Origin of the sequence: Thioalkalivibrio versutus (assembly GCF_001020955.1) — a bacterium.
GTDB classification, from domain to species: Bacteria; Pseudomonadota; Gammaproteobacteria; order Ectothiorhodospirales; family Ectothiorhodospiraceae; genus Thioalkalivibrio; species Thioalkalivibrio versutus.
Genome location: NZ_CP011367.1, coordinates 398,799 through 854,178, shown reverse-complemented (window position 1 = coordinate 854,178; position 455,380 = coordinate 398,799). Strand labels below are relative to the sequence as shown.

At 66.1% G+C, this 455,380-nt stretch carries 431 protein-coding genes, 7 tRNA genes, 3 other RNA genes and 11 pseudogenes (2 of these 452 only partly in view); 178 read left to right on the top strand and 274 right to left on the bottom strand.

Annotation, left to right across the window (positions count from 1 at the left end):
• Positions 1-202, bottom strand: the start of a protein-coding gene (gene orn, locus TVD_RS04080; RefSeq protein ID WP_018169368.1) for an oligoribonuclease. It extends 362 nt beyond the left edge of the window; the window shows 202 of its 564 coding nt (coding positions 1-202); its start codon is at positions 200-202; its stop codon lies off the left edge, out of view.
• A 128-nt stretch (positions 203-330) separates the two neighbouring features.
• On the opposite strand from orn, the gene TVD_RS04075 reads away from it, so the two are divergent.
• From TVD_RS04075 to rsgA, 3 genes are read left to right on the top strand one after another with little or no spacing between them, the layout of a single operon-like run.
• Entirely contained in the window at positions 331-651 is a 321-nt protein-coding gene (locus TVD_RS04075; protein ID WP_019571446.1) for a c-type cytochrome, read from the top strand.
• On the top strand, positions 644-979 hold the full coding sequence (locus TVD_RS04070; RefSeq protein WP_018169366.1) for a 4a-hydroxytetrahydrobiopterin dehydratase: 336 nt from the start codon (positions 644-646) through the stop codon (positions 977-979). Before TVD_RS04075 ends, TVD_RS04070 begins: the two co-directional genes overlap by 8 nt.
• 27 nt (positions 980-1,006) lie before the next feature.
• The gene (gene rsgA / locus TVD_RS04065) at positions 1,007-1,903 is read left to right on the top strand and encodes a ribosome small subunit-dependent GTPase A (protein ID WP_047250877.1); all 897 of its coding nucleotides are present in this window, start codon (positions 1,007-1,009) and stop codon (positions 1,901-1,903) included.
• A 309-nt stretch (positions 1,904-2,212) separates the two neighbouring features.
• Here the strand turns inward: rsgA and TVD_RS04060 are convergent, their stop codons facing one another.
• The 6 genes from TVD_RS04060 to ffs all read right to left on the bottom strand — a co-directional run bounded on the left by TVD_RS04060 (position 2,213) and on the right by ffs (position 6,434).
• Positions 2,213-3,007 (bottom strand): hypothetical protein, encoded by a 795-nt coding sequence (locus tag TVD_RS04060; RefSeq protein WP_082119070.1) that lies wholly within the window; start codon positions 3,005-3,007, stop codon positions 2,213-2,215.
• 30 nt (positions 3,008-3,037) lie between these two features.
• Entirely contained in the window at positions 3,038-3,382 is a 345-nt protein-coding gene (locus TVD_RS04055; protein ID WP_018169363.1) for a histidine triad nucleotide-binding protein, read from the bottom strand.
• A gap of 33 nt (positions 3,383-3,415) precedes the next feature.
• Complete coding sequence (gene recR / locus TVD_RS04050; RefSeq protein ID WP_018146145.1) at positions 3,416-4,006, bottom strand: recombination mediator RecR; 591 nt, start codon at positions 4,004-4,006, stop codon at positions 3,416-3,418.
• A 22-nt stretch (positions 4,007-4,028) separates the two neighbouring features.
• Positions 4,029-4,355, bottom strand: a complete 327-nt coding sequence (locus TVD_RS04045) for a YbaB/EbfC family nucleoid-associated protein (protein ID WP_018146146.1) — start codon at positions 4,353-4,355, stop codon at positions 4,029-4,031.
• Positions 4,356-4,406: 51 nt separating this feature from the next.
• Positions 4,407-6,251 (bottom strand): DNA polymerase III subunit gamma/tau, encoded by a 1,845-nt coding sequence (gene dnaX / locus TVD_RS04040; protein WP_047250876.1) that lies wholly within the window; start codon positions 6,249-6,251, stop codon positions 4,407-4,409.
• An 86-nt stretch (positions 6,252-6,337) separates the two neighbouring features.
• Positions 6,338-6,434, bottom strand: an RNA gene (gene ffs, locus TVD_RS14010) — signal recognition particle sRNA small type.
• 264 nt (positions 6,435-6,698) lie between these two features.
• Here ffs and TVD_RS04035 point away from each other — a divergent pair.
• Positions 6,699-7,448: a glutathione peroxidase gene (locus TVD_RS04035; protein WP_018169361.1), complete on the top strand. Its 750-nt coding sequence runs from the start codon at positions 6,699-6,701 to the stop codon at positions 7,446-7,448.
• Positions 7,449-7,646: 198 nt separating this feature from the next.
• Positions 7,647-9,041: a glutathione-disulfide reductase gene (gorA, locus tag TVD_RS04030; RefSeq protein WP_047250875.1), complete on the top strand. Its 1,395-nt coding sequence runs from the start codon at positions 7,647-7,649 to the stop codon at positions 9,039-9,041.
• A 94-nt stretch (positions 9,042-9,135) separates the two neighbouring features.
• Here the strand turns inward: gorA and TVD_RS04025 are convergent.
• The 3 genes and pseudogenes from TVD_RS04025 to TVD_RS04015 all read right to left on the bottom strand — a co-directional run.
• A pseudogene (locus tag TVD_RS04025) lies at positions 9,136-9,333 on the bottom strand (outer membrane beta-barrel protein); the annotation flags it as partial.
• Positions 9,334-9,602: 269 nt separating this feature from the next.
• Positions 9,603-10,013 (bottom strand): annotated as a pseudogene (locus TVD_RS04020) (outer membrane beta-barrel protein); the annotation flags it as partial.
• A 314-nt stretch (positions 10,014-10,327) separates the two neighbouring features.
• Positions 10,328-10,621: a hypothetical protein gene (locus TVD_RS04015; protein ID WP_019628442.1), complete on the bottom strand. Its 294-nt coding sequence runs from the start codon at positions 10,619-10,621 to the stop codon at positions 10,328-10,330.
• Between the two features lie 342 nt (positions 10,622-10,963).
• Between TVD_RS04015 and TVD_RS14000 the strand changes: the two genes are divergently transcribed.
• The 13 genes from TVD_RS14000 to TVD_RS03950 all read left to right on the top strand — a co-directional run bounded on the left by TVD_RS14000 (position 10,964) and on the right by TVD_RS03950 (position 25,540).
• Positions 10,964-11,128 carry a DUF1328 domain-containing protein gene (locus TVD_RS14000; protein ID WP_018146152.1) on the top strand — a complete coding sequence of 55 codons (165 nt, stop codon included), beginning with the start codon at positions 10,964-10,966 and terminating at the stop codon, positions 11,126-11,128.
• 225 nt (positions 11,129-11,353) lie between these two features.
• Positions 11,354-13,228 (top strand): DUF294 nucleotidyltransferase-like domain-containing protein, encoded by a 1,875-nt coding sequence (locus TVD_RS04005; RefSeq protein WP_047250873.1) that lies wholly within the window; start codon positions 11,354-11,356, stop codon positions 13,226-13,228.
• Positions 13,229-13,271: 43 nt separating this feature from the next.
• Positions 13,272-13,535 (top strand): DUF4212 domain-containing protein, encoded by a 264-nt coding sequence (locus TVD_RS04000; RefSeq protein WP_018948713.1) that lies wholly within the window; start codon positions 13,272-13,274, stop codon positions 13,533-13,535.
• A 7-nt stretch (positions 13,536-13,542) separates the two neighbouring features.
• On the top strand, positions 13,543-15,312 hold the full coding sequence (locus tag TVD_RS03995) for a sodium:solute symporter family protein (RefSeq protein ID WP_018176414.1): 1,770 nt from the start codon (positions 13,543-13,545) through the stop codon (positions 15,310-15,312).
• Positions 15,313-15,518: 206 nt separating this feature from the next.
• Entirely contained in the window at positions 15,519-17,345 is a 1,827-nt protein-coding gene (locus TVD_RS03990) for a putative nucleotidyltransferase substrate binding domain-containing protein (protein WP_047250872.1), read from the top strand.
• Positions 17,346-17,470: 125 nt separating this feature from the next.
• On the top strand, positions 17,471-18,082 hold the full coding sequence (locus TVD_RS03985; RefSeq protein WP_205622085.1) for a 3'-5' exonuclease: 612 nt from the start codon (positions 17,471-17,473) through the stop codon (positions 18,080-18,082).
• Positions 18,083-18,184: 102 nt separating this feature from the next.
• Positions 18,185-20,143: an acetate--CoA ligase gene (gene acs, locus TVD_RS03980; RefSeq protein WP_047250870.1), complete on the top strand. Its 1,959-nt coding sequence runs from the start codon at positions 18,185-18,187 to the stop codon at positions 20,141-20,143.
• 301 nt (positions 20,144-20,444) lie between these two features.
• The gene (locus tag TVD_RS03975; protein ID WP_018948718.1) at positions 20,445-20,831 is read left to right on the top strand and encodes a winged helix-turn-helix domain-containing protein; all 387 of its coding nucleotides are present in this window, start codon (positions 20,445-20,447) and stop codon (positions 20,829-20,831) included.
• Between the two features lie 192 nt (positions 20,832-21,023).
• Positions 21,024-21,824, top strand: coding sequence for a molybdate ABC transporter substrate-binding protein (gene modA, locus TVD_RS03970; RefSeq protein WP_047250869.1), 801 nt, complete (start codon positions 21,024-21,026; stop codon positions 21,822-21,824).
• Positions 21,825-21,830: 6 nt separating this feature from the next.
• A complete protein-coding gene (gene modB, locus TVD_RS03965; RefSeq protein WP_047250868.1) occupies positions 21,831-22,523 on the top strand; it encodes a molybdate ABC transporter permease subunit in 693 nt (230 codons plus the stop codon).
• Positions 22,524-22,531: 8 nt separating this feature from the next.
• Entirely contained in the window at positions 22,532-23,638 is a 1,107-nt protein-coding gene (modC, locus tag TVD_RS03960; protein ID WP_047251898.1) for a molybdenum ABC transporter ATP-binding protein, read from the top strand.
• Positions 23,639-23,937: 299 nt separating this feature from the next.
• Entirely contained in the window at positions 23,938-24,570 is a 633-nt protein-coding gene (locus TVD_RS03955; protein ID WP_047250867.1) for a hypothetical protein, read from the top strand.
• A 406-nt stretch (positions 24,571-24,976) separates the two neighbouring features.
• Positions 24,977-25,540: a GNAT family N-acetyltransferase gene (locus TVD_RS03950; RefSeq protein WP_047250866.1), complete on the top strand. Its 564-nt coding sequence runs from the start codon at positions 24,977-24,979 to the stop codon at positions 25,538-25,540.
• 178 nt (positions 25,541-25,718) lie between these two features.
• On the opposite strand, the gene TVD_RS03945 is transcribed toward TVD_RS03950, so the two are convergent.
• Together TVD_RS03945 and TVD_RS13995 are read right to left on the bottom strand one after the other, a co-directional pair.
• A complete protein-coding gene (locus TVD_RS03945; protein WP_047250865.1) occupies positions 25,719-26,453 on the bottom strand; it encodes an NYN domain-containing protein in 735 nt (244 codons plus the stop codon).
• 96 nt (positions 26,454-26,549) lie between these two features.
• A pseudogene (locus TVD_RS13995) lies at positions 26,550-26,669 on the bottom strand (integrase core domain-containing protein); the annotation flags it as partial.
• Positions 26,670-26,793: 124 nt separating this feature from the next.
• On the opposite strand from TVD_RS13995, the gene TVD_RS03940 reads away from it, so the two are divergent.
• The 3 genes from TVD_RS03940 to TVD_RS03930 all read left to right on the top strand — a co-directional run bounded on the left by TVD_RS03940 (position 26,794) and on the right by TVD_RS03930 (position 30,727).
• Positions 26,794-28,590 carry an SLC13 family permease gene (locus TVD_RS03940; protein WP_047251897.1) on the top strand — a complete coding sequence of 599 codons (1,797 nt, stop codon included), beginning with the start codon at positions 26,794-26,796 and terminating at the stop codon, positions 28,588-28,590.
• Positions 28,591-28,857: 267 nt separating this feature from the next.
• Positions 28,858-29,964: an SEL1-like repeat protein gene (locus TVD_RS03935; protein WP_047250864.1), complete on the top strand. Its 1,107-nt coding sequence runs from the start codon at positions 28,858-28,860 to the stop codon at positions 29,962-29,964.
• A gap of 325 nt (positions 29,965-30,289) precedes the next feature.
• Positions 30,290-30,727 carry a GreA/GreB family elongation factor gene (locus tag TVD_RS03930; RefSeq protein ID WP_019562710.1) on the top strand — a complete coding sequence of 146 codons (438 nt, stop codon included), beginning with the start codon at positions 30,290-30,292 and terminating at the stop codon, positions 30,725-30,727.
• Positions 30,728-31,105: 378 nt separating this feature from the next.
• Here TVD_RS03930 and TVD_RS03925 read toward each other — a convergent pair whose 3' ends face one another.
• A complete protein-coding gene (locus TVD_RS03925) occupies positions 31,106-31,753 on the bottom strand; it encodes an HD domain-containing protein (protein ID WP_047250863.1) in 648 nt (215 codons plus the stop codon).
• A 477-nt stretch (positions 31,754-32,230) separates the two neighbouring features.
• Between TVD_RS03925 and TVD_RS03920 the strand changes: the two genes are divergently transcribed.
• Both TVD_RS03920 and pyk read left to right on the top strand, forming a co-directional pair.
• Positions 32,231-32,815 carry an ion transporter gene (locus TVD_RS03920; RefSeq protein WP_018176430.1) on the top strand — a complete coding sequence of 195 codons (585 nt, stop codon included), beginning with the start codon at positions 32,231-32,233 and terminating at the stop codon, positions 32,813-32,815.
• 294 nt (positions 32,816-33,109) lie between these two features.
• On the top strand, positions 33,110-34,573 hold the full coding sequence (gene pyk / locus TVD_RS03915; RefSeq protein WP_047250862.1) for a pyruvate kinase: 1,464 nt from the start codon (positions 33,110-33,112) through the stop codon (positions 34,571-34,573).
• Between the two features lie 86 nt (positions 34,574-34,659).
• On the opposite strand, the gene TVD_RS03910 is transcribed toward pyk, so the two are convergent.
• Both TVD_RS03910 and TVD_RS03905 read right to left on the bottom strand, forming a co-directional pair.
• The gene (locus tag TVD_RS03910; protein WP_047250861.1) at positions 34,660-35,589 is read right to left on the bottom strand and encodes a hypothetical protein; all 930 of its coding nucleotides are present in this window, start codon (positions 35,587-35,589) and stop codon (positions 34,660-34,662) included.
• A gap of 165 nt (positions 35,590-35,754) precedes the next feature.
• Complete coding sequence (locus TVD_RS03905; RefSeq protein WP_018146175.1) at positions 35,755-36,174, bottom strand: rhodanese-like domain-containing protein; 420 nt, start codon at positions 36,172-36,174, stop codon at positions 35,755-35,757.
• A 236-nt stretch (positions 36,175-36,410) separates the two neighbouring features.
• Here TVD_RS03905 and TVD_RS03900 point away from each other — a divergent pair, with 236 nt between their 5' ends.
• The 6 genes from TVD_RS03900 (at position 36,411) to TVD_RS03875 (ending at position 40,675) form a co-directional block, all read left to right on the top strand.
• Positions 36,411-37,040: an alternative oxidase gene (locus tag TVD_RS03900; RefSeq protein WP_047250860.1), complete on the top strand. Its 630-nt coding sequence runs from the start codon at positions 36,411-36,413 to the stop codon at positions 37,038-37,040.
• A gap of 81 nt (positions 37,041-37,121) precedes the next feature.
• The gene (locus tag TVD_RS03895; RefSeq protein WP_047250859.1) at positions 37,122-37,742 is read left to right on the top strand and encodes a hypothetical protein; all 621 of its coding nucleotides are present in this window, start codon (positions 37,122-37,124) and stop codon (positions 37,740-37,742) included.
• Between the two features lie 256 nt (positions 37,743-37,998).
• Positions 37,999-39,633: a methyl-accepting chemotaxis protein gene (locus TVD_RS03890; RefSeq protein ID WP_047250858.1), complete on the top strand. Its 1,635-nt coding sequence runs from the start codon at positions 37,999-38,001 to the stop codon at positions 39,631-39,633.
• A gap of 205 nt (positions 39,634-39,838) precedes the next feature.
• Positions 39,839-40,081, top strand: a complete 243-nt coding sequence (locus tag TVD_RS03885; protein ID WP_047250857.1) for a type II toxin-antitoxin system Phd/YefM family antitoxin — start codon at positions 39,839-39,841, stop codon at positions 40,079-40,081.
• Entirely contained in the window at positions 40,078-40,341 is a 264-nt protein-coding gene (locus TVD_RS03880; protein WP_047250856.1) for a Txe/YoeB family addiction module toxin, read from the top strand. The genes TVD_RS03885 and TVD_RS03880 overlap by 4 nt, the downstream gene beginning before the upstream one ends.
• Before the next feature lie 61 nt (positions 40,342-40,402).
• A complete protein-coding gene (locus TVD_RS03875; protein WP_047250855.1) occupies positions 40,403-40,675 on the top strand; it encodes a hypothetical protein in 273 nt (90 codons plus the stop codon).
• 38 nt (positions 40,676-40,713) lie between these two features.
• Here TVD_RS03875 and TVD_RS03870 read toward each other — a convergent pair whose 3' ends face one another.
• The gene (locus TVD_RS03870) at positions 40,714-41,331 is read right to left on the bottom strand and encodes a class I SAM-dependent methyltransferase (RefSeq protein ID WP_047250854.1); all 618 of its coding nucleotides are present in this window, start codon (positions 41,329-41,331) and stop codon (positions 40,714-40,716) included.
• A gap of 109 nt (positions 41,332-41,440) precedes the next feature.
• Here TVD_RS03870 and TVD_RS03865 point away from each other — a divergent pair, with 109 nt between their 5' ends.
• Both TVD_RS03865 and TVD_RS03860 read left to right on the top strand, forming a co-directional pair.
• Positions 41,441-41,743 (top strand): DUF3817 domain-containing protein, encoded by a 303-nt coding sequence (locus TVD_RS03865; protein WP_018176437.1) that lies wholly within the window; start codon positions 41,441-41,443, stop codon positions 41,741-41,743.
• Between the two features lie 262 nt (positions 41,744-42,005).
• The gene (locus TVD_RS03860) at positions 42,006-42,353 is read left to right on the top strand and encodes an antibiotic biosynthesis monooxygenase family protein (protein WP_047250853.1); all 348 of its coding nucleotides are present in this window, start codon (positions 42,006-42,008) and stop codon (positions 42,351-42,353) included.
• Positions 42,354-42,514: 161 nt separating this feature from the next.
• Here the strand turns inward: TVD_RS03860 and TVD_RS03855 are convergent, their stop codons facing one another.
• Positions 42,515-44,008: a plastocyanin/azurin family copper-binding protein gene (locus TVD_RS03855; RefSeq protein ID WP_047250852.1), complete on the bottom strand. Its 1,494-nt coding sequence runs from the start codon at positions 44,006-44,008 to the stop codon at positions 42,515-42,517.
• A gap of 188 nt (positions 44,009-44,196) precedes the next feature.
• Here TVD_RS03855 and mscL point away from each other — a divergent pair, with 188 nt between their 5' ends.
• The 3 genes from mscL (at position 44,197) to TVD_RS03840 (ending at position 46,407) form a co-directional block, all read left to right on the top strand.
• Positions 44,197-44,607, top strand: a complete 411-nt coding sequence (gene mscL / locus TVD_RS03850) for a large-conductance mechanosensitive channel protein MscL (RefSeq protein WP_019593884.1) — start codon at positions 44,197-44,199, stop codon at positions 44,605-44,607.
• 67 nt (positions 44,608-44,674) lie between these two features.
• Positions 44,675-45,643, top strand: a complete 969-nt coding sequence (locus TVD_RS03845; RefSeq protein WP_047250851.1) for an ATP-binding cassette domain-containing protein — start codon at positions 44,675-44,677, stop codon at positions 45,641-45,643.
• On the top strand, positions 45,640-46,407 hold the full coding sequence (locus TVD_RS03840) for an ABC transporter permease (protein WP_018951276.1): 768 nt from the start codon (positions 45,640-45,642) through the stop codon (positions 46,405-46,407). The genes TVD_RS03845 and TVD_RS03840 overlap by 4 nt, the downstream gene beginning before the upstream one ends.
• 140 nt (positions 46,408-46,547) lie before the next feature.
• Here the strand turns inward: TVD_RS03840 and TVD_RS03835 are convergent, their stop codons facing one another.
• From TVD_RS03835 to TVD_RS03815, 5 genes are all read right to left on the bottom strand, one after another.
• Entirely contained in the window at positions 46,548-47,588 is a 1,041-nt protein-coding gene (locus TVD_RS03835) for a GGDEF domain-containing protein (RefSeq protein ID WP_047250850.1), read from the bottom strand.
• A gap of 377 nt (positions 47,589-47,965) precedes the next feature.
• Positions 47,966-48,466, bottom strand: coding sequence for a DsrE family protein (locus TVD_RS03830; RefSeq protein WP_047250849.1), 501 nt, complete (start codon positions 48,464-48,466; stop codon positions 47,966-47,968).
• 70 nt (positions 48,467-48,536) lie between these two features.
• On the bottom strand, positions 48,537-49,028 hold the full coding sequence (locus TVD_RS03825; protein ID WP_047250848.1) for a DsrE family protein: 492 nt from the start codon (positions 49,026-49,028) through the stop codon (positions 48,537-48,539).
• Positions 49,029-49,062: 34 nt separating this feature from the next.
• Complete coding sequence (locus TVD_RS03820) at positions 49,063-49,674, bottom strand: TetR/AcrR family transcriptional regulator (RefSeq protein WP_047250847.1); 612 nt, start codon at positions 49,672-49,674, stop codon at positions 49,063-49,065.
• Between the two features lie 236 nt (positions 49,675-49,910).
• The gene (locus tag TVD_RS03815; protein ID WP_047250846.1) at positions 49,911-51,227 is read right to left on the bottom strand and encodes an MBL fold metallo-hydrolase; all 1,317 of its coding nucleotides are present in this window, start codon (positions 51,225-51,227) and stop codon (positions 49,911-49,913) included.
• A 137-nt stretch (positions 51,228-51,364) separates the two neighbouring features.
• Between TVD_RS03815 and TVD_RS03810 the strand changes: the two genes are divergently transcribed.
• From TVD_RS03810 to TVD_RS03800, 3 genes are all read left to right on the top strand, one after another.
• Positions 51,365-51,598: a hypothetical protein gene (locus tag TVD_RS03810; protein WP_018146192.1), complete on the top strand. Its 234-nt coding sequence runs from the start codon at positions 51,365-51,367 to the stop codon at positions 51,596-51,598.
• 113 nt (positions 51,599-51,711) lie between these two features.
• The gene (locus tag TVD_RS03805) at positions 51,712-53,226 is read left to right on the top strand and encodes a GGDEF domain-containing protein (RefSeq protein WP_047250845.1); all 1,515 of its coding nucleotides are present in this window, start codon (positions 51,712-51,714) and stop codon (positions 53,224-53,226) included.
• A 108-nt stretch (positions 53,227-53,334) separates the two neighbouring features.
• A complete protein-coding gene (locus TVD_RS03800; protein WP_047250844.1) occupies positions 53,335-54,639 on the top strand; it encodes a TlpA family protein disulfide reductase in 1,305 nt (434 codons plus the stop codon).
• Positions 54,640-54,674: 35 nt separating this feature from the next.
• Here the strand turns inward: TVD_RS03800 and TVD_RS03795 are convergent, their stop codons facing one another.
• Positions 54,675-55,277: an Sbal_3080 family lipoprotein gene (locus TVD_RS03795; protein WP_240472290.1), complete on the bottom strand. Its 603-nt coding sequence runs from the start codon at positions 55,275-55,277 to the stop codon at positions 54,675-54,677.
• Between the two features lie 237 nt (positions 55,278-55,514).
• On the opposite strand from TVD_RS03795, the gene TVD_RS03790 reads away from it, so the two are divergent.
• Positions 55,515-56,213: a rhodanese-like domain-containing protein gene (locus tag TVD_RS03790; protein ID WP_167540808.1), complete on the top strand. Its 699-nt coding sequence runs from the start codon at positions 55,515-55,517 to the stop codon at positions 56,211-56,213.
• A 139-nt stretch (positions 56,214-56,352) separates the two neighbouring features.
• On the opposite strand, the gene TVD_RS03785 is transcribed toward TVD_RS03790, so the two are convergent.
• The 3 genes from TVD_RS03785 to TVD_RS03775 form a co-directional block, all read right to left on the bottom strand.
• The gene (locus TVD_RS03785) at positions 56,353-57,642 is read right to left on the bottom strand and encodes a TlpA family protein disulfide reductase (RefSeq protein WP_047250842.1); all 1,290 of its coding nucleotides are present in this window, start codon (positions 57,640-57,642) and stop codon (positions 56,353-56,355) included.
• Between the two features lie 76 nt (positions 57,643-57,718).
• On the bottom strand, positions 57,719-58,291 hold the full coding sequence (locus TVD_RS03780; protein WP_019562687.1) for an NUDIX hydrolase: 573 nt from the start codon (positions 58,289-58,291) through the stop codon (positions 57,719-57,721).
• A 1-nt stretch (position 58,292) separates the two neighbouring features.
• On the bottom strand, positions 58,293-58,907 hold the full coding sequence (locus TVD_RS03775) for a BMC domain-containing protein (protein ID WP_018146203.1): 615 nt from the start codon (positions 58,905-58,907) through the stop codon (positions 58,293-58,295).
• Between the two features lie 266 nt (positions 58,908-59,173).
• Here TVD_RS03775 and TVD_RS03770 point away from each other — a divergent pair, with 266 nt between their 5' ends.
• The 5 genes from TVD_RS03770 (at position 59,174) to TVD_RS03750 (ending at position 66,579) form a co-directional block, all read left to right on the top strand.
• Positions 59,174-61,195: a site-specific recombinase gene (locus TVD_RS03770; protein ID WP_047250841.1), complete on the top strand. Its 2,022-nt coding sequence runs from the start codon at positions 59,174-59,176 to the stop codon at positions 61,193-61,195.
• A complete protein-coding gene (locus tag TVD_RS03765; RefSeq protein WP_205622084.1) occupies positions 61,185-62,219 on the top strand; it encodes an alpha/beta fold hydrolase in 1,035 nt (344 codons plus the stop codon). Before TVD_RS03770 ends, TVD_RS03765 begins: the two co-directional genes overlap by 11 nt.
• 224 nt (positions 62,220-62,443) lie before the next feature.
• Positions 62,444-65,026, top strand: coding sequence for a putative bifunctional diguanylate cyclase/phosphodiesterase (locus TVD_RS03760; protein ID WP_047250840.1), 2,583 nt, complete (start codon positions 62,444-62,446; stop codon positions 65,024-65,026).
• On the top strand, positions 65,023-66,177 hold the full coding sequence (locus TVD_RS03755) for a GGDEF domain-containing protein (RefSeq protein ID WP_047250839.1): 1,155 nt from the start codon (positions 65,023-65,025) through the stop codon (positions 66,175-66,177). The genes TVD_RS03760 and TVD_RS03755 overlap by 4 nt, the downstream gene beginning before the upstream one ends.
• Positions 66,178-66,195: 18 nt before the next feature.
• Positions 66,196-66,579 (top strand): YajD family HNH nuclease, encoded by a 384-nt coding sequence (locus tag TVD_RS03750; RefSeq protein ID WP_047250838.1) that lies wholly within the window; start codon positions 66,196-66,198, stop codon positions 66,577-66,579.
• A 30-nt stretch (positions 66,580-66,609) separates the two neighbouring features.
• On the opposite strand, the gene TVD_RS03745 is transcribed toward TVD_RS03750, so the two are convergent.
• Both TVD_RS03745 and TVD_RS03740 read right to left on the bottom strand, forming a co-directional pair.
• Complete coding sequence (locus TVD_RS03745) at positions 66,610-67,191, bottom strand: GNAT family N-acetyltransferase (RefSeq protein WP_047250837.1); 582 nt, start codon at positions 67,189-67,191, stop codon at positions 66,610-66,612.
• A gap of 20 nt (positions 67,192-67,211) precedes the next feature.
• Positions 67,212-68,249, bottom strand: a complete 1,038-nt coding sequence (locus TVD_RS03740) for a DUF21 domain-containing protein (protein ID WP_047250836.1) — start codon at positions 68,247-68,249, stop codon at positions 67,212-67,214.
• Positions 68,250-68,484: 235 nt separating this feature from the next.
• Between TVD_RS03740 and TVD_RS03735 the strand changes: the two genes are divergently transcribed.
• Positions 68,485-68,934 (top strand): host attachment protein, encoded by a 450-nt coding sequence (locus TVD_RS03735; protein WP_018146209.1) that lies wholly within the window; start codon positions 68,485-68,487, stop codon positions 68,932-68,934.
• 64 nt (positions 68,935-68,998) lie between these two features.
• Here TVD_RS03735 and TVD_RS03730 read toward each other — a convergent pair whose 3' ends face one another.
• Positions 68,999-69,598, bottom strand: coding sequence for a histidine phosphatase family protein (locus TVD_RS03730; RefSeq protein ID WP_047250835.1), 600 nt, complete (start codon positions 69,596-69,598; stop codon positions 68,999-69,001).
• Positions 69,599-69,705: 107 nt separating this feature from the next.
• Positions 69,706-70,302, bottom strand: a complete 597-nt coding sequence (locus tag TVD_RS03725; protein ID WP_019562680.1) for a histidine phosphatase family protein — start codon at positions 70,300-70,302, stop codon at positions 69,706-69,708.
• Between the two features lie 162 nt (positions 70,303-70,464).
• On the opposite strand from TVD_RS03725, the gene TVD_RS03720 reads away from it, so the two are divergent.
• On the top strand, positions 70,465-71,289 hold the full coding sequence (locus TVD_RS03720; protein ID WP_018937946.1) for a proteasome-type protease: 825 nt from the start codon (positions 70,465-70,467) through the stop codon (positions 71,287-71,289).
• 19 nt (positions 71,290-71,308) lie between these two features.
• Here the strand turns inward: TVD_RS03720 and TVD_RS03715 are convergent, their stop codons facing one another.
• Positions 71,309-72,268: an alpha-E domain-containing protein gene (locus TVD_RS03715; protein WP_026313083.1), complete on the bottom strand. Its 960-nt coding sequence runs from the start codon at positions 72,266-72,268 to the stop codon at positions 71,309-71,311.
• A 1-nt stretch (position 72,269) separates the two neighbouring features.
• A complete protein-coding gene (locus TVD_RS03710) occupies positions 72,270-73,718 on the bottom strand; it encodes a circularly permuted type 2 ATP-grasp protein (RefSeq protein WP_019593907.1) in 1,449 nt (482 codons plus the stop codon).
• 111 nt (positions 73,719-73,829) lie between these two features.
• On the opposite strand from TVD_RS03710, the gene TVD_RS03705 reads away from it, so the two are divergent.
• The gene (locus TVD_RS03705; protein ID WP_047250834.1) at positions 73,830-74,108 is read left to right on the top strand and encodes a hypothetical protein; all 279 of its coding nucleotides are present in this window, start codon (positions 73,830-73,832) and stop codon (positions 74,106-74,108) included.
• Between the two features lie 177 nt (positions 74,109-74,285).
• On the opposite strand, the gene TVD_RS03700 is transcribed toward TVD_RS03705, so the two are convergent.
• The 31 genes from TVD_RS03700 to rlmE all read right to left on the bottom strand — a co-directional run bounded on the left by TVD_RS03700 (position 74,286) and on the right by rlmE (position 105,962).
• Entirely contained in the window at positions 74,286-74,903 is a 618-nt protein-coding gene (locus TVD_RS03700; protein WP_018146216.1) for a class I SAM-dependent methyltransferase, read from the bottom strand.
• A gap of 69 nt (positions 74,904-74,972) precedes the next feature.
• On the bottom strand, positions 74,973-77,060 hold the full coding sequence (pnp, locus tag TVD_RS03695; protein ID WP_047250833.1) for a polyribonucleotide nucleotidyltransferase: 2,088 nt from the start codon (positions 77,058-77,060) through the stop codon (positions 74,973-74,975).
• 122 nt (positions 77,061-77,182) lie between these two features.
• Positions 77,183-77,452 carry a 30S ribosomal protein S15 gene (rpsO, locus tag TVD_RS03690; protein ID WP_018146218.1) on the bottom strand — a complete coding sequence of 90 codons (270 nt, stop codon included), beginning with the start codon at positions 77,450-77,452 and terminating at the stop codon, positions 77,183-77,185.
• Between the two features lie 114 nt (positions 77,453-77,566).
• Positions 77,567-78,538, bottom strand: a complete 972-nt coding sequence (truB, locus tag TVD_RS03685; protein ID WP_047250832.1) for a tRNA pseudouridine(55) synthase TruB — start codon at positions 78,536-78,538, stop codon at positions 77,567-77,569.
• Positions 78,539-78,569: 31 nt separating this feature from the next.
• Positions 78,570-79,037 (bottom strand): 30S ribosome-binding factor RbfA, encoded by a 468-nt coding sequence (rbfA, locus tag TVD_RS03680; RefSeq protein WP_047250831.1) that lies wholly within the window; start codon positions 79,035-79,037, stop codon positions 78,570-78,572.
• Positions 79,037-81,799: a translation initiation factor IF-2 gene (gene infB / locus TVD_RS03675; RefSeq protein ID WP_019562676.1), complete on the bottom strand. Its 2,763-nt coding sequence runs from the start codon at positions 81,797-81,799 to the stop codon at positions 79,037-79,039. The genes rbfA and infB overlap by 1 nt, the downstream gene beginning before the upstream one ends.
• Positions 81,800-81,863: 64 nt before the next feature.
• Positions 81,864-83,357, bottom strand: a complete 1,494-nt coding sequence (gene nusA, locus TVD_RS03670; RefSeq protein ID WP_018146222.1) for a transcription termination factor NusA — start codon at positions 83,355-83,357, stop codon at positions 81,864-81,866.
• Between the two features lie 77 nt (positions 83,358-83,434).
• On the bottom strand, positions 83,435-83,890 hold the full coding sequence (gene rimP, locus TVD_RS03665) for a ribosome maturation factor RimP (RefSeq protein ID WP_018176459.1): 456 nt from the start codon (positions 83,888-83,890) through the stop codon (positions 83,435-83,437).
• 197 nt (positions 83,891-84,087) lie between these two features.
• Positions 84,088-84,164 (bottom strand) — tRNA-Met (locus TVD_RS03660).
• Positions 84,165-84,227: 63 nt separating this feature from the next.
• Positions 84,228-84,572: a DUF2818 family protein gene (locus tag TVD_RS03655; protein WP_026287928.1), complete on the bottom strand. Its 345-nt coding sequence runs from the start codon at positions 84,570-84,572 to the stop codon at positions 84,228-84,230.
• Positions 84,573-84,575: 3 nt separating this feature from the next.
• Entirely contained in the window at positions 84,576-86,024 is a 1,449-nt protein-coding gene (nuoN, locus tag TVD_RS03650) for an NADH-quinone oxidoreductase subunit NuoN (RefSeq protein WP_047250830.1), read from the bottom strand.
• A 13-nt stretch (positions 86,025-86,037) separates the two neighbouring features.
• Positions 86,038-87,552: an NADH-quinone oxidoreductase subunit M gene (locus TVD_RS03645; RefSeq protein WP_018167897.1), complete on the bottom strand. Its 1,515-nt coding sequence runs from the start codon at positions 87,550-87,552 to the stop codon at positions 86,038-86,040.
• Between the two features lie 52 nt (positions 87,553-87,604).
• On the bottom strand, positions 87,605-89,614 hold the full coding sequence (gene nuoL / locus TVD_RS03640) for an NADH-quinone oxidoreductase subunit L (RefSeq protein ID WP_047250829.1): 2,010 nt from the start codon (positions 89,612-89,614) through the stop codon (positions 87,605-87,607).
• Positions 89,615-89,620: 6 nt separating this feature from the next.
• Entirely contained in the window at positions 89,621-89,926 is a 306-nt protein-coding gene (gene nuoK, locus TVD_RS03635; RefSeq protein WP_018141813.1) for an NADH-quinone oxidoreductase subunit NuoK, read from the bottom strand.
• Between the two features lie 89 nt (positions 89,927-90,015).
• Positions 90,016-90,672, bottom strand: coding sequence for an NADH-quinone oxidoreductase subunit J (locus TVD_RS03630; RefSeq protein WP_047250828.1), 657 nt, complete (start codon positions 90,670-90,672; stop codon positions 90,016-90,018).
• 15 nt (positions 90,673-90,687) lie between these two features.
• A complete protein-coding gene (nuoI, locus tag TVD_RS03625) occupies positions 90,688-91,176 on the bottom strand; it encodes an NADH-quinone oxidoreductase subunit NuoI (RefSeq protein WP_018146229.1) in 489 nt (162 codons plus the stop codon).
• A gap of 10 nt (positions 91,177-91,186) precedes the next feature.
• Complete coding sequence (nuoH, locus tag TVD_RS03620) at positions 91,187-92,251, bottom strand: NADH-quinone oxidoreductase subunit NuoH (RefSeq protein ID WP_018650399.1); 1,065 nt, start codon at positions 92,249-92,251, stop codon at positions 91,187-91,189.
• Between the two features lie 12 nt (positions 92,252-92,263).
• The gene (gene nuoG, locus TVD_RS03615) at positions 92,264-94,663 is read right to left on the bottom strand and encodes an NADH-quinone oxidoreductase subunit NuoG (protein ID WP_047250827.1); all 2,400 of its coding nucleotides are present in this window, start codon (positions 94,661-94,663) and stop codon (positions 92,264-92,266) included.
• 33 nt (positions 94,664-94,696) lie between these two features.
• On the bottom strand, positions 94,697-95,977 hold the full coding sequence (nuoF, locus tag TVD_RS03610) for an NADH-quinone oxidoreductase subunit NuoF (RefSeq protein WP_018176461.1): 1,281 nt from the start codon (positions 95,975-95,977) through the stop codon (positions 94,697-94,699).
• A 1-nt stretch (position 95,978) separates the two neighbouring features.
• Positions 95,979-96,509 (bottom strand): NADH-quinone oxidoreductase subunit NuoE family protein, encoded by a 531-nt coding sequence (locus TVD_RS03605; RefSeq protein WP_018167902.1) that lies wholly within the window; start codon positions 96,507-96,509, stop codon positions 95,979-95,981.
• Positions 96,509-97,762 (bottom strand): NADH-quinone oxidoreductase subunit D, encoded by a 1,254-nt coding sequence (locus tag TVD_RS03600; RefSeq protein ID WP_018146234.1) that lies wholly within the window; start codon positions 97,760-97,762, stop codon positions 96,509-96,511. The genes TVD_RS03605 and TVD_RS03600 overlap by 1 nt, the downstream gene beginning before the upstream one ends.
• On the bottom strand, positions 97,755-98,474 hold the full coding sequence (locus tag TVD_RS03595; protein ID WP_018146235.1) for an NADH-quinone oxidoreductase subunit C: 720 nt from the start codon (positions 98,472-98,474) through the stop codon (positions 97,755-97,757). The genes TVD_RS03600 and TVD_RS03595 overlap by 8 nt, the downstream gene beginning before the upstream one ends.
• 17 nt (positions 98,475-98,491) lie before the next feature.
• The gene (locus tag TVD_RS03590) at positions 98,492-98,968 is read right to left on the bottom strand and encodes a NuoB/complex I 20 kDa subunit family protein (protein ID WP_012982122.1); all 477 of its coding nucleotides are present in this window, start codon (positions 98,966-98,968) and stop codon (positions 98,492-98,494) included.
• Positions 98,959-99,315 carry an NADH-quinone oxidoreductase subunit A gene (locus TVD_RS03585; RefSeq protein WP_018146236.1) on the bottom strand — a complete coding sequence of 119 codons (357 nt, stop codon included), beginning with the start codon at positions 99,313-99,315 and terminating at the stop codon, positions 98,959-98,961. The genes TVD_RS03590 and TVD_RS03585 overlap by 10 nt, the downstream gene beginning before the upstream one ends.
• 265 nt (positions 99,316-99,580) lie before the next feature.
• Positions 99,581-99,665, bottom strand: a tRNA-Leu gene (locus TVD_RS03580).
• A 22-nt stretch (positions 99,666-99,687) separates the two neighbouring features.
• Positions 99,688-100,071 (bottom strand): preprotein translocase subunit SecG, encoded by a 384-nt coding sequence (secG, locus tag TVD_RS03575; protein ID WP_018146237.1) that lies wholly within the window; start codon positions 100,069-100,071, stop codon positions 99,688-99,690.
• Positions 100,068-100,835 (bottom strand): triose-phosphate isomerase, encoded by a 768-nt coding sequence (tpiA, locus tag TVD_RS03570; protein WP_047250826.1) that lies wholly within the window; start codon positions 100,833-100,835, stop codon positions 100,068-100,070. Before tpiA ends, secG begins: the two co-directional genes overlap by 4 nt.
• 145 nt (positions 100,836-100,980) lie before the next feature.
• On the bottom strand, positions 100,981-102,321 hold the full coding sequence (gene glmM / locus TVD_RS03565; protein WP_018167905.1) for a phosphoglucosamine mutase: 1,341 nt from the start codon (positions 102,319-102,321) through the stop codon (positions 100,981-100,983).
• The gene (gene folP, locus TVD_RS03560; protein ID WP_018176463.1) at positions 102,321-103,208 is read right to left on the bottom strand and encodes a dihydropteroate synthase; all 888 of its coding nucleotides are present in this window, start codon (positions 103,206-103,208) and stop codon (positions 102,321-102,323) included. Before folP ends, glmM begins: the two co-directional genes overlap by 1 nt.
• 104 nt (positions 103,209-103,312) lie before the next feature.
• Positions 103,313-105,292: an ATP-dependent zinc metalloprotease FtsH gene (gene ftsH, locus TVD_RS03555; RefSeq protein WP_047250825.1), complete on the bottom strand. Its 1,980-nt coding sequence runs from the start codon at positions 105,290-105,292 to the stop codon at positions 103,313-103,315.
• A 43-nt stretch (positions 105,293-105,335) separates the two neighbouring features.
• Complete coding sequence (rlmE, locus tag TVD_RS03550; RefSeq protein WP_018167907.1) at positions 105,336-105,962, bottom strand: 23S rRNA (uridine(2552)-2'-O)-methyltransferase RlmE; 627 nt, start codon at positions 105,960-105,962, stop codon at positions 105,336-105,338.
• 67 nt (positions 105,963-106,029) lie between these two features.
• Here rlmE and yhbY point away from each other — a divergent pair, with 67 nt between their 5' ends.
• A complete protein-coding gene (yhbY, locus tag TVD_RS03545; RefSeq protein WP_047250824.1) occupies positions 106,030-106,329 on the top strand; it encodes a ribosome assembly RNA-binding protein YhbY in 300 nt (99 codons plus the stop codon).
• 49 nt (positions 106,330-106,378) lie between these two features.
• Here yhbY and greA read toward each other — a convergent pair whose 3' ends face one another.
• The 7 genes and pseudogenes from greA to aroC all read right to left on the bottom strand — a co-directional run bounded on the left by greA (position 106,379) and on the right by aroC (position 115,650).
• Positions 106,379-106,858, bottom strand: a complete 480-nt coding sequence (greA, locus tag TVD_RS03540; protein WP_018146244.1) for a transcription elongation factor GreA — start codon at positions 106,856-106,858, stop codon at positions 106,379-106,381.
• Positions 106,855-110,088, bottom strand: a complete 3,234-nt coding sequence (carB, locus tag TVD_RS03535; protein ID WP_018146245.1) for a carbamoyl-phosphate synthase large subunit — start codon at positions 110,086-110,088, stop codon at positions 106,855-106,857. Before carB ends, greA begins: the two co-directional genes overlap by 4 nt.
• 60 nt (positions 110,089-110,148) lie before the next feature.
• Complete coding sequence (gene carA, locus TVD_RS03530; RefSeq protein ID WP_018937958.1) at positions 110,149-111,282, bottom strand: glutamine-hydrolyzing carbamoyl-phosphate synthase small subunit; 1,134 nt, start codon at positions 111,280-111,282, stop codon at positions 110,149-110,151.
• Positions 111,283-111,800: 518 nt separating this feature from the next.
• A pseudogene (locus tag TVD_RS14875) lies at positions 111,801-112,058 on the bottom strand (hypothetical protein).
• A 414-nt stretch (positions 112,059-112,472) separates the two neighbouring features.
• Positions 112,473-113,267, bottom strand: a complete 795-nt coding sequence (gene dapB / locus TVD_RS03525) for a 4-hydroxy-tetrahydrodipicolinate reductase (protein WP_047250823.1) — start codon at positions 113,265-113,267, stop codon at positions 112,473-112,475.
• A 71-nt stretch (positions 113,268-113,338) separates the two neighbouring features.
• Positions 113,339-114,502: an MFS transporter gene (locus tag TVD_RS03520; RefSeq protein WP_047250822.1), complete on the bottom strand. Its 1,164-nt coding sequence runs from the start codon at positions 114,500-114,502 to the stop codon at positions 113,339-113,341.
• A gap of 44 nt (positions 114,503-114,546) precedes the next feature.
• Positions 114,547-115,650 carry a chorismate synthase gene (gene aroC, locus TVD_RS03515; protein WP_047250821.1) on the bottom strand — a complete coding sequence of 368 codons (1,104 nt, stop codon included), beginning with the start codon at positions 115,648-115,650 and terminating at the stop codon, positions 114,547-114,549.
• A gap of 148 nt (positions 115,651-115,798) precedes the next feature.
• Between aroC and TVD_RS03510 the strand changes: the two genes are divergently transcribed.
• The 6 genes from TVD_RS03510 to TVD_RS03490 all read left to right on the top strand — a co-directional run bounded on the left by TVD_RS03510 (position 115,799) and on the right by TVD_RS03490 (position 118,889).
• Positions 115,799-116,305 carry a GlcG/HbpS family heme-binding protein gene (locus TVD_RS03510; RefSeq protein WP_047250820.1) on the top strand — a complete coding sequence of 169 codons (507 nt, stop codon included), beginning with the start codon at positions 115,799-115,801 and terminating at the stop codon, positions 116,303-116,305.
• Positions 116,306-116,350: 45 nt separating this feature from the next.
• Positions 116,351-116,785 (top strand): rhodanese-like domain-containing protein, encoded by a 435-nt coding sequence (locus tag TVD_RS03505; RefSeq protein WP_018937960.1) that lies wholly within the window; start codon positions 116,351-116,353, stop codon positions 116,783-116,785.
• Between the two features lie 74 nt (positions 116,786-116,859).
• Positions 116,860-117,045: non-coding RNA, 6S RNA (gene ssrS, locus TVD_RS13985), on the top strand.
• A gap of 30 nt (positions 117,046-117,075) precedes the next feature.
• Entirely contained in the window at positions 117,076-117,723 is a 648-nt protein-coding gene (locus tag TVD_RS03500; protein ID WP_047250819.1) for a 5-formyltetrahydrofolate cyclo-ligase, read from the top strand.
• A gap of 19 nt (positions 117,724-117,742) precedes the next feature.
• Positions 117,743-118,207 carry an EVE domain-containing protein gene (locus TVD_RS03495; RefSeq protein ID WP_019567693.1) on the top strand — a complete coding sequence of 155 codons (465 nt, stop codon included), beginning with the start codon at positions 117,743-117,745 and terminating at the stop codon, positions 118,205-118,207.
• A 4-nt stretch (positions 118,208-118,211) separates the two neighbouring features.
• The gene (locus tag TVD_RS03490; RefSeq protein WP_047250818.1) at positions 118,212-118,889 is read left to right on the top strand and encodes a glutathione S-transferase family protein; all 678 of its coding nucleotides are present in this window, start codon (positions 118,212-118,214) and stop codon (positions 118,887-118,889) included.
• A gap of 249 nt (positions 118,890-119,138) precedes the next feature.
• On the opposite strand, the gene TVD_RS03485 is transcribed toward TVD_RS03490, so the two are convergent.
• The 21 genes from TVD_RS03485 to TVD_RS03390 all read right to left on the bottom strand — a co-directional run bounded on the left by TVD_RS03485 (position 119,139) and on the right by TVD_RS03390 (position 142,613).
• Positions 119,139-119,417: a HigA family addiction module antitoxin gene (locus tag TVD_RS03485; protein WP_047250817.1), complete on the bottom strand. Its 279-nt coding sequence runs from the start codon at positions 119,415-119,417 to the stop codon at positions 119,139-119,141.
• Positions 119,418-119,436: 19 nt separating this feature from the next.
• Positions 119,437-119,565 (bottom strand): type II toxin-antitoxin system RelE/ParE family toxin, encoded by a 129-nt coding sequence (locus TVD_RS03480; RefSeq protein WP_082119068.1) that lies wholly within the window; start codon positions 119,563-119,565, stop codon positions 119,437-119,439.
• Between the two features lie 300 nt (positions 119,566-119,865).
• Positions 119,866-120,015, bottom strand: a complete 150-nt coding sequence (locus TVD_RS14690; protein ID WP_018176472.1) for a hypothetical protein — start codon at positions 120,013-120,015, stop codon at positions 119,866-119,868.
• A gap of 75 nt (positions 120,016-120,090) precedes the next feature.
• Positions 120,091-120,363, bottom strand: a complete 273-nt coding sequence (locus TVD_RS03475) for a cupin domain-containing protein (protein WP_019562662.1) — start codon at positions 120,361-120,363, stop codon at positions 120,091-120,093.
• A 366-nt stretch (positions 120,364-120,729) separates the two neighbouring features.
• Positions 120,730-123,144, bottom strand: a complete 2,415-nt coding sequence (gene hsdR, locus TVD_RS03470; protein ID WP_047250816.1) for an EcoAI/FtnUII family type I restriction enzme subunit R — start codon at positions 123,142-123,144, stop codon at positions 120,730-120,732.
• Complete coding sequence (locus TVD_RS03465; protein ID WP_047250815.1) at positions 123,141-124,145, bottom strand: virulence RhuM family protein/type II toxin-antitoxin system death-on-curing family toxin; 1,005 nt, start codon at positions 124,143-124,145, stop codon at positions 123,141-123,143. Before TVD_RS03465 ends, hsdR begins: the two co-directional genes overlap by 4 nt.
• Positions 124,142-125,395, bottom strand: coding sequence for a restriction endonuclease subunit S (locus tag TVD_RS03460; protein ID WP_052772670.1), 1,254 nt, complete (start codon positions 125,393-125,395; stop codon positions 124,142-124,144). Before TVD_RS03460 ends, TVD_RS03465 begins: the two co-directional genes overlap by 4 nt.
• Positions 125,392-126,867: a class I SAM-dependent DNA methyltransferase gene (locus TVD_RS03455; RefSeq protein ID WP_047250814.1), complete on the bottom strand. Its 1,476-nt coding sequence runs from the start codon at positions 126,865-126,867 to the stop codon at positions 125,392-125,394. Before TVD_RS03455 ends, TVD_RS03460 begins: the two co-directional genes overlap by 4 nt.
• A 445-nt stretch (positions 126,868-127,312) precedes the next feature.
• The gene (locus tag TVD_RS03450) at positions 127,313-127,972 is read right to left on the bottom strand and encodes a DUF6064 family protein (RefSeq protein WP_047250813.1); all 660 of its coding nucleotides are present in this window, start codon (positions 127,970-127,972) and stop codon (positions 127,313-127,315) included.
• A gap of 36 nt (positions 127,973-128,008) precedes the next feature.
• Positions 128,009-128,950 (bottom strand): aldo/keto reductase, encoded by a 942-nt coding sequence (locus TVD_RS03445; RefSeq protein WP_205622083.1) that lies wholly within the window; start codon positions 128,948-128,950, stop codon positions 128,009-128,011.
• Positions 128,951-129,024: 74 nt separating this feature from the next.
• Positions 129,025-129,894, bottom strand: coding sequence for a uroporphyrinogen-III synthase (locus tag TVD_RS03440; protein WP_047250812.1), 870 nt, complete (start codon positions 129,892-129,894; stop codon positions 129,025-129,027).
• The gene (cysG, locus tag TVD_RS03435; protein ID WP_047250811.1) at positions 129,891-131,345 is read right to left on the bottom strand and encodes a siroheme synthase CysG; all 1,455 of its coding nucleotides are present in this window, start codon (positions 131,343-131,345) and stop codon (positions 129,891-129,893) included. The genes TVD_RS03440 and cysG overlap by 4 nt, the downstream gene beginning before the upstream one ends.
• A gap of 2 nt (positions 131,346-131,347) precedes the next feature.
• Positions 131,348-134,038 carry a nitrate reductase gene (locus tag TVD_RS03430; protein WP_047250810.1) on the bottom strand — a complete coding sequence of 897 codons (2,691 nt, stop codon included), beginning with the start codon at positions 134,036-134,038 and terminating at the stop codon, positions 131,348-131,350.
• Between the two features lies 1 nt (position 134,039).
• Positions 134,040-134,402: a nitrite reductase small subunit NirD gene (nirD, locus tag TVD_RS03425; protein ID WP_047250809.1), complete on the bottom strand. Its 363-nt coding sequence runs from the start codon at positions 134,400-134,402 to the stop codon at positions 134,040-134,042.
• Complete coding sequence (gene nirB / locus TVD_RS03420) at positions 134,399-136,888, bottom strand: nitrite reductase large subunit NirB (protein WP_047250808.1); 2,490 nt, start codon at positions 136,886-136,888, stop codon at positions 134,399-134,401. Before nirB ends, nirD begins: the two co-directional genes overlap by 4 nt.
• On the bottom strand, positions 136,888-137,688 hold the full coding sequence (locus tag TVD_RS03415) for an ABC transporter ATP-binding protein (protein ID WP_019562650.1): 801 nt from the start codon (positions 137,686-137,688) through the stop codon (positions 136,888-136,890). Before TVD_RS03415 ends, nirB begins: the two co-directional genes overlap by 1 nt.
• Positions 137,689-137,713: 25 nt before the next feature.
• Positions 137,714-138,652 carry a nitrate ABC transporter permease gene (gene ntrB, locus TVD_RS03410; protein ID WP_018146263.1) on the bottom strand — a complete coding sequence of 313 codons (939 nt, stop codon included), beginning with the start codon at positions 138,650-138,652 and terminating at the stop codon, positions 137,714-137,716.
• A gap of 49 nt (positions 138,653-138,701) precedes the next feature.
• Positions 138,702-140,006, bottom strand: coding sequence for a CmpA/NrtA family ABC transporter substrate-binding protein (locus TVD_RS03405; protein WP_018951308.1), 1,305 nt, complete (start codon positions 140,004-140,006; stop codon positions 138,702-138,704).
• 464 nt (positions 140,007-140,470) lie between these two features.
• Positions 140,471-141,796, bottom strand: coding sequence for a nitrate regulatory protein (locus TVD_RS03400; RefSeq protein WP_018650405.1), 1,326 nt, complete (start codon positions 141,794-141,796; stop codon positions 140,471-140,473).
• Between the two features lie 126 nt (positions 141,797-141,922).
• Entirely contained in the window at positions 141,923-142,279 is a 357-nt protein-coding gene (locus TVD_RS03395; RefSeq protein ID WP_018167932.1) for a DsrE family protein, read from the bottom strand.
• A gap of 91 nt (positions 142,280-142,370) precedes the next feature.
• Positions 142,371-142,613, bottom strand: coding sequence for a hypothetical protein (locus TVD_RS03390; protein ID WP_019572015.1), 243 nt, complete (start codon positions 142,611-142,613; stop codon positions 142,371-142,373).
• A gap of 167 nt (positions 142,614-142,780) precedes the next feature.
• On the opposite strand from TVD_RS03390, the gene TVD_RS03385 reads away from it, so the two are divergent.
• Positions 142,781-143,338 (top strand): TMEM165/GDT1 family protein, encoded by a 558-nt coding sequence (locus TVD_RS03385; protein ID WP_018937968.1) that lies wholly within the window; start codon positions 142,781-142,783, stop codon positions 143,336-143,338.
• On the opposite strand, the gene TVD_RS03380 is transcribed toward TVD_RS03385, so the two are convergent.
• From TVD_RS03380 to TVD_RS03360, 5 genes are all read right to left on the bottom strand, one after another.
• A complete protein-coding gene (locus tag TVD_RS03380; protein WP_018650407.1) occupies positions 143,273-144,025 on the bottom strand; it encodes a TVP38/TMEM64 family protein in 753 nt (250 codons plus the stop codon). The genes TVD_RS03385 and TVD_RS03380 overlap by 66 nt on opposite strands.
• Positions 144,026-144,034: 9 nt before the next feature.
• Positions 144,035-145,411 carry a replication-associated recombination protein A gene (locus TVD_RS03375; RefSeq protein WP_047250807.1) on the bottom strand — a complete coding sequence of 459 codons (1,377 nt, stop codon included), beginning with the start codon at positions 145,409-145,411 and terminating at the stop codon, positions 144,035-144,037.
• Between the two features lie 316 nt (positions 145,412-145,727).
• Positions 145,728-146,399, bottom strand: a complete 672-nt coding sequence (lolA, locus tag TVD_RS03370; RefSeq protein WP_018167937.1) for an outer membrane lipoprotein periplasmic chaperone LolA — start codon at positions 146,397-146,399, stop codon at positions 145,728-145,730.
• A 140-nt stretch (positions 146,400-146,539) separates the two neighbouring features.
• Positions 146,540-148,873 (bottom strand): DNA translocase FtsK, encoded by a 2,334-nt coding sequence (locus TVD_RS03365; RefSeq protein WP_018176484.1) that lies wholly within the window; start codon positions 148,871-148,873, stop codon positions 146,540-146,542.
• A 372-nt stretch (positions 148,874-149,245) separates the two neighbouring features.
• Positions 149,246-150,490 carry a methyltransferase domain-containing protein gene (locus tag TVD_RS03360; RefSeq protein ID WP_047250806.1) on the bottom strand — a complete coding sequence of 415 codons (1,245 nt, stop codon included), beginning with the start codon at positions 150,488-150,490 and terminating at the stop codon, positions 149,246-149,248.
• Positions 150,491-150,576: 86 nt separating this feature from the next.
• Here TVD_RS03360 and TVD_RS03355 point away from each other — a divergent pair, with 86 nt between their 5' ends.
• The 3 genes from TVD_RS03355 to TVD_RS03345 are packed head-to-tail and all read left to right on the top strand — an operon-like array spanning position 150,577 to position 152,431.
• Positions 150,577-151,695, top strand: a complete 1,119-nt coding sequence (locus tag TVD_RS03355) for a transporter substrate-binding domain-containing protein (RefSeq protein WP_047250805.1) — start codon at positions 150,577-150,579, stop codon at positions 151,693-151,695.
• 28 nt (positions 151,696-151,723) lie between these two features.
• Entirely contained in the window at positions 151,724-152,053 is a 330-nt protein-coding gene (locus tag TVD_RS03350) for a hypothetical protein (RefSeq protein ID WP_047250804.1), read from the top strand.
• 27 nt (positions 152,054-152,080) lie between these two features.
• Positions 152,081-152,431, top strand: coding sequence for a hypothetical protein (locus TVD_RS03345; protein ID WP_047250803.1), 351 nt, complete (start codon positions 152,081-152,083; stop codon positions 152,429-152,431).
• Positions 152,432-152,434: 3 nt separating this feature from the next.
• Here TVD_RS03345 and TVD_RS03340 read toward each other — a convergent pair whose 3' ends face one another.
• Both TVD_RS03340 and TVD_RS03335 read right to left on the bottom strand, forming a co-directional pair.
• The gene (locus TVD_RS03340; protein ID WP_018937975.1) at positions 152,435-153,979 is read right to left on the bottom strand and encodes a BCCT family transporter; all 1,545 of its coding nucleotides are present in this window, start codon (positions 153,977-153,979) and stop codon (positions 152,435-152,437) included.
• A 34-nt stretch (positions 153,980-154,013) separates the two neighbouring features.
• Positions 154,014-154,478: a YbhB/YbcL family Raf kinase inhibitor-like protein gene (locus TVD_RS03335; protein ID WP_240472289.1), complete on the bottom strand. Its 465-nt coding sequence runs from the start codon at positions 154,476-154,478 to the stop codon at positions 154,014-154,016.
• Positions 154,479-154,634: 156 nt separating this feature from the next.
• Here TVD_RS03335 and TVD_RS03330 point away from each other — a divergent pair, with 156 nt between their 5' ends.
• Genes TVD_RS03330 through TVD_RS03320 form a run of 3 tightly spaced genes read left to right on the top strand, consistent with a single transcriptional unit; the run spans position 154,635 to position 158,815 of the window.
• On the top strand, positions 154,635-156,035 hold the full coding sequence (locus tag TVD_RS03330; RefSeq protein ID WP_047250802.1) for an MBL fold metallo-hydrolase RNA specificity domain-containing protein: 1,401 nt from the start codon (positions 154,635-154,637) through the stop codon (positions 156,033-156,035).
• Between the two features lie 9 nt (positions 156,036-156,044).
• Positions 156,045-157,715 (top strand): Na/Pi cotransporter family protein, encoded by a 1,671-nt coding sequence (locus TVD_RS03325; protein ID WP_047250801.1) that lies wholly within the window; start codon positions 156,045-156,047, stop codon positions 157,713-157,715.
• Positions 157,712-158,815, top strand: coding sequence for an RNA ligase (locus tag TVD_RS03320; RefSeq protein ID WP_018650414.1), 1,104 nt, complete (start codon positions 157,712-157,714; stop codon positions 158,813-158,815). The genes TVD_RS03325 and TVD_RS03320 overlap by 4 nt, the downstream gene beginning before the upstream one ends.
• Before the next feature lie 13 nt (positions 158,816-158,828).
• Here the strand turns inward: TVD_RS03320 and TVD_RS03315 are convergent, their stop codons facing one another.
• Entirely contained in the window at positions 158,829-159,425 is a 597-nt protein-coding gene (locus tag TVD_RS03315; protein WP_018937979.1) for an RNA ligase partner protein, read from the bottom strand.
• A 131-nt stretch (positions 159,426-159,556) separates the two neighbouring features.
• On the opposite strand from TVD_RS03315, the gene TVD_RS03310 reads away from it, so the two are divergent.
• Entirely contained in the window at positions 159,557-160,408 is an 852-nt protein-coding gene (locus tag TVD_RS03310; protein WP_018167949.1) for an HDOD domain-containing protein, read from the top strand.
• 52 nt (positions 160,409-160,460) lie between these two features.
• Positions 160,461-161,042: a BLUF domain-containing protein gene (locus tag TVD_RS03305; RefSeq protein ID WP_019562639.1), complete on the top strand. Its 582-nt coding sequence runs from the start codon at positions 160,461-160,463 to the stop codon at positions 161,040-161,042.
• A gap of 280 nt (positions 161,043-161,322) precedes the next feature.
• On the opposite strand, the gene TVD_RS03300 is transcribed toward TVD_RS03305, so the two are convergent.
• Positions 161,323-162,273, bottom strand: a complete 951-nt coding sequence (locus tag TVD_RS03300) for an IS481 family transposase (RefSeq protein WP_082119066.1) — start codon at positions 162,271-162,273, stop codon at positions 161,323-161,325.
• A gap of 628 nt (positions 162,274-162,901) precedes the next feature.
• Here TVD_RS03300 and TVD_RS03295 point away from each other — a divergent pair.
• Positions 162,902-163,414: a PRC-barrel domain-containing protein gene (locus tag TVD_RS03295; RefSeq protein ID WP_019627355.1), complete on the top strand. Its 513-nt coding sequence runs from the start codon at positions 162,902-162,904 to the stop codon at positions 163,412-163,414.
• Positions 163,415-163,573: 159 nt separating this feature from the next.
• Here the strand turns inward: TVD_RS03295 and TVD_RS03290 are convergent, their stop codons facing one another.
• From TVD_RS03290 to TVD_RS03255, 8 genes are all read right to left on the bottom strand, one after another.
• Positions 163,574-164,848, bottom strand: a complete 1,275-nt coding sequence (locus TVD_RS03290; RefSeq protein ID WP_047251892.1) for a DUF2254 domain-containing protein — start codon at positions 164,846-164,848, stop codon at positions 163,574-163,576.
• Positions 164,849-165,020: 172 nt separating this feature from the next.
• Positions 165,021-167,390: a catalase gene (locus tag TVD_RS03285; protein ID WP_240472288.1), complete on the bottom strand. Its 2,370-nt coding sequence runs from the start codon at positions 167,388-167,390 to the stop codon at positions 165,021-165,023.
• A 129-nt stretch (positions 167,391-167,519) separates the two neighbouring features.
• The gene (locus TVD_RS03280) at positions 167,520-168,806 is read right to left on the bottom strand and encodes a mechanosensitive ion channel family protein (RefSeq protein WP_047250799.1); all 1,287 of its coding nucleotides are present in this window, start codon (positions 168,804-168,806) and stop codon (positions 167,520-167,522) included.
• Between the two features lie 93 nt (positions 168,807-168,899).
• Complete coding sequence (locus TVD_RS03275; protein ID WP_018167956.1) at positions 168,900-169,352, bottom strand: MgtC/SapB family protein; 453 nt, start codon at positions 169,350-169,352, stop codon at positions 168,900-168,902.
• Positions 169,337-169,963, bottom strand: a complete 627-nt coding sequence (locus TVD_RS03270; protein ID WP_018167957.1) for a DUF1989 domain-containing protein — start codon at positions 169,961-169,963, stop codon at positions 169,337-169,339. The genes TVD_RS03275 and TVD_RS03270 overlap by 16 nt, the downstream gene beginning before the upstream one ends.
• Positions 169,960-170,676 carry a guanitoxin biosynthesis heme-dependent pre-guanitoxin N-hydroxylase GntA gene (gene gntA, locus TVD_RS03265; RefSeq protein WP_231365756.1) on the bottom strand — a complete coding sequence of 239 codons (717 nt, stop codon included), beginning with the start codon at positions 170,674-170,676 and terminating at the stop codon, positions 169,960-169,962. Before gntA ends, TVD_RS03270 begins: the two co-directional genes overlap by 4 nt.
• A gap of 54 nt (positions 170,677-170,730) precedes the next feature.
• Complete coding sequence (locus tag TVD_RS03260; RefSeq protein WP_018167959.1) at positions 170,731-171,048, bottom strand: HPF/RaiA family ribosome-associated protein; 318 nt, start codon at positions 171,046-171,048, stop codon at positions 170,731-170,733.
• 10 nt (positions 171,049-171,058) lie between these two features.
• The gene (locus tag TVD_RS03255; RefSeq protein ID WP_018167960.1) at positions 171,059-172,213 is read right to left on the bottom strand and encodes a baeRF3 domain-containing protein; all 1,155 of its coding nucleotides are present in this window, start codon (positions 172,211-172,213) and stop codon (positions 171,059-171,061) included.
• Between the two features lie 315 nt (positions 172,214-172,528).
• Between TVD_RS03255 and TVD_RS03250 the strand changes: the two genes are divergently transcribed.
• The 8 genes from TVD_RS03250 to TVD_RS03215 all read left to right on the top strand — a co-directional run bounded on the left by TVD_RS03250 (position 172,529) and on the right by TVD_RS03215 (position 179,961).
• Complete coding sequence (locus TVD_RS03250) at positions 172,529-173,803, top strand: DUF2254 family protein (protein ID WP_047250798.1); 1,275 nt, start codon at positions 172,529-172,531, stop codon at positions 173,801-173,803.
• A 355-nt stretch (positions 173,804-174,158) separates the two neighbouring features.
• The gene (locus TVD_RS03245) at positions 174,159-175,466 is read left to right on the top strand and encodes a GGDEF domain-containing protein (protein WP_047250797.1); all 1,308 of its coding nucleotides are present in this window, start codon (positions 174,159-174,161) and stop codon (positions 175,464-175,466) included.
• 293 nt (positions 175,467-175,759) lie between these two features.
• A complete protein-coding gene (locus tag TVD_RS03240) occupies positions 175,760-177,052 on the top strand; it encodes a phospholipase D-like domain-containing protein (RefSeq protein ID WP_240472287.1) in 1,293 nt (430 codons plus the stop codon).
• Positions 177,053-177,345: 293 nt separating this feature from the next.
• The gene (locus TVD_RS03235) at positions 177,346-177,525 is read left to right on the top strand and encodes a CsbD family protein (protein WP_018176495.1); all 180 of its coding nucleotides are present in this window, start codon (positions 177,346-177,348) and stop codon (positions 177,523-177,525) included.
• Positions 177,522-177,929, top strand: a complete 408-nt coding sequence (locus TVD_RS03230; protein ID WP_018176496.1) for a PRC-barrel domain-containing protein — start codon at positions 177,522-177,524, stop codon at positions 177,927-177,929. The genes TVD_RS03235 and TVD_RS03230 overlap by 4 nt, the downstream gene beginning before the upstream one ends.
• A gap of 155 nt (positions 177,930-178,084) precedes the next feature.
• Entirely contained in the window at positions 178,085-178,318 is a 234-nt protein-coding gene (locus TVD_RS03225; RefSeq protein WP_019568800.1) for a DUF3185 family protein, read from the top strand.
• A gap of 15 nt (positions 178,319-178,333) precedes the next feature.
• Positions 178,334-179,515 (top strand): AI-2E family transporter, encoded by a 1,182-nt coding sequence (locus TVD_RS03220; RefSeq protein WP_052772669.1) that lies wholly within the window; start codon positions 178,334-178,336, stop codon positions 179,513-179,515.
• Complete coding sequence (locus TVD_RS03215) at positions 179,512-179,961, top strand: hypothetical protein (protein WP_047250795.1); 450 nt, start codon at positions 179,512-179,514, stop codon at positions 179,959-179,961. Before TVD_RS03220 ends, TVD_RS03215 begins: the two co-directional genes overlap by 4 nt.
• A gap of 7 nt (positions 179,962-179,968) precedes the next feature.
• Here the strand turns inward: TVD_RS03215 and TVD_RS03210 are convergent, their stop codons facing one another.
• The 6 genes from TVD_RS03210 to guaB all read right to left on the bottom strand — a co-directional run bounded on the left by TVD_RS03210 (position 179,969) and on the right by guaB (position 186,289).
• Positions 179,969-180,202 carry a hypothetical protein gene (locus TVD_RS03210; RefSeq protein WP_018146292.1) on the bottom strand — a complete coding sequence of 78 codons (234 nt, stop codon included), beginning with the start codon at positions 180,200-180,202 and terminating at the stop codon, positions 179,969-179,971.
• A 41-nt stretch (positions 180,203-180,243) separates the two neighbouring features.
• Positions 180,244-180,528 carry an ElaB/YgaM/YqjD family protein gene (locus TVD_RS03205; RefSeq protein WP_018650424.1) on the bottom strand — a complete coding sequence of 95 codons (285 nt, stop codon included), beginning with the start codon at positions 180,526-180,528 and terminating at the stop codon, positions 180,244-180,246.
• 343 nt (positions 180,529-180,871) lie between these two features.
• Positions 180,872-181,681 (bottom strand): cytochrome b5 domain-containing protein, encoded by an 810-nt coding sequence (locus TVD_RS03200; protein ID WP_047250794.1) that lies wholly within the window; start codon positions 181,679-181,681, stop codon positions 180,872-180,874.
• The gene (locus tag TVD_RS03195; protein WP_047250793.1) at positions 181,678-182,976 is read right to left on the bottom strand and encodes a ferredoxin reductase family protein; all 1,299 of its coding nucleotides are present in this window, start codon (positions 182,974-182,976) and stop codon (positions 181,678-181,680) included. The genes TVD_RS03200 and TVD_RS03195 overlap by 4 nt, the downstream gene beginning before the upstream one ends.
• 203 nt (positions 182,977-183,179) lie before the next feature.
• Complete coding sequence (gene guaA, locus TVD_RS03190; RefSeq protein WP_019562637.1) at positions 183,180-184,757, bottom strand: glutamine-hydrolyzing GMP synthase; 1,578 nt, start codon at positions 184,755-184,757, stop codon at positions 183,180-183,182.
• Between the two features lie 71 nt (positions 184,758-184,828).
• Positions 184,829-186,289, bottom strand: coding sequence for an IMP dehydrogenase (gene guaB, locus TVD_RS03185; protein WP_018650432.1), 1,461 nt, complete (start codon positions 186,287-186,289; stop codon positions 184,829-184,831).
• A gap of 190 nt (positions 186,290-186,479) precedes the next feature.
• Between guaB and TVD_RS03180 the strand changes: the two genes are divergently transcribed.
• Together TVD_RS03180 and xseA are read left to right on the top strand one after the other, a co-directional pair.
• The gene (locus TVD_RS03180; RefSeq protein ID WP_018167972.1) at positions 186,480-187,253 is read left to right on the top strand and encodes a DUF4197 domain-containing protein; all 774 of its coding nucleotides are present in this window, start codon (positions 186,480-186,482) and stop codon (positions 187,251-187,253) included.
• A 13-nt stretch (positions 187,254-187,266) separates the two neighbouring features.
• Positions 187,267-188,676, top strand: a complete 1,410-nt coding sequence (gene xseA, locus TVD_RS03175; protein WP_018167973.1) for an exodeoxyribonuclease VII large subunit — start codon at positions 187,267-187,269, stop codon at positions 188,674-188,676.
• Positions 188,677-188,986: 310 nt separating this feature from the next.
• On the opposite strand, the gene proB is transcribed toward xseA, so the two are convergent.
• From proB to rplU, 4 genes are all read right to left on the bottom strand, one after another.
• Positions 188,987-190,120: a glutamate 5-kinase gene (gene proB, locus TVD_RS03170; protein WP_047250792.1), complete on the bottom strand. Its 1,134-nt coding sequence runs from the start codon at positions 190,118-190,120 to the stop codon at positions 188,987-188,989.
• Entirely contained in the window at positions 190,117-191,199 is a 1,083-nt protein-coding gene (gene cgtA / locus TVD_RS03165) for an Obg family GTPase CgtA (RefSeq protein ID WP_047250791.1), read from the bottom strand. The genes proB and cgtA overlap by 4 nt, the downstream gene beginning before the upstream one ends.
• Before the next feature lie 78 nt (positions 191,200-191,277).
• A complete protein-coding gene (gene rpmA / locus TVD_RS03160) occupies positions 191,278-191,538 on the bottom strand; it encodes a 50S ribosomal protein L27 (RefSeq protein WP_017941884.1) in 261 nt (86 codons plus the stop codon).
• A gap of 29 nt (positions 191,539-191,567) precedes the next feature.
• Positions 191,568-191,879, bottom strand: coding sequence for a 50S ribosomal protein L21 (gene rplU, locus TVD_RS03155; protein WP_018146302.1), 312 nt, complete (start codon positions 191,877-191,879; stop codon positions 191,568-191,570).
• 591 nt (positions 191,880-192,470) lie between these two features.
• Here rplU and ispB point away from each other — a divergent pair.
• The 7 genes from ispB to TVD_RS03120 all read left to right on the top strand — a co-directional run bounded on the left by ispB (position 192,471) and on the right by TVD_RS03120 (position 198,699).
• The gene (gene ispB, locus TVD_RS03150; RefSeq protein ID WP_018176512.1) at positions 192,471-193,439 is read left to right on the top strand and encodes an octaprenyl diphosphate synthase; all 969 of its coding nucleotides are present in this window, start codon (positions 192,471-192,473) and stop codon (positions 193,437-193,439) included.
• Positions 193,440-193,546: 107 nt separating this feature from the next.
• Positions 193,547-193,623 (top strand) — tRNA-Pro (locus TVD_RS03145).
• Between the two features lie 101 nt (positions 193,624-193,724).
• Entirely contained in the window at positions 193,725-194,375 is a 651-nt protein-coding gene (gene gmk / locus TVD_RS03140) for a guanylate kinase (RefSeq protein WP_018146304.1), read from the top strand.
• 37 nt (positions 194,376-194,412) lie between these two features.
• Positions 194,413-194,688: a DNA-directed RNA polymerase subunit omega gene (rpoZ, locus tag TVD_RS03135; protein ID WP_018146305.1), complete on the top strand. Its 276-nt coding sequence runs from the start codon at positions 194,413-194,415 to the stop codon at positions 194,686-194,688.
• 12 nt (positions 194,689-194,700) lie between these two features.
• Positions 194,701-196,881 (top strand): bifunctional GTP diphosphokinase/guanosine-3',5'-bis pyrophosphate 3'-pyrophosphohydrolase, encoded by a 2,181-nt coding sequence (gene spoT, locus TVD_RS03130; RefSeq protein WP_018146306.1) that lies wholly within the window; start codon positions 194,701-194,703, stop codon positions 196,879-196,881.
• A gap of 78 nt (positions 196,882-196,959) precedes the next feature.
• Positions 196,960-198,036 (top strand): SO_0444 family Cu/Zn efflux transporter, encoded by a 1,077-nt coding sequence (locus TVD_RS03125; protein WP_047250790.1) that lies wholly within the window; start codon positions 196,960-196,962, stop codon positions 198,034-198,036.
• On the top strand, positions 198,037-198,699 hold the full coding sequence (locus TVD_RS03120) for a class I SAM-dependent methyltransferase (protein ID WP_047250789.1): 663 nt from the start codon (positions 198,037-198,039) through the stop codon (positions 198,697-198,699).
• 84 nt (positions 198,700-198,783) lie between these two features.
• On the opposite strand, the gene TVD_RS15090 is transcribed toward TVD_RS03120, so the two are convergent.
• On the bottom strand, positions 198,784-199,044 hold the full coding sequence (locus tag TVD_RS15090) for a hypothetical protein (protein WP_018146309.1): 261 nt from the start codon (positions 199,042-199,044) through the stop codon (positions 198,784-198,786).
• A gap of 281 nt (positions 199,045-199,325) precedes the next feature.
• On the opposite strand from TVD_RS15090, the gene TVD_RS03110 reads away from it, so the two are divergent.
• The 3 genes from TVD_RS03110 to TVD_RS03100 all read left to right on the top strand — a co-directional run bounded on the left by TVD_RS03110 (position 199,326) and on the right by TVD_RS03100 (position 202,659).
• Positions 199,326-199,865, top strand: coding sequence for a hypothetical protein (locus TVD_RS03110; protein ID WP_047250788.1), 540 nt, complete (start codon positions 199,326-199,328; stop codon positions 199,863-199,865).
• Positions 199,865-200,389, top strand: a complete 525-nt coding sequence (locus TVD_RS03105) for a c-type cytochrome (protein WP_018937996.1) — start codon at positions 199,865-199,867, stop codon at positions 200,387-200,389. The genes TVD_RS03110 and TVD_RS03105 overlap by 1 nt, the downstream gene beginning before the upstream one ends.
• Positions 200,390-200,583: 194 nt before the next feature.
• Complete coding sequence (locus TVD_RS03100) at positions 200,584-202,659, top strand: putative bifunctional diguanylate cyclase/phosphodiesterase (RefSeq protein WP_156167495.1); 2,076 nt, start codon at positions 200,584-200,586, stop codon at positions 202,657-202,659.
• A 45-nt stretch (positions 202,660-202,704) separates the two neighbouring features.
• Here the strand turns inward: TVD_RS03100 and TVD_RS03095 are convergent, their stop codons facing one another.
• Positions 202,705-205,464 carry a cation-transporting P-type ATPase gene (locus TVD_RS03095; protein ID WP_047250787.1) on the bottom strand — a complete coding sequence of 920 codons (2,760 nt, stop codon included), beginning with the start codon at positions 205,462-205,464 and terminating at the stop codon, positions 202,705-202,707.
• 121 nt (positions 205,465-205,585) lie between these two features.
• Entirely contained in the window at positions 205,586-206,128 is a 543-nt protein-coding gene (locus TVD_RS03090; RefSeq protein ID WP_018167986.1) for a porin family protein, read from the bottom strand.
• Between the two features lie 293 nt (positions 206,129-206,421).
• Between TVD_RS03090 and TVD_RS03085 the strand changes: the two genes are divergently transcribed.
• Together TVD_RS03085 and TVD_RS03080 are read left to right on the top strand one after the other, a co-directional pair.
• Positions 206,422-206,742 (top strand): high-potential iron-sulfur protein, encoded by a 321-nt coding sequence (locus tag TVD_RS03085; RefSeq protein WP_018146315.1) that lies wholly within the window; start codon positions 206,422-206,424, stop codon positions 206,740-206,742.
• 237 nt (positions 206,743-206,979) lie between these two features.
• Positions 206,980-210,210 (top strand): EAL domain-containing protein, encoded by a 3,231-nt coding sequence (locus tag TVD_RS03080; protein WP_047250786.1) that lies wholly within the window; start codon positions 206,980-206,982, stop codon positions 210,208-210,210.
• A 35-nt stretch (positions 210,211-210,245) separates the two neighbouring features.
• Here the strand turns inward: TVD_RS03080 and TVD_RS03075 are convergent, their stop codons facing one another.
• On the bottom strand, positions 210,246-210,965 hold the full coding sequence (locus tag TVD_RS03075) for a hypothetical protein (RefSeq protein WP_018167988.1): 720 nt from the start codon (positions 210,963-210,965) through the stop codon (positions 210,246-210,248).
• 65 nt (positions 210,966-211,030) lie between these two features.
• Between TVD_RS03075 and TVD_RS03070 the strand changes: the two genes are divergently transcribed.
• Genes TVD_RS03070 through TVD_RS03055 form a run of 4 tightly spaced genes read left to right on the top strand, consistent with a single transcriptional unit; the run spans position 211,031 to position 213,784 of the window.
• Positions 211,031-211,672 carry a TetR/AcrR family transcriptional regulator gene (locus TVD_RS03070; protein WP_018167989.1) on the top strand — a complete coding sequence of 214 codons (642 nt, stop codon included), beginning with the start codon at positions 211,031-211,033 and terminating at the stop codon, positions 211,670-211,672.
• Positions 211,662-212,222 (top strand): carboxymuconolactone decarboxylase family protein, encoded by a 561-nt coding sequence (locus tag TVD_RS03065; RefSeq protein ID WP_018167990.1) that lies wholly within the window; start codon positions 211,662-211,664, stop codon positions 212,220-212,222. Before TVD_RS03070 ends, TVD_RS03065 begins: the two co-directional genes overlap by 11 nt.
• Positions 212,223-212,258: 36 nt before the next feature.
• Positions 212,259-212,636 (top strand): DsrE family protein, encoded by a 378-nt coding sequence (locus TVD_RS03060; RefSeq protein WP_018167991.1) that lies wholly within the window; start codon positions 212,259-212,261, stop codon positions 212,634-212,636.
• 53 nt (positions 212,637-212,689) lie between these two features.
• Positions 212,690-213,784, top strand: coding sequence for a tRNA-queuosine alpha-mannosyltransferase domain-containing protein (locus TVD_RS03055; RefSeq protein ID WP_018167992.1), 1,095 nt, complete (start codon positions 212,690-212,692; stop codon positions 213,782-213,784).
• On the opposite strand, the gene mltF is transcribed toward TVD_RS03055, so the two are convergent.
• Positions 213,771-215,237, bottom strand: a complete 1,467-nt coding sequence (gene mltF, locus TVD_RS03050) for a membrane-bound lytic murein transglycosylase MltF (protein ID WP_018167993.1) — start codon at positions 215,235-215,237, stop codon at positions 213,771-213,773. The genes TVD_RS03055 and mltF overlap by 14 nt on opposite strands.
• A gap of 407 nt (positions 215,238-215,644) precedes the next feature.
• On the opposite strand from mltF, the gene TVD_RS03045 reads away from it, so the two are divergent.
• From TVD_RS03045 to TVD_RS03035, 3 genes are all read left to right on the top strand, one after another.
• Positions 215,645-215,896 carry a GlsB/YeaQ/YmgE family stress response membrane protein gene (locus tag TVD_RS03045; protein ID WP_026304801.1) on the top strand — a complete coding sequence of 84 codons (252 nt, stop codon included), beginning with the start codon at positions 215,645-215,647 and terminating at the stop codon, positions 215,894-215,896.
• A 23-nt stretch (positions 215,897-215,919) separates the two neighbouring features.
• Positions 215,920-216,117, top strand: coding sequence for a DUF3185 family protein (locus TVD_RS03040; protein WP_018146324.1), 198 nt, complete (start codon positions 215,920-215,922; stop codon positions 216,115-216,117).
• A 116-nt stretch (positions 216,118-216,233) separates the two neighbouring features.
• Positions 216,234-217,499, top strand: a complete 1,266-nt coding sequence (locus tag TVD_RS03035; RefSeq protein ID WP_047250785.1) for an OmpP1/FadL family transporter — start codon at positions 216,234-216,236, stop codon at positions 217,497-217,499.
• Between the two features lie 39 nt (positions 217,500-217,538).
• On the opposite strand, the pseudogene TVD_RS03030 reads toward TVD_RS03035, so the two are convergent.
• Positions 217,539-218,506 (bottom strand): annotated as a pseudogene (locus tag TVD_RS03030) (matrixin family metalloprotease).
• 123 nt (positions 218,507-218,629) lie between these two features.
• Between TVD_RS03030 and TVD_RS03025 the strand changes: the two are divergent.
• The gene (locus tag TVD_RS03025) at positions 218,630-219,085 is read left to right on the top strand and encodes a DUF3617 domain-containing protein (RefSeq protein ID WP_047250784.1); all 456 of its coding nucleotides are present in this window, start codon (positions 218,630-218,632) and stop codon (positions 219,083-219,085) included.
• A 126-nt stretch (positions 219,086-219,211) separates the two neighbouring features.
• Here the strand turns inward: TVD_RS03025 and TVD_RS03020 are convergent, their stop codons facing one another.
• Entirely contained in the window at positions 219,212-219,811 is a 600-nt protein-coding gene (locus TVD_RS03020; protein ID WP_047250783.1) for a DUF938 domain-containing protein, read from the bottom strand.
• A 95-nt stretch (positions 219,812-219,906) separates the two neighbouring features.
• Between TVD_RS03020 and TVD_RS03015 the strand changes: the two genes are divergently transcribed.
• Positions 219,907-220,755, top strand: coding sequence for a bifunctional nuclease domain-containing protein (locus TVD_RS03015; RefSeq protein WP_018176530.1), 849 nt, complete (start codon positions 219,907-219,909; stop codon positions 220,753-220,755).
• A 22-nt stretch (positions 220,756-220,777) separates the two neighbouring features.
• Here TVD_RS03015 and pgi read toward each other — a convergent pair whose 3' ends face one another.
• Positions 220,778-222,421 carry a glucose-6-phosphate isomerase gene (gene pgi / locus TVD_RS03010; RefSeq protein ID WP_047250782.1) on the bottom strand — a complete coding sequence of 548 codons (1,644 nt, stop codon included), beginning with the start codon at positions 222,419-222,421 and terminating at the stop codon, positions 220,778-220,780.
• A 130-nt stretch (positions 222,422-222,551) separates the two neighbouring features.
• Here pgi and glgA point away from each other — a divergent pair, with 130 nt between their 5' ends.
• From glgA to TVD_RS02985, 5 genes are all read left to right on the top strand, one after another.
• Positions 222,552-224,039 carry a glycogen synthase GlgA gene (glgA, locus tag TVD_RS03005; protein WP_018650456.1) on the top strand — a complete coding sequence of 496 codons (1,488 nt, stop codon included), beginning with the start codon at positions 222,552-222,554 and terminating at the stop codon, positions 224,037-224,039.
• Between the two features lie 82 nt (positions 224,040-224,121).
• Positions 224,122-226,965: a phosphoenolpyruvate carboxylase gene (gene ppc, locus TVD_RS03000; RefSeq protein ID WP_018938015.1), complete on the top strand. Its 2,844-nt coding sequence runs from the start codon at positions 224,122-224,124 to the stop codon at positions 226,963-226,965.
• Positions 226,966-227,079: 114 nt separating this feature from the next.
• On the top strand, positions 227,080-227,352 hold the full coding sequence (locus tag TVD_RS02995; RefSeq protein ID WP_018168003.1) for a PP0621 family protein: 273 nt from the start codon (positions 227,080-227,082) through the stop codon (positions 227,350-227,352).
• Between the two features lie 9 nt (positions 227,353-227,361).
• Positions 227,362-228,999, top strand: coding sequence for a sensor histidine kinase (locus TVD_RS02990; protein WP_047250781.1), 1,638 nt, complete (start codon positions 227,362-227,364; stop codon positions 228,997-228,999).
• Positions 228,996-230,390, top strand: a complete 1,395-nt coding sequence (locus TVD_RS02985) for a sigma-54-dependent transcriptional regulator (RefSeq protein WP_047250780.1) — start codon at positions 228,996-228,998, stop codon at positions 230,388-230,390. The genes TVD_RS02990 and TVD_RS02985 overlap by 4 nt, the downstream gene beginning before the upstream one ends.
• Before the next feature lie 12 nt (positions 230,391-230,402).
• Here the strand turns inward: TVD_RS02985 and TVD_RS02980 are convergent, their stop codons facing one another.
• The 7 genes from TVD_RS02980 to TVD_RS14680 form a co-directional block, all read right to left on the bottom strand.
• Complete coding sequence (locus TVD_RS02980) at positions 230,403-230,624, bottom strand: hypothetical protein (RefSeq protein WP_018950603.1); 222 nt, start codon at positions 230,622-230,624, stop codon at positions 230,403-230,405.
• 315 nt (positions 230,625-230,939) lie between these two features.
• The gene (gene hrpB / locus TVD_RS02975) at positions 230,940-233,447 is read right to left on the bottom strand and encodes an ATP-dependent helicase HrpB (protein ID WP_047250779.1); all 2,508 of its coding nucleotides are present in this window, start codon (positions 233,445-233,447) and stop codon (positions 230,940-230,942) included.
• A gap of 7 nt (positions 233,448-233,454) precedes the next feature.
• Positions 233,455-234,648, bottom strand: coding sequence for an efflux RND transporter periplasmic adaptor subunit (locus TVD_RS02970; RefSeq protein ID WP_047250778.1), 1,194 nt, complete (start codon positions 234,646-234,648; stop codon positions 233,455-233,457).
• Between the two features lie 321 nt (positions 234,649-234,969).
• A complete protein-coding gene (locus tag TVD_RS14870) occupies positions 234,970-235,224 on the bottom strand; it encodes a hypothetical protein (protein ID WP_082119064.1) in 255 nt (84 codons plus the stop codon).
• A gap of 759 nt (positions 235,225-235,983) precedes the next feature.
• Positions 235,984-238,344: an ABC transporter permease gene (locus tag TVD_RS02965; RefSeq protein WP_047250777.1), complete on the bottom strand. Its 2,361-nt coding sequence runs from the start codon at positions 238,342-238,344 to the stop codon at positions 235,984-235,986.
• An 18-nt stretch (positions 238,345-238,362) separates the two neighbouring features.
• Positions 238,363-239,112 (bottom strand): ABC transporter ATP-binding protein, encoded by a 750-nt coding sequence (locus tag TVD_RS02960; protein ID WP_047250776.1) that lies wholly within the window; start codon positions 239,110-239,112, stop codon positions 238,363-238,365.
• Positions 239,109-239,285 carry a hypothetical protein gene (locus TVD_RS14680; RefSeq protein ID WP_167540807.1) on the bottom strand — a complete coding sequence of 59 codons (177 nt, stop codon included), beginning with the start codon at positions 239,283-239,285 and terminating at the stop codon, positions 239,109-239,111. The genes TVD_RS02960 and TVD_RS14680 overlap by 4 nt, the downstream gene beginning before the upstream one ends.
• An 853-nt stretch (positions 239,286-240,138) precedes the next feature.
• Between TVD_RS14680 and TVD_RS02955 the strand changes: the two genes are divergently transcribed.
• Positions 240,139-241,071: a carbohydrate kinase family protein gene (locus TVD_RS02955; protein ID WP_018146342.1), complete on the top strand. Its 933-nt coding sequence runs from the start codon at positions 240,139-240,141 to the stop codon at positions 241,069-241,071.
• Positions 241,072-241,508: 437 nt separating this feature from the next.
• On the opposite strand, the gene TVD_RS02950 is transcribed toward TVD_RS02955, so the two are convergent.
• Together TVD_RS02950 and TVD_RS02945 are read right to left on the bottom strand one after the other, a co-directional pair.
• Positions 241,509-241,763 (bottom strand): type II toxin-antitoxin system mRNA interferase toxin, RelE/StbE family, encoded by a 255-nt coding sequence (locus TVD_RS02950; protein WP_047250775.1) that lies wholly within the window; start codon positions 241,761-241,763, stop codon positions 241,509-241,511.
• Entirely contained in the window at positions 241,760-242,020 is a 261-nt protein-coding gene (locus tag TVD_RS02945) for a type II toxin-antitoxin system Phd/YefM family antitoxin (protein ID WP_019594942.1), read from the bottom strand. The genes TVD_RS02950 and TVD_RS02945 overlap by 4 nt, the downstream gene beginning before the upstream one ends.
• A gap of 936 nt (positions 242,021-242,956) precedes the next feature.
• On the opposite strand from TVD_RS02945, the pseudogene TVD_RS13950 reads away from it, so the two are divergent.
• Both TVD_RS13950 and TVD_RS02915 read left to right on the top strand, forming a co-directional pair.
• Positions 242,957-244,133, top strand: a pseudogene (locus TVD_RS13950) (IS3 family transposase).
• Positions 244,134-244,351: 218 nt separating this feature from the next.
• A complete protein-coding gene (locus tag TVD_RS02915) occupies positions 244,352-245,293 on the top strand; it encodes an IS110 family transposase (protein WP_047250773.1) in 942 nt (313 codons plus the stop codon).
• 36 nt (positions 245,294-245,329) lie between these two features.
• Here the strand turns inward: TVD_RS02915 and TVD_RS02910 are convergent, their stop codons facing one another.
• A complete protein-coding gene (locus TVD_RS02910) occupies positions 245,330-245,806 on the bottom strand; it encodes a YbhB/YbcL family Raf kinase inhibitor-like protein (RefSeq protein ID WP_047250772.1) in 477 nt (158 codons plus the stop codon).
• Between the two features lie 115 nt (positions 245,807-245,921).
• On the opposite strand from TVD_RS02910, the gene TVD_RS02905 reads away from it, so the two are divergent.
• Positions 245,922-246,359 carry a hypothetical protein gene (locus tag TVD_RS02905; RefSeq protein WP_047250771.1) on the top strand — a complete coding sequence of 146 codons (438 nt, stop codon included), beginning with the start codon at positions 245,922-245,924 and terminating at the stop codon, positions 246,357-246,359.
• A 281-nt stretch (positions 246,360-246,640) separates the two neighbouring features.
• Positions 246,641-247,594, top strand: a complete 954-nt coding sequence (locus TVD_RS02900) for a patatin-like phospholipase family protein (protein ID WP_047250770.1) — start codon at positions 246,641-246,643, stop codon at positions 247,592-247,594.
• A gap of 657 nt (positions 247,595-248,251) precedes the next feature.
• Here TVD_RS02900 and TVD_RS02895 read toward each other — a convergent pair.
• Both TVD_RS02895 and TVD_RS02890 read right to left on the bottom strand, forming a co-directional pair.
• Positions 248,252-248,506, bottom strand: coding sequence for a Smr/MutS family protein (locus tag TVD_RS02895; RefSeq protein WP_047250769.1), 255 nt, complete (start codon positions 248,504-248,506; stop codon positions 248,252-248,254).
• 22 nt (positions 248,507-248,528) lie between these two features.
• Positions 248,529-249,014 carry a universal stress protein gene (locus tag TVD_RS02890; protein WP_018146349.1) on the bottom strand — a complete coding sequence of 162 codons (486 nt, stop codon included), beginning with the start codon at positions 249,012-249,014 and terminating at the stop codon, positions 248,529-248,531.
• A gap of 140 nt (positions 249,015-249,154) precedes the next feature.
• Between TVD_RS02890 and corA the strand changes: the two genes are divergently transcribed.
• The 6 genes from corA (at position 249,155) to TVD_RS02870 (ending at position 259,766) form a co-directional block, all read left to right on the top strand.
• Positions 249,155-250,237, top strand: coding sequence for a magnesium/cobalt transporter CorA (gene corA, locus TVD_RS02885; RefSeq protein WP_047250768.1), 1,083 nt, complete (start codon positions 249,155-249,157; stop codon positions 250,235-250,237).
• Between the two features lie 632 nt (positions 250,238-250,869).
• On the top strand, positions 250,870-254,379 hold the full coding sequence (locus TVD_RS02880; protein WP_047250767.1) for a class I SAM-dependent DNA methyltransferase: 3,510 nt from the start codon (positions 250,870-250,872) through the stop codon (positions 254,377-254,379).
• A gap of 288 nt (positions 254,380-254,667) precedes the next feature.
• Positions 254,668-256,047 carry a hypothetical protein gene (locus TVD_RS02875; RefSeq protein ID WP_156167493.1) on the top strand — a complete coding sequence of 460 codons (1,380 nt, stop codon included), beginning with the start codon at positions 254,668-254,670 and terminating at the stop codon, positions 256,045-256,047.
• Between the two features lie 189 nt (positions 256,048-256,236).
• Positions 256,237-257,154, top strand: a complete 918-nt coding sequence (locus TVD_RS14515) for an EexN family lipoprotein (protein WP_156167491.1) — start codon at positions 256,237-256,239, stop codon at positions 257,152-257,154.
• Positions 257,155-257,260: 106 nt separating this feature from the next.
• Positions 257,261-257,743, top strand: coding sequence for a hypothetical protein (locus TVD_RS14510; protein WP_156167489.1), 483 nt, complete (start codon positions 257,261-257,263; stop codon positions 257,741-257,743).
• Positions 257,744-258,572: 829 nt separating this feature from the next.
• Entirely contained in the window at positions 258,573-259,766 is a 1,194-nt protein-coding gene (locus TVD_RS02870) for a diguanylate cyclase domain-containing protein (protein ID WP_047250765.1), read from the top strand.
• A gap of 301 nt (positions 259,767-260,067) precedes the next feature.
• On the opposite strand, the pseudogene TVD_RS14825 reads toward TVD_RS02870, so the two are convergent.
• Both TVD_RS14825 and TVD_RS02865 read right to left on the bottom strand, forming a co-directional pair.
• Positions 260,068-260,160: pseudogene (locus TVD_RS14825) on the bottom strand (Txe/YoeB family addiction module toxin); the annotation flags it as partial.
• A gap of 266 nt (positions 260,161-260,426) precedes the next feature.
• Entirely contained in the window at positions 260,427-260,771 is a 345-nt protein-coding gene (locus TVD_RS02865; protein WP_047250764.1) for a PilZ domain-containing protein, read from the bottom strand.
• Positions 260,772-261,060: 289 nt separating this feature from the next.
• On the opposite strand from TVD_RS02865, the gene TVD_RS13925 reads away from it, so the two are divergent.
• Together TVD_RS13925 and TVD_RS02860 are read left to right on the top strand one after the other, a co-directional pair.
• Positions 261,061-261,504 carry a GNAT family N-acetyltransferase gene (locus TVD_RS13925; protein WP_081620927.1) on the top strand — a complete coding sequence of 148 codons (444 nt, stop codon included), beginning with the start codon at positions 261,061-261,063 and terminating at the stop codon, positions 261,502-261,504.
• Between the two features lie 255 nt (positions 261,505-261,759).
• Positions 261,760-261,957 (top strand): hypothetical protein, encoded by a 198-nt coding sequence (locus TVD_RS02860; RefSeq protein ID WP_019563683.1) that lies wholly within the window; start codon positions 261,760-261,762, stop codon positions 261,955-261,957.
• Positions 261,958-262,021: 64 nt separating this feature from the next.
• Here the strand turns inward: TVD_RS02860 and TVD_RS02855 are convergent, their stop codons facing one another.
• On the bottom strand, positions 262,022-262,408 hold the full coding sequence (locus tag TVD_RS02855; protein WP_018950655.1) for a cupin domain-containing protein: 387 nt from the start codon (positions 262,406-262,408) through the stop codon (positions 262,022-262,024).
• An 813-nt stretch (positions 262,409-263,221) separates the two neighbouring features.
• Positions 263,222-263,824, bottom strand: a complete 603-nt coding sequence (locus TVD_RS02850) for a PEP-CTERM sorting domain-containing protein (RefSeq protein ID WP_019568976.1) — start codon at positions 263,822-263,824, stop codon at positions 263,222-263,224.
• Between the two features lie 906 nt (positions 263,825-264,730).
• Between TVD_RS02850 and TVD_RS02840 the strand changes: the two genes are divergently transcribed.
• From TVD_RS02840 to TVD_RS02830, 3 genes are all read left to right on the top strand, one after another.
• Positions 264,731-266,098 (top strand): DUF2254 domain-containing protein, encoded by a 1,368-nt coding sequence (locus TVD_RS02840; protein WP_047250763.1) that lies wholly within the window; start codon positions 264,731-264,733, stop codon positions 266,096-266,098.
• Between the two features lie 157 nt (positions 266,099-266,255).
• Complete coding sequence (locus TVD_RS02835; RefSeq protein WP_018650482.1) at positions 266,256-266,588, top strand: DUF3634 family protein; 333 nt, start codon at positions 266,256-266,258, stop codon at positions 266,586-266,588.
• A 232-nt stretch (positions 266,589-266,820) separates the two neighbouring features.
• Positions 266,821-268,020, top strand: a complete 1,200-nt coding sequence (locus TVD_RS02830; protein WP_047250762.1) for an NnrS family protein — start codon at positions 266,821-266,823, stop codon at positions 268,018-268,020.
• Positions 268,021-268,373: 353 nt separating this feature from the next.
• Here TVD_RS02830 and katG read toward each other — a convergent pair whose 3' ends face one another.
• Positions 268,374-270,566 (bottom strand): catalase/peroxidase HPI, encoded by a 2,193-nt coding sequence (katG, locus tag TVD_RS02820; RefSeq protein ID WP_205622082.1) that lies wholly within the window; start codon positions 270,564-270,566, stop codon positions 268,374-268,376.
• A 235-nt stretch (positions 270,567-270,801) separates the two neighbouring features.
• On the bottom strand, positions 270,802-271,350 hold the full coding sequence (locus tag TVD_RS02815) for a glutathione peroxidase (protein WP_047250759.1): 549 nt from the start codon (positions 271,348-271,350) through the stop codon (positions 270,802-270,804).
• 199 nt (positions 271,351-271,549) lie between these two features.
• Here TVD_RS02815 and TVD_RS02810 point away from each other — a divergent pair, with 199 nt between their 5' ends.
• On the top strand, positions 271,550-271,753 hold the full coding sequence (locus TVD_RS02810; protein ID WP_047250758.1) for a hypothetical protein: 204 nt from the start codon (positions 271,550-271,552) through the stop codon (positions 271,751-271,753).
• Between the two features lie 195 nt (positions 271,754-271,948).
• On the opposite strand, the gene TVD_RS02805 is transcribed toward TVD_RS02810, so the two are convergent.
• The gene (locus TVD_RS02805; protein ID WP_047251885.1) at positions 271,949-272,317 is read right to left on the bottom strand and encodes a rhodanese-like domain-containing protein; all 369 of its coding nucleotides are present in this window, start codon (positions 272,315-272,317) and stop codon (positions 271,949-271,951) included.
• A gap of 136 nt (positions 272,318-272,453) precedes the next feature.
• Between TVD_RS02805 and TVD_RS02800 the strand changes: the two genes are divergently transcribed.
• Complete coding sequence (locus TVD_RS02800; RefSeq protein WP_018938830.1) at positions 272,454-272,825, top strand: rhodanese-like domain-containing protein; 372 nt, start codon at positions 272,454-272,456, stop codon at positions 272,823-272,825.
• A gap of 418 nt (positions 272,826-273,243) precedes the next feature.
• Here the strand turns inward: TVD_RS02800 and TVD_RS02795 are convergent, their stop codons facing one another.
• Positions 273,244-273,708: a hypothetical protein gene (locus TVD_RS02795; protein WP_047250757.1), complete on the bottom strand. Its 465-nt coding sequence runs from the start codon at positions 273,706-273,708 to the stop codon at positions 273,244-273,246.
• A gap of 477 nt (positions 273,709-274,185) precedes the next feature.
• Here TVD_RS02795 and TVD_RS02790 point away from each other — a divergent pair, with 477 nt between their 5' ends.
• The 7 genes from TVD_RS02790 (at position 274,186) to TVD_RS02760 (ending at position 283,187) form a co-directional block, all read left to right on the top strand.
• Positions 274,186-275,007 carry a matrixin family metalloprotease gene (locus tag TVD_RS02790; RefSeq protein WP_047250756.1) on the top strand — a complete coding sequence of 274 codons (822 nt, stop codon included), beginning with the start codon at positions 274,186-274,188 and terminating at the stop codon, positions 275,005-275,007.
• Between the two features lie 529 nt (positions 275,008-275,536).
• Positions 275,537-276,484, top strand: coding sequence for a hypothetical protein (locus TVD_RS02785; protein WP_047250755.1), 948 nt, complete (start codon positions 275,537-275,539; stop codon positions 276,482-276,484).
• Between the two features lie 475 nt (positions 276,485-276,959).
• Complete coding sequence (locus tag TVD_RS02780) at positions 276,960-277,427, top strand: HEAT repeat domain-containing protein (RefSeq protein WP_047250754.1); 468 nt, start codon at positions 276,960-276,962, stop codon at positions 277,425-277,427.
• A gap of 284 nt (positions 277,428-277,711) precedes the next feature.
• Positions 277,712-278,095, top strand: a complete 384-nt coding sequence (locus TVD_RS02775) for a DUF6394 family protein (RefSeq protein ID WP_018146378.1) — start codon at positions 277,712-277,714, stop codon at positions 278,093-278,095.
• A gap of 33 nt (positions 278,096-278,128) precedes the next feature.
• Positions 278,129-279,847, top strand: a complete 1,719-nt coding sequence (locus TVD_RS02770; protein ID WP_082119062.1) for a potassium channel family protein — start codon at positions 278,129-278,131, stop codon at positions 279,845-279,847.
• 389 nt (positions 279,848-280,236) lie between these two features.
• Positions 280,237-282,348, top strand: coding sequence for a molybdopterin-containing oxidoreductase family protein (locus TVD_RS02765; RefSeq protein WP_047250753.1), 2,112 nt, complete (start codon positions 280,237-280,239; stop codon positions 282,346-282,348).
• Positions 282,348-283,187: a hypothetical protein gene (locus TVD_RS02760; protein WP_047250752.1), complete on the top strand. Its 840-nt coding sequence runs from the start codon at positions 282,348-282,350 to the stop codon at positions 283,185-283,187. Before TVD_RS02765 ends, TVD_RS02760 begins: the two co-directional genes overlap by 1 nt.
• Positions 283,188-283,731: 544 nt before the next feature.
• Here the strand turns inward: TVD_RS02760 and TVD_RS02755 are convergent.
• Both TVD_RS02755 and TVD_RS02750 read right to left on the bottom strand, forming a co-directional pair.
• The gene (locus TVD_RS02755) at positions 283,732-284,643 is read right to left on the bottom strand and encodes a D-hexose-6-phosphate mutarotase (RefSeq protein WP_047250751.1); all 912 of its coding nucleotides are present in this window, start codon (positions 284,641-284,643) and stop codon (positions 283,732-283,734) included.
• A gap of 314 nt (positions 284,644-284,957) precedes the next feature.
• Positions 284,958-285,581: a hypothetical protein gene (locus tag TVD_RS02750; protein WP_205622094.1), complete on the bottom strand. Its 624-nt coding sequence runs from the start codon at positions 285,579-285,581 to the stop codon at positions 284,958-284,960.
• A gap of 528 nt (positions 285,582-286,109) precedes the next feature.
• Between TVD_RS02750 and TVD_RS02745 the strand changes: the two genes are divergently transcribed.
• Together TVD_RS02745 and TVD_RS02740 are read left to right on the top strand one after the other, a co-directional pair.
• The gene (locus TVD_RS02745) at positions 286,110-286,565 is read left to right on the top strand and encodes a hypothetical protein (protein WP_047250749.1); all 456 of its coding nucleotides are present in this window, start codon (positions 286,110-286,112) and stop codon (positions 286,563-286,565) included.
• Between the two features lie 45 nt (positions 286,566-286,610).
• The gene (locus TVD_RS02740; protein ID WP_047250748.1) at positions 286,611-287,771 is read left to right on the top strand and encodes a hypothetical protein; all 1,161 of its coding nucleotides are present in this window, start codon (positions 286,611-286,613) and stop codon (positions 287,769-287,771) included.
• Positions 287,772-287,906: 135 nt separating this feature from the next.
• Here the strand turns inward: TVD_RS02740 and TVD_RS02735 are convergent, their stop codons facing one another.
• Both TVD_RS02735 and TVD_RS02730 read right to left on the bottom strand, forming a co-directional pair.
• A complete protein-coding gene (locus tag TVD_RS02735) occupies positions 287,907-288,653 on the bottom strand; it encodes an RES family NAD+ phosphorylase (protein ID WP_047250747.1) in 747 nt (248 codons plus the stop codon).
• Positions 288,654-288,665: 12 nt separating this feature from the next.
• Positions 288,666-289,025: an MbcA/ParS/Xre antitoxin family protein gene (locus TVD_RS02730; protein WP_024326552.1), complete on the bottom strand. Its 360-nt coding sequence runs from the start codon at positions 289,023-289,025 to the stop codon at positions 288,666-288,668.
• Between the two features lie 225 nt (positions 289,026-289,250).
• Between TVD_RS02730 and TVD_RS02725 the strand changes: the two genes are divergently transcribed.
• Together TVD_RS02725 and TVD_RS13920 are read left to right on the top strand one after the other, a co-directional pair.
• On the top strand, positions 289,251-289,577 hold the full coding sequence (locus TVD_RS02725) for a DUF3634 family protein (protein ID WP_024326553.1): 327 nt from the start codon (positions 289,251-289,253) through the stop codon (positions 289,575-289,577).
• A pseudogene (locus tag TVD_RS13920) lies at positions 289,574-289,891 on the top strand (GIY-YIG nuclease family protein); the annotation flags it as partial. The gene TVD_RS02725 and the pseudogene TVD_RS13920, both read left to right, overlap by 4 nt.
• A gap of 31 nt (positions 289,892-289,922) precedes the next feature.
• Here the strand turns inward: TVD_RS13920 and TVD_RS02720 are convergent.
• The 3 genes and pseudogenes from TVD_RS02720 to TVD_RS02710 all read right to left on the bottom strand — a co-directional run.
• Positions 289,923-290,168: pseudogene (locus TVD_RS02720) on the bottom strand (sodium:proline symporter); the annotation flags it as partial.
• A 57-nt stretch (positions 290,169-290,225) separates the two neighbouring features.
• Complete coding sequence (locus TVD_RS02715) at positions 290,226-290,879, bottom strand: cupin domain-containing protein (protein WP_047250745.1); 654 nt, start codon at positions 290,877-290,879, stop codon at positions 290,226-290,228.
• A 73-nt stretch (positions 290,880-290,952) separates the two neighbouring features.
• Positions 290,953-291,525, bottom strand: coding sequence for a Spy/CpxP family protein refolding chaperone (locus TVD_RS02710; RefSeq protein ID WP_047250744.1), 573 nt, complete (start codon positions 291,523-291,525; stop codon positions 290,953-290,955).
• A 123-nt stretch (positions 291,526-291,648) separates the two neighbouring features.
• Between TVD_RS02710 and TVD_RS02705 the strand changes: the two are divergent.
• The 9 genes and pseudogenes from TVD_RS02705 to TVD_RS02665 all read left to right on the top strand — a co-directional run bounded on the left by TVD_RS02705 (position 291,649) and on the right by TVD_RS02665 (position 302,444).
• Positions 291,649-293,014, top strand: a pseudogene (locus TVD_RS02705) (GntP family permease).
• A gap of 10 nt (positions 293,015-293,024) precedes the next feature.
• Complete coding sequence (locus tag TVD_RS02700; RefSeq protein ID WP_047251883.1) at positions 293,025-294,161, top strand: glycerate kinase; 1,137 nt, start codon at positions 293,025-293,027, stop codon at positions 294,159-294,161.
• A gap of 91 nt (positions 294,162-294,252) precedes the next feature.
• Entirely contained in the window at positions 294,253-295,359 is a 1,107-nt protein-coding gene (locus TVD_RS02695) for an alkene reductase (protein WP_047250743.1), read from the top strand.
• Positions 295,360-295,443: 84 nt separating this feature from the next.
• Positions 295,444-295,824: a hypothetical protein gene (locus TVD_RS02690; protein ID WP_012983458.1), complete on the top strand. Its 381-nt coding sequence runs from the start codon at positions 295,444-295,446 to the stop codon at positions 295,822-295,824.
• Between the two features lie 75 nt (positions 295,825-295,899).
• Positions 295,900-297,159, top strand: coding sequence for a TolC family protein (locus TVD_RS02685; RefSeq protein ID WP_047250742.1), 1,260 nt, complete (start codon positions 295,900-295,902; stop codon positions 297,157-297,159).
• Positions 297,156-298,799, top strand: coding sequence for an efflux RND transporter periplasmic adaptor subunit (locus TVD_RS02680; protein ID WP_047250741.1), 1,644 nt, complete (start codon positions 297,156-297,158; stop codon positions 298,797-298,799). Before TVD_RS02685 ends, TVD_RS02680 begins: the two co-directional genes overlap by 4 nt.
• An 11-nt stretch (positions 298,800-298,810) precedes the next feature.
• Positions 298,811-301,891, top strand: coding sequence for an efflux RND transporter permease subunit (locus tag TVD_RS02675; protein ID WP_047250740.1), 3,081 nt, complete (start codon positions 298,811-298,813; stop codon positions 301,889-301,891).
• Positions 301,892-301,972: 81 nt separating this feature from the next.
• Complete coding sequence (locus tag TVD_RS02670; protein ID WP_047250739.1) at positions 301,973-302,206, top strand: hypothetical protein; 234 nt, start codon at positions 301,973-301,975, stop codon at positions 302,204-302,206.
• Complete coding sequence (locus TVD_RS02665) at positions 302,193-302,444, top strand: type II toxin-antitoxin system RelE family toxin (protein WP_047250738.1); 252 nt, start codon at positions 302,193-302,195, stop codon at positions 302,442-302,444. The genes TVD_RS02670 and TVD_RS02665 overlap by 14 nt, the downstream gene beginning before the upstream one ends.
• A gap of 16 nt (positions 302,445-302,460) precedes the next feature.
• On the opposite strand, the gene parE is transcribed toward TVD_RS02665, so the two are convergent.
• A complete protein-coding gene (parE, locus tag TVD_RS02660; protein WP_047250737.1) occupies positions 302,461-304,347 on the bottom strand; it encodes a DNA topoisomerase IV subunit B in 1,887 nt (628 codons plus the stop codon).
• A 336-nt stretch (positions 304,348-304,683) separates the two neighbouring features.
• Here parE and trxA point away from each other — a divergent pair, with 336 nt between their 5' ends.
• Complete coding sequence (gene trxA / locus TVD_RS02655; protein WP_047250736.1) at positions 304,684-305,559, top strand: thioredoxin; 876 nt, start codon at positions 304,684-304,686, stop codon at positions 305,557-305,559.
• A gap of 262 nt (positions 305,560-305,821) precedes the next feature.
• Here the strand turns inward: trxA and TVD_RS02650 are convergent.
• The 5 genes and pseudogenes from TVD_RS02650 to TVD_RS02630 form a co-directional block, all read right to left on the bottom strand.
• Positions 305,822-306,112: pseudogene (locus tag TVD_RS02650) on the bottom strand (OsmC family protein); the annotation flags it as partial.
• Between the two features lie 446 nt (positions 306,113-306,558).
• The gene (locus tag TVD_RS02645; protein WP_047250735.1) at positions 306,559-307,272 is read right to left on the bottom strand and encodes a DsbC family protein; all 714 of its coding nucleotides are present in this window, start codon (positions 307,270-307,272) and stop codon (positions 306,559-306,561) included.
• A gap of 91 nt (positions 307,273-307,363) precedes the next feature.
• Positions 307,364-308,269 carry a site-specific tyrosine recombinase XerD gene (gene xerD, locus TVD_RS02640; RefSeq protein ID WP_018168175.1) on the bottom strand — a complete coding sequence of 302 codons (906 nt, stop codon included), beginning with the start codon at positions 308,267-308,269 and terminating at the stop codon, positions 307,364-307,366.
• A 3-nt stretch (positions 308,270-308,272) separates the two neighbouring features.
• Positions 308,273-309,091 (bottom strand): slipin family protein, encoded by an 819-nt coding sequence (locus tag TVD_RS02635; RefSeq protein WP_018168176.1) that lies wholly within the window; start codon positions 309,089-309,091, stop codon positions 308,273-308,275.
• Between the two features lie 39 nt (positions 309,092-309,130).
• On the bottom strand, positions 309,131-310,696 hold the full coding sequence (locus tag TVD_RS02630) for an NfeD family protein (RefSeq protein WP_047250734.1): 1,566 nt from the start codon (positions 310,694-310,696) through the stop codon (positions 309,131-309,133).
• Positions 310,697-310,823: 127 nt separating this feature from the next.
• Between TVD_RS02630 and mobA the strand changes: the two genes are divergently transcribed.
• Genes mobA through moeA form a run of 3 tightly spaced genes read left to right on the top strand, consistent with a single transcriptional unit; the run spans position 310,824 to position 313,271 of the window.
• Entirely contained in the window at positions 310,824-311,405 is a 582-nt protein-coding gene (gene mobA / locus TVD_RS02625) for a molybdenum cofactor guanylyltransferase MobA (protein WP_018168178.1), read from the top strand.
• Positions 311,406-311,457: 52 nt separating this feature from the next.
• Positions 311,458-312,000: a molybdopterin-guanine dinucleotide biosynthesis protein B gene (mobB, locus tag TVD_RS02620; protein WP_018168179.1), complete on the top strand. Its 543-nt coding sequence runs from the start codon at positions 311,458-311,460 to the stop codon at positions 311,998-312,000.
• 14 nt (positions 312,001-312,014) lie between these two features.
• Positions 312,015-313,271 carry a molybdopterin molybdotransferase MoeA gene (gene moeA / locus TVD_RS02615; protein ID WP_047250733.1) on the top strand — a complete coding sequence of 419 codons (1,257 nt, stop codon included), beginning with the start codon at positions 312,015-312,017 and terminating at the stop codon, positions 313,269-313,271.
• An 18-nt stretch (positions 313,272-313,289) separates the two neighbouring features.
• Here the strand turns inward: moeA and TVD_RS02610 are convergent, their stop codons facing one another.
• The gene (locus tag TVD_RS02610; protein ID WP_018168181.1) at positions 313,290-313,643 is read right to left on the bottom strand and encodes a PilZ domain-containing protein; all 354 of its coding nucleotides are present in this window, start codon (positions 313,641-313,643) and stop codon (positions 313,290-313,292) included.
• Between the two features lie 59 nt (positions 313,644-313,702).
• On the opposite strand from TVD_RS02610, the gene TVD_RS02605 reads away from it, so the two are divergent.
• Entirely contained in the window at positions 313,703-314,242 is a 540-nt protein-coding gene (locus tag TVD_RS02605; protein WP_047250732.1) for an RDD family protein, read from the top strand.
• Positions 314,243-314,509: 267 nt separating this feature from the next.
• Here TVD_RS02605 and TVD_RS02600 read toward each other — a convergent pair whose 3' ends face one another.
• From TVD_RS02600 to lptF, 3 genes are read right to left on the bottom strand one after another with little or no spacing between them, the layout of a single operon-like run.
• Positions 314,510-315,154, bottom strand: a complete 645-nt coding sequence (locus tag TVD_RS02600) for a GDSL-type esterase/lipase family protein (protein WP_047250731.1) — start codon at positions 315,152-315,154, stop codon at positions 314,510-314,512.
• Entirely contained in the window at positions 315,151-316,224 is a 1,074-nt protein-coding gene (lptG, locus tag TVD_RS02595; protein ID WP_047250730.1) for an LPS export ABC transporter permease LptG, read from the bottom strand. The genes TVD_RS02600 and lptG overlap by 4 nt, the downstream gene beginning before the upstream one ends.
• Complete coding sequence (gene lptF, locus TVD_RS02590; protein ID WP_047250729.1) at positions 316,221-317,348, bottom strand: LPS export ABC transporter permease LptF; 1,128 nt, start codon at positions 317,346-317,348, stop codon at positions 316,221-316,223. The genes lptG and lptF overlap by 4 nt, the downstream gene beginning before the upstream one ends.
• Positions 317,349-317,436: 88 nt before the next feature.
• Between lptF and TVD_RS02585 the strand changes: the two genes are divergently transcribed.
• Together TVD_RS02585 and TVD_RS02580 are read left to right on the top strand one after the other, a co-directional pair.
• Positions 317,437-318,915 carry a leucyl aminopeptidase gene (locus TVD_RS02585; protein WP_018938789.1) on the top strand — a complete coding sequence of 493 codons (1,479 nt, stop codon included), beginning with the start codon at positions 317,437-317,439 and terminating at the stop codon, positions 318,913-318,915.
• Between the two features lie 16 nt (positions 318,916-318,931).
• Entirely contained in the window at positions 318,932-319,354 is a 423-nt protein-coding gene (locus TVD_RS02580; RefSeq protein ID WP_047250728.1) for a DNA polymerase III subunit chi, read from the top strand.
• Here TVD_RS02580 and TVD_RS02575 read toward each other — a convergent pair.
• From TVD_RS02575 to leuS, 8 genes are read right to left on the bottom strand one after another with little or no spacing between them, the layout of a single operon-like run.
• Entirely contained in the window at positions 319,311-319,964 is a 654-nt protein-coding gene (locus TVD_RS02575; RefSeq protein WP_047250727.1) for a Maf family protein, read from the bottom strand. The genes TVD_RS02580 and TVD_RS02575 overlap by 44 nt on opposite strands.
• Positions 319,965-319,971: 7 nt before the next feature.
• Complete coding sequence (rlmH, locus tag TVD_RS02570) at positions 319,972-320,442, bottom strand: 23S rRNA (pseudouridine(1915)-N(3))-methyltransferase RlmH (protein WP_018176977.1); 471 nt, start codon at positions 320,440-320,442, stop codon at positions 319,972-319,974.
• 22 nt (positions 320,443-320,464) lie between these two features.
• Positions 320,465-320,857 carry a ribosome silencing factor gene (rsfS, locus tag TVD_RS02565; protein ID WP_018146421.1) on the bottom strand — a complete coding sequence of 131 codons (393 nt, stop codon included), beginning with the start codon at positions 320,855-320,857 and terminating at the stop codon, positions 320,465-320,467.
• Positions 320,858-320,865: 8 nt separating this feature from the next.
• Positions 320,866-321,516 (bottom strand): nicotinate-nucleotide adenylyltransferase, encoded by a 651-nt coding sequence (nadD, locus tag TVD_RS02560; RefSeq protein WP_018168190.1) that lies wholly within the window; start codon positions 321,514-321,516, stop codon positions 320,866-320,868.
• 45 nt (positions 321,517-321,561) lie between these two features.
• Positions 321,562-322,869 carry a glutamate-5-semialdehyde dehydrogenase gene (locus TVD_RS02555; protein WP_019571870.1) on the bottom strand — a complete coding sequence of 436 codons (1,308 nt, stop codon included), beginning with the start codon at positions 322,867-322,869 and terminating at the stop codon, positions 321,562-321,564.
• Between the two features lie 4 nt (positions 322,870-322,873).
• Complete coding sequence (holA, locus tag TVD_RS02550) at positions 322,874-323,911, bottom strand: DNA polymerase III subunit delta (RefSeq protein WP_047250726.1); 1,038 nt, start codon at positions 323,909-323,911, stop codon at positions 322,874-322,876.
• Positions 323,911-324,450 carry an LPS-assembly lipoprotein LptE gene (locus TVD_RS02545; RefSeq protein WP_047250725.1) on the bottom strand — a complete coding sequence of 180 codons (540 nt, stop codon included), beginning with the start codon at positions 324,448-324,450 and terminating at the stop codon, positions 323,911-323,913. Before TVD_RS02545 ends, holA begins: the two co-directional genes overlap by 1 nt.
• Complete coding sequence (gene leuS / locus TVD_RS02540; protein WP_047250724.1) at positions 324,447-327,038, bottom strand: leucine--tRNA ligase; 2,592 nt, start codon at positions 327,036-327,038, stop codon at positions 324,447-324,449. The genes TVD_RS02545 and leuS overlap by 4 nt, the downstream gene beginning before the upstream one ends.
• Positions 327,039-327,259: 221 nt before the next feature.
• On the opposite strand from leuS, the gene TVD_RS02535 reads away from it, so the two are divergent.
• Both TVD_RS02535 and TVD_RS02530 read left to right on the top strand, forming a co-directional pair.
• Positions 327,260-328,114 carry a DUF2189 domain-containing protein gene (locus TVD_RS02535; protein WP_019568433.1) on the top strand — a complete coding sequence of 285 codons (855 nt, stop codon included), beginning with the start codon at positions 327,260-327,262 and terminating at the stop codon, positions 328,112-328,114.
• A gap of 173 nt (positions 328,115-328,287) precedes the next feature.
• The gene (locus tag TVD_RS02530; protein WP_019568434.1) at positions 328,288-328,833 is read left to right on the top strand and encodes a zinc ribbon-containing protein; all 546 of its coding nucleotides are present in this window, start codon (positions 328,288-328,290) and stop codon (positions 328,831-328,833) included.
• A 4-nt stretch (positions 328,834-328,837) separates the two neighbouring features.
• Here the strand turns inward: TVD_RS02530 and lnt are convergent, their stop codons facing one another.
• From lnt to TVD_RS02495, 7 genes are all read right to left on the bottom strand, one after another.
• The gene (gene lnt / locus TVD_RS02525; RefSeq protein ID WP_047250723.1) at positions 328,838-330,328 is read right to left on the bottom strand and encodes an apolipoprotein N-acyltransferase; all 1,491 of its coding nucleotides are present in this window, start codon (positions 330,326-330,328) and stop codon (positions 328,838-328,840) included.
• Between the two features lie 5 nt (positions 330,329-330,333).
• Entirely contained in the window at positions 330,334-331,266 is a 933-nt protein-coding gene (locus TVD_RS02520) for an HlyC/CorC family transporter (RefSeq protein ID WP_018176983.1), read from the bottom strand.
• The gene (ybeY, locus tag TVD_RS02515) at positions 331,259-331,774 is read right to left on the bottom strand and encodes an rRNA maturation RNase YbeY (protein WP_018952077.1); all 516 of its coding nucleotides are present in this window, start codon (positions 331,772-331,774) and stop codon (positions 331,259-331,261) included. The genes TVD_RS02520 and ybeY overlap by 8 nt, the downstream gene beginning before the upstream one ends.
• Complete coding sequence (locus tag TVD_RS02510; protein ID WP_047250722.1) at positions 331,764-332,777, bottom strand: PhoH family protein; 1,014 nt, start codon at positions 332,775-332,777, stop codon at positions 331,764-331,766. The genes ybeY and TVD_RS02510 overlap by 11 nt, the downstream gene beginning before the upstream one ends.
• Positions 332,778-332,789: 12 nt before the next feature.
• Positions 332,790-334,142: a tRNA (N6-isopentenyl adenosine(37)-C2)-methylthiotransferase MiaB gene (gene miaB / locus TVD_RS02505; protein ID WP_047250721.1), complete on the bottom strand. Its 1,353-nt coding sequence runs from the start codon at positions 334,140-334,142 to the stop codon at positions 332,790-332,792.
• A 45-nt stretch (positions 334,143-334,187) separates the two neighbouring features.
• The gene (gene ssb, locus TVD_RS02500) at positions 334,188-334,673 is read right to left on the bottom strand and encodes a single-stranded DNA-binding protein (protein WP_018146435.1); all 486 of its coding nucleotides are present in this window, start codon (positions 334,671-334,673) and stop codon (positions 334,188-334,190) included.
• Between the two features lie 128 nt (positions 334,674-334,801).
• Entirely contained in the window at positions 334,802-336,172 is a 1,371-nt protein-coding gene (locus TVD_RS02495) for an MFS transporter (protein ID WP_047250720.1), read from the bottom strand.
• Positions 336,173-336,364: 192 nt separating this feature from the next.
• Between TVD_RS02495 and uvrA the strand changes: the two genes are divergently transcribed.
• A complete protein-coding gene (gene uvrA, locus TVD_RS02490; protein ID WP_018176984.1) occupies positions 336,365-339,217 on the top strand; it encodes an excinuclease ABC subunit UvrA in 2,853 nt (950 codons plus the stop codon).
• Between the two features lie 172 nt (positions 339,218-339,389).
• On the opposite strand, the gene rplQ is transcribed toward uvrA, so the two are convergent.
• The 45 genes from rplQ to TVD_RS02270 form a co-directional block, all read right to left on the bottom strand.
• Positions 339,390-339,779: a 50S ribosomal protein L17 gene (gene rplQ, locus TVD_RS02485; protein WP_018146438.1), complete on the bottom strand. Its 390-nt coding sequence runs from the start codon at positions 339,777-339,779 to the stop codon at positions 339,390-339,392.
• A gap of 42 nt (positions 339,780-339,821) precedes the next feature.
• Positions 339,822-340,811: a DNA-directed RNA polymerase subunit alpha gene (locus TVD_RS02480; RefSeq protein WP_018168204.1), complete on the bottom strand. Its 990-nt coding sequence runs from the start codon at positions 340,809-340,811 to the stop codon at positions 339,822-339,824.
• A gap of 30 nt (positions 340,812-340,841) precedes the next feature.
• Positions 340,842-341,462 (bottom strand): 30S ribosomal protein S4, encoded by a 621-nt coding sequence (gene rpsD, locus TVD_RS02475; RefSeq protein ID WP_018146440.1) that lies wholly within the window; start codon positions 341,460-341,462, stop codon positions 340,842-340,844.
• A gap of 15 nt (positions 341,463-341,477) precedes the next feature.
• Complete coding sequence (rpsK, locus tag TVD_RS02470; RefSeq protein WP_017941093.1) at positions 341,478-341,867, bottom strand: 30S ribosomal protein S11; 390 nt, start codon at positions 341,865-341,867, stop codon at positions 341,478-341,480.
• A 21-nt stretch (positions 341,868-341,888) separates the two neighbouring features.
• Positions 341,889-342,245: a 30S ribosomal protein S13 gene (gene rpsM / locus TVD_RS02465; protein WP_018139891.1), complete on the bottom strand. Its 357-nt coding sequence runs from the start codon at positions 342,243-342,245 to the stop codon at positions 341,889-341,891.
• A 66-nt stretch (positions 342,246-342,311) separates the two neighbouring features.
• Complete coding sequence (gene rpmJ, locus TVD_RS13905; protein ID WP_077277041.1) at positions 342,312-342,425, bottom strand: 50S ribosomal protein L36; 114 nt, start codon at positions 342,423-342,425, stop codon at positions 342,312-342,314.
• Positions 342,426-342,440: 15 nt separating this feature from the next.
• Entirely contained in the window at positions 342,441-343,787 is a 1,347-nt protein-coding gene (gene secY / locus TVD_RS02460; RefSeq protein WP_018146441.1) for a preprotein translocase subunit SecY, read from the bottom strand.
• Between the two features lie 3 nt (positions 343,788-343,790).
• Positions 343,791-344,222 (bottom strand): 50S ribosomal protein L15, encoded by a 432-nt coding sequence (gene rplO, locus TVD_RS02455; protein WP_018146442.1) that lies wholly within the window; start codon positions 344,220-344,222, stop codon positions 343,791-343,793.
• A gap of 2 nt (positions 344,223-344,224) precedes the next feature.
• Positions 344,225-344,404 (bottom strand): 50S ribosomal protein L30, encoded by a 180-nt coding sequence (gene rpmD, locus TVD_RS02450; protein WP_018168205.1) that lies wholly within the window; start codon positions 344,402-344,404, stop codon positions 344,225-344,227.
• 3 nt (positions 344,405-344,407) lie between these two features.
• Positions 344,408-344,914 carry a 30S ribosomal protein S5 gene (gene rpsE, locus TVD_RS02445; protein WP_018146444.1) on the bottom strand — a complete coding sequence of 169 codons (507 nt, stop codon included), beginning with the start codon at positions 344,912-344,914 and terminating at the stop codon, positions 344,408-344,410.
• 26 nt (positions 344,915-344,940) lie between these two features.
• Complete coding sequence (gene rplR, locus TVD_RS02440) at positions 344,941-345,294, bottom strand: 50S ribosomal protein L18 (protein WP_018168206.1); 354 nt, start codon at positions 345,292-345,294, stop codon at positions 344,941-344,943.
• Between the two features lie 10 nt (positions 345,295-345,304).
• A complete protein-coding gene (gene rplF / locus TVD_RS02435; RefSeq protein ID WP_018146446.1) occupies positions 345,305-345,835 on the bottom strand; it encodes a 50S ribosomal protein L6 in 531 nt (176 codons plus the stop codon).
• 10 nt (positions 345,836-345,845) lie between these two features.
• Complete coding sequence (rpsH, locus tag TVD_RS02430) at positions 345,846-346,238, bottom strand: 30S ribosomal protein S8 (protein WP_018146447.1); 393 nt, start codon at positions 346,236-346,238, stop codon at positions 345,846-345,848.
• Between the two features lie 14 nt (positions 346,239-346,252).
• The gene (gene rpsN / locus TVD_RS02425; RefSeq protein WP_019563614.1) at positions 346,253-346,558 is read right to left on the bottom strand and encodes a 30S ribosomal protein S14; all 306 of its coding nucleotides are present in this window, start codon (positions 346,556-346,558) and stop codon (positions 346,253-346,255) included.
• Positions 346,559-346,573: 15 nt separating this feature from the next.
• Positions 346,574-347,113, bottom strand: a complete 540-nt coding sequence (gene rplE, locus TVD_RS02420; protein WP_047250719.1) for a 50S ribosomal protein L5 — start codon at positions 347,111-347,113, stop codon at positions 346,574-346,576.
• A gap of 18 nt (positions 347,114-347,131) precedes the next feature.
• Positions 347,132-347,446 carry a 50S ribosomal protein L24 gene (rplX, locus tag TVD_RS02415; RefSeq protein ID WP_018146450.1) on the bottom strand — a complete coding sequence of 105 codons (315 nt, stop codon included), beginning with the start codon at positions 347,444-347,446 and terminating at the stop codon, positions 347,132-347,134.
• A 7-nt stretch (positions 347,447-347,453) separates the two neighbouring features.
• Positions 347,454-347,822: a 50S ribosomal protein L14 gene (rplN, locus tag TVD_RS02410; protein ID WP_018146451.1), complete on the bottom strand. Its 369-nt coding sequence runs from the start codon at positions 347,820-347,822 to the stop codon at positions 347,454-347,456.
• 22 nt (positions 347,823-347,844) lie between these two features.
• Positions 347,845-348,111 (bottom strand): 30S ribosomal protein S17, encoded by a 267-nt coding sequence (rpsQ, locus tag TVD_RS02405; RefSeq protein WP_018146452.1) that lies wholly within the window; start codon positions 348,109-348,111, stop codon positions 347,845-347,847.
• Between the two features lie 4 nt (positions 348,112-348,115).
• Positions 348,116-348,310 carry a 50S ribosomal protein L29 gene (gene rpmC, locus TVD_RS02400; protein ID WP_018168209.1) on the bottom strand — a complete coding sequence of 65 codons (195 nt, stop codon included), beginning with the start codon at positions 348,308-348,310 and terminating at the stop codon, positions 348,116-348,118.
• A complete protein-coding gene (gene rplP, locus TVD_RS02395; RefSeq protein ID WP_017941078.1) occupies positions 348,310-348,723 on the bottom strand; it encodes a 50S ribosomal protein L16 in 414 nt (137 codons plus the stop codon). Before rplP ends, rpmC begins: the two co-directional genes overlap by 1 nt.
• 10 nt (positions 348,724-348,733) lie before the next feature.
• Entirely contained in the window at positions 348,734-349,414 is a 681-nt protein-coding gene (rpsC, locus tag TVD_RS02390; RefSeq protein WP_018146454.1) for a 30S ribosomal protein S3, read from the bottom strand.
• Between the two features lie 2 nt (positions 349,415-349,416).
• The gene (rplV, locus tag TVD_RS02385) at positions 349,417-349,758 is read right to left on the bottom strand and encodes a 50S ribosomal protein L22 (RefSeq protein WP_018865674.1); all 342 of its coding nucleotides are present in this window, start codon (positions 349,756-349,758) and stop codon (positions 349,417-349,419) included.
• A gap of 9 nt (positions 349,759-349,767) precedes the next feature.
• Entirely contained in the window at positions 349,768-350,040 is a 273-nt protein-coding gene (gene rpsS, locus TVD_RS02380; RefSeq protein ID WP_047250718.1) for a 30S ribosomal protein S19, read from the bottom strand.
• A gap of 12 nt (positions 350,041-350,052) precedes the next feature.
• Positions 350,053-350,874: a 50S ribosomal protein L2 gene (gene rplB / locus TVD_RS02375; RefSeq protein WP_018146457.1), complete on the bottom strand. Its 822-nt coding sequence runs from the start codon at positions 350,872-350,874 to the stop codon at positions 350,053-350,055.
• A 2-nt stretch (positions 350,875-350,876) separates the two neighbouring features.
• Positions 350,877-351,173 (bottom strand): 50S ribosomal protein L23, encoded by a 297-nt coding sequence (gene rplW, locus TVD_RS02370; protein ID WP_018146458.1) that lies wholly within the window; start codon positions 351,171-351,173, stop codon positions 350,877-350,879.
• A complete protein-coding gene (rplD, locus tag TVD_RS02365) occupies positions 351,170-351,775 on the bottom strand; it encodes a 50S ribosomal protein L4 (RefSeq protein ID WP_018168211.1) in 606 nt (201 codons plus the stop codon). Before rplD ends, rplW begins: the two co-directional genes overlap by 4 nt.
• A gap of 4 nt (positions 351,776-351,779) precedes the next feature.
• Positions 351,780-352,424 (bottom strand): 50S ribosomal protein L3, encoded by a 645-nt coding sequence (gene rplC, locus TVD_RS02360; protein WP_018146460.1) that lies wholly within the window; start codon positions 352,422-352,424, stop codon positions 351,780-351,782.
• A gap of 110 nt (positions 352,425-352,534) precedes the next feature.
• Positions 352,535-352,846: a 30S ribosomal protein S10 gene (rpsJ, locus tag TVD_RS02355; RefSeq protein ID WP_017941070.1), complete on the bottom strand. Its 312-nt coding sequence runs from the start codon at positions 352,844-352,846 to the stop codon at positions 352,535-352,537.
• A 5-nt stretch (positions 352,847-352,851) separates the two neighbouring features.
• Positions 352,852-354,042 carry an elongation factor Tu gene (gene tuf, locus TVD_RS02350; protein ID WP_018168213.1) on the bottom strand — a complete coding sequence of 397 codons (1,191 nt, stop codon included), beginning with the start codon at positions 354,040-354,042 and terminating at the stop codon, positions 352,852-352,854.
• Between the two features lie 45 nt (positions 354,043-354,087).
• Positions 354,088-356,184 (bottom strand): elongation factor G, encoded by a 2,097-nt coding sequence (gene fusA / locus TVD_RS02345; RefSeq protein WP_018939104.1) that lies wholly within the window; start codon positions 356,182-356,184, stop codon positions 354,088-354,090.
• A gap of 22 nt (positions 356,185-356,206) precedes the next feature.
• Positions 356,207-356,674 carry a 30S ribosomal protein S7 gene (gene rpsG, locus TVD_RS02340; RefSeq protein WP_018143874.1) on the bottom strand — a complete coding sequence of 156 codons (468 nt, stop codon included), beginning with the start codon at positions 356,672-356,674 and terminating at the stop codon, positions 356,207-356,209.
• 33 nt (positions 356,675-356,707) lie between these two features.
• Positions 356,708-357,082 carry a 30S ribosomal protein S12 gene (rpsL, locus tag TVD_RS02335; RefSeq protein WP_018143873.1) on the bottom strand — a complete coding sequence of 125 codons (375 nt, stop codon included), beginning with the start codon at positions 357,080-357,082 and terminating at the stop codon, positions 356,708-356,710.
• Between the two features lie 108 nt (positions 357,083-357,190).
• Positions 357,191-361,411 (bottom strand): DNA-directed RNA polymerase subunit beta', encoded by a 4,221-nt coding sequence (rpoC, locus tag TVD_RS02330; RefSeq protein WP_047250717.1) that lies wholly within the window; start codon positions 361,409-361,411, stop codon positions 357,191-357,193.
• Between the two features lie 71 nt (positions 361,412-361,482).
• The gene (gene rpoB, locus TVD_RS02325; protein WP_047250716.1) at positions 361,483-365,562 is read right to left on the bottom strand and encodes a DNA-directed RNA polymerase subunit beta; all 4,080 of its coding nucleotides are present in this window, start codon (positions 365,560-365,562) and stop codon (positions 361,483-361,485) included.
• Between the two features lie 131 nt (positions 365,563-365,693).
• Positions 365,694-366,071 (bottom strand): 50S ribosomal protein L7/L12, encoded by a 378-nt coding sequence (gene rplL / locus TVD_RS02320; RefSeq protein ID WP_018143870.1) that lies wholly within the window; start codon positions 366,069-366,071, stop codon positions 365,694-365,696.
• Between the two features lie 71 nt (positions 366,072-366,142).
• Positions 366,143-366,664, bottom strand: a complete 522-nt coding sequence (rplJ, locus tag TVD_RS02315) for a 50S ribosomal protein L10 (protein ID WP_018143869.1) — start codon at positions 366,662-366,664, stop codon at positions 366,143-366,145.
• 214 nt (positions 366,665-366,878) lie between these two features.
• The gene (rplA, locus tag TVD_RS02310; RefSeq protein WP_047250715.1) at positions 366,879-367,574 is read right to left on the bottom strand and encodes a 50S ribosomal protein L1; all 696 of its coding nucleotides are present in this window, start codon (positions 367,572-367,574) and stop codon (positions 366,879-366,881) included.
• Between the two features lies 1 nt (position 367,575).
• Positions 367,576-368,007, bottom strand: coding sequence for a 50S ribosomal protein L11 (rplK, locus tag TVD_RS02305; RefSeq protein ID WP_018650512.1), 432 nt, complete (start codon positions 368,005-368,007; stop codon positions 367,576-367,578).
• Positions 368,008-368,072: 65 nt separating this feature from the next.
• On the bottom strand, positions 368,073-368,606 hold the full coding sequence (gene nusG / locus TVD_RS02300; RefSeq protein WP_017940468.1) for a transcription termination/antitermination protein NusG: 534 nt from the start codon (positions 368,604-368,606) through the stop codon (positions 368,073-368,075).
• A 17-nt stretch (positions 368,607-368,623) separates the two neighbouring features.
• Complete coding sequence (gene secE / locus TVD_RS02295; protein ID WP_018167854.1) at positions 368,624-368,989, bottom strand: preprotein translocase subunit SecE; 366 nt, start codon at positions 368,987-368,989, stop codon at positions 368,624-368,626.
• A gap of 37 nt (positions 368,990-369,026) precedes the next feature.
• Positions 369,027-369,102: transfer RNA gene (locus tag TVD_RS02290), tRNA-Trp, on the bottom strand.
• 86 nt (positions 369,103-369,188) lie between these two features.
• Entirely contained in the window at positions 369,189-370,379 is a 1,191-nt protein-coding gene (gene tuf, locus TVD_RS02285) for an elongation factor Tu (RefSeq protein WP_018168213.1), read from the bottom strand.
• A gap of 66 nt (positions 370,380-370,445) precedes the next feature.
• Positions 370,446-370,521 (bottom strand) — tRNA-Thr (locus TVD_RS02280).
• A gap of 44 nt (positions 370,522-370,565) precedes the next feature.
• Positions 370,566-370,639: transfer RNA gene (locus TVD_RS02275), tRNA-Gly, on the bottom strand.
• A 57-nt stretch (positions 370,640-370,696) separates the two neighbouring features.
• Positions 370,697-370,781 (bottom strand) — tRNA-Tyr (locus tag TVD_RS02270).
• Between the two features lie 218 nt (positions 370,782-370,999).
• On the opposite strand from TVD_RS02270, the gene pilB reads away from it, so the two are divergent.
• Genes pilB through zapD form a run of 5 tightly spaced genes read left to right on the top strand, consistent with a single transcriptional unit; the run spans position 371,000 to position 376,324 of the window.
• On the top strand, positions 371,000-372,718 hold the full coding sequence (gene pilB / locus TVD_RS02265) for a type IV-A pilus assembly ATPase PilB (RefSeq protein ID WP_047250714.1): 1,719 nt from the start codon (positions 371,000-371,002) through the stop codon (positions 372,716-372,718).
• Between the two features lie 43 nt (positions 372,719-372,761).
• On the top strand, positions 372,762-373,973 hold the full coding sequence (locus tag TVD_RS02260; RefSeq protein WP_018144450.1) for a type II secretion system F family protein: 1,212 nt from the start codon (positions 372,762-372,764) through the stop codon (positions 373,971-373,973).
• 3 nt (positions 373,974-373,976) lie between these two features.
• Positions 373,977-374,840, top strand: coding sequence for a prepilin peptidase (locus TVD_RS02255; RefSeq protein WP_047250713.1), 864 nt, complete (start codon positions 373,977-373,979; stop codon positions 374,838-374,840).
• A 9-nt stretch (positions 374,841-374,849) separates the two neighbouring features.
• Positions 374,850-375,494, top strand: coding sequence for a dephospho-CoA kinase (gene coaE, locus TVD_RS02250; protein WP_019563203.1), 645 nt, complete (start codon positions 374,850-374,852; stop codon positions 375,492-375,494).
• 59 nt (positions 375,495-375,553) lie between these two features.
• Positions 375,554-376,324, top strand: a complete 771-nt coding sequence (gene zapD / locus TVD_RS02245) for a cell division protein ZapD (protein ID WP_018939032.1) — start codon at positions 375,554-375,556, stop codon at positions 376,322-376,324.
• 32 nt (positions 376,325-376,356) lie between these two features.
• On the opposite strand, the gene TVD_RS02240 is transcribed toward zapD, so the two are convergent.
• The 4 genes from TVD_RS02240 to TVD_RS02225 all read right to left on the bottom strand — a co-directional run bounded on the left by TVD_RS02240 (position 376,357) and on the right by TVD_RS02225 (position 382,347).
• Positions 376,357-377,331 (bottom strand): Nudix family hydrolase, encoded by a 975-nt coding sequence (locus TVD_RS02240; protein ID WP_047250712.1) that lies wholly within the window; start codon positions 377,329-377,331, stop codon positions 376,357-376,359.
• On the bottom strand, positions 377,312-378,523 hold the full coding sequence (argJ, locus tag TVD_RS02235; RefSeq protein WP_047250711.1) for a bifunctional glutamate N-acetyltransferase/amino-acid acetyltransferase ArgJ: 1,212 nt from the start codon (positions 378,521-378,523) through the stop codon (positions 377,312-377,314). Before argJ ends, TVD_RS02240 begins: the two co-directional genes overlap by 20 nt.
• A gap of 15 nt (positions 378,524-378,538) precedes the next feature.
• The gene (gene secA, locus TVD_RS02230) at positions 378,539-381,337 is read right to left on the bottom strand and encodes a preprotein translocase subunit SecA (protein ID WP_018939029.1); all 2,799 of its coding nucleotides are present in this window, start codon (positions 381,335-381,337) and stop codon (positions 378,539-378,541) included.
• A 119-nt stretch (positions 381,338-381,456) separates the two neighbouring features.
• Positions 381,457-382,347: a M23 family metallopeptidase gene (locus TVD_RS02225; RefSeq protein ID WP_047250710.1), complete on the bottom strand. Its 891-nt coding sequence runs from the start codon at positions 382,345-382,347 to the stop codon at positions 381,457-381,459.
• A gap of 45 nt (positions 382,348-382,392) precedes the next feature.
• Here TVD_RS02225 and TVD_RS02220 point away from each other — a divergent pair, with 45 nt between their 5' ends.
• Entirely contained in the window at positions 382,393-382,830 is a 438-nt protein-coding gene (locus TVD_RS02220; RefSeq protein ID WP_018939028.1) for a DciA family protein, read from the top strand.
• Between the two features lie 32 nt (positions 382,831-382,862).
• Here TVD_RS02220 and lpxC read toward each other — a convergent pair whose 3' ends face one another.
• The 19 genes from lpxC to rsmI all read right to left on the bottom strand — a co-directional run bounded on the left by lpxC (position 382,863) and on the right by rsmI (position 403,284).
• On the bottom strand, positions 382,863-383,783 hold the full coding sequence (gene lpxC / locus TVD_RS02215; RefSeq protein WP_231362625.1) for a UDP-3-O-acyl-N-acetylglucosamine deacetylase: 921 nt from the start codon (positions 383,781-383,783) through the stop codon (positions 382,863-382,865).
• 124 nt (positions 383,784-383,907) lie between these two features.
• Positions 383,908-385,065, bottom strand: coding sequence for a cell division protein FtsZ (gene ftsZ / locus TVD_RS02210; RefSeq protein ID WP_018144460.1), 1,158 nt, complete (start codon positions 385,063-385,065; stop codon positions 383,908-383,910).
• Positions 385,066-385,165: 100 nt separating this feature from the next.
• Complete coding sequence (ftsA, locus tag TVD_RS02205; RefSeq protein WP_018168223.1) at positions 385,166-386,401, bottom strand: cell division protein FtsA; 1,236 nt, start codon at positions 386,399-386,401, stop codon at positions 385,166-385,168.
• Between the two features lie 23 nt (positions 386,402-386,424).
• Positions 386,425-387,147: a cell division protein FtsQ/DivIB gene (locus tag TVD_RS02200; protein ID WP_019571667.1), complete on the bottom strand. Its 723-nt coding sequence runs from the start codon at positions 387,145-387,147 to the stop codon at positions 386,425-386,427.
• A gap of 65 nt (positions 387,148-387,212) precedes the next feature.
• A complete protein-coding gene (locus TVD_RS02195) occupies positions 387,213-388,151 on the bottom strand; it encodes a D-alanine--D-alanine ligase (protein WP_047250709.1) in 939 nt (312 codons plus the stop codon).
• The gene (gene murB / locus TVD_RS02190; RefSeq protein ID WP_047250708.1) at positions 388,148-389,110 is read right to left on the bottom strand and encodes a UDP-N-acetylmuramate dehydrogenase; all 963 of its coding nucleotides are present in this window, start codon (positions 389,108-389,110) and stop codon (positions 388,148-388,150) included. The genes TVD_RS02195 and murB overlap by 4 nt, the downstream gene beginning before the upstream one ends.
• On the bottom strand, positions 389,107-390,537 hold the full coding sequence (murC, locus tag TVD_RS02185; RefSeq protein ID WP_047250707.1) for a UDP-N-acetylmuramate--L-alanine ligase: 1,431 nt from the start codon (positions 390,535-390,537) through the stop codon (positions 389,107-389,109). Before murC ends, murB begins: the two co-directional genes overlap by 4 nt.
• Positions 390,534-391,628 carry an undecaprenyldiphospho-muramoylpentapeptide beta-N-acetylglucosaminyltransferase gene (murG, locus tag TVD_RS02180; protein ID WP_047250706.1) on the bottom strand — a complete coding sequence of 365 codons (1,095 nt, stop codon included), beginning with the start codon at positions 391,626-391,628 and terminating at the stop codon, positions 390,534-390,536. The genes murC and murG overlap by 4 nt, the downstream gene beginning before the upstream one ends.
• Positions 391,625-392,830, bottom strand: coding sequence for a putative lipid II flippase FtsW (gene ftsW / locus TVD_RS02175; RefSeq protein WP_019568157.1), 1,206 nt, complete (start codon positions 392,828-392,830; stop codon positions 391,625-391,627). Before ftsW ends, murG begins: the two co-directional genes overlap by 4 nt.
• Positions 392,827-394,176 (bottom strand): UDP-N-acetylmuramoyl-L-alanine--D-glutamate ligase, encoded by a 1,350-nt coding sequence (gene murD / locus TVD_RS02170; protein ID WP_047250705.1) that lies wholly within the window; start codon positions 394,174-394,176, stop codon positions 392,827-392,829. Before murD ends, ftsW begins: the two co-directional genes overlap by 4 nt.
• A gap of 4 nt (positions 394,177-394,180) precedes the next feature.
• The gene (gene mraY, locus TVD_RS02165; RefSeq protein ID WP_047250704.1) at positions 394,181-395,263 is read right to left on the bottom strand and encodes a phospho-N-acetylmuramoyl-pentapeptide-transferase; all 1,083 of its coding nucleotides are present in this window, start codon (positions 395,261-395,263) and stop codon (positions 394,181-394,183) included.
• The gene (locus TVD_RS02160) at positions 395,244-396,614 is read right to left on the bottom strand and encodes a UDP-N-acetylmuramoyl-tripeptide--D-alanyl-D-alanine ligase (RefSeq protein WP_047251882.1); all 1,371 of its coding nucleotides are present in this window, start codon (positions 396,612-396,614) and stop codon (positions 395,244-395,246) included. Before TVD_RS02160 ends, mraY begins: the two co-directional genes overlap by 20 nt.
• Positions 396,611-398,152 carry a UDP-N-acetylmuramoyl-L-alanyl-D-glutamate--2,6-diaminopimelate ligase gene (locus TVD_RS02155; protein ID WP_047250703.1) on the bottom strand — a complete coding sequence of 514 codons (1,542 nt, stop codon included), beginning with the start codon at positions 398,150-398,152 and terminating at the stop codon, positions 396,611-396,613. The genes TVD_RS02160 and TVD_RS02155 overlap by 4 nt, the downstream gene beginning before the upstream one ends.
• A complete protein-coding gene (locus tag TVD_RS02150; protein WP_047250702.1) occupies positions 398,149-399,864 on the bottom strand; it encodes a peptidoglycan D,D-transpeptidase FtsI family protein in 1,716 nt (571 codons plus the stop codon). The genes TVD_RS02155 and TVD_RS02150 overlap by 4 nt, the downstream gene beginning before the upstream one ends.
• Entirely contained in the window at positions 399,852-400,136 is a 285-nt protein-coding gene (gene ftsL, locus TVD_RS02145) for a cell division protein FtsL (RefSeq protein ID WP_018176149.1), read from the bottom strand. The genes TVD_RS02150 and ftsL overlap by 13 nt, the downstream gene beginning before the upstream one ends.
• Positions 400,136-401,062: a 16S rRNA (cytosine(1402)-N(4))-methyltransferase RsmH gene (rsmH, locus tag TVD_RS02140; RefSeq protein ID WP_018144474.1), complete on the bottom strand. Its 927-nt coding sequence runs from the start codon at positions 401,060-401,062 to the stop codon at positions 400,136-400,138. The genes ftsL and rsmH overlap by 1 nt, the downstream gene beginning before the upstream one ends.
• A 5-nt stretch (positions 401,063-401,067) precedes the next feature.
• Positions 401,068-401,508 carry a division/cell wall cluster transcriptional repressor MraZ gene (mraZ, locus tag TVD_RS02135; protein ID WP_018144475.1) on the bottom strand — a complete coding sequence of 147 codons (441 nt, stop codon included), beginning with the start codon at positions 401,506-401,508 and terminating at the stop codon, positions 401,068-401,070.
• Positions 401,509-401,794: 286 nt separating this feature from the next.
• Positions 401,795-402,146, bottom strand: an RNA gene (gene rnpB, locus TVD_RS13830) — RNase P RNA component class A.
• A gap of 301 nt (positions 402,147-402,447) precedes the next feature.
• Complete coding sequence (gene rsmI, locus TVD_RS02130; RefSeq protein ID WP_082119138.1) at positions 402,448-403,284, bottom strand: 16S rRNA (cytidine(1402)-2'-O)-methyltransferase; 837 nt, start codon at positions 403,282-403,284, stop codon at positions 402,448-402,450.
• 81 nt (positions 403,285-403,365) lie between these two features.
• Between rsmI and TVD_RS02125 the strand changes: the two genes are divergently transcribed.
• Genes TVD_RS02125 through TVD_RS02115 form a run of 3 tightly spaced genes read left to right on the top strand, consistent with a single transcriptional unit; the run spans position 403,366 to position 406,972 of the window.
• Positions 403,366-405,225, top strand: coding sequence for a penicillin-binding protein activator (locus TVD_RS02125; RefSeq protein WP_047250700.1), 1,860 nt, complete (start codon positions 403,366-403,368; stop codon positions 405,223-405,225).
• The gene (locus TVD_RS02120; protein ID WP_047250699.1) at positions 405,226-405,582 is read left to right on the top strand and encodes a YraN family protein; all 357 of its coding nucleotides are present in this window, start codon (positions 405,226-405,228) and stop codon (positions 405,580-405,582) included.
• Between the two features lie 10 nt (positions 405,583-405,592).
• A complete protein-coding gene (locus tag TVD_RS02115) occupies positions 405,593-406,972 on the top strand; it encodes an FAD-binding oxidoreductase (RefSeq protein ID WP_047250698.1) in 1,380 nt (459 codons plus the stop codon).
• A 52-nt stretch (positions 406,973-407,024) separates the two neighbouring features.
• Here the strand turns inward: TVD_RS02115 and TVD_RS02110 are convergent, their stop codons facing one another.
• The 6 genes from TVD_RS02110 to TVD_RS02085 form a co-directional block, all read right to left on the bottom strand.
• A complete protein-coding gene (locus tag TVD_RS02110; protein WP_018144480.1) occupies positions 407,025-407,453 on the bottom strand; it encodes a ClpXP protease specificity-enhancing factor in 429 nt (142 codons plus the stop codon).
• Positions 407,450-408,076, bottom strand: a complete 627-nt coding sequence (locus TVD_RS02105; protein ID WP_018144481.1) for a glutathione S-transferase N-terminal domain-containing protein — start codon at positions 408,074-408,076, stop codon at positions 407,450-407,452. Before TVD_RS02105 ends, TVD_RS02110 begins: the two co-directional genes overlap by 4 nt.
• Before the next feature lie 106 nt (positions 408,077-408,182).
• On the bottom strand, positions 408,183-408,926 hold the full coding sequence (locus tag TVD_RS02100) for a cytochrome c1 (protein ID WP_018168240.1): 744 nt from the start codon (positions 408,924-408,926) through the stop codon (positions 408,183-408,185).
• Positions 408,926-410,335, bottom strand: coding sequence for a cytochrome b (locus TVD_RS02095; protein WP_047250697.1), 1,410 nt, complete (start codon positions 410,333-410,335; stop codon positions 408,926-408,928). Before TVD_RS02095 ends, TVD_RS02100 begins: the two co-directional genes overlap by 1 nt.
• Complete coding sequence (gene petA, locus TVD_RS02090; protein ID WP_047250696.1) at positions 410,335-410,937, bottom strand: ubiquinol-cytochrome c reductase iron-sulfur subunit; 603 nt, start codon at positions 410,935-410,937, stop codon at positions 410,335-410,337. Before petA ends, TVD_RS02095 begins: the two co-directional genes overlap by 1 nt.
• Before the next feature lie 316 nt (positions 410,938-411,253).
• Entirely contained in the window at positions 411,254-412,003 is a 750-nt protein-coding gene (locus TVD_RS02085) for a Nif3-like dinuclear metal center hexameric protein (RefSeq protein ID WP_047250695.1), read from the bottom strand.
• A gap of 42 nt (positions 412,004-412,045) precedes the next feature.
• Here TVD_RS02085 and TVD_RS02080 point away from each other — a divergent pair, with 42 nt between their 5' ends.
• Entirely contained in the window at positions 412,046-413,167 is a 1,122-nt protein-coding gene (locus TVD_RS02080) for a S1C family serine protease (RefSeq protein WP_018176158.1), read from the top strand.
• 23 nt (positions 413,168-413,190) lie between these two features.
• On the opposite strand, the gene TVD_RS02075 is transcribed toward TVD_RS02080, so the two are convergent.
• The 5 genes from TVD_RS02075 to TVD_RS14670 form a co-directional block, all read right to left on the bottom strand.
• Positions 413,191-414,099: a CopD family protein gene (locus tag TVD_RS02075; protein ID WP_047250694.1), complete on the bottom strand. Its 909-nt coding sequence runs from the start codon at positions 414,097-414,099 to the stop codon at positions 413,191-413,193.
• 3 nt (positions 414,100-414,102) lie between these two features.
• Positions 414,103-414,474, bottom strand: a complete 372-nt coding sequence (locus tag TVD_RS02070; RefSeq protein ID WP_047250693.1) for a copper resistance CopC family protein — start codon at positions 414,472-414,474, stop codon at positions 414,103-414,105.
• Positions 414,475-414,580: 106 nt separating this feature from the next.
• A complete protein-coding gene (locus TVD_RS02065) occupies positions 414,581-415,981 on the bottom strand; it encodes a multicopper oxidase family protein (RefSeq protein WP_047250692.1) in 1,401 nt (466 codons plus the stop codon).
• Complete coding sequence (locus TVD_RS02060) at positions 415,981-417,603, bottom strand: TolC family protein (RefSeq protein WP_047250691.1); 1,623 nt, start codon at positions 417,601-417,603, stop codon at positions 415,981-415,983. Before TVD_RS02060 ends, TVD_RS02065 begins: the two co-directional genes overlap by 1 nt.
• Before the next feature lie 148 nt (positions 417,604-417,751).
• Entirely contained in the window at positions 417,752-418,132 is a 381-nt protein-coding gene (locus TVD_RS14670) for a hypothetical protein (protein WP_338065500.1), read from the bottom strand.
• Here TVD_RS14670 and TVD_RS15030 point away from each other — a divergent pair.
• Positions 418,022-418,264: a hypothetical protein gene (locus TVD_RS15030; RefSeq protein WP_338065499.1), complete on the top strand. Its 243-nt coding sequence runs from the start codon at positions 418,022-418,024 to the stop codon at positions 418,262-418,264. The two genes, TVD_RS14670 and TVD_RS15030, sit on opposite strands and share 111 nt — an antisense overlap.
• A 204-nt stretch (positions 418,265-418,468) precedes the next feature.
• On the opposite strand, the gene pepN is transcribed toward TVD_RS15030, so the two are convergent.
• Positions 418,469-421,102, bottom strand: a complete 2,634-nt coding sequence (gene pepN, locus TVD_RS02050; protein ID WP_047250690.1) for an aminopeptidase N — start codon at positions 421,100-421,102, stop codon at positions 418,469-418,471.
• A gap of 396 nt (positions 421,103-421,498) precedes the next feature.
• On the opposite strand from pepN, the gene TVD_RS02045 reads away from it, so the two are divergent.
• Entirely contained in the window at positions 421,499-422,320 is an 822-nt protein-coding gene (locus tag TVD_RS02045; RefSeq protein WP_047250689.1) for a TatD family hydrolase, read from the top strand.
• Positions 422,313-423,083: an SDR family oxidoreductase gene (locus TVD_RS02040; RefSeq protein ID WP_047250688.1), complete on the top strand. Its 771-nt coding sequence runs from the start codon at positions 422,313-422,315 to the stop codon at positions 423,081-423,083. The genes TVD_RS02045 and TVD_RS02040 overlap by 8 nt, the downstream gene beginning before the upstream one ends.
• A 94-nt stretch (positions 423,084-423,177) precedes the next feature.
• On the opposite strand, the gene TVD_RS02035 is transcribed toward TVD_RS02040, so the two are convergent.
• Both TVD_RS02035 and TVD_RS02030 read right to left on the bottom strand, forming a co-directional pair.
• Positions 423,178-424,179 carry a c-type cytochrome gene (locus tag TVD_RS02035; protein WP_047250687.1) on the bottom strand — a complete coding sequence of 334 codons (1,002 nt, stop codon included), beginning with the start codon at positions 424,177-424,179 and terminating at the stop codon, positions 423,178-423,180.
• Positions 424,176-424,853 (bottom strand): c-type cytochrome, encoded by a 678-nt coding sequence (locus TVD_RS02030; protein WP_019563223.1) that lies wholly within the window; start codon positions 424,851-424,853, stop codon positions 424,176-424,178. The genes TVD_RS02035 and TVD_RS02030 overlap by 4 nt, the downstream gene beginning before the upstream one ends.
• 359 nt (positions 424,854-425,212) lie before the next feature.
• On the opposite strand from TVD_RS02030, the gene TVD_RS02025 reads away from it, so the two are divergent.
• Entirely contained in the window at positions 425,213-425,755 is a 543-nt protein-coding gene (locus tag TVD_RS02025) for a glycine cleavage system transcriptional repressor (RefSeq protein WP_047250686.1), read from the top strand.
• Between the two features lie 59 nt (positions 425,756-425,814).
• On the opposite strand, the gene TVD_RS02020 is transcribed toward TVD_RS02025, so the two are convergent.
• The 3 genes from TVD_RS02020 to TVD_RS02010 all read right to left on the bottom strand — a co-directional run bounded on the left by TVD_RS02020 (position 425,815) and on the right by TVD_RS02010 (position 429,228).
• Positions 425,815-427,299, bottom strand: a complete 1,485-nt coding sequence (locus TVD_RS02020; protein WP_047250685.1) for a RimK family protein — start codon at positions 427,297-427,299, stop codon at positions 425,815-425,817.
• Complete coding sequence (locus tag TVD_RS02015) at positions 427,292-428,461, bottom strand: GNAT family N-acetyltransferase/peptidase C39 family protein (RefSeq protein ID WP_047250684.1); 1,170 nt, start codon at positions 428,459-428,461, stop codon at positions 427,292-427,294. The genes TVD_RS02020 and TVD_RS02015 overlap by 8 nt, the downstream gene beginning before the upstream one ends.
• Positions 428,462-428,556: 95 nt before the next feature.
• Positions 428,557-429,228, bottom strand: coding sequence for a haloacid dehalogenase type II (locus TVD_RS02010; protein WP_047250683.1), 672 nt, complete (start codon positions 429,226-429,228; stop codon positions 428,557-428,559).
• A 130-nt stretch (positions 429,229-429,358) separates the two neighbouring features.
• Here TVD_RS02010 and TVD_RS02005 point away from each other — a divergent pair, with 130 nt between their 5' ends.
• The 6 genes from TVD_RS02005 to TVD_RS01980 all read left to right on the top strand — a co-directional run bounded on the left by TVD_RS02005 (position 429,359) and on the right by TVD_RS01980 (position 436,436).
• On the top strand, positions 429,359-429,583 hold the full coding sequence (locus TVD_RS02005) for an addiction module protein (protein ID WP_047250682.1): 225 nt from the start codon (positions 429,359-429,361) through the stop codon (positions 429,581-429,583).
• A complete protein-coding gene (locus TVD_RS02000) occupies positions 429,580-429,879 on the top strand; it encodes a type II toxin-antitoxin system RelE/ParE family toxin (RefSeq protein WP_024327834.1) in 300 nt (99 codons plus the stop codon). Before TVD_RS02005 ends, TVD_RS02000 begins: the two co-directional genes overlap by 4 nt.
• Positions 429,880-429,990: 111 nt before the next feature.
• Positions 429,991-430,314, top strand: coding sequence for a BolA family protein (locus tag TVD_RS01995; RefSeq protein ID WP_018176172.1), 324 nt, complete (start codon positions 429,991-429,993; stop codon positions 430,312-430,314).
• Positions 430,315-430,318: 4 nt separating this feature from the next.
• Positions 430,319-431,518 carry an alkaline phosphatase family protein gene (locus TVD_RS01990; protein ID WP_047250681.1) on the top strand — a complete coding sequence of 400 codons (1,200 nt, stop codon included), beginning with the start codon at positions 430,319-430,321 and terminating at the stop codon, positions 431,516-431,518.
• A 64-nt stretch (positions 431,519-431,582) separates the two neighbouring features.
• Positions 431,583-431,885: a hypothetical protein gene (locus TVD_RS01985; protein ID WP_018144508.1), complete on the top strand. Its 303-nt coding sequence runs from the start codon at positions 431,583-431,585 to the stop codon at positions 431,883-431,885.
• 24 nt (positions 431,886-431,909) lie between these two features.
• A complete protein-coding gene (locus TVD_RS01980; protein ID WP_047250680.1) occupies positions 431,910-436,436 on the top strand; it encodes a DEAD/DEAH box helicase in 4,527 nt (1,508 codons plus the stop codon).
• A gap of 446 nt (positions 436,437-436,882) precedes the next feature.
• On the opposite strand, the gene hisC is transcribed toward TVD_RS01980, so the two are convergent.
• From hisC to TVD_RS01925, 11 genes are all read right to left on the bottom strand, one after another.
• Entirely contained in the window at positions 436,883-437,977 is a 1,095-nt protein-coding gene (gene hisC / locus TVD_RS01975; protein ID WP_082119059.1) for a histidinol-phosphate transaminase, read from the bottom strand.
• Complete coding sequence (gene hisD, locus TVD_RS01970; protein WP_047250679.1) at positions 437,974-439,275, bottom strand: histidinol dehydrogenase; 1,302 nt, start codon at positions 439,273-439,275, stop codon at positions 437,974-437,976. The genes hisC and hisD overlap by 4 nt, the downstream gene beginning before the upstream one ends.
• Positions 439,276-439,290: 15 nt before the next feature.
• Positions 439,291-440,358, bottom strand: coding sequence for a 3-deoxy-7-phosphoheptulonate synthase (locus TVD_RS01965; protein WP_047250678.1), 1,068 nt, complete (start codon positions 440,356-440,358; stop codon positions 439,291-439,293).
• A gap of 11 nt (positions 440,359-440,369) precedes the next feature.
• A complete protein-coding gene (gene hisG, locus TVD_RS01960) occupies positions 440,370-441,020 on the bottom strand; it encodes an ATP phosphoribosyltransferase (RefSeq protein WP_047250677.1) in 651 nt (216 codons plus the stop codon).
• 38 nt (positions 441,021-441,058) lie between these two features.
• The gene (gene murA, locus TVD_RS01955) at positions 441,059-442,318 is read right to left on the bottom strand and encodes a UDP-N-acetylglucosamine 1-carboxyvinyltransferase (protein ID WP_018144514.1); all 1,260 of its coding nucleotides are present in this window, start codon (positions 442,316-442,318) and stop codon (positions 441,059-441,061) included.
• A gap of 101 nt (positions 442,319-442,419) precedes the next feature.
• Positions 442,420-442,737, bottom strand: coding sequence for an STAS domain-containing protein (locus tag TVD_RS01950; protein WP_047250676.1), 318 nt, complete (start codon positions 442,735-442,737; stop codon positions 442,420-442,422).
• Complete coding sequence (locus tag TVD_RS01945) at positions 442,734-443,402, bottom strand: MlaC/ttg2D family ABC transporter substrate-binding protein (RefSeq protein WP_047250675.1); 669 nt, start codon at positions 443,400-443,402, stop codon at positions 442,734-442,736. The genes TVD_RS01950 and TVD_RS01945 overlap by 4 nt, the downstream gene beginning before the upstream one ends.
• Before the next feature lie 25 nt (positions 443,403-443,427).
• A complete protein-coding gene (gene mlaD / locus TVD_RS01940) occupies positions 443,428-443,886 on the bottom strand; it encodes an outer membrane lipid asymmetry maintenance protein MlaD (protein WP_018144517.1) in 459 nt (152 codons plus the stop codon).
• Positions 443,887-443,919: 33 nt separating this feature from the next.
• On the bottom strand, positions 443,920-444,702 hold the full coding sequence (gene mlaE, locus TVD_RS01935; RefSeq protein ID WP_018144518.1) for a lipid asymmetry maintenance ABC transporter permease subunit MlaE: 783 nt from the start codon (positions 444,700-444,702) through the stop codon (positions 443,920-443,922).
• Complete coding sequence (locus tag TVD_RS01930) at positions 444,695-445,528, bottom strand: ABC transporter ATP-binding protein (protein ID WP_026313092.1); 834 nt, start codon at positions 445,526-445,528, stop codon at positions 444,695-444,697. Before TVD_RS01930 ends, mlaE begins: the two co-directional genes overlap by 8 nt.
• Positions 445,529-445,909: 381 nt before the next feature.
• A complete protein-coding gene (locus tag TVD_RS01925; RefSeq protein ID WP_047250674.1) occupies positions 445,910-446,572 on the bottom strand; it encodes a hypothetical protein in 663 nt (220 codons plus the stop codon).
• 78 nt (positions 446,573-446,650) lie between these two features.
• Between TVD_RS01925 and TVD_RS01920 the strand changes: the two genes are divergently transcribed.
• The 11 genes from TVD_RS01920 to TVD_RS01870 all read left to right on the top strand — a co-directional run.
• Positions 446,651-447,751 (top strand): LLM class flavin-dependent oxidoreductase, encoded by a 1,101-nt coding sequence (locus TVD_RS01920; protein ID WP_047250673.1) that lies wholly within the window; start codon positions 446,651-446,653, stop codon positions 447,749-447,751.
• Between the two features lie 11 nt (positions 447,752-447,762).
• Complete coding sequence (locus TVD_RS01915; RefSeq protein ID WP_047250672.1) at positions 447,763-448,695, top strand: NAD-dependent epimerase/dehydratase family protein; 933 nt, start codon at positions 447,763-447,765, stop codon at positions 448,693-448,695.
• Between the two features lie 56 nt (positions 448,696-448,751).
• Complete coding sequence (locus tag TVD_RS01910) at positions 448,752-449,729, top strand: calcium/sodium antiporter (RefSeq protein ID WP_047250671.1); 978 nt, start codon at positions 448,752-448,754, stop codon at positions 449,727-449,729.
• A complete protein-coding gene (locus TVD_RS01905; RefSeq protein WP_018144524.1) occupies positions 449,726-450,703 on the top strand; it encodes a KpsF/GutQ family sugar-phosphate isomerase in 978 nt (325 codons plus the stop codon). Before TVD_RS01910 ends, TVD_RS01905 begins: the two co-directional genes overlap by 4 nt.
• A complete protein-coding gene (locus tag TVD_RS01900) occupies positions 450,703-451,242 on the top strand; it encodes a KdsC family phosphatase (RefSeq protein WP_047250670.1) in 540 nt (179 codons plus the stop codon). The genes TVD_RS01905 and TVD_RS01900 overlap by 1 nt, the downstream gene beginning before the upstream one ends.
• Positions 451,243-451,280: 38 nt before the next feature.
• The gene (lptC, locus tag TVD_RS01895; RefSeq protein WP_018938207.1) at positions 451,281-451,820 is read left to right on the top strand and encodes an LPS export ABC transporter periplasmic protein LptC; all 540 of its coding nucleotides are present in this window, start codon (positions 451,281-451,283) and stop codon (positions 451,818-451,820) included.
• Positions 451,801-452,340 carry a lipopolysaccharide transport periplasmic protein LptA gene (gene lptA, locus TVD_RS01890; protein ID WP_018168275.1) on the top strand — a complete coding sequence of 180 codons (540 nt, stop codon included), beginning with the start codon at positions 451,801-451,803 and terminating at the stop codon, positions 452,338-452,340. The genes lptC and lptA overlap by 20 nt, the downstream gene beginning before the upstream one ends.
• Positions 452,337-453,107, top strand: a complete 771-nt coding sequence (gene lptB / locus TVD_RS01885) for an LPS export ABC transporter ATP-binding protein (RefSeq protein WP_019571650.1) — start codon at positions 452,337-452,339, stop codon at positions 453,105-453,107. Before lptA ends, lptB begins: the two co-directional genes overlap by 4 nt.
• Positions 453,108-453,195: 88 nt before the next feature.
• Positions 453,196-454,680, top strand: coding sequence for an RNA polymerase factor sigma-54 (locus tag TVD_RS01880; RefSeq protein WP_018938208.1), 1,485 nt, complete (start codon positions 453,196-453,198; stop codon positions 454,678-454,680).
• Positions 454,681-454,696: 16 nt separating this feature from the next.
• A complete protein-coding gene (gene hpf, locus TVD_RS01875) occupies positions 454,697-455,035 on the top strand; it encodes a ribosome hibernation-promoting factor, HPF/YfiA family (protein WP_018144530.1) in 339 nt (112 codons plus the stop codon).
• A gap of 3 nt (positions 455,036-455,038) precedes the next feature.
• Positions 455,039-455,380, top strand: the 5' portion of a protein-coding gene (locus tag TVD_RS01870; protein WP_018168278.1) for a PTS sugar transporter subunit IIA. Its footprint extends 126 nt past the window's final position; only the first 342 of its 468 coding nucleotides appear in the window; the start codon lies at positions 455,039-455,041; its stop codon lies beyond the right edge, outside the window.

Sequence of the window (455,380 nt, the reverse complement as noted above, 5' to 3'; positions counted from 1 at the left end):
TTCCATGGGTGCGCTGGTTCCATTCGTCCATCCCCTCCAGCACCTCGGCCGGCTGGTACAGGGCGATGACTGGCCCTTCGGCCAGGATGTTAAGGTCCTTGTCGGTGACGATGGTCGCCACCTCCAGGATCCGGTCGGTTTGCGGCTCCAGACCGGTCATCTCGAGATCGATCCAGATCAGGTTTTCGGCATTCACGGCCATGTCGCGTACTCCTTCGCGGGGAGGCCGTCGTGTGACGACCACGGCCCTTTCATATGCCGCAGGAGTCTATCATCATGGTTGCGGGGCCTGTGGCCCCGGACTCCAACCCCCGTGATCAGGAGGGAACAATGCGACATACCCACGCACGTATTGCCGCCGGCACTGCCGCGCTGGCCCTGAGCCTTGGCGGCGCGAACATCGCGCTGGCGGATGACATCCGCATGGGACAGGAGCTGCACAGCGACAACTGCATCAGCTGTCACGCCGACATGGTCGGAGGCGATGGCTCCGACCTCTACACGCGATCGAACCGCATGGTCGGCTCGCACGACGAACTGGTGGCCCAGGTTAACAACTGCAATGTGAATCTCGGTACCAACTGGTTCGACGACGAGGTCAATGCCGTGGTCGCCTACCTCAACGCGGAGTACTACCAGTTCGATGACTGATCTGAAAACCAAGCACTGCCAGTCCTGCGAAGGCTTTACCAACCCGATGCCACGGGACGATGCCCAGCGCGCCCTGGGACAGCTGCACGACGCCTGGGGTATCGACGAGACCGGCAAGAGCATCCAGCGCAGCTTCAAGTTCAAGAACTTCCACGAGACCATGGCGTTCGTGAACGCCGTCGCCTGGATCGCGCATGGCGAGGATCATCACCCCGACATGGCGGTCGGCTTCAACCGCTGTGCGGTGGAGTTCTCGACCCATGCCATCGGCGGGCTGAGCGAGAATGACTTTATCTGTGCCGCGCGCGTCGATGCCCTGTTCGACTAACCCTTCCCGCCACGGCCGAGTACGAGCTTGACGCAGATCGCCCGGGTCTTCGCCCGCCACAACCAGATGGCCGACATCGCGGGGGCCGACAAGCCCCCGCGTCGGTTACGCCTGCACCGCCGCTTCCGCGACCTCGCCTGCGGCGACCTGGTCGAGCTGGATGCCACCGGCGACGAGGTGACCCGCCAGCTGGATCGCAACAATGTGCTCGTGCGTCGCGACGGCTTCGGCCGGCGCAAGGTCATCGCGGCCAATATCGACTGCGTGTGGATTGTGATCGCGCCGGAACCGGCACCCTCGCGCAACCTGATCGACCGCTTTCTGGTGGCAATCCTCAACCTGCCCGCCCGCCCCCGCCTGCTGATCAACAAGCAGGACGAGGGGCCCGCGGCCCGGCCCGAGTGGCTGGACGCCTACCGCCAGCTGGACCTGGATCCGCTATTCGTCAGCGCCAAGAGCGGGTTCGGACTGGACGACCTGGCTGCGGCGGCGGCCGGCCAGACCAACATCCTGGTCGGGCAGTCCGGTGTCGGAAAGTCCTCGCTGGTCGCCGCGCTGCTCGAGCAGTACGGGATCGTCGACGCGATCGCGCCAACCACTGGCGACCTGGCCGCCTCCGGCGAGGGACGCCACACCACGGTCACCGCCCAGTGGTTTCCACTGGCCAACGGCGGCGCCTGGATTGACTCGCCCGGCGTGCGCGATTTCACGCCCGAGATCCCGTCCCTGGACACCCTGGAGCGCGGCTTCCCGGACATCGCGGAGCGCGGTGATCAATGCCGCTTCCGTGACTGCCGCCACCAGAGCGAGCCCGGTTGTGCGGTACTGGCCGCGATCGAGGCCGGCGAACTCCCCGCCGCACGCCTGCAGGCCTGGCACGCCCTCGCCGCCGAGATCCCCGCCCAGAACCGCGCGCGCGGGTAACTTTTCCTCGACGAAGCGCACGAAGAACACCCAGGGTTACCAAGCGATTAACGGGAAGGGGAAGCCTGGACGAAGAAAGGCATTGGCAACCGCGTGTTCGGTGGCGCCCCGCAACGATCCGTGCGAGTCAACGAATTCCAGTCGGGATTTCTTCCAACCTCCCAATGCCCTGTGAATCGCTTTTCCAGCGCTTCTTCGTGCCTTCGTGTACGTCGTGGTTGCGCCAGACGAACTCGGGGAGGCCGCACGGTGGCGTGCAGTGAGAGTTGCGGCGAAACGTGTGCAGGTGTCGCGGCCGGGAGGCCGGGATCAGAAGGTCAGGCCCATCTCGACGCCGATGACCGAGGAGGCCGGCTCGCGGCTCACGCCTTCGAACTCGAGGCGATCGGCCAGCCAGTTATCCGCGGAGTTCAGCGAATAGTCGTCGTAGTACAGGCTCAGGGATAGCTCGGACTGGTTCTGCAGACGCAGGCGGCCATCCAGGCTCAGGTAACCGGCGGTGCGGCCCGTCTCGCGACTGCGATCACCGTAGCCGAAGCCCAGATCCCGATCCTCGCTGGACAGCGGCTGGCGCACGCCCACCCGGAACTGGCTGTCGAAACGCCCGGAGGCGAAGGTCGGCCCGAAGCTGAAATCGGTGAAGTACGCGGTGGACTCACCGGACGGACCGAGTTCGTTCCAGTCCGGACGCGTCTCCATACCCACCCCAAGATTCAGGCCGTAGCCGAAGCCCCCACCCAGTTCCTGGTGATAGCCACCCACCGCCTCGAACAGACGTGTCCCGCCAAAGGCATTGTCGGCCTCGTCCAGGGCCGAGGCATCGCCGGTACTGCGCACGGACAAGCGGTAGCGCGATTCGGTGTCGCGACCCGTTTCCGGCTCGTCGCGCAACGTCACCCCCGCCCCAGCGATCCCCTGGGTCTGGGGTGGTACAACCAGCGAGTAACGGTCGGCGGCGCTGGCAGCGCCCGTGCCCAGTGCGAGCCCCGCAACCACCAGCGAAACCACGAACCAGCCCGAGCGCCACGCGCGCGCACGAAGCGGCCGCAGGCATTGTGCCTGCGGCCGCTTCAGGGCTGCACCGTTCGATCCTTGTCGCGTCACACCAGCAATCCGTGTTGTCGTTCCTGGTCGCTAGCCGGGGGGCCAGCTCAGTGCACGCCCAGCGAGGACATGCATGTGTATATGGTAGACCGTTTGCCCACCGTGGTCGTTGCAATTCATCACGGTTCGATAACCGTTCTCCGCAAATCCGCGATCGCGTGCGATCTCCGCCGCGGCCCGGGCCATCTGCCCGATCACCGGGGCCTCCGCAGCGCTCAAATCGTTCAGCGTGGCAATGTGCGTTTTCGGGATCACCAGCACATGTTCGGGCGCCTGCGGGTTCAGATCCTCGAAGGCCAGCACCGCGTCGTCCTCGAACACCACCCGGGCCGGGATCTCGCCCGCCACGATCTTGCAGAACACGCAATCCGTCATGCCGCTACTCCTGTATCGAAATATTACCACGCATCAATATTCGCGCCGACCCGAAAGTGCATGCGCCAGGGTGCCGGCATCGATGTACTCCAGCTCGCCGCCGCTGGGGATACCCTGGGCGATACGCGTGGTACGAATCCCGTGACGTGCGGCCATCTCCGCGAGGTAATGCGCAGTCACCTCGCCCTCTACCGACGTGTTCGTCGCCAGGATCAGCTCCTCCACACCCTCCGCCTGCAAGCGGGCCTCCAGTCGGTCGAGCCCCAGCTCCTCCGGGCCAATCCCGTCCAGCGGCGACAACCGGCCCAGCAAAACGTGAAAGCGACCGCCGAAATCCGTGGCCGACTCGATCGCCAGCACGTCGCCGGGGCTCTCTACCACGCAAACCACCCGCGAATCGCGCTCCGGGTCCGCGCAGCGCGAACAGGTCTCGGCCGAGGTCAGCGTGCGGCATACCGAGCAATGCCCGATGCGCGCCACGGCCTCGTCCACCGCCCGCGACAGGCGCCGCGCGCCCTCGCGGTCGCGCTCCAGCAAGTGCAGCGCCATGCGCCGCGCCGACTTCGCCCCGACCCCGGGGAGGCAGCGCAGCGCCTGGACCAGCTCGTCCAGTTCCGCTTCCATCAGGCGCGCCCGCTCCGCCGGTTCAGAACGGCAGCTTCATGCCGGCCGGCAGGCCCATGCCCTCGGTCAGGCTGCCCATGCGCTCCTGCGTGGTGGACTCGACCTTCTGCACCGCATCGTTAATCGCGGCGGCCACCAGGTCTTCGAGCATGTCACGATCATCGTCGAACAGGCTGGGGTCGATCTTCACGCGGCGCGCGGCGTACTTGCCGGTCAACACCACGCTGACCAGCCCGCCGCCGGCCTGGCCCTCGATCTCCATCTCGGCCAGCTCGGCCTGCACCTTCTGCATGTCTTCCTGCATCTTCTGGGCCTGCTTCATCAGGCCACCCATGCCACCTTTCATCATCGGTTCGATCTCCTGCCCCGCACAAAGGCGGGTTTGTCCGTATTCGACGGGTTAGCGCGGGGCCGACGACGCGTCGCCCGCGGAGTTGTCTTCGTTGGTTTCGCGAATGCGCACCGCGCCCAGTTCGGCGCCAAATTCCTGGCCCAGGGCCTGGACCACCGGGTCCTCGCGCATGGTCGTCTCGGCGCTAGCCTGACGCTCTGCCGAGGCCGCCGCAAGCCGCGCCGCGGGTGTCGTCTCCGACGGTTCGGACTGGTTGACAATCTCCAGGCGCAGGGGGTGCCCCAGCGTCTTCTCCAGCGCTTCCTTCAGGCGGGTCCTGGCCCGGTCGGTACATAACGTACCCGGAGCCACCGCAATCACCACGCACTCCTGGTCATGCTTGCGCAGCTCCGCGTGCAGGGCGAGTTCGCGCACCGTCCCCATGGGCAGACCCTCGGCAAAACGGTGCCAGTCAAACATCCCGTCTGCGGCCACGGCAGGTGCCACCGGTTCCGCCGTCGAAGATGCCGCCGGCGTGGCCTGTCGCGGCGACGCCTCGCCGTGCGTGGGCTCATCGGCGTGCACCGGCGGTGTGGGTGCCTCCCGCGGAGGTGGCGGCTCGCTCACCCGCTCGCGGAGCGGCGGCGAGTTTTCACCGCTGCGCGAGGCCGCCTGCGCGGCCGGTTTCGGCACGGCCGGTTCGACTGCAGCGGGTTGCACCGCGGGTGCCGCATTACGGGAGGGCGCGGCGCGCGGCGCAGACGCTTCCCCGCGCACCGTGGCCGGCCGGCGTTCGGCCTGGCCCTCGCCCTCCCCAGACCCCGGGGCTGGCTCCGGGCGAAAGGCCAGCAGGCGCAGCAGGGTCATCTCCACGCCCATGCGCGCGTCCGGCGCGTAGGGCAGATCACGCACCCCGTTGATCAGGATCTGATAGGTCAGCTGAATCGTTTCCGGGTCGACCCGGCCGGCGGTCTCGTGTGCCCAGACCAGCGCCTCCTCGCCCGCCGCCGGTGTGGCACCGGCCACCTGCTGCACCGCCACTTGGTGCACCAGCGCGGCGAGCTCGTCCAGCAGGCGCGACCAGTCGGGTCCCAGCGTCTCCAGCTCCGCCAGGCCCGCCAGCAGGGCCGGGCCGTCCCCGGCAAACACCGCATCCAGCAGCGCGGCCAGTCGCGTGCGCGGGAGCAATCCAAGCATGTCGCAGGCGTCGGATTCGCTCAGGCGGTCGCCGCCATAGGCAATCGCCTGGTCGGTCAGACTCAGGGCATCGCGCATCGAGCCCTCGGCCGCCTCGCCCAGACGCAGCAGGGCACCCGGCTCCGCCTCGACGCCTTCGGCGGCCAGGATCCGGGTCAGGTGCTCGGCGATCATCGCCGGCGGCATCGGTTTCAGGTTGAACTGCAGGCAGCGCGACAGCACGGTGACCGGCAGCTTCTGCGGATCGGTCGTCGCCAGCAGGAACTTCACGTGTTCCGGCGGCTCCTCCAGGGTCTTCAACAGGGCGTTGAAGCTCTTCTCCGAGAGCATGTGTACCTCGTCGATCAGGTACACCTTGAAGCGCCCGGTGGTCGGGGCATAGGAGACGTTGTCCAGCAGCTCGCGGGTATCGTCCACCCGGGTGCGCGAGGCGGCATCCACTTCGATCAAGTCGAGGTGACGACCCTCGGCGATCTCCACGCAGGAACGGCACTCGCCGCAGGGCGTGGCCGTAACGCCGGTCTCGCAATTGAGACAGCGCGCAAGAATCCGGGCAATGGAGGTCTTGCCCACCCCGCGGGTACCGGCAAACAGGTAGGCGTGGTGCAGGCGTTCGCCGCTCAGGGCATTGGCCAGGGCGCGCACCACATGCGGCTGCCCGACCAGGTCCTCGAAGCGCGAGGGGCGCCACTTGCGGGCCAGAACCTGGTGACTCATGCCTCCCCCGTCAGTGGAGTCTGTTGCGTGCCCGGGTGCGGGGCAATCACCGCAGGAATCTGGGCCGCAAGGAAAAGGGTGGTGGCCCGCACCCGCCACACCCCGGCGCCCGACGCAGTTGCTACCGTTGCTCCCTTCCGGGCCTGGCGGGGTTCACAACCTGTCGTCGCGAGGGGACTGATACGGACCACCATAACGCGGACCGCGATTCGGGCTTTCCGAATCCGGGCGGCAAGCTTCCGCATTTCCGGCGGACGCGTCAACCTTGAGACACCACAAAGGGCCGGAACTGACGATAGCCCAAAACTAACAACCGTATAGAGAACGAAAACTGGATCAATGAGAGGCCAGCCCTTATCTTGAGTCTAGCAGTCGGGCATCGCCTCGACCGAACCAAAATCTTCTTTCTGGTCTACTGCAATTAACACCCAAACAGGAGTACGAAATATGGAACTCGAAAATCGCGAAGGTCAGCGCGTCCCGGAAGTCACCTTCCGCTGCCGCAAGGACAACGACTGGAATGACGTCCGCAGCGAAGACCTGTTCAAGGGTCGCAACGTGGTCGTGTTCGCCCTGCCGGGCGCATTCACCCCGACCTGCTCGTCCGCCCACGTGCCGCGTTACAACGAGCTGGCACCGGTGCTCAAGCAGCATGGCATCGACGAGATCGTCTGCATCTCGGTCAATGATGGCTTCGTGATGGAAGCCTGGCAGGCCGATCAGCAGGCCGACCGGGTGACCTTCATCGCCGACGGTAACGGCGAATTCACCGAACAGATGGGCATGCTGGTCGACAAAAGCGACCTTGGCTTTGGTCACCGCTCCTGGCGCTACTCCATGCTGGTGCGCGACGGCGTGATCGAGAAGCAGTTCATCGAGCCGGACGAGCCGGGCGACCCCTTCGTCGTCTCCGACGCCGACACGATGCTCGCCCACGTCGCCCCGGATGCGGCCTGCCCCGAAGACGTCGTGGTCTTCACCAAGCCGGGCTGCCCGTACTGTGCCAGCGCCAAGGAGATGCTGGAGAACGCCGGTCTCGACTACGAGGAGATCGTGCTGGGTCGCGACGCCAGCCTGCGCAGCCTGCGGGCGGCTACCGGTGCGATGACCGTGCCGCAGGTATTCGTCGGCGGGCACCGCATCGGCGGCGCGGAAGATCTGCAGGAGTGGATCTCCCGCGAGAAAAAGGCGGCGTAACTCGTCGCCACCACCCGGGGCGGGTCCACGGCCCGCCCCGGATGGCCATCTGCTCCCACAGGTGGCCATCCGTGTCCGGACGTCGACCCATCCGGACGTCCGGACACGGATGGCAAACCCTGACGACCGTAACGACGGCGGTCGTTATGCGAAACTTCGACTAAACCCAACGTTGACCGAATCCTTCGAGGAACCGACATGGAACACTACGACATCATCGTGATCGGCGGCGGCAGCGGCGGCCTGGCCGTTGCGGAACGTGCCGCCCCGCACGGCGCCCGCGTCGCCGTGTTCGATCCCAAGCCCCTGGGCGGCACCTGCGTGAACGAGGGCTGCGTCCCGAAAAAGCTCACCTGGTACGCCGCGGAGCACCTGTCGCACGCCCGCGAGGCCGGCGAGTTCGGTGTGGACGTCGAGATCAAGGGCATCCGCTATGCCGACCTGGCGAACAAACGCCAGGCAATGTTGAAGGACCTGAACAACTTCTGGTCCGGGCACCTGGAGAAGCTGGGCGTGACCCACATCCCGGAACGCGCCCGCCTGGCCGACAAGAACAAGGTGGTCAGCGAGAGCGGCACTGAGTACACCGCCGAGCGCATCGTGTTGGCCATGGGTGGCGCCCCGCTGGTACCACCGCTCGAGGGCGCCGAGCTGGGTGCCACCTCCGACGACTTCTTCGAGTGGACCGAGCTGCCGGAATCCATCGCCGTAATCGGCGGAGGCTACATCGGACTGGAAATGGCCGGCATGCTGCGCTCCATGGGTGTGAAGACCGACGTGGTCGCCATGGAGGACCGCGTGCTGGAGATCGCCGACCCGATGATCTCGCAGACGCTGGACCAGCACATGGAGCACCAGGGCATCGGCCGTCATCTGGGCATGAAGGCCGCGGGTCTGGGCGGCAAGCCCGGCGCGGTCACCGTCAAACTGGAAGGCGGCAAGGAACTGGGCCCGTACGAGAAGGTGCTGTGGGCCGTCGGCCGCAAGCCGGCCACCCAGGACATGGGTCTGGAAGAGGTCGGCGTCGAGATCGCCCGCGGCGGCACCATCCCGGTAGACGAGTGGCAGGCGACCAACGTCGAGGGCATCTACGCCCTGGGCGATATCATCGGCAAGGGTCCGCTGACCCCCGTGGCCATCGCCGCCGGTCGCCGCCTGGCCGCGCACTGGTATGCCCCGGAGACGAATCCCGTGCCGGTGGACTACGACCAGATCCCCACGGTCACCTTTACGCACCCGACCGCGGGCATGGTCGGCCTCACCGAGCCGCAGGCAGTGGAGAAGCACGGAGACACGGTGCGTATCTACGAGACGCAGTTCGGCGGCCTGAACCGCGCCTTCGCCGAGGGCGAGGTGCCGCCGGTGGCAATGAAACTGGTCTGCGTCGGGAACGACGAAAAGGTGGTGGGCATCCACATGATCGGCGCCAATGTCGACGAGATGCTGCAGGGTTTCGCGGTGGCCGTGCGCATGGGCGCGACCAAGCGCGACCTGGACCTGACCATCCCGCTGCACCCGACCAGCGCCGAGGAACTGGTCACCCTGAAGGAAGGCCGCCCGGGCCGCCAGGAAGGCATTGCCAAGGCCGCCTGAGGGCCACGCCGTCCTCCCCACGTAAACGCCGCCCCGGCAACCAACCGGGGCGGCGTCAAGACGTTATCTCGTGGGCCGTCTGTGCCCGTATTTTCTAGAATCGCCAGCCAACCGAGGCAGTAAACGCGTCGACTTTGTAGTCGCTGTCGAAGTCATAGCGTTCGTACTCGGCGCGAATCAGGAAGCTGTCCAGATTCACCTGCGCACCGAGTCCGTAGACCGGATCCACGCCATCGTTATCACGCAGGGTGATGCTCTCATCACCCAGGTTGCCCCGGACGTCTGCATCCCACGAGGGAAACACTGGTTAATGTACGCACTCGCGTTGGCACCCCAGGTTTCCCGAGACAAGGCGCGCCGCTTGCGGGTAGTGGTTCTACCCGCAAGCGGCGCAACGCAGGATCGGGGAACCTGGGGTGCCAACCCCGAAGGGGCTCGGCCGCTTTTGCGCGCGCACGGCGTTGCGGTTCCCTTGTGCAGAATGACTGCACGGCAGTCACCGCGCCTTGTTCGCACGCAAAAGCGACTCGAGCGCGAGTGCGTACATTAGCCAGTGTTTCCCTTGGCGAGGCCCGCCTTCGCAAAGAACTCGAAATGCTGCCCGATCGGCAGTTTGCCGAGGACGCTCGCGCCATAGGCTCGGGACTTGATGTCGGTATGCGCACCGGACTCGTCACCGCGCAGCTTCACCTTTCCGAGATCCGAGTAGAACCCCTCGACCCCTACATACGGATTGAAGTTGTACCCGACAAACCCGCGCCAGACGTTGTCGTCGTCGTCCAGGCGGTAGTCCGAGGCCCCGGAACCGATGAAATCGGCGACTTCATCGCGGTCGTTCTTCAGAGCGCTGAAACCGGTACCGAGCCCCATGTACAGGCCCTCGCCCCGATCAGACTCATCTGCCATCACCACCTGGGGCGCCAGGATCCCTGCAGCGGCCACCACAACCGTGTTCAACAAGATCTTTTTCATCTTCGCGTCTCCTTCCTGATCGTGCTCGAAATGTAAAATTTCTTGACTGCCATAAAGACGCCGGCGATTTTCCCGAAACACCCCAGGTCCGGAAAGAAGAAATGCGTGACTCATTTTCAAACACGTGCAAAACAGCCCCACCCCGAGACCCGACTCGTGATACCGCGCACACCCACAGAACCCAAAGAAAAAGGCTGATGGGCGAACCGCCATCCGCTCATGGCGACCCACCCACCAGCCTTTTGTTTCCTGATCGCTGCATCCGTTTGACCGAGCCCCTTTCCGACCCGGCCCCACGGCACGGCGACCACTGATCAGTCCATATCGTGCGCCGGATCCTCCTCGGAGAACGCGTCGTCATGCCCCCCGCGGCCGGATTCGTCCTCTTGCACCTCATCCTCGCGCAGATCCTCGATCCAGCCACGCAGATCCTCGTCCACCTCCTCGATCGTCTCGTCCACTGCCTCGCCGGCCTCCTGCGCCGGGCCCGGATCGGAACAACCCGCCAGCATGCCGCCAAGCGCGAGGGCTACCGCATATACCGGCAGCGACAGGAATCGGGACGGACCGTCCGCATCCTTGCATGATTTTCGGATAACGCTGCTCATTGCATTTTCCCTCCAGGAATTCTTTTCCATGGCGCGCCGATCAATGCTTCCCAATCCATCGAAAAGGCAACATGTTTGTACCGACGCCGGCGACCTCTATCTCGGCATGCACCGAAGCCGACCTGAACAAGTTCACATTTCCCGACCGGACACATGTTCATCCGATTGAAAACCCATAGCGAACATCACCCACCTAGCCCCAGTGTGTCCTTGGTGGATACGCCAGGTCGCCCATGGGAGTCCGGAACTGAGAACTGGTACGCCAAGCCGAATACAAGAAGCCATGGGACAGCGAATTCTGGCCTACACTGAAAATTCAAACGAGCCGAAAGGAGAGAACCAATGCTGGGATGGGCACTACTTTTCCTGATCGTTGCGATCGTCGCGGGCGCGCTGGGGCTGAGCGGGATTGCCGGGGCCGCCACGCAAATCGCCTGGATCCTGTTTGTCGTGGGCCTGATCCTGGCGGTGGTGTTCTTCGTCACCGGGAGGCGCCCCCCGGTGTAACGAAGGCTTGCTGACGACCGGGGCGAATGCGAACAGGTCGGCATTCGCCCCCGTTACGCCGCGGGCCGGTGTAACGAGAAGAAACACGCACGTTACACAACGTAACGCACGGAACAGACCGCTTGGCCACAACCTGCTGATTCGCGGGGGCCAAAGAATTGGCGTGCAACTTGCAGTAGACCCCCGAGACGTGAACACCATCACTTTGGGGATGCCGCTACCGCCATGTCCGACGCGCTCGACAGCACCCGGGAGTTCCTCGGCGCCCACGCCCCGTTCGACCAGCTCGAGACGGATGCGCTGGAGTTCCTGCTGCCCCGCCTGGAGAGTCGCTTCTACGCGCGTGGCGCGCGCATCACCGACCCCGAGGCCGGTCCGGCCCAGCGTTTCCACATCATCCGCCAGGGCCGCATCCGCGGCGAGACCCCCAGCGAGGACGAACAGCTCTCCGGCAAGGCCTGGGAGCTGATCCCCGGCGAATGCTTCCCGATCGGCGCCCTGCTCGGCCGCCGCGCGGTACATACCGTGCATCGCGCGGCGGAGGACACCGTCTGCCTGGAACTGAGCCTGGAGGACTTCGACCGCCTGCGCGCCCGTTCGCGGGTCTTTAACGACTTCTGCACGCGCCGCCTGGCCAACCTGCTGGACCGCCTGCAGCAGGGCCTGGACACCCTGTCCGCCCGCGACGGGGGCGCCGGACAACTCAACACGCCACTGGTTCTGCGCCTGGCGCGCAGCCCGGTTACCTGCCGCCCGGACACCCGGCTGCGCGAGGTCCTGACCACCATGCGCGACGAACGGGTCGGCTCCATCGTCGCGGTCGACGACAACCAGCGGCCGGTGGGCATCTTCACCCTGCATGACCTGCTCTCGCGCGTGGCGCTGGCGGATGTCGACCTCGACACCCCGGTCGCGGCCGTGATGACCCCCGACCCGGTGGCGCTGGAGGAGAGCACCCCGGGCTTCGAGGGTATCGAGGCGATGACCGAGCACGGGATGACCCACCTGTGTGTGGTGCGCGACGGCCGCCTGGTCGGCGTGCTGGGCGAGCGCGACCTGCTGACCAGTCAGCCGCTGACCCTGGACGGCCTGGTGCGCGCGATCCGCCGCGCCGACTCTGTCACCGCCGTCGCCGAACGCCTGCGCCAGGTGCCACGCCTGATCGAGGCCGTGGCCGGCCAGGGCGCAGAGGCCGATCAGGTCCTGCGCCTGATCACGCGTCTCAACGAACACGCCACCCGCCGGGTGCTGGCCCTGTTGCGGCCGCAGCACGAGGCCATCGAGGGCATCGACTTCACTTGGCTGGCGTTCGGCTCCCAGGCGCGCGAGGAGCAGGCCCTGGTCACGGACCAGGACAACGGCATCCTGTTCGACGCCGCGGCCAGCGACGCGGACGCGATCCGCGAGCGCCTGCTGCCGTACGCGAAGGACGTGAACCAGGCGCTGGCCGAGTGCGGGTTCATGCTGTGCCCCGGCAACATCATGGCCGGCAACCCGGAGTGCTGTCTGAGCGGCCCGGAGTGGGATCAGCGTTTCACCCGCTGGATCGAGCAGGGCACGCCGGAGCACCTGCTCAAGAGCAGCATCTTCTTCGATCTGCGCGCCGTGGACGGCGATGCCGGACCCGTCGAGGCGCTGCGCACCCGCCTGCTGCAGAAGACCGCCTTCAACAGCCGCTTCCGCCGCCAGATGGCCGCCAACCAGCAGATGTTCCGCCCACCACTGGGTCTGTTCGGCGAGATCAAGAGCGGGTCCAACGGAATCGATATCAAGAAACAGGGGCTCACGCCCTTCGTCGACGGCGCACGGGTGATCGCGCTGGCGGCCGAGTTGCCGGCCACACGCACCCACGAACGTCTGGACCAGGCCGTTGCGGCCGACGTAATGCGCGCCGCCGATGCCCAGGACTACCACGCCGCACTGCGCTACCTGCAGATGCTGCGCCTGCGCGCCCAGCAAAAGGCGCTGCGCGAGGGACGCGACGACGACAACCGAATCCGGCCGGAAGAGCTGGGTGCCCTGGAGGGACGGGTGCTCAAGGAGAGTTTCCGGCAGGCCCGCAAGCTGCAGGGACAGCTTGAGGTTCAATACCAGCTGTGATGGAACACGGCAAACAACAAAACCTTACGAGAGGAGCATCGTCATGTCACAAGAAGACCTGAGCCGGCAGGCCTACTGGCGGGCGCATCTGCGTCTGCTGGGCATCTGCCTGGCAATCTGGTTCCTGGTGTCGTTCGTGCTGGGCATTCTGGTCTCCCAGCCGCTGAACGCGATCCAGCTGGGGGGCTATCCGCTGGGCTTCTGGTTCGCGCAACAGGGCTCGATCTACACCTTCATCATCCTGATCTTTGTTTATGCCTGGCGCATGAACGTCCTGGATCGCAAGTTCAACGTCCACGAGGAGTAAGCCTGTCATGGATCAACAGACTCTAAGCCTGCTCGTGGTCGGGGCGACCTTCGCCCTGTACATCGGCATTGCCATCTGGGCGCGCGCCGGTTCGACCAGCGAGTTCTACGTCGCCGGGCGCGGCATTAACCCGATCGCCAACGGCATGGCCACGGCCGCGGACTGGATGTCCGCCGCGTCGTTCATCTCCATGGCCGGCCTGATCGCGTTCCTCGGCTTCACCGGGGGTGCGTACCTGATGGGCTGGACCGGCGGCTACGTGCTGATGGCACTGCTGCTGGCCCCGTACCTGCGCAAGTTCGGGAAGTTCACGGTGCCGGAATTCATCGGTGACCGCTTCTACTCGAAGACTGCGCGCATTATCGCGGTGATCTCCCTGATCGTGATGTCCGTGACCTACGTGATCGGGCAGATGCGCGGGGTCGGGATCGCCTTCTCCAACATCCTGGAAGTGCCACTGGCCACCGGCCTGATCGCCGGCATGACCGTGGTGTTCATCTACGCCGTGCTCGGCGGGATGAAGGGCATCACCTACACCCAGATCGCGCAGTACGTGATCATGATCTTTGCCTACACGGTGCCGGCGATCTTCATTGCCATCACCCTGACCGGCAATCCGGTCCCGCAGCTGGGACTGGGCTCCACCCTGCAGGGGACGGATACCTACCTGCTGGAGGCGCTGGACCAGACCATGGTCGATCTGGGCTTCCACGCCTACACCGAAGTGGGCGGCATGAGCATGCTCAACATGTTCCTGCTGACGCTGGCGCTGATGATCGGTACCGCGGGCCTGCCGCACGTGATCATCCGCTTCTTCACCGTTCCGCGCGTGCGTGATGCCCGCAAGTCCGCCGGCTGGGCGCTGGTGTTCATCGGCATCCTCTACACCACTGCCCCGGCAGTCGGCGCGATGGCCATCTGGAACCTGGTGAACACCGTCCACCCGGGCGAGATCGGCACCGAAGAGGGGCACCTGGCCCATGCGGACCGGCCGGCGTGGATGGAGCGCTGGGAACAGACCGGCCTGCTCGCCTTCGAGGACAGAAACGACGACGGCGTGATCCAGTACTACAACGACGGCAACGAAGAGTTCGCGGCTTTCGCCGAAGAGGAATACGGCTGGGAAGGTTCCGAGATCGTCACCCTCGACCGCGACATCATGGTGCTGGCCAACCCCGAGATCGCCGGGCTTCCGGGCTGGGTCATCGCACTGGTCGCAGCGGGCGGTATCGCCGCCGCACTGTCGACCGCAGCGGGACTGCTGCTGGCCATTGCATCGGCCATCTCGCATGACTTGCTGAAGGGCGTGTTCATGCCAAGGATCAGCGAGAAGAGAGAGCTCATGGCCGGACGTATCGCCATGGGTGTCGCCATCCTGTTCGCCGGTTATCTGGGGCTGAATCCACCCGGCTTCGCGGCCGAGGTGGTGGCACTGGCCTTCGGTCTCGCCGCGGCCTCGCTGTTCCCGACCCTGATGATGGGCATCTTCATGAAGAAGATGAACAAGGAAGGCGCGATCGCCGGCATGCTGGTGGGTCTGCTGACCACCCTTCTGTACATCTTCACGTACAAGGGCTGGTTCTTCTTCTCCGGCACCGCGATGCTCCCGGACAACCCGGACGGCTGGCTGCTGGGCGTGAACCCGACCGGCTTCGGCGCCATCGGCGCGGTCTTCAACTTCGTCACCGCCTACATCGTGATGAAGCTGACCAAGGAGCCGCCGAAGGACATCCAGGATCTGGTGGAAAGCGTGCGCGTACCGCGTACCGAAGGCTGATGGACGGTCCCGCCATGACCAACATGGCGGGACCCCTGCCACCATGACTGGATGGTCATTCGACAGGAGAAAAGACGGGGTCGGCTCGGGTGCACCGGGTCGGCCCCTTTTATCTGGCACAGTGTCTGCGGGCCAAGCGGCAATCGACCCTACCCCGGTCGATTGCCGGTTGCCCCACCCCACGTGAACACCCAACGGACCCACGCATGAACGGCGAACTCGAAGAGATCCGCGAGTTTCTCGAACACTGCCCCGATCTGGCCCCCCTGCCGGAGGCCAGCCGGGATGCCTTTCTACGCCAGCTCACCCTGCGCTACCTGCGCGAGGGCACCAGCTTCCCCCCGGACGCCGAACCCGGCCTGTGGATCGTGCGCACCGGCACGCTGGAGATCCGCGACGCGCAGGACACCCTGCACGACCGCCTGGGCGAGGGCGATCTGGTGCACATCCCCAACACCCCGGCGCGCCCGCTGGGCCCGGTCACCGAGGATGCCCTGGTCTACCACCTGCCGCTGGATCGCGCCCTTGAGCTGGCCGCGCGCGACGACGCCATCGCCCAGTTCCTCGACGCCGACGCCCCGCGCCCACTGGCCACTGACCGCACAGCACAGGGCGGGCACGGGGACCGCAGCCTGCTAACCACGCCAGTGCGCGCCCTGATGACCTGCGACCCGATACTGGCCGTCAGCACGCTCAGCCTGCGCGAGGCCGCGCGCCTGATGGACCGCGGCGACATTTCCGCGCTGCTGCTGCACACGCCCGAGCGCCCGGGCGAACCCTGCGGCATCCTCACCGACACCGACCTGCGCCGTGCGGTCGCCAACGGCGTGGACCCCGGCCAGGCCGTTGCTGAATCCATGGCCAGCCCGCTGACCACGGTTGAGCGCGGCACCCCCGCCTTCGAGGCCCTGCTGCGCATGGCGCGCCACGACATCCACCACCTCCCGGTCGTCCACGAGGCCGACGGGACCCTGGCCGGCATCCTCTCCAGCACCGACCTGATCCGCCACCAGGGCACCAGCGCCGTCTACCTGGTGCGCGACCTGCGCCGTGCCGACGACCTTGCCGGCCTGCAGGGCGTGATGCAGGCCCTGCCCCAGTTGCAGGTGCAACTGGTGGAGGCCGGCGCCGACGCCGCCCAACTCACCCAGACTGTTACCACGGTGATCGACACACTCACCCAGCGCCTGATCGAGCTGGACGAACGCGGCCGCGGCCCGGCCCCCTGCGCCTTTGCCTGGCTTGCGAGCGGCAGCCAGGGCCGCCACGAGCAGACCGTGTTCACTGACCAGGACACCGCTCTCATCATTGCCGATGACGCCTCGCCGGACGTCGACGTCTGGTTCGCGGAGCTTGCCCGCGGGGTAACCGCCGGCCTCGACGCCTGCGGCATCCGCGCTTGCCCCGGCGATGTCGATCCCACCCATCCCGACTGGCGCCGACCCGCGGCTGACTGGGCGCGCGAGATGGAACGCGTGCTGCACCACCCGGCCCCACGCGACGCGATGCTGGCCACCCACTACCTCGACATGCGCGTGATCCACGGTGCGGCCGAACTGTTCGAACCATTACGCCAACAAGCATTGGAGGTTGGTGCGCGCCACGAGGCCCTGCTGAGCACCCTGGCCGACCAGGCGCGCAACCTGCCCCCACCGCTCGGCTTCTTCCGCCAGTTCGTGCTGGAGGACAGCGGCGCACACGCCGACACCCTCGACCTGAAGATGCGTGGGCTGCTGCCGATCGTCGCCATGGCACGGGTCTTTGCCCTGCACGCCGGCAGCGCGGCCCGCAGCACAGTGGAACGCCTGAGCGCCGCGGCCCGGGCGGGGGTTATCAACGAGAGCACGGCCGACAACCTGGCCGATGCCTGGGTGTACATCGCTAACCTGCGCGCCCGCCATCAGGCTCGCCAGATCCGCAACGGCCAGCCCCCGGACAACGCGCTGGACCCGGCCGGACTGTCCACCCTGGAGCGCAGTCACCTGAAGACCGCCTTCCGCCTGGTGAACGACGCCCGCAAGACGGCCCTCTGATGGTCTGCCCTCTGCACGCTGCCGCATGGCTCCGCCCGCCTGGCCACTGGCGCTTCTGCCGCGCCCGGCGTCGGGCTGCGCGCCGCGCCCCGCCGGGCCCGCTGCGCGAGCTCCTCGAGGCCCCCATGCCGCCCGCCGGCCAGCCGGTGGTCGCCAGCCGCTTTCTCGCAGTGGATCTGGAAACCACCGGCCTGGACCCGGAACACGACCGCATCCTGAGCATGGGCTGGGTGGCAATGGAGGGCCCGCGCATCGACCTCGCCACTGCGGACCAGCGCCTGGTGCGCGCGGAAGGGCCCGTGCCGGAGGCCAGCGCCGTCATCCACCGCATCACCGATCAGCGCGCCGCCAGCGGGGTACCGCTGGACGAGGCCCTGAACGCCCTGTTCCACGCGCTCGCCGGGCGCGTCATGGTGGCGCACCACGCGGCCCTGGAGATCGGCTTCCTCGAGCAGGCCTGCCAGCGCCTGTATGGCGTAAGCGCCCCGCTGGCCATCGTGGACACGCTGCGCCTGGCGGAGACGGCCCTGCGCCGCGCCGGCCAGCCGATCCCGGCCCACGGGCTGCGCCTGCATACCCTGCGCGCGCGCTACAACCTGCCGGCCTATCGCGCGCACGACGCGTTGTTCGACGCCATCGCCGCGGGCGAACTGTTCGCCGCGCTGCTGAGCCGGCAATCGCCGGACGGAAAACTGCCACTGGGGCGCGTGCTGTTCCGCCCCGCGTGGCTCTGGTAAGCGCGGCCAGCGCCCGGTTCGCATGCTATCCTCGCACCCACCAAAGGGGCTGGCGGTTGGCCACTCCCATACCCCATACCAAAAACCGATCTGGAGGCCCTGATGAGTGACAACATCGAGTCCACCCTCACCGAGACGCGCCACTTTGCGCCGCCGGCGGAGTTCACCGAAAACGCCCGCCTGAAGCCAGCCGATCTCGAGGCCCTGCACCAGAAGGCCGAGGCCGACTACGAGGGCTTCTGGTGCGATCTCGCGCGCGAGAAGATCGACTGGAAGACCGAGTTCGCCCAGGGTCTCGACGAGTCCAAGGCGCCGCATTACCAGTGGTTCGCCGACGGGCGCATGAACGTCTCCTACAACTGCATCGATCGCCACCTGGAAGTCCGCGGCAACAAGACCGCGATCGTCTTCGAGGCGGAGAACGGCGACACCCGCCACCTCACCTACCGTGACCTCTACAACGAGGTCGGCAAGCTCGCCAACGCCCTCAAGGGCATGGGCGTGGTGAAGGGCGACCGCCTCATCATCTACATGCCGATGGACGCCGAGGCCGTGATCGCCATGCAGGCCTGTGCCCGCATCGGCGCGATCCACTCGGTGGTGTTCGGTGGCTTCTCCGCGGACGCCCTGCGGGACCGCGTGGTGGACTCCGGCTCCAAGGTCGTGATCACCGCCGACGGCGGCGAGCGCGGCGGCAAGGTCGTGGGGCTCAAGGCCAACGTCGACAAGGCGCTGGACTCCAACCCGGGCGACGTCGAGAAAGTGGTCGTCTGCAAGCGGGCCGGCAACGACGTGACCATGCACGCCGACCGCGACGTCTGGTGGGAAGACGCCGTGGACGGCGAATCCGTCGACTGCGAGCCGGAATGGGTGGAGGCCGAACACCCGCTGTTTCTGCTCTACACCTCCGGCTCCACCGGCAAGCCCAAGGGCATCCAGCACTCCAGTGCCGGTTACCTGCTGGGCGCGATCGTCACCAACGAGTGGGTGTTCGACCTGCAGGGCGACGACGTCTACTGGTGCACCGCGGATGTCGGCTGGATCACCGGCCACACCTATGTCGCCTACGGCCCGCTGGCCGTGGGTGCCACCCAGGTGGTCTACGAGGGTACCCCGACCGTGCCCGACGCCGGGCGCTGGTGGAAGATGTGCCAGGACCACGGCGTGACCGTGTTCTACACCGCCCCCACCGCCATCCGCGCGCTGATGAAGGCCGGACCGGACCTGCCCAAGCAGTACGACCTGTCCAAGCTGCGCCTTCTGGGCACGGTCGGCGAACCGATCAACCCCGAGGCCTGGATGTGGTACTACACCACCGTCGGCGAAGAGCGCTGCCCGATCGTCGATACCTGGTGGCAGACCGAGACCGGCGCCAACATGATCGCCCCGATCCCGGGCGCGACCACGCTGGTCCCCGGCTCCTGCACCCAGGCCCTGCCCGGCATTGCCGCCGACGTGGTGGACGAGGACGGCAAGAGCCTGGGCGCCGACGAGGGCGGCTACCTGGTCATCAAGAAGCCCTGGCCGCATATGCTGCGCACCGTCTGGGGCGACGACCAGCGCTACAAGGACACCTACTGGCCGAAGTTCGGCGGCAAGTACTACCTGGCCGGCGACTCCGCGCGCCGCGACGCCGAGGGCAACTTCTGGATCATGGGGCGCATCGATGACGTGCTGAACGTCTCCGGCCACCGCATGGGCACCATGGAGGTCGAATCCGCTCTGGTCGCGCACAAGGCGGTCGCCGAGGCCGCCGTGGTCGGCCGCCCGCATGACGTGAAGGGCGAGGCCATCGTCGCCTTCGTGATCCTGCAGGGCGATCGCCTGACCGGCGACGAGGCCGAGGAGATGGTCAAGGAACTGCGCAACTGGGTCGCCGACCAGATCGGCCCGATCGCCAAGCCGGACGACATCCGCTTTGCCGACGGCCTGCCCAAGACCCGCTCCGGCAAGATCATGCGCCGCCTGCTGCGCTCCATCGCCAAGGGCGAGGAGATCACCTCCGACACCTCCACGCTGGAGAACGAGGCCGTCATCCCGCAGCTCCAGGGCAAGGCCTGACCCCCCGGCCGGGGCCCCAAGCCCCGGCCTTTTCCCGTCCCTCCCCCCCCGTCATTGCGAGGAGCAACGCGACGAAGCAATCTGTGTCCAAAACCACCGGAACCTGATCGCTCGCGCAGTGCCAGCGTTGGGAGATTACTCGCTGCGCTCGCCCTTCGGGCCGGCCTTTGGCCGTTCAACGCAGCTTCGCTGCTTTCGTGCTTCGTCGTTGCACTCCTCGCAATGACGGGGCGGGGGTTATCATTCGCACTCACAACCCCTCCCAGGCACCATCACCGGCAAACCCCAGGCCCCACAACGCATGAGCACCCACCACTCCGGCACTCCAAAGGACCACCCCCAGGCCCCGCGCCTGCGTGTGCTGCTGGGCGAGGTCACGGCCATGGGCCCGGGCAAGGCCATGCTGCTGGAGGCCATCCGCGACAAGGGCTCGATCTCCGCGGCCGCGCGCAGCGTCGGCATGTCGTACCGCCGCGCCTGGGACCTCGTCGAGACCATGAACCAGAGCTTCCGCGAGCCCATGGTGGCCACCGCCAAGGGCGGCTCCGGCGGCGGCGGGGCCCAGGTCACCGCCTTCGGCGAGACCGTACTGGCACGCTACCGCGACATGGAACGCCAGGCCTGCGAGGCCCTGCGCGACGAGCTGCACGCCTTCGCCGAGTTCCTCGCCGACGACCCCAAGCCGTAACGCCGATCCCAGCCTTGACGGGTCTCCCTGGCCCACGCATCATTGCGCCTACCGATATGCAAACTGAAATATAACGAAACGCATATCCACCCAGACAAGCGCCGCGTCACTGCGAGGAGCAGCGCGACGAAGCAGCCTCCCAACGGAACCACCCGAGCCCAACAAGACCCAGCCACAGGGAAGACCCACACCATGCACCTGCGCGCCCTCCTCCTGACCCTGCTGCTCCTGCTACCCGGCCTGACCACCGCCAACGGCCCGCTGACCATCGCGGCCGCCTCCGACCTGCGCTTCGCCCTGGACGAGATCCTGGACGCCTACCGCGAGGCGCACCCGGACGACACGGTACGCGTCACCTACGGCTCCTCCGGCCGCATGACCACGCAGATCATGAACGGCGCCCCCTACGACGTGTTCTTCTCCGCCGATATCGCCTACCCACAGAAGCTGCGCGCCGAGGGCCACGCGGTGACCGAGCCGGAGGTCTACGCCATCGGCCGCATCGTGCTGTGGAGCAACCGCATGGATGCCTCGGAAATGACACTGGAAGACCTGCTACGCGACGACATCCGCCGCGTCGCCATCGCCTCCCCAACCCACGCCCCCTACGGCGTGCGCGCGATGGAGGCGCTCAAGTCCGTGGGCGTCTGGGACGACCTGCAGTCCAAGATAGTCAACGGCGACAACATCGCCCAGACCGCGCGCATGATCCAGGCGGGCGGCGCCGAGATCGGCATCATCGCCCTGTCGCTGGCCGAGTTTCCGGACCTCGCCGAGCACAACTACCACCTGATCGACGACGCCCTGCACGAACCCCTCACCCAGGGCTTCATCATCACCCGGCGCGGCGAACACAACGACACGGCGCACCGCTTCTCGGAGTACATGAACGGCGATACCGCCCGCGACATCATGCGCCGCTACGGCTTCGTGATGCCCGGCGAAACGCTCCCCGAAGACGGGCCCGCCGACACGGCCGCGGCAGCCCCGTAACCGGCCATGTTCGAGCTGAGCCCCACGGACTGGATGGCGATCGAGGTCACCCTCAAGCTTGCGCTGTACACCACGCTGATCCTGCTGGTCATCGCCACCCCCATCGCCTGGTGGCTGGCCAACGGCCGCGCCCCCGGCGGCCTGCGCACCACAGTGCAGGCACTGGTCGCCCTGCCGCTGGTGCTGCCGCCCACCGTGCTCGGCTTCTATCTGCTGGTCCTGCTGGGCCCGGCCGGTCCGGTCGGCAGTACGCTAGAGAACATGGGCCTGAACCACCTGGCGTTCACCTTCCAGGGCATCCTGATCGCCTCGGTGATCTACTCCCTGCCATTCGCCGTGCAGCCCCTGCAGCAGGCCTTCGCCAACCTCGGCCGCCGGCCGACCGAGATCGCCGGCTCGCTGGGCGCCGGGCGCATGGACCGCTTCTTCACCGTGATCCTGCCGATGTCGCGCGGCGGCTTCATCGTCGCCGCCACGCTCGCCTTCGCCCACACCCTGGGCGAGTTCGGCGTGATCCTGATGCTCGGCGGCGCCATCCCCGGCGAGACCCAGGTGCTGTCCATCCTGATCTACGACCACGCCGAGGCGATGGACTTCGCCTCCGCGCACCGCCTGTCGCTGGGCCTGTTGATCTTCGCCTTCGTCGTGCTGTTCGTGGTCTACGCGATCAACCGCCGCTTCGACACGGTGCGCCTGTGAGCCAGCCCGTGAGCCAGTCCGTCAGCAATGGGCTACGCATCCAGGCGCGCCTGGAGCGCTCCGGCTTCGCGCTGGACGTGGACACCACCATCCCTCTGGAGGGCGTCACCGCCCTGTTCGGACGCTCCGGCTGCGGCAAGACCACGCTCCTGCGCATCATCGCCGGCCTGGAACACCCACCCGGCGCCGAGGTGCATTTCGGCGACACCGCCTGGCAATCCGGCAAGACCTTCGTCCCCCTGCACCGTCGTCGCGTCGGCCTGGTGTTCCAGGAATCCACCCTGCTCCCGCACCTAAGCGTGCGCGGCAACCTGCTCTACGGCTACAAGCGCACGCCGGAGTCCATGCGTCGCCTGCACCTGGACGAGGTCGCCGACCTGCTCGGCATCACCGAACTGCTGGAGCGCCGCGCCGACCAGCTCTCCGGCGGCCAGCGCCAGCGCGTGGCGCTGGGCCGGGCCCTGCTCATCAGCCCCGACCTTCTGCTGCTGGACGAACCCCTGAACGCGCTGGACACCCAGACCAAGCGCGAGATCATGCCCTTCCTCGCCCGCCTGTCGGACAGGACCGGCATCCCCACCCTGCTGGTCACCCACGCCCCGGAAGAAGTCGAACGCCTGGCCCACCGCGTCGCCTTCATGCACGACGGCCAACTCGAACGCCTGGAACCCCTGCGCGACGCCCTCGCCCGCGCCGACTCCCCCCTGTTCCGCGAAGAAGGCGCGGTCTCCGTCCTCCAAGGCGAACTCGGCCCGCCCGACGAACACGACCTACGCCCCTTCGGCCCCCCCGAGGCCCGCTACCGCGTACCGACAACTCCCGGTTCCACCAAGGGCGCCGGGCATCAAGCCCGCCTGCGTATCGACGCGCGCGACGTGTCGATCGCCCTGTCCCCACCCGAGGATATCTCCATCCTCAACATCATCCCCGTCACCATCGAGGCCCTGGACGAAGCCCCCGGTCACCACGGCCCCGCCCGCATCCTCGCGACCTGCCGCCAGGACGACGGCCAACCCCTGATGGCCGAACTCACCCAGCTCTCCACCAAACGCCTCGCCCTCCAGCCCGGTACCCGCGCCCACGCCCTCGTCAAATCGGTCGCCTTTCTCGACTGAGCGGCTTTTCCACGAAATCCAATCGGCACCAAACGATCAAAGCGCTCGCAAAACCACATTACCCGTGCCAGAATCTAGCCAACGAATATGCGAGACAGCGCTGACCCGCCCTGCCGCCTCCCGCAGCCTGTCTACGCCGCAACATGTCCAGGATCCATCGCCACTCACGCATCCTACGCAATTGAAACCACGCTCATTTCTGACGCCGCATCATCCGCGATATATAGCACGCAGGTTCAACCAACATCGGTGCGCGCTATCTAATCACTGTTACACAGAAGAAATACTTCTTTCTGGTTATGACAATCCATCACACTGAAGAAGAACTTAGGCATAGGGCCGGCATCATTGCATCCGAGTATTCCGGGATCGTCCCACATTTCGAAGCCATGTATATCCAATCGATCCTCTATCCGGCTGGGAGGGCTGTGGAAGCCTTCCAACGTCTGGCCCAAATCGAGGATCCCGGGCAGGACTCCGAAAATGCGGTTGCGGCCGCGCAGGAAGCGATTGGACACGCGGGGGCAGTCTCTCGGTTTTTCTGGCCGGTCGACGGTCCGAGGCGGGAGCCCTCGGAGTTGAAGGAGCTCCGGAAAAGACGAGGTGAGGCTCTTCGTTCAGCATTTGATCTGTCGGATGATTCTCCCCTCGCGAACCGTGACCTTCGCAATGCGTGGGAACACTTTGACGAACGCCTCGATCAGTACCTCCTAGGAATTGATGCTGGAGTGATGTTGCCGGGTTGCATCGTGGATGATCATTCTATTGCCGACGATCCAAACGGATATACATTCAAAGTCCTCGACCCTACGGCCGAGTGCCTGGTCTTGGTAGGTACAAGGTACTTCTACGGCGCCATCAGAGACGAGGTGCATCGAATATACCTGACCGCGCTTGAGTGTGATCGTGACGGCGACAGGCTGTTGACCTAATGGATATATGTCACCAACTGCTCAACCGGACGCTCGCACCTCGCGCCGGTTAGCTATACGTTGGGCAGGCTAACTTCGACCGAGTTTAAGCAGTTCCGCGGCATGGGGTCAGACCTTGCCTTTTGCCCCTCTGGCGAAGGAAGGGCAAAAGGCAAGGTCTGACCCCCTTCCTTCGCTTGACTCCCTTCCTTCGCTTACGATAAGCGATTGAAAGACCGTCAGTTATCGCGACCTCCACGCCCAGAGAAGACCTTAAACGGCCAATTTCCGGGGCGAAAGTGGCCGACCAGCGCGCAGGGAAACGGCAATGGGGTGTCTCCTTCCGCTCGGTCAGGATATAACACGCGCACGCTCAACCAATATCCGTGCACGCTACCTAATCACTGTTAGAGCTGCGGAGAAGGTCATGGTCGATTTGATGTATCGGACGGCGACATCAGACGATGTGGAGGACATCGCTCGGCTTGTCAATTCCGCATATCGGCCCAGCACCGGAGACGAGGGCTGGACTCACGAATCGCTTTTGCTTGGAGGCCAGAGAACCAATCCGAGGCAGATCGGGGAGGCAATTGGGCTGGCGAGGATTATTCTCGCGTTGGATCATGGGCGAGTTGTCGGCTGCGTTCAGGTTGACGTTAAAGGAAGGGAGGCTCATATCGGCATGCTTGCGGTCGCGCCAGGAATGCAGGCTAAGGGAATAGGTAACTCGCTTCTCGTGCGCGCGGAGGCATGGGCGAGCGCCGTGCCGGGGGTGGAGGAATTCGTTTTGGTAGTCGTGTCCGCGCGTCGGGAACTTGTCCAGTATTACACCCGAAGGGGATATGCCGAGGCCGGTAAGCGGGTTCCGTACCCCGTTGGCGCCGGGGTTGGGGAACCGCTTACCGGCACACTGGACCTTACCGTGCTACGAAAATGCTCTAACACGCCGCTCCAGCCGACGTCAGGCCGCGACGCGGCCTTCCTCGGCTGAGCTCGGCCTTAATCCTGATGAGGTCGGACCTCGGTAAGACACTGAACATAGTGCGGAAAGAGACAGACCAAGCGCCTCATACGGCCTTAAACAGCCAATTTTCGGCCTAGAAATGGGCTGCCAAGGACTTCAGAGCCTGCCAACAGAGGCTTCGGAGATACCCGGCCCAGGGCGCGACCTACGGCCTGCGCTTGTCCCGTACGTAGATGACCTTGGATGCACCATCGGCTGCGGAGCGTTCCTGAACCTCGAACAACCCGGTCGCCTCGACCAGATCGCGCAGCTTGCGGTAACCAAAGTTGCGCGCATCGAACTCCGGGCTCTGCTTCGCGATATTGCTACCGACCGGCCCCAGTTGTGCCCAGCCGTCCTCGTCCGACGAGCCCTCGACTGCATTGCGCAACGCATTCACCAGTCGGGTATCGGATTTGAGTTCTTTGGCGGAGCGCTTCCGTGATTGCTGCTCTTCTTCATTGCCCTCGGTGAGGACCTCGGTGTAGATAAACTTGTCGCAGGCTACAACGAGGGGTGCAGGGGTCTTCCGCTCGCCAAAGCCATACACAGTCAGCCCGGACTCGCGAATCCTCGAGGCAAGCCGCGTGAAGTCACTATCGCTGGAAACCAGGCAAAATCCGCCAAAATTGCCGGTGTACAACAGATCCATCGCGTCGATGATCAGTGCACTGTCGGTCGCATTTTTGCCGCGGGTATACCCGAACTGCTGCACCGGCTGGATGGAATGCTGCAAAAGCGCCTCTTTCCAGCCTTTGAGTGCAGGCCCTGTCCAGTCACCATAAATCCGCTTGACGCTTGCCGTACCGTACTTGGCAATCTCTACGAGAAGCCCATCCACAATGGCCGGCTGCACATTGTCCGCGTCGATCAACACCGCGAGGTTGCTGTCCTTACTCATCGCCCAGCTCTCCTACTGCCGCAACAATCCGGTCTTGGTCTTAGAAGTGTACATGCGGCAACGCCTACCAACCGCCCCACTGTCCACTTCCCCGGATTAGGTCCACGCATAACCAGAGGTTTCCGGGTGGTGTAGCTGCCGGCATTCGACCGGCGTCAGGTCCCCCAGCGAATCGTGGGGGATGGTTTCGTTGTAGTCCTGCAGCCACTGCTCGGTGTGCCATTGGCCGTTTCTAATGCACCGCACGCTTGCCGCCGAAAACGGTGCACGTGAGCCGCGAAGGCCCTACATTGGGTGAAAGGGACACCCGAGGGAGCGGTGAGTGACGGCCGAGCAGTGGATGATCTTCGGGTTGCTGGCGGTGACCCTGGTGTTGTTCGTCTGGAACCGCTGGCGCTACGACATCGTGGCGATCGGGGCGCTGCTGGCAGCGGCCTTTCTCGGACTGGTCCCGTTTCGCGAGATGTTCTCCGGCTTCGGCCACCCGGCGGTGATCACGGTCGCTGCAGTGCTGGTGCTGAGCCGGGGCTTGTTGAACGCCGGGGTCGTGGACACGGTGGCGCGCCAGCTCACCCGTGTGGGTGACCAGCCCTGGGTGCAGGTGGCGGCCCTCACGGGGGTCGTGGCACTGGCCTCGGGGTTCATGAACAACGTGGGCGCGCTGGCCCTGCTGATGCCCGTGGCCATCTGGATGGCACGCCAGAGCGGGCGTTCGCCCGCCTTCCTGCTGATGCCGCTGGCGTTCGGCTCGCTGCTGGGCGGGATGCTGACCATGATCGGCACGCCGCCGAATATCATCATCGCCGAGTACCGCGCGGAGGCGACGGGCACCGCGTTTGCGATGTTCGACTTCCTCCCGGTGGGGTTTGGAATCGCGGTGGTCGGCGTGATCTTCATCGCACTGATCGGCTGGCGGCTGACGCCGCAGCGGGAGCGCCCGGCCGCCAGCGGCGAGCTGTTCGAGATCAGCGCCTACCTGACCGAGGTGCGGGTGCCGGAGGGCAACCGCTATGTCGGCCACACCGTCTACGAGCTGATGCGCGAGCTGCGCGGCGAGGCCGAGGTGGTCGTGGTGGGACTCGTCCGCGGGGAACGCCGCGAGCCCATGCCCGCCATCTACGAGGTGCTGCGCGCGGACGACATCCTGCTGGTCGAGGCGGACTCCGACAGCCTGAAGACGCTGCTGGACGTGACCGAGATGGAGCTGGAGGCGCGGGTCGAGGAGGCGGAAGAGCAGGCCGAGCAGGAAGGCAACGGTGAAAAGCGCGAGAACGCGCTGGGCAAACTGGCACTGGAGGAGGCGATCGTCACGCCCGGCTCGCGTCTGGTCGGGACCACGGCCAGCGCCCTGGAACTGCGCCAGCGCTACGCGGTGAATGTGCTGGCCGTAGCGCGCCAGGGCGTGCGCCTGAGCGAGCGCCTGGACAAGGTGCGGTTCCGCGCCGGGGACATCCTGCTGGTGCAGGGCGGCGAGGAGGAACTGCCCGCCGCCCTGAGCGAGCTCGGCTGCCTGCCGCTAGCCTCGCGCGGGCTGCGCATCACCCGGCCGCGCAAGGTGATCCTCGCCAGCAGCCTGTTTGCGCTGGCGCTGGGCGCGGTGGCGCTGGGCTGGGTACCGGCGGCGCCCGCGCTGGTCGGGGCCGCGGTGGCGATGGTGCTGGTCGGGCTGATCGGGCCGAGCGAGGTGTATCGCGGGATCGAGTGGCCGGTGATCGTGCTGCTGGCGGCGCTGCTGCCCGTGGGTCAGGCGCTGGAGACGACCGGCGGCTCGCAGCTGATCGCCGATGGCCTGTTCGCGCTGGGCGAGGCCTCCTCCCCCGCCGTGATGCTGGCGTTGCTAATGGCCGTGGTGATGCTGCTGTCGAACGTGGTCAACAACGCCGCCGCGGCAGTGCTGGCGGCGCCGGTAGGGATCGCGCTGGCCCGGTCGATGGAGGCGGCCCCGGATCCGTTTCTGATGGCGGTCGCCGTGGGTGCGTCCTGCGCCTTCCTGACGCCGATCGGGCACCAGTCGAACACCCTGGTCATGGCCCCCGGTGGCTACGAGTTCCGCGACTACTGGCGCATGGGCCTGCCATTGTCGCTGATCGTCATCGTGACAGCCGTGCCGCTGATCCTGTGGATTTGGCCGCCCTAAAAGGTTGTAGAGGCTAGCGGGGCCAGCCACGCATTGCCCGTGCGGACCTCGACAAGGTACTGAGCATCGAGCGGTCGCTGCCGGATCGTGACCTGTAAAGCCTCCCCAAGAGCCAAGGTCCGGGCTGGAGACAGGCCATGACCGACCGGCTCGGCCGGGCGAAAGGGTGGCGAGCCGTGCAACCCCGACGATGTTCCGTGCTGTGTCTTGCGGTAGGCATCGGGGACTGTATCCTCGGGCTTCCACCTGCCACCGAGCACATCAGCCATGGACACGCCCACCTCATCTCCCAACCCCGTGCCCCCCCAAAGTCCGGGCGGCGCCGACCGCGACGGTTTTTTCGCCTTCGAACGGGGCGACTACCGGGCCGCCCGGAATATCTGGGAGGCCCGCGCCGATGGTGGCTCGGCCTGGGCGCAGCTCGGCATGGGAATCCTCTACGCGGAGGGGCTGGGGCTGGAGGCGGACCCGGCGCGTGCACGCGAGTATTGGACAAAGGCCGCGGAACAGGGGCTGAGCGATGCCAGCTTCAACTTGGGCGTGATGGCCGAAAAGGCAGATCCGGCGGATACCGAGATGGCCCGGCATTGGTATCGCCGCGCGGCCGAGTCAGGACACGTCGCGGCACAGAACAATCTGGCGGTTCTGCTGCTCAACCAGGGCGGCGACGCCGCCGCCACCGAGGCCGTCCAGTGGTGGAAACGCTCCGCGGAACGCGGCGATCCCGATGCCCTGAACAGCCTTGGGGTCGCCCACCAACAAGGCAGTGGCTGCGAGCGGGATCGAACCGCCGCAGTGGAGTACTACGCCCAGGCCGCCAGCGCGGGCCACCGGGACGCGGCCTTCAATCTCGCCCTCGCCCTGGAACAGGGCGATGGAGTGGACGCGGACCTGACCGCCGCTGTCCGCTGGTATCAGCAGGCGGCCGAGGCCGGGGACCCCGACGCCGCGGCGAAACTGGGGAATCTCTGCCGCGATGGCAAGGGCACAAAGGAAGACATGGAAGCTGCCGCTCACTGGTATCGGGCGGCGGCCGAAGCGGGCCACCCCCAGGCCCAGGCCAATCTTGGGGTCCTGCTGGATCGAGGCCTGGGGGTACCCCGGGACCAGTCGGCGGCGGCGCGCTGGTATGAAGCCTCTGCCCGGCAGGGCCTGGCCCCGGCGCAGTACAACCTGGGCATCGTGCTGGCCGACGGCCATGGTGTGGAGGTCGACTATGTCGCCGCCTGGGTCTGGTTCGCGCGCGCCGCCGATCAGGGCCACAAGCCGGCGGCCGAGGCGCGCGACTACATCCACCAGCAACTCACCCCGGAGCAACGCGCGGAGGCCGAGACGCGCAAGACCGAACCCTTCGGTCCGCCCATCACTCGATAGGCGAGCGCGCACGCGCCGACCCCGCATCTTGCGCCTGGCGATGCGAGGCCACGGCACGGTTGTAACGAGAATGAAAGAGACAGGCACCATCCTGTTGAGCCGGGAACGCCGGACTCTTATACGCACACGATAACTGCCACTATTCGTGCGGATTTGCCTTTGTCGAGGGAGCTGTCTAGCATCCGGCTTTCGTAACGACAACCCCCGCAATACTCGGTCTGGAGTCCCAAACGCCATGAGAACTCTCGCTTAGGCCGGGCGCCGTTTCCTCGTTCGTGCGCCCGGCCAACCCCCTTCTTCTTGTTTATGATCAGGAGATGCGACCGTGGCGCGCAACAACCCGTATTACCTTCGGCCAGCCGCCGATACCCGAACCCATCAATGGATCCGGAAGGACTACTGCGGAGCTATCGGCACCCCGATGGAACTCGCCTGCCTTCTCGAGAAGCTCGACGATGGAAGCCAAGCGGCAGCAACCCGCGGGGAGCCCATCGCCAGAGTAGGCTCCCGGGTACAACTACTGGATCTGCAAACCGAGGAGACGTTTGTCGTCGAACTCTGCGAGCCGGAAGACGCGAGACCCGAACAGGCGAAGATATCCATCCTGTCGCCGCTTGGCGCACGTTTGCTGGGGCTCCAACGGAACGGGACCGCCGAGGTCTCCCTCCTGCGGAGCCGGCTGCGGTTCATGGTGGTCAACATACTTCGCGCCGACGAGCGGACACCGCAACACCCGGATGAAGCCGATCCGGAAAAGGGCTGACAAGCGCGACGGGGTCGGACCACGACAAGAGCCTGAAATACTTTCGGTTATAGCGGTTTCCAGGCCCACAGATGGCCTTAAACGGACAATTTCAGGGACGAAAATGCTGTGGCATGGGGTCTACCTTCGGATTTAGCCCCTGTGGTGAAGGCAGAGAAAAAGGCCAGGTCTGAAGGTAGACCCCTTCCTTCCCGAAGCGCGCAAGGCCGAGCCTCCAGTTAGTTAGTCCATCACCCGTTCGGCACGAGGACCACGAGTGTCCCCGGCGAGTGAGGCCAACGCTGCTGGGGACGGTGTAAGACTCGCGCTAGAAACAATCCGCCGCCGACCGCGATAGTGGGGACCGGTACCTGTTCCTGCGCGGTTCGGACTGTCGCTTCACCCGGCCGCAGCCGTGTCCTGGTTGCTGGATCCTTCCCGAATACCACGCCCCACTGCGACATCGTACCGGCGCAGGGGAGAGCGCCGTGCGAAGGGGCAGTTTCGACGCCAGTCGGCGTCCTTGTCCGCCATTTCCGGGTGCATGGCCGGTGTCAGATCCCGCAACTGGCGCCAGAGCAACGGGTCGCCGCCCTCCAGCACCTCCAGCCAGGCCGCCTTCTCGCGAACAAACGCCGGCGTGAAGGCACGATCATGCATGAATACGGTACAGGCCAGATCGATCAGCTGGGCCAGTTTCACGGTCTTGGCCGGGGCCGTCGCCCGCGCCAGATGCTCCCGGTCGATCGCCTTGCGCTGGGCCCGGTTGCCGTCCTCCGGATGACTCACGTCGCTGATCATCACCACCATTTCTGCGACCTCCGCGCCAAACAGCCGCTCCAGGGTCTCCGGTTTTACCCCGGTATCCCGAATGGTGTCCTGCAGCCAGACGGCCGCCCGCATGCACTCGGTGTGCTGCACCGAACGCAGCAGTTCCACAACCCGCGCCGGATGCACGATATAGGGCTCGCCGGTATACCGGCAGACGTGCTCGACGCGCGCATGCGCGGCAATGGCGAAGGAACGGGCGCGTTGTTCCAGCTGCATGGGTTGATCCGGAAGGGTGTGATGCCAGGTATTGTAGAGAAACCGAATCAGAAGGGCTCCACGTTACGGCGCCGGTCTCTGTCAAGTGCGTCACGCTATTGGGTGCGCGCATGGCATGGAGTCGACCTTGCCTGTTGCCCCTCCTTCCGATCATGGCGGAGCGAGTGGTACCCCCTCAGCCGGAAGAAGAGATCCCCATCTTCTTGCAGCCGGCCTTCACCGGCCCCAGCAATACTGGCTCCTGGCGTCAGCCGAGGCGCTCGCCCTGCTGGAAAAGGGCTGGATTTCCCGCCGCAAAGAGCCGCAAAACCGTTCTGTTTGGCACCGTACCGACGCCAGCCTGACCTCGGCCTATGGTGGCGAACAGTCGGTGTTGATGACGAACGCGCCATGCAAAGGAACGAATCCCGGGCGTGACGTTATCCATTGCCATTCGTGCGCTGGAAGGCGGCCACTCAGGGTAGCGGGAGGGAGCCGGTGCGACTGAAGCTTGAATCGGCGCTTGAAGAATCGCTCAGCAATTACCTGACCGCTGCCGTCATCATTGCCGCCATACTGACCGCACCGCTGACGATCACTTACTGGTTAGACGTGGAACACCCCCTGATCACGGTCGCCGATTGGCTGATCTGGGCAGTGTTCGTGGTCGAGTATGCTTTTTACATGGCCATCTCGCATGACCGCTGGAAGACGACCAAAGAAAACTGGCTGTCGGTGTTGATTATCATCTTCTCCTTTCCACTGCTTCACGAGATACTCAAATCCACTCGCCTGATCCGACTTCTCCGCCCCCTGCCGCTGCTGCGACACACGGCCCTGCTCCGACAGATTGAACTGTTCCGCCTGGCCAGCGTCCGCAATGCCGGCAGCAGTGCCGCGATGACGGAGGCCAAGGAAAAGCTGGGTAAGGAACACTGGGCTGTCCGCTTCATCGTGCGCGTCGAGTACTATCGTTCACGCCTTGTTACGGGGCTGCTGAAACTCCTGCCATTCATAAAGTCCAGCACCATTCGCAAGCGACGTCAGGAGGAGCGCTCAAAGCGCGAAGACATGAACGAATAAACGGAAACCGCTCGACGGGTTGTGCTGTTATCTCGCTCATCCTTCTTGCTCCAGGACCAGGAAGAAGAGGACACCCATGTTGTTCCGATGGTCCGAACGTTCGACCCAACGGGCCGCTATCACTGCTCCGGCAGGGTTACGCCACGATTAAAGCGGACGCATCGCACTGAGGGTCGTCGACGAAGGTCGTCTACCGATTCCAGCGGCCGCACATGGACACGCCACGGGCACGGCGACAGGTATCCGCGGTACGGTCTACCCTCCTAAGACACCGCCCGGATGAATAACCCGCCCATGCCGTTTCCCGCGCAGAAGACCAAGATCGTTGCCACCATTGGGCCCGCGTCCGATTCACCAGAGACGCTACGGCGCATGATGCTGGCCGGGCTCGATGTAGCTCGGCTGAACTTCTCGCACGGCGATGCCGCCTACCATGCCGAGTTGATCGGTCGCATCCGCGACGTCGCGGATGCGACCGGCACCCGCGTCGCCATCCTCGGCGACCTTCCCGGTCCGAAGATGCGTATCGGCGAACTGGCGGAAGAGCCGATCGAACTGCACCCCGACCAGACCATCACCCTGACTACCGAGGACTGCATTGGCGATGCCTCGCGGGTCAGCGTGTCGTTCGCGGGCCTGCCGGAGGCGGTGCAGCCGGGCGATGCCCTGTTCCTGAACGATGGCTTCATCGAGCTGGAGGTGGTGACGGTCGAGCGCAGCGAAGTGATCTGCCGCGTGCATACCGGCGGCGAACTACGCTCGCGCAAGGGCCTGAATCTGCCGGGCATCGATCTCGGCATCCGCGCCTTTACCACGGAAGACCACCAATGGCTGCGGTTTGCAGCGGAACACGGCGTGGATGCGGTCAGCCAGAGCTTCGTAGTCGACGGCGACGACATCCTTGCGGTGCGCAAGGCGGCAGAAGCACTGGACTACGCCCCCTTCATCATCGCCAAGATCGAGCGCGCCGCCGCGCTGGAGCAACTCGACAGCATCCTCGAGGCCGCCGACGGCATCATGGTGGCACGCGGGGATCTCGGAGTGGAGATCCCGATCGCGCGCATTGCCCTCGCCCAGCGGCGCATCACCCGACGCGCCAACCGGCACAACCGCCCGGTGATCACCGCCACCCAGATGCTGGAGTCCATGGTCGCCTCGCGCCGCCCTACCCGCGCCGAGGCCACCGACGTCGCCAACGCCATCCTCGGCGGCACCGACTGCGTGATGCTTTCCGCCGAGTCGGCGATGGGGCTGTACCCGGTGGAGGCCGTGGCGATGCTGGCGGCCATTGCCCGCTCCATCGAACCGGAACGCGACGGCGGCATCGGCGCCGACGGCCCGGACGACCCTGACGAGGCAGGTCTTGACCGAGCCGTCGACCTCATCGCGCGCAGCGTACTGCACACCGCGCAGCGGCGCCTGCCACGGGTCACCCTGGCGCCTACGGCCAGTGGCGCCACCGCCCGGCGTATCGCCCGCCTGCGCCTGCCCTGCTGGATCGCCGCCTTCACCCCGAACCCGGCCACCGCCCAGGGCCTGCAGTTTTCCTACGGTGTCCACCCCGTGGATGTCGCCGAGGACCGCGCCGACTGGAACGACTTCGCGCGCCAGTGGCTCACCGAGCACGGCATCGACGACGGCCTCGCCCTCCTCGTCCAGGGCCCCTCGGGGCCCCATCCGACCGGCAACCACCGCCTGGAACTGCTCGAACTCGACCGCCCCCGCCAGCAATACGCCAACGCACCGGAGCACCCCTGACCCACACCCCCGTGCGGCCGAAGACGGAAGAACACGACACCCGCCTCCTGGCCGAGCTGCAAGGTCAAGGAGATTCGGATAGCCCGTCAATCCAGGGGCAGGATGCGCCGGCGGGGCGGTGGGGCATCCTGCAGCCTCTGCTGGTTCGCGTACTCGCGTTGCTTCTGCTCGAGGTAGGTCTCGCGGTCCAGCTCGCGTAGCTGGCGCGGGTATTCGTCGGTCAGGTCGAACCAGCGTTCCAGGCGGGCCAAAAGGAGCTCCTGAGCCGGCCGGTCGCGGACGTCGAGCCAGGCCTGCAGTGCAAGATAGAAGCGCATGACGGTGCGCTCGATCATGCCTTCCAGGCCGCCGACGTATTGTGGCTCGCCGTTTTCGTAACCGACCACGGTGAAACCCACCCGCTCGCGTCCCCCGGTGGCGAGGTAGACGAGCGCGGCCAGCCGGGCAATCACCCCGAAGCGCAACGAATACTCGAGGTTGACGAGGGTCCCCGTGTCGTGCGGCACGACGTGGACGACGATGGAGTAATCCCGGGTTCCGTAGGGCCCACGATCGCCCTCCAGCTCGATCAGCAGCCAGTCCTCACCCATCTGGGCCGACCGCCTGACGAGCTCCACACGCTCTGCATACTCCGCCTGCTCGTAACGCGCACGGCCCACGTACAGGTGCAGCAAGGCGTCCGCCCCCTCGCGGTAGACGCAGCTCTTGATGTTGATGTGCAGGACGGTGATTTCGCACCACGCCGAAAGCGCTTCCAGCTCACTGGCCACCAGCGCAAACGAATACGGCAGCCGGGCGTGCACCGCCCCCTCGACGACGCCGCCCTGCACCGTGGAGGTAACGGCAATCGGCTCGCCCAGCGGTGATTCGGCAATGGCGGCCAGCCAGTCTTCGGCGCCATCCGCATGCGCCAGTAGAGGGCTTCCGACAAGCAGAACCAACCCGACAAGCGCGCCGATGTGCAGTCGACAGCACCAGGATTGGTGGGCAAACGGAACGGCCGGCAGTCGCAGCATGGCAGCGCCCCTCCGTAGAATCACCCGGCCGGCGCCCGTTGACGGTCATGACGGGGTCGGCCCCGGGTCAGGGCCCGAAACGGTGACCATTGAGGCGAAATCGCCCCCGCTCACCTCCTTAGATAGCCCATATCCGCGATCAGCACTGGCGAACATGCCCATGGATCATGTGTCTCCCTTGCTGGTCCAGCCGCGGAAACCTTCCCGGACGGAAAGGCAGCGTGCATACCCGAGGTCCCGCAGGAGCTCTGCGGCACGCAGGCTGCGGCGGCCGCTGTTGCACAGGCACAGCAGGATCTGGTCCTGGGTGACGTGGTGGCGGTTGATCAGGGAGATGAAGTGCTGGAAATCCCGCTCGTCCGGCTCGTCCGCATCCAGCAGTTCCTGTTCCTCCTCGGACAGCTCGCGACCCAGCAGCTGCTTCAGGCGGAACAGGGGCACAGGGACGGCACCTTCTACCGCGCCTTCCAGCTCCAGTTCGAAGGGCTGACGGATATCCAGCAACACGGCCAGGCCGATATCGACCAGTTCGCGCGCCGCGTTCACGCTGATCTCCAGCTGCGGCTTGCTCGTTTCGTTCGCCATGCGTTCTCCTTTGATGTTCGCCTCTCTCTGAGGCCGCCTTCTCGGCTCCCGGTTCCCCCGATTGCACCGCCCGATCCACAACCTCGACATTGGACATCAGAAACCCGGTCCGGGCTTCTGTCATGCATGGGGTTTCACGCTCTGTGAAGCGGCCCCACGACATTTCAGACGGCGGGTTCTATGCTCCATGGATACCTGCCGCCTGAAACGGCGCACTGATCAGCGTTAGGGGCAGCATGCCGAACGACCGCGATATCGACCTGAGCCGCCACCACGAACCCCGGGATTTCTCCGACCGCGTCGCACGGGGCTTTACCTCGCTGATGCGATTCTTCGCCGACACCTTCTTTGCCCGGCGCTACGGACACCGCGCCGTGGTCCTGGAGACGGTTGCGGGCGTCCCCGGCATGGTGGGCGCCACGCTGCAGCACCTGCGCTCGCTGCGGCGCATGGAGGATGACCACGGCTGGATCCGCACGCTGATGGACGAGGCCGAGAACGAGCGCATGCACCTGCTCACCTTCATCGAGATCACCTCGCCCAACTGGCTGGAGCGCTTCCTGATCATCCTGGCGCAGGGCTTTTTCTACACGTTGTTCTTTATGATCTACATCATCTCGTCGCGTACGGCGCACCGGATCGTAGGCTACTTCGAAGAGGAAGCGGTCGTCAGCTACACCGAGTACCTGGAGGAAGTGGAGTCCGGCGGGCTCGATAACGTCGCCGCGCCGGAACGCGCGATCCAGTACTGGAACCTTCCGGAAGATGCTCGCCTGTCCGACGTGATCCGCGCGGTACGCGCCGACGAGGCAGGCCACCGGGACGTTAACCACGGCTTCGCCGACCTGCTCGGCAAGAAAGACTGACCCGGGCGCTCTCCCACGACCTGACGGGGCCGGTTTTCGGGCACTATCGTGTGGCCGTATGCGAACGACAGGGAGACGGCCGTGAACGACGAGACAACCGGCGGGACCGAGGGCGCACTCCCCCTGCAGCGGCTGGCGGGATGGGGGCTGCGCGGTATCGCGGTCCTGACGGGCCTGGGCGGGCTACTGACATCGGTGACGCTCTGGACGCTGGCACAGGAAACGGCGCAGGTGCCCTGGCCGGTCGCATCCCTGGTGTTGCTGCAGGCCCTCTTTGCCGTTGCAGTGCTGGCCTGGGTCGTGCTCCTGTGGCGAAGGGCCCGCGCACTGGGCGCGCTGGAGACGCGGGACTATCCCGCCATCACCTGCGTTGTCGTCTGCACACGGCTGGTCGGCGAGCTGCTGGCGATTGCCTTCGTGCTGCTCGCGCTGGCGTTGTCGGTCATCTCCCTGACAGCGGTGGAGCCCTTTGCGGGCACCGCGGTGGCCGCGTTCGGCCTTGAAGCCGAGCTGGTGGAACCGGCGAGCTGGGGACTGGCCATCCTGACGGCGATCCTCTGGCCCCTCGCCGGGTTGTTCGCGGGCGGTTTGGTCCTGTTCGCGGCCTACCTGTTCGCCGATGCCATGACGGCCATGCTGGAGTATGTGCGCGACGTGCGGCGCATCCGCGAGACCCTGTCGTCCGGACCGTCCGCGAGATGAAATAGAACGCGAGACCTTCGGGGTCAAACCTTGCCTTTTGCTTCGTCAGTCGGCCCCGCAGAAAACGCCGCTGAACCCCCGGCAAGTACGCCGCCAACCGCGCAAACCCGACACCCATTCGAACCGGCTGGGAGTGGACTGCTGGCGGACGTCGCCACGGGTGATCCATCTCAAGGTTTGGCCGGCCAGGCCGTTTACAGTGGTCATGGCCCGAGGTTGCGGGCTGCTCCCAATACAGGCCTCACAAGGACCGCCCATGAATTTCCGTTCGCTCTCTGTTCGATCCAAGCTGGTCATCACCATCGTGGTACCCGTGGCCGCGCTCCTGCTGTTGGCGGCCCTGGCCGCACGCGGCACAGCCAACATCGAAGAGGGCGTGCAGAACATCTATCACGACCGCGTCGTACCCCTGCAGCAGCTGAAGACCATCGCCGACAACTATGCGGTGCTGGTCATCGACGCGGTCAACAAGGCGGACGCCGGACGGATGACGGCGGAAGAGGCACTCGCCGACGTCCGTGAGGCACGAGAGGAGATCGCCGAGATCTGGGACGCCTACCTGGCCACGACCCTGACGCCCCGTGAGCAGGAACTGGCTGATGGTGCCCGCGGGTTGTTCCGCGCAGCCAACGCCCACCTGGACCGCCTGGAGGAGGCTCTGGGCGGGATGTCCGGCGATGTCCAGGGCGAGCTCGACGCCTTCAACGGTCCCCTGTACGACACCATCGATCCGATCAGCGACCAGATTACCCAGCTGGTCGACCTGCAGATCGATGTTGCCGGGACCGAGGCCGAGCGGGTATCGGCGTTCTACACCCAGGTTCTGGTGCGCAGCGGCGCGCTGATGCTGGTGGTCTTGATCATCGTCGTGGTCACCGGGGTGTGGACGTATCGCTCGGTGGCACTCCCGATCTCGCGGATGCGCGCGACACTCACGGAGATCGCCGAGCACCATGACCTCTCGCGCCGGGTCGACGTTCGCTCCGACGACGAGATCGGCGCCACTGCAGGCGCCCTGAACAGCATGCTCGACCAATTCCAGGACTCGATCCGCGAGTTGCGCACCCTGACGGACCAGATGGCCTCTGCCGCGGAACAGCTGTCCGCCGTCAGTACCCAGACCAACGGGAACATCGACCAGCAGCGCTCGCAGACCGAACAGGTCTCGACGGCGATGAACGAGATGGCCGCGACGGTGCAGGAGGTCGCGCGCAATGCCTCCGATGCCGCCTCCTCCAGCCAGGAAGCCGATCAGGAGTCCCGCGCGGGTGGCGAAGTGGTGCGCACGGTGGTCAGCGACATCGGACGCCTGTCGGGCGAAGTCGCGACCATCGAGGAATCCGTGCGCAACCTGGACGAGAAGGGGCAGCAGATTGGCTCGGTGCTCGACGTCATTCGCGGCATTGCCGAGCAGACCAACCTCCTGGCCCTGAATGCGGCGATCGAGGCCGCCCGCGCCGGCGAACAGGGCCGCGGCTTCGCCGTGGTCGCCGACGAGGTACGTACCCTCGCCTCGCGCACGCAGGACTCCACGGCGGATATCCAGGCGATGATCGAGTCGCTGCAGGCGGGTACCCGCAACGCCGTCACCGCGATGGGCCGCGGCCGCGAAATGGCCGAGGCCACCAGCAACGACGCCGAACGTGCCGGCGAGGCGCTGGAATCCATCGTCCAGGCGGTCGGCCGAATCAGCGACATGACCACACAGATCGCCAGCGCGGCGGAAGAACAGAACGCGGTGGCCGAGGAGATCAACCGGAATATCTACGCCATCAATGACATCACCGGCGATACCGCCAACGGGGCCCGCCAGACGGCGACCGCCAGCCAGGAGGTCGCGGACATCGCCTCGCGTGTACGCGACCTGGCCTCCGCCTACCGCATTGGCTGAACCCCTCCCGAAGGGCACGCCGATGAGATCCGCTTCGGATCCACCGTTCTAACTTTCCGAGCGGACGACCACCGGCCTGCGCAGTAGAACTCGGAAATGTTGGCCCGCCGGGAGGCACAAAGCGATTGGCCGCCGTGTACCAGGCCTTGCAGAACGTACTTGAAAGCGTACGATAAGTGGCAGGATCCTATTGTTGGAGTGAGTCATGACCGCCATTACCGCCAGCGAGGCGCGTGCAAACCTGTATCGCCTGATTGACGAGACGGCAGACTCTCACCAGCCGTTGCTCATTACGGGCAAGCGCAACAAGGCCGTTCTGATCTCCGAAGAGGATTGGACGGCCGTCCAGGAGACGCTGCATCTGCTCTCCACGCCCGGCATGCGCGAGAGCATCCGCAAGGGCATGGAGACGCCCATGGACGAATGCAGCCGGAACCTGGACTGGTGACCTGGTCGCTCGTCTATACGAAACAGGCACAGAAAGACGCGAAAAATCTGGCCGCCAGCGGTCTGAAACCCCGCACGCAGGCTCTACTGGATCTGCTGGCCGAAGACCCTTTTCGCAGGCCGCCCCCGTTCGAGAAACTGGTGGGGGATCTTTCCGGCGCTTATTCCCGCCGCATCAACATCCAGCACCGCATCGTTTATCAGGTTCTGGGAGAAGAGCGTGTCGTGAAGGTTCTTCGGTTATGGACACACTACGAGTGATCGAACGCATCATCGCCGTGGCGTACGGGTTCCGCCCCGCACCTTCACTTCGGGAGGAAGCATGAGGCTCTGGTCGAAGTGGAAGAAAGGCGGGGCGCTGCTGGCCGACGTCCTGCAGCGCCACGGGATCGATCCGAAGGCGGCCGCGGCACGAGAGAGCTTCAAGCAGATCCTGGATGACGCGGAGGGCGCGGCGGATGCGCGCCTGGAACGCGAGCGACAGGACGCTGGGGCCCTGTCGCGGGAGGAACGCAACACCCGCTGGGAAATGCTGTTCTTCGAGGAGATCCGCGCCCGGGCCAAGGCCCATGCCGCGGAGGTCAAACGCCGCTGATCGCCGCGGCGGCACCGCTGAACGTGGTGCGGTCGGGATCAGCCGTCCTTGCGGAACACGCACCAGTTGAACGGCTGCTCGGTCTCGCCCGGGGTCACATGGACCTCGCGTTGCGACTTCACCAGCGCGAAACCCGGACCGAACGCGTCCTGCAGGGTCTCCGGGGAATGCCGCTGCACCGACAGGCCGGAACATTTTTCCGGGCCATCCAGCGCAAAGGTCCCGATCACCACATGTCCACCCGGACGAAGGGCATGCTGCATCTGCCTCGCGTATTGGGCGCGTTGATCCGGATCGGTCAGGAAGTGAAACACCGCGCGGTCATGCCAGACATCCAACGCGGCCTCCGGGAATGCGTGTTCCAGTACGTCCGCTTCCTGCCATGCGACCGCTGCGGCGCGCCCCCCGACCCGCTCGCGCGCCTTCTCGAGCGCCGCCCCGGACAGATCCAGCACCGTCAGGTTGCGATAGCCTTCAGCCAGCAGTTCGTCCACCAGGACCGAGGCACCGCCACCGATATCGACAATCGCGGCATCGGGGGCCGACGCCACCGCCCGAATCAGGGCTCGCGACGTCCGCGCCTCCGCCTGATACCACCCCACGGCATCGGTGGCGCAGGTCTGGTAGACGTCTTCCCAGTGCGGCTTGGTGCTCATGCGGGTTCCTGGTTACCGGAGCAAAGGCTTCTCGTACCGGAAGGTTATCAGGCGTTCGGGCCCCGTGTGCTACCCTCCGCGCCGATTCCCATGCCGCCGGGCCAGCCCTATGAAATTCTTCCGCCTGATCAGCATTGTCGAGGGCATTTCCCTCGTCACCCTGCTCTTTGTCGCCATGCCGCTACGCACCTACGCGGATATGCCACTGGCGGTGACCTACGTGGGCTGGGTGCACGGCATCCTGTTCATCGTCTATGGCGCGACGTCGTTGATCGCCAGCCACCTGAGCGGGTGGCCAGTCTGGAAATGGCTGCTGGTCCTGTTCCTTGGGGTGGTGCCCTTCGGCTTTCTCTACGTCGACCACCTGATCCGGCGCGAAATCCCCAACGCAAGCGCGGCCAGGACGGCCTGACGCCGAATCATCACGGGCCACGGCCCAACCGCCTGCAGCCCCCGCTCGTCATCCCGGCCGGAGCGAAGCGCAGAGCCGGGATCTCCTACGTCAGCGACTCCCCCAGCGCCGGAGATCCCGGATCGCCGCTGCACGGCGTCCGGGATGACGGCCCCAGGTGTGCCTCGATGAATCGGACTGGCGACTCGTCCCTTGAATGCCTTCCCCAGAACCGACGTTCGCGTGGTCTAATCGGCCCTTCATCCCCATACCAAAGCCCACCATGATCGCCGTAATCTTCGAAGTGGAACCACACGCCGAACGCAAACAGGACTACCTGGATGCGGCCGCGAGTCTGCGCGAACATCTGGAGGACGTCGACGGATTCCTCTCCATCGAGCGTTTCGAGAGCCTGAGCCAGCCGGGCAAGGTGCTGTCACTGTCTTTCTGGCGGGATGAAGCCGCCGTTCGGGAATGGCGCAACCTGGAGGAACACCGCCAGGTGCAGGCGGCCGGCCGCGGCGGCATCTTCGCCGACTACCGCCTGCGCGTGGCCGAGGTCGTGCGCGACTACGGCATGCAGGACCGCGACCAGGCGCCGGACGACTCCCGCAGTGCCCACGGAGCCTGATCCTCGCCACCAACGCCCGTCACACGCGGCTCGATCGCGATCGAGCCGCGTCCAGCCGACCTGCCGGGTGTTCAGGAAATACTGATGGGCTGGCATTTTGTTACTGCACGCTGCAGCCCCCGTGCTCCGAGAGGGCCAGGATGGCCTGACGCAGCGCTGACCTACCCAGGATCGCGCACGATGATGCGGCCTTCCATGTACGGGTGCGGGGCACAGATGTAGTCATACGTGCCCGGCTCGGTCAGCGTGACGCTGTCGCTCTCGGCGTGGCCCAGCATCGCCGTGGCGAACGATTGCGGGCCGCGCATGGCGACGGCATTGTGCGCACCCGAGGTCTCCCCAAGACCATAAGTGAAGACATCCTCGTTCACCCAGGTGATCTTGGTGCCCGGCGCCACCTCGACCACCTTCGGGTAGAAGGAATTGCCCTTCATCTCGATCACGACCTCGTCCACATCCGCCCCGAACCGGACCGGACGATCCGCCCGGGCGGGTACCGGATTGGTGTCGGCGTCGGGAATGCCGAACGGCGCGAGGCCACGCCGGGCTTCACCGATCCGCTCCGCACGCTCTGCCGGCTCGTACGAGGGGCCTTCGGCCAGGATCTCGGAGGAGGTCTCCGCGTCCGCTCGGGCGTCCAGCAGCCCGATGGCACCACGGCTGGTGGCCCCGACGCCATGATCCAGCATCGTGTAGACGCCTTCCTCCGGGGGAATGCGGAACTCGATCACCCAGGAGTCCGAGGGGCCCGCGGTTATCGTCTGCCCGCCGGGCCACTGTGCTTCCGGGTGCCCCTGCCAGTACACGTAGTCCCAGAGGATGCCCACAATATGGAAGGTGGACAGGAGGTTGGGGCCGACATTCAGGAAGTACATGCGCACGTAGTCGCCCGGACGGACCCGGATGGGGTTCTCCACGTAGCGGAACAGCTCGCCATTGAAGGCGGTGTAGCTGGCGTCGCCTTCCACCGCCTCCTTGCCGCTGGCGTACAGTTCGTGCTGCAACATGTACAGCTTCAGGTCCGGCTCCTGCCCCAGATCCGCCTCCAGCTGGTAGGACTTATCGCGCGGCTCGACCACGATCATCCCGTACTGGCCAAACATCACGTGCATCGGGATGGCATGACCACCCGGGGCACAGTGATACATGAACACGCCCGGCGTGGTTGCCCGGAAGGTGACCGACTTGGTCTGCCCGGGGAGGATGTTTCCCACGTGCTTCGACGTCTGGGTATAGGCGGCATGGATCGACGCCCCATGCATCACATCCCCGCTGTTTGTGATCTCCATGCGCACGATGTCGCCCTCGGTCACCCGCAAGGTTGGCCCGGGCAGTTTCCCGTCGATCAGGAAGCCGTCGTAGACCACGCCCTGCCCGATCGGCACCTGCCCCTCGTCCAGATCAATGCGGAACACATGATCGGGCTCGGCATCCGGATGCACATACCCGGTCGGCCGCGTCTCGAGCCCCTCGTCACGCTCGATGATCTCGATAAAGTCGCTGTCGCCGAACAGTTCGCTGAAATCCGGGCCCGCCGATGCCTGGGCCACTGAGGCGAAACACCACAACAGGACCACGGCAAACCCGGCCGCGAAATGTCCACCCAGTGGGTTACGGCCAATGGCCGAAGGATATGCCGATTCTGTTCGTTTCATTGCCCCCTCTTCTGGATCGGATCCACGACGCTCCGCTATAACCTTTATAGACCCTGCATCTATTCACGGCGGCGCGACGCCGCGGCACTCGGATTGACGTATCCCCGGGTCTTCCCCGCCGTCCTTCCATAGCAACCGCCCCGGCTGTGGCCTATAGATCTAGCAACGTCATCGACGGGAGAGGGGCCATGGGCATCGTGAACGAGTTCAAGCAGTTTGTGGCGCGCGGCAACGTGGTCGACATGGCCGTGGGTGTCATCATCGGGCTGGCGTTCGGCCAGATCGTGTCCTCACTGGTTTCCGATGTGGTGATGCCACCCATCGGCCTGCTAATCGGCGGGGTCGACTTTGGAGAACTCGCGATCGTGCTGCGCGAGGCAGAGAACGGCGTGGCGGCGGTCACGATCAATTACGGACTGTTCATCAAGCGCGTGGTGGACTTCCTGATTATCGCCGTGGTGGTATTCGCCGCCATCAAGGGGATCGCCCGCCTGCAGCGCAAGGAAGAGGCCAAGCCGGAGGAACCCGCGGCACCCAGCAACGAAGAGAAACTGTTGACGGAGATCCGCGACCTGCTGAAGGCGCGGCAAGGCGACTGAAGAACACGCTGAGGAACCGGTACGGCCAGACGGCGTCTCAGCAAGGGCATCGAACAGGGAGACGAGTTTGGACAACGCCATCGAAGTGGAGGGCCTGGTGCGCGACTTTGGCGGCACGCGGGCCGTGGACGGCGTGGATCTGCGGGTGCCGGCCGGCCACGTACTGGGCCTGCTGGGGCCCAACGGCGCCGGCAAGACAACCGTGGTGCGTATGCTCGCCACCCTGCTGACGCCCACCGCCGGGATCGCCCGTGTAGGCGGCTTCGATGTGGCTCGCGACGGCGCTCGGGTGCGCGAGATCATCGGCCTGACCGGCCAGTACGCCTCGGTGGACGAGAAGCTGACCGGACGGGAGAACCTGATCCTGATCGGCCGCCTGCTGGGCCTGAAACGCCGTGACGCCAGGGCCCGCGCCGATGAATTGTTGCAGGATTTCGACCTGCGCGAGGCCGGACAGCGCCCGGCCCAGACCTACTCCGGCGGGATGCGGCGTCGGCTGGATCTGGCCGCCAGCCTAGTCGGGCGCCCGCGCATCCTGTTCCTCGACGAGCCCTCCACTGGCCTCGACCCGCGGGCCCGCCGCGACCTGTGGGAGCGTGTCCGCCAACTGCAGACCGACGGCACAACCGTGCTGCTGACCACCCAGTACCTGGAGGAAGCCGACGCCCTGGCCGATGCCATCGTAGTACTGGACCACGGACGCGTGATCGCCGAAGGCACCGCCGCACAACTGAAGGCCCGGGTCGGCGGACGCTCGCTGTTCCTGATGGTGGCCCGCGCGGAACAGGCCGCGGTGGCCGGCGAGCGGGTCGCCGCGATGGTGGGCACCCCGCCCCGTGTGGAGGGCGAAACGATCAGCGTACCGGTGTCGGACCCGGCCCTGCTGCCCGCATTGTTGCGAGAGCTGGACGCCGCCGGCATTGAGGTCGCGGAGCTGGGGCTGCGCGGCGCCAGTCTGGATGATGTGTTCCTGTCCCTGACCGGGCGCAGCGGGGCCAGCCGCGAAGAGCCGGGCAACGCGGAGGCCACGCCATGAAGGCCCTCGATCAGACCCTGGCGCTTGCCTGGCGCAGCCTGGTGCAGGTGCGGCGCAACCCCTGGGAGCTGGGCGACTACAGCATCCAGCCGATCCTGTTTCTGGTGCTGTTCCTGTTCGTATTCGGCGGGGCTATTGCCGGCTCGCCAGAGAACTACCTGGCGTTCGTGCTGCCAGGTGTGATCGTGATGAACATGCTGTTCGTTACGGTGTACGTGGGCCACGGCCTGAACACCGACCTGACCCGCGGCGTGTTCGACCGCTTTCGCGCCCTGCCCATCCCGCGCTGGGCGCCGCTGGCCGGGCGCATCCTGGCGGACGTGGTCAAGCAGCTGCTGTGCATTGCCCTGTTGCTGGTCGTCGGATTCCTGCTGGGCTTTCGCCTCGAGACTTCATGGGCCCATCTACTGGCGATGGTGGCGCTGGTGCTGACCTTTGCCGTGGCCTTTTCCTGGGTGATGGTGCTGGTCGGCGTCATCGCACGCGACCCGGAGCACGTGCAGCTGTTCGGCTTTACCGCGCTGTTCCCGGTCACCTTCGTCAGCTCGGCCTTCGTGCCGGTGGATACGATGCCCGTGTGGCTGCAGGGCTTCGTGCAGGCCAACCCGGTGTCGCTGCTGGCAGATGCCGCCCGCGGCCTGATGAACGCCGAGGGTCCGGCCCTTGAACCGGCCTTGTGGTCGCTCGCCTGGGCGCTGGCGATCGCGCTGGTCTTCGCACCGCTGTCGGTCTACGCGCTCAACCGCCGCCTCGCCCGCGGCTAGGGAAACCTGGGGCACCCGTTCGCAGGAGACCATTGAATCGTATTTGCCGGGGTCTCGCGGGTCGGGGGTACCGCCAGCGTCCGTTCCATCCGATCAAGCCGCCCGAGCCCCTAGTTGCAGGGCCGCACCGAGCGGCGTGGTCAGAACAGTTCGATCTCGCCCACGTCAATCCTGGAGGGCTTAATCATGCCTTCGGCGACCAGGCGGTCGTACATACAGACCCGGTTCTTGCCGTTTTCCTTGGCGTAGTACAAGGCCTGATCGGCCTCGTCCAGTACGGCGCTGGCCGTCTTGTACGGGCGCAACTGGGTCACGCCGATGCTCGTTGTGACCCGGCCGACTCGCGGCACTACATAATCGGCAACCGCGTGCTGCAGCCGTTCGAAGGTAGCGGCAGCCCGGTCGGCACCGGCAACCTCGGCCAGCACCACGAACTCCTCCCCACCAAAGCGGTAGATCAGGTCGTTTTCACGAAAACTCTTCTGCAGCAACCGCGCGAGCAGAATTAGCACCTCGTCGCCATACACGTGACCGAAACCGTCGTTGACCTTCTTGAAGTCGTCGACGTCGATCACACCCAGCCAGATCTGCGTTTCTGCCGGATCAGGCTCCCGGCGACGATCCTCCGGCAGCCCCGGCCGGTGGACACTACGATCCAGGGTCGCGAGATCGCGGAAATTGTCGTCGAAGGTCTTGCGGTTGAGCAGGCCGGTGAGCTCATCGGTCTGGGCGTCATCAATCAGCTTGACGAAGTTGCGATACACCGAAAGGAAACTCTTGACCAGGCGGGCATCCAGGGACTCGTCAGCATCGTCGCCATCGAATGAAAACACCAGGCAGATACTGAACTCGTTGAGCCCGGACATCGGAAAAACCGAGACCCGACGACCGGACACATCGGCCTCGGCAACCGGCTGACCGGTTGCCAACGCCTGCTCCAGCAACCCGTCAGGGACCGGCTGCTCCTTGGGGTCGAACGGCACCGTCATCACGGCATCGTGCTTGCGATCAAAGGTATGCAGGCTCCGCGGCTGGCCTTCGACATCAAGCTGAATCGCCCAAATGCAGGCATTCTCGTAGATGTCGTCCAGCGTCTTGAGCAGGCTGTATTCCAGACGCTGGGCATTGCGTATACCCGTCAGGTGGGCCAGTCCGTCAAGCAGATCACGGCTGCTGGGCATTGCGTTGATCCCATGGATTCGGTGAGGGCCGCGGGCGCCCCGGTTGGATCGTCCGGAGCGCCCGCGGTGCGAAATCACTTCGCGCCAATGCCGTTTGGCAGCACGCGAGGCTGGGACACCGCCCCGCCCACAAGGTTTCGCGCCGGAGCCATTCCCGAATCTCGCCCGCATGGTATCGAAAAGCACGGGGCTGGGTGGCGGGCGTCCTCGATGCCGATAGAGGAGGGATCGATGATCAGGGAGACCGGGTCGCGGATGCCCCGTGCGCCCGCCGTCCCCGGGACAGGTTCGCAGGGGTTTTCCACCGCGCTGCCGGCAAAAAAGTCGTCGCCTCCCTGCGACGACAAGCACGGGCCCGTGTGAGGGCCGACGGGAACTCAGTAGACGGGGACCAGTGCGTAGCCCTGGTTCTGGTAGCCCATGACGGCGATGAACCCACTGCGGACTGGCTGGATGGGCTCCAGCACCTTGTCGTTGTCCACCCCGTAGGCGCGGGTCGCGGCGGCGCAGACCTCCATCTTCACGCCCAGCTCATCGAGGCGGTCGACAGCCTTCGCGATCTCTTCCAGGGTGTCGCCGTGGTCGATGGCGATCTCCGGCTCGGGATCCGTGGTGATGAACTTGACGGCCTCGGCGATGAAGACCATGCGCAGATCGGGCTCCACACCCTCCTTGATCAGGTTCTCGTGGTTGGTGGCGATGCCACGCAAATAGGCGAGCATCACATTCGGGTCGGACTTGCGCATGTCGTAGACCGCCCGCATGGTCTCGATGCCCTGGGTTGCCTCGCGGTTGTCCAGGCCCTCGGCGGTGGCCGTCGAGCCCAGCCCGAGCGGCAGCAGCAGGGCCACCAGCAGGATCACTATTCGGTTTCGCATGGATACTCCTCCTTTCGTGGTTTAGGTCCGGATCTCTCGTGCCCGGACTCGGTGCCTGAATCAATCGGACTCAGTAGATCGGGATGACCGCGTAACCCTGGGCCTGATAGCCGGTCAGGGAGACGAAGGTGTTGCGCACCGGTTCGATGCCGGGCAGCAGCTCGCCGGTGTCCACGCCGAACAGGCGGGTGGCCACGGAACAGGATTCCATGTGCACGCCCTTCTCGCGCAAGGCCGCAATGTGCTCCTCGATCGCGTCCAGGTGGTCGAACTCGGTCAGTTCGAAGCGCTCGCGATCCTCGCTGATCATGGTCACGGCCTGGCCGCGAAAGGCAAGAATCATGTCCGGTTCCACACCCTGGTCGGTCAGGTCTTCATGCGTCTCGCGAATCACCATCAGGTACAGCGCCAGCATCTCCGGGTCTGTGTTGTTCAGGTCGAAGACGACACGACCCTGCTCGACGCCCTCTAGGGCACGAGCGTCGGTTGGGGCATCGGCCTGCACACCCAGGGTGGTCAGGGACAGGGCCAGCAGCAGGAACAAGGAAGCAACGATCTTCATCAGGGGAATCTCCTTCGATGATTGAAAGCGGGGGTCACGGTCGATCCGCCGGGGTCATGGCGATGGCGCGCCAGGCGGCCTCCTGCGTCTCGGCCAGGTAGTGCGCCAGCGGTTGCTCCAGGACACCGTCGAGGTGCAGGTGCAGCAGGCGGATCGCGCCGCCGAACGCGGCGGTGGCGGCTACCGGAACCTCCATCGGTCGTACCTCGCCACGCCCGATGCCCTGCTCGATGCACTCGCGCATCCGCTGGAACGGTTGCGAAGAACACACCGGCGGCTCGTCCGGGAGAAACTCGCGGTGGCGCGCCTCCAGCACGAAACGCATGGCCTGGGGGGCCTCGATCGCGGCCTCGAACAGGAACGCGATGATTCCGTCGCAGCGCGCACGGCAGTCACTCTCGCGCCCCATCACTTCGGCCAGGCCGGCGTCCATGCGCTGCAGCAGGTCGTCGTACAGCGCCTTGGCCAGCGCCTCCTTGTTGCCGAAGTGGTGATAGATCGAGCCAATGGAGACCCCGGCCTGGCGACGGATGTCATGGATGGAGGTATTGAAATAGCCATCACGACTGAACCGCTCCAGGGCGGTATCCAGCACGAGCTTGCGCAGTGCGGCACCGCGCACCGATTGCTTTGGGTTTTCCGTCATCACCACAACCGAACCGAACGTTCGTTCTAATCTAGCGCGAATATCTGGTGAATGCCATATGCAAGCCGATATGGGGTGAGAAAAAGGCTTTGCGAGCTTGTCGACCGAGCCCAATGCCGCCGGTCCCGCCCAGGGATATACCACCGGACCCTGAGTCGACCCTGGGTCCGGTGGTTTCGGATGGAGATTGCTTCGCTGCGCTCGCAATGACCGGGTTACCGCACCCGGCTAGCGGTTCAGAAGTCCTCGAACTCCATGGTGCGGAAGACGCGGCCGGCGTTCTGGCGGTGCAGCTCGCCGTAGGTGTCCAGGTGGCGGTAGGCGGACTGGTCGATGTTGTAGGCATCGTTCAGCGTGCCGCCCTCGTCGAGGATGCGCTGGACCTCCTCGCGCAGATGCACGAGGTAGTCGTGGGTGTAGCGGCGCAGCACGTCGAAGTCATTCACCGGCTCGCCGTGGCCCGGGATGATGTAGTCGGCATCCAGGGCCTCCAGTTCGTGCCAGGTCTCGATCCAGCCGGCGGTATCGGTGTAGTCGAAGATCGGGAGCATGCGCTGGTGAAACGCGAGGTCGCCGGTAATGAGCGCCTTGCGCGCGGGCGCCCAGATGGCGATATCGCCCGGGGCATGGCCCGGTCCGAGGTAGCGGATCTGGATGGTCTCGCCCCCCATGTCCAGGTCGAGGCGGGTGGCGAAAGTCACATCCGGCGTACCCAGCTCGGTCATGAACGCCTTGTCGCGGGTACGATTGGCCGCGCCCTCCAGGCTGGCCTGGCCGTTGGCCTCGATCTCGCGCCAGGCATCCTTGTGGGCGATCACCGTGGCGCCCTGCTCCTGCCAGTAGGTCATGCCGAGCATGGCATGGCCCTGGGCGTTTTCCAGCACCACGTATTTCACTGGCTGGTCGGTGAGCTTCCGGATCTCCTCATGCAGTGATTTCGCCAGCAGGTAGTTGTCGCCGGCGTTCATCACCACCACACCGTCCTCGGTGATGATGAACGACAGGTTGTTGTTGTGGCCGGAGTTCTCGTAGGTGGAGGGCTGGGTCGCGCCGATCGCGGACCAAACGCCATCGGTCACCTCCTGCGGCCGGTCATAAAGGAACGAGTCGCGTGCCTTGTCCAGCACGTACAGTGGCAGGCCCGCGTCCTGCCACTCGAAGAAGCCGCCGGGGTAGTTCTGCACGTTGGTGTAGCCCATCTGCTGCAGGGTCTGCGCGGCGGCCACGCTACGCAGGTTCTGGCCGCAATAGACGACGATCGGGGTGTCCTTGTCCGGGATCTCGCCGGGCACCTCGAACTCGATCCAGCCACGCGGGATATTGAGCGTCTCGCTGGACCGGATCTGCCCGCCGGTGTGCTCGATCTCGGTGCGGGTGCGCACGTCGATCACGACATGGTCCGGCTCGCTGGCGATCCACTCCTGCAGGCCCTCCTTGTCGATGTTGGTGATCTCGGCGTTGGCGGCCGCCAGCAGCGTGTCGCCCGTCAGTTCTTCGGCCTGCGCGGTACTACCTACCGCGGCAAGGGCCAGTCCCAGCCAGATCGCTCGCATCGTGATTCTCCTTTTGGCGTCCATCCCTCCACCATAGCCCCCTGTTCCGCCGCCGGCCAGGCCTCCGCTTGAGCCACCCCGTACAGTGTCTATATTCAGGGTAAAGGCACACGGCCCAGCAGCCGAAGGAACCCCCAATGAGCAACCACATGGCGGATGTCACCATCCACATCGACGAAAACACCGACCACGCGGCCCGCGAGCGCATCCAGGACACCCTGCGTGAACTCCCCGGCGTCATGGCCGCCTCCAGTCACGACGAACGCCCCCACCTGATGGTGGTGGAATACGATCCGGAACGGGTGGACAGCCGCAAGCTGCTGGACACGGTAACCGCCACCGGCGTCCACGCCGAACTGATCGGCCTGTAACCTGACCCCACACGGGCGTCACCGGCTATTTGTAGCCCGTGGCGCCCGGCTGATCGGCTCAAGAGGCATGCCGAAACGGGACAACCCGTAATCGGTCTGTCACCATATTGTCCATGGGGAAATGGGCCAGTATCCAGCACGACGACACGCACTGCGCTGACGGGGGAAACCATCGCGGCGCCCGGGCCGTTCGGCCGGATACCTGGCAGGTCCTTCTGGGCATTGGCCTCCTTCTGACCGCAACCTATGTGGCCCTGCCCTATGGCCTGCTGGCCAGCAGTCTCTACGTGCTGGGCACCGCAAGCGCTGCCCTCGCTGTCGGCATCGCCGTACTGCGCCGGCCGAGGCCATTCGGCGCGACCGCCTGGGGCCTGATCGCCACTGCACTGACGCTGGCGGCCATCGGCCACGGCATCTGGTACTGGTTGGACCTGCAGGGCCTGGAACCCTTTCCCTCGGCCGCAGATATCTTCTACCTGTCGGTATACCCGCTGTTTGCCATCGCGTTGTGGCAACTGGGAAGCCAGACCGCACGCGACGACGGCGCGTTTGTGGATGCCCTGATCGTGGGCATTTCGGCCGCGGTGCTCGGGTGGGCCCTGCTGATCGCACCCTACACCTACGACCCCGACCTGACCTGGCTGCAACTGCTGGTATCCACGGGCTATCCGGTCGCGGACCTGGTCCTGCTGCCCCTGGTCCTGCGCCTGGTGTTCCTCCAACGAACCGGCATCACGGCCCACAGCTTCCTCCTCCTGGGGATGCTGGCCTATCTGACGGCCGACCTGCTCTACGCCCACGGCAACTCCACCGGCTGGTACACCGCGGGCGGACTCACCGATGCCTTCTGGCTGATTGCCTATTCCCTGATCATGGCGGCCGCATGGCACCCTTCCGCGAAGATCGAACCGCGCGCGCACACCTCGCACGCCGAACTCTCCGGCCGGCGTCTGCTCGTGCTGGGCGCCGCGTCCGTCCTGGTGCCGATGGTGATCCTGTTCACGGCGGGCAGCGAGATGGAGATCATTCGCGTTGCGGCGATCGCCTCCATCCTGCTGTTCCTGCTGGTGTTGTACCGCATGGCTGGATTGCTGCGCGAGACCCAGCACCAGGCCAAGCGCCTGGAGAACCTCTCGCGTACCGACCCGCTGACCGGGGCCGGCAATCGGCGCCACCTGGAAGAACAGTTAACCCGCGAGATCGCCCGCGCCGAACGCACCCAGGGCCCGCTCAACCTCGCATTCCTGGATATTGACCACTTCAAGCGCTTCAACGATTCCCACGGCCATGCAGCCGGCGATGCCCTGCTGCAGGAAATGGTCGATGCCTGGCGCCCCATCCTGCGGCCCACGGACCTGCTGGCACGTTTTGGCGGCGAGGAATTCGTGGTGGTATTCCCGCACATTGATGCGCAGCAGGCCCGCCGCGTGCTGGAACGCCTGCGCACCGCGATGCCCAACGGCCAGACCTGCTCGGCCGGGATCGCCAGCTTCCACCCCGGCGACACCATGGACTCGCTGCTGGGACGCGCCGACCAGGCCCTGTACGCCGCGAAGGACGGCGGACGTGACCGCATCATGATCGCCCCCGCCGAACCCATACCCGTTGCAGGCAGGCCCGCGTTGTAGGGACCGGAATCCCCGACTGCGAACACAATCCTGACACCCCGCAGGAGATCCGTGGAGCAATATCAAGCTCTCGCGCGTCTATTCCCGAGCCCCTTCACCAAGGTTTCCATGACACACCGCATTCTCGTACGCCTGTTTGCCCTCGCGGCCCTGCTGATGATCCCGTTCGCCGCACCGGCGCAGGAGGCGAACGGCCCGACGGGCGCAGTCGACGCCGCCGCTTCGATCGAGGCCGGCGGGGCCGAGATCCCGGTGGAACGCTATCGCGCCGATGGCGACGCCGTGCTTTTGTGGTTTCCTTCCGAACACGGCCTGCAGGACGGCCATCGACAACAGGCGCTGGCGCTGCAGGCGGCCGGGGTCGAGACCTGGCTGGTCGATCCGTTCACCGGCCACTTCCTGCCCGAGGCGGCATCCAGCTTCGACGACATGCCCACCGCCACGGTGACGGACCTGATCGAGGCAACCCACACCGATACCGGACGACAGGTCTATGCCTTCGGGCACGACCGTGCCCTGCCCTGGCTGCTCACCGGCCTGTACCAGTGGCAACAAGCCCACCCCGAGGCGGACTACCTGGCCGGATTGCTGATGACCAGCCCCTTTCTGCATACCGGCGTGGATACCGATGAGGCCGAACTACAACCCATCGTTCGGCTGACCCATCTGCCGGTGTACATCCTGCAACCGGCCCAGTCGCCCCAGCGCCAGCATCTCGGGCGGATTCGCAGCGGGCTGACCGAGGGCGGCAGTGCGGTGGGGGCGCGCCTGCTTCCCGGGATCCGCGACCGCTTCTTCTTCCGCCCCGATGCGACCGAAGCCGAACGACTCGCCAGCGAGACCTTCCACCGCGAGATTATCTTCGCCATGGGCCTGCTGACGCGGCTGCCTCATCAACGCACACCCGCCGTGGCCGGACCGGACACGGACCTGACGGTACGCACCCCCAGCGGCACCGACGCACAGCTCAACGCCCTGGATGAACCCGTGGCAGCCCCGCCGCTGGAGCGGCCCGACCTGGCGGGGGATATCCATCGACTGGAGGACTATCGCGGCGAGGTGGTGCTGATCAATTTCTGGGCCAGCTGGTGCCCACCCTGCGTGCACGAGATGCCGTCCATGCAACTGCTGGAGGACGAACTGCGCGACGAAGGCTTTCGCATCCTGGCGGTGAACCTGGGCGAGGACGAGGACACCATCCAACGCTTCATCGAAGACGAGGTGCAGACCGAGTTCACCATCCTCCTCGATCCGGAACAGGACTCCCTCGACGACTGGCGCGCGATGGCCTACCCCACCAGCTACGTCGTCGACCGCAAGGGCCGCCTGCGCTACTACCTGTTCGGCGCCATCGAATGGACCGAACCCGGCGTGATCGACCAGATCCGCGACCTGCTGGACGAAGACGCGTAGCGGTCGGGAAAGGGCGCGGCGCCGCGCGGGGCGTGCTAAAGATCCGCCAGGATGGCGCGCAGGCGCTCCTCGTAGGCCGCTTCGGTAATCAGCCCCCGGTCGTGCAAGCGATCCAGCTCTTCCAGCCGCGCCTCGACCGAACGGCCGTCGGAGTCTTCAATGCCCCCCTGATCCGCCTGTTCGCCTCCGCGGATCAACTCCGCGGCATTCACTTGCGCGAACAGCTCGTCCACTAGCGGCGCCAGCTTCTCTCGGGTCGGCCCGAACTTGTCCATCCGCCCGCTACCGCTGCGGGCATCGTAGGTGGCCTGCCCCGCCAGGCCCTGGGCGTCATAGACGCGAAGATCGGCGTACGAGAGGTACATTGCCAGATCCCACTTCCAGTTCGCAGTGTGTTCCAGGTAATGCGAGCACCGTGCAGGGCGGGAACCGGAATAGACATCCGTGCGGATGCCGCGTTGCTCGATCAGTTCGCGCAACTCGGGCTGAAATCCCGCCATGTGGATCTCGGGGTTGTCGAGCACGCAGACCAGGCTGACATCCACCGCATCCAGTGGCTCGATCGACTGGGTGATGGAACACCCGGTGGCTACCAGCGCAATGCCGGCCACCCAGAACGTACGCAATCCTCGCAACACAAACACCTTCCTTCCTCTGGACGAAATCCTGCGCGCACCTGCCCCGCGCGAACGAGCGCGCACCCTACCAGACCTGCACTACTCTCCCCGAATACCGAGGCATCCGTACCTCAGCGGTCATCCCACCGCCTGATGAATCGCGCGCCCCCTCGTGCAGCACCTTGCCGGGTCAGGAAATGCCCACGCGGGCAGGCGTTATTTGGCGCAAGCGCCGCAGTTCGAGACTACGTTCGAGGTATGAGAGACGTAGCGGAGACTCCCATGAAAGCACCCAATGCAATACACCGAATCCGATCGGGCCTGCTCGCAGCCACGGTCCTGTTGCTGACCGCACCGGCATTCGCGGAAACAGAGGTCGGCATCACCACCGACATGGCCGAGTTCGAGGTGCGCCACGGCGACGAACTGGTAACGGTGACCCGCGACCAGGATACCTTCGCAACCATCGACCTCGACTACGCGCAGATCGCGCGACCCTGCCCGCCGTTCTGTATCCAGCCGATGAGCCTTGGCCCCGGCGTCGAGACCCTTGGGGAACTGGAGTTCATCGACTACCTCCAGCAGACCACGGAGCGCGACGACCTGGTGATCATCGATTCGCGCACCCCACGCGAGTACCAGCGCGGCACCATCCCCGGCGCCGTCAACATCCCCTGGGACCGGCTGCACTTCGCCTCCGGCGCGGACCCGGACGACGTGCGCAACGTGCTGACCGAAGACTTCGGCGCAATCTTCGACGGCGACTTCTACAATTTCAGCCGGTCGAAGACCCTCGTGCTGTTCTGCAACGGCCCCTGGTGCGGCCAGTCACCCACCAACATCCGCACCCTGACCAACCTCGGCTACCCGGCCGAGCGCATCAAGTGGTACCGCGGCGGCATGCAGATGTGGCACGCCTTCGGCCTGACCACGGTCGAGGGCGAGACCGACGGCTAGCCCAGGAGGCCGTCTACCTCGTCATTGCGAGCGCAGCGAAGCCATCGGCCAGACAAGGGCTCAGCCCCGCCCGATTGCTGGGCTCGCAATGACGGGATGGGTGGCGAATCAACGGTGACTCCGCCAGCCAGCCCACCGGCTACTTCGGCTCCGCCATCAGGGCCTCTACGGTGGCAATGACGTCGGGGTCGTCCCATTCGATGGCGCTGTTGACCGAATAGCGCACGCGGCCGTCACGATCGAGAATGAACGAACTGGGGAAGGCAAAAACGCGCCAGTCGGCAGCCACCCGTCCGTCGAAGTCCATCAGGACCGGGAAATCCACCTGCACCTCTTGCATGAAGGCCGTGATGTGCTCGGCGCTTTCCTGATAGTTGACCGATACGATGGCGAAGCCCTCGCCCAGGGTCCCGGCCATGCGGTTCATCGACGGGATCTCGTGCACGCAGGGCGGGCACCAACTGGCCCAGAAATTCAGCAGCACCACCTGGCCGTCGTAATCGGACAGCGACTGCTCGTCACCTAGGTGATCGGTCAGCGTGAAGTCCGCGACCGGCCGCGGGCGATCGCGCTCCACCAGCCCGCGGCCGACTTCGATCGCACGGGTGGCCTCCGGCAGCGGCGCGGCCGCCAGCGGGCGCGGGACGCTGGCCAGGAGCCGGCCCGCCTGCAGCAGTTGTGCAGGCAGGCGCTCGGCCGCGGCCTGTTCCTCCGGCTCGGGATCGGTGCGGCGCAGGTAATAGAAATCGCGCACATCCGGGACCGTCTGCACGAACACCGCACTGCCGCCGCGGCGCAGGTCGGTCAGGATGTCGTCCAGGTGCCAGCGATAGACACCCTGTGCGGGCTGCAGCAGGAAGAGCGGCAGACTGGTGGCGCGCACCACATCGACGAACTCGGCGGGGGCACCCGCCACCGGCGTGTCGACCATCAGGTTGGGGAAGGCCAGCGCCGCACCGAGTACGTAGGCCGCTTCGGGGCCGTCCTCCTGCCACTGACGCAGGCCGCGCAGGGCGGTGATCGCCGGGCGGCCCGAGGCGACCAGCATCACCTGCTTGCCGGTCTGCGCGTGCGCCGCGCCCAGCAATGCGGCCACACTGACGCCATCCAGGCTGCGCATGCTCTCATTGGTGCGCGGAAGGAAATGGGCATCCAGCAGATCGGCCTGCCAGACCTCGACGCCCATCGCCGCCAGCTCGTGCCCGAAGCGCGCATGGTTGGCATGTTCACCCGCCTGCGGAAGCAGCCACAGGTAGAGCCGATCGCCAGTGGCCGGGTACACGGTGACGCCCAGGTCGACGCCGGCCGGATCGGTCACTGTCAACGTGCGCGATTCAACCTCTCCGGCACCCGCCGGCGGAAGCAGCAGAAGCAGAGACAGCAGCAGGCACAGGCGCGGCAGGAATCGTATCGACACGCGGGCATCCATCAAGGGAACCAACCGCGACTATAGCGTCCCGTCATGCCCGCGGGAACGCCGCCCGGAAGAGCCTCGAGGGATTGGGTCAGCGCGGGTGCGTATGCCGGAACGTGCGTAGACGGCGGGTCTTTTCCACCATGCGCCAGAGGGAACGGCAGTTGTTGTAGCGCGAGACGTGCTGTAGCGGCACCCAGAGGATGTCGTTCGACTCGTCGCTGCCGGGCACCGGCAGGCGGTCGTCGATTTCCAGCAGGAAGCGCACGTCGATGTGCTCGTGCATCGGGAAATAGGGGCTGGCCGGGATGGTGTGGATGTCGAGATCGAAGACATCCTCTTCCACCAGGCGGATCTGCTCGGGGGCGAGGCCAGTCTCTTCGTGGGTCTCGCGCAGCGCCACCTGCAGGATGTCGGCCTGGCCGTCGGCATGCCCGCCGGGCTGGAACCAGCGGTGGTGCTTGCCGTGCAGCAGCAACAGGGCCTGCTCACGGTCGGGGCTGACCACCCAGGCGGAACCGGTTACATGCGCGGGCAGGAGATCGCAGTGGAAGCAGTCCGGGTGCTCGCTGACGAACTCCAGGGCGCGGCGGACGTAGCCGGCCTCCTCGATGAAGGTCGTCTGGTGTCGGGCGAGCAGGTCCAGCAGCTGGGCGCGATGCATCTCAGGTCCCGGCGGGGTTGTGCAGCGCGTGGATCGCCGCACGCGCCGCCTCGTCCACGTCGCCTTCCCGTCCCGCGAGGGTCAAGCGACCAAAAGCGCCGACTGCGCGCACGTCGATCAGCGAAACATTGGATGCCTTCAGTGCCTGGTTCGCGGCATAAATGATGTAGCCGGCCGGTTCCGCCTCAAGGATGAACATGCTCTGGTCCGGCAGGATCATGTTCCCGCGGCGGTTCTGGCGGTTGATCAACACGGTGTGGTCCGGGGTCATCCCACGGATGGTCTCCTGCCACGGGATGCGACAGGGCTGGCGGTCCTCCTGGCTGGCACCGAGACGCTCCAGCAGCACCCGGCCGGCCTCGATCACCTCGCTCTGGCTGCGGTGGTGGATCACCATGGAACCGAATTCGCGCTCCACCACCTGCTGCGCGAGGTGCACGTTGGTCGCCTTCAGTGCGACGTCGGTCAGGCGGTGCACCGCCATCCCCGGGGACACTTCCACCCACAGGCAGGAATCTCCCGGAACGGGCAGGAAGCCCTGGGAGACCGTAGCCATGTATTCCGCCAGCTGCGGCTGGAGGGAATCCATGTAGACGTAGGTGCGCAGCTGGATCATCGATTCGCTCTGGGCCAGGGCCCGCGGCCCATGGTTCCCGCGCGTCGCGGCCCGAACCCGCGCGGGAATTCGCGCACGCCTCATGCAAGCCGCCCCGAAATGGGCGGGCTCGCGTGCACACGCGGGAGAATTGAAGGACGTATTGTGAACGCAGCGCGCCCCAAGCTCAACGTTGAGTGCCTTCACGGGCCGACCTTCGGGCGGCCACACGTCCCGGGAAGACGCTCGTATAATGCAACGCCAACCCCGCAGCCACAGGGATTGTTATGCCGAAGCAGGATGCGGAACACCTCCTCGCCAGTGTGGAAGACGCCGATCTCGATCTGGCCGAGACCCTGCGCCAGCTCGTGGACTGGCTGCGCCCGGAGGACCCGCGCAATGTCGCGCCGGTGATCTCCCGTATTGAGCAGTTAACCCTCGCCCTGGGCGAGAACCCGCGCCTGCAGGACCGGCTGCGTGAACGCCTGGAGGACGGGCTGGAGGACGCCCGGCACCTGACGCTGTACACCGGGATCGGGCTGTTCTCGCGCAAGGGTTTCTTCCGCGAGGCCGCGGAGCTGATCTACGAGCGGATCAATCCGCGCCCGATGGACCGGCGCGACCTGAAAGACGTGCTTTATCACGTGTTTCACCAGACCAATGACGCCGCCTGGGTTGCGGCCCTGCCGGACGATGCCTGGTGGCGCCTGCTGGAGGCCCTGGGCTGCCTGACCGGGGAACACCCCGGGGTCCTGCAACGGGCACGCGAGGAGATCCTCTACGCCCTGGAGATGCTGTCGATCTGGGTGGCCGCGGAAGAACTGGAACCGGAACTGCTGCGCCTGGACCCGTCGATCGCCGAGCACAACTCGGCCTTTGTCGCCCAGGAGCGCGAGATCTCCGCCTATGTGCGCGACTACCGAGCCGCGCTGGAAGCCCCCGATCACGAGCGCATGGATGACCGCCATGCCCGGGTGCTACTGGAGCAGTGCAGCGAACAGATCGCGCGCCTGCGCCAGCTGGCGATCACCCATGGCAACAGCCTGTCGCTCACCCATCTACTGGAGCGGCTGGACCAGACCCTCGGCCGCATCCACAAGCTGCTTGACCTGCTGGAGCCGGACGCGGACCGCGACACGCGCGCGGCCTCGGTCGGGGTGTTCCGCGAACTCATCACCATCAGCGCCCGCCAGCACGGCGTACGCGCGCTGTGGCAGGACAACATCAAGCTGGTCTCGCGCAGCATCACCCAGCAAGTCAGCGACACCGGCGAGCACTACATCACCCAGTCGCGCGGCGAATACTTCCAGATGCTGCGCTCCGGAGCCGGCGCCGGGCTGATCATCGCGGTCATGGCCCTGATCAAGATCCAGATTGAATCCCTGGGACTGTCCCACGCGGTCAACACCCTGTGGGTGAGCCTGAACTACGGCCTCGGCTTTGTGCTGATCCACATCCTGCATTTCACCGTGGCCACCAAGCAGCCGGCCATGACCGCCGCGCGTCTGGCCGCCGCCATCGAAGAAAGCGAACGCGGCACAGCCGATCCACGAACCATGGCCGATCTCCTGATGCGGGTGGGCCGTTCGCAGTTCGCCGCCGTACTCGGCAACGTGGGCATCGCGCTGCCGACCGCCATCCTGATCGGTCTGTTTGCGGCGGGTCTGTTCAACGCTCCGGTCCTGTCCGGTCGCGAGGTCGACTACCTAGTGGACGGGCTGCACCCGATCATGGGCCTGGCGCTATTCTTTGCCGCGATCGCCGGGGTCTGGCTGTTCGTCTCCGGTCTGATTGCGGGCTTCTTCGACAACCGCTGCGCCTACCTCGACCTGCCCGGCCGCCTGCGCGAGCATCCGCTGCTGCGCCGGTTGCTGCCGACCGAGGCGCGCCACCGCCTGGCCGACTGGATCGGCCACAACTACGGTGCACTGATCGGCAACTTCCTGTTCGGCGTGCTTTTGGGAGTGACCGGATATGTCGGCTACCTGCTGAACCTGCCCCTGGACATCCAGCACGTCGCCTTTGCCTCGGCCAACCTCGGCTATGTCACCGCCAGCGAAGCGCCCGGGCTGGGCATGTTCGTCCTGTTTCTGGGGTTCGTGCTGCTGATCGGGGCGGTCAACCTGTGGGTCAGCTTCGGGCTCGCGCTGTACGTTGCGCTGCGCGCCCGTGGCGTGCGCATCGGGACCTTTGGCCGCGTCGTTCGCGCCTATGGTCACCACCTGCGCGAACGTCCGGGCGAATTCCTGTTCCCGCCCGGCGCGCAGACCACGACCAGCGGAGGCGACGACGAGTCCGATGCTCGTTAGCAGGGCCTTGCGTCTGCTGGCGCCGACACTCGCGCTAGCGCTCGCCGGCTGTGCCGGGACGGTACCCAGCCCCTCCGGTGACGAGACCCGCACCCCGCTGATCGCCTCCGAGGTGATCCACACGGCGGATGGCGACCGGCTGCCGCTGCACCGCTGGGGGCCGGACACCCCCGAGCGGGTTGTGCTGGCCCTGCACGGCTTCAACGACCACGGTGGCAGCATGCAGGCGCTGGGCGAGGCGCTGGCCGGGCACGCCATTGCGGTGTATGCCTATGACCAGCGCGGCTTCGGAGCCACGCGCAACGCTGGCTACTGGTCCGGTCACCGACTGCTGGCCGAGGACGCCCGCACCGCACTCCGGCTGCTGCAAGAGCGCTACCCCGACCAGACGCCCTACCTCATCGGCAAGAGCATGGGCGGCGCTGTCGCGCTGCTGGCCATGGAGGAAACGACCGATTCCGCCACTGCATCGCCCCGGGTCGCCGGCACGGTCCTGATCGCCCCGGCAGTCTGGAGCCGTAGCGACATGCCCTGGTATCAGCGCTTCGGCCTGTGGCTCGGGGCGCGCCTGGCGCCCGGCTGGCGCCTGGACGGCGAGATGGCCGCTGACCTCGACATCCACCCCACCGATGACCCCGCGGTGCTACAACAGATGCGTGACGACCCGCTGGTGTTGCGTGATGCCCGCATCGATGCCCTGGACGGCCTGACCACCCTGATGACCCACGCGCTGGAGGCGGGCCCGGCTTTGCCCCCACCGAGCCTGACGCTGTACGGAGCGCGCGACGATCTGGTGCCACCCTTGCCCCTGGCGCGCCTGCTGGAGGCCCTGACCGCCCAGGGATCCGATGACCATCGGGCCGCGCTCTACCCCGAGGGCTATCACATGCTGACGCGCTACACCCGCGCCGAGGCCACCTTCGCGGACATCGCCGCGTGGCTGCAGGACCCGCGGGCCACCCTGCCCTCGGGTCACGAACGCACACCCGTGGACCTGGCCCGGCACCTGCGCGCCAAGGACTGAGCCCTGGCCACCGGGCGGCGGCCGTCACCCGCCGCGCATCCCGCAGGCCCCGCAAGACCCGGCGCCAGCAAGCACCGACAGAGACCGCCCCATCCATCGATACATACCGATATATGGATTTTCGATGGTTGTTGATCCAGATCAAGCCAAAACTGTGACCAAGTCCGCACCCTGACGACCTCCATGCCCGGCCACGGGCCGTCCACCCATGCTCGAGGTCATCCATGAATGCGGCATCTCGACCCGCCCCCCGCCGTGCCCTGCACCTGAGACTGTTCATCATCGCGGCGATCATGGCCGTGGCCCTGCTGGTATTCCTGGCCGTCAACGCGACCACCACCCTGATCTACGAACGCACCATGGCCCGCCAGGCGGAGCAGACGGCCAGCGGTATCGCGCACCAAACCTTTGCCTCGATGTTCCAGATCATGCGCGAGGGCTGGAGCCGCGAGCAGCTGGAGGCCTTCTCCGCCGGGATCGAGGAATCGCTGGACGGGACACCGCTGACGCTGGAGCTGTACCGCGGGGAAAAGGTCGCGGCGCTCTATGGCGAGGTTGGACAACCCTCGTGGAACGAACGCATCGAGCACGCCTTTGACACCGGGGTCATCGAAAGCCGCCAGGACAACGGCGAGCTGCAGTACACCTTTCCGCTGCGGGCGCGCAACGAATGCCTGAGCTGTCACACCAATGCATCCGCCGGCGATGTCCTGGGCGTCATGGAGGTGCGGCAGGATCTCGGCACCGCGATCAACGAAGCACGCAGCCAGCACATATGGACCTTCTTCGGCACCGGGCTGGGAACCCTGCTGCTGGGCACGCTGATCGCGACCTGGGCGACCGGGCCCATCACCCGTTCGGTGCGGCGGTTCCAGGACCAGGTGACGCGGGTCAACGCGATCAAGGATCTCAACGAGATGGAGCCGCAGGCAATCGACACCGGCTTCGTCGAGCTGAACCAGGTCGTCGACCAGGTGGACGAGCTGGTGCGCAAACTGCGCTCGGTGGCCGTGGACAAGGACATCCTCGAGTTCGAGCTGAAGCTGCTGGACAAGTTCATCATCACCTCGGACGTGGTCCGTGACTGGCGCGAGTACATCGGTGTCCTGCTGACCGAGATCAACACGATCATCGATGCCTACACGTTGTTCACGCTATTCAAGGCCAACGACGAGGTCTACGAACTGGAGATCTTCTGGCGCGCCGAACCGAGCGAGAACACCCGGCGCACGGTGGAGCGCCTGGCCGCACACCGGATCCGTGCGGCCGAACAGTTCGCAATGGACGCCAACCTGACCATCCGCCACAACGTCGCGGACTCCAGCAACAAACTGCCGGAGCTATCGCCGCACACCATCGAGATGGCGACCAAGTCGCTGCTGCTGGATGCGCCGCGGATCGGCGGGGTGGTCGGCATCGGCGTGCAGTCCGACCTGGTGCGCGATCCCGTGAGGCATGTGGTCATCGAAAGCATCCTCTCCACCCTCCTGAATCTGGTCGGGTCGGTGAAGGCCATCTACAAGTACACCCAGGATCTGGAGTACTACGCCACCCGTGACCCGTTGACCAACCTGTACAACCAGCGGGTGTTCTGGGAGCTGTTCAACTACGAGATCAAGCGCGCCGAGGGGCATGCCTATCCGTTTTCGGTGATGGTCGTGGATCTGGACAACTTCAAGACCATCAACGACCGCTATGGCCACGCCTTCGGCGACCGCTTCCTGCAGGCCTACGCCGAGACGATCCAGGGGGCCATCCGCAACGAGGACATCCTGGCCCGGTACGGCGGCGACGAATTTGCGCTGATCCTGCCGGAGACCGACCAGCAGGCCGCCTGGCAACTCGCCGCGCACATGGCCGAAGCGACGGACCGGCTGTCACTGCCCGCCCCGGACGGGTCGCGGGTCAAGGCGACGACCTGCATCGGGATTGCCGCCTACCCACGCCACGGCCGCGACACCCGAGACCTGTTCCTGGTGGCCGACAACATGATGTACAAGGCCAAGCGCGAGGGGAAAAACGCCGTCTGCGTCCCCAGCGACGAAGAGGTCGCCGCGGTGTTCCGGGAGGCCGGCGAGACCGGGATCATGATAATGGAGGCGCTGGAGGACCGGCGTATCGTGCCCTTCTTCCAGCCCATCATGGACACGGCTACCGGCGAGGCCCGCATCCACGAATTGCTGATGCGCATCCGCGTGGGTGACCAGTTGATCCCGGCCGGCCAATTCGTGGAAGTGGCCGAGACCATGGGGGTGATGCACCAGCTCGACTACGTCCTGATCGAACAGGCCTTTGCCGAAGTGCAGCGCTCGGACTATACCGGACTCCTGTTCATCAACCTGTCCCCGCGCGCGCTGATCATTGGCGAGTTCATCGGCAAGGTCCGCAAGCTGGCGCAGGATCACCAGATCGATCCGGCCATGGTCGTATTCGAGATCACCGAACGCGACACGGTGAAGAACATGGCCGTGCTGGAGAAGTTCGTGCTCGATCTCAAGCAGCAAGGGTTCCAGTTCGCCGTGGACGACTTCGGCTCGGGGTTCTCCTCGTTCCATTACCTGAAGCGCTTTCCCATCGACTTCGTGAAGATCGAAGGCGACTTCGTGCGCAACATGGTCCACGACCCGCGCGACCAGGCCTTCGTGCGTTCCATCGCCGCACTCGCCCGTGACCTGGACGTGCGCACCATTGCCGAATTTGTCGAGGATCAGGAGATCCTCGAAGCGGTCCAGTGCATCGGCATCCATTACGCCCAGGGTTTCCATGTCGGCCACCCCGGTCCACGGCTCGGGAACCCACCGGCATGAGCGGGCCCCGGACCACCCTGATCCAGGGGCTGAAACAGCAGCTGGGCTGCCCCGACCCGCAGTTGTTGCTGATGCCCTGGCGTCACCACGCCCTGCTGGAGCACCAGCGGGCCCGCCTGATTATCTCCCGGGTGCGCCTGGTCGCGTTTCTTTTCGCCCTGCTCACGCCCCTGTGGATCCTGGTGGATCTGGTGTTCCTGCCCTGGCCGGTCTGGGGTGAACTCGCGCTGGCGCGCCTGCTGACAAGCGCCGCTTTCCTGTGGATGTCGCTGCGCTATCAGCCCTCGGACAGCATGCCGCGGGCCTGGGTCGCGCTGGCCCTGCTGTTCGCCATTCCGACCCTTTTCTTCCTCTATTCCCACCCGCTACTCGCCTTCCGGGAAATGGCCGGGGTCGAGGCCGCCATCGCCGCCGGCTACGCCTTCCTGCCCTTCGTGATGATCGCGGGGCTGGCCATCTTTCCACTCACCATCACCGAGGCCGTGGCCTACTCGATCCCGGTGCTCGCCGGTCAGGCCGTGGCGGCCCTGCTCCAGCTCGACGGCATGGACTGGACCACGCATGTCGGTGCCTTCTGGCTGTTGCTGCTGATCGCGTCGGTTGGCGCGCTGGCCAGCACGAGCCAGTTACAATTCCTGGCCGCCCTGGTGCGGGAGTCTTCGCGTGATGCCCTGACCGGGTGCTACACGCGCGGGAGCGGCGAGCGCCTGCTGGAGCGCGAGATGGCACGGACCCGGCGACAGGGCCGGCCCCTCGCTGTGGCCTTTGTCGACCTCGACCGCTTCAAGGCGCTGAACGACCGCTTCGGACACGAGGAAGGCGACCGGGCCCTGCGCGCCGTCGCCAACGCCCTGACCAAACGCCTGCGCAGCATCGACAGCGTGATCCGCTGGGGCGGCGAGGAGTTCCTGATCCTGATGCCGGAGACCAGCCGGGACGAGGCACGCCAGGCCCTTGAACGGGTGCTGAGCGAACCGGCCAGCCACACCCCCGACGGCCAGCCGTTGACCGCGAGCATCGGCATCGCCAGCTGGCCGGAGGATACCCGGGCGACCGACGCCGAGGCCCTGGTGCACGAGGCAGACCTTCGGATGTATCGTGCCAAGGACAAGGGCGGTGATCGCATCATCGACGCACGCGCCGCCGCATGAGCATGCCTGGAGGGCACCATGAAGCATTCCAATGACCGGCTGGACCAGCTCGTTGCACAGGCACGGCAGTCGCAGGCCGAACGGGAGCGCGGCTACCGCGAGCAAGCGTTGAAGATGTATCCGTGGGTATGCGGCCGCTGCGGGCGCGAATTCACCCGCGTCAATCTGCGCGAGCTAACCGTGCACCACCGCGACCACAACCACGACAACAATCCATCCGACGGCAGCAACTGGGAGCTGCTGTGCCTGTACTGCCACGACAATGAACACCAGCGCTACACCGACGCCACTCCGGGCAGCGGGAATATGGCGAGCACCTCCTCGGCTACCCACAACCCCTTTGCCGGGCTGGCCGGGTTGCTTGACGATAACGACCGGGGCGGCGACGACCCGAAAACGTAGAACGACTGCGGGCTGGATGTCGGCATCGGGTCAGAGCCGGCGCCACCAGAACTGCAATGGCTTGAGGCTCTCCTGCCTCTCGCCGATATCCGGCCACGGGAAGTGGCCAACCCGCCCCTCGGCGCGCCGGTAGCCGCGCTTTTTCCAGAACCCGTCCAGGGGCCGGTAACCGGCCGGGCGTCGCGGGTGATCCTCCGGGCGCACCACCGCGCAGAAGGTAGCATGGGCAAAGCCCAGGCGCCGCGCTGCAGCCTCGCGCTCGTCGAAGAACCGATGCCCCGCCCCCTGGCCGCGGAAGTCCGGCTCCAGTACCGATTCCGCCAGGTAGTAATACGCCGCCGGGTCCAGTCCTTGCTCACGGAACGGGGCCTGGAATTCCGCCTCGGCCGCAGCCAGCGGCAGCGCAGTGGAGGCCCCCACGACGCGATCACCTTCCAGCGCGAGTACCAGCGTACTGTCCGGGCAGTCGACGTAGTCCTGCAGATACCGCTCTTCGTACTCCGCGCTGCCGTCGTAGAGATATGGCCACTCGCGGAAGACTGCGATGCGCAGGCGTGCAACATCCTCCAGATAGGGGGCAATCCCCGCCCCTCCCACGCTCCTGAACTCCATTCGTCCTCCCGGTATCGCAATCAAACCGGCGCCGGCGTGTCCGCAGGGGCCTCCCGGCCGACACCACGCAAGAGGCGCCCAAGGATATCCGACCCACTCAATATCCGACGCTGACTGTCGGTCCACAGCAGGATCACGTCGTCCCCAACCACCGTGTCACCGCTGCTGGCCGGGCGCACCCGGAAATGGGATACCAGGCTGCCCAGCCGGTGACTGCCATCACGCACGACCAGCGGGTGATGGCAGTGATGGTGGGGTTCGAACCGCTCCGGCGCAAACAGCGCCTCGCGGGTAAAATCCGCGACCCGGATCACCGTGCGCGGCTCGCCCTCGGGATCGATGACCACCATCCAGCTGCGACCCGGCCCATTGAGTCGACGCAGGAACGCATCATCGGTACGGGGCTCGATCGCCGGGAACACCGGACGCCCGGCCTCGAAGTCCAGCGTGATCACGCTATCCGGGGCCAGCGCCTGGCCCTCGTGTTGCACCAGGATGTCGTCCAGCTCGAGGAAATTCCGCGCGCCCCGCCCCTCGACCCGGGTAATCTCGCTGCCATGGGCCTGCATGTGCAGGTCAATCAGGTGATGCAGGTCTCGCTCGGGGAAGAAGCGAATCTCCTCGCCCCCCAGCCAGCGGTCCAGCACCCAGGCAGTGGGCCGTGCCACCGGGTACATCAGGATCTGGTAGAAGCGCAGCAGTGGATACAGCGCCCCGGCGACCCGCAGGGCATGCCGCGAAAAGTAGGACTGCGGCAGAATCTCGGCAAAGATCGTGATCACCACGGTAGAGAACAGGAATGCCGCCACGCCGCCCATCACCGAACCCGACAACAACGCCAGCAGCACGTTGACGGAGACGTTTCCCCAGAGAATGGTCACCAGGGCAAAGTTGGCATCGGCGCGCAGGGCCAGCAGGCGCTCCGCGCGCCGGTCACCCTTCTGCGCCTCGACCTCCAGCTCCAGCTTGCTGCGCGAGAACAGTCCTAGATTGAGTCCGGACAGAATCGCCGATTGGGACAGGCAGACGAGGATACCCAGCCAGGTGAGGACGCTCATGGGGTCTTTTCCTTGGGCAACACGGCGCACGAACGGGAGAGGCTTCAGGGTACCGCGTGGCAAGCCGTGCGCGCCCGCACGGAACGTTCGTTTCGTCGTGCCAAGCCGCACCCGCAAACCGGCAAAACATCTACACTCGGAGATGGGGCCGATGCCTGTCGGGCCGGCACCACAGCGGCCCGGTACGTCAGGAAACGGCCGGTCGGGCCACCGAATACGCTACAGGAGGATCTGCATGGATACTGTCTGGATCGTTGTCGCCGACGCCGCACGAGCCCGCATCTTCACCTGCGAGGGCCGTGCCTGCCAGGGGATGCACGAGAGCGAGACGCTCTCGCACAGCGAATCCCGCGCCCACAATCAGGATCTCGTCTCGGATCGTCCCGGGCGCAGCTGGAGCAGCGCCAGCGGGGACGCCCGCCACGCCATGCAGGACAGCACCGACCCCGCCGCCAACGAGCGCAACCGCTTTGCCCGACAGGTGGCCGAACGCCTCAAGTCCGCCCATAACGACGGCACCTTCAAAAAACTGGTGATCGTCGCCGCACCCTCGTTCCTGGGCGCCCTGCGCGAAATGCTGGACCCGACCGTTGCCCATAGCGTCACCGCCGAGGTCGCCAAGAACATCACCAAGTCGACCGACGCCACCACCCTGCGCAAGCACCTGCCCGACTTCCTCTACTAGGCACCATTCCAGCCCCTGGCCCCGCATAGCGGGGCCAGGGGCGACCGGTCGGCTCCAACGCCCCTCAACGCTTGCCGAGATCGTCCGGCTTCAGCGTGCCCAGCAGGCGCGGGCCATCGGCGTGTGGCTCGAACACCGCCATTTCCGCCTCCTCGATTTCCACATCCGCGGCGTGGCGCAGGTTGAGATCGTGGCCCACAACGACGATGTTTTGCTTCGGATCCCTGGGCGGAGTGTTCAGATGCCCCCGAAGGCCTTCGATCAGGTCCTCGCGGCGTTCATCATCCTGGATAATCGGCAGATTGTAGAGCTCGGTCCGCATCTCGTAGTCACCGAAGGCATAGTGCGCGGTCTCCCAGTTACGGCAGAACTCGCTGGTCAATACCTGCTCCACCGGGATCGCGTAATGAACGAAGCCCTTGCCCACCTGGCGCGCCTGCTCGCGCCCGCGCGTACTCAGATTGCGCTGTCCTTCGCAATCGTCCATGTCGGACAGGTCGTAGTCGTCATGCGAACGATCGGTCGCCGCATGCCGCCAGTACACCACCAGCCCACCCGCCTGCATACGCTCGATCAGCGCATCCGGTGCCAGCGTCTCCGCATTTGCGGTAGCGAACGCCACCAGCAACAGGGCCAGGAATGCGCTCAGCATCCCATTTCGCATGCCGTCCTCCTTGCGCGTGATGGATTCGGTGTTTCCCTTGTGTGCGGACGCTCTGCGGCCGCGGTACCCGGCACCCACCGGGCCCGCGCCTCACAGTCTCCCGGGGCTCAGTCGAAGTCGTCGGGCGTCAGCACCCCGAGTACCCGGGGCGAGTCGCTGCCGGGCTCGAACACGGCGATTTCACCCTCGTCGATGCGAACCCGGGCGGCCTGCTGAAGATTGATGTTGTGGCCCACGATCACCACGTTCTTCCCGGCATCCCCCGGCGCCGTTACCAGATAGCGCCGCAATGCATCGACCAGCTCCCGCTGGCGCTGACGGTCACGCACTGGCGGCACGTTGAACAGGTCGTCACGGACCTCCCAGGAATCCTCGCCGAAGGCGATCCGGGCGCTGTCGACATTGCGGCAGAAGGGCGAGCTCAGGATGCGCTCGACCGGGATCGCGTGGCGTTCGAAGCCCTCGCCCACCTGACGCGCCTGCTCGTGCCCGCGGTCGTCGAGATTGCGCTGCCCCTCGCAACGGCTCATGTCGGCCAGGTCGGTGTCCCGCTGGCTGCGGTCGGTGGCCGCATGCCGCCAGTAGATCACCAGCCCACCCGCCTGCATGCGCTCGATCAGCGCATCCGGGGCCAGTGTGTCGGCGCTCGCGATTACGGGGGAAAATCCAAGGATGATCAGGAACAAGAACCAGCGCCGAAGCATCGGGACCTCCAGTAAGAAAGGGGTTCAACGAAGCAAGAGACCGTCACCCAAGGGCATCGGTTCGATGCATGTTCTGGGCGCAACCATCGGCCCGGCGCGTTGACGCCCCCCGACCCCAGCCCTAGTATGCCGTCACCCCCTTGCCCGGAAACCCGCGTCCCCATGACCTATTGTGTCGCCATCGATCTGGACGACGGTCTCGTCTTCGCCTCCGACTCCCGCACCAATGCCGGCGTCGACCAGGTCAGCACCTACAGCAAGATGCACACCTTCGAGATCGAGGGTCAGCGGGTCTTTGTGGTCCTCGCTGCCGGGAACCTCGCCACCACACAATCCGTGGTACAGCAGCTCAAACGGGACATGGAAGAAGGTGCCGACGAGAGCCTGGCCACCGTGGAGCGCATGTCGGATGCGGCCGACTATCTGGGCCGGCTCAACCGCGAAGAGGCGGAAAAGCACTCCGAGGCACTGTCCCGCTCCGGCATCAAGGCCGAGGCCACGCTGATCATCGGCGGCCAGATCGGCCAGGACGCGCCGGCGATCTTCATGGTTTACCCGCAGGGCAACTACATCACCACCTCGCAGCAGACACGCTTCTTGCAGATCGGCGAGAGCAAATACGGCAAGCCGATTCTGGACCGCATCATCGACCCGACCACCCCGCTGGGCGATGCCGCGCGCTGTGCCCTGGTCTCCATCGACTCGACGATCCGTTCGAACCTGACCGTGGGGCCACCGATCGAGGTGATGGTCTATGAGCGCGGCACCCTGACCTTCGACCATTACCTGTGCCTGGAGACGGACGACGACTATCTGCGGTCGCTCACCCAGGCCTGGGACATGAACATCAAGAAGGCCTTCACCGACCTGCCGCGCTTCGACTGGGAATCCGCCCACGAACGCAAGCAGCGCGGGACGCGCGTCAGCCGCGGCTCCGGCAAGACGGCGGGGTCTTCCTCGGCCAAGACGAAAAAGCCGCGGCGCTGAACACCGCAGCGCGGCGAATCTACGCCGCCTGAGTCTGCACCTGCGCCGGCGAGGCCAGGAACCAGGTCTCGGCGTTCGCGCCGTGAATATCTCCGATATCCCGCTGCAGCACGTCGATGAAGGCGTGCAGGGCCTCTTCCTTGATCAATTCGTCCACGTGGGCATCGGCCGCGTGACGGCGCCCCTGGATCACCAGGCGCAGGGGCAGTTCGTTGTTCGGCAGTTTTTCCAGCGCGTCCTGTACCTGGGTCAGGGCGTGGGTAACCGACCGCGGGAAGGCGGTGTCCTGCAACAGGTAGCGCACCACATCCACGCCGTTGATGCGCCGCTTCACATGCTGACGATACATCTGGAAGCCGCTCTCCGAACGCAGGATGCTGGTCCACAGCAGTCCCTCGTAGGGCCCCGGGTCCTCACCATCCTTCTTCAGGTGGCGCAGTGCGCCAACGTCGATCTGCCGCGTCCCCATGTCGGCCCGCTCCAGGTTGCGCCCCAGGCGGATAAAGTCGTAGGCGGCATCGTGGCTCATGGTTCCGGCCAGCAGCCCGGTCAGGGTCTGGCAGCGCTGGATCACGTCCGAGAGGAATTCGAAACGCCCGCGCTTGCCGATACCCTGATCGATATGGTCGCGCGCGAACAGATAGAGTTCGTTCATCACCTCCCAGGCCTCGGAGGGCACCAGATCGCGCGTGGTGCGAACGTTCTCGCGCGCGGCGCGCAGGGAGTTGAGGATGGAGCTGGGGTTATCGGCATCGGCCAGCAGGAACTTCACGCAGTTTCGTTCATCTTCGCGCTGGTAGTGGTTGTCGAACAGGGCCTCGTTACCGGTGACGTCCACCAGCCCCTTCCAGGACAGCTGGACCGATTTCGGCATGTCCAGCGCTAGCAGATTGAAGGCCATGACCATGCGCGCCGTGTTCTCGGCACGCTCAACGTAGCGCGCCATCCAGTACACGCGTTCTGCGACTCTCGAGAGCATCTTAGTTCTCCTCGTCCACGATCCAGGTGTCCTTGCTGCCCCCGCCCTGCGAGGAGTTCACCACCAGCGAGCCCTTGCGCATCGCCACGCGGGTCAGCCCGCCGGCGGTCACGTCGGTGCGCACCCCCTGCAGGACGAACGGGCGCAGATCCAGGTGCCGCGGTTCGATCTCGTCACCGCACAGCGTCGGGGCCACCGAAAGGTCCAGCGTCGGCTGGGCGATGTAGTTGCGCGGGTCCTTCTTGATCAGCTGCGCGAACTCGGCACGTTGCTTCTTGGTTGCGTGCGGGCCGACCAGCATGCCGTAGCCACCGGACTCGTTGGCCGGCTTCACCACCAGCTCGTCGAGGTGATCCAGCACGTAGGCACGATCCTTCTCGTTGACGCAGAGATAGGTCGGCACGTTGGGGATGATCGGTTCCTGATCCAGGTAATAGCGGATGATGTCCGGCACAAAGGCATACATCACCTTGTCGTCGGCCACGCCCGCGCCCGGCGCGTTGGCGAGCCCCACGTTGCCCTGGCGCCATGCGCGCATCAGCCCGGGCACGCCCAGCATCGAATCCGGGTTGAAGACCTCCGGATCCAGGAACTCGTCGTCGATGCGCCGGTAGATGACGTCGACGCGCTCCAGACCATCGATGGTGCGCATATAGACGCAGTCGTCGTCGCCGACCACCAGATCCGCGCCCTCCACCAGCTCCGCGCCCATGCGCTGGGCGAGGAAGGAGTGTTCGAAGTAGGCCGAGTTGTAGATCCCCGGCGTCAGCACCGCGATCTCCGGGTAATCCTGCGGGCGCGGCGAGATCGAGGCGAGCATGTCGAACAGCTGGGTGGGATATTCATCCACCGGCAGGATGCTGGAATTTTCGAACAGCTCCGGGAACACCCGCTTGGTAACTTGCCGGTTTTCCAGCATGTACGACACGCCGGAAGGCACGCGGAGGTTGTCCTCCAGCACGTAGAACTGCCCCGAGCCGTCGCGCACCAGGTCCGAGCCGCAGATGTGTGCCCACACGCCCTGCGGCGGCTTGATACCAACACACTGTTCGCGGAAGTTCTTCGACTGATTCAGGACATAGCGCGGAATCACCTTGTCCTGGAAGATCCGCTGCTCGTTGTAGATATCGTCGATGAACAGGTTCAGGGCATTCAGGCGCTGCTCGAGGCCGGCCGTGACCTGATCCCATTCCTTGCGCGCAATGACCCGCGGGATGATGTCGAACGGCCAGGCGCGGTCGATGTTCTCGCCTTCGGTGTAGACCGTGAAGCTGATGCCCATCTCGAGAATCGCGCTGTCCGCGGCCTGCTTGCGGCTGTGGATCTCGCCCTCGTCCAGCGAGGCCAGGTATTCCGCGAGTGCCCGAGCCGGAGCGCGCGGCTGGCCAGGTTTCTCGATCAGTTCGTCGTAAAACGGGGCGGAATCGTAATGCTTCCAGTCGATGGCCATTCGTCGGGTCCTCTGACGCGGGGATGGTGTTGTTCTACAGTAACGTCTTTTCGCGCTAGCCGACGTTTCTGCCTACAGCGTTTCGTCCGGCCCGCCCCGACCGAGGTTCCCATGTCCGACGCACTCGAACAGCGCCTGATCGAACTCTACCGCCACCCGAAGATCCAGGGGTGCAACTGGCAACCACGGTTGTTCTGGCATGCGGCCGCAGACGGCACACCCTTCGGCAGCTTGCGGGTGGACGGGCGGGAACTGGAGGTATTCCTGGCAACAATCCTGGGGGAACCTTCAACGGAACAGGCCGAGCTGGATGCCGAGCGGGACGGCCGCGGGCAGTTTCTCGCCGCCAATGCGCGGCGCCACGAGCTGCCGTTGTTCACCCGCCGCTGACCGACCATGGTGTTGTCTCAAGCACCGTCATTGCGAGGAACGAAGCGACGAAGCAACCTCCGTCCGTAACCCCTGCGTTTCGTTCGGATCGGTCCCGGGGCCGCCCATGGAGGTCGCCACGTCGCTGCGCTCCTCGCGATGACGGTGCGCATGGCTGAGCCCTGCGAAGACGAACGTTCAGACAGGCTTGCGGAATTCGACCTGTTTCCAGTAGCCGAACAGGCTGGCCGGGGCGACCATGCAGGGCTCCTGCCCGGTCACGCGCACGAAGTCCTCGTATTCCATGTCCGGCCGGAACCCAACGGCCTTCGACAGCGGCCGCAGGCAGCGCTCGACGCCGCGCAACAACCATTGCTGCGAGGCAAAGTGGTTGACCACCAGCAAGCGTCCCCCGGGGCGGCAGACTCGCCACATCTCGGCGAACAGGGCATCGGGGTTGGGTACAACGGTGGCCACATACATCGCGACCACCGCATCAAAGCTATTGTCGGCGAAGCCGAGCTGTTCGGCATCCATCTCGCACAGGCCGGATACCGCCGGCAGACCGCCGTTCAGGCGCCCACGCGCAACCTCCAGCATCTCGCGGGAAACATCGATCCCGACCACCTCGCAGTCATCCGGGTAATCCGGCAGCGAGATCCCGGTGCCGACCCCGACTTCCAGGATGCGCTTGCCCGAGACCGGCGCCAGGGTCTCCCGCGCACTGGCGCGCCCGGTCGCGAACACTCGACCGAAGGTGGCGTCGTAGTGGCGAGCGTAGCGCCGGTAACTTTTGCGAATACTGACGAGGTCCATGCCCACGCGTCCCGAATCTGAATGGCCGGGCGCCGGAAAAAACAGCGCCCGTGATCGAAGCGAGTCCGATCAGGACTCGGGTTCGACCGCCTTCATGCTCAGACGGATGCGGCCCTGCTTGTCCACTTCCAGGACCCGCACCGTCACCGAATCCCCTTCCGAGAGGAAATCGCCGACGCTCTCGACACGTTCGTCGGAGATCTGCGAGATGTGGACCAGACCGTCACGGCCCGGCAGGATCGAGACGAACGCCCCGAAGTCCATGATCTTCGCCACCTTCCCGGTGTACTGGCGCCCGACCTCGATATCCGCGGTCAGCTCTTCGATACGGCGCTTGGCCTCGAGGCCCGCCGCCTGATCGGTGGAGGCGACCTTCACCGTCCCGTCGTCCTGGATGTCGATCGTCGCGCCGGTCTCTTCGGTCAGTGCGCGAATGGTCGCCCCGCCCTTGCCGATCACGTCGCGGATCTTGTCCGGGTTGATCTTCATGGTGATGAAGCGCGGCGCGTGCGAGGACATCTCGTCACGATGATGCGGCAGCACTTCGTTCATGCATCCGAGGATATGCATGCGGCCTTCACGGGCCTGGGCCAGCGCCCGCTCCATGATCTCGCGGGTGATCCCGTCGATCTTGATGTCCATCTGCAACGCCGTCACGCCGTCGTTGGTGCCGGCCACCTTGAAGTCCATGTCCCCCAGATGGTCCTCGTCGCCGAGGATGTCGGAGAGCACGGCGAAGCGATCGCCTTCCTTGATCAGGCCCATCGCAATACCTGCAACCGGAGCCTTCAGCGGCACGCCGGCATCCATCAGCGCCAGCGAGGTACCGCAGACAGAGGCCATGGAGCTGGACCCATTGGATTCGGTGATCTCGGAGACCACGCGAAGCACATAGGGGAAGTCCGCCTCGTTCGGCATCACCGCCTGCACGCCACGCTTGGCGAGGCGCCCGTGGCCGATCTCGCGGCGCTTGGGTGACCCGACAAAGCCGGTTTCGCCGGTGCAGTAAGGCGGGAAGTTGTAGTGCAGCATGAAACGGTCGCGGCGCTCGCCTTCCAGGGCGTCGATGATCTGGGCATCGCGATCGGTGCCGAGGGTGGCCACCACCATTGCCTGCGTCTCGCCCCGGGTAAACACGGCGGAGCCGTGCGCGCGCGGCAGCACGCCCGTATCCACGTGGATCGGGCGTACCGTCTTGGTGTCGCGGCCGTCGATGCGCGGGTTTCCGTCGAGGATACGATCACGGACCAGGCGGTACTCCAGGTCGTGGAAGGCCGTCTTCACGTCATCCAGGCTGGGCCCGGACTCGTCTTCACGGACCAGGGCCTCCACGGCCTTGCCGCGCAGTTCGCCAATGCGCTGCGTGCGCGCCTGCTTCTCGGCGATCTGGTACGCCTCCACCAGTTCTTCGCCGACCACCCCCTGGATCTGCTCCTCGAGCGATTCGAGCGACGCCGCCGGCTGCCATTCCCACGCGGGCTTGCCGGCCTCGGCCGCCAGTTCCTTGATCGCCTGGATCGCGGCCTGCATCTGCTCGTGGCCGTACATCACCGCACCCAGCATCACCTCTTCGGAGAGCTGGTTGGCCTCGGATTCGACCATCAACACGGCGTTCTCGGTGCCCGCCACGACGAGATCAAGGTCGGAATCCGCCAGGGCGCTGTAGGTCGGGTTCAGCAGGTACTCACCGGCGCGGTAACCGACTCGCGCGGCGCCAATCGGCCCGGCGAAGGGCACGCCGGAGAGCGCCAGCGCGGCCGAGGTCCCGAGCATCGCAGGGATATCGGGATCCACCTCGGGGTTGATCGACATTACCGTCGCGACCACCTGGGTCTCGTTCTTGAAGCCTTCCGGGAACAGCGGACGGATCGGTCGGTCGATCAGGCGACAAGTCAGGGTTTCCTTCTCGCTCGGACGCCCCTCGCGCTTGAAGAATCCACCCGGGATCTTGCCGGCCGCGTAGGTGCGTTCCTGGTAGTTCACGGTCAGGGGGAAGAAGTCTCGGCCCGGGTCGGCTTCCTTGCGAGCCACCACGGTGACCAGCACCACGGTCTCGGCCATATTGACGATGACGGCGCCACTGGCCTGACGAGCGATGTCACCGGTTTCGAAGGTGACCGTATGGTTTCCGTACTGGAATGACTTCTTGTATGCCACGTTATTTCCCGTTTCCCGTGTTCTTGCGACTTTGATGCCTGAATTCTGGCTCTCGCGACCCATTGGTGCGGGCCCGAAAGCGAACGGGCCCGCACCAATGGCGCGGGCCCGTCATGCCGGCCTTAGCGGCGCAGCCCAAGCTCCTGAACCAGGGCCTGATAGCGCTCCTGGTCATGACGCTTGAGATAGGTCAGCAACTTGCGGCGCGTGCTGACCATCTTCAACAGGCCGCGGCGCGAGTGATGATCCTGCTTGTGCTTGTCGAAGTGCCCCATCAGATGCTGGATGCGGGCCGTCAGCAGCGCGACCTGGACTTCCGGCGAACCGGTGTCGTTGGGATCGCGCTTGTGCTTCTCGACGATGGCCGATTTTTCTTCGGTGGTGAGCGACATGAAAACCTGACTCCTGAAAAATTTCTAAACCGTTAACCGACCAGTGGCGCTGGCGATAGGCGGGCAATGGTAGCACGACGCACGACGACGTGAACAGAAAGAGACCGGGCACGCTCAGGCCGGCGCGTGCGCCGCCGGCACGAACAAACGCCGCGCCCGGATCTGCCCGTCGGGGTCGCGAACACCGACCGCCAGGAAGCGGCCACCATCATCAAAAATCCGCACCAGGGGCCAGCCAGTATCCCCTTCGTACGGCGCATCCGCCCCCCCTGGGGTCTGCCCGACCACGGCGGTCGGCGCGGCCGGGTTGCCATGGCGCATGGCGGCGCTGGCGGCGGCGTCGAGCGTGACCGACGGCCAGTGCGCCAGCGCCGCCTCCGCCGGTTGCAGCAAGGCCTCGATGGCGGCGACCCCGCCCGCTTCGAAGGCCGCCTCAATGGAATCCAGCGAGACCATCGCGGCGGCGTCGAAGTGGCCGTGCCCGACCCGGTGCAACGTATCCACCGCCGCTCCACAACCGAGCGCATGCCCGATGTCGGCAACCAGCGAACGGATATAGGTCCCCTTGGAGCAATGCACCGTCAAACGCAGGCCGTCCGCCGCGATCTGCTCGATCTCCAGGGAATGGATCTGCACCGGACGCGGGGGGCGGTCCACCTCCACCCCCTGACGCGCGAGCTCATACAGGCGCTTGCCCTGATGCTTTAGGGCCGAGACCATTGGCGGGACCTGCGCCTGGTCGCCACTGAACCGCCGCTCCAGCTCGCGCAGGGTGGCCGGCTCGATGGGCGGCACCGCCGCCTCGCGGATCACTGCGCCATCGAGGTCCGCGCTGTCCGTCTCCACCCCCAGGCGCGCCTCGGCGACATAGCGCTTGTCCGCATCCAGCAGCCAGCCGGAGACCTTGGTGGCCTGCCCGAAGCACAACGGCAAAAGGCCCGTCGCCCGCGGGTCCAGTGCCCCGGTATGACCGGCCTTCTTCGCCTGCAACAGATACTTGACCCGGCCCAGCGCCTGGTTGGAGCTGCGCCCCCGCGGCTTGTCCAGCAACAGGATGCCGTCGACCTCGCGCCGCTTGCTCGCCATGGATGAACCGCCCGGCCGCAAACGCCCGGGCTCAGGCCCCGCGTTCCGGTCCTTCGTCCGGATCGCGTCGCTCGTCGGAGCTACCGTCATCTGCCGCGCCGTCCCCATCCGGGGCCTCGGAATCGTCCGCATGATGCGCCCGATCCTCGGCCAGCGCCTGGTTGATCAGTGACGACAGGTGCGCGCCGCGCTCCGGCGTATCGTCATAGATGAAGCGCAATTGCGGCACCGAGCGCAGACGCATGCGCTGCCCCAGGGCCCGGCGCAGAAAACCGGCGGCGCTGTTCAAGCCCTTCTGCGCCTCCTGACCCTTCTCGGCCCCGCCGAGCTGGGTGAAATACACTCGGGCATACGCCAGATCGCGCGACACCTCGACCCCGGCCAGCGTGATCATGCCGACCCGCGGGTCCTTGACCTCCATGCGGATGAGCTCGGCCAGCTCGCGCTGGATCTGCTCCCCGACTCGGTCGGAACGATGGAAGTCGCGGTTACCGGGCATCAGAGCGTCCGGGCCACCTCGACGCGCTGGAAGACCTCGATCTGGTCACCCGCCTTCACGTCGTTGTAGTTCTTCACCGCGATACCACATTCGGTACCGGCCTTGACCTCGTTCACATCGTCCTTGAAGCGACGCAGGCTCTCCAGCTCGCCCTCGTAGATTACGACGTTGTCGCGCAGCACGCGGATCGGGTTGCCCCGCTTGACCGCGCCCTCCATCACCAGACAGCCGGCCACCTGACCAAAGCCCGAGGCCTTGAACACGTCGCGCACCTGCGCCAGGCCGACGATCTCTTCGCGGATCTCGGCCGACAGCAGACCGGACAGCGCCTGCTTCACGTCGTCGATCGCCTCGTAGATCACCGAGTAGTAGCGCACGTCGATCTCGTTCTCCGCCGCGAGGCGCTTCGCGCCCGCATCGGCACGCACGTTGAACGCGATCACGATCGCCTCGGAGGCCATCGCCAGGTTCATGTCGGACTCGGAGATCCCGCCCACGCCGGCGGAGACCACCTTCACGCGGACCTCGTCGGTGGACAGCTTGATCAGCGACTCGCGCAGGGCCTCGGCCGAGCCCTGCACATCCGCCTTGATCAGGATGTTCACGGTCGCGATCTGGCCGTCCTGCATCTGGTTGAAGATGTTCTCCAGCTTCGACGCCTGCTGCGCGGCCAGCTTGCGCTCGCGTTGCTTGGTGTCGCGATGTTCTGCGACCTCGCGGGCCGTCTTGTCATCGGCCACCACCAGCACCTCGTCGCCAGCGTCCGGCACCCCGGACAGGCCCAGGACCTCGACCGGCATCGACGGGCCGACTTCCTTCACGGCCGTGCCGGTATCGTCGAACATCGCCCGCACGCGGCCGTATTCCTTGCCCGAGAGCACGATGTCGCCGTGCTTGAGCTTGCCGGACTGGACCAGAATGGTCGCCACCGGACCACGGCCTTTCTCCAGGCGCGATTCGATGACCACACCACGCGCCGGACCCTCGTCCGGGGCCTTCAGCTCCATCACCTCGGCCTGCAGCCCCAGGGACTCCAGCAGATCGTCGATCCCCTGGCCGGTATGGGCGGAGACCTGAATGAACTGGGTATCGCCGCCCCAGGACTCGGGGATTACCTCGTGCTGGGCCAGTTCGTTCATGACCCGATCCGGTTCGGCCTCGGGCTTGTCGACCTTGTTGACCGCCACGACCATCGGCACGCCCGCAGCCTTCGCATGCTGGATCGCCTCAATGGTTTGCGGCATCACGCCGTCATCCGCCGCAACCACCAGGATCACAATGTCGGTGGATTGGGCGCCGCGGGCACGCATCGCGGTAAACGCGGCATGCCCCGGCGTATCCAGGAAGGTCACGCCATCGTGATTGTTCTTCACGTGGTAGGCGCCGATGTGCTGGGTAATCCCGCCTGCCTCGCCAGAGGCGACCTTCTCCTTGCGGATATAGTCCAGCAGCGAGGTCTTCCCGTGGTCGACGTGACCCATCACGGTCACCACCGGCGGCCGCGGACGGGCCTCGGCATTCTGCTCGAGACCGGTATCGATCTCGTCTTCGACCGAGGTTTCCTTCGCGGCGATCGGGTTATGCCCCATCTCCTCGACCACCAGCATCGCGGTGTCCTGATCAATCGACTGATTGATGGTCGCCATCACGCCCATGCCCATCAGGGCCTTGATCAGCTGCGGCGCCTTGATCGCCATCGCCTGGGCCAAGTCGGCCACGGTAATGGTTTCCGGCACCTCGACATCCCGCACCACCGGCGCGGTCGGCTTGGCAAAGCCGTGCTTGCTGGTCACGGCCTGAGCCGCTGCGGACTGGGCCTTGCGGCTCTCGCCCTTCTTGCGGCGACCGCGGCGGTCCCCGGCGACATGCAGCTCCTTGCGCTCGTCCTTGCGGCCACCCTTGCGGGCGCCCTTGCCGGCCTTGGCATCGGCTGCCGGGGCAGCCGCCGGAGCGGCCTGCCGCGCTGCGGCTTCGCGCTCCAACCGTGTCTGTTCTTCCTTCTCGCGCTTGGCCTCCTGGGCCTCGAGCTCTTTCGCCCGGCGCTTCTGGCGTTCTTCGCGTTCAACGGCTTCCTGCTTGCGCGCGTCGGACGCCTTGCGCTGGGCTTCGCGCTCGGCCTCCACCTGCAGCGCCAGCTGCTCGGTACGGCTGAGTGCACGCTTCGGCTTCTCGGGCACGGGCTCCGGTTCGGCAGCGGGCTCCTCGACCGGGGCCTCTTCGGCCACCTCGGGCTCCGGCTCGGCCGGGGTCTCGACAACCGGCTCTTCGGCCTTGGGCTCCTCGACCGGCACCTCTTCGGCGACCGGGGTCTCGTCCTCGACCGGGGCCTCGGGGGCCGTCTCTTCCGCCGGGTCGGCGGCACGGACTTCTTCCGGGGCCTCGGGCGCCGGGGCCTGTTGCTCTTCGGCCACCGGGGCCTCTTCCACCGGGGCCTCGGGCTGCGCCTCGGCGGGCTTGGGCTTCAGGGTCCGCTTCTTGCGCACCTCGACGTTAACCGTCTTGGAGCGCCCCTGGCCGGAGCTGACCTTGAGGGTCTGCGCCTGGGTCCGGCGCTTCAGGGTCACGCGCCCTGCGTCGCCCTCGCCATGCGCCTGACGGAGGTGATCGAGCAGCTTGCGCTTTTCGGCATCGGTGATCGCCGCTTCCGGACCATCGACCTCGACGCCCGCCTCCTTGAGCTGAACCATGAGGCGGTCAACCGGTGTTCCCACCGATTCCGCGAATTGCTGCACTGTCATTTGCGCCATGGCGCCTACCTCCATTCCAGATTCTTTTCAGGCCAACCGACAGCCTGTGATACGCGTCCGCGAGACGAGCGACCGGGGCTTACTCCCCGGTTTCGAACCACGGGGCGCGCGCCGTCATAATCAGCGCCGACGCCTCTTCCGTATCCAGGCCGGTCATCTCGACCACGTCGTCGGATGCCTGCTCCGCCAGGTCCTCCATGGTGCACACGCCATGTGACGCCAGCTTGTTCGCCAGCGCCGGGCTCATGCCTTCCATGCCGAGGAGATCCTCCGCGGGCTGATAGCCATCGCCACCCTCGGCCGCGATGGCCTTGGTCAGGAGCGCGTCGCTCGCACGATTGCGCAGCTCCTCGACCATGGCCTCGTCGAACTCCTCGATCGCCAGCAGTTCTGCCTCTTCCACATAGGCCACTTCGTCCAGGGTCGTAAAGCCTTCCTGAACCAGGATGCTGGCGACTTCCTCGTCGACATCCAGGGCCTCCATGAAGAACGCGACCAACTGCTGGGCCTCGGCGTCGCTCTTTTCGGCGGCCTGTTCCTCGGTCATCACGTTCAGTTCCCAGCCGGTCAGCTGGGAGGCCAGGCGGATGTTCTGGCCGCCACGGCCGATGGCCAGCGACAGCTTGTCTTCCTCGACCGCGATATCCATCGACTGCTTGTCCTCGTCGACCACGATCGACAGGACCTCCGCCGGCGACATCGCATTGATCACGAACTGAGCCGGATTCTCGTCCCAGACAATGATGTCGATGCGCTCGCCGGCCAGCTCGTTGGACACCGACTGCACACGCGAGCCGCGCATGCCGACGCAGGCGCCGACCGGATCCAGACGCGGGTCGTTGGAGCGCACCGCAATCTTGGCGCGCATACCCGGGTCACGGGCCGCGCCCATGATGTCGATAATGTTCTGGCCGACCTCGGGCACCTCGAGCTTGAACAGCTCCATCAGGAACTCCGGCGCGGTTCGGCTGAGGATCAACTGCGGACCACGAGCCTCGGGGCGGATCTCCTTGAGATAGCCGCGCAGCCGGTCATTGGTACGCACGGTCTCGCGCGGGATCATGTGTTCGCGCGGGATCAGGGCCTCGGCGTTGCTCCCGAGGTCCACATAGGTGCCATTGCGATCCGTACGCTTGACGATCCCCATGACCAGCGTGCCAACGCGATCCTGGTACTCCGCGACGACCTTGGCCCGCTCGGCCTCGCGCACTTTCTGCACGATGACCTGCTTCGCGGCCTGGGCCGCAATGCGACCGAAGTCCACGGCCTCGACCGGCTCCTCGATCACGTCGCCGACCTGGGCATCCGGATTCTTCTGCTGGGCATAGGACAGCAGCGTCTGGTATTCCGGGGATTCGAACTCGGGGTCCTCGTCGTCCACCACGGTCCAGCGCCGGAAGGCCTCGTAATCACCCTCCTCGCGGTCGATGCTCACGCGCACGTCCATCTTGCCGCCGTGGTACTTGCGGGTCGCCATCGCCAGGGCCGATTCCAGGGCTTCGAAGATGATGTCCTTCTCCACTCCCTTCTCGTTCGCCACGGCATCAGCGACCAGCAGGATCTCCTTGTTCATGTCTTGCCTCTCCGCACTCGGCAGTTGCCTGCCGATTCAACAAAAAGCGTAGCAGCGCCCTGGACTACAGCTATTTTTTATAGCTGCTCAAGGACACGCGCGTTGTGGATCGCGGCCAGCGGCAGCTCGTAGGCCATGCCGTCCACTTCCACCTCGATCATCGGATCTTCCACCGACAGCAGTACGCCACGGAAATTGCGGCGGTCATGCTCCGGCCATGCCAGACGCACCTTCACCGGATGACCGATGTAGCTCCGGAACTGCTCGGGGGTAAACAGAGGGCGTTCGATACCGGGGCTGGACACCTCCAGGGTGTAGTTCCCCTTCAGAGCCTCCTCGACCTCGATGACCGCACCGGCCTGATCGCTGACGCGCGCGCAATCGTCCACCGTGACGCCATTCTCGCCATCGATATAGATCCGCACGACAGGCGGCGTGGAACCGGAGTGATACTCCAGCCCCCACAGCTGCATGCCTTCCCCCTCGACAACCGGGGTCAGCAGTGTTTTCAGTTGTTCAGCCTTCTGCGACAAGGGCGTCTCGATCGACTCCGTCCCTTTGGCGGGACCCGGAAACAAAAAAAGGGCGCCGAACGCCCCTCGTACACCTCTCCAGATGACAGCAACACCTTGGGTGCTGCGAGGCGCGCGGGAGCGCGGCCCAAGGGCGATTCACCACACCGGGCGAAGACCCTTAACAAAAAGGCCCCGTACGGGGCCTCTCTGACAATTGGTAGCGGGGGCAGGATTTGAACCTGCGACCTTCGGGTTATGAGCCCGACGAGCTGCCAGACTGCTCCACCCCGCATCCGAGACGCAGAACTATACCAAAGCGGCGACCCGCCCCGCAAGGGCTGTCGCCGATTATTTACTACCGTGCCCGGCGCTGGCCAGCCCGCAGGTGTGGACGCAGGTCGTAGCGCCAGATGTATCCGGGCAGGGCAAACATCGCGAACAGCGACAGGGTGATCACGTAGAACTCCCAACCCTGCGGATGGATACCGCCGGTCGCCTGGAACTCCAGCCCCTTCCCGATGGCGCCGATCACGATATACAGCACCAGCCATTCGCCAATGCGGGTCCACGGCCCCTTGATGCCACTCTCCGGCACCACCATCAGGCCGATACGATCACTGAGCCAGGGCAGGTTGGCGCTGATAAACGCCACCACCACAAACCCCCAGACTAGAACATCAAACGGAATCCACTGTGTCACGAGTTACCCGATAATTGCGTAGTGGGTTAAAGACAGCAGCAGACCCGGGAAAATTCCCAACAGCAGCACCGCAAGCCCATTAATGCTAAGCGCAGCGGCCAGCGCACCGGACGGCTGGACCGGCTCCTCGGCACCTTCCTGGGGGTCGTCGAAGAACATCATCTTGACCACACGCAGGTAGTAGAAGGCGCCAATGATCGAGAAGATCACCGCGACGATCGCCAGCCAGACCAGTTCCGCGCCCACGGCGGCCTGGATCACCGCCAGCTTGGCGTAGAAGCCGACCGTCGGCGGTACACCGGCCATGGAGAACAACAGGAGCAGCATGATGAACGCAAACCAGGGGTTGCGCTTGGCGAGCCCCTTGAAGTCATCGATCTGGTCCGCTTCGTACCCCTTGCGGGACAGGAACACGATCATCCCGAAACCACCGGCGGCCGTGATCGCGTAGACGATCACGTAGAACATGGCCGAGGCGTACCCGCTGTCGGTGCCCGCCAGGATCCCCATGAACAGGAACCCGATATGGGCAATGGTCGAATAGGCCAGCATGCGCTTGATGCTGGTCTGGGCAATCGCGATCACGTTGCCCACTGCGAGCGACAGGACCGCGAGGATAATCAGCATGCCCTGCCAGTCGGCGTGCAGTGGGCCCATCCCTTCCACCAGCAGCCGCATCAGGAAGGCAAAAGCCGCAATCTTCGGCGCCGTGGCGATGAACAGCGTGACCGCGGTGGGGGCACCGTCGTAGACGTCCGGGACCCACATATGGAACGGCACCGCCCCCAGCTTGAACGCGATGGCGACCACCAGGAACACCAGACCGAAGACCAGCGGGACGTTCATGCTCTCGTCCGCAGCCACCAATTCGGCGGCAATCACCGCGATATCCAGCGAACCGGTCATGCCATAGATCATGGACATGCCGTAGAGCAGCAAACCGGATGCCAGAGCGCCCAGTACGAAGTACTTCATGGCCGCCTCGGTGGCGCGCGAGTTGTCGCGCCAGAACGCGACCAGCGCGTAGGACGACAGGGACAGCAACTCCAGGCCCAGGTACAGGGTCAGCAGGTTGTGCCCCGAGATCATGATCATCATGCCGAGCACCGCGAACAGGCCCAGCACGTAGAACTCGCCCTTGTGGATACCGCGCTCCATCAGGTACGGACGGGCATACAGGAAGACCAGGAAGCTGGTCACGTACACCGCCACCTTCAGGATGTCGGCCATCGGGTCCTTCACGAAGGTATCCGAGAAGGTCAGGACTGTCTCCGGGCCCATCATCCACAGTGTCAGGCCCGCCGCCGCGACCAGGGTCGCCTGCACCAGGCCGTAGGTGATATCGCGCCGCGAATCCGGCAGGAACGCGTCGATCACCAGGATCAGGCACGCCATCCCGAGCACGAACATCTCGGGCACGGCGGGGAGGAAATTGGGGATCTCGAAATTCATGTCAGGCGCCCCTTCAGAGCTTCGACTGCGCGATATGCGCCACGAGGTGGTCGATGGTCGCGTTCATCACATCCAGCAGCGGGGCCGGCCATACGCCCAGAAGCAGCGTGAAGAAGGCCAGCACGCCCATCAGGAAGAACTCGCGGCGATTCATGTCGGAAAGACCGGCCACGTTCTCGTTGGCCACCGCGCCGAAGATCACGCGCTTGACCAGCCACAGGGTGTAGCCAGCGGCCAGGATCAGGGTGGTCGCGGCGAGGAAGGCGATCCAGAAATCCGCCTTGAACGCGGCCAGGATGACCATGAACTCGCCGACGAACCCGGACGTGCCCGGCAGGCCGGTGTTGGCCATGGCGAACAGCACGAAGAACGCGGCGAACCACGGCATGGTGTTCACCACGCCGCCGTAATCGGCGATCTGCCGGCTGTGCAGGCGGTCGTACAGCACCCCCACCGCGAGGAACATCGCCGCCGAGATGAAGCCATGCGAGATCATCTGCACCATGCCGCCGGCGATACCCAGCGAGGCGCCTTCCCAGTCACCGGTGTTGGAGTAGATGTAGAAGGCGAGGAAGAAGCCCAGGGTCACGAAGCCCATGTGCGCGATCGACGAATACGCGATCAGCTTCTTCATGTCGCTCTGGATCAGCGCCACCAGACCGATGTAGACGATCGCGATCAGCGACAGCACGATCATCATGGTGTCGAGCACGGCGCTGGCATCCGGGGTGATCGGCAGCGAGAAGCGCAGGAAGCCATAGCCCCCGATCTTCAGCATGATCGCCGCCAGGATCACCGAGCCGCCAGTGGGCGCCTCCACGTGGGCATCCGGCAGCCAGGTATGCACCGGGAACATCGGGATCTTCACCGCGAACGCCATGAAGAACGCGAGGAAGATCAGGATCTGCGCGGTCAGGCCGATCTGCAGGGCATGGAAATCCTGGATCAGGAAGCTGCCGGACTGGATGTACATCCAGATCAGCGCGACCAGCATGAACACCGAACCGAGGAAGGTGTAGAGGAAGAACTTGAGGGTGGCGTAGACGCGCCGCGGACCGCCCCAGATCCCGATCACCAGGAACATCGGGATCAGCATCGCCTCGAAGAACACGTAGAACAGCACCGCATCCATCGATGCGAACATGCCGATCATCAGGCCTTCCATCACCAGCATCGCGGCCATGTAGTAGGCGATACGGTCCTTCACCGATTCCCACGCGGCAACCACCACGACCACGGTGATCAGCGTGGTCAGCAGGATCAGCGGCATGGAGATGCCGTCCACACCCAGGTGGTAGTTCACGTTGAACGCCGGGATCCAGGAGGCCAGCTCCTGGAATTGCATCTCGGCGGTCCCCCGCTCGAACACGAACCAGAGCGGCAGGCTGACGACAAAGGTCGCTACGGCCACCGCGAGCCCGAGCCGACGCGCCACATGGGGCGCGTCGCGCCCGGCGGCGAGCACCAGGAAGCCACCGAGAATCGGCAGCCAGATCAACAGACTCAAGATAGGCCAGTCAGCAAACATGGTCGTTCCTTGAAACAGCGATGGGCTTCGAGCGCATGGGTGTCGAAGCCGCTCAGATCACGAAGGCGAACATCAGGACCAGCAGGCCGATGATCATCACGAACGCGTAGTGGTAGAGGAAGCCGGACTGCATGTGGCGGACACGCGACGAGATCCAGCCGATCGAGCGCGCCGTGCCATTGACCAGCAAGCCGTCGATGATCAGCGCATCACCATAGCGCCACAGCGCCCGCCCGAGACGCACCGACCCGCCGGCAAAGAACCAGTCGTTGAAGCGGTCGAAGCCGTACTTGTCCTCGAGGATGCGCACCCCGAGCTTCAGGCGCTCGGCGATCAACGCCGGCAGTTCCGGGCGCTTCATGTACAGGTACCAGGCGGTCGCCAGGCCGGCCATTGCCAGCCAGAACGCCGGCAGCATCAGACCGTGCAGTACAAAGCCGATGACCCCGGTGTAGGTCTCGCCCTTGGTCGCCAGCACATCCTGCTCCGGCAACACGAACAGGCTGTTGGCGAAGAAGTCACCAAACAACATCGGACCGATGAAGTAGCCAGCCACGACCGACGGGATCGCCAGCAGGATCAGCGGCACGGTCACCACCCACGGCGACTCCTTCGGCTGCAACGGACCGTGGTGGTGGTCATCGCCATGCTCATCGTCGTGTTCGTCACCGTGGTCCGGCATGTACTTGTGTGCCTGGTCATAGCGCTCCTCGCCATGGAACACCATGAAGAACATGCGGAAGGTATATAGCGCGGTGACGAACACCCCGGCCAGCACCAGCCAGTAGGCGAACGTGGCCCCCGGGGTTTCGGAATAGCCCACCGCCTCGATGATCGCGTCCTTGGAGAAGAACCCGGAGAAGAACGGGAAGCCGATCAACGCCAGGGACCCGATGAGCGCCGTCACGTAGGTGATCGGCATGTACCGACGCAGGCCGCCCATCGCGCGCATGTCCTGCAGGTGGTGCATGGCGATGATCACCGAGCCGGCTGCCAGAAACAGCAGCGCCTTGAAGAAGGCGTGGGTCATCAGATGGAACAGCCCCGCGGCGTACGCCGACGCACCCAGAGCCACGGTCATGTAACCCAGCTGGGACAACGTCGAATAGGCGACCACGCGCTTGATGTCGTTCTGCACCAGACCGATCAGGCCCATGAAGAACGCAGTGATCGCGCCGATGATGAGAATGAACGACAGCGCCGCGACCGAGAACTCGTACAGCGGGGACATGCGCGCGACCATGAAGATGCCCGCGGTCACCATGGTGGCCGCGTGGATCAGCGCGGAGATCGGCGTCGGGCCTTCCATGGAGTCCGGCAGCCAGACGTGCAGCGGCACCTGCGCGGATTTCCCCATCGCACCGATGAACAGGAAGATCAGGGCCAGGTCCAGCAGGCCGAAGGTCCAGCCCGGCCAGATGGTGATCGTGGCCTCGCTCATCGCCTGGCCTTCGGCGAACACCTCGGTGTAGTTGAGGCTGCCGGTATAGAACACCAGCGCGGCGATGCCGATCAGGAAACCGAAGTCCCCGACGCGGTTCACGATGAACGCCTTCATGTTCGCGTAGGTCGCGGTCGGGCGCTTGTACCAGAAGCCAATCAGCAGATAGGAGACCAGCCCCACGGCCTCCCAGCCGAAGAACAGCTGCATGAAGTTGTTCGCCATCACCAGCATCAGCATGGAGAAGGTGAACAACGAGATGTACGCAAAGAAGCGCTGATAACCCGGATCGTCCTTCATGTACCCGATGGTGTAGATGTGCACCATCAGGGAGACGAAGGTGACCACGAGCATCATCATCACGGTCAGGTTGTCGACCAGGAACCCGACTTCGAACTGGATGCCGTCCGACACCAGCCAGGTGTAGAGGGTCTCGTTGTAGACCCCGGCATCCCCGAAGACATGCGCCCAGAAGACCACCACAGACAGGATGAACGACACCGCCACCCCCAGGATGGTGACGGTGTGCGCCCCGGCACGGCCAATCTGGCGACCGAACAGGCCGGCGGCGATCGCGCCGAACAGCGGCGCCAGAACAATGAGTAGATAGATCGTATCCATGGCCGTTTATCCCTTCATTGCATCCATGTCCTGGACGTTGATGGTTCCGCGATTACGGAACAGCAACACCAGGATGGCGAGGCCGATGGCCGCCTCGGCCGCGGCGACGGTCAGGATGAAGAACACGAACACCTGGCCCGCGAGGTCCTGCAGGAAGAACGAGAAGGCAATGAAGTTGATGTTCACCGCGAGCATCATCAGCTCGATGCACATCAACAGCACGATCACGTTTTTCCGGTTCAGGAAGATCCCGGCCACGCTAATGGAAAACAAAAGCGCGGCCAGCACCAGGTAGTGCTCTAGCGTAATCATGTTCTAGCCCTGAGTTCTTTCGGGGACGTTGGCCGCCCCCGGTGTCCGGGTCCCGGCGCGCGGCCGGGATGCCTGTGTACTCGGTGTGCCTACTTCGAACCGTCGTCCCTGCCCGGGGCCTTCGCCCCGGACCCCTGCGCACCCCGGCGCGGGGCTTCTTTCTTCTCCGACGGCATGGCGACCATGCGCACCCGCCCTTCGCGGGAGACCGCCATCTGCTTGCCCGGGTCGATCGACTTGTTGTCCGGCCGCTTGCGCATGGTCAGCGAGATCGCGGCGATGATCGCGACCAGCAGGATGACCGCGGCGATCTCGAACGGGTAGACGTACTCGGTGTACAGGATCGCGCCCAGGGCCTCGGTGTTGGCGTACTCGGGGCCGGCGCGCTCGGGGGCGTCCATGGTGATGTAGCGGGTAATCACCAGCACCAGCACGGTGGCCATGGCCAGCGCGACCACGATCCCCGCCGGCAGATACTCGGCGAAGCCCTCGCGCAGTTTGGCGAGGTTGATGTCCAGCATCATCACCACGAACAGGAACAGCACCATGACCGCGCCGACGTACACCAGCACCAGGACGATGCCCAGGAACTCGGCCTCCGCCATGACCCACAATGCCGCGGCGGCAACAAAGCAAAGCACCAGGAACAGCGCCGCATGCACCGGGTTGCGCACGCTGATCATCGCCAGCGCACCTCCCAGCAGCATCGCACCGAACAGGTAGAAAAGGACAAGCTCGAAGGTCATGAGGCGTTCCCTGCGTTACCGGTAGGGGGCGTCGACCGCGCGGGCCTGCGCGATCTCTTTCTCGAAGCGGTCACCAATGGCCAGGAGCTTGTCCTTGGTCATGATCTGCTCGCCCCGGTTCTCGAAGTGGTACTCGAACAGGTGCGTCTCGACGATGGAATCCACCGGACAGGCCTCTTCGCAGAAGCCGCAGAAGATGCACTTGAACAGGTCAATGTCGTAGCGCGTGGTCCGCCGCGTGCCGTCGTCGCGCTCCTCGGAGTCGATGGTGATCGCCAGCGCCGGGCACACCGCCTCGCACAGCTTGCAGGCGATGCAGCGCTCTTCGCCGTTGGGATAACGGCGCAGGGCGTGCAGCCCGCGGAAGCGCGGCGACATCGGCGTCTTCTCGTCCGGGTATTGCACGGTGAACTTGCGGCTCAACAGGTAACGCCCGGTCAGGCGCAGCCCCAGCAGCAGCTCGAAGAACAGGAAACTCTTGAAGAAACGGCGCACGGCTTTCATCACGATCTCCTCAGGCGAACCACGGGCCGACGTTGAACGCGACCAGCACGCCCTCGACAAACAGCCAGACGATGGTCACCGGGATCAGGACCTTCCAGCCCAGGCGCATGATCTGGTCATAGCGATAGCGCGGGAAGGTGGCGCGGAACCACAGGAAGGCGAACAGGAACACCGCCGTCTTGAACAGGAACCAGTGAATCCCGTGATCCAGCAGCGCCCCGATCACCGGCCAGTCGAACACGGCGGCCGGCAGGATGCCCTGGAACGGCGACAGCCAGCCCCCCAGGAACAGGATCGCGGTCAGCGCCGAGATCAGGATCATGTTGGCGTATTCGGCCAGGAAGAACACCGCGAACGCCATGCCGGAGTATTCCACATGGAACCCGGCCACGATCTCGGACTCGCCCTCCGCGACGTCGAAGGGCGCACGGTTGGTCTCCGCGATCCCGGAGATGAAGTACACGAAGAACATCGGCAGCAACGGCAGCAGGAACCAGTGGTACACGCTCCCGGACTGCGCCTCGATAATCCCGCCCACGTTCAGGGTGCCGGCAGCCATCAGCACGCCCACCAGGGCGAAGCCCATCGCGATCTCGTATGAGACCAGTTGCGCGGCGGAGCGCAGCGAGCCCAGCAGCGCGTACTTCGAGTTCGAGGCCCAGCCCGCGATGATGATGCCGTACACACCGAGGGAGGTCAGCGCCAGCAGATACAGCAGTCCGGCGTTCACGTCCGCCAGGGCCCCGCCGTCGAAAAACGGAACCACCGCCCAGGCCGCCAAAGCCGGCGCAATCGTAAGCACCGGGGCGCTGAGGAACAGGAAGCGATTGGCGTTGGTCGGGAGGATGACCTCCTTGGTCAACAGCTTCAGGGCGTCCGCGATCGGCTGCAGCCAGCCGCGCGGGCCCACCCGGTTCGGGCCGATGCGCACGTGGGCGTAACCGATGACCTTGCGTTCGGCGAAGGTCGTGTAGGCCACGGCCAGCATCAGCGGAATCACGATCAGCTGAATGCCGATCAGGATCTGCATGACCGTCGGAAGGCTGTAGAAGAGGTTCATCATCCAGTCGAACATGTCTTAAGTCCCTCAGGCCCGCGCCAGCGTGACCGTGGTGTTCGGCAGGCCGAGGGCCCCCATGGCCGCGGAACCCGCAAAGGTCACGGCCAGACCCGGCGGCACCGAATCGTCCAGCAACAGGGTCAATTCCGTTTCGGCCTTGCCCTGACGCAGTCGCACGCGGCTGCCATGGGCGTGCTCGCCGGCGGACTCGGGATGCACCAGCACGCTCTCGGCCAGCAGCCCTTCGGGGCTGGTCTGCAGCGGCTCGGCACGGCGCACCAGCGGATCGCCGCTGTAGAGTGCGGCCGCCTGCACACGGTACAGACCGTCGCCCGCGCCGGCCTCGGGCACCTCCACCTGCACCTTGTTGAGGTTGACACCGGTATCGAAGCTGGCTTCCGCCAGCTGGCCCTTCAGCTCGTCCCGCACTGCGGGCGAATCCAGGTAATCGAAGCCGCTCTGGTCGAGCAGATTGCCCAGCACGCGCCAGACCTTCCAGCCCGGCCGGGCGTCATCCGGGGCGCGCGAGGCGGCGCGGAAACTCTGCCAGCGGCCCTCGGCGTTCACGAAGGTCCCGGATTGCTCAAAGCTTGTGGCGATCGGCAGCAGCACATCCGCCACAGCCTCCAGTTCAGGCGTGGCGAAGCTGTTCAGGGCGACCACCAGACCGGCACGCTCCAGGGCTGCCTGGAAGGCCGCCGGATCGACCCCATCGCGGCCCGGCTCCAGCCCGGCGATCACGAATGCATCGCGTCCCTGTTCGAGCATCTCGGCGGCATTCGTACCGGCGACATCCAGCTCCGCCCCGCCCGGGCCACGATGCGGCAGGACGCCAGCCAGCCAGGCACCCGCGGCATTCGCGCCCTGCGGCAGGTAGCCCAGGCTGGCACCGGTATGTTTGGCGATCCAGCCTGCCAGGGCCCGCAACGTGGCAAAAGCTGGCCCATTGATTGCGGCGGCGCCCAGCAGCACATGGCCCCGCTTCCCGTCCAGCAGCGCACGGGCTGCGCGTTCGAAGGCTTCCCGCGTCTCGCCGTCGTCTGTCGCGGCCGCCTTGACGATCTTTTCCAGCTTTTTCGGCAGCGACTTGCCGGCCGCGGCGAGCTGCCCGGCGATCCCGGCGAGCGCCAGGACCTGGTCGTGCTCGTCGCCCACCAGCTGGGCCTGAACCGGATAGGTCAGGTCCAGCAGCATGTCGTTGATCAGACTGACCTGCGCCCCGCGCGAAGCCGCCTTGCGCAGACGGTGCGCGATCAGCGGCTGCTCGCGGCGCGGGTTGCTGCCGACCAGCAGCACGGCATCGGCGTTTTCGAGATCGCCGATGGCTGCACCCAAATAGGGAAACAGCGGGGCCGCCGCCTCATCACGGAAATCGCGCTGATTCACGCGGTGATCGATGTCGGTGACACCCATGCCCCGCAGCACTTTTTGCGCCAGGTAGTGTTCCTCCAGCGAGAGTGCAGGCGAGAGCAACGCGCCCACGCGCGCCGGGGCCACTTCCTTCAGGCCCTCGACGGCGTAGCTCAATGCGGTCTCCCAGGAGACCTCCTGCCACTGGCCGTCGACCTTGATCCGTGGGCGGGTCAGTCGATCCTCCGCATACAGACCGGTGTAGCTGAAGCGATCGCGGTCGGAGATCCAGGTCTCGTTGACCGCGTCGTTCTCGCGCGGGACGACCCGCATCGCACGGCCGTCGTCGGTATGCAGGAACAGATTGGAGCCGACCGCATCATGCGGGGCAATCGTCGCCGCCTGCGCGTATTCCCAGGCACGCGCGCTGTAGCGCGACGGCTTGGCGGTCAGCGCCCCCACCGGGCACAGGTCGATCACGTTGCCGGAGAGCTCGTGGGCCACGGTCTTCTCGACGTAGGTGCCGATGCGCATGTGCTCGCCGCGTCCGGTCGCGCCCAGCTCGCGCACCCCGGCGATCTCCTCGCCGAAGCGCACACAACGGGTGCAGTGGATGCAGCGGGTCATCTCGGTCTCGATCAGCGGACCGATGTCCTTGTCCTTCACCACGCGCTTGGCTTCGGTATAGGTGGACACGCTCTCGCCGTAGCCCATGGCCACGTCCTGCAGCTCGCACTCGCCGCCCTGGTCACAGATCGGGCAGTCCAGCGGATGGTTGATCAGCAGGAACTCCATGGTCCCCTTCTGCGCGCGTAGCGCCAGCGGGGACTGGGTGTACACCTTCATGCCGTCCATCACCGGCGTGGCGCAGGCCGGCAGCGGCTTGGGTGCCTTTTCCACCTCGACCAGACACATACGGCAGTTGGCCGCCACCGACAGCTTCTTGTGGTAGCAGAACCGCGGAATGCGGATATCGGCATCATCGGCGACATCGATGAGCATGGCGCCCTTGGGCGCCTCCACCGTACGGCCGTCAATCTCGATGCTGACCAGATCTTGTTTCTGATCCTGACTCATGCTCGATTCCTGATGCGATGGCGCGGTAGAGCGTCAGGCGGCGTCTGCCACCGGGCTCCGGCCGTGCTGGATGTAGTATTCGAATTCGTGGCGGAAATGCTTGACGAAGCTGCGCACCGGCATGGCGGCGGCGTCGCCCAGGGCGCAGATGGTATGGCCCTCGATCTTGCTGGCCACGTCGTCCAGCCGTTCCAGGTCCTCGGGTCGGCCCTGGCCCTCGACGATGCGAGTAAGCATGCGGTAGAGCCAGCCGGTCCCCTCGCGGCAGGGCGTGCACTGGCCACAGGACTCGGAGAAATAGAAGCGAGAGATCCGCTGCAGGGACTTCACCATGTCGGCGGTCTCGTCCATCACGATCACCGCCCCGGAGCCCAGCATGGAGCCGGCATGCGCGATGGAATCGAAGTCCATGTTGGCCTTCAGCATCACGTCGCCCGGTACCACCGGCACCGATGATCCGCCCGGGATCACCGCCTTCAGCTTGCGCCCGTTCAGCACACCGCCGGCCATTTCCAGCAGATCCTTGAACGGAGTGCCCAGTGGGATCTCGAAGTTGCCCGGCTTGTTCACGTGCCCGGACACCGAGAACAGCTTCTCGCCCCCGGACTTGGGCACACCCAGATCCGCGAACCACTGGCCGCCGTTGCGGATGATCGACGGGATCGAGGCGAGCGACTCGGTGTTATTGATCGTGGTCGGCTTGCCGTACAGGCCGTAGTTGGCCGGAAACGGGGGCTTGAAGCGCGGCTGGCCCTTCTTGCCTTCCAGCGATTCCAGCAGCGCCGTCTCTTCGCCACAGATATAGGCACCGGCCCCCAGCGACGGATGCAGATCGAAGTCCACCCCCGAGCCGAAGATGTCCTTGCCGAGGTAGCCAGCTTCGTAGGCCTCCTGCAGCGCGGCCGTAAAACGGGTGTTCACTTCGTCCATAAACTCGCCGCGCATGTAGTTGTAGCCCACCGTCGCGCCGATCGCGTACCCAGCGATCGCCATCCCCTCGATCAGCGCATGCGGGTTGTACATCAGGATCTCGCGATCCTTGCAGGTACCCGGCTCGGATTCGTCCGAGTTGCAGACGATGTACTTCTGCCCCGGGCTGTTGCGCGGCATGAACGACCACTTGAGACCGGTCGGGAAACCCGCACCTCCGCGGCCGCGGAGGTTGGAGGTCTTGACCTCCTCGATCACGTCCTCGGGGGCCATCTTGCCCTTGTAGACCTTCTCCAGCGCCTGATAGCCGCCGACGCTCTTGTAGGTCTCGAGCGCGGCGGCGTTGTCCAGGTAACGCGTCGCAAAGCAGATCTGGTTGGCCATGCTACTTCTCCAGACCGTCGAGGATCTCGTCGACCCGCTCGGGGGTGAGATTCTCGTAGTACTTGTGGTCCACCTGCATCATCGGGGCGCCGCAACAGGCTGCAAGGCACTCCTCTTCCAGCTTCAGGTAGAACTTGCCGTCCGGTGTACTCTCGCCGCGCTTGATGCCCAGACGCTTCTCGAGGTGCTCGATGATCGGCTCGGCGCCGCGCAGCATGCAGGAGATGTTGTCGCACACCATGATGGTGTGCTTGCCCACCGGTTCCAGTTCGTACATGGAGTAGAACGAACCCACCTCGTACACCGCGATCGCCGGCAACCCGAGATAGTCGGCCACGGCGTCCATCTTCGCGGTGGAGAGATAGCCATCCTCGTGCTGCACCGCACGCAGAGCGCCCAGAACGGCCGAGCGCTTCTGATCCTCGGGATAGCGCGCCAGCCAGGCGTCGATCTCTTCGCGCTCATGCGCGCTCAGCTCGACCTTCTTCGCGGCGTGCTTGTGGAAGGCGACAGTTTTCTGTTCGGCAGCCATCAGCGGTCGATCTCCCCGAATACGATGTCCTGGGTCCCGATGATGGCGACCACGTCGGCCAGCATGTGGCCGCGCGCCATCTCGTCCAGCGCGGACAGGTGCACAAAGCCCGGCGGACGGACCTTCAGACGATACGGTTTGTTGGAACCATCCGAGACCAGGTAGACCCCGAACTCGCCCTTCGGATGCTCGATCGCCGCGTAGGCCTCGCCTTCCGGCAGGCACATGCCCTCGGTGAACAGCTTGAAGTGGTGGATCAGGGCCTCCATATCGGCCTTCATCTCCTCGCGCTTTGGCGGGGTGATCTTGTGATCCTCGAGGAGCACCGGGCCCGGATTCTGGCGCAGCCAGTCCACACACTGACGAATGATGCGGTTCGACTGGCGCATCTCCTCGATGCGCACCAGGTAGCGGTCGTAACAATCGCCGTTGGTGCCCACCGGGATGTCGAAGTCGAGACGGTCGTAGACCTCGTAGGGCTGCTTCTTGCGCAGGTCCCACTCGATTCCCGAGCCGCGCAGCATCGGGCCGGTGAAGCCCAGCTGCTTCGCACGATCCGGGTCGACCACGCCGATCCCGACGGTGCGCTGCTTCCAGATCCGGTTATCGGTCAGCAGGGTCTCGTACTCGTCCACGCAGCCGGGGAAGCGCTCGGTAAACGCCTCGATGAAGTCCAGCAACGAGCCCTGACGGATCTTGTTCAGGTCATCCACCACCTCCTGCGACTTCCAGGAGGACGGTTGATACTTCGGCATCGTGCCGGGCAGGTCCCGCGCGACACCGCCGGGGCGGTAATAGGTCGCGTGCATGCGCGCACCCGAGACCGCCTCGTAGCAGTCCATCAGGTCCTCGCGCTCACGGAAGGCATACAGGAACACCGCCATGGCGCCGATATCCAGCGCATGCGCCCCCAGCCACATCAGGTGGTTCAGGATGCGGGTGATCTCGTCGAACATCACCCGGATGTACTGCGCGCGCAGCGGGGCCTCGATGCCCAGCAGCTTTTCCATCGCGAGCACATAGCCGTGCTCGTTGGCCATCATGGACACGTAGTCCAGACGGTCCATGTAGCCGATCGACTGGTTGTACGGCTTGCTCTCCGCGAGCTTCTCGGTGCCGCGGTGCAGCAGGCCGATGTGCGGGTCGGCCCGCTGCACCACCTCGCCATCCATCTCCAGCACCAGGCGCAATACGCCGTGGGCGGAGGGATGCTGCGGCCCGAAGTTGAGGGTGAAGTTGCGAATCTCAGGCATTCTCGGCTCCTTCGCCCGGCTTCTCACCCTCGCTGTAGCGATGGTCGGCGCGGATCACCTTGGGCACCAGCACGCGCGGCTCGATGGTCACCGGCTGGTACACCACACGGGCCTGCTCGGCGTCATAACGCATCTCGACATGCCCGATCAGCGGGAAGTCCTTGCGGAACGGATGCCCCACAAAGCCGTAGTCCGTGAGGATGCGGCGCAGGTCCGGATGCCCGGAGAACAGGATGCCGAACAGATCGAAGGCCTCGCGCTCGAACCAGTTGGCCGAGGCCCAGACGTCCACGAGGGATTCGACCTCGGGGAACTCCTCGTCACTGAGCCAGGCGCGCATCCGCACGCGGCGGTTATGTTCGAGCGACAGCAGGTGAGCCACCACGGTGAACCGCGGGCCGTCCCAGTTGGAATCTTCCGGCGCATCATCGAAGGTGAAACGCCCGGAGGTCGCCGCTTCGACACCGCGGGAAAAGCCCGTATTGGTGGCGGAGTCGGTGCCCCATTCGTCCTGCCCGTATTCGAGGTAGTCCACCCCGCACAGGTCGATCAGGATCTCGAAGCCCAGGGCGTCGCGCAGCTTCTCGCCCGCCTCGCGCCAGGAGCCCGGTGCGATATCGACGGTAATCTCGCCGTTCGCCTCGTGCAGGCTTTCCAGGGCATCGCCCAGTTCCGCCCGCAGGGCGTCGGTCCAGTTGTCTTGTTCAGCCATCTGCTACCCCGGGTGCGTCAGCGCGCGATCGTGTTCGTGCGCCGGATCTTGTTCTGCAGCTGGATAATGCCGTAGAGCAGCGCCTCCGCCGTCGGCGGGCACCCCGGCACGTAGACATCCACCGGCACGATGCGGTCGCAACCGCGCACCACCGCGTAGGAGTAGTGGTAGTACCCGCCCCCGTTGGCGCAGGACCCCATGGAGATCACCCAGCGCGGCTCGGGCATCTGGTCGTAGACCTTGCGCAGAGCCGGCGCCATCTTGTTGACCAGGGTGCCGGCCACAATCATCACGTCCGACTGGCGCGGGCTCGGCCGAAAGATGATCCCGAAGCGGTCGAGGTCGTAGCGCGCGGCACCGGCATGCATCATCTCCACCGCGCAGCACGCGAGACCGAAGGTCATCGGCCAGAGCGACCCGGTGCGGGCCCAGTTGATGAGCTTGTCCGCCGAGGTGGTGACGAAGCCCTTCTCAAGAACGCCTTCTATTCCCATTCCAGCGCCCCCTTCTTCCACTCGTAGATGAAACCGACGACCAGAATGACAAGAAACAGGGCCATCGCAAGAAGCCCGAACAGGCCAATGGTGTCTAGCGACACGGCCCACGGGAAGAGAAACGCGATCTCGAGATCAAAGATGATGAACAGGATCGCAACCAGGTAGAAGCGGACATCGAACTTCAGCCGCGAATCCTCGAAGGCCTCGAAGCCGCACTCGTAGGGCGAATTCTTCGCCGCGTCCGGCTTGTGCGGACCCACGGCCATACCGACCACCAGCGGCACGACGCCGATCACGATGCCTACTGCGATGAACAGCAGGATGGGTAAATAACCTTCCAGCATTTCTCTCTCCCGTACGCCGCCTCAGGCGGGCAGGTTCGCGAGGCGTCGCGTGGATCGAGCGCGCCGGCGAGCCGTTCAGCGTTGCTGGTTGAAAGCGCGGGTACGACTCGGTCCCGCACAGACGCGGCAGAGCCGTACACCGGGCACGGAGTCTAGGTGATGCCCAAAAACGGTGTCAAGTATTCGTAATTTTATAAGATGCTGTTTTCATTGTTAATTACCCCGGGCGCCGACAGATATTCAGCGGCCCGGGGCAACGAGTATTTGGTGCAGATGGTGGGACTCGAACCCACACGGCTTGCGCCACTACCCCCTCAAGATAGCGTGTCTACCAATTCCACCACATCTGCCAATTCGTACAGGTACCGGATCTCAATCGGGCACATCGGCCGGCCGGCCGGATTGCGGGCCGCTGCCACCCGGGGGCTCTTGCCCCGGGAGCACTTCGGCCGGGAGGTCCGGCGGACCATCGCCCTCTTCTTCCATCGCCTCCATCTGGTCCAGCAGGCTCTCGGCCTCCGGACTGGATGCCGCCAGATACGCAAGCGTCAGGCTGTTGAGGAAAAAGACCACCGCCAGCACGGCCGTCGAGCGGCTCAGGAAGTTGGCCGACCCGGCCGCACCGAACACCGTCGCCGAAGCGCCGCTGCCGAAGGCCGCGCCGGCATCGGCGCCCTTGCCGTGTTGCATCAGGATCAGCGCGATCAGGCCAAGCGATACCGCGACCTGGACCACCAGGAGCAGGCCGTAAATCATGCCGCGACCTGCTCGCCCGCGGCGCGGGCAATGGCGGAAAATGCGTCGGCATCCAGCGAGGCACCGCCGATCAAACCGCCGTCGATGTCCTCGAGCGCCAGGAGGCCGGCCGCATTATCGGCCTTCATGCTGCCACCGTAGAGGATCCGAAGATCGGCTGCGACCTGCGGGTCGCGACCCGCAACACGGTTGCGGATGAATGCATGCACTTCCTGGGCCTGTTCCGGCGTGGCGGTCAAACCGGTGCCAATCGCCCAAACCGGCTCGTAGGCGATCACGGCGCGTTCGAACGCCTCGACTCCGGCCGCATCCAGGACCGCATCGAGTTGCTCGGCGACCACAGTCTCGGTGCGCCCGCCTTCGCGGTCGGCCTTCTGCTCGCCCACACACAGGATCGGCGTCAGCCCGGCGGCCTGGGCCGCAACGAACTTGGCTGCCACCCAGGCATTGTCCTCGTTCTGCCGCTCGCGGCGCTCGGAATGCCCGACGATCACATAGCGACAGCCCACCTCGGCCAGCATGGAGCCGGCCAGTTCGCCGGTGTAGGCACCCTTTTCCTGGTCGGAACAATCCTGCGCGCCGACGGCGATGGGGCCACCGGACAGGTCGTTCGCGATTTCGGCGAGGTAGACCGCGGGCGGGCAGACCGCCACGTCCACGCCCCGGATGTCGCCCAGGCTGCCCTTCAGGGCGGACAGGAGCGCGCGGTTCGCGTCCCGCGAACCGTTCATCTTCCAGTTTCCGGCGACCAGCGGCGTGCGCATGCGGATCTTCCTCCTGCGATCGGCCGAACCCCGCAGATACACGGGGTCCGATCATGATGATTAGAGCGGCGGGATGTTACCGGCGCACCGGTAGCAAATCAACCAAGCCGTCGCGGGGCGCGCAGGCGAGGCTTGGTTGCGGCAATCAGATCGCCGCCCGGATGCTGTCCGCGATGCGCTCGGCGGCCGAGCGGGTCTCGTCGACATCTTCGCCCTCAACCATCACCCGCACCAGGGGCTCGGTACCGGAGGGACGCAGCAGGACCCGGCCACGCTGGCCGAGCTGATCTTCCACCGCGGCGACCTCGGCGCGCACTGGCTCGGCCTCCAGGCAGCCGGCCGCCGCACCGCTGACGGGCACGTTGATCAGGCACTGCGGCAGCTTGGGAATGGCCGCTGCGAGCGCCGAGAGCGGCTGGCCGGTACGGTGCATCAGGTGTGCAACCTGCAACGCCGCCACCGTACCGTCGCCGGTCGTGGTGTGCTCCAGACAGACAATATGACCCGACCCCTCGCCGCCCAGGGTCCAGTCGCGACGGCGGAGCTCCTCCAGCACATAGCGATCCCCAACCTTCGCACGCACGAACGGGATGCCGGCGCCCCCCAGGGCCTGCTCCAGCCCCAGGTTGGTCATCAGGGTCCCGACCACACCGCCGTCGAAGCCCCCGGCCTGTTGCCGCGCCAGCGCCAGGATACCGAGGATCTGGTCCCCATCGACCACGGTGCCGTCGGCATCGGCCAGGATCACCCGGTCGCCGTCGCCGTCCAGCGCGATGCCGAGATCCGCCCCGGTCGCCCGCACCTGTTCGGCGACGTTCTCCGGGTGCAGGGCGCCGACCCCGTCGTTGATGTTGTAGCCGTCCGGACTGGCGCCGAGGATCTCGACCTGTGCCCCCAGCTCCTCGAACACGTGCGGGGAGACGTTGTAGGTCGCACCGTGGGCACAATCGATGACGATCTTCATCCCGCGCAGCTCGGAACGTGCCGGGATCGCGCTCTTGCAGAACTCGACGTAGCGTCCAGCGGCATCCTGGATGCGCACGGCCTTGCCCAGACGCGCACTGTTGATGGGCTGTGCCGGCTGATCGAGACGCGCCTCGATGGCCGCCTCGGTCGCATCCGGCAGCTTGTCGCCCTCGGGGGTGAAGAACTTGAACCCGTTGTCGTGGAATGGGTTGTGCGAGGCACTGATCACGACGCCCGCAGTGGCACGGAAGGTATGCGTCAAGTAGGCGATGGCCGGGGTCGGCATCGGTCCCAGCAACGCGACGTCCAGCCCGGCGGCGGACAACCCGGCCTCCAGTGCTGACTCGAACATGTAGCCGGACACGCGCGTGTCCTTGCCCACCAGGACCGGCCCCTGGCGGTGGCCGTTCTCGCCCAGCACCTCGCCCACGGCATACCCGAGGCGCAGCGCAAACTCCGGCGTCATCGGCCAGTCGCCGGTGCGCCCACGGATGCCGTCGGTTCCGAAATACTTGCCCATCAGTTCCCTCGATTGTCCTGTCCGTCGCCACCATCCGGTCGCAACGCTGAGTATAGCGCCAGGGCATCACGGGTCGCCGAGACATCGTGCACACGCAGGACACGCGCACCGGCCTGTGCCGCCAACAGGGCCGCCACGGCACTGCCGGGATCCCGCTCAGCGACCGGACGGTCATCCAGCAGCTGACCGATCATCGACTTGCGCGAGACGCCCACCAGCAGCGGCAAGCCGGAGGCCGCCAGGCGCGGCAGGCCGCGAAACAGCGCGACGTTGTGCTCCAGGGTCTTGCCGAAGCCGAAGCCCGGATCCAGCAGGATCTGGCCGCGCGGCACGCCGCCACGCAACAACTCCGCCACCCGCTGCTCGAGGAAGGCGCGCACCTCGTCCACCACATCGTCGTAATGCGGCGCCCGCTGCATCGACTGCGGATCGCCCTGCATGTGCATCGCGCAAAGCGCTACGCCACGCTCGCGGGCCGCCCCCATCGCGACCGCCAGCGCCCCTTCGGCGCGAAAGCCGTTCACGTCATTCAGCATCCCGGCACCGACGGCAACCGCCTCGCGCATCATCTCCGGCTTCATGGTGTCCACGGACAGCGGAACATCCAGTTCCGCGCGCAGGGCTTCGATGACCGGAAGCACCCGCTGACGCTCATCCTCCAGCGCCACTGGCGCCGCACCGGGGCGAGTGGATTCGCCGCCCACGTCAAGGATCTCCGCCCCCTCCGCGACCATGGCGCGGGCCCGCGTCAGCGCATCTTCCACCCGCGCGTACTGGCCACCGTCGGAGAACGAGTCCGGGGTGACGTTCAGAATCCCCATGATGCGCGGCTGCCCAAGGTCCAGGGCGTGCCCCCCGCATTGCAGTACCGGTGCGTCAGTCGGCACGATCGGCGTTCTCCTGTGAGTACCCAACGAAAAAGGCCGCCAGGACGAGGGCCTGGCGGCCAGTGGCGGCGACCGGACCCAAGCCCGGTCACGAAGTGGACGGATCAGGACTGCGGCGCAGGACCGCCGACCACACCCTTGTCATCGTCACCCCGGCCATCGGAGCCGTCCTTGGCGGCGCCGTCGGCATCCGAGGCACCACCCTCGGCCTCGTCGCTGGCCTGCGCCGAGCCACCGGAACCGCCGCCGCTATCCCAATCCGCCGGCTCGCGGGGCTCGCGCCCGGCCATGATGTCCGCGATCTGCTTGTCGTCGATGGTCTCGTACTTCATCAGCGCCCGCGCCATTGCGTGCAGCGTATCGATATTGTCGACCAGGATCTGCTTCGCATGCTGGTAGTTCGCATCGATGATGTGACGGACCTCGGCATCGATCTGGCGCGCAGTATCGTCGGACATCGGCTTCGACTTGCCCATTTGCCCACCCAGGAACGGATGCCCTTCTTCCTCACCGTAATCCAGCGGGCCGAGCTTTTCCGACAGGCCCCACTTGGTGACCATGTTGCGGGCGATCTGAGTGGCGCGCTCGATATCGTTCGAGGCTCCGGTGGTCACCTTGTCATTGCCAAAGATAATCTCTTCTGCCAGACGCCCGCCAAACAGGCTCGCCAGCTGACTCTCCAGACGCGTCTTCGAGTGGCTGTAGCGGTCCTCCTCGGGCAGGAACATGGTGACACCCAAGGCTCGCCCACGCGGGATGATGCTGACCTTGTAGACCGGGTCGTGCTCCGGCACCGTCAGGCCAACAATCGCGTGGCCAGCCTCATGGTAGGCGGTCAGCTTCTTCTCGTCCTCGGACATCACCATGGACTTGCGCTCGGCGCCCATCATGATCTTGTCCTTGGCGCGCTCGAAGTCGGACATGTCCACCAAGCGCTTGTTGGAGCGCGCCGCAAACAACGCCGCCTCGTTGACCAGGTTGGCCAGATCCGCGCCGGAGAAACCCGGCGTGCCGCGCGCGATCAGATCCGGACGCACATCGTCGGAGATCGGCGTTTTCTTCATATGCACCTTGAGGATCTGCTCGCGACCGCGTACGTCCGGCGGCGGCACCACCACCTGGCGGTCGAAGCGACCCGGGCGCAGCAGCGCCGGGTCAAGCACGTCCGGACGGTTGGTCGCGGCAATCACGATAACCCCCTCGGTGCCCTCGAAGCCGTCCATCTCGACCAGCAGCTGGTTCAGGGTCTGCTCACGCTCGTCGTGACCGCCGCCCATGCCGGCACCACGCTGGCGACCGACCGCGTCGATCTCGTCGATGAAGATGATGCAGGGGGCGTGCTTCTTGGCCTCCGCGAACATGTCGCGCACGCGCGAGGCGCCCACGCCAACGAACATCTCGACGAAATCGGAACCGGAGATGCTGAAGAACGGCACCTTGGCCTCGCCGGCAATCGCCTTGGCCAGCAGCGTCTTGCCGGTACCCGGAGAGCCGACCATCAGCACACCGCGCGGAATCTGGCCACCCAGCTTCTGGAACTTGGACGGGTCGCGCAGGAAGTCGACCAGCTCGGTCACCTCCTCCTTGGCCTCGTCACAGCCGGCCACGTCATTGAAGCTGACCTTGACCTGGTCCTCGGACATCAGCTTGGCCTTGGACTTGCCGAAGGACATCGCGCCCTTGCCACCGGCACCACCGCCCTGCATCTGGCGCATGAAGTAGATCCACACGGCGATCAGCAACAGGATCGGGAACCAGCTGATGAGGATGCTCATCAGCAGGGAGCGCTCGGCTTCCTCGTGGGCATTCAGCTCCACGTTGTTCTGCAGCAGGTCGCCGATCAGACCGGGGTCGTTCGGGTTCACCGTGGTAAACGCCTGGCCCTCGATCGTCGTACCCTCGATCTTCTCGCCCTTGATGGTCACGTTGTCCACGCGACCGCCCTGCACGTCGCGGATGAACTCGGAGTACGTAATGCTCCGAACATCCTGCGTCTGCTGCTGCGGGCCGAAGTTGTTGAAGACGGACATCAGGACGACGGCAATTACCGCCCAGATGATCAGATTCTTGGCCAGACCGTTCAAAACGACACCTCGAAGAACATTTAATCGTTAGCTTTTGGCAGCTTTACACATCCCGGGGCTCACGCGCCAATACGTACACTTCGCGTGACCGTGGCCGCGATGCCTTCGGCTTGCGCACCTTTACCGAGCCGAACCGCCGACGCACCTCGGCCAGATAGGCATCAGAACCTTCACCCTGAAACAGCTTGACCAGAAATGCGCCCCCGGGGTTCAGAATGCGTGTCGCCAAGTCCAGCGCCAGTTCACAAAGATGGATCGAACGCGGCAGATCCACCGCACCCGTCCCGGTCAGGTTGGGGGCCATGTCGGAAAGCACAAGATCGGCACGCTCATCGCCCACCAGGGCAAGTATCGCGTCCAGCACGGCGTCCTCGCGGAAGTCGCCGGTGACGATCTCCGCGCCCGGCACCGGGTCCATCGGCAAGATGTCCGTGGCAATCAGCACGCCCTTGCGGCCAATCTTCCGAGCGGCGTACTGCGTCCAGCCGCCCGGTGCCGCACCGAGGTCCACCACGCGCATGCCGGGTTTCAGCAACCGGTCGCGCTCATCGATCTCCTGCAGCTTGTACACCGCCCGCCCGCGGTAACCCTCCTGCTGGGCCCGCTGGACGTAGGGATCGTCGAAATGCTCCTTCAGCCAGCGCTGACTGGAGCGGCTACGCTTGGGCATTGAGCGGCCTCGCAGCTGCGGACGGCATGCTACAATTTTGATGTTTAAACACTGAAAATGGCCTCCTGTGAATCTGACCGACGCGCAACGCCGCCATCTGCGCAGCCTCGCCCATCCGCGCAAGCCCATCGTGACCATTGGCCGCAATGGGCTGACTGATGCCGTACTGGCGGAGCTGGAGCTGGCGCTGACCCACCACGAGCTGGTCAAGATCAAGGTGAACATCGGCGACCGCGATGTCCGCAACGGCACCGTGGAAAAGCTCTGCGAACGCACCGGCGCCGCGCGAGTGCAACGCGTCGGCTATGTCGCCACCCTGTTCCGCCGCAACCCGGATGACCCGAAGGTCTCCCTGGACCCGGCCTGACCCCACCGCCCGGTTGCGCCCCCGAGCGCGACCGGGACCCGCCGCGTCATCAGTTGACGTAGCGAACCTCCAGGATCTCGTATTCCGTCTCCCCGCCCGGGGCCTGCACGGTCACGACGTCGCCTTCTTCCTTGCCGATCAACGCCCGCGCAATCGGCGAAGACACCGAGATCATGTTGTTCTTGATATCGGCCTCGTCGTCACCAACGATCTTGTAGGTGACCTGGCGCCCGTCCGCAGTCGCCTCCAGCACCACGGTGGTCCCGAACACTACCTTGCCGGTCTGCGGCAGGGTGGCCACGTCGATGATCTGGGCGTTGGAGAGCTTCGACTCCAGCTCGCGGATGCGGCCCTCGATAAAGCTCTGCTGTTCGCGTGCCGCGTGGTACTCGGCATTCTCCTTGAGGTCGCCGTGCTCGCGCGCATCGGAGATCGCGTTGACCACGCGCGGGCGATCCTCGCCCTTCAGCTTCTTCAGCTCTTCCTTCATCTTTTCCGCGCCAGTCACGGTCAAGGGCGTCTTGTTCATGCGCTTTTCCCTCCGAGATTTTCCTGGTGGAGGTCCTGCAGCCGGAAGACGTCATTCGCCCCCAGGTGATCCAGGGCCTGTACGGTGGCCTTGGCCCCGGCGATCGTGGTGGTATAGCCCACCTTGTGCATCAACGCCTCGCGGCGAATGGTGTAGGAGTCGGAGGTCGACTGCTTCCCCTCCACGGTATTGATGATGAAGCTGATCTCGTCGTTCTTGATCATGTCCACGATGTGCGGGCGACCCTCGGTGACCTTGTTCACGCGCGTCACCTGAATGCCGGCTTCCTCCAGCACGTTCGCCGTGCCACGCGTCGCCAGGACCTCGAAGCCCAACTCCACCAGGCGCCGGGCCACTTCCGCCACGTGCGGCTTGTCGATCTCGCGCACCGACACGAAGGCCTTGCCGGTGGACGGCAACAGTACGCCCGCTCCCAGCTGGCTCTTGGCGAACGCCTCGGCAAAACTGCGCCCGACCCCCATCACCTCGCCAGTGGATTTCATCTCCGGCCCCAGGATCGGGTCCACGCCCTGGAACTTGGCGAACGGAAACACCGATTCCTTCACCGAATAATAGTCCGGATAGACCGCATCGCCCACGCCCTGCTCGGGCAGGGTCTGCCCGACCATGCAACGCGCGGCGATCTTGGCCAGTGGCCGCCCGACGCTCTTGGAGACGTACGGCACGGTGCGCGAGGCCCGTGGATTCACCTCCAGCACGTAGATATCGTCGCCCTTGATCGCAAACTGGGTGTTCATCAGGCCGACGACCTTCAGGCCCAGTGCCATCTTGCGCACCTGCTCGACCATCTCGTCCTGGAGTTCCATGGACAACGAGAACGGCGGCAGGGAACAGGCGGAGTCGCCCGAGTGCACGCCGGCCTGCTCGATGTGCTCCATGATCCCGCCGATGATCACGTTCTCGCCATCCGAGATCGCGTCCACGTCGACCTCGATGGCGTCATCCAGGAAGCGGTCCAGCAGCACCGGGGCATCATTGGAGACGGACACCGCGTTCTTCATGTAGCTGCGCAGGTCCTCGCGGTCGCGCACGATCTCCATCGCGCGCCCACCGAGCACGTAGGACGGACGTACGACCAGCGGGTAGCCGATCTCCTCGGCCAGCTTCTCGGCCTCCTCCTCGCTGCGCGCGGTGCGGTTCGGCGGCTGCTTGAGCCCCAGCTTGTTCAGCAGGGCCTGGAAGCGCTCGCGGTCCTCGGCCAGGTCGATGGAGTCCGGGCTGGTGCCGATGATCGGCACGCCGGCGGCCTCCAGGTCCCGCGCGAGCTTCAGTGGCGTCTGGCCACCGTACTGCACGATCACGCCGGCCGGCTTCTCGGTCGCCACGACCTCCAGCACGTCCTCCAGCGTCAGCGGCTCGAAGTACAGCCGGTCCGAGGTGTCATAGTCGGTGGAGACGGTCTCCGGGTTGCAGTTGACCATGATGGTCTCGTACCCGTCCTCGCGCATCGCGAGCGCGGCATGCACGCAGCAGTAGTCGAACTCGATGCCCTGACCGATGCGGTTGGGCCCGCCGCCCAGCACCATGATCTTCTGCTTGTCGGTGGGATCCGCCTCGTTCTCCTCTTCGTACGAGGAGTACATGTAGGCCGTGGTGGTCGCGAACTCGGCCGCACAGGTATCCACCCGCTTGTACACCGGGCGCACGCCCAGTCCATGGCGGTGTTTGCGCACCGCCTTCTCGGTATCGTTCACCAGCTTCGCCAGGCGCAGGTCGGAGAATCCGCGCTGTTTCAGACGGTACATCTCCTCGGCGCTGATCTCGCCCAGGATGCGGTCCTTCACGCCCTTCTCGACGTCCACCAGCTCCTGGATCTGGGCCAGGAACCAGGGGTCGATCGCGGTCAGGTCGAAGATATCCTGGATCGAGAAACCCGCACGGAAGGCATCGGCCACGTACAGCACCTGCTCGGGGCTGGGGTTGGCGAGCTTCGTGCGCAGCTGATCGGTCACGTCATCGGCGGTCAGATCGATGCGCTCGTCGAGGCCGTCCATGCCGGTCTCCATCGAGCGCAGCGCCTTCTGGAACGACTCCTGGAAGGTGCGGCCAATGGCCATGGCCTCGCCCACCGCCTTCATCTGGGTGGTCAGGCGTGCATCCGCCTGCGGGAACTTCTCGAAGGTGAAGCGCGGGATCTTGGTGACCACGTAATCGATGGACGGCTCGAACGAGGCCGGGGTCAGACCACCGGTAATGTCGTTCTTCAGCTCGTCGAGGGTGTAGCCCACCGCCAGCTTGGCCGCGACCTTGGCGATCGGGAAGCCGGTCGCCTTGGAGGCCAGCGCGGAGGAACGCGACACCCGCGGGTTCATCTCGATCACGATCATGCGCCCGTTTTCCGGGTTGATCGCGAACTGCACGTTGGAGCCACCGGTCTCCACGCCGATCTTGCGCAGCACCGCCAGCGAGGCGTCGCGCATGATCTGGTATTCCTTGTCGGTCAGGGTCTGCGCCGGGGCCACGGTGATCGAGTCGCCGGTGTGGATACCCATCGGATCGAGGTTCTCGATCGAGCAGATGATGATGCAGTTGTCCGCCTTGTCACGGACCACCTCCATCTCGAACTCCTTCCAGCCGAGCGCGGACTCCTCCAGCAGCACCTGGTTCACCGGCGAGAGATCGATCCCGTTCTTGACGATGTACTCGAACTCCTCGCGGTTGTAGGCGATGCCGCCGCCCGAACCACCGAGGGTGAACGACGGCCGGATGATCACCGGGAAGCCGATCTTCGGCTGGATCTCCTGCGCCTCCTCCCAGGAGTGCGCGAGCATCGCGGTCGGCGTATCCAGGCCGATATCAGCCATCGCCGCCTTGAAGTGGTCGCGGTCCTCGGCCATATCGATCGCCGCCTCGTTGGCACCGATCATCTCCACACCGAACTTCTCCAGCACGCCTTCCCGGGACAGGTCCAGCGCGCAGTTCAGCGCGGTCTGCCCGCCCATGGTCGGCAGCACCGCGTCCGGGCGCTCCTTCTCGATGATCTGGGCGACCGTCTGCCAGTCCACCGGCTCGATGTAGGTGGCATCCGCCATCTCGGGGTCGGTCATGATGGTCGCCGGGTTGGAGTTCACCAGGATCACCCGGTAGCCCTCCTCGCGCAGGGCCTTGCAGGCCTGGGCGCCGGAGTAATCGAACTCGCAGGCCTGACCGATCACGATCGGGCCGGCCCCGAGGATCAGGATGCTCTGGATGTCGGTACGCTTGGGCATGTGACGGCTCTCGCAGGCTGTCGAAATCGGAAATTCGGTCGGAAAATCGGGGGGAAGGCGTTAGCTGCGCGCCGTGCGCATCATCTCGACAAAGTCGTCGAACGCCGGGGACACGTCATGCGGCCCCGGGCTCGCCTCGGGGTGCCCCTGCAGGCTAAACGCCGGGCAATCAGTGCGGGCAACCCCCTGCAGCGTGCCGTCGAACAGCGACCGGTACGTCGGCGTCAGCGTCTCCGGCAGGTTGTCCTCGTCGATCGCGAAGCCGTGGTTCTGCGACGAGATCATCACTCGCCCGCTGGCCTCGTGCCGGATCGGGTGATTCGCCCCGTGGTGGCCGAACTTCATCTTCACGCTCTTGCCGCCACTGGCGATACCCAGCAACTGATGCCCCAGGCAGATCCCGAACAGCGGCAGCTTGCGCTCGCAGAAATCCCGGATCGCCTCGATCGCATAGGTGCAGGGCTCGGGATCGCCCGGCCCGTTGGACAGGAACACCCCGTCGGGCTTGAGCTCCATCACCTCGTCCACCGGCGTCTCGGCCGGGACCACGGTCACGCGGCAGCCGCGATCCGCCAGCATGCGCAGGATGTTCTGCTTCATGCCGAAGTCGTAAGCGACCACGTGATAGTCGGCGGCCTTCGCATCGACCCGCGCCGGTTCTTCACCCAGCTGCCAGGTTCCTTCCAGCCACTCGTAGCGGCTGCGCGTGGTCACCTCGCGCGCCAGATCCATGCCCTTGATCCCGGGGAACTCGCGCGCGGCCGCCAGGGCCGAGGCCTCGTCCACGTCGCCGGCCTGGATGCAGCCGTTCAGCGCGCCCTTCTCGCGCAGGATGCGGGTCAGCTTGCGGGTATCGATCCCGCTGATCGCCACAATGCCGTGGCGCAGCAGATAGTCCGGCAGAGACTCGCGCGAGCGCCAGTTGGACACCAGCGGCGGAAGATCACGGATGATCAGGCCCGCGGCATGGGCCCGCGAGGATTCGTCGTCCTCCGGGTTGGTCCCGGTATTGCCGATATGCGGATAGGTCAGCGTGACCATCTGCCGGTGGTACGACGGATCGGTCAGGATCTCCTGATACCCCGTCATGGCGGTGTTGAACACCACCTCGCCAACCGTCTGGCCCAGGGCGCCAATCGCCTGACCATGAAACACAGTGCCATCTTCCAGGACGAGCAGAGCAGGCGCGGACACGGGGGACCTCCGGATGGTCTGGGTCGGGGCCGCCAGGCCATTCGCCGGCGGCGGTACTGCGATTCGTTCGGGATCTGCGACCCGCCCTCGTCCGCACCATTCTACCGGGGTGTGAACCCCTTTTTCGGCAACGATTCGGTGCTCGGAGGACGGATACGATTACGCCTTCAAGTGTACGCGAGCGCCGCGCGCGGCGTCCAACGAGATCCCCACTTCCGGCGTCTCCGCCCGCCACTCGCCGCCCGCTTTCCGGGGCCCGAACACTGCCTACCCAGCCCAGGTATGAAGCCGATGCTCCGTGGCCAGCCTGGCCATTCAGGCTGGCCCTGGTTCATCGCTCGGTGTTTACGGCGGCTCCGGTCCGCCACCTGCCAGGCGCTCTCTCGCGAGCGCACCGCGAGGTACTTTCTTGCTTGCCCAAGAAAGTACCCTTCGAGGCGCACCCGGATTCCGCCCGGGAACCTTGCTCCAGGGCCCTCGGGCCGGCGGCGCTGAACTTGCTGCGCCTGCGGCTCCGCTCAGACATCCAGCGCCTTCTCCCAGCCCGAGCACCATTCCGCAACGGGCTCCATACGGGAGGGGAAGGTCAAAACAGACGGCATCTCGTAGGGTGCGGTTGAGCCCAGCGAAACGCACCATCTCCCACGCCGTGCGAAACCCTGATGCGATTCGCTTCGCTCATCCGCATCCTACGCCCCCGGCGCCCGCCACGCGGGCGCGGCACGCCATGGCCGAAGGCCGCGCGTGCCGAAGATGTATGAAGACCTAGCCATCATCCATTGGCAACAACGCTGGGATAGCCGTTGTTTTGACTTACCTCCCCGTTGTCGTCGCGCCGAGTGGAGAGGCTTTTCGCGGGATTCAAGGCGCTGGATGTCTGAGCGAAGCGCAGCGTAGCGAGTTCAGCGCCGCCCGCGAAAAGCCTCGGAGCGAGGGAAACCCCGGCCCGCGCAGCGGGCCGGGGTCGCGGCAGTCGGGCGTGTTTCTTGGGTACTTCTTTGCACGAGCAAAGAAGTACCTCGGGGCGCGCTGGCGAGTCAGCGCCTGGCAGGCGGCTCGACGAAGGCACCGTAAACACCCGATACCGAACCAGGGCCAGCCACAACAAGCCTGGCGGCCGGACTGGGCCCCGTAAACAACGGACGGATGACGAACCAGGCCTAGCCTTCGCCAAACGGAGCCCCAACCGACTAGAGGTCGCGCAGCCCCAGCACATCCTGCATGTCGAACAGGCCATTGCCGGCGCCAGCCAGCCAGACCGCCGCACGCACCGCACCGGAGGCAAACACCGTGCGACTGGAGGCCTTGTGGGTGATCTCCACACGCTCGCCATCACCCGCAAACAGGGTCGTGTGCTCGCCGACGATGTCGCCGCCGCGCACCGTGGCAAAACCGATGGTGCGCCGGTCACGGGCTCCGGTCTGGCCCTCGCGCCCGTAGACGGCGTCCTGCTCCAGATCGCGGCCCAGGGTCTCCGCGACCACACGCCCGAGCTTCAGCGCGGTACCGGAGGGCGCGTCCACCTTGTGCCGGTGATGGGCCTCCAGGATCTCCACATCCACGCTGTCGCCCAGCGCCCGCGCGGCCAGCTCCACCAGCTTGAAGGTCAGATTGACCCCGACACTCATGTTCGGCGCATAAACGATCGGCAGATCCCCTGCCGCCGCCTGCAGGCGCTGCTCCTGCTCCGCATCCAGCCCGGTCGTGCCGATCACCAGTGCCGTTCCGGCGTTCGCACACAGCTCCAGGTGCTGCATGGTCGCCTGCGGCGAGGTGAAATCGATCAGCACGTCGAAATCGTCGGTAACCGTCGCCAGATCCTCGACCAGGCGCACCCGGCCCTCCGCGCCCACCGCCTGACCGATGGTCTCGCTGCCGGGGCGCTCACTGGCCGCCCCCAGCTGGGCATCGGGGTGTTCGTCCACCGCCTGCACCAGGTTCTGGCCCATGCGCCCGCCGGCGCCCGCAATCGCAATTCGAATCATCTTTGTTCCATCCAGTGCTATCGGTCCATCGGGTTACGCGCACCCTACGAAGCTTTGCGTGGGCACGCCAGTTACAGGGTTCGCACCGGGGTGCGGAAACGCCATTCGCCATACACCGAGGCGACCACCCCGGCCGCTGCCAGGAACGCCGCGAACACATACACCGAGGCTGGGCTGATGCCATCCCACAGATAGCCGGCCACCAGGGATCCCGAGGCACCGCCCAACCCGAAGGCCAGCGACGAATACAGGGCCTGCCCGCGCCCCTGCAACCGCCCGGGGAAGAAATAGTGGATCAGCGAGATCGCCGCCGCGTGGTACACCCCGTAACTGGCCGCATGCAGGATCTGGATGAACAGCAGCATCGGCAGAGAATCCGGCACCGCCGCCAGCAGCCCCCAGCGCAGCGTGGTCAACACCAGCGCCGCCGACACCAGCAACCAAGCCCCAAAACGCAGGATCAGCCGCGGCATCAACAGGAACAGCACCACCTCGGCCGCCACCCCCAGTGCCCACAGCTGCCCGGCCACGGAGCGCGAGTAGCCGGCCTGTTCCAGGTACAGGGTAAAGAAGGCGTAGTACGGCCCGTGGCTCGCCTGCATGAAGAAGCAGGCCACAAACAGCGCGATCACCTCGGGGCGGCGCAGCACGGTTAGCAGGGGCGGGGCGTTATTGTCCTCGTCGAGGTTGCGCGCCGGCTCACGCACGAACTGCGACGCGGCCACCACCGCGATCAGCACCGCCAGCACGATCCACGGCAGCCAGGCCACGGCGATCCGGTCGAAGGCCCAGCCCAGCACCGCCACCGCGACGATAAAGCCGACCGAGCCCCACAGCCGGACCAGCGCATACCGATGCGCATCCCGCCCCAGCGACCGCATGGTGGTGGCCTCGAACTGTGGCAGGATCGCGTTCCAGAAGAAGCTGTAGGCGGCCATCACCACCGCGAGCCACCAGTACCCGGTGTACAGGAGCACGCCGGTAAAGGCGACCGCCCCGCCCAGCGCGCCCCAGCGGGCGATCGGCATGTGCGCGCCGGCGCGATCCGCCAACCAGCCCCAGACGTTGGGCGCAATGATCTTGGTCGCCAGCACGATCGCCATCAGCTCGCCGATCTGGGCGCCGCTGAACCCCTCCTCGGAGAGGTACGGCCCCCAGAACGGCATGAAGGCGCCGAGGCTGGCGAAATAGAAGAAGTAGACCGCGGACAGGCGCGCGTTCTGCGTCACTGCCATGACGGGACCGCTACAAGGTCAGGACGACACAGCCGGAGGCCGCGTCATTCGCCGAGAAGGTCGCGCAGCTCCAGCCCCGAGTCCGGGACATCGGCATTCTGTGCGCGGTGACGCAGGGCGTGGTCCATCAGCACCAGCGCCATCATCGCCTCGGCGATCGGGGTCGCGCGGATGCCCACGCAGGGGTCGTGCCGCCCCTTGGTGACCACCTCCACCGGCTCGCCGGCGGTGTTGATGCTGCGCCCGGGCAGACGAATGCTGGAGGTCGGCTTCATCGCGATACTGGCGTGCACCGCCTGACCGGTGCTGATCCCGCCCAGCACGCCGCCGGCGTGGTTGGACAGAAAGCCCTCGGGGGTGATCTCGTCGCGGTGCTCGGTGCCGCGCTGGGTCACGGATTCGAAACCCGCGCCGATCTCCACGCCCTTCACCGCGTTGATGCTCATCAGCGCGTGGGCCAGGTCGGCGTCCAGGCGGTCGAACACCGGCTCGCCCCAGCCAGCCGGCACCCCGGTCGCCTCGACCGTCACCCGTGCCCCGATGGAATCGCCCGACTTGCGCAGGGCGTCCATGTACTCCTCCAGCTCCGGCACCTTGTCCGGATCCGGGGAGAAGAACGGGTTGTCGTTCGCGATCTCCGGCTGCTTCGGCTCCAGCTCGATCGGGCCGAGCTGCGACAACCAACCGCGGATGGTGATCCCGTAGCGCTGCTCGAGATAGCGCCGCGCGATGCCGCCGGCCGCCACCCGCAGCGCGGTCTCGCGCGCAGAACTGCGCCCGCCGCCGCGGTAGTCACGCACGCCGTATTTCTGGTGATAGGTGTAGTCCGCATGCCCCGGGCGGAAGCGGTCCTGAATGTCGCCGTAATCCTTGGAGCGCTGATCGACGTTCTCGATCAGCAGCCCGATCGGCGTACCCGTGGTACGCCCCTCGAACACCCCCGACAGGATACGGACCTGATCCGGCTCGCGACGCTGGGTGGTGTGGCGCGACTGGCCCGGCCGGCGGCGATCCAGGTCAAACTGCAGATCCGCCTCGCAAAGCTCCAGACCGGGCGGACAACCGTCCACCACCGCGCCCAGGGCCGGCCCGTGACTTTCACCAAAGGTACTGACGACGAACAGTCGCCCAAAGCTGTTTCCCGACATGCGCGTAGTGTATCCGCGGCCGCGCCGGCTGTCGCCTGTTCCCCCACCCGGCGGTCGGTCGGCGACGGGCGGAATGGCACGCTCGGCAACCACGTCCCCTATCTGCCATGATCGACGTGCAGCACCCATAACCAGAAAGGAGGAACCCATGACGAATTCCCTGACCCGCCTGGTGACCGGCACCGCCGCGGCCCTGTGCCTTGGCCTCGCCAGCAGCGCCCAGGCCGATGTCTATACCCAGCGCTTCATGACCCTTGAACTGGCCAACGACATCGCCATGGGCGCCGTCGAGGCCTGCCGCGAGATGGGCCACCAGACCGCGGTGGTCGTGGTTGATCGCGCCGGCAACGACCAGGTGGTCCTGCGTGACCGCATGGCCGGCGTGCAGACCATCCAGATTGCCGGCGACAAGGCCCGGGCCGTGACCATGTCCGGCACCACCTCCGCCAACTTCCGCGACAACCGCGAAGACATCCGCATGGAGATGAACCACGTGGATGGCATCATCATGCTGGCCGGCGGCCTGCCAATCGAAGCGGCCGGCAGCATGCTCGGAGCGGTCGGCGTGTCCGGTGCGCCCGGCGGCGATCTCGACGAGGAATGCGCCCAGGCCGGGATCGACCGGGTCCAGGAACGCCTCGACTTCGTCATGTAAGCATTGCGGGTGCCAGGGAACGGCGCCCGCCCCCAGGAAAACACCATGACCGACACCCCCCGCCCCGCCCCGAAACGCATCTCGCCGGTGGAGACCTACGAGCGTCTGCAGGCACGCCCGCGCGACCTGCTGATCGACGTCCGCTCAACCATGGAGTATCTGTTCGTCGGCCATCCGACCGGCTCCATCCACATCCCGTGGATCGACGAACCCGACTGGACCGTGAACCCACAGTTCGTGCCCCAGGTGCGCAAGCTGCTGCTGGGCGGCGTCAGCGATCACAGCGAAGAAGCCCCGGCCCTGTACCTGATCTGCCGCAGCGGCAAGCGCACGCTGGATGCCGGGCAGGCCCTGGTGGATGCGGGCATCGAGCATGTCTTCTCGGTGGACGAGGGCTTTGAAGGGCCGCTGGACGAGAACCATCAGCGCTCCACCCGCAGCGGCTGGCGCTACCACGGCCTGCCCTGGGAGCAGTGCTGAGGCCCGCGACGGATCCCCTACAGCCACGGGGGTTGCGCGCACCCCGGGGGGTTTGGTTCATAATGAACTCGGACGCGTCACTGCGGCGTTCGATTGTGGCCCGGTGGTACCCTTGAGCCTTAATTTTTCACCACGGGACCGAGTACTTCCGTTTCGCTGTGCATGTCCGTCTTCGAGCGGAAAGCCTAAAGATCCGGAGACTTCTCCCACCTGAGCCCTAGGTTCAAGGTCAAGGGCCACGCCGGCGCCTGCGGGGCGCGTCCACTTCTTTATTGATCCCGATTTCCTTTATGTCTGCGGAAACCGACTCCGTTCAAGATTCGCTATCGCCCGACGATCTGCGTGCCCTGCGTCTGCGCCTGCGCCGCGCGCGGGCGGCTTTGTCGGACGCCCAGCTCGACCACCACTCTGCCGCCATTTGCGGACACCTGCTGCGCTGGTTCGAGCGCTGGCAGCCGCATTGTGTCGGCGCCTATCGCGGCCTGCGCGGCGAGGTCGACCTGACCCCACTGACCGTCGCCCTGGCCCGGCGCGGCACCCGCATCGCCCTGCCGGTGATGGACGACAAACGCCCCGGGCACATGCATTTCCACACCTGGGCCCCGGATGAGCCGCTTTGCCACAACGGCTTCGGCATCGCCGAGCCCTGTCCGGACGCCCCGCGCATCTGGCGCCGCGAGATGCAGGTGGTGCTGATGCCGCTGGTGGCCTTTGACACTGCCGGCAACCGCATGGGCATGGGCGCGGGCTACTACGATCGCTACTTCGCCCGGCGCCGCTTCGGCATCCACCGGCCGAAACTGATCGGCGTGGCCCACTCGCTGCAGGGCGTCCCGGCGCTGCCAACCCAGCCCTGGGACGTCCCGCTGGATGGCGTTGTCACAGAACAGGGCTGGCATGCGCTTCCAGACCGCGCGCGGCACAATACGCTCGACTGAAACCCCTGAAGGAGCCCGCATGGCCTACTGGCTGATGAAGTCCGAACCCGACGAGTTCAGCATCGACGACCTGGAACGCGTCGGCGTGGAGCCGTGGGACGGCATCCGCAACTACCAGGTGCGCAACATGATGCGAGACGAGATGAAGAAGGGTGATCTCGCCTTCTTCTACCACTCCAATGCCAAGCCCCCGGGCATCGTCGGCATCCTGCGCATCGAGAAAGAGGCCTACCCGGACGCCTGCGCCTTCGACCCCGAAGATCCGCACTACGACCCAAAGAGCGACCCGGACAACCCGCGCTGGCTGCGCGTGGACGTTGCCTTCGAGGAAAAATTCGGCGACATCATCACCCTCGACTGGCTGAAGCAGCAGCCACAGCTCGAAGACTGCCCGCTGGTACGCCGCGGCAACCGCCTGTCGGTAATGCCCATCACCCAGGACCAGTGGGACTTCATCCTGAGCCACGCCCAGCGCGGCAAGTAACCGCGTGGCCACGCTCTACCACTTCCCGCACGACGCGAAGGCCGACCGCCTGCGCCTGGCCTGCGGCTACAAGGGTGTCGCGCTGGAGACCCGCGCACTGGACTGGTTCGACGACGAGACCTTCTTCGAACTGGGCGTGGCCCGCCAGTCCCCGATCCTGCAAACCGACGACGCTACGCTGCACACCGACACCGTCACCGCACTGCGCGACATCGACCACCTGTTCCCGACCGGCGAGCCACTCTCCGACGGCGTGATTGCCGAGGACGCCTGGCAAGCCCTGGTGGACTGGCGCGCCAAGGTGGAGATCGTGCTGGACCGGCTTTACGCCCCGCTGGCGCCGGGCTTTCACGGCATCGGCGAGAGCGCCGAGGCCCTGGCCGATTTCAAGGCGCATGTGCAGCACCGCTTCGGCCTGTCGCTGGAGGAGCTGGCCAACGACCGCTACGACGGCTACAACCAGCTCGCCAAACTGAGCCACCTGCCGGAACTGGCCAAGCACCTGGCCGCCAACGGCTTCTACCTCGGCCACCCGTCGATCGCCGACTGCGTGATCGCCGCCGACCTCTACCCGCTACAGATGCACGACGGCATCAACCTGCCGGTCGACATGCTCTACTACCTCCGCCGCGTCGAGGAGACCTTCCACACCCCCCTCAACACCCACTGGCTCGCCCGCTGAAGACCATGTGGGAGCGGCCTTGGCCGCGAACCGGCGGTAGGCGCTGGCACAGGCACCGCATTCGCGCGCAGGCACGCTGCCACAGGGACTGCGGGAAGGGCGTGAGCTCGTAGGATGCGTTGAGCGCAGCGAAACGCATCAGGGGGTCACACAGGGCGTGGGACATGGTGCGTTTCGCTACGCTCAACCGCACCCTACGGCGACTGAACAGGATTTCGCTTCAATCGCACCTACCTGCGGCATCGGGGATCACGCAGCCGCGAACCGCCGGATATGATTCTCGTCCCGGGACGCGGCCCGGGCCAGATCGTAGTTGGTCTGCATCGTGAGCCAGTGGCGTGCCTCGCCGATCCCTCCACCCTCCAGACGCACCGCAAAGTCCGGCGAAATGGCGGCGTGTTCGTTGAGAACACGCGAGACCGCATTGCGGGACATCCCCAAATGCGCAGCAAACTCCGTAACCGAAAGACCCAGCCCCGGCAGCACACGCCGGCGCAGGATCCGCCCGGGATGAGGCGGGTTCCGCATCGCCGCGTCTTCCTGAAGGTCAGTGGTAGTCTTCATAATCCACCTGATCCGCATCGTCGCCACTGAAAGTGAAGGTGACGATCCAGTTGCCGTTCACATGCACCGAGAAAAAGCCGGCGCGATCCCCACGCAGCGGATTAAACTCCATGCCCGGGAGATCTAGGGAAACACTGATCAATGTACACGCTCGCGCTCGAGTCGCTTTTGCGCGCGAACAAGGCGCGGCGACTGCCGTGCAGTCACTCTGCACAAGGGAGCCGCAACGCCGTGCGCGCGCCCGTTGTTATCAAAAACGGGCGACCGGGCCCCTTACATTCAATGGCTTGTGGGGTTGGCACCCCAGGTTCCCCGATCCTGCGTTGCGCCGCTTGCGGGTAGAACCACTACCCGCTGCACGACGCGCCTTGTCTCGGAAAATCTGGGGTGCCAACGCGAGCGTGTACATTGATCAGTGTTTCCCTAGCTGCCCGGGATGGGTCGCTGCATCCAGCAGCGCGAGAATGTCTTCCAGGTCTTCCACATGGTCCGCCGGCAATCCACGGCGATCGCCGCTCGCATACAAGCGTTTTAGTCCCTTGTGACGAATCTTCCTGATCATCGGCCTTCCTTGGCACTCAACTTAGACTGCAATCTGTAACGTTACAGTGGTCAATTCACTCGACTGACAAGCGGCTCAGCCAAAGCGATAGTGCTTGCGGATGTCGCGGTGGATCTCCCAGGTGCAGTCCATGCCCTCGGGGAAGGTGACGAGGTCGCCCTCGCCGACCGTGACCGGCTCGCCGCCGTCCGGGGTCACCGTGACCTGGCCTTCCAGGATGTAGCAGACCTCGCGCTCGTCGTAGTGCCAGGGGAAGGTCGAGACCTCCTTCTCCCAGACCGGCCAGTCGAACACCCCCAGGCGTTCCAGGTGATCGTGGTCGGGACGATGGATAACTTCGATGGACATGGAATCCTCGCTCAAGCGGAAATGACCTGCCCATTGTGCCGAGTTCCCGACTCCTTGCGCATCTGTCCGCGCCGGCCCGCTCAACCGCCCGAGGCCGTCATCCGAACGCCGCCAGACCAACTGGCCACGCCGAGCCCCCTATAGGATTACCGCACCAGGCAATTCTGGCCGCCAAAATAGCCTTTAAGGCCGAAATCCGCCCGCCCTACCCGGTATTTTGCGCAAGGTTTCCGCAAGTTACCGTGGTCCGACCCCACTGTTGTGCCCGGTGAGGGAGATTCCTCGACAGTTTGAGAAAGCGGGCTGGAGTCTGCATCTGACTTTCTAGTGGTCTCTGTGGAAAGTGGGTGTTCTTTGCTTGTCAGCTCAATACAAGTACTGCTGAAAGTCCACGAACACTTCTCGAATGCTGCTCACCGGGCCCAGCTCGTGCACAGCATCACCGAGGCTGTGGTACTTCAATTCAATCAGCTGGGGGAGCTTCGCCGTATCCAGTTCGCTTACGCCCTGGGCGACATAGTGATCGAGCACGAATCTCAGAAATTCCTGCTGTCTGTAGTCGTGTCCCCGGAAGATGCGCTCCTTGTGGGCATCCACTCGTTCGGCTCGGGTTACCGGCGCCATGTTGAAGGCGATGTAGGCCAATACATCGTATAGGTCACTGTTCTCGGCCTCGATCAGCTTGCCGACTTCGGCCAACTGTTGTGTGCCGTAGCCCTTCTCCTCCAACCCCTCCAGAAGCTTTTCCCGGGTGTCCGGACGGCCCCACAGGCGGCGAAGCTCATCTTCGTCCTGGAACAGCTCCGGCAGATCACCGAACAGTCGCTGGATGAATTCAGCGGCAGAGATGGGCTTGCCGTCCGGACCCCAGAAGCTGGTGGCGCTCATGTGCTGGATGGTCCGTTCCTTGCCATCGGCGAGTCGGATCTTCACCTTGGGGCGTTTCTCGCAGATGCAGGGCCGTTCGCCGCAGACCTCGCAGGGTTCCGGTGGCTCCTTTTCGCAAACACAAGGCCGCTCGCCGCAAACAGGGCAGGGCTGCGGAGGCTCCGTGGTGCAGCTACAAGGGGTGTTGCCGCACTGCTCGCAGGGTTCGGGCGGCAAGGGCTCCCCATCCCACTCCGGATCGTTGAAGTGCTCGTAGGCCTTCACGAAGTCGTGGATCGTGAAGTAGTCCTTGCCCTCAAACAGGCGCGTGCCGCGTCCGATGATCTGCTTGAACTCGATCATGCTGTTCACCGGCCGCATCAGCACGATGTTGCGCACGTTGCGGGCATCCACGCCGGTGGAAAGCTTCTGCGAGGTGGTGAGGATGGTTGGGATGGTCTTCTCGTTGTCCTGGAACATTTTCAGGAAACGCTCGCCTTCCTTGCCGTCGTTGGCGGTCACGCGCTCGCAGTAGTGCGGGTCGGTGCTGGTCTTGAACTGGTTGATCAGGTCGCGCACCGCCAGCGCGTGTTCCTGGGTGGCGCAGAACACCAGCGTCTTTTCACGCGGGTCGATCTGCTCCATGAACAGTTTCACGCGGTAGCGCTCGCGCTCCTGGATCTCGATGACCCGGTTGAAGTCCTCCTCGGTGTAGCGCCGCCCTTGCTCCACCTCGCCTTCGATGATCTCGTCATCCGCCGTGTAGACATAGTCATCCAGCGTGGTGGCGATCTGCCGCACCTTGAACGGCGTCAGGAAGCCGTCGTTGATGCCTTCCTTCAGCGAGTAGATGTAGACCGGCTCCCCAAAGTAGGCGTAGGTGTCGGCGTTGTGCGTACGCTTCGGCGTGGCGGTCAGGCCGAGCTGCACAGCGGGCCGGAAGTACTCCAGGATGCCGCGCCAGTTGCTCTCGTCATTGGCGCCGCCCCGGTGGCACTCGTCGATGATGATGAAATCGAAAAAATCCGGTGGGTAGTCGCCGAAGTTGGGCGCCGAGTGGCCCTCGGCATCGCGCCCGGTCATGAAGGTCTGGAAGATGGTGAAGAACACGTTGCCGTTCTTCGGCACCCGACCCTTCTTGCGGATCACCTCCGGATCGATGCGCACCAGCGCATCCTCGGGAAAGGCGGAAAAGTCGTTGAAGGCCTGATTGGCCAGGATGTTGCGATCCGCCAGAAACAGGATGCGCGGCTGCCGCCCCGGCGTGCCGGCATCACGCGCCGCCAGGCTCCAGCGCGCATGGAACAGCTTCCAGGCAATCTGGAAGGCGATGGCGGTCTTGCCGGTGCCGGTGGCCAGAGTCAGCAGAATGCGATCCCGCCCCGCCGCAACCGCCTCCAGCGCCTGATTGATGGCGTTGTGCTGGTAGTAGCGCGCCTGCCAGAAGCCGCCCTTGTCCTCGAACGGCACGGCCCCGAAGCGCTCACGCCAGGTGTCCTGCACGCCACCGCCCGCGCCGAAAGTCTCCGCCCACAGCTCATCCGGCGCGGGCCAGGCCTCCACAGGACCCTCCGCACCGGTTGCCATGTCCACCCGGTAGATGCCGTCACCGTTGGTGGCGTAGGCGAAGCGCGCCTGCAGGCGCTCGGCATAACGCTTGGCCTGGGCCAGCCCCTCCGTCACCGGCAGGCTGCGCTTCTTGGCCTCGACCACCGCCAGCTTCTGGCCGCGATAGATCAGCACGTAGTCGGCGATGTCCTGCCTGGCGCGCTTGCCGCCACCCTGCAGCCGACCGAGGGTGATCACCTCGCGCCGCACCCGGCTGGCCTCCACCACGCCCCAGCCCGCCTCCTTCAGGGCCGGGTCGATCAGTTCGGCGCGGGTGTCTGCCTCATTGAGGCCGGCCTCGTTCATCCTTGGTCTCCAGCCAGCATATTCATGATCAGGCGGATCATGGTCTCCTTGTTGGCAGGGTCGGACTCGGCCACCAGCAGGGTCAAGGCCGCGAGGCCGACATCGTTGATCATCGGCTCGCCGGACCCATCCAGCAGGCGACCGTTGCGGTGGAGGAAGTCCACGAACAAAAAGGCGGCGCTGCGCTTGTTGCCATCGGAAAACGGGTGGTTCTTCACCACGAAATAGAGCAGATGCGCCGCTTTGGATTCCACGCTGGGGTAGGCGGGCTCACCAAACACACTCTGATCAAGATTGCCCAGCAGCGAGGTCAGGCCATCGCCCCGGTCCCGAGCGAACAGATCGGTGGCTTCGCCGCGCGCCATCAGGTCGGCCTTCAGCCCATCCAGCGCGGCCCGTGCCTGTTCCCAGGAGGGCAGCGTGCCTCCAGTCTGGGCGCGAGGTTCGGTCAGCAAGCCTTCGTCATAGCGTTGCAGTAACAGAAAGGTCTGGGCGTAGCGGCTGACGATATCTACCAGACCACGACCGCTGCCCGCATCCAGCGCCGGGCTTTGCGCGGCCTTGCGCACCAGCGCCAGGGCCGCCTCCAGCTCCTGCGCGTTTTCCTCGAAGCGCTGGCGGTTCAGGGTCCAGCCCTGGGTCAGGTGCTCGCGTAGGACGCGGGTGGCCCACTGGCGGAAGCGGGTGGCACGGCTGGAGTTGACCCGGTAGCCCACCGAGATGATGGCATCAAGGTTATAGAGCTCGATCATGCGTCGTACCCGGCGCGCGCCCTCCTGCTGAACTGTTGCATTTTTTGCAACAGTTGCCTCACGCGCCAGCTCGCCTTCCTTGTAGATGTTACTCAAATGTCGGGATATGACCGATTTGTCCCGGTCGAACAACTCCGCCAGCTGTTGCAGGTTCAGCCAGACGGTCTCGTGATCGGCATCCAGCCGCACTTCGACGGCTTTTCCAGCCTCCTCGAAGATGTGGATGGGAGCCTGGGATTCAGCAGTCATGCGATTTCCTCCACCTGGCGCATGGCATCGGAGGCTGCCTTGCCTGCGGGGAGTTCGCCGGAGAAGGCTTTTTGCAATAGCGACTCCTTTAGTTCTCTTAGGGCTACCAGCTTTCTACGTTGAACGGCGCTCAGCCGGTCAACCTCTAATTCGACCTCTCGGAGAGACTTTGCGATTTTTTCCTGAAGCTCCAGATACGGGATAGAAATGGAGATCGTCTTCGCGCGCGATATGGTGAGAGTGCCTACCGTTGCGCCTTGACTATCAGTTGTCTGGCGCTCGACCAGCGGCGAACGAAAAGCATATTGAATGAAGTTTGCATTGATCGCGCGCTTCGGTCGAAACCAAAGAACGCTCGCATCCTTGAAATAGAACCTGTCTGCCGGTTGCACCACATAACAAATACCAAGGGTCCCAACCGCCGTGACCATTAGGTCGTCAGTCTGTGGCACACCGGTCTTCTCGCCATATTCCTGGAAGCGCCTTTCAGAGATGAAGAGTTCGTTGTCAACTGCACCATTCTCCGCCAGCTTGACGATCTCACGCGCACGGTAAAACGGCACGCCATTCTCTCGCCAGTCCTTCTTATGCACTCGCTTGCTCGAACCGATCTCATAGAGATCGCCGAGCGTAGTTCTATCCCAACCCGGTCGCTCGGCTTGGAATACCGAATCGAGGTAACTCTCAAACAACTCCCGGGCATTGTCGAGGTTTTTTTCGGTGTTGGCGACCGCGGTGTCGATTCCCGCGAAGGCTTCATCGAGGATCACGACGATGCGCTTTTGTTCGGGGAGGGGTGGGAAATCTATCTGGACACTCTTTAACTTCTTAACTGTGAGCGTATCGACCGTAGCTCCGTTAGCCTTATCCAATTGACTTCTGAATCTTGGCGATTGAAGCCAGTAATTGACAAACCTGCTTTCAACCTCGCGTTTTTTCGAAAGCCACAAGACGCTCGCATCTTTGAAATAAAAGCGATCATGGGGCTGAACAATATAAGCGTTTCCTATCGTTCCAATAGCAGTGATGACAATGTCCCCTGCCTTCGGTACTCCAAATCGCTTCTCAAAATCGGCGTAGAGTTCTTCTGATATGAACAGCTCGTTGTCTACGCAGCCGTTGGTAGCGAGCTTGGTGACTTCACGCCCCCGATAAAATGGCACGCCGCTGGTTTGCCATTGCGACTTTAGAACGCGCTTGCTGGACCCAACCAAAAAGAGATCGCCTAGCGCTTCCGTTCTCCAGCTCATAACATCCCCCGAATGCCTTCCAGGATCTCTTCGCTCTCCCGGTCCAGCGTCTCGATCTCGTTGATGATTACCTCGGGATCGCGCAGGGGGGCGGCCTCGGCCTTGTTGGGGTTCTTCACCGACAGATCGACGGTGTCCGGGTCGATGTCCTTGACGTCCACGGTCCAGGAATTGTCGGAATCCTCGAAGCCGGCCTGGCGTGCGACGAAGTCCTGCAGGTCGTTGTCATTGAGCGGGTTGGTCTTGCCCAGGCTGCGGCCGGGGTCGAGCTGGTAGTACCAGATCTGCCGGGTCGGGGCGCCCTTCTCGAAGAACAGCACCACCGTTTTCACGCCGGCGCCGAGGAAGGTGCCGCCCGGGCAGTCGAGGATGGTGTGCAGATTGCAGCTCTCCAGCAGCTCCTTGCGCAGCGCGCGCGAGGCGTTGTCGCCGTTGGACAGGAAGGTGTTCTTGATGACGATGGCGGCGCGGCCACCGGCCTTCAGGTACTTGATGAAATGCTGCAGGAACAGGAACGCCGTCTCGCCGGTCTTGATCGGGAAATTCTGCTGGATCTCCTTGCGCTCCTTGCCGCCAAAGGGCGGGTTGGCGAGGATCACGTCGAAGCGGTCCTTCTCCTGGATGTCGCTCAGGTTCTCGGTGAGGCTGTTGGTGTGGACGACGTTGGGCGCCTCGATGCCGTGCAGGATCAGGTTCATGATCCCGATGACATAGGGCAGGCTCTTCTTCTCCTTGGCGTAGAAGGTGCGGGCCTGGAGGGTATCCAGGTCGCTGGTGGAGAGATGGCTGCCGTCGCCCTGGCCGTCCGGCCCATATCGCAGGTAGTCATGCGCCTCGCACAGAAAGCCCGCGGACCCGGCGGCGGCGTCATAGATGCGTTCGCCGATGCGCGGCTTCACCACCTGGATCATCGCGCGGATCAACGGGCGCGGCGTGTAGTACTCCCCGCCGTTGCGCCCCGCGTTGCCCATGTTGCGGATCTTCGCCTCGTACAGATGGGAAAGCTCGTGCTTCTCCTTCTGCGAGCGGAAGCTCAGGCTGTCGATCAGCTCCAGCGCATCGCGCAGGCTGTAGCCACTGGAGAACTTGTTGCGGATCTCGCTGAAGATCTCCCCGATCTTGTATTCGATGGTGTCCGGCCCCGTCGCGCGCGTGCGGAAGCCCTGGAGATACGGAAACAGATCGTCGTTGACGAAGCCGATCAGATCCGCGCCCGTCAGCGCCTCGTCATGGTCGAACGCGCCATCGGCCGTCTTCGGCGCAGCCCACGCCGACCAGCGATACGGCTCATCGATGATGTACCGGTAGGACTTGCCCACCAGCTCCGCCTCCTGCGCGCGCTCGTACTCCAGATCATCCAGATACTTGAGGAACAACATCCACGACGTCTGCTCCGTGTAATCCAGCTCCGTCGCGCAGCCGGCCTCTTTCCAGAGCACGTCATCGATGTTGCGGAAGGTTTGCTCGAACATTCAGTCACCAGTGCTGTTTGGATGCACCACCCTCGGGTGGTGGGGGCTAACCGCAATTAAGACAGGTTCTGCGATAGGGGTAGTCAGCAGGTTCTGTTTAGCACCCACGCCCGCGGGCGTCGTAAACGCTCATCGGGGCCCAATGGCCCCTGCAGGTGTCGCCTGGGAAGGGGTGCATGGTTCGCGGCGGTTGGTGCTGAATGGCGTGCAAGTGCCGATAACGCCGACCCTGGCCCTGTCGGCCCGCAGGGTCATAACCGGGCGCGTAACCATCGGTGAATTGTGCATTACACGCAGCGGATGCGCGAACCGGTCAGGGAAGTCAGGGGTCCCGCCCAGCACGGGTCGAGAGTTTCGGCATCCATTCTCCTGTGCGGCCGGGAGCTCCAGTGTCCCCTTCGCCTGCTAGCAAGCTCCTGCAGATGCTTTGCGCTGCAGAACCGGATCAGCCGGACAAGCGTCGTTTCTTGCGCCGGAAACGAAGCGCCACCAGCACCGCGAATGATGCAACCCCCAACACTGCGGGGAAGTATTCCAGAGGAAGACCCAGGCCCCAGGCCATGTAGCCGGTGACCAGCGCCCACAGCAGCGGGATGATCGCCAGCACCAGGGGCGGACGCGACGGCACCAGCAACAACAGTCCCAGGGTCAGCAGCATCACCGGTCCCGGGGCCACGCCGACATATTGCAGCTGCGTCCAGGGCGTGCCGGTCAGCGCGAGATCCAGCAAGGGATAGCCCACCAGCGCGTAGACGATCATCAAGACCGCGCCGCCACCCGCGAGCCCACCAGGCCAGCCAAAGCGAGCCTGGCCCATCAGGGTCAGCGCGAACACCAGCATCAGGCCTTGGGCCACGAACACTCCGGCCAGCCACTCGGAGGCGAAGTGGAACGGCGCCAGCGAACCGCCGAAGAAGGCAACCCCGGTCCAGATCCACAGCACGCCCAGCAACAGGCCAATGACACGGCCGGCCGCACGCGAACCCGGAACCACCAGCCCCATAGCCACCAGGGCGAGCAGTGCGCCGATCCCGTGCAGGGGCCAGATCGCGGTGTTGTACTGGCCCAGGATCGCCAGCCAGGTCGAGGCCTCAAACGGCAGCATGTCGGCTCCCCGGTCGCAAGGATTCGGAGGCCAACCCTACAGGTCCTGCACGTACGCGACCATGCGGCGGCGCATCTCGGCGTCCGGCATGGGGCCGTACAGCGCGCCCATGTTCTCCTCCATGTGCGCCACCACCGAGGTCGCGGGGATCGCACAGGTCACGTCCGGGTGCGAGACGATGAACTTGAGCAGGAACTGCGGCCAGTTCTCGCATTCGATCTCCGCCGCCCAGTCCGGCAGCGGATCCCCCGCGAACTGGTTGATCAGCGCCTTGCGCCGAAACGGGCGATTCGCGATCACCGCCACCCCGCGTTCCCGCGCCAGCGGCAACAGGCGCTGTTCCGCTTCGCGATCCAGAATGTTGTAGGTCAGCTGCACGAAGTCCAGGTCCTCGCGCCGCAGGATGCGCTCCAGATCGTCGTGGCGCCGCCCGTGCGAGGTGGTCACACCGATATAGCGAACCTCCCCCGCCTCACGGCGCTCGCGCAGGGTTTCCAGGTGCGCCTCCCAGTTCTGCAGGTTGTGCACCTGCTGCAGGTCTAGGGTGTCGACACCCCACAGATCCCGGGACTCCGCATGCTGGTCGCGGCCGGTCGAGGTGCTGCGCGTCCAGATCTTGGTCGCCGAGAACACGCCCTCCGGATGCGCCAGCTCGCGCAGACCGTGGCCGACCACCGCCTCCGCACGCCCGTACATCGGCGAGGAGTCGATCATCCCGCCACCGCGGTGGAAGAACGTCTCCAGGATCCGGGTACGCACCGCCAGCGTGTCCGGGTCCTGCGGCACGTTGAAGGTAATCCAGGTCCCCATCCCGATCACCGGGATCCTCTCTCCGGACGACGGAATCGGTTTGTGATGCGGCTGGCGCCTCTCGGAAGCGACCCCGGCAAGGGGCCACCCAGCACCGGCCGCCACTGCAGACCCCGCCATCCAGCGCAGGAAGGAACGGCGTGAACGCCGCGAGAAACATTGATTCATGGTCCGGACCACCGAAAGGAAACCCAGACTCGTGGGCCATCCGACCGCTGCACAAGTTCCCTACAGCGCCGTTCTTAGGGAGACGCTGATTGAATCGCGCGTTCGCCTAAATGCCGGGACAGGGCCGAGACCAGGGGCTTCATGAAGTACTGGCCCTCGGGGACCACCGTGGGAGTGATGCCGTGGGCGCGCAGTTCGTCGGCTACCACGGGGCCAATCGCCGCGACCACCGTCCGAGTCAGGGCGGCGAACAGCGCGCCTTCGTGCTCATCGGCACGGGCGACGCGGACTAGACGCCGGACCTGGGCCTGGCTGGTGAAGGCGATGGCATCCATCTCCCCTGCGATCAGGACCTCGATCAGCTCGCTCACACGCCCGGTTTCGGCGGCATCCGCGTAGCGGTAGGGCCAGACAGGGAATGTCTCCGCGCCGGCCTGCTCCAGGAAATCCAGCAGGCGACGGTTGGGTTCCGCGCCGTAGAGCTGTACGCCGATACGCTGGCCGCGCAGGTCCTGCCCGGACAGCGTCTCGATAATGCCCTCGGTGGTCGGTGCGGCGGCCACGGCATCCGGGCGGACCCCAAAGGGCTTCATCGCGCGCCCGGGTTTGGGGCCGCGTACCAGCGTCGGGGTCCGGGTCACGGCCGCCAGCCAGTCGGCCTCGTGGCCGGCGCGACGGGCAAAGCCGGTCAACCGAGTAAAACCCTCGCCAGTCAGGAAGATCAGATGGTCGAATGGCACCTCGATAACCGTGTCCAGCCAGGCCTCGATGGCTACCTGATCGAGGCTGTCGTGGATCGCGACCAGCGGGCAGCGCCATACCTCGGCCCCGCGCCGCTCCAGCAGACCCGCAAAGACCTCCAGCGCCCGGCTCTCCGGGAGTGCGACGCGACAGCCCACAAGCGCGTCGGCGGTCGCATCCGGCATGGCGGACGCGGCATTCACGCCGCGCTCGCCGCCGTGGCCTGCGGGCCCGGCATCGGCTGCGGGAACAACGTGGACGCTCCGGCATCCGGCTGGAACCAGGCCAGGCGCTGGTGGCAGGCGGCGACCTCACCGATCACGATCAGGCTGGGCGAGCCCACCTGTTCGCGCTCGGCACGGGCGGCCAGGGTATCCAGGGTCCCGGTGACCACACGCTGGCGGGCGGTCGTGCCGTTCTCGATGATCGCGGCCGGGGTCCGCCCGGCACGGCCCGCACCCTTGAGGCCCCGGCAGATCTCGCCCACGCCCTTGCGGCCCATATAGAACACCAGCGTCTCGCGGGTGTTCGTCAGCTGCGACCAGTCCACGTCCAGCCGGCCCTCGCGGGTGTGGCCGGTAATGAAGCGCACGGACTGGGCATGATCACGGTGGGTTAGCGGGATGCCCGAATAGGCGGCACAGCCACTGGCCGCGGTGATGCCGGGCACCACCTGGTAGGCCACGCCGTCGCGGGCGAGCACGTCCAGCTCCTCGCCACCGCGGCCGAACACGAACGGGTCGCCGCCCTTCAGCCGAGCCACGCGCTTGCCCTCGCGCGCCAACCGCGAGAGCAGTTCGCTGATCGCCTCCTGTGGCACGCAGTGGTGATCGCGCTCCTTGCCGACATAGAAACGCTCGGCCTCGCGCCGGGCCAGGTTCACCACCTCGGAGGACACCAGCCGGTCATAGACGACCACGTCCGCCTGCTGCAACAGGCGCAGCGCGCGGAAGGTCAGCAGGTCCGGATCACCCGGCCCGGCGCCGATCAGATAGACCTCGCCTGGCGTAGCGGCATCCGCTTCATTCAATTCCTGCTCCAGACGCTCTGCGGCCGCGTCCATACGTCCGGCCAGTGCCAGCTCGGTGGCCGGCCCGGCAAACGCACGCTCCCAGAAGGCGCGCCGCGCGTTCACACTGTCGAAATGCGCGCGCACCCGGTCGCGCAGGCGACCGGCGAGATCCGCCAGACGCCCGTAGCCGGCCGGGATCAGGCTCTCGATCTTCGCGCGCAGCAGACGCACCAGCACCGGGGCACGGCCACCGGAGCCGATCGCGATGGTCAACGGGCCGCGTTCGACGATGGCCGGCAGGATGAAGCTGCAAAGCTCGGGCTGGTCCGCCACGTTCACCGGGATCGAGCGCGCAACACAGTCCTCCGAGACCTGACGGTTAACCTGCTCGTTGTCGGTCGCGGCGATCACGACCGCCACCGGTCCCAGGCACTCGGTTTGATAGGCACCCGGCTCGCGGGTGATCGACTCCGGGTGCGCGCGCAACAAGCGCTCGGCGGCATCACTGTAGTCAGGGGCTCGCAGGCGCACCCGCGCCCCGGCCTCCAGCAGCAGCGCTGCCTTGCGTGTGGCCACCGGGCCGGCCCCGACCACCAGGGCCTCGCGGCCGTGCAACTGCATATAAATCGGCAGGTGTTCCATGCTCATCCCTCCCGCGCCACGGGATCCGTGGGCGCCTCGGATTCTTCATTCAACAGGGTCTGGATCTCGGGGCGGCAGGAGCCGCAGTTGGTGCCGGCCTCGAGGCAGGCACCCACGGCCTCGCAGGTCGCCAGCCCGTGCTCGCGGATCGCCGTGCGGATGCGCGTCTCGTCCACGCCAAAACAGGCGCAGACCAGGCGCCCGCGCGCGGCCTGGCCGTTCGGCGGACGGCCCGTGAGCAGGGCCATGCGTTCGGCATCCGTGATCGACTCGGCCGCGAACAGACCGCCCAGCCATTCGCGCTCGGGCAGGCCGCGGTCGGGCCCCGCGAACAGCACGCAGGCAAGCCGGCCCTCGTGGATGCGCGCGGCGCGGTAGCGCCCGCCCGCGGGGTCGGCGAACTCCAGCCACTCGCCGGGACCATCCAGCCGTGCCCGCCAGTCGGCGATCTCGGGTGGCGCGCCGCGCCCGGCCAGTTCGAAGCGCAGATGCCGCGGGCCGCGCGCGGTCACCGCGTAGTCGGCCTCCGGCAGGCTCACTGGCTCGCGGCTCAGTACGAAGCCGTGCCAGTCCATCGCCGCCGGGCGCACCGAGACGGCCGTGTGCTTGAACGCCGGCTGCCCGGAGACCGGATCGACATGCGCGGGCACCAGGGCATCCACCCGCGCGAGGCGGGCGATCGGGCGGCTCCAGTGCATCGGCACAAACACGCTGCCGGGGCGTTGCTCGCGGCTCACCTGCACCCGCGCTAGCAAACGCCCATGTCGGCTGGTCACCTCGGCCAGATCACCCGCCTGCGCACGGAACAGGCCGGCATCCACCGGATGGATCTCGACGAACGGCTCCGGCTGGTGGGCACTCAGGCGCGGGGTACTCGCAGTGCGGGTCATGCTGTGCCACTGGTCACGGATGCGGCCGGTGTTCAGGCGCAAAGGGTATTCGGCATCGATCGTGTCGGTCGGCGATTGCGGGGTCACGGCTGCGAGCCGCGCACGACCGTTGGCCGTAAAGAAGCGGCCATCGGCGTAGAGCTGCGGCGTTCCCGCCTCGGCTCCGGCGGGCAGCGGCCACTGCACCGGTTCGAGGGCCTCAAAGGCGGCCGCGTCGGTCGCGGCCAGCGCGCCGATATCGAAGTCCCGCGTGCTGTCATTTTCGAACGCGGACAGGGCCGCATGCTCGCGGAAAATCTCCACCGGCTGCGTATAGGGGAAGGCCTCGGCAAAGCCCAGGCGGCGGGCGACCTCGGCCAGCGCCCACCAGTCGTGACGCGCCTCGCCCGGGGGTTCCCGGAACGGGCGCTGGCGCGAGATGCGCCGCTCGGAATTGGTCACCGTGCCGTCCTTCTCGCCCCAGGTGGTCGCCGGCAACAGCACGTCGGCTACGCGGGTTGTCTCGGTCTCGCGCACGCAGTCGGAGACCACGACCAGCGGGCAGTCGCGCAGGGCCCGCTCGAAGCGTTCGGCTTCGGGCAGGCTGAACAAGGGGTTGGTCCCGATGATCCAGATCGCCTTCACCTGCCCCGACTCGACCGCGCGGAACAGATCCAACGCCTTAAGCCCCGGGTTGCGGGCGAGATTCGGTGCATTCCAGAAGCGGCTTACGCGATCCAGGGACACTTCGTCGAAGCCCATGTGCGCGGCCAACTGGCTGGCCAGTCCGCCAACCTCGCGCCCACCCATCGCGTTGGGCTGACCGGTCAGCGAAAACGGGCCCATGCCCGGGCGGCCGATGCGGCCGGTGGCCAGGTGCACGTTGAGGATCGTCCCGGCCTTGTCCACGCCGCTGTCGGACTGGTTGATGCCCTGACAGAACGCGGTAACCGTCCGCTCCGTTCGAGCAAACCAGCGGAAGAAGGTGGCCACCGCCTCGGGGGCCAGTTCGCAGGTCTCGGCGGTCACGGCAATCGACGGGCTGGAGGCGCGGGCTGCCGCCAGGGCGTCGGCGAAGCCATCGACGTGGCGTTCCAGGAATGCCGGGTCCAGCGCATCCTCGCGGCGCAGGTGATCCAGCAGGCCGTTGAACAGCCAGGCATCCGTGCCCGGCGCCAGCGGCAGGTGCAGATCGGCCGCCTGGGCAGTGGCCGTGCACCGCGGATCGATCACCACCAGCTTCATCTCCGGGCGCGCCGCGCGGGCGGCCTGCAGGCGCTGGAACAGCACCGGATGCGCCCAGGCCATGTTGGACCCGACCACCACGACCAGATCGGCCTGCTCGAAGTCGGTGTAGCTCCCCGGCACGCCATCCATGCCGAAGGCGCGGGTGTGTGCGGCCACGGCCGTGGACATGCAAAGCCGCGAGTTGGTGTCGATGTTGGCCGAGCCGACGAAGCCCTTCATCAGCTTGTTGGCAACAAAGTAGTCCTCGGTCAGGATCTGCCCGGAGACGTACAGCGCCACCGCGTCGGGCCCATACCGGTCGATCACGTCGCGAAAGCCTCCCGCGACATGATCCAGTGCTGCGTCCCAGTCGACGCGCACCCCCTCGATTTCCGGGTGCAACAGCCGCCCCTCGTCCCCCAGGGTCTCGGCCAGCGCCGCCCCCTTGGAACACAGGCGCCCGGCGTTCGCCGGATGGCTGGCGTCGCCGCGCACCGCCACCGGAAACTCGGCTCTCGGTGTCGCAGTCACCTCCACACCACAGCCAACCCCGCAATAGGGGCAGGTGGTGCGCGTCACGGCGTCGGATGTGGCCATCTCAGCCCGCCTCGCGGCAGTCAACCACCGGCGCCGCGTCCGAATCGGTGGCGGAGGCGGCCAGGTCCAGCCACACCTGGCCCTCGGTCACACGGACCGGGAAGACATGTGTGCAGCCCGAATCCGCGCCCGTGGCCGCGCCGGACTGCAGGTCGATCACCCAGTTGTGCAGCGGACAGGTCACACGTTCGCCGTGGACGATGCCCTGCGACAACGGCCCACCCTTATGCGGGCACTGGTCGCGCAGGGCGAAGACGCGGTCGTCCGCGGTTCGGAACACGGCGATATCGCCGTTGGGGCCAGCAACGACCCGCGCGCCCAGCGGCGGGATCTCGTCGAGATGGCAGATCGCGGTCCAGCTCATGCCGACACCTCCGGACGCGGGGTCCCCGGCGTGCCATCCGCCGGCCGGATGGGGATGAACTCATGCGCCGCATGGCCGGCGGCCCGCTCGGCCCAGGGATCCACCTGCGCCACCTCCTGCGACTCGAGGAAGCGTGCATACAGCGCGGCGCGGTTCTCGGCGTCATCCACCAGGCGTTCCTTCACCTGCGTCAGCCCGACACGCTCGATCCAGGGCGCGGTGCGCTCCAGGTAGCGGGCGCTTTCGCGGTAGAGCTGCATGAAGGCCCCGGCGTATTCGAGCACCTCGGCCTCCGTCTCCACCTTGCAGAGGAAGTCGGTCGCGCGAACCTTCACCCCGCCGTTACCGCCGACGTGCAGCTCGTAGCCGGAGTCCACGCAGACCACGCCAAGGTCCTTGATCGTCGCCTCGGCGCAGTTACGCGGGCAGCCGGAGACGGCCATCTTGAACTTGTGCGGCGTCCACGAGCCCCAGGTCATCCGCTCCAGCTGGATGCCAAGGCCCGTGGAGTCCTGGGTGCCGAAACGGCACCACTCAGAGCCGACACAGGTCTTCACCGTACGCAGGGCCTTGCCGTAGGCATGGCCGGAGACGAAGCCGGCCTGGCCGAGATCGCGCCACATGGCCGGCAGGTCGCTCTTTTCCACACCCAGCAGGTCGATGCGCTGGCCGCCGGTGAACTTGACCGTGGGCACCTCGTAGCGCTCGGCCACCTCGGCGATCGCGCGCAGCTCGGCCGGCGTGGTCACCCCGCCCCAGATGCGCGGGATCACCGAGTAGGTCCCGTCCTTCTGGATGTTGCCGTGGGCGCGCTCGTTGATGAAGCGCGACTGCGCGTCGTCCTGGTAGTCTTTCGGCCAGGCCGCCAACAGGTAGTAGTTGAGCGCCGGGCGGCAGACGTGACAGCCGTTCGGGGTCTTCCAGTCGAGCGCCGCGAATACCGCGTCCATGGTCTTCAGGCCGTCGCGGGTGATCGCCGCGCGAACCTCGTCGTGACTGTGGTCGGTGCAGGCGCAGACGGGCTTTTTCGCCGGGGCATCGGAGTAGTCACCGCCCAGCGTGGTCGCCAGCAGTGACTCGACCAGTCCGGTGCAGGAACCGCAGGAATTCGAGGCCTTGGTGTGGGCGCGAACGTCCTCCAGCGTGAACAGCTTGTGCTCGCTGATCGCCTGGACGATATCCCCCTTGCACACACCGTTGCAGCCGCAGATCTCGGCGTTGTCCGGCATCGCCGCCACGCGCGAGGCCTCGTCGCCGTGGCCGGAGTCGCCGATATGCGCCTGGCCGAACAGCAGGTTCTCGCGGATATCGGCGACCGGCGTGCCGTCGCGCATCAACTGGAAGTACCAGGAGCCATCCAGGGTGTCGCCGTAGAGCACCGCGCCCTGGATGCGATTGTCCTTCAGCACCAGGCGCTTGTAGACGCCGCGCGCGGCGTCCTGGAACACCAGATCCTCGGTGGTCTCGTCACCGGCGAAGTCGCCGGCGGAGAACAGGTCGATTCCGGTCACCTTGAGCTTGGTCGAGGTCATCGAGCCCTCGTAGCGCCCGATGCCGTACTCCGCGAGGTGGTTGGCACAGACCTTGGCCTGTTCCCACAGCGGCGCGACCAGGCCGTAGGTCGTGCCGCGATGCTGCACGCACTCCCCGACCGCGTAGATCGCCGGATCATACGTCTGCATCGTGTCGTTCACTACCACGCCGCGCTCACAGTGCAGCCCGGCGGACTCGGCCAGCGCGGTATTCGGGCGGATGCCGACCGCCATCACCACCAGATCGGTGTCGACCTCGCTGCCATCGGCAAAGCGCACGCCGGTGACCCGCTCGTCCCCGAGGATCGCCTGGGTCTGGTGCGCCATGCGAAAGTCCATGCCGCGCTCCTCCAGCGAGGCGCGCAGCATGCCGGACGCCGCGGGATCCAGCTGGCGCTCCATCAGGTGATCCATCAGATGCACCACGGTCACGTCCATGCCCTGGCGCATCAGGCCGTTCGCGGCCTCCAGCCCCAGCAGGCCACCGCCGATGACCACCGCGCGCTTGTGTTCACGGCTGGAGGCCAGCATCGCGTCGACATCGTGGATGTCGCGAAAGCCCACCACGCCGTCGAGATCGACACCCGGAATCGGGATCATCACCGGATCCGAGCCGGTCGCCAGCAACAGCCGGTCATACGGCGCCTCGGTGCCGTCCTCGGCGATCACCCGGCGACCGACACGGTCGATCCGCTCGATGCGCTTGCCCTTGTGCAGGGTGATCCCGCGCTCGGCATACCAGGCATCGTCGTTCAGCATGATCTCGTCGACGGTCTTCTCCGAGGCCAGCACCGGCGAGAGCATGATGCGGTTGTAGTTGCCCCAGGGTTCGGCGCCGAACACGGTGATGTCGTACATGTCGGGCTTGAGTTTCAGCAGCTCCTCGACCGTGCGCATCCCGGCCATGCCATTGCCGATCAGGACCAGCCGCGGCTTGTCGTTTGACGTGTTCATTACGCAGCCTCCGCTTCCGGGTTCTTGTGACGCTCGTGGAGGAAGCGCAGGACCTCGGCCCGGTAGTGGTTGTATTGCGGGTTGTCGGCCATCGCCAGACGCTCGCGCGGCTTGGGCAGGTCAATCTCCAGGATCTCGCCGATGGTCGCGGCCGGGCCGTTGGTCATCATCACGATGCGGTCGGACAGCAGCACGGCCTCGTCCACGTCGTGGGTGACCATCAGCACGGTGTTGCCCAGATCCGACTGGATGCGCATCACCTCATCCTGCAGGTGCGCCCGGGTCAGCGCGTCCAGCGCACCGAACGGCTCGTCCATCAGCAGTACCTTCGGCTCCATCGCCAGTGCCCGGGCGATGCCGACACGCTGCTTCATGCCTCCGGAGATTTCGTCCGGGCGCTTGTCGAGTGCGTGGCCCATGCCGACCATCTCCAGCGTCTGCAGGATCCACTCGCGACGCTCGGCCGCCGACTTGGTGCCCTTGAAGGTCTTGTCCACCGCCAGGGCGACGTTGTCGCGCACCGTCAGCCAGGGCAGCAGCGAGTGGTTCTGGAACACCACGCTGCGATCCGGTCCCGGCTTGCTCACTTCCTTGCCGTCCAGGATCACCGCGCCGGTGCTGGTCTCCAGCAACCCGGCGACGATGTTGAGCACCGTCGACTTGCCGCAGCCGGAGTGGCCGATGATGGAGATGAACTCGCCGCGGTCCACGTGCAGGTCGACGTCGCGCAGCACCTCGGTAGCCGAAGGCCCTTCACCAAAGGTCTTGTGGACATGTTCGATGGAGAGATAGCTGGTCATGATGTTTCTCCTGTAAGGGGCCGGCTCAGCCGGCCTGCGTGCCACGGGTAACCCAGTTGCCGACGATGGCAACCAGACGGTCGAGGAAGAACCCGACCAGGCCGACGTAGACGAGCGCGAGCACGATGTCGCTGAGCATGGAGGCGTTCCAGGCATCCCAGATAAAGAAACCGATACCAACACCACCGATCAGCATCTCGGCGGCCACGATCGCCAGCCAGGCGAGACCGATCCCGATGCGCAAACCGGAAAAGACATACGGCGCGGCGGCCGGGAGCATGATCTTGGTGAAGTACTCGAAGCCGTTCAGGCGCAGCACGCGGGCCACGTTCACGTAGTCCTGCGAGATATTCCGGATGCCGACGGAGGTGTTGATGATGATCGGCCAGATCGCGGTGATGAAGATCACGAAGATCGCCGACGGATTGCTGGCCTGGAACGCAGCCAGCGAGATCGGCAGCCAGGCCAGCGGCGGCACGGTACGCAGGACCTGGAACAGCGGGTCGAGTCCGCGCATCGCCCAGGTGGACTGACCCACCAGCACGCCCAGGCCAATGCCGGCGACCACCGCCAGCGCATAGCCATAGGCCACGCGCTCGAGGCTGGCCAGCAACTGCCAGGCCATGCCGACGTCGTTGCCGCCGTAGTCATAGAAGGGATTGACGATCAGTTCCCAGGTGTCGGTAATCACCTGGCTCGGGGCGGGCAACACGGCTCCCGGGGAGGACGCCATCATCTCCCAGATAAGCAAAAAAAGCGCCGTGACGACCACCGGCGGCACCACGACCGCGGCAGTATTGCGCAGGCGCCGGGCCCAGGCCCCGGGATCTGCCCCGGGGCGCGGCTGGGGCCTGGCCGCAATGGTGGTGGCCTTCCGGGCCACGGGCCGGGTGGGCGATGCCTCGACCACCGGGCGCTCGCGCCCGGAGCCGAAGGTCATGGTGCGGTCGAGAATGGCACTCATGGCGGAATCCTCTTGAATCGTTTTTTTCGGGTGTCGTCGGGCCGCCGCGTCAGGACGCGATCGCCTTGATGTCCAGGCTGTCGAGATAGGCCTGCGGGTTCTCGGGATCGAAGACCTTGCCGTCAAAGAAGGCCTCCTTGCCGCGCGAGGTGGACTCGGGGATGTCGGCGGAGTCAATACCGAGCTCGGCGGCCGCCTCGCGCCAGATGTCCTCGCGGTTGACCTCGTCCACCAGCGCCGGCATGTCCAGATCCGGCGGCAGATAACCCCAGCGGATGTCCTCGGTGAGGAACCACAGGTCGTGGCTCTTGAACGGATAGGAGGCGTGATCCTTCCAGTAGCGCATCTGGTCCGGGTGGTCCTCGACCACGCGGCCGGTGCCGTAGTCGAAGTTCCCCTGCATGCGGTCGATGATGTCGCCGTACGGGGCGTGGATGTAGCGCCGGCGCGAGCAGATCTCGGCGACCTCCTCCTTGTTCGCCGGGTCCTCGCAGTACATCTGCGCCTCCATCACCGCCATGGTCAGGGCGCGCGCCGCGTTCGGATGAGCCTCCACCCAGTCGGCACGCATGCCCAGCGCCTTCTCCGGGTGGTTGTGCCACAGTTCGCCGGTGGTGTTGGCGGTGTAGCCGATGCCCTGATTGATCAACTGCATGTTCCACGGCTCGCAGACACAAAAGGTGTCCATGGACCCGACGCGCATGTTGGCAACCATCTGCGCCGGCGGGACCACGATGGTGGCGATGTCGCGGTCCGGATCGATCCCGCCGGCGGCCATCCAGTAGCGGATCCACAGATCATGGGTCCCGCCCGGGAAGGTCATCGCCGCACGAATGTCGTCACCGCCGGCGGCCTTCTCGGCCAGGGCGCCCTTGAACTCCGTGGTGTCGGTGCCGACCTTCAGGTCCGCGTACTCGTCCCCGACCGAGATGCACTGCCCGGCCAGGTTCAGTCGCGCGAGGATCGTCATCGGCGTGCCCCGGCGATGGATCAGGTAGGGCATTGGCGTGAGGATGTGCGAGCCATCGATTCCGCCGCGTTGCGACCCCAGATCCAGGTTGTCGCGCACCGTGCCCCAGGAGGACTGCTTCAGCACCTGCACATCGGGCATGCCGTGAGCGGCGAAAAAGCCCTTCTCCAACGCAATGAACAGCGGTGCGGCATCCGTCAGGGCGATGAAGCCGAGCTTCGCCTCGGTGGTCTCCGGCTTGCCATTGCCGGCCTTCGCATAGCCCCAGGGCGCCGCGCCCGAAAGGCCCATTGCCGTGGCGCCGATTCCGGCGGCCATGCCGCCCAGGAAACGCCGGCGCGACAGGCCGGAGGTGTTCTTCGTGTCGTTCGTTTGATCGGTCATTACGGGTTCACTCCCCTTGTCAGCAAACACATCCCAAAAACGAAAAAAGGCGTCGCATCAGCCCGGCCGCTTGTGCAGCCGGGTGATGGACGCCTTTGTCCAGTCTCACGGGAGCCCCGGTCATCGGGTCTCCCTGTTGTCAGGCGACGAACCGCCGTTGGCTCGTCTTGCCCATACTCCTGCAGGAGGTGTGCCAATTAGCCGTTGCTAGGCGACCCTGCGGGAAACAATCGCCACGTGGCGCGGAAAAATCGGATGGTTTCGAACACCGGGTCGAACGCTTGCGGGAAGCCCGAAGTCCGGAAGCCGATCCCTAAGGCACCAGCCTGGGGCGCACTTGCGGTGCAGTTGACCTGCAATAGTGCGCTGCCAGAGGGCGACCTAACCCGCCGTAGGAGCCGCCTTGGCGGCGAAGCCCCTGCCCGCGCCGGACTTTGGCAGGGGCTTCGCCGCCAAGGCGGCTCCTACAGGCCCTTCCCCAGCAGGTCAGACATGGCGACGGTCGCCTCGGCCACCTCGGCCAGACGCCGGTTCTGGTTCATCGCAGTCTGGCGCAGGAGCTTGTAGGCCTGGTCCTCCGTCAGGCCGCGATGCTGGATCAGCAGGGCTTTGGCTCGCTCAATCGTCTTGCGCTCGGCCAAGGCCTGGCGCGCCGCCTGCAGTTCGTCCTCCACCGACTGCAGACGACTGGCCTGGCGTTGCACCAGGTCCATCACCGAATGTCCGACGATCGGCACATTGAGCGGGTTATCGCCGCCCACGCCGTCGGAATCCAGCCCCTCGGGCGCACCGAAGAACACCGCATACGGCACGCTGTCGCGCAACTCCGACTCGGCCAATTGCGCGATACGGTCACGCACCGCACCCAGGTCCGCGCGATCCGCCACGATGCGCGCGGAGCAGCACTCGTTCAGGTGCATCTCCAGCCGATCCTCGATCTCCTTCATCGCGTCGATACGCGCAGTCGTGCAGGCAAACCACGCCTCGGCCCGGGCCGGGGCCGGCTGGCCATCGGCCTGGGTGCAGGCCTGACGGCGCAGGCGCTCGACCTCGGCGGCGAAGCTCGCGCCCTGTAATTGACGCCAGGCGCCGCAGGCCGATTCCGGGGCAAACTCCGAGAAGATGCGAAACGAACGTTCCTGGGCATCGATACGGTGTAACAGGGCCTGGCGCAGCTCGCCGTCAAACACGCCCTGGCCAAAGCCCGCAGCACCGATCGCGCGTTCCTGACCCGCAAGCTCCTTGCCCTGCATGAAGTTCAAAAGAGCGACCAACGCACCGGAGACCTCCGGGTCAGTAGCCGAATCCGCTGCCTCGAATACCACGGCCAGGAGCGACCGGATCAGTTCGCTGAATCCGCGCATCGCCTCCATCGGCGAAAGCGTGCGCTCGTTGACCTCCTCGCGCAGGCTGGGCAGCCCGGACAGCCCGTGCAGGGCCAGTGCCATGCGCCCCAGCAACCGGCTGCGCGCGTGGGCACAGGCCCCCGGCTGTAACCAGCCATCAAGGTGTTCGCGAAAGGCCGCCGCCGTGGTGTCGGATTCGGTTCGATACTGCCCCAGCTCCTCGGCATAACGCTGGCCAGCCGAGCCGATCCAGAGGCTGGAAGCGCCGCGTTCACGCTGCAGTTGATGCACCAGGGCACGGATGCACCCGACCAGTTGCACGGCCTCCAGCAGGCGCTCCAGGCTCACTACCTCGCATTTGCGCGAGGCGACCAGGAAGTCGCCAATGGCCTCTTCATACGAAACGCTCGGGGACAGGGTATTCGGGGGGAGATTCTGACTCATGCTCATGATCCGCGGATGCCTCGCGGAACAAACAAGCATGCAATGTGCCAGTTCGGGGCACTGGCAGGGGCGGGAGATCAGAACGAGCGGGGGATCACACCCCCGCCCGCGAGCAACGATGAACGATTAGAAGCTCATCGAGCGGTCGAAGTCGGCGACGGCCTGGACGTACTGGCCCATGCCGGCCATCTCGGCGTTCGGCAGGAAGTTGTGTTCGCCGACGTCGCGGCCCTTGGCGCAGGCCTCGCAGGCCCAGAACGGGACGCCTTCACTGACCAGTGAATCGACGATGTCCTTCATTGCCGGCATGTTGTGGCCGACGATCTTGTCGTAGACATTGCGGTTGGCGATGTTCACGGCCTCGCCCTGCAGCCAGACGGTCACGTCATGGCCCTGCTGCTTGGCCACGTTGGCGGCAATCATGCCGAGCGTCGCACGGGTGGGGTCGTCGGTACCGGCGGTGACAGCAACAATAAAGCGCATGGAGTTCTCCTGAGTGCTTGAAACGTGCTGCAACCGTAGCGGCAGGCACGCCCGGCGTCGATTTCCCACAAGCTGCGGAGAAACACTCGGATCAGGGCCTGCCCCTAACCGTAACGCTGGTCCGGTAGAGCTTGAAGGCCATCAACAGCCAGGGGATGGCGTGCATGACCAGGTCGAGGATGTCCCACAACCGGGTCAGCTCGCCGGCGAGCAGCCAGCGCAGCTTCTCCGCGACATGCGGCTCGGGGATCCAGGGGGCCAGGCCCAGCGTGGCCACCAACAGGGCAAACAGCCACAGCGGTGCGCGATCTACCCAACGTACGAAGGCTTTCATCGCGCGCATCCTACCCAAGGCCCGCGCACGGCGCAGCCCGTTCTTGCCGGTAACGGGGCCGCCTTCTACACTTTTGCCTGCTTCAGGGGGGCGCGACGCGGCAGGCCCGGGAACCCCCTGGCCTCACCACCGCGGTCCGCAGTAGCCGCCCGGTCCGGAAGACCATCATGGAAGCCCTGCTCGTCTCCACCGTCATCGTCGCCATCGCCGAGATGGGCGACAAGACCCAACTCCTCGCGCTGCTCCTGATCTGCCGCTACCAGCAGACCTGGCCCATCATCTGGGGCATCGTGGTGGCGACCCTGGCCAATCACTTCCTCGCCGCGCTGGCCGGCGTCTGGATCGGCGCCAGCGTGCCGGACGAGTGGCTGCGCTGGGGGCTGGGGCTCGGGTTCATCGTCATGGCCGCCTGGGTGCTGGTGCCGGATAGCGAGGACGAGCTGCCCGCCCCCTCGAAACACGGCGTGTTCTGGACCACCACGGTGCTGTTCTTCCTGGTCGAGATGGGCGACAAGACGCAGGTGGCTACCGCCGCGCTGGCCGCGACCTTCGACAACCTGATCCTGGTCGTGATCGGCTCGACCATCGGTATGGTCCTGGCCAATGCCCCGGTCGTATGGCTGGGCCAGCGTTTCGCCTGTCACCTGCCGCTGCGGCTGCTACGCGCGCTCGCGGCGCTGCTGTTCTTCGCCCTGGGCCTCGGGGTACTGCTGGCCTGGGTCTGAGTCCGAGTGCAGCATCTTCTGTCCCAGCCAGATGCGCCGCACCAGGCGCGGCAGCAACAGCAGCAATGCCAGCACCGCGAGCAGCGCCAGACCCAGTTGCACCCCGCTGTCGGCACCACTGGCCACCTCGCGGGTGGCATGCCCCAGCCAGGCATAGGCGAACAGGCCCGGGATCAGCGCCACCACCGTCGTCAGTGCAAACACGGGCAGCGGCAGGCGCACCAGTCCCAGGGCATAGTTGGTGGGCGCAAACGGAAACACCGGTACCAGCCGGGTCAGGGCCACCACGCGCCAGCCCTCGGCCTCCACATCCTCGCGCAGCCGGGTACTGCGCGGCCCCATGCGCGGAACCAGCCAGGGCTGCAGCCAGGTACGGGCCAGCATGAAGGCGATGACCGCCGCCACGGTGGCCGCCAGCAGACTCAGGGCGCCACCGGTGAAGGGACCGAACAAGGCCCCGCCCAGCAGGATCCAGAAGGTGCTCGGCAGCGGGAACAGGGCCAGCACGACAAACGCCAGCACGAATACCAGGTAGGCCCCAGGGCCCCAGCTGAGCAGCCAGACTTCCAGCTCGCCCAGCGGAACGCCGAGACTGGGCCACTCGGTGGTCAACAGGATCCACGCCAGCGAGACCCCGAACAGGATCGCCGCGACCGTCAGCCAGCTCTTGTGATGTCGAATCCTCATGTCACCCCGTCAGCCCCCGTCCCCGGGGTCTTCACCGCCGCCGCGCAGACGCTGCAGACGCTCCGCCAGCGCGCGCTCGGTACCATCCCGGCGCGGACTATAGAAGCGCGCTTCTTCCAGCCCTTCGGGCAGATAGACCTGTCCGCGCGCAAACCCGTCCGGTTCGTCGTGGTCGTAGCGATACCCGGCACCGAAGCCCTCGGCACGCATCAGCTCGGTCGGGGCATTGCGCAGGTGCAGGGGCACGCCCGCGCTGCCGCTGTCGCGGATCGCGGCCCGCGCGCCGTTCAGCGCGGCATAGGCGCTGTTGCTCTTGGGTGCGGAGGCCAGTTCGATCACTGCCTGTACCAGCGCCAGATCGCCTTCCGGCCGGCCCAGACGTTCCATGGTCTGCCAGGCCGCCAGCACTCGCGCACCGAGGCCAACCGCGGCCAGGCCAATGTCCTCGTAGGCCATGCGCAGCAGGCGGCGACCGAGGTAGTCCGGGTCACAGCCCGCATCCAGCATGCGGGTGAGCCAGTACACCGCGGCGTTCGGATCGGACCCGCGCACTGACTTGTGCAGGGCGGAGATCTGGTCGTAGAAGGCATCGCCCTGACGGTCGAAGGCCAGTGACTGCGCCCCCATCACCGCGCGCAGCGCGTCGCCGGTGATGGCGCCATCGCGCGCCAGGTCCGAGGCGGTCTCCAGCCAGTTCAGGGCACGCCGGGCATCGCCGTCCGCGGCGCGCGCAAGACGCTGACGCTCCTCCGGGTCCAGCGTCAGGCCGCGCCCGCCCAGACCGCGCTCGGGGTCATTGAGGGCCCGGTCGATCAGGGCCTCGATGGCCTCCGCCCCGACCGCCTCCATGCGATAGACCCGCGCGCGCGACAGCAGCGCGCTGTTGAGTGCGAACGAAGGATTCTCGGTGGTCGCGCCGACGAAGGTCAGCGTACCGTCCTCAATGTGCGGCAGCAGGGCGTCCTGCTGGCCCTTGTTGAAGCGGTGGATTTCGTCGATGAACAGCAGCGTCCCGACACCATTGCGGCGGCGGGTCTTCGCGGCTTCGACGACCGCACGGACGTCCTTGACCCCCGCCAGCACGGCGGACAGCGTGACCAGGCGCTGGGCTCCGGCCGCCGCCACCAGCCGCGCGAGCGTCGTCTTGCCGCAGCCGGGCGGGCCCCAGAGGATCATCGACGGGGTCTGGCCCTGCTCGATCGCCTGGCGCAGCGCGGCATCGGCGCCGACCAGGTGGTCCTGGCCGACCATCTCGTCGAGCCGCGCCGGACGCATGCGCTCGGCCAGCGGCGCCGAAGGATCCAGGGCTACCGGGGCCGGTTCGGGTTCGGGCGAGGCCACGTCCGGATCGGGGCCGAACAGATCGCCTTCGGGGGAATCACTCATGGAGGGATTGTAACCCCTCGAGCCGAAGAGCCTTGTTCACCACGAAGTGCACGAAGGTACGAAGAAGGGCGAATGGCACCACAGAGGACACAGAGGACACAGAGGACACGGAGAAAACCCAAGGGAGGGTGTCGCAGCCCATGTGTAGGATGCGTTGAGCAAAGCGAAAGGCATCAACATCGATCACCCGGAATATCGCCGCCTTCCGACCGATGCGTTTCGCTGCGCTCTACGCATCCTACGCACCTGAAAGCTTATTGATTTTCTCCGTGTCCTCTGTGCGCTCTGTGGTACATAACCAGCGGCCGGGTTTCGCTCAAGGCCGATAGATGTCGGTCCCGGCCGGCGGGTCGAAGGTGAACACGCCCGGGTCGAGTTCGCCATTGCGTTCGGTTTCGTGGAAGAGGATCACGGTCTCCTGGCCGAAGATGTCGCGGAAGGCCATGCGGGTCAGGTCGCCATCCGCGGTCAGGTCCAGGTCCAGACTGGTGAAGTCGGCCTGTTCGTTGCGCGGCACCAGCACCAGGCGCAGGGCATCGCCGCCCGGCACCGGGCGCAGCGACATGCGGAAGTGCTCGTCCAGACGCTCCGGCTGGGTGATCGCGGCGATCGGCGTGGCGTCGAAGGCATCCCCCAGCGGGCGCACCGTGGCCTGCGACAGGTCCGGGTCGTACATCCACAGGTCCTCGCCATCGGAGACGATGGTCTGCGGGAACGGCTCGGTCACCTCCCAGTGCAGGCGATTGGGCAGCCCCAGCTGCATGCGGCCATCGGACTCCTGCAGCACGTAGCCGGTGTCGTCGCGCACGGTCTGGGTAAATTCGGCGGAGAAGCTTTCAAGGCCATCGACAAAGCGATCCAGCGCCGCGCGGGCATCCTCCATACCGCGGTCGGCGGCCAGGGCCGGAACGGCGGTCAAGGCCAGTACCAGGCCAAGGGACAGGGCCCGCCAGAGGGCGCCCGGACACGTAAGGGGACGAGCGTTCATGCAGTCTCCAGGATGGATGAGTATGCGATTCATGATGCGCCGCGAGGCTTAACCCGGCGTGAATGTGTCGCACAGGGGTGACGAACCGCGTCACGCGATCAGGGACATGGACACCAACCACGCCCTCGGGTTCGGGGCGCTCAGTCGTTCGGGCCGGGAACCAGGACCTCGCGATTGCCGTTCGACTGTACCTGGCTGACCAGGCCGGCGGCCTCCATGTCTTCGACCATGCGCGCGGCGCGGTTGTAGCCGATCTTCAGCCGGCGCTGGACGAACGAGATCGAGGCCTTGCGTGACTCGATGACCACCTGCACGGCCTGATCGTAGAGCGGGTCCGATTCGTTGCCGTTCCCCTCGGGCGACTCCAGCCCCGGGATGCTGGCCGCACCGGCCTCGGGCTCGTCGAGGATTGCGTCGTTGTAGTCCGGCTCGCCGGTGGACTTGAGGTACTCGACCACCTGATGCACTTCGTTGTCGCTGACGAACGCACCGTGCACGCGCTCGGGCATCGCCTTGCCCGGCGGCAGATAGAGCATGTCGCCGTGACCCAGCAGGTGCTCGGCACCCATCTGATCGAGGATGGTGCGCGAGTCCACGCGCGAGGAGACCTGGAAGGCGATGCGGGTGGGGATGTTCGCCTTGATCAACCCGGTAATCACGTCCACCGACGGACGCTGGGTGGCCAGGATCAGGTGGATGCCGGCGGCGCGCGCCTTCTGCGCCAGGCGGGCGATCAGCTCCTCCACCTTCTTGCCCACCACCATGATCATGTCGGCGAATTCGTCGACCACAACCACAACGAACGGCAACGGCTCCAGCTCCGGCGCCTCGGTCTCGGTGATCGCCTCCTCCGGCTTGAACAACGGATCCTTCAGCGGCTCGCCGCCGGCCTGGGCATCGCGCACCTTCTTGTTGAAGCCGCCAATGTTGCGCACGCCCATCGCCGACATCAGCTTGTAGCGCCGCTCCATCTCCGCCACCGCCCAGCGCAGGGCGTTGGAGGCATCCTTCATGTCGGTGACGACCGAACACAGCAAATGCGGGATGCCCTCGTAGACCGACAGCTCCAGCATCTTCGGATCGATCAGGATCAGGCGAACGTCTTCCGGCGTGGACTTGTACAGCAGCGACAGCAGCATGGCGTTGACGCCCACCGATTTCCCGGAACCGGTCGTCCCGGCGACCAGCAGATGCGGCATCTTCGCCAGATCCGCGATCACCGGGCCGCCGCCGATGTCCTTGCCCAGCGCCATGGTCAGCGGCGACTTGTTCGAGTCGAACAGATCCGAACGCAGGATCTCCGAGAGGGCCACGATCTCGCGGTTCTCGTTGGGGATCTCCAGCCCCACCGTGGACTTGCCCGGGATCACCTCGACGATGCGTACGGCCATGACCGACAGCGAACGTGCGAGATCGGTGGACAGCCCGGAGATACGCGAGGCCTTCACCCCGGCCGCCGGCTGCAATTCGAAGCGGGTGATCACCGGCCCCGGCTGCACCGCGACCACCTCGACCTCCACCCCGAAGTCCTTCAGCTTCAGTTCCACCAGGCGGGAGAGCGCCTGCAAAGACTCCTCGGAGAATCCGTCGGGCGGCGGCGGCGGCTCGTCCAGCAGGGCCAGCGGCGGGTGTGGATCGGCGCCCGTCCCCTCGGTGAACAGCGGGACCTGTTTCTCTTTCTGCACCCGCGGGCTGGGCGGGGGCGTCTCGATACGTGGCTCCACCCGCGAGGGCATGCGCTTCTCGGTGCGCTTGCGCTCCTTCTCCACCCGGGTCTCGCGCTCGGCCCGTTCGCGGGCGCCGATACGGCGGTCACGGGCCGAGTCGATCGCCACGCGGGCACGCTCCCAGCCACGCACGGCCAGCTGTCCGAGACGATCCATCAGCAGAAACCAGGACAGCCCGGTAAACAGGGTCACCCCGGCCAGGAACAGCGCCAGCAGGACCAGTGTCCCGCCCACCAAGCTCAGCCCGGCGACCGCCCAGCCGCCGAACAGGTCGCCGAGGATGCCGCCGGCATGCACCGGCATCCCGCCCGGCATCAGGTGCAGCGCGGCCAGGGCCGAGCCGGCGATCAGCGCCACGATCAACGCCAGCCCGCGCACGGTGAGCTCCATGGGGCTGGCGATCTGCGCCTCGCGGCGGTGCCGGAACAGCCACCAGCCAATGCCGCCCACGGCCAGCGGAATCAGGTAGGCCAGATAGCCGAGCAGATGGAAAGCAATATCGGCGAACCAGGCGCCCGTGGTGCCGCCCAGATTGCGCAGACCCTCGCCGTCGCCGGTGGTCGACCAGGCGGCATCGCCCGGGTGATAGCTCGCCAGCGCCACCAGCAGATACAGCGCCAGCATGCCGAAGATCAGCAGTGCACCCTCGCGCAGACCACGCAGGAGTTGCCCACTCAGGCTCGGCGGTGCGGCCGGCTCTGCCGTTTTGCTGCCCTTGCCCCCGGATTTGGCCTTGCTTGCGGCCATGCGCTCCCCACTGGTCCGGCCCGCGGCGCGGGCAACTTTTCAAGGAAGCGCTGAATAAAGCCATCCTGGCTTTCTCAGCGCACGCTGCACTGCAAACGCGGTTTGCAGCTTGCTTCACAATCAACCCCCTGCGGTGGTCGATTGCGGCGGCACCTCCTTGTGCCGCCGGGAAACGCCGATGAATCGGCGTTTCCCGGGATCATCGCGCAGTTTACCGGTTAAAACGTTCTTCGGGGGGCCAGACCTGCCCAGCCTGAGAACCGAGTCCGGTCCGATCGCTTTCCGGCAGGCTGCCTCGGCTCGGCGAGCCCTGCCATTGCTGGAGCGGCCTTGCCCGCGAAGCCTCCGCCCGTGTCGGTAAAGGCCCATCCCTCAGTCCCATCGATAACCCCACACCGCAAACACCGGGTCCGCATGCTCCAGCCGTCCGGCATAGGGATCATCCGCCGGCCGCGGCAGGCCGCGCAGGGAAAAGGTCGCGAGATCCGTGAAACCGGCGCGCAGGAACAGGTCCAGCACCAGCCCCACGCGCTCGAAGTCGTACAGGCGTTCCCAGACCGCGATCGCCTTGGTCGGGAAGCAGCGGTCGGAGAAGGTCACCACGAACACCCCGCCCGGCCTCAGCACCTCGCGTACTGCCTGGAACACCGCCTCCGGCTGCGTCAGATACTCGACCGACGCGGTACAGGCCACGGCGTCGAAGCTCCCCGCCGCATACGGCAACTCGGGCTGCACATTGAGGTCCTGCACATGCGCGGACGCCAGGCAGGGGTTGTCCGCCAGCTCCTGCGCGTTCATGCCCAGCCCGATCACCGCTTCCGGCGTCTCCACCCGGTCCAGGTGCGACTCCCAGCTGCTCATCAGGTCGAGCACCCGCGCACCGGCCGGGATGCAGGCGCCATACAGCGCGGCGATCTCGGCGCGCGCAGTGGCATCCAGGTGGTGTACCCGGCGCGGCTCGGCGTAGAACGCCGCATCGGGGTCCGGATCCTCGCGTTCCAGCGCTCCGTCGGCCCAGAAGTCGGTCGGCCGTCCGCGCCAGCGCGCCTGCATGCCCGGCCCGCGGGCCTTCAGCAGCCGGGCCACATCCACCGAGTGGTCGTCATCACGCCCGCGGGCGTGGCGGGCCATGACCCGCGCCTGCAACCTCAGCTCATGGTCCGCCAGTGGATGGTTCAGATCCGCCACCAGGCGGTCCTCCTCCAGCGCCCCGACCCGGAACAACTCGCGATCCCCGGCCTCGACGCCCGCATGGCCGGCAATGAACGCCCTCGGGTAAAAACGACCCGCATGGGGCTCCACCCGGCGATGCCTGCGCAGGCCGCGATTGAACGCCGACCCCGGGAGCTCCCACACCCGATCCATCTCGGACGGCGGGACCAGGACCGCGGCTGACGCCCGCGAGGCCTTGTGTACCGCCCCCACTCCCAGCGCGTGCAGGGCTGAGCCCAGATCACCCGGCCAGTGGTCCCGTTCCGGCAACAGCCTCGGCAGCAACAGGCATTCGCGGTGACGGGCCTCGGCACTCGCCCAGTCCAGCATGAACCCGATATCCGCTGCGTCGCCCGGGTTCGACCGGGATGGCGCCTCGATCCGGTTGGCAAACGGGTCCCGCATGGGCTTATCTCCTGACGCGGCAACGCGGACTGCCACGGTGACAGCGTACCGGTTATGGTACGACCAAGCCCCCACCGGAAGCTCGCATGCCCCGCTCCCTGATCGCGCCCTCCGCACTGCTCGCCACGGCCCTTTGGTTGCTCGCCGCCTTGCTGGCAATCCCCGCCGCCCAGGCCCAGGAGACGGGGGCCAGCGCCGCAGACCTCGATTCCAGCGTGCGCGTGGGCACCCGCTTTGTGTCGCCGTTCGTGATCGCCCCGGACGCGGCCGACGCGACCCCGACCGGTATCGCGATCGAGCTTTGGGAACGGGTAGCGGAACGCCTGGAACTGGACTACGGGTACCAGGAGGTCAGCCTCGAGGAATTGATCACAGGCCTGGGGGACGACCGCATCGATGTCTCGGTCGCGGCCCTCACCGCGACCGCCGAGCGCGCCGAGCGCGTCGACTTCACCCATCCGTACTACAGCACCGGGCTGTCCATTGCCGTGCCCCAGCAGGGCAACCCGGTCGCCGGCGCCCTGCGGGCATTCATCTCGGTGCCATTCCTGATGATCATACTGGCGCTCGCCGGCCTGCTCCTGCTGGTCGGCGCACTGCTGTGGCTGTTCGAGCGTCACCGCAACGCCGACGAGTTCGGCGGCAGCTCCGCACAGGGGCTGGGCTCGGCCTTCTGGTGGGCCGCCGTCACCATGACCACGGTCGGCTACGGCGACAAGGCCCCGCGCACCCTGCCCGGCCGCGCGATCGCGCTGGTCTGGATGTTCGCGGCCCTGATCCTGGTTTCCACCTTCACCGCCGCAATCGCCACCACCTTGACCGTCAGCTCGCTGGATACCGGCATCCAGAATGTCTCCGACCTGGAGGGCCAGCGCATCGCCACCATCGGCGGCTCCAGTGCCGCCGCCTGGCTGGACGACCAGGGCTTCGCCTACCGCGACCACGCGGACCTGAGCTCCGCCCTCGACGCGGTCGCCAACGGGCACGCCGACGCGATGGTCTATGACGCCCCGCTGCTTCGTTACCAGGTGCGCGAACACTTCGGCGGTCAACTGGAGGTGCTACCCGTCGAGTTCCTGCGCCAGGACTATGCCCTGGCCCTGCCCCAGGGCTCGCCGCTGCGCGCCCCGATGAACGTGGCTATCCTCGAGATTCTGGAATCCGACGAATGGCAGCGCGTGCTGCGCCGCTACCTCGGTAACTGACGCGAACCGCAGCAGGGAGAGACGCCTCATGGCGGAGACCTTTCTGGTGGCCATCATCGACCAGGACCGCGAAGAACAGGCCCTGGCCATCGCCGACGAAGAAGGCGGCGCGGACGGCACGGTATTGCACGGCTCGGGCCTCGGTTTCCCCGAGCACATGACCTTCCTCGGCGTGACCTACCAGGGCAACGAATCGGTCTGTGTATGGCAACTGGAGACCGAGCAGGCCGAACGCATCGCCCGCCGTCTGAACCTGGAGCTGGACTTGTTTCAGCCCTACAACGGCCTGGCCTTTACCCTGGATACCGCCGCGCTGCAGGGCATGGAATTCGTCGGCCACCTGACGCATACGGCCTGACACGATCCGAACGCCGGAGACTTCGCCATGCAATTCGTTCTGCTCGTCGCCGTAGTCCCTCGCAGTCAGGCCGATCGCGCCATCGACATTGTTCAGCGTCTCGGAGCCGCCGGACTGACCCTGCTGGACGGTCAGGGCATCGCCCAGCTGCGGCGCAACCCGGTGATGGACCTGAAAGACTCGTCCGGCCGCAAGGTGTTACTGATGGTCCTGGAGACCGGACTGGCCCGACGCATGCTGGAGCAGCTGGACACGGAACTGGACTTGAGCCAGTTGGGCAACGGCTTTGCCGTCACTCTGCCCATCAAGGACATCGCCGGGATCAAGCCGGAGCAGATCGAACACCTGCTCCGCACGCTCCCGGACGGCCACGCGTAGCCTTCAGCGCCAGGGCGGCTCCACGCCCTCGACGCGGTATTCGCGGCGCAGGGCGCGCATCAGGCTGAAGCAGCAGAAGACCAGGATGATCGCGACCGGCAGCCCGGCGGTCAGCGAGCCGGTCTGCAGGCTGTCCAGCGCGCGTTCGCCGCCGACGATCAGCAGCGTGGCGGCCACCGCCCCCTCGGTGATGCCCCAGATCACGCGCTGGCGCTTCGGCGAGTGCTTCGACCCGCGCGAGATCAGCGCATCCACCACGTAGGTGCCCGAAGCCGAGGAGGTGATGAAGTAGGTCGCGATCAGCAGCGTGGCGATCCCGGAGGCGAAGGTCGTCCACGGCAGCTGGGCCAGGGTCGCGTAGAGGGCCACGGTGGTGTCCTCGGCGACCGCAGCGGCGATGCCCGCGCCCTCGTCGAACAGCTCCATGTGCAGCGCGGTGCCGCCGAAGATCGCCATCCAGGCGAACACGAACAGTGTGGGCAGCGCGAGCACGCCGACGATGAACTCGCGGATGGTGCGCCCGCGCGAGATGCGCGCGATGAAGATGCCCACGAACGGCGACCAGGCGATCCACCAGGCCCAGTAGAACATGGTCCAGTCCTTCTGCCACTCGGAGCCGCCGATCGCGTCGGTATGCAGGCTCAGCTCGATCAGCTGCTGGAAGTAGCCGCCGGTGGAGTCGAGCAGGAAGCGCAGGATGAACAGCGTCGGGCCGGCGAACAGCACGAACAGCATGAAGCTGATCGCCAGCACCAGGTTGAACACACTGACCCACTTGAGCCCGCGATCCAGTCCGGAGAGCACCGACAAGACGGCCACCGCCGTGATCGCGGTGATGATGCCGACCTGGTACCAGTGCGAGACCGGCATGTCGACGAGCACGTTGAGCCCGGTGTTGAGCTGCATCGCCCCGAAACCCAGCGAGGTGGCCAGCCCGAACAGTGTGCCGAACACCGCGAGGATGTCGATCACGTGCCCGATCGGGCCGTAGATGCGATCCCCCAGCAGCGGGTAGAAGATCGAGCGGATGGTCAGCGGCAGGCGGTGGCGAAAGCTGAAATACGCCACCGACAGCCCCAGTACCACGTACACCGCCCAGGCATGCAGCCCCCAGTGGAAGAAGGTGTAGACCATCGCCTGGCGCGCGGCCTCGGCGGTCTCGCCATCACCGATCGGCGGGTTCTGATAGTGCAGGACCGGCTCGGCCACGCTCCAGAACACCAGGCCAATGCCCATGCCGGCCGAGAACAGCATCGCGAACCAGGCGGCAAACCCGAATTCCGGCCGGTCGTCCGGCTGCCCCAGCCGGATCGCGCCGTAGCGGCTGAACCCCAGCCAGACCAGGAACCCGAGGAAGAACGTGACCACCAGCAGGTAGCCCCAGCCGAGGTATTCGGTAATGAATCCGTGGATGCCATCGAACACCATGCTGGCGGTGGACGGCAAGGCCACCCCGAAGGCAACGAACACCACCACCATGATCGCGGAGGCGGTAAACACGGTGGGGTTGACCGTGGAGAAGAAGGCTTCCGGGCGGTACTGGCTCATGATGAGCGGCCTGGCTTCAGTCCGGGGATGGGCATCAGTTCGACGCGTCGGGGTCCGGGGTGCCAGCACAAAGCCCGCCGGTCAGATCGGCCTTGGCCAGCACATGCCCCTCGGCCGCGACGTCGAACTGCGTACGCGTCGCACCCGGCGCCAGATCCAGCGCCTCATCCAGGGCGAGCAGGCGGAAACGATAGTGGTGGCAGCCCTCCGGCGGGATCGGGCCCAGATACCCGGCCTTGCCGAAGGCATCCAGGCCCACGCGCCCCTGACTCGGCAGATGCAGCGAGTCCACCCGATGCGTGTCTGGCGGCAGGTTCCAGACCAGCCAGTGCGTCACCTCGCCCAGCGGCGAATCCAGGTCCTCGAGGATCAGCGCGAGGCTCTGTGCGCCATCCGGAACCTCATGAATCTCCAGTGGTGGCAGCTCGTTGGCATCGCGGGCCGACACCTCGACCGGCATCACTTCGCCGTCACGGAAGTCAGGACTGATCAGCCGCATCCCCTCGTCTCCTGTATCCACAGATCCTCAGCCTCCCCCGCCGCCGCCAGCGGGTCAACCGCCGCGAGACCGGATCGCAACCGGAATTGATCCCGGTCAACGAACCACCCCCGCACGGTTGCACACAGAGCCCGCTCCGTGCGTACACTTCGAGACATGGCACAGCTCACCTTCAAGGGCGCGACCGGCGAGGTCACCGGATCGCGCTATCTCCTCGAGACCGACGACGCCCGCATCCTGCTGGAATGCGGCCTGCATCAGGGCGGCAATGACGCCGACGAGGCCAACCGCGAATCGCTCGCGGAACTCGCCGGTCAACTCGACGCCGTCGTCCTGTCCCACGGCCACCTGGATCACTCGGGGCTCCTGCCCAAGCTGGTTCGCGACGGCTACCGCGGCCCGATCTACTGCACACCGGGGACCGAGGAACTGCTCGAGATCATGCTCGAGGACGCCGCCTTCGTGATGAGCAAGGACATCGAGTGGGAGAACAAGTGGCGCCGGCGCGCGGACAAGCCCCTGGTCGAGCCGGTCTACGACATCGACGACGTCGCAACCACCCTGGGACTCTGCAAGGCCGTGCCCTACGGTGACACGCAAACCATTGCCGGCGACATCCGGCTGACCTTCCGGGATGCCGGGCACATCCTCGGCTCCGCGATCGTCGACCTGATCGTGCCGTCCGGCGGGCGCGACCGGCACCTGGTCTTCTCCGGCGACCTCGGCAACCCCGACGCCGTGCTGATGCACGAACCCGCGCGGATGGAACACGCGGATCACGTGCTGCTGGAGAGCACCTACGGCGACCGCGATCACCGGCCGATGGACGAGACCATCGAGGAGTTCGCGCAGATTCTCGAGCAGGCCGACGCCAGCGGTGGCAACGTGATGATCCCGGCCTTCGCGGTCGGGCGCACCCAGGAGATCCTCTACCACCTGGGCATGCTGCACCACGCCGGGCGCCTGCCGCAGCAGAAGGTGTTTCTCGACAGCCCAATGGCGATCAAGGTGACCGAGCTCTACGCGCGGCTGCACAAGTCGCTGAAGAGCGAGGATATGGAGCGCCTGCACAAGGCCGCGAACGGCGACCCGGGTGGCTACCTGCCCGGGCTGCAGGTCTGTCGCACGGTCGAGGAATCCATGGCGATCAACCGCATCACTGGCGGCGCGATCATCATCGCCGGGGCCGGCATGTGCAACGGCGGGCGCATCCGCCACCACATGAAGTACAACCTGTGGCGGCGCGATGCGCACCTGATCATCGTCGGCTTCCAGGCCTCGGGGACGCTGGGACGGCGGCTGGTCGATGGCGCCGAGCGGGTCAAGCTGCTGGGCGACGAGGTCGTGGTGAACGCCAAGGTCCACACCCTGGGCGGCTTCTCCGCCCATGCCGGGCGCACTCAGCTACTGGACTGGGCACGTGGCTTTCGCGATCAGCCGGTGTTCCACCTGGTTCACGGCGAGCCGGAGGCACGCGAGGCGCTGGCCGCCGGCCTGCGCGACGAGCTGGGCGCCGAAGCCCACGTGCCGGCCTTTGGCGAGACCATCACGCTGTAATCCGCTCGCATGCCGGAGGCCGAAGCCGTCAGCACCTACGCCCTGATCGCCGGCTTCCTCGGCGGTCTCGGGCTGTTCCTGCTCGGCATGACGCTGCTGACCGACGGCCTGAAGACCGCCGGCGGCAAGGCCCTGCAGCATATCCTGGGCGTGTGGACGCGCACTCGCCCGCGCGCGCTCGCCTCCGGGATGGGCGTGACCGCGCTGGTCCAGTCCTCCAGCGCAGTCACCGTCGCCACCATCGGCTTCGCCAACGCGGGGCTTTTGACCCTCGGCCAGTCGGTCTGGGTGATCTTCGGCTCCAACGTCGGCACCACCATGACCGGCTGGCTGGTCGCCCTGATCGGCTTCAACATCCGGATCGAGGCCTTCGCCCTGCCGGCGATCGGCATCGGCGCCCTGCTCTACCTGTTCATGAAGACCGCACGCCCGCGCTACCTGGGCCTGGCCCTGGCCGGTTTCGGCCTGCTGTTCTTCGGGATCGACGTGCTGCGCGAGACCTTCGAGGGCCTGAGCGCGACCTTCGACCTCTCTGCCCTGGCGCGACCGGGCTTTGTCGGGCTGTTGATCATGGTCGGCATCGGTGCGCTGCTGACGGTGCTGATGCAGAGCTCGTCCGCGTCAATGGCGATGGCCCTGACCGCCGCGATGAGCGGCGCGGTACCGCTGGAGGCCGCGGCCGCCGCAGTGATCGGCGCCAACCTCGGCACCACGGTGAAGGCCCTGCTGGTCGTCATCGGTGCCACCCCGAACGCCAAGCGCGTCGCGGCCGCGCACGTGATCTTCAACGGCCTGACCGCGCTCGTTGCGCTGCTGATCCTGCCGTGGTTCCTGGCCGCGATCGCCTGGATCTGGGGCAGCACCGGCGAGGCCCCGGCCCCGGCAGTTCTGCTGGCGCTGTTCCACACCGCCTTTAACCTGCTGGGCGTGGCGCTGATGGTCCCGGTCGCCCCGCCGATGATCCGCTTTCTGCAGACGCGCTTCCGTACCCGGGAGGAAGACATCGCCCAGCCGCGCTTTCTCGACAAGCACAGCGGGGGCGTCCCCGATCTGGCGCTGCAGTCATTGTTACAGGAAACCGAGCGCCTGGCCGACATCAGCCACTCCATGGCGCGCGAGGCCCTGCGCCCGGACCCGCCGGCCGCGGGCACCCTGGACGCGCGGCGGGCCGCGGTGGAACAGCTGACCGCTGCCATCAGCGATTTTGCCGCCCGCACGGCCAACCACCCGATGCCCGAGGCGGTCGGGCACGGCATCGCCGAGGCGGTACGTATCGCCCGCTATCATCGCGAGACTGCGGTGCTGGCCGACCAGATCGCCGAGCTTCGCCGCCACTCGACCGGCGAGGAACGCCCGATCGTCAGCGAACAGCGCCGCGCCTGGCAGGAGCAAGCGATCCGCGCCCTGGATCTCGCCAACCTGGAAAGCGAGAACGGCAGAGACCTGGCGGCCACCGAGGCCGTAAGCACGGTGGAGACGGCCTATGCCGAACTGAAGGCAGCCCTGCTGCGCGAAGGCACCTTCGGCTCGCTGAGCATGACCGAGATGGAACGCCAACTACGCATCATCAGTATGGCGCGACGCCTGGTCACCCAGGCCGACAAGGCCCGCCGCCACACCGAGGCCCTGGAGGACCAGATCCAGGGGCTGCGCAAGACGCTGGAACCGGAGAACGCATGATCGACGCCGAAGCGATGCAGGACGCCATCACGAACCACCGGGCCGAGCCGCTGATGTTCGACGGGCTGGAATACGCCCGGCTGCTGGAGCCGGTGAATCACTACCCGCGCGGTTCCGTGGTGCTTCCGGATGGCTCGGTGGTCCCCGGCTACCCGGCCATCGGGCGCATCCAGTCGCTGGAGGCCGGGCTGCCGCGCCAGTTCGATCAGCCGTTCTGGGCGGAGGAGAAGATCGACGGCTTCAACGTGCGCATCCTGCGCTGGGAAGGCCGGGTCGTCGCCTTCAGCCGGGGCGGGTTTGTCTGTGCATTCAGTACTGACCGGGTGCCGGATTTCGTGGACCTCGCGGTGTTCGAGGCGGAACCCGATCTGGTGCTCTGCACGGAAATCGCCGGGCCGGACACGCCCTATCTGGAGGGCTCCACCCCGCGCGTCGCGGACGACGTCGGCTTGTTCGTGTTCGACCTGATGCGGCTCGGCCAGCCGGGCTTTGTGCCGCAGGACGAAAAGTTTGCACTGATGGAGCGCCATGACCTGCCACCGGCGCCGCTGCATGGACGGTTCACGCCCGCAGACACCGAGGCCCTGGGCCGCTTGATCCGGCAACTGGATGCCGAGGGTGCCGAGGGCCTGGTACTGAAGACCGCGGATGGCGAGCACCGCGCCAAGTACGTGGCCGGCGGCTCCTGTATCAACGATATCCGCGTGTGTTCCGAGCAGCTGCTGGACCTGCCGCCGGAGTACTTCACCAACCGTCTGACCCGCCTGGCCATCTTCCTCGCCGAACACCCGCCCGCGGAGCGCGTCGCCGTGGAACGCGAACTGGGCGCGGCCCTGCTGTCCGGGCTGGCGACCGCGGTGGACAAGAGCCGGCGCGAGGGACGCGTCGGCCACACCTACCGCTGTCGGTTCCGCGAGCGTGCCGGGGCCCAGCGCTTCATCGATCACATGCAGGCCACCGGCGGGCGCCATGTGCGCTTCCTGCCGGACACGCCGCGCCAGGAGGCGAACGGCTACTGGCTGCTGGAGTTCGAGCGCCTGTTCGACCGGATCACCGGCACCCTGGCCTCGGCCCTGGCCGGTGACCGGCAGTACGACTGAACCCGGGAAGCGCTCAGAGCTCGCGCGAGTGGCCGCCGGACTCGGCCAGGTTCTCCATCACCCGACGCAGGTAGTCGGCGGTGACCAGCTTGATGCCCATGCGGTTGCCCAGCTTGCGCATGCCCTCGTCGGCGCTGGCCAGCTCGGCGTCCAGCTCCATCGCCAGCAGCACGGCGTCGACGTCCTCGCGCGAATCCACCAGCCCCTTGCGCATCGCCTCGCGGAAACGCTCGCGTAGCTGGGTGATCAGTTCGGGCTTGAGCGATTCGGCCGCCCCCGCCTGGCGGGTATGCTCCTCGGCAATGCGCAGGCCGCGGTCAATCCGCGTACGCACCTCGTCGATGAATTCGTAGAGGATGTCGCTCGGCAGCATCAGGGCGAAGCGCCGCGGCGAGCGCACCCAGACCACGGTCTCGAAATCGGCCGCCATGGCCTCGAGGTCGCGCATGCCACGAAACTCCTCGTACACCGACAACGGCATGTAGAACTCGGCGGGGCAATGGCGCGCCAGGGTGAGGAAGGTCCGCAGGATGTCTTCGGCATCCTCGCCGAACTGCCCGGCCACATGCGGGTTGGTGAAGACACTGGTATCCAGCACGAATCGGCGCATCACGACCTCCTGTCGGCTCCCTTCATCATCGGCAGGGGCCAGCGGCCCGTCAACTGGCGCGGATCCCCCGTCCGCGAGGGCGCGGTATGGCATAATCGGCGCGTCATTTCCCAGCCGGACATGGATTGCCCTTGGCCACCCGAGCGGAAGTCGAAAAGTTTCTGGAACGCCTGCGCGAGGATCTCGAACGTCACCAGATCGAGATCCCGACCCTGCCCGATGTCTCGGTGCAGGCATTGTTCATCACCCAGGACGAGTCCAGCTCCATTGTTGACCTGGTCAACCTGATCTCGCGCGACACGGCCCTGGCCTCGCGCCTGGTGCGGCACGCCAACAGCCCGGCCTACCGTGGGCTCACGCGCTGCGCGACCATTCGCTCCGCCGTCACGCGCCTGGGGATGGAACGCGCCCGCCAGACCATCATTGCGCTGTCGATGAAGGAGGTCTTCCAGAGCGGGAACGAGATGATCCGCGCACGCATGGAAGAACTGTGGAACCACAGCCTGGAGGTGGCGATCATCAGCTACCTGCTGGCCCGCCGGCACCCGCACCTGGACCCCGATACCGCACTGCTCGCCGGGTTGGTGCACGACATCGGCATGATCCCGATCCTGCGCCGCGCGGAGAAGACACCCGAGATCTACGAGGACCCGCGCGCCCTGCAGGCCGCCGCCGACGCCGCGCATGTCCCCATCGGCCGCGCGATGCTGAAGAACTGGAATTTCGAGCCGGAGATCATCCGCGCAGTGGCCGAACACGAGAACCTCAAGCGCGAGCCGGAGGATGGCGAACCGGTCAACTACAGCGACATCCTGCAGGCGGCCAACATCGAGAGCCACAACGCCACGCGGCATCGCCTGGCCTCCATCGACCGCAACGCGGTTGCCGCCATCCGCCGCCTGGCCGCCAAGCCCGGCACAACCCAGCTCAACTGGGAAGACGACGCGATCGGTCTGGAACACGTAAACCAGATGATTGAGTGAACCCCACGCAGCGGGGGCGGTCTTCTCCTTACTTCCCAGGAAGGACGTCCGCATGCCCGCCATTCTCCAGCTCGTCTACGCCTCGCGCGCCACGTTTCGCGAAAACACGTCCAACCAGGGCATTGAGCCCGAAGTCAGTCGCATCCTGATGCAGTCGCGCCAGAACAACCCGCGCAGCGGGATTGTCGGCGCGCTCTACTATGGCGACGGGCACTTCTTCCAGTGCCTGGAGGGCGACCCGGATGCGGTGCGCGAAACCGTCGACCGCATCCGCCGTGATCGTCGCCACGAAGAGGTCCGGGTACTGCGCGAGCAGTCACTGGATACCCCGGGATTCGGCGAATGGTCGATGAAATACGTCCCGGCGGCCGTGGACGTTCGCCAACTACTGCAACGCTTCGGCCAACGCCGGTTCGACCCCTTCGCCTTCGACAACGACCGCATCGACGCGATGCTGGACCTCCTGCGCCACGGGCGAGATACCGCGCATGCCGAACCCGAGCAACCGGCGCCGGCCCGTCCCCAAGACGCCGCCCGTCGCACCAATCGCCTGTTGTTCGGCGTTGGGCTGGTCGCAGTCGCGATTCTGGCCGGCGTGATCGGGGCGGCCGCCTACCTGCTGCTGGCCACCTAGGGAAACACTGATCAATGAACGCGTTCGCGTTGGTACCCCAGGTTTTCCGAGACAAGGCGCGTCGTGCAACAGGTAGTGGTTCTACCTGTAAGCGGCGCAACGCAGGATCGGGGAACCTGGGGTGCCAACCCCGCAAGTTATTGAAAGAAGGGGCTCGGCCGCTTTTGCGCGCGCACAGCGTTGCGGCTCCCTTGTGCAGAATGACTGCACGGCAGTCACCGCGCCTTGTTCGCACGCAAAAGCGACTCGAGCGCGAACGCGTTCATTGATCAGTGTTTCCCTAGGTGTGGAGTCTCACGAGGTTGTCCTCGGGTAGGCCGAGGATGCTGATGGGTGGTTGTTGGTTCAGGCTACCGTGTGGACGGTGCCAGTTGTAGTCATGGATCCATCGGGGAAGATGGTTTTTGCGTTCCTTTGACGTGGCGTAGGTGAAGGCATAGGCCCACTCGCGCAAGGCGGTCTGGATGAAGCGCTCGGCCTTGCCGTTGGTTCGGGGCGTGTAGGGCCGGGTGCGACGGTGGCGGATCCCCAGTCGTCGGCAGGCCTGACTGAACGCCCGGGCGTGATAGCAGGGCCCGTTGTCGGTCAGCACCCGCCGGATGGTGATGCCCAGGGTCGCGTAGTAGCGCACGGCCGCTTCCAGGTGGGCGATCGCATCCCGGGCCCGCTCGGCGGGATGGATCTCGCTGAAGGCGATGCGCGAGCGATCGTCGATCGCGACATGCACGTACTCATAGCCCACACCGATGGAGTCCTTGGCCCGGACCCCGGTCCTCCGGTGCCCGGGATGGCGGAAGCGGGCCAGCTTCTTGATGTCGAGGTGCAACAGGTCGCCGGGATGCTCGTGCTCGTAACGCCGCGGCGGCTCGACCGGCTCCAACGCCGCCAGGCGGTTCAGCCCCTCGCGCCGCAGGATGCGGCTGACGCTGGCGCGCGAGACACCCACGAACCGGGCGATCCGATCCATGGTCCAGCGTTGCCGGCGCAGGGCCACAACTTGACGCTGACACCTACGCGGCGTTCGACGCGGCTGACGCCGAGGCCGGGAAGAACGATCCAGGAGGCCGGCAGGGCCCGCCTCCTGGAACCGTCGCACCCAGCGGCGCACGACTTTCGGGTCCACGTCACAGGCGCGGGCCGTGGCTCGAATGCTCCAGCCTCGATCCACGACACAACGGACCATCCGCTCTCGACCGCGCGGTCCAAACAAGGCATTTTGGTGAAGGTTCACGGGGCGTCCTCCTTGGAATGGCTAAGTCGGCAAACTCAGCATCCTTCGGAGTCGCCCCGTGGACAACCTATTGAGAGATCACACCTAGGGAAACACTTCGCGAGCGCTCGTCGCTCGCGACATGCGCGCATTCGCAACCCACGCCGGTGGCGCCCTTCGCCCGGCCTTCATGCACCCCGCGCGCATACGCCCTCGGGATTGGCGCACGCACCCCACCTGTTGCCAAAGCCCCCGGTCCACCTCACCACCGGCTCCCGACGCTCGAATACTCAATCCGCAAGCGCCATCTCCATGGTGCTTCACGCCCCCTCCTCCCTCCCGGGTACGTCCAGGTCCTGTCGTCCGACCCGCCACGCCGGGGCACCTTGACTCATCGCTTTTTTGGAACCGCCAATCCCTTCACATTTTCAACACTCAGCGATCACAAAGAACGCGAACGGCCCCCGTCAGTGTGCCAGCGAACAGACCCGTTAACGCCCTGAGCCTATTTTGAATTCTCATCCTGAATCCGCTGCAACGTGGCGATTCAGTCCCTTCCCGGCAATGTCGCTAGGAAGGACAGGTTTTGATGAAGCCGTTAAAACGGAAATTTTTCCAAGCCGGGATATCCGTTTCGAAGGAGATTCACATGAACAAGCTACATTCATTTGCCTTTTACGCTTTGGTCACCCCAGCCATCACCCTCGGCGCAGGTTCTGTGCTGGCACAGCAGTACGATGAGCGGGACGTTGAGCGCGACGCGCAGAGCACCCAGAGTGAACAGGGCCAGCGCGCCGGGCAGTCTGACTCGAAAAGTGCAGAAGATTACCGTGCCACCCGCGACGAGGCCCGCATGCAGAGCCGCGGCTATATGGACTCTTCACCGGCCAACAGCATGCACGCGAGCGAGCTGATCGGCACTGATGTTAAAACCACGAGCGATGAAGATCTCGGTTCGGTCGATGACCTGATCATTGACGAGAACGGCCAGATCGTCGCTATTGTGATCGGTGTTGGCGGATTCCTGGGCATGGGCGAGAAAGACGTCGCCATTGGCTGGGGTCACGTGACCACCTCCGGCACTGCGGATGATCGGGAACTTCGCGTCGACGTTACCCGTGAAGAGCTGCGCTCTGCGCCGGAGTTCGAACGCCGCGATTGATCGCAAGCACAACCCGGATCTAGTGGGATAACTAGACGGCAGGGGCGAAAGCCCCTGCCTTTTTTTATGCCTGGACTCCACACCTCCAGTACCGCATACCTCCACGCGATAGTGTTCGCCCTATCGATTTCCGCCCGGCCGCGTTCTACTCGTCCTGTACTACACGGCCGAAAATGCTGCTGCCCTGCGTACTGCCTCGATATCGTCCTGCAATGACATGGCCTGTTCGGAACGGGCCAGTGCCATGCGTGAATGCCTATTGGCGGCCGCGACCATCGCCTGGTCATCGGTCTCGGCCAACGCACGAAAAGCCTTCTGCAGTCGGATCGCAACTTCCACGAAACCGGCACCGTCACGAGCCAGAGCCGTAAATGCGTCGTCGAACAAGTCGTCGATCTCCAAGCTCGGCACGAATACCCGGTCATAGGTGATTTCCGCCACCCGGTCCTTCTCCAGCGGTGACACCCAAAGTGTAAACAGTCGGACCATTGAGCCGATTACATTGATCGCGGTCCCCGGATCATTGGTGCCAGGCGACAGCGCCTTGTCGGCGATCTCCGACAAGGCGACAAGCGCGAACCGCGGGTCATCATCAAACGCACGGTTGGGACAAATCTTGAAGGCGACAGCAAAGGCCTCCGGGTCGAACGCCTCGCACCCTTCAATGCGAAGAAGAGGACGGCGCGCGCTGACGAACGTACCCGGCAGAGCCGTCACCAAAACGCGGCAGTTGGCATCTTCAGCGACCGACTGCAACGTCTCCAGATCAATATGCTGGACATAACCAACCGTTGGCGAGAAGACCGGGGCCCCAAGGTCCCTGGTCGGATTCATGGGGCCTGCCAAAGCGCCCAGCGTGGGCGCATGACGACGCCGATCGAGTGCATCCGTGGCCGCCTCTTCCACTTTCTCAATGGTGTTGACCACGCGCCCCAGTCGGGCAATTCGGTCGACCCAGCGCACGAAGGTAACGATGACAATCACAAACACCAGAAGGGTCAGCGAAAAAATCGAAAACAGGCCGGCGTGGCCAAATATCTCGTTTTGAACGGATATGAGAGAAACAATACTAAAGATGAAGGCCCCTATAAACGCCGACAATGCGTTCTGGGTAACATCATCGGAAATCACGAGCGGGATGGATCGAGGGGTCGCACTGACACTGGCCGACGCATAAGCGGCGACCATGGCGCCTACTGCAAAGGTGGCAATAACCAGCATGCTGGACGCCATGATGGTCAACAAGGATTCGACAGAGTCCAGCTGGATGCGGGGCAATACCTTGGCAAGCCCCGTGCCGTCAGCGAGCCGGGCAACGAACGTACCGCCCACGGCAAGCACGCTAAGGCCCAGTGGCCTGACCCATAAACGATCTTTGAGCCGACTGAAAAAGACGCGCAGCCGGTCGGTCGTCAACCGGCGTAACTGGGGCATGATTTCGCTCTCCGACCGCGAGGGAAACACGGGTTTTCGATGAAACGGCTACGTTGTATCGGGTCTGCGGCGGAGCCCCCACAACCAGGCGAGGCCCCACCCCGCTTTGGCGAGGCACGGTAACGTCTTCGGAAGACCGCGTAGTCGCGAGATCGCCGAAGGCCGGGTTGCATCACTTCGCGGGTGGATCGCTGTCGCGGGAGAAATGACGATGAGCGGTGAGCGCGTCGATGAATGTTGATGCGCCCTCGGTCACGCCGCCAGCGTCCGCCAACAGGATGCCCGGATCTTCTTGCATGGCGGAGTCAATGCCCGCCATTTCCAGAAGCTCGCGGCCAGCCCCCAAGGCCAGGATCGTCTTGCAGTGCCTGAACTGGTCCTTGATGAACTCCATGGTGTGCCCGTTGGCTGCGAGCGCCTGGACCGCATCGCTCCCATCGGGCAGCACCAATGCATCGAACAGGACGGCCGGAGAATTCTCCATGGACTTGTTGGCTTCGATCTTTTCGCCGGAATCGCCGACGAACGTGCCCACTCGTGAACCCACAAAATGAACAATGCCACCCGCGTCCGTCAGCGCGCCATGAAGATCGACGAGCGAGGCATGGTGGACGCCCTCCTCGACCAGTACCGCAATCTGGCGCGTGCGGATTCCGGTTTCGCCGGGCCGCGCCATCAGCGACAACGCTGGCGACTCGGTGATCTCCGGCGGTTCCGGATCGGTGACGGCCTTCGGCATGGCATCCGGCACCTCCATGCCCAAGCCAGTGGCGACCTCTGCCGCCAGTTCCCGTGAAACATTCACCAGCGAGGACACCATCCGTTCGCGGATCGCGCGGACATCGACCTTGCTCAGCTCGAAGCGGAATGCGGCTGCAATGTGCGCCTTCTCGACGTCGGTCTGACTCTCGAAGAACAACGTGGCTTGCGCATAGTGCTCGGAAAACTTCTCCGGCTTGCCACGGACCTTGTCCTCCGCATGGGCATCCGGGAACGACACGAAGCCGGCGGTCCCGGCCTGAAACGGGCAGCCACCCCCCAGTGAGTTCGGCTCGTAGGCCACGCGCCCGCGATGCACGGCCTGGCGGTGCATGCCGTCGCGCTGGTTGTTCTGCACCGGGGCAAGCGGCGAATTGATCGGGATCTCGTGGAAATTGGGCCCCCCGAGTCGCGTGATCTGCGTATCCGCATAGGAATGGATCCGACCGGCGAGCAACGGATCATTGGAAAAGTCGATGCCGGGGACGACATGCGCCGTGCAGAACGCGACCTGCTCGGTTTCGGCGAAGAAGTTGTCCGGGTTGCGGTTGAGCACCATGCGCCCCACGGGCGTCAGCGGGACCAGCTCTTCCGGCACGATCTTCGTGGAGTCGAGCACGTCGAAGCTGAAGCCGTCGGCCTGTTCCTCGGTGAAGATCTGCACACCCAGTTCCCATTCCGGGAATTCGCCCGATTCGATGGCCTCCCACAAGTCACGCCGATGAAAATCGGCGTCGGCGCCCGCGATCTTCACGGCTTCGTCCCAGACCAGCGAGTGCGTTCCCTGGAGCGGCGTCCAGTGGAACTTGCAGAACACGGACTCGCCCTGCTCGTTGACCAGGCGAAAGGTGTGCACGCCAAAGCCCTGCATCATCCGGTAGCTGCGCGGTATCGCGCGATCCGACATGGCCCACATCAACATGTGGGTGGACTCCGGCGACAGCGAGACGAAGTCCCAGAACGTGTCATGTGCGGACCCCGCTTGAGGCATGCCATGATGCGGTTCCGGCTTGAGGGCGTGGACCAGATCGGGAAACTTCATCGCGTCCTGAATAAAGAACACCGGGATGTTGTTACCCACCAGGTCCCAGTTGCCTTCGTCGGTATAGAACTTCACCGCGAAGCCACGGGCGTCGCGCGCGGTGTCCTTCGAACCGCGCTCACCCGCCACCGTGGAAAATCGCACGAACACCGGCGTGATCTTGCCCTTCTCGGCGAACGGCGCCGCGCGGGTGTACTGGGTCAGCCCGTCGTAGGCTTCGAAATATCCGTGCGCCCCGGAGCCGCGTGCATGGACGATCCGCTCCGGGATACGTTCGTGATCGAAATGGGTGATCTTTTCCCGCAGGATGAAATCTTCGAGTAACGATGGCCCGCGCAGCCCCGCTTTCAAGGTGTTCTGATTGTCGCCAATCCGAACACCTTGGTTGGTGGTCAACGGTTGCTCGCTGGGATCGACCCGGACCCGGTCGAGCGGGGCGACCGTCGCGTTCGTTCCGAGCCGAGCCGGCCCGCCAGTTTTCGCCGTACCGGGTTCCTCGGTCATCGTGCTCGCAGTCAACGCACTGGACCCCGGCTCCGTAGTAGGACCGGCCGGCGGCGCCACCGCGTTGTCGTGACCGTGGTCTTGCTCCTTGATGGTGTTGTAGGGCATCGCGGCGACGAAATCGTCGCTGGCTGCGGCTTGCTCCGCAACGATGTCGTTGGTTCTGAGCGCGGCTGGGGCCGATTTACCGCCTTTGCCTGGCGCCTGTGATGAACGACCTGTTTTTTTCTTAGCCATGATTCTTCTCCAGGGCGTCGGGGGATGGACGCACCCTGGCATCGATACCACGGGGGACGGGAACGCTCTGTGCGGCAACAAACGGAGTGGCAAGAAATACCCGGAGACGTCGATGACGACTCAACTGGATCACTGGTCGAGCAGGTTTTCTCCCTTTTCCGGCATGGGCGCGAGCGCGGCCTGATTGCGAATGACCTCGCCTTCCGGGCGGGTCTCGGCCTCGGACACGGTCATGGCTGCCCCCGATTCTTCCGCGGGACCGTCGGCAATCGGTTCCACGTATTGACGTTGTTCGGCCTGAATCGTCATGCCGGCCTCCATCAGCGCGCGCTTGGTCAGCCGAATGAGCGCCGAGCGCAACTGCTGGCCATTGGTTTTTCGTGAATCAAACCAGAATGACAGCTTGATGAGCACGGCCGCATTGCGAATCTCCTCGGCGACAACCCATGGCTCGGGGTTCTCCAGCACCGCCGGGTGACCCGCAAGTACGGCCAGGCCAATCGCCTGGGTGTCGGTGATGGAGTCGTTGAGACCAATCATCACGCCGAACTCCATGCGGTCATTGGGGTTGGCCGAGAAGTTGGTGATGTCGCTCTTGTAGATGGTCGCGTTGGGTACCTGCACGTGGTTGCCGTCCAGGGTCATCAGCACCGTGGCCCGAATCGTCATGCTTTGCACGAACCCGCGGGTTCCCCCGACCTCGATCAGATCACCGGTCCGAAAGGGGTTCTGTGCACTCAGAAAGATGCTCGCCAGAAAATTCTCGGTAATGTCGCGAAAGGCGATACCCAGCGCGATGCCGGCAAGCCCCGTACCACCCAGAACGGCCAGCGCGACGTTGGTCAGCCCGGCCACGTGGAACACGCTGTACAAGCCGGCAACGAACACCAGGACACCCCCGCCCCGGGCGACCACGTCCTTCAGCAGATTGTTCCGTTTACTGGTCTTTGTGGTCCATCGCAGCAACCGCGTGACGAGCACGCCCAGGGACCAGGCCAGCGCGAGGAGCAACAGGCTGAAAAGCACGTAAGGCAGGCTTCTCAGCACCGTTCTGCCGAGCTCGTTCAAGCCACTTAGCGCCGGACTCAGGTCCCAGATCGACGGCTCGATCAACTCGAGATGATTGACCACCGCGACCACGTCCTGGGTGCTGCGTGCCAGATCGCCGGCCCACTGGCGGTGGTTCTGACGACGGGCCTGGCCATACAGGAATGCCACCCCTTCATCGACCGTGACCGCCGGCTGCTCGTACCAGCCCGTTGCAACCAGAATCCGCTCCAGCCGGGCCGCGATGGCCTCGTCGGACGCTTCCGGCACAATGCCGACACTCGCCGGGGCCTCCAGCCGTTCCTCCGACTCCAGGGGCGTCAGGACGAGCGGTGGCTCGGCCGCGATCACCCATCCCGGCAGGGCCATGCCTATAACAGCCAGGACAACGGCAATCCGCATCATCCCGAGACAGTAGCCACCCGACCCGGAACCGTTCCGTGCGGTACCGAACCCAGCCTGTTATTCCCCGGATTTCTCGGGAGCATGCATCAGCGGCTTGAGATAGCGCAGCGTCAAAAACGTCGCGATGCTGATGAGGATCGCGATCTCGAAACGATGCGCGGCGACTGCCAGGCCGATCGCGCCCGTTGCCCAAAGGCTGGCAGCCGTGGCCGTACCTTCCACGCTACCACCGCTTTTGAGAATCGCTCCGCCACCGATGAATCCAATGCCGGTGATCAGGCCCTGCATGATCCGGGCCTGTGCGTCGGGCGACTCCAGTACCGAGAAGCCGATCAGGGCGTAGCCACAGGCGGCAACGGCGACCAACGGGAACGTCCGCAGTCCAATGGCGCGATCGCGAACTTCCCGGTCCCAGGCACTCGGGATCGCGAGCAGATAGGCCAACACAAGATCGCGCAGGTGACGGAGCATGAGGGACCCATCGAACTCCGGTATCAGCCATTCGAGCATGACGGCGGATTTCTGCGCACAACTTGAAAATCGATCGGCTTGAAGGAGAAATTATTCGACTGCCCGGCGGAACATGCGGACATCGCCACCACGAGGGGCATCTCGGCGCGCAGGCGAACGAAATCCCCGGCTTTGCTGAGCGGAGGAAGAACGCCGAACTCCCCCGTTGTGGCATCGATCGACACATGCATGAACGCATTGAATGCGATGGGAATGCGATCGACACCAATGCCGTAAGGGGCCAGTGCCGCCGCCAGATTGCCCTCGCAACCCGGACGACCCTCGTTCTCCCCATAGATGATTCTGAAGGTATCTTTCGAACAAGGTGTCAAAGTGAAATCATGCCGCCCGCAGGTATCCTCGATGATGGTGAACATTGGCCGACTGCGGTTCGAGTACAGTACATCGCCCGTCGTGAGCCAAAAGCGTGAGGCATAGTCAAGAGAACGCCCTGAAGACAGATACTCCCCATGATCCGGATTCCCGAATGCGACCACATCGCTTACCTGCTGGCCTTCGGGATCGATCACCACCAGTTCGTCTCCAGGGCCAAGCTCGACCGCCTGCGCGGAGCAGGGAGATATTCTCACCGTCGGTACGTCCGTGTTCACGGCTTTTCCTTGAAATGGAATGGGCATGTCCAGTTGGCTTCGACTTCACGGCCACTGTACTGCCTGGCCTCACTTGCTTCTCCAAACTCGGCCAGATTGGGGTTTCGGGATCCTTGCAACGCGATGTCACGTGCCCGAGTCGCTGCCTGAATCTTCTTGAAACGTCCGTCCTTTCTTAGCTTCTCGAACTGGCGGTGGGAATTGAACACCAATACCGGGTTGGTAAACCGTCTGGCGAGCCGCGAAGCGTTCGCGTGAAGCCCAATGGCAAAGAACGGATGCCCCGCTATGCTCAGGCTGAACAGCGGGCTGTCACTATCGCTGTTGACATCGTCGGCGGGAGGATTGCCCGCCAGAATGTCCAGCTTGTGGATTCGCCACAACTGCGCCCACATCAAGGACTCGAAACGAAGCTCGCTCATATCGCCTGGGCCACTGAACAGGGCGACATAAGAGTGCACGATGTCCTCGTTGCAAGCACTTGCTTCGATCATGGCAACGAATCGAGAAAGATCATCCAGCATCGGTCGATCATTGCCGGAGTCCCCTAGTGCGCCGAACTCATGAGTTTCGATCGAGCCACGGGCCAACGCGGACTTGGCGCCCACACAGGGATATGTAGCCTCGGCGAGCAACGCCAGAAAGCGCCCGCCCAGGTCCGGAACGGGCTGGAGGCCCACTTCGTTAGTACCAGGATCTCCAGGGTGTTTCATCCGCTTTTCGACAGGTCACCAATGGCCAACGGCGATCGGTGCTGGCCGGTAACCTCAGTGGTTCTTCCGCTTTCCAAGCGTGCTGTCCAGGGAACGCCTCATCTTGCGTGCGGCACCGTCGACCGCCTGCCCCACGGTCGCGGCTTCATCGGTCACGGCTACGGGCTGGAGACCTTCGACCCTGACTTCCAGCAGACAGCGTATGTCGGCGTTGCCGGATTTCTTGTCACTGTTCTCGTCGCTGAGGTGAACCTCCACGCGCGTCACCTGATCCGCAAAGCGCTCCAGGACGTTTCTGATGGTGGCTTCGGTCTGCTCCGGCTGTGCACCGGACTGGTCGATGTTGTCATCCGTGTTGATCTGAATCTGCATGTCACGTGCCTCAGTAGCGGTAGATTGCGGCGATTCCCGTACCGGTCGGCATCCGTTCCTTCGGCACCACGACCACCTCGCCGCCCATCTTGAGCACCAGGGCGCCCAGGTCATCGAGCACGTCGTCCGTTTCGGGGTGGGAGAGATCGTCGAACTCAAGCTCGCCGGTCGTCGCATCGACCCGACCGGGGATTTCCCGGCGCGCTTCGATCAGCAGGGTCGCCACGCGCCCGCCCACGGCGGCCCGGGCCACCTCGGCCAGGTCGTCGGAGCCAAGGCCCTTCGGCTGGTTACTGCCGAAGGCATCCACCAGCCCGGCCAGGCGCTCGAGGTAGCGAGGTTCGATGGTTTGCCAGACCCGCTCGCGAAAGTCGTCGCTCGACGCAAGCGCATCCGGATGCACGTCCAGGCTCTCGGAAATCAGGAAAGGGTTGTGGCTGAGCGCGTGAAACATGTGGTGGTGCTCCGGCAGGGCAGCGAGTAGCAGCGGCAGGCCGGAGGGCTTGGAATGGTGTTCAAGGACCGCGCGATCGACTGCGCGGAAGAATCGCTCCGCGTCATCGTCCAGTTCGGCTTTTCGGCCCCCATGGCCATGGTGCATGGGGGCCTGGCCGCCGCCGCTGCCGCCATAGGCCGACACCGTCTGGCGGGAATCGGTGAGTTCGTCACCCAGCGCCTCGGTGATCGTCTGCGGCACGCCATCGGCAGGCGTGATCTCGTCCAGGGCGTCACGGTTGCCCTCGAACACCTTCATCTCGTGCCGGCTCAAGGCGAGCACCTGATAGCGATCCGCCGATTGCAGGATGCGCAGCAAGGGCTTGGTGTGGAAGCTGTCCGCCACAACCGCCAATTCGGGGACCGGGCGCTGGAGCTTGTAGACCCGAAACCGATTCCTGTCGCGCAACACGGCCAGGCCGTCGAAGGTGCAGTTCCAGAACTCGCGATCGTCCGCGAGGGCCAGCAAGGGTTCGAGCAAGGGCTGGATCTCGTCGCTCGCAAACTTTTGTCGCAGCGAGTCCTCCAGCGCTTTCACCAGATTCTTGAAGCGTATTGGATCCTGCTCATTGTCCGGGTGGTCCCGATGAGTCGGTTGATAAAGCGAAAGGCACGGCGGGTCACAGTCATCCCAGAGGCCCGCCGCGGCGTCCTGGTCGACACGGTTCACTGACATTCCGGATCTCTCCAACAAGGCACACCATCCGTATAGCACGCCGGCACGTCCATTTATGTGCGGCGTCGCGCTTAGCTCCGAACGGCCGATGGCACAAGCGCACCCCGATTCCAGCTCATGCCGACATGGCTGCCCCGGGCTTCTGTTCGCGGGTCCAGATGATCAGAGTGGTGCGCCACTCGGTGTGGCAACGCACCGACACAACGGTCCCGCCCGGTGACTCTACGGAGCACATCCGCCCGAACTGATTCGTCAGGAATTGCCGAGGGGCCTCTACACGCCAATCGGTCACCACTTGGAGGTGACAGCATGGGGGAGACGAACCGCGGCCGGCCCCGGCCCCGCTGGGCCACCCTCCGCCTGGGCGAGATCACGGTGGCGATGGGCATGGCGATGGCGGCCGGTCTGGGCGTGGGCCTGGCGGCGTTGGCCGTGGACACCGCATGGCTGTGGCCTCCACCCGTCGAGCTCGGCACTGTGGGTAGCGCACGGGTCCTGCTGGGGTCAGTGACCGGGGGCCTGATCACGGTCGCGGTGTTCGGCCTCTGGATGCGCACCGTCGTGGTTGGCCTGATGGCCGCGCACTTCTCGCCCCGGACGCTGCTGACCTTTCTGGACGACCGCTTCCAGCGGAATCTGCTCGCATTCATGTCGGCAGGCGTCGTGGCCGTGCTGGTCATCCTGGTAAGGATGCCCTCCGACGAACAGGCGGCCGCGCCCATTGTGAGTACGGTGCTGGCGGTGATCATCGCACTGGCCGCGATGGCGGGCGTGCTGCTGGCGATCCAGCACGCCACGCGCAGTCTGTCGTTGTCGGAGCTGGTCAGCCATCTCGCCGATAACGCCCTCAAGGTACTCGATCGCCACCCCGGGGCACGGCTCGAGATCACCGGGGTGCCGCCACCCACGTCCGCAGCGCAGACGGTCCTGGCCCCGGGCACCGGCTGGGTTACCGCCATCGACATCGACCGGATGCGCAAGGCGCTGCCGGCCGGCGGGGTCGTACATCTCCGTTGCCGCGTTGGCGAGTTTGTCACCCCCCGCTGCACGGTCGCGCTCGTCTCCCCCGCCGATGCCAACCTCGACAGCGTGGCCGAAGCGATCAGCCTTGCCCGCACCCGCAGCGCTGACCTGGACCTCGCGTTCGCCGTGAGCCAGCTGGTCGACGTCGGGACGTTCGCCTTGCAGGCACACGCGGACACCGCGACCGCCCACGAGGTGCTGGTCCACCTCGAAGCCGTCCTCGTGGAGATCGTCGAGCGTGGGCTGCCGCGGCTGCACGACAAGGACCAGGACGGCCGCTGTATCTACGACGAGTTCGGCTGGGACCCTGCCAACCTCGTGCAGTTATGCGCGGAACGACTGCGGGAGCCCGCCGCCCGCGACCCGGAAACGGCCCGGCACCTGATGCACATGCTCGATCGGGTCCGCGAGGCCGCCGAGGAACGCGAGGCGTTCGCGGTCCTCTCGGAGGTCCGGCGCCAGGTGGAGATGGTGCTGGCTCTGGCAGACGCCAACGGAATGCTGGCTCGCGACCGTCAGCGACTGGAGCGGGAGGCCGAGGCTTTTGTCGAAGGTCACTGACGGGGCTCGGAGCGACGTCTTGTGGGACAGCACATCATGCAATCGACACCCCCGCAAGCGACCCCGAAGAACGCCATGACCGGGCCGCAGCGCTGCTGGCGCATCCCCCCTGCGGCGAAGCCCACGACGTCGGCGTCAGGGATACGCTGGTTAACAGGCGAGCACGTGACATCATCCAAAATAAAACCCATCAGAACCCGCGGCGGCATGATAACAAGTGCAAACCAGTTCACACTTCTTGGGAAGTTATCTCGTATTCCTGACATGAATCTAAAAACACCAATATCCCAACCCACACGAACGGCCCTGCCAAGCCCGTCTGTTATTATTACCAACCCAATCCATGAATACCCCTATGCGCCTCGCTGAATTTATCAGGAAAGAAATGGAGCCGATTCTTCAGGACTGGGAAGAATTTGCCGGAACCCTTCTTCATGCCAGCCAGATGGGGACGACCGGACTGCGTGACCACGCCAGGGACATGCTGCTGACCATTGCCGACGACCTCGAGTCCCACCAGAGCGAGTCGGAACAGGCCGACAAATCGAAAGGCTGCGAGCCGAAGACGGGGGACGAGTCCTGGGCGGAAGTCCACGGCGGTGATCGACAGACCAGCGGCTTCAGCGTCATTGAGACCGTTTCCGAATTTCGCGCCCTGCGCGCGAGCGTGGTCTCACACTGGACGAAAGATTACCCAACGATCGCTGGCCAACAGCTTGAGGATCTCACCCGGTTTCATGAAGCGATAGACCAGGCCGTCGCCGAATCGCTGGAACAATATGCGACCGTCAAGGAGATGGAAACCCGACTGTTCGGGGCCATTCTGGTCGCGTCGCCAGACCCGATTCATGTGCTGGACCCCGAAGGGCGATTTGTTTACGCAAACAAGGCCACAGCCGATCTTTTCGCTCTCGCGCCCGAGGCGATCATCGGCAAATCCAGCTTTGACCTCGGCTTCCCGTTCGCCCCGGCCTTCCAGCACAGCATCGACAAAGTCGTTGCTGACCAGTGCACGCAACGAGGAAAATTCGTCCACATGTTTCCCTCTGGTCAGGGTGATCGATTCGAGTATGTGCTTGCGCCCGTACTCGACGAGCATCGCAACACCGAAGCAATTGTCTGCACCTCTCGGGATATTACAAAACAAGCCGTCGCCGAGGAAAAAATATGGCATCACGCCAATCACGACCTGTTGACTGGGCTTCCGAATCGACGTCTTTTTCTTGATCGTCTGGAACAGGGCGTCAACCATGCGAAACGCAGCGGCCAGTCCATTGCGGTCCTTTTCATGGACCTTGATGGCTTCAAGGAGATCAACGACTCGTTTGGGCATGAAGCGGGTGACCGCTTACTTTCGGAGGTCGCCGAGCGCCTCACGCATTGCATCCGGCAGGAGGATACGGTGAGCCGCCTGGGCGGCGACGAATTTACCGTTCTGGTGACGGGCGTCAAACAGCTCAAGGATGTCGAGCGTGTGGCCAGAACCATTACTCGGGAACTCGCCAGGGCCATCGACATCGGGCAAACCTCTGTCCACATCTCCGCGAGCATTGGCATCTCGTTCTACCCCAAGGACGCGACCTCTCCGGTCTCTCTGCTGGAAGCGGCCGACAAGGCCATGTATCAAGCCAAAAAAAGCGGTTCGCGCTGGATGTCGGCCTAGGGAAACACTGCTCACGAACGTCACTCGCTTCCAGCGACCGGGCGGATGGCATCCGCACCGCCGGGATGAACCATCCCCGGCACGCTACGTGCGGTTTCGCACGGACGCGCGTCCACAAGCGTCGCATCATCCCACTTGCGCCGTTGGCATGGTTGGTGAGCTGACCACTTGAGCTCGGTCACCCCGCGCGTCGTGGACCGACCATGAAAGTGCTCCCCCCTGGCGTTTTTGGCGCCAGCCAGGGGGCCACTTCGCAATGCCTGGCCGCTACACCCGTTTGGAGTACCTCCGCGATGTCACTGGCTGGGAGCCGACGATCGATGTTCTGGGTTATTGGCATCACCGCGCTCGCCACCACCCTGACGCTGGTCCTGTTGCAAAACTTCTCCACATCCGGGGAGGTGGTCGATCGCAAGATCGAACATCGCTACGCGGTCTCCGACCCGCAGTTTCGGCGCGAGATGTCCGTCATGCTGGGCCCCGCCATCGTGCACGGCAATCAAGTGACCGCGCTGCAAAACGGCGACGAGATTTTCCCGGCAATGTTGCTGGCGATTCGCTCGGCACAAACCTCCATCACCTTCGAGACGTTCATCTACTGGTCAGGCGAGATTGGAGCAGAGTTCTCGCAAGCCCTTTCCGAGCGGGCGCGCGCGGGCGTGCAGGTGAGCGTCATCATCGACTGGGTCGGTAGCGCCAAGATGGATCAGTCGCTGCTGGATTCCATGCAGGCCGCCGGGGTGCAGCTGCATCGCTATCGGCCTTTGCGCTGGTACAACCTCGGACGCATGAACAACCGCACCCATCGCAAGCTTCTGGTGGTCGACGGTCGCATTGGCTTTACCGGAGGGGTGGGCATCGCGGATCAGTGGACCGGCGACGGAGGGGACCCCGAGCAATGGCGTGATACGCACTTTCGGGTCGAAGGGCCCGTAGTGGCGCAGTTGCAGGCAGCCTTCAACGATAACTGGATCAAAAGCACCGGCGAGGTGCGAAACGGCCCGAGCTACTTTCCGGCCCTGCAGGAGGAGGGCGAGATCGACGCGCACGTGTTTATCGCTTCGCCCTCCGGCGGCAGCGAGAGCATGCATCTAATGTACCTGCTTGCCATCGCAGCGGCCGAGGCGACGATCGACCTGGCCGCGTCGTATTTTGTGCCCGACAAGCTGTTGCTCGACGCCTTGGTGGCTGCGCGCGGTCGCGACGTCCGCGTCCGTATCCTGTTACCCGGACCACACATCGACGCGCTTACCGTCAAAATCGCCTCGAAGGCCGACTGGGGCGAGCTGTTGCGCGCGGGGGTCGAGATCCACGTCTATCAGCCCACCATGCTGCATACCAAACTCCTGGTCATCGATACCGAGTTTGTCTCGGTCGGATCGACCAATTTCGACATGCGATCGCTTCGGCTCAATGACGAAGCGAGTCTGAACATCTACAACGGCGCATTCGCCAGGGAGATGACGGACGTCTTCGAGGCAGACCTGCTGGCCGCAGAGCGGTATTCCCTTGAGCGCTGGAATACGCGCCCGCTGCGGGAAAAGCTCTCCGAGAAGCTCCTGCTACCGATCAAGTCCCAGCTCTGATCCGGAGATGCCTCCACGCGGCATGCAGGCATCTCCATCGGAACCCGCCTCGCTCGTGCGGAAGCCCTCGCAGGCCCCTGCGCACCACGCCCCCCCCCGCTCATGATCCCCATTCGCCTACAGCATCCCTGTACACGGGCTCTTGATCCCGCGGTCTTCCAGGGCCTCTGTATATGTTGGGCAGCGCACAGACCCACCGCCGGGCTTGCCCTAGTTTGGAAGCTTCAAGCTGCCTCTACTGACCGCGTGGAAGAGGCCGACAACGAGCGCTACCACTACCTGGAGATCATCTGATGAACAAGGATCAAAGCAAAGGTCATGGGAAAGAAGCCAAAGGGAAGCTAAAGGAAGTTGCTGGCAAGGCGACCGGCGACAAGAGCACCGAGGTCAAGGGTAAGGCCGAGAAGCATGCCGGCAAGGCTCAAGCCAAGTACGGGGACCTCAAGAGCGACGCCAAGAAGAAAACCGAATGATCGGCTCTGCACCCGGCTCGGAAAGTGGCCAAGAAGCCTCCAACGACACACATGTCGGACCCACGCTAGTGAGCGCCAGCACCATAACCGGTGACGAGGTCTGCAACCTGCGGGAAGAGAAGCTGGGCAAGATCCTGGACGTGATGCTTGACATCAGCGAGGGCGAAATACGGTACGCGGTCCTGGCCTCAGGCGGTTTTCTAGGCATGGGTGATCGTTTATTCGCGATCCCGTGGAAGGCCTTGAAGCACGACAAGGAGCACAAGCGATTTTTGCTTGACGCCGATCCCGAGTGGTTAAAGAACGCACCAGGGTTTCCCAAGGATGAATGGCCCAACATGGCCGACGCAACCTGGCATTCAACTGTGGATTCCTACTACGCCAGGGATGACGCTGCGGGGTGATCGCGCGAGGTACCGGTGGAACCTTGTGGCCGGCTTAACCGTGTAGGCGCCCCCATGCATGGTGGACACTATTGACGGTTGCGGTTTCCAACACCGCGACTTTTCCCGCACGCCATCATTGAATAACGACCCCTCATCCATTAGGACGATTAACCATGGCGACTAATGAAACTCTGGCACTGAACAAGATCCTGGCAGTTGTTTTGATTGTTGTGGGCCTGATCCTGCTGTTCTTTGCGTATCGCTCATCCCAAAGTCTCGGCGACCAGGTGACCGAGGCCGTTACCGGCCGTTTCACGGACTCCACCATTTGGTTTCTGGTCCTGGGCGCGGCTTCCGCAGCGGCCGGTGTCGGGTTGTTCTTCTTCGGCAAATCGTCAAGGACCTGAGCCAGGCCCCCCACAATGCCCCACGACACGGAGGAATCCCTCGATGAAGGGGGCGGGAGGGCTGCTCAGGACCGCGCCGGGTTACGCCCGCATAAACGACTGTTCAACGCCGCCGAGCTTCGCTTGTTCCGCTATACGGCGGTCTTGCTGTCCCTGGTGGCGTTGACCGCGCTGATCGCGATTGTTGCGTGGTCTCTAGGCTGGATACTGAGCACGTTCTACAACCTCCTCCTGTCGCTCTCGATCGCAGGCATCCTGGCGCTGGTGCTTCATCCAGTAGTGAATTTTCTCGAGACCCGGCTTCGCTTGCCCAGATGGCTGGCCATCATGCTGCTGATGGCGATCTTCTTTCTTGGGGTCGGCGCCCTGTTGTTCTTTCTTGTCCCCACCCTGACCGCCCAGATCGTTCAGCTGGTAACCGCCTTGCCCGAGACCCTGGCGCGCTGGGAGGATCATTTTTCGTTTTACTTTCCGGAAATTAGCGCCATGATTTCGGAACGCCTGGAAGCCGGCAATGGGGGGGAGTCCGAGTCTTCTCTGGAAGTCACCGGAGAGACCGTTATGTCCTATTTGGGGATATTGGCGGGTATCAGCTTCGTTCCGCTGTTTCTCTTCTTCGCGCTGCTCTCGGGTGACTCGCTGCGGGGAAAGGCATCGGAACTGTTATCCATATTCCAAGGGCGCACTCAGCAGAAATTACTCTATTTCATGGATGTTTTCGTGGGATACATGACCGCCTTCTTCCAGGGCCAACTGATGATCGCCATGATCATGGGTGCCCTGTATGCGCTCAGCTTTACGCTGATCGGCCTGCAGTACGGCGTGCTTGCCGGGCTCGTGCTGGGACTGCTGAATATCGTCCCCTTCCTGGGAACCCTGATCGGACTGTTGGTGATTCTGCCCCTGGCCTACCTTCAGCCGGATGGCGGCATTGAGCTATTGATGCTGACCGTACTGGCGTTCGCAGTGATACAACTGATCGAAAGCTGGTTGCTGACGCCGAAGATCATGTCCAACCGTTCTGGCCTGCACCCCGCACTTGTCATCATTTCCCTGTTCTTCTGGGGCACCGCCCTGAACGGGATTATCGGGATGGTACTCGCGATTCCTTTGACGGCGTTCTTTGTGGCCATCTGGGGTGAAATCAAGTCCAGCCTGAAACACGCGCTGAGTAGCCGGGAGGACGCACGACCATGAAGGAAACAGATCCCAGTCAGGACGAGGATGGCGGTCACGACCGCAGCCAGGACATCACGCAAATCCTGAAGACCCTGGCGGCGGACATCGCTCGCCTTCTTGCGGTAGAGGCGCGGCTGTTCGGACACACGGTGCTGATGATGATCGGGCTCACCGTGATGATTGCGCTTCTGTTGGTGGGCAGCTGGCTGTTTGCCGGGGCGAGTCTGGTGGTCGCCCTGGCCAGCCTGCAGGCCTTCAGCCTGACGGGCGCGCTGCTGACGGTAACACTGGCACATGTGGTGCTGGCGGCGCTGGCCTTCTGGCGACTCCGGCACATCACCCGGGACCTCACGTTCCGTGAAAGCCGGGCGAGCGTTAACAGCTTGCTCGTCCAGGCGAGATCGCTCGTTGACGCTGCAGAGCAGCAACCCCCGGAAGCAGAACCGCAGCGCCCCGAGAAATAAGTCGCGGTCAGCGAAGCGGCGAGCCGATCAGACTGGAGGCAATCCGCCAGGCTTTCATCTGGCCCGCCAGGATTCCATAGGTATATTTGATGCCGGGCATATCCAGGCGACCGGCCAACAAGCCACACCCAAAGGCAATGGCCAGCACAGCAGGCCGGCGGGCCAGGGCCCGTGCCCGGTGCAGCAAGCGGTCGATCCGCCAGCGCACAAGGCCGGCACCGTGATCAATTCGGCCGCGCAAATGCGCGGCCTCCTGCCTTAACTGGTGGCCACGGAACACGATCAACGGCGCCGTAAAGCAGCCACCAAGGTCCCCGCCGCGAATGCGAGACCCAGGGAAAGCAAAGGATTTTCCCGCACGAAGCCACTAACCGATTGCAGGGCCTCTTCGGATTGCTCCTTGACCTTCGCCCCGGCCTCCTTGGCTTTCTCCTCCGCGCTCGCCGCCCCATGGCGGATCCGTTCTTCGGCCTTGCCGGCGCCCCTGGCGGCCTGGTCTACAGTCTCGTGAGCGCGTTCCGAGATGCGATCGGTGGTGGCGTGTTCGCTACTGCCTGGTGTATTCATGGCTATTTCCCGTTGCTGTGGTGGGATAAAGGTGGATGCCGATCAGCATCCACCGACAAGCAACGGAAAGTTTCTCGGAAATGGCTCCACCCGTCTGCGCGGTAGCGAACAAAAGCGCCAGATCCACCAGCTTCTTTGAACCAGGCACACCTGGCTGCGCTGGATGTACCGTGGTCGCGGGTGGTGTGGGTGATCTCGGGGGACACTGCCGACCGCACACCGGGCTGACACTCAAGGCCCAGGACGTCGCTCACGGGGGCTACCCGCTGTGGTTCATGGGCCTGGCGGGAGCACTACAAATGGCCGGCAGCACGCCCTCCTGGCCTGGGGGATGCCGGCCCTATCACGGCCACTGATAGACACCGCGATTAAGCGCGTCCCGGATGGCCGAGATCAGCTTGTTGCCTCTCAGGGTCGCGCCGGTAAAGGCGTCGATGTCGTCCACCACCTCCTCCGGCGCATAGAGATCGAATAGGGCCGACAGCGGCCGGCCTTCGAGGTAATCGATAGCCTGACGGTGCTGGCGCATCACGGCATGAAGTTCCTCGTGCTCCTCAAGCGCCAGATAATCCACCCCCCGGTAGCTCAGGTACCGGAACCGGACGTTGTGGAAATGATGGTCCCGCAGATCGAACTGGATATTGACCTGCATCGCGCCCCGGTCCGAAAACACGCCTCGATAGCGCCCGTCCAGGTACGTCCCGGGCGACAGGCCGAGCAGCACCCGGCCCGGCGGATGGGTGGCGGGTTCCCGCGTGGGCGCTGAAGCCTCGGGCCGTGCCTGGGGTGCCGGTGCATCGGCAAGTTGCCCTACCCGGTACTGTTCCAGCATGGCGGCGGCCCTGGGGCTGTGCGGACGCCCGGGCGTCTTGTTGTACCAGCCTTCCGTGGCATCACGGCCGCACCACTCCAGTATCACGTCCTCGGAGGTGGGGTGACGCGGAATATAGTCCGTCACGTCGTACACCTGGCCGTCGATGGCCTTCCAGCAGCTCTCGGCACTGTCGTGGGCCGCAAGCTCCTGTTCTGTAAACAGGCGCTGATCGTCGTCGGTCTCGCGGGTCTCCGCGACCAGCGCGCTGACGGCCCAAAGGGTGATGATCATGGCGCAGAAGGCCACGAACGCGGTGTAGGCAATCTTGTTCACGGTCATAGGAAATCAAACGCCTCCGTATGAATGCGGCCCCTGGGTACACCGGCTCGGCTCAGCAGCCCCATCAGGTGATACACCATGCCGGGCGGCCCGCAGATGTAGATCTCCCGTTCCGCCAGGTCCGGGCAATGGGCGCGGATGAACGCTTCATCCACGGGGCCGCGATCCTGGAAATAATGGATCTGTGCATCGAAATGCGGGTGCCCCTGCGCGATCTCCCGAAGCTCGTCCATGTAATAGGCGCGGTCCGGTCGATTGGCCAGGTAGATCAGGGTGACATCCGGCCCGCCCCCGGGCTCCCGCTGGAGGGCCCGGGCGCCGGACACGAAGGGCGTAATGCCGATGCCGCCACCGAACCAGAGCTGCCTGCGTTGCGGCTCGCATCGCTCGAAGAACTGCCCGTAGGGGCCCTCGATCTGCACGGCGGTTCCCGGTGTCACCGTCTGCAATGCCCGGCTGGCGTCGCCCAGGGCCTTGATGCCCACCCGGACAACGTCCTCGCCTGGCGCCGAAGAGATGGTGTAGGGGTGCTCTTCCCCCCGGCCGGCTTCCAGGCCCGGGTCGTGGGGGGTGAGGTACATGAACTGTCCCGCGGCATGAGACATGGCCCGGCCCCTCGGGGCGAGGGTGATCTCCACCACGTTGGACGCAAGGGCGGTCACGGCATCGACGGTATAATCATGGCGCCCCAGCCGGGGCGACAGCACCTTGCGCCAGAACACTGCGGCAACCGCCAGGGCCGCGAGCCCCCACCAGAGCAGCACATGCTCCACGAGCATGACCGCGTGCGCGAACGCCAGCAGGAACGCGGGCACCGACAACAGGTGGAGGCGCTTCCAGCGCTGGTAATGCGGCCTGCCGAAAAACTGAAAGGTGGGCGCGAGAAAGATCAGCATCAGCGCCAATGCGCCCCAACCGATCCATACCGCCCCGTGTTCAAGGGGCGGAAAGATCACCTGGATGGCCGCTTCCGGAGAAATGGGCAGCGCCCCGAAGGCCAGCCACACCACGTGCAGCATGATCAGGATGAAGGCTGCGAAACCCAGTATCCGGTGCAGGGTCCAGATGCGCGGCAAACCGCCGAACCAGCGATCCAGGCCCGGCAGGCGCACACTCAGCATTGCACCGACCAGCAGCGCGCTCAGACCTAGCACGCCGGCCAGGTGACCAAGCGCCGAGAGCACCTCGGCCGCGCCGGCGCCCGGCCGCGGCCACCAACGCGGCCACGCCACCAGCACCGGCAGCAGCAGCAACACCACGACAATCCAGTCACCCGCTCTGATGCGTCTGAACATGGGATCCGTTTATTCCAGGAAGTCCACCTCGGCACAGTCTAGGTAACCGCCGATCAATGTACACGCTCGCGTTAGTGCACCGTGTCTTCCGAGGCAAGGCGTAGCCCCACGGCCGGTCGTCGTGCTACGGGCCGTGGGCTAAGCAGGATCCTGAAGCCTCCGCTATGACGCCGGTCAGCACCCGCCATTGCGGGTCTTTCCAGTCACTCCCACTCGATGGTGGCGGGGGGCTTGCCGGAGATGTCGTAGGTGACGCGGGAGATGCCGGGGATCTCGTTGATGATCCGCCGCGAGACGTGGTCGAGGAACTCGTACGGCAGGTGCGCCCAGCGCGCGGTCATGAAGTCGATGGTCTCCACCGCGCGCAGGGCCACCACGTAGTCGTAGCGCCGGCCGTCGCCCATCACCCCCACCGACTTCACCGGCAGGAAGACCGCGAAGGCCTGCGAGGTCTTGTCGTAGAGATCGGCCTTGCGCAGCTCCTCGATGAAGATCGCGTCGGCGCGGCGCAGCAGGTCGGCGTATTCCTTCTTCACCTCGCCGAGGATGCGCACGCCCAGGCCCGGCCCGGGGAACGGATGGCGATAGACCATCTCGGTGGGCAGGCCCAGCTCGACACCGATCTTGCGCACCTCGTCCTTGAACAGCTCACGCAGCGGCTCGACCAGCCCCAGCTTCATGTTCTCCGGCAGGCCGCCCACGTTGTGGTGCGACTTGATCACGTGGGCCTTGCCGGTCTTGGAGTCGGCCGACTCGATCACGTCCGGGTAAATCGTGCCCTGGGCCAGCCACTGCACGTTGTCGAGCTTTGCAGCCTGTTCGTCGAACACGTCGATGAACAACCCGCCGATGATCTTGCGCTTGGCCTCCGGGTCCTGGATGCCCGCCAGGGCGCTCATGAAGCGCTCCTCGGCATCCACACGGATCACCTGCACACCCATGTGGCGAGCGAAGGTCGCCATGACCTGGTCACCCTCGCCCTCGCGCAGCAGCCCGGTATCCACGAACACGCAGGTCAGCTGGTCGCCGATCGCCTTGTGCAGCAGCGCGCCCACCACCGAGGAGTCCACCCCGCCGGACAGGCCCAGTACCACGTGATCGTCGCCGACCTGCTCGCGCACCCGCGCGGCCATGTCGTCGATGATGTTGTCGGCCGTCCACAACGCCGCGCAGCCGCAGATATCGTGCAGGAAGCGCTCGATGATGCGCTGGCCCTGGGTGGTGTGGGTCACCTCGGGGTGGAACTGTACGCCGTAGAAGCCGCGATCCGGATCGGCCATGCCGGCGATCGGTGCGGAATCGGTGGAGGCCATCAAGCGGAAGCCCTGCGGCAGCTCGGTCACGTGGTCGCCGTGCGACATCCACACGTCCAGCAGACCATAGCCCTCCGGCGTAGTGTGATCCTCGATGTCGCGCAGCAGCGGCGTATGGCCACGGGCGCGCACCTGGGCATAGCCAAACTCGCGACGCTCCGACGGCTCGACCCGACCACCCAACTGCGCGGCCATGGTCTGCATGCCGTAGCAGATGCCCAGTACCGGAACCCCCAGCTCGAACACCGCGTCCTCGGCGCGCGGGGGCTGGTCGACATTCACCGACTCGGGGCCGCCGGAGAGGATGATCGCAGTGGGATTGAACGCCCGGATGTCGGCCGCCGGCATGTCCCAGGCATGCACCTCGGAGTAGACCCTGGCCTCGCGCACGCGGCGGGCGATCAGCTGGGTGTACTGGGAACCGAAGTCCAGCACCAGAATGCGGTGGGCGTGAAGATCCTGGGTCATGAGGTCATCCGGTATCCCGGCCTGCGGGCCGGGAGTATGTCAGGTAGGGATACCCGGCCATCGTGGCCGGGTCAGTCCATGCGGTAGTTCGGGGCTTCCTTGGTGATCGCCACGTCGTGCACATGGCTCTCGCGCATGCCGGCGGCGGTCACGCGGACGAAATGCGGCTTGGTCCGCATCTCTTCGATGTTGTGTGCGCCGACATAGCCCATGGACGAGCGCAGCCCGCCCATCAGCTGGTAGATGATGGCGACGATCGAGCCCTTGTACGGCACCCGGCCCTCGATCCCCTCGGGCACGAACTTGTCGGCCGAGCTGTTCGGGTCCTGGAAGTAGCGATCCGAGGAGCCCTGCTGCATCGCGCCCAAAGAGCCCATACCGCGATAGATCTTGTAGGAACGACCCTGGTACAACTCGACCTCGCCCGGGGCCTCTTCGGTCCCGGCGAACATCGAGCCCAGCATCACGCAATCGGCGCCCGCGGCGATCGCCTTGGCCAGGTCCCCGGAAAAGCGCACGCCCCCGTCGGCGATCATCGGCACACCCGTGCCCTTCAGCGCCTCGGACACATCGGAGATCGCCGTGATCTGCGGCACGCCGACGCCGGCCACGATGCGGGTGGTGCAGATCGAGCCCGGCCCGATTCCGACCTTCACGCCGTCGGCCCCGGCCGCGACCAGCGCCTTGGCCGCATCGGCGGTGGCGATGTTGCCACCGATCACCTGCACGTCCGGGTAGTGCTTCTTGACCCAGGCGACGCGATCCAGCACGCCCTGGGAATGCCCGTGCGCGGTATCCACCACCAGCACGTCCACCCCGGCCTCGACCAGCGCGGCCACGCGCTCATCGGTGCCCTCACCCACACCCACCGCGGCACCCACGCGCAGACGGCCCCGCTCGTCCTTGGAGGCATGCGGGTGCTCGGTGGACTTCTGGATGTCCTTGACCGTGATCATCCCGCGCAGCTGGAAGTCGTCGTTGACGACCAGCACCTTTTCGATCCGGTGCTTGTGCAGCAGCTCCAGCACCAGCTCGCGGTCAGCCCCCTCGGGCACGGTAACCAGGCGCTCGCGCGGGGTCATGATCTCCGAGACCGGGGCGTTCATGCGGGTCTCGAAGCGCAGATCGCGGGAGGTCACGATGCCCATCAGGTCGTTGCCGGAAACGATCGGCACGCCAGAGATGTGATTGGCGTCGGTCAGCGCAACCACGTCGCCGATGCTCGCATCCGGGCCGATGGTGATCGGCTCGCTGATCACACCGCTTTCGTATTTCTTGACCTGCCGGACCTCGGCGGCCTGGGCCTCCGCCGACATGTTCTTGTGCACGATCCCGAGCCCGCCCTCCTGGGCCATCGCGATCGCCAGATTGGCCTCGGTGACCGTGTCCATCGCGGCCGACACCACCGGGGCGGACAGCGTGATCTCGCGGGTAATCCGGGTACTCAGGTCGACATCACGCGGAACGACATTCGAATGCCCCGGGATCAGCAGTACATCATCAAAGGTAAGGGCTTCACCGAGTATCCGCATGCACCACTCCAGGCCAGGCCCGCCGGGACGCAAGGGGGAAAATCCCGGGGGCGGATAAATAGCCGTTCAGTATAGAATTCGGGCCCTTCCGGGACAAGCACAGACACACATGCAAGGGCCGTGCGCAGACGCCCGGACAGCACCCTGATAGGATGCGAATCCATCCCGAGCCCCCTGCCAGGCGAGACCCATGCCCGAGCGCGCGCCTACGGCCCGCATCACCCGACGCACCGCGCTGGCCCTGTTGCTGGCCCCCGGCCTCGGCCTGGCCACTGCGTCCAGCGCTCGCGCCGACTGGTGGCGCTTCGGTCAGGACATGTTCCGCTCGCTGATCACCCGGCCACCGGAATTCGCCGGGTTGTCGACCGCCGAGCTGATCGAGGCGGTGCACGAGGCCCTGGTCATCGCGACCCACGCCGCCTCCGAGACCCTCAGCCGGCGCAACGGCTTCTACGGCAACCCGGACGTGCGCATCCCCCTGCCCGAGGTGCTCGCCACCACACGGCGATCGCTGGGCCGGCTCGGCATGGCCGCGCCGCTGGACACCCTGGAGGAGCGCATGAACCGCGCGGCCGAGGATGCGGTATGGCAGGCCCGGGAACCCTTCATCCGGGCGATCTTCGCGCTCGATCTCGACGATGCCCGCGGCATCCTGCTGGGGCCCGAGGACGCCGCCACCCGCCATCTGGAAACACAGATGCGACCGCGCCTGACTGAGGCCATGCGTCCCGCGATCGAGCACAGCCTGGACGCCGTGGAGGCCATGACGACCCACCGCGAGCTGGAGTCGCGGATGCGCGACATCCCGTTTCTGGCAAACGTCCGCCTGGACCTGGCCGAGCATGTGCTGGACCACACCATGGACGGCCTGTTCCACGCCCTCGCGGAAGAAGAGGCCCGCCTGCGGGTCGACCCCGTCGGGCGCGGCACCGATGTCTTCCAGCGCGTCTTCACCCGTCTGTAACCATCGAGCCCCCATGAGCGACGCCCCCGTCTTTTCCGTAACCGAGCTCAACCAGTGTGCCGACGGCCTGCTGCGTGACGGGCTTGGCCTCGTGCGCGTGGAGGGCGAGGTATCGAACCTGCGTCAATACGCATCCGGGCACCAGTACTTTTCGCTGAAGGACGAGAACGCCTCGGTGAGCTGCGTGCTGTTCCGCGGGCGCTCCCGCCAGGCCGCCCGCTTTGCCGACGGCGACGCCGTACAGATCCAGGGGCGAGCCGGAATCTACGGCGCCCGCGGGCAGTTCCAGCTGATCGTCGAGGCCCTGCAACCGGCCGGCGAGGGCCGCCTGCTGGCCGCCTTCCAGCGCCTGAAGGAAAAGCTCGCCGCCGAGGGCCTGTTCGACGCCGAGCGCAAGCAGCCACTGCCCGCCTGGACCCACCGCCTGGGCGTGATCACCTCCACCCAGGGCGATGTGCGCCACGACATCGAACGCACCCTGGCGCGGCGCTTCCCGCTGTTGCTACCGGTCACGCTTTACCCCACCGCGGTGCAGGGTGCCCAGGCCGCCGGCCAGATTGTCGCGGCCCTGGAACAGGCTGCGGCCGAGGGCCGGGTCGACGTGCTCATCCTCGCCCGCGGCGGCGGCTCCCTGGAAGATCTGCAGGCCTTTAACGAGGAGAGCGTCGCGCGCGCCATCGCCGCCTGCCCGATCCCCGTGGTCAGCGGCGTGGGGCACGAGACCGACACCACCATCGCCGATTTCGTCGCCGACCTGCGCGCCTCCACGCCCACCGCCGCGGCGGAGGCTGTCAGCCCGGATGCCGCGACCCTGCGCCACCAGCTAGCGCGGGCCCGCGAACGCCTGAGCGGGCTGCTGGGCCAGCGCGTGGCGCGCCACCAGCAGACCCTGACCGCCCTGCATACGCGCCTGGAACGCCGCCACCCGCGGCAAATGCTGGAACGCGATGCCCAACGCCTGGACGACCAGCGCGAACGCCTGCAGCGCGCCTGGTCGCGCCTCGAGGAACGCGCCCGGGTGCGGTTGCAACACGCCCGGTTGCGTCTGGCCGGCGCCTCGCCCGGCACCCGCCTGGCATCCGCCCGCATGCGCCTGGATCACCTGCGCCAGCGCCTGGTGCGGGTACGCCCGGACCACGACATCCTGCAGCGGCGCGAGGCCCTCGCCCGCCTGCAACGCCAACTGCAAACGGCCACCCACCAGGCCCTCGTCGCCCGCCAGCGGCAGCTTGACGCCACCGCGCGCCAGCTGCGTTCACTGGGCCCGGAGGCAGTGCTGGAACGCGGCTACGCGATCCTGCAGACCACAGAGGGCGAAGTCCTGCGCGCCGCGGATCAGACCGCCAGCGGCGAACGCGTGCATGCACGTCTGGCGCGCGGGCGCCTGGACCTGGAAGTCACCGCCACACACGGCGACAACTGAGCCGCGGTCTCCCGGCCTTTAACCACCGACGGCACACAGACAATCGCGTGTAACAGGAAGACGGGAAGCGCGCGAAGGGGTAAGAAGGAAGTGGGTAGCCTGGGGTCAGCACCTGCAAGGCCATCCCGGCCGCAGCGCGGCGGAGAGCCGGGATGGCCTCCGTCACGCACACCCCCACCAACGTGCCCGCCCCCACCGCCGGGAACCCGGAGACCTGGTCAGCACACCCCAAATCCCGCAGGAGCGTGCTTGCACGCTCCCACAGCTGTGGTTCCACAGACCCACGCAGGACAGCAGCATCCGGTGGCGGTCAGGAGAGCAGGACGAGATTGTCCCGATGGATCAGCTCCGGCTCGAGCAGGTAGCCGAGCTCGGCCTCGATGCGATCGGCACGCAGGCCGCGGATACGCTGAATCTCGCTGGCCGCGTAGTTCGTAAGCCCCCGTGCCACGGCGGTCCCGTCCGGATCCACGCAGGTCACGACCTCGCCGCGGCGAAAATCCCCCTCGACGCTGACCACACCTACCGGTAGCAGGCTGCTCCCCGATTCGCGCAGCACGCGTGCGGCCCCGGCGTCCAGCTGCAACTGACCGCGCGAGTGCAGCTGGTCCGCCAGCCAGCGCTTGCGCGCCGCCAGCGGTTCGCGGTCCGGCTTTAGCCAGGTGCCCAGTGCTTCGCCCTTCAGTACCCGCCCCATCACCTGCGCCTCGCGTCCGGAGGCAATCACGGTATGCGTGCCGGAACGGGCCGCGCGTTCGGCAGCCAGCAGCTTGGTTGCCATGCCACCCCGGCCCAGGCGACCGAAATCGGCTGCCACATAGCGGTGAAGCCCGGCATCCGAGGCCCGGCCCTCCTGGATCAAGCGGGCATCCGCATGCTTGCGCGGATCGCGGTCGAACAGGCCATCCTGGTCGGTCAGGATCAGCAGCAGGTCGGCCACCACCAGGTTAGCCACCAGCGCGGCCAGGGTGTCGTTGTCGCCGAGCCGGATCTCCTCGTAGGCCACGGTGTCGTTCTCGTTGACCACCGGGATCGTGCCCATCTCGAGCAGGGCCAGCATGGTGCTGCGGGCATTCAGGTAGCGCGAGCGGTCGGCGAGGTCGTCGTGGGTCAGCAGGACCTGCGCCGCATGCAGATCGTGGCTGGCGAATTCGCGCTCGTAGGCCTGAACCAGGCCCATCTGTCCGACCGCGGCGGCGGCCTGCACGTGGTGCAACTGGTGCGGGCGCTCGGTCATGCCCAGCCGACGCATGCCCTCGGCCACCGCCCCGCTGGAGACCAGGATCACCTCCAGCCCGCGCCGGCGCAGCGCCGCGATCTGGTGCGCCCAGGACTCCAGCGCCGGGCGGTCGAGCCCGGCACCATCGGCGGTGATCAGCGCGCTGCCAATCTTGACGACGACCCGGCGAATGGCGGGGAGCGCCCGTGTGGCAGACGCTGTCACGCGGGGTCCTCCGGCTTGTCCTCCGGCGTCCCCATCGCACCCCGCCGATCGGCCTCGGCCGCCGCCTGCGCGGCCTCCTCGACATGGCGCATCACCGCCTGCAGCAGGGCGTCCACGCCCTCACCGGTCGCCGCGGAGATGGTGAATATCGGATGCGCCTCGCCCTGGTCCGCACGCACGCGCTCGACCAGGGCCGCGAGTTCGTCGGCATCCAGCAGTTCCTTCTTGTTCAGCACAATCCAGCGCGGCAGAGCCGCCAGCTTGTCGCTGTGGTGCTCCAGTTCGGTGATCGCGGTGCGCAGGTCCACCAGGGGATCGGCCTCGGGGTCCGGCGGGGACACGTCCACCACGTGCAGCAGCAAGCGGGTGCGGGCCAGATGCTTGAGGAAACGCGTACCCAGACCCGCGCCCTCGGCCGCGCCCTCGATCAGCCCGGGGATGTCGGCGATCACGAAGCTCTGGTTGACCCCGATGCGCACCACGCCCAGTTGCGGGATCAGGGTGGTGAACGGGTAGTCGGCGATCTTCGGGCGCGCGGCCGAGGCCCGCGCCAGCAGCGTGGACTTGCCGGCATTCGGCAGGCCCAGCAAACCGACGTCGGCCAGCACCATCAGCTCCAGCGACAGCTTGCGCAGGTCGCCCGGGGTGCCCGGCTTGCTCTGACGGGGCGCCTGGTTGGTGGAGGACTTGTACCGGGTATTGCCGAGCCCGTGGAAACCACCCTGAGCGACCAGCAGACGCTGACCCTCGTGGGTCACATCACCCAGGATCTCGTCGGTCTCGGCATCGCGCACCTGAGTGCCGATCGGCACTGCGATCTCCAGATCCTCGCCGGAAGATCCCGTACGATTGCGCCCCTTGCCGTTCTCGCCACGCTCGGCATCAAACCGGCGCTGGTAGCGAAAATCAGCCAGGGTGTTAAGGCCTTCGTCGCCCACCAGCCATACGGAGCCGCCATCCCCGCCGTCACCCCCGTCGGGCCCGCCAAAGGGGATGTACTTCTCGCGGCGGAAGCTGACACAGCCATTCCCGCCGTCGCCGGCCTTTACGGTAATGGTGGCCTCGTCGATGAACTTCATTGCTTGCTTCCTGAAATACCGAACAAAAAAAGCCCCGTCGAACGGGGCTTTTCGCGAACGCTTCGCTGTCCGGCCAGCTTACTGCTGCGGCTGGATGCTCACGAAACGACGGTTGTGCGGGCCACCCACCTTGAAGACGACCTGGCCGTCAACCTTGGCGAACAGCGTATGGTCCTTGCCACAACCCACGCCCTCGCCGGGATGATACTGCGTCCCGCGCTGACGAACGAGGATGTTGCCGGCGCGCACGACCTGACCGCCAAAGCGCTTCACGCCCAGGCGTTTGCTCTCGGAATCGCGCCCGTTGCGGGTACTGCCGCCTGCCTTTTTATGTGCCATGGTTCAGCTCTCCTGAATGCCTGCGGCGATCAGCCGGCGATGCCGGTGATGCGCACGGTGGTGTAATGCTGGCGGTGTCCCATCTGCTTCTGGGAGTGCTTGCGCCGCCGGAATTTCATGATGTGGATCTTCTTGGCGCGGCCATGGTCTTCGACCTTGGCGGTGACCTTGCCACCGTCCACCAGCGGGGCCCCGACGCGGACATCGTCACCCGCACCGACCATCAGCACCTGGTCGAACTCGACCTCGGAACCGGCCTCGGCCTCGAGCTTCTCGATGCGAATCACGTCGCCTTCGGCGACGCGGTACTGTTTACCACCTGTTGCGATGATCGCGTACATTTCCCTGGGACTCCGTTGCGATACCTTGTGTGGACCAGCTGACTGGGAGCTGGTCTCGCGAAAGGGCGGAAATGCTAGCAGCGCTTCTCGCTCGGGTCAATGCCGGGAAGCGGCCAGGCCGCGGGAACGCTCATGGACGGGCACACGCGAACACTCCGTTTTTCGATCCGGGGCGCGCGGCAACAGCCCTTGACCCATCCGGCCCGCAAACCGCTCCGACGCGCGCCCGAACTTGTACATTAGGCAGCGTTTCCCTAGCATGCCTTCGCCCCTCACGACCACCTCTAGGGAAACACTGATCCATGTACACACTCGCGTTGGTACCCCAGGTTTGCCGAGACCAGGCGCGGTGCGCAGCCGGTAGTGGTTCTACCGGCAAGGGCCGCAACGCAGGATCGGGGAACCTGGGGTGCCAACCCCACAAGCGATTGAATGCAGGGGCTCGGCCGCTTTTGCGCGCGCACGGCGTTGCGGTTCCCTTGTGCAGAATGACTGCACGGCAGTCACCGCGCCTTGTTCGCACGCAAAAGCGACTCGAGCGCGAGTGTGTACATGCATCAGTGCTTCCCTAGAGCCTGCTTGCCTACCCCCATGCCCATTGAAGCAATCCGAGAACTGGCGGCCGACGACATGCAGGCCGTCGACCAGTGCATCCGCGAGCGCCTTAGCTCGCCGGTGGTGCTGATCAACCAGCTCGGACACTACATCATCCATTCGGGCGGCAAGCGCCTGCGACCGCTGCTGGCCACCCTGTCAGCGCGGGCCTGCCATGTGCAGGGCCAGGATCCGGTGACCCTGGCGGCGGTGGTGGAGTTCATCCATACCGCGACCCTGCTGCACGACGATGTGGTGGATGCCTCCGAACTGCGCCGCGGCAACGAGACCGCCAACCACATCTTCGGCAACGAGGCCGCCGTCCTGGTCGGTGACTTCCTCTACTCGCGCGCGTTCGAGATGATGGTCGAAGTCGGCTCCATGCGGGTCATGGAGATCCTCTCCCACGCGACCAACGTGATCGCCGAGGGCGAGGTAATGCAGCTGATGAACTGCCACGACGCCGACGTCGACGAGCAGCGTTACATGCACGTGATCCAGTCGAAGACCGCCAAGCTGTTCGAGGCCGCCTGCCAGCTGGGCGCCATCCTGGGCGAACGCCCGGAACACGACGAGCAGGCGCTGGCCCGCTACGGCATGCACCTGGGCACCGCCTTCCAGCTGATCGACGACGTCCTGGACTACTCCTCCGATGACGAGGTGACCGGCAAGCGCATGGGCGACGACCTCGCCGAGGGCAAGCCCACGCTGCCGCTGATCCATGCGCTGCGCGTGGGCTCCCCCGATCAGCAGGCCGTCGTGCGCCGGGCGATCGAAGAAGGCGGCCGCGATCAGGTCGACGCCGTGCTGCAGGCCGTACACGGAACCGACGGCCTGGCCTACACCCGCTCTCGCGCCGAGGCCGAAACCGACGCCGCGATCGAGGCAATCTCCACGTTGCCCGATTCGCCCCAGCGTCAGGCCCTGATCGATCTCGCCCGTTTCGCCGTCGGGCGCAACCACTGACGCGGCGCGACCCACGCCGCATGGCGGGTCGACCGTTACCGATAGGATTTTCAGCGCCCGGGGCATGGACACGCCCCGGGAGGCTCGGCATAATAGCGGGCTCGGTTCGGAGTGTAGCTCAGCTTGGTAGAGCACTGCCTTCGGGAGGCAGGGGTCGAAGGTTCGAATCCTTTCACTCCGACCAACCTTCTTCTTGACCCTGGTCTTCCGGCCTGTGGCCCGATTCAAGCGGCCCATCCGGAAGCGGCCAGATCCCGATCACGTTCAGGCCCTGCGGACACGTCCATGACCGCCAATACCCCGGCCGTTCGCGGCACCCTCTATATCGTTTCCGCGCCCTCGGGTGCCGGCAAGACCAGCCTGGTCGCCGCCCTGCTTGAATCGGTGACGGCGGTGGAGGTCTCGGTTTCGCATACCACACGGACGCCGCGCGCCAGCGAGGTCGACGGACAGCACTACCACTTCGTCAGCGCCGAGACCTTCCTCGGGATGATCGAGGACGGCCAGCTGCTGGAACACGCCAAGGTGTTCGACAACTTCTACGGCACCGCGCTCGCCAGTGTCGACGAACGTCTGGACGCCGGCGTGGACGTGATCCTGGAGATCGACTGGCAGGGCGCGCGTCAGGTGCGCGCCGCCGTGCCGGATGCGCATTCCATCTTCATCCTGCCGCCCTCGCGCGACGAGCTGGAACGCCGCCTGCGCGGCCGCGGGCAGGACGAGGAAGACGTGATCCAGCGCCGTCTGCGGGATGCCGAATCCGACTGCACGCATTTCCGCGAGTACGACTACACCGTGGTCAATGCCGACTTCGACCAGGCCGTGCGCGATCTGGCCTGTATCTTCCGTGCCAACCGCCTGCGCACCGTGGAACAGGAGATCCGATCCGCATCCACGATCGGGAATCTGTTGGCGGGCGCGCATGGGTCGGCGTAACATGCAAGTTTCAAGAATTTACTGACCGGAGTATCCGATGGCACGCGTCACCGTCGAGGACTGCCTCGAAAATGTCGAAAACCGTTTCCAGCTGGTGCTGATGGCTGCCCGCCGGGCCCGCCACATTGCCCACGGGAAGGAAGCCCGCGTACCCGAGGACAACGACAAGCCCACGGTGATCGCCCTGCGCGAAATCGCCGCCGGCGTGGTCGGTATCGAGGTGTTCGACGAACACGACGAACGGCCCCAGAACCAGATGCTGGACTTCAGCACCATCCGTCATCTGGAACAGCTGGAAGCCGACGAGCGCTAGGAGATTTTCTGAATGGCCGCTGGGCAGCCAGCTTCGCCCGGGGCCCCCTCCTCGGTACCGGGCGACTCGACCCGATTCCTGATCAGCGATTTATGTTCCGAGCTCGAGTCCTACCTCGAGCCGGAAGAGGTCGAGGAGGTCTATCGCGCCTATCTCCTGGGCGCGGAATCGCACGAGGGCCAGACCCGCAAGACCGGGGAGCCCTACATCTATCACCCGCTCGCCGTGGCTCGCACCATGGCCGAGATGCGGATGGACCACCAGGCGATCAGCGCCGCCATCCTGCATGACGTGATGGAGGACACCGCCACCAGCAAGGACCGTATCCGCGCCGAGTTCGGCGAGGAGGTCGCAGAGCTGGTGGACGGCGTGTCCAAGCTGACCCACCTGCAGTTCCAGTCGAAGGCCGAGGCGCAGGCGGAAAACTTCCGCAAGATGATGCTGGCGATCACCCGCGACATCCGGGTGATTCTGATCAAGCTGGCCGACCGCCTGCACAACATGCGCACCCTCGGTGTGATGCGCCCGGACAAACGCCGCCGCATCGCCAAGGAAACCCTCGAGATCTATGCCCCGATCGCACAGCGCCTGGGCATGAATGCCATGCGCCGCGAGCTGGAGGAACTCGGTTTCTCGGCCAAGCACCCCTGGCGCGCCGCGGTACTGGAACGCGCAGTACACCGGGCCGGCGGCAACCGCCGCGAGCCGATGAAGAACATCGAACAGGCGATCTGCTCGCGCATGGAGGCTTCCGGGATCATCGGGCGCATCTCCGGGCGCGAGAAGAGCCTGTACAGCATCTACCGCAAGATGCGCGACAAGCACCACTCGTTCGAAGACGTGTTCGACGTCTTTGCCATCCGCATCATCGTCGACGACGTGGACACCTGCTACCGCTCCCTGGGCGTGGTGCACAACCTCTACAAGCCGGTTCCGGGACGTTTCAAGGACTACATCGCGATCCCCAAGTCCAACGGCTACCAGTCGCTGCACACCATCCTGTTCGGTCCGCAGGGCGCCCCGATCGAGGTGCAAGTCCGCTCCACCGAGATGGATCGCGTGGCCGAGAGCGGGATCGCCGCACACTGGCAGTACAAGGCCGGCAGCGAATCCAGCCGCACGGCCCAGAGCCGGGCACGCGAATGGCTGAAGGATGTCCTCGAGATCCAGAACAGCGTCGGCAACTCCATCGAGTTCCTGGAGAACGTCAAGGTCGACCTGTTCCCCGACGAGGTCTACACCTTCACCCCCGAGGGCGACATCCTCGTGCTCCCGCGCGACGCCACCCCGATCGACTTCGCCTACGCCGTGCACTCGGACGTCGGCAACCGCTGCGTGGCCGCCAAGATCGATCGCCAGCTCGCCCCGCTGTCGGTACGCCTGCAAAGCGGCCAGACGGTGGAGATCGTCACCTCGCCCGGCGCCCGCCCCAACCCGGCCTGGCTGTCCTTCGTGGTCACCGGCAAGGCGCGCACCGGCATCCGCCACTGCCTCAAGTCCATGCAGTCCGAGGAGGCCCGCACCCTCGGCGAGCGCATGCTGGAAAAGGCGCTGGAATCCATGGATACCAGCCTGCCCCGCATCTCGCCGGCCCGCCTGGACCAGATGCTGGACGCGATGCAGCTGGAAGACCTGGACGCGCTGTTGATCGATATCGGCCTGGGCAATCGCATGGCCTCGCTGGTGGCCCGCCAGATGGTCGGCAAGGAAAGCCCCGACCCGACCGCCACAGAGCCCGCCACTACGACCACGCTCGCGGTCAACGGCACCGAAGGGCTGGTGCTGAATTACGCCCGTTGCTGCCATCCGATCCCGGGCGACCCGATCATTGGCCAGTTGAGCGCCGGGCGCGGCCTGGTGGTTCACCGCGAGAACTGCCGCAACGTCCTGCACGAGAGCCGCGACCGGTCCGACCGCACCATCGCGCTGGAGTGGTCGCATGAGCCCCAGCTGCAATTCACCGCCGCCGTACGCACCCGCACCGCCAACCGCCGCGGGGCGCTGGCCGACATGGCCGCGGTCATCGCGGATCACGGCTCCAACATCGAGCACATCTCGTTCAACGAGCAGGACGGCCACTCCACCGCGATGACCTTCCTGCTGACCGTACGTGACCGCCAGCACCTGGCCCAGATCATGCGCGGCCTGCGGCGGCTGTCCGACGTCCTGCGCATCTCGCGCCAGCGCGGCTGACACGCAACGCCCCCGCTGATCCGCCACCCGGCGGGCGGGCTTCTTGCAGGCGCCCCGTGCGCAACGGAAGATCGAGGCATGATCGCCGACATCCTCAACGAAACGCTAAACGTCGCGCTCACCGCGGCGCCCTGGTTGTTGCTGGGCCTGCTGGCCGCCGGCGCGGTCAAGGCCCTGATCCCGGAGGCCGCCCTGCAGCGCTGGCTCGGCGGCGCCGGCCTGGCGGCCACGGCGCGTGCCGCCGTCGTCGGTGCACCGTTGCCGCTTTGTTCCTGCGGGGCCATCCCCACCGCCCTGGCCCTGCATCGCGGCGGCGCCGGTCGCGGGCCCACCACCGCCTTCCTGATCGGAACGCCGGGTGTCGGCGTGGACTCGCTTGCCATCAGCTACGCCCTGCTGGGCCCGGTGATGGCCGTGGCCCGCGCCCTTGGCGCCATCGTCACGGCCATCACCACGGGGTTACTGGTGGGGCGCACGCGCGCCGCGACGGACCACCCGGAGGCGACCGGGGCCGAACCCGACACCTGCGGCGGATGTTGCGAGACCGACACGGGCTGCGCCACGCCCGAAGCCCCGGAACGCCTCTCCGCACGGCTCCGCAGCGGACTGCACTACGCCTTCCACGACGTCCTCGACGATATCCGCCTGTGGCTGGTGATCGGCCTGCTGGTCGCCGGCGCCCTGCTCGCCCTGGTCCCTCCGGCCACCCTGGCCGCCTGGGGCTCGGGCCTGGCGGCGATGCTGGTGATGGCCGTCATCGGCATCCCGATGTACCTCTGCGCGACCGCCGCCACACCCATCGCCGTGGGTCTGATCGCGGCCGGCGTTTCGCCCGGCACCGTGCTGGTGTTCCTGCTGGCCGCGCCGATCACCAGCCTGGCGACGCTGGGCGTGTTCCGCCGCGAACTCGGCACCCCGGCGCTAGTGCTCTACCTGGCCGGAATCGCGGCCACCACCATCGCGCTGGGGCTCGCCCTGGACGCCGGACTGGCCCGCACCGGGGTCGACGTCGCCACCCAGATGGGCGCCACCGGCGAGTTGCTGCCCGCCTGGCTCGAGTGGAGCACCCTGGTCATCCTGATCGTCCTGGCCACACCGGTCCTGCGCCGGTGGCTGGACCGCCTGATCCCTCACCCACAGCCGCGGAGCGCGTGAATGTCCAATCGTTCCATCGGACTCGATGAACCGCTGTACCGCTACCTCCTGGAGCACTCGCTGCGCGAGTCCGAGGTACTGGCGCAGCTGCGCGCCGAAACGGCCGGCCTGCCGGAGGCGAACATGCAGATCGCCCCGGAGCAGGGACAGTTCATGGCCTTGCTGGCGAAGCTCATGGGCGCACAGCGCTATCTGGAGATCGGCACCTTCACCGGCTACAGCGCGCTGGCCATCGCCCTCGTCCTGCCAGAGGACGGCGAGGTCGTCACCCTGGACAACAGCGCGGACTGGACCGCCACGGCCCGGCGCTACTGGGAGCGCGCCGGGGTCGCCGGACGCATCCGGCTCGAGCTGGGCGAGGCGCGCAACACGCTGCAGGCGCTGGAGGCCGCCGGCGAGACCGGTCGCTTCGATCTAGCCTTCATCGATGCCGACAAGACCGGCTACCCCGACTATTTCGAACACTGCCTGCGCCTGGTACGCCCCGGCGGCCTGATCCTGATCGACAACACCCTGTGGCACGGTACCGTCGCCGACCCGGACGACCAGCGCGACGACACCCGCGCGATCCGCGCCTTCAACGACGCCCTGCATCCCGACGAGCGCATCGACCTCTCGCTGGCCCCCATCGGCGACGGCCTGACCCTGGCCCGCCGCCGCTGAAGCAGAGGCTGCCCTGGATTCAGCACAAAGCCTCCGGAGCGCATCGAGAAGGACCAGGTCAAGGGCGAATCCTCCACGAAGCCTTTACAGGCAAAGTCCGCTGTCGCCAAGGCCACGGCGGCATATGGCACGGCGCTCCACTGACTGCACCACCCAGCCCGCCTCGACCTCGTCCAGCTCCAGGCGGAATTCGTAGGCGCTGACGGCATCGTCGCGCAACCCGGTCAGGCGGACCTCGGCGCGCTCCGGACGCGGCTGGTCGATCTCCAGCCCGGCGTAGTCAACCGCCAGTCCAGAATGCCAGGGGCTGGCCGCCAGCCACGCCATCACCGCGGCACCGGGCATCACCGTGGGCGCCTGCGAAGGCACCGCCTGCGCCTCGAAGGCGGTAGGCGCCGACTCCCAGCCGTCCGGCGCAGTGCCCGTCTCCGGGCCCGAAGCGGACGTGGCACAGCCCGCCAGCAGTACCGTCAGACACCCCCATGCAACCCGCCATCCCCATCGCATCCCGTGGTTCCTCTCGCAAAAATTTCCCTGCGCTCGAACATACCGGACCGCCAAACGTCCTACCATGGCAGAAAGACCAGATCAGTCCGCCGCCCTGCGCGGACCGGGAGGAAGACACCATGAAACTGCTCAAGCTGCGCCACATCCTGATGACGAGCCTTTGCGCCCTGTTGCTGGCCGCAAGCCCGCTCCATTCCGACGAGCATGCGTCGGCCGCAGAGGACGACACCACCGCCAGCGAGATGGAAGAACTGCGCGAATCCTGGGCCGAGACCCGCGAGGAGATCCAGGAAGAAAGCACCGAGGCCGGTGAGGCCACCCGCTCGCGCACCCGCGAGACCCTGGACGCGATGGACCGCGAACTCGGCCGCCTGGGCGACAACTTCCGCGAGGGCTGGGATGACCTGAGCGACGCGACTCGCGAGCGCCGCGAACGCGCCTACGACGGACTGGTCGAGGAACGTGACCGCCTGGCCGAATGGTCGAGCGAGATGCGCGAGCGCTCCTCCGGCGCCTGGGGCGGTATTCGCGACGGGGCAAAGGACGCCTGGGGCGGCGTGCGCGACGGCTCGCGCAAGGCCTGGGGCTCGGTGCGTGACGCCTTCCGCGGCGGCGACGAACCGGCCGGGAATGCGGGCGAGCCGGACGTTCAGGACTGATGCGGCGACACCCATCGCTCACCCCCTGGATCGGCAGCGCGGCGCTGATCCTCGCATCCGCCAGCCTGACCGGTTGCGACGGGTTCGGCGGCGCGTCCGGTACCCCCGACCACCTGGAGCGCACCACGGATCCGGAGGTCCTCCAGCGCGGTGAGCGCCTCTACCAGCAGCACTGCATCGCCTGCCACGGGGCGCAGCGCGAGGGCGCCGAGGACTGGCGCCAGCGCAACCCCGACGGCACCCTGCCCCCGCCGCCGCTGGATGGCAGCGCCCATACCTGGCACCACCCGTACTGGCAACTGAAGGACATGATCCGTTTTGGCGCCGAGGCGCGTGGCGGTGCCATGCCCAGCTTCGAGGACACGCTCTCGGAGGCGGATGCCGAGGCGATCATCGCCTGGCTGCAGTCGCACTGGCCGGACGAGATCTTCGAGGCCTGGACACGCTACGACCGCAACCACCCCACCCAGGCCGACTGGGAAGAGGCCATGGGCGAACCCTGGGTGACCCACCCCGACGGCTAACCCGACGCCGAGCCATACGCACACCGCCGCGCAGCCCCGATACAATGCACACGGAATGAGTCGGCCTGTACCGGCGTCATTCGAATGAGACGCTGCGCGGTCACCGCATGGCAGGGAATGCAGTAAAACAAGGACGGCCGGGAGGGGCCCATGCATGACGCCAAACAGCGCGCGTGTCACAACGAGCACCGGGGGTGCGCGTGAATCGACGCGCCAACGACTTCGCGGCGGTTAGCGAACAAGCCCGTCTGCAAGGCCTGGTCGAGCAGGAACGCCAGGCAAGGCGCCGCGCCGAGACCCTGGCCGAGACCCGGCTACAGGACGTCTACGCCAAGCAGAAACAGATCGAGCTGCTCAACACCATTGCCTCGACGGCCAACCAGTCGGACTCCATCGCGCATGTTCTGCGCTCGGCCCTCGCGGCCATCGGGCAGTACCTCGACTGGCCGGTGGGGCATGCCTATCTGACCCGACACGACGAAAACAGCGACTACAGAGAGCTGAACCCCACCGGCATCTGGCACCTCGCCGCCTCCGAGCCATTCACCGAGTTCCGCGAGAACACCGACAACATGCCCTTTGCCAGTGGCCACGGGCTACCCGGCCGGGTACTGGCGCACGGCGAACCGGCATGGATCGAAGACCTGGCCGCGGACGACAATTTCCCGCGGGCACCGCAGGCCGCCGCCAGCGGCCTGCGGTCCGGATTCGCGTTCCCGGTCATGGTCGGCCAGGAGGTCGCCTGCGTCCTCGAGTTCTTCGCCGCCGAACCCACCGCCACCGACCCCGACCTGCTGTGGCTGATGTGGCAGATCGGCGTGCAACTGGGCCGCGTGATCGAACGCAACCGCCACGAAGAACACCTGCTCCACAACGCCTCCCATGACCAGCTGACCGGGCTCCCCAACCGCCGCCTGTTCCACGACCGCCTGGCCCATGCCATTGCCCGGGCCACCCGCGAACCCTTCAACCTGTTCGCCGTGCTGTTCGTGGATATCGACCGTTTCAAGGTCGTCAACGACAGCCTCGGGCACCCGGCCGGCGACGAACTGCTGGTGCGGGTCGGGCGGCGCCTGCTGAACGCCCTGCGCCAGAACGACACCGTCTCGCGGCCCAAGGGGGACGAGGCCAACCGCCCGGACGACACCCTCGCGCGCCTGGGCGGCGACGAATTCACCATCCTGCTGGAAGGCCTGCACGAGCCGGTGGACGCCCTGCGCGTGGCCGAACGCCTGCAGGCCGTGCTGCGCGAGCCGTTCACCATCGCCGGGCAGGATATCTACGTCACCGTCAGCATCGGCATTGCCACCCGCCCCTACGGCCAGAGCTGCCCCGCCCGCGAGACCCACGCGGCGGACGACCCCGCGCGCCCGGCCACGCCGGACGACCTGATGCGCGAGGCAGACATGGCGATGTACCGCGCGAAGTCACTGGGCAAGGCCCGCTGCGAATTCTGCGACCCCGGCATGCAGACCCAGGCGCTGCAAAGCCTGGCCCTCGAGACCGACCTGCGCCATGCGGTGGAGCGCGGCGACTTCATCGTCCACTTCCAGCCCATCGTGTCACTCGGCGAGGACTGCATCACCGGCTTCGAGGGCCTGGTGCGCTGGCAGCGCAACGGCGCGCTGGTCGCGCCGGACGACTTCATCCCCATCGCCGAGGACACCGGGCAAATCCACCTGATCGACATGCAGGTGCTCTACACGGCCTGCTGTCAGCTCGTGCAATGGGGGATCGACCACCCCGAGATGCCGCTGACCATCAGCACCAACCTCTCCGCCCGGCAGCTCACGCGCCCGGGACTGGTCGACGAGGTGCAGACCATTCTTGCCGGCACCGGGGTGCCGGCCTCCCAGGTGCGCCTGGAGATCACCGAGACCGCGACGCTCGGCAATCTCGACGAGCTGATCGAGACCCTGCACCAGCTCAAGGCCCTGGGCATCAGCCTGGCAATGGACGACTTCGGCACCGGCTACTCGTCACTCAGCTACCTGCACCGGCTACCGCTGGACATTCTCAAGATCGATCGCAGCTTCGTCTCCGGGCTGGACCACGACGAATACAGCCAGCGCCTGGTTCAGACCGTAATCCACATGGCCCGCAACCTGGGTCTGGAGGCCGTGGCCGAGGGCGTCGAAAGCCATACCCACGCCGCGACGCTGCGCGCCCTCGGCTGCACCCTGGCCCAGGGCTACTACTATTCCCCACCGGTGGACGCCGCCAGCGCCACGGCCCTGCTTTCCGGCGATGTCCTGGTGGGCTGTCGGTAGAACGACCGACGGCTGCATGGACTCGGAAAAGCATGGGGGTGCGTGTCACACGGCCTGCGGTGCCACCCCACGCCGGCGCGCGATCACTTGACGCACCACCAGCTTTTCCAGCTCCACGATCACGAACACCGCCAGCCCGAAAGCCAGGATGCGCGCCCAGTCGTCCGCACCGATGGCGGTAGTCCCGAACAGCGTGTGCATCAGCGGGACATAGGTGAACGCCAGCTGCAGCACCACCAGCACCCCGATCGCCAGCCACATCGCGCGCGAGCGGAACAGCTCCCCGCCCGGTAGCACCGGCTGGTGAATCAGCCGCAGATTCAGCAGGTAGAACGCCTGTCCGGCCACCAGGGTGTTGATCGCCACCGTGCGCGCGACCTCGTCGGCGACCCCGGCAAGACTCTCCATGTAGACGAAGTGCCCGAAGGTGCCGGCCCACAGCAGCAAGGCAACGAACGGGATGCGCCACAGCAGGAAGCCGGACAGCAGCGGGGCATTCGGCGCGCGGGGCGGGCGCTGCATCACCCCCGGCTCGGCGCGCTCGAAGGCCAGCGCCATCGCCAGCGTGACCGAGGTCACCATGTTGACCCACAGCACCTGCACCGGGGTCAGTGGCAGGGCCAGGCCCATCAGGATGGCCATCATGATGGTCAGCGACTGCCCGGCGTTGGTCGGCAGCATGTGCAGGATCGCCTTGCGGATGTTGTCGTAGACCGTGCGGCCCTCCTCGACCGCATGGGCGATGGACGCGAAGTTGTCGTCCGCCAGCACCATCTCCGAGGCCTCCTTGGCCGCTTCGGTACCCTTCCCGCCCATGGCCACGCCCACATCCGCGCGCTTCAGCGCCGGGGCGTCGTTCACCCCATCGCCGGTCATGGCGACGATCCGTCCGCCCGTCTGCAGCGCCTTCACCAGACGCAGCTTGTGCTCCGGCGAGGTCCGCGCAAAGACATCCGTGCGCTCCGCGATCTCCGCCAGCGCGGCATCGTCCAGCGCATCCAGCTCGTGGCCGGCACGCGCCTCGGCATCCCGACCCAGCCCCAGCTGCTCGCCGATCGCCCGCGCAGTGGCCAGGTGGTCCCCGGTGATCATCTTCACGTCGATCCCCGCCGCGCGACAGTCAGCCACCGCGCGGATGGCCTCCTCGCGCGGCGGGTCGATGATGCCCACCAGCGCCAGCAGGGTGAAGCCACCGGCCTCGACATCGTCGAAACGCAGCTCGCCACCGTCCGCTTCGGCCTCGCGCACCGCGACCGCCAGCAGGCGCTGGCCGCGGGCCGCCACCGCCTCCATCGCCGCGTGCCAGTGATCCGGATCCAGCGCCTCGCGGGTCTCGCCATCCACCTGCTGCTCGCTGCAAAGCTCCAGCACGCGCTCCGGCGCGCCCTTCAGGAAGATCCACGCATGCCCCTCGTGGTCGTGGTGCAGGGTGGCCATGTAGCGATGATCCGACTCGAAGGGGATCACATCGGTGCGCGGCAACCGTTCGCCCTCCAGGTGCAGGTCGAGCCCGGCCTTGCGCGCCAGGGTAATCAGCGCGCCCTCGGTCGGGTCACCCTCCATCACCCAGTCGCCGTCCTTCTCGTAAAGCCGGGCGTCGTTGCACAGCAGACCCGCCCGCAGCACCTGGTTCAAGAGCGGGTCGTCATCCGGGTCGATGTCCCGCTCGTCCTCGGAGAACTGACCCTGCGGCGCGTAACCCACGCCACTGACGAGGATCTCGCGGGTGGCCGTACGCAGCGTCTGGGCGGTCATCTCGTTGCGCGTGAGCGTGCCGGTCTTGTCGGAACAAATCGTGGAGACCGAACCCAGGGTCTCCACCGCCGGCAGGCGGCGGATAATGGCATTGCACCGCGCCATCTTCTGCACCCCGATGGCCAGGGCAATGGTCATGATCGCTGGCAATCCCTCGGGGATGGTGGACACCGCCAGGCTGGCCGCAGCCAGAAACATCTCGTCCAGCGGATAGCTGCGCACCCAGTAGCCGAAGGCAAAGGTGGCCAGCGCAAGCACCACGATCACCGCGGCCAGCCAGTGGCCGAACTGCTCCATCTGGCGCACCAGCGGCGTCTCCAGCCCCTCGACTTCGCCGAGCATGGTGGAGATACGCCCGATCTCGGTGTGCTCGCCGGACGCCACCACTACGCCCATACCGCGGCCAAAGGCGACCAGCGTGCCGGAGAAGGCCATCCCGCGGCGATCCCCCAGGCCCGCCTCCGGCTCTACCGCGGCGGTGTCCTTCTCCACCGCCACCGACTCGCCCGTCAGCGCGGCCTCTTCCAGGCGCAGATTCTTGGTCTCGAACAGGCGCAGGTCCGCGGGTACCCGGTCCCCGGCCTGCAGGTACACGATGTCCCCGGGGACCAGCTGCTCCGCGGGGATCTCGCGCCGCTCGCCGCCGCGCGCCACCAGCGCGCGCGGGGAGAGCATGCGGCGGATGGCATCCAGGGCCTTCTCCGCCTTGCCCTCCTGGACGAACCCGATCAGCGTGTTGATCAGGACCACGGCCAGGATCACACCGGTATCCACCCAGTGACCCAGCAGCGCCGTCCCCAGCGCGGCTACCAGCAGGATGTAGATCAGGACATTGTGGAAATGGCGCAGGAAGCGCCGGAGAACACCCGCCCGTTCGGGCGGACGCAACTGATTGGGGCCGTAGTGCGCCAGGCGCTCCTCGGCCTGTTCTGCCGTCAGCCCCTCGCGCGAGGTCCCCCAGTGTTCGAACGCGGCATCCGCGTTCTGGCTGTGCCATGCCGGGACATCGCGATCCGCACGGGGGGACTGGGGGTCGGAAACTTCGGCCATGGGCAACCCATTCGCGTGTCAGCGTTGCCCTATCGTCCCCCGGCACCCGGGGGACGGCAAGCCCCAGGGACACCCTGATCGGTGTATCCCTGGATGCCTGCCTGTCGCCTCGGCGAACGGATCAGAACTGCATCCCGACCTTGCCCATCACGCGCATGTTGTCGGCATCCGCGCGGCGGCCGTCGAAACGGTCGTTCTCGGTGAACTGGTAGCGCGCCTCCAGCCCCAGGAACCACTGGCGATCCAGCTGGTACTTCAGGCTGCCGCCCACCTGGGCCGCCCACAGGCCGTTCGTCTCGTCATCCAGTTCGGCCCGCACGTAACCGATGCCCGGACCGAAGCCCAGCGACAGACGTTCGTTCGGTTCGAACATCCAGTGGCTGTTGATTTCGGCGCTGGTCATCTTCAGTGGATCGTCGCTGTAGCGGCTCACGCTGAAGTGATGACGCAGCACCCCGGTGGCCGGCTGAAACAACTGGCAGTTGGCACCGATCTCGACTCCATAGGCCGCATCGGAACTGGCATCGGAGAGATCCGGAGAAACCACCCCGCCCAACAGGGCCACGCTGGGCTCCATGCCGCGCTCGACCGCGCTGGCCTGCGCGAACGGCACCAGCACGAATGCACCCAGGGCCAACATCGACATCGTCTTCTTGTGCTGCATCGCACACCTCCTGATCAACATGAATAAGCAGACGCTAATGGTAGACCAGCATGGCGTGATCTTCATCACGCGCTCACGGAACGCGTGGCCCGGAATGGAATTTTCCTCCCCGCAGTTGCATCTCTCAGCCGAAGCTCGACCCCGGAAGGGTTTTCCTGATCCCTGAAAAATTCAGGGGAACCCTCGGCGGCCGAAGGCCTCGAAGGGGGTGAACCCGCCCAACCCGAAAAGGCGAAGTTCGCTGTTCCAAGCAACAAGAAGAACCATCCACTCAGAAGCAAACGGAGGACCTCATGTCCGACCAACCGAATGCAAACCGTCGAAAGTTCCTGCGTCAGGCATCCGCGGCCGTGGCGGCCATCCCGGTGATCAGCCTGGCTGGGATGTCCACGGCCAAGGCCGACAACCCCAAGGCCGAGGATGGCCACCGCCACGACTACGTGAACAATGCAGCAGACGCTGCCGGTCACGAGGACTACTCGGAAGGCGAGAAGTGCAAGAACTGCGCCTTCTGGGGCGGCGGCGACGCCGAATGGGGCCAGTGCTTCCACGCCGACTTCCAGGGTGTTCAGGTGAACGCCTCTGGCTGGTGTGACGAGTACGTCGGGGCCTGATCCTGACACCTCTGTCCGGCCCGGGTATCCGGGCCGGACGCTGGCCTCCCGCAGCACTCCCCCGCTGCGACTTGCATCCCCGCCGCACCACCCCGCAAGCTAGACCCTCAATTCCGTAAACCGGCCTCACTCTTGCCGAACGTGGCCGAAAGGAATGTGCGTGCCTGACCACTCATCCCGGCCGTCTCGCCGCATCGCCTCCGGCGACCCACGCCCCGACTCGCGAGTCGGCCGCTGATGGACCCCTCGCCCGCCGCTTTCACCATCCTCTACCTGGTCTACGGCCTGGCGTTCTTCTCGCTGGGTGTGGTCGCCCTGGTCCTGCCCCGAGGCGATGGCACGCTGCCATTTGCCCGGCATTTCTGGCTCCTGGCCCTGTTCGGTCTGGTCCATGGCACCTACGAATTCCTGCAGGCCGCAGGCCTTCACTATCCGCCCGCCCGGGACCTGTGGCTCAACGCCACCTGGCAACTGCTCTCCTATGTGCCGCTGCTGGAGTTCGGACGGCGCGCCCTGATCGTCAGCCACGCACGCATCCGCCTGGATGCCCTGTGGCTGTACCCGGTCATCGTCGCCGGACTGCTGCTCGTCATCGGGATGGCGGAGGATCCGGGCCGCGGCCTCGCCAATGGCGGGCGCTACCTGGTCGGCGTCCCCGGCGCACTGCTCGTCGGCCTGGCCTTCTGGTTCCTGCTGCGGCGCCCCGCCCTGCGCGCCCCGCAACCCGGCGATCATGGCCGCCACTATCCGGCCGTAGCCACCCTGGCACTGGCCTTCCTCGGCTATGCCCTGCTGACCCCGTTCCCGGGGACCGTCGATCCGGGGCTGCCCGGCTGGCTGCCAACCTATGGCGACTTCCTCGAGGCGACCGGGCTGCCGGTACAGCTGTTGCGCATGTTCACGGCCCTCCTCGCCGGCATCGCACTGATGAGCCTGACCCGTACCCTCGGCACCCAGCAGGGCGACGACCTGCTGCGCATCCTCGACACCCTCAACGGCTTCGTCTATCGCTGCCGCAACAACCCGAGCTGGGACGTGATCAATGCCGAGGGCGCGCTCGAGGAATTCACCGGGTACCCGCGCGGGGATTTTGTCGAGGGCGGCATGACGTTCGGCGACCTGGTCCATCCGGATGATCGCGAACGGGTATGGCGCGAGGTCTCGGAAGGCCTTCAGCGCTCCGGTCAGTTTCAGATCCAGTGGCGCATGATGCGGCAGGATGGGGGCGTATGCTGGGTATTCGAACGCGGGGCCGGCACCTACGACGACCGGGGCCGGCTTCGGTACATCCAGGGCCACGTGATCGATGCCGACGAACTGGTCACCACCAGCGAGAGCCTGCGCGCCAAGACCGACGAACTGGAGGCCTTTCGCTCCACCCTCGATCTGACCCTGGACGCGGTCTTCCTGTTCGACGTCGAGACCCTGCGCTTCATCTACGTGAACCAGGGAGCAGTGGACCAGACCGGCATCGCGCGCGAGGAACTGCTGACCCTGCACCCCTTTGATATCAAGCCGGACTTCCCGGAAGGCCGTTTTCGTCAGCTGATCGAGCCGCTGCGCCGGGGCGTACGCGACCAGCTCCGCTTCGATACCAGCCACCGGAATCGCGACGGCTTCGATGTGCCGGTCGAGATCTCCCTGCAGATGGTGGCGCCCCGCGGCGAGACGGCCCGGTATGTGGCGATCTCGCACGACATCACCCAGCGCAAACGCAACGAAGAGGCGCTGCTGCAGGCCCTGGCCGAGCTGGAGACCTCGCGCGACGAACAATCCCGACTGCTGGAACTGACCCAGCGCGAACAGGGGCGCATGGCCGCCCTGCTGTCCGCGATGAGCATCGGCATCCTGTTCGAGGACCGCGACGGCCGAGTGGAATACGTGAACCCGGCCTTCCGCCGGATGTGGGCCATCGACAACCAACTGGAATTGGTGGGACGGGCCTCACGCGAGGTGCTGGAGCACTCCACCCACCGCTTCGCCCGGCCGGACCACGCCTCGCGCCATGTGCTGCATGTGCTGGACACCCACGAGATCAGCGAACGCTTCGAGGTCGACCTGTACGACGGGCGCATCCTGACCCAGGTCTCCTACCCGGTGCACGATACCGACGAGCGCACCATCGGCCGCCTGTGGCTGTACGAGGACGTGACCCACGAGCGCCAGACCGCCCAGCAGCTGGTCTATCTGGCCGAGCATGATGCCCTGACCGGGCTCTACAACCGCCATCACTTCCAGAAGCACCTGGAACACATGATCCACAGCGAACGCCGCCGCAACGGCCGCTTTGCCCTGCTGTATTTCGATCTCGACGAATTCAAGACCATCAATGACACCTTCGGCCACCGCGCCGGAGACACCGTGCTGGTACGCGCCGCCGGCGAGATCGCGGCACTGGTGCGCAGCCAGGACATCTTCGCCCGCCTGGGCGGCGACGAGTTCGCGATCCTGGTCGACCGCGAATCGGATCAGGAACCCATCGAGCTGGCCGAACGCGTCGGCCGCGCAATCGCCTCGATCCCGTTCCGCTTCCGCGGCCAGAACTACCGGCTCACCGCCAGCATCGGCATCGCCCATTACCCCGAGCACGGTGACAACGTCGAAGATCTGGTGGCCCACGCGGACACCGCGATGTACCAGGCCAAGGACCTGGGCAAGAACACCTGGGCGGTATTCGACCGCAGCCGCAACACCGCCGAGCACATGCTGGAGCGGATGTCCTGGAGCCAGCGCATCGCTACGGCCCTGGAGCTGGGCCACCTGGAGCTGCACTACCAGGGGATCTACGCCATCGATGACGGCCACCTGCACCACCTGGAGGCCCTGGTGCGCATGCGCGACCCGACCAAACCCGACGAGATCGCCATGCCCGGCCAGTTCATCCCGATCGCGGAGAAGACCGGCCAGATCCTGGATATCGACCGTTGGGTGATCCGCGAGAGCATCGCCCGCCTGGCCGGCGACCCGACGATCGCCGGCATCGCGATCAACATCTCCGGGCGCAGCTTCGACGAACCCAGCCTTCCGCAGTACATCGCCCAACAGCTGGAACAGCATGCGGTCGAACCCCGCCGGCTGATCATCGAGCTGACCGAGACCGCCGCGGTGTCCGAGATGCAGGACGCCCAGCGCTTCATCGAGGCGCTGCAACAAACCGGCTGCACCGTCTGCCTGGACGACTTCGGCTCCGGCTTCTCCACCTTCGCCTACCTCAAGTACCTGGGCGTGCAGATCCTCAAGATCGACGGCATGTTCGTGCGCGACCTGCCCAACAACCGCGACAACCAGGCCTTCATCCGCGCGATGGTCGATGTCGCCCGCGGTCTCGACAAACGCACCGTCGCCGAGTGCGTGGAAGACGGCCCGACCCTCGCGATGCTGGCCGAACTGGGCGTGGACATGGCGCAGGGCTATCACCTGCACCGGCCATCCCTGGAGATCCCCCGCGAACGGAGCGACACGGAATAGGCCCAGCGTTCCTTTCCGGAAAGCGGCTCAGTCCATCACTTCGACACACACTCAACGAGCTCCGCCTCGTCCCCCTCGAAACGAAAGCCGACGGCATCCGTCGCGACCCGGAACTCGCCTTCCGCCTGTATCCAGCCCTGCTCCAGGACGCTCGCGTCGACCCGTTCGAACAGCCGCTGCAGCGCCAACGCAGTGGCACCCCGGGCCGCGTATTCCAGGCCGTGGCGCTCCCATCCGGCACGGGCCGCATCCGCCAGTCTCCAGCCGGTCTCGACGAACCCGGCAATCCACAGCGCGCGCAGCACCCCATCACCCCACTGCTGGCGCAACTGCGCCATCCCGGAACGCGTATCCGCGGCGGCCTCCACCGTCGCGACCAGCGATGCGGGCAACAGCTCGCGCCAGTCATCGCTCTCGAAAGCGCCCGGCATCAAATCCTCGTCGATAATTTGAACGAAGTCCGGGACCGGGTCGGAACCCGTGCGCTCCGCCAGCTGGATCAATGCCCCGGCCTCGTCGCGATAACCGGACAGGGCAAACCCGCACAAGTGATGATCCACGATGTCGTGCACGAACACCGACGTCGGGATGCGCTCGCCGGCGAAGGGCGTCGCCGCGATCACGTCCGCGCCGCGTCCTGGCAGATCCAGCTTCCAGCCACGCACCCCAAAGCCATCCGCCCAGGATTCGGCGTAGTGCGCCGGGATGGCCACGCCACCCTCGTCCCTATCCTGCAGACCCCGTTCGCGCGTCATTGGCTCGTCTCCGTACCAGGTGTCGCCCTTGCACTTTACCGACCGGTCAACTAGTGTGCAAAGACATGGAAGCCATCACACCCAACGACACCCGCGGCGCAAGCCGCGAAGCCCTGCTGCAGGCCGCCCGCGACCTCATTGTCACGCGCAGCTACGCCTCCGTCGGCATTGCCGAGATCTGCGCGCAGGCGGGCGTGCGCAAGGGCAGTCTGTACCATTTCTTCCCCGGGAAGGAGGCGCTCACCCTGGCGATGCTGGACGCGCTCTACGCGGACTTCGAGCGCGAGGTGCTGATCCCCGGGCTGTCGGGCGCCAACGGGCTCCGCGCTCGCATCGACGCGTTCGTCCAGGCGATCCATGCCTTCGAGGCGCGGATGCAGTCGGAATCCGGACAGCTGCCCGGCTGCCCCTTCGGCAACCTGGCGGTGGAGATGGGTACCCACAACCCGGCCCTGCGCCAGGCGATCCGGAAGCACCTGGATGCGGTCACCGCACATTTTCGCGCCGTGCTGGACGCGGCCGTACAGAACGGCGAGCTTCCGCCCGAAACCGACACCGCTGCTGCCGCCGAACAGTGGCTGGCGCTGATGGAAGGGATCCTGGTGATGGCCAAGGCCGATCAGGATCCGGCCACGATCCTGCGCCTGGGCCCCGCGCTCGGGGCGCTCCTGCTCAACCCGACCCCGGAGGTCCACCATGAGCGATGAACACTTCCCCCTGCATGACGCCGCCAGCGCCCCCGACGCGAAGCCGGCCTTCGAGCAGGCCGAGCAGACCTTCGGCATGGTCCCCAACCTGATCCGCAAGATGGCCAGCGCGCCAGCCCTGGCGGAGGCCTATCTGTCCCTCAATACCCTGCTGCAGCAGACCTCCATGAGCCCGACCGAGCAGTGCACCCTGTTGCTGACGGTCAGCCGCTATCACGACTGCGACTACTGCATGGCCGCGCACAGCATGACCGGCCGCATGACCGGCGTTCCGGACGGCGTGGTCGATGCGCTGCGCGAGGACCGGCCGATCGACGACCCGAAGCTGGAGGCACTGCGCCAGTTCACCCACGCCATGATCGAACAGCGTGGCTGGGTCGACGAGGCCACCCAGCAGGCCTTCCTGGACGCCGGCTACACGCATCCACAGATGCTGGAGGTGATCCTGGCGATCGGCCTGAAGACCCTGTCCAACTACACCAACCACATCGCCGGCACCCCGGTCGACGAGCCCATGGCCGGCGAGCGCTGGACGGCACCGGGCGCATAACCACGCCGTCCCAACGTCCCCGAAGGAGAAACCAACATGAGCGAAGAAACCGCCGATCTTGTTGTCATCATGATCACCGGGCCGGAGAACAAGCGTCGTCTGCCGTCGGCCTTCTTTCTGGCGGCCACCGCCGCCGCAAGCGAACAGAACGTCATCATGTACTTCACCGGGCCGGCCACGGAACTGCTGAAAACCGGCGTCCCCGAGAACATCCATCCCATGGAGGGCGGCAAGAGCATCGCCGACTTCATGAAGAACGCCATGGACAACGGCGTCCAGATGATGGGCTGCCGGCAATCGCTTGAGCTGAACGGAATGGATGAATCGGATCTGGCCTACCCGGACCTCCCCTTGCTTACGCCCTCGCAGGCCTTGCCTTCGCTGGGGTCGGCCGGCAAAGTCCTGACCTGGTAATCACACGAGGGGCCGCACCGGTGGCCCCTCTCCGACCGGAGGCGTACAGGGGCGTGCCGGACCATCGCAAGCGCATCCTCCTGCTGTCCGCCTATCGCGCCGACAGCCACGCGGCCTGGGCGGACTGGTTAACCAGCACCTTCGATGCGTTCGACTGGCAGCTACTGGAACTGCCGGGGCGCCACTTCCGTTGGCGCATCCGCGGCAACCCGATCTCCTGGCTGGACGCACTGGCGACCACGGAAGTCGACGCAGTCATCGCCACCTCGATGGTGGATCTCGCCACCCTGCGCGGACTCCAGCCCCACCTCGCCGCCCTGCCCACGCTCTACTACGTGCACGAGAACCAGTTTGCCTATCCGCTGGGCCCGCAACAGGTGGATTCGGTGGACCCGCAGATGGTGCAGATCTATGCGGCGCTGGCCGCGGATCGCATCGCCTTCAACTCGGCGTTCAACCGCGACTCGTTCCTGGAAGGGATGGCGACCCTGCTCGGACGCATGCCGGATGCGGTACCTTCCGGGATACGGGACCGACTGACGGAGCGCAGCGCGATCCTCCCGGTGCCGATCCAGCCAACGGCCGTGGCCGGCGGCACTCGCGATCCGGGCCTGATCCTCTGGAATCACCGCTGGGAATACGACAAGGCCCCGGAGGTCTTTGCCGAGGCCATGCTGACGCTGGCCGGGTCGGGCGTGGATTTCCGTCTTGCCCTGCTGGGGCCGCGGCCGGCGAATGCCCCCGAACCCCTGCAAAAGCTGCGCGAGGCCCTGGGGAACCGGATCATCGCCGATGGCAAGCTGCCCCGCAGCGAATACGACGCGTTACTGGGCCGCGCAGGCATCGTCGTCAGCACCGCCCGGCACGAGTTCCAGGGCCTGGCAGTGCTGGAGGCCAGCGCCGCTGGTGCCACACCGCTGGTCCCGGATGCCCTGGCCTACCGCGAACAATACCCCGATGCCTGTCGCTACCCGCAAGGCGATGTAGACACGCTGACGGAGCGCCTGCAGGCATGGCTGCAACAAGGGCCCCCGCCCGCACCCGACGTCCGCGCGTGGACGCCGGGGCGGTTGGAGCCGGATTGGCAAGGAATGCTGGACGACCTCGTCGCGGGCAGCCGCAAGAGGCCACGGGTCAGTCGCGGCTGACGACGACCCGATCCGACATCTCGTCCTCGGCCACGAACACCGGGCGGATCACGTCGCGGTAATTGCGGATGCGCTGCACGTAGTACACCGGCTGATACCCGCGCGCATAGCCGTAGCGCAGATCCTTGTAGTAACGCTCCTCGGTCAGTAGCGGCAGGATCTCGCGCATGTCGGCCCAGCGATCCGGGTCCCGTCCCAGCTCGCGCGCCAGGCGGCGCGCATCCAGCAGGTGGCCCCGGCCGATGTTGTAGGCCGCCAGCGCCAGGTAGGTACGATCCGGTTCGACGATGTCATCCGGCAGTAACCCGTGCTGACGCTGCAGGTAGCGGGCCCCGCCGTCGATGCTCTCCACCGGGTCCAGGCGATCGACGCCCAGCGACTCGGCGGTGCGACGGGTCAGCATCATCAGCCCGCGCACGCCCGTCGGGCTGCGCGCCTCCGGATCCCAGTGCGACTCCTGATAGGCCAGTGCAGCCAGCAGATCCGCGGGCAGATCCGTGCGCTCGGCCGCCTCCTCGAAGTGGGGATGGTACTGGGGCAGGCGATCCTCTATGCGCCGGTTCAGTGCGCGCAGGTCGACGAAGTCGAACTGGTTGATGTAGGCGTAATAGCGCTCGTCCACGAGGTCGCGCAGCTCGCGGCCACCGGCGCCCTGCATCCAGGTCGCAGCCAGCTCGGCGAGCTCGGCGTGTTCCGGATCGACATACCACCCCAGCGCGCGCGGCGCGGACAGATCGAAGGCGATGTCGAGATGCGGGAAGGAGCGGCGGTTGTAACGCACGATGTGCGAATCAGCCACGGTGCAGCCGATCTCCTGCCGGGCGACCTGCGCCATCAGGCGCTCGGTGCCGATCTCGCGCACCTCGAAATCGACCGATTCCGGAAGCGCCTCCTCCAGGGTTTCGACGTAGCTGCTGCCGGCCGAGACGACCAGATCGACGCCCTCCAGCTCGTCCGTCGAACCCGGCATGCCGGACAAGTCGCGATGGCAGACGACCTGCTCGCTCACCTCCATGTAGTGCGGACCGCGGCGAAAGCGCTCGTCACGCGACGGCAGATGGGTCAGACCCGCTGCCGCCATGTGCGCCGCGCCGGATTCGAGCGCATCGAGGACACCGGAAACCGAGTCGGCCATGACCCATTCCACCTTCCAGCCATGCGCCAGGGCAAAGCCTTCGACCAGGTCGTGCTCGGTGCCGGACGTCTCCAGATGCTGGTCAAAGTACCAGGTGGTGGGTGCGTTGCGGGTCACCACGCGCAGCGTGCCGGTCTCCTCCACGGAGGCCAGGCGATCGCCCGCAGCCGCGTTGGAAACCATCGTTCCGGATTGCCCGTTCTCCGAACCACACCCGGCCAGTAACGCCAGCAGGGCCGCCGGGATCAATGCCCGGAAGGCTCGCCCACAGCGCGCGGAGCGAGTGACCCGTCCCTTGCGCTTCGATTGTTCGGTCATACCGGTTTCCTTCCCGTCGGCAGCCGGCGTCAAACGCCAACCGATTCCATGACGGATCCATGAATGTCCGATACAGAGACTAGGGTTTTGCGGAATGGTTCTCAAAAATACCCACACTCGCGGGGTTGCAGAATCACCAAGTATCCGTTCACGGATGTTCAGCTCACCCGTGCCGGTGGGCACAAGGGCGACACGCCCTGTACAGTCGAAGTCCGGCCCATCGCCGAGCGAACGACCGCGGCCAGGAACAAGGCCAAAGGCTCCGCCAAACCCAGCGGGCATCCTTGAGGCCAGGGAGGCACTGATCAATTCGCACGCCCGTGCTCGAGTTGAGCAGTGCCTCCCTGGGGGAACGCCTCGACATCCGCGCGATCCAATCGCCCGTCACTTGCCAGGAGCGCGACAACATGCCCGTGGAATCCCTTCTCCTCCTCCTGCTCATCGGCGGCATTGCCGGCTGGCTCGCAGGCCTGCTGGTACACGGGTCCGGGCAGGGCATCCTGCTGAATATCGTGGTTGGCGTGATCGGCGCCTTCCTCGGCGGCTGGCTGTTCACCCAGCTCGGGGTGCAGGCAGCCGGACTGATCGGCAGCCTTGCCGCCGCCACCGTGGGCGCCGTGCTGCTGCTCGGTCTGCTTCGCTTGATCCGAAAGGCCTGATCCACCCGATCCAAGGAGTTCTCATGATCCAGATCCTCGGCATCATCCTGCTGGTTGGCGGCCTGATCGCCGCCCTGGTCGGTGTTCAGGACGCCTTCGGCATGCGCGAGCGCGCGGCGCGGCTGTTTCTTGGCCGCTTCACCCGGCGCACCCTCGCGCTGCTTATCGGTGGCGGCGTGGCGGCGCTGATCGGCCTGATCCTGATGACCTCGAAAATGTGATGCGGTTGGCGTGATCTTCCCGAGACGGTAGGGTCCGCCCCGGGGGAGCCTGCGGCCGACACCGGACGCGGCATCGCTGCGGAACCCCCCTGGAACCAAAAACGAGGGGAGACCGCATGACTCTGACACCGTCGCGCCGCCTGGCGCTCTCGATCGCCGTTAGCTCCGCCCTGTTCGCCGCCCCCACGACCCTGCTGGCCGCCGGCTTCTACCTCCAGGAGCAGGGCGTGTCCGGCCTCGGCCGCGCCTATGCCGGGGAGGCCGCCATCGCCTCCGACGCCAGCACCATCCACTTCAACCCGGCCGGCATGACGCGCCTGGAAAGCAACGAGCTCCAGGCCGGTGTGCACCTGCTGATCCCCAACGCGGAGGTCAACAGGCGCGGTACGACCATCAACGGCACGCCATACGATGGCGGCCGCGACAGCAGCAACCCCTACGATCCGACCCCGATCCCCAACCTGTACTGGGCGGAGCAGTACTCCGACCGCGTCTGGCTGGGCTTCGGCCTCACCGCGCCCTTCGGCCTGAAGAACGAGTACAACGACGACTTCTTCGCCCGCTACGACTCGCTGGAATCCGACCTGCAGGTGCTGAACCTGCAGCCCAGCATCGCGTTCGAGCTGACCGACCGGATCTCCATCGGCGGCGGCCTCGACCTGCAGTACGCCGAGGCCACCCTGCGCAGCGCGACGCCCGGAGGGCTCCCGCCCAGCGCGGCCACCGACGGCGAGTTCGAACTCGAGGGGGACAACTGGGATGTCGGCTTCAACATCGGCATGCAGTTCGACCTGAATGATGACACCCGGCTGGGCATCCACTACCGCGACGGCATCACCCACACCCTGAAGGGGACCGCGACCTCCACCCAGCAGGGGGTTCTGCCCGGTCGTGCCGACCTGAAACTGCCCGATATCGCGTCGATCGGCATCCAGCATCGCTTCAATGACCGCTGGACCGGCCTGGCCCAGTACACCTGGTTCAACTGGTCGAACTTCGACGAGATCCGGATCCAATTGCCCCAGGGCAACGAGCAGGTGCTGGAACAGAACTACCGCAACAGCTACGCCCTAGCGGTGGGGGCCGAGTACGCGATGAACCCGCGCTGGACCCTGCGTGGCGGCATCCAGTACGACCAGACCCCGACGCAGACCGACGGGCGCAGCACGCGCACCCCGGATGGCGACCGCACCTGGTTCTCCTTCGGTGCCAGCTACGCCAGCAGCGAGCGCTTCACCTTCGACCTGGGCTACAGCTACATCCACATCGCCAGCGAGGATCTCGACATCACGCGCAGCTTTAACGGGACCGACATCAACATGCAGGGGACGACCAAGGGTCACGTGCACGTCCTGTCGGCCGCCATGCGCTACCACTTCTAGCGCCGAATCCGGGGCTGGGCATGCGCCCCGCCCCGTTCATCACCACTCCAGCTCCACTCCGCAGGCCGCCGCCAGGGCGCGTCGGTCGGCGTCGCTCAGGTCGCGCCGTCCGGCGTTGGCCTCGCCCAGGATCGCATGCATCACCGCCGCCGGGTCGTCCACGTGCTCGATCCCCAGGGCGTGCCCCAGCTCGTGCGCCAGCGTCAGGCGCAGCTCGTCCGCGTCACTGGCCTTGAACACGGTGATGGAGCGCCGCGCGCCCTGCTGCTCGTAGACCGCCATGTCGAAGGCACCGGTCGCGCCGATCTCGCGGTTCAGTTCCGCGACCCGTTCGTTGAACCCATCGATCTCGCCCTCGAGGTCGCGGATCTCGCGGTTGAGCTCGTCGCGCCGACGCTCCAGCGTGCGGCGGCCCTGCTCCAGGTCGTCCCGCGCCGCATCCAGCGTCCGGCGCTGCCCCGGCGCTGCCGTTCCAGCCGCTCGCGGTTCCCCGCGCTGTGCGCCATGCGTCCGGCATTCCAGGCGGCCACCGCCTCTTCGTACTCGCGCTGGCGCGCCTGAAGGTCCTCCAGGCGCCCCTGGTAGCCCGCGGCATCCGCTGCGAGCGCCGAGTGCCGGTGATCCAGACGCTCCTCGCGCTCGGCGATCCCCCGCTTGAGCCGGTCCAGCTCCGCGCGCGCCCGGTCGCGACTCTCGGCACCCGCCTGCCGCTCGTCGAACACCAGCCGCACCGGCATGCCCTCCCCCTCGCGCTGACGGAAAAGTGTTTCCGGCGTCGGCCCGTCCCACATGCTCACGGCCGCATCCAGGGCCGCCTGCACCGCGTCACGCTCCAACCGGAAGCGCCGGTCCACGGCCTCCAGATGCAGGGTGATGGGCACCTCGCAGCGCGGCGCGGCCAAGTGCGCATGCCCCGCGGAGCCGCCCGACAAGTGCCCCTCCTGCCACAGGACACCGCCCAGCGCGAGCGCCCCAACACCGCCGACCAGCCATAACGGTATTGCCATTACAGTTCCTCCTTCGCACACACCCAAGGTACCAGCCAACGGGCGCCGCCACCCGCGTTTGCCCCGTCATGACGCGCCAGGCACCATTGAACCCATTCGATACCCCCGATTCAGGAGACTGCCATGCTGCGCACCCTTCTTGCCGCCCTGCCGCTCGTTGCCCTGCCGCTCGTTGCCCTGCCGCTCGTTGCCCTGCCGCTCGTCGTCCAGGCCGAGACCCCGAACATCCAGCCCGGTCTCTGGGAAAACCAGACCACCATGATCATGGAAGGCATGGGCGGCATGCCGGACCAGACCGAGACCAGCACCGAGTGCGTCACCCAGGAAGACATCGACCGCGGCGAGAACATCATCGAGGCGCCGGAAGGCTGCACCCTGGACCACGTCGACATGAGCGCCGACCGCATGGACTACACCATGAGCTGCCCCGGCCCGCAGGGCGGACGCATGCAGATGGACGGCAGCATGCGCTTCATGGGTGACCGCGCCGAGGGCGAAATGACCAGCGAGATGGACACCCCCATGGGCCCGATGAACGTGCGCATGGAAATGCGCGGCCAGCGCATCGGCGACTGCTGACCCCCCGTATTCACCACGGAAGTCACAGAGGGCCGGAAAAGAAGAACGATCTGGAACGAGGCACAAGTACGGGGCGCGACTTGCGTCGCTTCAGCCCCCGGACTTTTCTTCGTGCCTTCGTGGTCGTTAAGCCCTGCGCCAGAGGAGGATCTGATTGTTGGCCGGCAGGTCGATGACCGCCGCGGACTCGAGGCCGGCGGCCGTGGCGAGGGCATCCAGGTCGGCGCGGTCGCGCACGCCCATGCCCGGATCTTGCGCCCGCAGCATCTGGTCGAACCGGGCGTTGGATTCGGCAGTATGCGAACCGTCGTGGGCAAACGGGCCGTACAGCGCGAACAGCCCACCCGGCGCCAGTACCCGGGCCACGCCGGCAAACAGCGCCTCCACCGCCGGCCAGTGCATGATATGCACGGTATTCGCGCTGTAGACGTACTCGAACGGGCCCTCCGGCCAGGCATCCCGTAGCACGTCCAGTTTCAGCGGGGGCCGCAGATTGGGCAGGGCCGCGTCGCGTCGCCAGGCCTCCACGCCCGGCAGGTTCTCTGCCACGTCACTGGGATACCAGTCGAGATGCGGCAAAGCCGCGGCGAAATGCGCCGCGTGCTGCCCGGTGCCGGCGCCGATCTCCAGCACCCGTCCATGCGCAAGGAACTGCTCGCGCAGCTGGGCCAGGATCGGCGCGCGGTTTTGATCCGCGGCCGGGGCATAGGGCTTGTCGGAGGTCATCGCAGCGATCCGTTCACGGGGGACAAGGCGGTATTCTGGACGCCCCGCAACCGCACTGCCATGATCGGGACACACCCTATTTCCAGGCTGCCCTGATGACACCCCGCTTCCGGTTGTTCCTGCCCGCCCTGCTTGTCCTGTTGCTGGTCATGGGCGGCGAGGCGCTGGCCCGCGACATGGCGACCGACCCGGAGCGCCTGCTGCCGGTCGAACTGGCCACCGTCGGGGTGGATGCCGGCTCCGGCACGCCCATCGCCCTGTTGCGACACCCGACGTCCGGCGAGGTGGTCCCGATCGTGATCGGGACCGACCAGGCCCGCGCGATCCTGCTGGCCATGCACGACATAACACTGTCGCGCCCGCAGACCCACGACCTGATGATCGACCTGCTGGAGCAGATGGATGCGCGCCTGGAACGGGTGATCATTGACGGCCTGGAGAACGGTACCTATCTCGGCTGGCTGGAGGTACGGATCGCCGGCGAGGCCGAACCCCGGTTGATCGACACCCGCCCCAGCGACGGGCTCGCCCTGGCGGTACGCAGCGGGGCCGCCATCCATGTCGCGCCGGAAATCCTGGAGGCCGATGTCGCCTTCGACTACACCCCGCCGGGCGAGGACGAGGTCGTCACCGCCCTCGGCATCACCGTTGTGGAGGCCCGCAACGACCTGCGCGAAGCCCTGCAACTGCCGGACGAATCCGGCGTGCTGGTCAGCCGTGCCGCGGGCCGCGCCGCCGCCGCGGGCCTGACCCACGGCGCCCTGATTCTGAAAGTGAACGGGCGCACGCCCACCACCCCGATGGACTTCCTCGAGGCGATCTCCGCGACACCGGAGGGCGAGCCCGCCGAAATCCGCTACTGGCTGGATGGCGAGACCCGCAGTATTACGCTGCCCACGGACGTCCCCGAGATCGAGGAGTCCGACGACGCCCTGACCGTCTGAGCAGAGCCGGAACGGACGCGGGTCAGTCCCGCGGCGGAAGCCGCGGGCGCAGCCAGTCGAGCGTGGCGGTGGTTGCAAGATCGTGCTCGCCGGCGGTCGCGCCGGGCGCCAGGTCCTCAAGCACCTGACCGGCCAGCTGCTTGCCCAGCTCCACCCCCCACTGATCGAAGGCGTTGATCCCCCACAGCGTGGCCAGCACGTAGATCTTGTGCTCGAACAGCGCGATCAACGCGCCCAGCGTGGCCGGATCCAGGCGTTCCAGCAGAATCAGCGTGCTCGGCCGATTGCCGGGGAAGGTCCGGTGCGGCGCCAGCGCATCAATCGCCTCCGGCGACTGCCCGGCCGCCGCCATCTCGGCGCGCACCGCGGCCTCGTCCTTGCCCATCGCCAGCGCCTCGGCCTGCGCCACCAGGTTGGCCAGCAGCAACGGGTGCTGCGCCGGCAGGTCGTGCTCGGGGCGGGCCACGCCGATGAACTCGGCCGGGATGAAGCGCGTGCCCTGGTGGAGCAACTGGAAGAAGGCGTGCTGACCATCGGTGCCCACCGCACCCCAGACCACCGCGCCGGTTGCGTCCGTCACGACCTGCCCGTCCAGCCCCACGCGCTTGCCCAGGCTCTCCATCTCCGCCTGCTGCAGGTACGGCGGCAGCAGCGACAGGCGTTCGTCGTAGGGCAGTACCGCGCGCGACTGTGCCCCCAGCAGGTTCTGGTTCCACAAATCCACCAACGCCATGCGCACTGCGGCATTGCTGGAGACCGGCGTCTGGAGCACGTGTTCGTCCATGGCATGGGCCCCGCCGAGAAAGGCACGGAAGCCGTCCATGCCGAGGAGCAGCGCCACCGGCAACCCGATGGTGGACCACACGGAATAGCGCCCGCCGACCCAGTCCCAGAAGCCGAACATGTTGTCCGGGTCGATACCGAACTCCGTTACTCGGTCGCGGGCGGTGGAGACCGCCACGAAGTGGCGCGCGACGGCCGTGTCGTCCGGCGCATGCCGCAGCAGCCAGGCGCGCGCCGCACGGGCGTTGGTCAGGGTCTCCTGGGTGCCGAAGGTCTTCGATGCGACGATGAACAGCGTGGTTTCCGGATCGGCCTCGCGCAGCACGGCGGAGAGCGCCGCGCCATCCACGTTGGAGACGAACTGCACGGTCAGCGGCACGCCGTCGGCCGTCGCCTGTGCATGCGGCGCAAGCGCCCGGCAGACCATGCGTGGCCCGAGGTCGGAGCCGCCAATGCCGATGTTCACCACGCGACGGATCGGACGCCCGCTGTAGCCACGGTGGACCCCGTCGTGGATCCGTCGCACGAACGTCTCGACCCGGTCGAGCTGCGCATGCACCTGCGGAACCACGTCCGCGCCATCCACTTCACAGTGGGCGTCGCGCGGCAGGCGCAGGGCCGTGTGCAGGGCCGCCCGCCCCTCGGTGGTATTGACCCGCTCGCCGGCAAACAGCGCGCACAGCGCCTCCGATACCTCACAGGCCGCAGCGCGCTCGTACAGGGCATCCCAGGCCGCACCGTCCAGGCGCTGGCGCGTCCAGTCCAGGCGCAACCCGGCGATCTCCTGCACGTCGCGTTGCACGCGATCCGGATCGCGCGCGAACAGCTCGCGCAGGGGCTCGTCCGCCAACCGTCGGGCCTCGACCCGCAAGGCACTCTCCATCACCGCACCCACTCCTGCCGTCATCCTGTTTCCTCGATTGTCCCAAGCCCAGAGTGCCGCCCCGGCCCCTGCGTTACAATTAACAGAAAGTCATCCGGCGCCGCCGGTTCCGCACTTGGGGATTTTTTGCATGCGCATCCTGTTCGCCAGCAGCGAGGCCTACGGTCTGGTCAAGACCGGGGGGCTCGCCGATGTCAGCGCCAGCCTGCCCGCCGCCCTGCGCCGGCGGCGCCAGGATGCCCGCCTGGTGCTACCCGGCTACCCCGAGGCCTGTCGCAACCTGGTGGATGCCACCCCGCGCCCGGGTCCGGACGGCGCCCCCTGGCAGATCATCGAGGGCCGACTGCCCGGGACCCGGCTCCCGGTCTACCTGATCGACTGGCCAGAATACTTCCAGCGCGCCGGCAACCCCTACAGCGCCAGCAACGGCATGGACTGGCCGGACAACGCCCAGCGCTTTGCCGGTTTCGCCCGCGCCATCGTGGCGCTGGCGCGGGACGAGGCCGGGCTGGACTGGGCGCCGGAACTGATTCACCTGAACGACTGGCAGACCGGTCTCGTGCCTCTGCTGCTGGATCCGGAGCGCACCGGCGTCGAACGCCCGCGGACGGTGTTCACCATCCACAACCTGGCCTACCAGGGCCTGTTCCCGGCGAGCACCGTGCAGGATCTGAACCTGCCCGCGGACCTGTGGCACCCGGAGGCCCTCGAGTTTCACGACCAGCTTTCGTTCATGAAGGCGGCCCTGATCTTCGCCGACGCGATCACCACCGTCTCGCCCACCTACGCCCGCGAGATCCAGGAACCGGTCCACGGCATGGGGCTGGACGGCGTATTGCGCGCCCGCAGCGCCGACCTGCACGGCATCCTCAACGGGGTCGACTACAGCGACTGGGATCCGGCGCGCGACCGCCACATCGCCGCGCGCTACAGCGCCGAGGACCTCGCGGGCAAGGCCGCCAACAAGGCTGCTCTGCAGACCCGCATGGGCCTGGAGACCAACCCGGACATCCCGCTGCTGGGCCATGTCGGCCGCATGGTCGACCAAAAGGGTGTCGATCTGCTGCATGCGGCCTGCACGCCACTGCTGGAGGCCGGGCGCATCCAGCTGGCCCTGGTCGGCTCCGGCCAGAAGGACCTGGAACACGCCACCGGCGCCCTCGCCCGCGCTTACCCCGGCCAGGTCGGCGTGCACATCGGCTACGACGAGCCGCTGGCCCACCAGATCGAGGCCGGGTCCGACCTGTTCCTGATGCCGTCGCGCTTCGAGCCCTGCGGGCTCAACCAGCTCTACAGCCTGCGCTACGGCACCCCCCCGGTGGTCCACGCCACCGGCGGTCTGGCCGACACCGTGGTGGATGCCACGCCGGAGAACCTGGAGGCGGGCACCGCCACCGGTTTCAGCTTCACCCCGGACAGCGTCGCCGCCCTCGGCGCCGCCCTGGAGCGCGCCCTGGCGCTGTATACCGCCCGCGGCGACGGCCACTGGGAACAGCTGATGCACAACGGCATGGCACGCGACTTCGGCTGGACCGCCAGCGCCGATGCCTATCTCGCCCTGTACCGCGAACAGCTTCCGCGCCGCAGCCGGCGTGCGAAGGCGGCATCTGCGCTATAATCGCGTCCTTTTCGCGACCTCCCGAACCCCAACCGGCAAGCCCAGGCAGCGGCGATCGTCGTCCTGCGCGCACAGGCCCGATATGACTCGAAGCGATCAACACGACCGATTCCTCCCCAAGGACAAGGAACTGCGCGCCCGCGTGCGCCTGTTCGGGGAACTCCTGGGCAACGTGATTCACGACCTGGAAGGCCAGGCCGTGTTCGACGCGGTGGAGAAGCTGCGCCGCGGCTTCGTCAGCCTGCGCAAGGACGAGGATCCGGACCTGCGCCGCCAGCTGATGGCCGACATCACGCACTTCGACGCCTCGCTGACCGAACGCGTGATCCGGGCCTTCAGCATCTACTTCAGCCTGGTCAACATCGCCGAGGAAGACCTGTTCTACCGCTGGCGCCGCGCCCAGGTCTCCAGCGGCGAGCCGCTGTGGACCGGCTCCTTCGACCAGACCCTGCGCGAGCTGCATGGCGAAGGCGTCACCGCCGAGGAGCTGGAACGCCTGCTCAACGAGCTGCACTACCAGCCGGTGTTCACCGCCCACCCCACCGAGGCCCGCCGCCGGACCACGATGGAGAACCAGCGCCGCGTGTTCGAGACCGCCGACCGGCTGAACCAGCCGGGGCTGGGCGAGGAGGAACGCCGCCTGATCACCGAGGAACTGGAGACCCAGATCCAGATCCTCTGGCGCACCAACGAGGTGCGGGTGAAAAAGCCGCAGGTTCAGGACGAGATCAAGTACGGCCTGTTCTATTTCGAGGAGAGCCTGTTCGAGGCCATCCCGCAGTCCTACCGCTTCCTCGAGAAGGCCATCCGCCGGATCTACGGCGTCAACCCGGACGGCAGCCTGCCGGTACGCATCCCGGCCTTCCTGCACTTTGGCTCCTGGATCGGCGGCGACCGCGACGGCAACCCGAACGTGACTCCCGAGGTCACCGAGCTGTCCTGCCGTCTGGCGATGGAACAGGTGCTGCGCGAGTACCTCAAGCGGGTCAACCATCTGCGCAACGTGCTGACGCACTCGTCCTTCATGTGCCAGCCGTCGCAGGCATTTCTCGACAGCCTGGACGCCGACTCCAATATCGCCAACGCGGTGTTCCAGGGCGCCTCCGACCGCTTCGAGAGCGAGCCCTACCGGCGCAAGCTCTACATCATGCGCTACCGTCTGCGCGAGACCCTGGACACAGTGGTGCGCCGGGTCCGCGGCGAGGCCGCCGTGCTGCCGACCAACAGCGCCTATGCCGACGCCCAGGCCTTCCTGAACGATCTCAAGCTGATCCGCGACTCGCTGGTCAGCCATGGTGATCGCAACATCGCCAGCGGCGCGCTGACCGATCTGATCCGCCTGGTCGAGACCTTCGGCTTTCACCTGCACCACCTGGACGTGCGCCAGGAGTCCACCGTCCACTCCGACGCGATCGCGGAACTGCTGCGCCAGTTGGCACCGGACACCGACTACGCCGCGCTGGACGAGACCGGCCGCCAGCAGGCGCTGAGCGAACTGATCGCCTTGGAGAACCTGCCCGAGGTGGACCGCAAGGCGCTGGGCGAGAGCACCCGCGAGACCCTGCGCGTGTTCGAGGTGATCCAGAGCATGCGCCGCGAGGTCGGTCCGGACGGCATCGGCACCTACGTGATCTCCATGACCCACGCCGCCTCGCATGTACTGGAGGTCCTGCTGCTGGGCCGCCTGGCAGGTCTCGCGGGCAACGACGAAGAAGGCAACCCGTTCTGCCATCTGCGCATCTCGCCGCTGTTCGAGACCATCGAGGACCTGCTGCATGTCGAGGACGTCCTCGAGGGCCTGCTGTCCAACCCGGTGTATGCACGACTGCTGGCCGCCTCCGGGAACATCCAGGACGTCATGCTCGGCTACTCCGATTCCTGCAAGGACGGCGGCATCCTCGCCTCCAGCTGGAACCTCTACGAGGCACAGAAGAAGATCGTCGGCATTACCGACCGCTTCGGCGTGCGCTGCCAGCTGTTCCACGGCCGCGGCGGCACCGTCGGGCGCGGCGGCGGACCGACCCACGAGTCCATCCTCGCCCAGCCCCCGGCCACGGTGCAGGGCCGGATCAAGTTCACCGAACAGGGCGAGGTACTGTCGTACAAGTACTCCAACGTGGAGACCGCGGTGTACGAGCTGGGCATGGGTGCGACCGGCGTCATGCTCGCCTCGCGCAGCCTGATCCGGCCGCCGCGCAAGGATCGCGACGACTACCGCGCCACCATGCACGAGCTCGCGCAGGCTGGCGAGGATGCCTACCGCGAGCTGATCGACCGCACCGAGCGCGTGCTCGATTACTTCTACGAGATCACCCCGGTACAGGAGATCGGCTTCCTGAATATCGGCTCGCGGCCATCGCACCGGCGCAAGACCGACCGCTCCAAGAGCTCGATCCGCGCGATCCCCTGGGTCTTCGGCTGGGCCCAGGCGCGCCACACCCTGCCCGCCTGGTACGGCATCGGCACCGCGCTGGCACAGTGGCGCGGCGACGACCCCGAACGCCTGGCCCAGTTGCAGCGCATGTACCAGGAGTGGCCGTTCTTCCGCTCGTTGCTGTCCAACTGCCAGATGGCCCTGACCAAGGCCGACATGCGCACCGCCGCGGAGTACGCCCGCCTGTGCAGCGACCCGGAACTGGCCGAACGCATCTACGTCCTGGTGCGTGAGGAACACAGCCGCACCGTCACCGAAGTGCTGCGCGTGGCACAACTGGACCGACTGATGGACGAAACGCCCCTGCTGGCGCGTTCGCTGCAACGGCGCAACCCGTACCTGGACCCGCTCAACAGCATCCAGATTCACCTGCTGCGCGAGTCTCGCCAGTTCGACGCCGAGGCCGACGACGACACCGACGAAAACCCGTGGCTGTCGCCCCTGCTGCGCTCGATCAACGCGATCGCCGCGGGCATGCGCAACACCGGCTAAAGCCAACGGGCTCGCGGGCCTCCCACGACGGGGGTCCGCGATCGTCATCCTGCCGGTACAACGGGGCGTCTACGCGGACGTGCAAATTCATCAGCGTCTCCCTAGAATCACGCCATGCGCCTGCTGCTACTGATCGTCGCCATCGTCGCCGTGTTCCTTGCGGTGCGCACCCTCGTGCGCTCCACCAGCAACCGCAAGCAGGTCCGCCAGGATGAACGGCCCGAACGCCTGAAAGAGGGCGGCGCGGTAATCCGCTGCGCCTTCTGCGGCGTGCACGTGCCGGAGGCCGAGGCCTACCGCGACGGCGACCGCCTCTACTGCTCACCGCAGCACGCCGAGGTCGACCGCAACCGCTCGGACGCCGACTCCCGCACCGAAGACGACTGACCCTCGTCCATGGATAACCAGTCCGGGGGGAACACGCCGATCGACGCCGACACCCGGCGTTCCGCCTGGCTTTTCGCGCTCTACCGGGTCTTTGTCGCGGCGGTCCTGCTACTGCTCGGGCTGTTCCCGGATACCCCGCTGGGGCTGCATCTCGTCACCCCCCAGTTCTACGCGGTCATCGCCACCGCCTATCTCGCCTTTGCGCTCGTCGCCGCCGCCTTCGCCTGGCGCTGCACCCACAATCCGGACACCACCAGCCTCACCCGTATCGCGTTGATCGGCGGCGCCGGCGACGGCATCGGCCTGATCGCGTTGCTGATCGTCTCCGGAGGGGTTGGCACCGGCATTGGCCTTCTGCTGGTCCCGGCCCTGGTGGCGGCCGTGCTGCTCTCCAGCGCACGCTTCGCCCTGACCCTGGCCGCGATCGCCACCCTGACCCTGTTGCTGGCCGAGGGCGTGAGCGCACTATTCCTGCACCCCGCCGATACCGCCATCACCCAGGCGGGGCTGCTGGGCGCCACCCTGTTTGCGGCCGGCCTGCTAGCCCGCCAGTTCGCCCGCCGGGCCGGCGAGACCCGCGCCCAGGTGGAACGCCAGGAGGCGGACCTGGCCAACCTGGCCGAACTGAACGCGCAGATCATCGCGCGCATGAGCGCCGGTGTCATCGCGGTCGACCCGGACGGGTACATCCGCTCCATCAACGAGGCCGCGCGGCGTCTGCTCCCCCCGCGGCCGGGACGCCACCTGTCGTCCCTGTCGCCCTCGGTGGCACGCGTGATCCGCGACTGGCAGCGCAACGGCATGCCCACGACCAGCCAGCAGCTGCCGGGCGACCGCGACCAGCCGGCCCTGCGGATCCGTCTGGCCCCGCTGGGTGACCGCGGCGACCAGGGCAGTCTGCTGATCCTGGAGGACGCCGCCGAACTCCAGCGCCAGGCCCAGGCCGGCAAGCTGCAGGCCCTCGGCCGCCTGACCGCCAGCATTGCCCACGAGATCCGCAACCCCCTGGGAGCCATCAGCCACAGCGCACAGCTGCTCGGCGAATCGCCGGATCTCAAGCCTCACGACCAGCGCCTGCTCGACATCATCAACAACCAGAGCAAGCGCGTGAACGAACTGATCTCCAACGTCCTCAGCCTGTCACGCAGGGACGCCGGAGGACGCGAGCGGCTGAACCTTCAGGAGACCCTGGATCGCTTCGCCGAGGAGTTCTGCGGTGCGCTGCAGTTGCCGCGAGAGACCCTGCATGCGCGCATCGAGCCGGCCGACTCCGAGATCCAGTTCGACCCCTCCCAGCTCAACCAGATCCTGTGGAACCTGTGCAGCAATGCGCGCATCCATGGCGGCCACGATCAGCCCGACAGCCCGCCCATCGTGCTGCGCGGCGGCGCCGGCCAGGTCGCGCGGGTGGTCAGTCTGGACGTGATCGACGCCGGGCCGGGCATCTCTGCCGAACAGGAAAAGGACCTGTTCGAACCGTTCGTCTCCGGGCGTGCCGGGGGCACCGGCCTTGGCCTGTACATCTCGCGCATGCTGTGCGAAAACAACGGGGCATCGCTGGAATACGTCCACACACCCATCGGCGGCTGCTTCCGGATCCTGTTCGCCCCCCTGGAAACCGATTCGCCAAAGGAACAAGGCGCATGAGTATCCGCCACGTGCTGGTCGTGGACGACGAGCCCGACATCTGCGAACTACTCGAGATCACCCTGGCCCGCATGGGCCTTGAGGCCACCACGGCCACCCGACTCGAGCCGGCCCGCGCCCTGATCGCCGAGCACGACTTTGACCTGTGCCTGACCGACATGCGCCTGCCGGACGGCGATGGGCTGGACCTCGTCCGCCACATCCAGAGCGAACGCCCGGAACTCCCCGTGGCCGTCATCACCGCCCACGGCAGCGTGGATACCGCCGTCCTGGCGCTGAAGCTGGGGGCCTTCGACTTCGTCAGCAAGCCGGTGGACCTGAAACAGCTGCGCGAACTGATCGACGCGGCCCTGCGCCTGGAGCCGGCTGCCTCGATCGCGGAAGAGCCCGGCGACGACGCCACCCCGGCTACCCCCGATGACAGCCCGCTGCTGGGCCAGTCCGAGCCCATGCAGCGTCTGCGCGCCACCATCCACAAGCTGGCGCGCAGCCAGGCCCCGGTGTTCATCTCCGGAGAGTCCGGATCCGGCAAGGAGCTGGTCGCGCGCGAGATCCACCGCCTCGGCCCGCGCGCCGAACGTCCATTCGTGCCGGTCAACTGCGGCGCCATCCCCGGCGAGCTGATGGAGAGCGAATTCTTCGGCCACCGCAAGGGCGCGTTCACCGGCGCCACCCAGGACCATACCGGTCTGTTCCAGTCCGCCGACGGCGGCACGCTGTTCCTCGACGAGGTCGCCGACCTGCCGCTGCCGATGCAGGTGAAGCTGCTGCGCGCCATCCAGGAACGCGCCATCAAGCCGGTCGGTGGCACCCGCGAGATCCCGGTCGACGTACGCATCCTCAGCGCCACCCACCACGATCTGGAAAAGGCCGTGCGCGAGGGCCGCTTTCGCCAGGATCTCTACTACCGCCTGAACGTGATCGAGCTGAAGGTGCCGCCGTTGCGCGAGCGCCGCGGCGACATCGAACGCCTGGCCACGCGCATCCTGCAACGCATCGGCGAGCAGTGGCAGACCGGCGACCTGGAGCTGGCACCCGACGCCCTCGCGGCCCTGCAGGGGCACGGCTTCCCCGGCAACGTCCGCGAGCTGGAGAACATCCTGGAACGCGCCGCCACGCTGTGCGAAGGGCCGCTGATCCGCGCCGGCAACATCGACCTGCCGGCGAACGGTCTGGGCACCGAACCCACCCCGGGCGCGGAGTACGGCGAACCCGAGAACGGCCTCGACGGCGCGGAGAGCGCCCTGGACGACCAGCTCGCCGCGCAGGAACGCCAGGCCATCGCGACCGCCCTGCAGCAGACCGGCGGCAACCGCACGGCCGCCGCACGCCTGCTCGGCCTCAGCTTTCGCCAGTTGCGCTATCGCCTGAAGAAACTCGGGATCGAGTAGTCAAAACCCGGCCTACAACAGCTCGAACCACTCGTTCAGGGCAAACCAGATCACGTAGCCGCCGTACAGCAGCAGGAAGATGACACTGAGCACCGTGATCGGGCGAAACCCCTTCACGTCCACCTGATAGGACACATCCTCCCCCCGCGCACGGCGGCGGCGCACATCCATCCAGCGCGACACCCGCCACCAGACGAACAGCAGGATCAGGATCACGGTCAGAAACTTCAGCATCGGGGTTCGCTTCCTCGCACGGGACTCGCAACAGAGCTGAACGCGACACTACCGGAGAACGCCCGCCGCCGCATCGTCCCCACCACCCCGCGCCCCAAGTGCTGCCTGGCGCCCATCACCCCGGCGTCATCCCCGCCACAGCGCAGCGAAGAGCCGGGATCTCCGCGGCCATGGCCACCCCGACGCCCGAGATCCCGGATAACCGCTCCGCGGTTTCCGGGATGACGACACAGGGGGTCACGCGCGGCGTCCCGCGTTGTGCTGACCTCTGTGGGAGCCTGCTTGCAGGCGAAGCCCCCGCCAAACTTTAACTGCCTACCCACGCCGCTTCGCATGCCGCGTGGCCGGCGCATTCCACGGATCCTCCGGCCACGGGTGTTTCGGGTAACGGCCCTTCAGCTCGCGCCGCACCTCCGGGTAGCCGTTCTCCCAGAAACTCTTCAGATCCTGGGTGACCTGCACCGGGCGCCGCGCCGGCGACAGCAGGTGCAGCACCAGCGCCACGCGACCTCCGGCTACCGCGGGCGTTTCCGCCAGGCCGAACAGCTCCTGCAGCTTCACCGCCAGCACCGGCGGGTCCTGGGTGTAGTCGACCCGGTGGGCGGAACCGGAGGGCACCGCGATACGGGCCGGCGCCTCGCGCTCCAGTCGCTGTTGATGCTCCCAGTCCAGCCGCGCGCGCAGGATCGCAGCCAGGTCCAGCCGGTCCAGATCGCGCAGCCGCGTCATCCCGGCCAGGTACGGCCCCAGCCAGTCCTCGAGACCGGCGAGTAACGCGGCGTCACCCATGTCGGGAAAGCCCGCCTCCGGCATCGCCTGATGCAGCAGCTGGATGCGCGCGCGCAGCTGGGTCGCCGCGTCATCCCACGGCAGCAGCGCAAGCCCTTCGCGGCGCATCCGTTCACACCAGCGCGGGATCGTGGACGCGGGGTCGTCCAGCGCGACCATCTGCCGCTCGACCACCAACGTGCCAATGCGGCGGATGCGCGCGTTCTCCAGCCGCGCCCCGTCCTCCACCCAGTCGCAACGCGTCTCGCGGTGGAAAAGCTCCGGGGCCTCGCGCTCCAGCGCGGCGAGGTCCAGCGCCACCGCGCAGCGGATACGTGCCTCGCGTTCGGCGTCGGTGCAGTCCACCGCCACCAGGTACTCGGCATGCGCCAGGCGCTCGCGCTCCGACAGCAACGCCCCGCGGCCATTGCCCATCACGAAGCGCCCGGCCTGCCCGCCGCGTGGCCGCGCGATGCGTTCGGGCCAGGCCAGCGCAGCCAGCACCCCCAGCGCCACACCCTCGTCCAATACGGATTCTGCTGCGCCGGCGCTGTCGTCCAGCCGCGCCAGGGCCTGCTCAAGCCGCCGCAGCCCGGACTTCCAGGCGCGGCCGCCCGCACGCCGTGCCTGCACCAGGCGCTCCCCCAGTTCCAGCGGGGCACCCGGCCCGGCCATTCCCGGCTCCTCGACCACCACCGCCAGCTCGCAGGCCAGACGCGAGAGGCCCCGCTCGCGCGCCCGCAGCAGCATGTGCGCCAGGCGCGGATGCGTCGGCAGCCGCAGCAGGGCGCGGCCGTGACCGGTGATCCGCCCTTCGGCGTCCAGCGCGCCCAGCTCCGCGAGGATTGCCTGCGCGGCGGCCATGCCGTGCGCCGGCGGCGGCTCCAGCCAGTCGAGTTCGGCCACCGCCTCGCCCCAGCCGGCCAGCTCCAGGGCCAGCGGCAACAGATCGACCTGTTGCAGTCCGGGCGTCGCGTAGTCCGGGCGCTGCACCTCCTCGGCGCGCGCCCACAGCCGGATCGCGACACCGGGTTCGGTCCGCCCGGCACGGCCGGCGCGCTGTTCCGCCGCGGCCTTCGAGGCGGCGACCGTCACCAGTCGCGACAGCCCGGTGGCGGCATCAAAACGCGGCTCACGGGATAGCCCCGCGTCGACCACCACGCGCACACCCTCGATGGTCAGGCTGGTCTCGGCAATGTCGGTGGCCAGCACCACCTTGCGTTCGCCTTGCGGAGCCGGTCGCACCGCACGGTTCTGCTCCTCCGCCGACAGCCGCCCGAACAACGGTGCCACCCGCGCGGGGCCGACCGGCGTCTCCAGGGTCTCCCCCAGGCGCGCGGCCACCTCGCGGATCTCGCGCTCGCCGGGCAGAAAGACCAGCACCGAACCCGGCTCGGCCTCCAGTGCCTCGCGCACGGCCTGCGCCACGGTGTCGGCCAGCGGGGCGTCCTTCTTCGGCGGCGCGTAGCGCACCTCCACCGGGAACTGTCGTCCGCGAGCCCGCAATACGGGCACGGGGTCCGCCTCCGGCCCCGCAAGCAGTCGCGCCACGGCCTCGTCGTCGAGGGTGGCGGACATCACCACGATCCGCAGCTCCGGGCGCAGCAACCGGCGCACCTGCAGCGCGAAAGCCAGCGCCAGTTCGGCCTCGGGCCGGCGCAGGTGGAATTCGTCGAACACGACCGCGCCGACATCCTCCAGCAGCGGGTCGGCCTGGATGCGGCGCAGGAACAGGCCATCGGTGACCAGCTCGACGCGGGTATGCGCCGAGACCTTCTGTTCGTCGCGCACGCGGTAACCCACCGTCTGCCCGACCGGCTCGCCGCGTTGCCCGGCCATGAACGTGGCCGCCATGCGCGCGGCCAGGCGGCGCGGCTGAAGTACGATGACCCGCCCCCCGGATACGGAATCCGCCAGGTGCAGCGGCACCCGCGTGGTCTTGCCCGCCCCCGGTTCGGCCACCAGCACGGCCGCACCGCGCGTGGCCAGCGCGGCATCCAGCGGACTCAGCAGGTCATCCAGCGCCTCGGGCGAGGCATTCGGGGTTTCGACCATGGGCAGGTCAGTTTTCGACGACGCGGGTACCGGCCTGCACGCGGTCGCCCGGACGGGTAACTACGCGCTCGCCTGCCTCCAGGCCCTCAAGGATCTGCGTGGTGAACCCGGAACGGCGGCCCACCTCGACCCGTCGCGGCTCCGCACGCCCGTCCTCGACCACGAACACCGACCACTCGCCACGGTCGCGGAACAACGCACTGGTCGGCACCTGCAGCACGTCGTCGCCCTCCCACAGCAGAAACTCGGCCTCCACGCGGTAGCCAACGGCCAGCCCGGCCAGGCGCGCCTCCACCGCATCCAGATCGAGGATCACCGGCACACGCTGTTCGTCCACGCCCAGCGCGGAGATTTTGGTGAAGCCGAAGGGCTGCACCCGGCGCACCGTGGCGTCCAGCTTCGCATCACGACCCCAGTCGGTCAGGCGCACACGCATTCCCGGTACCACGCGCACCGCATCCATCGACAGCAGGTCCACCTGCACCTCCAGGTCGTCCAGATCGCCGACGACCAGTACCGGCTCGCCGGCGCCGATGGTGCCCTCGCAGCAGCGGTAGCGCTCCAGCACCACGCCCTCGGCGGGCGAACGCACGGACAGGGTATCCGCCTCGGATTCCGGCATCTGGCCGCTGGCGATATCCAGCACCACGCGGGCACTCTCGATCTCGCTGCGCGCGACCTCCACCGCCGACTCGCCCGCGCGCACGGCGGAACGCGCCCGGTCGCGCATCGTCTCCATGCGCTCCATCTCGGTCGCGGACACCGCCCCGCGGTCGAACAACTCCTGGTGGCGGCGATACTCGGACTCGGCAAAACGCGCCTCGGCCCGCAGGTTCTCCAGGTTCGCCTCCGCGCTTTGCAAACGCGAACGCGCGGCAGCCAGGTTCTCGCGCGCCTGCTCACGCGAGCGCGCATCCAGCGCCGGCGTCGGCAACGGCTCCAGGCGGAACAGCGTATCGCCCAGCGCCACCGCGTCGCCCTCCTCCAGCGCCACCCGATGCAGATAGCCGGCAATCGGCGCCGACACGGTGTAGGTCTCGCGCAGCCGGGTACGCCCCTCCTCGCGCACCGTCTCCTCGAACGCCCCGGCCCGCACCTCGCTCAGCGACACCGGCACCGGCTGCGGCCGCAGCGCCCACACCAGTGCGGCCACCCCCGCCAGCACCACCAGCCCGATCGTGATCCGCTTCTTCATCGCCATGCCTTCAGTCTCGCAAATCCTGCTGTCGGGCGCTCCCCCATGCACTCGCATGCCTGCGGCAAGTCGGCACAGGCCCGACGTCCCTGTTTACGGGGCCCAGTCCGGCCGCCTGCCCTGTTGTGGCTGGTCCCGGTTCGGCGTCTGGTGTTTACGGTGGATTCGGTCTGCCGCCTGCCAGGCGCTGACTCGCCAGCGCGCCCCGAGGCACTTTCTTGCTTGCCCAAGAAAGCGCCCAAAGAAGGGCACCCGGATTCCGCCCGGGAACCTTGCTCCAGGGCCCTCGGCCCGGCGGCGCTGAACTCGCTGCGCCTGCGGCTTCGCTCAGACATCCAGCGCCTTCTCCCGGCCCGAGAACCCTTCCGCAAGGGGCTCCATACGAGAGGAGAAGGTCAAAACAGACGGTATTCCGTAGGGTGCGGTTGAGCGCGGCGAAACGCACCGTTCCCCACGCCGTGCGAAACCCTGATGCGATTCGCTGCGCTCATCACATCCTACGCCCCCCGGCGCCCGCTTCGCGGGCGCGGCACGCAACGGCCAAAGGCCGAGCGTGCCGAAGATGTTCGAAGACCTAGCCATCGTCCACTGGCAGGAACACTGGGATCGCCGTTGTCTTGACCTACCTCCCCGTTGTCGTCGCGCCGAGTGGAGAGGCTTTTCGCGGGACGATTCTAAATAGACACGGGGCGCTGGATGTCTGAGCGGAGCCGAAGGCGCAGCGAGTTCAGCGCCGCCCGCGAAAAGCCTCGGAGCGAGGGAAACCCCGGACCGCGCAGCGGGCCGGGGTCGCGGCAGTCGGGCGTGTTTCTTGGGTACTTCTTTGCACGAGCAAAGAAGCCAGTTTTTGATCAACAACGGGCGCGGTGCGCTCGCGAGAGAGCGCGTGGCAGGCGGCGGACCGAATCCACCGTAAACACCAGACGACGAACCAAGGCCAGCCACAACAAGGCAGGCGGCCGAACGCAGCGAGTAAAGGTCCGCAACCACCGTCCCAAGCCCCGTCATTGCGAGGAGCGCAGCGACGAAGCAACCTCCGAAAGCGGGCAATGCGTTCAAGATCTGGCTGCGCTGGTTCCGGATGGAGATTATTCGCTGCGCTCGCCTTTCAGGTCGGCCTGCGGCCGTTCAACGCAGCTCCGCTGCTTTTGTGCCACGTCGCCTTCGGCTCCTCGCAATGCCGGGATCGAGCGCGGCGGAAGAACATCGTCATTGCGAGGCCACGCAGGGGCCGTGGCAATCTCCTGAAGCTGACACCGACGGGGGATCCGGTGATTTCGGACGGAGATTACTCGCTGCGCTCCTCGCAATGACGGCCGGCCTGTTCGGTCCTCCGGAATGTCATTCCGCCGCCTTCAGGGCCTGTACGCGGTCGAGGCTCTGCAGGCGCCGCCAGGCGAGGAACGCGGTCAGGCTGGCCGCCACCAGAATGCCCAGCGCGGCGAAGCCGTAGGCCTGCGGCGTGATCACCAGCGGCACACGCATCAAATCCATCGCGAAGGCCTGGTTCAGCAACCAGGCGAAACCCGTGCCGGTGAGCCAGGCGACCGGGATCGCCGCCAACGTCAGCACGGCGATCTCGCCCAGCAGGATCCAGCTGACCTGGCCGCGCGAGTAGCCGAGCACCTCCAGCGTGGCCAGGTCGCGGGCGCGTTCGGCATAGGTGATGCGCGCATTGTTGTAGGTCACGGCGAAGGCGATGGATATGGCCAGCGCGACGAACACCAGGGCGAACACGATGATGGTCTCGCCGATGTATTCGCGGATGTTGCGCTCCGCCTCCGCGATCAGACCGACGCTGGCCACGCGCGGACGATCCGACAACCGCGCGAACAGGGCGTCCTCCTGCGCGCGGTCGGTCAGCAGCCAGGCCCCGGAGACGGCAGGCCCCTCGCCGATCAGGCGATTCAGCGCCGGGCGGTACATGTAGGCGCCGACGCCGATCGGCTCCTCCACCACCCCGGCCAGCGGGACCGAGACCGTGCGCCGGCGCCCCTCCAGGATCTCCAGCTCCACTGGATCGCCGACGCGCAGCCCCAGCTGCTCCGCCAGGTAGTCGGTCAGCAGGATGCCTTCGTCCGGCAGGCGGCCGCGCCCGCCCGCCATCGGCAACTGACGCAGGCGCGGTTCCGCGTCCAGGCCCAACAGGCGCACGCGCTCTTCGCGGTTCACCCCGACCAGGCGCACCGGCACCGCGCGGAAGGTCTCCACCGCGAGCACGCCCGGCTCGTGGCGCAGCTCCCCGGCCGCGCGCGCCGGCACCGGATCGGTGAACTGCAGATCGATATCCATCTGCAACACCTGCCCGTACTGGGTATCCAGCATCTGGTCCACCGCATTCAGCTGGTAGGCGCCCATCAGCAGCAGTCCGCCGGACAGGCCGATGCCGATCACCGACAGCACGGACTTGAGCCGGTGGCGCGCGAGGTTACGCAGGATGATCCGGGTGGGCTGGTCGATCGCGCGCCAGGCCGCCGTGCGCTCCATCCAGCCACGGTGAAAGCGCTCCGGCGCCGGCGGGCGCATGGCCTCGGCCGGGGCCATGCGCACCGCCTGCCACACCGCACGGAAGGTACCAAGCATGGCCGCGCCCATCGCCACGGCCACCGCCAGCACCATCACCCAGGGCTGCAGGCGAAAGCTCATCTCCGGGAAGCGGAAGTACTCGGCGTAGATGCCGGCCAGGCCCTGCGCGGCCCAAGCCCCGAACGCGAGCCCAAGCGCACAACCCACCAGCACGATGCCGCCGGTCAGCAGGCCGTAGTGCGCGGCAATCGCGCCATTGCCATAGCCGAAGGCCTTGAGAACCGCGATCGGCTCGCGCTGCGAGCGGATGATGCGCCCGACCACGACGTTCAGCAGGAAGGCCGCCACCGCGAGGAAGATGGTGGGCAGGATCGCCGCCTGGGCGCGCAGCTGGGTCAGCTCCTCGGACAGGAAGCGGTGCGAGAACTGGTCCTCGCGCCCGTAGGCGCCCAGGCCGCCGTAGCGGGCCAGCGCACGGTCCATGGCCTCGATCACGGGCTCCGGGTCGGCACCCGCTTGCAGACTCACGGTGACCGAGTTGAACGCCCCCTCCATGCCGTAGGCGGCCGCCAGCGCGCGGCGGTTCATCCACAGGATGCCGTAGCGCTCGTAGTCCGGCAGCAGGTCGGTGGGGCTGATCTGATAGACGAACTCCGGCGACAGCGCGATGCCGCTGATCTGCAGGTCGGTCAGGCGCCCGTCGATGATCGCGCGCAGGGCATCCCCGGCGCCCAGCCCGTGCGCCTCGGCGAAGGCCTCGCTGACCACCACCTCGCGCTCGCGGCCCGGCTCCGGCAGCCGGCCCTCGCGCAGGTAGAGCCGGTTCAGCAGCGGCTCGCCCCCGTCCGGCAGGGAGAGCATAGTGCCCCGGATCGGGTCGTCGAAGCCGGCCACCTCCAGGCGCACCGGGGCCTGCACCCGGGTCTCGATCTGGTTGATGCCCGGCGCATCGCGGAAGCGCTCCACCGCGCTCTCGGGCGCGCGCGTGATCTCCGCGAACACGTCGGCGAACTGGTATTCGGAGTAGAAGCGCTCCTTGGTGATGGTCAGGGCGTCGAGGCTGGTCACCGCGATCACCAGCGTCATCACCCCGCTGGCGATCACCAGCGCGATGGCCGCCGCCTGGCCCTTCAGGTGGCCGAGATCGCGCAGGATCTTGCGGTTCAGGGCGCGCACGAGACGGGACCGGCGCCGCTACCAGTGCAACGAGGCAGGAGACTGCCGGCTGGCATTCTCGTGGATCTCGCTCACGCGGCCATCGCTCAGGTGGATCACGCGATCGGCCATCTCTCCGATCACCGCGTTGTGGGTGATGATCGCCACCGTCGTGTCCAGGCGCTCGTTGATGTGCTGCAGCACCTCCAGCACGCGGATGCCGGTCTTCGAGTCCAGCGCGCCGGTCGGCTCGTCGCACAGCAGCACCGCCGGCTGCTTGGCGATCGCGCGGGCAATGGCCACCCGCTGCTGCTCGCCGCCGGAGAGCTGCGAGGGAAAGTGGTCCATGCGGTCCTCCAGCCCCACCAGCGCCAGCGCCTCCTCCGGTGGCATCGGGTCGCGCGAGATCTCGGTGACAATGGCCACGTTCTCGCGCGCCGTCAGGCTGGCGATCAGGTTGTAGAACTGGAAAACGAAACCGACATGGTCCTGGCGAAAGGCCGTCAGCGTGCGCTCGGAGGCCTGCGCCAGATCCTGGTCGCGGTAGCGCACCTCGCCCTCGGACGCGGTATCCAGCCCGCCCATGATGTTTAAGAGCGTCGACTTGCCGGAGCCCGAGGCCCCCAGCATCACCACCAGCTCGCCGGTATAGAGCTCCAGGTCCACGCCGCGCAGGGCGTGGATCGTCACCTCGCCCATGCGGTAGACCTTGGTCACCCCGGCCGCGCGGAAGATCACTTCGCGCCCGGCGTGCGGCGCATCCGGGGCGGGCGCCGTGGCTGTATTCATGCCGCCCGGGGCGCAACCGATCCTGATCCAGCGGCCAGGCGCTCGGCCGCCGGTGCCGCACCCGTACCGGGCGCGCCGGGCAGGATGCCCCCGTCGCCGTCCAGGCTCATGGACCACAGGCTCAGCAACAACAGCAGGATGATCAGGATCGGGATCAGTACGCGCGGATTCATCAGTCACGCCCTCGCTCGCGGGAATGCCCCCATGCTGCCACAAAGCCCCCGGCACAACGGCACCGCACGCAGCGTGATTACGAGGCGTGCAGCGCCGCCGCAACCTTCGGGGCCGTCCCGGCGCCAACCGGGCAAACGTCGGGGTTCCTGCCGGATGATCGCCACGTCGCCTGCGGCGCCTCGCGATGACGGGGCAACAATCACCGTCATCGCGAGGCGCGTAGCGCCGTGGCGATCTCCACCCAGAACCACCCAACCCCGCCGCACCGCCAGCTTCACCCGATTGCCACGTCGCCTGCGGCTCCTCGCAATGACGGTGCTTTTGCCCCCGTCATTGCGAGGAGCGCAGCGACGAAGCACCCTCCGAAAGCTGGCAGTGCCTCCAAGATCCGCCTTCGGTGTCAGCTTCAGGAGGTTACTCGCTGCGCGCGCCCTGCGGGGCGGCCTGCGGCGCCCCGCAACGAGGCGCTTCCGGACACCCCGCCCCAACCCTCTGTCATCCCGGCCGAAGCGAAGCGTAGAGCCGGGATCTGCGTCATGTGGTGCGCCCCATCCCCGTCATCCCGGACACCGCGCAGCGGTGATCCGGGATCTCCCACGGTGGCACCGCTGACGTCACAGATCCCAGCTCTGCGCTTCGCTTCGGCCGGGATGACAGGGGGTGGAATACCAGCGCGCCCCCTGCTTCCATCGCCCCCCGATTTGTTGTTTTGCGCCCAAATACTTACCCTATGCACATCGCACGACCCGCCATCGGCGCGCAATCATGGCTTCCAGCGCGCGCCACGGGATGTCCTGTGCCGCCTTCAAAGGCGCGCACGACAACGATTTCAGCCAACGCTAAGGAGCAACAATGTCCGCACTGATCTGTGGGTCCATGGCCTACGACACCATCATGGTGTTCCCCGATCGCTTCAAGAACCACATCCTCCCGGACAAGGTGCACATGCTGAATGTGTCCTTCCTGGTCCCGGACATGCGCCGCGAGTTCGGCGGCTGCGCCGGCAACATCGCCTACAACATGAAGCTGCTGGGCGCGGACCCGACGATCATGGCCACCGTGGGCGGCGACTTCACCCCGTACGCCGACTGGATGGACAAGCACGCCATCTCGCGCACGTTCGTCAAGGAGCTGAAGGACACCTACACCGGTCAGGCCTTCATCACCACCGACCAGGACGACAACCAGATCACCGCCTTCCACCCGGGCGCGATGGGCTTCTCGCACCAGCAGAAGGTCACCGACGCCGACGGCATCAAGGTCGGCATCGTCTCCCCGGACGGCCGTGACGGCATGATCGAGCACGCCCAGCAATTCGCCGACGCCGGCATCCCGTTCATGTTCGACCCGGGCCAGGGCCTGCCGATGTTCGACGGCGACGACCTGAAGCGCTTCATGGAGAACGCCACCTACGCCGCGTTCAACGACTACGAAGCGCAGCTGACCGCCGACCGTACCGGCCTGAGCCTGGAACAGCTGGCCGAAATGGTCGACGCCATGATCGTCACCCGCGGTGGCGAGGGCTCCGACATCTACACCGGCGGCAAGAAGATCACCATCCCGTCGGTCGAACCGGCCGCGATCAAGGACCCGACCGGCTGTGGCGACTCCTACCGCGCCGGCATCCTGTTCGGCCTGGAAAAGGGTTTTGATTGGGAGACCACCGGCCGTATCGCCTCGCTGATCGGCTCGATCAAGATCGCGCACTCCGGCACCCAGAACCACCACTTCACCGCCGAAGAGTTCGCCGACAAGTTCGAAAAGGCCTTCGGCTACCGCTACTAAGCACCCCGCCGCCCCGGGCACCCGCCCGGGAACGCAAAAGGCCCGGACCGAGTTCGCTCGGCCCGGGCCTTTTTTGTGACTGGATGGCGCCAACAACGCCGCCACCCCCTGCCCGCACCAACCGCACCCCCCGTCCATCCCGCCCGCAACGCCATACCCCGTCATCCCGCCCGTAACGCCATACCCCGTCATCCCGGCCGTAGCGAAGCGAAGAGCCGGGATCTCCAACGCCAGGCCCACCCCCAAACGCCCGAGATCCCGGATAACCGCTTCGCGGTTTCCGGGATGACAGCCCCTTCCCGGCCGCCAGAGGCCTTAGTTGCCCCCCGGTGGGAACATCGCTGTAGGAGCGTGCTTGCACGCGAAGCCCCTGCCCGCGCCCGACTCTGGCAGGGGCTTCGCCGGCAAGCCGGCTCCCACAAGACATTCCTGCAAGGCTATTCGCCGTAGTGCGTACGCGCCCGAATCACGATCACCAGCAACCGCTCATCCCGAATCGTGTACACCAGACGATCCTTGTAGCTGATCCGCAGGGAGTAGTACCCGCGCAGATCACTAACCAGCGCCTTGCCGCAGTACGGGTCGACCGCCACCCGGTTGCGCAGGATCTGCTTCACCTTGTCGCGCAGCTTCGGCGTCAGACGCCGCAAGTCCTTCTCGGCTTGACGGGTGAACCGAATGGTCCAGGTCACTGCTTCTCCCCGAACACCTCCTCGAAGCCCAGCGTATCGCCCTCATCCGCCTCGCGGCGGCCCCGCTCGAATTCCTGCCGGAAGCCGGGCTCGGAGAGCAGCTCCAGGGTCTCGATCAGGCTGGCGTACTCGTCTTCCGACATCAGCACCGCATCGCCGTTGCGATGCCGGATATGGTAGATCGCGTGCTGTTCGTTCACGCCCTTGATCAGATCGAACAGACCCTTGCGGGCCTCGGTAGCCGTCAGCGTCGTCATCGCCAGTCACCCGAAACGTACATAAAGTGGTACATATCGTGCGCCCACCGCCCCACCCGGTCAAGACCAAACGGCCCGAAGCGGGATCGGGGCCCTGTAGGAGCGTGCTTGCACGCGAAGCCCCTGCCCGCACCGACCGCTGCCCCCGTCATCCCGCCCGCAACGCCATACCTCGTCATCCCGGCCGTAGCGAAGCGAAGAGCCGGGATCTTCAACGCCAGCCCACCCCCAGCGCCCGAGATCCCGGATAACCGCTTCGCGGTTTCCGGGATGACGCCGTCTTCTCGACCCCCGCAAGCCTTGTCCCCCGCCGATGGGGGCATCACTGTGGGAGCGTGCTTGCACGCGAAGCCCCTGCCCGCACCAACCGCACCCCCCATCATCCCGCCCGCAACGCCATACCCCGTCATCCCGGCCGTAGCGAAGCGAAGAGCCGGGATCTTCAACGCCAGGCCACCCCCAGCGCCCGAGATCCCGGATAACCGCTTCGCGGTTTCCGGGATGACGCCCTCTTCCAGACCGCCGCAAGCCTTGGCCCCCACCGGTGGGGGCATCACTGTAGGAGCGTGCTTGCACGCGAATGCCCCTGCCCGCACCAACCGCTGCCACCGTCATCCCGCCCTCAACGTCATACCCCGTCATCCCGGCCGTAGCGAAGCGAAGAGCCGGGATCTTCAACGCCAGGCCCATCCCCAACGCCCGAGATCCCGGATAACCGCTTTGCGGTTTCCGGGATGACGCCGTCTTCCAGACGGCCGCCAGCCTTGGCCCCCACCGGTGAGGGCATCACTGTAGGAGCGTGCTTGCACGCGAAGCCCCTGCCCGCGTCCGACGCTGGCGGGGGCTTCGCCGCCAAGGCGGCTTGAAGTGAGCTGGTCTAATTTCCATGGACACCTCGTTAGGTGGGACGATACCCCCTGGACGAGGAGAACAACCATGGCACGCAAGCGCCGAAGTTTTTCAAGCGAATACAAGGAGCGCGTGGCCCGGATGGTGGTCGATGACGGCCTGGAGGTCTCGGGCGTATGCCGGGATCAGGATCTAGGCGAGACGGCCGTTCGCCGCTGGGTCGATCAACTCAAGGCGGAGCGCACGGGACAACCGGGCGAGGGTCGGCCGCTCACGGCGGAACAGCAACGGATCCGCCAGCTCGGGGAGGCGAACCGGCGGGTGGAGGAGGACAAGGAGCTTCTAAAAAAAGCGTCGGCCTTCTTCGCCCGGGAACTGAAGTGATGCATCGCTGCATCCCGCGGTTGAGCGGAGAAGGCCCTGTCCATCGTCTTTGTCGGCTGCTGGGAGTGAGCCGGGCCGGCTATTCCGCGGCGCGGGCGCGGGCCGAACATCCAAGCGTGCCCTGCGCCGCTGGCGCTCACCTCGAGCGCGTGTTCGCGGCTTCCGGGCGAACCTACGGCAGCCGGCGTCTGGCAAAGCCTTACAGGCGGATGGCACCGCCGTGGGCCGTTACCGGGTGCGGACGCTGATGCGCGAGCGCGGCCTGCGGCCCGTCTGGCGGCGGCGCTTCGTGACCACCACGCAACGCGACGACAGGGCCCCTGTCGCCGAAAACCATCTCAACCGCGAGTTCACCCCGGCCGGACCGAACCAGGCGTGGGCGTCCGACATCCCCTATATCCCAACCGCCACCGGCTGGAGCTACCTGGCGGTCATCCTCGACCTGTACTCGCGCAAGGTCATCGGTTGGGCCCTCGATCGGCAGATGCCGGCGAGCCTGACCTGCGAGGCCCTGCGCATGGCGCTGGAGCAGCGCCAACCGGAGCGGGGACTGCTGCCGCACTCCGACCAGGGCTGCCAATACACCAGCGCCGCCTGGCGGCGGTTGCTGGCCCGGCACCAGATCCAGGCGAGCATGAGTCGCCGGGGTAACTGCTGGGACAATGTCGTCGTCGAACGCTTCTTCCTGAGCCTCAAGACGGAACGCGTCTGGTAGCGCCGCTACTCGAACCACGGCGAGGCGCGGCGGGATATCGCGGACTACATCGCTCGGGTCTACAACACCATTCGCATCCACTCGACGCTGGGCTACCTGCCTCCCAGCGTCTACGAGCAACCAACGGCAGCCAATCCACCTAACGCGGTGTCCGAAATCACTTGACCACCACATATGTTTAACCCCGGCAGGCCTAGAAAGGGTCTGTCGGGGTGGAGGGACGAGGCCGGCATCTGGCCTGTGGCACAGACGGTAGGAGAATTCGTCCCACCCCTCACCTTAAACGCCGATAAGGAATCGATCGGCACGGGACCGACGATAGATGGCAAGCCAGCGTTCGGTGAGGCCCCGACAGACAACTCCAAGCTAGCTCGGGAGGTGTGATGATGGCAACGCATCGGATCGGGGTCGATGTCGGCAAGGCCGAGTTGTGGATCAGCATCGACGGTGAAACCGCACAGCCGTGTCCCAACGAGCTCCCGGCGATCCGCCGGTGGGTCCGTGGCTTGGAGGGGCCGGCCGACTTTGCCCTGGAAGCCACCAACGACTATCACTTGGCCCTGGCGCTGGAGGCTCATCATCAGGGCCACCGGGTGTATCTGATCAATGGCTATCGCCTCAATCGCTACCGCGAGAGCATCGGTGGCCGGGCCAAGACCGATGCCGGGGATGCTCGGCTTCTGGTGCGTTATCTGCAACGCGAACAGGACGAACTGCGCCCCTGGACACCGCCGCCCGAGGGCTACCGGACCCTGCAAAAGCTGCTGCGCCGGCGTGCCACGCTGGTGCGGGCACGGGTCATGCTGGAGCAGAGCCTGCGAGGCGTACCCGAACTGCAGTCCAATCTGAAGGATCTGCTCCGGGAGATCGGTCGGCTCGACGCTGTCCTCCAGCGTGTGCTGCGCGAGACGGTCGGCAGCGCCGGCTGGTCGGATCATGCCCGACGCTGCCAGCAGATCGAGGGTGTGGGCCCGCTCACCGCCACCGGCTTGACGATGGCGTTCCATCGCGGCGCCTTCCGCAGCGGTGATGCGTTCGTTGCCTTCCTGGGGTTGGATGTCCGCATACGCGACTCCGGCACGAAACGGGGGCAGCGCAAACTCACCAAACAGGGCGATCCAGAGTTGCGACGGCTGCTCTATCTGGCCGCGATGCAGGCCAAGTCGAAAGCCGCCTGGAGCGACTACTACCAGCGCTGCCTGGACCGTGGCCTGGCGACGACCCAGGCACTGAACGCCTTGGCTCGAAAGCTGGCCCGCGTCGCCTTCGCCCTGATGAAAAATCAGACCGATTACCAACCTAAGATCCCTTGTGGAGAGACATAGAATCTCCTACAGGAAATGCCTCATGCCCCCAAGGCCTCAGTCGCGCTGGTAGGTGCCCACCAGGCGGTTCATGCCGATCACGTGGGGCTCGGCGTGCTCCAGGAACTGCCACAGGGTCAGGCCGGGCGGGAGCTGCAGGTCGGCGTCCAGCGCCAGCAGCCAGAAGAAGTAGTGGTGCTTGCCGTGGCCCTCGGGCGGCATCGGCCCGCCGTAGCCGGTGCGACCGAAGTCCGTCTGGCCGGTCGCGCCCAGATCGGTTGCCTCGGGGAGGCCATCCAGATCCGGCGGCAGGTTGTACAGCACCCAGTGCACGAAGCCGTAGGTGCCCGGCTGGATCAACGGCGCATCCGGGTCATGGCAGATCACCGCCAGGGACTGGGCGCCCTGCGGCACGTCCCGCCACCGCAATGCCGGGGAGGTGTCCTCACCCTCGCCGCTGTGGCGTTTGGGGATCGGCTGACCAGGGCCAAAGGCGGAACTCGACAGCTGCATCTCGGACAGTGCAAAACCCATGACGTACTCCTTTGCATTACCTACCCGCACGGTAACGCCGCCGACCGCCGGTCTCCAAGCCAGTACGTGAAGCCCGGCGCTTGCAGACCGCGGATGGCACACGGATGATCCGCGCATGCGCAAGCTACTGAAGAAATGGCTGGGCCGGCGGGATCCGCTGGCGTCCGCCGCCCAAGCGGTTGACCATGGCCGCACGGGCATCGAGACCGTCCTGGGGCTGCCGCACCGACTGTCGGTGCCGCTGCTGCGCCGCCACTTCGGCGACGACGCCGAGCCTTCCGACGCCGCCTTCCGCGAGACCGGTCGCGACGGTTACTGGAAGCTGCCGCCGCCCGCCCCCGAGTTCGAAGTGCACTTGTACGGCGACCCGGACGGCCGCCTGACGCTGGGCACCATCCGCGGGCACGGCCCGTACGCCGGCCTCGTAGTCTTCAGCGAATGGTCGCCGGATCACCCCTCCGCCGTGTGGCAGCTGCGGGTGGAAGAACCCGCCGGCGAGTCCGCCCAGGCCCTGCACGACCACCTGCTCGACCCGAGCCGTTCCCCCGAATAGCACGCATCGCCGCATACCATCCGCCCTGGTAGGAGCGTGCTTGCACGCGAAGCCCCTGCCAGAGTTGGACGCGGGCAGGGGCATTCGCGTGCAAGCACGCTCCTACCGTGAGACCCATTCGCTGGAACCGGGCCTTCAGGCTGGAAAAACCCGATCACACCCCCAACATATCCTTGAAGCCAACCGAATCCGGCAGCTCCCCGAATCGATGGACACGCTACGGAAAACCGCAGCGCACGCCCGTCGATTTCCCAATACTCCACCCAGGCACACCGGCAACCATGACGCGAAAGCCCCAGTCCATCTCCCTGGTCCTCGGCAGCGGCGGCGCCCGCGGTCTGGCACAGATCGGCGTGATCCGCTGGCTGGAGGAACACTCGGATTACCGCATCCGCTCCATTGCCGGGGCCTCCATGGGGGCGGTGGTCGGGGGCATCTACGCCGCCGGGCAACTGGATGCCTACGAGGACTGGGTAAAGTCCCTGCGCCGTCAGGACGTCTGGCGACTTCTGGACTTCTCCTTCCGCGGTGCCGGGCTGATCCGTGGTGACCGCCTGATCGAGAAGCTGCGCGACATGCTCGGCGACATGGACATCGAGGATCTGCCGATCTCGTTCACCGCCGTGGCCACGGACATCGAGCGCGAACGCGAAGTCTGGCTGAATTCCGGCTCGCTGTTCGACGCCATCCGCGCCTCCATCGCCATCCCCACCGTGTTCACCCCGGTGCGCCACAAGGGCCGGCTGCTGGTGGACGGCGGCCTGCTGAACCCGGTCCCGATCGCCCCGACCCTGACCGACGACACCGACATCACCCTGGCCGTCAGCCTGAACGGCCGCGTCGGCGAAGAGCTGATCCGTCCCGAGCGCGCCAAGGCGCCCGACCCGGACCGGGAAGAACCCGACAGCGGGTTCCTCAACCATCGCCTGACCGACGCCCTGCCGGATCGCGTCGGCGGCTGGCTGCTGGACTGGCAGGACAAGCTGGGCCTGGGCGAGACCGACCCCGGCCTGAGCCGCGAACAGGAAGCCCGCGCGCTGGGCCTGATCGACATCGTTTCCCACTCCATCGAGGCCATGCAGGGCACGATCGCGCGCTTTCGCATCGCCGCCTACAACCCCGAGCACCTGATCGAAGTCCCGGTCAACGCCTGCGGCATATTCGACTTCCACCGCGCCGCCGAGATGATCGACCTCGGCTACGAACTCGCCGACCGCAAACTAGGGAGACGCTGATCCATCCCCACGTCCGCGCCGGCCACACACCCCGTCATCCCGCCCGTAGCGCCATACCTCGTCATCCCGGCCAGCGCCCCTCCCCCCCGTCATCCCGGCCGTAGCGCAGCGAAGAGCCGGGATCTCCAACGCCAGCCCACCCCCAACGCCCGAGATCCCGGATAACCGCTTCGCGGTTTCCGGGATGACAGCACCTTCCCGGCCGCCAGAAGCCTTAGTTGCCCCCGGTCGGAACATCACTGTAGGAGCGTGCTTGCACGCGAATGCCCCTGCCAGAGTCGGACGCGGGCAGGGGCTTCGCGTGCAAGCACGCTCCTACAGAACCCCAGCCCATATCCTCCCGGCCATCGCCCCCACCAGGTCATCCCGGCCGCCGCGCCACACCCCCTCATCCCGGCCGTAGCCCCTACCCCCGTCATCCCGGCCGTAGCGCAGCGAAGAGCCGGGATCTCCAACGCCAGCCCACGCCCCAACGCCCGAGATCCCGGATAACCGCTTTGCGGTTTCCGGGATGACAGCCCCTTCCCGGCCGCCAGAAGCCTTAGTTACCCCCGGTGGGAACATCACTGTGGGAGCGTGCTTGCACGCGAAGCCCCTGCCAAAGTCGAACGCAGGCACGCGCCGACAGCACCCCGAAGAACTGTAGGAGGCCTCGGATCAATGCTTGAAGTGCACGAACAGCCGCCCGTGGTTCTTCGAATCCTTCTCCAGGCGGTGATAGCGCGCCTTGACCTCCGGCTGCTGCAGAAAGCGCAGCACGCGCTTCTTCAGCTGCCCGCTGCCCTTGCCGTGGATGATCTCCACCGTCTTGATGCGCTTGTCGCAGGCCGCCTCGATCGCGCCGTTCAGCTCGGCGTCGATCCGGCGGCCATTGCGGCAGCACTCGTGCAGATCGATCGACAACCGCGACATCGCGAACCCCGCGAGTAGAGGCTCAGTTCACCGTCACCACGATACAGCGCGCCAGCTGCTGCACCTTGTGCGAGACACTCCCGGAGAGCAGCCCCTGCAGGCCCCCAAGGCCGCGCGAGCCCATCACCACCATGTCCACGTCGTGATACTCGGCCTGTTGCAGGATCACCTTGGCCGGAGAGCCGTCTTCCACATGGTGCTCGATGTCGGTCACGCCCAGATCGGTGAAGTATCCGTGGGCCTGCTCGATCAGCTTCTTCGCGATATCCCGCAGCACCTTCGGCGGCACCGCGGCGCCCACGGCCGCACCGCCCGCTGCCAGCGGCGGATCGTTCGGGTCCGGCAGGTCCGAGAGCTGGCGGATATGCGGCGGCACCTCGCCTTGCAGCAGAACGCTGACCAGCACCACCCGGGCGTGATACTTGGACGCCAGATCCGCGGCCACTTCCACCGCCCGCCAGGCATTGGCGGAACCATCCACCGGCACCAACATGGTCTTCAGTTCCATACCGCGCTCCTTGTTCCTCACCCCGTGGGACCCAGCCGCTTCCGGGCCGTTCAGTCGCCGCCCAGACTGCCAGAGTTGCCCCCCGCGCGCAGCACTTTTCAGCACCCTATACTGGGCAGAAAATCCGCACAGGAACCGCGATGACTCGCCTGTTCGAAAAGACCTATCTCAAGCCCGGCGCCGCCCCCGGCCACGGCGCCCACGCCACCGAACACCCGCACGCCGCCGACGCCACCGTCTCCGCCTGGCACTACCATCGCGAACAGCTCGTCGAGCTCGACCCGCAGCGCACCCTGCGCGAAGGCGTACAGACCGTCGACGGCGGATTCGTCTGGCTGCACCTGCAGGGGGCCCCCAGTCCGCGCCAATTGCACGACCTGGGCGAGGCCTTCGACCTGCACCCGCTGGCGCTGGAAGACGTGCGCCACCAGGGCCAGCGCCCCAAGGTGGACTTCTTCGACGCGCAAATGGTCGCCATCCTGCGTCAGCCGCGCCATCACAACGGCAACATCGAACTCGACCAGCTCAACCTGTTCGTGGTGGGCACCCACCTCGTCATCAGCGTCCATAGCGGCGCGGCCGATCCCTTCGGGCCGGTCCGCGAACGGATGCGCAACGCCAACCGCAACTTCAACCGGCTAGGCGCCGCATACCTCGCCTACGCCCTGATGGACAGCGTGATCGACCAGGCCTTCCCGGTGCTGGAACACATCAGCGAACGCCTGGAGACACTGGAAGAGACCGTCCTCGACCAGCCCGACCGCCACACCCTCAACGAGATCCATATCCTGCGGCGCGAGCTCCTTGTCCTGCGCCGCCAGCTCTGGCCCACGCGTGACGTGATCGCCCGCCTCATGCGCGACGACCTCGAACCCTTCACCCCGGAGCTGTTCCCGTACCTGCGCGACGCCTACGACCACACCATCCAGATCATGGATCTGCTGGAGTCCTACCGCGAAATGGCGGCCACCCTGATCGAGGCCTACATGTCCGCCATCAACCAGCGCTCCAACGACGTCATGCGCGTGCTCACCATCATCGCCACCATCTTCATCCCGCTCACCTTCATCGTCGGCATCTACGGCATGAACTTCGAACACCCCGACAGCCCCTGGTCCATGCCCGAGCTCTACACCTACTACGGCTACCCCATCCTGCTCGGCATCATGCTCGCCGTCGTCGCCGTCATGCTCTACCTCTTCCGTCGCCGCGGCTGGCTGTAGCCCCCACACCCCACCCGTCATCGCGAGGCCGCAATGCGGCCACGCCCCGCTTCCGCACGCCTACCGCTCCACCGTCTTCCCCGGCCTCGCCAAACACCCCCGCCGCAGCCCCACACCCCGTCATCCCGGCCGCAGCCCCACCCCCCGTCATCCCGGCCGCAGCGCCACCCCTCGTCATCCCGGCCGTAGCGAAGCGAAGAGCCGGGATCTCCAACGCCAGCCCAACCCCCAAACGCCCGAGATCCCGGATAACCGCTTCGCGGTTTCCGGGATGACACCATCTTCCAGACCGCCACAAACCGTGGTCACCCCCGTGGGAGCGTGCCTGCACGCGAAGCCCCTGCCAAAGCCGGACGCGGGCAGGCGCCGACAAAACCCCAACCCATATCCTCCCGGCCATCACCCCCACCAGGTCATCCCGGCCGCCGCGCCACACCCTGTCATCCCGGCCACAGCGCAGCGAAGAGCCGGGATCTCCAACGCCAGCCACCCCACCCGCACCATCCAAACCCCACAAACCCCGTCATCGCGAGGCCGCAACGCGGCCGCGGCGATCTCCAACCGAAGCCACAGACGACAACACCGCCACGGATCGGTAAGGTAGCCCCCAAACGAAAACGGACCTTCGTCACATGGAAGTCACCCCGGGCAACCCGGCCCACGCCGCGTTCTTCGACCACGACACCCCAACGCCCCTGGCCGCCCCCGAGCAGGTCGAGGCGTTCATCGAGCGCTGGCGCGACACCGGCGGCTCCGAGCGCGCCAACTACCAACTCTTCCTCACCGAGCTGTGCAAGCTGCTGGACCTGCCCCACCCCGACCCGGCCAGCGACGACACCGCCGACAACGCCTACGTGTTCGAACGACGCGTCACCATCCGCAACCCGGACGGCAGCGAGAACCGCGGCTACATCGACCTCTACCGCCGCGGCTGCTTCGTGCTGGAGGCCAAGCAGACCGGCAAGGGCCTGCACACCCAGGGCTGGGACAAGGCCATGCTCGCCGCGCAGAACCAGGCCGACCAGTACGTGCGCGCCCTCCCGCAAGACGAAGGCCGCCCGCCGTTCATCGTCGTCACCGATGTCGGCCGCAGCCTGGAGCTCTACTCCGAGTTCTCCCGCTCCGGCGGCACCTACGTCCCCTACCCGGACCCAAGCCGCCACCGCATCCGCCTGGAAGACCTGCGCGACCCCGAGATCCAGCAGCGCCTGCACCACCTATGGCTCGCGCCGGACCAGCTCGACGCCAGCAAGCACGCCGCCCGCGTCACCCGCGAGGTCAGCGCGCGCCTGGCCGAACTCGCCAAATCCCTGGAACAGCAGGGCTTTGATGTGGAGCGCGTCGCGCACTTCCTCAAGCGCTGCCTGTTCACCATGTTCAGCGAGGACGTCGAACTCCTGCCCAAGGGCAGCTTCACCGCCCTGCTGGAGCGCCTGCAGCAAAACCCCGAACACTTCCCCGACGCCATGCGCTCCCTGTGGGAGACAATGAACACCGGCGGCTACGAAGGCCAGCTGATGCACAAGGTGCAGCGCTTCAACGGCGGCCTGTTCCAGAACATCGACCCCATCCCGCTTAACGCCAACCAGATTGGCCTGCTCATCCAGGCCGGCAAGGCGGACTGGCGCTTCGTCGAACCCGCCATCTTCGGCACCCTGCTGGAACGCGCGCTGGACCCGCGCGAACGCCACAAGCTCGGCGCCCACTACACCCCGCGCGCCTACGTGGAACGCCTGGTCATGCCCACGCTCATCGAGCCCCTGCGCGCCGAATGGAACACCGTGCAGGTCGCCGCCGAGGCCTGGCTGCAACAGAACAAGCCCGACAAGGCCCTGGACGAGCTGCACCGCTTCCACCACCGGTTGTGCGAGACACGCGTGCTCGACCCCGCCTGTGGCTCCGGCAACTTCCTCTACGTCGCGCTGGAACACCTCAAGCGCCTCGAAGGCGAAGTGCTCAACCTCATCCGCGACCTGAGCGCCGGCCAGGCCACCTTCGACACCGAAGGCCTCACCGTCGACCCGCACCAGTTCCTCGGGCTGGAGATCAACCCACGCGCCGCCGCCATCGCCGAAATCGTGCTGTGGATCGGCTACCTGCAATGGCACTACCGCCTGCACGGCCGCCTCAGCCTGCCCGAACCCATCCTGCGCGACTTCCACAACATCGAATGCCGCGACGCGCTGATCGACTTTGATGCCCGCGAACCCATGCGCGACGAGCACGGCCACCCCGTCACCATCTGGGACGGCATCAGCTACAAGAAAAGCCCCGTCACCGGCGAACTCATCCCCGACGAAAGCGGCCGCACCCCCGTCTACCACTACAGCAACCCGCGCCGCGCCGAATGGCCCGAAGCGGACTTCATCGTTGGTAACCCGCCGTTTATCGGCGCCGCCACCATGCGCCGCGCACTGGGGGATGGCTACGTGGACGCCGTGCGCAAGGTCTTCAAGGGCATCGTCCCGGACTCCGCCGACTTCGTCATGTACTGGTGGCACATCGCCGCCGAGAAAGTACGCAAGGGCGAGGCCCGGCGCTTCGGCTTCATCACCACCAACAGCCTCCGCCAGACCTTCAACCGCCGGGTGCTCGAACCGCACCTGAACGACAGCAAGAAACCCCTGTCGCTCGCCTTCGCCATCCCCGACCACCCGTGGGTGGACAGCACCGACGGCGCCGCCGTGCGTATCGCCATGACCGTCGGCGTACCCGGAGACCAGCCCGGCACCCTGCGCCATGTTGTCAACGAACGCGACGCCGGCGACGACGCACGCACCGTGGAACTGAGCCACAGGCCGGGGAAGCTATTCTCGGACCTCACCATCGGCGCCAACGTAGCAGGTGCCATCACCCTGCAAGCCAATCAGGGAATCAGCAGCCCCGGCGTAAAACTGCACGGCGCCGGCTTCATCGTGACGCCGGACGAGGCAGCAGAACTCGGTTTGGGCAAAACACCCGAAACCGCCCGCGTCATTCGCGAGTACCGCAACGGACGGGACCTCACCCAGAGGCCGCGCGGCGTCAGGGTCACCGACCTGTTCGGACTCACTTCCGACGAGGTAAGGGACCAATTCCCGGCGATCTATCAGTGGGTGCTCCAACGTGTAAAACCCGAGCGCGACCAAAACAAACGAGCCACTTACCGAGACTACTGGTGGCTCTTCGGAGAAGCACGAAGGGATTGGCGCAGTATGGCCGCCGGGCTTCCCCGCTACATCGCCACTGTCGAGACTACCAAGCATCGCCTGTTCCAGTTCCTCGACGCGGACATCCTGCCCGACAACAAGCTGATCAACATTGCCCTTCAATCGGCACCACACCACGGCATATTGAGCAGCCGTCTGCATGTTTCGTGGTCCTTCGCCACGGGCAGCCGGTTGGGTGTGGGTAACGACCCGGTCTACGTGAAGACCCGCTGCTTCGAGACCTTCCCCTTCCCGGAACTCGACGACCAGCAGGCCGCCACCATCGGCGACCTCGCCAAACGTATCGACGCCCATCGCAAGGCACGCCAGGCCGAACACCCGGACCTCGCCCTCACCGGCATGTACAACGTGCTGGAAAAACTGCGCGCCGAAGAACCGCTGACCGAGAAGGAACGCACCATCCACGAACAGGGCCTCGTCTCCCTGCTGCGCGAACTGCACGACAACCTCGACCGCGCCGTCTTCGACGCCTACGGCTGGAAGGACCTCGCCGACCGCCTCGTCGGCCGCCCGGGCGCCACCACCCCGTTGCCGGACAAACCCGCCGACCAGGCCGAAGCCGAAGAAGAACTCCTCAGCCGCCTGGTCGCGCTCAACGCCGAACGCGCCGCCGAAGAAGCCCAGGGCCACATCCGCTGGCTGCGTCCCGACTACCAGGCCCCCGAAGCCACCCAGACCACCGCCACACTGGAAGCCAAACCCGAGGCCGCCGCCGAGACCCCGACCGAACCGGCCAAAAAGCCCACCTGGCCCAAATCCATGCCCGACCAGGTCGAAGCCGTCCGCCGCCTCCTCGCCATCGGCCCCCAGACCCCAGAAGCCCTGGCCACCCACTTCAAACGGAAACCAACGAACTCGATCACCCAGGTCTTGGCCGCTCTCCAAATCCTCGGCCAGGCCACCACGGACAACGACCATTGGCGCCTGACATGACCACATCCCGACAACCGCTACGACTAGCCGATGCCATCTTGGACGAGGATGTAATCGTCAATAAACCCAACTCCCCCATGCATAAACGAATCGGCCAAATCTGGAAAGTCAGGACCGACGAAAGCGGCCACAAGGTCTCCGTTTCGTTTGACGGACACATTTATAATTTCGCACTTGAAGACCTCCGCTTGGCGTAGCCGAACGATCCTCCGCACAACGGAAAACCCACCTTTTCTCAATCGATAACCTTGCCTCAAACCTATGCCCTTGCGTGTTGCTGAGAACCGAGTGTTATACCGAATCCCGCTGAACGCCGCGGATGACCTTGAACGCCTGATTTTCTTCCATGGTCTTGACGCCTTCGGCGTCGTGGCTCCGCACTTAGGTAGCCGGCGCCCCGTACTAACCCGCCAGGCGTACTACGCATACCCTGAACTACCAAAGGCGCTGTACCTGTTTGCTCCGCTCGACAACATCGAACTGAAATCTCCTGCCGAGCGGCACAAGTTCATCTTCAGCCGCGCAGACGCCTATCTGTTCCGTTGGAATGAAACGCATCCGGAATCGCGGCTTAATGCGCGCGGCAATAGCCCGGATTTTGAGCCGGACCGAGACGGCCAATACATCCACTGCGATGGGGGCCACACTTGGGTTCATGACCCAATGCATTGCGACCCGGAAGAGCGGGACCCTGGGCCCTTCTGGGCCAATGCCGAAGAAACGGCTTCAGGCCGCACCCTCCTGGACGCACGATTCGATCAGTACGAGCGGGCTGTGGGTGGGCTGCTCCAAAGCTGGGTTATCGCCTGCTACAGGTTCGATTTGCTACCCGACAAGTACCGAACCGAAAGTGGCTCCAGCGCATCGAGCCTGATGGAAGAACGATACAGTCGCCTCGTCCCAAAGGACGTGCAACCCACGCCAGAATCGCTCAATGCAACGGCCGAATCGCTACTCAGCCTCGTTCCCTCCGACCATCCTCTCCGTGACAACATCCACTTCAGGGACGAAGTATTCACGTACCAGCCGGTGACCACCGACGTCACTCTGCTCAGCTACCGCGAGGTGAGAGCGCTTGAGGAGATACTGCTAGGCCTAGGTCACGACGGAGATCGGGACGGCATCGAAACCATTCTCAACGATCCTCGCCGCCTGAAACACTATGTCCAGCCAGTTCCGCTCGATACACCGATTCCCCACGAAGCTGTTCGCCAGGAAAGCCTGTACTCCGGGACCGCAATGTCCTATTTCCTGGCAGGACTGAATGGCGACCGTCCCCACGCTCAGGCTTTTGGATATTTCCAGGTACTTGAGCATGCGATGCACACGCAACTGGAAAAGGGTGGTCTTCAACCCCTATTGGAAGCCATGCCGGATGCGGTACTGGGACAGTGCTATACCACTGCCATAGGTGGAGAAGCCGATGCCCTTCAGGCACGCGGGCCGAATGGAGGACTGAACCGGGCCACACTAACGAACTTAATCACGAAGGAAATGAGGGACCCGTCGGTCCACGCAGGTAATCCGCGACCGGGGCAATCACCGCCGGTTGACCCATATGCCGCACAACAATTCCAGCCGCGCTTCCGACAAACCGTAGCAATCACCCGAGAAGTCGCCCGGTACTGGGTAGCTCAGTCCGCCAGCGAAAGCTATGACAGCGCATGACGGGGTTGAACCACGGTAACGACCTGCAATAACGAGGCTTTCTGTATATGAAGGACGCGTCGCCCCCCTTGGCGGGCGAGAGGACAAGGCCTGCCCACACAGGCCCGCCCCGAACGGTACTCCGCGCCACGACTCGGAACAATGCAGGCCCCGAAGGGCCCCACATTTTATTAAGTATGGAGTTTATAAATGGAAGCCACCGACGTCACGATAAGTCCCAAGGTGAGAAGCCTTCTATCAGTCAACCGAAAATCCTCCCGCAATGCACCTGAATTGCGGGAAAGCCTATTGGGTGGCTACATCAAGAGATTCGTCTTCATTGCCATAACCGCGACGCTCGTGCAGATGCTATCGGGATGCACCAAGAGCGTAGAGCAATGGGAGGAGGATATAGAGAGCGCTTATGAAATGATAAATAACTGCATTGGCGAATCTCACGAAATAACCGAAAACTGCTCAAATGCGTATAGAGCCACTCAAAATTACGAGGGCGCTCAGCGTCGCGAGGAACGCCAAAACCGCGCGGCATTACGCCAGGAAAACAAGCGGCTCGATCAGAAGATGTTTGACCAAGAACTTGCTCGGTTTAGAGGTATGCCCTACCCAGACTTTTACTCCTATGACTGCGAAGGCATAGAACCTTGCGAGAAAGCATTCGATGAAATAGAGAGAGAGAAACGACGTTCATTCACAAAACAGCTAATGAAGACGTGGAGTTGGCAATCTGTATCGAACGGAGGCTATGCCGCTCCGCTCCACATTTCTGAATATTATAAGAAGTACTGCGAAGGAATAAATCACAATAAAATGATGTGCGAGTTGCAACGAGGGATCAGGGACGCCTATTACGAGAGTTATAAAGAACGCCAGAGCGCTGCATTTATCCAGTACAGAGAAGATCGGACAATGTTACAGTCAGTTCATAACGAATGCGTGGAAAAGCTCTCGAATTCGAACAATGAAAATATTGACTCACTTAGTTGGCCTTCATCCCTTCTTCGCCAGGTCATCCACGGAAACACTGAGTGGGAAGAGTGCTTGCATGCCTGCTCCTTTGCTAGAGAGGAGCTTAACTTTGGGCGCGCATGCACTTCCAAGATAAAGTGATCCACCCTGATGATTTCCTTATTTTGATGGGTATAGCCATGACGATGGCAAGCCCACTGCCGCACGCACCGCGGCGAATTCGGACCCAGACCCTTGAGGAAGGAATATGAAATATGAATATAGACGGGAGGCCGCTGCCTCCAGCACGCTCAACGCTAAGCAGTTGCCAGGATTACCCCATGACATTGAGCTTGACTTCAACCACGTCCACGTACGCGTGCATAAATCCGAGTGGCACGACGGTTACTTCAGTTGTTCAATTGCGATACCCGCTCACAAAGACGATGAAGGGTACGTTCTCGAATTGGACATTCTCGACCCAACCAGACCAGACGAAGTGGACAAACTTCAAGAAGATACTGCACCGTCACTGGAGGCAGAATTCGAATCTGGCGCGCTAGGCGATTGGGAATATGAAGCGCCTCTAAACGATCACAATATTGATACGATCCATCAGGCTATGAGTTGCAAATTCAGCGACACAACCGAACAGGGCCGGCGCCTCCTTACTTTTAATCTTACGATTTCGGGAACCCCATTTAGCGGCTACACTCTAATCCACCCGCATTTGTATCGAGCAGGGGCCTAGGTGTTGGGTTGCACTGGAGACGTAAAAAAAATGAACATCGAGCCCGTTATTGGAATCATTGGCGCTCTTTCAGGGGTTGTCATTGGCGCTGTTTTACAGCCGATTGTAAATTCCGCATCTATCGACCGCGAATCTAGGCGCCACTTAGAGGCTCTAGCTAAACGATTCGTATTTTGCTTCATTAACCTGACAATCGACCTTGAAGTAGACGGCCATATCTACGAACACAATCTAAAGCGTACCGAAAATATTGCACGGAAATTAATCAAAGAAATCCCTTCAAGTAATTCAGCATCTCACGCCCACCTTGTGGCTTGGGAGTTATTAAATAGTGCGCTAAGGCAACGCGATAGGTCGCTCAGAAAGCAGACTTACTATCATCACGCTGCCGAAACACTTGTAAAGCATTACAGATGGAAGAAGGCGAAGTCGCTCAACGAAATCCACAACCGGGTTGTGTACATGACAGGGTCGGACCACGGTAACAGACGGACTTTAAACTGCTTGTGGAATCAGAAGGGCTGTTCCAGGGCCTTAAACGGCGCATTCCGGCCCATAAATGGGCTCTTGCTCTGGGATTAGATCCCACTCCGGCACCGCAAAGGGGATCGGTAGAGTCTCGGGCCGCTCCGACGGATTGCCGCGGCCTCTTCGAGGCCTCGCAATGACGGCGGGGATGACGGGACAGACGCTGCTTTGGCCCTCCGCCTCATATTCGAGTAAGAAAACACGGCTTGATCCGATACTATCCGGAGTCCCCGCGACAGTGCGGGGCGCTTGGCCCATGGGACGGTGGCTCCCCATGCTCGCCCCTTGGAAGGAGTAGTCGATGCAGTTCTCGCAAAAGGTGCAGCGGATCAGCGGGCGGTTGTTGAACGCCATCACGGTCGCTTTCGTGGTCCTGCTGGCGGGCATGATTGTGATTGTGGGCAACAGCCTGTGGCAGAACCAGCGCCTGCTGGACGAGCTGCGTCACATCACGGAGGAGCGAGGACAGCGCATCCAGCTGGCGTCCGATCTGCTGGAGGCCGCCTACAATCGCCACCAGACCATGGTGAATCAGGTCATCACCGACGACCCCTTCGAGCGTGATGACCTGATGATGGCGTACCACCGCTGGGGGAACCGGGTCGGCGAGGTGCGCGCGGCCCTCAATGAGCACGTGACCGAGGATGCGGCGCGGGCAAGACTCGAGGAACAGGATGCCCTGATCCCGGAGATCGTGAGGCTGCAGGACCAGGTGGTGGACCTGGCGGCCCGCGAGGAGCTCGAGCCGGCAATGGCGATCCTGAGCGAGCGTCTGTTTGATCTGGATCGGGAGTTCGACAGCTCCATCGAGGCGTTGCGAGCACATGAACGCGCCCAGATGGAAGCCGCAGCCGAGCGCGCAGGCGAAGTCGGGGCGCACACGCAGCGCTTCATGCTGGTGTTCGGTGGGGGCGGCGTGGTGTTCGCGTTGGCTCTGATTCTGCTCACCCGGCGGACCCTGGTGACCATGCACCATGACTTGCGCGAGCAGGCGTCACAGCTCGACGAGGCCGGACGCCAGCTGCAGCACGAGGCTAGCCACGACCCGCTGACCGGTCTACCCAACCGGCGTGCTTTCTATAAGCGGCTGCAGGACGCAATCGCCTGGTCCCAACGTACCGGCGAAGCGTTCTCCGTAGGCTTCATCGATCTCGACCAGTTCAAGCCGGTGAACGATCGGTTCGGACACGCGGCGGGTGACGAGCTGCTGGGAGTCGTCGCACGCCGGCTGGAGGAGGCACTTAGCGAACCGGCGTGTGTGGCCCGGGTCGGGGGTGACGAGTTTGCGGTGCTGCTGTTTGGCGAGCACTCAACCGAAGCCGAGGGGAAGCGGCTGCAGGCGGCGGTGTCCCGGCCGGTCCGGCTTGCTGCGGGCGAGGTCACGCTGGCGATGACTCTGGGCTGGGCCTCCGGCCCGGGAGACGGCGATCCAGACGAACTGCTGGGGCGAGCCGACCGCGCGATGTATGGTCTCAAGGCGGGGCGCGGGACGTAGCCGGAGAAAGAGGACACCACCTTTCCGATCCGATCCGGCACCGCGAATGCTACCAACAAGGTCTCGGGCCAGTCCGGCCGATTGCCGCGGCCTCTGCGAGGCCTCGCAATGACGGTGGGCCGGGCTTGCGTGCGCTCAAACTCTGACCACGTGACGGGGTCGGACCACGGTAACCGATTGGAATAAAGATACTTTAAGGTGCTGGAACGCTGGATTAGGGCCTTATATGGCCATTTTTGGGCTCGATATGGCCTTTCGCGCCAGCGACCGTACGGCTCCCACGATACGGGACGTCAGAGGTTCAGAGCCTGTCGTAGTGGCCGCCGATGGCGAAGATGTAGATCGCGTGATCGTCGAAGCAGTAGATCAGGCGGTCCCTGGCGGAGGGGTGCCTCGGGGATCAATCCTTACCTTCTGTGGCCATGACAGTCGATCGGCAACCGTGCCGCTCCAGCCGATTGCAACGGCCTCTTCCAGGCCCCCCCCAATCACCGCGCTTCGGCAATCAACCCTCATATAGAGGAGACCTATGTTTACACGCCCCACCGTTGACGCAGTAACATCGGGAAACCGTGGAACGGGGGGGCAGCCTGACGTCGCGCCCCTGCCAAGGCGAAGGAACAACCCGATCGCGGGTATAGGCTCGCGGAAGGACGCAGGCTAGCGCGCATCGGGTGGAAGCCCGATGCTCTCGCGCATCAGATCCAGCAAGCCATCAACCGCAGACGGATGGTCGGGCTCGAACATCGCTCCCGCGCCTTGGTCATCCAGTCGCATCACGATGCAATGCCAGACATGGGCCCGGTCACCCCCCCACTCCTCCGGGCTCACGATCAGTCGCAGTCTTGTATTCCTGGATAGACCTGAGTCGGGAAGCTCCACATATAGCCCGCTAAGGCTGACATCTCGCACTCGTCCACTTGTCCGATATTCGGTGTCGCCGGAAAGACCCTCCACAACCGCTGTCATACGGACGGCCCTGCGGCGCCCTTCGCGAAGTTCCATTCTCAGACTCCCGCCTTGGTCCCGACGACCCCGGCATTCTCTTGTCGCTCTGCCCAATGTAGCGCATGGTGATAGCAGCGTTGAGGAAGGCCTCGACCGGGCTCGGGCTCAACCTCGTCATGGCGCCAGTCGACAACCCTCGTCCGGTGCCGCCGCGCCCTGTTGTTAGCGTGCCCGCCGATCCACAAAAGGGCAAGAGGCAAGGTCTGACCCCGAAGTCCCGCGCGTCTTCGCCTCCATTCCGAAGCCGCGCGTGCTGTTGGCGTTATGCTTTTAGAGGACTCGTCAAGTGATAGAAGCAGTGTCAAGTAAGAACATCGAAGAAGCACTCCCGCTGATTAGAAAATACCAGGAGTTCTACAAGGTTCAGGAAATTGATGATGAGAAGAATCGAGTGTTCTTCTCTCAGTTCAGCGAAAATGGAAATAATGGCTGCATTTTCCTTTTCAGGAGCAAAGCCGGAGACGCCGTGGCTTTTGCTACTGTATATTTTACGTATGTATCCAGCATTCCAGCTCGGGTCGGCGTTATGAGCGACCTTTATACATTGCCAGCCCATAGAGGAAACGGGATAGGCAAGCAGCTGATCAATCATTGCCTGGAGTTCGCCCGGGAAAAGGGTGCAGCAAGACTTCAATGGCTTACAGCCCAAGACAATCATCCGGCTCAAAAACTTTACGACTCCCTTAATACAAAAAAGAGCGCATGGTATGTCTACACGTACAGCGCATAGCCAAGCAAAGCAGTTCGGCCCTGCGGACCTGCGAACTCATGACGGGGTCGGACCACGGTAACGCAATGAGAATAGGCTGAGCGTCATAATGTGACGCCGATTTTTCGGGGCCAAGACGGCCCCGTTTTTCGTTCGAACGCTAGATCAGATCACTGGAGTCAGCCGTTGCGCTTTGCTCCCGTGTCTACGGAGTCTAGTCCTCGTCTTCGGCCCTCGGAGAAACATGACCAGGTCGGACCACGGTAAACAATCGGTGTGGGCGCGCTGCTCGGCCTCATGGCGGGCGCAGCGCTGGCGATCCGGCTGGACCAGGGACATGTCATCGAGGTGGCCGGCCGTACGCTGGAGCATGGAGGCTGGGCCGTGGTGGCCCGCCCGAAAGATCCCGAGCAGACGCATCAGGTCGTGGCATCGCTGCGATCCGGGAGTGAGCGGATCGTGCGCAGCCTGTAACCGGCTCGGCTGCTGGCCCCGGGGCGGGGGACGTCCTGCCCCGGGGCTTTGCGGGCGTTGGCGGTTAGCTGTCGAGTTGCTTTTTCAGGTGGTTCAGGGTCTCGCAGTGCTCGTGCTGCGGGCTGAAGAGGATGATTTCCGCGTCCTCTTCGACCCGGAGAGTGTGCCCTGGCGGCCAGTAGAACAAATCCCCGGCGCTGACGGTTTCCTCGCTGCCATCCCGGTACGTCATGATGAGCCGACCCTGGATCATGTAGCCCCAGTGGGGTGACTGGCAAAGATCCTCCTTCAGGCCCCGGAGCAACGGGGTGATGTCAGTCCCCGTCTCGAGCGAGAAATATTCCCCGGTCATCTGCGTGTAGCCGGACGCATCCCCGAACGCCAGGACCTGGCGGGCCACAGCGCCCGGCGCACTGAATACCTCGGGTACCTCGGACCGCGCGATGTGCATGATCAACCTCCTTCCCGTCCCACCACGGGAGTGCCGTTCAGACCGAATGGTCTGTTTTGAATCTTAGACCGTGGTACCGAGGGTGCAAGACGGGGGCGTCGGAGTGTGCACCGGAGCACGCGCGCATAGACATCGGCCGCAGCCGGGGCTGTGGCAGGAGTTTACGCGGGTGTGACACCCCAGGAGGGAAAGGCTGCATTGACCCGCATGACGGGGTCGGACCACGGTAACTAGGCGTATTCCGGCCCACAAATGGGCTCTTACTCTGAGAGAGGATCCCGCCCCGGCACCGCGAAGGGGACCGGTAGAGTCTCGGGCCGCTCCGACGGATTGCCGCGGCCTCTGCGAGGCCTCGCAATGACGGCGCTTCGGGAATCAGCCCTCAAAGAGGACGCCTACGTTTACACGCCCCACTCCGGTCATCCCGGCCGTAGCGAAGCGTAGAGCCGGGATCTCCCAGCTCGGGAAACACTCGGACACCGATTCCACCCCCAACCGCGGGGATCCCGGATAACGGCTGCGCGGTTTCCGGGATGACCAGACAGTGTCATCCATGATGGGGCGGACGACAGTGATGGAATCCTGGCATTTGCAGCGCACGCTGCACTGCACCGGTTTGATTGCCTTTGCGATAGCAAGGGGGCTTTGCAGCCTGCATCAGGCTCAACCACCTGCGGCGGGCGGATCTGGCGGCACAACCTTGTGCCGCGGGGAAACCGGCACCCCTCCCGCCGGAGGCGAATGTGCGCCGGGCGCAGAGGAAAGGCCCCGGAATCGCTTCCGGGGCCCGTTGGGACAGGGTGCTGCGGTGGCTTACGCCGTCGCGGCCGGGGCGGGGTCCTTGCGCCGGCGCAGGGCCCAGCCGAGCATCACGAGGCCGATACCGACCAGGAGCAGCGAGCCGGGGGTCGGTACTTTGGTAGGCCCGTTACGGTAGAACACCGAGATGTGCGAGATGTCGCGATCCTCGCCCGCGCCCGACAAATCGAACGGGGGGGCGGTCAACGGGGTGGCGTAGGCCCCGCCCAGGGCGCCGTTCAGCATGTCGTAGGCCACGATGTTGGTGTCGGCGCCATCCTTGAACGCGAACATCAGGTTCTCGAAATTGCTCCAGAAGTCGAGAACCACCAGCTCCCAGGTCCCGCTCTGGGCATCGCCGTTGAAGCTCACGATGGTTGCCGGATCATCGGGGTCGTTGATCAGGTTGCCGTTGGTGTCCTCGTACTTGCCGTCGAACAGCCAGTCCGAGTAGCCGAAGAATTCGGCATTGTTGACGACTGTGAGGCTGGTATTCACGTTGCCGTCAAGCGGCTCCAGGACCTGGCAGCCCTGGTTGGGGGTGACCTTGTCGCCCAGGTTGCCGTCGAGATCGGAGCAGTTGATGACGCTGGCGGAGGCCGATCCGGCGGCAATCATGCCTCCCGCGAGCAGAAGGGCGAGGGTTCCGCCCCGTACAGTCTTTGTAGTCATGGTCGTTACCTCGTGGGTCTGCGCAGGCAGGTTGAGGTTTGGGATTTGGGGTCTGCGCTCACCCACGAATCAGCAACATCCATGCCCGCTGGATTCCGCTCTATATTGACGTTGGAAAACCGTAGGTTACGCGCACCCGACGGGGGGCGGTCGCAAACGCGATCATCGGGTGTAAAGGGTTCTGACGCGTGCACGGGTGAAGGACCTCGACCAGGTCACATCGACGGGGTTGGGCCACGGTAACTAGGCGTGTTAACGGGGCTTTCTGAACCCCAAGGGCTGTTTGAGGGCGTTAAACGGCGCATTGCGGCCCATAAATGGGCTCCTACTCTGAGAGAGGATCCCGCTCCGGCACCGCGAAGGCGACCGGTAAGGCCTCGGGCTGCCTCGACGGATTGCCGCGGCCTCTGCGAGGCCGCGCAATGAAGCCATCTCAACCTTTTCCCCCGCCCCTTCCGGTCCTGACGACACGCGGCGTACTCTGCTGTAGAAACGGAGTAGTACAAAAAAGGAGACAGAGATGGGGCTTTACGATCGCGACTATGTCCAGGAGAAACAAACGCCCCATACCAAGAAAGCGAGGGGTGATCGAACCGGGGGAACATCCAAACCTGGTGCTGACGTCCGCCGGACTCGCCCGGCTCAGACGTCGCACTCGACAACCGGGGCCCCACCCCGTCCAGACTGGAAGACGATCGTCCTATGGGCATCCCTCGCCGCGAACGTGATGCTTCTAACGGCCTTGGTCATCCTCCACGGAAGATAGGATCTCCCGGGGTCGGGAGAATGGAGGAAGACGGTGTCGGACCACGGTAACTCGGCGAACAGCATGTGAGTGAATGAGGCGTCATAGTGAAAACACTGACTTTCAGGTATTGGGACCGCATTCGATCCAGCTTATGGTTCATCCCCACCATGATGGCCCTGGGCGCGGTGTTTTTGGCCTTTATAAGCGTCGCCCTGGATAGGCCGGTGACGAACTGGTTGTTGCGTTCGTGGGGCTGGACATTCACCGGTGGAGCCGAGGGGGCCAGCGCCGTGCTGGGGGTCATCGCCGGATCGATGATCACCATCGCTGGAGTTGTGTTTTCGATGACGCTGGTCGCCCTGTCGCTGGCGACGTCGCAGTTGGGGCCGCGCTTGCTCCGCAATTTCCTGCGCGATACGACGACTCAGGTCGTGCTGGGCACGTTCGTCGCCACCTTCCTGTATTGCTTGCTGGTCCTCCTTACCATCCGGCGCGCGGAGGAGGTTGCTTTCGTTCCTCATATATCAATCACGCTCGGCGTACTCTTTGCGGTCGCGAGCGTGGGGGTGCTGATCTACTTCATTCACCACGTGTCTGTTTCGATGCAGGCCAACGAAATCGTGGCGCGCGTGAGCGACGAGTTGATCGCCGGGGTGGACCGCCTGTTTCCGGAACACATCGGGCAGGGGACGCCACGGACGTCGGCAACACCACCCGAGTCGGCATTTCTGGACGTATTTGACCGGGAGGCTCGTCCCATTCGAGCGAGCGCGGACGGATACATTCAGTTCATCGACACGGACGCCTTGATCGAGTTGGCGATGCAAAAGGATGTGGTCATTCGACTGGAGCGAGTACCCGGCGACTATGTGGTCTCCGGTGGCCCCCTGATGCTGGTCTGGCCGGGAGAAAGGGCCGCCGACGTGCCTGCGGATCAGGTCAACAACACCTTCGCCCTGGGTAACCAGCGGACTTCGGGCCAGGACATCGAGTTCGCGGTTACCCAACTCGTGGAGGTCGCTCTGCGTGCCCTCTCCTCGGGAGTGAATGACCCGTTCACGGCAATTACGTGCGTAGACCACCTGGCGTCCGCGTTGAGTCGTTTGGCTACGCGAGACATGCCATCGCCCTATCGTTATGACAGTACGGATCAGCTGAGGGTGATTGCTCCAGGGTCTACTTTTGTGGACGTCACAGATGCGGCCTTCAACCAGATCCGACAAGTGTCCCGCTCGAACACCGCGGTTACTGTCCGCCTGCTGGAAACGATCGCCGAGGTCGCGAGATTCGTACAGCGGCCAGAGGATCGCGCTGCGCTGTTACGGCACGCTGAAATGATTGCCCGTGGGGCTAGTGAGAGACAGCCCGAAGTTGAGGACCGCCAGAAGGTAGAGGAACGCTTTGAATATGCGAAACAATTGTTGAGCGTGTCGCCAATGACGGGGTCGGACCACGGTAACGGACTGAGTTAACGCGGCTTTGAGAATTTGAAGGGCTATTTCCAGGGCTTACACGGGGCTTTTGGGCCCGCAAATGGGCTATTGCGGTGACGAGTCGCCGACGAGCGGAGGCGAAGAACTGCGGATGGGGTGCGCTACACTGGGGCGCACCCTTGTCCCGCCATCCATCATGCTGCTCACGTTCCTGATCATGTTCGCCCTGCTGGGGCTTGGCGTCGCGCTGATGCTCTGGCATGCCCGGCTGGTGTTTTCGGTGGAGCTGCGCGATGGCGCTGCCCGCGTGCGGCGCGGCAAGCCGCCGTCCGGGTTCGTGCGGGGCTGCGAGGACGTCGCTCGACGATACGGGCTGAAGCAGGGCCGGATCCAGGCCGTGCGCACCGACCGGGGTGTCGAGTTGCGCTTCTCCCGCCACCTCCCACCGAAGACGCATCAGGCCTTTCGCAACGTCTGGACACCCCCGCCCGGCGGAGGGGGAGGCGGCGGCATGCGCGCGACGGGATAGCGAGGCGCGGGGCTCGGGGTCAGTCCCTGGCTTTTGGTCCCGTGGCAATCGAGCGGCATCCAGGCCATTCCGACCGATTGCCACGGCCTCTGCGAGGCCTCGCAATGACGAAGAACCCAGGCTCGCAAAAAGATTTAACCCGCATGCATTATATGAGCGGGTGCGAACCTGAATTCTGGGTGGTTCGCGTAGAGATGGCGGGTACTAGCCCCGCAGGGCCAAGGGGGCGCTGTTGAAGCTGAATATCGAAGAGCCGGGACCGTATCGGTTTGCCCTGAGCCATCTGGGCTTTCGCCCGTTCTTCTTGCTGGCAGGGCTGTACGCCGTGCTGGTCGTGGGTCTGTGGACCTGGCTCTACCAATTCGACATGGCGGCGCTGCCCACGGCCGCCTTTGGCGGGCCCTTCGCCTGGCACGGCCATACCCTGATCTTCGGCTACGCCATGGCGGTCGTCGCCGGGTTCCTGCTCACGGCCGTACGCAACTGGACCGGGGTACAAACAACCCAAGGGCCCGCGCTGCTGGTGCTGGCCGGGCTCTGGCTCGGCGGCCGGGTGGCGGCGTTGTTCGGGGACCCCGGGCTGGTGGCCATGGCGCTGTTCGATCTCGGCTTTACCCTGTGGCTGCTGGCCGCCCTGGCCCGCCCGGTATGGCAGACGCGCCAATGGGCCCAGCTCGCCGTGATCGGCAAGATCGCGCTGCTGGGGGCGAGCAACGGCCTGTTCTACCTGGGCGCCTTCGATCTGCTCGATGGCGGCCAGCGCCTGGGGCTCTACTCCGGGGTCTACCTGGTGCTGTCGCTGATCCTGATGATGGGGCGCCGGGTCATCCCGTTCTTTATCGAGCGCGGGCTGGATGGTGCCTTTACGCCGGTGAACCGGGACTGGCTGGACCGCCTCGCCCTGGTACTGCTGCTCGCCTTCTGGCTGGTGGAGGTGTTCCTGCCATGGGCACCGGTCGCGGCGGGACTGGCGGCTGGGCTGGCCGTGGCGCATGGCATGCGCTGGGCGGGCTGGCATACGCCGGCGCTGTGGCGCAAGCCACTGCTCTGGGTGCTGATGATGGCCTACGGCTGGATCGTGGTCGGCTTTGCCCTGCGGGCCGTGGCCGAATTCACGCCCCTTAACCCGATGGCCGCGCTGCACGCCTTCACCTACGGGGGTATCGGCATGATGACCCTGGGGATGATGACGCGCGTCGCCCTGGGCCATACCGGACGCAACGTGTTTGACCCGCCGCGGGTCCTCGGGCTGCTCTTCGGCCTGCTGGCCATCGGGGCGCTGGTACGGGTGGCCGGCCCCCTGCTCTGGCCGGCCTTGACCGCCAGCTGGATGAGCGCCTCGCAACTCCTGTGGATCGCGGCCTTCGCCGGGTTTCTCTGGGTTTATGCCCCGATGCTGGTCAAACCGCGCGTCGACGGGCGTTACGGCTAGCTACCGAACTGCCAAGCAACCGATTGGCTTGACGAGCTTGTCCGGGTTCGAAGGGCTCGTTGAAGGTCCTGGACGGCCCGACCTGAGCATCGAAACACGCGTCGGGTGAAGGCCGGACGGCGTTTACCCCCCCCGGAGGCCGAGTGGGTACGGGCTCGCAGGGGCCAGCCAGGCCTGGAGGAGCAGGCGCGGGCGGTTGCCCTCCGGCGGTCGCGGGAGCCGAAGGTCGGGGGCGACCGGGAATTCGCGCACCGGGCAGCAGTAGCCGAACCCTCGGCACAAAAAAACGCCCGGGATGGTGTCCCGGGCGTCCTGGTCTGCATGCCGGGCAAACTGCCCGGTTCAGGCCGTGCTTACTGCTGGTACTGCTCCAGATCGAAGCGGTCGGCGTTCATCACCTTGGTCCAGGCCCTGACGAAGTCCTTCACGAACTTCTCCTCGTTGTCGTCCTGGGCATACACCTCGGCGTAGCTGCGCAGGATGGAGTTGGAGCCGAACACCAGGTCGATGCGGCTGGCAGTCCACTTCACCTGGTCGCTCTTGCGGTCGCGGACCTCATAGATGCCGTTGTCCGCAGACTTCCAGGCGTTGGCCATGTCGGTCAGGTTGACGAAGAAGTCGTTGGTCAACTGGCCTTCACGGCCGGTGAACACGCCATGCTTGCTGCCGCCATGGTTGGTGCCGAGCACGCGCATCCCGCCGATCAGCACGGTCATCTCCGGCGCGGTCAGGCCCATCAGCTGGGCGCGATCGAGCAGCATCTCCTCCGGCTTGACCACGTAGTCCTTCTTCAGCCAGTTGCGGAAGCCATCCGCCAGCGGCTCCAGCGGCGCGAAGGAGTCGACGTCGACCATCTCGGCGCTGGCATCGCCACGCCCCGGATTGAACGGCACCAGGACATCGTATCCGGCCGCCCGGGCGGCCTGCTCGATGCCCACGCTGCCACCCAGCACGATCAGGTCGGCCACGCTGGCGCCGGTCTCGGCGGAGAGCTGCTCGTAGACCTTGAGCACCCGGTCCAGGCGCTGCGGCTCGTTGCCCTCCCAGTCCTTCTGCGGAGCCAGGCGGATATGGGCGCCGTTGGCGCCGCCGCGCATGTCGGAGCCGCGGAAGGTGCGGGCGCTGTCCCAGGCCGTGCTGACCATCTCGGCGATGCTGAGGCCGCTCTCGGCGATCTTCTTCTTGGTCGCCTCGACGCAGTAGTCGGTGTTGCCGGCCGGCACCGGGTCCTGCCAGATCAGGTCTTCCTGCGGCGCTTCCGGACCGATGTAGCGGGTCTTCGGGCCCAGGTCACGGTGGGTCAGCTTGAACCAGGCGCGGGCGAAGCAGTCCTGGAAGTACGCGGGATCGGCCATGAACTTCTCGCAGATGGCCCGGTACTTCGGATCCATCTTCATCGCCATGTCGGCGTCGGTCATGATCGGGTTGTGGCGGATCGAGGGATCGCTGGCATCTACCGGCTTGTCCTCCTCCTTCATCTCGATCGGCTCCCACTGCCAGGCGCCGGCGGGGCTCTTCTTCAGCTCCCACTCATGGCCGAACAGCAGGTCGAAGTACCCCATGTCGAACTTCGTCGGATGGGTGGTCCAGGCACCCTCGATGCCCGAGGAGACGGCGTTGGCGGCCTTGCCCTGCATGTTGGGATTCTTCCAGCCGAAGCCCTGTTCCTCGACATCGGCCCCTTCGGGATCCGGACCCAGCGCACCGGCATCGCCATTGCCGTGGCACTTGCCCACGGTGTGGCCGCCGGCGGTCAGCGCCGCGGTCTCTTCATCGTTCATGGCCATGCGGGCGAAGGTCTCGCGGACCTGCTCGCCGGTCTTGAGGGGGTCGGGCTTGCCGTTGACCCCTTCCGGGTTCACATAGATCAGGCCCATCTGGACGGCTGCCAGGGGGTTCTCCATGGTGTCGGGCTTGTCGACGTCGCCGTAGCGCTCGTCGGAGGGTGCCAGCCATTCCTTCTCTGCACCCCAGTAGGTGTCCTTCTCGGGATGCCAGATATCCTCGCGCCCGAAGGAGAAGCCGAAGGTCTTCAGACCCATGTTCTCGTAGGCCACGGTACCGGCCAGGATCATCAGATCCGCCCAGCTGACCTTGTTGCCGTATTTCTTCTTGATCGGCCACAGCAGGCGGCGCGCCTTGTCCAGGCTGACGTTGTCCGGCCAGCTGTTGATCGGTGCGAAACGCTGGTTGCCGGTGCCACCGCCACCGCGGCCATCGGCAATACGGTAGGTGCCGGCCGCGTGCCAGGACATGCGGATCATCAGCCCGCCGTAATGGCCCCAGTCGGCCGGCCACCACGCCTGGCTCTCGGTCATCAGCGCGTGCATATCCTTCTTCAGGGCGTCGAAGTCGAGCTTCTTGACCTCTTCCCGGTAGTCGAAGTCCTCGCCCATCGGGTTGGTCTTGCGGTCATGCTGATGGAGGATGTCCAGGTTCAGCGCTTCCGGCCACCAGTCCATGACCGAATGGCCAGCGGCGGTCTCGCCGCCATGCATGACCGGGCATTTGCCCATGTTCTGATGCTCACCCATATCGTTCTCCATTTTTTCGCTGCGTTCAGCTGGTTCATGTTTCGGAAGCCGTCATCCATGTGTAATCGATGGCTTTCCTCAGGGACCGCAAGCCGTTCCGACCCAGGGCCACCTTCGGCCAGGGTGGGCTTCACCGTCCACCTGCCCTTGAAGCTAGGCCTCACGAGCCATTAGTTCCAGTTGATATTAACCATGATCTAGATAGTCTCCCGCTATCTTTCCGCGAGAGGATCTATAGCGCGATGGGCTACAAGATGCTCTCGATCGCTCGGCGCAGCTCGGGGGACCCGGGGCCAGCCTGGCTGGGGAAGTGCGCGACCACCCGCCCCTCTCGGTCCACCACGTACTTGTAGAAGTTCCAGCGCGGGGCGGCGGCCTGGCGCGCCAGTTCGCGAAAGATCGGGTGGGCGTCCGCGCCGCGCACACTGATCGGCCTGAACATGTCGAAGGTGACGCCGAAGTTCTCGAAGCACACCCGGGCGGTTTCGGCCTCGTCGTCGGCCTCCTGATTGAAGTCGTGGGAAGGGAAGCCCACCACCTTCAGCCCCTGGTCCCGGTAGTCCTGATGCAATTGTTCCAGCCCACCGAACTGGTCGGTGTATCCACAGTGGCTGGCGGTATTGATGATCAGCAGCGGATGGCCCTGGAAGCGTTCCTGCAGGCTGACCATCTCGGACGCGTGCAACCGGCCCAGCTCGTGCTGGAACAAGGCCTCGGTATCGGGCTCCGTGGCGGTTGCGCAGGCCATCGGCAGCACCAGCAACAGGGAAGCGAACAGGGGCGCAAAACGGGACATCGCAAGTCTCCACAGGGGCTCGGCCTTCAGACCAACGGCGCACCTGCGGGTTCTGTGGAGGGCTGGTTCGTGACCGCCAGCCCGGGGCCACGATGGCGCCGAACATCCTCCATTTCGGTGCTCCCTTTTGGACACGCCATGGCCTCACAGACATGACGGGCGTACCCTTGATCGCAGACATCAACGAAGTCTCTAGCCGATGATTGCCTACATCCGCCCGCTCCTGCTGCTTGCCATCATCCTGCCGCTGACCACGGGCTGCACGGCCGTGAAGGTCGCCGGTGCCACGGGAAGCGCCGCCGTCAGCGTCACCACCGGCGCCGCAAAGGCGACCGGCAAGACCGCCGGAGCGGTGGGACGTGCCGTCACTCCGGGCAGCAAGCAGGACAAGGACGACGACTGAGATACCGGCCGGCCGGGGACGGACGCAAGCCGCGAACTGCGTTTACTCGGCGCTCCTGACCGCAACGGCCGCTCCAAGGGCGCGCACGCTGGCCCCTGGGCCGCAAACGGGGCCCTTGCACTCCGAGAGCATGCGGCCAAGGGGAATGGCCGCCCCGTTTCTTGGCTTACCTGGCCCGCGTGACGGTGGCAGGTCTTATCCACCGACGCCTTCGTTTCCCCGCTCGCATGGCAGTCCTGCCCGCCACCAGGCGAGCATGCCGCCGCGAAGCTGGCGGGCCTCGTAGCCGCGGGCCCGCAGCTTGCGCACGGCAGGGATGCTGCGGTGTGCACTGAGGCAGATGGCCACCACGGGACGATCGGGATCGAGTTCCAGGTCCGCCAGGCGTCGCTTGGAAAACTGCGTGATCGGGAGGTGACGCGCGCCCGGGATACGACTCCGACGATGCTCGACACTGGTGCGCACATCCAGCACTTGCACCTGGGCGTTCTCCATCGCCTGCGCCAGTTCCTCGGGGCTCATTTCCGGCACGCGGCCGAACGGCCACCACTGGCTCAAACCCATCGTGATCACCTCCTGTCCACGGGCAAGAACGCGGTCGAACTTTGTCTTCTGTCCCGTACCTAATTCGCGACGCGGCGAGGATGGGCTGTTCTCAGCACTGACCGCGCGAAAAACCATCGCCGAAAGGAAAATCATTATGGATCATCACGACGAAGAGTTTCTCCGTCGGGCGCAAGCCGCGCGCGCTCGCATCAAGGAGATCGAGCCGCAACAGGTAGACGCCAGCCTGGCATCCGGTGCGGTGGCCATTGATGTGCGCGAACCCGGGGAGTACCAGAAAGGCAGCCTGCCGAGCGCCCGCAATGTAGCGCTGGATTCCATCACGCGTCAGATCGAGGGAGTCGCACCAGACAAGGACGCGCCCATGGTCTGTTTCTGCAATGGTGGCAACCGCGGGGCATTGGCGGCGGCCCAGCTGGTGGATCTGGGCTATACCAATGTCCAGTCCATCGCCGGGGGACTGCGCGCCTACCAGAAGGCAAACGACACCTCCGAGAGCTCCGCCTGACGACCGGACGGCCTTGGGGGTCCAGCTTCAGATTTTCCGACCTTGCCCGTTGCCCCGTCTTAAGGAAACACTGATTCTCCACGAGGGTCAGCCTGGTCCAAGGACCGTGCGGGCTCGGGTGTGTCCAGCACCTGGCGGCCGAAGGTGGCCCTGGAGCGCAGCGGTACGCGCCCAGCGGCTCTACGCGCCTTCTTTTTCGTCATCCCGGAAACCGCGTAGCGGTTATCCGGGATCTCGGCGGCTGCTGGGATTGTCCCGACGGGGGAGATCCCGGCTCTCCGCTTCGCTCCGGCCGGGATGACAGTGCAGGGGCAAGGGCCATTGTCGTCCCCGGATGATCCCCGTGACTGGCTGACCCTGATTGTTAATCAGGAAAGGGGAAGACGGGGCAGATCTCGGTCTGCGCCCGCGCGAGGGCTCACAGGCGTTGGCAGGTGTACCGTTCGCCGGACGCGTGCTCGACCACGAGGCGCGTGGGCGATTCGGCGACGATCCGCGTGACCTCCGTATGCGGGAGTTCCGGTAGCCGCGTAGTGATCTGCCGGATCAGCTGGCGCTGGAGTTCGACACCTGATGGGGAGCCGGGCGACAGGTCCAGGGCTTCCACGGTGAGCGTGAGCTGCTGCTCCTCGCGCTGCCACTGCCCCTCGCTGGTCGCGATCAGCGTGAGCGGCCACAGGCCGAACTGGGCCACGGCATCGCCCTCGCTCTTGTACCGCCCGTCCGGATGCAGACGGGAGCGCGTATCGAGCTGCAGATTCAGCTGGCTCGAGCCAATGGCGGCCAGTTGCATTACGGCAGGACAGGCCCAGTCGCCGTCCAGCTCCGTGGTGTCCGCCCAGGCTGCGCCGGCGAAAACCAGGGAGATGCAAAGGCCCAGCACGGGCCACGATCGATTCGTCAAACGCGTCTCTCCAATCCAGTCTGGCTTTCCGGCACGGGCAGTAGGCGCGGGCAAAGGGCAAGGTTTGACCCCGTAGGGCTTCGGTTATGCGCCTGCTCCGCGCCAGCGACCCGGATTCGTGGGGCTTCAACCGATTGCCACGGCCTCTTCGAAGCCCGCAATGACGGCACTGCGGGGTTATTGGTTCGGCTTTGGATACGCGCCCACCCTCGCCTGCGCGGGTCCACGCCGCAGATTGAGCCGAGTACGGTGCGCTGATCGCAGGACGCCCCGTGCGGACTCTGGGTGTGACCGACTGCTTCGTCGGTTCGATGTCCCACATAAGCGTTAGTCGTCCGTTATGTTACGCTGCGCGGGAGCCTCGCGCGCCCTGAAGGCGCTCTTGACGGGGCCCGACCAGGAGAGACTGCGGTGCGATCAGTCACGCATGCACACCTTCCCGCGCTGGCCTTGGTAATGGCCGGCTTTCTGCCCTTGGCACTCCCGCTGCCGGCCCTTGCCGACGACGGTGGGTATCGGCTGCTCAAGCTAGATGGCTACAAGGTGAAGTGGGGAGACCAGCAGTTAGGGGTGGGGGCCAGCATCAGCTATGCCTTTGCCGGGGAGGCGCTACGGTTCGATGATGCGCACAACTGCCGCGATCTCGCACCGATTGACGAGCTTCTGGGCGAAGCCCTCTCCATGGAGACGCTGGATCGCGAGGCCGCGGCGGCGTTTCGGGTTTGGGAGCGCGCGGCCGGTCTGTCATTCCACAAGGTAAGCGATACCCGGGAGGCGGATATCATCCTCGGTGCCCAGGGGCAGCCACGTGGACGGGCATTCGCCAACGTAGCCTACGCAACCGATTCGGACGATTTCTCCAACGTTTCCTACTCGTCCGACGGGGAAGTGGATGTGCGCACCATCGAACAGTCGCTGGTGTGTCTGAATCCTGCTCACGAGTGGAAGGTCGGATTCGACGGCAACAAGGATGTGTACGACATCCGCTATACGCTGACTCACGAGATCGGTCACGCCACCGGCCTGGACCATCCCGGGCCATCCGGGCAGGTGATGGGATTCAGGTACACCGAGGACTTTGCCGACCTGCAGCCCGGCGATCTGCGCGGAGTCCAGCGGCTCTACGGGCGCCCCGCCAATACCCTCGACACCCAACTGGCCGAGATGCCGACCGAGGACGGGGAAAGCGCATTCACCAGCGACCTCTTCCTTGACCCGAACGGCCGCATCGTGCCCGTGACCGGTGTCGATAGCGGCCTTGGCATCGGCGAGAAATAGCCCCGAGTCAATTCCGGGGCAGGTCTTTCCCATGCCCCTGCTCCACCACGAGCGGCCCCCACCCGTGGCACGTCAACCGATTGCCGCGGCCCCTGCGGGGCCTCGCAATGACGGGGTTTCGGAAATTCGGGGCAGGTCTTGCTCCCTGGTCCCCGCTCCACCGTAATTCGCCCACCCCCTTGGTACTTCAACCGTTTGCCGCGGCCTCTGCGAGGCCCCGCAATGACGCGGTTTGTTCAGGCGGTCCGCCCTCTGACCGATGGCGTGCTGTGGATACCGCAATCGCCCGGAGGCCGGGGCGCCTACAGGGGGTTGCCTGGCAGCGCCGGGGATCGACCGGTCTTACCGCTGCGGGCATTTGCGGGCATGGCCCCGCGCCTCGCGACCCGCGCCGTGAAAACCTGAAACGGCGCGGAAACTCGAGCAGATGGAAAGGAGCCGGGACGCCAAGGTGTGGCAACGCACAGAACCCCGGAGCGACTGCACCGCAGCATGCAGTCTCATCCACTTGTCACGAAGGAAAGTCGCCATGGCATCTGTCGAGCCCACTCTGGCGGGGCGTTCCGCCACATCGGGAATGCATGACCCATTCACCACGGACATCGGTAACGAGGCGCGCCGCTCCGGCGTTTCCTGGGGCGCGGTGATCGCAGGCGCCGTGGTCGCTACGGCGCTGTCGCTCAGTTTTCTGCTCCTGGGCACGGGCCTGGGATTCTCGGCGGTCTCGCCGTGGGCCGGAGAGGGCGTGTCGGCCGAGGGCATCGGGTTCGCAAGCATCGTCTGGCTGATACTCGTGCACATCATCGCCGGCGCCATGGGCGGCTACCTGGCCGGCCGACTGCGCACCCAGTGGACCGATCTGCATACCGACGAAGTATTCTTCCGGGATACCGCACACGGCTTCCTCGTCTGGGCGCTTAGCGTGGTCGTCACGGCGGCTCTGCTCGTTTCCGCCTCCACGGCGATCATCGGCAGCACCGCCCAGGCCGGTGCTTCGGCTGTCGGCGCAGCGGTTACGACCGGCGGCGCTGCCATGATGGCAGGCGCTAATGGGCAGACCGAAGGCGACGCCACCGGTCCGCTCGACTATTTCGCGGATATCTTGTTTCGCCCAGAGCGTGCCAGGGCGGCTCCCGACGCCGGCGCAACCGACTCCGACAGAACCGCCATGCGCACCGAGGCGGTACGTATTCTCGCCCGCGGGTGGGACGATATGTCGGATGGCGACAGGGCGTATCTCGCGCAACTGATCGCGCAGAACACCGGCGTCAGCCAGTCCCAGGCGGAGAACCGGATCCGCGAAGTCCAGGCGCAGATGGAGGAACTGGAAATGCAGGCGCGACAGGTGGCCGATGAGGCCCGGAGCGCGATGGCGAAACTTTCTCTGTGGACGTTCCTGGGACTGCTGATCGGGGCGTTCAGCGCCAGCTTCGCCGCCACGATCGGCGGTCGGCAGCGCGACAGCGTCCACTATTGAACCGTACAGATTGCTGCCAATCAGCGAGGTAGATCGACATGAAATACATACTGCTCTGGGCGCTCGGCATCCCGATTCCCGTCCTCATCCTGCTAGCCATCCTGCTTTAACGGCTGCACGAGGCCCCCTGTTACAGGGGGCCTCGCCTTTTGCGAACCTCCGAAGCAATGATCACTCTTCGAGGGATGCCCTTGGCGCAGCGCGCCCCAGGCCTGCACCGGTCTTGCACCTGAAGCCCACCCGCGGCCCGCGGGACAAGACGTCGCATACGTGGCCGGTTACCGTAGAGTGACCGTACCGATGGGCCAAGGCGGGGCCGGCTCCCGGCAAGGGGCTCATTACCGGAGACGGGACCCCGAAAATTGAGTGCGGATAAACCCTCGGCAATACGTGGATCGGAAGGCATTTGAAAGACAAACCCCTGCCGTTTTGCCCCTCTTCTAGCTGGTGGCTGGCCGCATGGCTGGCCGGCGGGATGCTGCTTGCTAGCTGCGCCGGCGGGCCGCCATCGGCGGAGCCACCCGCCGCCACGGGTGCCGCGCCGCAGGAGCAGCCCGCCGCCGCGGCAGACGGAACCGCGGAGGGGTTCGCCAGCCTCCGGGACGAGATCCACTACTACCTCGAACGCCTGTCGGATCGCGCGTTCACCGAGACCTACGGGGGCGAGGAGCATCCGCGTACCTGGTACACCGCGGCCGAGGCGCTCGGCCGGATCGGTGCGCCGGCGGTCCCGCATCTCGTGCCCTACCTCGATTCCGATGACCCGTGGGAACTGAAACTCGCGCTGTACGCCCTGATGCTGGCTTCGCAGGATCCGACGGTGACCTCGCAAACCGGCGGCGAGTACATCCGCCTGGGGACCGTCCTCGACGAACGCGAGAATGCGGGCAACCGCGCTATCGCCCGCGACTGGTGGAAACGCTGGGGCCACCTCTGGGATTAGCGGCCCCGGGATCGGCAGAGCAAGATATTTGGGGTCCCGTCTTGCCTTTTGCCCTGCCCGATCACGAGCGGTCCGCAACCGTGGCGCTTCGGCCGATTGCCGCGGCCTCTGCGAGGCCTCGCAATGACAAGGCCCCTGGCATTTCGGCACGTGGGGAGATCCGCGCCCTGCCCTCGCCATCCGGGACTTGTTGGGCCATGCTCCATGCTGCGGGCGGATGAAGACGGGGCCCGTGTCGCGGCGCCGGGCAGGAGCCGTTACCTCGAACGACAAGGAGCATGCGCATGAACCTGGAGAAGGTGATCTTCGGCTTTTTCATCATCCTGGCGTTCACGCTGAACTTCGGGTTCTTCCTCGGCGAGATCGATGATCCGGCGCACCACAATGTGTACGAGCTGTTCGCAGCCATCGTGGTAAACGTCATCGCGACGGCCCTGAAGCTGGGGGACCGGACGCAGACCGGGGCGTTGCTTCTGGCCAGTTCGCTGGTCGCGGTGCTGCAGTTGATCGCGGCCGCGGCCGTATGGGCCTATGCGAGCCACGTGCATGCCGGGGGCATGGATGCGATGTTCATGGCCAGCATCGTCTCCCTGGCGGGCGGGGCCATGGTGGCCAACCTGATCTCCGTGCTGCTGCTGATCGCGGATACGGTGGCGCTGCGCCGCTGACGGCGGCCGCGAGCGCTACAGACACCACGAGCCGTGGGGCCCACGATCAACAAGGTGCTGTTCCTGTTCCTGCGGCGCATGCGGGCACCCCTGCTTGCGCTGACGGCGGCCTACGCGATCTCCGTTCTCGGCCTGGTGCTGATACCCGGCGTGGACGATCAGGGGGAGCCCTGGCGCATGGATTTCTTCCATGCCTTCTACTTCGTGACCTACATGGCCACCACCATCGGCTTCGGCGAGATCCCCCACGCCTTCACCGAGGCGCAGAGGATGTGGACGGTGGTTGCCGTTTACCTGTCGGTGGTGGCCTGGCTGTATGCGATCGGCAAGATCCTCGCACTGATCCAGGACCCGGCCTTCCGCCTGGCCGTCAGCCAGCATGCGTTCGACCGCACGATCCGCAAGCTGCAGCGACCGTTCCATATCGTGTGCGGTTATGGCGACACCGGGGCCCTGGTGGTGCGTTCCCTGCTCGGGCGCAATGGCTTTGCCGTGGTGATCGACCAGAACCCGGATCGCATCAACGAGCTGGTTCTGGAGGATTACCCGCTGCAGATCCCCGGTCTGTGCGCGGATGCCAGCATCGCCAATCGCCTGCTTGATGCCGGGCTCCTCAACCCGCACTGCCAGGGTGTGGTGGCGCTGACCAGCGACGATGCGGTGAACCTGCGGATCGCCATTGCCGCCAAACTCCTCAACCCGGAGCGCCCCGTGATCTGCCGTGCCGAGAGCCACGACACAGAGAAGAACATGGCCTCGTTCGGGACTGACCAGGTCATCAACCCGTTCGACATCTTCGGCCAGCGCCTCGCCCTCGCGCTGCATTCCCCCGCGCATCACCTGTTGCACGAGTGGCTTGGGAGCATCCCCGGGAGCCCGCTGCCGATGCCGATCGACCCGCCCTGCGGGCGCTGGATCCTGTGCGGCTTCGGGCGCTTCGGCAAGGCCGTGCATGCCGGGCTGATCCAGGAGGGCGTGGAGGTAACCCTGGTGGAAACGGACCCCGAGGGCGCGGACTGTCCGCCCGACTGCATCAAGGGCCGCGGCACCGAGGCGGACACCCTGCACGAGGCCGGCATCGAGAGCGCCTCCGGGATCGTGGCCGGAACCGGCCGCGACGACTACAACCTGTCCATCGTGATGACCGCGCGCGAGCTGAACCCGGAGCTGTTCATGGTCGGACGCCAGAACCGCGAGTGCGATTCGCTCCTGTTCGCGGCGGCCGACCTGCCGCTGGTGATGCGCCACGACCGGGTGATCGCCGAGGCGATCCTGGCCCATCTGACCTCGCCGCTCCTGCCGCGCTTCCTGGAACTGAGCCGCAACCAGACAACCGACTGGGCGAACGAGCAAGTCAGCTCCATCACGGCCGTGGTCGGCGACCGTGTGCCGGCCATCTGGAACGAGCAACTGGACGAGGGGACAGCCCCGGCCCTCCTTGCCCATCTGGAGCAGGAGCCGGTGACCCTGGGCCAGCTGCTGCGCGCCGACCATCCCGTGCGCCAGCGACACGCCTGCATTGTGCTGCTACTACGGCGCGAAGCCGGAGGCGAGGACATCCTCGCGCCCGATGACAACACGCCCCTGCAACCCGGCGACCACCTGCTGTTCTGCGGCCGCTTCGCGAGCGCCCTCACCATCTCGCACACCCTGCGCGACCCGCACGCCCTGCGTTACCTGCTGACCGGCGAAGATACCCCGGAAGGCTGGATCTGCCGTGCCCTCCGCGCGGCCCGCAGACAACCGGCCTGAGACGCGCAAGGCAGACCAGCCAGCACGCAAGTCCGTAAACGCGCATCGACAGAGGCAAACGGTTGGGGACCGATACCGTTCCGCCCCCACACCCGGTCATCCCGGACACCGCAAAGCGAAAGCGGTGAGCCAGGACCTCCTCGCCGGGGCTCTTCAACCCGGAGATCCCGGCTCTGCGCTGCGCTCTGGCCCGGATGACGGGATGTGTTTTGTCACGAGTGACCGTGCCAGGTGTTGCCTTACCCCCAACGAAGCTAATCGGCGCCCAGGCCACGAGTAAAAAGGAGGTGGCCCCGCGGTTCCAGGCGTTGTTCGTGGCGGACCGAAGGCTCCCGGCATAATGCCCGCGCAGCAACCAGGACCGACCGCTGAACAAGGTAGACCGTCCGATGGCGACCGTGAAAAGTACCTGTTACGAGTGCGATGCCAACTGTGCCATCGACGTCACCCTGGACGCCGTCGGCGAGCCGGTCGCCATTGACGGCCCCGACTGCCCGCGCTGCTACGTCCAGCTCGACCGGCGCAACCATCCGGAGCGCTTGCTGTACCCGCTGCGGCGAACGGGCCCGCGCGGCAGCGGCCAGTTCGAGCGCATCTCCTGGGACGAGGCACTGGACACCATCGCCGAGCGCCTGCGCGCCACCCGCGAGGAACACGGGGCCCCGGCAGCGGCCTTCTTCGCCGGCTATACCAAGGAGGCCCGGCCGCAGCTCCAGCGCCTGGCACATGCCTTCGGCTCGCCCAACTACCTGACCGAGAGTGGCTGCTGCTTCTCCTCCACCAAGGTGGCGGAGGAGGTGACCTTCGGCACCAAGATCAAGACCTCCTCCACCGTCGCCTCGGATGCCACCCGCTGCCTGCTGGTGTGGTCCACCAACCCGCGCGGTTCCATCCCGCCGTTCCACCAGCACCCCCTGGCTGAGGCCCGCCCGGGCTGCGCGACCGTGGTGGTCGACCCGCGGGTGACCCCGCTGGCGGAGCAGGCCGAGGTGCACCTGCAGATCCGCCCGGGTACCGATGGCGCGCTGGCGCTGGGCATGCATTACCTGATCTTCGAAAACGGCTGGCAGGACCAGGCCTTCCTCGACGAATGGGGTAGCGGCGTGCAGGCCTTCCGCGACTACGTGGCCGAATTCCCGCCGGAGCGTGTCGCACAGATCTGCGGCATCGACGCGGCCGATCTGCGCCGCGCCGCCGAGCTCTATGCCGCCAACGCGCCGGCGCAGATCATGCTTTCGCCCACCGCCACCGTGCAGCATTCCAACGGCTTCCAGAACCACCGCGCGGTGATCCTGCTGGCCGCGGTGACCGGCAACATCGACCGCGAGGGCGGCAACCGCTTCTTCAACGACAAGGTCACACCCAGGCCCATCGACCTGTTCGACCACTGCAAGCAGAACCTCCCGCCGCGCATCGGCGACGAGACCTTTCCGGTGTGGACGGCCCACTGGCCGGCGGCGCAAAGCATGCTGCTGCCGGATGCCATCCTCGAGGGGCAGCCACAGCCGGTTCGCGCCCTGCTGGCGATGGGCATCAACACCGCGATGTGGCCGAACTCGAAGCGCATGGAACAGGCGCTGGGCGCCCTGGATTTCTTCGCCGCGTCGGACTTCTTCCACAACCCGGCCACGCGCATGGCGGACATCGTGCTGCCGGCCGCCACCAGCCTGGAGCGGGCGGCGCTGATCGCCTACCCCGGCTGCAACTTCCGCGGCGAGCTGCGCTACCGCCACGCCGCCGTTGCCCCGCGCGGCGAGGCGCGCCCGGATGGCGAGGTATTCCTGGAGCTGGGCGTGCGCCTGGGGATGGGAGAGCAGTTCTGGAACGGCGACCTGGAGGCCAGCTGGGCCGAGGCCGCCGAGGGCATACCGGAGACCATCCGCGAACAGGTCTATAACGACCCGGACGGCGTCACCGTGTTCGCCAAGGCGCTGGACGACATGCTCGAGTACGGCTTCGAGGAAGGCGACCGCCAGTACCGGATCAACGGGTTCCGCACGGTCAGCGGGAAGGTAGAGTTCGATGCCGCCGAACTGCGCGCGGCTGGGTACGACGGCCTGCCGGTCTACCGTGAGCCGGCGGAGAGCCCGGTCTCCACGCCGGAGCTCGCCCGCGACTATCCGCTGGTGCTGACCAGCGGTGCCCGCCACAAGCACGCCACCCACTCGCAGCACCAGCAGCTGGAGCGCATGCGCCGGGCGATGCCGGAGCCGCTGGTGGAGCTGCACCCGATGGATGCCGCCGCGCGCGGGATCGCCGACGGCGACACGGTAGAGGTGCGTTCGCCACGCGGGCGCGTGGCATTCGTGGCCAAGGTCACGGACCGCATCAAGCCCGGCGTGGCGCACTGTCAGCACGGCTGGAACCACGCCAACGTGAACGAACTGACCGACGACCGCGCGCTGGACCCGATCAGCGGGTTTCCCGCGTTCAAGTCGCTCCTGTGCGAGGTGGAGCGCCTGGCGGCGGGCCACGCAAAACGCCAAGCGGAGGCCGGGTAGTGCCGTTTGTCGGTGTCCTCCCCGAACGCGAGCATATCTTCCGGCCCGAGCCGTGCCGGGAGGTGGCCGTGTCCGACGCCGCCGCCTGGCGGCTCAATCCGGACCACCGGCGTGTCTATGACAAACTGCATCTGGCCCTGGATGCCGGACTGACCGCCGCGCCCTGCGGCGTGGCACCTACGGACCTCGGCATCGCGGCGGACGCCGAGGTGTTCGTCAAGCCGATCACCAACCTGGCCGGCATGGGGCTGAACGCACGCACCCTGCCGGCCGGCGACGTGCCGGCAGAGCCCGGCAGCTTCTGGTGCCAGCGCCTGCAAGGTACCCACACCAGCACCGACTGCCTGGTGGAGAACGGCGCGGCCCGCTGGTTTGCCCACACCCGCGGTTCGGAGGCGAAGGACGCCGCCCGCCCGATCTACTGGGAGATCGGTGCCGCCGCGCCCGAGATCGAGCCCTGGATCGCCGACTGGGTACGCCGCAACCTGGCCGGCTACAGCGGCCTCTGCAACATCGAACTGATCGGCGGCCGGCCGATCGAGGCCCACCTGCGCGGCTCCAACGGCTTCTTCGACTTCTACGGCCCGGAGTTCATTTCAGCCTGGGTCGCGCTGGCCGACGGCGAGGCGTTCACCCCGCCCCCGCCCATCCCCGGTGGCTTCGTGATCTCGGTGTTCGGCGAGGCCGACCTGCGCGATGACGACTTCCGGGCCGCCGAGTCGGCCGGCGTGAACCTGCAGCCCGATCCCTCCACCCCGGGCCGCGCCGCCATCCTGCGCTGCCGTGACCGCGAGGCCGGCTTCGCCATCTACCGACGACTCACCGGGCACACGCTGTAGCCAAGGCGCACCGCTTCCGGAGCTGGCACAGTCAGCACGGATACCAGGATCAAGCGTGACAGGTCGAGACAGGGCAAAGGGTTAGGACCATCCCCATTCCACCCCCCACCTGCGTCATCCCGGACACCGCAAAGCGGTGAGCCGGGATGACGGAGCGTGGTTTGTCACGGGTGCCGGGGCCGAGCCTGAGTCCTCTCTCCACCCTGGCCGATCGGCATCCGGGCCAGTCCGGCCGATTGCCGCGGCCTCTATGAGGCCTCGCAATGACGGGGAATGGGACCCGCGAAATACCAGGGTCAGCGGGATACCGACGCAGGGCCACTCCACCTGATTGGCCCACATGCCCCGTTGCGCAGGAAGCGCGAGTGCCTCGTCCCCGTCATTGCGAGGAGCGCAGCGACGTGGCAATCCAGCCGGGTGGCTTCCCCCCTCGGGGGGATTGCCGCGCCGCACTCGCCATAACGGGTCCTGGTGAGGCCGCTCGCCCCGCGATCCAATCGGCGAGGCTGGAGAGGCCACGCCGGGGCGTTGCCCCGCGGCTGGCTCAGCGTACGGAGAGCCGCATGGTCATGACGTAGGTTGCGCCCGCGGCGAGCGGGTAGGCATCGTCCAGGGCGTTGGCGACTTCGACGCAGACCGTCTTGCGGTACTGGTCGTCGGGCATGTCGGCGAACGACTGGACGCCTTCCGGGCCGGGGTTCCACAGCACGCTGCTGGCGCTGTTCTCCCGTTCGATGACGATCTCGCGCGCGTTGTCCCGGTCCTCGATCACGAGTGTGCCCGGGTGGCCGACGAACACCTGCTCCATCGGGGTCGTCATGGCGACGTCGCCGGACTGCGTCCCGCGTTCACCGTCCGCCAGCTTGTCGATCCGCGTGGTCCCGTCCAGCCCGCGCACTACCAGGCCCTCGGCCTCGCCCACGCCGAAGTAGGTGTGGAAGGCCTCCGACACACGCCACTCGCGATCGCTGCGGTTTTCGCCCTCCAGCGTCATCTCCAGGGTCTCGCCCAGGGTGACGTGCAGGCGCAGCGAGAACTCCAGCGGCCAGGCCTTGCGGATGTCGTCGTCCGGGGTCAGCACGAACACGACGTGCGTGGCATCGCCGACCGACTCCACGGACTCGACATCCCAGAACGCATAGCGGGCGATCCCGTGACCCTTCTTGTGTTCGTCGCTCGGGTCGGGCCCCAGCGCGGCCGGATCGTACGGGCCAAACCATGGCCAGCAGACGGGCACGCCGCCGCGCACCGGTTTCTTGCCGTCGTACAACGCGGTATCGCTCACCCACAGCACATCGGCACCACCCTTCGGGCGATAGCTCAGCAGCGTCGCGCCAAAGGTCGTGATCGTCGCGCTGCCGTGCGCGTTCTCGATATCGACCATCACCAGCGCATCCTGCTGGCGAAACCGCACTTCGGGATGCGGAAACTGTTCCGTGAGCGCTGCAACCGTCATCTGATCTCTCCTGTCCGACAAGGGCCGAAGCGTAGCAGACCCCGTGGCGCGCCGAGTGCCTGCACGGATGCCGGGATCAAGGGCGCCGGATCCGGTCGGGCCTTCTGCCCCGGCATTGAGACCGACGGGCGACCCAGCACGCTCCGACCGATTGCCACGGCCTCTGCGAGGCCTCGCAATGACGGGTTCGGGTTCGGATGCGGGTATCAGGCGAGTTGCGGCAGACACCTTGATAAACGAACTGCGTCAGGGGGCAGTCGAGCAGGGAAGCGTCGCGGGGGTTGAGCAACGGGCCTCGTTGAGGGGCGTGACCGTCAGCAGCCGCCTCCGCCGCCACCACCTCCGGCACCACCGCCACCGCCCGAGGTAGTCACGCTCTCTTCAAGCCACATGGCCATGTGACAGGCAATGGCGATGGCGCCAAGCGGTCGCGGATGATTGACCTCCACGAACCAGCCGCCATCCAGCCTCGACTCAGCCTTGGGCTGGAATGTGGCAACCACCTCCTGGGCATCCCGGAGGGTGTAGGTGAAAAGGACGCGCCAGCCCGTCTTCTGACCGCTTATGTGGTAATCCCTTTCGCGGTAACGGAACCGCCCGCTCAGGTTCTCGTCGTCAACGCTGGTTTCCTCGATCTGCGTCACCGTGCCCGCGCCGGCCCGCCAGACCCCCTGGCGCTGGGGCATCCCGAAAAAACGGAGATTTCGCTGGATCTGCTCCAGAAACCCCGCGTCGGATGGGTCGGCCAGGCGCAGGCGCGTGGTTGCGAAATGCAGCTCCGGCTTGCCGAACCACGCCGCAAACCCACCGCTGGGCCGCCGTAGCCAGGCGACAGGCGTGCCAACCTGCTTCAATTCCGCGATATTGCGTCCGCCCCTGCCAAAAAACGGAAGCCGCCGGAGCGGCGAGACCTTCACGAATTCCAGTTGCCCCTCCACCGGATTGACCTCTCCCCCGGGCGGCGAACCACCACTCCTCGCCCCCGCTTCCGGATTCGGCTCGGAGACGGGGGAACGATCGTTCGGTTGCCATTGGGCCGCCGGCCCGAAACCACGCCTGGCCATGGTGGACTCATTCCTGGATCGCAAGGTGCATGCAATTTTTCGGGGAGTGTAGACCAGGCCCGGCGGCCGTGTCGGGTACGCAGAAAGAGGCCGGCTCGAGCAAAGTCGGTACGCCGAAAGGTCGATTCTTGTTCCGCCGCGAATGGCCCCATAACTCATACCCCCGGAGCCTGGCCTTGTCGTTCTTCACCATCTCAGCCGGCCGGCGATCGGGGCGTCTCCAACCGATTGCCGAGGCCTCTGCGACGCCTCGCAATGACGTGGTGCCCCGTAGAAGGACGAGGGATGACAGGTCGGGAAACAGCAGCTAGATTGTGGGCGCGACCGATCAATGGGCTCGCGATGTTTCCAGGGAGGGAAACGATGAAGAAAGGATTCTCTAATTCTGTCCGCGCGGGGCATGTGCGCCCTGCCGCCCCATGCCCCGTTACCCGCCAGCCACCTCGCCGGCTTCTCGCCGCCACGGCCGGGCTATTCCTGCTGATATCCGGCCTCGCCAGCCCGGCAAGCGCCGACGAGCGGCCCGAGATCCTGAACATCCTGAGTCAGTTCGTCGCATCCAGTACGGCCGCGGCCCGCTGTGACGAAATCGATGACGACCAGATGGTCGCGTTTCTGGCCAACCAGCAAATGATCTACCTGCAATCCGTCATGGCGCTGGAGGACCAGCACCCCGAAGCGACGGGAGAACAGATCGCGGCCACCCTGCTGCGTGGCCAGGAAGACATCCAGACCCAGGTAAGGCAGCGCATCGACGAACACGGCTGTGACGATCCGAATGCCCAGGCTCTGATCGAACTGTTTGCGATGCAGGCCGAGTGGCGGCCGGGCCGCTCACCCCGGAATGACACCGAGTAGGACCCGACGGGTTCACTGTCACACGCTGCCACAGGGGACGTGCGCATGTGGATGTTTGCTGGATTCGTCACGCTCATCGGAATGGCGGTGTGGGTCTACCGACGCCGGCTCGAGGATCGATGGGAACGCCGGTCTTCTTCAACACCTGAGCCAGTACCGGGTTACCAACAAGCGCCCCCACTCGGGGACCCGCTCTATAACTATGTCTACCGAGGCCGCCATTCCGCACCCCTGGAGCGCATTGGCTACTACCCGGCACCGGATGTTGAGTTCCGCGTAAAAGTGCGTCGCTGGTGGGATGTGCTGTTCACCACCATAGGGCTTTCGGTGGCCTGCCGCACAGGCAACCCCGAATTCGACCGGATCTTCTATTTGGTCGCCGACCAGGCACCGCTCTGCCGGACGCTGAAAGCGTGCGGGACAACGCAGGAGGCCATGCTGCGCATTTACCGTGAGTGCGAAGCCAACGGACTCCGCTTTAGGCAGTTGCGCATACGATGCGAGCGGGTATGGGTCGAGGTCGTGGCGCAAAGACGCCGGAGCCGTAGTCGCCTTTCGGCACCCTTGAAGGTGTTCGTCCCGCTGCTTCGCGAGCTCTCCGAAGCCATGGAATCGGAGATTCCCGAAACCGCTCGTGGGCAGAAAGACCCATTGGCCTGGAAGGCCGTGCTGATCGTCAGCATCAGCTCCGCCATGCTGATCACCGGCTTTCTATTTCTGCACCAGAGAATCTTCTGGCCCCTCCCCGGCCCCATTCGAGCATCGGAGATGGTGTCGCTTTCGATAAGCACGGGCATCGTCGTATTCGCGCTGCTGGCGGCCTTGACCATCGCCTGGCTGGGACGCACCTCCCGTACCCACCTTGTCCTGATCGAACTGGCTTTAGCCGGATTGATCGGCGCTGCCATGACCAGCTACGCGCTTCTTCGGGACGTCAATATGAGTTTTGATCGGTCCTCCGCTCTGGGACACCCTGTTGAAGTGCGCGACAAGACAGCCGAGCGGGGGCGTGGCTATACCCTTCACTACCTGAAACTTTCTGGGTGGGACGGCCCTCAAGAGAAGCGCGGAATCCGCGTCGATCGCTGGCTATATCACTCCGTTCGAGCAGGTGACCGGCTGCTGCTGGAGGAATACCCGGGCCGCCTCGGCGTTCCCTGGATCCGGCTCGACACCGATCGCTCCAAGATCGCACAGTCTCCATGAGGCACAACAGCCATGCGGGTTCCAGCCCGGACTCCGCAGCACATTCACAGGGAGAGCATCGAGGCCCTGTGGGCGGGTCCGACCGATTGCCACGGCCTCTGCGAGGCCTCGCAATGACGGGTGTGGGTACGGCTGTCAGGCGGGTAGCGGCAGCCGGCCCTGGTAGTGGAACTGGGTCAGGGGAAAGTCGTGCAGGGCGCCGTCGCGGGGCTTGAGGAAACGGACGTGGTCGGCGGTGAGCTGGCACAGCCAGGGATCCTGGCGCGTGGGTTTGTTGCGGGTAAACGGGCGCGCATTGAAGAGCCCGAGGTTCAGGCCGGCCTCGTGATCGCGGGCGGACGGGTATTCGAACAGGTCGATGCCGGCCTCGCGCAGCGCGGCGCCCAGGGCCTGGGTGGCCTGATAGTCGGCGGGATGACGCAACAGGTCCGCGTGTTCAGCGAACGGGGGCTGATGGAGCTGCAAGCCATTGGGGCTCTGGTAGCGTGCGGCGAACAACGTGTGCTGGGTATCGAGCTTGCGCGGTGGCGGGGTCGCCATGCCATGCCAGAACACAAACCGGTAGTAGGCCGCCTCGGCGAGGACCGTGCGCTCGCGCAGGGCGCCGTAGAACAGGCTGGGTTCGTGGCGACGGCCGAAGCGCGATCCGTGACGTAGCGGCGGGTAGCGAAACGGCGTCGCCAGCAGGTAGTGCAGCCGTTCCGTACCCGGGCGCCGGGGCGGCTTGGTGGCCTCCAGCATCTCTTCCAGAACGGCCTGGCGGTCGAGCGAGCTGACAATCTGGTTGGTGGCAACCTGCTCCTGGCTCTCCACCAGGCGCAGGACCTCCCCTCTCAGCGTGACACGCGGCGCCGCTTCGACCAGGGCATCCCAGTCCGACATGTCAGGTTGCCCTCATAGCTTGCCGCGGATCGCGTCAAGATACTCCAGCACGCCCACCAGGCCCTGCACCGTGCGGATCTGCTCGGCGGGCACGCCGCCGATGTGGTGGTTGTGCGTCTGCATCCAGTGTTTCATCGCACTGGCATCCCCGCCGGTCAGGACGTACAGGGCGCGATAGCAGCGAATCAGCAACAGCGCCAGCTCACCCGGCTTGCTGGCCGGGTCGACGTTGCCCCGGCTGATGTCCGTACGCCCGCGTCCGATCACCTCTCCCAGCTCCGCCTGGGTCAGGCCCAGCGCCTTGCCGGCATTGACCAGCGCCTCGCGCAGGACATCCGCGCGTTCCGCGGCCAGGCCTTCTGTAGCGCTCATGACGCCTCTCCAAACAGCTCCATATGACACATCGTACCAACGGATGTGCCGATAGCACATTCTTTAAGCATATCGGTTCAGGCCATTCCATTGCGGACAAAGTCCCTTCTGTCGGGCCCGAGTGGACACGATGGAATCGCAAACCGGGGCTGGAGTGCTACGATCGGCCCAGCCCATTGCCCCACGGCCCGAATCCTTCGGGCCCATCCCGCTGGAGGGAACGCCATGCTGATCTCGCTGCTGTTGATGATTGCGTTGCTTCTGGTCGCGGGCGCCCTGCTGATCTGGCAGGTCAGCATCATCTTCAGCATCGAGATCGAGGACGGACACCCGCGGGTCCGCCGCGGTGATCCGCCAAAGACGTTCCAGCACACGGTGCGGGATGTGGCGCGACGCTACGCTATCCAGAAGGGCCGGCTGACCGCGATCCGCCGCCAGGAGGGGCTGCGCCTGCGCGGATCGTCCTCGATCCCGAAGGAGGCCCACGCTGAACTGCAGGCCGCGCTGCAGCGCATCAAGGTAGGCCAGAAGCGCCGCAAGAAACGCCGATGACCCCGGCCCGCGCGGCACAAGCCGTGGTGCCGAATCCTGCCGCGGCCGTGTCCGGGCCGCGTGACGGGACCTGGTACGTCTATCTGCTGGAATGCCAGGGTGGGCGCATCTATACCGGAATCACGCCGCACCTGGCGGCGCGCATGGCTGCCCACGCTGCCGGGCGCGGGGCCCGGTTCACCCGCATGCACAAACCCGTACAGCTACTGGCGGCCCGCGGCTTCGCCTCGCGCAACGAGGCCCTGCGCGAGGAACACCGGGTCAAACAGACCTCGCCGCGTACCAAGCGTTCGCTGGCCCGCCAGTGGGCCCGCGACGCCGTCGTTGACCGGTGCTCCACCGCGGTCAGTCCGCGGGGCGCCGCCGGGACGCCTGGAACGGGCGCTGCACCAACTCCGACGGCCCGCCCGTCAGCAGGCTGACAACGACGATGGCTACGGTGGCCAAGAGGAATCCGGGCAGGAGTTCGTAGACGTCGAACAGCCCGCCCTCGGCCAGGTTCCAGAGGATCACCGTGGCTGCGCCGACCACCATCCCCGCCAGCGCCCCATTGCGCGTCATTCGCGACCAGTACAGCGCCAGAAAGAGGATCGCTGTACCCGACCCCGGCGCCTTAGCCTGTCGAAGCGCAGACCCGGGCACAGGGCGTCACAGGTGACCGGTCTTCACATAGATCAGCGTCTCCTCCTCCACCCAGGGATCGTGCTGACTCGAATGCGGGCTGCGGATCCACGTGCCGGCGGGATAGCGTCCGTGCTCGTCGATGAACTCGCCAGACAGCACGAGGATCTCCTCGCCGCCCCAGTGCCGGTGGGCCTGGAAATGCTCGCCGGCCGGCCAGTGCACCAGTGCGGTGTGCTCGGCACCGAAGCTGTGCAGATGCAGGACGCGCAAGCCGCCGATGCCCGGCTGGAAGGGCGCCGAGTGGGTATCCACCACCACCTTCTCGCGGTCCTCGGGCGCGAACTGCTCCAGCTTCACGAACAACGTGCAGCCGGGATCCGAGTGCGGCGTGTGGCGGGAACCCGGCGGGTTGCGCAGGTAGGTGCCAGCGGGATAGTCACCGGCTTCGTCGGAGAACACGCCGTCCAGTACCAGGATCTCCTCGCCCAGCGCATGCGTGTGCGGCGGGAAGCGGGCTCCGGGCTGGAACTGCACGATGCTGGTGGCGCGGCCCGCTTCCGCCTGCTCGCGTTCCAGCGGCTTGCGCACCACGCCGTCGGCACGGCTGCCGCTCCAGGGCTGCGCCAACGTCTCCACGACCACCGGCCGGTTCAGATCCAGGTTCAGGGCTCCCGTCATGCGCGCTCCGATCGTCTCTTCAGTCGAACGCGGTGCCACGCAATTAGTTCCTTGCCGGGAAGGGCACGGGCATTCAGTGGTGGTGGCCCGGATGGCCGTGATGATGGCCATCTCCCGGGCTGTCTTCCGCCTCGCCGTGATAACCGCGGGCCTGCCGATAGCGCACCTTCTGCTCCTCGCTGAGCAACGCATCCATCTTCAGGTGGTAGGACAGGTGCAGGTGGCGCAGGCGGCCGCGCAGCTCGCCGATCGCGACCGTGAGCGTCTCGATGGTATCGCTGGAGATCGCGCCCTCCGCGAAGCGCTCGTCCAGTTCCCTTTCGCGCTCCACGATGCGCCGGCCCAGTTGGCGCGCCTGCTCCCGCATGGTCTCGAACAGCCGCTCGGTCTCGCGACGTTGTTCGCTCGTCAGGCCCAGCTCCGCGGCCACCTCGAGCACATGCAGAGGGCCCGGGTAGCCGTGCAGCTCGGCCGGCAGCGCCATCCCCATGCCGCGCCCTTCCAGGAGGTCCTCGGTCTCCTGTGCGGAGAGTGCCTTGATCTCGCGCTCCTGCAACCCGGAATATGGATTGGCCGCGGCCGATGCGGACATCACCAGCGCAAGGCTGGCGCCCACCAACCCCGAAAACGCGATAACACGACGCATGAAGGAATCTCCTGGCAAGAAATGGCGTCTGGATTGTAGCGCCCCATCGATCATGGGGCACCGAATCGCTCACGGACGTCTAGACTCCGGATCGATACTCATAAAAAGGCAAAAGGACGCGACATGCTGATTATCGGATTGATTGTGGTCGTCGCCGCGCTGGTATTCGCCACCGCGAAACTGCGCGTACATCCGTTCCTCGCCCTGCTGATCGCCGCCTTCGCGATGGCGATCATCGGCGGCATCGCGCCGCGCGTGGCGATCAGCGTCATCAACGACGGCTTCGGCAGCACCCTGGGCTACATCGGCATCGTGATCGCCCTGGGGACGATCATCGGGGTCATCCTCGACCGCACCGGCGCGGCCGTGGTGATGGCGGAGGCGATCATCCGCCCGCGCGCTGTCCGACCGCTTCCCCACCCTGACGGTCTCGATCATCGGCTACATCGTGTCCATCCCGGTGTTCTGCGACTCCGGCTACGTGATCCTGAACTCGCTGAAGAACGCGCTGGCCAGGACCGCCGGCATCTCGGTGGTGGCCATGAGTGTCGCGCTGGCGACCGGGCTGTTCGCCACGCACAACTTCGTGCCGCCTACCCCCGGACCGATCGCGGCGGCCAGCAACATCGGCATCGCCGATGCCCTGGGCCTGGTGATCCTGGTCGGGCTGTTCGTCTCGGCCGTAGCGGCCGCAGTGGGCTGGCTGTGGGCCAGCCGCTACGCGCATGCCAATGACGAAGAGCTGCTGGAACCGGACCCGATCAGCGAGGCCACCGGGCAGGAGGTCGAGAGGGAAGAGATCAAGCTGGAGCACCGTCCGACGACCCTGGGCGCGTTCATGCCGATCCTGGCGCCGATCGTGCTGATCTCCATCGGCTCCGTTGCCTCGCTGGCCACCCGCGATACCGACGCCGGCCTGTTCGCCGCCGCGCTGATCTTCCTCGGGACCCCGGTGGTGGCGCTGGCGATCGGCGTGATCTTCGCCCTGCTGCTGATCAAGGGCGCCGGCATCAAGGATCGCTTCCACCAGATGACGGTCGACGCCATCCTGCTGGCGGCCCCGATCATCCTGATCACTGGGGCCGGCGGCGCCTTCGGCAACGTGCTGCGCGAGACCCCGATCGGCGATCAGCTGGGCGACCTGCTGAGCGGCCTGGGCCTGGGCCTGCTGGTGCCGTTCCTGATCGCGGCGGCGCTGAAGTCCGCCCAGGGCTCGTCCACTGTGGCACTGGTCACCGCCTCCAGCATGATCGCGCCGATGCTCGCCTCGCTGGGTCTGGATTCCACCATGGGCATGGTCCTGGCCGTGATGGCGGTGGGTGCCGGTGCGATGACCGTCTCGCACGCCAACGACAGCTTCTTCTGGGTGGTCACCCAGTTCAGCCGCATGAAGGTGTCCACCGCGTACAAGGCGTTCACCACCGCCACGCTGCTACAGGGCATCAGCGCAATGATCACCATCTACATCCTGGGGCTCATTTTTGTCTGACCAATTCCGGGTGGTGGTATGCCCGGACAGCTACAAGGGCAGCCTGGAGGCCGAGGACGTGGCCGCCGCCATGGCCCGCGGGGTGCATGCCGCCCGACCGGATGCCCGGATACGCGCCCTGCCCATGGCCGACGGTGGCGAGGGCACGGCCCGCCTGGTCAGCCATACCCTCGGCTGGGCCTGGCACCTGTCCGACGTGACCGGCCCCACCGGCACCCACCTGAGCGCCGGCTGGGGCTGCGATCATCGCGAGCGGCGCGCGGTGATCGATGTCGCGTCTGCCTGCGGCCTGGACCGGATCCCCGATGATCGCCACGACCCCTGGCAACTCCACAGCTTCGGGGTCGGCGAGTTGATGCTGGCCGCCCTGGACGCGGGCGCCGAACACCTGCTGATTGGTCTCGGCGGCAGCGGCACGGTGGACGGCGGCGCGGGCATGCTGGCCGCGCTGGGCGTGCGTTTCCTCGATGCGCAAGGGCAACGCCTGCCGCCCCACCCCTCGGGCCTCGCGGATCTACAACGGGTGGACTTCGACACACTGGACCCACGCCTGGCCCGCGTCGACATCACGGTCCTGAACGACGTCGACAACCCGCTGACCGGGCCGCATGGCGCGGCGGCCGTGTTCGGACCGCAGAAGGGCCTGGAGGCCGCGGACATCCCGGCCATGGATGCCCACATGGAGCGCCTGGCCGCCGCCATCGAGGCCGCGGGGCAATTGCAGCGGCCCGTCGATACCCCGGGGGCCGGCGCCGCCGGCGGGCTCGGCTTCGCGCTGGACTGCGTCCTCGGCGGTCGCGCTCGCATGGGGGCCGGCTACCTGGCCGAGCTGATCGGACTGGATGCCGCGATCCGCGAAACCGACCTGGTCATCACCGGCGAGGGCCAGCTGGACGGCCAGACCTCGCACGGCAAGGTGGTCGCGGAGGTCGTCCGGCGCGCCCGGGAGCAACAGGTTCCGGTGGTGGCGGTCGCCGGCTCCATTGCCTGCGATGCGGCCGAACTGGCCGCCTTCGGCCTGAGCGACGCCCGCGCCCTGTGCGACGGCAGCATCACCCTGGACCAGGCCCTGGCCCGCCCCGCACACTACATCGCCGAGCGCACCCGTGCCCTGATCGAGGCGGCCGAGCCGGGTATCCGACCGTGAAGCAGCGGAATGCTCCCGTCTGAAAGGAACGTGTTCGGTTGATCCGGGTCCGAACCGCAGCACGGATCGATACGAACCCCAAGGAAGCCCCATGAACAAGCAGGACGACGCCCTTTTTCGCCTCTATACCCTGGGCCCGCTGGAGTTGCCAAACCGGGTACTGATGTCGCCGCTGACGCGCTCGCGTGCGGCGCAGCCGGGCGACGTGCCCACCGACCTGAACGCCGAGTACTACGCCCAGCGCGCCGGTGCCGGCCTGATCATCAGCGAGGCGACGCAGGTCTCGCCGCAGGGCAAGGGGTATGCGTTCACCCCGGGCATCCACTCGCAGGAGCAGGTGGACGGCTGGCGCAAGGTCACCGAGGCCGTGCATGGCGCCGGGGGACGCATCCAGGCGCAACTGTGGCACGTCGGCCGCATCTCGCGTCCGGAGTTGCAGCCCGGCGGCCAGAAGCCGGTGGCGCCCTCCGCCATCCAGCCCGACGGGGCCTACACCTTCATCAGTGCCGAATCCGGCATGGTCGAGGTACAGGAACCCCGCGCACTGGAGCTCGACGAACTACCCGGCATCGTGGAGCAGTATCGCCAGGGCGCGCAAAACGCCAAGGCGGCGGGCTTCGACGGCGTGCAGATCCACGCGGCCAACGGCTACCTGCTGGACCAGTTCATCCGCAGTGGCAGCAACCATCGCACCGACGCCTACGGGGGCTCGGTGGAGAACCGCATCCGCCTGCCGCTGGAGGTGGTGCGCGCCGTGATCGAGATCTGGGGACCGGAACGTGTCGGCATCCGCGTGAGCCCCACCGGCAGTTTCAACGGCATGCACGATGATGATCCGCTAGAAACGTACAGCGCCTTCGCCGAGGCCCTGGACGCTACCGGCATCACCTACATCGAGGTGGTGGAGGACTCCTTCCAGGGCAACCACGAGACCGGCCGTCCGGAATCCATCATCGACGCCATCCGCTCGCGCTTCAGCCGCACCTACATCGGCAACGGCGCCTACACCGCCGAAGAGGCCCGCCAGCGCATCGACGCCGGCCGCTGCGACCTGGTCACCTTCGGCCGCCCGTTCATCGCCAACCCGGACCTGCCCGAGCGCTTCCGCCGGGGCGCCTCGCTCAACGAGTGGGACGAAGCCACCTTCTACGGCGGCGACGAACACGGCTACACCGACTACCCGGCGCTATCCGACTGAAACCGACCCCCGGGGGTCATTTACGCAACCCATGCACGCGTGGCGTCTTGCCCTTTTCCTGGACCCGGCGTAGACTGCGGCTCGATGCGCACTGCCAACCGTCATACGTGGCTGCACGCCCTGCTGGTCCTGAGCCTGGTGCTGGCCGTGCCCCTGCTGCAGGGCGCAGGGCTGCACCTGCACGTGGGCGATCACGATCATCACGATCACCCCTCGCCGCTGCATGCGGCGCACGATGCCGAGCATGTGCACCATCATAACGAGGCGGCCGAGGTCGATCTGACGCCGCAGGCCACCGGCAAGCCGGTGATCGGATTCGATCTGCCCGGCGCGGCGCTGCCCACCACGGCCGGCGACCTGTCCGTGGCGACCCCACGCGCACCCCCGCGCATCGCCGACCTTGCCTGGCCCCTTCGCGCATCCCCTCCCTGGCTCGCGCCGCCGCTGCGCGGGCCGCCCGCCTGACCCGTTGATTCGAACGTAGCGTGCTGACGCCTTTCGGGGCGCAGCCTGGATCGTCATCAATGGGGAGTGCTTCCCATGCCCAATTCGGTAACTTCCTGGTCGGTCGCCGGACTGATCGGACTGCTTTGCCTGCCCGCCGTGCACGCGGACACGGACCGCTGGACCCTGGAGCGCTCGGTCACGCACGGGCTTTCTGTGGCCCCCGAGGCCGAGGCCTTCGAACACCGTATTGACGCGCAGCGCGGCGCGCGCGATCAGGCGGGACGCTGGCCCAACCCGACACTGGAGGCCGAGGCCTCCGACCAGCTCGGGATGGAGGACGGGCGCGGCGGCTATTCGCTGAGCGGGATCGCCGTGACTCAGCCCCTCCCGCTGTGGGGGCAGATCGGACACCGCCGTGATGCCGCCAGCGCCCGTCTCGCCGCGACCGAGGCGCAGACCCACGCCGACCGCCTGGAACTGGAAGGCCGGATCGGCGCGGCGTTTCATGCCTGGCAGCAGGCAGAGGCGGGGTTCGAGCTGGCGCGCGAGCGCCTGGACGAGGCCGAGCGCCTGGGGCGCATCGCCCGACTGCGACAGGAACGCGGCGACCTCTCCGAACGCGAGCGGCTGCGCATCGACCTGTTCCGTTCCGAGGCCATGCGTCAACTGGAGGCCGCCGAGGGCGAACGGACCGAGGCCCGCGCCACCCTCGCCGCCTGGCTCGACCGGCGCCCGGCCGGGATGGGCACCGCCCCCGCCTTCGACGCCCCGCCGCCGCGGCCCACCCGGGCCGCGCCCGGGACGGTGGTGGACCGCCACCCCGCCCTGCGCGCTGCCTCCGAGCGGCAACAGGCGGCGCAGCTGGAGATTGCCCGGGCCCGCGCCGAAGGGCGCCCGGACATCGGCATCCGGCTGTTCCAGGAACGTGAGGTGATCGACGGCCGCCGCGACACCTCGACCGGCATCGGGCTACAACTGGAACTACCGCTGTGGGACCGCAACCAGGGTCGCGTGCGCGAATCGGTGGCGGATCACTACACCCGCCAGACCGAGCGCCGGGCCCTGCAGCGCGACCTGACCCGACAGGTCGAGGTCGGCACCGTGCACCTGGCGCACCTGCTGGACGAACTCGAGCGCCACCGGGGCGAGACGCTGGCACCCGCCCGGCGCGTGCGCGAGCTGACCTACCGCGGCTACGAGGCCGGCGAGGCCTCGCTGCTGGAGCTGCTCGAGGCCTACAACACCCATTTCAACGCGATCGAACAGGAACACGAGCTGCTCGCCCAGAGCTGGGCCGAGTGGCGCGAACTGCGCATCGCAGCGGGGCTTAGCCTCGCGGAGGACACCCAATGACCCACCGAATCGCCCAGGGAATCGCCCATCGGATCACGCGCATCATCACCCTGCTGGCCCTCGCCCTCGCGACGGCCCTCGCTACCGGTCCCGCCCTGGCCGACGACCTCGAGATCACGCACTGGGGCGCCGAGCTGGAATGGTTCCTGGAGGCCGGCGCCCCGGCGCCGGGGGCAACGGAGACCTTCGTGGTCCATGCCACCTGGCTGGACGACTTCCGGCCGGTCACCACGGGGGAGGTAACCCTGCAGATGCATAACCGCTACGGGGAGATATTCAGCGAGGCCACGGCCGGCCTCGACCGGGAAGGCATCTTCGCGGTCCCCCTGACCCTGCCCGCGCCGGGACGCTATTACCTGACGGCCGTCCACGAAGACGCCGACGGCATGCGCGAGAGCACGCTCGGTCAGGTACACGTCCCCGGGGATCACGACCAAGGGGACGAAGATCACGGTCACGACCATGACCATGACCATGCGGGCGACGACCGCAGGCATGCCCATGGCGAGGACGACCACGGAGACGATCACGGCCACGATGACCATGGACACGATCACGGCCATGGCGACGAAGGGCACGCGCACGACGCGGACGACACGATCACCTTTCTCAAGGAGACCCAGTGGCGCATGCGCTTCGCCACCGCCCCGGCCCGTTATGAGCCGTTCGCCGAACGCATCGAAGTCCCGGGGACCATCCGCGAGGTACCCGGCAAGCGCACGCGGCTGATCGCGCCCGCCGATGGCGTCATCACGGCCGACGGGGAATGGCCGGCACCCGGGCGCGAGGTCAACGCCGGGGACAGTCTGATGCGTCTGGCGGTCTTGCCGGACAGCGGCACCTCCAGCGGCCTGGCCCTGGATCTCGCCCGCGCACAGGAACGTCTGACCGCGGCCGAGGCGGATCTGGAGCGTCTGACGGCGCTCGCCGAGGAGGGCGTGATCGCCGACAGTCGGGTGGTGGAGGCCCGCCGCGAACGCAACACCGCGCGGGCCGAACTGGACGACGCCCGCGACCGCCAGGAACGGCTCGACGGTAGCGCCGTCTCCGGCACCCTGGCCCTGCGCGCCCCGGCGGGTGGCCGGGTGGAGTCCCTGGATGTCAGCCCCGGAGAGGTCGTCCAGGCCGGCCAGCAACTGGCCCGCGTGCTCGATGGCGAGACGCTGTGGCTGGTGGCGCACCTCTACCCGGCGGACCTGGAGCGGGTCACCTCCCTGGCCGATCCGGCCATGCGCCACCCGGGCAGTCGCGAGTGGCATGCCATCGGCGGCGAACCGGTCTGGGAAGGCGGTGCATTCGACGGGCCCGGGCAGACGCTGCCGGTCGCCTTTGCGCTGGAGGACACGGACACCCGGTACCGGCCCGGCATGCCGCTGACCGTCTCGCTGGCGGCAGGGCCATCGCGGCACCGCGTCACGCTCCCGGCCGCGGCACTGATCGACGACGACGGCGTGCAGGTGGTGATGGTCCAGACCGGGGGCGAGACGTTCGAGCGGCGACCGGTGCGTACCGGGATTCGTTCCGCCGGCCGGGTGGAGATCCTCGCCGGGGTCGAGGCGGACGAACGGGTGGTGGTCCAGGGCGCCTATGCAGTCCTGCTCGCGGGCCGCGATACCGATGACATCGGCCACAGCCACTAGGAGGCCACCCAATGCTGGATCGACTGATTCGATGGTCCCTCGCCAACCGCCTGCTGGTGATGGCCGGGGCCCTCGGCCTCCTGCTGCTGGGCGCCTGGCAGGCCAGCCAGACCCCGATCGACGTATTCCCGGACCTGACCGCACCCACCGTAACGGTGATGACCGAGGCCCCCGGCCTGGCCGCCGAGGAGGTGGAACAGCAGGTCAGCTACCTGATCGAGTCCGCGGTCAGCGGCGCGAGCGGGGTGCGCCGCGTGCGCTCGCAGTCCGTGGCCGGCTTCTCGCTGGTGTGGGTGGAGTTCGAGTGGGGCGAGGAGATCTACCAGGCCCGGCAGGTCGTCAACGAGCGGCTGGGGCGCGTGCAGGCGCAACTCCCCGAAGGCGTCGCCGCCCCGCAGCTGGGGCCGATCAGCTCGATCATGGGCGAGATCGCCTATCTCGGCGTACGTGACGACGCCCGTGCGGATGGCATGCGCGCCCGCGAAGTCGCGGACTGGGTGGTAGCGCGGCAGCTGGAGGCCATCCCCGGCGTGGCCCAGGTGACCACCCTGGGCGGCCAGGTCCGCCAATACCAGGTGCAAGTCTCCCCGGAGCGCCTCGCGGCGTTCGGCCTGAACCTCGCCGAGGTCCGGGACGCACTGGAACAGGCCAGCCGCAATGCGGGCGGCGACCGGCTCAGCGAGGGCGGCCAGGACTACCTGATCCGCTTCCTCGGTCGCGCCGAGCGGCTGGACGAGATCGAACAGGCCGTGGTCGCAGTACGCGACGGCATGCCGATCCTGGTACGGCATGTCGCGGAGGTCGCGATGGGGCCCTCCATCCCGGTCGGGGATGGCGGCGTGAACGGCCACCCCGGTGTGGTGCTGGCCGTCTCCAAACAGCCAGATGCCGACACCCTCGACCTGACGCGTTCGATCAACGAGACCCTCGCGCGGCTCGAAGCCGGCCTGCCCGAGGGTGTCACCATCGAACCCAACCTGTTCCGCCAGGCCGATTTCATCCAGACGGCAGTGGCGAACGTGGGCAAGGCCCTGCGCGACGGGGCGATCTTCGTGGTGCTGATCCTGCTGGTGTTCCTGCTGAGCGTACGGATCACGCTGATCTCGGCGCTGGCCATCCCGCTGTCGTTGACCGTCGCCCTGCTGGTGCTGCACGCGCTGGGCATCACCATCAACACCATGACCCTGGGCGGCATGACCATCGCCATCGGCGCGCTGGTCGACGATGCCATCATCTTCGTGGAGAACATCTATCGCCGCCTGCGCGAGAACGGCGGCGACCGCGATCGGGCCAGCCTGGACGAGACCGTACGCCGGGCCTGCTCGGAGATGCGCTATCCGGTGGTCTATTCCACCGTGATCATCATGCTGGCGTTCGCCCCGCTGTTCTTCCTGAGCGGGGTGGAGGGCCGCCTGCTGCAGCCGCTGGGGCTGGCCTATCTGGTCGCGATCGCGGCCTCGCTCATGGTCGCCCTGACCGTGACGCCGGTGCTCGCCCGTTGGCTGCTGCCCGCGGTCGCGGAGCGTAGCGCGGGTCGCGAACCGCCGGTGGCCGCGGCCCTGCAGCGCGCCTACCGCCCGCTGCTGCGCGCCACCCTGCGCTTTCGCCGCAGTGTGGTGGTCATCTCGGCAGCCCTTGCCATCGCCACCCTGGCGGCCACGCTGCTGCTCGGGCGCTCCTTTCTGCCCGACTTCAACGAAGGCAGCCTGACCATCGAGATGGCGACCCCGCCCGGCACCGGCCTGGAGACCGCGGCGGAGATGGCCGGCCAGGTGGAACGCTGGCTGCTGGAACAGGATCCGATCCTCTCCGTCGCCCGCCGTACCGGACGGGCCGAAGGGGCCGAACACACCCAGCCGCCCCATCTGAGCGAACTGGATGTCCGTCTGGGCCCGCTGCCGCAGGGGAAGGAAGCGTTTCTCGAGGAGCTGCGCGAGGGGCTGGCCGCGTTTCCTGGCCAGTTCAACATCGGCCAGCCGATCTCGCACCGCATCGACCACATGCTGACCGGCGTTCGCGCGAACCTGTCGGTGAAGATCTTCGGGCCGGGCCTGGGCGAACTGCAGCGCCTGGCGGGCGAGGTCGAACGGACCCTCGAGGGCATCGACGGCCTGGTCGACCTGTCGATCGAGCCCGTCGCGGCGGTGCCGCAGATCCGGCTGCATGCCGATCGCAGCGCCCTCGCCCGCTACGGCCTGACCGTGGCCGACGCCGCCCAGACGCTGGAGACCGCCTGGCGCGGCGCCCGCGTCGCCCAGATCTTCGAAGGCGAACGGCGTTTCGACCTGGTCGTGCAGCTGCCCGCGGAACGGCGCGCGCTGGACCGCCTGGCCGACATCCCGATGCGCACGCCGACCGGGCATAGCATCCGGCTGGGCGACGTGGCCGAACCGCGGATCGAACGCGGCCCCGCCCAGGTCAACCGCGAAAACGCCGAACGCCGCCTGGTGGTCAGCGCGAACGTGGCGGGGCGTGACCTGCGCGGGGCGGCCGACGAGGTCCACGCCACCATCGACGAGCGGGTGGCACTGCCCGAGGGCTATCGCGTGGAGCTGGGCGGCCAGTTCGAAGCCGAGGCCCAGGCCAGCCGCACCATCGCCATCGTATCCGCCGGCGTCCTGATCGCCATGCTGGTGGTGCTACAACTGGCCCTGCGTTCGCCGAGCCTGGTGCTGCTGGTGATGGTCAACATCCCGCTGGCGCTTATCGGCGGGGTGATCGCCGTGTTCGCCATGGGCGGCGTGCTGACCATCGCGGCGCTGGTCGGGTTCATTACCCTGTTCGGCATCGCCGTGCGCAACGGGCTGCTGCTGATCAGCCGCTACCAGAGCCTGGCGGCCGAGGGCGTGCCGCTGGACGAGGCCGTGGAACGCGGGGCGCTGGAGCGGTTGACGCCGATCCTGATGACCGCGCTCACCGCCGCGCTGGCGCTGGTCCCGCTGGCGCTGGGCCTGGGCGAGACCGGCACCGAGATCCAGGCCCCGATGGCCATCGTGATTCTCGGTGGTCTGCTCGGCTCCACCGCGCTCAACATGATCGTACTGCCGGCCCTGTACCACTGGGTCCGGTCGCGCCCCTCGGTGCGGGCCTGACGCCGGTTCGGCTATAGCGCTGTAACGTCATGACGTTACAGCGCTATCGTGCCTTTTGTACCCACCATCCCGGAGGCTCCAATGAACGAGCCGAACAAGCGTTCCACCGTGTATTTCGAACCGGATCTGCACCGGGCACTGCGTCTGAAGGCCGCCTCCACCCAGTGCTCGATCTCCGACCTGGTCAATCGGGCCGTGCGCCAGACCCTGATCGAGGACCAGGAGGACTTGCGGGCGTTCGAGGATCGCGTTGCAGAACCGACCATGTCGTACGAGGCGCTCCTCGACGACCTGAAGGCGCATGGCAAGCTTTGAGGTTGTAGTCCGCAAGTCCGTCGCCAAGGATCTGCGACGGGTTCCCGACAGGGCCGTACGCCGCATCCTGGAACGCATCGCTTCACTGGCAGAGGACCCCCGCCCACCGGGCAGCGAGAGGCTTTCCGCGCAGGAACGCTACCGTGTGCGGCAAGGCGTCTACCGAATCCTCTACGAGATTCAGGACGAGCAACTGATCGTCACGGTGGTGAAGATCGGCCACCGTCGCGAGGTCTAACGGTGAAACGCGGCTGTCAGACGGCGACGTCGGCCAGGTGGCCCTTGCCTTCCAGCCAGGCGCGGCGTTCGGAGGCGCGTTTCTTGCCAAGCAGCATGTCCAGCAGCTGCATGGTGTCGTCGGCGGCATCGAGGGTGAGCTGCACCAGGCGCCGGGTGTCCGGGTTCATGGTGGTCTCGCGCAGCTGCAGCGGGTTCATCTCGCCCAGCCCCTTGAAGCGGGTCACGGAGATCTTGCCCTTCATCTTCTCCGCCTCGATGCGCTCCAGCACGCCGGCCTTCTCGTCGTCGTCCAGGGCGTAGAAGGTCTGCTTGCCGACGTCCACGCGATAAAGCGGCGGCATGGCGATATACACGTGCCCCCGCTCCACCAGCGGCCGGAAGTGCTTCAGGAACAATGCGCACAACAGCGTGGCGATGTGCGCGCCGTCGGAGTCGGCATCGGCCAGGATGCAGACCTTGCCGTAGCGCAGCCCGTCCAGGCTGGCCTGGCCCGGGTCCACGCCCAGGGCCACGGAGATATCGTGGATCTCCTGCGAGCCGAGCACCTGGTCCGGATCCACCTCCCATGAGTTCAGGATCTTGCCGCGCAGCGGCATGATTGCCTGGAAGTCGCGATCACGGGCCTGCTTGGCGGAGCCGCCGGCCGAGTCGCCCTCGACCAGAAACAGCTCGGTGCGCTCGAGGTCCTGGCTGGCGCAGTCGGCCAGCTTGCCCGGCAGGGTCGGGCCCTGGGTGATCTTCTTGCGCACCACCTTGCGGCCGGCGCGCTGGCGCTTCTGTGCGTTCTGGATCGAGAGCTCCGCGATGCGCTCGCCCTGCTGCGGGTGCTGGTTCAGCCACAGGCTGAAGGCGTCCTTGACCACGCCGGAAACAAACGGCGCGGCCTGGCGCGAGGACAGCCGCTCCTTGGTCTGCCCTGCGAACTGCGGGTCCTGCATCTTGAACGACAGCACGCTGGCCACCCGCTCCCAGACATCCTCCGGGGCCAGCTTGATGCCGCGCGGGAGGAGACTGCGAAACTCGCAGAACTCGCGGACCGCTTCGGTCAGACCGGTACGCAGGCCGTTCACATGGGTGCCGCCCTGGGTAGTCGGGATCAGGTTCACGTAGCTCTCGCTGACCACCTCGCCGCCCTCCGGCAGCCAGGTCACGGCCCAGTCGGCGGCCTCGGTCGCGCCGGAGATCGAACCCATGAACGGCTCCTCCGGCAGGCGCTCCAGGCCGTCCAGGGCCTCCACCAGGTAGTCACGCAGTCCGGCGGCGTAGCACCATTCGCAGGCCTCGCCAGTCGTCTCGTCACGGAAGGTTACGGTCAGGCCCGGGCACAGCACGGCCTTGGCGCGCAGGATGTGCTTGAGCCGGGGCACCGAGAACCGCGGCGAATCGAAGTACTGTGGGTCCGGCCAGAAATGCAGCGTGGTGCCGGTGTTGCGCTTGCCGACGTCGCCGACCGCCTCCAAATCCTGCGTCTTGTGCCCGCCGGCGAAGGTCATGCGGTACTCGCGCCCGTCGCGCTTGATCTGCACCTCCAGCCGCTGCGACAACGCGTTGACCACCGACACGCCGACGCCGTGAAGACCGCCGGAGAACTGATAGTTCTTGTCCGAAAACTTTCCGCCCGCGTGCAGGGTGGACAGGATCACCTCGACCCCCGGGCGCTTTTCGCGCGGATGCAGGTCTACCGGCATGCCGCGGCCGTCGTCGCTGACCGAGACCGAGTCGTCCTTGTGCAGGATCACGTCGATGCGCTTGGCGTGGCCGCTGATCGCCTCGTCGACCGAGTTGTCGATCACTTCCTGCGCCAGGTGGTTCGGGCGGGTCGTGTCGGTGTACATGCCCGGGCGCTTGCGCACCGGGTCCAGCCCCTCGAGGACCTCGATATCGGATGCGGAATAGCTCACGCAGGAACCCCTTTATTGATATTGATCGCGCCCTGTACCGGGCACGGCATCGGTCATCATGCACCGTCATCGCGAGGCGCCAAAGGCGACGAAGCAACCCCCCAACGAAACCCCGGCCCCCGCTCCGGGCAGTGCCGGGGCCATCCACGGAGATCGCCACGGCGCTGCGCGCCTCGCGATGACGAGGGTGGTTGGCGTTCGTTGCCGGAGCGCCCCCCGCGCACCGGACTGTGCGCAGCGTACCAAAGCCCGCGGGGGAAAGGCTGCTTGCAATCCCGGGGGCGATCCCAACAATGCATTGCAGATTTCGTGTTCAAGTGTTCCAGGAGGGTTCCGATGGCAGAAGCCGCAAGCGCAACCGGCGACGATATCCTCGACGTCACGCAGGAAAACTTCCAGCAGGCGGTGCTGGACGAGTCCCACCAGCGCCCGGTGGTCGTGGATTTCTGGGCCGCCTGGTGCGGACCGTGCCAGCAGTTGATGCCGCTACTTCAGCAGCTCGCCACGCAGTACGCCGGCAAGTTCCGCCTGGCCAAGGTCAACAGCGACGAGCAGCAGGCCCTGGCACAGCAATACGGTGTGCGCAGCCTGCCGACCGTCATGATCTTTCGCCACGGCAAGCCGGCGGATCAGTTCATGGGCGTGCAGCCGGAGCCGAACATCCGCGCGATGATCGACCAGTACCTGGAGAAGCCCTCCGACAAGCTGATCGAACAGGCGCGCGAGCAGGCCAGGACCGGCGACGTGGACGGCGCCCTGGCGACCCTCAAGGCCGCGCTGGAGGAGGACCCCGACAACGGCGACCTGCGCATCGAGCTGGCGCGCGCCCTGGCCCAGTCCGGCGATCCCGAGGCGGCCGAGACCGAACTCGCCAAACTGCCGCTGGATCAAAGCGAGAAGGAAGAGGCCAAGACCCTGCGCGCCCGCCTGGTGTTTGCCAAGACGGCGGCCGGCGTCGACCCGCAGGCGCTGGCGAAAGAACTGCAGACAGGCGACCCGCGCCCCGAGGCGCTGGAGCAGATGGCCGCCTACGCGATGCTCTCCGGACGCGCCGAGGAGGCGCTGGGACTTTACCTGCAACTCATGAAGCAGCACCGCGCCTACAACGATGGGGCCGGCCAGCAGGGCCTGCTGGCCGCGTTCAAGGTGCTGGGGGATGACCACCCGCTGGTCGGGCAGTATCGACGGCAGATGGCGTCGCTGCTCTACTGAACAGGGCCCGGTTGCCGGCGCAGCATCCCTCCAACCGGCTATGGCCTCGACCACGCCCCATCGGCCAGAGGCTGGCCTCCTGCACGTCGGTATCCCCGGATATCGACGTGCAGGAGCCGAGCCCCTCGGCGATCGGGCGCTGGTCAACCACCATCGATCCGAGATTCCCCTGCGACGGGAACCGCGGTGTGCAGGTCAAGCGCGGGCGGGGGCTTCGCGAGCAAGCTCGCTCCCACAGGGGGCTTCCCACCTGTTGCACGACCTATTGCCTGGCGACGACCTCGCCGGTGAGTTGGGTGCCGGCGGCAAGGGTGGAGTAGATGGTGCCCTTCTGCACGTTGCGGTGCAGCAGCTCGACCATTTCCTCATCGGCATCGGTGCCGACCTCGACGCGATACTCGATCTTCGCGATGGCCGGTGGGTCGTCCTGGCGCCAGCCGCGCAACTGGATGGAGATGCTGTCCACCTCCATGCGCAGCATCGGCAGGGCGCGCTGGATGCCGCGCACCATGCAGGCACCGAGTGACGCCAGCAAAAGCTCCGGCGGACCAAGGGAGACGCTGATTGAATCGCGCGTCCGCGCTCGAGTCGCTTTTGGGTGCGAACAAGGCGCGGTGACTGCCGTGCAGTCATTCTGCACAAGGGAGCCGCAACGCCGTGCGCGCGCCCGTTTTTGATAACAACGGGCGGCCGAGCCCCTTCGGGGTTGGCACCCCAGGTTCCCCGATCCTGCGTTGCGGCCCTTGCCGGTAGCACCACTACCGGCTGCGCACCGCGCCTTGTCTCGGAAAACCTGGGGCGCCAACGCGGATGCGCGATTCAATCAGCGTCTCCCTAAGCATCGTCGCGCCCGTCCATGTCGGTGTCCAGGGTGACTTCGGCCTGCTTGGCGTGCGCCAGGCTGCCGTGCGCGTCCACCCGTTCGACGTTCAGCTGATACTCAAGCATGTCATCTCCATCCCGCAGCCGGATCGCAATGCGCGACCCGGCGCCTGGATATCAGTTACTGCCGAGGATGCGCTCGATCACCGCCTGCGGTTCCTGGTAGCCGGACATCTGTTGTCCGCTCTCCGTGATCAGTGCCGGGGTGCCGCGCAGCCCAAGTTGCTGGCCCATGGCCATGTGCTGATCCTGCGGCGTGGCGCAGCTGCCGTCGATGTCGTTCAGCTTGTCGCCTTCCTTGGCCCGATCCATCGCGTCTTCGCGGTCATCCGCGCACCAGATGCGATCCATGATCTCCGGAGAATCGCGACCGAGGACCGGGAACATCAGGTAGCGCACCTTGATGCCAGCCGCCAGATACTCCGGCAGGTCCTGGTGGATTTCGCGGCAGTAGGGGCAGTTCGGGTCGGTGAAGATGTTCAGCACACCGCGAGTGTCACCGTTCGGCGAGTAGGTCACCAGCTCGCTGTCGCCGATGGCGGCGAACATGTCGGCGCGCACCCCGCTGAGCGCGGCCTGGGTCAGGTTCTCGCGGGTGTCCAGATCGACCAGGTTGCCCTGAATCAGATAGCGGCCGTCCCCGGACACATAGAGGATATCGGTGCCGTAGCGCACCTCGTAGATGCCAGCCATCGGGGTCTCCCGGATGCTGTCGGCCTCGGCATCCGGAATCACCCGGGCCATGGTTTCCTCGATGGCATCGGTCGCCATGACCGGGGTGCTGAACACGGCCAGGGCCGCGGCAAGGGGAAGAACGAGTTTCAGGAGCATGGATTCTCTCGTGTCAGTACAGAAAACAGAGCCAGTCTAGCAGCCCCCACACGGGGAACCTGCGAAAGCTGGCAAGAGTGCGTAATAGACGTCAGCCGCGGGGATGATGTTCCGCATGCAGGCTTTGCAGACGGGCGCGTGCGACGTGGGTATAGATTTGCGTGGTCGAGAGGCTGCTGTGGCCCAGCAGCATCTGCACCACGCGCAGGTCCGCCCCGTGATCGAGCAGGTGGGTCGCGAAGGCGTGGCGCAGGGTATGCGGCGACAATGGCGATTCGATGCCGGCACTCCGTGCATGAGCCTTGATACGGTACCAGAAGGCCTGGCGCGTCAGCCCGCGCCCGCGGCGGGTGACAAACACCGCCTCGCAGGGCGGGTGGCCATCCATCAGGTCCGGCCGCGCCTCGCGCTGGAAACGGGCCAGCCAGTGCGCCGCCTCCTCGCCCAGCGGCACCAGGCGTTCCTTGTCGCCCTTGCCGGTGATGCGCACCACGCCCTGACGGCTGTTCACCTCCGACTGCTCCAGGCCCACCAGTTCCGACACGCGCAGGCCAGTGGCGTACATCAGCTCCAGCATCGCGCGGTCGCGCAGGCCCACAGCGGTCTCGAGGTCGGGCGCCTGCAACAGGGCGTCCACCTGGGCCTCGGACAGACTGGCCGGTAACGGGCGTCCGGCGCGGGGCGATTCGATCCCGGCACTGGGGTCATCCTCGCGCTCGCCCTGATAGACCCGATAGCGATAGAAACGCCGGATGCTGGACAGCGCCCGGGTAATGGACTTCGGCCGGGCCCCGGCCTGCATGCGCGCGCTGATGTACCCCAGCAGGTCGGGCGCCCCGGCGGTCTCCAGGTCCACGCCCCTGGGCTCCAGCCAGTGCGCCAGGCCCTCCAGGTCGCGGCGGTACGCCGCCAGGGTGTGATCGGAGAGCCCCTCGACCGCCCAGAGCTCGTCCAGGAAACGATCGAGGGGCGACGAGGTCGTCTCGGCGCTGGTCACGCGTTACGGCTGGCCGCCCCCGGGATTGCCCGGATTGCCCGGTGCCCCCGGGGTCTCGGCGCGGAATTTTCCGGCCAGGCTCTCGAACACCTTGGTCAGTTCCAGCGGCAGCGGGAAGAAGATGCTGTTGGCGGTGCCGTTGGTCGACATGTCGGCCATGGTCTGCAGGTAGCGCAGCTGCAGCGCGGCCGGGCTCGCTTCCATCTTCTGCGCGGCCTGCACCAGCTTCTCGGCCGCCTGCAGTTCGCCCTCGGCGTGGATGACCTTGGCGCGGCGTTCGCGCTCGGCCTCGGCCTGGCGGGCGATCGCACGGATCATCGAGTCGTCCAGGTCGACGTGCTTGATCTCGACGTTGGTGACCTTGATGCCCCAGGCGTCGGTCTGCGAGTCGAGGATCTCCTGGATGTCGTTGTTCAGCTTGTCGCGCTCGGAGAGCATCTCGTCGAGATCATGCTTGCCGAGGACCGAGCGCAATGTGGTCTGCGCCAGCTGGCTGGTCGCGGCGTAGTAGTCCTCCACCTGGATCACCGACTTGGCCGAATCCACCACGCGGAAGTACAGCACCGCGTTGACCCGTACCGTCACGTTGTCCTGGGAGATCACGTCCTGACTGGGCACATCGAGGGTGATGATGCGCAGGTCGATCCGCACGATCTGCTGGATGCCCGGGATGACGATGATCAGGCCCGGACCCTTGACTGCCTGGAACCGCCCCAGAAAGAAGATGACGCCACGCTCGTACTCGCGCAGCACCTTGATCGACATCACGATGATGGCGATCAGGATGACTAGCGGAACGACAAAGAAACCGAGATCGTTCATGTCCTGCTCCTTCTACGTTGTGAGTACTGCACCGGCCGGTCAGCCGGTCGATGCAGTGCCCGGAGTGTCCTCTTCGGTCGCGGGTTCGACCTGCAACTTGAGCCCGTCGATGGCGGTCACCCGCACCTTCTGCCCCTCGCGCACGGGTGCCGAGGTCTCGGCATTCCACTGCTCGCTGTGGACCCAGACCCGGCCACTGCGTTCAAAGTCCTCGCGCGCCTCGCCAAGCATGCCGATCATCTCTTCATAACCGGTGGCGGGCTTCTTGCCACGCAGCTTGAACAACCGGCCCAACACCCAAACCGACAGGATGCCGATGGCGATGGCCGTGCCAATCACCAGCGGCAGGGCCACATTCAGGTTGGGGTCGTCCCACAGAATGATCGAACCGGTTGTAAACGCCACGATTCCTCCTATGCCCAGGGCCCCGAAACTGGGCACAAAGGCCTCCGCGACCATAAAGATCATCCCCAGCAGCATCAGCGCCAGACCCGCATAGTTCACCGGCATCACCTGCAGCGCGAAGAACGCCAGGATCAGCGCGATCGAGCCAATCACGCCGGGATAGATCGCGCCCGGATTGGCCAGCTCGAAGATGATGCCGTAGATCCCCAGCAGCATCAGGATATAGGCAATGTTCGGGTTGGTGATCACGGACAGCAACTGGGTGCGCCAGTCCGGATCCATACGCTCGATGCGCAGACCCTCGGTGGAGAGGGTGCGCTCACCGTCGTGCATGCGCACGGTATGCCCGTCGATCTGGGCGAGCAGGTCGTCCAGGTTGTCCGCCACAAAGTCGATGACGTTCTGCTCCAGCGCTGCGGAGGCGGTCAGGTTGGAACCCTCGCGTACCGTCTCCTCCGCCCAGTCGGCGTTGCGATCATAGCGCTCGGCCAGACCGCGGATGTACGAGACCGCGTCCTCCAGCACCTTCCGCCCCATCGCGTCGTCGCCGCGTCGCGGGGCCGGATCGTCCTCCAGCAGCTCTTCTTCGCTGGCCGGCTCCACCTCGCCGTTGGCCGTTCCGTTATCGTCCGTGGGCTCGTCCGCCGCCGCATCGGTATCGTCGTCGCGCGCGTCGCCATTGGTCTCGTCGGCGTTCCCGCCGTCGCGGGCGCCCTCGTCCGGTTCCGGCGGGTCCATGCCCGGGAGCCCACCGCCCCCCATCTGCACCGGCGTGGCCGAGCCCAGGTTGGTGGCCGGGGTCATGGCCGCGACATGCGACCCATAGAGCATGTAGGTGCCGGCACTGGCCGCGCGCGAGCCGGCCGGGTGGACATACGTCACCACCGGCACGTCCGATTGCAGGATGTTCTTGATGATGCTGCGCATACTGGAATCCAGTCCGCCGGGGGTATCCAGCATCAGGATCAGGATCTCGGCGTCTTCCGCCTCCGCGCGTTCAATGCCGCGACGGATGTAATCGCCGGTGGCCGGGCCGATGGCGTCCTCCACGGTCAGCATCAGACCGTGGCGATCCCCGGTATCGGCCATGCTCGCCGCCACCAGCCAGCCCGTACCGAGCACCAGCAAGGCCAGCCACAACAGATGTCGCCAGGGGCGCCATCCGCCCTGTCCCGCGTTGCGCCCGAATGGAACCCGCATGGGCTTCCTCTCCCGTCAGGATGGATTCGTCGTACACTGCGTGCGCACACGCGACAGCCGACACCACCACGATAAACCAAAGCCCGGACCGGCGCCGAACCCGCAGACCCGCATGGAAACGCAGGCAATGCAGACCCCGCCCGAAACCCTCACCGCCGTGATCCTGGCCGGCGGCCAGGGCCGCCGCATGGGCGGGTGCAACAAGGGCTGGGTCGAGTACCACGGGCGCCCGCTGATCGAACACGCGATCGAGCGCCTGCAGCCCCAGGCCGCACAGCTGGCCATCAGCAGCAATACCGATATCGACCGCTATCGGGCGCTGGGGTTTCCCTGTCTGTGCGATCGGCACCCGGATTACCGCGGCCCGCTGGCCGGGATCGCGGCGGCCTTCGCAGCCTTCCCCGGCCAGAACCTCCTGTGCGCCCCGGTGGACGCCCCGCATTGCCCGCGGGATCTCGGCGAACGCCTGCAACAGGCCGTGGACCGGGAACACGCCCCGGCCGCGGTCGCCCACGACGGCGAACGGCTGCAGCCGCTGTTCGCGCTGCTGCGCCCGACCCTGGCGCAGGCCCTGCTGGACGACCTGGAGCGCGGGTCCCTGGCCGCAGGACGCTGGTTTCGCGACATGGGGGCAATCCCCGTCGATTTCTCCGATCAGCCGCAGGCGTTCGCCAACATCAACACACCGGATGACCTGGGGAGGGACTGATCATGATCGCTATACTCTCGATCCCGAACCGCAGTGCCCGGGAACGACGCCCATGACCCAACCGACCATCCCCTCGCCCCTGCCCCGCATCGCCTTCGCCGCCTGGAGCGGCAGCGGCAAGACCACCCTGCTCAAGGGCGTGATCCCGGCCCTGCGCGCCCGCGGCCTGCGCCCGGCAATGATCAAGCACGCCCACCACGAGTTCGACGTGGACAAGCCGGGCAAGGACAGCTTTGAGCTGCGCCACTCCGGGGCGGACCAGATGCTGGTCGCCTCCGGGCGGCGCTACGCCCTGATGGTGGAGACGCCGGAGACCGACGACGGCCGCGTGCCGGATCTGGACATGCTGTGCGCGCGGCTGGACCCGCGACGCTCCGACCTGATCCTGGTCGAGGGCTTCAAGCAGTGGGACCTGCCGAAGATCGAGGTGCACCGCCCGTCGGTCGGCAAGCCGCCGCTGTACCGCGAGGTCGCCGGGGTGATCGCGGTGGCCACCGATGCCCCGACCCTGGACTTCGACGGCCCACTGCTGCCGGTCAACGACCCCGACGCAGTGGCCGCCTTCATCATCGACTACCTGAATATCCATCCCTGAAGCGGAGACATCCCATGCCCGAGGCTGCCCCCGGTTGCGACGATTTCGACCCCAGCGCCAAGACCCTGGAACAGGCCCGTGCCGCGATCCTGGAGGCCTGCCGGACGATCACCCAGAGCGAACAGGTCACGCTGGAAGAGGCCCTCGGGCGCACCCTGGCCCAGCCGATTCACGCACGCATCGACGTGCCACCGGCGGCGGTCTCGGCCATGGATGGCTACGCCCTGCGCGCCGCGGACGCAACGGACGGGGCCTGTCTCGCACTGGTGGGCACATCGGCGGCCGGGCATCCCTGGGATGGCGAGCTGCAGCCCGGCCAGTGCCTGCGCATCCTGACCGGCGCGGTCGTCCCGGCCGGGGCCGAACTGGTCATCATGCAGGAGCAGGTGCAGCGGGACGGGGAATCGATCACCCTGCAAAACGGCGGCCTGACAACGGGACACAACATCCGTGGACCGGGCAGTGACACCGCCGCCGGCAGCCCGCTATATGCTTCCGGGCAGCGCATCGGCGCCGCCGAGATCGGGGTCCTGGCCAGTCAGGGTATCGCCCGGGTGAGCGTGCTGCGCCGGCCGCGCGTGGCCTTCTTCTCGACCGGGGACGAACTGGTCCCCGTCGATCAACCGCTGGGCCCGGGACAGATCCACGACAGCAACCGCCACACCCTGCGCGCGCTGCTGAGCGCCTATCCGGTGGAGGTGCTGGACTACGGCGTGATCCGCGACACCGAGGCGGAGGTCTCACGAGCCCTGACCCGGGCCGGTGCGGACGCGGACATGATCATCACCACCGGGGGCGTCTCGGTGGGTGATGCCGATCACGTGACTCGCGTACTGCAGGCCTCGGGACAAGTCGGTTTCTGGAAGCTGGCGATCAAGCCCGGACGGCCACTGGCATTCGGACAGTTCGGCCGCGCGCATTTCTTCGGCCTGCCCGGCAACCCGGTGGCGGTGATGACCACCTTCGCCCTGCTGGTACGCCCGGCCTTGCTGCAGCTGGCCGGGCGCGACGCGACCGAGCCGCAGACCCTGAACGCCCGCCTGCTGGAGGATCTGTACAAGACCCCGGGCCGCAAGGACTTCCAGCGCGCGTTACTCGAGACTGACGACCGCGGCTGGGTGGTCCGCGCCGCCGGCGGCCAGGGCTCGCACCAGCTGCGCGCGATGAGCGAGGCCAACGCCTACGTGGTTTTGCCCCGCGAGTCCAGCGGGGCCCGGGCGGGGGACTGGGTGGAGGTGCTGCCGTTCCGGGAGATCTTCCCGGAGGTGTAACCCGGTTTCCGCCCGCGCTCAGGGGGACTGGACGAGCGCGGCGAATTCCCGCTCCAGCAGGGCCTCGTCACCCAGGTTGAGCTCGACCAGGCGCCGCAGGTGCGAGGCGGATTCGAGCGGCATCGCCTCGATCTCCACGCCCAGCCACAGGCCTTCGTGCCAGCACACGCGGCCCTCGACGGTGATGCGCGCCTCGCCGCTGAGCGGGATATCGACGCTGACCTCGTCCCCATCGGCCAGGACCGGAAGATCCGCGCCCTCCAGCAGCACCCCCTTCAGGGAGATATCCTCCACGCGAACCGCGCAGTCCCCGCCGTCGGTGAGCAGGGTAGCCGGAAATTCCAGAGGGATACGTTGAAAGCGTCGCTCCATACGGCAAGACTACGCCCACTCCGCGCCTGCGGCCAAATCCAGAACCATCCGGGAATCCCATGACCGAAACCGCCGCCTCGTCCGTCGACGGCCAGCCGACCAGCCTGCTCCGCCGCCTGGCCGCCATCGTCTACGATGCCCTGCTGCTGGTGGCGATCTGGATGGTCCTTGGCCTGCTGGTGGTTGTCCTCGGCAATACCACCGGGCTGTACTCGCCGCGTGTGCACTTCGTGCTCAACCTGATCGTGGCCTGGGGCTTCTTCTACTGGTTCTGGACCCGCACCGGACAGACGCTCGGCATGCAGGCCTGGAACATCCAGCTGCGCACCGAGGCTGGCCACGCGGTCAATGCCTGGCAGGCGACGCTGCGCTACCTGGTCGCGGTGGCCCAGTGGCTAGTAATCCTGATGGCGATCTGGGCGGTGCGCGAGCACGGCGCCGTGGCAATCACCGTGGTCACGGCGGCGGCGCTGTTCGCACTCGGCCTGTCGCAGTTCCACCCGCGCCGCTGGATGCTGCACGACTGGCTCTCCAGCACCGAACTGGTACGCATCCAGGGTCTCGCCAAGCCGCGCTGGAAACAGAACCGCAAGAGCTGATCCCGAGCCGGTTTTTTATTTCACCACGAAGCACACGAAGACGGGCAAGGTCAAAAGCCGTCCTGATGAGCGATCACGTTCAACCAGCCGCCGGATCGTAGGGGCGTAGGATGGGATGAGCGCAGCGAATCCCATCAAGGAACGGGCACAACGCGGGAAATGGTGCGTTTCGCTGCGCTCAACAGCACCCTACCGCGGCGGAAGGAGCCTGCCTTTGGGAGAACGTTCCCTGCAATGGGCTGAAGCTCGTTGCTAATTGAACAACCCTCAGGGGGCGAGCCAGAGGCCGAGGTCGTCCAGGGCCTCGGCAATCTCGTCGGCGATGCGACGGTAACCACGGGCGTTGGGGTGCACGGGGTCGGCGCGCAGGTCGCGCTCGGACAACACGCCGGAGAGCACGCCCTCGATCAGGGCCACCTGTTCCTCGCGGGCGAGTTCGCGATAGATCGGATCGTCCCGCAGGCGCCCGGTGGCGGCCCCCAGGGCCGAGGCCCGCGGCACCCCCAGCAGCAATGGCTGGGCCCCGTGTTCATGCACCGCTGCCACCAGGGCGCGCAAATCCTCCTTGACCGCGGCGGGATCGCGCTGGCGCAGAAAGTCGTTGCCGCCCAGCCAGATCAGCACCAGGTCCGGCTGGTGTTCGCGCAGGCTGGGCTCGAGGCGCCCGCGGGCGCTATTGGCGCGGTCGCCCGGCACCCCGTCATTGATGAGTGTCCAGCCGGTGATCGCCGCCAGCCTCGCCGGATAGTCCTCGCCCGAGCCCGCCCCGGTCCCGTGGGTCACGCTGTCGCCGAAGGCGAGCACCGTGGCCTGGCGCGGGAGTGGCTCGAAGTCGCCCGGGCCCGCGCCACCACAGGCCGCCAGCAAGGCCGCCAGCACGATCAGGAACCCGCCGCGCAGCCAAACCCTCATGTCTGACGTCCCATGCGTTGCAGCGCCACCAGCGCGAAAATCAGGAACAGCACCACCGGCAAGCTCGCCGCAACCACCGGCGGCAGGTTGTAGACCAGCCCCAGATGGGTCATCGCGCGCATCACGATGGCGAACGACACGCCGATGGCGATGCCGATGAACAGGCGCCGCCCGGCACCACCCTCGCGCTGCGAGCCGAACAGGAACGGGATCGCCAGCAGCAGCATCACGAAGGTGCTGGCCGGCAGGGTCAGTCGCTGCCAGAACGCGACCTCGTAGGGGGCCGAGTCCAGGCGATTTTCCTGCAGGTAGTCGATATAGCGCGCCAGGTTCTGCGCCGCCATCTGGCTCGGCTCGACCACCAGTACGTCGAAGTACTCCGGCGCGATCAGGCGCTCGATGACCTCCTCCTCCGGGCGTTCGGCCTCGACGCGCTCCAGCGACAACCGCGAACGCTCCACGCCCTGCAGCCGCCAGGCCCCGTCCTCGTACTGCGCGCTCTGAGCGCGCGTGATCTCGCGCGGCTCGCGGTTCGCATCCACCTCGATGATGCGTACGCCGATCAGGCGATTGCCCGGCAGCACCGCATCCGCCTGCACCATGCGCTGGCCATCGCGCGCCCAGAGCCCGATGGGGCTCACACTCAGCTGTTCATCGAAGGCGCTGGCCTTCAGGTTCTGTGCGCGGCTCTCGGCGGCCGGGGCGAAGAATTCGCCGACCACCACCATCACCACCACGACCACCAGCCCGGCCTGCATCACCCAGCCGATGAAGCGCCCAAGCGTCATCCCGGCGGCCCGCATCGCGGTCAGCTCGCTGTTGGCAGCCAGATTGCCCAGCCACAGCAGTCCGCCCAGCAGCGCCGCCGGGGGCAGCATGTCGTACATCCGCCGCGGCAGGGTCAGCGCCACATACAGCAGCGCCTCGGTCAGGCCATAGTTGCCACGCCCGGTGTCACGCAGCTCGTCAATCAGCGCGAAGACCGCATCCAGCGCCACCAGCAGGACCACGGCCAGCGCCGTCCCGATCAGGACCTGACGCATGATGTAGCGACCCAGTACGGTCGTCACGAAGCCACCTCGTCACGCTCGACGCGGCGAGGGCCGCCACCCGCGCCCCGGCCAAGGCCCAGCATGCCCTTGCGCCAGGCCAGCCATAGCCAGAAAACCAGCATCAGCCCGTGCGTCCACCAGAGCCCCAGGGCCAGTGGCGTACGGCCATCCGCCAGCTGCCCCTGACCCAGGATCAGGAAGTTCGCGTACAGCACGTAGACCCCGATGGCCGCCGGGATGCGGGCATAACGCCCGGAACGGGGCGGCACCTGGGCCAGCGGCAGTGCAATCAGGGTCAGCACCAGGATGGACAGTGGCATCGCAATGCGCCATTCGAGCTCCGCACGATGGTCCGGCCGATCACGCTCCGCCCACAGTTGGAGCGTCGACATCGCGTTCAGCGAGCGCCGCCCGGCCCCGGCATCCGGTTCGGTGATCTGGGTCCGCAGTCGCTCGAACTCGAGCATGCGGAAGCTGCCCTCGCCGGGCACGCCGACATGGCGATAGCCGTTCTCGAGGATCAGGAAACCACTACCCTCGGCCCCCGGGTCGGGAATCGCGCGCTCGGCTACGGTCACCTGCGCCTCGCCGTCGACCTCGCGGTAGATGAACACCTCCAGCAGGGCCTCGCGGTCCTCGCTCAAGCGCTCGGCGAAGAAGACCTGCTCGCCAACCCGCGAGCGCAGGAAGCGCCCGGGCGTAATGCCGACCAGGTCGGAGCGTGTCTCGGCAAGGTCACGCAGTTGGTCGATCTGGGCTTCAGTACGTGGCACCACCAGCGTCATCAGCACCAGCAACAGCAGCGTAGCCGGCGCAGCCACCCAGAACAGCGCGCGATAAAACGCGGCGAAGGACATGCCGCTGGCCTGCAGCGCCACCAGCTCGCTGTCGCGCTGCAACCGGCCCAGCACCAGCATGAAGGCCAGGAACAGCGCCACCGGCCAAAGGAACACAATGCCCTTGAACGCGCCGAAGGCGACCATGCCCGGCAGGAAATCCACGGGGATACTGCCCTCGGCGACATCGCGCAGCACCCGCCCCAACACGCCGCCGATGATCACCAGCAACAGCACGACGGTGACCGCGGTCTGCGTAACCAGCAGCTCGCGGGCGATAAGACGCTCGGCGCGGCGCAGGATCATGCGCGCATTACCCCGCGGCCCGCGCGGCGCGTGGCCGGGCGCCGCTTGGCGCTGGTACCATGATCGAACTCATTTTCGGGAGGCATTCATGCAATTCTCCGTCACCACCTCGACCCTCGACAAACCCCGCGCCGGCATCCGCGCCGCCGGGATCGCCCACAAGCGCAAGCCGGCCGCGGGCGCCACCGCCCTGGATGCCGCGCGCGATGGCGAGATCACCGCCCTGCTGAAGGCCGGCGAGATGGACGGCGAGGCCGGCAGCCGGCTGTTGCTGCCTACCGGTGGAGGCAAGGGTAACGCACTCCTGATCGGCCTGGGCGCGAAGAAAGACTTCGATGCCCGCGCCGCACGCAAGGCCGCGCAGACCCTGGCGGCCGCCCTGGTCGAACGCCCCGCCACCAGCGCGGTGATCGCGGTGGCGGACTTCCAGCCGCGCGGCAAGGACATCGCCTGGACGGTGCATACCCTGGTGGCGGCGATCTCGGATGCCGCCTACCGCTTCACCCCGTTCAAGGGCAAGGAGAAGACCACCCCGGTGAAGCTGGAGAAGATCCAGCTCAGCGTGGAGCGCGACGAGGCCGAGGCGGCGAAGCGCGCCTGCAGCGAGGCTGCGGCGATCGCCACCGGCGTCAATCGCGCCAAGGACCTGGGCAATACCCCGCCGAATGTCTGCTACCCGGAGAGCCTGGCCGACACCGCGCGCGAAATGGCGAAGCAGAACAAGAAGCTGAAGACCACGGTGCTGGACGAGAAGGACCTGGAGAAACTCGGCGCCGGCGCAATCCTGGCCGTAGGCAAGGGCTCCGAGCGCCCGCCGCGCCTAATCGCCATGGAATACTCCGGCGGCAACAAGGGCGACGCCCCGGTGGTCCTGGTCGGCAAGGGCATCACCTTCGACACCGGCGGCATCTCGCTCAAGCCCGGTGCCGAGATGGACGAGATGAAGTACGACATGTGTGGCGCGGCCAGCGTGTTCGGCGTGATCGAGGCCTGCTGCGAACTGGAACTGCCGATCAATGTGATCGGCGTGGTGACCAGCGCCGAGAACATGCCCGACGGCCGCGCGACCCGCCCCGGCGATATCATCACTACCCTGTCCGGGCAGACGGTGGAGATCCTGAACACCGACGCCGAGGGCCGCCTGGTCCTGGCCGACGCCCTGACCTGGGTCGAGCGCTACAAGCCGAAGGCGGTGATCGACATCGCCACCCTGACCGGTGCCTGCATCATCGCACTGGGGCACCAGGGCGCAGCCGTGCTCGGCAACAACGAGCGCCTGGCCAAGGGCCTGCTGGCCGCCGGCGAAGAGAGCGGGGATCGCGCCTGGCAGCTCCCGCTGTGGCCGGAGTACCAGGAACAGCTGAAGAGCAATTTCGCCGACATGGCCAACATCGGCGGGCGCCCGGCCGGCACCATCACCGCCGCCTGCTTCCTCTCGCGCTATACCGAGGACTACACCTGGGCGCATGTCGACATCGCCGGCGTGGCCTGGAAGAGCGGCAAGGAAAAGGGCGCGACCGGGCGCCCGGTGCCGATGCTGATGCGCTACCTGCTCGACCAGGCCTGATCGCGGTCCGGCGGGCATGACCCACGTCAGCTTCTACCTGCTCGATGACCCGGCCCCGGAGGCACGCCTGCGCTTCGTCTGCCGTCTGGCAAAGAAGGCCAGCGGGCAGGGACATCGAGTACATATCCATACCGGCTCGCCGGAGCTGACGCGCACCCTGGATGAATGGTTGTGGACCTTCGAGGACACGGCCTTTCTGCCGCACAGCACCGACGTGCGCGACACGGATGTCCCGGTCTCCCTGCACGAGGCGCATGCGCCGTCGGATCGTTGCGACGTGCTGATCAACCTCGCCCTCGAGGTCCCGGAGTACTGTGGACGTTTCGAACGGGTCGCCGATATCGTCGGTGGCGACGAGACGGGGCGCGAGGCCGGCCGTAGCCGCTACCGCTTCTTCAAGGAGCGCGGCTACCCGCTGGAACACCACAAGATCCAGTAACGACCGCGGGAGACGCCGATCCGACACGCGGCGGCGGGTCGGGGATCTCGCGCAGCCAGGCCTCCAGCTCGAACAGGGGCAATCCGACCACGTTGGTGTAGGAGCCCTCGATCCACTCGACAAAGGCGGCGCCGCGGCCCTGGATGGCGTAGGCACCGGCCTTGCCGCGCGGCTCGCCGGTCGCCCAGTAGGTCTCGATGTCGGCCGGGCTCAGCTCGCGCAGGCGTACCCGGGTCGTCACGTGACGGGCGCGCATGGCCTCGCCGGGGCGCCACAGGGCCATGCCGGACACGACCCGGTGCTCGCGCCCGGACAGCCGCCCGAGCATGGCGGCGGCGTCGGCGAAATCCGCGGGCTTGCCCAGTGCGTCGGCATCCACGGCGACCACGGTGTCGGCCGCCAGCACCCACTGGCCGGGCGCCAGGCGATCGCGCGCCGCCTCCGCCTTGGCGACGGCCAGGCGCTCGACCAGGGCCTCCGGCGTCTCGCCCGGCTGCGCACTCTCGTCCACGTCCATCGGCGCCACCTCGAAGGCAAGCTGGACCTGCTCCAGAAGCTCCCGCCGACGCGGCGAGGCGGAGGCGAGCAACAGCGGCGGCGTCAGGCTCATGCGGGACTCAGGCGCGGTGATAGGGGTGGTTGTTGAGCAGCGACCAGGCGCGGTAGAGCTGCTCGGCGACCAGCACCCGCACCAGCATGTGCGGGAAGGTCAGCGGCGACAACGACCAGGCCCACTCGGCGCGGGCGCGCACGGCCTCGTCCAGCCCGGCGGCCCCGCCAATCACCAGCGCGACGTCGCGACCGTCCGCTTGCCAGTCCTCCAGACGCTTGGCCACGCCCTTGGTGTCGACCGCCTTGCCGCGCTCATCCAGCAGGATCACGCGCGCACCCTCGGGGATCGCCTTCAGCAGGATCTCACCCTCGCGGCGCAGGAGCGTGGTGGTGTCCATCGACTTCGCGCCCGACGGACCCGCCAGCGCTTGCAGGTTCAGCTCCAGCTCGCGCGGCAGGCGCCCGGCGTATTCGGCGAAGCCCTCCGCCACCCAGTCGGGCATGCGTTTGCCGATTGCGATCAGGTCCAGACGCATCGGGCGAGGCCTCGCTCGGCGTTCAGCGCCGCAGGCGCCGGACCCGCTCCAGGCTGGGGTCCTCGGGGGCGGCCTTCTCGGTGTCCGCGGCCTCCTCCGCCATCCAGAGCTTCTCCAGGTTGTAGAAGTCGCGGGTCTCCGGGAGCATCACGTGAACGATGACATCGTTCAGGTCCACCAGCACCCACTCCTGGCTCTCCTGACCCTCGACTCCCAGCGGCGGGATACCGGCCTGCTTGGCCTCGGTGGCCACCGACTCGGCGGTGGACTGCACGTGACGCCCCGAGGTCCCGGAGGCGATCACCATGAAATCCGTCAGCGTGGTCTTGCCACGCACGTCGATGGTGCGGATGTTCTGTGCCTTCATGTCGTCCAGAGCGGTGGTCACCAGCTCCAGGAGTTGTTCGCTGTTCATTGTGTCGGTCATGTCCCGTGATTGCGGTTCGACCCGGCCCGGTACAGACCGTGGTCCTGGATGTAGCGATTGACGGCCCCGGGGAGCAGGAAGCGCGGGCTGCGCCCGGCCTGCAGCTCGTCCCGGATGGCGGTGGCGGAGATGTCGAGCTGGGTCACCGGCTGGAAGTAGACCAGCCCCCCGGGCGCCTTGCGCAGCGCCGCCGGGTCATGGGTCGCGGCGTTCCCCAGCCAGCCGCCCAGATCGTGGGAGGCCGGGCTGCCGGGGCGGTGCGAGACCACGATATGCGCCAGCTCGAAGATCTGCTGCCAGCGGTTCCACGATGGCAGCCCGGCGAAGGCGTCCATGCCCATGATCAGCACCAGCGGCGCGTCCGGCCCCAGCTCCTCGCGGAAACTGAGCAGGGTATCCACGGTGTAGGACGGCCCCTGACGATCCAGCTCGCGACGGTCGGCGACGAATCCCGGTACGTCCGCAATCGCCTGCTCCACCATCGCCAGGCGGTCGTCGCTGCCGGTTCCGGGGCTCGCACGATGCGGCGGTACGTGGCAGGGGATGAAATGCACGCGCTCCAACCCCAGGTGCTGCTGGATCTCCAGCGCCGGGCGCAGGTGGCCGAAGTGGATCGGGTCAAAGGTGCCACCAAGGATCCCGATCACGCGGGTATCGCCCCAGGGAGGCGCTGATTCAATCCCGCGTCTCCCTTAGCCACGTACATGGCCGTCGCCGAACACCACGTACTTGAGCGTGGTCAGCCCGTGCAGGCCCACCGGGCCCCGGGCATGCAACTTGTCGGTGGAGATGCCGATCTCCGCGCCCAGGCCGTACTCGAAGCCGTCGGCGAAGCGGGTGGAGGCATTCACCATGACCGAACTGGAGTCCACCGCGCGCAGGAAACGCCGGGCGCGGGTGTAGTCCTCGGTCACGATGCTGTCGGTATGGTGCGAGCCATAGGTATTGATGTGATCGATCGCCATGTCCAGGTCGTCGACCACGCGGATCGCGAGGATCGGCCCCAGGTATTCGGCCACCCAGTCGTCCTCGGTGGCCTCCGCGATGTCGGCCCCGCTCTCGGCGAGAATGGCCCGGGTACGCGCGCAGCCGCGCAGGCTGACCTGGTGCTCGCCCAGCGCGGCCGCCAGGCGCGGCAGGAAGGCCTCGGCCTGGTCCGCGTGCACCAGCAGCGTCTCCATGGTGTTGCAGGTCCCGTAGCGCTGGGTCTTCGCGTTCACCGCGACGGCCAGCGCCTTGTCGGCATCCGCGCCGCCGTCCACGTACACGTGGCAGACGCCGTCCAGGTGCTTGATCACCGGGATCTGCGACTCGTTGCTGACCCGTTCGATCAGCCCCTTGCCGCCGCGCGGGACGATCACATCGACGTACTGCGGCATGCGCAGCAGCGCCCCGACCGCCGCGCGGTCGGTGGTCGGCACCACCTGCACCGCCTCGCGCGGCAACCCCGCCTGCTCCAGCCCGGCCTGGATAATCGCAGCCAGGGCCTGATTGGAATGCAGCGACTCGGAGCCGCCACGCAGGATCGCCGCATTACCCGACTTCAGGCACAGCGCGGCGGCGTCGATGGTCACGTTCGGCCGCGACTCGTAGATGATCCCGATCACGCCCAGCGGCACGCGCATCTGGCCGACCTGGATACCGCTCGGCTGGTAGGCCATATCGGAGATCGTGCCCACCGGGTCGGGCAGCCCGGCTACCTGGCGGCAGCCCTCGATCATGGTATCGATGCGGGCATCGGTCAGCGCCAGGCGATCCAGCATCGCGGCGTCCAGGCCGCGCTCGCGCCCGGCCTCCAGGTCACGGCTGTTGGCCTCATTCAGCTCGGCGCGGCGCGCGGCGATGCCCTCGGCGATCGCATGCAGTGCAGCATTCTTCGCCCCCGGCTCGGCCTCGGCCATACGCCGCGATGCGGCGCGCGCAGCGCGGCCGAGCGCCTCGACCTGGGCGACCACGCCGCTGGTGGCGGCGGATTCAGTGGGGTTCACGGCAGCGTTCATGCAGTCAGACTCGTTGAGAATTCAGTGCGGGTTCGGGTCGGGTCAGCGGCCGCCCCGCCATACGGGCCACCAAGTCTAGCAACCCCTGCCGGGCATTGCCGTTTTCCTGACCCTTGATGACCCGATCCACGCGCGCGGCCTCGCCCAGCAGGCCCCGCGCCGCGCTCAGGTCCAGGCGCGACATTGCCTGGCGCAGGGCCTTCTGGCCGTCGCCAAAGCTGCCCTGGAACGCCTCGCGGTCGGGCGCACCGGCGGCCTTGCGCTCCATCGCCTGCACCAGCAGCCGGCACTCGCGCGCCAGCGCCCACAGGATCAGCGGCTCGGCCTGGCCCTCGTCCAGCAGTCCCTCCAGCATGCGCAGGGTGTGGCGGACATCACCGCGCAGCGCGGTCGGGGCCAGGGCAAACAGCTCGAAGCGGGCGGAATCCGTGGTGGCCTCCGCCAGCACGGTCTCGTCGATCTCGGTCACGCCGGCCAGTGCCAGCTTCTCGATCTCCTGGCGCGCGGCCAGCAGGTTGCCCTCCACCCGCGCGACCAGCAACGCCAGCGCCGGGTCGGTGATGCGCAGACCGTTCTTCTGCAGCCGCGCACGGATCCAGCTACCCAGCTGGGCCGGCGGCACCGGGCGCGCGTGGATCACCACCGCACGGTTCTCCAGGGCCTTGAACCAGGCCGCCCGCCGCATGTCGCGATCCGGCCGCGGCAACTGCAGCAGCAGAACCAGGTCAGCCTGCGGGTCGCCGGCGTAGGCCTTCAGGTGGTCGCCACCGGTCTTGCCCGGCTTGCCGGTCGCCAGGCGCACGTCCAGCACCGTGCGCTCGGCAAACAGCGACCGGTCGCGGATCGCGGCCTCGAACGGGCCCCAGTCCGATTGCGCGGTCAGGTCCAGCACCGTGCGCTCCAGGAAGCCCTGCTCGCGGGCGGCAGCGCGGATCGCATCGGCCGCCTCGATCGCCTGCAACGGCTCCTCGGCCAGCAACAGGTAGATCGGCGCGAGCCCGCGCGCCAGATCCTGCTCCAGGCGGGCGATATCCAGCGCCATTACGGGGCCGGGTCCTCCGCGGCTTCGCGCAGGCTGCCGTCCGGCTCGATCAGGGCGGCGATCCGGCGCTGCAGCTGGCTGACGATGTCGCGGTCCATCGCCTCGCGCAGGGTGGATTCGCGCTCGCCCCGGCTGAGCACCGCGGTGCCATCGAACAGATAGATGCGCGAGGCGCGCAGTGGCCCCAGGTCGACCGCCTCGCCGTCCACCGGGCGCAGGCGCGCGTCGACCGTGCGCACCAGTTCGTACTCGGACACCCGCGCGGCCTCGGTCACCGACAGCGTGCGGCGCTGATCGTTGACCGAACGGATCTCCAGGATCGCACCCTGACCCTCCGGGCGCTGGCGCACGACGTCCACGCCCGAGGAGCCCAAGGTCACGGCCAGTTCGCGGTACAGCGAGTCGCGCGCATTGATGCCCGTGATCTGCACCGGATTCAGTGTCTCCGGCCACTCGCTACTGCCACGCAGCTGAAAGCCGCAGGCGGCCAGCGCGGCCACCAGGACCAGTACCAGACCCGCGCGCAAAAGGGCGCTCATTGTGGCTTCACCACGAAGTTGACCAGACGGCCGGGAACGACGATCACCTTGATCACATCCTGCCCCTCGATATGGCGCTGCACGTTCTCGTCGTTGCGCGCAACGGTCTCGATCGCGTCCTTGTCGGCCCCGGACGGGACCGCGATCTCGGCACGGCGCTTGCCGTTCACCTGCACCGCCAGGGTCTCCTGCGCGGCCTGGCGTGCGGCCTCGTCGACCTGCGGCCATTGCGTGGCGGCCACCAGCTCGTCGTGACCCAGGGTCCGCCACAGCGTTTCGGTCACGTGCGGGATGATCGGGGCCAGCATGCGCACGATGCCCTCCAGCGCCTCCTGGCGCACGGCTGCGGCCCCGGCGGCGTCCTGCGGGAACTTGCCAAGGTCGTTCAGCAGTTCCATGTTCGCGGCCACCGCGGTGTTGAAGGTCTGGCGCCGGCCGATGTCGTCGGTGACCTTGGCGATGGTGTCGTGCAGCTTGCGTCGCAGCTCGCGCCCGGCATCGTCCAGCGCGTCCGTGTCCAGCGCCCCGGGCGACTCGCCGCCCACGTGCTCGTGGACCGCGCGCCACAGGCGCTTGATGAAGCGATGCGCGCCCTCCACGCCGGAGTCGGACCATTCCAGCGACAGGTCCGGGGGTGCGGCGAACATGGTGAACAGCCGCGCGGTATCCGCGCCGAAACGCTCAATCAGAGCCTGCGGGTCCACACCGTTGTTCTTCGACTTGGACATCTTCTCCATGCCGCCGACCACGACCGGCGCCCCGTCCTCGCGGTGGCGCGCGGCCTTCACCGAACCGTCCTCGGCGCGTTCCAGTTCGACGTCCGCCGGGTTGATCCAGTCCTTCCCGCCGTCACTGCGCTCGCGATAGAAGGTCGGTGCGATCACCATGCCCTGGGTCAGCAAGCGGGTGAACGGCTCGTCGGAGGCCAGCAGGCCCTCGTCGCGCAGCAGCTTGTGGAAGAAGCGTGCGTACAACAGGTGCAGCACGGCGTGCTCGATGCCGCCGACGTATTGATCCACCGGCAGCCAGTGGTCGGCGCGTGCATCCAGCATGGCTGTGCCGTTGTCGGCGCAGGCGTAGCGGGCGAAGTACCAGCTGGATTCGAAGAAGGTGTCGAAGGTGTCGGTCTCGCGCCGCGCCGGCTTCCCGCATTCCGGGCACGGGGTCTCGAAGAATTCGGGCATGCGCGCCAGCGGCGAGCCGGCGCCGTCCGGGATCACGTCCTCGGGCAGGCGCACCGGCAGATCCGCTTCCGGCACCGGCACGGCGCCACAGGCCTCGCAGTGGATCACCGGGATCGGGCAACCCCAGTAGCGCTGGCGCGAGATGCCCCAGTCGCGCAGGCGGTAGTTGCGCCGGCGCCGGCCCAGCCCGGCCTGCTCCAGGTGTTCGGCAATCGCGGCCTTGGCCGCCTCCGATGCCTGGCCGTCGAAATCACCGGAGTTCACGAGAACGCCGGCGTCGGTGAACGCGGCCTGCTGCACATCGACCGTGGCGCCGTCCGCCGGGGCGATCACCTGGCGGATCGGCAGACCATATTTCGTCGCGAACTCGTGGTCGCGCTCGTCGTGCGCCGGAACGGCCATCACCGCGCCGGTGCCGTATTCCATCAGCACGAAGTTGGCGACCCAGACCGGGACATCCTCGCCGGTCAGCGGGTGGCGAGCGGTGAAGCCCAGCGCGCGGCCCTTCTTCTCCATCGTGGCCAGGTCCGCCTCGGCCACCCCGCCCTGCGCGCAATCCGCGACGAACGCGGCCAGCTCGGCGTCCTGCTCCGCCAGCGCCTGCACCCGTGGGTGCTCCGGCGCCAGCGCCATGTAGGACACACCGAACAGGGTATCCGGGCGCGTGGTGTAGACGGCCAGCGCCTCGCCACCGTCCACCGCGAACTCGAGCTCCACGCCCTCGGAACGCCCGATCCAGTTGCGCTGCATGGTGCGCACCTGGTCCGGCCAGCCGTCGAGGTCATCCAGGGCCTCCAGCAGTTCGTCGGCGTAGTCGGTAATCCGCAGGAACCACTGCGGCATCTCGCGGCGCTCGACGACCGCCCCGGAGCGCCAGCCACGGCCCTCGATCACCTGTTCGTTGGCGAGCACCGTCTGGTCCACCGGGTCCCAGTTCACGGTCGCCTTCTTGCGATAGACCAGGCCTTTCTTCAGCAGGCGCACGAACAGCCACTGTTCCCAGCGGTAGTAATCGGCGTCGCAGGTGGCGAACTCGCGCGACCAGTCGTAGGCAAAGCCCAGGCGCTTGAGCTGGGTGCGCATCTGCTCGATGTTCTGGCGAGTCCAGGCCGCCGGCGGCACGTGGTTCTGCATCGCCGCGTTCTCGGCCGGCAAGCCAAAGGCGTCCCAGCCCATCGGCTGCAGCACGCTGCGCCCCTGCATGCGCTGGAAGCGCGCGATCACGTCGCCGATGGTGTAGTTGCGCACATGCCCCATGTGCAGCTTGCCCGAGGGGTACGGGAACATGGACAGGCAGTAGAACGGCTCGCCGGCGGCATCCTCGCGCGCCCGGAAGCAGTCGGCCTCCTCCCACTGGCGCTGCACCTGCGCCTCGATCATCTCCGGGGAATACTGCTCCTGCATGTGGCCCACCTGCCCTGTGTGTTCGCGTGAAACAAAGAACTGCGCAGAATACCAGTCGCCCCCACCCCCTCCAAGCGGCTGGGAAACCGCCCGGCCACCCCTCGCCACACGTCTTCGATGTGATATCCGTCACGCAACGCCGGGAACAGCACCCCTACCTGACTGCCACAAGACCTACATTCAAAGAAAGCGGTTGGCAGAACGTTCTCAGGAGGCAGGTTATGAGTGAAGAGAAAGACGTGGTCCCCATGCTGCAGCGCGCCTATCCCGAGGACTTGGGGGAAACGGTCCCCGAACACACGCCGGAGACGGATTCCCCGGCCATCCGCGAGGTCGCGACGGAGGACCTGGGCACCTGGCTCGGCAAGGGCTGGCGAGACCTCTGGCAGATGCCAGTGGCCCTGGTGCACGGCCTGGTGATCACCCTGGCCGCGCTGATCCTGCTGGGCCTGTCCTGGAATCAGCCGTGGATGGCCTTCTCGCTTCTGGCCGGCATCCTGCTCCTCGGACCCGTACTCGCCGTCGGTGTGAACTACCTCGCGCTGCAGAAAGAGCGCGGCGAACCGGGCGGTTCCGGTCTCGGCTGGCTGGGGCCGATGGGTGGCTCGATCTGGGCCTTTGCCGCGCTTCTGGCCATCCTGTTCGTGATCTGGGCCAGCTTTGTCTGGATGTGGATCGCGGTGCTTAACATCGGCGAAATCGCGGTCATGGGACAGTTGCACCACCTGGTGGGCGCGATGCTCAGCAGCGGTGCCGGCATCATCTCGCTGGTCGGGGTGGTGGTGGCCGCCATCGTGTTCGGCCTCGCGGTATTCGCCCTCAGCCTGGTCACGATCCCGGCCCTGCTGGATCACCGGATCCGCGATGACGCCCCGCAAAAGAGCCTGATCGAATCGATCGGGGTCAGCCTGAAGGCCTTCAGTCACAACCCGGGTACGCTGATCCTGTGGGGCCTGATCATCACCGCGCTGTTCATGGTTTCGGTGGCGACCGCCCTGCTGGCCCTGATCGTGATCTTCCCCTGGCTGGGCTTTGCCATGTGGCACGCCTACCGGGATCTGGTCCCAATGCCCTGAACCCCCGCAATCCCGGCAGCGGCTCCGATACTCCCGAGGAAACACGGCCCGATTCACGCACCCGGAGCGCCCCTGCTCCGGGTGCGTGCGCTCGTGCTAACGTTGAACCTTGGGGAGACGGCGTCACAGGCCGCCCCTGAAAACCGAGACCTGCAACCGCGAAGGATAGGCCGATGAGCGAGGAACGGAAGGAACAGGATGAGCAGCGCGAATCGCGCCTGAGCGATGCGTACCACCGCATGCTGAACGAGGTCACCGAGGATCTCGAAAAGCTGGAGGACAAGACCAGCAAGGCGATCACCGAGGCTCTGGAGAACGCCCGCGACCGCGTGCAGCAGGCCAGTGACCTGACCCGCGAAGAGGCTCACGAGGTGATGGATTACCTGCGCCGCGACCTGCAGGATCTGGGCGCCTACCTCGACAACCGCAGCTCCGACTGGCGTGGCTGGCTACAGATCGATCTGGGTCTGATCGAGGCCAGCATCAAGAACGCCCTGGAACGCATCGCCGACCGCACCCGGGTCGAGATCACCGAACTGACCGCGCGCGCCCAGGTGATGGGCGAGTGGCACACCGGCGAGATCACCGGCCCCGGCGAATTGCTCTGCAAGCAATGCGGCCATCCCGTGCACATGACGAAGGTCGGCCGCATCCCGCCGTGCTCCAACTGCCACAACACGACGTTCCGTCGCGGCCCCGGCGGGACCGAGGCCGAATAACCCGTCAGCGTCGGCGGCGACGGCCGACCGCGGCACCGGCAACCACCAGCACCAGCGCGGCCAGCACGGCCGGCCCCGCCCCGGTGGCGGTTGCCGGCGTCACGCCGTGGCGAGGCTGCAGCGTGCCCGTGACTACCTCGCGGGTGAAGATCCCCGAACGCTCGAGTATCCGGCCATCGGCATCAATCAGGGCCGAGATGCCGGTATTGGTTGCCCGGATCATCGGGCGCCCGGTCTCCACCGCCCGTACCCGGGCAATCTGCAGATGCTGGGCCGGGGCGAGGCTGTCGCCAAACCAGGCGTCGTTGGAGACGTTTACCAGGAACCCGGCCTCTGGCAGCGCGGCGCGGATGTGGCGCGAATATGCCGCTTCGTAGCAGATGCTGACCCCGGCGGTCTGACCGGCCACCCGCATGCGCCCGTCGCCGGTACCCGGGGAAAGGTCGGACATCGGGATCGCCAGCAACCGGTCCAGCCAGTCGAGCTGGCCGCGCAACGGGATGTACTCGCCGAAGGGGACCAGCTGGCGCTTGTTGTAGCCGGCCCCGGTGGTCACGTTGACCACCGAGTTGTACACATGGCGTCCGGCCGACGCATGGTCGAAGACCCCAGTCACCAGTTCGCTGTCATGCTCCGCCAGCGACTGGGCGAGCTGCCCGAGTGGCTGCTGGACCTCGACATAGAACGCGGGGATCGCGGTCTCCGGCCAGACCACCAGGTCCACCTCACCCGCCTCGCGGGTCAGTTCCTCGTAGACCCCCAGCGAATACTCGATGCCATCGGCATCCCACTTGCGCGCCTGATCGATGTTGCCCTGGACCATGGCCACCGAGATCGTCTCGCCGCCCGGCTCCACCCAGCGCGCGAGCCCCAGCGACAATGAGGCGATCACCAGGGCCCCCACCAGGCCCGCGCCCAGCCAGCGCTGCCGGGTCAGAAACACCAGGACCAGCGCCACGGCCAGCAGGGCTACCACCAGCCCCGCCCCCAGCTCGCCGACCAGTGGCAACCAGGGCTGTAGCGGCGTGTCGAGCACGGTGTGGCCGAACAGCAGCCAGGGGAAGCCGGAGAACAGCCAGGAACGCGCCAGCTCCATCAGCACCAGGCCACCGGCCAGCGCCAGCAAGCCGGCCGGACGCCCCAGTGGCAGGAAGCGCGCCGCCAATCCGGCCAGCAACGCCGGATAGCCCGCCAGGGCCAGTACGAATAGCACGGTAATCAGCGAGGCGACCACCAGTGGCGCCTGCCCGAACACCAACAGGCTATTGAAGATCCAGCTCACCCCCATCCCGAAGAATCCGAGGCCGAAGGCATAGCCCGTCCACGCGGCGCGGCGCGGTCGGGCACCCGGCAACAGGGCGAACCACACGGCCAGGGCCAACGGGGCGGCTAGGAACCAGCCAACCGGGGCAAAGGCCAGGGTTGCACCCGCCCCAGCCAGCAGGGCAACGAGCCCGGAAGCCCAGAGCGGCAGGCGTTCGACAAGGGTCTGCATGCCGATCAGGGGATGTGGCGGTCGTCCGGCTCCCGGGCCGGACCATCGAACGGCTGCGAGCCTTCACCGGTGGCAGCCTGCATGTCCGGCTCCGGCAGGCGCATCTCCAGCAGGTGCAGGCGCCGATTGTCGGCGCGCAGGACGCGGAACTGCATGCCATCCACGACGATCTGTTCGCCACGGCGCGGGACATGCCCGAAATGCGACAGCACCAGGCCACCGATGGTGTCGAAGTCGTCCTCGCTGTAGGCGGTCTGGAAGTAGGCGTTGAACTCCTCCATCGGGGTCAGCGCCTTGATGGTGTAACGCCCGCCGGGGTGCTGCATGATCTGGGTCAGGTAGTCCTCGACATCGTGCTCGTCCTCGATCTCGCCGACGATCTGCTCCAGAACGTCCTCGATAGTCACCAGGCCGGCCACGCCGCCATACTCGTCCACCACGATCGCCATGTGGTTGCGGCTCAGGCGAAATTCCTTCAGCAACACGTTCAGACGCTTGCTCTCCGGCACGAACACCGCCGGGCGCAGGATCTCCTGCATATCGAAGGCGGCATCGTCCGGCTCGCCAAAGAAGCGCAGCAGGTCCTTGGCGAGCAGGACGCCGACCACTTCGTCGCGGTGATCCCCCACCACCGGCAGGCGCGAATGCGCGGAAGCGACCACGTCCGGGAGGAACTCGGAAAGCCCGGCGTCGCGGCGCACGACTTCCATCTGCGCGCGCGGGATCATGATGTCGCGCACCTGCATGTCCGCGACGTTGAGCACCCCCTCCAGCATGGTCAGGGCCTCGGGATCGACCAGCTCGCGGGCGTGGGCACCGCGCAGGCACTCGATCAGCTCGTGTCGGGTCGCCGGCTCGCGGCGCGGGCGCAGGATCTCGCCGGCGCGGATCAGCCAGCGCCGCCAGATCGGTTGTTCGTCGGGTTCGGGTTCAGGCATCGGGGGCGGTTCCGGCAGGATGCGGCGACAGGACGCGGGCCGGAGGGTCGGCATCGTAGGGATTGGGATAGCCTAACCCGGCCAGGATCGAGGACTCAATTGCCTCCATCCGCGCGGCCTCGTCCGGCGTCTGGTGATCCATGCCCTGCAGGTGCAACATCCCGTGCACCACCATGTGGTGGTAATGGGCCGCCAGCGTCTTGCCCTGTTCCGCCGCCTCGCGCGCCAGCACCGGCACGCACAGGACGATATCACCGAGATAGGCGCTCGCCTCGGGGGGCAAGCCCGGCGGCAGCGCCGGCGCCGGGAATGACAGCACATTGGTCGCGTAGTCGCGTCCCCGGAAGGTGTGATTCAGCGACTGGCCCTCCTCGGCCTCCACCAGGCGCAGAGTGACTGTGGCCGCGCCCGCCCCGCGCCAGGCGGCGCGGGCCGCCCGGTGCAAGGTGGTGGGGCCGGGCAGACCGGCACGCGGAACAGCGTATTGCACCGCGATTTCAAGCGCCATCGGCACTCCGCCCGGAACCAAGCTCCGACTCCCCAGCCGGCTTGCCAGACGCATGGTCGTGGGCCTCGTAGGCCTCGACGATGCGCTGCACCAGCGGGTGGCGCACCACGTCACCGGCCTGGAAACGGGTGATATGCACCCCCTCCACGCCCTGCAGGATCTGCATCGCGTGTTTGAGGCCCGACCCCTGCCCCCGCGGCAGGTCCACCTGGGTGATGTCGCCGTTGACCACCGCAGTCGAGCCGAAGCCGATGCGGGTCAGGAACATCTTCATCTGCTCGAGGGTGGTGTTCTGCGCCTCGTCGAGGATGATGAAGGCCTCGTTCAGGGTGCGCCCGCGCATGTAGGCCAGCGGCGCGACTTCGATCACCTGGCGTTCCATCAAGCGTGCGGTCTGATCGAAGCCCATCAGTTCGTACAGGGCGTCGTACATCGGCCGCAGGTAAGGATCGATCTTCTGCGCCAGATCGCCGGGCAAAAAGCCCAGGCGCTCGCCGGCCTCCACCGCCGGACGCACGAGCACCAGGCGCTGCACGCGGTCCTGCTCCAGAGCGGCGACCGCGGCGGCCACCGCAAGGTAGGTCTTGCCGGTCCCGGCCGGGCCGATGCCAAAACTGAGATCGTGCCGCGCGATCGCGGACAGGTATTTCGCCTGACGCGGGCCGCGACCACGGATCACCACGCGTTTGAGGCGCAACGTGGGATCGTCGCCCGTGCCCTCGGGCTCCGCCAGCCCCTCAACATGGGCGGTCTGCAGCGCGGTATGCACCTGCTCCAGGCTGACCGGTTCTTCCTGCGCCATCCGGTGCAGGTCGTGGATCAAGGCCCCGGCCGCCTTCACGGCACCGCCCGGCCCGGTGAGATTGAAGCGCGGCCCGCGATTGTGCACGGCCACGCCCAGGCGCGACTCGATCAGGCGCAGGTGGGCATCCAGCGGCCCGGAGATCCGCGCGAGCGTCTCCTGGTCACCAGGCTCCAGGGTGAAATCCAGACGATTGGCCATGCGTCGGTTTCCCTAGGCGCCGACGGCGGCGGGCATCGCCCGCTCCACCGTGCGCCCGCGCAGGGAATGTGCCAGGGCCTCGGTAATCTCGACCGGGATCAACTGCCCGATCAGGCCGGGGTCCCCGGCGAAGTTGACGATGCGGTTGTTCGCCGTGCGCGCGGCCAGTTCGCCGGGGTTGCGCTTGGCCGGACCTTCCACCAGCACCGGCTCGACGTTGCCCACCATGGACTCGTTTCGCGCACGGCCGTTCTGCTCGATCAGGGCCTGCAACTCGGCCAGACGGGCCTTCTTGGTCGCCATCGGCACGTCATCCGGCAGCGATGCGGCCGGGGTGCCCGGACGCGCGCTGTAAATAAAGCTGAAGGAGAAATCAAAATGCAGCTCCTCGATCAGCTTCATCGTCGCGGCGTGGTCGGCGTCGGTCTCGCCGGGGAAGCCGACGATGAAGTCCGAGGAGAGATCCAGGTCCGGGCGCGCCTCGCGCAGGCGGCGGATCTTGGACTTGTATTCCAGGATCGTGTGGCCGCGTTTCATCTGCGCCAGGATGCGGTCGGAGCCGCTTTGCACCGGCAGGTGCAGGTGACTGACCAGCTTCGGTTCGTCGGCAAAGGCCTGGATCAGTGAATCGGAAAACTCCACCGGGTGCGAGGTGGTGAAGCGGATGCGCTCGATCCCGTCGACCGCCGCGACATAGTGGATCAGCAGGGCCAGGTCCGCAGTGTCGCCGTCATCCATCGGCCCGCGGTAGGCATTCACGTTCTGCCCCAGCAGGTTGATCTCCCTGACCCCCTGCGCGGCCAGCGCGGCCACCTCGGCAATCACGTCGTCGAACGGGCGGCTGATCTCGTCGCCGCGCGTGTAGGGCACCACGCAGAAGCTGCAGTACTTGGAGCAGCCTTCCATCACCGAGACGAACGCACTCGGACCGTCGGCCTTCGGCTCCGGCAGGCGGTCGAATTTCTCGATCTCGGGGAAGGAGATATCCACCACCGGGGCGCGCTCACGGCGCACCGACTGGATCATGGCCGGCAGGCGATGCAGGGTCTGCGGGCCGAACACCAGATCCACGTACGGGGCCCGGGCGCGCAGGGCATCGCCCTCCTGACTGGCAACACAACCGCCCACACCGATGATCACCTCCGGCCGGCGTTCCTTGATCTGCCGCCAGCGCCCCAGTAGCGAGAAGACCTTCTCCTGCGCCTTCTCGCGAATGGAGCAGGTGTTCATCAGCAGCAGGTCGGCCTGCTCCGGATCATCGGTACGCTCCGCCCCGTGCAGCTCACGCAGTGCGTCGAGCATGCGATCGGAGTCGTACTCGTTCATCTGACAGCCGTGCGTCTGGATGTAGACCTTGCGGATCATGCTCTCGGTACTTCGCTAGTGGGTGAACAGTGGCTTATGTGTTTTCTAAAACGGGACGTCGTCGTCATCGAAGCCGCCGCCGGAGGCCGGCGCGTTGCTGCGGTTGCCGCCTTGCTGGCCACCGCCGCCGTAGGCATTGCCGCCGCCATAACCCGGGTCCTGGTCGAAACCGCCACCACCGCCGCCACTGCCACCGCGACCGCCGATCAGCTGCATCTCGTTGGCCACGACCTCGGTGCTGTAACGATCATTACCGGATTGGTCCTGCCATTTGCGGGTCTGGATCTTGCCTTCGACATAGACCTGCGAGCCCTTGGACAGGTACTGCGCGGCGATATCCGCCAGGCGCCCGAACATCACCACCCGGTGCCATTCGGTGTTTTCGCGCTTCTCGCCGGAGTTCTTGTCGGTCCACTGCTCCGACGTCGCCAGACGCAGATTGGTGACGGTAACCCCGTTCGGGGTCTCGCGCTTTTCCGGGTCAGCCCCGAGGTTGCCGAGCAGGATGACTTTGTTGACGCCGCGGGCCATGGGGCCTCCTTGTGTCCAGCATGGAGAAACAGATTCGATAGTGTAGCAGCCCACCCCGGCCGCGACAGTGCACCGGTCCGGGATGTGGACAGATTCGCGCGGCCAGTCGGGGAGGCATTGCGCGCGTTCTACGCGCCTGGCTTGCGCGCCAACCAGGCCGTCAGCTCGGGGGTGTCCGGGCCTCCTGGCTCCACCTTCAGGTACAAGGAACCGGCATCCGGCGACAGGTCCGCCTCGTGCACGCCGGGCCATGCGGCAAGCGCCCGCAGCAGTTCCGCGTCACGACCGGACCAGTGATCGGGTACCGCGACCACCCGGTTCGACCGGTAGCGCGGATGCATCCCGCGGGCGATCCACCACCAGGCCAGCAGCAACGGCACCCCGGCGAGGAACACCCCGACCGGCCCGACCAGTGTCAGCAGGACACCTCCCAGCACGCCGCCGGCGAAAATCCCAAGGAACTGCGCGGTGGCAAAGCCGCCCATCGCCGTGCCCTTGTGGGCGACCGGCGCCACGCGCGCAACCAGCGACGGCAGTCCCGCCTCAAGCAGGTTGAAGGCGGCAAAGAACAGGACCATCAGCGCCGCCAGCGTCCACAGACCGCCGCCGTCGAGCACCAGCAGGGCCAGCAGGATCTGCACCCCGGCCAGCAGGGCGATCGCCCCGCGCAGCACGCTGTGCACGCGCCGGCGGCGCTCGCCGAAGATGATCCCCGGGAGCATCAGCGCGAACCCCGCCAGCAGCACCGGCACATAGAACTTCCAGTGGCTGGCACCCGCTAGCCCGAGCGTCTCCACCAGCTGCACCGGGATAACCAGAAAGTTCGCGGCCAGGACCAGGTGCAGCACGAAGATGCCGAGGTTCAGGCGCAACAGGTCCGGGGCGCGCAGCACGCGGGGCAGTGCCGACCAGACCGGCACCATGTCCGGGTGTGCCCGCGCCCGTGCCGGGGTTGGCACCCAAAGGAACAGGATCACAATCGCGACCAGTCCGAGCAGCGCCGACAGGCCGAAGATCCCGGACAATCCCGCCGCCTGGTCCACCACCGGGCCCAGAGCCATCGCTGCGGTGAAGGTCAGGCCGATGGTCAGCCCGATCACGGCGAGGGCCCGCATACGCCGTTCCTCGCCGACCAGGTCCGCTGTCAGGGCCAGGATCACCGCTGCCACCGCACCCGCCCCCTGCAGGGCACGCCCGAGGATGATGCCGTGGATGGTCTCGGCGACCGCGGCGAGCACACTGCCAGCAACGAACAGCAACAGCCCGGCGAGGATCAGCGGCTTGCGGCCGACCCGGTCCGACAAGAGACCGAACGGGATCTGCAGCACGGCCTGGGTGAGTCCGTAGATCCCGAGCGCCAGGCCCATCAGCAGCGGGGTTGCGCCGGGGATACGGTCGGCATGCAGCATGAACACCGGCAGGACCATGAACAGGCCGGCCATGCGCACGCCATAAATCGCCGCCAGCCCAGTGGTGGCGCGCAGCTCGCGGGGATTCATGGCGTCCGGGACCGACGCAGGCAAGAAGAACTCTTCATGTCCGGGGAGTTTACCGGCAAGCGCGGCGGGGAAACCATGGCGAGCGCGGCCCGGGTGTTACCATGGATGGTTTGCGGCGCCCCAATGGAAACACTGATCCGTGTTTTCGCTAGCGCGCCGCGCGACGTAACCCAGTGGAGTCGATCCAGCCCCATGGACAGCATCAGCATTCGCGGCGCCCGCACCCATAACCTGAAGAACGTGGACCTCGACCTGCCGCGCGAACGGCTGATCGTGATTACCGGCGTTTCCGGTTCGGGCAAATCCTCGCTGGCCTTCGACACCCTGTTCGCCGAGGGCCAGCGCCGCTACGTGGAGAGCCTGTCGACCTACGCCCGGCAGTTCCTGTCGATGATGGAAAAGCCCGACGTCGACCAGATCGAGGGTCTGTCGCCGGCGATCTCCATCGAGCAGAAGAGTACCTCGCACAACCCGCGCTCCACCGTCGGGACCATCACCGAGATCTACGACTACCTGCGCCTGCTGTTCGCGCGCGCCGGCGAGCCGCGCTGCCCGGAACACGGCGAGACCCTGGCCGCCCAGACCATCTCGCAGATGGTCGACCAGGTACTCGATCTGCCGGAGGGCGACAAGGTCATGCTGTTGTCGCCGGTGGTCCGCGGCCGCAAGGGCGAACACCACAAGATGCTCGAGGCGATGCGCTCCCAGGGCTACCTGCGCGCGCGTATCAATGGCGAGATCCACGACCTCGACGCCCTGCCGGCGCTGGACCCCAAGCGCAAGCACAACATCGAGATCGTGATAGACCGCTTCCGCGTGCGCGAGGACCTGCGCCAGCGCCTGGCCGAGTCCTTCGAAACCGCCACCGAACTGGCCGATGGCCTGGCGCTGATCGCGTGGATGGACGAGCCGGAACGCGAGCCGATGATCTTCTCGGCGCGCTACGCCTGTCCGATTTGCGGCTATGCCCTGCGCGAGCTGGAGCCCCGGCTGTTCTCGTTCAACAACCCGGCAGGCGCCTGCCCCACCTGCGACGGCCTCGGTGTGCACCAGTTCTTCGACCCCGAACGGGTCGTGTCGCAGCCCGAGCTAAGCCTTGGTGGCGGGGCCGTACGGGGCTGGGATCGGCGCAACGCCTGGTACTTCAGCCTGCTGACCAGTCTCGCCCGGCATTACGACTTCGACGTGGAGGCCCCTTGGCAGGAATTGCCGGCCGAGGTCCGCGCGGTGGTCCTGCATGGTTCGGGCACGGAGAAGGTCAAGCTGTCGACCCCGGCCGCCAACGGCCAACTACGCACCGACGAACGCGTGTTCGAGGGTGTGATCCCGAACCTGGAGCGGCGCTACCGCGAGACCGACTCCGCGGCAGTGCGCGAGGAACTGGGCCGCTACCAGGCGGAACAGCCCTGCCCCGACTGCCACGGCACGCGCCTCAACTCGGCCGCACGCAACGTCTTTGTCAGCGACATGACCCTGCCCGAGGTCACGCACATGAGCGTGGCCAACGCGCAGGCCTTTTTCGACGACCTCCGCCTGCCGGGACGCTTCGCCCAGATCGCCGAGAAGATCGTGCGCGAGATCTCCGCGCGCCTGGGGTTCCTCAACGATGTCGGCCTGGACTACCTGACCCTGGACCGCTCCGCCGACACGCTTTCCGGCGGCGAGGCCCAGCGTATCCGCCTCGCCTCGCAGATCGGCTCGGCCCTGGTCGGGGTGATGTACATCCTCGACGAGCCATCAATCGGCCTGCACCAGCGCGACAACGCACGCCTGCTGAAGACCCTGAGCCACCTGCGCGACCTCGGCAACACGGTCATCGTGGTGGAGCATGACGAGGATGCCATCCGACAAGCCGATTATGTCGTGGACATCGGCCCCGGCGCGGGTCGCCACGGCGGCCACATTGTGGCGTCGGGCACCCCGGAGGCGGTCGCGAATCATCCGGATTCCCTCACCGGCGCATACCTGCGCGGCACCCGCTGCATCCCGGTGCCGGACCAGCGGACGCCGCCCGACGCGGAGCGCGAGATCCGCGTAATCGGCGCGCGTGGCAACAACCTGAAGGGCGGTGATTTCGCCTTCCCCACCGGGCTGTTCACCTGCGTGACCGGGGTCTCGGGCTCCGGCAAGTCCACCCTGGTCAACAACACCCTGTACCCGGCCGTCGCCACCGCCCTCCATGGCGGGCGCCACCACATCGAGGATCACGACCGCATCGACGGCATGGAGTTGATCGACAAAGTGGTCGACATCGACCAGAGCCCGATCGGGCGTACCCCGCGCTCCAACCCGGCCACCTATACCGGCCTGTTTACGCCCATACGCGAACTGTTTGCCGCAACCGGCGAGGCGCGCTCGCGCGGCTACAAGCCCGGGCGCTTCTCGTTCAACGTCCGTGGCGGGCGCTGCGAGGCCTGCCAGGGCGATGGCGTGATCAAGGTGGAAATGCACTTCCTGCCCGACGTCTTCGTCCCCTGCGACGTCTGCAAGGGCCATCGCTATAACCGCGAGACCCTGGACGTGCGCTACAAGGGCAAGAATATCCACGAAGTCCTGGAGATGACCGTCGAAGAGGCCCTCGACTTCTTCCAGCCGGTACCGGTGATCCACCGCAAGCTCGAGATGCTGATGGAGGTGGGCCTGTCCTACATCCAGCTGGGGCAGAATGCCACCACCCTTTCCGGTGGCGAGGCCCAGCGCATCAAGCTCGCCCGCGAGCTCTCCAAGCGCGATACCGGTCGTACGCTCTACATCCTCGACGAGCCGACCACCGGCCTGCATTTCGAGGATATCGCCCAGCTCCTGCGCGTGCTCCACCGCCTCCGCGACCATGGCAATACCATCGTCGTGATCGAGCACAACCTCGACGTCATCAAGACCGCCGACTGGCTGATCGACATCGGCCCGGAAGGCGGCAGCGGCGGCGGTGAACTCCTCGTGGCAGGCGCCCCCGAAGCGGTGGCCGCCACCGCCCACAGCCACACCGGGCAGTTCCTTGCACCGCTGCTCCCCGCCGCAAGCTCTTCCCACGCCGCCAACGGTTAACGACCCGCGGCCTTTTCCATCTCCACGGGCTGCGCGCCTGCGCACCGTCCCCACAGACCGCGCTTCCCTCTCTCTTTCTAAATTCGCGGTTACCCAGACGCAAGAAAGCCGGCGCAAGGCCGGCTTTCCGAGCGCCCAACCTGCGAGCGCGATTTCCTCTGGCGACGGACCCTCAGGCGGCTTCGCCTTCTCCGGCATCCAGTTCCGGACGATCCACGAGTTCAACGTAGGCCATCGGGGCATTATCACCCGCGCGGTTGCCGCACTTCAGGATCCGCAGGTAGCCACCGGGCCGCGCCTGGTAGCGCGGACCCAGTTCGGCGAACAGCTTGCCCACAATCTCCTTGTCACGAAGACGGGCAAACGCCAGCCGACGACCGTGAACGCTGTCTTCCTTGGCCAGCGTGATCAGCGGTTCGGCGACGCGACGCAGCTCTTTCGCCTTGGGCAGCGTGGTCTTGATCAGTTCGTGCCGGAACAGGGCCACGGACATGGCCTGAAACGTGGCCTTGCGGTGCGAGCTGTTGCGGCCCAGCTGACGGCCGGAATGACGATGACGCATGAGAGGCTTCCTCTAAAAAACGATGGGCGCGGGGCGCCGTGATTACTCGTTGTCGTCGCGCAGACCCGGCGGCGGCCAGTTCTCGAGACGCATGCCGAGCGACAGCCCGTGGGTCGCCAGCGTGTCCTTGATTTCAGTCAGCGATTTCTTACCGAGGTTCGGCGCACGCAGCAGCTCGACCTCGGTGCGCTGGACGAGATCCCCAATGTAGTACAGGTTCTCGGCCTTCAGGCAGTTGGCCGAACGCACCGTCAGTTCCAGCTCGTCCACCGGACGCAGCAGCACCGGGTCGATCGCGCCACCCACGGCACCCGCCACTTCGGCCGACTCTTCTTGCAAGTCCACGAACGGCGCCAGCTGGCCCTGAAGGATCGTCGCGGCTTGACGCACGGCGTCATCCGGGGCGATCGCACCATTGGTTTCGAGCTCGAGCACCAGGCGATCCATATCGGTCCGCTGGGCCAGACGCGCGCTTTCGACGCGATAGGACACGCGGCGAATCGGGCTGAAGCTGGCGTCCAGCAACAGTCGACCAATACCCGTGTCATCCCCACCCTCGGCTTGCCGACGCGTGCTGACGGGTTCGTACCCGCGACCCGCGCGCGCCGTCAGAGTGATGTCCAGATCCACGTTCTTGGTGATCGTCGCGATCACGTGTTCCGGGTTCACCACCTCGACGTCATGGTCGACCTGAATGTCGCCGGCCGTCACCACGCTCGGACCCTTCTTCCTCAGGGTCAGCGTGGACTCGTCGCGGCTGTGCATACGCAGCGCAACACCCTTCAGGTTCAGCAGGATGTCGACGACATCTTCCTGTACCCCTTCGATGGTGGTGTACTCGTGCAGCACGCCTTCAATCCGGGCCTCGACAATGGCGGCACCCGGGATGGACGACAGCAACACACGTCGCAGGGCATTGCCCAGGGTGTGGCCGAAGCCGCGTTCCAGCGGCTCGAGGGCGACCTTGGCCTGATTCCGATTCTCGGCCTCGACCTCGATCTGCTGTTTCTTGACCAGTTCGTTCGACTGCATTGTGACTCCTGGCGCCAGGCCGAAAAACGATTACTTCGAGTACAGCTCGACGACGAGCGACTCGTTGATGTCCGCAGGCAGATCGGAACGATCCGGGATCGCCTTGAACGTACCCTCGAACTTGCTGGTGTCCACTTCGATCCAGCTCGGGAACCCGGTCTGCTCGGCCAGCGTCATCGAGTCCTGGATGCGCACCTGCTTGCGCGCCTTCTCCCGGACCGTAACCACGTCGGACGGCTGCACCTGGTAGGCCGCGATGTTGACCACCTGGCCGTTCACCTGGATCGCTCGATGCGCAACCAGCTGGCGCGCTTCGGAGCGGGTGGAGCCGAAGCCCATGCGGTACACCACGTTATCCAGACGACCTTCCAGCAGCTTCAGCAGGTTCTCACCCGTCGAGCCCTTGCGCTGAGCGGCCTTCTTGTAATAGTTGCGGAACTGCTTTTCCAGCACGCCGTAGATGCGGCGAAGCTTCTGCTTCTCGCGCAGCTGCACGGCGTAGTCCGACAGGCGAGTACGGCGTTCACCGTGCTGACCCGGCGGCTTGTCGAGCTTGCACTTTGTTTCCAGCGCACGGACCCCACTCTTCAGGCCCAGGTCCACGCCTTCACGGCGACTCAACTTGCATTTCGGTCCAATGTAACGAGCCATTCTTCAACTCCAGCCTTAAACGCGGCGTTTCTTGGGCGGCCGGCAGCCGTTGTGAGGGATCGGGGTTACATCACTGATATTCGTGATCTTGAACCCGGCATTGTTCAGCGCACGTACCGCCGACTCGCGACCCGGACCCGGGCCCCGCACCATCACGTCGAGATTCTTCACGCCGTGTTCGGCCGCAGTCGTCCCGGCGCGCTCGGCCGCGATCTGCGCGGCGAACGGCGTCGACTTGCGGGAACCACGGAAGCCCGAACCACCGGAGGTGGCCCAGCTGATCGTGTTCCCCTGCCGGTCGGTGATCGTGATGATCGTGTTGTTGAACGTGGCGTACACATGAGCCACGCCCTCGGCGATGTTTTTGCGGACCTTTTTCTTGGTCCGTGTTTGCGCTTGTGCCATGTACCTGAGATCCCAGTCTGATTACTTGCGAATCGGGCGACGCGGGCCCTTTCGGGTGCGTGCATTCGTCTGCGTCTGCTGACCGCGCAGCGGCAGGCCGCGACGGTGGCGCACGCCACGGTAGCAGCCCAGATCCATCAATCGCTTGATGTTCATGCTGACTTCCCGGCGCAGATCCCCTTCCACGGGGATCTTGTCGATCTGGGCGCGCAGAGCATCCACTTCGGCATCCGTCAGATCCCGCACCTTGATGTCCCGACGCACACCCGCCCCATCGCAGATCAGGCCGGCCCGAGTCGGGCCAATGCCATAGATCGCGGTCAGCGCGATTACCGTGTGCTTCTGGTCAGGAATATTGATTCCAGCGACGCGAGCCATCCAACTTCTCCATCAAAATCCGGCAAAGCCGGCTATAGTAGCAATGATTATGCGTTACGCCAAGCTTCAGCCCTGACGCTGCTTGTGGCGGGCGTCGGAACAGATCACCCGGACCACGCCATTACGCCGAATGACTTTGCAATTCCGGCACATCGGCTTTACAGATGCACGTACCTTCATGGTCTTTCTCCTGGTCTAGCGGATCCCGGTCCCGCCGAAACCCTTCAGATTCGCTTTCTTCATCAAGCCTTCGTACTGGTGGGACACCAGATGCGACTGCAACTGCGCCATGAAATCCATCACCACGATCACGATGATCAGAAGCGAGGTCCCGCCAAAGTAGAAGGGCACGTTCCAATACAGGATCAGAAACTCCGGCAGCAGGCACACTGCGGTGATGTACACCGCCCCCACCGCCGTCAGTCGAGTCATGACCCCGTCAATGAATCTTTCGGTTTGGACACCTGGCCGGATCCCCGGAATGAAGGCGCCCTGCTTCTTCAGATTTTCCGCCGTATCGCGTGAGTTGAACACCAGCGCGGTATAGAAGAAGCAGAAGAAAATAATCGCGGCCGCATAGAACATCACGTACAGCGGCTGTCCCGGCGCCAGCGTCGTCGAGATCTCGCGCAGCCAGTCCATCCCTTCAGCCTGGCCGAACCATTGCCCCAACGTCGACGGGAACAGAATGATACTCGATGCGAAGATCGGCGGGATCACCCCGGCCATGTTCAGCTTCAGCGGCAGGTGCGAGGACTGGCCACCGACCATCTTCCTTCCCACCTGGCGCTTGGCGTAATTGATCGTCACCCGGCGTTGTCCGCGCTCGACGAACACCACGAAGGCGGTCACCGCCAGGGCCAGGACGATCAGAATCACCACGAATGCCGCGGCCAGTTCACCGGTGCGGGCCAACTCCAGGGTTCCGCCAATCGCGCCCGGAAGCCCTGCGACGATACCGGCGAAGATGATGATCGAGATCCCGTTGCCAATGCCGCGTTCCGTAATCTGCTCACCCAGCCACATCAGGAACAGCGTCCCCGTCACCAGCGAGACCACCACGGTGAAGATAAAGATCGGGCCCGGGTTCAGGGCCATCGGCATCCCCTGGATGGTCTGACCATTCAAGGCAATCCCGATCCCGATACTCTGGAACAGCGCGAGCGCCACGGTCCCGTAGCGCGTGTACTGCGTAATCTTGCGACGTCCCTGTTCGCCCTCTTTCTTCAACTGCTGGAGCGCCGGAACGGTCGCGGCCAGAAGCTGCATGATGATGGCGGCCGAGATGTACGGCATCACCCCCAGGGCGAAGATCGACAGGCGCTCCAGCGCCCCCCCGGAAAACATGTTGAACATGTCCAGGATGGTCCCGCTTTGCTGTTCGAAGAACTGCGAGACGGCCACCGGGTTGATACCGGGCACCGGAATGAATGTACCGATCCGGTACACCACCAGGGCACCCAGAACGAACAGCAGGCGTTGGCGTAACTCGGTAAAACCGGTGAGCCCGCCACCGGAACGTGCTGTCGCTCCACGTGCCATTATTTAGGCCTCAACGCTCCCGCCAGCGGCTTCGATCGCCGCCCGCGCGCCCTTGGTGACGCCCACGCCCTTCACGGCACAGGCCTTCGAGACTTCACCGGAGGCGAAGATCTTGGCGCTCTGCGCATCGCTGCGCACGACGCCCGCAGCCTTCAGGGTGTCCAGGGTCACGTCGCCGTCGACCTTGGCCAGTTCGCTGAGACGCACTTCGGCCGAATACTGTTGCTTGCGCGAGCGGAAGCCCACCTTGGGCAGGCGACGCTGCAGCGGCATCTGGCCGCCTTCGAACCCGACCTTCGTGTAACCACCCGAGCGAGACTTCTGGCCCTTGTGGCCGCGGCCGCCGGTCTTGCCCAGACCGGAGCCAATCCCCCGACCGACGCGCTTGGCCGGCTTGCGGGCACCGTCGGGGCTGGAAATGTTATTCAGTCGCATGATTAGACTTCCTCTACCTTCAGCAGGTACGAGACCTTCTTGACCATGCCCATGTTCTCGGGCGTGGCCTCGATGATCGCGCTGCTGTGGGTCTTGCGCAGCCCGAGTCCACGCACGCACGCCTTGTGCGTGGCGATACGGCCGGCGGTGCTGCGTACCAGTGTCAGTTTCAGCTTGCTCATGGCTTAGCTCTTCACTTCGTCGACGGACTTGCCGCGCTTGGCCGCAACCCGTTCCGGCGAGTTCACCATGGTGAGCCCGTCGATGGTCGCCTGCACGACGTTGATGGGATTGCGCGAACCGACGCACTTGGCCAGCACGTTACGCACGCCCGCCACTTCGAGCACTGCGCGCATCGCGCCGCCAGCGATGATCCCGGTACCCTCAGAGGCCGGCTGCATGTAGACATTGGCCGCGCCATGATGCCCGTTCACCGCATAGTGCAGCGTGCCTTCGTTCAGCGACACATTGCGCATTTCCATGCGCGCCTGCTGCATTGCCTTCTGAATCGCCGCAGGCACCTCGCGCGCCTTCGCGTATCCGTATCCGACTCGTCCCTCGCCATCACCGACGACGGTCAGTGCGGCAAACCGGAACTGCCGGCCGCCCTTGACCACCTTCGCAACGCGGTTGACGCCAATCAGCTTTTCCTGGAGGCCGTCCTGCGCTTCGCTTACATCGTTACGTGCCATTTCTCTCTCCGCTCGATCGCGTTTGACTAGAACTGCAGGCCGCTTTCACGGGCGGCGTCGGCAAGTGCCTTCACCCGACCGTGATAACGAAAACCCGCGCGGTCAAACGCGACCTGTTCGATCCCTGCTTTGCGCGCACGCTCCGCGATGGCCTGGCCCACGCGGGCGGCGGCCTCGGCGTTGCCGGTGGAACCCCCGGCATTCTTCAGATCCTTCTCCACGGTCGACGCCGCGGCAAGCACCGCGTCGCCCGAGGGGGCAATGATCTGCGCGTACATGTGGCGCGGCGTCCGGTGGATACAGAGACGATGCACCCCCAGCTCACGGATCTTGAACCGTGCGCGCCGCGCCCTCTTAAGTCTGGCCTCTTTCTTGTCCACTGGTGCCTACCTACTTCTTCTTGGCTTCTTTGCGCACGATGCGCTCGTCTTTGTACTTCACGCCCTTGCCCTTGTAGGGCTCCGGCGGGCGGAAGGCGCGAATATTCGCTGCCACCTGGCCCACCTTCTGGCGATCCGTTCCCTTGACCACGACCTCGGTCGGGGTCGGTGTCTCCACCGTCACGCCTTCCGGAATGTCGAAGTCGATCGGATGCGAGTACCCGAGCGTCAGGTTCAGCTTCGCGCCCTGCATTTGGGCGCGATAGCCGACGCCGACCAACTCCAGCGCCCGGACGAACCCTTCGCTCACCCCGTGGACATGATTGCCCAAGAGTGCCCGAATAGTACCCGCCAACGCGACATTCTTCGCGTTCTCCGTGGCCTTCACTCGAACCACCCCGTCCTCGACGGTAACGATCACGGCTTCGGGGCAGGTGAGCTGTAACTCGCCCTTCGGACCCTTGATCTTGATCTCGCTGTCCGACTGCTCGACGGAGACGCCGTTCGGCAGCTTGATCGGCAGATTTGCAATGCGCGACATGGCTGATTCCTCAGTAAATCTTGCAGAGGACTTCGCCGCCCTGGCCTGCGGCCCGGGCAGCGCGGTCACTCATGACACCCTGTGGCGTGGAGACCACGGCAACCCCGAGACCGGCGTTAATCCGCGGCAGCTCGTCCTTGCCGCGATAAATCCGCAGGCCCGGACGCGAGATGCGCTCGACGGTCTCGATGACCGGCCGTCCCTCGAAGTACTTCAGCTTCACCACCAGTTTCTTCTGGGCAACTTCACCCTCGACCTGGATGTCGCCTACGAAACCCTCATCGGCGAAGACCTTAAGGATACGCTCCTTGGCCTTGCTGAAAGGAATGGCGACCTGCTCCTTGTTCGCACGCTGGGCGTTGCGAACACGGGTGAGCATGTCGGAAATCGGATCGGTCATCATCGGTTCAAATCTCCTTACCAGCTCGCCTTGCGCAGGCCCGGAATCTCGCCCTTCATGGCGTGTTCGCGCAGCTTGTTGCGCCCCAGGCCAAACCGGCGGTAATAACCTTTCGGCCGACCAGTGACGCCGCACCGGTTCGTCTGCCGAACGCGCGCGGAATCACGCGGCAGCTTTTGCAGCGCATGCATGGCCGCCAGGCGTTCTTCGGACGACTTGGTCTCGTCGACCAGGATCGCCTTCAGTTCGGCCCGCTTGGCCGCGTACTTGTTGACCAGTCGCTCGCGCTTTTTCTCGCGTTCGAGCATCGATGTCTTTGCCATGTGCGCCTACCTCGGTTACTGCCGGAACGGGAATCGGAAGGCCTCCAAAAGGGCCTTGGCTTCCGCGTCCGTTCTTGCACTGGTGGTAATCGTGATGTCCATGCCGCGCAATTTGTCGACACGGTCGTAATCGATCTCCGGGAAGATGATCTGTTCCTTGATGCCCATGCTGTAGTTGCCACGGCCATCGAAGGCTTTCGCGGAAAACCCGCGGAAGTCCCGCACGCGCGGTAGCGCTACGCTGATCAGGCGATCCAGGAACTCGTACATCTCCCGCCGGCGCAAGGTGACCTTGCAGCCGATCGGATAGTCATCGCGGATCTTGAACCCGGCGATCGACTTGCGCGCCTTGGTCACGACCGGCTTCTGCCCGGCAATGGCCGTCATGTCGCTGACCGCGTGCTCGATCACCTTCTTGTCCGCGACGGCATCACCCAGACCCATATTCAGGGTCACCTTGGTGACACGCGGGATTTCCATCACGTTGGCATAGCTGAACTGCTCGCGCAGGGCCTGCTTCACCGTGGATTCGTATTCTTCTCTCAAGCGTTCCATAAAACCGTCCGTCCCGCGTTATGCGTCCACGACTTCGCCGTTCGAGCGGAAGACCCGCACCTTACGGCCGTCTTCCAGGGTCTTGAACGACACGCGATCACCCTTGTCGGTTGCAGGGTTGAAGACCATCACGTTGGACACATCGATCGGCATTTCCTTCTCGATGATCCCACCGCCGACGCCCTGTTGCGGGTTCGGCTTCTGATGCTTCTTCACCATGTTGATGTTCTGAACCAGAACCTTGCCATCGAGGACCTTGATAATGGTGCCCCGGCGACCCTTGTCCTTGCCAGAAATCACGACGACATCGTCGCCTTTGCGAATCTTGTTCATCACGTCCTCACAGCACTTCCGGGGCGAGGGAGATAATCTTCATGTACTTCTCCCCTCGCAGTTCACGCGTCACCGGCCCGAAGATACGGGTGCCGATCGGCTGGTGCTGGTTGTTCAGCAGGACCGCGGCGTTGCGGTCGAAGCGGATCAGCGATCCATCCGCACGGCGCACGCCCGCGGCCGTGCGCACCACGACGGCGTCATAGACGTCGCCCTTCTTCACCTTGCCACGCGGGATCGCATCCTTGACGCTCACCTTGATGACGTCGCCCACCCGGGCGTACCGGCGGTGCGACCCGCCCAGCACCTTGATGCACTGGATGCGTCGGGCACCGCTGTTATCGGCGGCCTCGAGCACGGTCTGCATTTGAATCATGACTTATCTCCTGGCAGCCGATTCAGAGAGCGTCCTGCCCGACCACTTCGATCAGGGCATGATGCTTCTGCTTGGAAATCGGCCGGCATTCACGGATACGAACCCGATCGCCCATGCGCGATACATTTTCTTCGTCATGGACGTGCAGTTTCGTGCTGCGACGAATGAACTTCCCGTACAGCGGATGACGGACGCGACGCTCGACAAGAACCGTGCGGGTCTTGTCCGTCTTGTCGCTAATCACGCGCCCGACGACGGAACGCTGAGTCCTGGAACCTTCTTCGGTCATTGTCTTAACCTGCCCTTCTACGTTCATTCATCAGCGTCTTGATCTGCGCGATCTCGCGCCGCACCTTGCCGACACGATCCGGGCGCGCAAGCTGCCCGACCGACTTCTGCATGCGAAGGCCGAACTGTTCCTTGTAGAGCGCTTCCAGCTCCTGGTCCAGATCGCCGTCCGACTTCTTTCTGAGCTCTTCTGCTTTCATCACATCACCTGCCGACGGGTAAACACCGTCTTGACCGGGAGCTTGGCGGCGGCCAGACGCATTGCCTCACGCGCAACGTCTTCATGCACACCTTCCATCTCGTAGAGCACGCGGCCGGGCTGGATCTTGCAGACCCAGTACTCGACACCGCCCTTGCCCTTGCCCATGCGCACTTCAAGCGGCTTCTTGGTGACCGGGACGTCCGGGAACACCCGGATCCAGATCTTCCCGCCACGCTTGATGTGACGCACCATCGCACGCCGCGCCGCCTCGATCTGGCGCGCGGTAATGCGACCGCGTTCCACGGCCTGAAGGCCGTACTCGCCGAAGCTGACCTTGGCGCCGGTGGAGGCCATGCCCCGGTTCCGGCCCTTGAACTGCTTGCGGAATTTGGTTCTTTTTGGCTGCAACATGGTCTATGTCCTAGCTCGCGTTGGCCGCAGCGCGCGTCCCTTCGACCGGTTCCAGGCCGAAAACTTCGCCCTTGAAGATCCACACCTTGACGCCGATGATCCCGTAGGTCGTACGCGCCTCGGCGAAACCGTAGTCGATGTCCGCACGCAGGGTGTGCAGCGGCACGCGGCCTTCGCGGTACCACTCGGAACGCGCGATCTCGGCGCCATTGAGACGACCGGCCACGTGCACCTTGATGCCCTGGGCACCCAGGCGCATCGCATTACCCACGGCGCGCTTCATCGCACGACGGAACATAATGCGGCGTTCAAGCTGCTGGGCGATACCTTCCGCGACCAGCTGGGCTTCGATCTCGGGCTTGCGCACCTCTTCGATATTGATCTTGACGTTGCCCTGCTCCAGGCCCGTCTCGGCTGCCACTTCCCGGCGCAGCTTCTCGATGTCCTCGCCCTTCTTGCCGATCACAATCCCCGGACGTGCCGTGTGAATGGTGATGTGCGCGGCCTTCGCGGGACGCTCGATGGTGATTCGGCTGACCGACGCGTGGGCAAGTTTCTTCTGCAGAAACGTGCGCAGCTTGATGTCGTTGTTCAGCGTCTCGCCAAACTCGCGGCCATCCGCGTACCAGGTCGCGGACCACGGGCGAGAAATGCCCAGCCGAATGCCGGTTGGATGTACTTTCTGACCCATGGTTAATTCGCTCCCTTCTCGCTAACGCCAATCACGATGTGACTGGTGCGCTTCATGATGCGGTTGCCGCGACCCTTGGCCCGCGCCTGCATGCGCTTCAGCACCGGCCCCTCGTCGACCTGGATGCGCGAGATGCGCAGCTCGTCGATGTCGGCACCGTCATTGTTCTCCGCATTGGCAATCGCGGACTCCAGCACCTTTTTTACAATCGCTGCCGGCTTTTTGGGGCTGAAAGTCAACTCGTTCAGAGCCTCTTCCACCCGCATGCCACGAACCTGGTCGGCGACCAGCCGCGTCTTCTGCGGCGAGATGCGCGCGTAGCGCAGTTTTGCAATCGTCTCCATCGTTCGTCCTCAGCGCGACTTCTTGTTGGCGATGTGACCCTTGAAGGTCCGCGTCAACGCAAACTCGCCCAGCTTGTGGCCGACCATGTTTTCGTTGACCAGCACCGGAATATGCTGACGCCCGTTGTGTACCGCGAGGGTGAGTCCCACCATCTGCGGGATGATCATCGAGCGGCGCGACCAGGTCTTGATCGGACGCCGATCGTTCTTCTCGAGCGCCACATCCACCTTCTTGCGAAGGTGATGGTCGACGAACGGGCCTTTCTTCAGTGAACGCGGCATGCTGGCACTCCGTTACTTCTTGCGCCGACGCACGATCATGCCGTCGGTACGTTTGTTGTTGCGGGTCTTGTAACCCTTGGTCGGGCGGCCCCACGGGGTCACCGGGTGACGCCCGAAGTTGCGACCTTCACCACCACCATGCGGGTGGTCGACCGGGTTCATCGCAGTACCACGCACGGTTGGGCGGACACCCATCCAGCGTTTGGCACCGGCCTTCCCGAATTTCTTGAGGCTGTGCTCGCTGTGACCGACTTCGCCGATCGTGGCCCGACACTCGGACTGGATGCGGCGCATCTCACCGGAGCGCAGGCGAATCGTCGCGTGCGCGCCTTCACGTGCCACGACCTGGGCCGAGGCACCGGCGGACCGCGCAATCTGCGCTCCCTTCCCCGGCTTCATCTCGATGCAGTGAATCACCGTGCCCACCGGAATGGAGCGCAGCGGCATCGCGTTACCCACGCGAATCGGGGCCTGCGAGCCGCTGGTCACGGCATCACCCTGCTTCAGCCCGCGGGGCGCAATAATGTACCGGCGTTCGCCGTCAGAGTACAGTACTAACGCCAAATGAGCGCTGCGGTTCGGATCATACTCCAGCCGCTCGACCTTGCCGGGCACGCCATCCTTGTTCCGCTTGAAGTCAACGATGCGGTAGCGCTGCTTGTGGCCACCACCGACGTGCCGCGTGGTAATCCGGCCAGCGTTGTTGCGGCCGCCCGAGCGAGTCTGCTTTTCGAGCAGCGCCGCGTGCGGCGCGCCCTTGTGCAGACCGTCGCCACGGATCTTCACCGCGTGACGACGCCCGGCAGAGGTCGGATTGGTCTTGATAATCGCCATGACTAGACCTGTTCTCCTTCACCCATGTCGATGCTCTCGCCTTCAGCGAGGGCCACATAGGCCTTTTTCCAGTGGTTGCGACGCCCGAACATGCGACCGAAGCGCTTGTTCTTGCCCTGCTGGTTCAATGTGCGCACGTGCTCCACCCGAACCTCGAACAGCTTCTCGATCGCGGCCTTGATCTCGGCCTTGTCCGCATCCGGCAGCACACGGAACACGTATTGCCCCACTTCGCCGGCGTTGGTCGACTTCTCCGACACCACCGGACCCTGAATAATCTGCATCAGACGCGAATTCATGCCAGCCACTCCTCAAGCTTGCGGATGGCGCCTTCCGTAATCACGACCGTATCGGCCCCGACCAGGTTGGCGGGATTGACACCGCTCACATCGATCACATCCACGTGCGGGACGTTGCTCAACGCACGTTCGGTCATCGCGTCATCCTCGGCCAGCACCACCAGCCCCCGCTCCAGGCCAAGCTCGCCGAGCTTGGCAATACCGTCACGGGTCTTGCCCGACTCGACGGCGAATGCAGCGACCACTTTCAGGCGATCCTGCCGCAGCAGTTCGGAGAGGATGGACGCCATAGCGGCGCGGTACATCTTCTTGTTCAGCTTCTGCGAGAAATCCTGAGTGCGCGCAGCGAATACCTTGCCGCCACCCGTCCACAGCGGGCTGCGAATCGTACCAGCGCGGGCGCGCCCAGTCCCTTTCTGGCGGAACGGCTTGATGCCGCCGCCACTGACCTGGGCCCGGGTCTTCTGGGCACGGGTCCCGCTGCGGGCGCCGGCCAGCTGAGCGACGACGCTCTGATGCACCAGCGGTTCATTGAAATCCCGCTCAAAGCAGGTAGCGGACAGCTCCACGCTGGCCCCGGTATCGGCAGTCGTAACTTGCATTGTTTTAACCCTTCGCCTTCACGGCCGGACGAATCATCACGTCGGTACTCGGCGCGCCCGGCACGGCACCCTGAACCAGGACCAGGCTGCGATCAGCGTCGACGCGCACCACCTTGAGGTTCTGGATGGTTTTACGCTCGGCGCCCATGTGCCCCGCCATCTTCTTGCCCTTGAACACACGGCCCGGGCTCTGATTCTGACCGATGGAACCCGGAGCGCGATGCGCCAGCGAGTTGCCATGGGTCGCGTCCTGGGTGCGGAAGTTGTGACGCTTCACGGCACCCTGGAAGCCCTTGCCCTTGCTCTGAGCGGTCACATCCACGATCTGCCCCTCCTCGAACCGGTCGACGGTGATTGCATCACCGGCAGCCAGGCCTTCGAGGTCGGTCTCGTCGACGCGAAACTCCCACAGACCGCGCCCGGGCTCCACCGACGCCGCGGCGTAGTGCCCGGCCTCCGGCTTGCTTACCCGGGACGGCTTGCGCGAGCCCGCCGTCACCTGGACCGCGTTGTAGCCGTCGCCTTCGGTGCGCTTGATCTGGACCACGCGATTGTTGTCCACCTGTAGCACCGTAACCGGCACAGAGACGCCATCGTCCGTAAAGACGCGCGACATGCCGAGCTTGCGACCGATGAGTCCAAGAGCCATTACAAAACCCCTTCCGTATCAGACGGCGCTAACAAGCGCCCTAAAGCCGTGGCCCGGCGAAAATTCCGCCGGGCCACGGAAAGCCCAATAGTATGGCAGAAAATTTAACGTTAGTTAAGCCTGATCTGAACATTTACGCCTGCAGCCAGATCCAGCTTCATCAGGGCATCCACGGTCTTGTCGGTCGGATCGAGGATATCCATCAGTCGCTTGTGCGTGCGCAGCTCGTACTGGTCCCGCGCGTCCTTGTTGACGTGCGGCGACACCAGGACGGTATACGCCTCGCTCTTGGTCGGCAGGGGGATCGGGCCCTTGACTCGGGCACCGGTCCGCTTCGCAGTCTCGACGATCTCGGCCGCGGAACGGTCGATCAGTCGATGATCAAAGGCCTTCAGACGAATTCGAATGCGCTGGTTAGCCATCTGGTTCACTCAATAATCTTGGAGACGACGCCGGCGCCCACAGTGCGGCCGCCTTCGCGGATCGCAAAGCGCAGACCGTCTTCCATCGCGATCGGATTGATCAGGGACACCGTCATCTTCACGTTGTCACCCGGCATCACCATCTCGGTGCCTTCCGGAAGCTCCACCGAGCCCGTCACGTCCGTCGTGCGGAAGTAGAACTGCGGACGGTACCCGTTGAAGAACGGCGTGTGACGACCGCCCTCTTCCTTGCCCAGGATGTACACCTCGGCCTCGAAGTGCGTGTGCGGGGTAATCGAACCCGGCTTGCACAGCACCTGACCACGCTGGACGTCGTCACGCTTGGTGCCGCGCAGCAGAATACCGACGTTGTCGCCCGCTTCGCCCTGATCCAGCAGCTTGCGGAACATCTCGACACCAGTGACGGTGGTCTTCTGCGTGTCGCGAATACCGACGATCTCGATCTCTTCGCCCACCTTCACCACGCCGCGCTCGATACGACCGGTCACCACGGTGCCGCGACCGGAGATCGAGAACACATCTTCCACCGGCATCAGGTACGCGCCGTCCACGGCACGCTCCGGCTCCGGAATCCAGGTGTCCATCGCTTCGACCAGCTTGTAGATCGCCGGGGCGCCCACTTCGCTCTCGTCACCTTCCAGCGCCTTCAGCGCGGAACCGGTGATGACCGGGGTGTCGTCACCCGGGAAGTCGTACGAGGACAGCAGGTCGCGGACTTCCATCTCGACCAGCTCCAGCAGCTCCGGATCATCGACCATGTCGGCCTTGTTCAGGAACACCACGATGTACGGAACACCGACCTGACGCGCCAGCAGGATGTGCTCGCGGGTCTGCGGCATCGGGCCATCGGCCGCCGACACCACCAGGATCGCGCCATCCATCTGCGCCGCACCCGTGATCATGTTCTTCACGTAGTCCGCGTGACCGGGGCAATCGACGTGCGCATAGTGACGAAGGTCGGATTCGTACTCGACGTGCGCGGTCGCAATCGTAATACCGCGCGCCTTCTCTTCCGGCGCGTTGTCGATCTGGTCAAATGCACGGGCTTCACTCCCGTACTTCTTCCCCAGCACCGCCGTCATCGCCGCCGTCAGCGTCGTTTTCCCATGGTCCACATGACCAATCGTACCCACATTCACATGCGGCTTCTTACGCTCGAACTTTTCCTTGGACACAGCTCAAACCTCTTTACAGTTCTTTCAAATAACGCGAATTCGGGATCAGGACGCTTTGGCGGCTACCGCCTCGGCGATCTGCGCGGGGGCCTCGGCGTACTTCTCGAATTCCATCGAGTAGGTCGCGCGACCCTGACTCATCGAGCGCAACTGGGTCGAGTAGCCGAACATCTCGGACAGGGGAACCTCGGCCCGCAGCAGCTTCTGCCCGGCAACGTCTTCCATGCCCTTCACCAGGCCACGACGGCGATTGAGGTCGCCCATCACGTCGCCCATGTACTCTTCGGGTGTCTCCACCTCGACCTTCATCATCGGCTCAAGAAGCACGGCGCCGGCCTTCAGCGCGCCTTCCTTGAAGGCCATGGAGCCCGCAACCTTGAACGCCATCTCGTTGGAGTCAACGTCGTGGTAGGAACCGTCGAACAGCGTGACCTTCACGTCCTCGACCGGATAGCCGGCGAGCACACCATTGGACATCTGCTCGGCCACACCCTTGTTGACCGCCGGGATGTAGTCCTTGGGCACCACACCGCCCACGATGGCGTTCTCGAACTGGTACCCGCTACCGGGTTCCAGCGGCTCGAGGCGCAGCCACACGTGGCCATACTGGCCGCGACCACCCGACTGCCGCACAAACTTGCCTTCCTGCTCGACCGTCTTGCGAATGGTCTCGCGGTAGGCCACCTGGGGCTGCCCAACGTTCGCCTCGACCTTGAACTCGCGCTTCATGCGGTCCACCAGCACCTCGAGATGGAGCTCGCCCATACCCGAGATGATGGTCTGACCGGACTCTTCGTCGGTATGCACCTTGAAGGACGGATCTTCCTGCGCCAGCTTGTTCAGCGCGATGCCCATCTTTTCCTGGTCGGTCTTGGTCTTCGGTTCGACCGCGATGGAGATCACCGGCTCCGGGAACTCCATGCGCTCGAGTTCGACCGGGTCATTCGGATCGCACAGCGTCGTACCGGTATAAAGATCCTTCAGGCCCACTACCGCGCCGATGTCGCCTGCACGCAGCTCCTTGATCTCCTCGCGGGAGTTGGAGTGCATCTGCAGGATACGACCAATCCGCTCGCGGCGGTTGTTTTGCGTATTCAGCACCGAGTCCCCGGCGGACAGCACGCCCGAATAAACGCGGACGAAGGTCAGGGAACCCACATAGGGGTCGGTCATGATCTTGAACGCCAAAGCCGCGAAGGGCTCGTCGTCCGACGCGTGCTTGGCTACCGGCTCTTCGGTGCCTGCTTTCACGCCCTTGATCGCCTTGACCTCCTCCGGAGAGGGCAGGTACTCGACAACCGCATCCAGCATTGCCTGGACACCCTTGTTCTTGAACGCGGAACCGCACAGCATCGGGACAATCTCGAGCGCGAGGGTCCGCTGGCGCAGGGCCGACTTGACTTCTGCCTCGCTGAGATCGCCCTCGTTGAGGTACTTGTCCATCAGCTCTTCGTTCGCCTCGGCGGCGGCCTCGAGCATGTTCTCGCGCCACTTGTCGGCTTCGGCCTTCAGGTCATCGGGGATGTCCTTGTACTCGAAGCTGATACCGAAGTTCTCTTCGTCCCAGTAGATCGCCTGCATCTTGACCAGGTCGATCACACCCTTGAACTGGTCCTCGGCGCCAATCGGCAGCTGGATCGGCACCGGGTTGGCCTGCAGCCGCTCCTTCATCTGCTCATAGACACGCAGGAAATCGGCGCCGGCGCGGTCCATCTTGTTGACGAACGCGAGACGCGGCACGGCGTACTTGGTTGCCTGACGCCAGACCGTCTCGGACTGCGGCTGCACACCGCCCACGGCGCAATACACCATGACCGCGCCGTCGAGCACGCGCATGGAACGTTCAACCTCGATGGTGAAGTCCACGTGCCCGGGCGTATCGATGATGTTCACTCGATGCTCGTCGAACTGCTTGGCCATGCCGGACCAGAAGCTGGTGGTCGCCGCGGAGGTAATGGTGATACCGCGCTCCTGCTCCTGCTCCATCCAGTCCATCGTGGCGGCGCCGTCATGCACCTCGCCGATCTTGTGCGACAGACCGGTATAGAACAGGATGCGCTCGGTCGTCGTCGTCTTGCCGGCGTCGATGTGCGCGCTGATCCCGATATTCCGGTAGCGCTTCAGTGGTGTCTTGCGTGCCACGGTGAGCCTCTCTAAATCTGGTTTACCAGCGGAAGTGAGCGAACGCCTTGTTCGCTTCCGCCATGCGGTGAGTGTCTTCGCGCTTCTTGACGGCCGAACCCTTGCTGTCCGAGGCGTCCATCAGTTCGCCGGCCAGCTTCAGGGCCATGGTGCGCTCGCCCCGCTTGCGGGCGGCCTCGACCACCCAGCGCATGGCGAGCGCATCCTGACGCACCGAGCGCACTTCCACCGGAACCTGGTAGGTCGCACCACCAACGCGGCGGGACTTCACCTCGACACGCGGGCGAATGTTGTCCAGGGCGCGTTCCAGCGCACCCATCCCGTCGCCCTGCTTGGACTCGATCTGGTCCAGGGCGCCATACACGACCTGTTCGGCGACGGACTTCTTGCCGTCACGCATCACCGTGTTGATGAACTTGGCCAGGCGCTCGCTTCCGAACTTCGGGTCGGGGAGGATGTGACGCTTGGGGGCTGCTGCTCTTCTAGACATGTTTCAGTTCCCGGACTGGATCATGGATCACGGTTAGGATTTGGGACGCTTGGTGCCGTACTTGGACCGGCCCTGCATGCGCTTCTGCACACCCTGGGTGTCCAGGCTGCCGCGCACCGTGTGGTAACGCACACCCGGGAGATCCTTAACACGGCCGCCACGAATCAGGACCACCGAGTGCTCCTGCAGGTTGTGGCCTTCCCCACCGATGTAGCTACTGACTTCGTAGCCGTTGGTCAGCCGCACGCGCGCAACCTTGCGCAGCGCGGAGTTCGGCTTCTTCGGGGTGGTCGTGTAGACACGGGTGCAGACCCCGCGCTTCTGCGGGGAACCCTGCAGCGCCGGCACGTCGCTCTTTTCGACGGGGCGCTTGCGGGGCTTGCGTACCAACTGGTTGATCGTGGCCATGAAACCCTTTCTCCTAGCCTAAAAATAACGACAGGCCGGCGCCGAGACCGGACTGTCGAGGGAGCGGAAGTCTAATCGCCGCCCCCGTGAGTGTCAAGGTGGGACGGGTCACTCGGACCCGTCTTCCGTGGTACCCGGGTCGGTCGTGGCCGGTTCGGAGTCGGCGATCACCGCCGGCGCCTCCGCGACCGTCTCGAACTCGGGCATTTCCAGTGCGCGCTTGCGGCGACGCTCCTTGTGATAGGCGAGGCCCGTCCCCGCGGGGATCAGGCGTCCGACAATCACGTTTTCTTTCAGGCCGCGCAGATCATCACGCGCACCGCGGGTCGAGGCCTCGGTGAGCACGCGGGTGGTCTCCTGGAAGGAGGCCGCAGAGATGAACGACTCGGTCACCAGCGACGCCTTGGTGATACCCAGGAGCACGCGCTCGTAGGTTGCCGGCTGCTTGTCGGCACCCAGCTGCTCGTTCTCCTCCAGCACCCGGATGCGATCCACCTGGTCCCCGGCGAGGAACTTGGTGTCGCCGGCGTCCTCGATGTTCACCTTGCGCATCATCTGGCGGACGATCACCTCGATGTGCTTGTCGTTGATCTTCACACCCTGCAGGCGATAAACGTCCTGTATCTCCTGGACCTGGTACTCGGCCAGGGTGGTGACACCGCGCAGACGGATGATGTCATGCGGATCCAGCTCACCATCCACCACGACCTCGCCACGCTCGACACGCTCGCCTTCGAACACGTTCACGGTCCGCAGCTTGGGAATCATCATCTCGACCGGGTCACCCTTGTCCGGGGTGATCACGAGACGCTGCTTGCCCTTGGTCTCCTTGCCGAAGGACACGGTGCCCGAGATCTCGGCCAGCACCGCCGGCTCCTTGGGACGCCGCGCCTCGAACAAGTCGGCCACACGCGGCAGACCACCGGTGATGTCACGCGTCTTGGAGGACTCCTGCGGCAGGCGGGCAATGACGTCACCCACCTCGACCCGGGCGTTGTCCTCCAGGTTGAAGATCGCATTGGCCGGCAGCATGTACTGCGCGGGCATGTCGGTCCCCGGGATGTACACCTCGTTGCCGTCGTCGTCCAGCAGCTTGACCGTCGGGCGCAGATCCTTGCCCGCCGTAGAGCGGCTCTTCGGATCCAGGACCACGTTGGACGACAGGCCGGTGAACTCATCGGTCTCCTTGGTGACCGTCACGTTCTCCACGAAGTCCGCGAGGCGCAGGTTACCGGCCACCTCGGTGACGATCGGATGGGTATGCGGATCCCAGCTGGCGACTTCCTGCCCAGCTTCCACGGCATCGCTGTCGTGGACCGTGATCAGCGCGCCATAGGGAATCTTGTAGCGCTCCCGTTCGCGACCCTGATCGTCGATCACACCCAGCTCGCCGGAGCGCGAGACCGCGACCAGGTTGCCGGCCTTGTTGGTGACCGTCTTCAGGTTATGCAGACGGACAGAACCGGAGCTCTTCACCTGGATCGCACTGACCGTCACGGCCCGGCTCGCGGCCCCACCAATATGGAAAGTACGCATCGTCAGCTGGGTACCCGGCTCGCCGATCGACTGTGCGGCGATGACGCCCACGGCCTCGCCGGCGTTGACTTCGTGGCCACGCGCCAGGTCACGCCCATAGCACTTGGCACAAATGCCCTGGCGGGTCTCGCAGGTAATCGCGGAACGCACCAGCACTTCGTCGACCGAAGCGGCATCCAGGGAGTCCACCATGGCCTCGTCCAGCAGCGTGCCGGCCGGGATCAATACCTCATCGGTACCCGGGCGCAGCACATCGACCGCAGTGGTCCGACCGAGCACGCGGTCGCGCAACGGCTCGACCACGTCGCCACCTTCGATGATCGGCTTCATCTGCAGGCCCTGCTGGGTCCCGCAATCCGGCTGGGTCACCACTACATCCTGGGAGACATCCACCAGGCGACGGGTCAGGTAACCCGAGTTCGCGGTCTTCAACGCCGTATCGGCCAGCCCCTTACGGGCGCCGTGGGTGGAGATGAAGTACTGCAAGACGTTGAGACCTTCGCGGAAGTTCGCGGTGATCGGCGTCTCGATGATCGAGCCGTCCGGCTTGGCCATCAGGCCACGCATGCCGGCCAGCTGACGAATCTGCGCGGCGGAGCCACGCGCACCGGAGTCGGCCATCATGAAGATCGAGTTGAACGAGTTCTGCTCGACCGTCTCGCCGTCCTTGTTGACGACCTTCTCCTTGCCGAGCCGCTCCATCATGGCCTTGGCGACCTGGTCATTACAGTGAGACCAGATATCCACGACCTTGTTGTAACGCTCGCCCTTGGTCACGAGACCCGAGGCGTACTGGTTCTCGATCTCCTTAACCTGCTCTTCGGCGCCCTGCAGGATCGGCTGCTTCTCGTCCGGGATCACCATGTCGTCGGCGCAGAAGGAGACGCCGGCACGGGTGGAGTAGTAGAAGCCCGCGTACATCAGCTGGTCCGCGAACACCACCGTATCCTTCAGACCCAGGCGGCGATAGCACTGGTTGATCAGGCCGGAGATCGCCTTCTTGTTCAACTCGCGGTCGATCAGCTCGAACGGCAGACCCTTGGGCATGATGCGCGACAGGATCGCGCGACCCACCGTGGTCTCCAGGCGCAGGTACGGCAGGCTCTCGCCCTCGCCGACCTCGGCCATGGTGTCGCCAATCCGGACGGTAACGCGCGCGTGGAGATCCACCAGCTTGTGCTCGTAGGCGCGGTGGACTTCATCCACGTCGGCGAACGTCATGCCTTCGCCCTTCGCGTTCACCTTCTCGCGCGACAGGTAGTAGAGCCCCAGGACAATATCCTGCGACGGCACGATGATCGGCTCGCCGTTGGCCGGCGACAGCACGTTGTTGGAGGACAGCATCAGCGTGCGTGCCTCCAGCTGGGCCTCCAGCGACAGCGGCACGTGCACGGCCATCTGGTCACCGTCGAAGTCCGCGTTGAACGCGGCGCAGACCAGCGGGTGCAGCTGGATCGCCTTGCCTTCGATCAGTACCGGCTCGAACGCCTGGATACCCAGGCGGTGCAGGGTCGGCGCGCGGTTCAGCATGACCGGGTGCTCGCGGATCACCTCTTCCAGGATATCCCAGACCTCGGGACCTTCCTTTTCCACCGCCTTCTTGGCGGCCTTGATGGTGGTCGCGAGACCACGGCGCTGCAGCTTGCCGAAGATGAACGGCTTGAACAGCTCCAGCGCCATGCGCTTGGGCAGACCGCACTGGTGCAGGCGCAGGGTCGGGCCCACCACGATCACCGAGCGACCGGAGTAGTCGACACGCTTGCCCAGCAGGTTCTGGCGGAAGCGGCCCTGCTTGCCCTTGATCATGTCGGCCAGGGACTTCAGCGGGCGCTTGTTGGTACCGGTGATGGCACGGCCGCGACGGCCGTTGTCCAGCAGCGCGTCCACGGACTCCTGCAGCATGCGCTTTTCGTTGCGCACGATGATGTCCGGGGCATTCAGCTCCAGCAAGCGACGCAGACGGTTGTTGCGGTTGATCACCCGGCGGTACAGATCATTGAGGTCGGACGTCGCAAACCGGCCGCCATCCAGCGGCACCAGCGGACGCAGGTCCGGCGGCAGTACCGGCAGCACCTTCATGATCATCCACTCCGGCTTGTTGCCGGAATCGAGGAAGGCCTCGACCAGCTTGAGCCGCTTGCCGAAGCGCTTAATCTTGGTCTCGGAACCGGTCTCGCTCAGGTCCTGGCGCAGCTTCGTCGCCTCGGCCGGCAGATCCATTTCCTTCAACAGGCTCAGCACGGCCTCCGCGCCCATCAGCGCGGTGAAGTCGTCACCGTGCTCTTCCATCGCCTCGAGGTATTCCTCGTCGGTCAGGAGCTGGCGCTTCTCCAGCGTGGTGAAGCCCGGATCGGTGACGATGAAGGACTCGAAGTACAGGACCTTCTCGATGTCCTTCAGGGTCATGTCGAGCAGCAGGCCAATACGGGACGGCAAGCTCTTCAGGTACCAGATGTGGGCAACCGGCGAGGCCAGGTCGATATGGCCCATGCGCTCGCGCCGTACCTTGGTCTGGGTCACTTCGACGCCGCACTTCTCGCACACCACGCCACGATGCTTCAGGCGCTTGTACTTGCCGCACAGGCACTCGTAGTCCTTCACCGGCCCGAAGATCTTCGCGCAGAACAGGCCATCACGTTCCGGCTTGAACGTCCGGTAATTGATGGTTTCCGGCTTCTTCACCTCGCCAAAGGACCAGGAACGGATCTGGTCCGGGGACGCAAGACCGATGCGGATCGCATCGAACTCTTCCGGCTGGGTCTGTTGCTTGAACAGATTCAGGAGGTCTTTCATTCGCTTGCCTCACAAACTTGGTTTCGAGGGGCGCACTGCGCCCCGTCGGATCACAATCGGATCGGAGAAGATCAGTCCTGCTCGAGCTCGATATTGATGCCGAGCGCCTTGATCTCCTTCATGAGCACGTTGAACGACTCGGGGACGTTGGCCTCCATGTGGTGCTCACCGTCAACGATGTTCTTGTACATCTTGTTGCGGCCCTGCACGTCGTCCGCCTTCACCGTCAGCATTTCCTGCAACGTGTAGGCGGCGCCGTAGGCCTCCAGTGCCCAGACCTCCATTTCGCCGAAGCGCTGACCACCGAACTGCGCCTTGCCGCCCAACGGTTGCTGGGTGACCAGCGAATACGGGCCGGTGGAACGTGCATGCATCTTGTCGTCGACCAGATGGTTCAGCTTCAGCATGTGCATGTAGCCCACGGTGACCGGGCGGTCGAAGCCGTCCCCGGTACGCCCGTCGTACAACTGGGCCTGCCCCGTTTCCGGCAGGTCCGCCAGACGCAGCATCTCCTTGATCTCGGCCTCTTCGGCGCCGTCGAACACCGGCGTCGCCATCGGCACGCCAGCGCGCAGGTTGCGGCACAGGGTGATGATCTCGGGGTCCGACATGGAGTCGAGGTCCACCTTGCGTTCGCGGTTGTTGTAGATCTTGTCGAGGAACTCGCGCAGCTTTGCGATCTCGGCTTGCGCCTCGAGCATGCGGTTGATCTTGTGACCGAGACCTCGGGCCGCCCAACCCAGGTGCACTTCCAGCACCTGGCCGACGTTCATGCGCGAGGGCACGCCCAACGGGTTCAGCACCACGTCGACCGGGGTACCGTCCTCGAGGAACGGCATGTCCTCTTCCGGCACGATCATCGAGATCACGCCCTTGTTCCCGTGGCGACCGGCCATCTTGTCGCCCGGCTGCAGGCGGCGCTTCACGGCCACGTAGACCTTGACCATCTTCTGCACGCCTGGCGGCAGGTCGTCGCCCGCGGCCAGCTTGGCCTTCTGGTGCTCGAACTTCTTCTCGAACGCCTCGTGCTGATCCTTGATCTGGCGACCCAGGTCTTCCAGCTGGCTGTTGACCGCATCGTCCTGCAGGCGGACCTCGAACCACTTGTCGCGGGACAGCCCCTGCAAATACTTCTTGGTCACCTTGGAGCCATCACCCAGCCCATCCGGGCCACCGGCGGCGGTCTTGTTGACCAGCAGCCGCTCGACGCGGGCGTAGATGTCATCCTCGTAGATGCGCAGCTGGTCCTTCAGGTCCTTCTGCACAGCGGCGAGATCGTCGGCCTCGATCGACCGGGCGCGGGCGTCTTTCTCCACACCGTCGCGGGTGAAAACACGCACGTCGATCACCGTCCCCTCGATGCCGGACGGCACACGCAGGGAGGTGTCCTTCACGTCCGAGGCCTTCTCGCCAAAGATCGCCCTCAGGAGCTTCTCTTCCGGCGTCAGCTGGGTCTCGCCCTTCGGCGTGACCTTGCCGACCAGGATGTCGCCCGGGTTCACCTCGGCCCCGACGTAGACCACGCCGGACTCGTCCAGCTTGTTCAGCAACGACTCGGAGACGTTCGGGATATCCGCGGTGATCTCTTCCTGGCCCAGCTTGGTGTCACGAGCGACGCAGTTGAGCTCCTCGATGTGGATCGTGGTGTAACGATCCTCCTGCACCACGCGCTCCGAGATCAAAATCGAGTCCTCGAAGTTGTAGCCATTCCAGGGCATGAACGCGACCATCATGTTCTGCCCCAGCGCCAGCTCGCCCAGATCCGTGGACGAGCCATCGGCAATCGCGTCACCGCGGGCGATTTCGTCGCCCACCGCAACCAGAGGACGCTGGTTGATGGAGGTGTTCTGGTTGGAACGCGAGTACTTGGTGAGGTTGTAGATATCCACGCCCGGCTCGCCGGCGACGGTTTCGTCGTCGTTCACACGGACCACCACACGACCCGCGTCCACCGAGTCCACCGTACCGCCGCGCTTGGCGACGATCGCGGAGCCGGAGTCGATGGCGACGGCGCGCTCGATACCGGTACCCACCAGCGGCTTGTCGGCCCGCAGGCACGGCACGGCCTGACGCTGCATGTTCGCGCCCATCAGGGCGCGGTTGGCATCGTCATGCTCCAGGAATGGCAGCAACGCGGCGGCCACGGACACGATCTGCTTTGGCGAGACGTCCATGTACTGGATCTTGTCCGGAGACGAGATCGTGAACTCCTCCTGGTGACGGCAGGACACGAGGTCATCGCTCAGGCGACCCTCCTCATCCATCGCCGCGTTCGCCTGGGCGATCACGTACTGGCTCTCTTCGATCGCGGAGAGGTAGACGATCTCCTCGGTCACCTTTCCCTCTTCGACCTTGCGATACGGCGTCTCCAGGAAGCCGTAGCGGTTGGTGCGGGCATACACGGCCAGCGAGTTGATCAGACCGATGTTCGGGCCTTCCGGAGTCTCGATCGGGCACACGCGACCGTAATGCGTCGGGTGCACGTCGCGCACTTCGAAGCCAGCACGTTCGCGGGTAAGTCCGCCCGGACCCAGGGCCGAGATACGCCGCTTGTGCGTCACCTCGGACAGCGGGTTGTTCTGGTCCATGAACTGCGACAGCTGGCTGGACCCGAAGAATTCCTTGACCGCGGCGGCCACCGGCTTGGCGTTGATCAGTTCCTGCGGCATCAGGCCTTCGCTCTCGGCGACGGTGAGACGCTCCTTGACCGCGCGTTCGACACGCACCAGGCCCAGGCGGAACTGGTTTTCCGCCATCTCGCCCACGCTGCGGATGCGACGGTTGCCCAGGTGGTCGATGTCATCGGTACGGCCGTTGCCGTTACGCAGGTCAATCAGCACCTTCAGGACATCCAGGATGTCTTCCGGCGACAGCACGCCCGCACCCTCGTCGGTATCGCGACCCACGCGGCGGTTGAACTTCATCCGGCCCACGGCGGACAGGTCGTAGCGATCTTCCGAGAAGAACAGGTTGGAGAACAGGTTCTCCGCAGCGTCCTTGGTCGGCGGCTCGCCCGGGCGCATCACGCGGTAGATCTCGACCTGGGCCTCCAGCTGGCTCTTGGTCGGATCCAGACGCAGCGTATCCGACATGTACGGACCGTGGTCGTAGTCGTTGGTGTAGATGGTCTCCAGCGACTTCACGCCCTCGGCGCGCAGCTTGTCGAGCATCTCCTGGGTCAGGGCGTCATTGGCATTGGCGATCAGTTCCCCGGTGGATTCATCCACCACGCCCTTGGCCAGTACCCGACCCAGCAGGTATTCGTCCGGCACCCGCAGGGTGTTGATGCCGGCCTTCTCGATCTCCCGGATATGGCGCGGCGTAATACGCCGACCGGCCTCGACAATGACGGTTTCGCCATCGGTAATGTCGATCACGGCAGTCTCGCCGCGCATGCGCTCGGGGATCAGGTCCAGCTCGCCGCCGTCATCGTCGAGGGTGAGCTGATTGAATTCGAAAAAGGTGGTGAGGATCTCTTCGGTATCCATACCCAGTGCGCGCAGCAGGATCGACGCCGGCAGCTTGCGGCGACGGTCGATGCGCACGAAGACCCCGTCCTTGGCGTCGAACTCGAAGTCGAGCCAGGAACCGCGGTACGGAATAATGCGGGCGTTATAAAGCAGTTTCTGTGCACTGCCCTGGGTCTTGCCCTTGTCGCTGTCGAAGAACACGCCCGGCGAGCGGTGCAACTGCGACACGATTACGCGTTCGGTACCGTTGATGACAAAGGTGCCGTTCTCGGTCATGAGCGGCATTTCGCCCATGTAGACTTCCTGCTCCTTGACCTCCTTGACCACGGTGGAACCCGCCGGGGCTTCCTTGTCGTGGATCACCAGGCGCAAGAGGACACGCAGCGGGGCCGCATAGGTCACGCCACGGATCTGGCATTCCTTCACGTCGAACATCGGTTCGCCCAGGCGATAGCTCACGTACTCGAGCTGGACATGACCGGAATAACTGACGATGGGGAAAACCGACTGAAACGCCGCATGCAGGCCCATCGGATCCCGCCCGTCGGACGCTCGGTCCGCCTGCAGGAAATCCCGATAGGAGGTCAGCTGGGTTTCCAGCAGGTACGGGACTTCGAGGATCTGGGGACGCTTCCCGAAGTCCTTGCGGATACGTTTCTTTTCGGTATAACTGAGGGCCATGGCTTACCTCGGAGGCTAGCTGAACAACGCGCGACAAAACACGCGCCACCACGGGCTGAGGCTGGCGACCAAACGGCCGCCAGCCTCAGGGCTTCGTGATGTACACGAAAACAACAGGCGCAAGCGCCTTCTTACTTCAGTTCGACGGTGGCGCCCGCGCCTTCCAGCTCCGCCTTCATCTTCTCGGCCTCGTCCTTCGGAGCACCTTCCTTCACGGTCGCCGGCACGCCTTCGACCATTTCCTTGGCTTCCTTCAGACCCAGACCGGTCAGGCCGCGGACGACCTTGATGACGCCGACCTTGTTCTCGCCGAAGCTCGACATCACGACGTCGAACTCGTCCTTGACTTCAGCGGCAGCGGCTTCGCCACCAGCGGCAGCCGGGGCGGCCGCAACAGCGGCAGCGGCGGACACGCCGAACTTCTCTTCCATCTCGCTGATCAGGTCCACAATCTCCAGGACCGTCATGTTGCCGATGGCTTCCAGGATATCTTCTTTCGAAACGGCCATTTCTTAATCTCCTAACGGGTCGAGCCCGAATTCATTCAGTACATGCTGCAGAAGCAGGCTTGAAGGGTTCTTCAGGCTGCCTGCTTCTGATCACGGATTGCTGCAACGGTACGCACAAGCTTGCCCGGGACTTCGTTCACCGTACGGGCGAACTTGTCGAGCGGTGCCTTCATCGTGGCGAGCAGCTGCGAGAGCGCCTCGTCACGGGTCGGCAGGCTCGCGAGGCGATCGAGATCGTTCGCCCCCATGAGCTGCCCACCAAAGGACACCAGCCGGACCTTCAGCTGATCGTTTTCCTTGGCGAAGTTCTTCACCAGGCGTGCCGCGGAGCCAGGCTCCTCTTCACTGAAGGCAAGGATCAGCGGACCCTGCAGCTCGGGCTGCATGCACGCGAAATCCGTACCCTCAATGGCACGCTTGGCGAGGTTGTTCTTCACCACCCGCAGATAGACCCCGGTAGTGCGGGCCTGCCGACGAAGGTCGGTCATCTGCGCGACCGAGAGACCCCGGTACTCCGCGGCGACCGCGGAATGCGCCGAGGCAGCAACCGTAGCCAGCTCCGAGACAATCGCCTTCTTGTCGTCGAGATTCAAAGCCACGTTGACTCTCCTCTAGTAAGACCACCCGGAGGTGATCGTGAAACCGGGCGAACCCGGCACTTCGGTGCTCCCGTCGCAGGTACTTCCTGAATCGGGTGACACCATCTGCGCAGGCTGGGGTATTAAGCCGGGCCCTGGAGCTCGGCGCCTGCGGTCTTGGATGGCGTGCCGCTTGCGCGACAGCCGACCAAAAACCGTATCTTCTTGCTTAGAGCTCCAACGAGCCCTGATCGACCTTGACGCCCGGACCCATGGTGGTCGAGACGACCACGGCCTTGACGTACTGCCCCTTGGAGGTCGCCGGCTTCATCTTCAGCAGGTCGGCCAGCAGGGCGTTCAGATTGTCGGTAAGCGAATTCGTGTCGAAATCGGCCGCGCCAATAGTGCAGTGGACGATGCCACCCTTGTCGGTGCGGTAGCGCACCTGACCACCCTTGGCATTGGTCACCGCGGTGGCCACATCCGGGGTCACGGTGCCGACCTTCGGGTTCGGCATCAGGCCGCGCGGGCCGAGAATCTGGCCGAGCTGGCCGACGACGCGCATCGCATCCGGGGAGGCGATCACCACGTCGAAGTCCATCTGGCCGGCCTTCACCTGTTCGGCGAGGTCGTCCATGCCGACGACATCGGCCCCGGCTTCCTTGGCGGCATCGGCGTTCGCACCCTGAGTGAACACGGCCACGCGCACAGTCTTGCCATTGCCATGCGGCAACACGGTGGAACCGCGCACCACCTGATCGGATTTGCGCGGGTCCACACCGAGGTTCACGGCAACGTCCACCGACTCGCGGAACTTGGCCTTGGGCAGGTCACGCAGGAGATCAAAGGCTTCGGTGACCGGATACAGGTGACCCGCCTCAACCTTCTCGCGATAGGCCTGCATACGCTTGGAAAGCTTCGCCATGTCAGAGACCCTCCACTTCGAGGCCCATACTGCGGGCACTGCCGGCGATGGTACGCACGGCGGCATCGAGATCAGCCGCGGTCATATCCGGTTCCTTGGTCTTCGCAATTTCTTCCAGCTGGGCGCGCGTCACGGTGCCGACCTTGTTGGTGTTCGGCTGACCGGAACCGGACTGAATGCCGGCCGCCTTCTTCAGCAGGACCGCCGCCGGGGGCGTCTTGGTAATGAACGTGAAGCTGCGATCCGCGTACACGGTGATCACCACCGGAATCGGCAGGCCGGGCTCCATCTCCTGGGTCTGGGCGTTGAACGCCTTGCAGAACTCCATGATGTTCACGCCGCGCTGACCCAGCGCCGGGCCCACGGGCGGGCTCGGGTTGGCCTTGCCAGCCGCCACCTGAAGCTTGATATACGCTTCGATTTTCTTTGCCATGAGGACTCCCTCGGGTGCGAACGCCTTGCGGCTCCCCGATTAACAGGTGATGACGCTTGCGCGTCTCAGGTTTTCTCGACTTGGTGGAACTCGAGTTCCACGGGCGTCGACCGCCCGAAAATCTGAACCGCCACGAGCAGACGACTCTTGTCGTAGTTGACTTCTTCGACCACGCCATTGAAATCGTTGAACGGGCCGTCGATTACGCGGACCATCTCGCCCACCTCGAACAGCACCTTCGGACGCGGCTTCTCGGCGCCTTCCTGCATGCGCTGCAGAATCGCGTCGGCTTCCTTGTCGCTGATCGGCGCCGGACGGTCCGCGGTGCCACCGATGAAGCCAAGCACGCGCGGCACGGCCTTGACCAGATGCCAGGCCTCGTCGTTGAGGTCCATCTGAACCAGGACATAGCCGGGGAAGAACTTGCGCTCACTCTTGCGCTTCTGGCCGTCCTTCATCTCGACGACCTCCTCGGTGGGCACCAGGATTTCGCCAAAATGGTCCTGCATGCCGAAACGCTCGATGCGCTCCTCCAGGGACCGCTTCACCTGTGCCTCGAAACCCGAGAATGCCTGTACGACGTACCAGCGTAGTGCCATGGGGAAAATCCTGCTGCTTATCCGATGAACCGACTGATGCCCCAGCCCAGGAACATGTCCAGGAGCCAGAGCATGATCCCCACCAGGATCACGACGGCAATGACGATCAGCGTGGTCTGGGTCGTCTCTACGCGGGTGGGCCACACCATCTTGCGCACCTCGGTGCGCGCGTTGCCCATAAAGCCGGCGAGCTGGCTGCCCTTGGCGGTCGTCATCGCGATCCCGATGGCGACCCCCACGACGGCAAGCAGCCCGAGGACGCGAATCAGAGTGGATTCGTCCTGGAACCAATAGAAGCCCATGACGCCGGCAATCAGCAGCGCCACGGCCACCGCGAGCTTGACGGTATCAAGCACGCCGGTCTGTTCCGATTGTTCACTCATGAATACGTATCACCCGGTGCTGCCGCCATCTCGAAGATGGCAGGCCAGGAGGGACTCGAACCCCCAACCTGCGGTTTTGGAGACCGCTGCTCTGCCAATTGAGCTACTGGCCTAGAAATCGAATCGACAAGAAACAAACGCGAGAGACGACGCACGCGGCGCCGCCTCTCGCGGTCAGTCTGTCAACTTGTCTACTGTATCACTCGATGATCTTGGAGACGACGCCGGCGCCCACAGTGCGGCCGCCTTCGCGGATCGCAAAGCGCAGACCGTCTTCCATCGCGATCGGATTGATCAGGGACACCGTCATCTTCACGTTGTCACCCGGCATCACCATCTCGGTGCCTTCCGGAAGCTCCACCGAGCCCGTCACGTCCGTCGTGCGGAAGTAGAACTGCGGACGGTACCCGTTGAAGAACGGCGTGTGACGACCGCCCTCTTCCTTGCCCAGGATGTACACCTCGGCTTCGAAGTGCGTGTGCGGGGTAATCGAACCCGGCTTGCACAGCACCTGACCACGCTGGACGTCGTCACGCTTGGTGCCGCGCAGCAGAATGCCGACGTTGTCCCCCGCTTCGCCCTGATCCAGCAGCTTGCGGAACATCTCGACACCGGTGACGGTGGTCTTCTGCGTGTCGCGAATGCCGACGATCTCGATCTCTTCGCCCACCTTCACCACGCCGCGCTCGATACGACCGGTCACCACGGTGCCGCGACCGGAGATCGAGAACACATCTTCCACCGGCATCAGGTACGCGCCGTCCACGGCACGCTCCGGCTCCGGAATCCAGGTGTCCATCGCTTCGACCAGCTTGTAGATCGCCGGGGCGCCCACTTCGCTCTCGTCACCTTCCAGCGCCTTCAGCGCGGAACCGGTGATGACCGGGGTGTCGTCACCCGGGAAGTCGTACGAGGACAGCAGGTCGCGGACTTCCATCTCGACCAGCTCCAGCAGCTCCGGATCATCGACCATGTCGGCCTTGTTCAGGAACACCACGATGTACGGAACACCGACCTGACGCGCCAGCAGGATGTGCTCGCGGGTCTGCGGCATCGGGCCATCGGCCGCCGACACCACCAGGATCGCGCCATCCATCTGCGCCGCACCCGTGATCATGTTCTTCACGTAGTCCGCGTGACCGGGGCAATCGACGTGCGCATAGTGACGAAGGTCGGATTCGTACTCGACGTGCGCGGTCGCAATCGTAATACCGCGCGCCTTCTCTTCCGGCGCGTTGTCGATCTGGTCAAATGCACGGGCTTCACTACCGTACTTCTTGCCCAGCACCGCCGTCATCGCCGCCGTCAGCGTCGTTTTCCCATGGTCCACATGACCAATCGTACCCACATTCACATGCGGCTTCTTACGCTCGAACTTTTCCTTGGACATCTCTCGCTTCCCCGGATCGTGACGCTAAAACTCAACAGCGACGCAGGTTGTACGCTGACATTAATATGGAGCTCATGACCGGATTCGAACCGGTGACCTCTTCCTTACCAAGGAAGTGCTCTACCGACTGAGCTACATGAGCCGAACTACCGCCAGGGCCTCGCCCGACATCGTGCGGGCCAAATCTGGAGCGGGTGATGGGGATCGAACCCACATCATCAGCTTGGAAGGCTGAGGTTCTACCATTGAACTACACCCGCAGAACCCTGGCTTGCCGCACCACCGTCCGCTTCTGGCCGCTGGCTTGAAAAACCCGATGGTGGAGGGAGGAGGATTCGAACCTCCGAAGGCTGAGCCAGCAGATTTACAGTCTGCCCCCGTTGACCGCTTGGGTATCCCTCCTCGATCAAGCCGCGTATTCTGAACCAGCGCGAAGCACAGCGTCAAGCACCCGCTGAATTACCCCTCAAGGGGGCGAACCACAGCCTTGTCATTTGCAGGGTTGATTCCTATGATCGGAGCTCAGCAAGGGGCTCTCGGCTGCCTGGCAGCGCGTTTCCCTTCCGCCGCGGACGCACGTAGAGTGTGGCCCATCACTAGGTTTGTATACGCAGAGGCCCATGGCGAATACCACTACGGCACCGCGGCTACCCGGGCTGGCGAAGCGCCTGGTCGAGGCCGGCCTGATCGCGGAGGACATCGCCTCCCAGCTGGTCGAGGAAGCCCAGTCCCAGCAGACGCCGCTGATGACCCTGCTTGCCAGCAAGGGCCAGGTGGCGGAAGCCCGCCTGGTCGAGGCCGCCGCCGAGGAATTCGGGCTCCCGGTATTCGACCTGGGGAGCTTCGATGCGGAACTGCTGCCCAAGGATCACCTCAACGAGAAGCTGATCCAGAAGCACCATGCCCTGCCACTGATGGCACGCGGCAATCGCCTCTACATCGGCGTGTCCGACCCGACCAACCTCGGTGCCACCGACGAGTTCAAGTTCGCCACCGGCATGCCCGTCGAGGCCGTCCTGGTCGAGCCACACAAGCTCGACCGCCTGATCGACACGGCACTGAGTGCCGCCTCGTCGCTGATGGACGACCTTGGCGACGACGGCCTCGACGGGCTGGCCATCGAATCCGGTGGGGAGGATGACAAGGAGTCCTCCGACACCGCCGAGGGCGCGGATGACGCCCCGGTGGTGCGCTTCGTCAACAAGGTTCTGATGGACGCCATCAATCGCAAGGCGTCGGATATCCACCTCGAGCCCTTCGAGAAGGACTTCCGCGTGCGCTTCCGCATTGACGGCGTACTGCACGAGGTCGCCCACCCACCCAATTCCCTGGCGCCGCGCATCACTGCGCGCGTCAAGGTGATGTCGCGCATGGACATCGCCGAACGCCGCGTGCCGCAGGACGGGCGCATCAAGCTTAAACTGTCGCGTACACGCGCGATCGATTTTCGTGTCTCGTCCCTGCCGACGCTTTACGGCGAGAAGATCGTGATGCGTATCCTCGATCCCAGCAGCGCGGCGATGGGCATCGATCAGCTGGGGTACGAGGAACATCAGAAAGAGGCCTACCTCAAGGCGCTCAGCCGCCCGTACGGCATGATCCTGGTCACCGGCCCCACCGGGTCGGGGAAGACCGTGTCGCTGTACACCGGGCTCGGCATCCTGAACACCGCCGACCGCAACATCTCCACTGCGGAAGACCCGTCGGAAATCAACATGCCCGGGGTCAACCAGGTCAACATCAACCCGAAGGTGGGTCTGACCTTTGCCAGCGCGCTGCGCGCGTTCCTGCGCCAGGACCCGGACGTGATCATGGTCGGGGAAATCCGCGACCTGGAAACCGCCGAGATCTCCATCAAGGCGGCCCAGACCGGTCACCTTGTGCTTTCCACGCTGCATACCAACGACGCCCCGCAGACGCTCACCCGCCTGGCCAACATGGGCGTGCCACCGTACAACATCGCCTCCTCGATCCTGCTGATCATTGCCCAGCGGCTGGCGCGGCGGTTGTGCCCGAACTGCAAGGAACCGGAAAAGCTCCCGGAAGAGGCGCTGCGCAAGGAAGGCTTTACCGACGCCGACATCCAGAACGGTGTGGTCTCCTATCGCGCGGTGGGCTGCGACCAATGCACCAACGGCTACAAGGGCCGGCTGGGGATCTACCAGGTCATGCCCATCAGCGACGACATGCAGCGCGGCATCCTGGAGGGCTACAACTCCATGCAGCTCGCAGAACAAGCAGAAAAGGAAGGCATCGAGGACCTGCGACGCGCCGGCCTCGTGAAAGTAATGGCGGGGCTGACCAGCCTCGAGGAAGTCAATCGCGTGACCAAGGACTAGTGCCGCAACCGGCACGGGTCACCAGCTACAGGGGGACAGGGGGATGGCCGACTCCGGGACGATCTACACCTGGGAAGGACTGAACAAGAACGGCGCCCGGATCAAGGGCGAGACTCCGGCCGACAACGAGGCCACGGCCCGTGCCGAGCTGCGCAAGAACGGCATCAACGTCATCAAGATCCGCAAGAAGCCAAAGTCGCTTCTCTCCGGTGGAAAAAAGAAGGTCGTCCCCGCGGACATCGCCTACTTCCTGCGCCAGATGACCACGATGCTGGAGTCCGGCGTGCCCCTGGTGCAGGCCTTCGAGATCGTCGGCCGCGGGAACGAGAAGCCCGCGATGCGCGATCTGGTCCTGAAACTGAAGGCAGACGTCGAGGGCGGCGAGACGTTTGCCCAGGCCCTGTCCAAGCACCCGAGACATTTCGACGACCTGGTCACCAATCTGGTCGAGGCCGGCGAGCAGGCGGGGACACTCGAGACCCTGCTGGACAAGGTCGCCACCTACAAGGAAAAGACCGAGGCCCTGAAGGGCAAGATCAAGAAGGCCCTGTTCTATCCGGCCGCAGTGGTTGTGGTCGCCATCGTGGTGACCGCGATCCTGCTGATCTACGTGGTCCCGCAGTTCGAGGCCCTGTTTACCGGGTTCGGTGCCGACCTCCCGGTATTCACCCGCATGGTGGTCGACCTCTCGGAGTTCACCCAGAGCTGGTGGTGGGCCATCCTCGGGGTCATGGTCGCCATCGGATTCGTCTTCGTTCAGGCCCGGCGGCGGCTGCCACGCTTCGCCCGTTTCCTCGACATCATGGTCCTCAAGGCCCCGGCTTTTGGCCCGATCCTGCGCAAGGCCGCCATCGCCCGCTTTGCGCGAACGCTGTCGACCATGTTCTCCGCCGGGGTGCCGCTGGTGGATGCCCTGACCTCGGTCTCCGGCGCCACCGGCAACGCCGTCTACCGAGAAGCCACCCTGCGCATGCGCGACGAGACCGAGGCCGGCGGCCAATTGCAGTGGTCCATGCGCAATACCGCCGTGTTCCCCAACATGGTGGTGCAGATGGTCGCGATTGGCGAGGAATCCGGCTCGCTGGATTCAATGCTGTCGAAAGTCGCGGATTTCTACGAGGAAGAGGTCGACAACGCCGTGGACAGCCTGTCCAGCCTGCTGGAACCGCTGATCATGGTGGTCCTCGGCGTGCTGGTCGGCGGCCTGGTCATCGCCATGTACCTGCCCATCTTCCAGATGGGTCAGGTGATCTAAGGGATGCTGGCCGAGATCGGAGCCCAACTGGGCGGCTGGGCACTGCCGGTTGCCGGGGTGTTCGGGCTGCTGATCGGCAGCTTCCTGAACGTGGTGATCGCACGCCTCCCGGTGATGCTGGAACGCGAATGGGAGACCGAGGCGCGCGCGATTCTCGAGCACGCGCCGAACGACGAGCGCGTGCGATTCGACCTGATCCGCCCGCGCTCGCGCTGCCCGCAATGCCAGCGCCCGATCCGGGCGCTGGAAAACGTGCCCATTCTCAGCTTCCTGTTCCTGCGCGGTCGCTGCCCCGGGTGTGGCACCCGCATCAGTTGGCAGTATCCCGCAGTGGAGGCACTCACCGCGCTGCTCTTCGTGGTAACGGTCTGGCACCTGGGGCCCGGTAGCGCCGGGCTACTGGCGCTGGTCTTCACGGCCGTACTGATCGCCGCCTCCGGGATCGATGCCCGGACGACGCTACTCCCCGATCAGCTCACCCTGCCGCTTTTGTGGCTCGGGCTGCTGGTCAACATCCCCGGTACCTTCACCGACCTGCAGTCCGCCGTGATCGGTGCTGCGGCCGGTTACCTGACCTTGTGGCTGATCTTCCACGGCTTCCGCCTGCTGACCGGCAAGGAAGGCATGGGCTTCGGTGACTTCAAACTGCTGGCGGCGCTGGGCGCGTGGCTCGGCTGGCAGGCACTGCCGGTCATCCTGCTACTGGCCTCACTGGTCGGCGCGGTGGTCGGGATCGCGCTGATCCTGCTGCGCGGGCGCGATCGCAACATCCCGATCCCATTCGGGCCCTATCTCGCCGCTGCCGGGTGGCTCGCCTTGATCTGGGGCGACGAGCTGCTGGCCCTCTATTTCCCGCAAGGGTTTTAGGCGAACGTCATGCTGCGGGTCGGACTCACCGGGGGGATCGGCTGCGGCAAGAGTCGCGTTGCAGGGCTCTTCGCCAGCCTCGGGGCACCGGTACTGGATGCCGACACCCTGAACCGCGAACTCCAGACGCCGGGACACGATCTCTACGCGGCCATCGTGGACCGCTTTGGCCCCGGCATACTCGATGCCCGCGGCCACCTGGACCGCGGCGCCTTGCGCAGCCGGATCTTTGCCGACCCGGCCGAACGCCAGGCCCTGGAGGCACTGGTTCACCCGGCGGTGGAGGCCGCTATCGAACAACGCCTCGCCGCGCTACCAGAGACCACACCCTATGCCGTGATCGTGGTGCCCCTGCTGTTCGAGGCCGGCTGGGAGGCGCGTTTCGATCACGTCGTCGTGGTCCATTGCGAACCCGGCGAACAGATCGCACGCGTAACCCAGCGGGATGGCCGCAGCAGCGCCGAGGTAGAGGCCATCCTCGAGGTCCAGATGAACCCCGACGAGCGCCGCCGACGCGGGGACAGCGAGATCCTCAATACCGAACAGACGTCGGATGCCGAACTGGCGAACCAGGTAGCAGAACGCGACACTGCCCTGCGCGAGCTGGCCACCACCATCCGCTCGCGGGTGGAAAACCGCCCCCCGAATAGCTGATACTGCGGAAGTTCCTGGACCAGCATGCGCCTCCAGTCCTCCTGCCCAACGGGTCCGTCGTGAGCCAATCCCTGACCTTTGAACAACCGCTGCATGAACGTGTACGCCTCCTGCTGCGGCTGGAGGCCCTGAACGCACGCTTCGGGGATGCACTGGAGTCCGGGCGGGCCTTCGATCATCACGAGGCCCTGGTCTCGCTGGTGGACATCTATGCCCTGGTCACCCGGGTAGACATCAAGCGCGAGCTGATGGGCGAGATCGAGCGCCAGACGGTCAACCTGACCCGACTGGCCAACCAGCCGGGCATCGATGCCGATCGCTTTCGCGAGACCATGGATGCACAGAAGCGGTTGCACGACGCCCTGGAGGAACAGGCCGGCGCGCTCGATCACCGCGTGCGCGGCAGCGAGTTTTTCTCCAGCGTGCGCCAGCGCATGGCCCTGCCCGGCGGGGCCTTCGACTTCGACCTGCCGATCTACCACTACTGGCTGGCCCAGCCGAATCAGGCGCGTACCGAGCTTCTTCTGGAATGGTTCCAACCGCTGAACACCGTGGCCGAGGCAACCGCCCAGGTGCTGCGCTACATGCGCCACTCGGGCAACGCGGAGCCGGTGACGGCCGAGGACGGGTACTTCGAGCGCAATCTCGATACCGCCCACGCGTGGCAACTGATCCGGGTAACGGTCGACCCCGCGCTGGGGGTCTACCCGGAAATCAGCGGCGGGCGCCAGCGCTTTACTGTGCGCTTCTTCGCCCCCGGCGATTTCCGCGAACGCCCCGTACCGGCCCATGTCGACGTTCCGTTCCGGCTCTGCTGCTGCGCGATCTGAGGCAGGGCCCTGGGCGCGTGGAAGGCCCGGATTCAGTCCAGCAAGCCCCGAATGGCCGCAATACCCTGCGCACCGGCCGCCCGCGCCCGGGGCAGGCTGACGACAGACATCCCGCCGAGCGCATAGACCGGCAGCGCCGCACCCCGCACCCAGTCCGCGAAACGCCCCCAGCCCAGCGCCTCGGCACCGGGGTGCGTTGCGGTCGCCTGCACCGGCCCCAGCACCACGAAATCCAGCCCCAGGGCCGCCGTCCGCTCGAGACCGGCACGGTCGTGAACCGAGGCGGCCACCCAGCCAGCGGACGCCGGACGCGCATCCAGCGCGCGCCAACGCCGCTCGGGCAGATGCAACCCCACCCGCGGAAAATCCGCCAGCCAATCCGGTGGCGCATTCGCCAGGACCGGGATGCCCAGGGCATCGGCGGGCCCTGTGATCGCCGCGAGAAATTCGCAATAGTCGACCCGGCCCAAGTCCGGCGCACGCACCTGAACCATGTCAGCCTGGCCCGCACGCAGGGCCTGGGTTACTTGGTCGGCGATGGCAGCGGCCTGCGCGGCGTCGTCCGGTGACGGTGTGATCAGATAACGCTCGGGCAGGCGCAAGACGTTGAGCATCGGGCGATTCGCCGCCGGGAAATCCGCGGGGTCCAGGTCCAGCGGGGCACGCCACTCCATAGGCTGGGCCTCGCGGCCATGGGGCGCACCCGACCAGGCCGTGACGCGGAACACATGCAGACGAACCGCGAGCGCCCCATAGTCGTGGTCGATCGTCAGACACTGAACCGCCGAATCGACGCCGACGCCAAGCTCCTCGTCGAGTTCACGCTGCAGAGCCACCGTGGGGGGTTCGCCGCTCTCGATTTTGCCCCCGGGAAACTCCCACAGTCCGGCCAGGTGTTGCGCGTCCTTGCGACGCGTAACCAGCACGCGACCCTGGTTGTCGCGGATCAGTCCGATCGCGACCTCGACCGGAGGGGAAGACGCCGGCTCAGGACCGGTATTCGGCATTGATGCGCACGTACTCGTGGGAGAAGTCGCAGGTGTACTTGCGCGTCCGCGCGTCACCCCGGCCCAGGTCGATCCGGATGTGGATCTCCTCGGCGTCGAAGGCACGCTGGCCGTCGGCCTCGGCGTATTCCGGGGCACGCCCGCCGTCGCGGACAATCTCGACGTCATTCACACGGATCGCCACGCGCTCGATCACCAGATCCGGCACCCCGGCGCGCCCCACGGCCGCGAGGATGCGGCCCCAATTGGGATCGGAGGCGAACAGCGCAGTCTTGACCAGCGGGGACAGCGCGACGGTCTCGGCGACCTGCGCCGCCTCCTCACGCGACCGCGCACCCACCACCTCGACGGTCACGAACTTGGTGGCGCCCTCGCCATCCCGGACGATCGCCTGGGCCAGCTCCAGGCAGACCGCGTCCAGAGCCGCGGAAAATGCGACCCGGTCCTCCGCTGTGACGAGCCCCGCCCCACTCGCGCCACTGGCCATCACCACCACGGCGTCGTTTGTGGAGGTATCCCCGTCCACGGTGATCGCGTTGAAGCTGTCGCGATTGGCCTCGCGCAGCAGACCGTCCAGCGCCTGCGCCTCGATGGCAAGGTCGGTCCCGATAAACGCCAGCATGGTCGCCATGTCGGGGTGGATCATCCCCGAACCCTTGGCGATACCGGTCAGGGTCACCTCGCCCTGCGACAGTGCGACCCGACGGCTGACACCCTTGAGCACGGTGTCAGTGGTCATGATCGCGCGTCCCGCCTGCATCCAGGCATTGGGCGCCAGGCCCGCGTGCAGCAAGGGCAGCGCCCCGATGATGCGTTCCACCGGCAGCGGCTCGCCGATCACCCCGGTGGAAAAGGGCAGGACTGCCTCCGCCGGGTCGCCCGTAACCGCGGCCAGGGCCTCGCAGCAGGTGCGCGCGGCGGCGAGCCCGGGCGCACCGGTCCCGGCATTGGCATTACCGGCGTTGATCAGCAGCCAGCGTGCCCCGCCCGCCGCCTGGTGCTCCGCGGCAACCACGACCGGCGCGGCGCGAAAGGCATTGTTGGTATAAAGCGCCGCAACGGTCGCGTCGGGGCCGGCATCGATCAACACCAGATCGTCGCGCCCGGGATAGCGAATCCCTGCCGCGACCGCGGCCACGCGAATCCCCGGTACCGGTTGCAGCGCCTCCGGGGCGTTCAATCCTACGGCCATGGGCTCAGTGTCTCCCTACAGCTTGCCGTGGCAATGCTTGAACTTCTTGCCCGAACCACACCAGCAGGGCTCGTTGCGGCCCAGCTTGGGCTCGTCGCGTCGGTAGGGGGCCTCGCCGCTCGCAACCGGTTCGCGCGGCTCGGCGTCACCTTCGGCTCCAGCCTTCAGGGGGCTGTCGGGGTTCTGGTGCTGGAACTGCAGATCATCCTCGGCGGGGGCCGCCTTCTTCGGCTGCAATGCCTCGACCTCCTCCGGTGAGCGCAATTGCATGCGCAGCAGGAACTTCACCACGTCGTGCTTGATGCGTTCCAGCAGGGACTGGAACATCGCGAAGGCTTCCTTCTTGTACTCCTGCTTCGGGTTGCGCTGGGCGTAGCCACGCAACCCAATACCCTGGCGCAGGTAGTCCATCGCCGCCAGGTGTTCCTTCCACTGGCTGTCCAGGACCTGCAGCATCACGTCGCGCTGCAGGCGGTTCATGGTCTCGTCACCCAGCTGCTCGCGCTTCCGGGTCAGCAGCGCGCGGGCATGCCCGATGATCCGCTCGCGCAACGGCTCCTCGTGCAGGTCGTCCTCGTCGTCCAGCCACTGCTGGACCGGAAGGTCGAGCCCGAACTCGCCGTTCAGGGCCTGCTGCAGGCCCTGGATGTCCCATTCGTCCTCGATCGATCCCGGCGGCATGTACGGGTTGATCAGGGCGTTGACCACATCCTCCACCAAGGTGTCGATGGTTTCGCTGATGTCCTCGGTGGTCAGCAATTCAGCACGCTGGTCGTAGATCACCCGGCGCTGATCATTGGCGACGTCGTCGTATTCCAGCAGCTGCTTGCGGATATCGAAGTTGTGCGCCTCGACCTTGCGCTGCGCATTCTCGATGGCGCGCGAGACCCAGGCGTTCTCGATCGCCTCGCCCTCCTTCATGCCCAGACGCTGCATCAGGCTGCGCACACGCTCGGATGCAAACACCCGCATCAGGTTGTCTTCCAGCGACAGGAAGAAGCGGCTGGAGCCCGCGTCACCCTGGCGGCCGGAGCGCCCGCGCAACTGGTTGTCGATCCGTCGCGACTCATGGCGTTCGGAGCCAATGATGTGCAGACCACCGGCCTCGATCACCGTGTCATGACGGGCCTGCCAGTCGGCCCGGATTGCCTCCTGCTGGGCGCTGTCGTCCGGGTCGACTTCGGCCAGTTCGGCATCCAGCGCCCCCCCCAGCACGATATCGGTACCACGGCCGGCCATGTTGGTTGCCAACGTCACCGCCTTCGGGCGACCCGCCTGGGCGATGATCGCGGCCTCGCGCTCGTGCTGCTTGGCGTTCAGCACCTCGAACGAGATCCCGGTCTTCTTCAGCGCTTCAGCCAGCCGCTCGGAACTCTCCACCGAGGCCGTCCCCACCAGGACCGGTTGACCGCGATCCACGCACCACTGGATCTCCTTGATGATGGCGGTGTACTTCTCCTCCTGGGTCAGGAAGACCAGGTCCTGCATGTCGTCGCGCACCAGCGGCTTGTTGCCGGGGATCACGACCACTTCCAGGCCATAGATGGTCTGGAACTCGTAGGCCTCGGTATCGGCCGTACCGGTCATCCCTGCGAGCTTCTCGTACAGGCGGAAATAGTTCTGGAAGGTGATCGACGCCAGCGTCTGGTTCTCGCGCTGGATCGGAACCCCTTCCTTGGCCTCGATCGCCTGGTGCAGTCCCTCCGACCAGCGCCGGCCACCCATGATGCGGCCGGTAAACTCGTCGATGATCTGGACCTTGTTGTCGCGCACCAGGTAGTCGACGTCGCGGTGGAACAGCGCGTGGGCACGCAGGGCCGCATTCAGGTGATGCAGTACCGCGATGCTCGCAGAGTCGTACAGGGTCTGGTACTCCTCCAGCAAGCCGGCCTGGCGCAGGAGTTCCTCGGCCTTCTCGTGACCCTCCTCGCTGAGGAAGACCTGCTTGGCCTTCTCGTCGACGAAGTAGTCACCCTCGCTCTCTTCGTCTTCCTGACGGGTCAGCTGGGCCGGGATGGTGTTCAGCCGCTCGTAGAGCTCGGAGCTGTCGCCGCTGGGGCCGGAGATGATCAGCGGGGTCCGCGCCTCGTCGATGAGGATGGAGTCGACCTCGTCGACCACCGCAAAGTTGAGTGCGCGCTGCACGCGCTGATCGGCCGAGAAGGCCATGTTGTCGCGCAGATAGTCGAAGCCGAACTCGTTGTTCGTGCCGTAGGTAATATCGGCGGCATAGGCCTCGCGCCGGGTCGCCGGACGCATCTGATCGAACCCGCCTTCTTCTGCGTGGTACTCCGGGTCAAAGAGATAGGAGGCGGAATCCACCCCCAGACCGCCGGAGCTATTCACCACGCCGACCGTCAGACCCAATGCGTGGTAGAGCCGCCCCATCCAGGCCGCATCGCGGCGGGCCAGGTAGTCGTTCACCGTCACCACATGCACGCCGTCGCCGGTCAATGCATTGAGATAGGCGGGCAGGGTCGCGACCAGGGTCTTGCCCTCACCCGTGCGCATCTCGGCGATGCGACCGTCGTTGAGAACCATACCGCCGATCAACTGGACGTCGAAGTGGCGCAGCCCCAGGACCTGGGCACTCATCGCGCGACAGACCGCGAAGGCCTCCGGCAGGAGCTTCTCCAGATTCTCGCCCTCGCCCAGGCGGCGCTGGAATTCCTGTGTCTTGTGACGCAGCTCGTCCTGCGACAACGCCTCGGTGGAGTCGGCCAGGGCATTGATGCGCTCGACCGCGCGGGTGTAGCGCTTGAGGATGCGATCGTTGCGACTACCGAAAATCTTCTGTACGAGCTGCTTGACCATGGGGATCCGAAAGGGTTGGCTGAAACCCGGCTAGGATAAACGATCCGTCAGGGAAACGCTGTGGCCAAGAGACGCGCAGCCGGTCATGCCCCTGCGGGGCCGAGAAGGACCGCGGAGGGTCAGTCCCGATCCTGGAGAAAATGATAGGGATTCAGGGCCTGGCCGGCGTCGACCACCTCGTAGTGCAGGTGGGTATCGGTCGCGCGACCGGTGCGCCCCATCTTCGCGATCACCTCGCCAGCCTCCACGCGCTGCCCGGGCTCGACCAGGATTTCCGCGTTGTGTGCGTAGCGCGTATTCAAGCCGCCGCCGTGCGCGATCTCGACGAGCTTGCCGTAGCTGCTCCGGCGGCCCGCGAATACCACCAGGCCGCCGCCCGCAGCGCGGATGTCCGAGCCGGGCCGCCCGGCAAAATCCATCCCCGAGTGGAAGCGGCGGTTCCCGGTGAACGGGTCTTCGCGATAACCAAACGCCGAGCTAATCCAGGCGTCATCCTCCACCGGACGAAACTGCGGGGACAGCGCCTCGCGGGCCGCCTCCTGGCGTAGCTCGGAACCTACCGTCTCTACGGCGACGCTGCGACGACCCAGAAGGTGTTCCAGCGCCAGCAAGCGGTCATGGAGCTCCAGCGGAGAACCCGGTCCGTCCAGCAGCGGGCCGCCCTGGCCGCCAACTTCCGGCTCCAGTGCGGCCACGTCCAGCCCCAGGGAGTCGCCAACCGAGCGGAGGCGCAGATCCACCCGCGTCAGCTGGCGTTCCAGCGCGACCACACGGTCCACCAGGTAGTTCAAACCTTCACGTGCTGCCTCGCGTTCGGCCGTCTCCACCACGATCGGATCCAGCGTGTTTGCGATCGGGATCCTGACCACCTCGCGCTGGCTTTGCCCCGCCAGGTAGGCGGTCACAACCGCCGCCACCACCAGCAGCGCGAGCAGGGTGCCCGCCAGCGCCACGCCCCACAACGGAAGACGTGCACAAAGACCATCCGGACGTAGTACGATCAGCTGCATGCGATTCCTCTCACTCCTTCCGCCGCGGACTGCCGGAGTCCCTCGATGACGCCGCAGCGGATTACCCGCTTCATCGCCCGCGACTTTTCCGCGCACTCCAGCCGCGACCGCGGCGTGGAACGCGCCCTCGAGGGACTGGTCGGCAACGCCCTGCAGGCTGGCCGACTGGCGTTCACCCTGCGCGAGGACACCCTGGTTGCAATCTGCGCGAACCGCGGGCTGGCCACCGAACTGCGCTTCCAGCAGCGCGAACTGCTCAAGACCTTGCGTGCCGCGGGCTTCGAGGGCATCGAACAGATACGTATCCGGCTGACCAACACCCCACGCCCCCCCCAGCCCACCACGCGACTGGAGCGCCGCGAGATCCCGGATGCGGCCCGCCGCATCCTCGCCGATACCGCCAGCAGCATCCAGGACCCCGGGCTGGCCGGCGCCCTCGAACGCCTCGCCCGGGCGGCCAGGCCGTCACCGAAGCCCGACTGACCTCACCCTGGAACCCGTGTTCCAGGTTTTGCTCAGCCCGCTGGAGTGGGCGCCAGCTGACCGAAGGAGATCGGCAGGCGTTCGCTCGGGTCCTCGAAGGTCACCTTCTCCCAGGCGGTCTCGTCGGCCAGGAGCTGACGGATCAGCTGGTTGTTCAGCGCATGCCCGGACTTGTGACCAGTGAACGCACCGATCAGGCTGTGACCGAGCAGGTACAGGTCCCCGACCACGTCGAGGATCTTGTGCTTGACCAGTTCGTTGTCGTAGCGCAGCCCGTTTTCGTTGAGGATCTTGTAGTCATCGAGGACCACGGCGTTGTCCAGGCTGCCGCCCAGCGCCAGCTGATTCGCCCGCAGGGCCTCGATGTCGCGCATGAACCCGAAGGTCCGGGCACGCGAGACCTCCTTCACAAAGGAGGTGGACGAGAAGTCCAGCTCTGCGCGCTGGCTTCCGTCGGTAAACATCGGGTGTTCGAAATCGATACAGAAACCGACCTTGAACCCCTCGTAAGGATCAAAGCGCACCCACTTGTCGTCCTCGCGGACTTCCACGCTGCGCTTGACCCGAATGAATTCCTTGGGCGCGTCCTGCTCCTTCAGCCCGGCGGACTGCAGCAGAAACACGAAGGGACCGGCACTGCCGTCCATGATGGGCACCTCGGCGGCGCTCACATCGACATGCAGGTTGTCGATTCCCAATCCGGCAATGGCCGAGAGCAAATGCTCCACGGTCGAAACCCGGACGTCTCCATTGACCAGCGTGGTGGACAGCCGCGTGTCGCCGACATTGTCGGCACAGGCGCGAATCTCCACGGACGGATCAAGATCGCAGCGATGGAACACAATCCCGGTATTCACCGGAGCCGGACGCAGGGTCAGCACCACCTTTTCTCCGGTATGCAGTCCCACTCCGGTCGCCCGAATGCTGTTCTTGAGCGTTCTTTGCCTGATCAACGAATTGAGCCTCTCTCTTCCAGGAGAGCGCATAAGGGGAGCCCGGGCCCTCCCGGGCTCCTCATGCACACAACGATTACCGCATTATTGCAGGATTCCGCTCGCCCTGCATGTACAGCCGCTCTCAGTCGGCTTGTTTACGCAGGAAGGCCGGAATATCCAGCACATCAATGCCTTGCTGCTGATTGTAGTCGACCGCCAGGTTGTCACCGCCGCGCCGCTTGACGGTCGGCTGGTCGAGGTCGACTTCGACATCGGAGCCGACGGCCCTCTTCGGCTGGGCATCGACCACTCGTACCTGCGGCCGTTCGGACTGCGTCGCTGGCGCGCCAAGTCCCGTGGCCACCAGGGTCACCCGCAGCTCGTCGGTCATCTCGGGGTCGATGACCGTCCCGACCACGACATTGGCATCTTCCGAGGCCAGGGCCTTCACCGCCTCGCCGACTTCCTCGAACTCGCCGATCCCGACATCCATGCCACCGGTCACGTTCACCAGGATGCCGCGGGCACCGGAGATATCGATGTCCTCCAGCAAGGGGCTGGCGATCGCCGCTTCGGCGGCCTCGCGCGCACGATCCTCGCCGGTGCCGGTGCCGGTGCCCATCATCGCCATGCCCATCTCGCGCATCACATTGCGCACGTCGGCAAAGTCGACGTTGATCAGACCCGGACGGGTGATCAGCTCGGCGATGCCCTGCACCGCGCCGAACAGCACGTCGTTGGCAGCCTTGAAGGCATCCAGCAGCGTGGTGTTCTTGCCCAGCACCGTCAGCAGCTTCTCGTTGGGGATGGTGATCAGGGAATCGACCTGTTCGGTCAGCGCCTTGATCCCGGACATCGCGACCTGCATGCGGCGCTTGCCCTCGAACGGGAACGGCTTGGTGACCACCGCGACCGTCAGGATGTTCATCTCCTTGGCGATCTGCGCCACCACCGGGGCGGCACCGGTACCCGTACCACCGCCCATGCCGGCGGTGATGAAGACCATGTCGGCGCCCTGCAACAGATCCTGGATGCGTTCACGGTCCTCCAGTGCAGCCTCGCGACCGACCGACGGATCCGCCCCGGCCCCCAGGCCCTTGGTGATGTCGCCGCCCAGTTGCAGCAGCGTCTTGGAATCCAGGCTCTTCAGAGCCTGGGCATCGGTGTTGGCACAGATGAAATCGACGCCTTCCAGCTGCGAGTTGACCATGTGCTGCACGGCGTTGCCGCCGCCGCCCCCAACGCCGACGACCTTGATCGTCGCGTTCTGGCTATAGGTGTCCATCAGTTCGAACGTCATGATTGCGTCCTCTCGTTGCGTGTGTAGTACATAAACTTCTGTTTACCTGCGTCATGGCCGGAGAGCGGTCCGGCCTCCTAAAATTCCGGGGCCCCGATCATCAGAACTGTCCGGAAAACCAGCGCTTCATGCGCGCCCATACGCCCTGGAACCCGCTGCTCACGGGCCGGGCCTCCTGCTCCGCGCGCGACTCGCGGGCGTAGAGCAACAGCCCCACCCCCGTCGCGTGGATCGGATTCTTCACAACATCCAGGAGCCCGGTGACGCGTTGCGGCACCCCCAGGCGTACGGGCATGTGAAAGACCTCTTCGGCGAGGTCCACCACACCTTCCATTCGGGACGAGCCACCGGTGAGCACCACTCCGGCGGCAATCATTTCTTCGGTGCCGCTGCGGCGCAGTTCCGCTTGCACCAGCTGCAACAATTCCTCGTAGCGAGGCTCGACCACGGAGGCGAGCGTCTGGCGCGACAACCTGCGTGCGGCACGATCGCCGACACCGGGCACCTCGATGCTCTCGCTCGGATCGGCCAGCGAGCGCAGCGCGCAGGCGTACTTGATCTTGAGTTCTTCGGCGTACTGGGTCGGGGTGCGTAGCGCGACCGCGATGTCGTTGGTGACCTGATCGCCGGCGATCGGGATGACTGCGGTGTGCATGATCGCGCCGTGGGCAAACACCGCGATGTCCGTGGTGCCACCGCCGACGTCCACCAGACACACGCCCAGGTCCTTCTCGTCCTCGCTCAGGACCGAGTAACTGGAGGCGAGCTGCTCGAGGATGATGTCGTCCACCCGCAGTCCGCAGCGCTCCACGCACTTGACGATGTTCTGCGCGGCGGAGACCGCCCCGGTCACCAGGTGCACCTTGGCCTCCAGCCGCACCCCGGACATCCCGATCGGCTCGCGGATGCCCTCCTGCTCGTCGATGATGTATTCCTGCGGCAGCACGTGGAGGATGCGCTGGTCGGCCGGGATGGCGATGGCGCGCGCGGCGTCGATCACCCGGTCCACATCGCCGGCGACCACCTCGCCGTCCTTGATCGCGACCACCCCGGTGGAGTTGTAGCTCTTGATGTGCGAGCCGGCGATCCCGGTATACACCGAGTGGATCTCGCAACCGGCCATCAGCTCGGCCTCCTCCACCGCGCGCTGGATCGACTGGACGGTGGACTCGATGTTCACGACCACGCCCTTCTTCAACCCGCGCGAGGGCGAGGAACCGATGCCGATGATCTCGATCTCGCCTTCCTCGGTCAGCTCCCCGACCACCGCCTCGATCTTCGAGGTGCCGACGTCCAGGCCGACGATCAGACCGGGTTCCGACTTCTTTGCCATCATCTTTCTGCGTCCTGTCGTTCGTGTCATCGGGCGTTCCCCGCACCGTCATCCGCCGCATCCGCCCAGGCCACGGCCAGCCCGTGGGGGTAACGCAGGTCGATCCGTTCCACCGGCGCCTCGCGATAGTCGCGAATCGCCGGGGCCGCGCGGACCAGTTGCCCCAGTCGTGCCAGATCGGCATCGCGCCCCATCAGCACGCGTACGCCGTCCGCCAGGTGGATGGTCCAGTCGTGGCGTTCGCCCTCTTCGAGACCGGCGACCTCCAGCCCGGCATCGGCCAGGCGTGCGGAGACCTCCAGGTAGCGATGCATCAGCACCACCTGCCGCCCGTCGGTCCCGGCGAGTGCCGGCAGGCCCTCCCAGTCATCCAGCGCCACCGGGCCAAACAGGCGCCCGTGGCGATCGACCAGATGGTCCTCGCCCCACTGCGCCACCGGCACCGGCTCGTGAATCTCCACCACGAGGGTGTCCGGCCACTGACGCCGCAGGCGCACTGCGTCCACCCACGGCTGGCCCTCAAGCGCAACGCGCAGGCGCTCGAGCTCGACACCGATGAAGCCCGGCGCATGGGTCCGGACCATCTCGTGCACCGCCGCGACATCCGCATGCTGCGGATTGCCGGTCACCTCGACATGCTCGATCGGCAACCAGGCATCCGGGTCGAACTGCAACCAGGCCAGCGCGCCCAGCACCAGCACCGCGGCCAGCCCCATGCCCGACATCAGGCGCAGCCCCGGGCCAGCCATCCGGCGCAGCGGCGACGGTCCCCGCGCCTGCGGGCGGCGCGCGGGTCGCGTTGTGCGGCGTGCGTTCAACGCAGTCCTCCACACTCGAAACTGGAATCGAGGATGCGCAGGCACAGCTCGTCGAAGTCGATGCCCGCCTGCGCGGCGGCCTTGGGCACCAGCGAGTGGTCGGTCATGCCCGGGATCGTGTTCACCTCGATCAGGAAGTTCTCGCCATGTTCGTCCTGCAGGATGTCCACTCGTCCCCAGCCGCAACCCTCCAGCGTCGCGAAGGCGGCGATGGCCATGGACTGCAACTCCAGCAACGCGCTGGAATCCAGCGGCGGCGGGCAGATGTAGCCGGTATCGTCGGCCTCGTACTTGGCGTGGTAATCGTAGAAACCGCCCGGGGTGCGAATCTCCACCACCGGCAACGGCTCGTTGCCGAGGATCGCGACGGTGTACTCGCGTCCGCTGATCCACTGCTCCGCGAACACCTGCCCCGGCTGCAGCCGCGCGGCCTCGAAGGCGGCCGGCAGATCGGCCACCCGATCCACCCGTGTGATCCCCAGGCTGGAGCCGCCGCGCGCGGGCTTCACGATCAATGGCAGGCCCAGTGCATCGGCCACCGCGTCGGGGTCGAACCCCGGCGTGAGCAGACGATAGGGGGCGCTCGGCAGATTGCTCCCCGCCCACAGCCGCTTGCAGGCCAGCTTGTCCATGCCCAATGCGGAACCGAGCACGCCGGTCCCGGTGTAAGGCATGCCCGCCATGTCCAGACAGCCCTGCAGGGTCCCGTCCTCGCCGCACTCCCCGTGGAGCACGATGAAGACCCGGTCGACGTTCTCCAGGGCCAGGCAGCGCGCCGTCTCGCGGGTCAGGTCCAGGGGATGGGCATCGACACCCTGGCGCTGCAGTGCCGCCAGCACCGCCTGACCACTGTGCAGCGAGACTTCGCGCTCGCCAGACCAGCCACCCATCAGGACCGCGACACGGCCATAATCTTCTGCACTTCGCTTGCTCATGCCGTTCCCTCGCTTGCCTCGTGCGTAGCCCCTGGCCGACCCAGGACCCGGACCTCGGGCTCCAGGTGCACCCCGAACTGCCGCTGCACCTCGTCCTGGGCATGACGCAGCAACCATTCGATATCGGCGGCGCGCGCGCTGCCGTCGTGGGTGATGAAATTCGCGTGCTTGGGGGAGATCTCCGCCGCCCCGTGGCGCAGTCCCTTCAGACCGGCGGCCTCGACCAGGCGCGCGGCGTGATCGCCCTCCGGGTTGCGGAACACCGACCCGCAGGACGGCAACCCCAGCGGCTGCTTCGCGGATCGTTCGCGCAGCAACTCGCGGATGCGCCGGGTCCCGACGTCAGGGTCACCCGCGGCCAGCTGCAACACGCAGCCGGTGAACCACTCCGCCTCGGGGCCGTGAACACTGCGGTAGCCGATCGTGTAGTCCGCGGGAGTGCGGGTATGCAGTTCGCCGCGCGCATCCACCGTGGAGACCGCCTCTACCAGTGGCCAGATCTCGCCACCCCAGGCGCCGGCGTTCATCCGCAGCGCGCCGCCCACGGTCCCGGGGATGCCGGCCAGGAACTCGGCCCCGACCAGCCCCTCGCGGGCCCCGAAACGCGCGGCCTGGGCGCAGGCCAGCCCGGCCCCAAGCAGCAGGCGATCGCCCTCCAGGCGCCGGCGTTCGTTCAGCACTCCGGAAAGATGCACGACCAGGCCGTCCAGCCCGCCGTCACGAATCAGGACGTTGCTGCCCAGGCCGAGGAAGGTGACCGGCATCTGCGGCGCGTGCGTCGCGTGGTCGCGCAGGGCAGCGACCAGGTCGTCAAGGTCCGCCGGCTGGAACAGCCAGTCGGCCGGGCCGCCTGCGCGCCAGGAGGTCAGCCCGGCCAGCGGAACCTGCGCCTGCAACCGGCCACGCGTGGCCTGCGCGAACGGAGTCATCGGCGAGTCCACAGCGCGGGCAGCCATCATGATTCCTCCTCGCCGGCGGTTCCCAGCTGCTGCGGGAGCAGCCCGGCCAGACGGCCAATATCGCCGGCACCCTGGGCGAGCACGACATCGTCCGGCCGCAGCATCCCCGCGAGCACACCGATCACATCCTCTGCGCGCTCGACAAACACCGGCTCCACCCGCCCGCGCAGACGAATGGCGCGCGCCAGGCTGCGGCCATCGGCGCTGGGGATCGGGTCCTCCCCGGCGGCATACACCTCGAGCAGGATCAGGACATCGGTCTCGGACAGGGCCTCGGCGAAGTCCTCGAACAGATCACGCGTGCGGGTATAACGATGGGGCTGGAAGATGGTGATCCGGCGGCGACCGGGCCAGGCATCGCGCGCGGCCGCCTGAGTGGCAGCAATCTCGCGCGGGTGATGGCCATAGTCGTCGACCAGGGTCAGGGCCCCCTGTGCGGTCCGCAGCTCCTGCACCTGGAAGCGCCGCCCAATACCCTGGAAGCGCGCCAGCGCGGCCTGGATCGCCTCGGGGGCGACCTCCAGCTCGTGCGCGACAGCCGCCGCCGCCAGGGCATTGAGCACGTTGTGGCGCCCGGGCAGGTTCAGCGTCACCGGGAACGCAGCCTGACCGGGCAACGCGAGGTCGAAGTACATGCGCACGCCTTCCTGGCGCACATTCAGGGCGCGCACGTCGGCGTCCTGTTCGATGCCGTAGGTCAGGCGCGGGCGCTCCAGTTCCGGGTACAGATCACGCACCTGCGGGTCGTCGGCGCACAGCACGGCAATGCCGTAGAACGGCAGGTGGTGGAGGAATTCCAGGAAGGTCGCCCGCAGCTGGCCAAAGTCGTTGCCATAGGTCCCCAGGTGATCGGCATCGATATTGGTCACGATGCTGATCATCGGCTGCAGATGCAGGAAGGACGCGTCACTCTCGTCGGCCTCGGCCACCAGATAGTCCCCGGCGCCGAGATTCGAGTGGCTCGCCGTGCTGTTCAGGCGTCCGCCAATCACAAACGTCGGGTCCATCCCCGCCTCCGCCAGCACACTGGCGACCAGGCTGGTGGTCGTGGTCTTGCCATGGGTCCCGGCGACCGCGATGCCATAGCGAAAGCGCATCAGTTCGGCCAGCATCTCGGCGCGGCGCACGATCGGGATGCCGCGCCGACGCGCCTCCTGGACCTCGGGGTTGTTCGGATTGATCGCACTGGAAACCACCAGCACGTCGGCATCGGCCACGTTCGATTCGGTATGGGCCGCCACCACCGGGATACCCATGCCCTTCAGGCGTTCGACCATCGCCGACTGCCCGAGATCGGATCCGGAGACCTGATATCCCAGTTGATGCAGGACCTCGGCGATCCCGCTCATGCCGGACCCCCCGATCCCCACACAATGGATCCGGCGGATACGACGCATCGCATGGCGTGGCAGGCGCGGGGCATTCATGACGATCCCTCCCGGCGGGCGCCCGCCATTTCCATGCAGGCGTCGGCCAGGCGCCGTGCGGTGTCGGGGCGGGCCTGTGCGCGGGCCAGCAAGGCACGCGCACGCAGGACCTCGCGGTCCAGCGGGGCGACCAGCTCGTAGACCCGCTGAGCGTCCAGCTCGGCATCCGCGACCCGCCAGGCGGCACCGGATTGCACCAGGGCCTCGGCATTCGCGGTCTGATGATCGTCCACCGCATGTGGATAGGGCACGAAGATCGCCGGCACGCCGGCCGCGGCCACCTCGGCCACGGTGAGCGCCCCGGCGCGGCAGATCACCAGGTCCGCCCAGGCATAGGCCGCGGCCATGTCTTCGATAAAGGCGCTGATCTCCGCCTCCAGACCTGCCTCCGCATAGGCGGCCTGGGCCTCGTCGAGGGTGCGCTCGCCCGCCTGGTGACGGATGTTCAGCGGCTGCTCCACGGCCACGCGCGCCAGTCCCGCGGGCAGCGTGCGATTGAGCGAACGGGCGCCCAGGCTGCCGCCCAGGACGAGGAGGTTCAGGGCGCCCTCGCGCTCGTCGAAACGCGCCTCCGGCGCCGGAAGTTCCGCAATCGCGGCGCGCACCGGGTTGCCCACCACCGTGACCGCCACCCGCTCGGGGAAACTGTGCTCGAAGCCGGCGTAGACCCGGTCCGCCACCTTCGCCAGCCAGCGATTGGTGAGACCGGCCACGGCGTTCTGTTCGTGGATTGCCAGCGGCCGGCCCATGGCGGCCGCCATTAGTCCCCCGGGGCCGGCGGCAAACCCACCAAAGCCAATCACGGCGTCCGGGCGCAGACGCGTCATCAGACCCAGGGCGGCCCACAGCGAAATGCCGAGCCGCCAGGGTGCGAGTGCCAGCCCGACCAGGCCCTTGCCGCGGATGCCGGCGATTGGAAGCGTATGCAGCTCGATCCCGGCCGCCGGCACCAGCCGCGATTCCACGCCGCGGGCCGTGCCCAGCCAGCGCACCTCGGCACCGCGTTCCCGCAGCAGGGTGGCCACTGCCAGGCCCGGGAACACATGGCCCCCGGTGCCGCCGGCCATAATCAGGATGCGCGGGGCCCTCATGCGGCACCCCCACGCCGGCGGCGCGCCGGGGGTGCGGCGCGCGGGGCCGGCACCTGGGCCTCGCGGTACACGCGCATCACCAGGCCGATAGCCGCCAGCGAGACGATCAGCGAACTGCCGCCGTAACTGAGAAACGGCAGGGTCAGGCCCTTGGTCGGAAGCAGCCCCATGTTCACCGCGAGGTTCAGGAACGCCTGCAGGCCCATCCAGATGGCCACGCCAAAGGCCAGATGCGAGCCGAAGGCGTGCCCTGCGCGCTCGGCGTACAAACCGATCTGGATGCAGCGCCAGACCAGGACTCCGAACAGCGCGATGAGGGCCACCACACCGACGAAGCCGAACTCCTCGGCAAACACCGCGAACAGGAAGTCGTTGTGCGCCTCGGGCAGGTAAAAGAGCTTCTGCACACTGTTGCCGAGCCCGGCCCCGAACCAGCCGCCGGAGCCGATCGCGATCAGCGACTGGGTCAGCTGGAAACCGGTGGCAAACGGATCCTGCCAGGGATCGAGGAACGCCGTCAGGCGCGCCACGCGGTATGGCGCCGCGACCGCGACGACCGCCATCCCCGCCGCGATGGTGCCCGCCAGCGCGGCGAACTGCCAAAGCTTCGCACCGGCCAGGAACAGCATGCCCATGCCAATCGCCAGCATGATCGCGGCGCCGCCGAAGTCGGGCTGCAGCAACAGCAGGATGGTGCCCACCCCAAGCACGATCAGCGGGCGGATAAAACCGAGGAAGTGCAGGCGGAGCGTCGAATAGTGACGCACGATGTAACCGGCGAGGTACATCACCACCAGCAGCTTCACCAGCTCGGCGACCTGCAGGTTGAACATCCCCAGCGGGATCCAGCGGGTCGCGCCGTTGACCGTGCGCCCGACACCCGGGATCAGCACGGCGATCAGCAACGCCATCACCAGGATCAGCAGCCACGGCCCGGAACGTTCCCAGCGCGCCAGCGGGACCACCCAGAGGAAGGTCGCCACCGCAAGCCCGATGGCGGCGAAGATGACCTGGCGCTGGAAAAAGTGCCAGGTGTTGCCGAAATAACGTTCGCCCAGCCCCATGGAGGCGGACGCGACCATCACCAGGCCGATCCCCAGCAGGATCGCCGCGACGGCGAGCAGGGGCAGGTCCACATGGTCGCGCAGGCCGGCGACGAGGCCGCGATCCGGGAGTCCGAGGCGGGTGCTGGAGATACTCATGCTGCCAGCTCCCGCACCGCGTGCGCGAAGTCGTCGCCGCGCGCCTGATAATTCGGGTACATGTCCAGGCTGGCGCAACCGGGCGACAGCAGGACGGTATCCCCGGGTTCCGCCCAGGCAGCGGCCTGCTCAACCGCGGCGGCCATATCGTCCACGCGTTGGACCGGAACCACGGAGGCCAGGGCCCGGGCGATCGCCGGTGCGTCCTCGCCGAGCAGCACCACACCACGGACCTTGCCCGGGACGTAATCGGCCAGCGGCGTAAAGTCCTGCCCCTTGCCCTGCCCGCCCGCGATCAGCACCAGCGGCCCGGGCGTACCACGCAGGGCCGCCAGGGTCGCGCCGACATTGGTGCCCTTGGAGTCATTGATGTAGGCGACACCGCCCACTTCGGCAATCCACTGCGAGCGATGCGGCAGACCGGCGAACTCGGCCAGGGCCGCCATGGCGCGTGCGCGCGGCGCGCCCGCCTCCAGCCACGGCCAGACCAGGGCAAGCGCGGCCAGGGCGTTGGCCCAGTTGTGCTGTCCACGCAGACGCAGATGGCCGGTCGAGAGAAGGACCTGGTCACCGCGCACCAGGTCCGGAGCATCCGCGCTGGACGGGCGCACCCCGAAATCGTCCGGGCCGGCCGGCGCATCGAGACCGAAGGAGATCACCTTCAGACCCGGCGGCAGGGTGATCTCGCGCAGCCAGGCGTCCTCGCGGTTCAACACACCGCGCTCGGCGCGATTCAGGATGCGGGCCTTGGCACGCACATAGGCATCCAGATCGGCGTAGCGATCCAGGTGATCAGGCGAGATATTCAGGATGGCGGCGGCCGCTGGCGCCAACATGTCGCTGCGCTCCAGCTGGAAGCTGGACAGCTCCAACACGTACAGGTCCGGGGCCTGCTCCAGCAGGTCCAGCGCCGGAGTGCCGTAGTTACCACCCACCGCCACCCGCAGGCCGGCGGCGCGCAGCAACTCGCCGACCAGCGCGGTCACCGTGCTCTTGCCGTTGGAGCCGGTAATCGCGATGACTGGGGCGTCCGCCTGCTCGCCGAACAGGTCGATGTCTCCGGTCAGGCGGGCACCGGCGGCACGCGCCCGTTGCAGGACCGGGTGCTCCAGTGCGACCCCGGGCGAGACGATGATGCGGGCAAAGCCCGAGGCGTCCAGTCGATCCAGCGGCCCGACCCAGGCATCGGCCAGCCAGGCCTTGGCACCCTCGGTCTCCAGCGCGGCCGGCGCCACGCGGGTATCGGTGATCGCGAACGGCTGCCCCTGCGCACGCAGGAAGCGGGCAACCGACACGCCGGTCGCCCCCAGGCCCACGATCAGGTTGTTGTCGCCGGTTCGCGTCATGGGATCAGCGCACCTTCAGGGTCGCAAGACCAATAAGAACGAACACCACGGTCAGGATCCAGAAACGCACGATCACGCGCGGCTCCGGCCAGCCCTTGAGTTCGAAGTGGTGGTGCAGCGGCGCCATGCGGAAGATTCGCCGCCCAGTGAGCTTGAAAGAGGCGACCTGGAGCATCACCGAAAGCGTCTCCAATACGAAAATGCCCCCCATGATCAGCAACACGATCTCCTGACGGGTGATGATCGCCAGCATGCCCAGGGCCGCGCCCAGCGCGAGCGCCCCGACGTCGCCCATGAAGACCTGCGCCGGGTAGGTGTTGAACCACAGGAATCCCAGCCCGGCGCCGACCAGGGCGGAGGTAAAGATCACCACCTCGCCCACGCCGGGTACCGCCGGAATACCGAGATAGTCGGCGAATACCGCATGGCCCGCCGCGTAGGCGAACACGCCCAGGGCGCCGGCCACCAGTACCGCCGGCATGATCGCCAGGCCATCCAGCCCATCGGTCAGGTTCACGGCATTGGAGGACCCCACGACCACCAGCCAGACCAGCGGGATGAACAGCCAGCCCAGGCTGAACTGGATGTCCTTGAACACCGGCAGGTAGAAGGTCGTCTCCACCGGCCCCTGCGCGGTGTACATGATCACCCCCGCGGCGATCAGGGCGAACAGCGTCTGCCACAGGAGCTTGGCGCGCGCCGAGAGGCCCTTGCTGTTGCCATAGCGCAGCTTGAGGTAGTCATCCCAGCCGCCCACCGCGCCGAACGCCAGGGTGGTCAGCAGCACGAGCCAGACGAAGCGGTTGGTCAGATCGCTCCACAGCAGGGTCGCCGCCGCCACCGCCACCAGAATCAGGGCACCACCCATGGTCGGCGTGCCGGCCTTGGTCAGGTGCGACTCGGGACCGTCATCGCGGATCTGCTGGCCGACATTGCCGACCGTCAGGCGGCGGATCATCGCCGGCCCGATCAACAGCGCGATCGCCAGTGCGGTCACCACCCCGAGGATGGCGCGAACGGTCAGGTACTGAAAGACCGTGAAGCCGGAATAGAACTGGCTCAGGTATTCAGTCAGCGCGTACAGCATTCGCTACCTCCGGCGCTGACGAGGCCAGGTCCAGCCCCTCGATGATCTGTTCCATGTGCTGGCTGCGCGAGCCCTTTACCAGGACCGTGGTGCCCTCCCCCAGGAGGTCCTCCAGGCGTGAGCGCAGCGCGGCGTGGTCGGCAAACCACTCGCCGCCGTCGCCAAAGCCCTCGGCGCTGTCGCGCGCGGCATCGCCCAGCGCCAGGCAGTGTTCGATACCCACCGCGCGGGCCAGGTGCCCGGTTTCCCGGTGCAACGCCGGCGTGGCGGCGCCCAGTTCACCCATGGCACCCAGCACCAGGATGCGCCGACCGGGCATCGCCGCCAGCACCTCGAGCCCGGCCCGCAGCGAGTCCGGATTGGCGTTGTAGCTGTCGTCCCAGATCCGCGCGCCGCTGACGTGCCACAGCTCCTGCAGACGGCCGCGCACCGGCTTCCAGCGGGTGAGCCCGTCGACGATTCGGTCAATCCCGATACCGACCGCGTTCGCCGCGGCCGCGGCCGCCACGGCATTGGCCGCGAGATGGCGGCCGGGGCCGGCCAGGCGCAGATCGCGCCCGGCGCCGAGGATGGCCAGTCGCAGCCGGTCCGGAGCCTGCCACATCCCCTCGACCTCGCCGCCACCCTCCAGCGAGAAGCGCTGGCAGTGGTGATGCTCGTTCAGCGACAGCCAGTAGTCGGCAAACGGATCATCCAGATTGATGACCGCGGTGCCGCCCTGGGCCGGGAGGCCGGAGTAGATCTCGGCCTTGGCATGGGCGACGCCCTCAAGGCTGCCGAAGCCCTCGAGATGGGCGCGACCGGCATTGGTGATCATGGCGACCTGCGGTTCGACCCAGCGTGCCATGCGGCCGATCTCACCGGCATGATTGGCGCCCAGTTCGATGACCGCGTAGTCGATTTCACAGGGCATCGCCAGCAATGTCAGCGGCGCGCCGATCTCGTTATTCAGGTTGCCTGCGGTGGCATGCACCGACCCCACCCCCTCAAGGATGCAACGGAGCATCTCCTTGGTGGTGGTCTTGCCATTGGAGCCGGTCAGGGCAATCACCCGCGCGCGGCTCTGGCGCCGCCAATGGCGGCCCAGGCGGCCCAGGGCCTCGCGGGTATCGGCCACGATGATCTGCGGCTGTGGCACATCGAGCGCCCGCTCCACCAGCAGCACGGCCGCCGGCAGGTCGGCACCGACCTGTGCGTGGGCATCGAAATTCGGCCCCTTCAACGCGATGAACAGCGCTCCCGGGCGCGGCTCGCGAGTGTCCGTAAACACGCCCTCGAAGGCCGTGTCGGGGGCCCCTTGCAGGCGCCCATGGACCGCCTCGGCCAATTCCTGGCTGGTCATTCGAATCATTGTCCCTCCCCCCTGATCGCGCGGTCCTGGCCACGCCTGTCCTGCGGGTGCCGGCACGCCCGGGCCTGCACCTGTTCGCGGTCGCTGAACGGATAGCGCTGACCGCGGATCTCCTGGGTCGTCTCGTGACCCTTACCGGCCACCAGCACCACATCCCCGGCAACGGCCTCGGCCAGCGCACTGGCAATCGCCGTTGCGCGATCGCCAATCTCGTGGCATTCGGCGGAATCGGCGCAACCGGCAAGGATCTCGGCGCGGATTTCGGCCGGGTCTTCTCCGCGCGGGTTGTCATCGGTCACGAAGATCACGTCGGCCTCCCGGCAGGCCACCTGGCCCATTGCCGGGCGCTTGCCGCGATCGCGATCGCCGCCGCAGCCGAACACCACGCTCAGGTGCCCGCGCACATGGGGTCGAAGCGCCTGCAGTGCAGCCTCCAGGGCCTGGGTGGTATGTGCGTAATCGACCACCGCCAAGGCCCCGTTAGCGAGCGGGAAGCGCTCCATGCGGCCGGGGACGCCGGGGAGTTCGGCGACTGCTGCGATCGCCTCCTCGCGCTCTACCCCGAGGCCCTGCAGGGTGGCGAGCGTCGCCAGTAGATTGCCGACCTGGAACAGGCCGAACAGGGTGGAACGAACCGGATAGGCCCGGCCGGCGGCCTCGAGGGTGAAACGCAGCCCTTCGGCAGTGGCCTCCACGTCTCGGGCGCGCAGATCGGCGGGTGCGCCCAGGGCACTGTAGGTCAGGGCCTGAACGCCCGCCGGCAGATACTCCACGACCTGGCGTCCAAAGGCATCATCGATATTCAGGACCGCCGTTTGCAGGCCAGGCCAGACAAACAGCCGCGCCTTGGCTGCCGCATACGCCTCCTGACTACCGTGGAAATCGAGATGATCGGAGCTCAGTCGGGTGAGCACACCGACGCTGATCGGGGCTCCGGCGAGGCGCCCTTGTGCCAAACCGTGCGAGGAGGCCTCCAGCGCCACGGCACCACAACCGGCCGCGGCCAGCTCGGCCAGGTGGCGATGCAGATCCAGTACACCCGGGGTCGTGTGTCCGGTATCCACCAAGTGGCCCGGTCGCCCGACGCCGAGCGTGCCGATCAGACCGGTGGGCCGACCCACGGTCTCCAGGGCCAACGCGATCAGGTGCGTGACCGAGGTCTTGCCGTCGGTACCGGTCACCGCCACCAGCGGGGCCGCCTCCGGCCAGCTACCGAACAATCCGCGCGCCATCTGCGGCAGCCGTTCCCGCAGGCCCGGCACATGGAGCATCGGCACAGCAGGGAATGTGTCCGGGGTTCCGGCCTCGTCCCACAGGATCACGCCGGCACCCCGTGCCACGGCATCGGCCGCATGCGCCAGCCCATGGCCGTGCGTGCCGGCCAGGGCCACAAAGGCTGTGCCGGGCGCGACCCGGCGGCTATCCTGAACCAGGTCGGCGACCGGCAAGTCCGCCAGGTCGGGGCGCAGGAGATCGGCCGGCAACAAATCGCCCAGCACCGGTCCCGCCCCGCCTCGGGTATCACGGGCGGCCATCATGTCGTCCCCTCGTGATCCGCGGCCAGGCGCATGGGGACCTCCGGCATCGCGTCCGGGCGCACGTTGAACATGCGCAGGGCCGAACCGACGACATTACGGAACACCGGCGCCGCGACCGCCCCACCGTAGTAGACGCCGGCATCCGGCTCGTCGATCACCACGGCCATGACAAAACGCGGATCGGAGGCCGGGGCCAGACCGACGAAACTCGAAAAATAGCGGTCCTCGGTATAACCGCCCGGACCGCTCTTGCGGCTGGTGCCGGTCTTGCCGGCCACGCGGTAACCGTCGATCGCCGCCTGGCGCGCGGTGCCCTCGGTACCGATCACATGTTCCATCATTGCCAGCACCTGGCGGGCAGTACGCGGAGTCATCACCTGCGCCGACTCGCGCAGATCGTCGGCGGTGCGCACCAGACGCACCGGCAACCGCTCGCCGTCATTGGCAAAGGCGGTGTAGGAGGCCGCCATCTGCAACGGCGACAGCGACAGCCCGTAGCCATAACCGAGCGTGGCCTGTTCGACCTCGCGCCAGGTGGTGAAATCGCGCAGACGCCCCGTGGCCTCGCCCGGGAAATGGGTACCCAACGCCTGCCCGAAGCCCGCCTGATGCAGGGTCTTCCAGAAACGATCCGCGGGGGTATCCAAAGCCAGCTTTGTGGCCCCGACATTGCTCGAACGGGCGATCAGGGTGGTGAGGTCGATCGTCCCGTAGTCGCGCAGATCGCGCACGGTCAGGCGCCCCACCCGCATGGTGCCGGGGCCGGTCTCCAGCGTGGTGTTGGCATCCACCACACCGGCATCCAGGGCGGCCGCCACGGTAAACGGCTTCAGCACCGACCCGGGCTCCATGGTATCGGTGATGGCCCGGTTGCGGGCGCGATCGGAACGGATAGCACCGCGATTGTTCGGGTTGAATCCGGGCTGATTGACCAGCGCCAGGATCTCGCCGCTGCGGGCGTCCAGAAGGACAGCGGAGCCGCCACGGGCATTGTGTTCGGCGACCGCGGTCTTCAGTTCGCGGTACGCCAGATATTGCAGGCGCTGATCCAGGGTCAGGGCCAGGGTGTTGCCGTCACGCGCGGGGCGGATACTGGCGACATCACGGATACTGCGTCCATAGCGGTCGCGCAGCACCCGCTTGGCGCCCGGATGACCGGACAACCACTGGTCAAAGGCCAGTTCCACGCCCTCCTGGCCCTGATCGTCGATATTGGTATAGCCCAGCACATGCGAGGTGGCCTCGCCATGCGGGTAATAACGCCGGAATTCGCGGGTCAGGCCGACGCCCTGGATGCGCAGGGCCGCTACGCGCTCGGCCTGATCCGGCAACATTTGGCGGCGCAGGTAGATGAATTCGCGCGAGGCACGCGCCTCGATACGCTCCGCCAGCCAGTCCGGTTCCACCTCCAACGCCGCGGCCAAATCCGGCCAGCGCTCGCGCTGGCCCATCAAGTCCTGCGGGTTGGCCCAGGCGGTCTGCACCGGGGCCGAAATGGCCAGGGGTTCGCCGTGACGGTCGGTAATCATGCCGCGGTTCGCGGACTCGGTCAGGGTGCGCACCTGGCGCTGCTCGCCCTGCTTGGTCAGGAAGTCGCGCTCCAGGACCTGCAGATCGACGGCGCGCAACAGCAACGCGGCGCTCGCGACGGCGAACACGGCGATCACGACCTTCAGACGGCCACCACTGATCTGCCGCTTCAGCGCGCCCACGAGCGACCCCCGATCACCACGATGCGATCCGAATCGGGCTGAATCATGTCGAGACGCTCGCGCGCCTGCTCCTCGACCCGGCCCTGGGTCGCCCAGGTCGATTGCTCGATCTGCAACTGCGTCCACTCGAGATTCAGGACATCGCGCTGGCTCAATGCCTGCTGCTGGTCGATAAAGGCCTGGCGCGACTCATGCTTGGCCGCCACCACCCCTACCGCCGAGGCAAACACCCCGGTTGCCAGCGCCACCGCCAGGAGCCCGCGCGCAACCATCAGAGTCGCTCCCCGACACGCAGCACGGCCGAGCGCGAACGCGGATTGATGCGCTGCTCCTCGCGATCGGCATGGATCGGCTTGCCGACCGGGCGCAGCTTGCGCTCCGGCTCCTCCGGCATCACCGGAAGGCCGCGCGGCAGGCGCACGCTGGACACCGGCTTGCGCAGGGCCTGCTTTACCAGTCGGTCTTCCAGTGAATGGAAGCTGATCACCACCAGCCGCGCACCAGGCGGGAGCACATCGGGGATCGTCGCCAGCCACTGCTCCAGCTCGGACAGCTCCTCGTTCACGAAGATGCGCAGCGCCTGGAAGGTTCGAGTGGCCGGGTGCTTTCCGGGCTCGCGTTTCGGGACCGCACGGCGAACGATTTCGGCCAGTTCGCCGGTGCGGCTAAGCGGTGCCTCGGTGCGTGCAGCCACAATGGCCCGGGCAATGCGCCGCGAGTGGCGCTCCTCGCCGTATTGATAGATCACATTCGCGATCTCGGTCTCGTCGGCCCGCGCCAGCCACTCCGCCGCGCTCTCGCCGCTGTTCGGATCCATGCGCATGTCCAGCGGGCCGTCGTGCTGAAAACTGAATCCGCGCTCGGGCGTATCCAGCTGGGGCGAGGACACGCCCAGGTCCAGAAAGACGCCGTCCGGACCCCGGTCCGGCGAACGCCGTTCCAGCGTGGCGGCCATGGTCGAGAACGGCGCGGCCTCGAAGGCAAAACGCGGGTCATCGGCAAACGAGGCGGCCGCCGTGGCGGCCTCCGGATCGCGATCCATGGCCAGCAGCCGGCCGTCCGGGCCCAGGCGATCCAGGATCGCCCGGCTGTGCCCACCGCGGCCGAAGGTGCCATCGACGTAGAAGCCGTCAGCGCGCACGGCCAGGCCCTCCAGCACCGCGTCGCGCAGCACCGGGATGTGGGAGACGGCTTCCATGTCCGTCACAACGCGATGGACTCGAGCGCTTCATCATCCACGTCACCCCCCAGCACCTGGGCGCAGGTCTCCTCCCAGGCGGCCTCGCCCCAGATCTCGAACTTCTTGCCCTGGCCCAGCAGCACCACCCGCTTTTCCAGGCCGGCGTACTGACGCAGGGGCGGAGGCAGCAACAGGCGGCCGCTGCCGTCCAGCTCGCACTCGGTGGCATGGCCCACCAGCAGGCGCTGCAGATTGCGCACCTTGGGATTCATGTTGGGGCGGGACATCAGGTTCTGCTCAATGCGCTCCCACTCGGGGAACGGGTACAAGAGCAGGCAGCGGGAGGGATCAACCGTGATCACCAGCTGACTGTTGCAGCTCGCAGCGAGGTCGTCGCGATACCGCGCCGGCATGGCCAGGCGGCCCTTCGCATCCAGATTGAGCTGGCTAACGCCTCGAAACATCGCTGATAACGGTGGTTACCCACCTTTCCCCACTTTGACCCACTTTCCGACACTATAGGTACGGGCATCCTCCAGAGTCAAGAAAATCGACCCCGAAAAACGAAAAATAAGCGTTGAATCACAGAGACTTAGCGCATCCACCCCGAGGCGGACGAAAGAGCGGGGAGAAGGGTATTAAAAGCCTCGCGTTGAGGCTCAAACTTAATGCATCACCTTACAAGTTTGCCGCACACACAGCCGTGCACGCGCAGACCGGGGCGGCCGCGGGGGCTTGATCGTGGGAAAAAGTGGGAGCCGGCCGTAAGCCGGGTTCTGTCGAGGACAGTCATTCATCTGGGACGTCCGTCACCGGACGCCTCGAGCAGCCTACCCGGGTGCGATGCGGGCCACACCATGCACCCCTATTTGGCCTTGCTCCGGACGGGGTTTACCCTGCCACGAACTGTTACCAGTCGCGCGGTGCGCTCTTACCGCACCATTTCACCCTTACCTGTACCCGGCGAACCGGACCATCGGCGGTGTATTTTCTGCGGCACTTTCCGTCGGCTCGCGCCGCCCAGGCGTTACCTGGCGTCCTGCCCTATGGAGCCCGGACTTTCCTCCACATCCGAGGATGCAGCGACTGCCTGGCCGACTCCCGCGCTCCTTGTACGCCGCCGCGCGCGCGAACGCAAGACTCCGCAAGGGCCTGGCCGGCACGGGCCTTGCTGGCCGCGAAGCGCACGAAGGCACGAAGAAGGCAAAAGCGATGTACAGAAAACCCGAGAGACCGGAAGAAAACTGAGCTCGGCCACTAACAGCATTATTCGAGCGATACGGCAAGCACCCAACCACCCCCGCCCACGATTAGTTGCTTCCCGCCCGCCCCGCCTTCCCGTCGATGGCTTTTGACCTTGGCCTTCTTCCTGCCTTCGGGCGCTGCGTGGCAAATGAGAAGCCCTACCCGTCCGCGTCCTTGAGGGCCAGGGCGCGGGCGTAGACGCGGTTACGCGGCAGGTCGGTGGCATCGGAGAGCAGGCGGGCCGCGCGCTTGAGGGGGAGTTCGTGCAGCAGTGCCGCAAGCAGGCGCTCGTGCTCGTCGGACAGGGGCATGTCGGCCTCGCCCCCCGTGTCAGGCGCGGGCGCCGGCCCCAGGATCAGCACGAACTCGCCGCGGGTGCGGTTGTTGTCGGCATCCAGCCAGGCCGGCAGTTCGCCGGCGGGGCCGCGATAGTGTTCCTCGAACTGCTTGGTCAACTCCCGCGCCAGGAAGACCTCCCGCCCCGGTGCCAGCTGCGCCAGGTTGGCGGCGGCCGCGCGAACACGATGCGACGATTCGAACAGAATGGTGGTGACCGGCTGGACCAGCAATGCCTCCAGCCGCCGCTGGCGCGCCCCGGCGGCATGCGGCAGGAAGCCCTCGAAGCAGAAGCGGTCGGACGGCAGCCCGGCAACCGCCAGCGCAGCCAGAGGCGCACTGGGACCCGGTACGGCGCGCACATCCAACCCGGCCTCGCGCGCCGCCCTCACCAGCCGAAAACCCGGATCCGACACCAGCGGCGTGCCGGCATCGGAAATCAGCGCGACGGACTCCCCCGCCCTCAGCGCCTCCAGCAGCGAGGGAATACGCTCTGCCTCGTTATGCTCGTGCAGGCTGACCAGCGGCGTGTGCACGCCCAGATGGGCCAGCAGCCCGGCGCTGTGTCGCGTATCCTCCGCCGCAATGCGCTGCACCCGACCGAGGACCTCGCCCGCCCGCGGGCTCATATCTCCAAGATTACCAATCGGGGTAGCCACCACCCACAACGTGCCCCAGTTCGTTGACACGGCCTGATGCGCTTTCAATACTGACTCCTCATTCGCTGACGAACCGCTATCGTGACCCGAATCCCCGAACGCGCCGGGCATACCCGGCCCCTGTCCCGTCTTGCCCTGTTGCTGCTGGCCACGGCCATCGTGGTGGGCTGTGCCACGCCGCGCCCGGACCCGGAGCCGACCCCGGACGCCGAGGTGCGGCCGGACCTGGCCGAACTGCCTCCCGAGGTACGCGCCAGCCTGCTGTTGAGCGAGGCCCGCTCGCGGCCGGAGCCCGACCTGGTGCGCCGGGCCATCGAGGCCGTGCTAGCGCTCGATCCCGCGACGCCGGACCAGCTGAACCGGGCCGAAGCCCTGTGGGCCGAGCTTCCCGACGCCGCGCGGGACACCCAGGAAGCCCGCCTTCTGGGCGCGCGACTCGCAGCAGCGCAACGGGATTGGGAGCTCGCCCGCGAACGACTGGGTGCAGACGACCCGGACGACCCCACGCGGTCCCCGGAGGTCTATCGCCAGGGGCTTGCCCTGCACGCCCGGATGCTGGAACAGGAGAGCCAATGGTATCAGGCCCTGGACACCCGGCTGCGCCTGGACCGCCTGCTGATCATGGAGCCCGACACACACGCCGAGAATCAGCAGCGCATATGGGGGCTGCTCGCAGCCCTGCGCCCGGCCCAGCGCGACCGGATCGTGGGCAACCACCCGCCGGATGGGGATGCCTGGGTCAGCCTGTTCCGACTGCTGCGCGCCGCCGATACCGAGGAACAGGCGCACCTGGCCGCCGGATTGTGGCGCGAGCGCCATCCCGCGCATCCGGCCAACAGCCTGCTACCGGAACTCGTCGCCAGCCACCCGCTGGTCGCGGACGCGCCTGGGGACACCCTGGTGCTGCTGCCACTGTCGGGCGACCTGGCCGCACTGGGCAACGCCATACTCGACGGAATCACCCGCGCCTACTACGCGGAGGGTGGCGGCAACGGCCGGCTGATCGTGCGCGACACGCGCGGCGAGCCGGACGGCGCGGCCGCCCTGTACCGGCGTGGCGTGGACTCCGGCGTCGCGCGCATCATCGGTCCGCTGCGGCGTGAGTCGGTAAGCCAGGTGGCCGCTAGCGATCAGACCCTCCCGACCATCCTGCTGAACCGCACGGAAGTCTCGACCCCCAGCGAACTCACAACGCTGGCCTTGAATCCGGAAGAGGATGCCCGTGCGGTGGCCGACCGGGCGGCCCGCGCCGGCTGGCATCACCCGCTGGTGCTCCTGCCGGAAGGGGCCTTCGGCGATCGCGTGGCAAGTGCCTTCCGGGCGGCATTGGCCGACGAGGACCGGCGCCCGCGAGACGTCATTCGCATCCAGCCCAGCGCCGGGGAGCTGAACGCCACCATTGGCAATGCACTCGGCATCCAGCAGAGCGAGGCGCGCATTCGCGATGTGGCACGCCGGACCGGGCTGGAACTGGAAGGCGACCCTCAGGTGCGCGCGGATGTGGACCACATCTTCATTGCCGGCACGGCGCCGCAAGTTCGGCGCATCGTGCCGCATCTCCATTTCCACCGGGCCAGCCAGCTCCCGATGATGGCCACGCCCCATGTCTATTCCGGACGCCCGGATGCCAATCGCGACGCCGATCTCAACGGGATCGTGTTCCCCGATACCCCCCGGCTGTTCGACCGGGTGAGCCCACTGGCGGACGACGAACAAGCACGCGACGAGGCACTCCCCCGGTTTGTCGCCCTGGGCATGGACGCGATGCGCCTGAGCCTGCGCCAGGACGGGATTCGCAACGCCCCCCATCATCAGCTAACCGGCGGCGCTGGCACCTGGAGCCTGAACCCCTTCAACCACGAGTGGGTGAGAGAACCGGCCTGGGCGCGCTTCGAGGGCGGCGAGCCCCGACGCATCGACGTACACGCCGGAGGGTCCTGAGTGTTTCGCCCGGGTGCCTCGGGGCAGGCCGCCGAGAAGCGAGCCGCGGACTACCTGGAGGCACACGGGCTGCAGATCCGTGCGCGTAACGTCCGCCGCCCTTACGGCGAGCTCGACCTGGTCGCAATCGAGGACGATACCCTGGTGCTGGTGGAAGTACGCAAGCGCAGCCACCCGGGCTTTGGGGGCGGCGCGGAGAGCATCGACCGGCGCAAACGTGAACGCCTGTTGCGGGTGGCCGAGGCGTACCTGCAGGAAAGCGCCTGGAACGGCCCGGTCCGCTTTGATGTGATGACCCTGGATGGCCAGGACCGGATCGAGTGGCTGCAGGACGCCATCCAGGCATCCACCCCGTGAGCGCCCACCGATGACCCCTCTGGCTCGCGAACTGGAACAGCTCCTCGCGCCCGGCGATCGTCTGCTCGATCCCGCGGACTGCTGGACCTACGGTGCCGACAACTCGAAGCTGCATGCGGTGCCCGACGCCGTCGCCTTCCCACGGGACGCCGATATGGTGCGCGAGCTGGTGCGCCTTTGCCGGCGCCTCGGCGTGGCCCTGACCAGCCGCGGACGCGGCACGGGCACCACCGGTGCCGCGGTCCCGGACCATGGCGGGCTGGTGGTGTCATTCGAGCACATGAACCGCATCCTGGAGGTGGATCCGGACAATCGCTGGCTGATCGCGGAGCCGGGCGCCACCAACGGCGAGATCCAGCAGGCGGCAGGCGCCACGGGCTTCTTCTGGCCGCCGGACCCCACCAGTAGCGCCTATTGCACGCTCGGTGGCAATCTCGCCTATAACTCCGCCGGCCCGCACGCGGTCAAGTACGGCACCCCGCGTGACAACACCCTGGGCCTGTCCGGCGTCGCCGGAACCGGCGAGGCATTCCGCACCGGCGTCCATACCACCAAGGGCGTGGTGGGCTACGACCTCACCCGTCTGCTGATCGGATCCGAAGGGACCCTGGCCGTGCTCACCGAGGCCACGTTGCGCCTGACACCCAAGCCGGAGGCGACCCGGCTGATCCAGGCGGTCTACCGTGACGTCGGCGCCGCAGCCCGGGCCGTATCCCGGCTGATGGCGCGCGCCGAGGTCCCCTCGGCGCTGGAGTTCATGGACCATTCCGCGATCACGATGATCCGCGCCTACGCGCCGGATTGCCCCCTGCCCGCCGCTGCCGGCGCGATCCTGATGATCGAGACCGATGGCACCGAGGCCGGCATCGAGGCCACCACTGCCGGCATCCGGCGCGCGGCCGAGGGCGAAGGTTGCGTGCAGACCCTCAGCGCCGACACCCCGGCAGAGGCCCAGGCGCTCTGGGCCGTGCGCAAGGCCCTGTCACCGGCGTTACGCACGGTAGCGCCGAAAAAGATCAACGAAGACGTGGTCGTGCCGGTCTCGCGCATTCCCGACCTGATTGCCGGGCTCGACCGGCTGGCCGCGGAACACGCCATCAAGATCGTGAACTTCGGCCATGCCGGCAACGGCAACATTCATGTAAACCTGCTGGTGAACCCGGATGACCCGGCGGAACTCGCGGCGGCGGAGCGTTGCCTGGACGGCGTCTTCACCCTGGTGTTGTCGCTGGGCGGGACGCTCTCGGGCGAACACGGCATCGGGCTGGTGAAGCGACCCTATATCAGCCGGGAACTGGACCCGGTGGCACTGGGACTGATGGCCGGCATCAAGCGAACGTTCGACCCGGACAACATCCTGAACCCGGGCAAGGCGCCCGGACCCGCCTAGCCAAGTACCGGCGAAACAAGGCCTGAAAAAGAAAAGGGCCCCGGAAGGGGCCCTACTTCACGACCTTCAGTGCCGGGCCCTTGCGCTTCGGGGCCGGCGAATCCTCCCCGCCCCCGTCATCACCAGAGCCGTCCGGAGGCGTGCCCGGACCATCGTCGTCGGGGCCAGGCCCCGGCTCGCTGCCGAACATCATCCCCTGACCGTTCTCGCGCGCATAGACCGCGAGCACCGCTTGCATCGGCACAAAGACATCCATCGGGCTGCCCGCGAACCGGGCCGAGAAGGCCACCGCCTCGTCACCGATGTTCAGGGCCTGCACTGCGGTCGGACCGACATTGAGCGTGATCTTGCCCTGGTCGACGAACGCCTCCGGAACGATCACCCCTTCGACTGTCGCGTCGACCAGGAGATGCGGCGTGAAGCCGTTATCCGTAACCCACTCCCACAGAGCCCGGAGCAGATAGGGGCGCGACGAAGTCACAGGCGCAGCTCGCGCTCGGCCTCGGTCAGACTCACCTGGAACGATTCACGCTTGCAGACGCGATCGGCATATTCCTGAATCGCCTGCGGCAACGCCGTCAGATCGATGCCTACGGCGGGAAGCCGCCACATCACCGGGGCGATGGCGCAGTCCACAATCGAGAACTCGTCGCTCAGGAAATACGGCTTGAGCTCGAAGATCTCGGCCGAGCTGACCAGGCTTTCGCGCAGGATCTTGCGCGCCTTGGTCAAGCCGGAGCCGGAGGCCTGGTTGACGGCATCGAGACCCTCGTACCAGTCACGCTCCACGCGATAAAGCGCCAGCCGCGCGGCCGCCCGCGAGACCGGATCCACCGGCATCAGCGGCGGATGCGGAAAGCGTTCATCCAGGTACTCGGTGATGACGTGCGTGCCGTACAGGGCCAGGTCGCGATCCACCAGGGTCGGGACCTCGTTGTACGGGTTCAGGTCGGAGAGATCCTCGGGCAGTTCATCGGGCCCGAGATTGACGACATCCACGGCGATGTCCTTCTCCGCAAGGATGATGCGCACCCGGTGGCAACGCACGCAGTCGTGAGCAGAAAACAGGGTCATAACGGAACGACGGTTGGCGACCAGCGCCATGGCTTTCTCCCTAGCCCGGCCGAACGGTTTCCGGTGCCGGGCAGACGGTCAATAACACCGGCGCGCGATCATCCCTGATCGGCGCGCCGGTTACGGTTCATGCCGCCTAGTGTACGTCTTTCCAGTACTCCTTTTTCAAGAAGTAGGCGAGAATCGTGAAGATCCCGAGGAAAATCAGTACGTACAGGCCAATTCGCTGACGGTCCAGCTGCATCGGCTCACCCATGTACGAGAGATAGGTCACGATGTCGCGCACGGCACGATCGTACTCGCTGGGCGTCATCTGACCGGAGCGCACCAGTTCGAGACGCTCGTTACCATCCTCGTCGACGACCTTTTCCTGCCAGCCCTGCAGTTCCCACAGCACGTGGGGCATGCCGACGTTGGAGAACACCTCGTTGTTCGCGCCCAGCGGGCGCGACTCGTCGATGTAGAAGCTCTTCAGAAAGGTATAGACCCAATCCTCGCCATTGATGCGCGTGGTCATGGTCAGGTCCGGCGGGACCACACCAAAGGCCTCTTCGCCATAGTCTTCGCTCATGGCGTTGGTCATCAGCGAACCGACGCCAACGGGATCACCGGCCTCGTCGGTGATGAAGATAAAGTTCTCCTCCACCTGCTGCTCGGTCAGGCCGATATCGCGACCCACGCGGTTGTAGCGCATGTACTCGGTCGAGTGACAGGCCATGCAGTAGTTCATGAACAGGTTGGCACCGCGCTGCAACGAGGCCTCGTTGGTCACGTCGATGTTGGCCTTTTCCAGGTCACCGTCGTACCCGGCCGCCGAGGCGGCCGGGACGGTGAACAAAGCCGCAGCGGCCAGGAATGTAGTTGCAATCAGCGTTTTCATTACGAAGTCACCCTTTCCGGAACGGCACGGTCACGGCCCAGGCCACGTGCGAAGGCAGGGACCACCATGGTCACGAACAGATACACGGTCGGAATCAGCCAGGACCACATCAGCAGGCCCGCGCTATCGGGGTCGAAGCGCAGGATGTCGTAGAAGGAGTAGATACCCACCACCACGGCAAACGCGATCAGGCTAAAGACCATGGACCGTTCCTTGCTGAGGAACCACAGCACGAAGAAGAACGCGAAGTAGACCGTGGAGAAGCGCAAGCTCATCTCGCTGACCTCGCTGGTTGCCTGCTGCAGGCCCAGCCATCCGAGGATCACGAAGGCCACCACGAACACCGCCAGGTTGAACTTGGCCGCGAACGAGCGATAGCGCATCGACAGGACCGGGTTGCGATCCAGCCAAGGGATGAAGAACAGCATCACCACTGCGGCGCCCATCGCCATCACACCCAGGAACGGATCCGGCACCGAACGCAGGACCGAGTACATTGAGGTGAAGTACCAGACCGGCGGAATCAGGTCCGGGGTCACCAGCGGATCGGCCGGGATCATGTTATCGGCCTTCAGGAACAGGCCACCACCGGTCGGGAAGAAGAACATGATCACGGCGAAGACCATCAGGAACACGCCAACGCCCACCAGATCCTTCACGGAGTAGTAGGGGTGGAACGGGATGCCATCCTTCGGGATGCCATTCTCGTCCTTCTGGTCCTTGATGTTGATGCCGTCCGGGTTGTTGGAACCCACTTCGTGCAGCGCGATGATGTGCGCGGCCACCAGCATGATCAGCACCAGCGGCAGGGCAATCACGTGCAGTGCGAAAAAGCGGTTCAGTGTGGCATCGGACAGCAGGAAGTCACCGCGAATCCAGGTCACCAGGTCCGGCCCGATGTACGGGATGGTCTGGAACAGGTTCACGATGACCTGCGCGCCCCAGTAGGACATCTGACCCCACGGCAGCAGGTAGCCGGCGAAGGCCTCGGCCATCAGTACCAGGTAGATCAGCACACCGAAGATCCAGATCAGCTCGCGCGGCTTCTTGTAGGAGCCGTAGAGCAATGCCCGGAACATGTGCAGATAGACGACCACGAAGAACATCGAGGCGCCAGTGGAGTGCATATAGCGGATCAGCCAGCCCCACTCCACATCACGCATGATGTACTCGACCGACGCAAACGCGAGTTCGGCGTCGGGCTTGTAGAACATGGTCAGGAAGATGCCGGTGACCACCTGGATGACCAGCACCAGCAGGGCCAGGGATCCAAAGAAGTACCAGAAGTTGAAGTTTTTCGGTGCGTAGTACTGCGCCAGATGCTCGTTCCACATCTGGGAGAGCGGGAAACGGGCGTCCACCCAGCCCAGCACACCGCCCTGGATCTTGGTATCAGGATTGCTGGCCATTAGATCGCCTCCCCGTCTTCATCTGCACCAATGACTAGCAAGGTATCGTTCCGATACATGTGCCGCGGGACCACCAGATTGGTCGCCGCGGGCATGTTGCGGTACACGCGACCGGCCAGGTCGAAGCGCGAACCATGGCAGCCGCACAGCCAGCCGCCCTGCCAGTCGGAACCCATCTCGGGATCGCCGATCTCCGGGCGGTAGGTCGGCGAGCAGCCCAGATGGGTGCAGATACCGATGACGACCAGGATCTCGGGGTCGCGCGAACGGTACTCGTTCTGCGCATATGCCGGCTGCTGGCTTTCCACTTCGGAGTCGGGATCGCGCAGGCGATCGGCCACCTCGGCCAAACCGGCAACCATCTCGTCGGTGCGCCGCACCACCCAGATCGGCTGGCCGCGCCACTCGACGCTGACACGCTGACCCGGCTCGACAGCGGCCACGTCGAACTCGACAGGGGCCCCGGCTGCCTGAGCGCGCGCGCTGGGCTGCAAGGACGCCAGGAACGGGGCCGCGACTGCGGCGACCCCGGCTCCGCCTACGACGGATGTCGCGGCGACGAGGAACCGGCGACGGCCTCGGTTTACGCCTTGGTTTGCCATGTTTGTCTCTCCAAACAACGTGTTGAAATCGTGTTCCCGCGGCCGCAAAGGAAGGCGCGGCTGGTACGCGAAGGGGCTTGCCGCACGCGCGAATACCCATCTGGGCGGGCTGTAAAATGCGATAGAATTCCCGAACACGCTAATAAGGTCAAGTAGATTGCCGCCTTAAGACCGAGCATTGCACTCGGTCTCACGCCCCCGAAAACCTTATAAGCAGTTGATTATAAATTTGCTTGTTCCGGGCGCCGCCAACGCCCCGAAACCGCACATTCTGCACCACAATCTCGCAGCGCGCGGCCCGTGAGGGCGACATCGCTCAGGCTGGATTGTCGATCTCGATGAACTCGTGGTCGAGGCCGAAACGCTCCCTGCACCACTGCCCCAGGGCCTGGGCACCGTAACGTTCGGTCGCATGGTGCCCGGCGGCGAAGTAATGCACCCCAAGCTCGCGCGCCTCGTGGGTGGTCTGTTCCGAGATCTCGCCACTGACATAGGCATCCACCCCCAGGGCCGCCGCCTCGGTCAGTAGTGACTGCGCCCCGCCGGTACACCAGGCGATGCGCCGGATCGGGTGATCACCGGCCTCCACGCAAAGGGCCTCGCGTCCCAGCACGTTGCTGATGTGCGCCTGCATATCCGGCGCCGATAGCGGTCGGGCGGGGGTTCCGATCTGGCCGACACCGTCCTCACGCAGTACGCCGTCGATCGCGAACCCCAGGCGTCCCGCCAGCTGGGTATTGTTGCCGAGTGCCGGATGGGCATCCAGCGGCAGATGGTAGGCCACCAGATTGATGTCGTGCGCAAGCAACTGCCGCAAGCGCTCCCGCTTCATGCCGGTCACCTCCTGCGGCTCGCCCTTCCAGAAGTAGCCATGGTGCACCAGGATCAGGTCGGCCCCGGTCTCCACGGCCGCCTCCACCAGCGCCAGCGAGGCGGTCACCCCGCTGACGATCCGGCGGATCTCGCGCCGCCCCTCCACCTGCAGCCCGTTTGGACAGTAGTCGCGGAAGCGCTCCGGTTCGAGTTCCGCATTGAGTGCCTGCATCAGTTCGTCGCGATCGACCACGGCGGGATCCCCTGTTGAGCGATGATTCGGTATATTCGGCATATGGTGAATTTCTCCCGCTTCCTGCTGCAAGCTGCGCTGACCGGTATCGCCCTGGCGGTGGTGATCGCAGTGTTCTTCCCCGAGATCCTCGGCCGCGGCGACCCAGGTGCCGAGCTGCGGGTCGCCCCGCCGGTGGCTGCGCCTGCCGCAACCGGGGCGCCGGCCAGCTATGCCGACGGCGTACGCCGCGCCGCACCCGCGGTGGTCAACATCATGACCTCGCGCACCATCGACCGCCCGTCCGGCTTCGGCCTGCACGAGTTCTTTGGCCAGCAACTGCCACCGGGCGAACAGGAACAGTCCAGCCTCGGCTCCGGGGTCATCATGACCGATCAGGGGCACGTGCTCACCAATCACCACGTAATCGAGGAGGCCGATGCCATCGCCATCGTGCTGCCCGGCGGCGAGGCCCATCCCGCCGAGATCATCGGCATCGACGCGGACACCGACCTCGCCGTGCTGCGCGTGCGGGTGCCGGATCTGGCCGTGGCCACGGTGGGTCACTCCAGCGACCTGCAGGTGGGTGACGTCGTCCTGGCCATTGGCAATCCGTTCGGGGTCGGCCAGACCGTGACCCAGGGCATTGTCTCCGCCACCGGACGCAACCAGCTCGGCATCAACACCTTCGAGGACTTCATTCAGACCGACGCGGCCATCAACCCGGGCAACTCCGGCGGCGCGCTGATCAATGCCCGCGGCGAGGTCATCGGCATCAACACGGCGATCTTCTCGCGCTCCGGCGGCTCCCACGGCATCGGCTTCGCGATCCCCGTGGACCTGGCGCGCAGCGTGATGACCGACATCATCGAACAGGGCTTTGTCGCCCGCGGCTGGCTGGGGATCGAGGTCCAGGCGATGAACCGCGAACTGGCCGAATCCTTCGGCCTGGATGCCCCGCGCGGCGTACTGGTGGCGGGCATCCTGCGCGAAGGCCCTGCCGAAGACGCCGGCATCCGCCCGGGGGACGTCATCACCCACCTCGACGACAGCAGCGTGAACACCCCGCGCGAGGCCCTCAACGCGATCGCGCGCACCGCGCCGGGCGCAACCCTGGACATCCGCATCCAGCGTGAGGGCGAGGACATCGAACTCTCGGCAACGGTCGTCCAGCGCCCGATCTAGGCAACACCCACCCGGGGTCTTTCTCAGCCGTTGGCCGGCGAGCTGACCGTGGTCAGTACCGCGGTCAGCAGCAGGATCAACGCCACCAGGGCCCCCTCCAGCGCAATGCTGCGCCGCAGGCGCCGCGGTGCCCCCGGTTCGCCGCGCTCGAAGGCCGGCACCAGCCGCCACTTGTTCGCGGCCGCCAGCAGCAGAAGCAGCGCGACGATCAGCACCTTGCCGATCAGGAACTGGCCATAGCCGGTGGTCAGCAACGGCGTGATGCCACCCAGCAACCACCAGGCGAGAACTACCCCCGCCAACACCAGCAATCCGACCCCAACCATCGCGACCTGCCCAAAACGGGCCAGGATGCGCGCGGCATCCGCACCCTCGGGAGGATGCCCGGCCAGCCGGTACAGTGGCGCCAGCGACGCAACCCAGAAGGCGGCTGCCAGCAGATGCACGATCTGCAAGCCGGCCAACAGAACACGAGGCTCGTCCACCGTATGGCCCACCTGCACGAAGGCGAACATCACCAACAGTACCCCGGCCAGGCTCAGGCCATAGCCCACCCCCGGCAGACGCCGGGCATCCAGCAGGATCGCCTGGACCAGTAGCAGCCCGGTTACCGCGAGGATCAGCCGGGTCCCCTGCGCGCCCTCGAAGACCATACCGAGCAACATCGGGTCGAGCGCGGAGGCAACGTTCCCGCCCCCGAGATACCCGGCCTGCAGGGTCCACTGGAAAAGGGCCAGGGCGATCGCCGCCCAGGCCGCGACCGCCCCCGTCCGGGCGAGCACCCGGCGATCCGGATCGGGCAGATCCGGAAACGCCAGGCGAAAAAGCACCGCCCCGGTCGCCAGCAGGGCCCCGAGGTAGAACCCGGCCGTCACGAGGATCATCACAACGGTCCAGGCCTCCACCCCGGCGAGTGCCGACATCCAGGCCATGGATCAGTCCTCCACCGTGAAGCGGAAACCGTCGGACATCATGTGCCCGTCGCGCGCCAGACCGCGCCAGCGCACCTGATAGCTACCGGCCGGAAGCGGCTCCGCAGGCTCCACGAAGTAGCGCTCGGTCGGCTCGTTGCCCGGCCGATTCGCCATCCTCACACGGCCGTTGGGGCCGGTCACGTCGAACTGGGTAATGCGCATCGCGCCCTCGAACTCGATGCCGATCGCCTCCGGCGAGCCCTGCACGGTGGCGCCGTCCTCCGGCGTGCTGCCCAAATCGCCCTCATGGGCCAGAAGCGGCATGGCCAGGGCGAGCAGCAGGGCCGCCAGGGCGGCTCGGGTGGTGTTGTGAATCGTATTCTTGGTCTGCATGTCGTGTCCTCTTGCTGTTTAGCCGTGTGGCAAACGTTGTTTGAAACAGGTGTGGGTAACACGGAGGGTCCGACTGGACCCTCCGGCCGGTTTTCCATACCGGAGACTAGTGGTCGTGACCTCCATGCCCCCCGTGACCACCATGGCCGTTTGCGTCGCGGCTGGGGGTCGGCAGCGCATCCGAGCCGTCACCGGCCAGCTTGCCGCGGCGCACCGGATTGCCGAAGTCCGGGTCATCGCTGACCATCCAGGCGACCTCGCCCTCCGGATGCCAGTACCAGCCCGGGTCACGGAAGTCGCCCGGCTCCAGGTCGTCACGGACCTTGATCAGGGTGAACATCCCGCCCATGCCGATGCTGCCAAAGGGCCCCTGCCCCATGGCCATCGCCAGGGTGTTCTCCGGGCCGGTCATGTGACCACTGTCGGTATGCTCCTGATGATCGGCCATGCCGTGCTCGCCCATCGCCATGTAACCGGGGAGGATCGAGCGGATCTCCTCCTCGATACCGGACTGATCCACGCCTAACGGGTTGGCAATGCCGTGGCCCATCGGGTTCATGGTGTGATGCGACATGTGGCAGTGGAACGCCCAGTCACCCGGCGGCGCGACGAACTCGATATCGCGGGTCTGGCCGACCGCCACGATCTCGGTGGTCTCCTTGCGCCACTGGCTGCGTGGCCAGCGCCCGCCATCGGAGCCGGTCACCTCGAACGACACCCCGTGCACATGCATCGGGTGGTTCCACATCGACAGATTGCCCATGCGGATACGCACCCGCTCGCCGGTCTTCGCCACCAGCGAGTCGATGGCCGGGAACACCTTGGAGTTCATCGACCACAGGTCGAAATCCACCATCACCGACGGGTCCGGTGTGCGGGTGCCCGGATGCAGACTCCAGTTGTGCAGCATGATCGCGTAATCGCGGTCCACCGGTTCGATCTCGCCGTCCTTCGGGTGGATGATGAACATGCCCATCATCCCCATCGCCATCTGCACCATCTCGTCGGCATGCGGGTGGTACATGTGCGTGCCGTGCTGGTTCAGCTCGAACTCGTAGACGAAGGTTTCGCCCGGGTGGATCGGCGGCTGGGTCACGCCCTTCACACCATCCATGCCCGAGGGCAGGTGGATGCCGTGCCAGTGCACCGAGGTGTACTCGGGCAGCCGGTTGGTCACATAGATGCGGACACGATCGCCCTCCACCGCCTCGATCGTCGGCCCGGGGGTGGCGCCGTTGTAGCCCCAGCACTTGGCGACCGATCCGGGCGCGAACTCGTGCTCGATCTCCTCGGCCACCAGGTGAAACTCCTTCACCCCGTCGTTCTTCGTGTAGGGCAGGGTCCAGCCATTGGGCGTATGCACCGGCATGTAGCCCTGCTCGGTACGTTCGCCCGGCGTGTGGTCACCCTCGTTGTGGTGCTCGTGGCCGGTTTCGGCCATCACCCGTGTCAGGGTGGTCGCCGGCAGCAGGGCGCTGGCGGCAATCAGAAAGTTACGGCGCTTCATCAGTGATGCCCTCCATGCCCGTGGTTGGAATGATCGCGGTGGCCCTGGTCCTGCTGACCGTGGTCATCGTGATCCATGCCTTCATGGCCTTCGTGGCCTTCGTGGCCTTCGCGGCCTTGGCCGTGATCCATATCGTCATGGGCCCCGTGATCCCCGTGGTCCATACCGGAATGCCCTTCATCGCCGTCGCCATGATCCATGCCTCCATGGCCTCCGTGATCCATGGCACCGTGATCGCCATGCCCCATGGACCCGTGGTCCATGGCCGTCGGCTCGTGCTCCAGCTGGGCGGTCGCGAAGGTTCCGGCGCTACCCGGCTCGCCGCCCGGCAACTCGCCGGCCACGGCATGCGCCAGCGCGGCGCGGGCCTGCCAGTAGTCACCCAGGGCCGCGACAGTCTTCTGCCAGGCGGCCAGCTCTTCCTGCTTGATCGCGAGCAGGTCGAACACGTCGTCGAACATGAAGTTCACGCGTTCCTGGAGCCGCTCGGTCGCCAGCTCGCGAGCCGGCAGCAGGTCGTCCTGCAGCACGCCGAAACGGTTGCGGTGGTGGGCCAGACGCTCGAAGTGCTGGTGCACATCATTGGTGACCGCCTGCACGAGCGACTCACGCCGCGCCTCGCCGTCCGCCAGCCGTGCCTCGGCGCGGCCAATACCGGCCTGGTTCTGGTTGAAGATGGGCAGCGTGAACGAGATGCCCCCACCCCACAGGCGGGTCCCGTCACCCTCACGCTCGAACTCCAGCCCCGGTTCGATATCCCCCATCCAACGGTAACGCCGCACTAGGGCCACGCCCTCGGTCAGCCCATCCAGGGCATGATCCAGGGCGCGCAGATCCAGGCGCTGTTCCAGCGCCTGGTCCACCAGGGCCTGACGCTCCTCGACCTCTGCCAGCGGCAGCGGCAGCTCTTTCGGAAGCTCCCAGTCATCGACCTCGCCAGGCAGCCCCATCAAATGCGCCAGACGCAGCCGCGCCTCGCGCTCGCGCTGGCGGGAATCCTCGAGCTTAAGCCGTGACTCGGCCGCCCGGATGCGCAGGTGGGCGCGCTGCAGGTCCGAGATATTGCCGGCGTCATAGAAGCGCTCGCCCAAACGTGCGCCCAGATCCGCGGCCCGGCTCTCCAGGCGTTGCACCTCGGCACGCTGGCGGGCGGCCACCGCGTCATACCAGGCGCGTTCGGTGTCACTGGCCAACGCGACCATCCCCTCGGCTAGTTGCAGACGGGTGGATTCCCAGTGAGACCGCGCCATCTCCTGGCGCGAGCCGCGCATCAGCAGCCCGGAGATCCCCCAGGCCAGGCCAACGCCGTACTCGTTGCCACCGCCACCCTCGGGGCGCATGACCGACAGCGACAGCGATGGATTGGAAAACTGGGAGGCCTCGACCACGTCGGCCGCAGTCAGATCCAGCTTGGCATAAGCCTGCTGCATGCGCGGGTTGCGCCAGATGGCCTGGTGAATGGCCTCGTCGAGCGTCAGCTCGCCGGAGGGTCGGGGCATCTCCGACTCGGGCAGGTCGATCCCCTGCACCGAGAGGTCCTCCATCAGATCGGACCGGTCCAGCTCGGGCGCGGTAACCGCACAACCGGCGAGAAACAGTACCGACACCACGGGGAGCAGCAATCGGGTTGCTCGCATCGTGAAAATCTCCTTGATTCCGTACTCGATTCCGAACCGCGCGCAAGCGCACGACACGGCCATACTGCCCGCTGCCGGGGGGCACCCAGGCAGCACACGGGCAGGAACCGGCCAAACGGCCGGCATTACGGGATCAGGAGAGGATTGGAGGGCGGTGCAACGCGGCCGTGGAAGGACCGCTCTGGAAGGAATGCAGGCTTGCGCCCGGCGGTTCAGTCGCCACGACACTCATGCCGGTGATGGACGGCATGCCCTGACAGTGGCTACAGGCGGCGCAGGCAGCCAGACAAGCCGCATCCACGCAATCGGTATGTGCAAGCAGCTCGCTGGCCTGGGAATGTTCCGACGAAGACGCATGGTCCGAACCATGATGCGGCGACGCGGCGTGGCCCGCCCGGTCACCATGCGCATGGTGAACATGGGCAGCGTCGTGCCCGTGATCGTGGGCCCCGTGCTCGGCGTCGCCCTTGGACTGGGCACTATGCATCGTGTGCCCGGCGTGACCGTCTTCCATACCCACGGCCGCGGCCAGCGCCGGCAGGCCGGCAATCGCCAGCACCAGCATCCAGCACAGCAGTCGGTAGAAGACTCGCTTCACGTCGGTCCGAACCTCGTCTCGAGGGGCGTCGCGCCCCCTATAACCTGACATCAACCTACCACAACCCACAGCCACCTGCGGACGCAACCCCGACGTTCGAACGGACCCGCACCGGGACCGCCCACGGAGATCGCCACGTCGCTTCGCTCCTCGCGATGACGAGCTTCCAGCCCCGTCGTTGCGAGGAGCCGAAGGCGACGCGGCAACCCCCGGACCAAGCCCCGGCGCCGGATCGGCGAGAGGGCTGGCCTCCTACGCCAGCGCGCGTTCGATTACGTCGCGCAGGTCGCGCGAGACTTCGAGCGCGGCGAGGCGCTCGAGTTCCGCGCGCATCTGCTCGCCACGGCCGGTGTCCACCTTGCGCCAGCGCGTCAGCGGCTGGGCCAGGCGTGCGGCGGTCTGCGGGTTCATCGCGTCCAGCTTCTCGACGAAGCCGCCCATGCGGCGGTAGCCCTCGCCGTCGTCCTGGTGGAAGTGGCGTTCGTTGCGCGCCATGAAAGGCCCCAGCACCGCACGCACGCGGTTCGGGTTGGTCCAGCGAAAGCCGGGGTGCTCAAGCAGCGCGTCCAGGCGCTCGAAACCGCCGGCGACCTGGCTGCCCGCCTGCAGCCCGAAGTACTTGTCCAGCACCAGCGGGTCGTCGCGGTAGCGCTTTTCGAAGTCCGCCAGCAGCACCTGGCGCGCCTCGTGGTCCAGCTCGTTGACCGCATTCAGTGCGCCCATGCGCATGGTCTGGCTGCGCGCCTTCTGGTACTGCGCCAGGGCCTCGGGCACCGCGGCCTGGTCGCGCGCGGCCACACGCAGCGCCAGCAGCCGGTTGCGCAGCTGGCGCCGGCCCATGGCCTCGGCGGTGAACGCACCGTTGTCGACGTCATCCAGCTTCGGCTGGATCTGCTGCATCGCGTCGGTCAGCGGCATGTACAGGCGCTTCTCCAGGTCGTCGCGCTCGTTGCGCAGACGCACCGGGTCCACGCGCTCGAACAGCTCGGCCAGCTCGCGGGTCGGCGGCAGCTGCAGGATGGTCGCCAGCAGCACCGGCTCGATTGCGTCGTCGCGCAACAGCGCGGCCAGGGCATGCTCGATCGCCGCCTCCAACGCGGTGTCGGCGGCATCGTGCTCGATGCGTGACCGGATCGCGCGGCGGAACAGCGTCTGCGCCGCCTCCCAGCGGGCGAAGGCGTCGTCGTCATAGGCCAGCAGGTGGGCCAGCTCGTCCACGCCCTGGTTGGCGTTCAGGATCACCGGGGCGGAGAAGCCGCGCAGCCAGGAGATCGCGGTTGGCGAGTCGGACAACTCTTCGAAACGGAAGGTCTGCTCGCCCTCGCTGAGCTCCAGCACCCACTCGTCCTGCACCTCGCCACCCTTCTGGTGGGCCGTGATGCGCCTTCCTTCGGCATCCAGAAAGGCCACCCGCATCGGGATCACCACAGGCTCCTTGTGCTCCTGCCCTGGAGTTGGCGGCGTCTCCTGCGTGAGCGTGATGCGCGCCTGGCCACCGGGGCCGTCAAACGACGTCGCGGCCGTGACCCGCGGGGTGCCGGCCTGGGTGTACCAGCGCTTGAATGGCGTCAGGTTACGCCCACTGACCTCGGCCATCACCGCCACGAAGTCGTCAGTGGTCACCGCCTGACCGTCGAAGCGCTCGAAGTAGACATCCAGTCCGCGGCGGAAGGTCTCGCGCCCGATCAGGGTGCGCAGCATGCGGATCAGCTCCGCGCCCTTTTCGTACACCGTCAGGGTGTAGAAGTTGTTGATCTCGGCGTAGTGATCCGGGCGCACCGGGTGCGCCAGCGGGCCGGCATCCTCCGGGAACTGGAAGGCTCGCAGCATGGCCACGTCGTCGATGCGCTTCACGCCGAACAGGGTGCAGTCGGTGGTGAATTCCTGGTCGCGGAAGACCGTGAGCCCCTCCTTCAGCGACAGCTGGAACCAGTCGCGGCAGGTCACGCGGTTGCCCGACCAGTTGTGGAAATACTCATGGGCAATCACCGACTCGATGGCGACGAAGTCGTCATCCGTGGCGGTGTCGGGACTGGCCAGCACGTACTTGGCGTTGAACAGGTTCAACCCCTTGTTCTCCATCGCCCCCATGTTGAAGTCGTCCACCGCAACGATCATGTACACATCCAGATCGTATTCGCGGCCGAAGGCCTCCTCATCAAAGCGCATCGCGCGCTTCAGCGAGGCCAGCGCGTGATCGCAGCGATCGGCGTTGTGTGCCTCCACGTACAGCTCGAGCTGAACCTCGCGCCCGGACATCGTGGTGAAGGTGTCGCGCTGGCAGGCCAGATCCCCCGCGACCAGCGCGAACAGGTACGACGGCTTGAGGAACGGGTCCTCCCACACGGCGTAATGCCGGCCACCGTCCAGCTCGCCGGCCTCCACCCGGTTACCGTTCGCCAGCAGTACCGGGTATTGCACCCGGTCCGCCTCCAGGCGCACGCGGTAGGTGGTCAGCACATCCGGGCGATCGGGGAAAAACGTGATGCGGCGAAAGCCCTCCGGCTCGCACTGGGTGCAGAGATTCCCGCTGGAGGCGTACAGCCCCTCAAGCTGAGTGTTCTGCTCCGGGTGGCAGCGGCTGACGATCTCCAGCCGCGCGGCCTCCGGCAGGCCGTGGAGCAGCAGCCCCTCGGCGTCCTGTTCCAGCAAACCCTCGGCCGGCTTGGCGCCGTCCACCGTGAACGAGACCAGTTCCACGCCATCGCCATACATGCGCAGCGGCGCATCCGGCTCCACCGCCTCCGGGTTGCGCCGCACCGCCATGCGCGTCGTCACCTCGGTGGCTGCCGCCGCCAGATCAAAGTCCAGCTCCAGGCTCTCCACCACAAACGCCGGCGGCTGATAGTCGTTCAGATAAACCGCCAGGGGGCTCGCATCACGCATTCCAAACTCCAAATCATCAATAACCGTTCAACACGTATCACGCCCACGCGGTCCATACCCCAAACCCGGACAAGGACCCCGTCATTGCGAGGCCCCGCAGGGGCCGTGGCAACCTCCATCCGCAACCCCCACGTTTCTCCGCCCCGGCCGGGGTCACCCCCACAGATCGCCACGTCGCTACGCTCCTCGCGATGACGCTGCTTGTTCGCCCGTCATTGCGAGGCGCCGAAGGCGCCGCGGCAATCTCCCCAAGCTGGCAGAGCGATCGGCTCGCCCTTCGGGCCGGCCTGCGGCCGTTCAACGCGCTTCGCGCTTTTGTGCCACGGCGCCGGCGGCCCCTCGCAATGACAGCCCCGGGAACTGGCACCACGCGTCCAATCCGTTAGCATACCGCGCATGGAATGGATCGATATCTGCTTTAACCTCACCCACGAATCCTTCAACAAGGAACGCGACGAGGTCCTCGAACGCGCCCGCGAGGCCGGTGTCTCCTGGATGCTGATCACCGGCGCCGACGCCCACCAGAGCGAAAAGTGCCTGGAGATCGCCGACCGCTACCCGGACTGCTGCCGCGCCACCCTGGGCGTGCATCCACATCTCGCCAAACAGTGGACCGACGCGATCGCCGCCCGGTTCAGTGACCTCGCCCGTGCGGACGCCAACGTGGTCGCCATGGGCGAGATGGGTCTGGACTACAACCGGGACCACTCGCCGCGCCCGCAGCAGCGCAGCGCCTTCGAGGCCCAGCTGGAGCTGGCCGCCGACCTCGGCCTGCCGGTGTTCCTGCACGAACGCGACGCCCACCACGACTTCGCCCAGATCCTGCGCCGCTGGCGCGACAAGGTGCCGGCGGCCGTGGTGCACTGCTTCACCGGCGAGGCCGACGCCCTGGCCGAATACCTCGACCTCGACTGCCACATCGGCATCACCGGCTGGGTCTGCGACGAACGCCGCGGCCACCACCTGCACCCGCTGGTCCCGCGCATCCCGCGCGGCCGCCTGATGATCGAGACCGACGCCCCCTACCTCCTGCCGCGCAGCCTGCCCAAGGGCACCGGCAAGAAGATCGGCAACGGCCGGCGCAACGAGCCCGCCTTCCTCCCCCACATCGGCGAATACGTGGCCAAGCTGCGCGACGAGACCCCGGAAGACCTCGCCGCCCACACCACCGCCACCGCCCGCGCGTTCTATAACCTCCCCGAAACCGCCGGTGTCTGAAACACCGGACAACGACCCGACGCCACGGGTGGCGCTGGTCACCGGCGCCGCGCGCGGGATCGGCCTCGGCATCGCCGAGCGTCTGGTACGGGATGGGTGGCAGGTGGTGCTGACCGACCTCGACGGCGCCGAATGCGAACAGGCCGCCGCGCGCATCGGCCCCGCGGCCCGGGCGATGACGCTGGATGTCCGCGACGAGCAACAGGTCCGCGAAGCCATTCGGCGCACGGAGGAATCGCACGGCGGCCTCGATGCGCTGGTCAACAACGCCGGCATCAGCGACCCGCACTCCGGACCTCTGGAAGAACTGGAACTCGCCGACTGGCAGCGCTGGCTGGACACCAACCTCACCGGTGCCTTCCTGCTTGGCAAGCATGCCCTGCCGCTGCTGCGCCGCCGCCATGGGGCCATCGTGAACATCAGCTCGACTCGCGCCCTGCAGTCGGAGCCGCACACCGAGGCCTACGCCGCCAGCAAGGGCGGCCTCGACGCCTTCACCCACGCCCTGGCCATCAGCGCCGGGCCGGACGTCCGCGTGAACGCCATCCGCCCCGGCTGGATCGACGCCCGCAGCCCCGACCAGCAAAAGGCCGAGCCCCTGTCCGCACAGGACCACGCCCAGCACCCGGCCGGGCGCGTCGGCCAACCCGCCGACATCGCCGCCCTAACCGCCTTCCTGCTCGGGCCTGACGCCGGCTTCGTCACCGGCCAGACCTGGACCGTCGACGGCGGGATGACCCGCCGGATGATCTACACCGACTGACCCCCGCCCAAAAGCGGAAACGAAAACGCCCCGGAACGACCCGCGTTCCAGGGCGTTGATTTCCTCCCAGTGAATCAGCCGGGAGGCGATCGCGTCAGTCGAAGGTGCGCGAGCGGAGGATCTCCGGGCGCAGGAAGTCCTTCTCACCGGTGTTGTCGTGATCGCCCAGCAAGTGCCCGTCCACCTCGCGCACGGTCCCGTAGAGGGTGCGCCCGTGGAAATTGGCGTGCTTTTCGCGGGTCTCGTGGACATCACCGGTGTAGCGCGGGTCCTGCGGGCGTTCGTGACTGTTCATGTAGAACGCCACATCCCAGGCCTCCTGGTCGCTGAGCGAGTTCGGCTGGCCCAGCGGCATGTTGTGCTTGATGAAGGCCGCCGAGGTATTGATCCGCGACATCCCGGCACCCCAGTTGTAGGAACCATCTCCCCACAACGGCGGGAAGACCACCTGTCCGTCCTGCTTCAACCCCTGACCGTCCTCTGCGTGGCAGATCGCGCAGCTCTGGGCATAGACCGCCTTGCCGCGCTCGTAGTTAGGCTCCTGTTCCGGCTCGGCCACCGATCCATAGCCACGCCCGTAGATCTCCTGGTCCGGGTAGACCGGCGCACCCTTGGCCAGCCACTGCATGTAGGTAGTGATGGCCAGCATCGTGTCGCTGCCGTACTCCGGCGGATTGCCATTCATCGAGTAGGTGAAGCAGCCCACCACGCGTTCCTCGAGGCTGTTCACCTGCCAGTTCTTGCCGCGGTAGTCCGGCAGCGTGATCGCGGCGGGCCACAGAGCGGCACTGAACGGCTGGCGCCCGGCATCCATGTGGCAGCTGGCACAATTCATGTCGTTGAACACATGCTGGCCGCGCAGTTGCTGGGTATCGACGAACAGGTCATGACCGCGCCGGACCACGTCCTTGAGTTCGGGACTCATGGCGGCATCCTCGAGATCCTGAAGCGTCGGCGGGATATGGACGAGCTGGTCCTCCTCCGGCTCGGCATAACCGAGGGCGAACAGGGGCTTGTATTCGTCCCAGGCAGCGCTCGCGGCACCGGCCAGCAGGACGGCCGCGCCCGTCGTCAGCGTGAGTTTGCGAATCTTCATTCCGTATCCCCTTGTGCCGACGTGACACGTTGACGGGCCAGCCAGGCCGAGACGGCCCGGATGTCCTCATCGCTCATGCGCTTGGCGATCGCAGCCATCAGGCCCTGCGGATCGTTGTCGCGCTCGCCCTCCTGCCACTGTCGCAGTTGACCGGCGATATAGCCGGCATGCTGACTCGCGATGCCCGGGAACACATCACCGGCCCCGGCATTGCCCGGGCCGTGGCAGCTCTGGCAGCTGACGATGTACTGGTTCCAGTCCCCACGCCGCGCCAGCTCCTCGCCGCGCGCCAGGGTGGCGTCATCCACGTCGTCGCCCCCCTCGGCCTGGGTAACCGGAAGCTGGGCATAGTACGCAGCGACATCGGCTACAGCCTGATCATCCAGCATATTGGCGAACGCGGCCATGGTGCTGTTCCGGCGGCGGCCTTCCTGGTAATCCTTCAGTTGCCGCGCGATATAGCCTTCGGACAGACCGGCCAGGCGCGGCCAGGATTCGCCTCCCGGAACGTTCTGCCCGGAGCCATCGGCCTGATGGCAGGAAACGCAGGTCTGCGTCAGACCCTCCCCGCGCTGCGGATCACCTTCGAGGCCATCGACGGCCAGTGCCGGCGTCCCCGCGAGGCCGAGACCGAGGAGGAGGGCCAACCCTCCGGCAAGCTGTTTCTTTTTCATATGTGCTGTCCTTGGTCATGAGCCGCTATGCGCCGAAAGAGGAGTCACCGAACAGTCACCACGATCATCGGGCGAACCCAGAAATAACAACTAAAGAATATTCTCAATTCAGAATAAAGGATACGTCCTGCGGTTAGAGACAGCCGGGTTCTTGATGCAGATCAAACCTCTCCCACACAGGGACCTACGCCAAGGCGTAGATGGGGCAGCACATCCCTGGCTACTGGCCTGGCTACTGGCTGAACTAGCGCCGAATCGCGCCAGTGCCGGCAAGGGCTCCAAAGTGACGCGGTACCTGCGAACCGGAACCATGCCGTAGCATGACCCGTCTGATCGCAACTGGAACAGGGAGACAGAGCATGAAGACTTCGGTGATTCTGACGGTGATCGGGCCGGACCGGCCGGGGCTGGTCAGCGCGGTGGCGGCGCGGGCGCGGGCGGCGGGCGGCAACTGGCTGGAGAGCCGCATGGCGCAGCTGGCCGGTCAGTTCGCCGGGGTCGTGCTGCTGGAGGCCGAGGCGGATGCCGCGGACCAGCTGGAGGCCGCACTGCGCGAGCTGGAGGGGGACGGTCTACAGATCCAAATCAAGCGCGGGAGTGAGCTTCCGGCACCGCCCTGGCACCGGGTGATGCTCGATCTGGTCGGGCACGACCGGCCGGGGATCGTGCAGGACATCACCGCCATCCTCTCGCGCCACGGCGTCAGCGTGGAAACCCTGGATACGGCCTGCAAGCCGGGCTCAATGACCGGCGAACCAATGTTCCACGCGCAGGCGCAACTCGGCGTCCCCGAGGACCTGGATCTGGACACCCTGCAGGACGCCCTCGAGGCACTGGCCAACGAACTGATGGTCGACCTCGAACTCCACGACCCGCAACACGAGCCGCCCGAGGCAGCCTGACCTGGAATCCGAGCAAGCTTGATACCCCTCGCCCGTAACGAGCGCACCGGAAAGCCGCATCAGGGTGCGGCGCGGTGGCGGCGAGCGGCGTCGAGGCGGCGGACGAAGTCCTGCATCAGGGTGGTGTAGAGCGTCTCGCCGAGGACCTTGTCCTCGATGCCGGCGTCGAGGTTGGGATTGTCGTTCACCTCGATCACCATCACGCCGCGCGGGGTCTGCTTGAGGTCGACGCCGTAGAGGCCGTCGCCGATCAGGTTGGCGGCCTTGACGGCGGTCTTGACCACCGCCGCGGGCACGTCGGCCAGGGCCTGGGTGCGAAAGCCGCCCTCGCGCGCGCCGCCCTTGGCGTCGTGGTTGACGATCTGCCAGTGTTTGCGCGACATCAGGTATTGCGAGGCGTACAGCGGCTGGCGGTTGAGCACACCGATGCGCCAGTCGAATTCGGTGTAGACGAACTCCTGGGCGAGAATCAGATCGCTCTCCTTGAGCAGGCGCCGGGCGATGGATTCCAGCTCGCCGCGGTCGTTCGCCTTGAATACGCCGCGCGAGAAGCTGCCGTCCGGGATCTTCAGCACCACGGGATAGCCGATCGATTCCTCCGCGCGCAGGATGGTCTCGCGGTTGAGGATCACCGTCTTCGGTGTGGGCACGCGATGGGCGGCCAGGCGCTCGGCCAGGTAGACCTTGTTGGTACAGCGCAGAATGGAGTCGGCATCGTCGATCACCACCATGCCCTCGGCCTCGGCCTTGCGCGCGAAGCGGTAGGTGTAGTGGTCGATCGCCGTGGTCTCGCGGATGAACAGGGCATCGAACTCCGCCAGGCGCGACAGATCGCGCGCCTGGATCAACTCGACGTCCATCCCCTGCTCCTGTCCAGCGCGGACGAAGCGCTTGAGCGTCGCCGGCGTGGACGGGGCCAGGGCCTCGTCCGGGTTGTGCAGGATAGCCAGCTCGTAGCGTGCGCTGCGGGCCTCGCGCCGGCGGCGCCAGGGCTTGGAGAGGTAGCGCTCGAGGGCGGCAAAGAAGGCCGGCTCCTGCTCGGGCTCGAGCGCGTTGAGCGCGAACGGGCGCAGGGCATGGATCTGCCACCGCCCCTGCAGCCGGAACTCCACCCGGAACATCGGCGCGGGGAACAAGGCGAACAGCTGCCCGGCGATCTCCTGCAGCGCCGGCTCGGCGCACTGGCCGAACAGCACGGTCAGTTCCAGCCGTTCCGGATGCGTGCCCTGGCGGCTGCGCCCCAGTACGCGCGCCACACGTTCATCCAGTTCTTCGGTGTCCAGGCTGTAGATCGACTTGCGCGACAGGTCCTGCAGGGTGCGCACGCTGGGGATCACCCGATGCCCGCGCGCCTCCGCCAGCAACGAGCCGTAGTAGCCCGCCGACAGGTAGCGCTGGCTGCGGCACAGGTTGATCACCCGCAGGTTGGCGGGATCGTCGACGGCCGGGCCGCGCAGGTAGTCGTCGATGGCCATCACCGGCAGGTCGGGGAAGTGCGGCTTCCAGTCCGCCCGGCGCTCGACCAGGATGCGATGCTCAGGCATGCGCCACCCCTGGCGTCTTGCGTGGGCCGACGATCACCGCCGCCTGCAACCCCGCACGGCCGTAGCGCGCCATGCGCTCGAAGTCCGCGCGCGCGATCGGCATGTTTACCGAATCCAGCGCGCGCTCGCCCTGCTCGGTATCCACGAACGGGTCGTGCACGTAGACAAAACGCTCGTCGAACCCGGTGACCGTAACCCAGTGCGGGAAGCGCTCGGCGTACAGCCGCACGCTGCTGATCAACACCACCGGCACCCCGCCCTCGGCAGAGCGTGCCGCCAGCTGGGCCACGTTCACCGGACCATGCACCACGGGGACCCCGAGCTGCTCCAGCTCCTCGATCATCTCTTCCTGCACCAGCTGCATGACTTCCTTTTTCTCCACGCTGCGCACCGAATCGGCAAACGCCACGCCACGATCGCGCACCAGCAGTTCCACCTCGAACCCGCGATGGGCGGCCGCCAATGCCAGCCCGTAGGGCCCGCAACCGCCGTGGCCGGAGGTCATGAATATGGTGGTGGCGTCACGCCACAGGCGCAGCTCCAGGCGCCGGTCCAGCTTCAGGTCCGGGTCGATGGCGCGCATCGCCATCATCAGCGCGGCCGGGCCGCAGGTGAACTCCAGCGTCTGCGCGTAGTACGGTGCGCGAACCAGCGCCGGATCGGGACCGGGCGCCAGCGACTTTTGCAGCCGCAGCGCATCCATGTGGTCCTCGTAGTAGTCGTCGATGGTGCCGAAATCGCGATACCCCAGCCCACGGAACAATGCCTGACTGGCCGCGTTGTCACGCCGCACTTCCAGGCGCAGATCGGTCCGGCCGTGCTCCCGCGCCACATCCTCCGCCGCCTCCACCAGGCGCCGCCCGAGCCCTTGCCCGCGTGCCCGCTCGCTGACCGCGATGGAGTACAGCCGCGCCAGCGACGTACCCCGGCTGAACAGCAGCATCACGTAGCCGAGCAGCCCCTCACCACCGGGCCCCTCCGCCACCAGCGTGGCCGCATGCCCGCGCGTGAGGAGGTAACGAAACTGCCGCCGCGAGATGCGATCGACCTCGAACGCCGCCTGTTCCAGCGCCACCAGCGCCTCCAGATCCTCCAGCGTGGCGGGACGGATCGGGGGCGATTCGACTGCGGGCGCGACCCGTTGCTTGACCTGCTGGCTCACGCTCCTCTCCCGGCGGCTGCCCGATCTCCATCGTAGCGCAACCACCGCGTGCGAATAACGCGTTGCAACGGGAATGCTTGCCGAGGTCGCGGCCGCTACAAACCCAGCGCGCCGGCCAGCTCGTCCAGGTCCCGGATGGTAGCGGTGGGTTCCCCGCCCCAGGGATCGAACAGCCCCTGCCCCGCCCGGTCGAGCCAGGCCGTGCGCATACCCGCGGCCTGCGCGCCGATCACGTCAAACGGGTTGCCCGAGATCAGCCAGGCATCCATCGGCAATACATTCGCCCGCTGGAGGAAATGCCGGTACACCCGTGGATCGGGCTTGAAACAGCCGATCTCGTCCACGCTGACGACATCCTCGAAGCGATCGTCCAGACCGGCGTGGCGCAGCAGCTCATCCACCGTCTCGGCCCTGCCGTTGCTGAATGCGAACAGGCGGTGGCCGTCCGCGCGCAGGCGATCCAGGGCCGGAGCCGCATCGGTAAAGGCGGGGAGCTGGCGATAGCGCTGCAACAACGCCACCTCCTGCTCAGGGTCGAGCTCGATATCCAACGCCTGGCAGCAATAGCGCAGCGCCTGCTCGGTACAGGTATCGAAGTCCGCATACGCCCCCATCAGCCCACGCCGGAAGGTGTATTCGAGCTGCTTCTCGCGCCAGGCACGCGCCAGAACAGGGGCCTGTTCGCCGATCCAGCCTTCGAGCGTCGCCGCAATCCCCTGCGTATCGATCAGCGTCCCGTACACATCGAACGCCAGTGTCTGTCGCATCATCACCTCCCGGGAGCGGGAACCACCTGCTTCATGCCGGCCACAATGGCGCCCTCTCGCACTACCATGCCAGTATGAGCGGACACCTTGCTCCGGCCATCGCCCACAGCGATGTCACGAGGATGATGACATGAAGATCAAAGACCTCATCGACGAAGCCGAGTCCCTGCCCGTGGAGGACCGCGCCCTGGTAGTCGATTCTCTCCTGCGCAGCCTGAACCCGCCCGATGCGGGTGTAGACCGAAAATGGGCGGAAGTCTCCCGAAAACGCCTGGAAGAGATCCGGTCGGGCACGGTCGCGGCCATTCCGGGCGAGCAGGTCTTCGAGAAGATATGGCACCGGTTTGAACGATGAGTTTTCGCTTTCATCCGGAAGCGGAGCAAGAACTCACGGAGGCCGTCCAGTACTACGAAGAAATCGAGCCCGGACTCGGGAACGATTTTGCGGTTGAAGTGTTTGCAGCGGTGCAACGCGCCCTCGCTTATCCGCGCGCATGGACGGTTCTCGAGGGCGAAGTACGGCGCTCGTTCGTGAAGCGATTTCCGTACGGAGTCCTTTATACAGAAGACGAGGACGCTGTTCTGATTCTCGCCATCATGCACCTGCATCGTGATCCGGACTATTGGAAGACCCGCGCACCGGGCGCGTAATCCCGGCCTTCCGGACACGGCAGCCATGCGACCCACAGAGGATCTGGACATGCGTTGCCGACACGGCAGACTGGACACGTTGACCCACCATTCGAAGCACTGGAGTCGTCGATGACCATGCAGGAGACCATTAGCCGGAAGCTGGAGGAACGCTTTGCGCCCGAGCATCTGGAGGTGGTGAACGAGAGCCACATGCACAACGTGCCGCCGGGTTCGGAGTCGCACTTCAAGGTGACCGTGGTATCCGAGGCCTTTCGCGATCAGAAGCTGATTGCGCGGCACCGGCTGGTGAACCAGGCCCTGGCCGACGAGCTGGCCGGGGGCATCCACGCCCTGGCGCTGCACACCCTGGACCCGGACCAGTGGTTCGAGCGCGCCGGAAAGGTCGCGGATTCCCCGCCCTGCATGGGCGGCGACGGCGGCGCGAAGGCCTGAGGTCTTGTCGGTCACTGCCACCCCCACGGCCCACTCGGCCGTGGACGCCATCCTGCGCGCGCGGCTGGAATCCCCCGGGCTGATGGACCTGCTCGGCCAGATCGAGGCGAGCCTGAACGCGGCGGCCTCGCACCCGCCGCTCGCGGGTGTCTCCGAGCACCTGGGCCCGGACCGCCATATCGTACTCTGGCTCATCGACGGCTTTGCCGCCCGTTACCGCCGCCACACGCCGCTGTTGGGCGCGGACCACGTGACCGATCTGGAGACTGTGTTTCCCAGCACTACGGCCACCGCGATCACCAGCATCCTGACCGGCCGCCACCCCGCACGGCATGGCCTGCTCGGCTGGCATACCCGCCTGGCGGCCGCCGAACGTACCCTTACGGTACTGATGGGCCAGGAGCGCGGCGCCGACGACCACCCGGCCACGCTCGGCTACCGCGAGCTGACCGGCCGCGTGCAGCCCGACCGCCTGGGCGACCGGCTTGACTGCGGCATGACCTTCATCGGCCCGGAATGGATCGGCGGCACACCCTACAACCGCATGATGAACCGCGGTGCCGACTTCATTGGCTTCGAGGACCTCTCCGAGCTGCCGGCGCGGGTGGCCGCGCATGTGAACGCGACGCCGGGACCCCACTTCACCTACGTCTACTGGTCGGAGCTGGACCATCTGGGCCACGAATACGGCCCGGACAGCCCGGAGGTGGAGCGCCACCTGAAACAGCTGGACCTGGCCTACACCGCCACCTGCGCGCAGATCCAGCGTCAGGAAAGCGTGTTCCTGACCACCGCCGACCACGGCATGCGCACGGTCGAACGCCGCCTGGACCTCCGCGAGCATCCGGCGGTACAGGCCTGCCTGCGCCACCGCCTGACCGGCGAGCCACGCGCCGCCCTCGCCCACATCCGAACCGGACAACACGCTGACTTCCTGCAGGCACTGGAGCGGGCGTTCGGTGACGACGTCCTGGCCATCCCGCAGGCCGAGTGGCTGGGCCACGGGACCCTCGGCCCCGAGCCGCAACACCCGGAACTGCGCGCGCGGGCCGGCGACTACCTGCTGCTACCGGTCGACGACGCCTACCTGGTGGACCCGCCGGCCGATGACGAGGGGCCGTTCTTCGTTGGCGCCCACGGCGGCCTGTCCCCGGAGGAACGGCATATTCCCCTGTTTCTTCGGAATATCGGCCAGTCGCGGTAAACTGCCGGGTTCTGTGCCGGTCAAACCGACTGGCGCTGGCTAAACAAGACTGTCCCGAGACCCCATGAACGACACCACCGACCAGACCTACAACAACGCCGCCCAGCACCTGATCGAGCTGGCCAACCGCCTGGCGGATGACGGCCAGGCCGACGAGACCGGTGATGTTGCCGACGGCCTGCTGGCCGGTGCGATCCACTTCTGGCTGTACAGCCGCCAGCCCTGCGGCGACCCGTTGTGCGAGGACTGCGCCCCGTTCGCGGATGCCGAGAGCCGGCTGGCCATGCTGCACGAGCTGATCGACGAGCTGGCGCGCGACAGCGACTACTTCCATTCCACCACCGACAGCACCGTCGGCCACGCCTGACCCGCCAGCTCGGGGCCCCAGCCGATGCCGGTCACGCCCTTTCGCCCCGCGACCGACACCTGGTTTCGCGAGGCCTTCGAGCAGGCCACTCCCATCCAGTCCCGCGGCTGGCCCGCGATCCGCGCTGGCCACCACTGCCTGCTGATCGCCCCGACCGGTAGCGGCAAGACCCTTGCCGCGTTCCTGAGTGCAATCGACCGCTTGACCGGCGAGCCGGCCCCGGAACCCCGCACCGGCTACTCGGTGCTCTACATCTCGCCCCTGAAGGCACTGGCCACCGACATCGAGCGCAACCTGCGCGCCCCGCTGACCGGCATCACGCGGACCGCCGCGCGCCTGGGCGACGAGTCGGCCCGCGAACCCGTGGTGCACATCCGCACCGGCGACACCCCGCAGGCCGAGCGCCGCGCCCAGGCGCGCGAACCCGGCGACATCCTGGTGACCACGCCGGAGTCGCTTTACCTGCTGCTGGGCTCGAAGGCCGCGGAGAACCTCGAATCCGTCCATACGGTGATCATCGACGAGGTACACGCCCTGGCCGGAAACAAGCGCGGCGCGCACCTGGCCCTGTCGCTGGAACGCCTGGCCGAGCGCTGCGGCGAGGACCCGCAACGCATCGGGCTCTCCGCGACCGTGCATCCGATGGAGGTCGCGCGAGGCTTCCTCGGCGGCGACCGCGAGGTGGAGGTGATCGACGCCGCCGAGGCCCCACGCCTGGATCTCGAGATCCTCGCCCCGGAGGAGCCGCCAGCGGCACACGCACCTCCCACCCTCGAAGCGTCCGAAGGCGCGGAAACCATCCCGTCCGGCTCTATCCTCGGCGCGGTCTACGGCCAGGGCACCGGACCACTCCCGGGCGGGGGCGGCGACCGCGCCGCGCGCCTGGAGCCGCGCCTGCTGGCGGCGATCCTGGAACACCGCTCGACCATCGTGTTCGTCAACAGCCGCGGGCTGTGCGAACGCCTGGTCCAGCGCATCAACGACGCCTGGCGCGAACAGCATCCCGAGGACGCCAAAAAGCCCGAAGACCTGGTCGCCGCTCACCACGGCAGCGTCTCCCACGAGCGCCGCGCGGAGATCGAGGGGCGACTGAAGACCGGGCGCCTGCGCGGCATCGTCGCCACCAGCTCGCTGGAACTGGGCATCGACATGGGTGCGGTGGACCTGGTGATCATGGTCGAATCGCCCGGCTCGGTTGCCCGCGGCCTGCAACGCGCCGGACGCGCCGGGCACGGAGTCGGCCAGGTCTCGCGCTCGCTGCTGCTGCCGCGCTTTCGCGGCGACCTGCTGGAATGCGCGGTGATTGGCGAGCGCATGCAGGTCGGCGCGCTGGAACCGATCCATGCCCCGCACAACCCGCTGGACGTGCTCGCCCAGCAGCTCGTCGCGATGGTCTGCGAACGCCCGCGCACGGTGGACGAGCTGCACGCGCTGATACGCCGCGCCGCACCCTGGCGCGAGCTGTCGCGCCCGCTGCTGGAGGCGACCCTGGATATGCTCTCCGGCCACTACCCCAGCACCGACTTCGCCGACATGCGCCCATGGCTCGCCTGGGACCGCGCCCGCGACGAGCTGACCCCGCGCCGGGGCGCGGCGCTGGCCGCGCGCCTGAACGCCGGCACCATCCCCGACCGCGGCCTGTACGGCGTGCATGTCGGCGAGGGCGGCCCGCGCATCGGCGAGCTGGACGAGGAGATGGTGTTCGAGCTGAAGACCGGCGAGAACGTGACCCTGGGCGCCAGCACCTGGCACGTGGAGGCGATCACCCGCGACCGCGTGCTGGTCTCCCCCGCCCCCGGCGAGGTCGGCAAGCTGCCCTTCTGGCACGGCGACGGCCCCGGCCGCCCAATCGAACTCGGGCGCGCAATCGGAGCCGCGACCGAACGCCTCGCGCGCATGGACCGCGCCGAACGCGCGACCTGGCTCACGGAGCATGCCCCGCTGTCGGAGGCGGCGGTCGAGACCCTCGGCGACTACATCGACGAACAGCGCGAAGCCACCGGGCAGCTCCCGTCGGACAAGCGCATCGTGGTCGAGCGCTTTCGCGACGAGGTCGGCGACTGGCGCGTATGCATCCTGACCCCGTTCGGCGCCCGCGTGCACGCCCCCTGGGCGCTGGCCCTGCAGGGGGCGCTGACCAGCACGTCCGGGTTCGAGGTGCAGGTGATGTACACCGATGACGGCATCGTGCTGCGCCTGGCGGACAGCGAGGACCTGCCCGAGCTGGACAGCCTGTTCCCCGACCCGGAGGAACTGGAGGAGACGGTCACCCGCGAGCTGGGACACTCCACCCTGTTCGCCAGCGCCTTCCGCGAGAATGCGGCCCGCGCCCTGCTTCTGGTGCGCAACCGCCCGGGCCAGCGCACGCCGCTGTGGGCCCAGCGCCTGAAGTCGCAGCAGCTGCTCGCGTCGGTGCGCGAGTACGCGAGCTTCCCGGTGGTGCTGGAGACCTACCGCCAGGTGCTGGCCGACGTGTTCGATCTGGACGCCCTGCGCGAGATCCTGCGCGGGGTGCAGGAGCGCCACATCCGGGTGCACGAGGTGGAAACGCCACGGGCCTCGCCGTTCGCCCGCAGCCTGGTGTTCGCCTACGTCGCCGCCTACATCTACGAGCAGGACGCGCCGATGGCCGAGCGCAAGGCCCAGGCGCTCACACTCGATCGCGGGATGCTGGCCGAGCTGCTGGGCCAGGCCGAGCTGCGCGAGCTGATCGACCCCGACGCCCTGGCCGAACTCGAGGCCGAACTGGCGCACACCACGGAGGCCACACAGGTCCGCGACGCCGACGAGCTGCATGACCTGCTGCGCCGGCGCGGCGACCTGACGCGGGAGGAGATCGAAGCCGCAGCGGCCGACAACCCCGCGCCCTGGCTACAGACCCTGGCCGGCGGGCTGCGTGCGGTCGAGGTCCGGATCGCCGGCGAGCCGCGCTGGATCGCGGCCGAGGACGCCGCCCTCTTTCGCGACGCGCTCGGGGTCGTGCCACCACCTGGCCTGCCCGCCGGTTTCCTCGAGCCGCCGCAACGCCCGCTGGAACAGCTGCTGCGCCGCTACGCCCGCACGCATGGGCCATTCCGCGTCGAGGACCTGGGCGTTCGCTACGGCTTCGCGCCCGGCGCGCTGCTTCCGGCGCTGGAGACGCTAGAGGGTGCCGGCGTGCTGCTGCGCGGCGAGATCCGCCCGCAAGGCCAGGGCGAGGACTGGTGCGAGCTGGACATCCTGCGCCGGCTGAAGCGCCGCACCCTGGCCCGCCTGCGCGACGAGGCGGCGGCGGTGGACGCCCGCGCGCTGGGCCGCTTCCTGCCCGCCTGGCAGGGCCTGAGCGAGCCCGGGTCGGGCATCGGCACCCTGCGCGAGGTGCTCACGCAGCTCGAAGGCGTCGCCCTGCCCTGGTCGGCCTGGACCGCCCATGTGCTGCCGATGCGGGTGCGCGACTTCTCGCTGGACGCGCTGGACCGCATCACCGCCTCCGGCGAGTTCGTCTGGGTGGGCAGTGGCGCGCTGGGCCCGCGTGACGGGCGCATCCGCTTTCTGCGCCGTGAACAGGCGATGGTGTTGCTGGAACCGGATACGCCCGAGACGGTGGCACCGGCCCGCGACGACCCACTGGCACAGGCCATCCTGGAGACGCTGGACCGGCGGGGCGCCTGCTTCTACATGGAGCTGGAACGCGCGGCCCGCGAGGCGCAGCCGGACGCCCGCCAGGACGCGATCGAGGCCGCGATCTGGGATCGGGTCTGGGCCGGGCAGATCACCAACGACACCTTTGCCCCGCTGCGCAGCCTGGGCCAGCGCAAGGGCTCCGCGCGCGGCCGGCGGCGCCCGGGCCAGGGCCTGGCCGGCGGGCGCTGGTCACGGGTGGCCGACCTGATCGACCCCGGCGTGTCGCTGACGGAACGCGCTCGCGAACAGGCCGAGAACCTGCTGGCACGCTACGGCGTGGTCAGCCGCGAGATGGCGCGCGCCGAGGGGCTGCCGGGCGGCTTCGGCCGCGTGTACCCCGTCTACCGTGCGATGGAGGACGCCGGCAAGCTGCGCCGCGGCCACTTCGTCGAGGGCCTGACCGGCGCCCAGTTCGCGCGCGCCGGCGCGGTGGACCGCCTGCGCGCGCTGGAACGCACGGCCGACGCTACCCCCGAGCCGCAGTGGCTGACCAGCGTCGACCCGGCCAACCCCTGGGGCCAACTCCTGCCCTGGCCGCAGCCGCCGGACGCCGCCGAGGGCCGCCTGCGCCGCGTGGCCGGGGCCCTAGTCGCGCTGGCCGGCGGCCAGCCGCTTTTGTATCTCGCCGCCTCCGGCCGCCAGCTGTTCGTCTGGGAGACGATCCCCGGCAGCGACACCGCGGAGGAACACGCCACCCTGGTGACCGACGCCATCCGCCAGCTCACCGGCAGCGGCAGCCGCTGGCTGCCCAAACGCCGCGGCATCACCATCGAGAGCATCAACGGCGAACCTGCCCGCCAGTCCCCATTTGCCGCCGCGCTCCGTGCGGCCGGTGCCATGGGCGAGGTCCGCGGCCTGCGCCTGGAACCGCCCGCCGGCCGACGCTGAGACGCCGCACCGGGAAAGAGCCAGGAAAGGCTCTTCACCACAGAGGGCACGGGAGGAGACGGAGAAATGCGCAGGGCTGTCAGGGGGTACCGCCGCTCTTGCGCACCGGCCCGGCAGCGCCCCCTTGTCATCCCGGAAACCGCGCAGCGGTTATCCGGGATCTCCGCGGTGTGGCCGGCCGAACGCTGGAAGCCAGGAATTACGTCGGAGATCCCGGCTCTTCGCTACGCTGCGGCCGGGATGACCTCCGGTTTTCCGAGGTCGGGACAGGGTGAACGAAAACCGGACCTGGTGCCCCGCCTTCATCCGATCTCGCCGCGGCGTACGCGATGGCAAGACCACGTGTGCGCTCCACTTAACCCGTTCCGGAAACCACTCCACGAATTTCTCCGTGCCCTCTGTGCACTCTGTGGTGCAACCAAAAGACGTGGCGCTGGAGAAACGCGTCAGGCGGCGAGGGCCTGCCCCAGCGCGGCGAGGAAGGCGTCGTTTTCGTCGGGGCGACCGACGGTCACGCGCAGGCAGTCCGCGAGTAGCGGATGCGCCCGGCCGACGTCCTTGATCAGGATCCCGGCGTCGCGCAGGGCCGCGAAGGTCGCATGCCCCGCCCCGGCGCGCACCCGGAACAGGATGAAGTTCGCCTGGCTGGGAAAGACCTGCTCGACCCCCGTCGTCCCGGTTAGACGCTCGCTCAGGCGGTCGCGTTCCTCGACGATCCCGCGCGCCTGCGCGTCCAGCGCCTCGCGGTGCTCCAGGGCGAAGGCCACCGAGCGCTGGGTCAGGGTATTGATGTTGTACGGCAGGCGCAGACGATCCAGCGCATCGATCCAGGCCGGCGTGCCCGCCAGATAGCCAAGCCGCGCGCCGGCCAGCCCCAGCTTGGAGACCGTGCGCATCACCATCAGGCCGTCATCCTCGCCAACACACGAGAGGAAGCTGTGCGCGGCGAACGGGGCGTAGGCTTCGTCGACCACCGTGACCCCGGGGTTCTCGTCGGCGATGGCCTGTACTCTTGCGGCGTCGTCCAGCGTCCCGGTGGGGTTGTTCGGGTAGGCGAGGAACACCAGCGCCGGGTTGTGCTCGGCCATCGCGGCGCGCATCGCATCGAGGTCCAGGGTGAAGTCCGCATTCAGGGGGGCACCGATGAACGGCACCCCCAGCGCGCGGGCCAGCACGCCATACATCACGAAGGTCGGCTCCGGCGCCAGTACCGGACGCCCGGAGCCCGCCACCGCCGTGATCAGGATCTGGATGAGTTCGTCCGACCCATTGCCGAAAATCAACCCGGCGGCCTCGGGCACACCGTGGGCGGTGCGCACCTGTGCGGCCAGACCGAGGGCCTGGGCATCCGGGTAGCGGTTCAGTTGCGGATCGCGCAGGGCCGCCAGCCAGGCGTCTTCCAGATCCCCCGGCCAGGGATGCGGGTTCTCCATCGCGTCCAGCTTGATCAGGCCGGTCGCGTCGGCCACCTGGTAGGCCGGCTGCGCCAGCACCTCCGGGCGCATCAGGGCGTCCGGGGTCCGGGTCGCACGGGCGGTCATCGACTGCGCAGTTCGGCGGAACGCGCGTGGGCGGTCAGGCCCTCGCCGTGGGCCAGCGCCGCGGCGGTCTCGCCCAGCTTGGCCGCACCCTCGGCCGAGCAGTGGATGATGCTCGAACGCTTCTGGAAGTCGTACACGCCCAGCGGCGAGGAGAAGCGCGCGGTACGCGAGGTCGGCAGCACATGGTTGGGGCCGGCGCAGTAGTCGCCCAGGGCCTCGGAGGTATAGCGGCCCATGAAGATCGCACCGGCGTGGCGCAGCCCGGCATCCAGCATCGCCTGCGGGTCGGCCACCGACAGCTCCAGGTGCTCCGGGGCGATGCGGTTGGCAACCGCGACGGCCTCGGCCGAGTCGCGCACCTTCACCAGCGCGCCGCGCTTGTCGAGGCTGGTGCGGATGATCTCGGCGCGCGGCATTTCTTCGAGCAGGCGGTCCATGGCCTCGGCCACGCGATCCAGGAACGCGTCGTCCCAGGACAGCAGGATGGACTGGGCCTGCTCGTCGTGCTCGGCCTGGGAGAACAAGTCGGCCGCGATCCAGTCAGGATCGGTCTCGCCGTCGCAGACCACCAGGATCTCCGACGGGCCGGCGATCATGTCGATGCCGACGGTGCCGAACACCTCACGCTTGGCCGCGGCCACGAAGATGTTGCCGGGGCCAACGATCTTGTCCACCGCCGGGATCGTCTGCGTCCCATAGGCCAGCGCGGCCACGGCCTGGGCACCCCCCACGGTAAACACGCGATCCACGCCGGCCACGGCGGCCGCGGCCAGCACCAGATCGTTCAGCTCACCGCCCGGGGCGGGCACGACCATGACCAGCAGCTCGACGCCAGCGACCTTGGCCGGTATCGCGTTCATCAGCACGGAGGACGGGTAGGCGGCCTTGCCCCCAGGTACGTACAGGCCCACCGAGTCCAGAGCGGTCACGCGCTGGCCAAGAACGGTGCCGTCCTCGTCGGTGAAATCCCAGTCCCGCATGAGTTGGTGTTCGGCGTAGCGGCGGATGCGCGCACTGGCCATCTCCAGGGCCTTGCGCTGCTCCGCCGGGATCGACTCCAGTGCGGCCTGCAGCCGGTCGTGCGGGATCTCGAGATCGGACACCGCGGCGCGGTCGAGACGGTCGAACTTGGCGGTGTAGCGCAACACCGCGGTATCGCCCTCGGAGCGCACCGCGCCGAGGATTTCGTCCACCGCGTCCCGCACGCCGGTGTCGGCAACGGATTCCCAGGACAGCAGGCGCTCCAGGGCCTGATCGAAATCGGGCTGCTGGGTATCGAGTCGGGCAATGGTGGGCATGGGGTATTCCTCGGTTCAGGCGGGTACGGCAGCCTTGCGGCGAGCGCGCACGGCATCGGCCAGCAGACGCAGGGTGGCCTCACTGTCGTCCCAGCCCATACAGGCATCGGTGATGCTCTGGCCATATTGCAGCGGCTTGCCGGGCAGGATGTCCTGGCGACCACCGGTCAGGTGGCTCTCCAGCATCACGCCCATAATGCGCCGATCGCCGCCGGCAATCTGTTCGCCCAGCACACGCGCGACCTCGATCTGCTGGTTCGGGTCCTTGCGGCTATTGGCGTGGCTGCAGTCGACCATCACCGACTCCGGCAGCTCCGCCATGCGCAGTTCCTTGCAGGCGTGCTCGATGCTTGCGGCGTCGTAGTTCGGCTGCTTGCCGCCGCGCAGGATGATGTGGCAGTCGTCATTGCCGGTGGTCGAGAAGATGGCCGAGCGCCCGGACTTCGTCACCGACAGGAAATGATGCGGGCGCGAAGCCGAACGGATTGCGTCAATTGCCACGCGCAGACTGCCATCGGTGGAGTTCTTGAATCCCACCGGACAGGACAGACCGGAGGCCAGCTCGCGGTGCACCTGGCTCTCGGTGGTGCGCGCGCCAATCGCGCCCCAGGCGACCAGGTCCGCGATGTACTGCGGGCTGATCAGGTCCAGGTACTCGGTGGCCGCCGGCATGCCCTTGACCGCCAGATCGCGCAGCAGCCCACGCGCCACGCGCAGGCCCTTGTTGATGTGGAAGCTGCCGTCCAGGTCGGGATCGTTGATCAGGCCCTTCCAGCCCACTATGGTGCGCGGCTTTTCGAAGTACACCCGCATTACGATATGCAGTGCGTCGGAGAGTTCTTCGCGCAGCGTCTTCAGGTGATCGGCATAGTCCAGAGCGGCATCCACATCATGGATCGAGCAGGGGCCGACAATCACCTGAAGTCGATCGTCCTCGCCACGCAGGATGCGGTGGCAAGCCCGGCGGGCCTCAAACACGGTGTCGGCCGCCGCATCGGTGATCGGCAGTTCCTCGCGGACGGTGTCCGGGGCGGACACCTCCTGGATTTCGCGGATTCGCAGGTCGTCGGTATCGGCGGTCATGGGATTCTCGATTACGTCGTCGCGGGGGTGACGGCCTCCCGCAGGCCCTCGACAAGATTTTGAATGGTTCTATGTCGCATCTTCATGGCTGCCTGGTTCACGATCAACCGGGAGCTAATGGGGGTAATCAGCTCCAGCGGCTCCAGGCCATTGGCCTTGAGGGTATTGCCAGTGTCCACGAGGTCGACGATGTAGTCAGCCAGACCCACCAGCGGCGCCAGTTCCATCGAGCCGTAGAGCTTGATGATATCGACCTGGCGACCCTGCTGGGCGAAGTAGTTCTGCGTGATATTCACGAATTTGGTGGCAATACGCAGGCGCTGCTGCGGGTCCGGTTGCTGACCCGGGCGCCCCGCCAGCATCAGCCGACACTCAGCGATATGCAGATCCAGCGGTTCGTACAGCCCGGCCGCGCCGTGCTCCATCAGCACGTCCTTGCCGGCCACGCCGATGGACGCCGCGCCGTGCTGCACGTAGGTGGGCACGTCGGTCGCGCGCACCACCACGATCTTCACGTCCTCGCGGTTGGTGTCGAGGATCAGCTTGCGCGTCTCGTCCGGATCCTCCAGCAGCTCGATCCCGGCGCTGGAAAGCAGCGGCAGGGTGTCCTTGAGGATGCGGCCCTTGGACAGGGCGATGGTCAGGGCGTTGGGATCCATCATGGGTCAGGCGTTCGTCCGGTTCCGTGTGAGTCGCAGCTTCAGACCGGCTCGCGACGAATGGTCGCGCCGATCTGGCTCAGTTTTTCCTCGATGCATTCGTAGCCGCGATCGATGTGGTAGATGCGGTCCACCTCGGTCTCGCCCTCGGCCACCAGGCCGGCGATGATCAGGCTCGCCGAGGCACGCAGGTCAGTCGCCATCACCGGCGCACCGACCAGTTTTTCCACGCCCTCGACGATCGCGGTATTGCCCTCGATGGTAATGTGCGCGCCCATGCGCTGCAGTTCCAGCGCGTGCATGAAGCGATTCTCGAACACCGTCTCGACTACCGATCCGGTGCCCTCGGCCACGGTGTTCAGCACCATCATCTGCGCCTGCATGTCGGTCGGGAAGGCCGGGAACGGCGCGGTGCGCAGGTTCACCGCCTTCGGACGCCGGCCCTCCATATCCAGCTCGATCCAATCCGGCCCGGTCTCGATGCGAGCGCCGGCCTCGACCAGCTTGGCCAGCACCGCGTCCAGCAGCTCCGGGCGGGTATTGCGGCAGCGCACGCGCCCACGGGTGACCGCGGCGGCGACCAGGAAGGTGCCGGTCTCGATGCGGTCCGGCATCACGTCGTATTCGCAGCCGTGCAGGCGCTCCACGCCCTGCACGCGAATGGTGTCGGTGCCGGCACCCTGGATCTTCGCGCCCATCGCGGTCAGGCAGTCCGCCAGATCGATGACCTCTGGCTCGCGCGCGGCATTCTCGATCAGGGTCTCGCCCTCGGCCAGGGTGGCGGCCATCAACAGGTTCTCGGTACCGGTTACCGTCACCTGGTCGAAGACCACGCGCGCGCCCTTCAGGCGGTCCGCGCGAGCGTGGATGTAGCCGCCTTCCACCTCGATCTCGGCCCCCAGGGCCTCAAGACCCCGCAGGTGCAGGTTCACCGGGCGCGAACCGATGGCGCAGCCGCCCGGCAGGGAGACCTCGGCCTCGCCGAAGCGGGCCAGCAGCGGCCCCAGCACCAGGATGGAGGCGCGCATGGTCTTTACCAGATCGTACGGGGCGACGCACTGGGTCAGCGTGGTCGGGTCGACCTCGATGCGCATGCGCTCGTTAACCGTAAGGCTGACGCCCATGCGGCCGAGCAGCTCCATGGTGGTGGTCACGTCCTGCAGATGCGGGACGTTGCCAATGGTCATCGGCCCGTCCGCCAGCAAGGTGGCGGACAGGATCGGCAACACGGCGTTCTTGGCCCCGGAGATCCAGACCTGACCCTCGAGTCGGCGACCTCCGGTAATGATCAGTTTGTCCATGGGATGCCCGGATTGACCGCCGAACCGACCGTGGTTCGGCGAAACGCGCCATGATAACGAATCCGCGCCGGGCTCGCCCGTTCGCCCGCCGCCGGCACGACTCAGGCGACGGAACGGGCGGCGGAGTCGGTGATAATCGACTCCAGGTCGTACAACTCCAGTAACGGGCGCAACCCCTCGGGGAGGGGCTCGAAGACCAGGGTGCGGCCCTGTTCGCGGGCGCGACGCCAGAGGATGACCAGGAACGCCACGCCGGCGCTGTCGATACGCCCCGCCTGGGCAAGGTTCACCCGGGCGTGCTCGGGGAGTTGCGCCGCCAGGCCGCGGGCCCGTGCCTCCAGCCCGGCCACCGTCGCGAAGGTCAGTGGCCCGCTGACGACCAGACCGCCTTCATCCGCCCGGATCTGTGCGTCGCTCACCGGTCCCCGGCCCCGTTGTCGGGGGTCACGTCGCCCACGGCATCCTCGATCAGCGCCTCGTCGCCATCTTCCAGGCGCTCGATCAGCGCCTCCAGCCCATCGCGGTTGATCTCCTCGTTAAAACGAGTGCGGAAGTTGCCGACGAAGCTGAGCCCCTCGGCCTCGACGTCGAAGACCTTCCATTCGCCGTTCACCGGACGCAGACGGTAGTTGACCTGGATGTTCGACTGGCCGGAGCCCATCACCACCTCGGTGGCGACCACGGCCATGCGCTCGTCCTGGCGCGAGCGCCGCTCGATGACGCGCACGTCCTTGTCCAGATGATCGGCCAGTTGCACCCCGTAGGCCTGCAGCAGCGTGTTCTTGAAGGCCTCGGCGAAGCGGTCTTGCTGCTCGCTGCTGGCATCGCGCCAGTGACGTGCCAGGACCAGACGGGCCATCCCGTTGATATCCACGCCGGGCAGGATCTCCTCCTCGATCACGCCGATCACGAAGTCAGGATCTTCCTGCGCACGCGCCTCGTTTGCCCGCAGCTTCTCGTAGACCGCGTCGATCGACTGCTTGATGAGCTCGGCGGGGTTTTCTTCGGCCTGGGCGGGAGCCGCCAGGATCAGGACCAGCAGCGCCAGCGGCAGGATCAGGATTCGTTCATGCAACCATTTCATGTCTCTTGCTCCCGGTTTGGGTAGATCAGTCACTACCCATGTTGGTCATGAAGCGACCGATGAGGTTCTCCAGCACCAGTGCCGACTGGGTGAACATCAGCTCGTCGCCTTCCTGCAGGGTGTCGTAGTCACCACCCGGCTCCAGCGCGATGTACTGTTCACCCAGCAGCCCCGCGGTGTGGATGGCGGCCTGGGTGTCCATCGGCAGGTAGTCGTGCTCCGAGCGGATCGCCAGGGTCACCTCGGCGCGAAAGCGTTCCGGATCGTAACGGATATCCGCCACTCGCCCGATGCGCACACCCGACACCGTGACCGGGGCACGCGTCTTGAGACCCCCGATGTTGTCGAAGTATCCGCTCACCGTATAGGTGTCACGGTCGTGGTAGTCGGTCACGTTGCTGACCTGGACCGCCAGGTAGAACAGCGCCCCGATACCCAGGAGCACGAAGACACCGACCGCCAGTTCGAAGAAACGTACCTTCATTATTGCCACCTGTCCTGGGTAAACACTGTTTGGTCAGCCCGCGCCGAACATCAGCCCGGTCAGGATGAAATCGAGGCCCAGCACCGCGAGCGACGACACCACCACCGTCTGGGTCGTGGCGCGCGAGATGCCCTCGGACGTCGGCTGCGCATTGAAGCCCTGGAACACCGCGATCCAGGTCACCACGAAGCCGAACACGATGCTCTTGATCACGCCGGAGAGCACATCCTCGTTCCAGTCGGTCACCGACTGCATCTGCGAGAAATAGGCGCCGCTGTCCACGCCCAGCAGCCCCACCCCGACGAGGTAGCCGCCCATCACGCCCACGGCGCTGAAGATCGCGGCCAGCAGCGGCATGGAGAGAAACCCGGCCACAAAGCGTGGCGCGAAGATCCGGCGATAGGGGTTCACCGCCATCATCTCCATCGCCGAGAGCTGTTCGGTCGTCTTCATCAGCCCCAGTTCCGCGGTCAGCGCGGAGCCGGCGCGCCCGGCGAACAGCAGCGCGGTGACCACCGGCCCAAGTTCGCGTACCAGCGACAGCGCAACCACCCCGCCCAGGGCCTCGGCCGCGCCGAAGTTCACCAGCGTGATGTAGCCCTGGTACGCCAGCACCATGCCGACAAACAGCCCGGACACGACGATGATCAGCAGCGAGCGCACGCCCACCGAATACACCTGAACAAGTGTCAGGCCGAAGCGGCGAAAGACGATATCCAGGCTCGCCAGCATCCGGATCAGGAAGATGAACGCCCGACCGAACACCGTCAGGGCATTGATCGTGGTCCGACCCAGCGCGGCAATCGAATCAGTCATCGCGGCGCTCCCCCTGCCCCAGCAGGTCATCGCGGTAGGACGCGCCCGGGTAATGAAACGGCACCGGCCCGTCCGGGCGACCCTGCAGGAACTGCGCGCTCCAGTCGGAGGCGCGCGCCTCCAGTTCGTCCGGCGGCCCGGCATCCACTACCCGGCCATCGGCGATCAGCACCACTTGATCGGAGATCGCCATCGCTTCGGTCACGTCATGCGAGACCAGCACGCTGGTGAGCCCCAGGCTTTGATTGGTCCGGCGGATCAGGCTGACGATCTGGCCCATGGTGATCGGATCGAGCCCGGTGAACGGCTCGTCGTACAGGATCAGGTCCGGGTCCAGCGCAATGGCCCGCGCCAGCGCGACGCGCCGCGCCATGCCACCGGACAGGGTGGCCGGGTCCAGGTCGCGCGCCGCGCGCAGGCCCACCGCCTCCAGCTTCAGCAGCACCAGCGCGTGCAGCACGTCCTCCGGCAGATCCGTGTGCTCGCGCAGCGGGAAGGCGACGTTCTCGAATACCGAGAGATCCGTCAGCAGCGCGCCACTCTGGAACAGCATGCCCATGCGCTTGCGCAGCGCGTACAGCCGCCGGGTGGAGAGCCTCGCCACCTCCTGGCCATCCACCCAGATGCGGCCCTTGTCCGGACGCAACTGACCGCCGACCAGGCGCAGCAGCGTGGTCTTGCCACTGCCGCTGGGGCCCATCACGGTCGTCACCTGCCCGCGCGGGATGCGCATCGACAGGTCATCGAAAATCATTTTGCGCCCGCGCCGGAAGCACAGGTTCTCGATCACGATATGCGGACTGTCTTCCACTGCCGGGTCAGCCACGCGCGCTCCTCGCCCTTAAGGAAACACGGATTAATGTACACGCTCGCGCTCGAGTCGCTTTTGCGTGCGAACAAGGCGCGGTGACCGCCGTGCAGTCATTCTGCACAAGGGAGCCGCAACGCCGTGCGCACGCCCGTTTTTGATGACAACGGGCGGCCGAGCCCCTTCGGGGTTGGCACCCCAGGTTCCCCGATCCTGCGTTGCGGCCCGAATCGGTCAAAAACGGGCCGGTAGAACAACTACCGGCTGCGCGCCGCGCCTGGGCTCGGAAAACCTGGGGTACCAACGCGAGTGTGTACATCAATCAGTGTTTCCTTAGGCCCACAGAACCCCGAAGTCTGGGCGCAGGCCGGGAGACCGTCAAACGGGCGGGTGCGGTGCTCATCCCAATCCCAGCAATGCGGCGATAGTGCGGAAATCCGACAGCCGCTCCGGACGCGCGCGCAGGAACACCGGGATCTCGCCGCTGCCGCCGGCCTGCCCGAGGGCCTCCACCAGCGCGCGCCAGCCCGGCGCATCCAGCCCTGCCTCGGGGCTGACCTGCCAGGCCCCGCCCCCGGCAAGCGCCGCCGATTTCGGCGCCGGGGCGGGATGAAACCAGGCCGCCTCGGCGCGCGCGAGCACCCGCTCCTCGCCGGCGCCGTACACCATCAGGCGCCCCAGTCCGGCCGCCTCCAGTGCCGCGCGGATCGCCTGCACCTGCGCCGGCCCCATCGGCCCCGGCGCCACCGCCTGCAGGCCGTCGCCGACAGCCTCGGCCAGCGCGCGCGCCCGCGTCGCACCCGTCTCGAGGCCCAGCTCCACCGGCCAGTCCAGTGTCAGCCGCAGCGCGGGGGGCACGGCCTCGGCCCAGTCGCCAAAGGCCGGCGCCCCGGCCTCGGTCCACACCGGGGCAGGCAGCAACAAACGGCTGTGGTAATGGGTGTAGTACTCCAGCTGCCAGTCCTGCGGCAGGTCCTCGGGGAAGAAGTCGTCCCACCAGTCCTCGCCCGGAGCCGCAACCCCGGCCGCCTGCAATACCAGTGCCTCGTGATCCTGCGACATGCCCCAACCTCCACGGCGTAACCGCATCTTTGCGCGGATTGCTTGTATCACCTGCGAGCGCGCGGCACAGTTGGCGCCATGCGTTTCGACCTGTTCCAAGAGCTCTCGGTACCGGACTTCCTGCAGACCTCCGAAGCGGAGGTGCTGGAGAACACCCTGCGCCTGTGGGAGCGCGCCGATCGTCTCGGCTTCGGCACCGCCTGGCTGGTGGAGCACCACCTGATGCCGGAGTTTTCCCACTCCACCGCGCCGGACCTGGTGCTGGCCGCGGCCAGTCAGCGCACCAAACGCCTGCGCCTGGGGCTGGGCGTGGTCCCCCTGCCCTACCACCACCCCCTGCGGGTGGCGCAACGCGTCGGCATGCTCGACCAGCTCTCCGGCGGGCGACTGGATCTGGGCATCGGGCGCGGCTTCTCGCCGCGCGAATATGCCACATTCGGGGCCGAGATGAGCGAGTCCCGCGCGCGGGTCGATGCCGGGCTGGATGCGCTGCGCCAGGCCTTCGCCACCGGCCGCATCACCCAGGACGGGCCGTTCCATCACCTGGACGACGTGCCCGTGATGCCGCGCCCGGTACAGGCCCCGCACCCGCCGATCTGGACCGCCGCGGTCAGCCCGGAGTCCTTCACCTGGGCGGCGCAGCAGGGTATCGGCGCGCTGGCCGGGCCATTCAAGCCCTGGCAGATGATCCGCGAGGACATCCGGCTGTACCACGAGGCCTGGGACGCGACACGCACGGACGTCGCCCACCCGCCCCGGGTCGGCATGACGCTTGGGGTTCTGTGCCTGCCGGACGGCAAGCGCGCGCGACGCGAGGCCAAGCCGGCCTTCGAGTGGTTCTATCGCCACATGTTCCAGCAGACCCTGCCGGTGCTGGAACGCCTGATCGAGGGCTACGACTATTACCGCTCGCTCGGCCGCTTCCGCCATCTGGTCAAGGCCGGGATCAACCTGAAGGTCCTCGACATGCTGGGCATGACGCTCGTCGGCACCCCCGCCGAGTGTCGTGAACGCATCGAGGGCCTGCGCGCGGCCGGGGTCGATCAGGTGCTGCTCGCCTTCGGCGCCGGGGCCGTTCCGCATGCGCTGGCCGAGGAGTCCATGGACTGCTTCGCGGAAGAAGTCATACCCGCGTTTGCCGACCCCGCCCCGGCCACCATCGCCCACACCGCGACCTGAGCGAAACACGGATGCACGTCGCCGTGACCGGCGCCGCCGGGCGCCTGGGGCAAGTCCTGCTGCCCGCCCTGGCACACGAGCCGACGATTGAACACATCCTCGCCCTGGACCGGGCCGCGCCAGCGCTGCCTCCCCCCGAAAACGGAACCGTTATCGAGGCCCGGGTACTCGACCTGGCACAGCTCCAGCCGGACGACCTGGCCGGGGTGGACACCCTGGTGCACCTGGCCTTTCAGTTGATGGGCGGTCACGGGGGCCGCCGCCGGCATGACCGCACCTGGGTCCGCCAGCAGAATGTCGCCCTGAGCCAGCAAGTGTTCCACGCGGCGGTGACCGCCGGTGTACGCCACATCGTGTTTCTGTCCAGCGCGGCGGTCTACGGCCCCTGGCCGGACAGCCCGCAGCCGCTCCGTGAGGACCATCCCACCCGGCCGCGCTTCCCCTATGCCGAAGACAAGGTCGCCGTGGAGCAGGCCCTACTCGCGCTCGCCCGGGAACACCCCGAGTGCCAGGTGACCCTCCTGCGCCCGCCCGCGATCGTCGGCCCGAACGCCCACCCGCTGTTGCTGCAGATCGCCCGCGGGCGGCTGTATCCCGCCGGAGGCGAACAGCCAGTGCAGATCCTGTGGGAGGACGATGCCGCCGCCGCGATCGTACGCAGCATCACAACTCGCACCGCGGGGATCTTCAACCTGGGGGCCGAACCTGCCTGGTCGCTACGGGCGATGGCGCGCCACCAGCGGCGCTGGGGGATCCCGGTGCCACTGCGGCTGATCCGCACCCTGCACCCGCTGGCCTGGCGCCTGACCGCCCGCGCCGGGGACCCCGGCTGGGTCCGCGGGCTGGACGGCCCGCTGGTACTGGACTGCACCCGCGCCCGCGAGCAGCTCGGCTGGACACCGCAGGTGACCACCGCCGGGTGCCTGGAACGCCTGCGCTGCTGAAACCACTACCCAATCGGCTACAATCCCGGACCTGACCCTCCCGGACCCGACTGTCCATGGTGCTACCCGTTGTCGCCATCATCGGCGGCCTGATCCTGCTGACCTGGAGTGCCGACCGCTTCGTGTTCGGCGCCTCGGCCCTGGCCCGCGGCCTGGGCGTAAGCCCGCTGATCATCGGCCTGACCATCGTCGCCTTCGGGACCTCGGCACCGGAGATCGTGGTCTCGGTCCTCGCCAGCCTGCAGGGCAACCCGGGGCTGGCGGTGGGCAATGCCATCGGCTCGAACATCGCCAACATCGCGCTGGTGCTGGGGGCCGCGGCCGTCGTCGCGCCACTGGCGATCGGGCGCGGCATGGTTCGGCGCGAACTGCCGATCCTGCTGCTGGTCAGCTTCGGCGTCCTGCTCTTGCTGATAAACGGCGAACTGGGCCGACCAGAGGGCAGCGTCCTGCTCGGCGGCCTGGTGGCATTCACGGTCTGGCTGGCCTTGACCGCCCGCCGTGCGCAGCAGGCCCCGAGTGAGGACACTCCCACGGTCGTACGCGGCATGGTCGAAACGATCCCGGAGGGCGACCGACTGAGGCCCGCGATCGCCTGGCTCGTGTTCGGGCTACTGCTCCTGCTGGCGAGCAGCCAGGCCCTGGTCTGGGGGGCCGTCGAGATCGCCGAACAACTGGGGGTCAGCGACCTGGTCATCGGGCTGACCATTGTCGCGGTGGGCACCAGCCTGCCGGAGCTGGCGACCTCGGTGGTCGCCGCCTTCCGCCGCGAGGCCGGGCTGGCGATCGGGAATGTGGTCGGCTCCAATCTGTTCAACCTGCTCGCGGTACTGGCCGTTCCGGCCCTGATCGCGCCGCTGGCAATCGACGCCGATGTGCTGACGCGCGACTATCCGGTGATGCTGGCATTGACCGTGGCGCTGTTCCTGATCGCGCTGGGCCGCCGCGGACAGATCCGGCGCTGGCAGGGCGCCCTTCTCCTCATCGCCTTCGCAAGCTACCTTGTCCATTTGGGAATCACGGCAACCGCATGAACTTCAACCCCGAAACGACCCGCAACCTCGCCCTGGCCGTCCTCAATGACGAGGCCGAGGCCGTACGCAACCTCGCCCAGCGCATCGACGACCGCTTCCTCGAGGCCTGCCGCTGCATCCTCGCGTGCAAGGGCCGCGTGATCGTCACCGGCATGGGCAAGTCTGGGCACATCGGCAGCAAGCTGGCCGCGACCCTGGCCTCCACCGGCACACCGGCCTTCTTCGTGCATCCGGGCGAGGCCAGCCACGGCGATCTCGGCATGATTACCCGCGAGGACGTAGTCATCGCGCTGTCGAACTCCGGCGAGACCGACGAGATCATTACCATCCTGCCGCTGATCCGGCGCCTGGGCGTGCCGCTGATCGCCATGACCGGCAACCCCGGCTCGCGCCTCGGTGCGGATGCCACCGTACACCTGGATGTCAGCGTCGAGCGCGAGGCCTGCCCGCTGGGCCTGGCTCCCACCTCCAGCACCACCGCGGCGCTGGCGATGGGCGATGCCCTAGCCGTCGCGGTGCTGGACGCACGCGGCTTTACCGCCAACGACTTTGCCCGCTCGCACCCCGGCGGCCGCCTCGGTCGACGCCTGCTGGTGCATGTCGCCGATATCATGCACACCGATGATGCGATCCCGCGCATCACCCCGGAGGCCCCGCTCAAGGACGCCCTGTTCGAGATCACCCGCAAGGGCCTGGGGCTGGTGATCGTAGCCGGCGCCGACGACGAGATCCAGGGCGTGTTCACCGATGGCGACCTGCGCCGCACCCTGGATGCCGGGCACAGCCTGGACGGCCTGACCATCGGCGAGGCCATGACCACCGGCGGCCACACCGCGCAGCCCGACTGGCTGGCGGTGGAGGCCCTGGAGGCCATGGAGAGCCGGCGCATCAACGCCCTGCCCGTCACCGACGCCGAAAACCGCCTGGTGGGCGTGATCAACATGCACGACCTGCTGCGCGCCGGGGTGGCCTGATGAACCTGGATGCCACCACTCTGCGCACCCACCAGCAGGCCGTGCGCCTGCTGATCCTGGACGTGGACGGCGTGCTGACCGACGGCAGCCTGTTCCTCGGCGACGGCGGCGAGCAGTACAAGGCGTTCAACAGCCGCGACGGCCACGGTATCCGTCTGGCCCTGGACGGCGGGATCGAGATCGCCATCCTGACCGGGCGCACCTCCGGGGTCGTCGAGCACCGCATGCGCGACCTGGGCGTGGAGCATCTGATCCAGGGCCGCCGCGACAAGGGCGAGGCCCTGCACGAACTGCTGCAACGCACCGGTCACGACCCCGCCGAAGCGGCCTTCATGGGCGACGACATCGTGGATCTACCAGCGATGCAGCGGGTCGGGCTCGGGATCGCGGTCGGTGACGCCCACCCGCTAGTGCGCCAGCATGCCCAGTGGGTGACCGAGGCCCATGGCGGGCGCGGGGCCGTGCGCGAGACCTGCGAAGGCCTGCTGGCCGCGCAGGGCCGGCTCGACGCGCTGTTCGAGACCTACCTGAACGGATGAGCCAAAGGACTCGCCGCCAAGTCGGATGGGCCCTGGCCGTGCTCGCATTCGCGTCCGCGCCCCTGGCGCAGGCCGAGGTAAGCCCGCCCGAGGGCGAGGTCACGCTGCAGATTGACGGCTTCACCCTGCATGCCACCGGCGACGACGGCGAACTGAGCCATCGTCTGCGCGGCACCCGCCTGCGCGAGTTCGGCCGTGACGGCCCCCAGTGGGTGGACGACCCGGACCTCGACCTGTTCGCCGAGGGCGGTATCGAATGGCGCTGGACCGCCCCGGCCGCCCTGCATCAACCAGCCGCCGCGACCCTGGACCTGGTGGGCCCCACCCACGGCGTACAGCCGCCCCGCGGCGAACGCGTGGAGACCCTCATCGATTCGCGGGATGTTCGCGTCGCCACCGACACCATGGTCGCCACTTCGGATGCCCTTTCCACCCTGAACCAGCCGGGCCTGTTCCAGCGCGGCACCGGTCTGCGCGTGGACTCGCGAGGGGATACCATAGAGTTGTTCCATGACGTGTACTCGCTCTACAGCGAGACGAGCGAGGAGGATCCCGCGCATGACCCCGAATCCCCATAGCCTTCGCCACCGTCCGGGCCAACCGGGTGCCCGCGTGGCGGCGCTCCTGCTGCTCGTGCTCCTGGCCACGCCCGCGTTCGCCCAGCAGGGCTCGGGCCCGGCGCTGCCGGTGGAGATCACTGCCGACCGCGCGGAGATGGACGAACGCCAGGGGCTGGGGACCTACACCGGCGACGTGATCGTGATCCGCGGCGACATGACCCTGGAGGCCGACAAGGTCTACGTGCGCACCCGCGATCGCCGCCCCTACGAAATGGAGGCCCACGGCGAGCCGGCACGCCTGGAATCACCCGATCCGGAAACCGGAGAGATGCGCATTGCCACCGCCCTGCGCATCGACTACCTGCTGAACGAAGACCGCATGATCCTCACCGACCAGGCCCATGTGATCACCACCAGCGAGGAGGCGCGCGGCAAGCGCATCACCTACGACCTGACGACCGACGTGATCGAGGCCGAACGCGGCGAAGGCGACAGCGAGCGCGTGCGCATCACCATCCAGCCGCGCGACGACGAATGAACGCCACCGCCCCCAGCCCATCCGCCACACCGGCACAAACCAACGACCGCCTGATCGGACGCGAGCTGACCAAGCGCTACGGCCAGCGCACGGTGCTGGACCAGGTGGACGTCGACCTCGCGCCCGGCGAGGTGGTCGGCCTGCTGGGCCCGAACGGGGCCGGCAAGACCACCTGCTTCTACAGCCTGGTCGGGCTGATCCGCCCCAATGCCGGGCGCATCACCCTGGGCGAGCGCGACATCACCCGCGCCCCCATCCACGTGCGCGCGCGCGCCGGCCTCGGCTACCTGCCGCAGGAGGCCTCGATCTTTCGCCGCCTGAGCGTGTGGGACAACCTCCAGGCCGTGCTCGAGCTGCGCCCCGGACTCGATCGCCACGAGCGCCGGCGCATTGGCGATGCGCTGATCGAGGAGTTCCAGCTCGAGACCGTGCGCCACAGCCCGGGCATCGCGCTGTCCGGTGGGGAGCGTCGCCGGGCCGAGATCGCCCGCGCCCTCGCCGGGGATCCGCGCTTCATCTGTCTGGACGAGCCCTTCGCGGGGGTGGATCCGATCTCGGTCGGCGACATCCAGGACGTGATTCGGCATCTCGCCCAGCGCGGCATCGGCGTACTGATCTCCGATCACAACGTGCGCGAGACCCTCGGCATCTGCCACAGGGCCTATATTCTAAGCGAAGGCCGCCTGCTGGCCGCCGGGACACCGGACGAGCTGCTGGCCGATCCCCAGGTGCGCCGGGTCTATCTCGGCGAGAACTTCCGCCTGTGAAAGCGCCCCATATGCGGCCCGGTCGGTGCACAAACCACAAGGCAGGCTTTAAGATTCCATCAATGCCCACCCTCGCCCCGCATACCCGATGCTGAAACCCGGCCTGAATCTGCAGCTGGGTCAGACGCTGACCATGACCCCGCAACTGCAGCAGGCGATCCGCCTGTTGCAGCTGTCCACGCTCGAGCTCCAGGTGGAGATCCAGCAGGCGCTGGAGAGCAACCCCATGCTCGAACAGGTCGAGGACGAAGATGCCGAGGCCGACACCGAGCGCCTGAACCAGGACGGCGAGCTGGTGGAAGGCGATCGCATGGAGGCCACCACTACCAGCGACGACGTGATCCCCGAGGAACTGACGACCGACAGCCGCTGGGACGACATCTACGAGCCGGCCCCGACGCCCAACAAGGGCGTGGATGACCGCGACCCGCTGGAAAACACCAGCGACGACGACGGTGAGGGCCTGCAGGATCACCTGCTGTGGCAGCTGCATCTGAGCCATCTGACACCGCGCGACCAGCGCATCGGGGCGGCCCTGATCGACGCCATCAGCCCCGACGGCTATCTCGAGGGTGACCTGGAAACCCTGGCCGAGACCATCAGCCGAGGCGAGGATGAAACCGTCGGCGTCGACGAAGTCGAGGCAGTGCTCCACTGGATTCAGCAGTGCGACCCGCTGGGGGTCGGCGCGCGCAACCTGCGGGAGTGCCTGGAGATCCAGCTACGCGAACTGGCCCCGGATGCCCCGGCCCGCGAGGCCGCACGGGCGATCCTGGAACACGGCATGGACAGCCTGGGCAAGCGCGACTACAAGGCCCTGCAGCGCCAGTCCGGCGTACGCGACCCGGACGAACTGGCCCGCGCACTGGACCTGATCCGCACCCTGAACCCGCGCCCCGGCGCACAGATCAGCTCCGCCACCTCGGAATACGTGGTCCCGGATGTCTACGTGCGCCATAGCGCCGAGGGCTGGCGCGTGGAGCTGAATCCGGAGATCGCACCGCGTATCCGCATCAACGACCTCTACGCCGGCATGGTGCGCCAGGTCTCGGATGCCCGCGACAGCGCCTTTATGCGCGATCAGCTGCAGGAGGCACGCTGGTTCCTGAAGAGCCTGCACAGCCGCAACGACACCCTGCTGCGGGTCGCCGAGGCGATCGTCCACCGCCAGCAGGGCTTTCTCGAGCATGGCGACGTCGCGATGCAGCCATTGATCCTGCGCGACATTGCCGAGACCCTGGAGATGCACGAATCGACCATCTCGCGGGTTACCACGCAGAAATACATGCACACCCCGCGCGGGGTCTTCGAGTTCAAGTATTTCTTCTCCAGCCATGTCGGCACGAACGATGGCGGCGAGTGTTCCGCCACCGCCATCCGTGCCATGATTCGCGAATTGATTGGCGACGAACCCCCGAACAAGCCGCTCAGCGATGCCCGGCTCGCCCAGGTCCTGTCGGACCGGGGCATCAACGTAGCGCGCCGCACCGTGGCCAAGTACCGCGAGGCGATGCACATCCCTTCATCCAGCGAACGCCGGCAGATGGCCTCGATGCCCACCGGCAGCAAGTAACCAAGGAGTCCTGACCATGCAGATCAACCTGACCGGCCACCACGTGGACATCACCGACGCCCTGCGCGACTACGTCAACGAGAAGTTCGCGAAGCTGGAGCGCCACTTCGACAAGGTCATCGACGTCCACGTCGTGCTGACCCACGAGAAGACCCGGAATCAGCACAACCAGGCCGAAGCCAATCTCCAGGTCAGCGGCAATCACATCCACGCCGAGGCCTCTCACGAGGACATGTATGCCGCGATCGACGCGCTGATCGACAAAGTCGACCGTCAGCTGATCAAGCACAAGGAAAAGGTCAAGGACCACCACCGCGCCGAAGGTGCCCAGCGCAACCGCGAGCAGGCCTCCTGATCCATGACGATTGCCGAGTTGATCACCTCCGAGCGCATTGGCCTGCAACCCGAGTGCTCCAGCCAGAAACGGGCACTGGAGGCCCTGGCGGACCTCCTCGCCGGCGGAGGTGACGGCACGGGACCGGGGAGCAACGCGATCTTCGAGGCCCTGTCCGCGCGCGAAAAACTCGGATCCACCGGTCTCGGCCATGGGGTTGCGATTCCCCACGGCCGCCTGGCCGATCTCGAGGCGCCGCGCGTGGCCGTGCTGCGCCTGGAAAAGGGCGTCGACTTCGACGCCATGGATCACGAGCCGGTCGATATCCTGATCGCACTGCTGGTCCCGGAGGCCGCCACCGGCGAC

Bases quoted from the DNA above. Each gene is read 5' to 3' on its own strand.
- TVD_RS04075 (WP_019571446.1), top strand. From the start codon at position 331: ATGCGACATACCCACGCACGTATTGCCGCCGGCACTGCCGCGCTGGCC.
- TVD_RS04070 (WP_018169366.1), top strand. From the start codon at position 644: ATGACTGATCTGAAAACCAAGCACTGCCAGTCCTGCGAAGGCTTTACC.
- TVD_RS04055 (WP_018169363.1), bottom strand. From the start codon at position 3,382: ATGACGGATTGCGTGTTCTGCAAGATCGTGGCGGGCGAGATCCCGGCC.
- recR (WP_018146145.1), bottom strand. From the start codon at position 4,006: ATGGAAGCGGAACTGGACGAGCTGGTCCAGGCGCTGCGCTGCCTCCCC.
- TVD_RS04045 (WP_018146146.1), bottom strand. From the start codon at position 4,355: ATGATGAAAGGTGGCATGGGTGGCCTGATGAAGCAGGCCCAGAAGATG.
- dnaX (WP_047250876.1), bottom strand. From the start codon at position 6,251: ATGAGTCACCAGGTTCTGGCCCGCAAGTGGCGCCCCTCGCGCTTCGAG.
- TVD_RS04035 (WP_018169361.1), top strand. From the start codon at position 6,699: ATGGAACTCGAAAATCGCGAAGGTCAGCGCGTCCCGGAAGTCACCTTC.
- gorA (WP_047250875.1), top strand. From the start codon at position 7,647: ATGGAACACTACGACATCATCGTGATCGGCGGCGGCAGCGGCGGCCTG.
- TVD_RS04015 (WP_019628442.1), bottom strand. From the start codon at position 10,621: ATGAGCAGCGTTATCCGAAAATCATGCAAGGATGCGGACGGTCCGTCC.
- TVD_RS14000 (WP_018146152.1), top strand. From the start codon at position 10,964: ATGCTGGGATGGGCACTACTTTTCCTGATCGTTGCGATCGTCGCGGGC.
- TVD_RS04005 (WP_047250873.1), top strand. From the start codon at position 11,354: ATGTCCGACGCGCTCGACAGCACCCGGGAGTTCCTCGGCGCCCACGCC.
- TVD_RS04000 (WP_018948713.1), top strand. From the start codon at position 13,272: ATGTCACAAGAAGACCTGAGCCGGCAGGCCTACTGGCGGGCGCATCTG.
- TVD_RS03995 (WP_018176414.1), top strand. From the start codon at position 13,543: ATGGATCAACAGACTCTAAGCCTGCTCGTGGTCGGGGCGACCTTCGCC.
- TVD_RS03990 (WP_047250872.1), top strand. From the start codon at position 15,519: ATGAACGGCGAACTCGAAGAGATCCGCGAGTTTCTCGAACACTGCCCC.
- TVD_RS03985 (WP_205622085.1), top strand. From the start codon at position 17,471: ATGCCGCCCGCCGGCCAGCCGGTGGTCGCCAGCCGCTTTCTCGCAGTG.
- acs (WP_047250870.1), top strand. From the start codon at position 18,185: ATGAGTGACAACATCGAGTCCACCCTCACCGAGACGCGCCACTTTGCG.
- TVD_RS03975 (WP_018948718.1), top strand. From the start codon at position 20,445: ATGAGCACCCACCACTCCGGCACTCCAAAGGACCACCCCCAGGCCCCG.
- modA (WP_047250869.1), top strand. From the start codon at position 21,024: ATGCACCTGCGCGCCCTCCTCCTGACCCTGCTGCTCCTGCTACCCGGC.
- modB (WP_047250868.1), top strand. From the start codon at position 21,831: ATGTTCGAGCTGAGCCCCACGGACTGGATGGCGATCGAGGTCACCCTC.
- TVD_RS03955 (WP_047250867.1), top strand. From the start codon at position 23,938: ATGACAATCCATCACACTGAAGAAGAACTTAGGCATAGGGCCGGCATC.
- TVD_RS03950 (WP_047250866.1), top strand. From the start codon at position 24,977: ATGGTCGATTTGATGTATCGGACGGCGACATCAGACGATGTGGAGGAC.
- TVD_RS03945 (WP_047250865.1), bottom strand. From the start codon at position 26,453: ATGAGTAAGGACAGCAACCTCGCGGTGTTGATCGACGCGGACAATGTG.
- TVD_RS03940 (WP_047251897.1), top strand. From the start codon at position 26,794: ATGATCTTCGGGTTGCTGGCGGTGACCCTGGTGTTGTTCGTCTGGAAC.
- TVD_RS03935 (WP_047250864.1), top strand. From the start codon at position 28,858: ATGGACACGCCCACCTCATCTCCCAACCCCGTGCCCCCCCAAAGTCCG.
- TVD_RS03925 (WP_047250863.1), bottom strand. From the start codon at position 31,753: ATGCAGCTGGAACAACGCGCCCGTTCCTTCGCCATTGCCGCGCATGCG.
- pyk (WP_047250862.1), top strand. From the start codon at position 33,110: ATGCCGTTTCCCGCGCAGAAGACCAAGATCGTTGCCACCATTGGGCCC.
- TVD_RS03910 (WP_047250861.1), bottom strand. From the start codon at position 35,589: ATGCTGCGACTGCCGGCCGTTCCGTTTGCCCACCAATCCTGGTGCTGT.
- TVD_RS03905 (WP_018146175.1), bottom strand. From the start codon at position 36,174: ATGGCGAACGAAACGAGCAAGCCGCAGCTGGAGATCAGCGTGAACGCG.
- TVD_RS03900 (WP_047250860.1), top strand. From the start codon at position 36,411: ATGCCGAACGACCGCGATATCGACCTGAGCCGCCACCACGAACCCCGG.
- TVD_RS03890 (WP_047250858.1), top strand. From the start codon at position 37,999: ATGAATTTCCGTTCGCTCTCTGTTCGATCCAAGCTGGTCATCACCATC.
- TVD_RS03885 (WP_047250857.1), top strand. From the start codon at position 39,839: ATGACCGCCATTACCGCCAGCGAGGCGCGTGCAAACCTGTATCGCCTG.
- TVD_RS03875 (WP_047250855.1), top strand. From the start codon at position 40,403: ATGAGGCTCTGGTCGAAGTGGAAGAAAGGCGGGGCGCTGCTGGCCGAC.
- TVD_RS03870 (WP_047250854.1), bottom strand. From the start codon at position 41,331: ATGAGCACCAAGCCGCACTGGGAAGACGTCTACCAGACCTGCGCCACC.
- TVD_RS03865 (WP_018176437.1), top strand. From the start codon at position 41,441: ATGAAATTCTTCCGCCTGATCAGCATTGTCGAGGGCATTTCCCTCGTC.
- TVD_RS03860 (WP_047250853.1), top strand. From the start codon at position 42,006: ATGATCGCCGTAATCTTCGAAGTGGAACCACACGCCGAACGCAAACAG.
- TVD_RS03855 (WP_047250852.1), bottom strand. From the start codon at position 44,008: ATGAAACGAACAGAATCGGCATATCCTTCGGCCATTGGCCGTAACCCA.
- mscL (WP_019593884.1), top strand. From the start codon at position 44,197: ATGGGCATCGTGAACGAGTTCAAGCAGTTTGTGGCGCGCGGCAACGTG.
- TVD_RS03840 (WP_018951276.1), top strand. From the start codon at position 45,640: ATGAAGGCCCTCGATCAGACCCTGGCGCTTGCCTGGCGCAGCCTGGTG.
- TVD_RS03835 (WP_047250850.1), bottom strand. From the start codon at position 47,588: ATGCCCAGCAGCCGTGATCTGCTTGACGGACTGGCCCACCTGACGGGT.
- TVD_RS03830 (WP_047250849.1), bottom strand. From the start codon at position 48,466: ATGCGAAACCGAATAGTGATCCTGCTGGTGGCCCTGCTGCTGCCGCTC.
- TVD_RS03825 (WP_047250848.1), bottom strand. From the start codon at position 49,028: ATGAAGATCGTTGCTTCCTTGTTCCTGCTGCTGGCCCTGTCCCTGACC.
- TVD_RS03820 (WP_047250847.1), bottom strand. From the start codon at position 49,674: ATGACGGAAAACCCAAAGCAATCGGTGCGCGGTGCCGCACTGCGCAAG.
- TVD_RS03815 (WP_047250846.1), bottom strand. From the start codon at position 51,227: ATGCGAGCGATCTGGCTGGGACTGGCCCTTGCCGCGGTAGGTAGTACC.
- TVD_RS03810 (WP_018146192.1), top strand. From the start codon at position 51,365: ATGAGCAACCACATGGCGGATGTCACCATCCACATCGACGAAAACACC.
- TVD_RS03805 (WP_047250845.1), top strand. From the start codon at position 51,712: ATGGGGAAATGGGCCAGTATCCAGCACGACGACACGCACTGCGCTGAC.
- TVD_RS03800 (WP_047250844.1), top strand. From the start codon at position 53,335: ATGACACACCGCATTCTCGTACGCCTGTTTGCCCTCGCGGCCCTGCTG.
- TVD_RS03790 (WP_167540808.1), top strand. From the start codon at position 55,515: ATGAGAGACGTAGCGGAGACTCCCATGAAAGCACCCAATGCAATACAC.
- TVD_RS03785 (WP_047250842.1), bottom strand. From the start codon at position 57,642: ATGGATGCCCGCGTGTCGATACGATTCCTGCCGCGCCTGTGCCTGCTG.
- TVD_RS03780 (WP_019562687.1), bottom strand. From the start codon at position 58,291: ATGCATCGCGCCCAGCTGCTGGACCTGCTCGCCCGACACCAGACGACC.
- TVD_RS03775 (WP_018146203.1), bottom strand. From the start codon at position 58,907: ATGATCCAGCTGCGCACCTACGTCTACATGGATTCCCTCCAGCCGCAG.
- TVD_RS03770 (WP_047250841.1), top strand. From the start codon at position 59,174: ATGCCGAAGCAGGATGCGGAACACCTCCTCGCCAGTGTGGAAGACGCC.
- TVD_RS03765 (WP_205622084.1), top strand. From the start codon at position 61,185: ATGCTCGTTAGCAGGGCCTTGCGTCTGCTGGCGCCGACACTCGCGCTA.
- TVD_RS03760 (WP_047250840.1), top strand. From the start codon at position 62,444: ATGAATGCGGCATCTCGACCCGCCCCCCGCCGTGCCCTGCACCTGAGA.
- TVD_RS03755 (WP_047250839.1), top strand. From the start codon at position 65,023: ATGAGCGGGCCCCGGACCACCCTGATCCAGGGGCTGAAACAGCAGCTG.
- TVD_RS03750 (WP_047250838.1), top strand. From the start codon at position 66,196: ATGAAGCATTCCAATGACCGGCTGGACCAGCTCGTTGCACAGGCACGG.
- TVD_RS03745 (WP_047250837.1), bottom strand. From the start codon at position 67,191: ATGGAGTTCAGGAGCGTGGGAGGGGCGGGGATTGCCCCCTATCTGGAG.
- TVD_RS03740 (WP_047250836.1), bottom strand. From the start codon at position 68,249: ATGAGCGTCCTCACCTGGCTGGGTATCCTCGTCTGCCTGTCCCAATCG.
- TVD_RS03735 (WP_018146209.1), top strand. From the start codon at position 68,485: ATGGATACTGTCTGGATCGTTGTCGCCGACGCCGCACGAGCCCGCATC.
- TVD_RS03730 (WP_047250835.1), bottom strand. From the start codon at position 69,598: ATGCGAAATGGGATGCTGAGCGCATTCCTGGCCCTGTTGCTGGTGGCG.
- TVD_RS03725 (WP_019562680.1), bottom strand. From the start codon at position 70,302: ATGCTTCGGCGCTGGTTCTTGTTCCTGATCATCCTTGGATTTTCCCCC.
- TVD_RS03720 (WP_018937946.1), top strand. From the start codon at position 70,465: ATGACCTATTGTGTCGCCATCGATCTGGACGACGGTCTCGTCTTCGCC.
- TVD_RS03715 (WP_026313083.1), bottom strand. From the start codon at position 72,268: ATGCTCTCGAGAGTCGCAGAACGCGTGTACTGGATGGCGCGCTACGTT.
- TVD_RS03710 (WP_019593907.1), bottom strand. From the start codon at position 73,718: ATGGCCATCGACTGGAAGCATTACGATTCCGCCCCGTTTTACGACGAA.
- TVD_RS03705 (WP_047250834.1), top strand. From the start codon at position 73,830: ATGTCCGACGCACTCGAACAGCGCCTGATCGAACTCTACCGCCACCCG.
- TVD_RS03700 (WP_018146216.1), bottom strand. From the start codon at position 74,903: ATGGACCTCGTCAGTATTCGCAAAAGTTACCGGCGCTACGCTCGCCAC.
- rpsO (WP_018146218.1), bottom strand. From the start codon at position 77,452: ATGTCGCTCACCACCGAAGAAAAATCGGCCATCGTCGAGAAGCACAAG.
- truB (WP_047250832.1), bottom strand. From the start codon at position 78,538: ATGGCGAGCAAGCGGCGCGAGGTCGACGGCATCCTGTTGCTGGACAAG.
- rbfA (WP_047250831.1), bottom strand. From the start codon at position 79,037: ATGCCCGGTAACCGCGACTTCCATCGTTCCGACCGAGTCGGGGAGCAG.
- infB (WP_019562676.1), bottom strand. From the start codon at position 81,799: ATGGAGGTAGGCGCCATGGCGCAAATGACAGTGCAGCAATTCGCGGAA.
- nusA (WP_018146222.1), bottom strand. From the start codon at position 83,357: ATGAACAAGGAGATCCTGCTGGTCGCTGATGCCGTGGCGAACGAGAAG.
- nuoN (WP_047250830.1), bottom strand. From the start codon at position 86,024: ATGAATTTCGAGATCCCCAATTTCCTCCCCGCCGTGCCCGAGATGTTC.
- TVD_RS03645 (WP_018167897.1), bottom strand. From the start codon at position 87,552: ATGTTTGCTGACTGGCCTATCTTGAGTCTGTTGATCTGGCTGCCGATT.
- nuoL (WP_047250829.1), bottom strand. From the start codon at position 89,614: ATGGATACGATCTATCTACTCATTGTTCTGGCGCCGCTGTTCGGCGCG.
- nuoK (WP_018141813.1), bottom strand. From the start codon at position 89,926: ATGATTACGCTAGAGCACTACCTGGTGCTGGCCGCGCTTTTGTTTTCC.
- TVD_RS03630 (WP_047250828.1), bottom strand. From the start codon at position 90,672: ATGACCTTCGAGCTTGTCCTTTTCTACCTGTTCGGTGCGATGCTGCTG.
- nuoI (WP_018146229.1), bottom strand. From the start codon at position 91,176: ATGAAAGCCGTGCGCCGTTTCTTCAAGAGTTTCCTGTTCTTCGAGCTG.
- nuoH (WP_018650399.1), bottom strand. From the start codon at position 92,251: ATGTTCGACTGGATGATGAACCTCTTCTACAGCCTTCCGACGGTCATG.
- nuoG (WP_047250827.1), bottom strand. From the start codon at position 94,663: ATGAGTCAGGATCAGAAACAAGATCTGGTCAGCATCGAGATTGACGGC.
- nuoF (WP_018176461.1), bottom strand. From the start codon at position 95,977: ATGGCCAACCAGATCTGCTTTGCGACGCGTTACCTGGACAACGCCGCC.
- TVD_RS03605 (WP_018167902.1), bottom strand. From the start codon at position 96,509: ATGGCTGCCGAACAGAAAACTGTCGCCTTCCACAAGCACGCCGCGAAG.
- TVD_RS03600 (WP_018146234.1), bottom strand. From the start codon at position 97,762: ATGCCTGAGATTCGCAACTTCACCCTCAACTTCGGGCCGCAGCATCCC.
- TVD_RS03595 (WP_018146235.1), bottom strand. From the start codon at position 98,474: ATGGCTGAACAAGACAACTGGACCGACGCCCTGCGGGCGGAACTGGGC.
- TVD_RS03590 (WP_012982122.1), bottom strand. From the start codon at position 98,968: ATGGGAATAGAAGGCGTTCTTGAGAAGGGCTTCGTCACCACCTCGGCG.
- TVD_RS03585 (WP_018146236.1), bottom strand. From the start codon at position 99,315: ATGCTGGAAGGTTATTTACCCATCCTGCTGTTCATCGCAGTAGGCATC.
- secG (WP_018146237.1), bottom strand. From the start codon at position 100,071: ATGATTTACGGCCTGCTCCTGGTGGTCCAGGTCGCGGTATCGCTTGGC.
- tpiA (WP_047250826.1), bottom strand. From the start codon at position 100,835: ATGCGCACGCCGCTGGTCGCCGGAAACTGGAAGATGAACGGTTCGCGG.
- glmM (WP_018167905.1), bottom strand. From the start codon at position 102,321: ATGGGCAAGTATTTCGGAACCGACGGCATCCGTGGGCGCACCGGCGAC.
- rlmE (WP_018167907.1), bottom strand. From the start codon at position 105,962: ATGCCCAAGCGTAGCCGCTCCAGTCAGCGCTGGCTGAAGGAGCATTTC.
- greA (WP_018146244.1), bottom strand. From the start codon at position 106,858: ATGAACAAGACGCCCTTGACCGTGACTGGCGCGGAAAAGATGAAGGAA.
- carB (WP_018146245.1), bottom strand. From the start codon at position 110,088: ATGCCCAAGCGTACCGACATCCAGAGCATCCTGATCCTCGGGGCCGGC.
- dapB (WP_047250823.1), bottom strand. From the start codon at position 113,267: ATGATTCGAATTGCGATTGCGGGCGCCGGCGGGCGCATGGGCCAGAAC.
- TVD_RS03520 (WP_047250822.1), bottom strand. From the start codon at position 114,502: ATGGCAGTGACGCAGAACGCGCGCCTGTCCGCGGTCTACTTCTTCTAT.
- aroC (WP_047250821.1), bottom strand. From the start codon at position 115,650: ATGTCGGGAAACAGCTTTGGGCGACTGTTCGTCGTCAGTACCTTTGGT.
- TVD_RS03510 (WP_047250820.1), top strand. From the start codon at position 115,799: ATGACGAATTCCCTGACCCGCCTGGTGACCGGCACCGCCGCGGCCCTG.
- TVD_RS03505 (WP_018937960.1), top strand. From the start codon at position 116,351: ATGACCGACACCCCCCGCCCCGCCCCGAAACGCATCTCGCCGGTGGAG.
- TVD_RS03500 (WP_047250819.1), top strand. From the start codon at position 117,076: ATGTCTGCGGAAACCGACTCCGTTCAAGATTCGCTATCGCCCGACGAT.
- TVD_RS03495 (WP_019567693.1), top strand. From the start codon at position 117,743: ATGGCCTACTGGCTGATGAAGTCCGAACCCGACGAGTTCAGCATCGAC.
- TVD_RS03485 (WP_047250817.1), bottom strand. From the start codon at position 119,417: ATGCGGAACCCGCCTCATCCCGGGCGGATCCTGCGCCGGCGTGTGCTG.
- TVD_RS03480 (WP_082119068.1), bottom strand. From the start codon at position 119,565: ATGGAGTTTAATCCGCTGCGTGGGGATCGCGCCGGCTTTTTCTCGGTG.
- TVD_RS14690 (WP_018176472.1), bottom strand. From the start codon at position 120,015: ATGATCAGGAAGATTCGTCACAAGGGACTAAAACGCTTGTATGCGAGC.
- TVD_RS03475 (WP_019562662.1), bottom strand. From the start codon at position 120,363: ATGTCCATCGAAGTTATCCATCGTCCCGACCACGATCACCTGGAACGC.
- hsdR (WP_047250816.1), bottom strand. From the start codon at position 123,144: ATGAACGAGGCCGGCCTCAATGAGGCAGACACCCGCGCCGAACTGATC.
- TVD_RS03465 (WP_047250815.1), bottom strand. From the start codon at position 124,145: ATGACTGCTGAATCCCAGGCTCCCATCCACATCTTCGAGGAGGCTGGA.
- TVD_RS03460 (WP_052772670.1), bottom strand. From the start codon at position 125,395: ATGAGCTGGAGAACGGAAGCGCTAGGCGATCTCTTTTTGGTTGGGTCC.
- TVD_RS03455 (WP_047250814.1), bottom strand. From the start codon at position 126,867: ATGTTCGAGCAAACCTTCCGCAACATCGATGACGTGCTCTGGAAAGAG.
- TVD_RS03450 (WP_047250813.1), bottom strand. From the start codon at position 127,972: ATGCTGCCGTTTGAGGCCTCGACCTGGCTGGCGATCCTGGGCCAGTAC.
- TVD_RS03445 (WP_205622083.1), bottom strand. From the start codon at position 128,950: ATGAATCAATGTTTCTCGCGGCGTTCACGCCGTTCCTTCCTGCGCTGG.
- cysG (WP_047250811.1), bottom strand. From the start codon at position 131,345: ATGGAACACCTGCCGATTTATATGCAGTTGCACGGCCGCGAGGCCCTG.
- TVD_RS03430 (WP_047250810.1), bottom strand. From the start codon at position 134,038: ATGGCCACATCCGACGCCGTGACGCGCACCACCTGCCCCTATTGCGGG.
- nirD (WP_047250809.1), bottom strand. From the start codon at position 134,402: ATGAGCTGGACCGCGATCTGCCATCTCGACGAGATCCCGCCGCTGGGC.
- nirB (WP_047250808.1), bottom strand. From the start codon at position 136,888: ATGAACACGTCAAACGACAAGCCGCGGCTGGTCCTGATCGGCAATGGC.
- TVD_RS03415 (WP_019562650.1), bottom strand. From the start codon at position 137,688: ATGACCAGCTATCTCTCCATCGAACATGTCCACAAGACCTTTGGTGAA.
- ntrB (WP_018146263.1), bottom strand. From the start codon at position 138,652: ATGAGTGCCATTCTCGACCGCACCATGACCTTCGGCTCCGGGCGCGAG.
- TVD_RS03405 (WP_018951308.1), bottom strand. From the start codon at position 140,006: ATGACCGATCAAACGAACGACACGAAGAACACCTCCGGCCTGTCGCGC.
- TVD_RS03400 (WP_018650405.1), bottom strand. From the start codon at position 141,796: ATGAGTCAGAATCTCCCCCCGAATACCCTGTCCCCGAGCGTTTCGTAT.
- TVD_RS03395 (WP_018167932.1), bottom strand. From the start codon at position 142,279: ATGCGCTTTATTGTTGCTGTCACCGCCGGTACCGACGACCCCACCCGT.
- TVD_RS03390 (WP_019572015.1), bottom strand. From the start codon at position 142,613: ATGAAAGCCTTCGTACGTTGGGTAGATCGCGCACCGCTGTGGCTGTTT.
- TVD_RS03385 (WP_018937968.1), top strand. From the start codon at position 142,781: ATGGAAGCCCTGCTCGTCTCCACCGTCATCGTCGCCATCGCCGAGATG.
- TVD_RS03380 (WP_018650407.1), bottom strand. From the start codon at position 144,025: ATGAGGATTCGACATCACAAGAGCTGGCTGACGGTCGCGGCGATCCTG.
- TVD_RS03375 (WP_047250807.1), bottom strand. From the start codon at position 145,411: ATGAGTGATTCCCCCGAAGGCGATCTGTTCGGCCCCGATCCGGACGTG.
- lolA (WP_018167937.1), bottom strand. From the start codon at position 146,399: ATGAACGCTCGTCCCCTTACGTGTCCGGGCGCCCTCTGGCGGGCCCTG.
- TVD_RS03365 (WP_018176484.1), bottom strand. From the start codon at position 148,873: ATGGCCGCAAGCAAGGCCAAATCCGGGGGCAAGGGCAGCAAAACGGCA.
- TVD_RS03360 (WP_047250806.1), bottom strand. From the start codon at position 150,490: ATGCGGGACCCGTTTGCCAACCGGATCGAGGCGCCATCCCGGTCGAAC.
- TVD_RS03355 (WP_047250805.1), top strand. From the start codon at position 150,577: ATGCCCCGCTCCCTGATCGCGCCCTCCGCACTGCTCGCCACGGCCCTT.
- TVD_RS03350 (WP_047250804.1), top strand. From the start codon at position 151,724: ATGGCGGAGACCTTTCTGGTGGCCATCATCGACCAGGACCGCGAAGAA.
- TVD_RS03345 (WP_047250803.1), top strand. From the start codon at position 152,081: ATGCAATTCGTTCTGCTCGTCGCCGTAGTCCCTCGCAGTCAGGCCGAT.
- TVD_RS03340 (WP_018937975.1), bottom strand. From the start codon at position 153,979: ATGAGCCAGTACCGCCCGGAAGCCTTCTTCTCCACGGTCAACCCCACC.
- TVD_RS03335 (WP_240472289.1), bottom strand. From the start codon at position 154,478: ATGCGGCTGATCAGTCCTGACTTCCGTGACGGCGAAGTGATGCCGGTC.
- TVD_RS03330 (WP_047250802.1), top strand. From the start codon at position 154,635: ATGGCACAGCTCACCTTCAAGGGCGCGACCGGCGAGGTCACCGGATCG.
- TVD_RS03325 (WP_047250801.1), top strand. From the start codon at position 156,045: ATGCCGGAGGCCGAAGCCGTCAGCACCTACGCCCTGATCGCCGGCTTC.
- TVD_RS03320 (WP_018650414.1), top strand. From the start codon at position 157,712: ATGATCGACGCCGAAGCGATGCAGGACGCCATCACGAACCACCGGGCC.
- TVD_RS03315 (WP_018937979.1), bottom strand. From the start codon at position 159,425: ATGCGCCGATTCGTGCTGGATACCAGTGTCTTCACCAACCCGCATGTG.
- TVD_RS03305 (WP_019562639.1), top strand. From the start codon at position 160,461: ATGCCCGCCATTCTCCAGCTCGTCTACGCCTCGCGCGCCACGTTTCGC.
- TVD_RS03295 (WP_019627355.1), top strand. From the start codon at position 162,902: ATGAACAAGCTACATTCATTTGCCTTTTACGCTTTGGTCACCCCAGCC.
- TVD_RS03290 (WP_047251892.1), bottom strand. From the start codon at position 164,848: ATGCCCCAGTTACGCCGGTTGACGACCGACCGGCTGCGCGTCTTTTTC.
- TVD_RS03285 (WP_240472288.1), bottom strand. From the start codon at position 167,390: ATGGCTAAGAAAAAAACAGGTCGTTCATCACAGGCGCCAGGCAAAGGC.
- TVD_RS03280 (WP_047250799.1), bottom strand. From the start codon at position 168,806: ATGGCCCTGCCGGGATGGGTGATCGCGGCCGAGCCACCGCTCGTCCTG.
- TVD_RS03275 (WP_018167956.1), bottom strand. From the start codon at position 169,352: ATGCTCGAATGGCTGATACCGGAGTTCGATGGGTCCCTCATGCTCCGT.
- gntA (WP_231365756.1), bottom strand. From the start codon at position 170,676: ATGAAACACCCTGGAGATCCTGGTACTAACGAAGTGGGCCTCCAGCCC.
- TVD_RS03260 (WP_018167959.1), bottom strand. From the start codon at position 171,048: ATGCAGATTCAGATCAACACGGATGACAACATCGACCAGTCCGGTGCA.
- TVD_RS03250 (WP_047250798.1), top strand. From the start codon at position 172,529: ATGGGGGAGACGAACCGCGGCCGGCCCCGGCCCCGCTGGGCCACCCTC.
- TVD_RS03245 (WP_047250797.1), top strand. From the start codon at position 174,159: ATGCGCCTCGCTGAATTTATCAGGAAAGAAATGGAGCCGATTCTTCAG.
- TVD_RS03240 (WP_240472287.1), top strand. From the start codon at position 175,760: ATGTCACTGGCTGGGAGCCGACGATCGATGTTCTGGGTTATTGGCATC.
- TVD_RS03235 (WP_018176495.1), top strand. From the start codon at position 177,346: ATGAACAAGGATCAAAGCAAAGGTCATGGGAAAGAAGCCAAAGGGAAG.
- TVD_RS03230 (WP_018176496.1), top strand. From the start codon at position 177,522: ATGATCGGCTCTGCACCCGGCTCGGAAAGTGGCCAAGAAGCCTCCAAC.
- TVD_RS03225 (WP_019568800.1), top strand. From the start codon at position 178,085: ATGGCGACTAATGAAACTCTGGCACTGAACAAGATCCTGGCAGTTGTT.
- TVD_RS03220 (WP_052772669.1), top strand. From the start codon at position 178,334: ATGCCCCACGACACGGAGGAATCCCTCGATGAAGGGGGCGGGAGGGCT.
- TVD_RS03215 (WP_047250795.1), top strand. From the start codon at position 179,512: ATGAAGGAAACAGATCCCAGTCAGGACGAGGATGGCGGTCACGACCGC.
- TVD_RS03205 (WP_018650424.1), bottom strand. From the start codon at position 180,528: ATGAATACACCAGGCAGTAGCGAACACGCCACCACCGATCGCATCTCG.
- TVD_RS03200 (WP_047250794.1), bottom strand. From the start codon at position 181,681: ATGACCGTGAACAAGATTGCCTACACCGCGTTCGTGGCCTTCTGCGCC.
- TVD_RS03195 (WP_047250793.1), bottom strand. From the start codon at position 182,976: ATGTTCAGACGCATCAGAGCGGGTGACTGGATTGTCGTGGTGTTGCTG.
- guaA (WP_019562637.1), bottom strand. From the start codon at position 184,757: ATGACCCAGGATCTTCACGCCCACCGCATTCTGGTGCTGGACTTCGGT.
- guaB (WP_018650432.1), bottom strand. From the start codon at position 186,289: ATGCGGATACTCGGTGAAGCCCTTACCTTTGATGATGTACTGCTGATC.
- TVD_RS03180 (WP_018167972.1), top strand. From the start codon at position 186,480: ATGCCCGAGCGCGCGCCTACGGCCCGCATCACCCGACGCACCGCGCTG.
- xseA (WP_018167973.1), top strand. From the start codon at position 187,267: ATGAGCGACGCCCCCGTCTTTTCCGTAACCGAGCTCAACCAGTGTGCC.
- cgtA (WP_047250791.1), bottom strand. From the start codon at position 191,199: ATGAAGTTCATCGACGAGGCCACCATTACCGTAAAGGCCGGCGACGGC.
- rpmA (WP_017941884.1), bottom strand. From the start codon at position 191,538: ATGGCACATAAAAAGGCAGGCGGCAGTACCCGCAACGGGCGCGATTCC.
- rplU (WP_018146302.1), bottom strand. From the start codon at position 191,879: ATGTACGCGATCATCGCAACAGGTGGTAAACAGTACCGCGTCGCCGAA.
- ispB (WP_018176512.1), top strand. From the start codon at position 192,471: ATGCCCATTGAAGCAATCCGAGAACTGGCGGCCGACGACATGCAGGCC.
- gmk (WP_018146304.1), top strand. From the start codon at position 193,725: ATGACCGCCAATACCCCGGCCGTTCGCGGCACCCTCTATATCGTTTCC.
- rpoZ (WP_018146305.1), top strand. From the start codon at position 194,413: ATGGCACGCGTCACCGTCGAGGACTGCCTCGAAAATGTCGAAAACCGT.
- spoT (WP_018146306.1), top strand. From the start codon at position 194,701: ATGGCCGCTGGGCAGCCAGCTTCGCCCGGGGCCCCCTCCTCGGTACCG.
- TVD_RS03125 (WP_047250790.1), top strand. From the start codon at position 196,960: ATGATCGCCGACATCCTCAACGAAACGCTAAACGTCGCGCTCACCGCG.
- TVD_RS03120 (WP_047250789.1), top strand. From the start codon at position 198,037: ATGTCCAATCGTTCCATCGGACTCGATGAACCGCTGTACCGCTACCTC.
- TVD_RS15090 (WP_018146309.1), bottom strand. From the start codon at position 199,044: ATGCCCGGTGCCGCGGTGATGGCGTGGCTGGCGGCCAGCCCCTGGCAT.
- TVD_RS03110 (WP_047250788.1), top strand. From the start codon at position 199,326: ATGAAACTGCTCAAGCTGCGCCACATCCTGATGACGAGCCTTTGCGCC.
- TVD_RS03105 (WP_018937996.1), top strand. From the start codon at position 199,865: ATGCGGCGACACCCATCGCTCACCCCCTGGATCGGCAGCGCGGCGCTG.
- TVD_RS03095 (WP_047250787.1), bottom strand. From the start codon at position 205,464: ATGGCCGAAGTTTCCGACCCCCAGTCCCCCCGTGCGGATCGCGATGTC.
- TVD_RS03090 (WP_018167986.1), bottom strand. From the start codon at position 206,128: ATGCAGCACAAGAAGACGATGTCGATGTTGGCCCTGGGTGCATTCGTG.
- TVD_RS03085 (WP_018146315.1), top strand. From the start codon at position 206,422: ATGTCCGACCAACCGAATGCAAACCGTCGAAAGTTCCTGCGTCAGGCA.
- TVD_RS03080 (WP_047250786.1), top strand. From the start codon at position 206,980: ATGGACCCCTCGCCCGCCGCTTTCACCATCCTCTACCTGGTCTACGGC.
- TVD_RS03075 (WP_018167988.1), bottom strand. From the start codon at position 210,965: ATGACGCGCGAACGGGGTCTGCAGGATAGGGACGAGGGTGGCGTGGCC.
- TVD_RS03070 (WP_018167989.1), top strand. From the start codon at position 211,031: ATGGAAGCCATCACACCCAACGACACCCGCGGCGCAAGCCGCGAAGCC.
- TVD_RS03065 (WP_018167990.1), top strand. From the start codon at position 211,662: ATGAGCGATGAACACTTCCCCCTGCATGACGCCGCCAGCGCCCCCGAC.
- TVD_RS03060 (WP_018167991.1), top strand. From the start codon at position 212,259: ATGAGCGAAGAAACCGCCGATCTTGTTGTCATCATGATCACCGGGCCG.
- mltF (WP_018167993.1), bottom strand. From the start codon at position 215,237: ATGACCGAACAATCGAAGCGCAAGGGACGGGTCACTCGCTCCGCGCGC.
- TVD_RS03045 (WP_026304801.1), top strand. From the start codon at position 215,645: ATGCCCGTGGAATCCCTTCTCCTCCTCCTGCTCATCGGCGGCATTGCC.
- TVD_RS03040 (WP_018146324.1), top strand. From the start codon at position 215,920: ATGATCCAGATCCTCGGCATCATCCTGCTGGTTGGCGGCCTGATCGCC.
- TVD_RS03035 (WP_047250785.1), top strand. From the start codon at position 216,234: ATGACTCTGACACCGTCGCGCCGCCTGGCGCTCTCGATCGCCGTTAGC.
- TVD_RS03025 (WP_047250784.1), top strand. From the start codon at position 218,630: ATGCTGCGCACCCTTCTTGCCGCCCTGCCGCTCGTTGCCCTGCCGCTC.
- TVD_RS03020 (WP_047250783.1), bottom strand. From the start codon at position 219,811: ATGACCTCCGACAAGCCCTATGCCCCGGCCGCGGATCAAAACCGCGCG.
- TVD_RS03015 (WP_018176530.1), top strand. From the start codon at position 219,907: ATGACACCCCGCTTCCGGTTGTTCCTGCCCGCCCTGCTTGTCCTGTTG.
- pgi (WP_047250782.1), bottom strand. From the start codon at position 222,421: ATGGAGAGTGCCTTGCGGGTCGAGGCCCGACGGTTGGCGGACGAGCCC.
- glgA (WP_018650456.1), top strand. From the start codon at position 222,552: ATGCGCATCCTGTTCGCCAGCAGCGAGGCCTACGGTCTGGTCAAGACC.
- ppc (WP_018938015.1), top strand. From the start codon at position 224,122: ATGACTCGAAGCGATCAACACGACCGATTCCTCCCCAAGGACAAGGAA.
- TVD_RS02995 (WP_018168003.1), top strand. From the start codon at position 227,080: ATGCGCCTGCTGCTACTGATCGTCGCCATCGTCGCCGTGTTCCTTGCG.
- TVD_RS02990 (WP_047250781.1), top strand. From the start codon at position 227,362: ATGGATAACCAGTCCGGGGGGAACACGCCGATCGACGCCGACACCCGG.
- TVD_RS02985 (WP_047250780.1), top strand. From the start codon at position 228,996: ATGAGTATCCGCCACGTGCTGGTCGTGGACGACGAGCCCGACATCTGC.
- TVD_RS02980 (WP_018950603.1), bottom strand. From the start codon at position 230,624: ATGCTGAAGTTTCTGACCGTGATCCTGATCCTGCTGTTCGTCTGGTGG.
- hrpB (WP_047250779.1), bottom strand. From the start codon at position 233,447: ATGGTCGAAACCCCGAATGCCTCGCCCGAGGCGCTGGATGACCTGCTG.
- TVD_RS02970 (WP_047250778.1), bottom strand. From the start codon at position 234,648: ATGGCGATGAAGAAGCGGATCACGATCGGGCTGGTGGTGCTGGCGGGG.
- TVD_RS14870 (WP_082119064.1), bottom strand. From the start codon at position 235,224: ATGGCTAGGTCTTCGAACATCTTCGGCACGCTCGGCCTTTGGCCGTTG.
- TVD_RS02960 (WP_047250776.1), bottom strand. From the start codon at position 239,112: ATGAATACAGCCACGGCGCCCGCCCCGGATGCGCCGCACGCCGGGCGC.
- TVD_RS14680 (WP_167540807.1), bottom strand. From the start codon at position 239,285: ATGAATCCGCGCGTACTGATCCCGATCCTGATCATCCTGCTGTTGTTG.
- TVD_RS02955 (WP_018146342.1), top strand. From the start codon at position 240,139: ATGTCCGCACTGATCTGTGGGTCCATGGCCTACGACACCATCATGGTG.
- TVD_RS02945 (WP_019594942.1), bottom strand. From the start codon at position 242,020: ATGACGACGCTGACGGCTACCGAGGCCCGCAAGGGTCTGTTCGATCTG.
- TVD_RS02915 (WP_047250773.1), top strand. From the start codon at position 244,352: ATGATGGCAACGCATCGGATCGGGGTCGATGTCGGCAAGGCCGAGTTG.
- TVD_RS02910 (WP_047250772.1), bottom strand. From the start codon at position 245,806: ATGGGTTTTGCACTGTCCGAGATGCAGCTGTCGAGTTCCGCCTTTGGC.
- TVD_RS02905 (WP_047250771.1), top strand. From the start codon at position 245,922: ATGCGCAAGCTACTGAAGAAATGGCTGGGCCGGCGGGATCCGCTGGCG.
- TVD_RS02900 (WP_047250770.1), top strand. From the start codon at position 246,641: ATGACGCGAAAGCCCCAGTCCATCTCCCTGGTCCTCGGCAGCGGCGGC.
- TVD_RS02895 (WP_047250769.1), bottom strand. From the start codon at position 248,506: ATGTCGCGGTTGTCGATCGATCTGCACGAGTGCTGCCGCAATGGCCGC.
- TVD_RS02890 (WP_018146349.1), bottom strand. From the start codon at position 249,014: ATGGAACTGAAGACCATGTTGGTGCCGGTGGATGGTTCCGCCAATGCC.
- corA (WP_047250768.1), top strand. From the start codon at position 249,155: ATGACTCGCCTGTTCGAAAAGACCTATCTCAAGCCCGGCGCCGCCCCC.
- TVD_RS02880 (WP_047250767.1), top strand. From the start codon at position 250,870: ATGGAAGTCACCCCGGGCAACCCGGCCCACGCCGCGTTCTTCGACCAC.
- TVD_RS14515 (WP_156167491.1), top strand. From the start codon at position 256,237: ATGGAAGCCACCGACGTCACGATAAGTCCCAAGGTGAGAAGCCTTCTA.
- TVD_RS14510 (WP_156167489.1), top strand. From the start codon at position 257,261: ATGAAATATGAATATAGACGGGAGGCCGCTGCCTCCAGCACGCTCAAC.
- TVD_RS02870 (WP_047250765.1), top strand. From the start codon at position 258,573: ATGCAGTTCTCGCAAAAGGTGCAGCGGATCAGCGGGCGGTTGTTGAAC.
- TVD_RS02865 (WP_047250764.1), bottom strand. From the start codon at position 260,771: ATGGAACTTCGCGAAGGGCGCCGCAGGGCCGTCCGTATGACAGCGGTT.
- TVD_RS02855 (WP_018950655.1), bottom strand. From the start codon at position 262,408: ATGCACATCGCGCGGTCCGAGGTACCCGAGGTATTCAGTGCGCCGGGC.
- TVD_RS02850 (WP_019568976.1), bottom strand. From the start codon at position 263,824: ATGATTGCCGCCGGATCGGCCTCCGCCAGCGTCATCAACTGCTCCGAT.
- TVD_RS02835 (WP_018650482.1), top strand. From the start codon at position 266,256: ATGCTGCTCACGTTCCTGATCATGTTCGCCCTGCTGGGGCTTGGCGTC.
- katG (WP_205622082.1), bottom strand. From the start codon at position 270,566: ATGGAGAACGATATGGGTGAGCATCAGAACATGGGCAAATGCCCGGTC.
- TVD_RS02815 (WP_047250759.1), bottom strand. From the start codon at position 271,350: ATGTCCCGTTTTGCGCCCCTGTTCGCTTCCCTGTTGCTGGTGCTGCCG.
- TVD_RS02810 (WP_047250758.1), top strand. From the start codon at position 271,550: ATGATTGCCTACATCCGCCCGCTCCTGCTGCTTGCCATCATCCTGCCG.
- TVD_RS02805 (WP_047251885.1), bottom strand. From the start codon at position 272,317: ATGGGTTTGAGCCAGTGGTGGCCGTTCGGCCGCGTGCCGGAAATGAGC.
- TVD_RS02800 (WP_018938830.1), top strand. From the start codon at position 272,454: ATGGATCATCACGACGAAGAGTTTCTCCGTCGGGCGCAAGCCGCGCGC.
- TVD_RS02790 (WP_047250756.1), top strand. From the start codon at position 274,186: ATGGCCGGCTTTCTGCCCTTGGCACTCCCGCTGCCGGCCCTTGCCGAC.
- TVD_RS02785 (WP_047250755.1), top strand. From the start codon at position 275,537: ATGGCATCTGTCGAGCCCACTCTGGCGGGGCGTTCCGCCACATCGGGA.
- TVD_RS02780 (WP_047250754.1), top strand. From the start codon at position 276,960: ATGCTGCTTGCTAGCTGCGCCGGCGGGCCGCCATCGGCGGAGCCACCC.
- TVD_RS02775 (WP_018146378.1), top strand. From the start codon at position 277,712: ATGAACCTGGAGAAGGTGATCTTCGGCTTTTTCATCATCCTGGCGTTC.
- TVD_RS02765 (WP_047250753.1), top strand. From the start codon at position 280,237: ATGGCGACCGTGAAAAGTACCTGTTACGAGTGCGATGCCAACTGTGCC.
- TVD_RS02755 (WP_047250751.1), bottom strand. From the start codon at position 284,643: ATGACGGTTGCAGCGCTCACGGAACAGTTTCCGCATCCCGAAGTGCGG.
- TVD_RS02740 (WP_047250748.1), top strand. From the start codon at position 286,611: ATGTGGATGTTTGCTGGATTCGTCACGCTCATCGGAATGGCGGTGTGG.
- TVD_RS02735 (WP_047250747.1), bottom strand. From the start codon at position 288,653: ATGTCGGACTGGGATGCCCTGGTCGAAGCGGCGCCGCGTGTCACGCTG.
- TVD_RS02730 (WP_024326552.1), bottom strand. From the start codon at position 289,025: ATGAGCGCTACAGAAGGCCTGGCCGCGGAACGCGCGGATGTCCTGCGC.
- TVD_RS02725 (WP_024326553.1), top strand. From the start codon at position 289,251: ATGCTGATCTCGCTGCTGTTGATGATTGCGTTGCTTCTGGTCGCGGGC.
- TVD_RS02715 (WP_047250745.1), bottom strand. From the start codon at position 290,879: ATGACGGGAGCCCTGAACCTGGATCTGAACCGGCCGGTGGTCGTGGAG.
- TVD_RS02710 (WP_047250744.1), bottom strand. From the start codon at position 291,525: ATGCGTCGTGTTATCGCGTTTTCGGGGTTGGTGGGCGCCAGCCTTGCG.
- TVD_RS02695 (WP_047250743.1), top strand. From the start codon at position 294,253: ATGAACAAGCAGGACGACGCCCTTTTTCGCCTCTATACCCTGGGCCCG.
- TVD_RS02690 (WP_012983458.1), top strand. From the start codon at position 295,444: ATGCGCACTGCCAACCGTCATACGTGGCTGCACGCCCTGCTGGTCCTG.
- TVD_RS02685 (WP_047250742.1), top strand. From the start codon at position 295,900: ATGCCCAATTCGGTAACTTCCTGGTCGGTCGCCGGACTGATCGGACTG.
- TVD_RS02680 (WP_047250741.1), top strand. From the start codon at position 297,156: ATGACCCACCGAATCGCCCAGGGAATCGCCCATCGGATCACGCGCATC.
- TVD_RS02675 (WP_047250740.1), top strand. From the start codon at position 298,811: ATGCTGGATCGACTGATTCGATGGTCCCTCGCCAACCGCCTGCTGGTG.
- TVD_RS02670 (WP_047250739.1), top strand. From the start codon at position 301,973: ATGAACGAGCCGAACAAGCGTTCCACCGTGTATTTCGAACCGGATCTG.
- TVD_RS02665 (WP_047250738.1), top strand. From the start codon at position 302,193: ATGGCAAGCTTTGAGGTTGTAGTCCGCAAGTCCGTCGCCAAGGATCTG.
- trxA (WP_047250736.1), top strand. From the start codon at position 304,684: ATGGCAGAAGCCGCAAGCGCAACCGGCGACGATATCCTCGACGTCACG.
- TVD_RS02645 (WP_047250735.1), bottom strand. From the start codon at position 307,272: ATGCTCCTGAAACTCGTTCTTCCCCTTGCCGCGGCCCTGGCCGTGTTC.
- TVD_RS02635 (WP_018168176.1), bottom strand. From the start codon at position 309,091: ATGAACGATCTCGGTTTCTTTGTCGTTCCGCTAGTCATCCTGATCGCC.
- TVD_RS02630 (WP_047250734.1), bottom strand. From the start codon at position 310,696: ATGCGGGTTCCATTCGGGCGCAACGCGGGACAGGGCGGATGGCGCCCC.
- mobA (WP_018168178.1), top strand. From the start codon at position 310,824: ATGCAGACCCCGCCCGAAACCCTCACCGCCGTGATCCTGGCCGGCGGC.
- mobB (WP_018168179.1), top strand. From the start codon at position 311,458: ATGACCCAACCGACCATCCCCTCGCCCCTGCCCCGCATCGCCTTCGCC.
- moeA (WP_047250733.1), top strand. From the start codon at position 312,015: ATGCCCGAGGCTGCCCCCGGTTGCGACGATTTCGACCCCAGCGCCAAG.
- TVD_RS02610 (WP_018168181.1), bottom strand. From the start codon at position 313,643: ATGGAGCGACGCTTTCAACGTATCCCTCTGGAATTTCCGGCTACCCTG.
- TVD_RS02605 (WP_047250732.1), top strand. From the start codon at position 313,703: ATGACCGAAACCGCCGCCTCGTCCGTCGACGGCCAGCCGACCAGCCTG.
- TVD_RS02600 (WP_047250731.1), bottom strand. From the start codon at position 315,154: ATGAGGGTTTGGCTGCGCGGCGGGTTCCTGATCGTGCTGGCGGCCTTG.
- lptF (WP_047250729.1), bottom strand. From the start codon at position 317,348: ATGATCCTGCGCCGCGCCGAGCGTCTTATCGCCCGCGAGCTGCTGGTT.
- TVD_RS02585 (WP_018938789.1), top strand. From the start codon at position 317,437: ATGCAATTCTCCGTCACCACCTCGACCCTCGACAAACCCCGCGCCGGC.
- TVD_RS02580 (WP_047250728.1), top strand. From the start codon at position 318,932: ATGACCCACGTCAGCTTCTACCTGCTCGATGACCCGGCCCCGGAGGCA.
- TVD_RS02575 (WP_047250727.1), bottom strand. From the start codon at position 319,964: ATGAGCCTGACGCCGCCGCTGTTGCTCGCCTCCGCCTCGCCGCGTCGG.
- rlmH (WP_018176977.1), bottom strand. From the start codon at position 320,442: ATGCGTCTGGACCTGATCGCAATCGGCAAACGCATGCCCGACTGGGTG.
- rsfS (WP_018146421.1), bottom strand. From the start codon at position 320,857: ATGAACAGCGAACAACTCCTGGAGCTGGTGACCACCGCTCTGGACGAC.
- TVD_RS02555 (WP_019571870.1), bottom strand. From the start codon at position 322,869: ATGAACGCTGCCGTGAACCCCACTGAATCCGCCGCCACCAGCGGCGTG.
- holA (WP_047250726.1), bottom strand. From the start codon at position 323,911: ATGGCGCTGGATATCGCCCGCCTGGAGCAGGATCTGGCGCGCGGGCTC.
- TVD_RS02545 (WP_047250725.1), bottom strand. From the start codon at position 324,450: ATGAGCGCCCTTTTGCGCGCGGGTCTGGTACTGGTCCTGGTGGCCGCG.
- leuS (WP_047250724.1), bottom strand. From the start codon at position 327,038: ATGCAGGAGCAGTATTCCCCGGAGATGATCGAGGCGCAGGTGCAGCGC.
- TVD_RS02535 (WP_019568433.1), top strand. From the start codon at position 327,260: ATGAGTGAAGAGAAAGACGTGGTCCCCATGCTGCAGCGCGCCTATCCC.
- TVD_RS02530 (WP_019568434.1), top strand. From the start codon at position 328,288: ATGAGCGAGGAACGGAAGGAACAGGATGAGCAGCGCGAATCGCGCCTG.
- lnt (WP_047250723.1), bottom strand. From the start codon at position 330,328: ATGCAGACCCTTGTCGAACGCCTGCCGCTCTGGGCTTCCGGGCTCGTT.
- TVD_RS02520 (WP_018176983.1), bottom strand. From the start codon at position 331,266: ATGCCTGAACCCGAACCCGACGAACAACCGATCTGGCGGCGCTGGCTG.
- ybeY (WP_018952077.1), bottom strand. From the start codon at position 331,774: ATGGCGCTTGAAATCGCGGTGCAATACGCTGTTCCGCGTGCCGGTCTG.
- TVD_RS02510 (WP_047250722.1), bottom strand. From the start codon at position 332,777: ATGGCCAATCGTCTGGATTTCACCCTGGAGCCTGGTGACCAGGAGACG.
- miaB (WP_047250721.1), bottom strand. From the start codon at position 334,142: ATGATCCGCAAGGTCTACATCCAGACGCACGGCTGTCAGATGAACGAG.
- ssb (WP_018146435.1), bottom strand. From the start codon at position 334,673: ATGGCCCGCGGCGTCAACAAAGTCATCCTGCTCGGCAACCTCGGGGCT.
- TVD_RS02495 (WP_047250720.1), bottom strand. From the start codon at position 336,172: ATGAATCCCCGCGAGCTGCGCGCCACCACTGGGCTGGCGGCGATTTAT.
- uvrA (WP_018176984.1), top strand. From the start codon at position 336,365: ATGGACAGCATCAGCATTCGCGGCGCCCGCACCCATAACCTGAAGAAC.
- rplQ (WP_018146438.1), bottom strand. From the start codon at position 339,779: ATGCGTCATCGTCATTCCGGCCGTCAGCTGGGCCGCAACAGCTCGCAC.
- TVD_RS02480 (WP_018168204.1), bottom strand. From the start codon at position 340,811: ATGCAGTCGAACGAACTGGTCAAGAAACAGCAGATCGAGGTCGAGGCC.
- rpsD (WP_018146440.1), bottom strand. From the start codon at position 341,462: ATGGCTCGTTACATTGGACCGAAATGCAAGTTGAGTCGCCGTGAAGGC.
- rpsK (WP_017941093.1), bottom strand. From the start codon at position 341,867: ATGGCACAAGCGCAAACACGGACCAAGAAAAAGGTCCGCAAAAACATC.
- rpsM (WP_018139891.1), bottom strand. From the start codon at position 342,245: ATGGCTCGCGTCGCTGGAATCAATATTCCTGACCAGAAGCACACGGTA.
- rpmJ (WP_077277041.1), bottom strand. From the start codon at position 342,425: ATGAAGGTACGTGCATCTGTAAAGCCGATGTGCCGGAATTGCAAAGTC.
- secY (WP_018146441.1), bottom strand. From the start codon at position 343,787: ATGGCACGTGGAGCGACAGCACGTTCCGGTGGCGGGCTCACCGGTTTT.
- rplO (WP_018146442.1), bottom strand. From the start codon at position 344,222: ATGCGACTGAATAACATTTCCAGCCCCGACGGTGCCCGCAAGCCGGCC.
- rpmD (WP_018168205.1), bottom strand. From the start codon at position 344,404: ATGAGCAAGCTGAAACTGACACTGGTACGCAGCACCGCCGGCCGTATC.
- rpsE (WP_018146444.1), bottom strand. From the start codon at position 344,914: ATGGCACGTAACGATGTAAGCGAAGCGCAGGACGGCCTCCAGGAAAAG.
- rplF (WP_018146446.1), bottom strand. From the start codon at position 345,835: ATGTCGCGCATTGCAAATCTGCCGATCAAGCTGCCGAACGGCGTCTCC.
- rpsH (WP_018146447.1), bottom strand. From the start codon at position 346,238: ATGATGACCGATCCGATTTCCGACATGCTCACCCGTGTTCGCAACGCC.
- rpsN (WP_019563614.1), bottom strand. From the start codon at position 346,558: ATGGCAAAGACATCGATGCTCGAACGCGAGAAAAAGCGCGAGCGACTG.
- rplE (WP_047250719.1), bottom strand. From the start codon at position 347,113: ATGGAACGCTTGAGAGAAGAATACGAATCCACGGTGAAGCAGGCCCTG.
- rplX (WP_018146450.1), bottom strand. From the start codon at position 347,446: ATGAACAAGATTCGCAAAGGCGACGATGTCGTCGTGATTTCTGGCAAG.
- rplN (WP_018146451.1), bottom strand. From the start codon at position 347,822: ATGATTCAAATGCAGACCGTGCTCGAGGCCGCCGATAACAGCGGTGCC.
- rpsQ (WP_018146452.1), bottom strand. From the start codon at position 348,111: ATGACCGAAGAAGGTTCCAGGACTCAGCGTTCCGTCGTCGGGCGCGTG.
- rpmC (WP_018168209.1), bottom strand. From the start codon at position 348,310: ATGAAAGCAGAAGAGCTCAGAAAGAAGTCGGACGGCGATCTGGACCAG.
- rplP (WP_017941078.1), bottom strand. From the start codon at position 348,723: ATGTTGCAGCCAAAAAGAACCAAATTCCGCAAGCAGTTCAAGGGCCGG.
- rpsC (WP_018146454.1), bottom strand. From the start codon at position 349,414: ATGGGTCAGAAAGTACATCCAACCGGCATTCGGCTGGGCATTTCTCGC.
- rplV (WP_018865674.1), bottom strand. From the start codon at position 349,758: ATGGAGACGATTGCAAAACTGCGCTACGCGCGCATCTCGCCGCAGAAG.
- rpsS (WP_047250718.1), bottom strand. From the start codon at position 350,040: ATGCCGCGTTCACTGAAGAAAGGCCCGTTCGTCGACCATCACCTTCGC.
- rplB (WP_018146457.1), bottom strand. From the start codon at position 350,874: ATGGCGATTATCAAGACCAATCCGACCTCTGCCGGGCGTCGTCACGCG.
- rplW (WP_018146458.1), bottom strand. From the start codon at position 351,173: ATGAATTCGCGTCTGATGCAGATTATTCAGGGTCCGGTGGTGTCGGAG.
- rplD (WP_018168211.1), bottom strand. From the start codon at position 351,775: ATGCAAGTTACGACTGCCGATACCGGGGCCAGCGTGGAGCTGTCCGCT.
- rplC (WP_018146460.1), bottom strand. From the start codon at position 352,424: ATGGCTCTTGGACTCATCGGTCGCAAGCTCGGCATGTCGCGCGTCTTT.
- rpsJ (WP_017941070.1), bottom strand. From the start codon at position 352,846: ATGGCTAACCAGCGCATTCGAATTCGTCTGAAGGCCTTTGATCATCGA.
- rpsG (WP_018143874.1), bottom strand. From the start codon at position 356,674: ATGTCTAGAAGAGCAGCAGCCCCCAAGCGTCACATCCTCCCCGACCCG.
- rpsL (WP_018143873.1), bottom strand. From the start codon at position 357,082: ATGGCCACGATCAACCAGTTGGTACGCAAGCCCCGCAAGCGCCCCGTC.
- rpoC (WP_047250717.1), bottom strand. From the start codon at position 361,411: ATGAAAGACCTCCTGAATCTGTTCAAGCAACAGACCCAGCCGGAAGAG.
- rpoB (WP_047250716.1), bottom strand. From the start codon at position 365,562: ATGGCCCTCAGTTATACCGAAAAGAAACGTATCCGCAAGGACTTCGGG.
- rplL (WP_018143870.1), bottom strand. From the start codon at position 366,071: ATGGCCGTTTCGAAAGAAGATATCCTGGAAGCCATCGGCAACATGACG.
- rplA (WP_047250715.1), bottom strand. From the start codon at position 367,574: ATGGCGAAGCTTTCCAAGCGTATGCAGGCCTATCGCGAGAAGGTTGAG.
- rplK (WP_018650512.1), bottom strand. From the start codon at position 368,007: ATGGCAAAGAAAATCGAAGCGTATATCAAGCTTCAGGTGGCGGCTGGC.
- nusG (WP_017940468.1), bottom strand. From the start codon at position 368,606: ATGGCACTACGCTGGTACGTCGTACAGGCATTCTCGGGTTTCGAGGCA.
- secE (WP_018167854.1), bottom strand. From the start codon at position 368,989: ATGAGTGAACAATCGGAACAGACCGGCGTGCTTGATACCGTCAAGCTC.
- tuf (WP_018168213.1), bottom strand. From the start codon at position 370,379: ATGTCCAAGGAAAAGTTCGAGCGTAAGAAGCCGCATGTGAATGTGGGT.
- pilB (WP_047250714.1), top strand. From the start codon at position 371,000: ATGGCGAATACCACTACGGCACCGCGGCTACCCGGGCTGGCGAAGCGC.
- TVD_RS02260 (WP_018144450.1), top strand. From the start codon at position 372,762: ATGGCCGACTCCGGGACGATCTACACCTGGGAAGGACTGAACAAGAAC.
- TVD_RS02255 (WP_047250713.1), top strand. From the start codon at position 373,977: ATGCTGGCCGAGATCGGAGCCCAACTGGGCGGCTGGGCACTGCCGGTT.
- coaE (WP_019563203.1), top strand. From the start codon at position 374,850: ATGCTGCGGGTCGGACTCACCGGGGGGATCGGCTGCGGCAAGAGTCGC.
- TVD_RS02240 (WP_047250712.1), bottom strand. From the start codon at position 377,331: ATGCCGAATACCGGTCCTGAGCCGGCGTCTTCCCCTCCGGTCGAGGTC.
- argJ (WP_047250711.1), bottom strand. From the start codon at position 378,523: ATGGCCGTAGGATTGAACGCCCCGGAGGCGCTGCAACCGGTACCGGGG.
- secA (WP_018939029.1), bottom strand. From the start codon at position 381,337: ATGGTCAAGCAGCTCGTACAGAAGATTTTCGGTAGTCGCAACGATCGC.
- TVD_RS02225 (WP_047250710.1), bottom strand. From the start codon at position 382,347: ATGCAGCTGATCGTACTACGTCCGGATGGTCTTTGTGCACGTCTTCCG.
- TVD_RS02220 (WP_018939028.1), top strand. From the start codon at position 382,393: ATGACGCCGCAGCGGATTACCCGCTTCATCGCCCGCGACTTTTCCGCG.
- ftsZ (WP_018144460.1), bottom strand. From the start codon at position 385,065: ATGACGTTCGAACTGATGGACACCTATAGCCAGAACGCGACGATCAAG.
- ftsA (WP_018168223.1), bottom strand. From the start codon at position 386,401: ATGATGGCAAAGAAGTCGGAACCCGGTCTGATCGTCGGCCTGGACGTC.
- TVD_RS02200 (WP_019571667.1), bottom strand. From the start codon at position 387,147: ATGGCTGGCCCGGGGCTGCGCCTGATGTCGGGCATGGGGCTGGCCGCG.
- TVD_RS02195 (WP_047250709.1), bottom strand. From the start codon at position 388,151: ATGAGCAAGCGAAGTGCAGAAGATTATGGCCGTGTCGCGGTCCTGATG.
- murB (WP_047250708.1), bottom strand. From the start codon at position 389,110: ATGATGGCTGCCCGCGCTGTGGACTCGCCGATGACTCCGTTCGCGCAG.
- murC (WP_047250707.1), bottom strand. From the start codon at position 390,537: ATGAATGCCCCGCGCCTGCCACGCCATGCGATGCGTCGTATCCGCCGG.
- murG (WP_047250706.1), bottom strand. From the start codon at position 391,628: ATGAGGGCCCCGCGCATCCTGATTATGGCCGGCGGCACCGGGGGCCAT.
- ftsW (WP_019568157.1), bottom strand. From the start codon at position 392,830: ATGAGTATCTCCAGCACCCGCCTCGGACTCCCGGATCGCGGCCTCGTC.
- murD (WP_047250705.1), bottom strand. From the start codon at position 394,176: ATGACGCGAACCGGCGACAACAACCTGATCGTGGGCCTGGGGGCGACC.
- mraY (WP_047250704.1), bottom strand. From the start codon at position 395,263: ATGCTGTACGCGCTGACTGAATACCTGAGCCAGTTCTATTCCGGCTTC.
- TVD_RS02160 (WP_047251882.1), bottom strand. From the start codon at position 396,614: ATGATTCGAATGACCAGCCAGGAATTGGCCGAGGCGGTCCATGGGCGC.
- TVD_RS02155 (WP_047250703.1), bottom strand. From the start codon at position 398,152: ATGATGGCCGCCCGTGATACCCGAGGCGGGGCGGGACCGGTGCTGGGC.
- ftsL (WP_018176149.1), bottom strand. From the start codon at position 400,136: ATGGTTGCGCGCGGGCTCCTGGCGGTGGCGCTGGCAACCGGGGTGTTT.
- rsmH (WP_018144474.1), bottom strand. From the start codon at position 401,062: ATGGAAGCCGTCTCCCACATCCCGGTGCTGCGCGACGCGGTGCTGGAG.
- mraZ (WP_018144475.1), bottom strand. From the start codon at position 401,508: ATGTTTCGAGGCGTTAGCCAGCTCAATCTGGATGCGAAGGGCCGCCTG.
- TVD_RS02115 (WP_047250698.1), top strand. From the start codon at position 405,593: ATGACCCCTCTGGCTCGCGAACTGGAACAGCTCCTCGCGCCCGGCGAT.
- TVD_RS02105 (WP_018144481.1), bottom strand. From the start codon at position 408,076: ATGGCGCTGGTCGCCAACCGTCGTTCCGTTATGACCCTGTTTTCTGCT.
- TVD_RS02100 (WP_018168240.1), bottom strand. From the start codon at position 408,926: ATGAAAACGCTGATTGCAACTACATTCCTGGCCGCTGCGGCTTTGTTC.
- TVD_RS02095 (WP_047250697.1), bottom strand. From the start codon at position 410,335: ATGGCCAGCAATCCTGATACCAAGATCCAGGGCGGTGTGCTGGGCTGG.
- petA (WP_047250696.1), bottom strand. From the start codon at position 410,937: ATGGCAAACCAAGGCGTAAACCGAGGCCGTCGCCGGTTCCTCGTCGCC.
- TVD_RS02080 (WP_018176158.1), top strand. From the start codon at position 412,046: ATGGTGAATTTCTCCCGCTTCCTGCTGCAAGCTGCGCTGACCGGTATC.
- TVD_RS02075 (WP_047250694.1), bottom strand. From the start codon at position 414,099: ATGGCCTGGATGTCGGCACTCGCCGGGGTGGAGGCCTGGACCGTTGTG.
- TVD_RS02070 (WP_047250693.1), bottom strand. From the start codon at position 414,474: ATGCAGACCAAGAATACGATTCACAACACCACCCGAGCCGCCCTGGCG.
- TVD_RS02065 (WP_047250692.1), bottom strand. From the start codon at position 415,981: ATGAAGCGCCGTAACTTTCTGATTGCCGCCAGCGCCCTGCTGCCGGCG.
- TVD_RS15030 (WP_338065499.1), top strand. From the start codon at position 418,022: ATGCGCATGGTGAACATGGGCAGCGTCGTGCCCGTGATCGTGGGCCCC.
- TVD_RS14670 (WP_338065500.1), bottom strand. From the start codon at position 418,132: ATGGAAGACGGTCACGCCGGGCACACGATGCATAGTGCCCAGTCCAAG.
- pepN (WP_047250690.1), bottom strand. From the start codon at position 421,102: ATGCGTGATGCGAGCCCCCTGGCGGTTTATCTGAACGACTATCAGCCG.
- TVD_RS02045 (WP_047250689.1), top strand. From the start codon at position 421,499: ATGGAATGGATCGATATCTGCTTTAACCTCACCCACGAATCCTTCAAC.
- TVD_RS02035 (WP_047250687.1), bottom strand. From the start codon at position 424,179: ATGAAGATTCGCAAACTCACGCTGACGACGGGCGCGGCCGTCCTGCTG.
- TVD_RS02030 (WP_019563223.1), bottom strand. From the start codon at position 424,853: ATGAAAAAGAAACAGCTTGCCGGAGGGTTGGCCCTCCTCCTCGGTCTC.
- TVD_RS02025 (WP_047250686.1), top strand. From the start codon at position 425,213: ATGAAGACTTCGGTGATTCTGACGGTGATCGGGCCGGACCGGCCGGGG.
- TVD_RS02020 (WP_047250685.1), bottom strand. From the start codon at position 427,299: ATGCCTGAGCATCGCATCCTGGTCGAGCGCCGGGCGGACTGGAAGCCG.
- TVD_RS02010 (WP_047250683.1), bottom strand. From the start codon at position 429,228: ATGCGACAGACACTGGCGTTCGATGTGTACGGGACGCTGATCGATACG.
- TVD_RS02005 (WP_047250682.1), top strand. From the start codon at position 429,359: ATGAAGATCAAAGACCTCATCGACGAAGCCGAGTCCCTGCCCGTGGAG.
- TVD_RS02000 (WP_024327834.1), top strand. From the start codon at position 429,580: ATGAGTTTTCGCTTTCATCCGGAAGCGGAGCAAGAACTCACGGAGGCC.
- TVD_RS01995 (WP_018176172.1), top strand. From the start codon at position 429,991: ATGACCATGCAGGAGACCATTAGCCGGAAGCTGGAGGAACGCTTTGCG.
- TVD_RS01985 (WP_018144508.1), top strand. From the start codon at position 431,583: ATGAACGACACCACCGACCAGACCTACAACAACGCCGCCCAGCACCTG.
- TVD_RS01980 (WP_047250680.1), top strand. From the start codon at position 431,910: ATGCCGGTCACGCCCTTTCGCCCCGCGACCGACACCTGGTTTCGCGAG.
- hisC (WP_082119059.1), bottom strand. From the start codon at position 437,977: ATGACCGCCCGTGCGACCCGGACCCCGGACGCCCTGATGCGCCCGGAG.
- hisD (WP_047250679.1), bottom strand. From the start codon at position 439,275: ATGCCCACCATTGCCCGACTCGATACCCAGCAGCCCGATTTCGATCAG.
- TVD_RS01965 (WP_047250678.1), bottom strand. From the start codon at position 440,358: ATGACCGCCGATACCGACGACCTGCGAATCCGCGAAATCCAGGAGGTG.
- hisG (WP_047250677.1), bottom strand. From the start codon at position 441,020: ATGATGGATCCCAACGCCCTGACCATCGCCCTGTCCAAGGGCCGCATC.
- murA (WP_018144514.1), bottom strand. From the start codon at position 442,318: ATGGACAAACTGATCATTACCGGAGGTCGCCGACTCGAGGGTCAGGTC.
- TVD_RS01945 (WP_047250675.1), bottom strand. From the start codon at position 443,402: ATGAAATGGTTGCATGAACGAATCCTGATCCTGCCGCTGGCGCTGCTG.
- mlaD (WP_018144517.1), bottom strand. From the start codon at position 443,886: ATGAAGGTACGTTTCTTCGAACTGGCGGTCGGTGTCTTCGTGCTCCTG.
- mlaE (WP_018144518.1), bottom strand. From the start codon at position 444,702: ATGACTGATTCGATTGCCGCGCTGGGTCGGACCACGATCAATGCCCTG.
- TVD_RS01925 (WP_047250674.1), bottom strand. From the start codon at position 446,572: ATGTCGCAGGATCACGAGGCACTGGTATTGCAGGCGGCCGGGGTTGCG.
- TVD_RS01920 (WP_047250673.1), top strand. From the start codon at position 446,651: ATGCGTTTCGACCTGTTCCAAGAGCTCTCGGTACCGGACTTCCTGCAG.
- TVD_RS01915 (WP_047250672.1), top strand. From the start codon at position 447,763: ATGCACGTCGCCGTGACCGGCGCCGCCGGGCGCCTGGGGCAAGTCCTG.
- TVD_RS01910 (WP_047250671.1), top strand. From the start codon at position 448,752: ATGGTGCTACCCGTTGTCGCCATCATCGGCGGCCTGATCCTGCTGACC.
- TVD_RS01905 (WP_018144524.1), top strand. From the start codon at position 449,726: ATGAACTTCAACCCCGAAACGACCCGCAACCTCGCCCTGGCCGTCCTC.
- TVD_RS01900 (WP_047250670.1), top strand. From the start codon at position 450,703: ATGAACCTGGATGCCACCACTCTGCGCACCCACCAGCAGGCCGTGCGC.
- lptA (WP_018168275.1), top strand. From the start codon at position 451,801: ATGACCCCGAATCCCCATAGCCTTCGCCACCGTCCGGGCCAACCGGGT.
- lptB (WP_019571650.1), top strand. From the start codon at position 452,337: ATGAACGCCACCGCCCCCAGCCCATCCGCCACACCGGCACAAACCAAC.
- TVD_RS01880 (WP_018938208.1), top strand. From the start codon at position 453,196: ATGCTGAAACCCGGCCTGAATCTGCAGCTGGGTCAGACGCTGACCATG.
- hpf (WP_018144530.1), top strand. From the start codon at position 454,697: ATGCAGATCAACCTGACCGGCCACCACGTGGACATCACCGACGCCCTG.